437 protein-coding genes and 5 tRNA genes (2 of these 442 running past the window's edge) are annotated in these 448426 nt (G+C 66.7%); 210 read left to right on the forward strand and 232 right to left on the reverse strand.

The genetic code is table 11. From position 1 onward, the window contains the following. The 5 genes from I8N54_RS09095 to I8N54_RS09115 all read right to left on the reverse strand — a co-directional run. Positions 1 to 940: the 5' portion of an ABC transporter ATP-binding protein gene (locus I8N54_RS09095; protein ID WP_140192867.1), read on the reverse strand. It extends 23 nt beyond the left edge of the window; only the first 940 of its 963 coding nucleotides appear in the window; its start codon is at positions 938 to 940; the stop codon falls past the left edge of the window. Position 941: 1 nt separating this feature from the next. Continuing rightward, positions 942 to 1823, reverse strand: a complete 882-nt coding sequence (locus I8N54_RS09100; protein ID WP_140192866.1) for an ABC transporter permease — start codon at positions 1821 to 1823, stop codon at positions 942 to 944. 1 nt (position 1824) lies between these two features. Beyond that, entirely contained in the window at positions 1825 to 2844 is a 1020-nt protein-coding gene (locus I8N54_RS09105; protein WP_140192865.1) for an ABC transporter permease, read from the reverse strand. Between the two features lie 86 nt (positions 2845 to 2930). Then, positions 2931 to 4559, reverse strand: coding sequence for an ABC transporter substrate-binding protein (locus tag I8N54_RS09110; RefSeq protein WP_140192864.1), 1629 nt, complete (start codon positions 4557 to 4559; stop codon positions 2931 to 2933). A gap of 388 nt (positions 4560 to 4947) precedes the next feature. After that, positions 4948 to 5856: an AraC family transcriptional regulator gene (locus I8N54_RS09115; RefSeq protein WP_140192863.1), complete on the reverse strand. Its 909-nt coding sequence runs from the start codon at positions 5854 to 5856 to the stop codon at positions 4948 to 4950. 144 nt (positions 5857 to 6000) lie between these two features. Here I8N54_RS09115 and I8N54_RS09120 point away from each other — a divergent pair, with 144 nt between their 5' ends. Then, positions 6001 to 6939, forward strand: coding sequence for an alpha/beta hydrolase family protein (locus tag I8N54_RS09120; RefSeq protein ID WP_140192862.1), 939 nt, complete (start codon positions 6001 to 6003; stop codon positions 6937 to 6939). 305 nt (positions 6940 to 7244) lie between these two features. Here I8N54_RS09120 and I8N54_RS09125 read toward each other — a convergent pair whose 3' ends face one another. Further along, positions 7245 to 8132, reverse strand: coding sequence for an SDR family oxidoreductase (locus I8N54_RS09125; RefSeq protein WP_140192861.1), 888 nt, complete (start codon positions 8130 to 8132; stop codon positions 7245 to 7247). A gap of 93 nt (positions 8133 to 8225) precedes the next feature. Here I8N54_RS09125 and I8N54_RS09130 point away from each other — a divergent pair, with 93 nt between their 5' ends. Further along, positions 8226 to 8771, forward strand: coding sequence for a TetR family transcriptional regulator (locus I8N54_RS09130; RefSeq protein ID WP_197097441.1), 546 nt, complete (start codon positions 8226 to 8228; stop codon positions 8769 to 8771). A 175-nt stretch (positions 8772 to 8946) separates the two neighbouring features. Here the strand turns inward: I8N54_RS09130 and I8N54_RS09135 are convergent, their stop codons facing one another. Further along, positions 8947 to 9315, reverse strand: coding sequence for a hypothetical protein (locus tag I8N54_RS09135; RefSeq protein ID WP_140192860.1), 369 nt, complete (start codon positions 9313 to 9315; stop codon positions 8947 to 8949). A 103-nt stretch (positions 9316 to 9418) separates the two neighbouring features. Here I8N54_RS09135 and I8N54_RS09140 point away from each other — a divergent pair, with 103 nt between their 5' ends. From I8N54_RS09140 to I8N54_RS09155, 4 genes are all read left to right on the forward strand, one after another. Further along, complete coding sequence (locus tag I8N54_RS09140) at positions 9419 to 10315, forward strand: AraC family transcriptional regulator (RefSeq protein WP_140192859.1); 897 nt, start codon at positions 9419 to 9421, stop codon at positions 10313 to 10315. Positions 10316 to 10497: 182 nt separating this feature from the next. Continuing rightward, positions 10498 to 12288 carry a sensor histidine kinase gene (locus I8N54_RS09145; protein WP_140192858.1) on the forward strand — a complete coding sequence of 597 codons (1791 nt, stop codon included), beginning with the start codon at positions 10498 to 10500 and terminating at the stop codon, positions 12286 to 12288. Between the two features lie 390 nt (positions 12289 to 12678). Then, a complete protein-coding gene (locus I8N54_RS09150; protein WP_140192857.1) occupies positions 12679 to 13257 on the forward strand; it encodes a histidine phosphatase family protein in 579 nt (192 codons plus the stop codon). A gap of 42 nt (positions 13258 to 13299) precedes the next feature. After that, positions 13300 to 13375, forward strand: a tRNA-Val gene (locus I8N54_RS09155). A 270-nt stretch (positions 13376 to 13645) separates the two neighbouring features. Here I8N54_RS09155 and I8N54_RS09160 read toward each other — a convergent pair. The 3 genes from I8N54_RS09160 to I8N54_RS09170 all read right to left on the reverse strand — a co-directional run bounded on the left by I8N54_RS09160 (position 13646) and on the right by I8N54_RS09170 (position 17076). Next, positions 13646 to 14908 (reverse strand): O-antigen ligase domain-containing protein, encoded by a 1263-nt coding sequence (locus I8N54_RS09160; RefSeq protein WP_140192856.1) that lies wholly within the window; start codon positions 14906 to 14908, stop codon positions 13646 to 13648. After that, positions 14908 to 16347 carry a GumC domain-containing protein gene (locus I8N54_RS09165; protein ID WP_140192855.1) on the reverse strand — a complete coding sequence of 480 codons (1440 nt, stop codon included), beginning with the start codon at positions 16345 to 16347 and terminating at the stop codon, positions 14908 to 14910. Before I8N54_RS09165 ends, I8N54_RS09160 begins: the two co-directional genes overlap by 1 nt. Before the next feature lie 111 nt (positions 16348 to 16458). After that, a complete protein-coding gene (locus I8N54_RS09170; protein WP_140192854.1) occupies positions 16459 to 17076 on the reverse strand; it encodes a response regulator transcription factor in 618 nt (205 codons plus the stop codon). A gap of 251 nt (positions 17077 to 17327) precedes the next feature. Between I8N54_RS09170 and I8N54_RS09175 the strand changes: the two genes are divergently transcribed. The 3 genes from I8N54_RS09175 (at position 17328) to I8N54_RS09185 (ending at position 21945) form a co-directional block, all read left to right on the forward strand. After that, positions 17328 to 18719, forward strand: coding sequence for a WecB/TagA/CpsF family glycosyltransferase (locus I8N54_RS09175; RefSeq protein ID WP_140192853.1), 1392 nt, complete (start codon positions 17328 to 17330; stop codon positions 18717 to 18719). A 102-nt stretch (positions 18720 to 18821) separates the two neighbouring features. Continuing rightward, positions 18822 to 19328 carry a molybdopterin-dependent oxidoreductase gene (locus I8N54_RS09180; RefSeq protein WP_140192852.1) on the forward strand — a complete coding sequence of 169 codons (507 nt, stop codon included), beginning with the start codon at positions 18822 to 18824 and terminating at the stop codon, positions 19326 to 19328. Between the two features lie 58 nt (positions 19329 to 19386). Further along, complete coding sequence (locus I8N54_RS09185; RefSeq protein WP_140192851.1) at positions 19387 to 21945, forward strand: ATP-binding protein; 2559 nt, start codon at positions 19387 to 19389, stop codon at positions 21943 to 21945. Positions 21946 to 21958: 13 nt separating this feature from the next. On the opposite strand, the gene I8N54_RS09190 is transcribed toward I8N54_RS09185, so the two are convergent. Then, complete coding sequence (locus I8N54_RS09190) at positions 21959 to 23158, reverse strand: polysaccharide biosynthesis/export family protein (protein ID WP_140192850.1); 1200 nt, start codon at positions 23156 to 23158, stop codon at positions 21959 to 21961. A gap of 202 nt (positions 23159 to 23360) precedes the next feature. On the opposite strand from I8N54_RS09190, the gene I8N54_RS09195 reads away from it, so the two are divergent. From I8N54_RS09195 to I8N54_RS09210, 4 genes are read left to right on the forward strand one after another with little or no spacing between them, the layout of a single operon-like run. Further along, a complete protein-coding gene (locus I8N54_RS09195) occupies positions 23361 to 24596 on the forward strand; it encodes an oligosaccharide flippase family protein (RefSeq protein ID WP_140192849.1) in 1236 nt (411 codons plus the stop codon). 4 nt (positions 24597 to 24600) lie between these two features. Further along, complete coding sequence (locus tag I8N54_RS09200) at positions 24601 to 25521, forward strand: glycosyltransferase family 2 protein (RefSeq protein ID WP_140192848.1); 921 nt, start codon at positions 24601 to 24603, stop codon at positions 25519 to 25521. A gap of 11 nt (positions 25522 to 25532) precedes the next feature. Then, entirely contained in the window at positions 25533 to 26510 is a 978-nt protein-coding gene (locus I8N54_RS09205; RefSeq protein ID WP_140192847.1) for a glycosyltransferase family 2 protein, read from the forward strand. After that, positions 26507 to 27547, forward strand: a complete 1041-nt coding sequence (locus I8N54_RS09210) for a glycosyltransferase family 4 protein (protein ID WP_140192846.1) — start codon at positions 26507 to 26509, stop codon at positions 27545 to 27547. Before I8N54_RS09205 ends, I8N54_RS09210 begins: the two co-directional genes overlap by 4 nt. Positions 27548 to 27906: 359 nt before the next feature. Here the strand turns inward: I8N54_RS09210 and I8N54_RS09215 are convergent, their stop codons facing one another. After that, positions 27907 to 28665 carry a polysaccharide deacetylase family protein gene (locus I8N54_RS09215; protein WP_232790457.1) on the reverse strand — a complete coding sequence of 253 codons (759 nt, stop codon included), beginning with the start codon at positions 28663 to 28665 and terminating at the stop codon, positions 27907 to 27909. A 192-nt stretch (positions 28666 to 28857) separates the two neighbouring features. Here I8N54_RS09215 and I8N54_RS09220 point away from each other — a divergent pair. Beyond that, positions 28858 to 28934, forward strand: a tRNA-Asp gene (locus tag I8N54_RS09220). A 40-nt stretch (positions 28935 to 28974) separates the two neighbouring features. Here I8N54_RS09220 and I8N54_RS09225 read toward each other — a convergent pair. Beyond that, the gene (locus tag I8N54_RS09225) at positions 28975 to 29535 is read right to left on the reverse strand and encodes a GNAT family N-acetyltransferase (protein ID WP_140192844.1); all 561 of its coding nucleotides are present in this window, start codon (positions 29533 to 29535) and stop codon (positions 28975 to 28977) included. A gap of 74 nt (positions 29536 to 29609) precedes the next feature. On the opposite strand from I8N54_RS09225, the gene I8N54_RS09230 reads away from it, so the two are divergent. Together I8N54_RS09230 and I8N54_RS09235 are read left to right on the forward strand one after the other, a co-directional pair. Beyond that, positions 29610 to 30512 (forward strand): DMT family transporter, encoded by a 903-nt coding sequence (locus I8N54_RS09230; protein WP_140192843.1) that lies wholly within the window; start codon positions 29610 to 29612, stop codon positions 30510 to 30512. Between the two features lie 129 nt (positions 30513 to 30641). Continuing rightward, positions 30642 to 30718: transfer RNA gene (locus tag I8N54_RS09235), tRNA-Asp, on the forward strand. Positions 30719 to 30966: 248 nt separating this feature from the next. Here the strand turns inward: I8N54_RS09235 and I8N54_RS09240 are convergent. Beyond that, a complete protein-coding gene (locus tag I8N54_RS09240) occupies positions 30967 to 32343 on the reverse strand; it encodes a M20/M25/M40 family metallo-hydrolase (protein ID WP_140192842.1) in 1377 nt (458 codons plus the stop codon). Positions 32344 to 32619: 276 nt separating this feature from the next. On the opposite strand from I8N54_RS09240, the gene hemA reads away from it, so the two are divergent. The 3 genes from hemA to ispG all read left to right on the forward strand — a co-directional run bounded on the left by hemA (position 32620) and on the right by ispG (position 36567). Further along, complete coding sequence (gene hemA, locus I8N54_RS09245; RefSeq protein WP_140192841.1) at positions 32620 to 33846, forward strand: 5-aminolevulinate synthase; 1227 nt, start codon at positions 32620 to 32622, stop codon at positions 33844 to 33846. 148 nt (positions 33847 to 33994) lie between these two features. Continuing rightward, the gene (locus tag I8N54_RS09250) at positions 33995 to 35323 is read left to right on the forward strand and encodes a helix-turn-helix domain-containing protein (RefSeq protein WP_231592383.1); all 1329 of its coding nucleotides are present in this window, start codon (positions 33995 to 33997) and stop codon (positions 35321 to 35323) included. Between the two features lie 98 nt (positions 35324 to 35421). Then, a complete protein-coding gene (gene ispG, locus I8N54_RS09255; protein WP_140192839.1) occupies positions 35422 to 36567 on the forward strand; it encodes a flavodoxin-dependent (E)-4-hydroxy-3-methylbut-2-enyl-diphosphate synthase in 1146 nt (381 codons plus the stop codon). A gap of 61 nt (positions 36568 to 36628) precedes the next feature. On the opposite strand, the gene I8N54_RS09260 is transcribed toward ispG, so the two are convergent. Beyond that, complete coding sequence (locus tag I8N54_RS09260; protein WP_140192838.1) at positions 36629 to 37384, reverse strand: DsbA family protein; 756 nt, start codon at positions 37382 to 37384, stop codon at positions 36629 to 36631. 141 nt (positions 37385 to 37525) lie between these two features. On the opposite strand from I8N54_RS09260, the gene I8N54_RS09265 reads away from it, so the two are divergent. Genes I8N54_RS09265 through I8N54_RS09275 form a run of 3 tightly spaced genes read left to right on the forward strand, consistent with a single transcriptional unit; the run spans position 37526 to position 40322 of the window. After that, positions 37526 to 38686 carry a pyridoxal phosphate-dependent aminotransferase gene (locus tag I8N54_RS09265; protein ID WP_140192837.1) on the forward strand — a complete coding sequence of 387 codons (1161 nt, stop codon included), beginning with the start codon at positions 37526 to 37528 and terminating at the stop codon, positions 38684 to 38686. After that, a complete protein-coding gene (locus tag I8N54_RS09270; RefSeq protein ID WP_140192836.1) occupies positions 38683 to 39888 on the forward strand; it encodes an N-acetylmuramoyl-L-alanine amidase in 1206 nt (401 codons plus the stop codon). Before I8N54_RS09265 ends, I8N54_RS09270 begins: the two co-directional genes overlap by 4 nt. Further along, a complete protein-coding gene (locus tag I8N54_RS09275; protein ID WP_140192835.1) occupies positions 39885 to 40322 on the forward strand; it encodes a PaaI family thioesterase in 438 nt (145 codons plus the stop codon). The genes I8N54_RS09270 and I8N54_RS09275 overlap by 4 nt, the downstream gene beginning before the upstream one ends. On the opposite strand, the gene I8N54_RS09280 is transcribed toward I8N54_RS09275, so the two are convergent. Further along, positions 40319 to 40927, reverse strand: coding sequence for a class I SAM-dependent methyltransferase (locus I8N54_RS09280; protein ID WP_140192834.1), 609 nt, complete (start codon positions 40925 to 40927; stop codon positions 40319 to 40321). The two genes, I8N54_RS09275 and I8N54_RS09280, sit on opposite strands and share 4 nt — an antisense overlap. A 196-nt stretch (positions 40928 to 41123) precedes the next feature. Between I8N54_RS09280 and I8N54_RS09285 the strand changes: the two genes are divergently transcribed. From I8N54_RS09285 to I8N54_RS09300, 4 genes are all read left to right on the forward strand, one after another. Then, positions 41124 to 43640 (forward strand): penicillin-binding protein 1A, encoded by a 2517-nt coding sequence (locus I8N54_RS09285; RefSeq protein WP_140195516.1) that lies wholly within the window; start codon positions 41124 to 41126, stop codon positions 43638 to 43640. Between the two features lie 93 nt (positions 43641 to 43733). After that, positions 43734 to 44858, forward strand: coding sequence for a peptide chain release factor 2 (gene prfB, locus I8N54_RS09290; protein ID WP_140192833.1), 1125 nt, complete (start codon positions 43734 to 43736; stop codon positions 44856 to 44858). A 99-nt stretch (positions 44859 to 44957) separates the two neighbouring features. Then, a complete protein-coding gene (locus tag I8N54_RS09295; protein WP_140192832.1) occupies positions 44958 to 46193 on the forward strand; it encodes a putative DNA modification/repair radical SAM protein in 1236 nt (411 codons plus the stop codon). After that, a complete protein-coding gene (locus I8N54_RS09300) occupies positions 46193 to 47632 on the forward strand; it encodes a UdgX family uracil-DNA binding protein (RefSeq protein WP_140192831.1) in 1440 nt (479 codons plus the stop codon). Before I8N54_RS09295 ends, I8N54_RS09300 begins: the two co-directional genes overlap by 1 nt. Here I8N54_RS09300 and I8N54_RS09305 read toward each other — a convergent pair. The 12 genes from I8N54_RS09305 to I8N54_RS09360 form a co-directional block, all read right to left on the reverse strand. Then, positions 47618 to 49138, reverse strand: a complete 1521-nt coding sequence (locus I8N54_RS09305) for an MFS transporter (protein WP_140192830.1) — start codon at positions 49136 to 49138, stop codon at positions 47618 to 47620. The genes I8N54_RS09300 and I8N54_RS09305 overlap by 15 nt on opposite strands. A 2-nt stretch (positions 49139 to 49140) precedes the next feature. After that, positions 49141 to 49638, reverse strand: a complete 498-nt coding sequence (locus tag I8N54_RS09310; protein WP_140192829.1) for a bactofilin family protein — start codon at positions 49636 to 49638, stop codon at positions 49141 to 49143. Continuing rightward, on the reverse strand, positions 49628 to 50923 hold the full coding sequence (locus tag I8N54_RS09315) for a M23 family metallopeptidase (RefSeq protein ID WP_140192828.1): 1296 nt from the start codon (positions 50921 to 50923) through the stop codon (positions 49628 to 49630). The genes I8N54_RS09310 and I8N54_RS09315 overlap by 11 nt, the downstream gene beginning before the upstream one ends. 393 nt (positions 50924 to 51316) lie before the next feature. Continuing rightward, positions 51317 to 52618 (reverse strand): branched-chain amino acid ABC transporter permease, encoded by a 1302-nt coding sequence (locus tag I8N54_RS09320; RefSeq protein ID WP_140192827.1) that lies wholly within the window; start codon positions 52616 to 52618, stop codon positions 51317 to 51319. Then, positions 52615 to 53625, reverse strand: coding sequence for a branched-chain amino acid ABC transporter permease (locus I8N54_RS09325; protein WP_140192826.1), 1011 nt, complete (start codon positions 53623 to 53625; stop codon positions 52615 to 52617). The genes I8N54_RS09320 and I8N54_RS09325 overlap by 4 nt, the downstream gene beginning before the upstream one ends. A 22-nt stretch (positions 53626 to 53647) precedes the next feature. After that, on the reverse strand, positions 53648 to 54100 hold the full coding sequence (locus I8N54_RS09330; RefSeq protein ID WP_140192825.1) for a hypothetical protein: 453 nt from the start codon (positions 54098 to 54100) through the stop codon (positions 53648 to 53650). A 36-nt stretch (positions 54101 to 54136) separates the two neighbouring features. Next, complete coding sequence (locus I8N54_RS09335; protein ID WP_140192824.1) at positions 54137 to 54955, reverse strand: ABC transporter ATP-binding protein; 819 nt, start codon at positions 54953 to 54955, stop codon at positions 54137 to 54139. Beyond that, positions 54952 to 55446 (reverse strand): hypothetical protein, encoded by a 495-nt coding sequence (locus I8N54_RS09340; protein ID WP_140192823.1) that lies wholly within the window; start codon positions 55444 to 55446, stop codon positions 54952 to 54954. The genes I8N54_RS09335 and I8N54_RS09340 overlap by 4 nt, the downstream gene beginning before the upstream one ends. Further along, a complete protein-coding gene (locus I8N54_RS09345) occupies positions 55443 to 56015 on the reverse strand; it encodes a DUF1795 domain-containing protein (protein ID WP_140192822.1) in 573 nt (190 codons plus the stop codon). The genes I8N54_RS09340 and I8N54_RS09345 overlap by 4 nt, the downstream gene beginning before the upstream one ends. Beyond that, positions 56015 to 56515, reverse strand: coding sequence for a hypothetical protein (locus I8N54_RS09350; RefSeq protein ID WP_140192821.1), 501 nt, complete (start codon positions 56513 to 56515; stop codon positions 56015 to 56017). Before I8N54_RS09350 ends, I8N54_RS09345 begins: the two co-directional genes overlap by 1 nt. Continuing rightward, on the reverse strand, positions 56512 to 57300 hold the full coding sequence (locus I8N54_RS09355) for an ABC transporter ATP-binding protein (protein ID WP_140192820.1): 789 nt from the start codon (positions 57298 to 57300) through the stop codon (positions 56512 to 56514). The genes I8N54_RS09350 and I8N54_RS09355 overlap by 4 nt, the downstream gene beginning before the upstream one ends. A gap of 114 nt (positions 57301 to 57414) precedes the next feature. Continuing rightward, on the reverse strand, positions 57415 to 58596 hold the full coding sequence (locus tag I8N54_RS09360) for an ABC transporter substrate-binding protein (RefSeq protein WP_140192819.1): 1182 nt from the start codon (positions 58594 to 58596) through the stop codon (positions 57415 to 57417). Between the two features lie 149 nt (positions 58597 to 58745). Here I8N54_RS09360 and I8N54_RS09365 point away from each other — a divergent pair, with 149 nt between their 5' ends. Then, complete coding sequence (locus tag I8N54_RS09365) at positions 58746 to 59168, forward strand: hypothetical protein (RefSeq protein ID WP_140192818.1); 423 nt, start codon at positions 58746 to 58748, stop codon at positions 59166 to 59168. Positions 59169 to 59267: 99 nt separating this feature from the next. Here the strand turns inward: I8N54_RS09365 and I8N54_RS09370 are convergent, their stop codons facing one another. Further along, a complete protein-coding gene (locus I8N54_RS09370; RefSeq protein ID WP_140192817.1) occupies positions 59268 to 60272 on the reverse strand; it encodes a GlxA family transcriptional regulator in 1005 nt (334 codons plus the stop codon). 148 nt (positions 60273 to 60420) lie between these two features. On the opposite strand from I8N54_RS09370, the gene I8N54_RS09375 reads away from it, so the two are divergent. Next, positions 60421 to 61791, forward strand: coding sequence for a class II 3-deoxy-7-phosphoheptulonate synthase (locus tag I8N54_RS09375; protein WP_140192816.1), 1371 nt, complete (start codon positions 60421 to 60423; stop codon positions 61789 to 61791). 170 nt (positions 61792 to 61961) lie between these two features. Here the strand turns inward: I8N54_RS09375 and I8N54_RS09380 are convergent, their stop codons facing one another. Next, complete coding sequence (locus I8N54_RS09380) at positions 61962 to 62588, reverse strand: PAS domain-containing protein (protein ID WP_197097439.1); 627 nt, start codon at positions 62586 to 62588, stop codon at positions 61962 to 61964. 203 nt (positions 62589 to 62791) lie between these two features. On the opposite strand from I8N54_RS09380, the gene I8N54_RS09385 reads away from it, so the two are divergent. From I8N54_RS09385 to I8N54_RS09395, 3 genes are read left to right on the forward strand one after another with little or no spacing between them, the layout of a single operon-like run. Beyond that, positions 62792 to 63679: a YicC/YloC family endoribonuclease gene (locus tag I8N54_RS09385; protein ID WP_231592379.1), complete on the forward strand. Its 888-nt coding sequence runs from the start codon at positions 62792 to 62794 to the stop codon at positions 63677 to 63679. A gap of 2 nt (positions 63680 to 63681) precedes the next feature. Continuing rightward, complete coding sequence (gene gmk / locus I8N54_RS09390; RefSeq protein ID WP_140192814.1) at positions 63682 to 64329, forward strand: guanylate kinase; 648 nt, start codon at positions 63682 to 63684, stop codon at positions 64327 to 64329. Then, on the forward strand, positions 64326 to 64847 hold the full coding sequence (locus I8N54_RS09395; RefSeq protein WP_140192813.1) for a gamma carbonic anhydrase family protein: 522 nt from the start codon (positions 64326 to 64328) through the stop codon (positions 64845 to 64847). Before gmk ends, I8N54_RS09395 begins: the two co-directional genes overlap by 4 nt. A gap of 1 nt (position 64848) precedes the next feature. Here I8N54_RS09395 and I8N54_RS09400 read toward each other — a convergent pair whose 3' ends face one another. Then, positions 64849 to 65223 (reverse strand): hypothetical protein, encoded by a 375-nt coding sequence (locus tag I8N54_RS09400; RefSeq protein ID WP_140192812.1) that lies wholly within the window; start codon positions 65221 to 65223, stop codon positions 64849 to 64851. Between the two features lie 186 nt (positions 65224 to 65409). On the opposite strand from I8N54_RS09400, the gene I8N54_RS09405 reads away from it, so the two are divergent. From I8N54_RS09405 to I8N54_RS09455, 11 genes are all read left to right on the forward strand, one after another. Next, positions 65410 to 66453, forward strand: coding sequence for a sensor histidine kinase (locus I8N54_RS09405; protein ID WP_140192811.1), 1044 nt, complete (start codon positions 65410 to 65412; stop codon positions 66451 to 66453). A gap of 163 nt (positions 66454 to 66616) precedes the next feature. Then, a complete protein-coding gene (locus tag I8N54_RS09410) occupies positions 66617 to 67660 on the forward strand; it encodes a substrate-binding domain-containing protein (protein ID WP_140192810.1) in 1044 nt (347 codons plus the stop codon). 78 nt (positions 67661 to 67738) lie between these two features. Further along, positions 67739 to 69202: a phosphate ABC transporter permease subunit PstC gene (gene pstC / locus I8N54_RS09415; protein ID WP_140192809.1), complete on the forward strand. Its 1464-nt coding sequence runs from the start codon at positions 67739 to 67741 to the stop codon at positions 69200 to 69202. Further along, positions 69202 to 70527: a phosphate ABC transporter permease PstA gene (gene pstA, locus I8N54_RS09420; RefSeq protein WP_140192808.1), complete on the forward strand. Its 1326-nt coding sequence runs from the start codon at positions 69202 to 69204 to the stop codon at positions 70525 to 70527. The genes pstC and pstA overlap by 1 nt, the downstream gene beginning before the upstream one ends. A gap of 15 nt (positions 70528 to 70542) precedes the next feature. Further along, positions 70543 to 71340 carry a phosphate ABC transporter ATP-binding protein PstB gene (gene pstB, locus I8N54_RS09425; protein ID WP_140192807.1) on the forward strand — a complete coding sequence of 266 codons (798 nt, stop codon included), beginning with the start codon at positions 70543 to 70545 and terminating at the stop codon, positions 71338 to 71340. 4 nt (positions 71341 to 71344) lie between these two features. Next, positions 71345 to 72061, forward strand: a complete 717-nt coding sequence (phoU, locus tag I8N54_RS09430) for a phosphate signaling complex protein PhoU (protein ID WP_140192806.1) — start codon at positions 71345 to 71347, stop codon at positions 72059 to 72061. 12 nt (positions 72062 to 72073) lie between these two features. Then, positions 72074 to 72763 (forward strand): phosphate regulon transcriptional regulator PhoB, encoded by a 690-nt coding sequence (phoB, locus tag I8N54_RS09435; RefSeq protein ID WP_140192805.1) that lies wholly within the window; start codon positions 72074 to 72076, stop codon positions 72761 to 72763. Between the two features lie 129 nt (positions 72764 to 72892). After that, positions 72893 to 74080, forward strand: coding sequence for a M24 family metallopeptidase (locus tag I8N54_RS09440; protein ID WP_140192804.1), 1188 nt, complete (start codon positions 72893 to 72895; stop codon positions 74078 to 74080). 66 nt (positions 74081 to 74146) lie between these two features. Further along, positions 74147 to 75160: a hypothetical protein gene (locus I8N54_RS09445; protein WP_140192803.1), complete on the forward strand. Its 1014-nt coding sequence runs from the start codon at positions 74147 to 74149 to the stop codon at positions 75158 to 75160. A gap of 101 nt (positions 75161 to 75261) precedes the next feature. Continuing rightward, on the forward strand, positions 75262 to 77802 hold the full coding sequence (locus I8N54_RS09450; protein ID WP_140192802.1) for a glycosyltransferase family 2 protein: 2541 nt from the start codon (positions 75262 to 75264) through the stop codon (positions 77800 to 77802). Positions 77803 to 77988: 186 nt separating this feature from the next. Further along, entirely contained in the window at positions 77989 to 78738 is a 750-nt protein-coding gene (locus I8N54_RS09455; RefSeq protein WP_140192801.1) for a helix-turn-helix transcriptional regulator, read from the forward strand. A gap of 448 nt (positions 78739 to 79186) precedes the next feature. Here I8N54_RS09455 and tsf read toward each other — a convergent pair whose 3' ends face one another. The 3 genes from tsf to I8N54_RS09470 form a co-directional block, all read right to left on the reverse strand. Next, the gene (tsf, locus tag I8N54_RS09460) at positions 79187 to 80062 is read right to left on the reverse strand and encodes a translation elongation factor Ts (protein ID WP_140192800.1); all 876 of its coding nucleotides are present in this window, start codon (positions 80060 to 80062) and stop codon (positions 79187 to 79189) included. Positions 80063 to 80139: 77 nt separating this feature from the next. After that, on the reverse strand, positions 80140 to 81015 hold the full coding sequence (gene rpsB, locus I8N54_RS09465) for a 30S ribosomal protein S2 (protein ID WP_140192799.1): 876 nt from the start codon (positions 81013 to 81015) through the stop codon (positions 80140 to 80142). Positions 81016 to 81179: 164 nt separating this feature from the next. Further along, entirely contained in the window at positions 81180 to 82517 is a 1338-nt protein-coding gene (locus I8N54_RS09470) for a HupE/UreJ family protein (RefSeq protein ID WP_140192798.1), read from the reverse strand. Between the two features lie 451 nt (positions 82518 to 82968). Here I8N54_RS09470 and I8N54_RS09475 point away from each other — a divergent pair, with 451 nt between their 5' ends. The 4 genes from I8N54_RS09475 to I8N54_RS09490 all read left to right on the forward strand — a co-directional run bounded on the left by I8N54_RS09475 (position 82969) and on the right by I8N54_RS09490 (position 86258). Beyond that, entirely contained in the window at positions 82969 to 83865 is an 897-nt protein-coding gene (locus I8N54_RS09475) for a PfkB family carbohydrate kinase (RefSeq protein WP_140192797.1), read from the forward strand. After that, on the forward strand, positions 83862 to 84776 hold the full coding sequence (locus tag I8N54_RS09480) for a pseudouridine-5'-phosphate glycosidase (protein WP_140192796.1): 915 nt from the start codon (positions 83862 to 83864) through the stop codon (positions 84774 to 84776). The genes I8N54_RS09475 and I8N54_RS09480 overlap by 4 nt, the downstream gene beginning before the upstream one ends. Before the next feature lie 83 nt (positions 84777 to 84859). Beyond that, positions 84860 to 85642: a DUF502 domain-containing protein gene (locus tag I8N54_RS09485; protein ID WP_140192795.1), complete on the forward strand. Its 783-nt coding sequence runs from the start codon at positions 84860 to 84862 to the stop codon at positions 85640 to 85642. A 10-nt stretch (positions 85643 to 85652) separates the two neighbouring features. Then, complete coding sequence (locus tag I8N54_RS09490) at positions 85653 to 86258, forward strand: LysE/ArgO family amino acid transporter (RefSeq protein ID WP_140195512.1); 606 nt, start codon at positions 85653 to 85655, stop codon at positions 86256 to 86258. Here I8N54_RS09490 and I8N54_RS09495 read toward each other — a convergent pair. Then, complete coding sequence (locus tag I8N54_RS09495) at positions 86251 to 87273, reverse strand: patatin-like phospholipase family protein (RefSeq protein WP_140192794.1); 1023 nt, start codon at positions 87271 to 87273, stop codon at positions 86251 to 86253. The genes I8N54_RS09490 and I8N54_RS09495 overlap by 8 nt on opposite strands. Then, on the reverse strand, positions 87274 to 88047 hold the full coding sequence (locus tag I8N54_RS09500; protein ID WP_140192793.1) for a 3-hydroxybutyrate dehydrogenase: 774 nt from the start codon (positions 88045 to 88047) through the stop codon (positions 87274 to 87276). A gap of 466 nt (positions 88048 to 88513) precedes the next feature. On the opposite strand from I8N54_RS09500, the gene I8N54_RS09505 reads away from it, so the two are divergent. The 4 genes from I8N54_RS09505 to I8N54_RS09520 all read left to right on the forward strand — a co-directional run bounded on the left by I8N54_RS09505 (position 88514) and on the right by I8N54_RS09520 (position 91376). After that, positions 88514 to 90331: an extracellular solute-binding protein gene (locus I8N54_RS09505; protein ID WP_140192792.1), complete on the forward strand. Its 1818-nt coding sequence runs from the start codon at positions 88514 to 88516 to the stop codon at positions 90329 to 90331. Between the two features lie 150 nt (positions 90332 to 90481). Beyond that, the gene (locus I8N54_RS09510) at positions 90482 to 90715 is read left to right on the forward strand and encodes a hypothetical protein (protein WP_140192791.1); all 234 of its coding nucleotides are present in this window, start codon (positions 90482 to 90484) and stop codon (positions 90713 to 90715) included. Positions 90716 to 90768: 53 nt separating this feature from the next. After that, on the forward strand, positions 90769 to 91116 hold the full coding sequence (locus tag I8N54_RS09515) for a hypothetical protein (RefSeq protein WP_140192790.1): 348 nt from the start codon (positions 90769 to 90771) through the stop codon (positions 91114 to 91116). A gap of 41 nt (positions 91117 to 91157) precedes the next feature. Next, the gene (locus tag I8N54_RS09520; RefSeq protein ID WP_140192789.1) at positions 91158 to 91376 is read left to right on the forward strand and encodes a hypothetical protein; all 219 of its coding nucleotides are present in this window, start codon (positions 91158 to 91160) and stop codon (positions 91374 to 91376) included. A 39-nt stretch (positions 91377 to 91415) separates the two neighbouring features. Here I8N54_RS09520 and I8N54_RS09525 read toward each other — a convergent pair whose 3' ends face one another. After that, positions 91416 to 92039: a helix-turn-helix domain-containing protein gene (locus tag I8N54_RS09525; RefSeq protein WP_140192788.1), complete on the reverse strand. Its 624-nt coding sequence runs from the start codon at positions 92037 to 92039 to the stop codon at positions 91416 to 91418. Between the two features lie 64 nt (positions 92040 to 92103). On the opposite strand from I8N54_RS09525, the gene I8N54_RS09530 reads away from it, so the two are divergent. Then, on the forward strand, positions 92104 to 92757 hold the full coding sequence (locus I8N54_RS09530) for a DsbA family oxidoreductase (protein ID WP_197097438.1): 654 nt from the start codon (positions 92104 to 92106) through the stop codon (positions 92755 to 92757). Between the two features lie 94 nt (positions 92758 to 92851). After that, a complete protein-coding gene (locus tag I8N54_RS09535; protein WP_140192786.1) occupies positions 92852 to 94084 on the forward strand; it encodes a multidrug effflux MFS transporter in 1233 nt (410 codons plus the stop codon). On the opposite strand, the gene ntrX is transcribed toward I8N54_RS09535, so the two are convergent. The 5 genes from ntrX to dusB all read right to left on the reverse strand — a co-directional run bounded on the left by ntrX (position 94081) and on the right by dusB (position 101308). Next, complete coding sequence (ntrX, locus tag I8N54_RS09540) at positions 94081 to 95478, reverse strand: nitrogen assimilation response regulator NtrX (RefSeq protein ID WP_140192785.1); 1398 nt, start codon at positions 95476 to 95478, stop codon at positions 94081 to 94083. The genes I8N54_RS09535 and ntrX overlap by 4 nt on opposite strands. 16 nt (positions 95479 to 95494) lie before the next feature. Then, complete coding sequence (locus I8N54_RS09545; RefSeq protein ID WP_140195510.1) at positions 95495 to 97720, reverse strand: sensor histidine kinase NtrY-like; 2226 nt, start codon at positions 97718 to 97720, stop codon at positions 95495 to 95497. Between the two features lie 124 nt (positions 97721 to 97844). Further along, the gene (locus I8N54_RS09550) at positions 97845 to 99209 is read right to left on the reverse strand and encodes a response regulator (protein WP_140192784.1); all 1365 of its coding nucleotides are present in this window, start codon (positions 99207 to 99209) and stop codon (positions 97845 to 97847) included. After that, positions 99210 to 100295 carry a two-component system sensor histidine kinase NtrB gene (locus I8N54_RS09555; RefSeq protein ID WP_140192783.1) on the reverse strand — a complete coding sequence of 362 codons (1086 nt, stop codon included), beginning with the start codon at positions 100293 to 100295 and terminating at the stop codon, positions 99210 to 99212. Beyond that, entirely contained in the window at positions 100292 to 101308 is a 1017-nt protein-coding gene (dusB, locus tag I8N54_RS09560; protein WP_140192782.1) for a tRNA dihydrouridine synthase DusB, read from the reverse strand. The genes I8N54_RS09555 and dusB overlap by 4 nt, the downstream gene beginning before the upstream one ends. A 168-nt stretch (positions 101309 to 101476) precedes the next feature. Here dusB and I8N54_RS09565 point away from each other — a divergent pair, with 168 nt between their 5' ends. From I8N54_RS09565 to I8N54_RS09575, 3 genes are read left to right on the forward strand one after another with little or no spacing between them, the layout of a single operon-like run. Continuing rightward, positions 101477 to 102592 (forward strand): bifunctional 2-C-methyl-D-erythritol 4-phosphate cytidylyltransferase/2-C-methyl-D-erythritol 2,4-cyclodiphosphate synthase, encoded by a 1116-nt coding sequence (locus I8N54_RS09565; protein WP_140192781.1) that lies wholly within the window; start codon positions 101477 to 101479, stop codon positions 102590 to 102592. Continuing rightward, on the forward strand, positions 102589 to 103080 hold the full coding sequence (locus I8N54_RS09570; protein ID WP_140192780.1) for a phosphatidylglycerophosphatase A family protein: 492 nt from the start codon (positions 102589 to 102591) through the stop codon (positions 103078 to 103080). Before I8N54_RS09565 ends, I8N54_RS09570 begins: the two co-directional genes overlap by 4 nt. Next, entirely contained in the window at positions 103077 to 103541 is a 465-nt protein-coding gene (locus tag I8N54_RS09575) for a CinA family protein (RefSeq protein WP_140192779.1), read from the forward strand. The genes I8N54_RS09570 and I8N54_RS09575 overlap by 4 nt, the downstream gene beginning before the upstream one ends. Here the strand turns inward: I8N54_RS09575 and I8N54_RS09580 are convergent. After that, the gene (locus tag I8N54_RS09580; RefSeq protein ID WP_197097437.1) at positions 103529 to 104845 is read right to left on the reverse strand and encodes a DUF2254 domain-containing protein; all 1317 of its coding nucleotides are present in this window, start codon (positions 104843 to 104845) and stop codon (positions 103529 to 103531) included. The genes I8N54_RS09575 and I8N54_RS09580 overlap by 13 nt on opposite strands. 126 nt (positions 104846 to 104971) lie before the next feature. Between I8N54_RS09580 and I8N54_RS09585 the strand changes: the two genes are divergently transcribed. Both I8N54_RS09585 and I8N54_RS09590 read left to right on the forward strand, forming a co-directional pair. Then, on the forward strand, positions 104972 to 107374 hold the full coding sequence (locus tag I8N54_RS09585) for a GcvT family protein (protein ID WP_140192778.1): 2403 nt from the start codon (positions 104972 to 104974) through the stop codon (positions 107372 to 107374). Continuing rightward, on the forward strand, positions 107371 to 107949 hold the full coding sequence (locus I8N54_RS09590; RefSeq protein ID WP_269434053.1) for a nucleotidyltransferase family protein: 579 nt from the start codon (positions 107371 to 107373) through the stop codon (positions 107947 to 107949). The genes I8N54_RS09585 and I8N54_RS09590 overlap by 4 nt, the downstream gene beginning before the upstream one ends. Positions 107950 to 107958: 9 nt before the next feature. Here I8N54_RS09590 and I8N54_RS09595 read toward each other — a convergent pair whose 3' ends face one another. From I8N54_RS09595 to ypfJ, 5 genes are all read right to left on the reverse strand, one after another. Next, entirely contained in the window at positions 107959 to 108567 is a 609-nt protein-coding gene (locus I8N54_RS09595; RefSeq protein ID WP_140192777.1) for a Hint domain-containing protein, read from the reverse strand. Positions 108568 to 108876: 309 nt separating this feature from the next. Next, positions 108877 to 109965, reverse strand: a complete 1089-nt coding sequence (locus I8N54_RS09600; protein WP_197097436.1) for a Hint domain-containing protein — start codon at positions 109963 to 109965, stop codon at positions 108877 to 108879. A gap of 286 nt (positions 109966 to 110251) precedes the next feature. Continuing rightward, the gene (locus tag I8N54_RS20270; RefSeq protein ID WP_197097435.1) at positions 110252 to 113194 is read right to left on the reverse strand and encodes a Hint domain-containing protein; all 2943 of its coding nucleotides are present in this window, start codon (positions 113192 to 113194) and stop codon (positions 110252 to 110254) included. Between the two features lie 806 nt (positions 113195 to 114000). Next, positions 114001 to 114086, reverse strand: a tRNA-Leu gene (locus I8N54_RS09610). Positions 114087 to 114133: 47 nt separating this feature from the next. Further along, positions 114134 to 114985: a KPN_02809 family neutral zinc metallopeptidase gene (gene ypfJ / locus I8N54_RS09615; RefSeq protein ID WP_140192775.1), complete on the reverse strand. Its 852-nt coding sequence runs from the start codon at positions 114983 to 114985 to the stop codon at positions 114134 to 114136. A 92-nt stretch (positions 114986 to 115077) separates the two neighbouring features. Here ypfJ and I8N54_RS09620 point away from each other — a divergent pair, with 92 nt between their 5' ends. The 4 genes from I8N54_RS09620 to I8N54_RS09635 all read left to right on the forward strand — a co-directional run bounded on the left by I8N54_RS09620 (position 115078) and on the right by I8N54_RS09635 (position 118174). Further along, the gene (locus I8N54_RS09620) at positions 115078 to 115656 is read left to right on the forward strand and encodes a YqaA family protein (protein ID WP_140192774.1); all 579 of its coding nucleotides are present in this window, start codon (positions 115078 to 115080) and stop codon (positions 115654 to 115656) included. Then, positions 115653 to 116132, forward strand: a complete 480-nt coding sequence (locus I8N54_RS09625; RefSeq protein ID WP_140192773.1) for a disulfide bond formation protein B — start codon at positions 115653 to 115655, stop codon at positions 116130 to 116132. The genes I8N54_RS09620 and I8N54_RS09625 overlap by 4 nt, the downstream gene beginning before the upstream one ends. Positions 116133 to 116177: 45 nt before the next feature. Next, positions 116178 to 117116, forward strand: coding sequence for an arginase (gene rocF / locus I8N54_RS09630; protein WP_140192772.1), 939 nt, complete (start codon positions 116178 to 116180; stop codon positions 117114 to 117116). Between the two features lie 86 nt (positions 117117 to 117202). Further along, positions 117203 to 118174 (forward strand): isocitrate lyase/PEP mutase family protein, encoded by a 972-nt coding sequence (locus tag I8N54_RS09635; protein ID WP_140192771.1) that lies wholly within the window; start codon positions 117203 to 117205, stop codon positions 118172 to 118174. Positions 118175 to 118285: 111 nt separating this feature from the next. Here the strand turns inward: I8N54_RS09635 and I8N54_RS09640 are convergent, their stop codons facing one another. Then, a complete protein-coding gene (locus I8N54_RS09640) occupies positions 118286 to 118879 on the reverse strand; it encodes an outer membrane protein (RefSeq protein WP_140192770.1) in 594 nt (197 codons plus the stop codon). A 190-nt stretch (positions 118880 to 119069) separates the two neighbouring features. Then, complete coding sequence (locus I8N54_RS09645; protein ID WP_140192769.1) at positions 119070 to 120191, reverse strand: anhydro-N-acetylmuramic acid kinase; 1122 nt, start codon at positions 120189 to 120191, stop codon at positions 119070 to 119072. A gap of 64 nt (positions 120192 to 120255) precedes the next feature. Between I8N54_RS09645 and tyrS the strand changes: the two genes are divergently transcribed. Next, positions 120256 to 121500, forward strand: a complete 1245-nt coding sequence (tyrS, locus tag I8N54_RS09650; protein WP_140192768.1) for a tyrosine--tRNA ligase — start codon at positions 120256 to 120258, stop codon at positions 121498 to 121500. Between the two features lie 160 nt (positions 121501 to 121660). On the opposite strand, the gene I8N54_RS20275 is transcribed toward tyrS, so the two are convergent. Beyond that, a complete protein-coding gene (locus tag I8N54_RS20275) occupies positions 121661 to 121795 on the reverse strand; it encodes a hypothetical protein (protein WP_269434052.1) in 135 nt (44 codons plus the stop codon). A 48-nt stretch (positions 121796 to 121843) separates the two neighbouring features. Between I8N54_RS20275 and I8N54_RS09655 the strand changes: the two genes are divergently transcribed. The 7 genes from I8N54_RS09655 (at position 121844) to I8N54_RS09685 (ending at position 128894) form a co-directional block, all read left to right on the forward strand. Further along, positions 121844 to 122623 (forward strand): GNAT family N-acetyltransferase, encoded by a 780-nt coding sequence (locus I8N54_RS09655; RefSeq protein WP_140192767.1) that lies wholly within the window; start codon positions 121844 to 121846, stop codon positions 122621 to 122623. A 24-nt stretch (positions 122624 to 122647) separates the two neighbouring features. Continuing rightward, positions 122648 to 123901, forward strand: coding sequence for a cation:proton antiporter (locus I8N54_RS09660; protein WP_140192766.1), 1254 nt, complete (start codon positions 122648 to 122650; stop codon positions 123899 to 123901). Between the two features lie 100 nt (positions 123902 to 124001). Further along, complete coding sequence (locus I8N54_RS09665; RefSeq protein ID WP_140192765.1) at positions 124002 to 124826, forward strand: PhzF family phenazine biosynthesis protein; 825 nt, start codon at positions 124002 to 124004, stop codon at positions 124824 to 124826. Positions 124827 to 124893: 67 nt separating this feature from the next. After that, the gene (gene purL, locus I8N54_RS09670) at positions 124894 to 127053 is read left to right on the forward strand and encodes a phosphoribosylformylglycinamidine synthase subunit PurL (protein WP_140192764.1); all 2160 of its coding nucleotides are present in this window, start codon (positions 124894 to 124896) and stop codon (positions 127051 to 127053) included. A 68-nt stretch (positions 127054 to 127121) separates the two neighbouring features. Further along, positions 127122 to 127358, forward strand: coding sequence for a BolA family protein (locus tag I8N54_RS09675; RefSeq protein WP_140192763.1), 237 nt, complete (start codon positions 127122 to 127124; stop codon positions 127356 to 127358). 454 nt (positions 127359 to 127812) lie between these two features. Continuing rightward, entirely contained in the window at positions 127813 to 128178 is a 366-nt protein-coding gene (gene grxD / locus I8N54_RS09680) for a Grx4 family monothiol glutaredoxin (RefSeq protein WP_140192762.1), read from the forward strand. A gap of 17 nt (positions 128179 to 128195) precedes the next feature. Then, positions 128196 to 128894 (forward strand): hypothetical protein, encoded by a 699-nt coding sequence (locus I8N54_RS09685; protein WP_140192761.1) that lies wholly within the window; start codon positions 128196 to 128198, stop codon positions 128892 to 128894. On the opposite strand, the gene ccoS is transcribed toward I8N54_RS09685, so the two are convergent. The 7 genes from ccoS to I8N54_RS09720 form a co-directional block, all read right to left on the reverse strand. After that, on the reverse strand, positions 128891 to 129049 hold the full coding sequence (gene ccoS / locus I8N54_RS09690; protein WP_140192760.1) for a cbb3-type cytochrome oxidase assembly protein CcoS: 159 nt from the start codon (positions 129047 to 129049) through the stop codon (positions 128891 to 128893). The two genes, I8N54_RS09685 and ccoS, sit on opposite strands and share 4 nt — an antisense overlap. Beyond that, complete coding sequence (locus I8N54_RS09695) at positions 129049 to 131214, reverse strand: heavy metal translocating P-type ATPase (protein WP_140192759.1); 2166 nt, start codon at positions 131212 to 131214, stop codon at positions 129049 to 129051. Before I8N54_RS09695 ends, ccoS begins: the two co-directional genes overlap by 1 nt. Further along, positions 131214 to 131657, reverse strand: a complete 444-nt coding sequence (locus tag I8N54_RS09700) for a FixH family protein (RefSeq protein ID WP_140192758.1) — start codon at positions 131655 to 131657, stop codon at positions 131214 to 131216. Before I8N54_RS09700 ends, I8N54_RS09695 begins: the two co-directional genes overlap by 1 nt. 1 nt (position 131658) lies before the next feature. Continuing rightward, positions 131659 to 133083, reverse strand: coding sequence for a cytochrome c oxidase accessory protein CcoG (gene ccoG / locus I8N54_RS09705; protein WP_140192757.1), 1425 nt, complete (start codon positions 133081 to 133083; stop codon positions 131659 to 131661). 104 nt (positions 133084 to 133187) lie between these two features. Continuing rightward, positions 133188 to 133526 carry an MliC family protein gene (locus tag I8N54_RS09710; RefSeq protein ID WP_140192756.1) on the reverse strand — a complete coding sequence of 113 codons (339 nt, stop codon included), beginning with the start codon at positions 133524 to 133526 and terminating at the stop codon, positions 133188 to 133190. After that, a complete protein-coding gene (locus tag I8N54_RS09715; protein WP_140192755.1) occupies positions 133523 to 133918 on the reverse strand; it encodes a cell division protein ZapA in 396 nt (131 codons plus the stop codon). Before I8N54_RS09715 ends, I8N54_RS09710 begins: the two co-directional genes overlap by 4 nt. Then, positions 133918 to 134418, reverse strand: coding sequence for a hypothetical protein (locus I8N54_RS09720; RefSeq protein WP_140192754.1), 501 nt, complete (start codon positions 134416 to 134418; stop codon positions 133918 to 133920). Before I8N54_RS09720 ends, I8N54_RS09715 begins: the two co-directional genes overlap by 1 nt. A gap of 188 nt (positions 134419 to 134606) precedes the next feature. Here I8N54_RS09720 and tkt point away from each other — a divergent pair, with 188 nt between their 5' ends. Beyond that, entirely contained in the window at positions 134607 to 136625 is a 2019-nt protein-coding gene (tkt, locus tag I8N54_RS09725; RefSeq protein WP_140192753.1) for a transketolase, read from the forward strand. A 3-nt stretch (positions 136626 to 136628) separates the two neighbouring features. On the opposite strand, the gene I8N54_RS09730 is transcribed toward tkt, so the two are convergent. Both I8N54_RS09730 and I8N54_RS09735 read right to left on the reverse strand, forming a co-directional pair. Next, the gene (locus tag I8N54_RS09730) at positions 136629 to 137345 is read right to left on the reverse strand and encodes an RlmE family RNA methyltransferase (RefSeq protein WP_140192752.1); all 717 of its coding nucleotides are present in this window, start codon (positions 137343 to 137345) and stop codon (positions 136629 to 136631) included. A 58-nt stretch (positions 137346 to 137403) separates the two neighbouring features. Further along, a complete protein-coding gene (locus I8N54_RS09735; protein ID WP_140192751.1) occupies positions 137404 to 138516 on the reverse strand; it encodes a Ppx/GppA phosphatase family protein in 1113 nt (370 codons plus the stop codon). Positions 138517 to 138747: 231 nt separating this feature from the next. Between I8N54_RS09735 and I8N54_RS09740 the strand changes: the two genes are divergently transcribed. From I8N54_RS09740 to I8N54_RS09755, 5 genes are read left to right on the forward strand one after another with little or no spacing between them, the layout of a single operon-like run. Continuing rightward, positions 138748 to 139044 (forward strand): virulence factor, encoded by a 297-nt coding sequence (locus I8N54_RS09740; RefSeq protein WP_140192750.1) that lies wholly within the window; start codon positions 138748 to 138750, stop codon positions 139042 to 139044. Between the two features lie 26 nt (positions 139045 to 139070). Further along, a complete protein-coding gene (locus I8N54_RS20185) occupies positions 139071 to 139988 on the forward strand; it encodes a methylenetetrahydrofolate reductase (RefSeq protein WP_231592372.1) in 918 nt (305 codons plus the stop codon). After that, complete coding sequence (locus I8N54_RS09745; RefSeq protein ID WP_231592370.1) at positions 139981 to 140658, forward strand: HAD family hydrolase; 678 nt, start codon at positions 139981 to 139983, stop codon at positions 140656 to 140658. The genes I8N54_RS20185 and I8N54_RS09745 overlap by 8 nt, the downstream gene beginning before the upstream one ends. Further along, positions 140655 to 141617, forward strand: coding sequence for a methyltetrahydrofolate cobalamin methyltransferase (locus I8N54_RS09750; RefSeq protein WP_140192748.1), 963 nt, complete (start codon positions 140655 to 140657; stop codon positions 141615 to 141617). The genes I8N54_RS09745 and I8N54_RS09750 overlap by 4 nt, the downstream gene beginning before the upstream one ends. Before the next feature lie 34 nt (positions 141618 to 141651). Then, positions 141652 to 141888, forward strand: coding sequence for an N-(5'-phosphoribosyl)anthranilate isomerase (locus I8N54_RS09755; RefSeq protein WP_140192747.1), 237 nt, complete (start codon positions 141652 to 141654; stop codon positions 141886 to 141888). A 77-nt stretch (positions 141889 to 141965) separates the two neighbouring features. Here I8N54_RS09755 and lipA read toward each other — a convergent pair whose 3' ends face one another. Together lipA and I8N54_RS09765 are read right to left on the reverse strand one after the other, a co-directional pair. Continuing rightward, positions 141966 to 142922: a lipoyl synthase gene (gene lipA, locus I8N54_RS09760; protein WP_140192746.1), complete on the reverse strand. Its 957-nt coding sequence runs from the start codon at positions 142920 to 142922 to the stop codon at positions 141966 to 141968. Positions 142923 to 143001: 79 nt separating this feature from the next. Continuing rightward, positions 143002 to 143940 carry a hydrogen peroxide-inducible genes activator gene (locus tag I8N54_RS09765; protein ID WP_140192745.1) on the reverse strand — a complete coding sequence of 313 codons (939 nt, stop codon included), beginning with the start codon at positions 143938 to 143940 and terminating at the stop codon, positions 143002 to 143004. Positions 143941 to 144037: 97 nt separating this feature from the next. Here I8N54_RS09765 and I8N54_RS09770 point away from each other — a divergent pair, with 97 nt between their 5' ends. The 3 genes from I8N54_RS09770 (at position 144038) to I8N54_RS09780 (ending at position 146608) form a co-directional block, all read left to right on the forward strand. Further along, a complete protein-coding gene (locus tag I8N54_RS09770; protein WP_140192744.1) occupies positions 144038 to 145534 on the forward strand; it encodes a catalase in 1497 nt (498 codons plus the stop codon). Between the two features lie 118 nt (positions 145535 to 145652). After that, positions 145653 to 146285 (forward strand): SRPBCC family protein, encoded by a 633-nt coding sequence (locus I8N54_RS09775; protein WP_140192743.1) that lies wholly within the window; start codon positions 145653 to 145655, stop codon positions 146283 to 146285. Continuing rightward, positions 146285 to 146608: an ArsR/SmtB family transcription factor gene (locus I8N54_RS09780; RefSeq protein ID WP_140192742.1), complete on the forward strand. Its 324-nt coding sequence runs from the start codon at positions 146285 to 146287 to the stop codon at positions 146606 to 146608. Before I8N54_RS09775 ends, I8N54_RS09780 begins: the two co-directional genes overlap by 1 nt. Here I8N54_RS09780 and I8N54_RS09785 read toward each other — a convergent pair. Beyond that, positions 146605 to 147615 carry a DUF6456 domain-containing protein gene (locus I8N54_RS09785; protein WP_197097433.1) on the reverse strand — a complete coding sequence of 337 codons (1011 nt, stop codon included), beginning with the start codon at positions 147613 to 147615 and terminating at the stop codon, positions 146605 to 146607. The genes I8N54_RS09780 and I8N54_RS09785 overlap by 4 nt on opposite strands. A gap of 233 nt (positions 147616 to 147848) precedes the next feature. Between I8N54_RS09785 and I8N54_RS09790 the strand changes: the two genes are divergently transcribed. After that, positions 147849 to 148151: a DUF6477 family protein gene (locus I8N54_RS09790; protein WP_140192741.1), complete on the forward strand. Its 303-nt coding sequence runs from the start codon at positions 147849 to 147851 to the stop codon at positions 148149 to 148151. Between the two features lie 7 nt (positions 148152 to 148158). On the opposite strand, the gene I8N54_RS09795 is transcribed toward I8N54_RS09790, so the two are convergent. Next, positions 148159 to 149703, reverse strand: a complete 1545-nt coding sequence (locus I8N54_RS09795) for a trimethylamine methyltransferase family protein (RefSeq protein ID WP_140192740.1) — start codon at positions 149701 to 149703, stop codon at positions 148159 to 148161. A 178-nt stretch (positions 149704 to 149881) separates the two neighbouring features. Between I8N54_RS09795 and guaA the strand changes: the two genes are divergently transcribed. The 5 genes from guaA to I8N54_RS09820 all read left to right on the forward strand — a co-directional run bounded on the left by guaA (position 149882) and on the right by I8N54_RS09820 (position 155312). Beyond that, the gene (gene guaA, locus I8N54_RS09800) at positions 149882 to 151447 is read left to right on the forward strand and encodes a glutamine-hydrolyzing GMP synthase (RefSeq protein ID WP_140192739.1); all 1566 of its coding nucleotides are present in this window, start codon (positions 149882 to 149884) and stop codon (positions 151445 to 151447) included. A gap of 7 nt (positions 151448 to 151454) precedes the next feature. Beyond that, positions 151455 to 152111, forward strand: coding sequence for a YdcF family protein (locus I8N54_RS09805; RefSeq protein ID WP_140192738.1), 657 nt, complete (start codon positions 151455 to 151457; stop codon positions 152109 to 152111). After that, a complete protein-coding gene (locus I8N54_RS09810; protein WP_140192737.1) occupies positions 152111 to 153004 on the forward strand; it encodes a DMT family transporter in 894 nt (297 codons plus the stop codon). The genes I8N54_RS09805 and I8N54_RS09810 overlap by 1 nt, the downstream gene beginning before the upstream one ends. Positions 153005 to 153102: 98 nt before the next feature. Then, on the forward strand, positions 153103 to 154272 hold the full coding sequence (locus I8N54_RS09815; protein WP_140192736.1) for an outer membrane protein transport protein: 1170 nt from the start codon (positions 153103 to 153105) through the stop codon (positions 154270 to 154272). A gap of 125 nt (positions 154273 to 154397) precedes the next feature. Further along, positions 154398 to 155312: a DMT family transporter gene (locus I8N54_RS09820; protein ID WP_140192735.1), complete on the forward strand. Its 915-nt coding sequence runs from the start codon at positions 154398 to 154400 to the stop codon at positions 155310 to 155312. A 22-nt stretch (positions 155313 to 155334) separates the two neighbouring features. Here I8N54_RS09820 and mfd read toward each other — a convergent pair whose 3' ends face one another. Both mfd and I8N54_RS09830 read right to left on the reverse strand, forming a co-directional pair. Then, the gene (gene mfd, locus I8N54_RS09825; RefSeq protein WP_140192734.1) at positions 155335 to 158790 is read right to left on the reverse strand and encodes a transcription-repair coupling factor; all 3456 of its coding nucleotides are present in this window, start codon (positions 158788 to 158790) and stop codon (positions 155335 to 155337) included. Positions 158791 to 159064: 274 nt separating this feature from the next. Continuing rightward, the gene (locus I8N54_RS09830; RefSeq protein ID WP_140192733.1) at positions 159065 to 159598 is read right to left on the reverse strand and encodes a component of SufBCD complex; all 534 of its coding nucleotides are present in this window, start codon (positions 159596 to 159598) and stop codon (positions 159065 to 159067) included. Between the two features lie 126 nt (positions 159599 to 159724). Here I8N54_RS09830 and hemB point away from each other — a divergent pair, with 126 nt between their 5' ends. Continuing rightward, positions 159725 to 160723, forward strand: a complete 999-nt coding sequence (gene hemB, locus I8N54_RS09835) for a porphobilinogen synthase (RefSeq protein WP_140192732.1) — start codon at positions 159725 to 159727, stop codon at positions 160721 to 160723. Here the strand turns inward: hemB and I8N54_RS09840 are convergent. Beyond that, positions 160720 to 161529 (reverse strand): class I SAM-dependent methyltransferase, encoded by an 810-nt coding sequence (locus tag I8N54_RS09840; protein ID WP_197097432.1) that lies wholly within the window; start codon positions 161527 to 161529, stop codon positions 160720 to 160722. The two genes, hemB and I8N54_RS09840, sit on opposite strands and share 4 nt — an antisense overlap. Positions 161530 to 161638: 109 nt before the next feature. Between I8N54_RS09840 and I8N54_RS09845 the strand changes: the two genes are divergently transcribed. Continuing rightward, the gene (locus tag I8N54_RS09845; protein ID WP_140192730.1) at positions 161639 to 162790 is read left to right on the forward strand and encodes a glycosyltransferase family 4 protein; all 1152 of its coding nucleotides are present in this window, start codon (positions 161639 to 161641) and stop codon (positions 162788 to 162790) included. Positions 162791 to 162867: 77 nt separating this feature from the next. Further along, positions 162868 to 163422 carry a lipid-binding SYLF domain-containing protein gene (locus I8N54_RS09850; RefSeq protein ID WP_140192729.1) on the forward strand — a complete coding sequence of 185 codons (555 nt, stop codon included), beginning with the start codon at positions 162868 to 162870 and terminating at the stop codon, positions 163420 to 163422. Between the two features lie 36 nt (positions 163423 to 163458). Here the strand turns inward: I8N54_RS09850 and I8N54_RS09855 are convergent, their stop codons facing one another. From I8N54_RS09855 to I8N54_RS09875, 5 genes are all read right to left on the reverse strand, one after another. After that, on the reverse strand, positions 163459 to 164556 hold the full coding sequence (locus tag I8N54_RS09855) for an ABC transporter ATP-binding protein (RefSeq protein WP_140192728.1): 1098 nt from the start codon (positions 164554 to 164556) through the stop codon (positions 163459 to 163461). A 27-nt stretch (positions 164557 to 164583) separates the two neighbouring features. Then, entirely contained in the window at positions 164584 to 166245 is a 1662-nt protein-coding gene (locus tag I8N54_RS09860; RefSeq protein ID WP_231592368.1) for an alpha-amylase family glycosyl hydrolase, read from the reverse strand. Between the two features lie 9 nt (positions 166246 to 166254). After that, entirely contained in the window at positions 166255 to 167472 is a 1218-nt protein-coding gene (locus I8N54_RS09865) for a carbohydrate ABC transporter permease (RefSeq protein WP_140192727.1), read from the reverse strand. A gap of 15 nt (positions 167473 to 167487) precedes the next feature. Continuing rightward, the gene (locus tag I8N54_RS09870) at positions 167488 to 168474 is read right to left on the reverse strand and encodes a carbohydrate ABC transporter permease (RefSeq protein ID WP_140192726.1); all 987 of its coding nucleotides are present in this window, start codon (positions 168472 to 168474) and stop codon (positions 167488 to 167490) included. Between the two features lie 140 nt (positions 168475 to 168614). Continuing rightward, a complete protein-coding gene (locus I8N54_RS09875; protein ID WP_140192725.1) occupies positions 168615 to 169958 on the reverse strand; it encodes an ABC transporter substrate-binding protein in 1344 nt (447 codons plus the stop codon). Positions 169959 to 170215: 257 nt separating this feature from the next. On the opposite strand from I8N54_RS09875, the gene I8N54_RS09880 reads away from it, so the two are divergent. The 7 genes from I8N54_RS09880 (at position 170216) to I8N54_RS09910 (ending at position 176560) form a co-directional block, all read left to right on the forward strand. Next, on the forward strand, positions 170216 to 171259 hold the full coding sequence (locus I8N54_RS09880; RefSeq protein ID WP_140192724.1) for a substrate-binding domain-containing protein: 1044 nt from the start codon (positions 170216 to 170218) through the stop codon (positions 171257 to 171259). Continuing rightward, entirely contained in the window at positions 171256 to 172581 is a 1326-nt protein-coding gene (locus tag I8N54_RS09885; protein WP_140192723.1) for a GH1 family beta-glucosidase, read from the forward strand. Before I8N54_RS09880 ends, I8N54_RS09885 begins: the two co-directional genes overlap by 4 nt. A 10-nt stretch (positions 172582 to 172591) precedes the next feature. Continuing rightward, positions 172592 to 173566 carry a glucokinase gene (locus I8N54_RS09890; protein WP_140192722.1) on the forward strand — a complete coding sequence of 325 codons (975 nt, stop codon included), beginning with the start codon at positions 172592 to 172594 and terminating at the stop codon, positions 173564 to 173566. Positions 173567 to 173655: 89 nt separating this feature from the next. Then, positions 173656 to 174069, forward strand: a complete 414-nt coding sequence (locus tag I8N54_RS09895; protein WP_140192721.1) for a Fur family transcriptional regulator — start codon at positions 173656 to 173658, stop codon at positions 174067 to 174069. A gap of 1 nt (position 174070) precedes the next feature. Continuing rightward, positions 174071 to 174967 carry a DMT family transporter gene (locus I8N54_RS09900; RefSeq protein WP_140192720.1) on the forward strand — a complete coding sequence of 299 codons (897 nt, stop codon included), beginning with the start codon at positions 174071 to 174073 and terminating at the stop codon, positions 174965 to 174967. 55 nt (positions 174968 to 175022) lie between these two features. After that, positions 175023 to 176297: a phosphopyruvate hydratase gene (eno, locus tag I8N54_RS09905; RefSeq protein ID WP_140192719.1), complete on the forward strand. Its 1275-nt coding sequence runs from the start codon at positions 175023 to 175025 to the stop codon at positions 176295 to 176297. Next, complete coding sequence (locus tag I8N54_RS09910) at positions 176294 to 176560, forward strand: DUF4180 domain-containing protein (RefSeq protein WP_197097431.1); 267 nt, start codon at positions 176294 to 176296, stop codon at positions 176558 to 176560. Before eno ends, I8N54_RS09910 begins: the two co-directional genes overlap by 4 nt. 178 nt (positions 176561 to 176738) lie before the next feature. Here I8N54_RS09910 and I8N54_RS09915 read toward each other — a convergent pair whose 3' ends face one another. After that, positions 176739 to 177800 carry an NAD(P)/FAD-dependent oxidoreductase gene (locus I8N54_RS09915; RefSeq protein WP_140192717.1) on the reverse strand — a complete coding sequence of 354 codons (1062 nt, stop codon included), beginning with the start codon at positions 177798 to 177800 and terminating at the stop codon, positions 176739 to 176741. A gap of 42 nt (positions 177801 to 177842) precedes the next feature. Between I8N54_RS09915 and I8N54_RS09920 the strand changes: the two genes are divergently transcribed. Beyond that, positions 177843 to 178265 (forward strand): cupin domain-containing protein, encoded by a 423-nt coding sequence (locus I8N54_RS09920; protein ID WP_140195498.1) that lies wholly within the window; start codon positions 177843 to 177845, stop codon positions 178263 to 178265. Here I8N54_RS09920 and I8N54_RS09925 read toward each other — a convergent pair. From I8N54_RS09925 to I8N54_RS09935, 3 genes are all read right to left on the reverse strand, one after another. Continuing rightward, complete coding sequence (locus I8N54_RS09925; protein ID WP_197097430.1) at positions 178262 to 178792, reverse strand: PRC-barrel domain-containing protein; 531 nt, start codon at positions 178790 to 178792, stop codon at positions 178262 to 178264. The genes I8N54_RS09920 and I8N54_RS09925 overlap by 4 nt on opposite strands. A gap of 83 nt (positions 178793 to 178875) precedes the next feature. Then, positions 178876 to 179979, reverse strand: coding sequence for a 3-dehydroquinate synthase (gene aroB, locus I8N54_RS09930; RefSeq protein WP_140192715.1), 1104 nt, complete (start codon positions 179977 to 179979; stop codon positions 178876 to 178878). Continuing rightward, the gene (locus I8N54_RS09935; RefSeq protein ID WP_140192714.1) at positions 179966 to 180562 is read right to left on the reverse strand and encodes a shikimate kinase; all 597 of its coding nucleotides are present in this window, start codon (positions 180560 to 180562) and stop codon (positions 179966 to 179968) included. Before I8N54_RS09935 ends, aroB begins: the two co-directional genes overlap by 14 nt. Before the next feature lie 186 nt (positions 180563 to 180748). Here I8N54_RS09935 and I8N54_RS09940 point away from each other — a divergent pair, with 186 nt between their 5' ends. The 5 genes from I8N54_RS09940 to I8N54_RS09960 all read left to right on the forward strand — a co-directional run bounded on the left by I8N54_RS09940 (position 180749) and on the right by I8N54_RS09960 (position 185942). After that, entirely contained in the window at positions 180749 to 180907 is a 159-nt protein-coding gene (locus I8N54_RS09940) for a hypothetical protein (protein WP_197097429.1), read from the forward strand. Between the two features lie 71 nt (positions 180908 to 180978). Next, positions 180979 to 182463, forward strand: coding sequence for a hypothetical protein (locus I8N54_RS09945; RefSeq protein ID WP_231592366.1), 1485 nt, complete (start codon positions 180979 to 180981; stop codon positions 182461 to 182463). Between the two features lie 17 nt (positions 182464 to 182480). Continuing rightward, entirely contained in the window at positions 182481 to 183410 is a 930-nt protein-coding gene (locus tag I8N54_RS09950; RefSeq protein WP_140192712.1) for a site-specific tyrosine recombinase XerD, read from the forward strand. Positions 183411 to 183494: 84 nt separating this feature from the next. Beyond that, a complete protein-coding gene (locus I8N54_RS09955) occupies positions 183495 to 184796 on the forward strand; it encodes an HlyC/CorC family transporter (protein WP_140192711.1) in 1302 nt (433 codons plus the stop codon). Between the two features lie 48 nt (positions 184797 to 184844). Next, a complete protein-coding gene (locus tag I8N54_RS09960) occupies positions 184845 to 185942 on the forward strand; it encodes a DUF3616 domain-containing protein (RefSeq protein ID WP_197097428.1) in 1098 nt (365 codons plus the stop codon). Positions 185943 to 186077: 135 nt separating this feature from the next. On the opposite strand, the gene I8N54_RS09965 is transcribed toward I8N54_RS09960, so the two are convergent. Further along, positions 186078 to 187595, reverse strand: coding sequence for a helicase HerA-like domain-containing protein (locus I8N54_RS09965; RefSeq protein WP_140195496.1), 1518 nt, complete (start codon positions 187593 to 187595; stop codon positions 186078 to 186080). A gap of 459 nt (positions 187596 to 188054) precedes the next feature. Here I8N54_RS09965 and I8N54_RS09970 point away from each other — a divergent pair, with 459 nt between their 5' ends. Further along, on the forward strand, positions 188055 to 188708 hold the full coding sequence (locus tag I8N54_RS09970) for an invasion associated locus B family protein (RefSeq protein ID WP_140195494.1): 654 nt from the start codon (positions 188055 to 188057) through the stop codon (positions 188706 to 188708). Between the two features lie 101 nt (positions 188709 to 188809). Continuing rightward, on the forward strand, positions 188810 to 189751 hold the full coding sequence (locus I8N54_RS09975; protein ID WP_140192709.1) for an NAD(P)-dependent alcohol dehydrogenase: 942 nt from the start codon (positions 188810 to 188812) through the stop codon (positions 189749 to 189751). A 7-nt stretch (positions 189752 to 189758) separates the two neighbouring features. Here I8N54_RS09975 and I8N54_RS09980 read toward each other — a convergent pair whose 3' ends face one another. From I8N54_RS09980 to I8N54_RS09995, 4 genes are read right to left on the reverse strand one after another with little or no spacing between them, the layout of a single operon-like run. Then, complete coding sequence (locus I8N54_RS09980) at positions 189759 to 190967, reverse strand: beta-ketoacyl-[acyl-carrier-protein] synthase family protein (RefSeq protein ID WP_140195492.1); 1209 nt, start codon at positions 190965 to 190967, stop codon at positions 189759 to 189761. Between the two features lie 5 nt (positions 190968 to 190972). After that, on the reverse strand, positions 190973 to 191236 hold the full coding sequence (locus I8N54_RS09985; RefSeq protein WP_140192708.1) for an acyl carrier protein: 264 nt from the start codon (positions 191234 to 191236) through the stop codon (positions 190973 to 190975). A gap of 60 nt (positions 191237 to 191296) precedes the next feature. Next, entirely contained in the window at positions 191297 to 192361 is a 1065-nt protein-coding gene (locus tag I8N54_RS09990; protein ID WP_140192707.1) for a UDP-3-O-(3-hydroxymyristoyl)glucosamine N-acyltransferase, read from the reverse strand. Positions 192362 to 192410: 49 nt separating this feature from the next. Beyond that, the gene (locus I8N54_RS09995) at positions 192411 to 193988 is read right to left on the reverse strand and encodes a L,D-transpeptidase family protein (protein ID WP_140192706.1); all 1578 of its coding nucleotides are present in this window, start codon (positions 193986 to 193988) and stop codon (positions 192411 to 192413) included. Positions 193989 to 194316: 328 nt separating this feature from the next. Between I8N54_RS09995 and I8N54_RS10000 the strand changes: the two genes are divergently transcribed. The 5 genes from I8N54_RS10000 to I8N54_RS10020 all read left to right on the forward strand — a co-directional run bounded on the left by I8N54_RS10000 (position 194317) and on the right by I8N54_RS10020 (position 199690). Then, positions 194317 to 194886 carry a YcbK family protein gene (locus I8N54_RS10000; protein WP_140192705.1) on the forward strand — a complete coding sequence of 190 codons (570 nt, stop codon included), beginning with the start codon at positions 194317 to 194319 and terminating at the stop codon, positions 194884 to 194886. Between the two features lie 245 nt (positions 194887 to 195131). After that, complete coding sequence (locus tag I8N54_RS10005; RefSeq protein ID WP_198571714.1) at positions 195132 to 195905, forward strand: sulfotransferase; 774 nt, start codon at positions 195132 to 195134, stop codon at positions 195903 to 195905. Between the two features lie 313 nt (positions 195906 to 196218). Continuing rightward, complete coding sequence (locus tag I8N54_RS10010; protein ID WP_140192703.1) at positions 196219 to 197205, forward strand: TAXI family TRAP transporter solute-binding subunit; 987 nt, start codon at positions 196219 to 196221, stop codon at positions 197203 to 197205. A gap of 50 nt (positions 197206 to 197255) precedes the next feature. After that, positions 197256 to 197687: a DUF1850 domain-containing protein gene (locus I8N54_RS10015; RefSeq protein ID WP_231592363.1), complete on the forward strand. Its 432-nt coding sequence runs from the start codon at positions 197256 to 197258 to the stop codon at positions 197685 to 197687. Continuing rightward, a complete protein-coding gene (locus I8N54_RS10020) occupies positions 197684 to 199690 on the forward strand; it encodes a TRAP transporter permease (protein ID WP_140192702.1) in 2007 nt (668 codons plus the stop codon). Before I8N54_RS10015 ends, I8N54_RS10020 begins: the two co-directional genes overlap by 4 nt. Here I8N54_RS10020 and I8N54_RS10025 read toward each other — a convergent pair. Genes I8N54_RS10025 through I8N54_RS10040 form a run of 4 tightly spaced genes read right to left on the reverse strand, consistent with a single transcriptional unit; the run spans position 199687 to position 204070 of the window. Next, complete coding sequence (locus I8N54_RS10025) at positions 199687 to 200616, reverse strand: SDR family oxidoreductase (protein WP_140192701.1); 930 nt, start codon at positions 200614 to 200616, stop codon at positions 199687 to 199689. The two genes, I8N54_RS10020 and I8N54_RS10025, sit on opposite strands and share 4 nt — an antisense overlap. Beyond that, positions 200616 to 201269, reverse strand: coding sequence for a class I SAM-dependent methyltransferase (locus I8N54_RS10030; protein ID WP_140192700.1), 654 nt, complete (start codon positions 201267 to 201269; stop codon positions 200616 to 200618). The genes I8N54_RS10025 and I8N54_RS10030 overlap by 1 nt, the downstream gene beginning before the upstream one ends. A gap of 11 nt (positions 201270 to 201280) precedes the next feature. Next, positions 201281 to 203599 carry a xanthine dehydrogenase family protein molybdopterin-binding subunit gene (locus tag I8N54_RS10035; protein WP_140192699.1) on the reverse strand — a complete coding sequence of 773 codons (2319 nt, stop codon included), beginning with the start codon at positions 203597 to 203599 and terminating at the stop codon, positions 201281 to 201283. 9 nt (positions 203600 to 203608) lie between these two features. Next, the gene (locus I8N54_RS10040; protein WP_197097427.1) at positions 203609 to 204070 is read right to left on the reverse strand and encodes a (2Fe-2S)-binding protein; all 462 of its coding nucleotides are present in this window, start codon (positions 204068 to 204070) and stop codon (positions 203609 to 203611) included. 277 nt (positions 204071 to 204347) lie between these two features. On the opposite strand from I8N54_RS10040, the gene I8N54_RS10045 reads away from it, so the two are divergent. Together I8N54_RS10045 and I8N54_RS20190 are read left to right on the forward strand one after the other, a co-directional pair. Next, positions 204348 to 205073 carry a response regulator gene (locus I8N54_RS10045; protein WP_140192698.1) on the forward strand — a complete coding sequence of 242 codons (726 nt, stop codon included), beginning with the start codon at positions 204348 to 204350 and terminating at the stop codon, positions 205071 to 205073. Continuing rightward, a complete protein-coding gene (locus tag I8N54_RS20190) occupies positions 205070 to 206482 on the forward strand; it encodes an ATP-binding protein (RefSeq protein ID WP_140192697.1) in 1413 nt (470 codons plus the stop codon). Before I8N54_RS10045 ends, I8N54_RS20190 begins: the two co-directional genes overlap by 4 nt. A 141-nt stretch (positions 206483 to 206623) precedes the next feature. On the opposite strand, the gene I8N54_RS10055 is transcribed toward I8N54_RS20190, so the two are convergent. The 3 genes from I8N54_RS10055 to lon form a co-directional block, all read right to left on the reverse strand. Next, positions 206624 to 206698, reverse strand: a tRNA-Val gene (locus I8N54_RS10055). Positions 206699 to 206712: 14 nt separating this feature from the next. Then, positions 206713 to 207138, reverse strand: coding sequence for an HU family DNA-binding protein (locus I8N54_RS10060; RefSeq protein ID WP_140192696.1), 426 nt, complete (start codon positions 207136 to 207138; stop codon positions 206713 to 206715). 192 nt (positions 207139 to 207330) lie between these two features. After that, complete coding sequence (gene lon, locus I8N54_RS10065) at positions 207331 to 209745, reverse strand: endopeptidase La (protein ID WP_140192695.1); 2415 nt, start codon at positions 209743 to 209745, stop codon at positions 207331 to 207333. A 279-nt stretch (positions 209746 to 210024) separates the two neighbouring features. Between lon and I8N54_RS10070 the strand changes: the two genes are divergently transcribed. Continuing rightward, positions 210025 to 210879 carry a hypothetical protein gene (locus tag I8N54_RS10070; RefSeq protein WP_140192694.1) on the forward strand — a complete coding sequence of 285 codons (855 nt, stop codon included), beginning with the start codon at positions 210025 to 210027 and terminating at the stop codon, positions 210877 to 210879. Positions 210880 to 210893: 14 nt separating this feature from the next. On the opposite strand, the gene tgt is transcribed toward I8N54_RS10070, so the two are convergent. Further along, positions 210894 to 212018, reverse strand: coding sequence for a tRNA guanosine(34) transglycosylase Tgt (gene tgt, locus I8N54_RS10075; protein WP_140192693.1), 1125 nt, complete (start codon positions 212016 to 212018; stop codon positions 210894 to 210896). Positions 212019 to 212091: 73 nt separating this feature from the next. Beyond that, positions 212092 to 213015 (reverse strand): hypothetical protein, encoded by a 924-nt coding sequence (locus I8N54_RS10080; RefSeq protein WP_140192692.1) that lies wholly within the window; start codon positions 213013 to 213015, stop codon positions 212092 to 212094. A 63-nt stretch (positions 213016 to 213078) separates the two neighbouring features. Between I8N54_RS10080 and rimK the strand changes: the two genes are divergently transcribed. From rimK to I8N54_RS10130, 10 genes are all read left to right on the forward strand, one after another. After that, complete coding sequence (gene rimK / locus I8N54_RS10085) at positions 213079 to 214497, forward strand: 30S ribosomal protein S6--L-glutamate ligase (protein ID WP_140192691.1); 1419 nt, start codon at positions 213079 to 213081, stop codon at positions 214495 to 214497. A gap of 64 nt (positions 214498 to 214561) precedes the next feature. After that, the gene (locus I8N54_RS10090) at positions 214562 to 214897 is read left to right on the forward strand and encodes an ArsR/SmtB family transcription factor (RefSeq protein ID WP_140192690.1); all 336 of its coding nucleotides are present in this window, start codon (positions 214562 to 214564) and stop codon (positions 214895 to 214897) included. Between the two features lie 12 nt (positions 214898 to 214909). Further along, the gene (locus I8N54_RS10095; protein ID WP_197097426.1) at positions 214910 to 215074 is read left to right on the forward strand and encodes a low molecular weight phosphatase family protein; all 165 of its coding nucleotides are present in this window, start codon (positions 214910 to 214912) and stop codon (positions 215072 to 215074) included. A 55-nt stretch (positions 215075 to 215129) separates the two neighbouring features. Then, entirely contained in the window at positions 215130 to 215807 is a 678-nt protein-coding gene (locus I8N54_RS10100; RefSeq protein WP_140192689.1) for an MIP/aquaporin family protein, read from the forward strand. After that, the gene (arsC, locus tag I8N54_RS10105) at positions 215804 to 216226 is read left to right on the forward strand and encodes an arsenate reductase (glutaredoxin) (protein WP_140192688.1); all 423 of its coding nucleotides are present in this window, start codon (positions 215804 to 215806) and stop codon (positions 216224 to 216226) included. The genes I8N54_RS10100 and arsC overlap by 4 nt, the downstream gene beginning before the upstream one ends. 64 nt (positions 216227 to 216290) lie before the next feature. Continuing rightward, positions 216291 to 216653, forward strand: coding sequence for an SUF system Fe-S cluster assembly protein (locus I8N54_RS10110; RefSeq protein ID WP_140192687.1), 363 nt, complete (start codon positions 216291 to 216293; stop codon positions 216651 to 216653). Between the two features lie 36 nt (positions 216654 to 216689). After that, positions 216690 to 218354, forward strand: a complete 1665-nt coding sequence (locus tag I8N54_RS10115) for a mechanosensitive ion channel family protein (RefSeq protein WP_140192686.1) — start codon at positions 216690 to 216692, stop codon at positions 218352 to 218354. Positions 218355 to 218615: 261 nt separating this feature from the next. Continuing rightward, on the forward strand, positions 218616 to 219260 hold the full coding sequence (locus tag I8N54_RS10120) for a hypothetical protein (protein ID WP_140192685.1): 645 nt from the start codon (positions 218616 to 218618) through the stop codon (positions 219258 to 219260). After that, positions 219257 to 219931: a DUF3307 domain-containing protein gene (locus I8N54_RS10125; protein ID WP_140192684.1), complete on the forward strand. Its 675-nt coding sequence runs from the start codon at positions 219257 to 219259 to the stop codon at positions 219929 to 219931. The genes I8N54_RS10120 and I8N54_RS10125 overlap by 4 nt, the downstream gene beginning before the upstream one ends. A gap of 84 nt (positions 219932 to 220015) precedes the next feature. Beyond that, positions 220016 to 220393 (forward strand): HesB/IscA family protein, encoded by a 378-nt coding sequence (locus I8N54_RS10130; RefSeq protein ID WP_140192683.1) that lies wholly within the window; start codon positions 220016 to 220018, stop codon positions 220391 to 220393. On the opposite strand, the gene I8N54_RS10135 is transcribed toward I8N54_RS10130, so the two are convergent. After that, the gene (locus tag I8N54_RS10135; protein WP_140192682.1) at positions 220390 to 221289 is read right to left on the reverse strand and encodes an isopenicillin N synthase family dioxygenase; all 900 of its coding nucleotides are present in this window, start codon (positions 221287 to 221289) and stop codon (positions 220390 to 220392) included. The genes I8N54_RS10130 and I8N54_RS10135 overlap by 4 nt on opposite strands. Before the next feature lie 117 nt (positions 221290 to 221406). On the opposite strand from I8N54_RS10135, the gene tpiA reads away from it, so the two are divergent. Together tpiA and I8N54_RS10145 are read left to right on the forward strand one after the other, a co-directional pair. Next, the gene (gene tpiA / locus I8N54_RS10140) at positions 221407 to 222153 is read left to right on the forward strand and encodes a triose-phosphate isomerase (protein WP_140192681.1); all 747 of its coding nucleotides are present in this window, start codon (positions 221407 to 221409) and stop codon (positions 222151 to 222153) included. A 5-nt stretch (positions 222154 to 222158) separates the two neighbouring features. Beyond that, positions 222159 to 222668 carry a GNAT family N-acetyltransferase gene (locus tag I8N54_RS10145; protein ID WP_140192680.1) on the forward strand — a complete coding sequence of 170 codons (510 nt, stop codon included), beginning with the start codon at positions 222159 to 222161 and terminating at the stop codon, positions 222666 to 222668. 148 nt (positions 222669 to 222816) lie between these two features. Here the strand turns inward: I8N54_RS10145 and I8N54_RS10150 are convergent, their stop codons facing one another. From I8N54_RS10150 to I8N54_RS10160, 3 genes are all read right to left on the reverse strand, one after another. After that, complete coding sequence (locus tag I8N54_RS10150) at positions 222817 to 224388, reverse strand: TRAP transporter large permease (RefSeq protein WP_140192679.1); 1572 nt, start codon at positions 224386 to 224388, stop codon at positions 222817 to 222819. A 3-nt stretch (positions 224389 to 224391) separates the two neighbouring features. Continuing rightward, positions 224392 to 225075: a TRAP transporter small permease gene (locus I8N54_RS10155; RefSeq protein WP_140192678.1), complete on the reverse strand. Its 684-nt coding sequence runs from the start codon at positions 225073 to 225075 to the stop codon at positions 224392 to 224394. A gap of 127 nt (positions 225076 to 225202) precedes the next feature. Further along, positions 225203 to 226204: a DctP family TRAP transporter solute-binding subunit gene (locus tag I8N54_RS10160; protein ID WP_140192677.1), complete on the reverse strand. Its 1002-nt coding sequence runs from the start codon at positions 226202 to 226204 to the stop codon at positions 225203 to 225205. Between the two features lie 306 nt (positions 226205 to 226510). Here I8N54_RS10160 and I8N54_RS10165 point away from each other — a divergent pair, with 306 nt between their 5' ends. Continuing rightward, a complete protein-coding gene (locus I8N54_RS10165) occupies positions 226511 to 227446 on the forward strand; it encodes a 2-hydroxyacid dehydrogenase (protein ID WP_140192676.1) in 936 nt (311 codons plus the stop codon). A 187-nt stretch (positions 227447 to 227633) separates the two neighbouring features. Here the strand turns inward: I8N54_RS10165 and I8N54_RS10170 are convergent, their stop codons facing one another. Both I8N54_RS10170 and I8N54_RS10175 read right to left on the reverse strand, forming a co-directional pair. Beyond that, on the reverse strand, positions 227634 to 228863 hold the full coding sequence (locus I8N54_RS10170; protein ID WP_140192675.1) for a sigma-54-dependent transcriptional regulator: 1230 nt from the start codon (positions 228861 to 228863) through the stop codon (positions 227634 to 227636). Continuing rightward, positions 228860 to 230602 carry an ATP-binding protein gene (locus I8N54_RS10175; RefSeq protein ID WP_140192674.1) on the reverse strand — a complete coding sequence of 581 codons (1743 nt, stop codon included), beginning with the start codon at positions 230600 to 230602 and terminating at the stop codon, positions 228860 to 228862. The genes I8N54_RS10170 and I8N54_RS10175 overlap by 4 nt, the downstream gene beginning before the upstream one ends. Positions 230603 to 230664: 62 nt before the next feature. Between I8N54_RS10175 and I8N54_RS10180 the strand changes: the two genes are divergently transcribed. Then, on the forward strand, positions 230665 to 231828 hold the full coding sequence (locus I8N54_RS10180; protein WP_140192673.1) for a cytochrome P450: 1164 nt from the start codon (positions 230665 to 230667) through the stop codon (positions 231826 to 231828). 104 nt (positions 231829 to 231932) lie between these two features. On the opposite strand, the gene glpK is transcribed toward I8N54_RS10180, so the two are convergent. Next, positions 231933 to 233417 carry a glycerol kinase GlpK gene (gene glpK, locus I8N54_RS10185; protein ID WP_140192672.1) on the reverse strand — a complete coding sequence of 495 codons (1485 nt, stop codon included), beginning with the start codon at positions 233415 to 233417 and terminating at the stop codon, positions 231933 to 231935. 206 nt (positions 233418 to 233623) lie between these two features. On the opposite strand from glpK, the gene I8N54_RS10190 reads away from it, so the two are divergent. Both I8N54_RS10190 and I8N54_RS10195 read left to right on the forward strand, forming a co-directional pair. Next, complete coding sequence (locus I8N54_RS10190; protein WP_140192671.1) at positions 233624 to 235096, forward strand: sensor histidine kinase; 1473 nt, start codon at positions 233624 to 233626, stop codon at positions 235094 to 235096. Between the two features lie 113 nt (positions 235097 to 235209). Beyond that, positions 235210 to 235407: a hypothetical protein gene (locus I8N54_RS10195; protein ID WP_140192670.1), complete on the forward strand. Its 198-nt coding sequence runs from the start codon at positions 235210 to 235212 to the stop codon at positions 235405 to 235407. A gap of 202 nt (positions 235408 to 235609) precedes the next feature. Here I8N54_RS10195 and I8N54_RS10200 read toward each other — a convergent pair whose 3' ends face one another. Beyond that, positions 235610 to 236071 (reverse strand): Lrp/AsnC family transcriptional regulator, encoded by a 462-nt coding sequence (locus tag I8N54_RS10200; protein ID WP_140192669.1) that lies wholly within the window; start codon positions 236069 to 236071, stop codon positions 235610 to 235612. A gap of 137 nt (positions 236072 to 236208) precedes the next feature. Here I8N54_RS10200 and cysG point away from each other — a divergent pair, with 137 nt between their 5' ends. The 6 genes from cysG (at position 236209) to I8N54_RS10230 (ending at position 241689) form a co-directional block, all read left to right on the forward strand. Next, the gene (gene cysG / locus I8N54_RS10205; RefSeq protein ID WP_140195485.1) at positions 236209 to 237603 is read left to right on the forward strand and encodes a siroheme synthase CysG; all 1395 of its coding nucleotides are present in this window, start codon (positions 236209 to 236211) and stop codon (positions 237601 to 237603) included. Further along, positions 237603 to 237902 (forward strand): DUF2849 domain-containing protein, encoded by a 300-nt coding sequence (locus I8N54_RS10210; protein ID WP_140192668.1) that lies wholly within the window; start codon positions 237603 to 237605, stop codon positions 237900 to 237902. The genes cysG and I8N54_RS10210 overlap by 1 nt, the downstream gene beginning before the upstream one ends. A gap of 9 nt (positions 237903 to 237911) precedes the next feature. Further along, positions 237912 to 239585: a nitrite/sulfite reductase gene (locus I8N54_RS10215; RefSeq protein ID WP_140192667.1), complete on the forward strand. Its 1674-nt coding sequence runs from the start codon at positions 237912 to 237914 to the stop codon at positions 239583 to 239585. Next, positions 239575 to 240324 carry a phosphoadenylyl-sulfate reductase gene (locus I8N54_RS10220; RefSeq protein ID WP_140192666.1) on the forward strand — a complete coding sequence of 250 codons (750 nt, stop codon included), beginning with the start codon at positions 239575 to 239577 and terminating at the stop codon, positions 240322 to 240324. Before I8N54_RS10215 ends, I8N54_RS10220 begins: the two co-directional genes overlap by 11 nt. A 36-nt stretch (positions 240325 to 240360) precedes the next feature. Then, positions 240361 to 240786, forward strand: a complete 426-nt coding sequence (locus tag I8N54_RS10225; protein WP_140192665.1) for a DUF934 domain-containing protein — start codon at positions 240361 to 240363, stop codon at positions 240784 to 240786. Between the two features lie 78 nt (positions 240787 to 240864). After that, complete coding sequence (locus tag I8N54_RS10230) at positions 240865 to 241689, forward strand: ferredoxin--NADP reductase (RefSeq protein WP_140192664.1); 825 nt, start codon at positions 240865 to 240867, stop codon at positions 241687 to 241689. Between the two features lie 375 nt (positions 241690 to 242064). Here I8N54_RS10230 and I8N54_RS10235 read toward each other — a convergent pair whose 3' ends face one another. Next, complete coding sequence (locus I8N54_RS10235; protein WP_140192663.1) at positions 242065 to 243273, reverse strand: hypothetical protein; 1209 nt, start codon at positions 243271 to 243273, stop codon at positions 242065 to 242067. Between the two features lie 136 nt (positions 243274 to 243409). Here I8N54_RS10235 and infC point away from each other — a divergent pair, with 136 nt between their 5' ends. Continuing rightward, positions 243410 to 243997, forward strand: coding sequence for a translation initiation factor IF-3 (gene infC, locus I8N54_RS10240; protein WP_232790387.1), 588 nt, complete (start codon positions 243410 to 243412; stop codon positions 243995 to 243997). Between the two features lie 149 nt (positions 243998 to 244146). Here the strand turns inward: infC and I8N54_RS10245 are convergent, their stop codons facing one another. The 8 genes from I8N54_RS10245 to I8N54_RS10280 all read right to left on the reverse strand — a co-directional run bounded on the left by I8N54_RS10245 (position 244147) and on the right by I8N54_RS10280 (position 253651). Beyond that, entirely contained in the window at positions 244147 to 246258 is a 2112-nt protein-coding gene (locus I8N54_RS10245; RefSeq protein WP_140192662.1) for an OmpA family protein, read from the reverse strand. Positions 246259 to 246408: 150 nt separating this feature from the next. Beyond that, entirely contained in the window at positions 246409 to 247197 is a 789-nt protein-coding gene (locus tag I8N54_RS10250; RefSeq protein ID WP_140192661.1) for an FAD binding domain-containing protein, read from the reverse strand. A 13-nt stretch (positions 247198 to 247210) separates the two neighbouring features. Then, positions 247211 to 249655, reverse strand: a complete 2445-nt coding sequence (locus tag I8N54_RS10255; RefSeq protein ID WP_140192660.1) for a xanthine dehydrogenase family protein molybdopterin-binding subunit — start codon at positions 249653 to 249655, stop codon at positions 247211 to 247213. Positions 249656 to 249737: 82 nt separating this feature from the next. Next, positions 249738 to 250223: a (2Fe-2S)-binding protein gene (locus I8N54_RS10260; protein ID WP_140192659.1), complete on the reverse strand. Its 486-nt coding sequence runs from the start codon at positions 250221 to 250223 to the stop codon at positions 249738 to 249740. Positions 250224 to 250312: 89 nt separating this feature from the next. After that, positions 250313 to 251293 carry a molybdopterin-binding protein gene (locus tag I8N54_RS10265; protein WP_140192658.1) on the reverse strand — a complete coding sequence of 327 codons (981 nt, stop codon included), beginning with the start codon at positions 251291 to 251293 and terminating at the stop codon, positions 250313 to 250315. After that, positions 251293 to 252276: an XdhC family protein gene (locus tag I8N54_RS10270; RefSeq protein WP_140192657.1), complete on the reverse strand. Its 984-nt coding sequence runs from the start codon at positions 252274 to 252276 to the stop codon at positions 251293 to 251295. The genes I8N54_RS10265 and I8N54_RS10270 overlap by 1 nt, the downstream gene beginning before the upstream one ends. A 309-nt stretch (positions 252277 to 252585) precedes the next feature. Further along, positions 252586 to 253152, reverse strand: coding sequence for a peptidylprolyl isomerase (locus I8N54_RS10275; protein ID WP_140192656.1), 567 nt, complete (start codon positions 253150 to 253152; stop codon positions 252586 to 252588). After that, positions 253145 to 253651, reverse strand: coding sequence for a peptidylprolyl isomerase (locus tag I8N54_RS10280; RefSeq protein WP_140192655.1), 507 nt, complete (start codon positions 253649 to 253651; stop codon positions 253145 to 253147). The genes I8N54_RS10275 and I8N54_RS10280 overlap by 8 nt, the downstream gene beginning before the upstream one ends. Positions 253652 to 253810: 159 nt before the next feature. Here I8N54_RS10280 and I8N54_RS10285 point away from each other — a divergent pair, with 159 nt between their 5' ends. From I8N54_RS10285 to I8N54_RS10305, 5 genes are all read left to right on the forward strand, one after another. Further along, positions 253811 to 254989 (forward strand): phosphoglycerate kinase, encoded by a 1179-nt coding sequence (locus tag I8N54_RS10285; protein ID WP_140192654.1) that lies wholly within the window; start codon positions 253811 to 253813, stop codon positions 254987 to 254989. Positions 254990 to 255093: 104 nt separating this feature from the next. Further along, positions 255094 to 256698 (forward strand): hypothetical protein, encoded by a 1605-nt coding sequence (locus I8N54_RS10290; RefSeq protein ID WP_140192653.1) that lies wholly within the window; start codon positions 255094 to 255096, stop codon positions 256696 to 256698. An 85-nt stretch (positions 256699 to 256783) separates the two neighbouring features. Next, positions 256784 to 257677: a fructose bisphosphate aldolase gene (locus I8N54_RS10295; protein WP_140195481.1), complete on the forward strand. Its 894-nt coding sequence runs from the start codon at positions 256784 to 256786 to the stop codon at positions 257675 to 257677. A 28-nt stretch (positions 257678 to 257705) separates the two neighbouring features. After that, a complete protein-coding gene (locus I8N54_RS10300; protein WP_140192652.1) occupies positions 257706 to 258278 on the forward strand; it encodes a hypothetical protein in 573 nt (190 codons plus the stop codon). 270 nt (positions 258279 to 258548) lie between these two features. Further along, positions 258549 to 258848, forward strand: a complete 300-nt coding sequence (locus I8N54_RS10305; protein ID WP_140192651.1) for an FtsB family cell division protein — start codon at positions 258549 to 258551, stop codon at positions 258846 to 258848. Here the strand turns inward: I8N54_RS10305 and I8N54_RS10310 are convergent. Then, on the reverse strand, positions 258845 to 259243 hold the full coding sequence (locus I8N54_RS10310; protein ID WP_140192650.1) for a DUF6924 domain-containing protein: 399 nt from the start codon (positions 259241 to 259243) through the stop codon (positions 258845 to 258847). The genes I8N54_RS10305 and I8N54_RS10310 overlap by 4 nt on opposite strands. A 178-nt stretch (positions 259244 to 259421) precedes the next feature. On the opposite strand from I8N54_RS10310, the gene I8N54_RS10315 reads away from it, so the two are divergent. The 5 genes from I8N54_RS10315 (at position 259422) to I8N54_RS10335 (ending at position 264138) form a co-directional block, all read left to right on the forward strand. Next, positions 259422 to 259934 carry a hypothetical protein gene (locus I8N54_RS10315; protein ID WP_140192649.1) on the forward strand — a complete coding sequence of 171 codons (513 nt, stop codon included), beginning with the start codon at positions 259422 to 259424 and terminating at the stop codon, positions 259932 to 259934. A 147-nt stretch (positions 259935 to 260081) separates the two neighbouring features. Further along, positions 260082 to 261098 (forward strand): pyruvate dehydrogenase (acetyl-transferring) E1 component subunit alpha, encoded by a 1017-nt coding sequence (gene pdhA / locus I8N54_RS10320; protein WP_140192648.1) that lies wholly within the window; start codon positions 260082 to 260084, stop codon positions 261096 to 261098. A 1-nt stretch (position 261099) separates the two neighbouring features. Beyond that, positions 261100 to 262512 carry a pyruvate dehydrogenase complex E1 component subunit beta gene (locus I8N54_RS10325; protein WP_140192647.1) on the forward strand — a complete coding sequence of 471 codons (1413 nt, stop codon included), beginning with the start codon at positions 261100 to 261102 and terminating at the stop codon, positions 262510 to 262512. A 2-nt stretch (positions 262513 to 262514) separates the two neighbouring features. Then, on the forward strand, positions 262515 to 262769 hold the full coding sequence (locus I8N54_RS10330; protein WP_140192646.1) for a hypothetical protein: 255 nt from the start codon (positions 262515 to 262517) through the stop codon (positions 262767 to 262769). A gap of 4 nt (positions 262770 to 262773) precedes the next feature. Beyond that, positions 262774 to 264138, forward strand: a complete 1365-nt coding sequence (locus I8N54_RS10335; protein WP_140192645.1) for a pyruvate dehydrogenase complex dihydrolipoamide acetyltransferase — start codon at positions 262774 to 262776, stop codon at positions 264136 to 264138. 78 nt (positions 264139 to 264216) lie between these two features. On the opposite strand, the gene cysK is transcribed toward I8N54_RS10335, so the two are convergent. The 24 genes from cysK to fabG form a co-directional block, all read right to left on the reverse strand. Further along, positions 264217 to 265284 (reverse strand): cysteine synthase A, encoded by a 1068-nt coding sequence (gene cysK, locus I8N54_RS10340; protein ID WP_140192644.1) that lies wholly within the window; start codon positions 265282 to 265284, stop codon positions 264217 to 264219. A gap of 66 nt (positions 265285 to 265350) precedes the next feature. Next, complete coding sequence (gene cysE / locus I8N54_RS10345) at positions 265351 to 266169, reverse strand: serine O-acetyltransferase (protein WP_140192643.1); 819 nt, start codon at positions 266167 to 266169, stop codon at positions 265351 to 265353. A gap of 83 nt (positions 266170 to 266252) precedes the next feature. After that, on the reverse strand, positions 266253 to 270188 hold the full coding sequence (locus tag I8N54_RS10350) for a baseplate multidomain protein megatron (protein ID WP_140192642.1): 3936 nt from the start codon (positions 270186 to 270188) through the stop codon (positions 266253 to 266255). Positions 270189 to 270191: 3 nt separating this feature from the next. After that, positions 270192 to 270623 carry an NlpC/P60 family protein gene (locus I8N54_RS10355; protein WP_140192641.1) on the reverse strand — a complete coding sequence of 144 codons (432 nt, stop codon included), beginning with the start codon at positions 270621 to 270623 and terminating at the stop codon, positions 270192 to 270194. Continuing rightward, positions 270620 to 271483 (reverse strand): DUF2163 domain-containing protein, encoded by an 864-nt coding sequence (locus I8N54_RS10360; protein WP_140192640.1) that lies wholly within the window; start codon positions 271481 to 271483, stop codon positions 270620 to 270622. Before I8N54_RS10360 ends, I8N54_RS10355 begins: the two co-directional genes overlap by 4 nt. Then, positions 271480 to 272112: a DUF2460 domain-containing protein gene (locus tag I8N54_RS10365; RefSeq protein WP_140192639.1), complete on the reverse strand. Its 633-nt coding sequence runs from the start codon at positions 272110 to 272112 to the stop codon at positions 271480 to 271482. The genes I8N54_RS10360 and I8N54_RS10365 overlap by 4 nt, the downstream gene beginning before the upstream one ends. Before the next feature lie 13 nt (positions 272113 to 272125). Then, complete coding sequence (locus I8N54_RS10370) at positions 272126 to 272785, reverse strand: phage tail tape measure protein (RefSeq protein WP_140192638.1); 660 nt, start codon at positions 272783 to 272785, stop codon at positions 272126 to 272128. Next, on the reverse strand, positions 272778 to 272984 hold the full coding sequence (locus tag I8N54_RS10375) for a rcc01693 family protein (RefSeq protein ID WP_140192637.1): 207 nt from the start codon (positions 272982 to 272984) through the stop codon (positions 272778 to 272780). The genes I8N54_RS10370 and I8N54_RS10375 overlap by 8 nt, the downstream gene beginning before the upstream one ends. Continuing rightward, complete coding sequence (locus tag I8N54_RS10380) at positions 272981 to 273295, reverse strand: gene transfer agent family protein (RefSeq protein WP_140192636.1); 315 nt, start codon at positions 273293 to 273295, stop codon at positions 272981 to 272983. The genes I8N54_RS10375 and I8N54_RS10380 overlap by 4 nt, the downstream gene beginning before the upstream one ends. Beyond that, complete coding sequence (locus I8N54_RS10385; RefSeq protein WP_140192635.1) at positions 273295 to 273705, reverse strand: phage major tail protein, TP901-1 family; 411 nt, start codon at positions 273703 to 273705, stop codon at positions 273295 to 273297. The genes I8N54_RS10380 and I8N54_RS10385 overlap by 1 nt, the downstream gene beginning before the upstream one ends. Before the next feature lie 22 nt (positions 273706 to 273727). Further along, the gene (locus tag I8N54_RS10390; RefSeq protein WP_140192634.1) at positions 273728 to 274135 is read right to left on the reverse strand and encodes a DUF3168 domain-containing protein; all 408 of its coding nucleotides are present in this window, start codon (positions 274133 to 274135) and stop codon (positions 273728 to 273730) included. Next, on the reverse strand, positions 274132 to 274470 hold the full coding sequence (locus I8N54_RS10395) for a head-tail adaptor protein (protein WP_140192633.1): 339 nt from the start codon (positions 274468 to 274470) through the stop codon (positions 274132 to 274134). Before I8N54_RS10395 ends, I8N54_RS10390 begins: the two co-directional genes overlap by 4 nt. Beyond that, on the reverse strand, positions 274467 to 275066 hold the full coding sequence (locus I8N54_RS10400; RefSeq protein ID WP_140192632.1) for a head-tail connector protein: 600 nt from the start codon (positions 275064 to 275066) through the stop codon (positions 274467 to 274469). Before I8N54_RS10400 ends, I8N54_RS10395 begins: the two co-directional genes overlap by 4 nt. A gap of 66 nt (positions 275067 to 275132) precedes the next feature. Then, positions 275133 to 276314: a phage major capsid protein gene (locus tag I8N54_RS10405; protein WP_140192631.1), complete on the reverse strand. Its 1182-nt coding sequence runs from the start codon at positions 276312 to 276314 to the stop codon at positions 275133 to 275135. A gap of 20 nt (positions 276315 to 276334) precedes the next feature. Beyond that, complete coding sequence (locus I8N54_RS10410; protein WP_140192630.1) at positions 276335 to 276862, reverse strand: HK97 family phage prohead protease; 528 nt, start codon at positions 276860 to 276862, stop codon at positions 276335 to 276337. Between the two features lie 18 nt (positions 276863 to 276880). Continuing rightward, entirely contained in the window at positions 276881 to 277078 is a 198-nt protein-coding gene (locus tag I8N54_RS10415; RefSeq protein WP_140192629.1) for a hypothetical protein, read from the reverse strand. After that, positions 277071 to 278237 (reverse strand): phage portal protein, encoded by a 1167-nt coding sequence (locus tag I8N54_RS10420; protein WP_140192628.1) that lies wholly within the window; start codon positions 278235 to 278237, stop codon positions 277071 to 277073. The genes I8N54_RS10415 and I8N54_RS10420 overlap by 8 nt, the downstream gene beginning before the upstream one ends. Positions 278238 to 278397: 160 nt before the next feature. Then, positions 278398 to 279747, reverse strand: a complete 1350-nt coding sequence (locus I8N54_RS10425; RefSeq protein WP_231592358.1) for a DNA-packaging protein — start codon at positions 279745 to 279747, stop codon at positions 278398 to 278400. Continuing rightward, complete coding sequence (locus I8N54_RS20195; protein WP_140192627.1) at positions 279662 to 280027, reverse strand: hypothetical protein; 366 nt, start codon at positions 280025 to 280027, stop codon at positions 279662 to 279664. Before I8N54_RS20195 ends, I8N54_RS10425 begins: the two co-directional genes overlap by 86 nt. A gap of 159 nt (positions 280028 to 280186) precedes the next feature. Continuing rightward, positions 280187 to 281350, reverse strand: coding sequence for an endolytic transglycosylase MltG (gene mltG / locus I8N54_RS10430; protein ID WP_140192626.1), 1164 nt, complete (start codon positions 281348 to 281350; stop codon positions 280187 to 280189). Between the two features lie 4 nt (positions 281351 to 281354). Beyond that, positions 281355 to 282611: a beta-ketoacyl-ACP synthase II gene (gene fabF, locus I8N54_RS10435; RefSeq protein ID WP_140192625.1), complete on the reverse strand. Its 1257-nt coding sequence runs from the start codon at positions 282609 to 282611 to the stop codon at positions 281355 to 281357. 87 nt (positions 282612 to 282698) lie between these two features. Continuing rightward, the gene (locus tag I8N54_RS10440) at positions 282699 to 283622 is read right to left on the reverse strand and encodes an arginase family protein (protein ID WP_140192624.1); all 924 of its coding nucleotides are present in this window, start codon (positions 283620 to 283622) and stop codon (positions 282699 to 282701) included. Between the two features lie 102 nt (positions 283623 to 283724). Further along, entirely contained in the window at positions 283725 to 283958 is a 234-nt protein-coding gene (locus I8N54_RS10445; RefSeq protein ID WP_140192623.1) for an acyl carrier protein, read from the reverse strand. A gap of 144 nt (positions 283959 to 284102) precedes the next feature. After that, positions 284103 to 284840, reverse strand: a complete 738-nt coding sequence (fabG, locus tag I8N54_RS10450) for a 3-oxoacyl-ACP reductase FabG (RefSeq protein ID WP_140192622.1) — start codon at positions 284838 to 284840, stop codon at positions 284103 to 284105. A gap of 140 nt (positions 284841 to 284980) precedes the next feature. On the opposite strand from fabG, the gene I8N54_RS10455 reads away from it, so the two are divergent. Next, positions 284981 to 285673 (forward strand): DUF2726 domain-containing protein, encoded by a 693-nt coding sequence (locus tag I8N54_RS10455; protein WP_140192621.1) that lies wholly within the window; start codon positions 284981 to 284983, stop codon positions 285671 to 285673. Here the strand turns inward: I8N54_RS10455 and fabD are convergent. After that, on the reverse strand, positions 285612 to 286550 hold the full coding sequence (fabD, locus tag I8N54_RS10460; RefSeq protein ID WP_140192620.1) for an ACP S-malonyltransferase: 939 nt from the start codon (positions 286548 to 286550) through the stop codon (positions 285612 to 285614). The genes I8N54_RS10455 and fabD overlap by 62 nt on opposite strands. Positions 286551 to 286628: 78 nt before the next feature. Next, entirely contained in the window at positions 286629 to 287219 is a 591-nt protein-coding gene (locus I8N54_RS10465) for a hypothetical protein (RefSeq protein ID WP_140192619.1), read from the reverse strand. Positions 287220 to 287477: 258 nt separating this feature from the next. On the opposite strand from I8N54_RS10465, the gene rpsF reads away from it, so the two are divergent. The 6 genes from rpsF to I8N54_RS10495 all read left to right on the forward strand — a co-directional run bounded on the left by rpsF (position 287478) and on the right by I8N54_RS10495 (position 293061). Further along, the gene (rpsF, locus tag I8N54_RS10470; protein WP_140192618.1) at positions 287478 to 287834 is read left to right on the forward strand and encodes a 30S ribosomal protein S6; all 357 of its coding nucleotides are present in this window, start codon (positions 287478 to 287480) and stop codon (positions 287832 to 287834) included. Between the two features lie 27 nt (positions 287835 to 287861). Beyond that, on the forward strand, positions 287862 to 288089 hold the full coding sequence (rpsR, locus tag I8N54_RS10475) for a 30S ribosomal protein S18 (RefSeq protein ID WP_140192617.1): 228 nt from the start codon (positions 287862 to 287864) through the stop codon (positions 288087 to 288089). Between the two features lie 10 nt (positions 288090 to 288099). After that, positions 288100 to 288732: a 50S ribosomal protein L9 gene (rplI, locus tag I8N54_RS10480; RefSeq protein ID WP_140192616.1), complete on the forward strand. Its 633-nt coding sequence runs from the start codon at positions 288100 to 288102 to the stop codon at positions 288730 to 288732. Further along, on the forward strand, positions 288641 to 290035 hold the full coding sequence (locus I8N54_RS10485) for a GNAT family N-acetyltransferase (RefSeq protein ID WP_140192615.1): 1395 nt from the start codon (positions 288641 to 288643) through the stop codon (positions 290033 to 290035). The genes rplI and I8N54_RS10485 overlap by 92 nt, the downstream gene beginning before the upstream one ends. Beyond that, on the forward strand, positions 290032 to 290889 hold the full coding sequence (locus I8N54_RS10490) for a cupin-like domain-containing protein (RefSeq protein ID WP_140192614.1): 858 nt from the start codon (positions 290032 to 290034) through the stop codon (positions 290887 to 290889). Before I8N54_RS10485 ends, I8N54_RS10490 begins: the two co-directional genes overlap by 4 nt. A 207-nt stretch (positions 290890 to 291096) precedes the next feature. Then, positions 291097 to 293061, forward strand: a complete 1965-nt coding sequence (locus I8N54_RS10495) for a bifunctional 2',3'-cyclic-nucleotide 2'-phosphodiesterase/3'-nucleotidase (protein ID WP_140192613.1) — start codon at positions 291097 to 291099, stop codon at positions 293059 to 293061. 30 nt (positions 293062 to 293091) lie between these two features. On the opposite strand, the gene I8N54_RS10500 is transcribed toward I8N54_RS10495, so the two are convergent. The 3 genes from I8N54_RS10500 to I8N54_RS10510 all read right to left on the reverse strand — a co-directional run bounded on the left by I8N54_RS10500 (position 293092) and on the right by I8N54_RS10510 (position 295115). Next, positions 293092 to 293718, reverse strand: a complete 627-nt coding sequence (locus tag I8N54_RS10500) for a class I SAM-dependent methyltransferase (RefSeq protein ID WP_140192612.1) — start codon at positions 293716 to 293718, stop codon at positions 293092 to 293094. 135 nt (positions 293719 to 293853) lie between these two features. Beyond that, positions 293854 to 294348: a hypothetical protein gene (locus I8N54_RS10505; protein WP_140192611.1), complete on the reverse strand. Its 495-nt coding sequence runs from the start codon at positions 294346 to 294348 to the stop codon at positions 293854 to 293856. A 167-nt stretch (positions 294349 to 294515) separates the two neighbouring features. Continuing rightward, on the reverse strand, positions 294516 to 295115 hold the full coding sequence (locus I8N54_RS10510) for a superoxide dismutase (protein ID WP_140192610.1): 600 nt from the start codon (positions 295113 to 295115) through the stop codon (positions 294516 to 294518). Between the two features lie 273 nt (positions 295116 to 295388). On the opposite strand from I8N54_RS10510, the gene I8N54_RS10515 reads away from it, so the two are divergent. The 3 genes from I8N54_RS10515 to I8N54_RS10525 are packed head-to-tail and all read left to right on the forward strand — an operon-like array spanning position 295389 to position 298688. Further along, on the forward strand, positions 295389 to 296891 hold the full coding sequence (locus I8N54_RS10515; RefSeq protein ID WP_140192609.1) for a glycosyltransferase family 2 protein: 1503 nt from the start codon (positions 295389 to 295391) through the stop codon (positions 296889 to 296891). Between the two features lie 4 nt (positions 296892 to 296895). Then, positions 296896 to 297885 carry a glycosyltransferase family 2 protein gene (locus I8N54_RS10520; RefSeq protein ID WP_140192608.1) on the forward strand — a complete coding sequence of 330 codons (990 nt, stop codon included), beginning with the start codon at positions 296896 to 296898 and terminating at the stop codon, positions 297883 to 297885. After that, positions 297885 to 298688 carry a sulfotransferase domain-containing protein gene (locus tag I8N54_RS10525; RefSeq protein WP_140192607.1) on the forward strand — a complete coding sequence of 268 codons (804 nt, stop codon included), beginning with the start codon at positions 297885 to 297887 and terminating at the stop codon, positions 298686 to 298688. Before I8N54_RS10520 ends, I8N54_RS10525 begins: the two co-directional genes overlap by 1 nt. Before the next feature lie 4 nt (positions 298689 to 298692). Here I8N54_RS10525 and I8N54_RS10530 read toward each other — a convergent pair whose 3' ends face one another. The 6 genes from I8N54_RS10530 to I8N54_RS10555 all read right to left on the reverse strand — a co-directional run bounded on the left by I8N54_RS10530 (position 298693) and on the right by I8N54_RS10555 (position 305484). Then, complete coding sequence (locus I8N54_RS10530) at positions 298693 to 299697, reverse strand: glycosyltransferase family 2 protein (RefSeq protein ID WP_140192606.1); 1005 nt, start codon at positions 299695 to 299697, stop codon at positions 298693 to 298695. 62 nt (positions 299698 to 299759) lie between these two features. Beyond that, positions 299760 to 300287 (reverse strand): sarcosine oxidase subunit gamma, encoded by a 528-nt coding sequence (locus I8N54_RS10535; RefSeq protein WP_140192605.1) that lies wholly within the window; start codon positions 300285 to 300287, stop codon positions 299760 to 299762. Beyond that, positions 300280 to 303258: a sarcosine oxidase subunit alpha family protein gene (locus tag I8N54_RS10540; protein WP_140192604.1), complete on the reverse strand. Its 2979-nt coding sequence runs from the start codon at positions 303256 to 303258 to the stop codon at positions 300280 to 300282. The genes I8N54_RS10535 and I8N54_RS10540 overlap by 8 nt, the downstream gene beginning before the upstream one ends. After that, the gene (locus I8N54_RS10545) at positions 303255 to 303584 is read right to left on the reverse strand and encodes a sarcosine oxidase subunit delta (protein WP_140192603.1); all 330 of its coding nucleotides are present in this window, start codon (positions 303582 to 303584) and stop codon (positions 303255 to 303257) included. The genes I8N54_RS10540 and I8N54_RS10545 overlap by 4 nt, the downstream gene beginning before the upstream one ends. Before the next feature lie 102 nt (positions 303585 to 303686). Continuing rightward, entirely contained in the window at positions 303687 to 304157 is a 471-nt protein-coding gene (locus I8N54_RS10550) for a hypothetical protein (RefSeq protein ID WP_197097424.1), read from the reverse strand. Between the two features lie 82 nt (positions 304158 to 304239). Next, a complete protein-coding gene (locus I8N54_RS10555; protein ID WP_140192602.1) occupies positions 304240 to 305484 on the reverse strand; it encodes a sarcosine oxidase subunit beta family protein in 1245 nt (414 codons plus the stop codon). Between the two features lie 189 nt (positions 305485 to 305673). Here I8N54_RS10555 and ccmI point away from each other — a divergent pair, with 189 nt between their 5' ends. The 3 genes from ccmI to I8N54_RS10570 are packed head-to-tail and all read left to right on the forward strand — an operon-like array spanning position 305674 to position 307576. Next, positions 305674 to 306858 (forward strand): c-type cytochrome biogenesis protein CcmI, encoded by a 1185-nt coding sequence (gene ccmI, locus I8N54_RS10560; protein WP_140192601.1) that lies wholly within the window; start codon positions 305674 to 305676, stop codon positions 306856 to 306858. Next, positions 306855 to 307328 (forward strand): Holliday junction resolvase RuvX, encoded by a 474-nt coding sequence (gene ruvX, locus I8N54_RS10565; protein WP_140192600.1) that lies wholly within the window; start codon positions 306855 to 306857, stop codon positions 307326 to 307328. Before ccmI ends, ruvX begins: the two co-directional genes overlap by 4 nt. Continuing rightward, entirely contained in the window at positions 307325 to 307576 is a 252-nt protein-coding gene (locus I8N54_RS10570; protein WP_140192599.1) for a DUF1289 domain-containing protein, read from the forward strand. The genes ruvX and I8N54_RS10570 overlap by 4 nt, the downstream gene beginning before the upstream one ends. A gap of 3 nt (positions 307577 to 307579) precedes the next feature. Here I8N54_RS10570 and I8N54_RS10575 read toward each other — a convergent pair whose 3' ends face one another. The 3 genes from I8N54_RS10575 to dusA are packed head-to-tail and all read right to left on the reverse strand — an operon-like array spanning position 307580 to position 309767. Beyond that, positions 307580 to 308416 carry a sulfite exporter TauE/SafE family protein gene (locus tag I8N54_RS10575; protein WP_140192598.1) on the reverse strand — a complete coding sequence of 279 codons (837 nt, stop codon included), beginning with the start codon at positions 308414 to 308416 and terminating at the stop codon, positions 307580 to 307582. A 54-nt stretch (positions 308417 to 308470) separates the two neighbouring features. Then, the gene (locus I8N54_RS10580) at positions 308471 to 308704 is read right to left on the reverse strand and encodes a hypothetical protein (protein ID WP_140192597.1); all 234 of its coding nucleotides are present in this window, start codon (positions 308702 to 308704) and stop codon (positions 308471 to 308473) included. 52 nt (positions 308705 to 308756) lie between these two features. Next, entirely contained in the window at positions 308757 to 309767 is a 1011-nt protein-coding gene (gene dusA, locus I8N54_RS10585; protein WP_140192596.1) for a tRNA dihydrouridine(20/20a) synthase DusA, read from the reverse strand. A 276-nt stretch (positions 309768 to 310043) separates the two neighbouring features. Here dusA and I8N54_RS10590 point away from each other — a divergent pair, with 276 nt between their 5' ends. Further along, positions 310044 to 310187, forward strand: coding sequence for a hypothetical protein (locus I8N54_RS10590; RefSeq protein WP_197097423.1), 144 nt, complete (start codon positions 310044 to 310046; stop codon positions 310185 to 310187). Positions 310188 to 310205: 18 nt separating this feature from the next. On the opposite strand, the gene I8N54_RS10595 is transcribed toward I8N54_RS10590, so the two are convergent. Next, a complete protein-coding gene (locus tag I8N54_RS10595; RefSeq protein WP_140192595.1) occupies positions 310206 to 310679 on the reverse strand; it encodes an AtaL-like protein in 474 nt (157 codons plus the stop codon). A 58-nt stretch (positions 310680 to 310737) separates the two neighbouring features. Next, on the reverse strand, positions 310738 to 311601 hold the full coding sequence (locus tag I8N54_RS10600) for an SDR family oxidoreductase (protein ID WP_140192594.1): 864 nt from the start codon (positions 311599 to 311601) through the stop codon (positions 310738 to 310740). Between the two features lie 148 nt (positions 311602 to 311749). On the opposite strand from I8N54_RS10600, the gene I8N54_RS10605 reads away from it, so the two are divergent. Next, complete coding sequence (locus I8N54_RS10605; protein ID WP_140192593.1) at positions 311750 to 312640, forward strand: LysR family transcriptional regulator; 891 nt, start codon at positions 311750 to 311752, stop codon at positions 312638 to 312640. A 57-nt stretch (positions 312641 to 312697) separates the two neighbouring features. Here the strand turns inward: I8N54_RS10605 and I8N54_RS10610 are convergent, their stop codons facing one another. Both I8N54_RS10610 and I8N54_RS10615 read right to left on the reverse strand, forming a co-directional pair. Next, complete coding sequence (locus I8N54_RS10610; RefSeq protein ID WP_140192592.1) at positions 312698 to 312907, reverse strand: tautomerase family protein; 210 nt, start codon at positions 312905 to 312907, stop codon at positions 312698 to 312700. Positions 312908 to 312964: 57 nt separating this feature from the next. Further along, positions 312965 to 313702, reverse strand: a complete 738-nt coding sequence (locus I8N54_RS10615; RefSeq protein WP_140192591.1) for an SDR family oxidoreductase — start codon at positions 313700 to 313702, stop codon at positions 312965 to 312967. Positions 313703 to 313803: 101 nt separating this feature from the next. On the opposite strand from I8N54_RS10615, the gene I8N54_RS10620 reads away from it, so the two are divergent. Together I8N54_RS10620 and I8N54_RS10625 are read left to right on the forward strand one after the other, a co-directional pair. Continuing rightward, positions 313804 to 314706: a LysR family transcriptional regulator gene (locus I8N54_RS10620; protein ID WP_140192590.1), complete on the forward strand. Its 903-nt coding sequence runs from the start codon at positions 313804 to 313806 to the stop codon at positions 314704 to 314706. A gap of 106 nt (positions 314707 to 314812) precedes the next feature. After that, positions 314813 to 315997 (forward strand): MFS transporter, encoded by a 1185-nt coding sequence (locus I8N54_RS10625; RefSeq protein ID WP_140192589.1) that lies wholly within the window; start codon positions 314813 to 314815, stop codon positions 315995 to 315997. A gap of 71 nt (positions 315998 to 316068) precedes the next feature. On the opposite strand, the gene I8N54_RS10630 is transcribed toward I8N54_RS10625, so the two are convergent. The 6 genes from I8N54_RS10630 to I8N54_RS10655 all read right to left on the reverse strand — a co-directional run bounded on the left by I8N54_RS10630 (position 316069) and on the right by I8N54_RS10655 (position 324276). Further along, the gene (locus I8N54_RS10630) at positions 316069 to 316872 is read right to left on the reverse strand and encodes a CPBP family intramembrane glutamic endopeptidase (protein ID WP_140192588.1); all 804 of its coding nucleotides are present in this window, start codon (positions 316870 to 316872) and stop codon (positions 316069 to 316071) included. Between the two features lie 29 nt (positions 316873 to 316901). After that, positions 316902 to 318878 carry an alpha/beta fold hydrolase gene (locus tag I8N54_RS10635; RefSeq protein WP_140192587.1) on the reverse strand — a complete coding sequence of 659 codons (1977 nt, stop codon included), beginning with the start codon at positions 318876 to 318878 and terminating at the stop codon, positions 316902 to 316904. Positions 318879 to 318941: 63 nt separating this feature from the next. Next, a complete protein-coding gene (locus I8N54_RS10640) occupies positions 318942 to 320927 on the reverse strand; it encodes an alpha/beta fold hydrolase (RefSeq protein WP_140192586.1) in 1986 nt (661 codons plus the stop codon). A 64-nt stretch (positions 320928 to 320991) separates the two neighbouring features. Beyond that, positions 320992 to 321333, reverse strand: a complete 342-nt coding sequence (locus I8N54_RS10645) for a hypothetical protein (RefSeq protein WP_140192585.1) — start codon at positions 321331 to 321333, stop codon at positions 320992 to 320994. 50 nt (positions 321334 to 321383) lie between these two features. Beyond that, a complete protein-coding gene (locus tag I8N54_RS10650; protein WP_140192584.1) occupies positions 321384 to 323330 on the reverse strand; it encodes an alpha/beta hydrolase in 1947 nt (648 codons plus the stop codon). A gap of 355 nt (positions 323331 to 323685) precedes the next feature. Further along, positions 323686 to 324276, reverse strand: a complete 591-nt coding sequence (locus I8N54_RS10655; RefSeq protein ID WP_140192583.1) for a lysozyme inhibitor LprI family protein — start codon at positions 324274 to 324276, stop codon at positions 323686 to 323688. 313 nt (positions 324277 to 324589) lie between these two features. Here I8N54_RS10655 and I8N54_RS10660 point away from each other — a divergent pair, with 313 nt between their 5' ends. Continuing rightward, positions 324590 to 325534 (forward strand): helix-turn-helix domain-containing protein, encoded by a 945-nt coding sequence (locus tag I8N54_RS10660; RefSeq protein WP_197097422.1) that lies wholly within the window; start codon positions 324590 to 324592, stop codon positions 325532 to 325534. A gap of 289 nt (positions 325535 to 325823) precedes the next feature. Here I8N54_RS10660 and iolB read toward each other — a convergent pair whose 3' ends face one another. The 6 genes from iolB to I8N54_RS10690 form a co-directional block, all read right to left on the reverse strand. Beyond that, the gene (gene iolB, locus I8N54_RS10665; RefSeq protein WP_140192581.1) at positions 325824 to 326618 is read right to left on the reverse strand and encodes a 5-deoxy-glucuronate isomerase; all 795 of its coding nucleotides are present in this window, start codon (positions 326616 to 326618) and stop codon (positions 325824 to 325826) included. A gap of 1 nt (position 326619) precedes the next feature. After that, on the reverse strand, positions 326620 to 326835 hold the full coding sequence (locus tag I8N54_RS10670; protein WP_140192580.1) for a DUF3329 domain-containing protein: 216 nt from the start codon (positions 326833 to 326835) through the stop codon (positions 326620 to 326622). Beyond that, a complete protein-coding gene (gene iolE, locus I8N54_RS10675; protein ID WP_140192579.1) occupies positions 326835 to 327731 on the reverse strand; it encodes a myo-inosose-2 dehydratase in 897 nt (298 codons plus the stop codon). Before iolE ends, I8N54_RS10670 begins: the two co-directional genes overlap by 1 nt. Positions 327732 to 327737: 6 nt before the next feature. Then, on the reverse strand, positions 327738 to 329564 hold the full coding sequence (gene iolD / locus I8N54_RS10680) for a 3D-(3,5/4)-trihydroxycyclohexane-1,2-dione acylhydrolase (decyclizing) (RefSeq protein ID WP_140192578.1): 1827 nt from the start codon (positions 329562 to 329564) through the stop codon (positions 327738 to 327740). A 12-nt stretch (positions 329565 to 329576) separates the two neighbouring features. Next, positions 329577 to 331487, reverse strand: a complete 1911-nt coding sequence (locus I8N54_RS10685) for a bifunctional 5-dehydro-2-deoxygluconokinase/5-dehydro-2-deoxyphosphogluconate aldolase (protein ID WP_140192577.1) — start codon at positions 331485 to 331487, stop codon at positions 329577 to 329579. A 134-nt stretch (positions 331488 to 331621) separates the two neighbouring features. After that, a complete protein-coding gene (locus tag I8N54_RS10690; RefSeq protein ID WP_197097421.1) occupies positions 331622 to 332680 on the reverse strand; it encodes a dipeptidase in 1059 nt (352 codons plus the stop codon). A gap of 136 nt (positions 332681 to 332816) precedes the next feature. On the opposite strand from I8N54_RS10690, the gene I8N54_RS10695 reads away from it, so the two are divergent. From I8N54_RS10695 to I8N54_RS10705, 3 genes are all read left to right on the forward strand, one after another. Further along, positions 332817 to 333236, forward strand: coding sequence for a thiol-disulfide oxidoreductase DCC family protein (locus tag I8N54_RS10695; protein ID WP_140192576.1), 420 nt, complete (start codon positions 332817 to 332819; stop codon positions 333234 to 333236). An 87-nt stretch (positions 333237 to 333323) separates the two neighbouring features. Continuing rightward, positions 333324 to 334175 (forward strand): cytochrome b/b6 domain-containing protein, encoded by an 852-nt coding sequence (locus tag I8N54_RS10700; protein WP_140192575.1) that lies wholly within the window; start codon positions 333324 to 333326, stop codon positions 334173 to 334175. After that, the gene (locus I8N54_RS10705) at positions 334172 to 334924 is read left to right on the forward strand and encodes a molybdopterin-binding protein (RefSeq protein ID WP_140192574.1); all 753 of its coding nucleotides are present in this window, start codon (positions 334172 to 334174) and stop codon (positions 334922 to 334924) included. Before I8N54_RS10700 ends, I8N54_RS10705 begins: the two co-directional genes overlap by 4 nt. Here I8N54_RS10705 and I8N54_RS10710 read toward each other — a convergent pair. From I8N54_RS10710 to I8N54_RS10720, 3 genes are all read right to left on the reverse strand, one after another. Beyond that, positions 334921 to 335313 (reverse strand): c-type cytochrome, encoded by a 393-nt coding sequence (locus tag I8N54_RS10710; protein ID WP_140192573.1) that lies wholly within the window; start codon positions 335311 to 335313, stop codon positions 334921 to 334923. The two genes, I8N54_RS10705 and I8N54_RS10710, sit on opposite strands and share 4 nt — an antisense overlap. Positions 335314 to 335376: 63 nt before the next feature. Then, positions 335377 to 336054, reverse strand: coding sequence for an ABC transporter ATP-binding protein (locus I8N54_RS10715; RefSeq protein ID WP_140192572.1), 678 nt, complete (start codon positions 336052 to 336054; stop codon positions 335377 to 335379). Next, positions 336047 to 337369, reverse strand: a complete 1323-nt coding sequence (locus tag I8N54_RS10720) for an ABC transporter permease (RefSeq protein WP_140192571.1) — start codon at positions 337367 to 337369, stop codon at positions 336047 to 336049. Before I8N54_RS10720 ends, I8N54_RS10715 begins: the two co-directional genes overlap by 8 nt. Before the next feature lie 199 nt (positions 337370 to 337568). Here I8N54_RS10720 and I8N54_RS10725 point away from each other — a divergent pair, with 199 nt between their 5' ends. After that, positions 337569 to 339179 (forward strand): ABC transporter substrate-binding protein, encoded by a 1611-nt coding sequence (locus I8N54_RS10725; protein ID WP_140195475.1) that lies wholly within the window; start codon positions 337569 to 337571, stop codon positions 339177 to 339179. A 155-nt stretch (positions 339180 to 339334) separates the two neighbouring features. On the opposite strand, the gene I8N54_RS10730 is transcribed toward I8N54_RS10725, so the two are convergent. Together I8N54_RS10730 and proS are read right to left on the reverse strand one after the other, a co-directional pair. Continuing rightward, positions 339335 to 339970 carry a DUF2937 family protein gene (locus I8N54_RS10730; protein ID WP_140192570.1) on the reverse strand — a complete coding sequence of 212 codons (636 nt, stop codon included), beginning with the start codon at positions 339968 to 339970 and terminating at the stop codon, positions 339335 to 339337. Between the two features lie 152 nt (positions 339971 to 340122). Beyond that, on the reverse strand, positions 340123 to 341523 hold the full coding sequence (gene proS / locus I8N54_RS10735) for a proline--tRNA ligase (protein WP_140192569.1): 1401 nt from the start codon (positions 341521 to 341523) through the stop codon (positions 340123 to 340125). A gap of 447 nt (positions 341524 to 341970) precedes the next feature. Between proS and I8N54_RS10740 the strand changes: the two genes are divergently transcribed. From I8N54_RS10740 to I8N54_RS10750, 3 genes are read left to right on the forward strand one after another with little or no spacing between them, the layout of a single operon-like run. Next, positions 341971 to 343041 (forward strand): AI-2E family transporter, encoded by a 1071-nt coding sequence (locus I8N54_RS10740; protein ID WP_140192568.1) that lies wholly within the window; start codon positions 341971 to 341973, stop codon positions 343039 to 343041. Then, positions 343038 to 343715 carry a P-loop NTPase family protein gene (locus tag I8N54_RS10745; RefSeq protein WP_140192567.1) on the forward strand — a complete coding sequence of 226 codons (678 nt, stop codon included), beginning with the start codon at positions 343038 to 343040 and terminating at the stop codon, positions 343713 to 343715. Before I8N54_RS10740 ends, I8N54_RS10745 begins: the two co-directional genes overlap by 4 nt. 31 nt (positions 343716 to 343746) lie before the next feature. Next, entirely contained in the window at positions 343747 to 345915 is a 2169-nt protein-coding gene (locus I8N54_RS10750; RefSeq protein ID WP_140192566.1) for an RNA degradosome polyphosphate kinase, read from the forward strand. Between the two features lie 4 nt (positions 345916 to 345919). On the opposite strand, the gene I8N54_RS10755 is transcribed toward I8N54_RS10750, so the two are convergent. Then, positions 345920 to 346873, reverse strand: coding sequence for an NAD(P)-dependent alcohol dehydrogenase (locus I8N54_RS10755; protein WP_140192565.1), 954 nt, complete (start codon positions 346871 to 346873; stop codon positions 345920 to 345922). A gap of 122 nt (positions 346874 to 346995) precedes the next feature. On the opposite strand from I8N54_RS10755, the gene I8N54_RS10760 reads away from it, so the two are divergent. Continuing rightward, positions 346996 to 348534 (forward strand): Ppx/GppA family phosphatase, encoded by a 1539-nt coding sequence (locus I8N54_RS10760; RefSeq protein ID WP_140192564.1) that lies wholly within the window; start codon positions 346996 to 346998, stop codon positions 348532 to 348534. Positions 348535 to 348636: 102 nt separating this feature from the next. Here I8N54_RS10760 and I8N54_RS10765 read toward each other — a convergent pair whose 3' ends face one another. The 5 genes from I8N54_RS10765 to I8N54_RS10785 all read right to left on the reverse strand — a co-directional run bounded on the left by I8N54_RS10765 (position 348637) and on the right by I8N54_RS10785 (position 351882). Further along, on the reverse strand, positions 348637 to 349020 hold the full coding sequence (locus tag I8N54_RS10765; protein ID WP_140192563.1) for a hypothetical protein: 384 nt from the start codon (positions 349018 to 349020) through the stop codon (positions 348637 to 348639). Between the two features lie 23 nt (positions 349021 to 349043). Continuing rightward, complete coding sequence (locus tag I8N54_RS10770) at positions 349044 to 350051, reverse strand: endonuclease/exonuclease/phosphatase family protein (RefSeq protein WP_140192562.1); 1008 nt, start codon at positions 350049 to 350051, stop codon at positions 349044 to 349046. Further along, on the reverse strand, positions 350048 to 350731 hold the full coding sequence (locus tag I8N54_RS10775) for a molecular chaperone DjiA (RefSeq protein WP_140192561.1): 684 nt from the start codon (positions 350729 to 350731) through the stop codon (positions 350048 to 350050). Before I8N54_RS10775 ends, I8N54_RS10770 begins: the two co-directional genes overlap by 4 nt. 78 nt (positions 350732 to 350809) lie before the next feature. After that, entirely contained in the window at positions 350810 to 351286 is a 477-nt protein-coding gene (locus I8N54_RS10780) for a GNAT family N-acetyltransferase (protein WP_140192560.1), read from the reverse strand. After that, entirely contained in the window at positions 351283 to 351882 is a 600-nt protein-coding gene (locus I8N54_RS10785) for a VOC family protein (RefSeq protein ID WP_140192559.1), read from the reverse strand. The genes I8N54_RS10780 and I8N54_RS10785 overlap by 4 nt, the downstream gene beginning before the upstream one ends. A gap of 127 nt (positions 351883 to 352009) precedes the next feature. Here I8N54_RS10785 and nhaA point away from each other — a divergent pair, with 127 nt between their 5' ends. After that, a complete protein-coding gene (nhaA, locus tag I8N54_RS10790) occupies positions 352010 to 353191 on the forward strand; it encodes a Na+/H+ antiporter NhaA (RefSeq protein ID WP_140192558.1) in 1182 nt (393 codons plus the stop codon). Between the two features lie 33 nt (positions 353192 to 353224). On the opposite strand, the gene I8N54_RS10795 is transcribed toward nhaA, so the two are convergent. From I8N54_RS10795 to I8N54_RS10805, 3 genes are read right to left on the reverse strand one after another with little or no spacing between them, the layout of a single operon-like run. Then, positions 353225 to 353596, reverse strand: a complete 372-nt coding sequence (locus tag I8N54_RS10795; protein WP_140192557.1) for a DUF4174 domain-containing protein — start codon at positions 353594 to 353596, stop codon at positions 353225 to 353227. A 53-nt stretch (positions 353597 to 353649) separates the two neighbouring features. Then, positions 353650 to 355731: a methylmalonyl-CoA mutase gene (gene scpA / locus I8N54_RS10800; protein WP_140195473.1), complete on the reverse strand. Its 2082-nt coding sequence runs from the start codon at positions 355729 to 355731 to the stop codon at positions 353650 to 353652. 25 nt (positions 355732 to 355756) lie between these two features. Continuing rightward, positions 355757 to 356743, reverse strand: a complete 987-nt coding sequence (locus I8N54_RS10805) for a hypothetical protein (protein WP_140192556.1) — start codon at positions 356741 to 356743, stop codon at positions 355757 to 355759. Positions 356744 to 356885: 142 nt separating this feature from the next. On the opposite strand from I8N54_RS10805, the gene I8N54_RS10810 reads away from it, so the two are divergent. After that, complete coding sequence (locus tag I8N54_RS10810; protein WP_140192555.1) at positions 356886 to 357392, forward strand: DUF4174 domain-containing protein; 507 nt, start codon at positions 356886 to 356888, stop codon at positions 357390 to 357392. 34 nt (positions 357393 to 357426) lie between these two features. Here the strand turns inward: I8N54_RS10810 and I8N54_RS10815 are convergent, their stop codons facing one another. From I8N54_RS10815 to I8N54_RS10840, 6 genes are all read right to left on the reverse strand, one after another. Next, a complete protein-coding gene (locus I8N54_RS10815) occupies positions 357427 to 359427 on the reverse strand; it encodes an acetyl-CoA carboxylase biotin carboxylase subunit (protein WP_140192554.1) in 2001 nt (666 codons plus the stop codon). 102 nt (positions 359428 to 359529) lie between these two features. After that, positions 359530 to 359760 carry a hypothetical protein gene (locus I8N54_RS10820; RefSeq protein WP_140192553.1) on the reverse strand — a complete coding sequence of 77 codons (231 nt, stop codon included), beginning with the start codon at positions 359758 to 359760 and terminating at the stop codon, positions 359530 to 359532. Positions 359761 to 360067: 307 nt separating this feature from the next. Next, positions 360068 to 360427: a hypothetical protein gene (locus I8N54_RS10825; RefSeq protein ID WP_140192552.1), complete on the reverse strand. Its 360-nt coding sequence runs from the start codon at positions 360425 to 360427 to the stop codon at positions 360068 to 360070. Then, positions 360427 to 360813 (reverse strand): DUF6497 family protein, encoded by a 387-nt coding sequence (locus tag I8N54_RS10830; RefSeq protein ID WP_140192551.1) that lies wholly within the window; start codon positions 360811 to 360813, stop codon positions 360427 to 360429. The genes I8N54_RS10825 and I8N54_RS10830 overlap by 1 nt, the downstream gene beginning before the upstream one ends. After that, complete coding sequence (locus tag I8N54_RS10835; protein WP_140192550.1) at positions 360810 to 361169, reverse strand: hypothetical protein; 360 nt, start codon at positions 361167 to 361169, stop codon at positions 360810 to 360812. Before I8N54_RS10835 ends, I8N54_RS10830 begins: the two co-directional genes overlap by 4 nt. A gap of 5 nt (positions 361170 to 361174) precedes the next feature. Then, complete coding sequence (locus I8N54_RS10840; protein WP_140192549.1) at positions 361175 to 362707, reverse strand: acyl-CoA carboxylase subunit beta; 1533 nt, start codon at positions 362705 to 362707, stop codon at positions 361175 to 361177. A gap of 297 nt (positions 362708 to 363004) precedes the next feature. Between I8N54_RS10840 and I8N54_RS10845 the strand changes: the two genes are divergently transcribed. Genes I8N54_RS10845 through I8N54_RS10855 form a run of 3 tightly spaced genes read left to right on the forward strand, consistent with a single transcriptional unit; the run spans position 363005 to position 366177 of the window. Next, positions 363005 to 364225 (forward strand): multidrug effflux MFS transporter, encoded by a 1221-nt coding sequence (locus I8N54_RS10845; protein ID WP_140192548.1) that lies wholly within the window; start codon positions 363005 to 363007, stop codon positions 364223 to 364225. A 56-nt stretch (positions 364226 to 364281) separates the two neighbouring features. Beyond that, complete coding sequence (locus I8N54_RS10850) at positions 364282 to 365679, forward strand: helix-turn-helix domain-containing protein (RefSeq protein ID WP_140192547.1); 1398 nt, start codon at positions 364282 to 364284, stop codon at positions 365677 to 365679. Positions 365680 to 365736: 57 nt separating this feature from the next. Further along, entirely contained in the window at positions 365737 to 366177 is a 441-nt protein-coding gene (locus I8N54_RS10855; protein WP_140192546.1) for a CoxG family protein, read from the forward strand. Between the two features lie 70 nt (positions 366178 to 366247). Here the strand turns inward: I8N54_RS10855 and I8N54_RS10860 are convergent, their stop codons facing one another. The 3 genes from I8N54_RS10860 to I8N54_RS10870 all read right to left on the reverse strand — a co-directional run bounded on the left by I8N54_RS10860 (position 366248) and on the right by I8N54_RS10870 (position 368609). Continuing rightward, entirely contained in the window at positions 366248 to 366901 is a 654-nt protein-coding gene (locus I8N54_RS10860; protein WP_140192545.1) for a thermonuclease family protein, read from the reverse strand. Between the two features lie 71 nt (positions 366902 to 366972). Beyond that, positions 366973 to 367881, reverse strand: coding sequence for a DMT family transporter (locus I8N54_RS10865; RefSeq protein WP_231592350.1), 909 nt, complete (start codon positions 367879 to 367881; stop codon positions 366973 to 366975). Then, positions 367878 to 368609 (reverse strand): glutamine amidotransferase, encoded by a 732-nt coding sequence (locus I8N54_RS10870; RefSeq protein WP_140192544.1) that lies wholly within the window; start codon positions 368607 to 368609, stop codon positions 367878 to 367880. Before I8N54_RS10870 ends, I8N54_RS10865 begins: the two co-directional genes overlap by 4 nt. Positions 368610 to 368717: 108 nt before the next feature. Between I8N54_RS10870 and I8N54_RS10875 the strand changes: the two genes are divergently transcribed. The 5 genes from I8N54_RS10875 (at position 368718) to fumC (ending at position 373678) form a co-directional block, all read left to right on the forward strand. Beyond that, positions 368718 to 369467 (forward strand): YebC/PmpR family DNA-binding transcriptional regulator, encoded by a 750-nt coding sequence (locus tag I8N54_RS10875; protein ID WP_140192543.1) that lies wholly within the window; start codon positions 368718 to 368720, stop codon positions 369465 to 369467. 179 nt (positions 369468 to 369646) lie between these two features. Continuing rightward, on the forward strand, positions 369647 to 370912 hold the full coding sequence (gene chrA / locus I8N54_RS10880; protein WP_140192542.1) for a chromate efflux transporter: 1266 nt from the start codon (positions 369647 to 369649) through the stop codon (positions 370910 to 370912). A 64-nt stretch (positions 370913 to 370976) separates the two neighbouring features. Next, entirely contained in the window at positions 370977 to 371450 is a 474-nt protein-coding gene (locus I8N54_RS10885; protein WP_140192541.1) for an SspB family protein, read from the forward strand. 13 nt (positions 371451 to 371463) lie between these two features. Continuing rightward, positions 371464 to 371997, forward strand: coding sequence for an AAA family ATPase (locus I8N54_RS10890; protein ID WP_231592618.1), 534 nt, complete (start codon positions 371464 to 371466; stop codon positions 371995 to 371997). A 289-nt stretch (positions 371998 to 372286) separates the two neighbouring features. Then, positions 372287 to 373678 carry a class II fumarate hydratase gene (gene fumC / locus I8N54_RS10895; RefSeq protein ID WP_140192539.1) on the forward strand — a complete coding sequence of 464 codons (1392 nt, stop codon included), beginning with the start codon at positions 372287 to 372289 and terminating at the stop codon, positions 373676 to 373678. A gap of 60 nt (positions 373679 to 373738) precedes the next feature. Here the strand turns inward: fumC and I8N54_RS10900 are convergent, their stop codons facing one another. Both I8N54_RS10900 and I8N54_RS10905 read right to left on the reverse strand, forming a co-directional pair. After that, positions 373739 to 374581 (reverse strand): DUF4394 domain-containing protein, encoded by an 843-nt coding sequence (locus tag I8N54_RS10900; RefSeq protein WP_140192538.1) that lies wholly within the window; start codon positions 374579 to 374581, stop codon positions 373739 to 373741. A gap of 147 nt (positions 374582 to 374728) precedes the next feature. After that, positions 374729 to 375166 carry a hypothetical protein gene (locus tag I8N54_RS10905; protein ID WP_140192537.1) on the reverse strand — a complete coding sequence of 146 codons (438 nt, stop codon included), beginning with the start codon at positions 375164 to 375166 and terminating at the stop codon, positions 374729 to 374731. Positions 375167 to 375308: 142 nt separating this feature from the next. Here I8N54_RS10905 and I8N54_RS10910 point away from each other — a divergent pair, with 142 nt between their 5' ends. Next, a complete protein-coding gene (locus I8N54_RS10910; RefSeq protein ID WP_140192536.1) occupies positions 375309 to 375485 on the forward strand; it encodes a DUF4169 family protein in 177 nt (58 codons plus the stop codon). Then, entirely contained in the window at positions 375478 to 375702 is a 225-nt protein-coding gene (locus I8N54_RS10915; RefSeq protein ID WP_140192535.1) for a ribbon-helix-helix domain-containing protein, read from the forward strand. Before I8N54_RS10910 ends, I8N54_RS10915 begins: the two co-directional genes overlap by 8 nt. A 21-nt stretch (positions 375703 to 375723) precedes the next feature. On the opposite strand, the gene I8N54_RS10920 is transcribed toward I8N54_RS10915, so the two are convergent. The 3 genes from I8N54_RS10920 to I8N54_RS10930 form a co-directional block, all read right to left on the reverse strand. Continuing rightward, positions 375724 to 375975: a hypothetical protein gene (locus I8N54_RS10920; RefSeq protein ID WP_140192534.1), complete on the reverse strand. Its 252-nt coding sequence runs from the start codon at positions 375973 to 375975 to the stop codon at positions 375724 to 375726. A gap of 311 nt (positions 375976 to 376286) precedes the next feature. Continuing rightward, positions 376287 to 377642, reverse strand: coding sequence for a cytochrome P450 (locus I8N54_RS10925; RefSeq protein WP_140192533.1), 1356 nt, complete (start codon positions 377640 to 377642; stop codon positions 376287 to 376289). Next, on the reverse strand, positions 377639 to 378880 hold the full coding sequence (locus I8N54_RS10930) for a hypothetical protein (protein ID WP_140192532.1): 1242 nt from the start codon (positions 378878 to 378880) through the stop codon (positions 377639 to 377641). Before I8N54_RS10930 ends, I8N54_RS10925 begins: the two co-directional genes overlap by 4 nt. A gap of 151 nt (positions 378881 to 379031) precedes the next feature. Between I8N54_RS10930 and I8N54_RS10935 the strand changes: the two genes are divergently transcribed. Then, a complete protein-coding gene (locus tag I8N54_RS10935) occupies positions 379032 to 379661 on the forward strand; it encodes an HhH-GDP family DNA glycosylase (protein ID WP_140192531.1) in 630 nt (209 codons plus the stop codon). On the opposite strand, the gene I8N54_RS10940 is transcribed toward I8N54_RS10935, so the two are convergent. Continuing rightward, positions 379658 to 380410 (reverse strand): cytochrome c biogenesis CcdA family protein, encoded by a 753-nt coding sequence (locus I8N54_RS10940; protein ID WP_140192530.1) that lies wholly within the window; start codon positions 380408 to 380410, stop codon positions 379658 to 379660. The genes I8N54_RS10935 and I8N54_RS10940 overlap by 4 nt on opposite strands. 94 nt (positions 380411 to 380504) lie before the next feature. On the opposite strand from I8N54_RS10940, the gene I8N54_RS10945 reads away from it, so the two are divergent. Next, positions 380505 to 380735, forward strand: a complete 231-nt coding sequence (locus tag I8N54_RS10945; RefSeq protein WP_140192529.1) for a sulfurtransferase TusA family protein — start codon at positions 380505 to 380507, stop codon at positions 380733 to 380735. Positions 380736 to 380953: 218 nt separating this feature from the next. On the opposite strand, the gene I8N54_RS10950 is transcribed toward I8N54_RS10945, so the two are convergent. From I8N54_RS10950 to purC, 14 genes are all read right to left on the reverse strand, one after another. Then, entirely contained in the window at positions 380954 to 383623 is a 2670-nt protein-coding gene (locus I8N54_RS10950) for an Rne/Rng family ribonuclease (RefSeq protein ID WP_140192528.1), read from the reverse strand. Between the two features lie 502 nt (positions 383624 to 384125). After that, complete coding sequence (locus I8N54_RS10955; RefSeq protein WP_140192527.1) at positions 384126 to 384539, reverse strand: DUF1801 domain-containing protein; 414 nt, start codon at positions 384537 to 384539, stop codon at positions 384126 to 384128. A 7-nt stretch (positions 384540 to 384546) separates the two neighbouring features. Beyond that, entirely contained in the window at positions 384547 to 384717 is a 171-nt protein-coding gene (locus I8N54_RS10960) for a hypothetical protein (RefSeq protein ID WP_197097420.1), read from the reverse strand. Positions 384718 to 384786: 69 nt separating this feature from the next. Continuing rightward, positions 384787 to 385185 (reverse strand): SRPBCC family protein, encoded by a 399-nt coding sequence (locus I8N54_RS10965; protein ID WP_140192526.1) that lies wholly within the window; start codon positions 385183 to 385185, stop codon positions 384787 to 384789. After that, entirely contained in the window at positions 385182 to 385505 is a 324-nt protein-coding gene (locus I8N54_RS10970) for an ArsR/SmtB family transcription factor (RefSeq protein ID WP_140192525.1), read from the reverse strand. The genes I8N54_RS10965 and I8N54_RS10970 overlap by 4 nt, the downstream gene beginning before the upstream one ends. Positions 385506 to 385667: 162 nt before the next feature. Then, on the reverse strand, positions 385668 to 386999 hold the full coding sequence (locus I8N54_RS10975; protein ID WP_140192524.1) for a sigma-54-dependent transcriptional regulator: 1332 nt from the start codon (positions 386997 to 386999) through the stop codon (positions 385668 to 385670). Positions 387000 to 387010: 11 nt separating this feature from the next. Then, a complete protein-coding gene (locus I8N54_RS10980) occupies positions 387011 to 388771 on the reverse strand; it encodes a sensor histidine kinase (protein WP_408635280.1) in 1761 nt (586 codons plus the stop codon). 45 nt (positions 388772 to 388816) lie between these two features. Then, positions 388817 to 389485: a phosphoribosylformylglycinamidine synthase subunit PurQ gene (gene purQ, locus I8N54_RS10985; protein ID WP_140192523.1), complete on the reverse strand. Its 669-nt coding sequence runs from the start codon at positions 389483 to 389485 to the stop codon at positions 388817 to 388819. A 39-nt stretch (positions 389486 to 389524) separates the two neighbouring features. After that, positions 389525 to 389887 carry a hypothetical protein gene (locus tag I8N54_RS10990; protein ID WP_140192522.1) on the reverse strand — a complete coding sequence of 121 codons (363 nt, stop codon included), beginning with the start codon at positions 389885 to 389887 and terminating at the stop codon, positions 389525 to 389527. An 18-nt stretch (positions 389888 to 389905) separates the two neighbouring features. Further along, positions 389906 to 390055 carry a hypothetical protein gene (locus I8N54_RS10995; protein ID WP_197097419.1) on the reverse strand — a complete coding sequence of 50 codons (150 nt, stop codon included), beginning with the start codon at positions 390053 to 390055 and terminating at the stop codon, positions 389906 to 389908. A gap of 132 nt (positions 390056 to 390187) precedes the next feature. Further along, a complete protein-coding gene (locus I8N54_RS11000) occupies positions 390188 to 390724 on the reverse strand; it encodes a 5' nucleotidase, NT5C type (RefSeq protein WP_140192521.1) in 537 nt (178 codons plus the stop codon). A 2-nt stretch (positions 390725 to 390726) separates the two neighbouring features. Then, the gene (locus I8N54_RS11005; RefSeq protein WP_140192520.1) at positions 390727 to 391764 is read right to left on the reverse strand and encodes a zinc-binding dehydrogenase; all 1038 of its coding nucleotides are present in this window, start codon (positions 391762 to 391764) and stop codon (positions 390727 to 390729) included. A gap of 69 nt (positions 391765 to 391833) precedes the next feature. Then, on the reverse strand, positions 391834 to 392067 hold the full coding sequence (gene purS / locus I8N54_RS11010; RefSeq protein WP_140192519.1) for a phosphoribosylformylglycinamidine synthase subunit PurS: 234 nt from the start codon (positions 392065 to 392067) through the stop codon (positions 391834 to 391836). Between the two features lie 53 nt (positions 392068 to 392120). Next, entirely contained in the window at positions 392121 to 392882 is a 762-nt protein-coding gene (purC, locus tag I8N54_RS11015; protein ID WP_140192518.1) for a phosphoribosylaminoimidazolesuccinocarboxamide synthase, read from the reverse strand. Positions 392883 to 393085: 203 nt separating this feature from the next. Here purC and I8N54_RS11020 point away from each other — a divergent pair, with 203 nt between their 5' ends. Continuing rightward, positions 393086 to 393400 carry a DUF1476 domain-containing protein gene (locus I8N54_RS11020; protein WP_140192517.1) on the forward strand — a complete coding sequence of 105 codons (315 nt, stop codon included), beginning with the start codon at positions 393086 to 393088 and terminating at the stop codon, positions 393398 to 393400. A gap of 148 nt (positions 393401 to 393548) precedes the next feature. Here I8N54_RS11020 and I8N54_RS11025 read toward each other — a convergent pair whose 3' ends face one another. Beyond that, on the reverse strand, positions 393549 to 395198 hold the full coding sequence (locus I8N54_RS11025; protein WP_140192516.1) for an ABC transporter permease: 1650 nt from the start codon (positions 395196 to 395198) through the stop codon (positions 393549 to 393551). Between the two features lie 81 nt (positions 395199 to 395279). Between I8N54_RS11025 and I8N54_RS11030 the strand changes: the two genes are divergently transcribed. Continuing rightward, on the forward strand, positions 395280 to 396155 hold the full coding sequence (locus I8N54_RS11030) for a hypothetical protein (RefSeq protein WP_140192515.1): 876 nt from the start codon (positions 395280 to 395282) through the stop codon (positions 396153 to 396155). A 24-nt stretch (positions 396156 to 396179) separates the two neighbouring features. Beyond that, positions 396180 to 397352 carry a class I SAM-dependent methyltransferase gene (locus I8N54_RS11035; RefSeq protein ID WP_140192514.1) on the forward strand — a complete coding sequence of 391 codons (1173 nt, stop codon included), beginning with the start codon at positions 396180 to 396182 and terminating at the stop codon, positions 397350 to 397352. 12 nt (positions 397353 to 397364) lie between these two features. On the opposite strand, the gene I8N54_RS11040 is transcribed toward I8N54_RS11035, so the two are convergent. Continuing rightward, the gene (locus I8N54_RS11040) at positions 397365 to 397643 is read right to left on the reverse strand and encodes a DUF2312 domain-containing protein (protein WP_140192513.1); all 279 of its coding nucleotides are present in this window, start codon (positions 397641 to 397643) and stop codon (positions 397365 to 397367) included. 129 nt (positions 397644 to 397772) lie between these two features. Here I8N54_RS11040 and I8N54_RS11045 point away from each other — a divergent pair, with 129 nt between their 5' ends. Further along, entirely contained in the window at positions 397773 to 397985 is a 213-nt protein-coding gene (locus tag I8N54_RS11045) for a hypothetical protein (RefSeq protein ID WP_140192512.1), read from the forward strand. Positions 397986 to 397999: 14 nt separating this feature from the next. On the opposite strand, the gene I8N54_RS11050 is transcribed toward I8N54_RS11045, so the two are convergent. Genes I8N54_RS11050 through I8N54_RS11060 form a run of 3 tightly spaced genes read right to left on the reverse strand, consistent with a single transcriptional unit; the run spans position 398000 to position 401037 of the window. Beyond that, positions 398000 to 399085, reverse strand: a complete 1086-nt coding sequence (locus I8N54_RS11050; protein ID WP_197097418.1) for an ABC transporter ATP-binding protein — start codon at positions 399083 to 399085, stop codon at positions 398000 to 398002. 60 nt (positions 399086 to 399145) lie between these two features. Beyond that, positions 399146 to 400258 (reverse strand): hypothetical protein, encoded by a 1113-nt coding sequence (locus I8N54_RS11055; RefSeq protein ID WP_140192511.1) that lies wholly within the window; start codon positions 400256 to 400258, stop codon positions 399146 to 399148. Further along, the gene (locus I8N54_RS11060) at positions 400258 to 401037 is read right to left on the reverse strand and encodes an SDR family oxidoreductase (protein ID WP_140192510.1); all 780 of its coding nucleotides are present in this window, start codon (positions 401035 to 401037) and stop codon (positions 400258 to 400260) included. The genes I8N54_RS11055 and I8N54_RS11060 overlap by 1 nt, the downstream gene beginning before the upstream one ends. A 153-nt stretch (positions 401038 to 401190) precedes the next feature. On the opposite strand from I8N54_RS11060, the gene I8N54_RS11065 reads away from it, so the two are divergent. Continuing rightward, positions 401191 to 402201, forward strand: coding sequence for a Hint domain-containing protein (locus tag I8N54_RS11065; protein ID WP_140192509.1), 1011 nt, complete (start codon positions 401191 to 401193; stop codon positions 402199 to 402201). A gap of 81 nt (positions 402202 to 402282) precedes the next feature. On the opposite strand, the gene I8N54_RS11070 is transcribed toward I8N54_RS11065, so the two are convergent. Then, positions 402283 to 402531, reverse strand: a complete 249-nt coding sequence (locus I8N54_RS11070; RefSeq protein ID WP_232790388.1) for a hypothetical protein — start codon at positions 402529 to 402531, stop codon at positions 402283 to 402285. Positions 402532 to 402741: 210 nt separating this feature from the next. Continuing rightward, on the reverse strand, positions 402742 to 403332 hold the full coding sequence (locus tag I8N54_RS11075) for a HupA family protein (RefSeq protein WP_140192507.1): 591 nt from the start codon (positions 403330 to 403332) through the stop codon (positions 402742 to 402744). A 149-nt stretch (positions 403333 to 403481) separates the two neighbouring features. Between I8N54_RS11075 and I8N54_RS11080 the strand changes: the two genes are divergently transcribed. Genes I8N54_RS11080 through I8N54_RS11090 form a run of 3 tightly spaced genes read left to right on the forward strand, consistent with a single transcriptional unit; the run spans position 403482 to position 406384 of the window. Next, positions 403482 to 405077 carry a peptide chain release factor 3 gene (locus tag I8N54_RS11080; RefSeq protein ID WP_140192506.1) on the forward strand — a complete coding sequence of 532 codons (1596 nt, stop codon included), beginning with the start codon at positions 403482 to 403484 and terminating at the stop codon, positions 405075 to 405077. Between the two features lie 2 nt (positions 405078 to 405079). After that, positions 405080 to 405730 carry a hypothetical protein gene (locus I8N54_RS11085; protein WP_140192505.1) on the forward strand — a complete coding sequence of 217 codons (651 nt, stop codon included), beginning with the start codon at positions 405080 to 405082 and terminating at the stop codon, positions 405728 to 405730. Between the two features lie 42 nt (positions 405731 to 405772). Beyond that, entirely contained in the window at positions 405773 to 406384 is a 612-nt protein-coding gene (locus tag I8N54_RS11090) for an exopolysaccharide biosynthesis protein (protein ID WP_140192504.1), read from the forward strand. On the opposite strand, the gene I8N54_RS11095 is transcribed toward I8N54_RS11090, so the two are convergent. Continuing rightward, positions 406381 to 406806: an OsmC family protein gene (locus tag I8N54_RS11095; RefSeq protein WP_140192503.1), complete on the reverse strand. Its 426-nt coding sequence runs from the start codon at positions 406804 to 406806 to the stop codon at positions 406381 to 406383. The two genes, I8N54_RS11090 and I8N54_RS11095, sit on opposite strands and share 4 nt — an antisense overlap. 197 nt (positions 406807 to 407003) lie before the next feature. Between I8N54_RS11095 and I8N54_RS11100 the strand changes: the two genes are divergently transcribed. From I8N54_RS11100 to I8N54_RS11120, 5 genes are all read left to right on the forward strand, one after another. Further along, positions 407004 to 408491, forward strand: coding sequence for a DEAD/DEAH box helicase (locus I8N54_RS11100; protein ID WP_140192502.1), 1488 nt, complete (start codon positions 407004 to 407006; stop codon positions 408489 to 408491). Positions 408492 to 408961: 470 nt separating this feature from the next. Continuing rightward, a complete protein-coding gene (locus I8N54_RS11105; protein ID WP_140192501.1) occupies positions 408962 to 409294 on the forward strand; it encodes a TfoX/Sxy family DNA transformation protein in 333 nt (110 codons plus the stop codon). Between the two features lie 65 nt (positions 409295 to 409359). Then, a complete protein-coding gene (locus I8N54_RS11110) occupies positions 409360 to 409761 on the forward strand; it encodes a DUF4112 domain-containing protein (protein WP_140192500.1) in 402 nt (133 codons plus the stop codon). 60 nt (positions 409762 to 409821) lie between these two features. Further along, entirely contained in the window at positions 409822 to 410001 is a 180-nt protein-coding gene (locus I8N54_RS11115; RefSeq protein ID WP_140192499.1) for a YqaE/Pmp3 family membrane protein, read from the forward strand. Further along, positions 409998 to 410375, forward strand: coding sequence for a DUF4112 domain-containing protein (locus I8N54_RS11120; RefSeq protein WP_140192498.1), 378 nt, complete (start codon positions 409998 to 410000; stop codon positions 410373 to 410375). The genes I8N54_RS11115 and I8N54_RS11120 overlap by 4 nt, the downstream gene beginning before the upstream one ends. A gap of 21 nt (positions 410376 to 410396) precedes the next feature. On the opposite strand, the gene ndk is transcribed toward I8N54_RS11120, so the two are convergent. Further along, positions 410397 to 410819: a nucleoside-diphosphate kinase gene (gene ndk / locus I8N54_RS11125; RefSeq protein WP_140192497.1), complete on the reverse strand. Its 423-nt coding sequence runs from the start codon at positions 410817 to 410819 to the stop codon at positions 410397 to 410399. A gap of 108 nt (positions 410820 to 410927) precedes the next feature. Beyond that, positions 410928 to 411332 (reverse strand): DUF6636 domain-containing protein, encoded by a 405-nt coding sequence (locus I8N54_RS11130; protein ID WP_140192496.1) that lies wholly within the window; start codon positions 411330 to 411332, stop codon positions 410928 to 410930. A gap of 90 nt (positions 411333 to 411422) precedes the next feature. Here I8N54_RS11130 and I8N54_RS11135 point away from each other — a divergent pair, with 90 nt between their 5' ends. Genes I8N54_RS11135 through I8N54_RS11145 form a run of 3 tightly spaced genes read left to right on the forward strand, consistent with a single transcriptional unit; the run spans position 411423 to position 414534 of the window. After that, positions 411423 to 413267 carry an ABC-F family ATP-binding cassette domain-containing protein gene (locus tag I8N54_RS11135; RefSeq protein WP_140192495.1) on the forward strand — a complete coding sequence of 615 codons (1845 nt, stop codon included), beginning with the start codon at positions 411423 to 411425 and terminating at the stop codon, positions 413265 to 413267. A 16-nt stretch (positions 413268 to 413283) separates the two neighbouring features. Further along, positions 413284 to 413901, forward strand: coding sequence for a MarC family protein (locus I8N54_RS11140; protein WP_197097416.1), 618 nt, complete (start codon positions 413284 to 413286; stop codon positions 413899 to 413901). 54 nt (positions 413902 to 413955) lie between these two features. Continuing rightward, positions 413956 to 414534, forward strand: a complete 579-nt coding sequence (locus tag I8N54_RS11145) for a retropepsin-like aspartic protease family protein (RefSeq protein WP_140192493.1) — start codon at positions 413956 to 413958, stop codon at positions 414532 to 414534. A gap of 191 nt (positions 414535 to 414725) precedes the next feature. Here the strand turns inward: I8N54_RS11145 and I8N54_RS11150 are convergent, their stop codons facing one another. Further along, entirely contained in the window at positions 414726 to 415196 is a 471-nt protein-coding gene (locus I8N54_RS11150; RefSeq protein ID WP_140192492.1) for a DNA polymerase III subunit chi, read from the reverse strand. Continuing rightward, a complete protein-coding gene (locus I8N54_RS11155) occupies positions 415196 to 416662 on the reverse strand; it encodes a leucyl aminopeptidase (RefSeq protein ID WP_140192491.1) in 1467 nt (488 codons plus the stop codon). The genes I8N54_RS11150 and I8N54_RS11155 overlap by 1 nt, the downstream gene beginning before the upstream one ends. 133 nt (positions 416663 to 416795) lie before the next feature. On the opposite strand from I8N54_RS11155, the gene lptF reads away from it, so the two are divergent. The 6 genes from lptF to rsmA are packed head-to-tail and all read left to right on the forward strand — an operon-like array spanning position 416796 to position 424149. After that, positions 416796 to 417926 carry an LPS export ABC transporter permease LptF gene (lptF, locus tag I8N54_RS11160; RefSeq protein ID WP_197097415.1) on the forward strand — a complete coding sequence of 377 codons (1131 nt, stop codon included), beginning with the start codon at positions 416796 to 416798 and terminating at the stop codon, positions 417924 to 417926. Next, the gene (lptG, locus tag I8N54_RS11165; protein WP_140192489.1) at positions 417923 to 419023 is read left to right on the forward strand and encodes an LPS export ABC transporter permease LptG; all 1101 of its coding nucleotides are present in this window, start codon (positions 417923 to 417925) and stop codon (positions 419021 to 419023) included. Before lptF ends, lptG begins: the two co-directional genes overlap by 4 nt. A gap of 1 nt (position 419024) precedes the next feature. Further along, positions 419025 to 421139, forward strand: a complete 2115-nt coding sequence (locus I8N54_RS11170; protein WP_198571717.1) for an LPS-assembly protein LptD — start codon at positions 419025 to 419027, stop codon at positions 421137 to 421139. Positions 421140 to 421154: 15 nt separating this feature from the next. Further along, positions 421155 to 422354, forward strand: coding sequence for a peptidylprolyl isomerase (locus I8N54_RS11175; RefSeq protein WP_140192487.1), 1200 nt, complete (start codon positions 421155 to 421157; stop codon positions 422352 to 422354). Next, positions 422351 to 423313 (forward strand): 4-hydroxythreonine-4-phosphate dehydrogenase PdxA, encoded by a 963-nt coding sequence (gene pdxA, locus I8N54_RS11180; protein WP_140192486.1) that lies wholly within the window; start codon positions 422351 to 422353, stop codon positions 423311 to 423313. Before I8N54_RS11175 ends, pdxA begins: the two co-directional genes overlap by 4 nt. Further along, entirely contained in the window at positions 423313 to 424149 is an 837-nt protein-coding gene (rsmA, locus tag I8N54_RS11185; protein WP_140192485.1) for a 16S rRNA (adenine(1518)-N(6)/adenine(1519)-N(6))-dimethyltransferase RsmA, read from the forward strand. Before pdxA ends, rsmA begins: the two co-directional genes overlap by 1 nt. A gap of 96 nt (positions 424150 to 424245) precedes the next feature. Here rsmA and lpdA read toward each other — a convergent pair whose 3' ends face one another. The 6 genes from lpdA to I8N54_RS11215 form a co-directional block, all read right to left on the reverse strand. Next, a complete protein-coding gene (gene lpdA, locus I8N54_RS11190; protein ID WP_140192484.1) occupies positions 424246 to 425640 on the reverse strand; it encodes a dihydrolipoyl dehydrogenase in 1395 nt (464 codons plus the stop codon). Positions 425641 to 425742: 102 nt separating this feature from the next. Continuing rightward, entirely contained in the window at positions 425743 to 427347 is a 1605-nt protein-coding gene (locus I8N54_RS11195; protein WP_140192483.1) for a sensor domain-containing diguanylate cyclase, read from the reverse strand. Between the two features lie 68 nt (positions 427348 to 427415). Then, on the reverse strand, positions 427416 to 427997 hold the full coding sequence (locus I8N54_RS11200; protein WP_140192482.1) for a DUF924 family protein: 582 nt from the start codon (positions 427995 to 427997) through the stop codon (positions 427416 to 427418). A 63-nt stretch (positions 427998 to 428060) separates the two neighbouring features. Beyond that, positions 428061 to 429338 carry an MFS transporter gene (locus I8N54_RS11205; protein WP_140192481.1) on the reverse strand — a complete coding sequence of 426 codons (1278 nt, stop codon included), beginning with the start codon at positions 429336 to 429338 and terminating at the stop codon, positions 428061 to 428063. 121 nt (positions 429339 to 429459) lie between these two features. Continuing rightward, the gene (gene queA, locus I8N54_RS11210) at positions 429460 to 430494 is read right to left on the reverse strand and encodes a tRNA preQ1(34) S-adenosylmethionine ribosyltransferase-isomerase QueA (protein ID WP_140192480.1); all 1035 of its coding nucleotides are present in this window, start codon (positions 430492 to 430494) and stop codon (positions 429460 to 429462) included. Continuing rightward, on the reverse strand, positions 430491 to 433772 hold the full coding sequence (locus I8N54_RS11215; protein ID WP_140192479.1) for a YhdP family protein: 3282 nt from the start codon (positions 433770 to 433772) through the stop codon (positions 430491 to 430493). Before I8N54_RS11215 ends, queA begins: the two co-directional genes overlap by 4 nt. A 111-nt stretch (positions 433773 to 433883) precedes the next feature. On the opposite strand from I8N54_RS11215, the gene I8N54_RS11220 reads away from it, so the two are divergent. After that, on the forward strand, positions 433884 to 434327 hold the full coding sequence (locus I8N54_RS11220; protein WP_231592348.1) for a peroxiredoxin: 444 nt from the start codon (positions 433884 to 433886) through the stop codon (positions 434325 to 434327). A gap of 39 nt (positions 434328 to 434366) precedes the next feature. Here the strand turns inward: I8N54_RS11220 and I8N54_RS11225 are convergent, their stop codons facing one another. The 3 genes from I8N54_RS11225 to alaS are packed head-to-tail and all read right to left on the reverse strand — an operon-like array spanning position 434367 to position 437802. Continuing rightward, on the reverse strand, positions 434367 to 434861 hold the full coding sequence (locus I8N54_RS11225; RefSeq protein ID WP_140192477.1) for an MOSC domain-containing protein: 495 nt from the start codon (positions 434859 to 434861) through the stop codon (positions 434367 to 434369). Further along, the gene (locus I8N54_RS11230) at positions 434858 to 435148 is read right to left on the reverse strand and encodes a DUF1330 domain-containing protein (RefSeq protein WP_140192476.1); all 291 of its coding nucleotides are present in this window, start codon (positions 435146 to 435148) and stop codon (positions 434858 to 434860) included. The genes I8N54_RS11225 and I8N54_RS11230 overlap by 4 nt, the downstream gene beginning before the upstream one ends. Beyond that, the gene (gene alaS / locus I8N54_RS11235) at positions 435148 to 437802 is read right to left on the reverse strand and encodes an alanine--tRNA ligase (RefSeq protein ID WP_140192475.1); all 2655 of its coding nucleotides are present in this window, start codon (positions 437800 to 437802) and stop codon (positions 435148 to 435150) included. The genes I8N54_RS11230 and alaS overlap by 1 nt, the downstream gene beginning before the upstream one ends. A gap of 218 nt (positions 437803 to 438020) precedes the next feature. Here alaS and I8N54_RS11240 point away from each other — a divergent pair, with 218 nt between their 5' ends. Further along, the gene (locus I8N54_RS11240) at positions 438021 to 438329 is read left to right on the forward strand and encodes a hypothetical protein (protein WP_140192474.1); all 309 of its coding nucleotides are present in this window, start codon (positions 438021 to 438023) and stop codon (positions 438327 to 438329) included. A 388-nt stretch (positions 438330 to 438717) separates the two neighbouring features. Here I8N54_RS11240 and recA read toward each other — a convergent pair whose 3' ends face one another. Further along, entirely contained in the window at positions 438718 to 439806 is a 1089-nt protein-coding gene (gene recA / locus I8N54_RS11245) for a recombinase RecA (RefSeq protein ID WP_140192473.1), read from the reverse strand. Between the two features lie 182 nt (positions 439807 to 439988). Here recA and I8N54_RS11250 point away from each other — a divergent pair, with 182 nt between their 5' ends. Both I8N54_RS11250 and I8N54_RS11255 read left to right on the forward strand, forming a co-directional pair. Continuing rightward, positions 439989 to 440588, forward strand: coding sequence for a sulfotransferase family protein (locus tag I8N54_RS11250; protein WP_140192472.1), 600 nt, complete (start codon positions 439989 to 439991; stop codon positions 440586 to 440588). A gap of 253 nt (positions 440589 to 440841) precedes the next feature. Then, the gene (locus I8N54_RS11255; protein WP_232790389.1) at positions 440842 to 441024 is read left to right on the forward strand and encodes a hypothetical protein; all 183 of its coding nucleotides are present in this window, start codon (positions 440842 to 440844) and stop codon (positions 441022 to 441024) included. Between the two features lie 6 nt (positions 441025 to 441030). Here I8N54_RS11255 and I8N54_RS11260 read toward each other — a convergent pair whose 3' ends face one another. From I8N54_RS11260 to I8N54_RS11275, 4 genes are all read right to left on the reverse strand, one after another. Continuing rightward, the gene (locus I8N54_RS11260; protein WP_140192470.1) at positions 441031 to 441966 is read right to left on the reverse strand and encodes an NAD(P)H-dependent flavin oxidoreductase; all 936 of its coding nucleotides are present in this window, start codon (positions 441964 to 441966) and stop codon (positions 441031 to 441033) included. A gap of 168 nt (positions 441967 to 442134) precedes the next feature. Then, a complete protein-coding gene (locus I8N54_RS11265) occupies positions 442135 to 443151 on the reverse strand; it encodes a LacI family DNA-binding transcriptional regulator (RefSeq protein WP_140192469.1) in 1017 nt (338 codons plus the stop codon). Positions 443152 to 443469: 318 nt separating this feature from the next. Then, the gene (locus I8N54_RS11270; protein ID WP_197097414.1) at positions 443470 to 444171 is read right to left on the reverse strand and encodes a VIT1/CCC1 transporter family protein; all 702 of its coding nucleotides are present in this window, start codon (positions 444169 to 444171) and stop codon (positions 443470 to 443472) included. A 133-nt stretch (positions 444172 to 444304) separates the two neighbouring features. After that, positions 444305 to 445954 (reverse strand): glycoside hydrolase family 3 protein, encoded by a 1650-nt coding sequence (locus I8N54_RS11275; RefSeq protein WP_140192467.1) that lies wholly within the window; start codon positions 445952 to 445954, stop codon positions 444305 to 444307. 115 nt (positions 445955 to 446069) lie between these two features. Here I8N54_RS11275 and I8N54_RS11280 point away from each other — a divergent pair, with 115 nt between their 5' ends. After that, positions 446070 to 447374 carry a glycoside hydrolase family 32 protein gene (locus I8N54_RS11280; protein ID WP_140192466.1) on the forward strand — a complete coding sequence of 435 codons (1305 nt, stop codon included), beginning with the start codon at positions 446070 to 446072 and terminating at the stop codon, positions 447372 to 447374. A 6-nt stretch (positions 447375 to 447380) separates the two neighbouring features. Here the strand turns inward: I8N54_RS11280 and I8N54_RS11285 are convergent, their stop codons facing one another. Beyond that, positions 447381 to 448426: the 3' portion of an ROK family transcriptional regulator gene (locus tag I8N54_RS11285; RefSeq protein ID WP_140192465.1), read on the reverse strand. It continues 124 nt past the right edge of the window; only the last 1046 of its 1170 coding nucleotides appear in the window; its start codon lies off the right edge, out of view; the stop codon is at positions 447381 to 447383.

Below are 448426 nucleotides of genomic sequence, written 5' to 3' on the forward strand. Positions count from 1 at the left end.
GGATGCAGTGAACGGTCTGGCCGGGGCGCGTGACTTCCGGGGGACGTCCGGCGTCGCAGGCCGCCTTCGCGTGGGGGCAGCGGTGCGAGAAGCGGCAGCGCTCATGCCCCGGCGGTCCGCCCCAGACGGTGCCTTTCAGCGGAACCAGTTCGCGCGGGGCGTCGAGGTCAGGGACCGCCTCGATCAGGCCGTTGGTATAGGGATGCAGGGGTGTCGCGAAGATCCGGTCGCGCTCGCCCGTCTCAACGAGCTGGCCGGCGTGCATGATCGACAACCGCGCGCAATGTTCGGACACCAGCGACAGATTGTGCGCGATCAGCACGATCGCGAGGTCCCGCTCTCGGCAAAGCCCGGTGAGGAAGCGCAAGAGCTCGCCCTCGGTCGTGACATCCAGCGCGGTTGTCGGCTCGTCCGCGATCAGCAGGCGCGGGTTCGTCGCCAGCGCACAGGCCATCGCCACGCGCTGCGCCTGTCCGCCGCTGATCTGGTGGGGATACTTGTGACCGTGGTCGGCATGGTTCAGCCCGACCACGCGGAACAGCTCGGTCACTTCGCTGCGCAGATTGCGGCGATGGCCGGCCTTGCGCAGCGTGCGCTCAACCTGCCGACCGGCGGTCAGGAACGGGGTCAGCGCGCCCTTGGCATTCTGGAACAGCAGCGCCGCGCCGTGTGATAGGGGACGCCGCAGCGCCCGCTGGTCCCTTGCATCGCGGCGGGTGCCGTCGAAGGTCACTTCCCCCGACACGACGTCCAGACCCGGCGCGGCAAGTCCGACGGCCGTCATCATGGAGATCGACTTGCCCGAGCCGCTCTCGCCGACGAGGCCATAGACCTCGCCCGGTCTGACCGAAAGCGAAAGGCCGTCGACAATGCGGGTCCGCTCGCCGCCGCGGGTGGAGTCGATAGACAGGTTCTCGATGGAGAAGATCGCGTCGGTCATTTCAACGCTCCATCCGGCGGGGGTCGAGCCGCCCTTCGAGGCAGTCACCCAAGAGGTTCAGGCTGAAGATCGCCGCGACGAGGACGAGACCAGGCGCCACGCTCATCCACCACGCCCCCTGCGCCAGGTAGTTGGTGCCCTCCGCGACCATCACGCCGAGGTCCGGAGTGGGCGGTCGTATCCCGATACCGAGGAACGACAGTACGGCGACATTGCCGACAGCGGCCGCGAGGTTCAGCGAGGCATGGACGATGATCGGCCCCAGCGTGTTGGGCATCAGGTGGCGGAAGATGATCGACGCCTCCGTCGCGCCGGAGCAGCGGGCGGCGTCAATGTATTCCAGCGTCTTCTTGCGCAGCGCCTCGCCCCGGATGACCCGGGCGTAGGTGGGGATGTTGATGATGACCGTGACGACGACGATGGAAAACACGCCCGGTCCCAGCACGAGGACCAGCACCATCGCCACCAGCAGCAGCGGGAACGACTGGACAATGTCGACCAGCCGCATCACCACCTCGTCGATCCAGCCGCCGAGGTAGCCGCAGATCAGCCCGATGAACGAACCGATGACGACTGCTCCGGCCACTCCGACGCCTGCCACGATGAAGTCGATCCGGAGCGAGGTAATGGTCCGCGAGAAGACATCGCGCCCGAAGTGGTCGGTGCCAAGCCAATGAGCGGCCGACGGCGCCTGCAGAGTGTCCGGTGTGGTCAGCAGCGGGTCGTGTGTGACGAGCCACGGCCCGACCAGGGACAGCAGGAGCAGTAGCGCCAGCAGGATCGTGCCTGCAAGGCCAAGCCAGTCGCCGCCGAACACGTCGCGGTAGAGACGGGTGGCAAGCGGCTTGCGGCGCGCGTCGTTGGGGGTCGTGTCCAGCGCCATTTCAGTGCTGGATCCGGGGATCGATAAGGACATAGCAGAGGTCGACAAGCAGGTTGGTCAGCGCCACGGCGGACGCGATCAGCAGGATACAGGTGGAGACGGGGGCCATGTCCGACGTGGTGATCGCGGTCACCACGTAACGGCCAAGCCCCGGCCAGGCGAAAACAGTTTCCACGATAGCGGCGCCGGCCAGCACGTTGCCGACAATGAAGCCGAAGGTGGTCACGATCGGAACGAGAGCTCCTCGGAACGCGTCCCCGAGCATCACCTGCCGGGCCGAGAGGCCGAGCGCCCGGCCGAAGGTGACGTAATCCTCGCGCAGCGCCTCGCTCATCGCCGACCGGGTGACCCGCGCGATCGGAGAGACCACGCCGAGTCCCAGTACGAAGGCCGGCAACATGAGCTGGCGGAAGGCAGCGCCGGCTGTTTCCCATCGCCCGGCGAGCAGTGCGTCGACCGTCAGGAAGCCGGTGACGGTGGGCGGCGGGATCTGCATTGGCGACAGCCGGCCGACCGGGGTCGGCACCGCGCGCAACTGGAAATAGAGGTAGTAGATCAGTACGACGCCGAGCCAGAAGGCAGGGATGGACTGCGCCAGAAGGTTCAGGACGCGCACGCCGTCGTCGATGCGACGACCGTACCAGATAGCCCCGATGATGCCGAGCGGCAGCCCGACCGCCACGCCGAAGACCAGCCCGTAGACCGAGAGCTCGAGCGTTGCCGGGATGCGGATTGCGAGGTCCGCAGCGACGGAGTTGCCAGTACCAAAAGAGGTGCCGAAATCGCCTTGGAAGACTGACGCGAGGTAGCGCGCGTACTGCACCACGAGAGGTTGATCGAGACCCATCTGGCGACGCATCTCGGCCCGCTGTTCATCGGTGATGTCGGGATACTTGCTCGTCACCGGGTCGGAGGGCAGCAGGTAGGCCATCGAGAAGGCGATGGCGCTGACGCCGATCAGCACGAGGATGCTGATGGCAAGGCGCCGGGCCGCGTAAAGGGCGAGGGGCGGGATGGTCATGGAACGGCGGCCTCGAAAGATGTCGTCGGACATGGACTTTTGGGGGTGCCGGGGCAGGCATCGCAGCCCGCCCCGGCGGGGGCAGCTCACTCGCAGGGCCGCAGCCATGAGAAGGCGATGCTGCCCCAGGGGAACTTGTTGACGTTGCACACGCTGCTCGATGCGGCGATCGACCAGTTCACCTGGTAGAGCGGCGCGGCAAGCCGGTCCCCGACAAGGATGTCGAGCACCTCGTTCTGCAGCTCCATGTAGGCAGCTTCGTCCTCCTGCGGGATCAGCAGGGCTTGCAATACGTCTTCGTCCAGCGTCGCGTTGGAATACTGGATGTGGTTGGTCGCGCTGTCGGTGCGATACATCCAGTAGGCCCAGTACATGAAGTCGTTCCACCACGGTCCCATGGAGTGGATCGAGACGTCGAGGTCACGCTGGCCCCACGCGATCTCGTCGAAGGCGTTCTGGGTGAGGGGCCGGATCTCCATCTCCATCCCGATCTCGCGCAACGCGTCCTGGATGATGACCGCAGCGGCCATGTGGGTGGAGCCGTTGACGACCGGCACCTCGAAGCTCGGGACGTCCTCGCCGTAGCTGCTTTCTGCGACCAGCGCCTGCGCGGCCTCGATATCGCGGCTGAACAGCTCGTTCGGTTCGTAGCCGGGCGTGTTCACGCCGACGAGGTTCTGGACCGGCGTACAGAAACCGGCGCAAACTTCGGTGACAATCCGGTCGTAGGGGATCGCCTTGATGACAGCCTCGCGGATCGCCGGGTCGTCGAACGGCGGGTACTCCGGGTCCCAGCGGAGTACGGCGACATCCTGTTGCGACGGAACGGAGAAGACCTTCACGTTCTCCGAGTCCTCGAGAACCGAATATTCGTTCGGCGTCAGGCTGGCGAAGCTGGCTTCGCCGCTGTCCATCAGCAGCATTCGCGTCTGCGGGTCGGGCACCACGCGGAACATGACTTCGGCGTAGTAGGGCTTCGCCTCACCCCAGTAGTCCGTGTTGGCCGTCGCGATCAGGTATTCGCCTGACTGGCTGTCGCCGAGCATATAGGGGCCGGAGCCCATAGCGTTACTGCGAATCCAGTCCACGCACCACTCGTCACCGTCTTCGCGGCCGGCCTCGCACGCGGCCTTCGACATCACGGTCAGCGACATGGAGGCGAAGTTTCGCAGGCTGTAGCGGCCAAGGCCGTCGGGATAGGTGAAGACGATCGTCTGGTCGTCCACGACCTCCATCTGGTCGACATCGAAGATGCCGCCGGTCTCGATCTGGGTCGTGCCCCAGCCCATCCGCCCGACGAGCGCCCGTTCGATCGACCAGTACACGTCCTCGGCCGTGACCGGTGAGCCGTCCCAGAAGGTCGCGTCCGGGTTCAGGTGGAAGGTCAGTGTGGTGTTGTCATCCGAGATCTCCCAGCTGTCGGCCAGTCGCGGCACGATGTCGGTCTGGTCGGCAATCCCGGTCTCCGGATCGATGGCGTAGGTCACGAGCGTGTCGAAGAACTCCATAGACAGCTGGCCCATGAAGGCGGAAGTATTCTGCGGATCCAGCGTCGCGGGGTACTCATGGTGCAGGTAAACGAGGCGCGGCCCGCTTCCGACCATGTCGTCGTCCAGTGGCGTTGGAGCGAAGCTCTGCGCCATTGCCGGCGACGAGGCTACGGCGAGCGTCGCGCCCGCCAGGAATAGTCCGAGACGTCTCTTGCAGTCGGCCATACGTGTAGGTCCTCTCACTGTTGAGTTGGCTGCCCGCTCTGCACGGGCCTTATTTTTCTGAGGAGAGCCTGTCGCACCTTCCGATCGACGGATAGTTCACGGACGTCTCAAAGCGCGATCCGAAAGTCTCAATGCAAAAATATCGAGAGGGCCTGCTCTCGGAAATCGCAGCAAGCCCGTTCTTCGACAGCTCGCTTTACCATGTGTGTCGTCGGAGATGGGTGAAGAGCCGCCTTTCACTGCACACAGGACGAAAGGCAGAGATGCGCAGAATGAAAGCATCTTGAGAAAACTCATGACGCCGCATCCTTAAACATGGACGGCTCAGATCTGCCGTCTGGGGAAAAAGGTGACCGAAGTGGGTCGCCCTGCGATGCGATTTGGTGGGTCACCCTTGGGCGTTGGCGAAGGCTCCTGGTGGGCTGCCTGTATGACGAACGAATGCCACGCTGAACGCACTCGCTGACCCATAGCCGACTTCGCGCGCGATCTCGGCGATCGGGGCTGTCTTCTTCATCAGCATGTCCTTGGCCAACGCCATGCGCCAACTGGTGACATATTCCATAGGGGCCGTGCCGATGTCGCGGTGAAACCTCTCGTAGAACGTCGATCGCGACATCGCAGCGGACTTTGCCAGGGCGGCGACCGAATGCGACCGCCCGGGATTCGCATGGATCTCACGCAAGGCGACCGAAAGCTGAGGGTCGGCCAGTCCACGCAGCAATCCGGGAGACGCGATGGTGTCGGCGTTCGAGCGAAGCGCCTCGATCAGCAGCAGCTCCAACAGGCGCCCCAGGACCATGTCGCGGGCCATGCGGCCACTGCGCGTCTCGTCATCGATCATCTGCACGAGCTGCATCAGCCGGTCCTGGCCCCGGACATGCACGATATCGGGCAACAGCGACACGAGTAGCGGCCGATCGCGCGAGGCAAAGGAGCAGTGACCGACCAGCATGATCACGTCAGTGGGCGCCTCGGGATCACCTTGCCGTATGACGCCGGGGCTGACCTCCTGCCATCGGGTCGTTACCTGCCGCCCCGGCGGCACGAGGCCGGTTATCTCGAAATCGAAGATCTCGGGTACCAGCACGAAATCACCGGCCTCCAGCCGGATCGGATCACGTCCAGATGGGGTCAGCAGGCACCCGCCCGCAACCATAGCGCAATAGAAGGGGTTGCCCATTTCCGTGCGTTCCACCCTCCAGTCTCCGCCCGCCGTCACTCGCTTGGATATAGACGGGACGGGTTTGAGCAGGCTGACGACAACTGTGAGAGGATCGCTCATGACTTCGGACATACGCTAATCATTTCAGGATTATCTATTATAGAAAGTCCGGGGCAGGCCGTCCATCTCCTCATCGTGTGAACTGCCGAAGTTCAGACACCGTGATCCCGCACCGGGGCGCGGCGCCATCCCTTCATGACCAGGAGCCTGTTTCCCATGAACAAACTGATCGACCTATCCCGCCATATTCCTGCGCCCGATGCGGCGCCGACCGTGGCCTATACTCCCATCACCCTGCCGATGGAGGGGCGCCAACCGCTAGAGCTCCGCATCACGGCGCCGGTGCAGGGCACCGCCATTCCGATTGTCCTGCTGTCGCATGGGCACGGACCGTCGAACTACATCGCGTCGAAGGATGGGTACGCCCATCTGGCGCAGTTCTGGGCCGAGCGCGGCTTTGCGGTGATCCAACCCACCCATGCCAGCTCCCATGTTGCCGGACTGCCCTCGGACGCTGAGGGAGCGCCTTTCTTCTGGCGCGAGCGGGTGACCGAGATGAAGACCATTCTCGACCGCCTGGACGAGATCATGCAGCAGGCACCGGCAATCTCGGGGCGCCTGGATCCGGCTCGGGTCGCGGCCGTGGGCCATTCGCTTGGCGGCTACACGACCAGCCTCTTGCTGGGCACCAACGTGAAGGGAGAGGACTTCCGCGATCCGCGTATCTCTGCGGGCATCCTGTTGACCGCGCCCGGCCGTGGCGGCAGCGAGCTCACCCCCGAAAGCGCCGAGCGTTTTCCCTTCTTCGAGGTTGATTTCTCGACCCTGACAACGCGGGCGCTCGTGGTCTGTGGCGATGCCGATCAACCGCACTTCACCACCCGTGGGCCTGACTGGTTTGCAGATTCCTTCCACGACGGCCCCGGCGCCGAGGCGCTGTTGACGATGCATGGTGTCGGTCACGGGCTGGGCGGCATTGCCTCGCTCGACGCAAAGGAAACCGAGGCCGAGGTCCCCGACGTCCTCGAAGCCACCAAGCGCCTGACGCTCGCCTGGCTGCGCGACGCGCTCGGACTTGAAGAGGCGGCGTGGCGGACGGCCACCGACACGCTGGATGGCCCCGCATCTGCGTTGGCGCGGGTTACTTCTGCATAGGAGGCGAGCCCGGCTCAGGATCGCACGCTCGTCGAATGGCTGAAAGTCTTGGAAGCGCTGGCAGAAGTCTTGCCCCCCAGGCTCGAATTGCCGCAGCGCGTCGGAAGCGACAGCGGGCATAGCTTGGGCAAGTGCTGTCCTGCAGCGTTTCGCTCAGTCAAGAACCTCAACACAATATGGGTCGGACACGGCGAGGCCTTGCCCCGCCGTGTCCGGCTTTTGCCCAGCTCTCCGGTAAGCGGCAGTCTCGCCCTTGCCGACCTTGTTCACGGGCAGACGGCAGTCCGGCGCGATCCTAACGAGCTTCAGCCTTGATAATCGGGCTGCTCAATATCGTCGACGATCCCGGGTTGTTCGGGATGCCAGCCGAGCGTTCTTCTCGTCCAGACGTTCGAGGCGGGACCGTCGTTTCCGACCCAGACCGCCAGTGGCCCGAAGTGCGCCTCAGCCTCTGCGGGCGTTAGCGACACAGCCGGCAGGCCGAGTTGGCGTCCGATCGCCTCGGCGATGTCCCGGAATGGGACACCTTCCTCCGCAACAGCGTGATACGCTTCGCCCTGAGCTCCGCGTTCCAGCGCCAGCCGATAGACGCGCGCGGCGTCCAGTCGGTGGACAGCGGGCCACATCTGCTGCCCGTCTCCGATATAGGCGGAGACGCCCTTTCCCTTCGCGACTGCGGCCAGCATTGGAACGAAGCCGTGTTTCTCGCCCTTGCCGTGCACCGACCGCGGGTTACGGACGACATTCGCGTGCAGGCCGCGGTCGGCGAGCCCAAAGGCCGCCTGTTCCGAAGCCCGCGGGAAGTCCGGCAGAACCTCCGGGCGCTCGTCCTCGCAGGTTTTGCCGCCGGTCACATTCAGAAAACCGCTGGTCACGATGATCGGCCGGTTAGATCCCGCGACCACGTCGCCGAAGGTCTCGATCGCGGTCCTGTCCTCCGCAGCGAGTTCCGCAATTCTGGAGATGTCGAGCCCGAAAGCCGTGTGGATGATCCCATCCGCATCTTCAGCACCCTGACGCAGGACGTCGATGTCTTCGAGTGAACCGACGAGCGGTGTTACACCTTCGGCGCTCAACGCCTCTGCTTTGCCTGACGCACTCGTCAGACCCGTGACCGAATGACCCGCGGCGAGAAGGTCCCGGGCAATCGTCGAGCCGATCCAGCCGCTGGCCCCTGTCAGAAAAACACGCATGATCAATCTCCTTGCGCATGGTGGCGGAGATCCTATGATCTCTGTCAGTCACTGACATAGATCTGATGTCAGTGACTGACAAGGGAGTAAGTATTGGCAGATACTGCGAGGAGTCGGCTGCAGCAGGCGGCGGTGGAACTGTTCCGTGAACGGGGGTTCGACAGCACCACGGCTGCTGAGATCGCTGCCCGTGCTGGCGTCACGGAGCGCACCTTCTTCCGGCATTTTGCCGACAAGCGCGAAGTTCTGTTCGACGGGCAGGCGGTGCTTCTGGAGGCGCTCCTTGCCGCGATCGACGACATCCCTCGCGATGCCCCGCCGCTCGACACCCTGTTTCGGGCCTTCCAATCGGTTTGCCCACTTCTAATTGCAAATCGCCCGTTCTCCGAGCCCCGGCAGGCGGTGATCGCCGCAACGCCGTCGCTTCAAGAGCGCGAACTGGCAAAGACGGCCGCTCTCGCCGCTGCGCTTGCGCAGGCCTTAAGCGCCCGCGGCGTCTCTGATGATCGAGCCGCTTTTGCCGCGCAGATCGGAATGGCCGTCTTTGCACACGTCACGGCGGCGTGGCTGGACAAGAGCGAGCCGGGTCTGACGGAACGCCTGGACCGAGCGTATCACGATCTTCAGACGCTGATATGATCCGCGTCGATTGAGACCGTTGGATGTCGCAACGGCTGTGGGAGAGGGCGAACGAGGTGTCATTGCCGGTTGGCTCGAGTATCGTTCCTGGTCACGGTCACGCACCTGCATGACAGGACCTTCTGGTTTCGCTTGGCTTCGAGAGCGACCAGCAGTCGGAAACGTGCCGCGTTCATCAGCCAATCCACCAAGTCCAAGCAAAAGCCGCACCAAGTACCGCCTCGGCGGCGACCGAGCGAAAGATGCCTGCGCTGACACGTCGAGCGAGGAACTCGTAGAGTCCGAGGCCTGCCAGCAAGATGGCCGTTCCGCCCAAGACGAGGCAGACCGCCGAGCGGATGTCCGAGGGGCCGGCCGTTCGCCCGAAGAAAAACACCAGCGCGAGGCCGAGGTACATCAGCCCCATCCGACGAAACAGGATGAGAGCGCCAGTCGTGCTCTCAAGCCCCCACTCTTTCAGCAGGCCTCCGCCGAAGAACATGAAGCGGGTACCGAGAGCAATGCACGCCGCTGTCATGACGAGCGCCAGTATATGGAAGGTCACAGGCCGTCTCCGTTGATGAAGTCATCGCCTGATCCGAGACATAAGCCGTCGACTCCGGACGAACTATGCGCAACGGTCCAATCTTTATTGGAGATCATCCAATATGGACCCACTATCCGACGTCATCTCCTTTCTCCGCCTTCGCAGCTACCTTGTCGGCGGCTTCGAGGCCGGAGGGAATTGGTCGGTCGGTTTCGACGCGCATGATGCCGTCAAATGCTACACCGTCGCTGATGGTGCCTGCTGGATCGCCGTGGACGGCGCGGACGAGCCCGTTTTCCTGCAATCGGGGGACTGCTTCATGCTGCCGCGGGGCCAGCCCTTTCAAATCGCCAGTGACCTGAACCTGCCCCCCGACGATTGGCGGCACTATTTTCTCGGCGCCGAGGAGGGCGCGCTGGTGAAGCTGAACGAGGGTAGGGGGGTGACGGTGCTCGGCGGCCACTTCGCGCTCGCCGGGCCGCAGGCCGAGGTCTTGCTTGGTGTGCTGCCACCCATCGTCCATCTGCGCGACGGACCGGAGAGTGAAACGCTGCGCTGGACCTTCGGGCTGATGCGGCAGGAACTCATCGCTCTGAAGCCGGGCGCTATCCTTGTCGCACAGCAACTTGCGTGCATGATCTTCATCCAAGCGCTCCGCCTCTACCTCAGTGAGAGCAAGCGCATCGGCTGGCTGTTCGCACTGTCAGACCAGAGGATCGGAGCCGCCATTCGGGCCATCCACCGGGACCCGGCGCAGCGCTGGACAGTGGAGACTCTCGCCATGGAGGCCGGCATGTCGCGGTCCGGCTTCGCGGCGCACTTTCGAAAGTTGGTTGGCGAAGCCCCGATAGAATATCTTACGAAGTGGCGTATGCTCCTCGCCGGACGCAGACTGGAACATGGCGAGCCCATCGGCCCCATTGCGCATGCCCTCGGCTATGACTCGGAAAGCGCGTTTCGAACCGCGTTCAAACGCGTCACGGGCAGTAGCCCACGGCAGTACGCAAGGTCATTCTGACATCGCGATGCCTCCTCCTTCAGCCGTAGGTCATAGAACGCATTTCAGCGCCGACGAAGTGTCCGAAACACAACGCTCTCTTGTCATGCAAATGTCATGAATGATTGGTCGAAGGTCAGACAGTAGCTGGACTCATCACGCGTGGCTGAGCCGCATGATATGGATGACTCCGGAGACCCTCGTTGAACTGTTTCGAAAGCCTCGTGATCGACGGAACCTTCGAGGTCGGCATCGCCATCATCTGTCTGATCGCCGGATTGACGCTATGGACTTGGCGTCGCCCCGTCGGACAGGGAAACGACTTCTTTCTACTTACGCACGTCGGGCTAATGACTTGGCTTGGATTGTCGATCCTCCAAGTGGCCTCACCAACGGCATCGTGCAAAGTCTTCTGGTACACCCTGACCTTACCCGCGCTGACGTTCAGCACGATGAGTTGGTCCCTGTTCTTGATCGAATTTGGGCCGCTGCAACTTAGAGGCGTGAGGCGTTGGGGCTATCCTGCTCTTGCAGTATCGACGCTGGCGCTGGCCTTACTCGCCGCGACAAATGGCTGGCACGAGTCCTTGGTGACCAGTGCCACCCAACTCACCTTCTTGGACGAAAGACCATCGATCACGCCGCAGTGGGGAAGAGCGTTCTATGGAATGCTGGCCTACAACTATGGCTGGGTGACCTTTGCGGCCATCGTATCTTTGAGGGGCTTGCAGCAGGCGGGTCCGTCCTTCCGGCTCCTGTTCGGCAACTTGCTGATCATGACCTTGGTGCCCGTGGTGACGAACACGGCCTACCTTCTTTTCGGTTTTACGATCGCCGGTGTCGATCCAACTCCCTATGGTTTTGTAATCTCGCTCGTTGCTTACGGATGGATACTGGTGAACAGCCGCCTTCTGAGTGTTGAGGTCGTCGGCGAGCGTTATCTTTATCAATATGCCGACCATCCAAAGGTCATCGTCGAGAGAGCGGGCAAGCTCGTCTCCATGAACCCCTTCGCCAAAGCGCTGATCGACGGGCCAGGCGGTGAGCAAATGCGAGAGACGGTCGACAGGATGGTCGCAACGCTGATCGCTGGCGAGAAGATCGATCCGCATCATCATGACGTCATTGACGGACGGGCGTATCGCCCGAGCGTACTCTTCGTCGAAAACCCGGTGCATCCCGACCGGCCGTTCTTGGGATGGACGATCAACATGGTGGATGTGACCGAAGAGGAAGAGACGGCACAGCGCCTCATGGCTGCGAACGAGCGCGCCGAAGAGATCGTCCGCCTGCAATCCGAGCTTGTCTCCGTCATCAGCCACGAGTTGCGAACGCCGCTTACGTCGATCCGCGGTACGCTTGATCTACTCGAAGTCGGCAAGTTTGGTGAGTTGCCAATACCTGCACAACGGGGGATCGGTATAGCGCGGCGTAACAGCAGGCGGCTCGGTCGGCTCATCGATGATCTGTTGAACCTTCACAAGCTCGAGGCAGGGCAATTCGAGTTCCATCTCGATGATCTGGAGGTCACGCACATTCTTGAGGCGGCCATCGAGGACCTCGAGAGCTATGCGCTCCAACGGAACGTTCGACTGGTGTTCAACAAGGGAAGCCAGGCGTGGATCCGCGCCGACTTCACCAGGTTGCAGCAGGTGATTTCAAACGTCGTCTCCAACGCCGTGAAATTCTCGGCGGATGGCGGTGTGGTCCGGATCGAAGCTGTTAAAGCTGACGACTTCGTTGAGGTCCTGATCACGGATACCGGTGTGGGAATAGCTGAAGGCTCCGAGGAAAACGTGTTCGGCCGCTTTGCGCAGATCGATAGTTCATCGACGCGAGCTCAAGAGGGAACCGGCCTGGGTATGACCATAGCCAAGCTGATGATCGAAGAGATGGGTGGTCAGATCTACTACCGGAGCAAACTCGGAGTCGGAACCACCTTCCATCTTCTCGTACCGCTGGCGAAGGTTGAGAAGCTCGAGGCGGTCGCATGACGGGATGCGGTCTTTACGCGTGAACGATGCAGCGAGCTCATAGTCCTACTTAGAGTATGATCTCGCGGCGGGGCTTCGGTCCCGGTAGGGGCCTGCTCTTGGCGAATGGGGTGCAGCCATATGAGAGCTCTTGGGAACTGAGTACGGTATCACCAGTTTGCCGGACGAAGATGGCGCTGAACCGTGCTCGTCGGTTTGGTTTCGGTTCGCATTGACCGCTCTCAGGCCTCTTTGTGTGGGTTGAAGCCGACCACAAAACGAACATCACGCCCTGCACTACCCCCCGAAGGCAGAGGCCATTGGTTCGAATCCCATAGGCTGCGCCATCATACTTCTATTGCCGTTATCCACCCGCTTGCCCGCCTCACGGTGCTCGGTTAACCCCGCGATATGAGCCTTCCCGAACTCCTTGTCATTCGCCACGGTGAAACCGAGTGGAACCGCGAGCATCGCTGGCAGGGGGCGCTCGACTCGCCGCTGACGGAGAAGGGCGAGGGGCAGGCGCGCGATGTCGGCGGCATCCTGCTCGGGCTCGGCGTCTCGGCGACCTCGCACCGGTTCCTGACCAGTCCGCAGCCCCGGTCCCGCCGGACCTCCGACCTTGCGCTCGCCATCATCGGTGCGTCGGCGACAACGCATGACGCCCTGCGCGAGATCGGGGTCGGCGATTGGACCGGCCTTTCCGCTGTCGAGATCGAGGCCGGCTGGCCTGGCCCGGAGGATGAGCATTTCCTCGACCGCTACGCCCGCGCTCCGAACGGCGAGCGCTTCGATGCGCTCTGGAAACGCGTGGGCGAGGTACTGGACAGCCTGGACGGGCCAACGGTTATCTTCACGCACGGCATCACGTCGCGCGTCCTGCGGACCCGCGCGCTCGGCCTGACCCTGGCGGAGCTCGACGAGGTGCCGGGCGGGCAGGGGGTAATCCACCGTATCCGCGACGGACGCCACGACACGCTCGCGCCCTGAGGCTTGCAGGCCGCGATCCCGCAAGGTAGATCACGCCGCACCGGGTGGTTAGCTCAGTTGGTAGAGCGTCTCGTTTACACCGAGAATGTCGGGGGTTCGAGCCCCTCACCACCCACCAATAAAATCAGAGTCCAAGGTCGATTTCTCAAGATCCGGCCCGGTTCACTGAAACAATCGCAGCCGGATCGGTGCGCGTTGCCGCCTGAATATCTTGTGAAATCCGTAACTCTTACCGAGCCGACCAAGTGCTCATGCTTGGCACAGGTCTTCAGCGGTAGGGCGCCGCCGCCCCTCGACAGTCGAAGATCGAGGGCATGACGCTCCTCCACGCTTTGCCTCTCTAGGTCACCTTCCGAAGGCGGAAGGTTCATCAAAGCCGCTGGGTATGTCATCGTTCCTCGACGCTCATCTCTCGCAGATGCACCCCCAGCAGGACCAGTCCGGGCCAGAGCATGTAGGCCTCGATCTCGAGGTTCTCGCCGAAGGACAGAAGCGTGATCGTCATCAGGATGCCGAGCGGCAGGCGGCCGCGCGGGTGGCGGGCGGCATCGGTCATGGCGGTCAGTGTGTGCCAGACCATCGGCAGGAGCAGGGCGGCGAAGCCGACAAGGCCCTTCACGAAGAGCAGCCCGAACCAGGTGTGATGACTGCCGATCGGCATGTATTCCACCGCGTGCGACCCGGGGTGAACCGTGCCGTGGCCGAACCAGACGGCCTCGTTCTCCCAGCGTTCGCGGGCGATGCGCTGCAGCGTCTCGCGCACGCGGGTGCTGTCGGCGCGGGCACCCTTGAAGGCCGAGACGGCGTCCTGTGCCAGCGCGACCAGTGCCGTGCCGACCACGGCAAGCGACGCCGTCAGCGCCGCCGTCATCTGCCAGGCCCAGCCCTTCAGGATCAGCGGCAGCATCCGGGGGCCGATGGTGCAGGCGACAAGGCCGACGAGCCCCATGCGCGACTTCGAGGCGAGGATCATCAGCACGCCTGCGGCGACACCTGCGGCCATCCACCTGCGGTCGCGGTCTTCCAGCGCGAACAGCACCATGATGACGCCGAGCAGGGCCGCAAAGGGCGACCAGGGCGCATAGAACTGCCAGCGCGGGGTCCAGCTGGCCGGATCGTAGGTGAAGAGGAAGACACTGAAATACTCCGGTCCCGGCCCGCCGACCGCCTTGAGGGGTGACGTGAAGATCCGCTCGGGCAGGCCGATGTAGGGCGCGACCAGCAGCAGCGGTGCCAAGGCCAGCGTCCATGCCCCGATGACGCATTGCCCGCGGATCAGGATCGCGCGACGGATCGGAAGCACCGCCCCGACCAGCGGGAACAGCGCCAGCAGGGCCCAGCCCTTGGCCCAGCCGATCGAACTCTTGATCGTCTGCTTCAGACCGAGCCCCCAGTCGAGATGTCCGGCCCAGAGCGCGATGAGCATCACGGCCATGCCCGCGAACCACGCCCAGACGAGCGGCGGCACCGGGCCGGTCGCCCGCAGATCCTCGCGGATCGCGGGGCCGAGGTAGAGCGACAGCACGGCCAACCCGCCGAGCACCCAGGCCAGCACCGGGCCGACGACATAGAGCGCGCCGACCGCGTAGAATGGCCATGTCAGGGTCATGGCCTTCAGGACCATGCGCTCGGCGGGGTTGGCGGGGGTCATCAGGCAATCTCTGGCTTGGACAGCAGCCGACCGATCAGCGCGGAGCGCATCCAGCCGAGCATCAGTCCGAGGAGCATCATCATCGTCGCCGCACCGCCGGCCGCGATGGCGAGCTTCTTGTTCGGCGAAGACGGCGCATCGGGAAGCGACGGGTTCTCCAGCACCTGCACCAGCGGGTAGGAGGCATAGACATCGGACTTGGTCGACTGGGTCCGGGCGATAGCGCTGGCAAAGACCGCCTCGGCGACCGAAAAGTCGCGCTGCAGATCCTGGAGACGCGCGGCGGGGGCGGCGAGCGCACGTTGCTCGGCCAGTTCATCGGCCAGCCGGGCATTCAGTGTTTCATACTGGCGGGCGATGCCGGCGCGATCGGCCTCCATCCGGACGAGCTGGGCGAGGAGTTCGGCCCGTGCTCCGTCCGGCGCGAGGTCGAGCGCGGCGAGGGCATCGGCGTTCATTCCGGTTACGGCAGCTGCCCGCGTCAGCGTCGCGGTCGAAGCCGATTGGTGGGCAGAGCGCGCGTCCTGCAAGCGGGGGTGGCTTTCCCCGAACATCGAGCGGGCCTCGGCCAGTGCGGCGGCGTGGGTGGCGACTTCGGCGGTCAGAGCCATGAACTCGGCATCCGCGAAGAGCTTCAGCGTTGCGGCGGCAGAGCTTGCCGGCACGCCCAGCGTCGCTTCCAGCGTCGCGACGCTTTCGTGGGCTTCGTCGAGTTCCGCGGCGAGGTCGCGAACGCGGGCCTGAAGCTGGCGCGTCTCTTCGACCATCGCGTCGTACTGGTCGCTGGAGACCAGTCCGGTTTCGTCCTGCAGGGTGGCGATGTCCTCTCGCGTCGCGGCGACGGAGGTGCGGTATTCGGAGATCGCGGCAAGGCCGCTGTCCTCGCGCGTCACCAGCTCGTCCCGGCGCAGGGCGTCGATCTCGCGGAAGAAGGCGCTCAGGAGGGCGTCGGCCCGGTCACGCGCGTTCTCGGGGCTGCCGCCGGTCATCTCGAGATGGATCAGGCTGGTCTGGTCGACAAGGCTGATCCGGGGCCGGCCGAACGCCTCGCGCGGCATGTCCATGTCGCGGGCTGCGGCTTCGAGGATCCGGTCCGCACCGATCAGGCGCTTGTAGGTCTCGGTCGGGCCAACGGCGTTGGAGGAAAAGGCGGAGTTGGCATAGGACGACGCCTGACCGATCCCGTTCAGGTTCATCGAGGCCGACGCACCGGAGCCTGGCAGGATCAGCGAGGCGGTCGATTTGAAGGTCACCGGCGCCGTGCGGACGTACCCGGTGATCGGCGCCCAGATCATCGCGCCGCCGAGCAGCGCGAAGGCCAGATAGCGCGGGAACCGTCCGAGGTCGCCGATCCGTCCGCCAAGCAGAATGCGGCGGCCGTCGATGCGGCGTTTCTTCCGGGGGCGGTCGGCTGAGCCGAGGGTATCCTGCATGGTCATCGGGCGTCTCCTTTGCCCGGTAACCTTAATGGACGGTCACGTTCCGCGCCGCTGCGCGCCCGGTGAGCCGATGGGGACAAACGGCGCCCGGCGCCTACCCGAAGGGATAGGTCAGAACAGCCCGGCCTCGCGTGCGATCAGCGCCGCCTGCGTACGGTTCGAGGCGCCGACCTTGCGGTAGAGCGTCTTCATGTGGAGCTTGATCGTCGGCTCGGTGATGTCGAGATCGCGGGCGATCTCCTTGTTGGACTTGCCCTCGGTCAGGCCCCGCAGCACCTGCAGCTCGCGCGGTGTCAGCTTCTCGGCGAGCGGATGCGTGGTGGTCTCCTCCACCGCGGTCATGAAATCGATCGGGGCGTACTGCTCGCCCATCGCCATGAACTTGACCGCGTTGATCATCGACTTCGCCGGCAGGGTCTTGGGCACGAAGCCGGCCGCTCCGGCCTCGAGCGCCTGTTCGGCGACGTTGCGGGTGGCTTCGCCCGACAGCAGCGCGACACGTTGACCGCCCTTGAGGGCGAGCGTGCGGCTGAGCCCGTCGAGCCCGTTCATCCCCGGCATGTTGAGATCCAGCAGAACCAGGTCGAAGGGCAAGTCGTCGGCTTCGATCGTGCGGTGCGCGGCGGGAAGGTCGGGCACGGTGACGGCTTGGATGTCGCCCTGCGCCTCCAGGTACATCACCAGAGTATCCCGCAGCAGGTCGTGGTCGTCGGCAATCAGAACGCGCATCGGTCACTCTCCATTCAATCGTAGCAGACCTAGGCGGAAACCTTGCCCATTGTGCGTCAGAAGTCGAGCAAAGCCGGGACGGCCGCGACGGCACTTTCGGCGGGGTAACCACCCCCTTCGGATAGGCGGGCCAGCCGCTGGTGAGATTTCGTTAACCAAAGCGCCGCCGACCTCGCCGGGCGCTCCGTTGAGCGGCGGCGCGGCTCTCGTCACCCTTTGGGCAACCTCCTGTCATGCAAAGGATTTGCCCGATGAAACACGCGACCTTCGACCTCGATCTCACCCCCGCGTCCGCCATTCCCGGTGCGGCGCTCGCCACAAAAAACCTGCCCGCGCTCGACCTCGATCTCGTCGACGCGCCGGCGGAGCGGACCATCGACGTCCTGCTCTCGCCCGGGCGTCGCCGGGTGGTCTTCATGAATGCGCATTGCTGCAACATCCACCGCCGCGACCGCGCCTACCGCGAGGCCGTCGCCGGCGCCGACCTGCGCTTGCCCGATGGCATCGGTGTCGAGCTGGCCGGACGCATGACCGGCGACCGGCTGGCAGCGAACCTGAACGGCACCGACCTCGTTCCCGCGCTGCTGGCGAAGGCAGCGGGGCAGGGCAAGTCCGTCTACCTGTTCGGCGGCCGTCCCGGTATCGCCGAGGCTGCTGCCCAACGGCTGAGCCGGGACATCCCCGGCCTGCGCATTGCCGGCACACGTGACGGATACGACGGCGCGGCGGACCCGCAGGCAGCCGTCGCCGACATCAACAACTCGGGCGCGGACATCCTCCTCGTCGCGCTTGGTGTGCCGATGCAGGAACTCTGGCTGCATCGGCACACTCATGACCTCACGCCCGACCTCGCGCTGGCCGTCGGGGCGCTGTTCGACTTTCTCGCCGGGACCGTCAGCCGCGCGCCCGAGATTGTCCGGAAGCTGCGGATGGAATGGGTCTGGCGCCTCGTTCAGGAGCCGCGCCGCCTTGCGAAGCGCTACCTCGCGGGGAACGTCAGCTTCCTGTTCCATGCCGCGCTCCGAGCCTATGGTCCGGCGAGCGCCGACGACGCGAAGCGGCGGCTGCTCGACCTCACCGTGTCGACGATGGCGCTGATCCTGCTTTCGCCGATCCTCTTACTGACGGCGCTCGCCATCCGGCTCGACACGGCTGGTCCGGTCTTCTTCCGGCAGGTCCGCGTCGGCCAGGACGGCAAGGAGTTCACGATGCTGAAATTCCGGTCGATGTCCGTGGATGCCGAGGCCCGGCGCGACGAGCTGCTCGCCTCATCCGACCGCGATGGCATCTGCTTCAAATCGAAATCCGATCCGCGCGTCACCCGCGTCGGCCGCATCATCCGACGGCTTTCGATCGACGAACTGCCGCAAATCTTCAACGTGCTCACGGGCGAGATGGCTATCGTCGGCCCCCGTCCGGCCCTGCCGAGCGAAGTCGCCGCCTACCCGAAGCGCGCGCTCGGGCGGCTGGCGGTCAAACCGGGGATCACCGGCCTCTGGCAAGTGTCCGGCCGCGCCTCGATCGGCTTCGACAAGATGGTGGAGATGGACATCTCCTACGCCGTCTCCCGGACGCTGCTGGTCGACCTGTCCCTGATCCTGCGGACCTTCGGTGCGGTGCTCGGCGGCCGCGGTGCCTACTGACCCAGGCGACCTATCCGAACGGATAGGTCGCTATCCGCCTGACCCTTTGGGACCGGGGTGCCTTTCATGGCAAGATGGTCCCGTCAAACTGGAGCGTACCCCATGCTGTCTACCCTCAGACTCTCCGCTGCGGTCCTGATCGCGGGCACCCTGTCCGTCGCCGCCCAGGACCTTGCGGCTCCCGAAGGGCCGGTGATCCTCACCGTCTCGGGCCAGGTTTCCGCCACCAATGCGGGCGACATGGCCGAGCTCGACCTCGCCATGCTCGAAGAGATCGGCCGCGAGACCATAGAGACCGAAACGATCTGGACCGAAGGCGTTCAGACGTTCGAGGGCGTGCCGCTTCATGCGCTGGTCGAGGCGCTCGGCATCGAGGGCGAAATGCTGCGGGCGACCGCAATCAACGACTACACGGTCGAAATCCCGCTCTCCGACGCGGTCGAGGGCGGTGCGCTCGTCGCCTACAGCCTGAACGGCGCGCCGATGTCGGTTCGGGACAAGGGGCCGCTCTGGGTGGTCTATCCCTTTGATGCCGACGCCGACTTCCGCACCGAGGTCATCTACTCGCGCAGCATCTGGCAACTCGACCGGATCGAGGCTGTCGACTAGCCTCATCCCCAGAGGTCATGGGCCCGACCGGGCGCGGCGACCGGTGGAGGAGATCGCGATGAAGCTCGGTACGGAAACGCTCGGACGAGTGCGGCTGCTGCTGTCGCTCGCCCTCGGGACCGTCGCGCTCGTCGCGATCCTGTTCCTGTCGGTCAATGTCGCGCGCGATCTGCGGCTGCTGAACTCGGCGAGTTCGGACAACGTCCAATGGAGCTTGTCGCAGGCCGAGGTCGAATTCCTGGAATTCGAACTTCAGCTGGAGGGCCCGCAGGACGATGTCGACCTCGCCGATCTCCGGCAGAAGTACGACATCTTCTACAGCCGGGTGACAACGCTCAGGCAATCGTCGATCTACGCCGAACTACGCGAGGAAGACGCCTTCGCACGACATCTGCGGATCGTGGAGACCTTCCTGTCCCGCACCGTGCCCCTGATCGACGCCGCCGACCCCGCGCTGCGCGACGCCTTGCCCGAACTCTCGGACCGGACCGAGGAGGTGCGGCCCGATGTGCGGATGCTGGCGAACTCAGGGCTGAACTTCTTCGCCACGGCCTCCGACGTCGGGCGCAACAGGATCGCAGTCACGCTGACCCAGCTTGCTGCCGGGACGACGTTCCTCATCCTGCTGCTGCTGTTCTTCGCCATCTACCTGGCCCGGCTGAACGCCCAGAACAGCCGCCGCCGGGCCGAGGCGATCGAGGCCGGACGCCGGATGAACGTCGTGACGTCCACCGCCCTCGATGCGGTGATCGTCAGCGACACCGAGGGCAGGGTGCTCGACTACAATGCCGCCGCCGAGCAGATCTTCGGCTATACTGCCGAGGAGGCCATCGGCCGCAACCTGGGCGACCTGATCGTGCCGGACCATCACCTCGACGCGCACCAGGCCGGAATGCAGCGTATGCGTGACGGCGGAGAGCGCCGGGTGGTCGGCAAGGGGCGCGTCAAGCTGGAGGCGAAGCGGGCCTCGGGCGAAGTCTTTCCGGTCGAATTCGCGATACAGAGCGCCGAGACCGATGACGGCCTGATCCTGATCGCCTTCCTCCGCGACATCTCGCACCGGGTCGAGGCCGAGAGAGAGCTCGTCGCCGCCCGCGACCGCGCGCTTGCCGGCGAGAAGGCGAAGACCGATTTCCTCGCCACGATGAGCCACGAGATCCGCACGCCGCTGAACGGCCTGCTCGGCAATCTGTCACTGATGCGGGACACCGAGCTCAGCCCCGGGCAGGAGCGCTACATGCGCAACATGGAAACGTCCGGCAAACTCTTGATGAGCCACATCTCGGACGTTCTGGACATCACCAAGTACGATGCCGGAAAGCTCCGCCTGCGCCCGGTGGAGATGAACGTCAGCCGCCTGATCCAGGACATCGTCGACAACCAGGGCGGCGCGGCAGCGGCGCACCGCACGACGCTCGACTGGCGCTGGATCGGCCCGCCGGTCGAATGGATCCGCGCCGACCGGGACCGGCTGCAGCATGTGCTGATGAATATCATCGGCAACGCGGTGAAGTTCACGCACGACGGTCGCGTGATCGTCGAGGCGGAGGTCGAGGACCCCGACTCCGCCCGACCGGAATTGCAGATCACGGTGAGTGACGACGGTATCGGCATGTCGGAAGATTTGCGTGCCCGCATCTTCGACGACTTCGTCACCGGCGACAGTTCCTACGATCGGGATGTCGGCGGGACGGGCCTCGGCCTCGCCATCGCACAGCGCTTCATCAAGGCGCTTGGCGGGCTGATCGAGGTCGAAAGCGAGCCGGGCACCGGCAGCACCTTCCGCATCCGCTTCCCCGTGGAGCCGGTGGCTGATCCGACCGCGGAATGGTCGGCCCGCAAACCGGAGCGCAGGGCGCGGGCGGCGAAGATCCTGCTGGTCGAGGATAACGAGATCAACCGCGTCGTCGCCCGAGAGATGCTGATCGCCGGTGGACACACGGTGGAAGAAGCTCACGACGGCCAGATGGCCGTGGACAAAGCCGGACGCGAGTCGTTCGACCTGATCCTGATGGACATCAGTATGCCCGTGCTCGACGGGCGCGGGGCCACACGGGCAATCCGCACCGGTGACGGACCCTCCGCGCGGGCGCCGATCGTGGCTCTGACCGCGAACGCGATGGCCGAAGAGCAGGAGGATTTCCTCACCGATGGCATGAACGACATCCTCACCAAGCCGCTGAGCCGTGCGGCCCTGTCTCGCGTGCTGGCGGAGCATGTCGGGCAGGCGATGCCGGACGAGGACGATCACGTCAGTCCGGTGGTGGCGAACTCCTACCTGGACGACCTGCGCGAGACACTCGGGGTCGAGGCGCTGACTCGGCTGCTGGCGCGCTTCACGCTGGAAGTCGAGAGGGTCATCGGGGAACTCACGGTCGACCCGAAACCCGAGGCGGATGAGATCGCGCAGCGGGCCCACCGGGTCGCCGGCAGCGCCGCGACCTTTGGGGCGGTTGGCCTTCGGGAGTTGTTGATCGAGATCGAATCCGTCGCCCGCGAAGGCGACCGGGAGCTGCTCAACGACAAGATCGCCCTGCTTCCCGCGATGTGGGAGCTCACGCGCAACGCCCTCGCCACCGAACGCCGCGCAAGCGAGCGCGAGGACGTCTCGGGCTGAGGTGGCGGCGGGGTCAGAACCTCAGCACGCCGAGAATGCGCCCGACTTCGCCCACGTTGGTGACTGTGCTGTCGTAGCAGGCGATGGAGTCGCCCGGCAGCAGGAACGGGTCGTAGTCGTCCCTGTCGGCGCGGCGCAGCAAGTCCTCGATGTCGCGTTCGATGACCACCGACACCCCCGTGATCGGGTTGCGCGAGAACAGGACGGAGGAGCGGTTCGCACTGGTCGCGCGGGCGCCGCCAACGCAGTTCGTGTCGATGACCGCCTGAAGGTAGCGGGTCCCGTAGGGCACTTCGCGCACGTCCCGGCCGATGGCTGAGGGGGCGTTGCCGGTCGCGGGCTGTGTCAGGTTCGACAGGAACAGCGACACGCCGGGCGGGCTGATCGGGCTCGGTCGCATCAGGTCTTCCTGGAAGCAACCACGGCTCGGCACGTGTACCTCGTCGCCGGTGATCAGCATGATGTCGACGGCGTTCTGCCCGTCGAAGACGCCACGCATGTCGAGCGTGTAGAGCGTTCCGCCCCGGCGCACCTCGACGGCAGATATGTCGGCATCGGGTCGGACGCCGCCCGCCGCGCGCAGCGCCGCCGAGAGGTTGCGCCCCTCGGTCGATGCACCCATCGCAGCCTGCCGGCGGTCGTCGATCTGGTCGCCGGGCACGCCGCCGATCTCGACCGCGCGCGGCTCGAACACCGCGCCGGCGACGCCGACGGTGACCGACGCGAAGTCAGCCACCCGGACGGAGATCCGCGGCATGTCGCTGTAGAAGTCCCCGGCCAGGAGTCGGTTGGCGATCTCGGATTCGATCTCGCCGGTCGAGCGTCCCTGCGCGGCGATCGGTGACAGGAACGGCAGCTTGATCGTGCCATCGCGCGAGACGACGTAGTCGCCGCTGAAGGTCTCGTCCTCGCCGACGCGAATGTCGATCAGGTCGTTGCGGGTGATCCGCTCGCCGCGAAGCGACACGGCGGCGAGGCCACTGCCCTTGCCGTCCTCGCCGCCCCGTGGCGGAGCCGTGCATTTCTCTGCGTTCAGAGCGGGCGAGCGCAAGAATTCCGCCTCCGCACGCGTGACATGCGGAGTGCGGTACTGCGCCTGGTAACCGCCGCCGGAATCGACCGGTTCGAGGTTGTCGGGCGGGTCGATGGCAGCGCAGCCGACCAGCGACAGGGCCGCGATGACGGCCGTGGAATGACGAAGTGCCTGCAACATCTGGGCTTTTGTCCCAATCTGCTCTTTTGCCCATTGATAGGGGCAACTCGCCCTCCGGTCGAGGGAGCGTAGGGCCGGTGCATCCTATCCGTTCGGATATGATGCAACTCGGTTGCGGCACGAACCTGTCCGGGGGTGGCCAGGACCGCGCAAGGGTCCGGCGTTAAAACAGATTTCGTTAACCCTAACCGGATCTGCAAACATGACCGCCCAACGCCAGACATCCCGTATCGGCCGCAACCTGCTGGCCTACGGCGCATCCGAAGTCGCCGCCAAGGCGACCCGGCTTCTGGTCGTCGTCTCGGTCGCGCGCTCGCTCGAGCCGGCGCAGATCGGGATCGCCGCAGCGGCCATCGCCGCCGGCGACATCCTGAAGTCCCAGACCGAGAACGGGGTCGGCCAGCGCATCATCGCCGCGCCCGAACGCGATCTCGCCGCGACCTGCGCGACCGCGCACCGCATCTTCTGGGCGTGGTGCATCGGGCTGTTCGTGATCCAGTCGATCATCGGGCTGGTGCTGTTCGCGCTCGGCGGGAGCCTGATGCTGTTGATGCTGGTCCTGCTTCTGGCCGGCGAATACCTGTTCATGCCGGCGGGCCTCGTGCAGGCGGCGCTGGCGATGCGGGCGGGCAAGCTGCGCCAGACCGCCGCGATCGCGGGAGGCCAGAATGTCGCTGCGAACCTGATGTCCGCGGCCCTTGCCCTCGCCTGGGCCTCGCCGCTGGCGCTGGTGCTGCCGCGCCTGCTGACCGCCCCGGGCTGGCTGATCGCGATGCGCCGCCTGCACCGGTGGAGCCCTGACGCAGCCGCGCCGCGCGCGCCGCTGAAGCCGTTCTTCAGCTTCGGCTGGGCGGTCCTCGGCGTCGAAGTCGTGAAGGCGCTGCGTCTGCAGGCCGACAAGGTGATCGTCGGGACGCTCATGGGGGCCGAGGCGCTCGGACTGTACTTCATGGCGTTCAACGCCGGTCTCAGCCTCGCCGGATCATTCTCCATCGCTTTCTCGACCGTTCTGTTCCCGCATCTCTGTGCCAGCGAGGACCGCAACCAGGCGCTGCGGCAGAGCATCCTGCTGGCGATCGGACTGATCTCCCCGGCCGTCGTGGCCCAGGCGCTGCTGGCCCCGGTCTACGTGCCGATCCTGTTCGGAGACGGGTACGGGGACCTGCATCGAGTGGTTTCGATCCTCTGCCTCGTCGCGATCCCGACGACGCTCTGGTCTGCTGCCGCCGGCTGGCTGCGGGCCAGCGGCAATGCCCGCGCCGAGTTCGCCGCCACGACGCTTCTGACGCTCGCCCTCATGGCCAACACCGCGCTGCTCGCGCCGCTCGGCCTGCAGGCGGTCGCCACCGGCTACGCCCTCGTCGCGACGATCGTCATGGTCGGCGCGTCCATTCCCGCCCTGAACGCGGCCTTTGGCCGCCCGCTCGCCGAGGTCTGATCCAATGCCCGACATCTCCATCATCATTCCCTGCTACAATGCCGAGGCGACCGTGCTCGACACGCTCGAGAGCCTGAAGCGCCAGACCGTGACCGACTGGGAGGCGATCTTCGTCGACGACGGCTCGACGGACGGAACCGAAGTCCTGTTGCGACACGCCGCCGAAGTCGACCCGAGGGTTCGCATCGTCCGCAACCCGGGGAAGGGGCCGAGCGACGCCCGTAACTTCGGCGCGATGCGACTCGCCGAGGGGCAGCTCATCGCCTTCTGCGATGCCGACGACCTCTGGCGTGCCGGAAAGCTGGCCGAAGTGCGTGACGCGTTCCACGACCCCGCCACCGATGCCGTCTACGGCCGGATCGGGTTCTTCCGGGACACGCCCGCCGATGCGACGGTCTTCTCGACCGTGCCGGAGGGAGCGCTGACCATCGACATGCTGCTGGGCGAGAACCCGGTCTGCACGATGTCCAATATCACCCTGCGGCGCGACGTCTTCCGCGCCAGCGGCGGCTTCGACCGCACCATGGTCCACAACGAGGATCTGGAGTGGCTGATCCGCCTTGTCGGTACCGGCGCGAGGGTCCGTGGCCTTCCACTGCTTCAGACGTGGTATCGCACCAGCCTGGGCGGCCTGTCGACCGACCTCGCCGCGATGCGCGAGGGCAGGGCGAGGGCGCTCCGGACGGCGGTTCGCTTCGGCGTCACGCCGTCGGGCCGCAGCCACGCGATCCATCATCGCTACCTTGCGCGTCGCGCCCTTCGCCTCGGCGCACCGGGGCGCACGGCGCTCGGTCATGCGATCGCCGGGCTCGTCCGGAGCCCCTCCGGCTTCTTCTCTCCCGTCCGTCGCGGCGCGCTGACGCTCGCCGCCTCGACCATCGCTTCCCTGCTTCCGCGGTCGCTGCGCCGCGCCCTGTTCTGCTGAAAGGACCTGTCATGACCTTCGCTTCGATCATCGTTCCCGCCTACAACGTCGCTTCCACCATCGAAGAGACCCTGGCCTCGCTGCTTGCCCAGACTCACCCGGAATACGAGATCATCGTCGTCGACGATGGCTCGCGCGATGACACGCCAGAGATCGCCACGCGCTTCGCCCGCAACCCCAAGGTGCGGGTCATCCACCAGCCGAACCGGGGCCTTGCCGGCGCGCGCAACACCGGTATCGCCGCCGCCCGGGGCGAGATCATCGGCTTCTGCGATGCCGACGATCACTGGCTGCCCGAAAAGCTGGCCCGCCACGTCGCCCACTTCGAGCGCGCGCCGGAGGTCGGCGTCAGCTATTCCGGCTCCGCGCTGATGGACGATGCGGGCCGCCTCACCGGCATGGCGCAGACACCGCGCCTGACCGGCATCGACCCCAGCCTGATCTTCAAGCGCAACCCGATCGGCAACGGATCCGCCGTGATGCTGCGCCGCGCGGTGCTGGACGAGATCGCGTTCCGCCCGGCGTCCGAGCCTGCTCGCACCTGCTGGTTCGACGAAAGCTTCCGCCAGTCGGAGGATATCGAGTGCTGGCTGCGCATCGCGCTCTCGACCGAGTGGCGGTTCGAGGGCATCGCCGGGGCGCTGACGCGCTACCGCATCAACAGCGGCGGCCTCTCCGCAGCGACCGATCGTCAGCTTGCCGCGTGGGAGCGGATGGTGGAAAAGCTGGAGCCGCTGAACCCGTCGTTCTTCGAAGTGAACACCCCCGCCGCCCGCGCCTACCAGCTGCGCTACCTCGCGCGCCGTGCAGTCAGCGACATGGATGGGGCCCGCGCTCTCCGGCTCTGCCGGGCATCCCTGGCGAGTTCCGCGCTGCCGCTTCTCGAGGATACGGGCAAGACGCTGGTGACCCTCGCGGCCGCCGGTGTGCTCCGTCTGATCGGGGCCGGGAGCATGCGCGCCGCGCTTTCGCTGGCGGGCGCCCGATGAGCCTGCCGCGGGTCCTGCACCTCGTCGACGATACGACGGCCGGCGGCGTGATGCGGGTGATCGAGCACATCCGCACCTCGCCCGACCTCGCCCGGTCCGCCCGACATGACGTGCTGAGTGTCACGCGCGGCGCACTTCGGTGGGAGCGTCTCGGGGCCGACGTGATCGTCTCGCACCTGGCGGTCAGCTGGCGCTCCCTCCCGGCGCTCGCGCTGCTGCGCGCGCGGCATCCGCGAACGCCCCTCGTCCACGTGGAACACAGCTACACCGAGGCTTTCGTTGCGGAGAACGTCCCCAGTTCCCGCCGCTTCCACCTGCTGCTGCGGACGGCGTTTGCCCTGTTCGACCGGGTCGTCGCGGTGAGCGAGGCCCAAGGCCGCTGGCTGACAACGCGACGTCTCGTCAGTGCGGGCCGCCTCGCGGTCATCCGCTCCTGCGTGGACCTCACCCGGTTCCGGCAGCTGGCGCAGCCGGCGGGCAGGGTAGGGGTGATCGGAGCGATCGGCCGCCTCGACCGGCAGAAGGGCTTCGATCTGCTGATCGAGGCCTTTCGCCAGGTCGACGACGCCTCGCTCGAGCTGCGGATCATCGGAGAAGGCCCTGAGCTCGGGGCCCTTCGTGACCTGGCGGCGGGCGATCCTCGCATCCGCTTCATGGGGTTCGCCGCTGACCCGGCCGCCGCGATGGCCGACATCGACGCCGTCGTGATGCCGTCCCGCTGGGAGGCCTACGGCATCGTCGCGATCGAGGCGCTGGCAGCCCGGCGCCCCCTTTTGGTCAACCGGGTCGACGGCCTCATCGACCACCTCGAACTCGGGGCAATCCCGGTTGGTGCGAATTCAGTCGTGGCTTGGCGCGATGCGATCTCAAGCTTGTCAGTCAGCGGAGAGGCATCTTCCTATCGCGCAAGCGAGATGCTCGAAAAGACTTTCACGAGCCGCTGGGCAACCCTCGTCGGTGACCTTGTGCGTCTCACGCCTAGCGGTGCCCGGACATCCGGACGCGAGTGCTCATTTGCGGGTTGTCCGCCCACGTAGCGCGGTGCACTGGCCAACAGTTGAGGCCGCGCCATAACTTTCAAATGACGTGCCGCAGCTCCGATCCGGGCAGCGGCATGGCATGTCGCTTCCTCACTGCCGGCACTGACCGTTTTGGAGTGTCCTGCTAGGACCATGCTTCAGAGGCGCGTCGCGCCCCTGCAGTGCAATAGATAAATTCGATCCCGCACACGACGCCACGATCATCGAGGCGCGGCAATTCGTTGAGATGTGTAGCCTTGGAATGTCTCGCCAGACATATCCACGTCAGGCTGGTACAGGAGACTCTAGATCCGAGCCTCGGACGCGGTCCGCAAGCTTGAAAAGGGGTTCGAGCCCCTCACCACCCACCATTCCCGTCAGCTCAGTCGCCGGAAATGCCGGCTTTGCCATGTCGGCCAGCCAAGCATCTGGCTCACCGTCATGAACCGCATGCCCCGCTGGCGCAGTGCGTCGAGCGTGGCCGGCATCGCGGCGATCGTTCCGGCGTGGATGTCGTGGCTCAGGATGATGGCGCCCGGACGGCAGCCCGAGACGATACGGTTGGCAACGACATTCGCGCCCGGCCGCCGCCAGTCCTGCGGATCGACCGACCAGAGTACGGTCGGCAGGCGTCGGGATTCGTGCAGCATCGACCGCTGCCGCCGCGAGAAGGCGCCGTAGGGCGGGCGGAAGGTGACGGGCGGGCGGCCGGTGATCTGGTAGATCGCGTTGGTCGTGGCGTCGATCTCGGCCATCACGTTCTGGTCCGAGCGCCGGTCGAGGAACGGGTGCGACCATGAATGGTTGCCGATCTCGTGGCCTTCGGCAGCGATGCGGCGGACGATTTCGGGCCAGCGCACGACCCGGTTGCCGATCAGGAAGAAGGTCGCCTTGATATTGCGCTGGCGCAGGATGTTCAGGAGCTGCGGCGTCAGCGTCGGGTGCGGCCCGTCGTCGAAGGTCATCGCGACCGTCGGCTGTTGCGTGCGCACCGCCGTGACGGTTGCGGCTTCGTTGTGAACGATGTCGTCAGGCAAGGCGATGATCCCCTGCGCGGCGGCATACTCGGGAATGGCAGACAAGGCGAGAGCGCTTGCCGCCGAGGACAGAAATGTCCGGCGATCGATAAGGTTCAATGGAATGTCCCCCCAGGACATCAGGCAGTCAGGCGTGACAAGAAAGCGCCCGCGAATCGCCACCGGGCAACTTGATTCGCGCACGCTGCATGAATTGACGGACGGGCCGCGGCAGGAACGTCACGCAAACCGTGATCTTTCCTGCTTGACCCTGCCGGGAGCCGGGCCTAGAAACCGCGCCACGTTCAGAGGGCGGTTGTAGCTCAGATGGTTAGAGTACCGGCCTGTCACGCCGGGGGTCGCGGGTTCGAGCCCCGTCAACCGCGCCACTCTGAACGGTGACAGGGCCTCCATTCGGGGGCCCTTATCTTATCCCGAGTGGCGATCGCCGTCCTGTCGACGGGCTTCGTGCTCCCGCGCGAGGATCGACATGATCCAGTCGTCGACCCATGACCCTTCAACGCACGCAGCGTCCCGTTCGGTGCATTCGTGAACGAAGCCGCAGGACTCGTAGCAGCGGATCGCCCGCGTATTCGTGGCCAGCACGCGCAGATCGACCCGGTGCAGCCCGAGCGGGCCGAACGCATCGTCGAGCGCCAGCACGATCGCGCGCCGCCCGATGCCCTGGCCGAGGAAAGCGCTCGAGAACAGCCCGATGCCGAGCCGCGCGCGTCCGTCTACTACCGACAGGCTGTGCAGCCGCAGATGCCCCACCGCCGTGCCGTCACGCTCGATGATCCGCGCATAGGGCTGCGCCTGCATCCACGCGACCCAGTCGCGAGAGGCCGCGAAGCTCCGCTCGGGCAGATTTGCGGGATCGCCACCGTACATCCGGACGATCTCCGGTTCGGGCGGGTAGGCGGCGTGAATCGCCGCGTCCGCCTCCGCGACATCGCGCAGAGTCACGGTAGGGCTCGGGGCAGGCGGCATGATGTCGGTCCTCGTCGGCTCGGACTGCAGGATACGGGCTGCCGGCGCGCATTGCCCGCAGAAAGGATCACGTCATGAAAGACAGCACGCAGATGCAGGACGAGGGGCGGCCGCTTCTCGGCGTCGCCCTCGTCGCGATGGCGGTCTTCTGCTTCGCCTCGAGCGACGTGCTGATGAAGACGCTCGCCATGCGCTACCCGGTGCCGGTGGTCGGCACCGCCCGCTACGTCGTCAGTCTGATTCTGCTGACGGTGCTGCTCTGGCCAAGACAGGGTAGGGCGCTCTGGCGCACGCAGCGGACCGGGCTCGTCATCTTCCGCGGTTTCGTGCTGGCGACGGCGACCCTGACCATGGGTCTGGCTCTGCGCCTGATGCCGGTGGGAGAGACGGTGGCAATCATCTACCTCTCGCCCTTCGCGATCATGCTGCTGGCGATTCCGCTGCTCGGAGAGCGGGTGGCGCTATCGGGCTGGATCGCGGCCGGGGTCGGCTTTGCCGGTGTCCTGCTGATCCTGCGGCCCGGCGGCGGGCTGGATCCGGTCGGCGTGATGTTCGCGCTCGCCAACGCAGGGTGCGCGACGGCCTACCACCTGCTGTCGCGCCTCTTGTCGCGGACCGAGACAACGCTGGCGATGCTCTACATCGTGACGCTCGTCGGGTCTGTCGTGTTCGGTGTCCTCGCCATCCCGTCGCTCGGCGGGCCGCTGCCGGGGTGGAGCGACCTCGGCCTGATGTCGATCCTCGGCGTGCTGGCGACGCTGGGCCACTTCCTGTTCACCGCCGCCTACCGGGAGGCCCCGGCGTCGCTCGTCGCGCCGGTGAATTACCTGCACCTCGTCTGGGCGGGGGGACTCGGTTGGATCGTCTTCGGCCACCTGCCGGATCCGGTCAGCGCAATCGGCATGGCGCTGGTGCTTGCCGCCGGGATCGCCATCGCGCTGCGCGCCCACTTCTCGCGCCGCCTCGTGACGGCCTGAAGCGCCGGTCACACAGGGCCCGCACGACCCGCCGCATGCCCGATCGACGCGACCGGCCGACATCGCGTCGATTGAAGCGAATTTCGCCGTTGACGCCCCCCGCGGCATCGCCTAGACGGCCCCTCACGCGCGGTTGTAGCTCAGTTGGTTAGAGTACCGGCCTGTCACGCCGGGGGTCGCGGGTTCGAGCCCCGTCAACCGCGCCACTTTCCCCAAGTCGAACGTTTTCACGGGACGGACGAACGTCCCGCTACGGTGCAAGCCACGACGCTGTCGCCCCCTCGTCACCGAAGGCACGCGTTAACCTTAACGCGCCGCATCCGGCCTTCTTTGGGCTTCAAATATTTCTCGGGGGTGAATGGGCCGCAGGCCCAGAGGGGGCAGACAGCCCCCTGATCCGGCCGGCCCGAAGGCCGGCCTCAAGGCAGCGCGCGCGCAAGCGCGCACCGCTGGATCAGGTGTCGAGAGCGGCGAGGATGCGCGCCCAGCTCCGGATCCCCTTGTGGAAGCTGGCAAGGTGATACTTCTCGTTGGGCGAGTGGATCGCGTCGTCGTCCCGCCCGAAGCCGATCAGCATCGAATCGAGCCCGAGGATCGACTTGAAATAGCCCGCGATCGGGATCGACCCGCCGGCCCCGATGAAGGCAGCCTCGTTCGGCCATTCGTCCGACAGGGCCTGCCGCGCGGCCTCGTAGGCCGGGTCGTCCGTCGACATGACCGAGGCGGGCGAGGCGCCGTGGCCGTGCCACTCGACAGAACAATCGGCGGGCAGCATGTCCTCGACCATCTTGCGGAAGCTCTCGCGGATCGCGAGCGGATCCTGCTGCCCGACAAGGCGGAAGCTGATCTTCGCGCTCGCCTTCGAGGGCAGGACCGTCTTGAAACCGTCGCCGGTGTAGCCGCCGGTGATGCCGTTCACCTCGCAGGTGGGACGCGCCCACAGCATCTCGAGCGCGCTGCGTCCGGATTCGCCGGCCGGAACCGACAGGCCGACTTCCCCAAGGAACGAGTCGGCGTCGAAGCCGAGCGCGTCCCATTGGGCACGCAGCTCGTCCGTCAGCTCCTCGACGCCGTCGTAGAAGCCGGGCACCGTCACTCGACCGTCCTCGTCATGCAGGCTGGCGATGATGCGCGACAGCACGCGGATCGGGTTCATCGCGGCGCCGCCGTAGCTGCCGGAATGGAGGTCCTTGTCCGGGCCGGTGATCGTCAGCTCCTCGCCGAGCAGCCCGCGCAGCTGGGTCGTGATCGCGGGCGTCTCGGGATCGTACATCGAGGTATCGCAGATCAGCGCGACGTCGGCCGCGCTCAGCTCGTCGGCGTTCTCCTTCATGAAGGGCACCAGCGACGGAGAGCCCGATTCCTCTTCCCCTTCGAAGAACATGGTGATGCGGCCCGGCAGCTTGCCGTTGACCGCGACCCATGCCCGGCAAGCCTCGACGAAGGTCATCAACTGGCCCTTGTCGTCGCAGGCGCCGCGCGCCCGGATCACCTTGCCGGTCGGCGTCTCCTCGAGCGCGGGGTCGAACGGCTCGCGCTTCCACAGGTTCAGCGGATCGACCGGCTGCACGTCGTAATGGCCGTAGAACAGCAGGTGCTTGCCGCCCTCGCCACCATGTCCGATCACCATCGGGTGACCGGGCGTCTCGCGCGCGCCGGCCTCGAACCCCATGGAGGCGAGATCTTCCACCAGCCAGTCCGCCGCCGTCCGGCAATCGTCCTTGTAGGCGGGATCGGTGGAGATCGAAGGGATCCGAAGCAGCGCGAACAGCCGGTCGAGACTCTGGTCGAGATCGGCGTCGATGCGGGCGAGAACCTGGTCGAGCGACATGGGGACTCCGTATATGAAGGGAAAGGTTGCGCGGACCGTATCAGAGGGCCGACCGGTGTCCAGCGCACCGAATCCGGCGAAAAGCATGATCCTGATCAAATCTTTTCTCCGCCGGGCACGGTAGGAGGACCGGGCGGGCAGGGTCCACGATAGGAAACACCGGTCCGCAAAATTGCCCACTTGAAGGGCAAGGTGCGACATGAGGACCATGGGGGCGATGTTGCCCGGCGCGGGCGGCGCTTATATGACCATGGCACACGACGAGAGGATTGACGGGTGACCGACTACGACGCAGCGCTCGACCAGGCCATCGAACGGCTTCACGACGAAGGCCGTTACCGGACCTTCATTGATATCGAGCGCAAGCGCGGCAACTTTCCGCACGCGACCTGGACCCGCGCCGATGGCACGGAACAGCCGATCACGGTCTGGTGCGGCAACGACTACCTCGGCATGGGGCAGCACCCGGTCGTGCTGGAAGCGATGCACGAGGCCGTCGAGACGGCTGGTGCGGGCTCCGGCGGCACGCGCAACATCTCGGGCACGACGGTCTACCACAAGCGGCTCGAGGCGGAACTTGCCGGTCTGCACGGCAAGGAGCAGGCGCTGCTCTTCACCTCCGCCTACATCGCCAACGATGCGACGCTGTCGACCCTGCCAAAGCTGTTTCCGGGCCTCATCATCTATTCCGACGCGCTCAACCATGCCTCGATGATCGAAGGCATTCGCCGCAATGGCGGCGCGAAGCGCGTGTTCCGGCACAACGATGTCGCCCATCTGCGCGAACTGCTGGCCGCCGACGACCCCGACGCGCCCAAGCTGATCGCCTTCGAATCCGTTTATTCGATGGACGGCGACTTCGGCCCGATCCGCGAGATCTGCGACATCGCCGACGAGTTCGGCGCGCTCACCTATCTGGACGAAGTGCACGCCGTGGGCATGTACGGCGCACATGGCGGCGGCGTCTCCGAGCGGGACGGACTAGCCCACCGGATCGACATCATCAACGGCACGCTCGGCAAGGCCTATGGCGTGATGGGCGGCTATATCGCCGCGTCCAGCCGCATGTGCGACGCGGTCAGATCCTATGCGCCGGGCTTCATTTTTACCACATCGCTGCCCCCGGCAATTGCTGCCGGTGCCGCGGCAAGTGTCCGCCATCTCAAGTCCGACGCCGCTCTGCGGGAGCAGCATCAGACCCAGGCCGCGATCCTCAAGACCCGTCTGAAGGCGCTCGGATTGCCGCTGATCGACCACGGCAGCCACATCGTCCCGCTGATCGTAGGCGACCCGATCCACACCAAGAAAATATCCGATATGCTCTTGGAAAGGCACGGGATTTACGTCCAGCCGATCAACTTCCCGACGGTGCCCCGCGGGACCGAGCGTCTGCGCTTCACACCGTCCCCGGTTCACGGACCGCACGAAATTGATGCGCTGGTCAAAGGGCTCGACGGGCTCTGGTCGCATTGCGCGTTAAATCGCCAAGAACTGGCGGGCTGACCTTTTCTGCGGGTGCACCCTCCGGGGGCCTGTGCTAACGACTCTTTAGGCCACGACTGGATCGAATCGACAGGTTGTGGATAACTTGGGGCAGACTAAGGCACGGGCTGGCAGGATGGGTCGCGGACCGAAGCGCGATATAACCGATATGGCAGAGAAGCCTTCGGGCTTCGACGACTTCGAGTTGCGTCTCGGGGATCTGCTCCGGGGTGAGCGCGCGACGCTCGGCAAGAGCCTCCTCGACGTCCAGCGCGAGCTCAAGATCAAGGCTGCCTATATCGCCGCGATCGAGAATGCCGATCCCACCGCTTTCGAGACCCCCGGTTTCATCGCCGGCTACGTGCGCTCCTACGCCCGTTACCTGAACATGGACCCCGAGTGGGCGTTCAACACGTTCTGCCGGGAGAGCGGGTTCGAGACCGCGCACGGCATGTCGGCCGCTGCCTCGACCGTGAAGCCGAGCCGCGAAGAGCGGAAGCAGCCGAAGGGCGGGGACGACATGTTCTCGTCCCCCCGCACGCCCTTCATTCCCACCGGTGACGCGTTCCTCGCCCGGGTCGAGCCCGGCGCGATCGGGTCCGTCATCGTGCTGCTCGCCCTCGTCGGTGGCCTCGGCTACGGCGGCTGGACCGTGCTTAACGAAGTCCAGAAGGTCCAGTTCGCACCCGTCGAGCAGGCACCCACCGTGATGGCCGATGTCGATCCGCTTGCCGGTGGCGGGGCCGTCGCCTCCGAGCCCGAGACGTCCGCCGCCGAAAGCGCAACGATGACCGCTGGCCTGCGCCCGCCGTCGACGGGCGCCTATGACCGTCTTTACCGGCCCGAAGCGCTCGATGTGCCGGTGATGGTCGCGCGTGATGCGCCGATTTCGACGCTGAACCCGCAATCGATGGGGGCCCTGACCGCAGAGGCCAATATCGGCAACGTCGGGATGCCCGCGACCGCCATGGCGTCGCGCGCCGCAGGCGACGGCGACATCGCTGTCGACGAGAATGCCGTCGACATCGCGCTCGCCTCCGCACTCGGCCGTGGCGCACGCCCGACCGACGCCGCCAATGGTGCTGGCGACGAGGCAGAGCTGACCGTGCCGACGTCCGGTGTCCAGGTCACCGAAGAGCCGATCCCCGCCGTGCAGCTCGTCGCCGCGCGCGAGGCCTGGGTGCGGGTGACCGCGCCGGACGGCACCGTGATCTACGAAGCGACCATGCGGCACGGCGACACCTTCGCGGTGCCCCAGACCGAAGAACCCGCGACCCTGCGCATCGGCGAAAGCGGTGCAGTCTACTTCGCGGTGAACGGCGAACATTACGGCCCCGTCGGCCAGCGCGGTGCGGTGACCAGCAACGTCGCGCTCTCCGCCTCGGCGCTGACCGACCGCTACCAGGTCGCCGACATTTCGGCTGACGCCGACCTCGACGACATTGTCCGCGTGGCGGAGAACCGGGTCCCGGTCGAGATCCCCCCCGAGACGGAGTGACGCGTGCCGGTTGTCCACCGGCTCCGTCGCGCATAGGTTCCCCTCGACTCGAACAGAGGTGATCCTCCCTCCGGAACCGCTCTGAAAGGGCGCCCCCCATGTCGCTGAACCACGTCCGCCCCTGGCGCAACATCTACCGCCGCGAAAGCCGCAAGATCATGGTTGGCAACGTCGCCGTCGGTGGCGATGCGCCGATCTCCGTCCAGACGATGACCAACACTTTGACGACCGACGTCAAGGCAACGGTCGAACAGGTGCAGGCCGCCGCCGAAGCCGGTGCCGACATCGTGCGCGTCTCCGTGCCGGACGAAGCCTCGTCCAAGGCGTTGAAGGAGATCGTCAAGGAAAGCCCGGTCCCAATCGTCGCGGACATCCACTTCCACTACAAGCGCGGCATCGAAAGCGCCGAGGCGGGTGCCGCCTGCCTGCGCATCAACCCCGGCAACATCGGGGACGAGAAGCGCGTCCGCGAAGTGATCGCTGCCGCCCGCGACCACGGCTGTTCCATGCGGATCGGCGTCAACGCCGGCTCGCTTGAGCGGCACCTGCTCGAGAAATACGGCGAGCCTTGCCCCGACGCGATGGTCGAGAGCGCGATGGAGCATATCCGCATTCTCGAGGACAACGACTTCTTCGAGTTCAAGATCTCGGTGAAGGCATCCGACGTCTTTCTCGCCGCCGCTGCCTACCAGGGCATCGCGGAGGCCACGGACGCGCCGATCCACCTCGGCATCACCGAAGCCGGCGGCCTGATGTCGGGCACGATCAAAAGCGCGATCGGCCTCGGCAACCTGCTGTGGATGGGGATCGGTGACACGGTCCGCGTCTCGCTCTCGGCCGATCCGGTGGAAGAGGTCAAAGTCGGCTACGAGATCCTGAAGTCGCTCGGCCTGCGCCACCGTGGGGTGAACATCATCTCCTGCCCGAGCTGCGCCCGCCAGGGCTTCGACGTCATCAAGACGGTCGAGAAGCTCGAGGATCGGCTCGCCCACATCAAGACGCCGATGTCGCTGTCGATCATCGGTTGCGTGGTGAATGGGCCGGGCGAAGCGCTGATGACGGATGTCGGCTTCACCGGCGGCGGCAACGGCAACGGCATGGTCTACCTTGCCGGCAAACAGAGCCACCGGATGAGCAACGACGAGATGATCGATCACATCGTCGAACAGGTCGAGAAGAAAGCGGACCAGCTGGAACAGGAGCGCGCAGCCGAAGCAGACGCGTCCCAGACCGCCGCCGAGTGATTGCCTTGCGGCCAAGCGCTCTTAAAAGCGCCTGGCCGCCAGATACCCTGCCAGCGCCAGGTCAGCCCCGATCGGCGCGCACGGAGTCGACGATCCCTTCCATCTGCTCCAGCGGCAGGTAGCCGCGGATCATCTGGTCGGCCATCACGAAGGTCGGCGTGCCGGTGATCTGCAGCCGCTGCGCCAGCGCGCGCGTCTCGGCGATCTCGGCGGCGACCTCGTCGGAATTCATTTGCTCGAGGATCGCGTCGGCATCGTAGCCGAACGTCTCTGCCATCCGTGACAGGCTCTCTTCGGTGGCGTCGCCGCGCATGTTGATGAGCGCCTCGTGGACCGCTTCGTACTCGTCGTCGCCGTGAAGCTGACGGACCGCGATCGCGAATTGCGAGCTGAGGGTGGAGCCTTCGCCAAGGATCGGAAATTCCTTCACGATCAGGCGGATATTGCCGTCCGCTTCGATCAGCTCCTCGACCTCGGGGTAGGCGCGGCGGCAGTAGCCGCACCGGTAATCCATGAATTCGACGATGGTGATGTCACCGTCCGGGTTGCCCCCGACCCAGGAGAAGCCGTCGTCGACAAGCGCGTCCATGTTGCTCGACACGAGGTTCTGGTCGGCCTGGGCCTGCGTCTCCGCCTCACGCTGTTCGAGAACGCCGATGGCTTCCATCAGCACTTCCGGGTTATCCATCAGGTAGGCGCGCACTTCCGCGCGGAACGCGGAGCGCTCGGCGTCGGTCATGTTCTCGGGGTCGAACGCGGCGGCGGGGCCGGCAAGCACGGCCGCGAAGGCGACGGCTGCGGTGAGGGTTTTCATCATCGTGGTCGCTCCAGCAGAAATGTCGCCCCGACGTCGCATATCATGTGTCCCGGGGAAAGTGCGGCGAAGCGCCTCTCTATCAGGTGCATTGACGGGACCGGTCGCGGCTTGGCAAATCGGGGCAACGATAGGGGGCAGGCCATGAAGACATCAAGCCGGGGACAAGTCGATCCCTTCATTGTGATGGACATCGCGCAGGCCGCCGCGGAGGCCGAGGCAGAAGGCCGTCCGGTGATCCACATGGAGATCGGTCAACCCGGGACCGGCGCGCCGCGCGGCGCGCTCGACGGGCTGTCGCGGGACATGAGCGACGGGCCGCTCGGCTATTCCGTCGCGCTCGGCATTCCCGAGCTGCGCCGCCGCATCGCCCACCACTACGGCACGGAGTACGACGTCGACCTCGACCCGGCGCGGGTGGTGATTACCGCCGGGGCGTCCGGCGCCTTCATCCTGGCCTTCTCGGCGCTGTTCGACACCGGGGCCCGCGTCGGGCTGGGCGAACCCTGCTATCCGTCCTACCGCCAGATCCTCAAGGCGCTGGACCTCGTGCCGGTCGGCATCCCCACGACGCTGGACACTCGTATGCAACCGGTCGCGCGTGACGTTAGCGGACACGCGCTCGACGGGCTGCTCGTCGCATCACCCGCCAATCCCACGGGGACGATGCTCGGCCATGCAGAGCTCACTGCGCTGTCGGACGCCTGTCTCGAGACGGACACCAGCCTGATATCCGACGAAATCTACCACGGCCTGACCTACGGCGCGCGCGCGACCTCGGCGCTCGAGGTGACGGACGAGGTCTATGTCATCAATTCCTTCTCCAAGTATTTCTCCATGACCGGTTGGCGTGTCGGCTGGATGGTCGTGCCGCCCGATCACGTCCGCATCGTGGAACGTCTGGCCCAGAACCTGTTCATCTGTCCGCCGCACGCCAGCCAGCGTCTCGCGCTTCATGCCTTCGACTGCCGCGAGGAGCTCGACGCCAACGTCGCCGTCTATGCCGAGAACCGCCGCCTGATGCTGGAGGAGCTGCCGAAGGCGGGCTTCCGCGATCTCGCACCGCCCGACGGCGCTTTCTACATCTACGCCGATGTCAGCGACTTCACCGATGACGCGCTCGCCTTCAGCCACGAGATCCTGGAGGTCGCGGGCGTCGCCGTGACGCCGGGGATCGACTTCGATCCCGAGCGGGGTCGGCAGTGGCTGCGCTTCTCCTACGCCCAGTCGACCGACGCGATCCGCGAGGGGCTGCGCCGGCTGACCAAATTCATGGACGACCGCAAGCGGGAGGCGGCGGAATGATCCGTCTCGCCCTCGCGCTCCTCCTCGCGCTCGCGCCGTTCGCGGCCAGTGCACAGGACTTCACCGCGCTCGCGCGCTTCGCGCCTGCCGACAGCGGCATCCGCGACATCGAGCAGGGGGTCGAGATCACTCTGGACCTGTCCCAGCCGGTGCCCTGGCGGGTCTTCACGCTGGACGAGCCGCGCCGTCTCGTTCTCGATTTCCGCGAAGTGGATTGGGGCGACGCCTCGGGCGAGACACTGCTCGACAGCGCCCTGGTCGAGGACATGCGCATGGGCCGTTTCGCTCCGGGGTGGAGCCGGATGGTCCTCGACCTGCGCGCGCCTCTGATTGTCGACCGTGCGGGGATGCGCACCGACGCCGTGACCGGCAATGCCGTGGTGACCGTGCGCCTCACCGTCAGCGACGAGGCGACCTACGCGGCAAAGGCCGGCGCTCCGCAGGACGAAGGCTGGGACCGGCGCACCGCGACGATTCCCGCCGTGCCCGAACCCGACAGCAACGTGATCGTCGTCGCCATCGACCCGGGCCACGGCGGTGTCGATCCCGGCGCGCAGCGGGACGGCGTGACCGAGGCCGATCTGATGCTGCGCCTTGCACTGGAACTGGCCGAGGGCGTGTCCCGTGCCGGCATGATCCCGGTGCTGACGCGAACCGATGACACTTTCGTGCCCCTTCAGACCCGAATGACCATCGCGCGGACCGCCGGTGCCAACCTGTTCCTGTCGCTGCACGCCGACGCGCTGGAAGAGGGCCGGGCAACCGGCGCCTCGATCTACACGCTATCGGACGGTGCCGGCGACGACGCGAGCGAGCGGCTCGCAGAGCGGCACGACCGGGGCGATCTGCTTGGCGGGCTCGACCTCAGCGGGCAGGACGACACGGTCGCCACGATCCTGATGGACCTCGCCCGGCTCGAGACGGGCCCGTCCGGTCAGCGTCTCGCCGCGGCCCTGAAAGCGGGGTTGGACTCCTCCGGCGTGCCGCTCAACAGCCGGCCCCGCCGGACGGCGATGCTCGCGGTGCTGCAGGCGGCCGATTTTCCGTCGGCGTTGATCGAGGCCGGCTTCCTGTCGACCGACAGCGACCGGGATCGCCTGCTCTCCGAAGACGGCCGCGCGAAGATCGTGGACGGGCTGGTGCGCGGCATCCAGAACTGGGCGGCGGAGGAAGCGGCGCTCGCGCCGTTGATCCGTCAATGAACGCTTGGCCCGACAACCTGCACCCGATGGATCCCGCGCTTTGGGAGGGGAACTACCCGTTCCAGACGTTCCTCGGCTTCCGCCAGACGGGCTGGGGGCACGGCTACGCCCGGTTCGAGCTCGACTACCGGGACGACTTCGCGAACCGGCACGGCAACACGCACGGCTCGATCTACGCCGCGCTGCTCGACACCTCGATGGGCTACAGCGGGGCCTATACCGGCAGCGCGCGGCGGCGGGCCTACACGATGACGCTCAGCATGACGCTGAACTTCATGGCCCCGGCCGTCGGCCCGGCGCTGATGGCCGAAGGCCGCCGGTCAGGCGGCGGGAGGCGAATCTTCTTCACCGAGGGGCGGATGTGGGACGGGCAGGGGACCCTCGTCGCCACCGCGACCGGCAGCTTCAAGATCCGCGAAATCGTCGAGGACTAGCGCGCCCGCGCCAGCCAGATCGTGTGGCCGCCGCAATCGGGATCCTGCGCCTTGAAGTCGAGCACGTCGAACCCCGCAGCGTCGAGAAGCTCCCGGTAATCGTCGGGGTCGAGGCTCTCGTGGAAGATCGGCGAGCCGCCGACGTCCCCGATGGCGGTTCCCGCATGGTCGCCCGTGGTGAACATCAGCGCGGCGCGGTCGGCGGCATGGGCCGCGAAGACCGGGAACATCGCCCGCTGGTCGGCAGCGTTCAGGTGAAAGAAGGAATCCCATGCGAGGATCGCGTCGAACGTCTCACCCAGATCGAGCCCGCGCATGTCGGCGTGATGCACCGTGGCGTTGGGCAGGTTCGCTCGAAAGCCCGTCACCATGCTCGCCGCGCCGTCGACGCCGGTGATGAGGCAGCCGCGCTCGGCCATGTAGGAGGCCAGCGGTATCCCCGTTCCACAGCCGAGGTCGAGCACGCGGCGATGCTTGCCCGCGCCGGCGGGGGCACAGGCGATGAACCGGTCGAGCCAGCGGCGTTCGAAAAGGGTGCGGCTGCGCAGGCGGGACCATTCCGGGCCGACCTGCTCGTAAGTGGAGAGGACTTCTTCGTGCGACATGACGCGGAAGATCTAGGTCCGCGCGGAGGTCCGCAAGTCACGTCCGCGCGCGCAGGCGTTCCTTCGCCGAGACCGCTCGCAACCATGTGAGCGGATTGCCTCCGTGACGCAGCGGTCCGGGTGCGATCGGCTTTTGACCATTTCCGCCGCGCCACGTATAAACCCGTGACTGCATTTCCGGGGACAGACAGCCTTGATCCTTCGCCCGATCATGAACCTATTCGGCGCGCTCTTCGCGACCATCACGCTCGGCCTCGTGATGGCCGGTCTGTCGATCGGCGGCGTCTTCTACATGTATGGCAAGGATCTGCCGTCCTACGAGGTGCTGGCGCAGTACACGCCGAAGACGATCAGCCGGATCTATTCGGGCGAGGGGCGCATCATCGACGAATTCGCGTCCGAACGTCGTCTCTATACGCCGGCGGCAGAGATTCCCGACCTCGTGAAGAACGCCTTCGTCGCGGCGGAAGACCAGTATTTTTACGTCCACTCGGGCTACGACGTCACCGGCATGGCCGCCGCGTTCCGCGACGCGGTCGTCAGCGGCGGCTCGAACCTGCGCGGGGCCTCGACGATCACCCAGCAGGTGATGAAGAACTTCCTGCTGTCCTCCGACGTCACCGCCGAGCGGAAGGTGAAGGAGATCATCCTCGCCGCGCGCATGGAAGAATCCATGAGCAAGGATCGTATCCTCGAGCTCTATCTGAACGAGATCTTCCTCGGCCAGAACTCCTACGGCGTCACCGCGGCGGCGCAGACCTATTTCAACAAGTCGCTGGACGAGCTGACGCCGGGCGAGGCGGCCTATCTCGCCGTCCTGCCCAAGGCGCCGTCGACCTACCACCCGGTGCGCCAGTACGACCGCGCCGTCGATCGCCGCAACTACGTGCTCGGCCGGATGTTCGAGGACGGCTACATCGACGAGGCGACGTACAACGCCGAGCGCGACGCGCCGCTGCGCACCGTGCAGAGCGGGGACTACGACAGCTTCCGATCCGATCTGCCGCCGCGCGACTATTTCAGCGACGAGATCCGCCGTCAGCTCTCCCGCGATTTCGGCGAGGAAGAGTTCTTCTCCGGCGGCCTGTCGATCCGCGCGACCGTCGACCGCAACCTGCAGGACATCGCCGCTACCGCGCTGCGCCACGCGCTCGAGAACTACGACCGCAGCATCGGACGCTGGCACGGATCGGGCAAGACGATCGACCCCGCGGAACTCGAGTCCGAGGAAAGCTGGCGCGCCGCGCTGGCGGACGTCGACATCGCCCGTGACATCGTGCTCGAGAACCGCTGGCACCCCGCCGTCGTGCTCGAGATCGGCGACCAATCCATGACGCTCGGTGCCGAGGACGTGGAGGGCACGGTGAGTGTCCCGCGCGAGGACATCGCCTGGCTCCCCGGCTCCTTCTTCGACACGTTCGAAGTCGGCGACGTCGTGCACGTCCGCCAGATGACCAACGACAGCGACGGCTCGCTGATCCGCTGGACCCTGCGCCAGGTGCCCGAGGTCGAGGGCGCGTTCATGGCGATGGACGTCAACACCGGTCGCGTGCTCGCCATGCAGGGCGGGTTCAGCTACCAGCACTCGGTCTTCAACCGGGCGACGCAGGCGCTGCGTCAGCCGGGCTCCGCCTTCAAGCCGCTGGTCTATGCCTCCGCGCTCGATTCCGGCTACACGCCCGCGACGATCATCGTGGACGCCCCGATCGAGATCAACACGCCCCAGGGCATGTGGCGGCCGCAGAACTCCAGCCACCAGTTCTACGGCCCGACGCCGCTGCGCACCGGGATCGAACAGTCGCGCAACATCATGACCATCCGCCTCGCGCAGGAGATCGGGATGGATACGGTCGCACGCTACGCGGAGCGGTTCGGCCTCTATGACAACATGAACCGCAACCTCGCCACCGCGCTCGGCGCGGATGAGACGACGCTGTTCAAGGTCGTCGCCGCCTACGCGATGCTCGCCAACGGCGGCGAACGGGTCGAGCCGACGCTCGTCGATCGGGTGCAGGACCGCTACGGTCGCACGCTCTACCGCCACGACCAGCGCGAATGCGTCGACTGCACGGTCCCGAACCTGCCGGCCGGCGAGGCGCCGCGCATTTCCTCCAGCCGCGAGCGGGTCATCAACAACATCACCGCCTACCAGATCACCTCGATGATGCGCGGCGTGGTCGAGCGCGGCACGGCGCGCGGTGCGATCAACCTGCCGGTGCCGATCGCCGGCAAGACCGGGACCACGAACGATGCCAAGGACGTGTGGTTCGTCGGCTTCTCTTCCAACATCGCGGCAGGCTGCTACATGGGCTTCGACCAGCCCCGGTCGCTCGGCCGCTCGGCCTATGGTGGCACGCTCTGCGCGCCGGTGTTCCAGTCGTTCATGCAGGAAGCGATCCAGACGTACGGCGGCGGCGAATTCGCGGTGCCCGACGATTGTCAGTTCATCAATATCGACCGCTATTCGGGCGCGCGCCTGCCGGAAGGCGCTTCTGGTGGCAACGTTGTTCGCGAATGTTTCCGCCCGGGCGAGGAGCCGATCTTCGGCGTGATGTTCGACGGCGGCTTCGCGATGGGTGGCGACCTGCCGCTGGTGGACGAACTGCGCAGCGGCCAGAACAGCTCCACCACGGTGACGACCTCGACCGGTCGCTCCGTCAACGTCGGTCCGCGGGCGAGCTTCGGCACGCTCAGCTCCGGCGGCCTTTACTGACACCACGCACTGCCCGACCGGGGACGGCCGGGGCTCCTTGTAGGGGCCCTTGGCCTGCGGTATCAGGGCGGGCACGACCGGAGAGGGCAGCAAATGCGCGCAGAAACGCAGAATATCGTCGATGCGATCGGGAAATCGCTGCAGCTTCTGGCGCAGCGGATGGACCGCGAGACCGCGCAACACCGGCTCGAGGAATTCAATGCGCGCGTCGAGGACCCGACACTCTGGGACGATCCCGCCAGTGCGCAGAAACTCATGCGCGACCGGCAGATGCTGGTCGATTCCATGGACGTCTACAACGGCATCGAGCGCGAGCTGAACGACAATGTCGAGCTGATCGAACTCGGTGAGATGGAAGAGGACGAGGAAGTCGTCAAGGAGGCCGAGGCCGCGCTTGCCGCCCTGCGCGAGCGTGCCGCCCAGAAAGAGCTCGAAGCGTTGCTCGACGGCGAAGCCGACGGCAACGACACCTTTCTCGAGATCAACGCCGGCGCCGGCGGGACCGAGGCCTGCGACTGGGCGCAGATGCTGCAGCGGATGTATGTCCGCTGGGCCGAGAAGCGCGGCTTCAAGGTCGAGCTTCAGTCCGAGGAACCCGGCGGCGAGGCCGGCATCAAGTCCGCCGCCTACAAGATCAGCGGCCAGAATGCCTACGGATGGCTCAAATCGGAAAGCGGCGTGCACCGGCTCGTCCGCATTTCTCCCTTCGGCAAGGGCACGCGAGAGACCTCTTTTGCGTCCGTCTGGGTCTACCCGGTCGTCGACGACAACATCGAGATCGAGGTGAACCCCTCCGAGATCCGCATCGACACCTACCGCTCCTCCGGCGCTGGCGGTCAGCACGTGAACACGACCGACTCCGCGGTCCGCATCACGCACTTACCGACCGGGATCGTGGTGACGAGTTCCGAGAAGTCGCAGCACCAGAACCGCGATATCGCCATGAAGGCGCTGAAGTCGCGGCTCTACCAGATGGAGCTCGACAAGCGGACCGCCGCGATCAACGAGGCGCACGAGAACAAGGGCTCCGCCGGCTGGGGCAACCAGATCCGGTCCTACGTCCTGCAGCCCTATCAGATGGTGAAGGACCTGCGGACCAGCCACGAGACGTCGGACACGTCCGGCGTGCTCGACGGTGATCTCGACGCCTTCATGGCGGCGACTCTCGCGATGGACGTCTCCGGCAAGAGCCGGGCCGAGGCGAACGCTGAGGACTGAGAGCCTCAAAATTCGTCGACGCGCCTGATCCCGCTCACGTTTTCGTAAGTATGTCGCAGGACGTTGCGCGAGACGCGCATGGGAACATATAGTGAACGAATGGCAAAACGTTCACTTCAGGAAAAGCTGGCTATCCTTTCGGATGCCGCCAAATACGACGCCTCCTGCTCCTCCAGCGGGGGCGCGAAGCGTGACAGCCGCGATGGCAAGGGCCTTGGTTCGGTCACGGGGTCCGGCATCTGCCACGCCTATGCACCGGACGGGCGCTGCATCAGCCTGCTCAAGATCCTGATGACGAACTTCTGCATCTACGACTGCGCCTATTGCGTGAACCGGGTCAGCAGCAACGTCGAGCGCGCGCGCTTTTCGGTCGAGGAAGTGGTGCAGCTCACCCTCGAATTCTACCGCCGCAACTATATCGAGGGGCTGTTCCTGTCGTCGGGGATCCTCCGCTCGTCCGATCAGACGATGGCCGACATGGTTCGCATCGCCAGGACGCTGAGGGAGGAGCACGGCTTTCGCGGCTACATCCACCTCAAGACGATCCCCGAGGCCAGCCGCGAGTTGATCGAGGAGGCGGGCCTCTACGCCGACCGCCTGTCGATCAACATCGAACTGCCGACCGACCGCGCTGTCTCCTCACTCGCGCCACAGAAGTCGGCGGATGGCATCCGCAAGGCGATGGCCGACGTGCGCGTGATGAAGGAGTCCCGCAAGGAGAAGAGCCACACCGTCAAGCGCCCGCCACGTTTCGCCCCGGCGGGGCAGAGCACACAGATGATCGTCGGCGCGGACGGGGCGGATGACCGCACGATCCTCGGGTCGTCCGTGCGGCTCTATTCCTCCTACCGGTTGAAGCGGGTCTACTACTCCGCCTTCTCGCCGATCCCCGACAGCTCCGCCGTGCTGCCGCTCATCAAGCCGCCGCTGATGCGCGAACACCGGCTCTACCAGGCGGACTGGCTTTTGCGGTTCTATGGTTTCGGGCTCGACGATGTGGCGGCGGGGATGGAGGGCGGCAACCTCGACCTCGGCATCGATCCCAAGCTCGCCGCCGCCCTGCGGATGCGGCACCTGTTCCCGGTCGATGTGAACCGGGCGGATCGCGAGATGCTGCTGCGAGTGCCCGGTCTCGGCTCCAAGACGGTGAACCGGGTGCTGACGACGCGCCGGCACCGGACCCTCGGCTACGACGATCTGCGCCGGATGGGGGCGAACCTGAAGCAGGCGAAGCCCTTCATCACCTTGCGGGACTGGACGCCGCGCGCCCTGACCGACGCTGCCGACCTGCGTGCCCGGTTCGCGCCTCCGCCGGAACAGCTTCAGCTCATCTGATGCACGTCGTCACGCTCCCCGAGATCGGCACCTTCGACGCCTGGCGCGATACGGCGCGGGGGCTGCTCTGCGCCGGCGTGCCGCCGGAGGACATCGCCTGGCATCGCGGCACGACAGAAGCCGACCTGTTCGGTGGCAGTGGCGGACCGCTGCCGCGCGGGGACGGGGAGGTTACGGTGCCCAAGGGCTTCGTTTCGCTTGTGCGGGATGTCGTCTGGCACCGCGATCCGGAGCGGTTCGCGCGGGCTTACACGCTCCTGTGGCGGCTGCAGAGGAACCGGCGCCTGCTCGACGACCGAGGCGATCCGCTGGTCGACCGGCTGCAGTCGATGGCCAAGGAAGTCCGCCGCGACAAGCACAAGATGACCGCCTTCGTCCGGTTCCGCGACATCGGCCAACCTGACGCCGCCCGGCGCAGCTTCGCCGCGTGGTTCGAGCCGAGCCACTTCACGCTGGAACCGACCACGCCCTTCTTCGCCAAGCGCTTCGGCGACATGGACTGGATCATCCAGACGCCCGACCTCACTGCCACGTTCGAGGACGGCAAGGTGCGGTTCTCCGATGGAGTGGCAAAGCCCCCGGTGCCGGAAGACGCGACGGAGGAGCTTTGGCGGACCTACTTCCGCAGCATCTTCAACCCCGCACGTCTGAAGGTGAAGGCGATGCAGGCCGAGATGCCGAAGAAGTACTGGAAGAACATGCCCGAAGCGGCGCTGATCCCCGAACTGATCGCGGGCGCTCAGGCCCGCGCCGCAGAGATGGCCGCCGCCGCGCCGACACTCGCCCCGGCCCGCGCGGGCCGCATCACCGAAAGGTTCGATATGGATCACGCCGAGCGTCCCCCCGTCGACGACCGCGACAGCTACTTGCGGGAGCTCGCCGGCTGCCGCCGCTGTCCCCTCTGGGAAAACGCGACACAGGCGGTGCCCGGGGAGGGGCCCCTTGATGCCGAGCTGATGATCGTCGGCGAACAGCCGGGCGATCAGGAGGATCTCGCCGGGCGCCCCTTCGTTGGCCCAGCCGGACAATTGTTCGACGAAGCGGCGGAGCAGGCCGGCCTCGACCGGCGGCGGGCGTTCATCACCAATGCCGTGAAGCACTTCAAGTTCACACCGCGCGGCAAGCGGCGGATTCACCAGTCACCCAACAGTTCGGAGATCAGCCATTGCCGCTGGTGGCTTGATGCGGAGCGGACGCTGGTGCAGCCGAAGCTGATCCTCGGCATGGGCGGCACCGCGCTCGAAAGCCTGACCGGGGACCGGAAAGGGATCCTGAAGCGGCGTGGGCAGGTCGAACATCTGTCCGATGGCACGCCGATGTTCGTTACCGTGCACCCGTCCTATATCCTGCGACTGCCCGACAGGGGCTTGCGCGACGAGGAGACAGCGCGCTTCCGCGAGGACCTGCGCGGCGCGCTCGACTGGTTACGTGCTGCCTGACGGGCGCCCGGCGCGGGCCTGCCGACGGCCGATGCCGATCCCGATCATCGCCACCACCGCGGAAATGACCGACAGAACCGACGCGGTCCACGCAACAGAGGCAAACGCCTCCACCATCGCGGCGTCGTGGCCGGGAGAGTCGGAGCGGATGCCATAGCTCGCCGGGCCGTCGGCGGCGGCATAGGCGCGGGCCACCACGGCGGACATGCCGGCGACCGCGATCAGGCCGGCGATGCGGCTGATGGCGTTGTTCACGCCCGATGCGATCCCGGTTTGTCCATCGTCCACCGAATGCATGATCGCCGACGAGATCGGCGCTACGACCATCGACATGCCGAGTCCCTGCAGCGCCATCGGGGGCAGCACGCCGAACCAGTAATCCATGCTCTCGACCGAACGGGCGAGCCACGCGTAGCCCACAGCGGCAAGGACCGAGCCGATCGCGATCGGGACACCGTGGCCGATCCGTTCCGCCATGCGGCCGAAGAAGCGGGAGAACAGCATCACGCAGATCGACAGCGGCGCGAAGGCGAAGGTGGCGTAGATCGCGGAGATGCCCCAGCCCGCGATGACGAGCATCGGCAGGAAGAACAGGATCGCCGACAACCCGAAGTAAAGGCTGAAGGTGGAGACCTGTGCCGCCGAGAAGGCCGGCGAGGTGAACAGCACGAGCGGCATCATGGGCGTGCGGCTGCGGTGCTCATGCAGGATGAAGGCCGCGACGGCGGCGGCGCCGAGGCCGCCGGTCCAGAACAGCTTGGCGTCGATGCCACCGTGCTCCGCATGGGTCAGGGCCCAGGCCAGCGCACCGAGCCCGCCGCTCGCCAACAGCGCGCCGGTGATGTCGATCGGGTCGCCGGGGCGGGAGTTGTCTTCGTTGATGCCGACGCGGGTCAGCCAGATCGCGGCGACGCCGAGCGGCAGGTTGATCGCGAAGATCCAGCGCCACATGTCGTCCCCGCCAAGGGCGAGGGTCAGTCCGCCGATGACAGGCCCTGCGGCCGTCGTCACGGCAGAGGCTGCGGCCCATGTGCCGATGGCCGCGCCGCGCAGCTCCCTCGGGTAGGCGCGCGACAGGATGGCGAGCGAGCCCGGCACCATCAGCGCTGCTCCGACACCCTGGGCGAAGCGGGCGAGGATCAGGATTTCGGGCGAAGGCGCGAAGGCGCAGACCGCGGAGGTGACGACGAACAGCCCGATGCCCAGCGTGAAGACACGCGCCAGCCCGAAGCGGTCACCGAAGGCGCCACCCGTCAGGATCAGGGCCGACAGCGTGACCATGTAGGCGTTGTTGATCCAGGTCGCCTGTCCGAGCGTCGCGCCGAGGGTCGTGCGCATCGCGGGGATGGCGATCGACACGACCGTGCCGTCGATGAACCCCATGGACGACGCAAGCACAGCGGCGATCAGGATCAACCGCCGCTTGGCCGGGTCGCAGAAGCCGGAAACGAAAACAGGCCCCGACTTTCGCGGGGCCTGTCCCTGGATGGGATCGGGCGTGTCCAATGTCAGGCTTGGCCGCTGCTCGCCGGCTGCTGTTTCGGGGCCTGTTTGGACGAGTTGGAGCTCAGCGGATCGTCCTGACGCTGAACGGAGCCCTCGAAGTGGGCGCCACTCTCTATGGCGATGGTCTTGTGGATGATGTCACCCTCGACCCGTGCCGTGGAGGTCAGGCGCACTTTCAGGCCACGGACACGGCCCACGATGCGGCCGTTGACCACGACGTCGTCAGCGACGCATTCGCCCTTCACGGTGGCCCCTTCGCCGACGGTCAGCAGGTGGGCACGGATATCACCGTCCACCTGGCCTTCGATCTGGATGTCGCCGGAGGTCTTGAGATTCCCGGTCACGTGGAGATCGGCGGACAGGACGGAGGCCGGCGGCTTGGTCTTCGGCGTGGAGGGCTTGTAGTCGCTCCCGACACTGGTCTGCGGTTTCGGAGCCTCTGGGGTGGAGCTTTCACCGGTCTTGTGGCCCGGCTCATTGATTTTGCTCTTAGAAAACATCTTGTCCCGCTCGTATGTAGGTCATGGGGTTCACGGGGCGACCGCCGACACGCACTTCGTAGTGCAGGTGGGGGCCGGTCGACCGTCCGGAATTGCCAATATCACCGATGTGCTCCCCGCGCGAGACCCTTTCACCGACGCTCACGAGAATTCTGTTCTGGTGGGCGTAGCGCGTCTCGATCCCGAACTCGTGCTGGATCTTGGTGAGGCGGCCGTAGCCCGAGGACCAGCCGGCGTGGGTCACGACACCGTCGGCGGTGGCATAGATCGGCGTGCCGATCGGCGCGGCGAAGTCGGTGCCTTCGTGCATCCGGCCCCACCGCATCCCGAAGCCGGAGGTGAAGCGGAAGCTGTCCTTGACCGGCACGTCGAACGGCGCGCGCTCGGCGGCGATGCGGTAGATGTTGATCTCGTCGAGGCCGTTCAGGATGGCGTTGGCGCGGTCGGTGTCGGCATCGGAGCCGGACCCGCGGGTCGAGAAGGACAGGGGGGTCAGCGGACCGCCGGTGCCGGAGTAGCCGCGGCGCACGGTGGCGATCATGTCGTCGGGGTTCAGACCGGCCTGGCGGAACATCCGGTCGAGCGGTTCGACCGAGACCGTCATCGCTTCTTCGAGCTGACGGAAGATGACGTCGTTCTTTTCCTGCAGGAGGCGGAGCTCGAGCTCCATCTCGGCGGCATGCTCCAGCGCGAATTCCGCGTCGGCGGCAACCTGGTCGCGCTCATCGGCGGTATCGGCGAGCGCGGCGGCGAGAAGGTCGACCGTGCCGTTCATCTCCTGCTCGACGGCGGAGCCGGGCATCCGGCCGTCGCCGCCTTCGATCTCGGCCACGAGGGTGTCGAGCTCTTCGCGCGCGTCTTCACGTTCGTCCATGGTGCGACGCAGCGTGGCCTGGATCACGTCGATCCCGGTCTCGAGCTCGTTGCGGCGCGTCTCGGATTCGAGGAGCTGCGTCTGCATCACGCTGATCTGGTCGAGAGCGGAGGCGAAGCGTTCCTGCGCGGCGACGGCCTCGTCGGCCCGCATGTCGCGCTCATCCGACATGGCGGAGAGGCGTTCTTCGTAGATCAGCTGGTCCCGCTGCGCCTGCGCGCGGAAGTTCCCGGCGCCGATGCTGTCCATGAGGAGGATCGCCGTGGCGATGATGGTCCACCCGACCACCAACGTCGCGCCGGTCCAGGCCACGAGCTGAGTTTCCGACTTCAGGCGGATGAAACGCGTTTCATTGTCCGACCTGATAAACAGACGCCGCTCCGGAAAGCGGCGTTCGAGCGCGGTATGCATCCGCTGTAAAATCCGTGATCTCACGATACTTATTCCCGTCCCAACCCCTCGCGTAGCCCGGCTTCCCGACCATGCTACGCGGTTTTGGGGATAACCGGCGGGGATCTCTGTCGCAAGACTTTTGGGCAACAGTTCCGACCAGACCGGCGCTATGACGCCGGATAAGCAATAAACTGCCGAAACTGAACGCGTAATACCGGCAACCCAATGCCCGTTTCGCAGGCGAATCCGCCTTTCCGCTTGCGCTTCGTTTGTTTCGGGCCGTGGTCCGGGCCGCTTCAGAAGGCCGGGGCGGCTGTCTTGCGTGATGTCCCCCGCGGTCTGTTTCCAGTGGTCGCGGGGGCCTTGTCGCATGCCCGGGTTAACGTGGCGTGTATGTCGCCGAAACCCGGATCATTGTTCGGGGACGAGCCCCCGTGGGCTGAACCTCAGCACCAGCAGCAGGATCAGCCCCATGGTCAACAGTCGCATGTGCGCCGCGGAATCGATCAGGTGTTCGGCGAACGCGCTGCCATCGGGCAGGACGGCGGCGATATTGGACAGCAGCCAGAAGCCGATCGGCTCCACCTCGACCCAAAGCCACCAGATCAGGATCCCGCCGAGCGCGGCACCGTAATTGTTGCCGGACCCGCCGACGATCACCATGACCCAGATGAGGAACGTGAAACGCAGCGGCTGGTAGGTGCCGGGCGTCAGCTGACCGTCGAGCGTCGTCATCATCGCGCCCGCGATGCCGCAGATCGCGGAGCCGAGGATGAAGACCTGCAGGTGCCGCCGGGTGACGTCCTTGCCCATCGCCTCCGCCGCCGTCTCGTTGTCGCGGATCGCGCGCATCATCCGACCCCAGGGGGAGTTCAGCGCGAGTTGCGCCAGCACGAGCAACAGGATCAGCACCGCCGCGAAAAGCAGCGCGTAGCCCGCTTTCACGTAGAGGGTTGAGGCGGTGATGACGTCGAAGCCCATCGAGGTCGCGCTGTCGACGAAGCCGGGATCGTTCTGCAGGTCGATCTCGTAGGGCACGGGGCGGGGCAGCCCGTTCACGTTCTTCACGCCACGGGCCAGCCAGTCCTCGTTCTTCAGGATCGCGATGATGATCTCGGCAATGCCGAGCGTCGCGATGGCGAGGTAGTCGGACCGCAGGCCGAGCGCGGTCTTGCCGATGATCCACGCGGCGCCGGCGGCGAGCAGCCCCCCGACCGGCCAGGCGAGGATGACCGGCAGGCCGAGCCCGCCAAGGAAGCCGGTCGCGGCGGGGCTCACCGCCTCGATCGCGTCGCGGGCGGGATAGAAGGCCATGCGGTAGACGATGAAGCCGACGACGATGACCGCGAGCGTCGCCCAGAACCGCAACGGTCCGGTCAGCCGCTTCTGCACCAGGATCGCCCCGGCCACCGTGGCCGCGCCGAGGACCATCGCCAGCATCATGCGCGGACCACCTGCCGACCATGCCTCGCCCACGGGCGAGACCGCGACCAGCACCACCGCAAGCCCGCCGAGCGCGACGAAGCCCATCACGCCGACGTTGAACAGGCCGGCGAGGCCCCATTGCAGGTTCACGCCGAGCGACATGATCGCCGAGACGAGTCCCATGTTCAGGATCAGCAGCGCCGTGTTCCAGCCCTGCACGAAGCCCGTGCCGACCAGAAGTGCCGCGATGAGCGCGGAGAGAAGCGAGATGCGAAGAGCGTTGCTCATACCGATTGCCCCCGGAACAGACCCGTGGGCCGCACGAGCAGCACCACGATCAGGATGACGAAGGAGACCGCGAACTTGTAGTCGGTCGACAGCAGCTGGATCAGGCCATCCGGCTCCATGCTCTCGGGCATCAGGTAGCTCAGGACCTTCTTCAGCGGATAGGTGATGGTCACCTCGGCGAAGGCGATGATGAAGCCGCCCGCGATGGCCCCGAGCGGCGAGCCGAGGCCACCGACGATGGCGGAGGCGAAGATCGGCAGCAGCAGCTGGAAGTAGGTGAAGGGCTTGAAGCTCTTGTCGAGGCCGTAGAGCACACCGGCGATCGTGGCGAGCGCGGCGACGATCAGCCATGTCACGGTGACGACCTTCTCGGGGTTGATGCCCGACAGCAGCGCGAGGTCCTCGTTGTCGGAGAAGGCGCGCATCGACTTGCCCGTGCGGGTGCGCTGCAGGAACCAGAAGAGCAGGGCGACGACGATCACCGCCGTCACCACGGTCAGCGCCTGCGAGGTCTTGATGGCGAGCCCCTCCTCGAGGCCCGTCATCTCGCGGAAGTCCCGCACCGAGATCAGGAAGCGCTCACCGTCGGCGAAGTTCTGATCGTCGACGCCGATCACGAAGCGGACGAGGCCGTTATAGACGAACATGACCCCCATCGAGACGATCACCAGCACCACCGGCGCGGCGCGGCGGGCCCGGTAGAAGCGGTAGACCACCCGGTCGGTGCCAAGCAGCAACGCAGCCGCCACCGCGATCCCGACAGGAATGGCAAGCAGCGCCGTCGGAAGCGGACCGAGCGACACGCCGAGCGCCTGCAGCCACCACGTGAACAGGATCGTCGCCGCAGTGCCCGCCGCCATGCCGTCGGCATGGGCGAAGTTCGAGAACCGGAGGATCCCGTAGATCAGTGTCACGCCGAGCGCGCCGAGTGACAGCTGCGCGCCATAGGCCATCGCCGGGATGATGACGAAGTTCGCCAGCACGATCAGGGCGTTGAGTGGATCCATCAGGCGGTGCCTCCTGTCGGTGTCATGCGGTCTCCGCGCGTTCGGTGAAATCTGTGCAGTGGCCGCGTCCGGTGCGGATCGCGGGGTTGGAGATCAGCGTCTCGCTGACCCGGTAGTCGAAGCTCTGGTCGTCCCTGAGGATCACGGTGCCGAAAAGCTCGATGCCGTCTTCCTCGCCGAGGGATTCGCTTATTTCGCTGACACCGTCGACGGGGACGACGCTCGCCTGCAGGTGCGGGCCTTCGGTCGGTCCCATGTAGGTGCGGCCGTAGTCGCCGTCCCGGATGATGGTGAAGGGCGCGGGCAAGTCCTGGCCACAGGCGCTGCCCTCGCAATAGTCCTCAAAGGTGCAATCGGCGTAGAGCGCGATCCGCTCCTCTTCCGGCGGCAGTCCGGGCCGGAACGTGTTGTAGAGCACCGCGCCGAAGATTGTCGCGATCACCAGCGGCAGCCCCACCGCAATTAGGCGGAGCATGCTCATGGCGCCACCGGGAGGAAATTGGGGCTCATGTCACCCACCGAGGAACGACTTGCGGACTTCCTCGTCCGCCAGAAGCTCGCGCCCGGTGCCGGTGAAGGCGTTGCGGCCCTGCACGAGGACATATCCCTTGTCCGCGATCTCGAGCGCCTGGCGCGCGTTCTGTTCGACCATCAGGATCGGAATGCCGGTGCGGCTGACCTCGATGATGCGGTCGAACAGCTCGTCCATCACGATGGGCGAGACGCCGGCGGTCGGCTCGTCCAGCATCAGCACCTTCGGTTTGGTCATGAGCGCGCGGCCCACGGCGACCTGCTGGCGCTGACCGCCCGACAGCTCGCCCGCCGGCTGGCGGCGCTTGTCGCGCAGGATCGGGAACAGGTCGTAGATCTGCTCCATCGTCGGACGGAAATCGTCGCGCCGGATGAAGGCGCCCATCTCGAGGTTTTCCTCGACGGAGAGGGAGGCGAAGATGTTGCGCACCTGCGGCACGAAGCCCATGCCCTTGGCGACCCGCGCCTGCGGGGTCAGGGTGGAGATGTCCTCTCCGTCCAACATGACGTGGCCCTGCCGCAGGTTGAGCATTCCGAAGACGGCCTTCATGGCAGTCGACTTGCCGGCGCCGTTCGGGCCGACGATGACTGCGATCTCGCCCTTCTCCACTGCAACCGTGCAGTCGTGGAGGATGTCGGCGCCCTTGCCGTAGCCGCCCGTCATGCCGACCCCGGCGAGGTAGGCGGTCTCGGTCGAGGGCGACGGCGTGCCTGCGCTGCCCGGTGTCAGCTCGCCGCGCCCGTGCGGGTTGGCGATGGAGCGGTCCTTGTTGCCGCGGTCGGAATAGGCGTCCGTCACGGGACCTCCTTCAGAGCGTCGAGGGCGGAGAAATGGGCGTCCGCCTGCATGTCTGTAAGCGTGGCGGCATATTCCGAGGTCACGAGCGCCCACGTGCCGCCGCCGATGAAGTAGACCGTCACGAGGGCGAGAACGTTCTCGCCGCTCTCGGGGTAGAAGAACACGCCCGTGGTGGCCGGAACAGCGTCCCCGAGGCCGGGGGCGAACTCCACCATTTCGCCGTTCGTCGTAACGGCGAATTGTTCGAGCAGCTCGATCCGGCGCTCCGCCGAGGGTTCGCCCTCGACATAATCGAGCGGCAGAAGCTGCATCTCGATCTCGTCGTTGGCCCAGGTCCAGCCGCCGTATTCCGGGTTTGGCCGTGGCGCGACACCGGCCCAGGGGGCGACGTCGGGGCAGAACTCCACGGTCTGTGAAATCGGCGAACAGGTCTGCGCTTGCGCGGCGCCGGCAAGGCCGAGCGACAGGACCAGAGCAAGCAGCCGCGTCATTGCCCGGCCTCCGTCTTCAGCGGTCGACCTTCGCCACCCGGCCCGAGGCCGAGGTCGTTCGCCTCGACCGGTGGCAGCGAGATCGCGGCGAGCACGCGGTCGTGAAACGCGCGGTGCGCCTCGGTGAATTCCGCGTCCTGCGCATAGGTCTGCACATAGAGACCAAAGCCGTCGCCAAGCGCGAGCGTGTCCGCGACCGTCGTCGGCACACCGTCGCGGTCGAACTCGAACACCACCTGCTCCGCCGGGCGGTCGGGCAGGGCGATCCGATCCTCCTTCAGCACCGGCAGGCCATCGTCGAAGCCCCGCTGGCGGGCGAGGTAGTCGTTCAGGATCGGCCGCATCAGCGCGGGGTCGGCGTAGGGCACGGCAGAAAGCGGCGCGACTTCCAGCACGACCCCGAATTCTTCGCCGAAGTAACGGGTCGGTCCGGTCTCCTGCGGGGCGCCGACCGGCTCCACACCGGCGGCGACGTAGCAGAAGCGGACCTGCTCGGGAAAACTGTCGCAGCCCTCCGCGGCGTGAGCGGTCGGCGCGGCGAGAAGTGCGAAGAGGAGCGCGGTGCGCATCACAGCCCCTCCAGCGCGCGGAGCGCGTCGTCATGGAGCAGCGCGTGGGGCTCGTCGATATATTCGCCGTCGGCGTGGGTCATCACGATCACGGTGTGGGCCGCGGTTCCGACGAAGGTCAGCGCCACTGCCTGCAACCGGTCGTTCACGCCTGTCCGAAACGCGAAACGCACGGCGGTCGCGCCTTCGACTGCGGGGCGATCCTCGATCAGGGGGACGAAGTCGCTGGCGTCGGTGCCGATCAGCTGCTCGGCCATGTCGTTGAGCGGGGCGCGAAGCTGCCCGGCGGTCGGGGCGGCGCCGTCTCCCTCGGGCGGCAGGACCTGATAGGTCAGCGCCACTTGGTCGAGCTCGACGCGCAGCCCGTCTTCGAGCGGGCCGGTCGTCGCCTCGGCCCAGCCGGTGCCGGAGGGGCAGAATGCCACGTCGTCGGCAAGTGCCGTGCAGTCCTGCGCGGCGGCGGCGACGGGCAGCAACATCAGAGCGAGCGCCAGCTTCACGCGGGCGTCTCCAGCTTGTCCTTGTTCTTGAGACCGGTGCCCAGGTAGGCCTCGATCACCTGCTCGTTGGCCTTGATCTCGTCGATCGTGCCCTGCGCCAGCACCTTGCCCTCGGCCATGACGATGACCGGGTCGCAAAGGCGGGCGATGAAATCCATGTCGTGCTCGATGACGACGAACGTGTAGCCGCGCTCACGGTTCAGGCGCTGGATCGCGTCGCCGATGGTGTTCAGCAGCGTGCGGTTCACGCCGGCGCCCACTTCGTCGAGGAAGACGACCCGCGCGTCGACCATCATGGTGCGGCCGAGCTCCAGCAGCTTTTTCTGACCGCCGGAGAGGTTGCCGGCCCGCTCGTCTGCGAGGTGGTCGATGGTCAGGAAGTCCAGCACCTCGTCGGCCTTCGCGGCGAGCGCCTTTTCCTCCGACCGGATGGCACCGCGGCGGAACCAGGAGTTCCAGAGTGTCTCGCCCGTCTGGCTGGCGGGCACCATCATCAGGTTCTCGCGGACGGTCATCGAGGAGAATTCGTGCGCAATCTGGAAGGTGCGCAGCAGACCCTTGTGGAACAGTTCGTGCGGCGGCAGGCCCGTGATGTCCTCGCCTTCGAGCGTGACCTTCCCACTGGTCGGCGGCAACGCGCCCGCGATGACGTTGAAAAGCGTGGTCTTGCCGGCACCGTTCGGGCCGATCAGCCCGGTGATGGTGCCCGTCTCGATCGACAGGTTGGCCCCGTCGACGGCATGAATGCCGCCGAACGCCTTCACGACGTTTTCGACCCTTATCATCCCCATGTCCCCCGGACGCTTCGCGTCTCTGTTCGTTATGGCCGGGGCGTGTCCCCATCCCCGGCGGGGCAGGGCGGCGCACCGGATGCGCCGCCCGTTCATGTCAGTCGGCGATCAGCGGTACTGGACCGTGGTGATCTCGCCGCCCTCGATGACGATCTCGCGGTAGTTGCCCGCACTCTCGCCGCCGTTGACCAGCTCGACCGCGGAGGCGCCGACGTAGTCGACATCCTCGCCAGCGGCGATCAGTTCGAGCGCCTTGGCAAGCTCACCGGGGTAGATCTCTTCGCCCGGGGCGTTGGCCACGTTCTCGATCTCGCCCATGTAGTCGGAGGGCTCGGTCGAACCCGCCGCCTGCATCGCCAGCATGATGAGCGCCGCGGCGTCATAGCTTTCCGGCGTGAACGGCGAGGTGGAGTCGAACGCGTCGCCGACGAGCTCGGCAAACATGTCGACGCCGTCGCTGTCGGTGCCGGGGTGCTGACCGGTGGAGCCTTCGATCTCGTCGCCGAACTGGTCGGTGAGCGAGGTGCCGATCATCCCGTCGGGGAAGTGGAACGTATCGAAAGCGCCGGTGTCGATCGCGCTGCGCACGATGCCAGCGCCGCCCTGGTCGACGTAGCCCGCGACGACGAGGCGATCACCGCCGGCGGCGGAGAGCGCACCAACTTCGGCCGAGTAGTCGGCCTTGCCGTCCTCGTGGGAGGCGCTGATCGTGATCTCGCCACCCATCTCGGTGTAGGCCGCTTCGAACGCGTCGGCGAGGCCCTTGCCGTAGTCGTTGTTGGTGTAGGTCACGGCCACGGACTCGACGCCCTGCTCGAGCAGGATCTCGGCCATCACGACGCCCTGACGCGCGTCGGACGGGGCGGTCCGGAAGAACAGGCCGTTGTCGTCGGCGGAGGACAGCGCGGGCGAGGTCGCAGAGGGCGAGATCATGACCATGCCGTTAGGCACCGCCACGTTCGACAGGATCGCCGTGGTCGCGCCGGAACAGGCTGCGCCGACGATCCCCTTGATGCCGTCACCGTTGATCTGCTGTTCGGCAACGGCCGTCGCCGCGCCCGAGTCCACGCAGGTGGAATCGCCGCGGATCGGCGTCACGGTGGCGCCGTCCAGAAGCAGGCCGCTCTCGTTCACTTCGGTGATGGCGAGCTCGGCGCCGTCGCCCATGTGCTGCGTCAGGCTCTCGATCGGGCCCGTGAAGCCGAGAATGATCCCGAGCGGGATCTCCTCTTGCGCCATCGCGGCGGTCCCGGCCGTCATTGCGACGGAGGCCAGCAGAAGTTTCTTCATTCCTTGTCTCCCTGTCGGATCATTGTCCGTTCGCCAGCCTATTGGCGCTTTGGAGAAAAGGAAAGTGGGCGCATGAGTTCGGTGCCACTTGTCCGTGCATCTGCCTGCGCAATAGTCTTCCGCCATTCACCCAAGGACATTCAGAGATCATGACCATGACCAGAGCCATTGCCGCCGCGCTGCTGACCTTGTTTCCCCTCGGGGCGGAGGCCCAGATTCGCGACGGGGTGTTCGGCGATTACGCCGCCTACGACGCCTACGTGACCGATACCGTGATGCACCGCCGGTTCGAGGATTTTGTGCAGAACCTCGGTGGACGGGACGAATATACCGACAACGAGCTCGCCGCCGCCGTCGGCGGCCTGATGCGGGCCTTTCCGCGCGACTTCGAGGAGGGCCGGGTCATGAAGCTGGTCCCGCTCGAGAACGGATTCTTCCAGGAGGCGCGGGCCTTCTGGGTCGGCGACGCCTACGGCTTCTACTACGCGCTGCTGCACGACAACGGCGAGCATATCGTCGTGCTGAACTTCACGCTCAACACCGATGTCGACGTGATCCTGCAGAAGTTCTGAAGATCGTGGATCGCCGCGCTGGCGCGCGCCGACCCGCCGGGGGCGCTGCCCCCGGACCCCCGGAGGTATTTGGAGCCAGATGAGGAGAGCGCCGCGCGCTCAGACCGAGAGGCGGGTGCGTTGCGTGCCGCGCTCGCGGTAGGGCGTCGTGTTGTAGTGGCTGCGGTAGCACTTGGAGAAGTGCGACGGCGATGTGAAGCCGCAGGCGAGTGCCACGTTGATGACGCTCATGTCGGTCTGCATCAGCAGGTTGCGCGCCTTCTGGAGCCGCAGTTCCATGTAGTAGCGTTTGGGCGAGCGGTTGAGGTAGCGGCGGAAGAGCCGTTCCAGCTGCCGGGTCGACATGCCGACATCATGGGCGAGGACCGAGGGGCTGATCGGCTCCTCGATGTTGGCCTCCATGATCTGGATGACCTGGCTCAGCTTCGGGTGACGCACGCCGATGCGCGTCGGGATCGACAGCCGCTGCGTGTCCTGGTCGGTGCGGATCGAGGAATAGATCAGCTGGTCGGCGACCGCGCTCGCCAGTTCCTCGCCGTGGTCGTCGGCGATGATCTTGAGCATGAGGTCGATCGAGGCGGTGCCGCCCGCCGTCGTGATCCGGTTGCCGTCGATCACGAAGACCGACTTGGTGAGCGAGACATCCTCGAACTCTTCCGAGAAGCTGTCGTGATTTTCCCAGTGGATCGTCGCACGCTTGCCGTCGAGCAGGCCGGCCTTGGCCAGCGTGTAGCCGGCGGTGCAGAGCCCGCCCATCGTCACACCGCGCCGGGCCTCGCGCCGCAGCCAGTTCAGCATCTTCTTGGTCGAGGCTTTCTGCACCGCGATCCCGCCGCAGAGCAGGACCGTGTCCTCGCGGTTCAGCTCGTCGAGGTCGTAGGTGACAGGGTAGGCGATTCCGGCGGAGCAGCGGACCGTGTCGCCGCCTTCACCGGCCAGCGTCCATTCATAGAGGTTGCGGCCAGACATCCGGTTGGCGATGCGCAGCGCTTCGACAGCACAGGAAAAGCAGAGCATCGTGAATTGGTCCAGCAGGACGAATACGAAGCGTCGCGGCTTGTCCGGCGGCGAGGGAATGTCGACGATCTGGGCTTCGATATCCATGCCTTGTCCGGTTCCCCTGGTCTTGGCCCGGGACCTGAGCAGGTTCGGCCGCGATGCGCAAGACGCCGGGTCGTCTTTTGGCGTTGGCCCGCATGTGTCTTTGCGCTATAGGCCCCGGACCCGGAGGAGACGGATACGGAGAGACGACATGAGTGACTGGCAGAAGACGGGCTGGAGATCCAAACCGCGGATCCAGATGCCCGACTATCCCGATCAGGCGGCCCTCGCCGACGTCGAGGCGCGCCTCTCCAAGTATCCGCCGCTGGTGTTCGCCGGCGAGGCCCGGAAGCTGAAGACCGAGCTCGGCAAGGCGTCGCGCGGCGAGGCCTTCCTGCTGCAGGGAGGCGACTGTGCCGAGAGCTTCAAGGATTTCACCGCCGACGGCATCCGCGACACCTTCAAGGTAATGTTGCAGATGGCGATGGTGCTCACCTACGGCGCCAAGGTGCCGGTGGTGAAGGTCGGTCGCATGGCCGGCCAGTTCGCCAAGCCGCGCTCCGCCCCGACCGAGGTCAGGGACGGCACCGAGCTGCCGAGCTACCGCGGCGACATCATCAACGAACTCGATTTCACCGAGGGCGCGCGGCTGCCGGATCCGAACAAGATGCTGCAGGCTTACACGCAGGCGGCGGCGACGCTGAACCTGCTGCGCGCCTTCTCGACCGGCGGTTTCGCCGACGTGCACCGCGTCCATCAGTGGATCCTCGGCTTCACCGATCGCGATGAAGCGGAGGAATACCGCGCCATCGCCGACCGGATCACCGACACGCTGGACTTCATCTCGGCTGCCGGGATGAACGGCGACACGAACCACGAGCTGTCCACGGTCGAGTTCTACACCAGCCACGAGGCGCTGCTTCTCGAGTACGAAGAGGCGCTGACGCGGATCGACTCGACCTCCGGCCGCTGGCTGGCGGGCTCGGGCCACATGATCTGGATCGGCGACCGCACGCGGCAGCCCGATGGCGCCCACGTGGAATTCGCCGCGGGCGTGCAGAACCCGATCGGTCTGAAGTGCGGCCCGTCGATGACCTCGGGCCACCTGAAGGCGCTGATGGCCAAGCTGAACCCGGAGAACGAGCCCGGCCGCCTGACGCTGATCGCGCGCTTCGGCGCCGGCACTGTCGGTGAGCATCTGCCGCGCCTCGTGAAGGCGGTGCAGGAAGAGGGCGCGAACGTCGTCTGGTCGTGCGATCCGATGCATGGCAACACGATCAAGTCGTCGTCCGGCTACAAGACCCGGCCCTTCGACTCGGTCCTGCGCGAAGTCCGCGAGTTCTTCGGCGTGCACCATGCGGAGGGCACGATCCCTGGCGGCGTTCATTTCGAGATGACCGGCGCGGACGTCACCGAATGCACCGGCGGTGTCCGGGCGGTGACGGACGAAGACCTCTCCAGCCGGTATCACACGGCCTGCGATCCGCGCCTGAACGCGTCGCAGTCGCTGGAACTGGCGTTCCTCGTCGCCGAGGAACTGCGCAACCGGCGCAATGGCATTGCGGAAGCGAAGGTCGGCTGATCGTCGATAGGGGTGCGCACCAAGGGCGCACCCTACGCAACTGGAGCGCGGGCCCCTGTTGCCATGGGTGGGAGGACACCCCGCGCGCCAAAGCGCCGCCCCAGGCACCCCGCGCAACACCAACCCTCTCCCCCCGGGGGAGAGGGCAGGGTGAGGGGACAGGCGCGCCCCTAACCGTTATCCACCACCAGCCGCAGAAAGCCTCGCCGCCGCTCGACCCGCGCGGGCACGTCGCCGGCCGCGTTGAAGGTCACCGTTGCGGCCTGGCCACCGCGCGGCACCGGCTCGCGCCGGATCAGGCCCGGCGCGATGTCGAGCCGGCGCGGCGTCGAGCCGACCGCACCCTCGACCATCAGCGCGCCGAGCGCAGCGGACACCAACCCGTCGTCGCCGATCAGCGGCAGCATCATCAGGCGGCCCGACAGTTTCGGCCGGGCGAGGCCGCGGCGCGCGTGGACCGGGATCTCGACGATCGCGGGCTCGTCGAACATGGCCGTCAGCTCTTCGGTCACGACTTCCCGCGCCTCGACCCCGAAGAAGGCGGTGAGCGGCATCCCCCGCGGGTCCATGCCGAGCAGCCCGGTCAACGCGCGGCCCGCGACGCGGACCCGTCCCACGCCGGGCGCGACGCGCTGCATCAGGAAGGCGTGGGGCAGGACGAGGTCGATCCGCGCGGGATCCACGTCGCGCCTCTGGGGCAGGCGGTGGAAGCCACGCAACTCGGTCCAGTAGGTCTCCATCTGCCGCAGGGCGGGACGGATGCCGGTCTCGGGCCGTATCGAAGTCTGTCTGGTCATGTCGTCTCTCGTATCACTCATGTCTCTCGCCCCCGATCCAGCGCCCGCCCCGCACCACCACACTCCGGGACCGCTGTTCATCTCTTGTTAAGATACCGCCTTTTTCCTGCCACAGAACCAGCCAAAGCGTTAAAGGGTTAACGCCTTGCCAAGTCCCGGCCGCTCGCCTTAGGTGCGGCCACGACCGGACAGGAGGACTTTCCGTGACCAGATCGATGACCGCTTTCGCGAGCCGGCGCGGCGCGCACGGTGCGATGTCCTGGACGTGGGAGCTGCGCAGCGTGAATGGTCGCGGGCTCGACCTGCGGCTGCGGCTGCCCGACGGGGTCCCGGGGCTGGAGCCTCTGGTGCGGGGCGCGCTGACGGGCGCTCTGACCCGGGGCAACGTGACGGTGAACCTGCGGCTGCAGCGGGACACGACGTCGGACGGGCTGACGCTGGACGAGGCGCAGCTCGGCCGGGTGCTGACCGCTCTGGCGCAGGTGGAAGCGCGCGCGCTCGACGAGGGGCTGACGCTGGCGCAGCCGACGCCGGCCGACGTACTTGGCTTCCGCGGCGTGGTCGGCGGGGGAGAGGCAGACGAGGATCCCAGTCTTCTCAACGCGCTGAAGGCCGATCTTGATGCAACGCTTGAGGAATTTCTCGCCATGCGGGCGGACGAGGGCGCAGCGCTTTACACGGTCCTGCGCGGTCAGATCGACCAGATCGACACGCTGGCGACCGAAGCCGCCGCCGCTGCGGCCGACCGTCTGGACGAGACGCGGGAGAGTGTCCGCGCGGCGCTGAACCGCGTGCTGGAGGAGACCCGCGACGTCGACGAGGACCGGCTGGCACAGGAGCTCGCCCTGATCGCGATCAAGCAGGACGTCACCGAGGAGATCGACCGGTTGCGGGCCCATGTCGAGGCCGCGCGCAAGCTGCTCGACGACCCGAAACCGGCGGGCCGGAGGCTCGACTTCCTGGCCCAGGAATTCAACCGAGAGGCCAACACCATCTGCTCGAAATCGCAGTCCCGCGCGCTGACCGCCGTTGGGCTGGAGCTGAAAGCCGCGATCGAGCAGATGCGCGAGCAGGTACAGAACGTGGAGTAAACATGGCAAGACGAGGGCTGCTCATCATCCTGTCCTCTCCGTCCGGAGCAGGGAAATCAACGTTGTCGAAACGGCTCCGCGCGTGGGACGAGTCGATCCGGTTCTCGATCTCGGCGACGACGCGCCCGCCGCGCGAGGGCGAGGTCGACGGACGCGAGTATCATTTCAGATCGGAATCCGAATTCCGGCAACTGGTGTCGAACGGACAGATGCTCGAACATGCGCACGTGTTCGGCAACTTCTACGGCACGCCGCGCGGACCGGTGGAAGAGGCGATCAACGACGGCAGCGACGTCCTGTTCGACGTCGACTGGCAGGGCGCCCAGCAGATCCGGAACTCGCCGCTGAAGGACCACGTCCTGTCAATCTTCCTTCTGCCGCCCTCGATCCCCGAGTTGCACCGCCGGCTGGTCAGCCGCGCGACGGACGGGCCGGATGTGATCGAGAAGCGCATGCAGAAGAGCTGGGACGAGATCAGCCACTGGGACGCCTACGATTACGTGCTGGTGAACGACGACCTCGACGAGACGGAGCGGCGGCTTCAGACGATCATCACTGCCGAGCGGTTGCGCCTGCCGCAACAGCCCGATCTCCTGGGGCACGTCAGGAAGCTGCAACAGGAATTCGACACGGAGGCGCAGGAGCCATGAGTCTTTATGCCCTCGACGACCGCATGCCGGAGGTCCACGACACCGCGTGGATCGCGCCCGGATGTCACGTGATCGGCTCCGTCGTGCTGGCGGAGGAGAGCTCTGTCTGGTTCGGCTCGACGCTGCGCGGGGACAACGAGCCGATCCTCGTCGGCCCTCGCAGCAACATCCAGGAGAACGCGGTCCTGCACACTGATCCCGGCTTCCCGCTGACGATCGGGGCGGATTGCACGATCGGACACAAGGCGCTGCTGCATGGCTGCACCATCGGCGACGGCTGCCTGATCGGCATGGCGGCGACGGTGATGAACGGCGCGGTGATCGGGGCCGGGTCCCTCGTCGGCGCCGGTGCCTTGGTGACGGAGGGCACCGAGGTCCCGCCCGGTTCGCTCGTACTGGGAGCGCCGGGACGGGTGAAGCGGGAGCTCGACGAGGCCGCGATCGCGGGCCTCATCGCCTCGGCACGTCACTATGTGGAGAATGCGCGGCGCTTCCGGAACGGGTTGCGCCCGCTCTGATCTAGGGGGCCAGCCTGCTCCGGAGCTCTTCGAGGTCTATGACCTGTACGTCTATGCCGGCGGCGTGCGTGCGCAGCTCCCGCAACACGAGTTCGGGCCGCGGCAGCTCCTTTGCCAGGGCCGTGTAGCGGCCCCGGAAGCGCAGCTCGCGCAGCCGTTCGAGCATGTCGATCGCGTCCGGCCCCGGCCCGAGCAGAGGGGACAGCACTTCGTCCGGTTTCAGCACCTCCAGCAGGTCGCCGGTCACCGATGATAATTCGGAGAAATGGACAACGCAGCGGTCGTCCTGGATCAGGGGGTTTTCGTCAAAGGGGACGAAACCTCCATTCAGACCAACGACCAGCAACACGGGACCGTCGGCCGACGAAGAAACCACTTCAGGTCTCCTCTGCCTTCCAGCAAACATATACTATTCTTTCCTTCACACGCCCGCAAAAGCGCACGTATCTCGGCCCCATGTGTGTAATTGATCCATGTAACATGCAACTTTGTCAAGCCGGGGTTGCCGTTACGTAAGGCAGGGACGCTTCCCTCGTGACCTATAGCCCACTATGAGCGCCGCATGATCTCGACACCTGACCTTCGAACCCTCGTCGACGCGTTCCCGATGCCGGTTCTGGCCATCGGAGCGGACGAGCGCGTGCTCGCCGCCAACAAGCTGGCGCAGACGCTGATCCGCAACGACGCGCTCGACCGGCACTACATCACCGCGCTGCGCCACCCGGAGGTGCTGGACGTGGTGGAGCGGACGCTGATCGACGGGGAGACCCGGACTGGGCGCTACCTCGTCGCGGAGGGCGGTCAGGACACCACGTGGAAGATCACGGTCGCGCAGCTGCCCCACGTGGATGGACGCGCGACACTGCTGACGTTCGAGGACATCACGGCGGTGGAGCAGGCGGCCAACATCCGCCGGGACTTCGTCGCCAACGTCAGTCACGAGCTGCGCACACCGCTGACGGCCTTGCTCGGCTTCGTGGAGACCCTGAAAGGCCCGGCACGGGACGATGCCAAGGCGCGTGACCGCTTCCTCAACATCATGGAGCGCGAGGCCGGCCGCATGGCGCGGCTGGTCGAGGACCTGTTGTCGCTAAGCCGGGTGGAGGAGGGGGAGCGGCTGCGGCCGATGACCTCCGTCGATCTGACCGAACTGACCGACGACGTGGCCGAAATGTTCCGCCCCCAGGCCGAGCAGCAGGGCTTGCGGCTGGTCCTGACTGCGCCCGACGAACGTGTGAGCGTGCCGGGGGATTCCAACCAGTTGCGGCAGGTGCTGAACAACCTGATCGAAAACGCGATCAAGTACGGCGTGAACGGCGAGAAGGTCGAACTGACGCTCACCGCACCCTCACTCGAATCGTCGATTCGGGGGCAGGGGGTCCGTTTGTCGGTCCGCGATTACGGCGAAGGCATCGCCGCGCACCATATCGCGCGCCTTACGGAGCGATTCTATCGAGTCGACGTGCACCGCAGCCGCGAAGTCGGGGGAACCGGCCTCGGGCTGGCCATCGTGAAGCATATCGTGAATCGCCACCGTGGCCGCCTGCGGATCGAGAGCGAGGTCGGAAACGGTTGCCGTTTCACGGTAATTCTCCCGGTCGAGTGAGGAGCTCGGACGGGGTTTACGCAAGGTCAGCACAGTTGCCACGCGGGCTGTCATAAAACTATTACGTATCTGTCACAAAAGCGCAGCCGCCGGTCCAGTAGCGATCGGCCCGAGGGCTGCGTCCTGCTGCGCGAGCCCTGCTCAAGACAAACAGGAGCTACATATGTCCTTCGTGAAATTTGGCGTCTCGACGCTCGCGATTGCTGCCGTGTCCGCGACCGCCGCCGTTGCGCAATCCCGCGACAACGTTCAGATCGCCGGTTCGTCCACCGTGCTGCCCTATGCCTCGATCGTCGCCGAGGCTTTCGGCGAGAACACCGACTTTCCGACCCCCGTCGTCGAATCCGGCGGCTCCTCCACCGGTCTCGCCCGCTTCTGTGAAGGCGTCGGCGAAGGCACCATCGACATCGCCAACGCCTCCCGCCCGATCCGCGACTCCGAGATCGAGACCTGCGCCGCCAACGGCGTCGACGAGATCATCGAAGTCCGCATCGGCTACGACGGCATCGTGTTCGCCTCGCAGATCGACGGCCCGGAATTCGGCGCCTTCGAACCCTCCGACTGGTTCATGGCGATCGCCGCTCAGGTTCCGGTCGACGGCGAGATCACCGAGAACCCCTACACCTCCTGGTCCGAAGTGAACGGCGATCTGCCCGACGCCGAGATCCTGACCTTCATCCCCGGCACCCGTCACGGCACCCGTGAAGTGTTCGAAGAGAACGTTCTTCTGCAGGGCTGTGAAGACACCGGCGCGATGGAAGCCTTCATCGAATCCGGCATGGACGAAGACGGTGCCGAAGAGGCCTGCATGACCGTCCGCACCGACGGCGTGTCCGTCGACATCGACGGCGACTACACCGAGACGCTGGCCCGCATCTCGTCCAACCCGAACGGCGTTGGCGTCTTCGGCCTGGCCTTCTACGAAAACAACACCGACAGCCTGAAAGTGGCCACGATGGGCGGCGTCGAGCCCTCCACCGAGACCATCGCTTCCGGTGAGTACCCGGTTTCCCGCCCGCTGTTCTTCTACGTGAAGAAAGCCCACATCGGCGTGATCCCCGGCCTGAAAGAGTACGCCCAGTTCTTCATGAACGACCAGGTTGCCGGCGCCGGCGGCCCGCTCGCCAACTATGGCCTCGTCCCCGATCCCGAGCTTGCCGACACGCAGGCCCTGATCGAGAACGAAACCACCATGAGCGAAATGTAAGGCACTGCCTTCCTGCGCGGGCGGCCCGATCCGGGGCCGCCCGTCCCCTTTTCAAACGTGCCAGGTTCGAAAGTCTTCATGTCCCCTTTCTGGATCTTCGTCGTCATCGTCGCCGTCGCGATCGCCGGCTATTTCGGCGCCCGACAGCGCGCCTTCGCGTCCGGGTCGGGCGACATACGCAACCTGCATTCTCTTCCGAATTTCTACGGGATGAATGCCTTGCTCGCCGGGTTGATCCCGGCGCTGCTGGTCCTCGGCCTCTGGAGTGCGATCCAGCCGATCGCGATCAAGCAGTCGGTTCAGGGCATCATCCTCGAGGCGGAGCCGGAGCTGAGCTCGGGCCAGCTGAACCTCGAGATGACCGGCGTCCAGCGCCTGGCCGAGGGGCTCGACGCCGCCATCGACCGCGGGGTGCTCCAGCAATCCGAGGTGCTCGAGATGAGCGCCGAGAACAACGACCTGCGCGCCGAGCTCGGCGAGATGGGCATCGCCCTGACGGGCGCGGTCACGCCGGTCCAGCTGGACGCGGCACAGCGCTATCTGGGAATCCTCGCCTACGGGGACCGGATGCGCGCCATTGCTGTGATCGCGCTGTCGCTGATCGGCACGGGGCTTGCCTTCTGGCGCACCGACAAGGATTTCCGCGCCCGCAACTCCGTCGAGCGGGTGTCTCGGGCTCTGCTTCTCGCTGCTGCGTCGATCGCGATCCTGACGACGCTCGGCATCGTTCTGTCGCTGATCTTCAACACGGTGGAATTCCTGCGCGCCTACCCGGCGGACCAGTTCTTCTTCGGCACGCGGTGGAACGGGACCAGCCAGCTCGGCCTGCTGCCGCTGCTCTGGGGCACGCTCTACATCTCGGTCATCGCACTTGTCGTGGCGGTTCCGATCGGGCTTTTCGCGGCGATCTACCTCAGCGAATATGCCTCTCGCGGGGTCCGCAACTTCGCCAAGCCGGCGCTCGAAGTGCTCGCCGGGATCCCGACCATCGTCTACGGTCTCTTCGCGCTTCTGACGGTCGGCCCGTTCCTGCTGAACGTCTTCGGAGGCGGCGGCGCGCTCGGCGTCGACTGGATGAGCGGCGCGACCGCCGTCATGACCGCCGGCCTCGTCATGGGGATCATGCTGATCCCGTTCGTCTCTTCGCTGTCGGACGACATCATCAACGCCGTGCCGCAGGCCATGCGTGACGGCTCCTACGGGCTGGGCGCGACCCAGTCCGAGACGATCCGCCAGGTGATCCTGCCGGCCGCTCTGCCGGGCATCGTCGGCGCCATCCTGCTGGCTGCCTCGCGCGCGATCGGCGAGACGATGATCGTCGTGCTTGGGGCAGGGGCCGCGGCCCGGCTTTCGATGAACCCGTTCGAGGCGATGACCACCGTTACCACGCGGATCGTCTCTCAGCTCACCGGGGATGCCGACTTCACCAGCCCCGAAGCCCTCGTCGCCTTTGCCCTCGGCATGACACTGTTCGTCATCACGCTCGGGCTCAATGTCTTCGCGCTTTATATCGTGCGCAAATACCGGGAGCAGTACGAATAATGACCGACGCGACCGCAACCAACGGTTCCGGTGCGCCGGGCCGGCCGCGCAAGTCGTCTTTGCTGACCGTCGACGACCGCACCCGCGCCCGCAACCGTGCCGAGACCCGCTTCAAGGCCTACGGCATCGCGGCGATCCTCTTGGGTCTGTCGTTCCTGCTGGTCCTCGTCTGGTCGATCCTGTCGTCCGGCTTGCCGGCCTTCTCCCGCAACGTGGTGTCGCTCGACCTCACGGTCACGCAGGAGCAGTACGACGCGGCTGAGGAACAGATGTTCAAGACAGCCGCCTACGAAGACCTGCTGATCAATTCGCTCGCCTCCGAGATGGGAGAGAGCGTGAACCCCGAGTCGATCGAGCGCATCCTTGGCAGCTCCGGCAACACGCTGCGCAGCTATTACACCGCCAACGAGAACCGCCTCGGAGAGACGGTCACGTTCGAGCTGCCCGTCTCGTCCCGCGTCGACGGCTACTTCAAGGGCCGGATCTCGCGGGAGGGGCAGGCCAACTCCTCCTTCCTGACGCCCGAGGACATCGACCTCGCCGACGAGATGAGGGAAGAGGGGATCATCACCACGCAGTTCAACTGGCAGTTCCTGACCGGTGTTGAAGCTTCGGACGACAACCCCGTCGCCGCCGGGATCGGCGCCTCGGTGGTCGGCTCGCTCTACATGATGATCGTAGTGCTGGTGCTGTCGCTGCCCATCGGCGTCGCCGCCTCGATCTACCTCGAGGAGTTCGCGCCGAAGAACCGCTTCACGGACATCATCGAGGTGAATATCTCGAACCTCGCCGCCGTGCCGTCGATTGTTTTCGGTATCCTCGGGCTCGCCTTCTTCATCCAGTTTGCCGGGCTGCCGCGCTCCGCGCCGCTGGTGGGCGGTCTCGTGCTGACGCTTATGACATTGCCGACGATCATCATCTCAACCCGTGCGTCCCTGCGCGCCGTGCCGCCGTCGATCCGCGACGCCGCGCTCGGGGTAGGGGCCTCGAAGATGCAGTCGGTGTTCCACCACGTTCTGCCCTTGGCGCTGCCGGGTATCCTTACGGGCACCATCATCGGCCTTGCGCAGGCGCTCGGCGAAACCGCGCCCCTGCTGCTGATCGGGATGGTCGGGTTCGTCGCGCTGAAGTACCCTGGCACGGTGAGCGAGGGCTTCCTCGACAGCAACTCTGCCATGCCGGCGCAGATTTACACCTGGGCGGCCCGCGCCGACCAGATCTTCTACGAGAAGGCCTGGGGCGGGATCATCGTTCTGCTGGTCTTCCTGCTGACCATGAACATCATCGCCATCGTGCTTCGCCGCCGCTTCGAGCGCCGCTGGTAAGGAAGGGTTAATCCAATGGACGATCTGAGACTGACGGAGAGAAGCGTGGATCAGAAAGCGACCAAGATCTCGGCCAAGAACGTGCAGGTCTATTACGGCGACACGCATGCCATCAAGGATGTGGACGTCGAGATCGAGGACAAGACGGTCACCGCCTTCATCGGCCCGTCGGGCTGCGGGAAGTCGACCTTCCTGCGCTGTCTGAACCGGATGAACGACACGATCGACATCTGCCGCGTCGAGGGCAAGATCGCGATCGACGGTGAGGACATCTACGACAAGCGTGTCGACCCGGTGCAGCTGCGCGCGAAGGTCGGCATGGTGTTCCAGAAGCCGAACCCGTTCCCGAAGTCGATCTACGACAACGTCGCCTACGGGCCCCGCATCCACGGTCTTGCCAAGAACAAGGCCGAGCTCGACGAGATCGTCGAAAAGTCCCTGCGCCGCGGCGCGATCTGGGACGAGGTGAAGGACCGCCTGCAGGCGCCCGGTACCGGCCTGTCCGGCGGCCAGCAGCAGCGTCTCTGCATCGCGCGGGCCGTCGCCACGGAGCCCGAAGTTCTGCTGATGGACGAACCCTGCTCGGCGCTCGACCCGATCGCGACGGGGCAGGTGGAAGAGCTGATCGACGAACTCCGCTCCAACTACTCGGTCGTGATCGTCACGCACTCGATGCAGCAGGCCGCCCGCGTCAGCCAGAAGACCGCCTTCTTCCACCTCGGCAACCTCGTCGAGTTCGGTGAGACCGGGCAAATCTTCACCAAGCCCGAGGATCCTCGGACCGAAAGCTACATCTCTGGCCGGATTGGATGATACCGTGAGCAACAACCAGCAACATATCGTCTCCGCCTACGACCGCGATCTCGAAGCGGTGCAGGCCATGCTGATGAAGATGGGTGGTCTCGTGGAGGCCTCCATCCTCGACGGCGCCAAGGCGCTCGAGAGCCGTGATGTCGAGCTCGCCGAAAAGGTGCGCCTCGGCGACAAGGCGATCGACGCTCTCGAAGAGAAGATCAACGAGGAAACCGCCCGTTGCATCGCGCTGCGCGCACCAGTCTCCACCGACCTGCGCGTGCTGCTGACCGTGCTGCGCTTCACCGGTAGCCTCGAGCGGGTCGGCGACTACGCCAAGAACATGGCCAAGCGGACGTCCGTCCTCGCGGAGATGCGCCCGATCCAGGGCACCGACGCCGCACTGCGTCGGATGGCCCGCGAAGTGCAGCTGATGCTCAAGGACGTCCTCGACGCCTACATCCAGCGCGACGCGATGCTCGCCGAGGACGTGCGCCAGCGCGACCACGACGTCGACCAGATGTACAACGCGATGTTCCGCGAATTCCTGACCTTCATGATGGAAGACCCGCGCAACATCACGGCCTGCATGCACCTGCATTTCATCGCCAAGAACATCGAACGGATGGGCGACCTGGTGACCAACATGGCGGAGCAGGTGATCTACCTCGTCTCCGGCACCATGCCCGAAGAGGGCCGGCAAAAGGGCGACGAGACGTCCTTCATGACCGCGGAAGACTGAGGACGACGGAAGATGAACGCGACTGCGCCCCATGTGCTGATCGTCGAGGACGAACCGGCCCAGCGGGAAGTCCTCGGCTACAATCTCGAGGCGGAAGGATTCCGGACCACCACGGCAGAGGACGGCGAGCAGGCGCTCGTCATCATCGACGAGGACGCGCCGGACGTCATCGTGCTGGACTGGATGCTGCCCAACCTCTCGGGCATCGAGGTCTGCCGCCAGCTCAAGTCCCGGACGGAAACGCGGGACGTGCCGATCATCATGCTGTCGGCGCGGTCCGAAGAGGTCGACAAGGTGCGCGGGCTCGAGACCGGGGCTGACGACTACGTGGTGAAGCCGTACTCAGTGTCGGAACTGATGGCTCGCGTGCGCACCCAGTTGCGGCGCGTGCGGCCCTCGACCGTCGGACAGGTGCTGACCTACGAGGACATCGTGCTCGACTCGGAGACGCACCGTGTCAGCCGGAACGACCAGCCGCTGAAGCTCGGCCCGACGGAGTTCCGCCTGCTGTCGACCTTCATGGAGAAACCCGGCCGCGTCTGGTCACGCGAACAGCTGCTCGACCGGGTGTGGGGCCGCGACATCTACGTCGACACCCGCACGGTGGACGTCCACATCGGGCGGCTGCGCAAGGTGCTGACGGTTCACGGCGGTGAAGATCCGCTGCGCACGGTGCGCGGCGCGGGATACGCGCTGGGGTAGGGCGCCCGCACGCCTGTTTCGCGGGCGTCCGGGCAACCGCTGCGCCACCATCGCGAGACAAGGTCCGACAAGGTCTGGAAATCAGCCGCTTGCGCGGTTTAGCTGGCATGGCATCCAAGGAGACCGCCCATGCCGTCAAGCCGCACAAGCCCGTCCTTTCCCGACTCCGAATACTGGGACCGTATCGAGAAGACCCGGGCGGCGATGGAGGCCGAGGGTCTGGATGCGATCCTGATCACCGATCCCTCCAACATGGCCTGGATCTCGGGCTATGACGGCTGGTCCTTCTACGTCCACCAGGCCGTGCTGCTGTCCCACGAGGGGGAGCCCGTCTGGTGGGGCCGCGGCATGGACGCGGCCGGCGCGATGCGGACCGTCTTCATGGAAGAGGACAACATCTTCGGCTACGAGGATTTCTACGTCCAGAACCCCGACAAGCACCCGATGGAAGACCTCGCGCGGCTGGTCGAGGCCTATGGCCACGGAGAGCAGCGTATCGGCGTTGAACTCGACAATTATTACTTCAGCGCAAAGGCTTATCAGACGCTCTTGAAGTCGATGCCGAAGGCGGAGTTCGTCGATTGCACGGGGCTCGTGAACTGGCAGCGCTCGATCAAGTCCGATACAGAGCTGATCTACATGCGCCGCGCGGCCGACATCGTCACCGCGATGCACGCCAAGATCGCGGAGCTTGCCGAACCAGGAATGCCGAAGCACCGGCTGGTCGCCGAAATCTATCATACCGGCATCTCCGGCGTCGGCGGTCACTGGGGCGATTACCCGGCAATCGTGCCGATGGCGCCGTCCGGGCTCGACGCCACCGCGCCGCACCTGACGTGGGACGACACGCCGCTCCGCACCGGCGAAGCCACGTTCTTCGAGATCGCCGGCGCGCACCGGCGCTACCATTGTCCGCAGTCGCGCACGCTGTTCCTCGGCAAGCCGCCGCAGAAATACATCGACGCAGAGAAGGCAGTGGAGGACGCCACTGAGGCCGCGCTGGAGCAGGCCAAGCCGGGCAACCGCTGCGAGGACATCGCGCGTGCCTTTAACGAGCGACTGGCGACACACGGCTTCATCAAGGACAACCGCTGCGGCTATTCCATCGGGCTCAGCTATCCGCCGGACTGGGGCGAGCGTACAATGTCGTTCCGTGCCGGTGATCGCACGGAGCTGCTGCCTGGGATGACGTTCCACTTCATGCCGGCGCTGTGGCTGGATGACGGTGGCATCGAGACGACCGAGCCGATCCTGATTACCGAGACGGGGCACGACAGGCTGTGCGGGACTCCGTCGGGCCTAGTCGTTAAGAGTTAACGTCACGGGGCGTCCCGTGCCGATATTCGTATAATCCGTATTATGTAAAATTTATAGGTGGGGACCATGCGGCGTTTGAAGCACCGCTTCGGCAAGTATGCTCGCAAATCCGGTGCAAAGCCGGGTTTGCAGCATCCCTACGGCCTCGAAGTGACGTGCCATCACATGCCCGACTGGTCCGAGCAGATCGTGCAGGACTGGTTCGCCAACCGCGCCGCGCCGTCCCGAACCAGCGGTGATCGTTCGATCCACATCCAGCGCCCCGGTGTCGAGGCCCGAGAGCTGAAGATCAAGGGTGCAGGATTTCGCGGAGGCCCGATCCGGTTCGGCAAGCTCCTCAACCGTGGCCCCGTCTTCCCGCAGTTCGATTACGACGGCCGGCGCATGCTCGACATCGCATCGAGCCACGACGGCGCCTACGAAGGCGGCGCCTCCATGCAGCAAGCGGTCACCGAGTGGCGCGTGTCGCGCGAGCTCGAAACTCTCGGCTACGACGTCGTGCCGTGCCTGGGCTACGGCTCGGTCACGGACGGCACGCACCGGAGCTGGTTCAGCGTGTTCGACTGGGACACCAGCTGGCTCGACAACCTCGATCCACCGAACGGGTCACCGGAAATCTACCAGGACCTCGCGTTGCGCTCGGGTGAGCTGACTTTGGAGCTGGCGATCAAGCACGACCTGATCGGCTTCAGCTGGCTGGTGCGCGACGCGGACGGCCGGAAGATGCTGAAGGATCTTCACCCGTTCCGGCGTGCTGACGAGATCAACGTCTCCCGCGTGTCGTGGGTCATGCAGACCGTCTTCGCCTTGCATATCAACGCGCTCGCCAAGTCGGTCTTTGCCCGCAACTGGTACGGCGAGGACGCCTTGCCGGACGCGCCGCTCTGGCCGTTGTGGGCCGCCTGCCCCGACTACACGCGTGACGAATGGGACAAGCTGCGGTTCTCCCTCGTGGCGAAGTTCATGATCACGGACCCGGAGGACTTCTCCGCGGAGAGCCTCCAGACGCGCCTTGAAACTGATCGACTGACGCGACGCCTTCTTGAGCTCTGCCCGGAGAAATTCGCGGGCAGCCCGTAAGCTTCGGACGGCGAGAAACACTACATCGGGCAAGGGTTTGAAAACCTGTTCTGTTTTGCGCCCCTATTGACCTAAGGTCATGCAGGCACAGAAGGGCTCGCATGGAACTTCAGCACGGCATTCTTCGCGAGGCAGAACCTGGCACTCAGAAGATTATTCTCGCGTTTTCATTTCGTTACGATGCACACCTCATCCCGCCCTTCCTCGAGAATCTCGGCCCCTCGGTGCACGAATGGGTTGCCCTCGACGACCGAGTCGCCAACGAACACCTGACCGACGAGCGTATCCGGAGGAGCCGTCTTCTCGCGGCCTGCCGTGATCGTGGCGCGGACTGGATCCTTGCCGCCGATCCCGACGAGCGTTTCGAGGACCGTCTGAAGAGCCACATCACACGGCTCGCGCGGCCCGAGAAGGACGTCATCTGGTCGTTCCACCTGCGCGAGATGTACAGCCCCACGGCCTGGCGGTCCGATGGTCTCTGGGGGCGCAAGCAACGGCCGAGCCTCTATCCCATCACGCCCGACGCCGAGGTGTCGACCACCACGCTACACGGTCACTGGTTCAGCTACGACACGCCGAAACCGGCGCGGCGCAGCGGACTCGCCTTCTACCACTTGCGGATGATCGATCCGGAGCGCCGCCGGCTGAGGCGCGCGCTCTATGCCACCGCCGATCCCGACCGGGTCTTTCAGGAGATCGGGTATGATTACCTCGACGACGAGCGAACGCTCACGTTGGAAGAAATCGCGCCAGAGAATGCCTATACCCCCTTGCATGAAGAGGACGGCGGCCTCTGGGCCCCCTCCCCCGAGGCGCTCGGAACGCCGACGCGGGACCGGAACTGGAACCGCTTCGCGATGGCGCGGCGCTACAACCAACCCGGTGACGCGGCGGTGCGCAGCCTGCTGGCTGACGATATCTTAGCTGAGGGAGACGCGGAGGGTGACCCCGACGCGCGGCGCATCGCCGCCGCGCAGAAGGCCCGCGCGGGGGACCTGACGGCAGCCATCGAGATGCTCGAGCAAGCCGGCGAGAGCGCGGCAAAGCGGTTCTGGCTCAGCCGGCTTCGCGCGCGGATGGGCGCGCGGTCCGAAGCCCTTGCCGACGCGCAACGCGCGCTGGAGCTTGCCCCGTCGTCCGACACGTTGCGCAAACAAGTCGTGCGACTGAGTACGGGCCCAACGGACTTCGCGGACGACCGGGCGCTCTGGCGGCAGTGGATCAGCGGCGCGGCGACGATCCGCGAAGGCAGCCGTGTCCGGACAGATGCGCCGATCACGGCCGTGGTGATCGGCTACCGCGCGCCGCCCGACCTCGCGACCGCCGTGCGGAGCCTGGTCACGCAGGATGAGCCGGCTGAGATCGTCGTGGTGAACAGCGGGGGCGGATCTCCCGACCGGGTGCTCGGCGAACTCGTCGACCAGGTGCGCCTGATCGCGGTGGAAGAACGCCTTTTCGTCGGAGCCGCCCGCAATATCGGGATCGACGCCAGCACCGCGCCGGTTGTCGCCTTCCTCGCCTCGGACTGCGCCGCCGAGCCCGGCTGGGTCTCCGGCCGGCTCGTCCGGCACGCGACGGCTCCGGCGACCGGCAGCGCGGTCATCGCCCATGATCCGCACAACCCGGCAAGCCTCGTCGGGAGCGTGTGGATGCACTGGCGACGCTGGCCGAATACCGAGGACGAGGCCCACGAACCCTATGGCCTCTCCTACGACCGGTGGCTGTTCGGCTCCCTGGGATATTTCTCATCTCACCTTCGCGTGGCCGAGGATACGGCGTTCAATCGGCGGGTCCACCAGCGGTTCGACATCGACTGGTCACCTGAGATCGTCACGACCCATCGCTACGCCCGGTCATTGCCCGGCATCGCGTGGGACATTTTCAAGCGCGGGCGACGGCGCGCGGCGGACGAATTCGCCAGCATTCAGGCGACCGGCAAGGAGCGCTGGCCGGAGCTGAAACGGCGTCGGCGTATCCGGCACATGAACTCGCGTCGCCAGTCGTTCCGGATGGCGGGTGTCGGTCGGCTAAAGCAGATGGTCGTGCGGCAGATGATCCGCGTCGTCTCCTGGGCCGATGTCGCGGGCCTGCTGTCGGCGGCGCGCAAGACCCGGACGGCCGGACAGCTCGCCGCGCAGGCGGAGCAGATTGTCGACCGGGATCCCGCTGGCGCCCTGCGTCACGTGAGCGAGGCGCGGCGCCTCTGTCCGCAGGTGCCGCGCTTCCGGTTGCAAGAGACACGGACCCTTGCGCGCCAAGTGCCGCCCTGCCCGACCGAGACGCTGGTCGAGGCTTACCAGGTCGCCGCAGGTCTGGTCCCGAACGACCCGACGGCGGCGATTGAGCTCTATCAGCATTTGCTGGATCGATCTGAGGCCGCGACCGCGCTGTCGGTGGCGGAGCGCAACTGGCAGATGGCCCCGCATCTGTCCGCCCACGCGATCGGTGCCGCGCGTGCGGCGATGACCATCGGGTCGTGGGACATCGCGCGGCTCTATGTCGAGTTGGCGCTGATGACCTCGCCCTGGAACCCTGAGGGCCACAGCTTGGCCGCACGGTTGCACGAGCGAAGCGGCGATCTGACCGCGATGAAGTTGCGGCGCGAGGCTGCGCTTGGGCTGGCGATCAAGGCCGAGGCCTGAGCGCACAAAGCGACATGAATATCAGATCCGTGCGCTCCTGCGTCGCATGACGCAAGAAAAACACGGGGTTTTAGCAAGTCAGGTATTCAATACCTTTTGACCGGATGGTCAAATCCCCCTAAGCATTTGCGCAAGGTGCCGCGCACCGGTCGGACGCGGCGGCAGCCGAAGTCGAGGGACCTAACCATGAGCAAGTTGATCGAATATCTCGAGGCGCTGACCAACGCCACGACGGTGCAGGACGCTTGGGAACTGCACGTCGAGAAAATGGCAAGTTACGGCTTCGACCGTCTGCTCTACGGGTTCACGCGCTATCGATCACGCGGCTCTCTCGGCGATCCGCAGGACTGGATCGTCCTGACGAACCACTCGGCCGAATACATGGACGTCTTCATCGACGAAGGTCTCTATTTCCACGCACCGATGGTCCGCTGGGCGCTCGAGAACAACGGTGCCTGCTCGTGGCGCTGGATCGCGGAGCCCGGCAACCTGACCGCCGCCGAAGAGCGTGTGGTCGAGTTCAACCGCTCCATGGGCGTGACCTGCGGCTACACGATCAGCTTCCGCTCGGTGTCGGAGCGGACCAAGGGGGCCATCGCGCTGACCGGAACGCGCGACATGAGCCAGCAACAGGTTGAGGAGATCTGGGCCGAACACGGGTCCGACCTCGTGGTGATGAACAACGTCGCTCACCTCAAGCTGCTGTCCCTGCCCTACGCCGGGTCGCGCACGCTCACCCGGCGGCAGAAGGAAGTGCTGCAGTGGGTCGGCGACGGCAAGACGACGCAGGATATCGCGCTGCTGCTCGGCCTCACGCCGGCGACCGTGGAGAAGCACCTGCGCCTCGCCCGCGAAGCGCTGGATGTTGAGACGACCGCCCAGGCGGTGCTCAAGGCGTCCTTCTACAACCAGATGTTCGTTCTCGAAGGCGCGTGAGCCTGAAAGCTTCGGCTTGTTGCGTGTTACGCGACGTCGAACGGCATGAAATTTCAGGTGGTATGGTTTCCCTGACTTTGCCTTACCAAAGGTAAATGGCACCTTTCACGTGTTCCGTGAGTGGTCGCCTTAGGCGAGGGAACAACGGCCTGTAACCCCTTGTAGATTAAAGGGCTCTGCCTGCCGACCGGGAAACCGGACGCTGGTTCCGCCGTGGAATTACCCCTCGGCGGGCCGGCACCAAATAGCAGGGTGCCTGTCCTGATCCATCCCCTGGATGCATCCCTGTCCCAACGGCGGCATCGTCACTCCCGAGGCGATGCCGCCACCCCTTCCCCGATCATGTTACAGGCGACCGAACCGCCCTGCCCTGCCATGTTACAGGTGGGCTGCCGGCACGAAAAAGGGCGCCCGAAGGCGCCCTTTCCGAACCGTGGTGCGAGAGGCTTCAGCCCTGAGCCGCTTTCGCGACTTCGGCGGCAAAATCCTCTTCCTTCTTCTCGATGCCTTCACCGACCTGCAGGCGAACGAACGCCTTGATCGTGGCGCCGGCTTCTTCGGCGGCCTTGGCAACGGTCAGGTCGGGGTTCACGACGAACTGCTGACCCAGCAGCGTGACCTCGGCCATGAACTTCTTCATGCGGCCTTCGATCATCTTCTCGATCACCTGCTCCGGCTTGCCGGACTCGCGGGCGATATCGATCTGGATCTGACGCTCTTTCTCGACCACGGCGGGGTCGAGATCGGCTTCGGACAGGGACGCCGGGTTGGCAGCGGCGATGTGCATCGCGACCTGCTTGCCGAACGCTTCGTCACCACCGTCGAGCGCGACGAGCACGCCGATGTTGCCCATGCCGGGGGCAGCCGCGTTGTGGACGTAGGAGGCGACCGTCTCGGCCTCGACCTTCGCCATGCGGCGGACCGACATGTTCTCACCGATCGTGGCGATCTTGTCGGTTACGGTGTCCTTCACGGACTTGCCGCCGAGATCGGTCTCGAGCAGCGTCTCGGTGTCGTTCACGGCCAGCGCGGCCTGGGCGATCTTGCCGACCATCTCCTGAAACTCGGAGTTCTTGGCGACGAAGTCGGTTTCGGCGTTCACCTCGACAGCGACACCAGTGCCGCCGTCAACGGCAACGGCGACGAGGCCCTCGGCCGCGGTCCGGCCGGATTTCTTGGCCGCCGTGGCCAGACCCTTGGTGCGCAGCCAGTCGACCGCGGCGTCCATGTCGCCGTCGGTTTCGGTCAGCGCCTTCTTGGCGTCCATCATGCCTGCGCCCGTGCTTTCGCGCAGTTGCTTCACCATCGCAGCGGTAACCGCCATGATCACTCTCCTTAAGACGTTAGGGGCGTCCGGGCGTGGCTACGCCCGAACGATGACATGTCAGTGACGGGTCCGGCTCAGGCGGACTCGGACTTTTCCTTGCTGTCCTTGTTGTCGAGATCGTAGGGCGCGTCCTCGGGCAGGGTCGAGGTGGCGTGCCCGGTCTCGACACCGGTGCTTTGAGCGGCGGCTTCGCTCTGCTCTTCGGCAAGCGTCTGCTCGGCAAGGGCTTCCATCTCGCCGAGGTCGACGCCGGCGGCGCCGAGCTGGGCGGACATGCCGTCAAGGGCGGCGCGGGCGGCGAGATCGCAGTAGAGCGAGATCGCACGCGCGGCGTCGTCGTTACCGGGGATGATGAAGTCCACGCCATCGGGCGAGCAGTTGGTATCGACGATCGCGACGACCGGGATGCCGAGCTTCTTGGCTTCGGCGATCGCCAGGTCTTCCTTGTTGACGTCGATGACGAACAGCAGGTCAGGAACGCCGCCCATCTCGCGGATACCACCGAGCGAGGCGGTCAGTTTGCCCTGCTCGCGCTCCATGCCGAGACGCTCTTTCTTGGTGAGACCCTCGAAGCCCTGATCGGCGGCCTCGTCGATCGCGCGAAGGCGGCCGATCGACTGGGAGACGGTCTGCCAGTTGGTCAGCGTGCCGCCGAGCCAGCGGTGGTTCATGTAGTACTGGGCGCACTTCTCGGCGGCCTCGGCGATCGGCTTCTGGGCCTGACGCTTGGTGCCGACGAACAGGACGCGGCCGCCCTTGGCGACGGTGTCGCGGATCACCTGCAGAGCCTGGTCCAGCAGCGGGACGGTCTGGGTGAGGTCCATGATGTGGATGCCGTTGCGGGCGCCGTAGATAAATTCGCCCATCTTCGGGTTCCAGCGCTGAGTCTGGTGGCCGAAGTGAACGCCAGCTTCCAGCAGCTGACGCATAGTGAACTCGGGAAGAGCCATACGTGTCGTTCCTTTTTCCGGTTTCAGCCTCGGCGGGGGATCAACCAAATGGTCAACCGGTGGACGGTCCGGGATGTCTCCCCGGATACGCCCGCCCCCGCCTGCGGGATTGAGTGGTGCCCCCTACTCTGCCCTCGCGCTCAATGCAAGGGCAAAACCGCCGCTCAGAGAAGCGTGCGCTCCACGACCCACCAGGTCCCGATCAGCGCGATCAGGATAGAGGCGGGCCGCGCGACGACGGCCTCGTAAGGCATTTCGGTGTCGGTCGCCGTCGAGGCGGCGCAGAGGCCGAGCAGGATCGCAACCGCCGCGAACAGCGGGACGAGGTCGCCGGTGCTGCCGACGTTGGGCAGGATGACCGCAGCCACCGGGATAACGGCGAGCGCCAGCAGCAGGTAGATCGCGGAGCCGAGGAGGTTCGTGCGCCCCTCCTCTTCGCCGCTGACGGCGACACGGGTGATCATGAAGGCAACCGCGATGACGGCGAGCTGGCCGATTTCCACCCCGACGTTGAAACCGATGAGTGCGGGGACGAATCCGCTGTCGGGCAGGCCATAGTCGGCAAGAACGCTGGCGAAGCCGAGGCCGTGCAACAGCCCGAAGCCGAAGACCACGAACGGTCGCCAGAGCGAGAGCGACCCCTCGCGGTAGATGTTCTCGACCGCGACATAGACGATCGAGGCCGCGATGATCGGCTCGACCACGCTGGCCGGAACATTGACGATGTCGAGCGCGGCCAGCGCCAGCGTGATCGTATGCGCCACCGTGAAGGCCGACACCTGCCAGAGCAGCGTTCCGATCCGCGGGCTGAGCAGGAAGAGCCCGAGCACGAACAGGATGTGATCGTGACCAAGCGGCACGATATGGTCGATGCCGACGGGAATATAGTTGAGTAACGCCGCCATCCCTGTGACGGCGCTGCCGCCGGCGAGCGCGATCGGCGGGCTCATCGCGCCGCCTTCGAGGTAGCCGTCGTAGGGATCGCCCACGCCCTGCTGACGCAGGACCAGCGCACCAAGGCGCGGCGCCCAGCCGACTTCTGCTTCGCGCGCCCCGTCGGGAAGCGCGGCAGTGAAGGTGAAGCTGGAAGAGCGGGCCAGCTCGGTATCACCGACCTCGGGGACAATGACGTCGGTCAGTTCCAGCGGCAGCGGCTCCCCGCCCGGCACGCGCACCGTGATGTCGGCGGCGATCTGGTCCCACGCGGCGCGGAAACGCTCGGCCATCTCTTCGGGCGGCAGCGCGCGAAGCTCGTCGTAAAGCTCGGCATTCTCGGCGTCGTTCGTGTCCTCGAGCCCCTCGAGGTCGATTCCGGCGACGAAGCTTTCGATGTTGCCGGCGATGGCGAAGGACAGCGTGCCGTCCGACTGCGTCATGTCGCCGATCGAGGGCGTGACCTCGTGGGCCCGGGCGACGGACACCATGGTCATCCAGACGGCGAGCGCGACCGACAGAACGGCTGACAGCCGCACCCCTTTCGCGACCTGAACGAACTTGACCATGCGCCCCCTCACCCTCCTCATCGGCCTGCCGGCCGGCACCGTCTCGGCTCACGAATTCCGGCCTCAACCGGACGTTAACACGATTGCGATTGACGGTAAGTTGCGGGCTTGGCTTGTCAACGGACAGTTTCATGGCGGCCGGATTTCAGCGCCTTCGTTAACCGCTTAATTCCTCTAAAATTTTTTCTTCCGAGCCGTGGCCATCCGGTGGCCGACGGCACCCGCGTGGGCGGGCCGTCTTTGCACGACGCCGTCCCGCTGAACACCTGCGGTGCGCTTTGGGAGCCCTCCCTCCGGTCGGGCGGAACAAGGGGGCTGTCTGCCCCCTCTGGGCCTGCGGCCCATTCACCCCCGAGAATATTTGAAGCCCAAAGAAGGCCGGGTGACGCGCGCTGAAACCAGCTCGTGAGGCGTGATTGACCTGACCGTCGGGGCGGGCCAAAGAGACGGCATGGCCGCGACTCCGGATATCCTCTGCATCGGTGCCGTCCTCTGGGACGTCATCGGGCGCTCTGCCTCCACCATGCGGCTCGGCTCCGACGTGCCGGGTCGGATCACCCGGATCCCCGGTGGCGTGGCGATGAATATCGCGATGACGCTCACGCGGTTCGGGCTGCGGCCCGCTCTCCTGTCGGCCGTCGGGCGCGACGTGGAAGGCGATGCGCTGCTTGCCGAGGCGGAGGCGATGGGGATGGATGTCGGGCATGTCTACCGCTCCGATGACCTGCCCACCGATTGCTACATGGCGATCGAGGGCGCGAACGGCCTGATCGCCGCGATTGCCGATGCCCATTCTCTGGAGCGGGCGGGTGCGAAGATCCTCGCCGCGCTCGAAAACGGGGCGCTGGCATCCGTGGACGCGCCGTGGATCGGGTCCGTGGCCCTCGACGGCAACCTGACGGAGGAGCTGCTGCGCGACATCGCGACATCGGCGCTGTTCGCCGCCGCCGACATCCGCGTCGCGCCCGCTTCGCCCGGAAAGGCGCAACGGCTGCAACCCTTCGTCGGCCATCCCCGTGCGACGCTCTATGTCAATCTCGAGGAGGCCGGGCTGCTCTGCCACTGCAGTTTCGACAGCTCTGCCGACGCGGCCCGCGCCCTGGCAGAGCGCGGCACCGGTCGCGTGCTGGTCACCGACGGCGGACGCGACGCGAGCGCAGCCAAGGCCGGTGGCGCCTGCCACACCGCAACGCCGCCCGAAGTTCTGGTGACCCGTGTCACCGGCGCGGGCGACACATTCATGGCGGCCCACATCGCCGCCGAGCGCCGCGGCGCCGGCGATCGCGATGCGCTGGAGCAGGCGCTCCGCGCGGCCGCCGCCTTCGTATCCGGAGACACGCCCCAATGATCCAAACGCAAGACAGCGCCGAAGTCGCCGCCGCCCGCCGCGAGGGCAAGCCGCTCGTCGCGCTCGAGAGCACCATCATCACCCACGGCATGCCCTGGCCGCAGAACGTGGAAACCGCCCGCATGGTCGAGGCGACCGTCCGCGAGGCCGGCGCGGTGCCCGCCACGATGGCGGTGATCGACGGGGTGCTCCGGGTCGGTCTCGACGACGAGGTGCTCGACGGGTTCGCGCAGTCGGGCAACGTCGCAAAGCTGTCGCGCGCGGACATGGCCGCCTGCCTCGCCACCGGCGGGACCGGGGCGACGACCGTGGCGGCGACGATGATCGCGGCGCGGCAGGCCGGCATTCATGTCTTCGCCACCGGCGGCATCGGCGGCGTGCACCGCGGCGCCGAGACGAGCTTCGACATTTCCGCCGATCTCCAGGAGCTCGCCCGGACACCGGTCACCGTGGTGGCGGCGGGCGCCAAGGCGATCCTCGATCTGCCGAAGACCTACGAAGTGCTGGAGACGCTCGGCGTGCCGGTCATCGCCTACGGACAGGACACGCTGCCGGCCTTCTGGTCGGCGACGTCCGAGATCGCCGCACCGCTGCGGATGGACAGTGCCGAAGAGATCGCCCGCGCGCACGCGATGCGCGCCGCGCTCGGCCTCGACGGCGGCCAGTTGATCGCGAACCCGATCCCGGTCGACGACCAGATCGAGGCGGGCGTCCTCGCCCCGATCATCGCGCAGGCGCTTCAAGAAGCGGAAGAGCAACGCATCACCGCGAAAGCGGTGACGCCGTTCCTGCTCGACCGGCTCTATACCCTGACCGAGGGCAGGTCGCTGGTCGCCAACATTGCCCTCGTGCTGAACAATGCGCGCCTCGCCGCGGCCATTGCGAAACAATTGGGCGGCCTGCTCAAATAGCAGCCCCCGGCGCGTGGGCGTGCGTTGTTTTCAAGGGGGCGATCCATTAGATACGACTGGACGCGTTCCACGAAGGCACCAAATTGACAGAGCCCCAGTCCCCGGACCATCCTCCGAAGCCGCGCTTGCGCATCTTCGGCAGGCTTCTTGCCGGGCTTCGCAACAATCTGCTGACCGGGATCATCGTGATCGCGCCGGTCGGCCTGACGGTCTGGCTGATCTGGACAGTCGTCGGCTGGGTCGACGGGTTCGTCTGGCCATTCGTGCCCGCGTACTGGCACCCGACGGAGATCTTCAACCGCTCGCTCGGCCTCGTCGGCGAGGACCGGATCGAAGTGAACGTCCGCGGCCTCGGCGTCGTGGTCTTCGTGGTCTTCACCATCCTCGTCGGCTGGATCGCCAAGGGGCTGATCGGTCGCTCCTTCATCCGCTGGGGCGAGAGCATGGTCGGCCGCCTGCCGGTCGTCCGCTCGATCTACAACGGTGTGAAACAGATCGCCGAGACGGTCTTCGCCCAGTCCGAGACGAGCTTCGAGAAGGCCTGCCTGATCGAGTATCCGCGCAAGGGGATCTGGGCCGTCGGCTTCATCTCGACCAACACGCGTGGCGAGGTGCGCGAAAAGTCGACCGGGCAGGAGATGCTGTCGATCTTCCTGCCGACGACTCCGAACCCGACCTCCGGCTTCCTGCTGTTCCTGCCCAAGGACCAGGTGATCGAACTCGATATGTCGATCGAGGAAGCGGCCAAGCTCGTGATCTCCGCCGGGCTGGTCTACCCCGGCTCCCGCGACGAAGTGTTGCCGGAGGCTCTGGAGAAGGAGGCCGACCGCCTCGCCAAGACGAACCGGGAACACGAGAGGGCGTGACCCCGTGACGATGCTCGGGCCTGCGCTCACCGGCTTCCTCACCGGGTTCTCCCTCATCCTCGCCATAGGGGCGCAGAATGCCTTCGTGCTGCGGCAGGGTCTGTTGCGGACACATGTCTTCGAGCTATGCCTGCTCTGCGCTCTGTCGGACGCGCTTCTCATCACTGCCGGGGTGGCCGGGTTCGGCGCCATCACCGCTGCCCTGCCCATGCTGCCGACGATCATGACGCTGGGCGGCGCGGCCTTCCTGCTGGTCTACGGGGCGCTGCGGCTCAAGGCCGCGTGGGACGGAGACTACCACATGACGCTCACTGGCGGGTCGGCGCCACTTGCCGCGACGCTTGCGACCGGCGCGGCCTTCACCTGGCTCAACCCGCATGTCTACCTCGATACGCTTGGCCTCGTCGGGGCGGTCTCCACGCAATACGAGGCGCTCGGCCCCAAGACGGCTTTCGGGATCGGCGCGGTTACGGCGTCCTTCGTCTTCTTCTTCTCGCTCGGCTACGGGGCGCGGCTGCTGGCGCCGGTGATGACGTCCGCCCGCGCGTGGCGCTGGCTAGACATCGGGATCGGCATCGTGATGTGGGCGCTCGCCGCGAAGCTGCTCCTCAGCTGAACATCTCGCGCAGGTCGACCGTGCCGCGCTCGTTCAGGTCGCTCCAGTGCGCGTCGAGGAACTTCTCCGCCGCCTCGCGCCCCGCCGCCTTGAGACGGGCCAGCACGACCGGGGTCGGCACCATCTTCGTGGCGATGTTGAGCTCGTTCATCAGCATGTCGTCCGAGATCATGTGGACGAGCACTTCCTTCATCGCCCCCTTCTGCACCGCACCGTCCCCAAGCAGGCGATGGACGAAGGACACCGCCCGAAGCTCCCGCAGTAGCGAGGAGTTGAAGCTGATCTCGTTGATGCGGTTCTGGATCGCCTGCGGATAGGTCGGTACTTCCTCCCGGTAGAGCGGATTGATGTTCACGATCACCACGTCGTCGGGCAGGTGCCTGGCGTAGAGCGGGAACAGCGCCGGATTGCCGGTGTAGCCGCCGTCCCAGTAAGCCTCGCCGTCGATCTCGACCGCCTGGAACAGCGTCGGCAGACAGGCGGAGGCAAGCACGGCGTCCGCCGTGATCCCCTCGCCCGAGAAAACCCGGATCTTGCCGCTGCGCACGTTGGTCGCGCAGATATAGAGCTCCGGCCCGTCGGCCGCGCAGACATGGTCGAAGGCAAGCTCGGACAGGATGTGCCGCAGCGGGTTCTTGAAGACGGACCCGTAGACATAGGGCGACATCATCCGCGACGAGATATCGAACGCGGCGAATGCCGGCGAATACTCGATCGCCTTCGCCAACGCCGGCGCGGACGGCGCGAAGGCGTCGATCCAGGCCGTCAGCCGGTTGTCGGTGACCGCGCCGACCTGAGTCCAGAGCCAGTCGAGACGGGCGCGGGCGCCGTCATTGCCGTCCTCGACCAGCCCCGCCTTCAACGCTGCGGCATTGAGAGCGCCGGCCGAGGTGCCCGACATCGCGGCGATCTCGACCCGGCCATCCTCGAGCAGCCGGTCGAGCACACCCCAGGTGAAGGCGCCATGCGCCCCACCACCCTGCAGCGCGAGGTTGATGCGTTTCGGTTCAGCCACCTACCGCGCCGTCCAGCCGCCATCCATGCTGTGGGTCGTGCCCGTCATCTGCGCAGCATGGTCGGAGCAGAGGAACACCGCCAGCCCGCCGAGCTGCTCGAGCGTGGCGAACTCCTTCGAGGGTTGGCGATCCAGGATCACCTCGCGGATCGCCGTCTCGCGGTCCATGTCGTACTGCTTCATCGTATCGGGGATCTGGGCCTCGACGAGCGGTGTCATCACGTAGCCCGGACAGATCGCGTTCGCGGTGATCGGCTCCTCCGCCGTCTCGAGCGCGGTCACCTTGGTAAATCCGACGACCCCGTGCTTGGCCGCGACATAGGCCCCCTTGTAGGGAGAGGCCCGAAGGCCGTGGGCGGAGGAGATGTTGATCACCCTGCCCCACCCGGCCTTGCGCATCATCGGCAGCGCGGCCGCCGTGGTGTGAAAGACCGAGGACAGCATGATCGCGATGAGGGCGTCCCACTTCTCGACCGGGAACTCTTCGATCGGGGCGACATGCTGGATGCCGGCGTTGTTGACGAGGATGTCGCAGGTGCCCGCCTGTTCGACCAGCGCTCGGGCTTCCTCGCCTCTGGACAGGTCGCCCTTGATGTAGCGCGCGGTGACGCCGAATTCCTTGCCGACCTCCTCAGCCAGCGCGTGATCCTCGTCCCGGTCGGTGAAGGAGTTCAGCACGACATTCGCGCCCTCTGCGGCGAGCGCGCGCGCGACGCCGAGCCCGATGCCGGAGTTCGATCCCGTGACGACGGCGGTTTTCCCCTTGATGGACATGGCTCTGCTCTCTCCGAGGTCTGGACTGATTGATCACGCCGCCCGGTGGCCGGCTCTCGAAAGAGATAGTGCTGCGGGTGCGAACTCAGTTCAACCTCCCGCACCGCTCGCGGACTCGGCAAGTGTCCGCCAAGGCGTCGAAAGGCGGATTGCCGCTACGCGCCTCGCGGGCGATGACGCACGTCTCGCCGCACCGATTCTTCCGATGGATTTGCCGAGGGGATTCGCGCGCGCCGGGCGGAATTGCAGAAGCACGCTGCTTACCAATGCATCAAAGAAAAAAACGCCCGCACAAGGCGGGCGTTAAGTTATTGAGGCAGGTTTCATACAGGCAAGAAACCTATCGAGCAGTGCCCCCCTTATAAGCAATCTGCCGCGACTGTCCAAGGTAAAAGTTTGATAAGGCTGGCGGACGTCTCTACGCTCATCCTCAAGATCAACAGGGAGCAGAGGGATTGTCGCTGAAATGAGATCGCAGATTTTCGCCCGAACCGGGCTCGCCGCCATCGCCGTTTCGCTGACACTCGGCGTCACATCCGCCACCGCCGAGCCGGCCCACGGCATAGCTATGTACGGGGAGCCCGAGCTCCCACCGGATTTTGTGGCGCTCCCCTATGCCAACCCGGACGCACCCGTGGGCGGCCGGATCGTTGAGGCCAACGTCGGCACGTTCGATTCCCTCAATCCCTACATCCGCAAAGGCAACGTCCCCTGGCAGATCCGCTTCTACATCGGCGAGACGCTGATGGGCCGGTCGCTGGACGAACCCTTCACGCTCTACGGGCTGCTCGCCGAGTCGATCGAGACCGGACCGAATCGTGAGTGGGTCGAGTTCACGCTGCGCCCGGAGGCGGAGTTCTCCGATGGCTCACCCGTCACCGTCGAGGACGTGATCTGGTCGTTCGAGACGCTCGGGACCGAGGGCAACCCGCGCTACGCCTCCTTCTGGTCCGCCGTCGAGAGCCTGGAACAGACCGGCGAGCGCACCGTGCGCTTCACCTTCAACACCGACAACCGCGAGCTTGCGCTTCTGGCCGGTATGCGGCCGATCCTGAAGAAGGCGCAGTTCGAAGGGCTCGACTTCGCCGAGGAAGGCGACAGCGTCGTGCCGATCGCCTCCTCCCCCTACGTGATCGACGATTACGAGATGGGCCGCTTCGTCTCGCTGCGCCGCAACCCCGACTACTGGGGCTGGGATGTGCCGTTCCGCGCCGGCAGCTTCAACATCGAAGAATACCGGCTGGAATTCTTCGGCGATGAGACAGCCGCGTTCGAGGCCTTCAAGGCCGGCGAAGTCACCACGACGCGCGAGTTCAGCGGCGGTCGCTGGCAGACACAGTATGACTTCCCCGCCATCCAGTCGGGCGAATACGTCAAGGAAGAGATCGCGCACGAACGGCCGTCGGGGATGACCGGCTTCGTGATGAACACCCGCAACCCGCTGTTTCAGGACTGGCAGGTGCGCGAGGCGCTCATCACCGTCTTCAACTTCGAGTTCATCAACGACGCGATGACCGGCGGGGCACAGCCGCGCATCACCTCCTACTTCTCCAACTCGCCGCTTTCGATGGATCACGGCCCTGCCGAGGGCCGCGTGCTCGAGCTGCTGGAGCAATATTCCGACGACCTCCTGCCCGGCGCCATCGAAGGCTACGACCTGCCCGTCTCCGACGGCAGCGAGCGCAACCGCGCCGGCACCGCGCGTGCGCTGGAGCTGTTCGAAGAAGCTGGCTGGACCATCGAGGACGGCGTTATGCAGAACGAGGAAGGTGAACCCTTCGAGTTCGATATCCTTCTCGAACAGGGCGGCAGCGAGAATTCCTCGATCATCGACATGTACCTCCAGTCGCTGGAACGGGTCGGTATCGAGGCGTCCGTCACCACCGTGGACGATGCGCAATATACCGAGCGCACCGACCTCTACGACTTCGACATGACCTACTTCCGCCGGGCCCTGTCGCTGTCGCCGGGGACGGAGCAGTATCTCTACTGGGGCTCGGAATATGTCGACGAGGAAGCGGGCCGGAACCTGATGGGTGTCAGCTCGCCCGCCGTCGATGGCCTCGTGGATACGCTGCTGACCGCCACCGACAGCGAGGATTTCTATGCCGCTGCCAAGGCGCTGGACCGGGTGCTGACGACGGGCCGCTACGTGATCCCGATCTACCAGTGGAACGTCTCGTGGCTGGCCCATGACGCCGCGTTGAAGCACCCCGAGACGATCCCGATCATGGGCGACACGACGAACTGGCTCCCCGACTACTGGTGGTACGAGGAGGACTGATCCTCCCGCCCCTAGCACGATCGCGGCCCGCCTCCGACAAGGAGGCGGGCCGTTTCAATTGCAGCGATCGAGCGTCCGGTGAATTAACCGCCCCTTAAGGTCTGTGTGCTGGCATGTCCCCTGACAACGCGCAGCAGCGGAGGGGTTCTCATGTCCTGGACATCAGTCACGGCGGAGTGGCAGGTCTTCATACGCGCTTTCTGCGCCGCCTTCCCCCACCTCGACGGCGAGGCGCTCCGCCGCTTTCGCGGCGACCGTGCGAAGCTCGTAACCTATCTCTCCGAAGCTCACGACCTGACCGAGGCGGAGGCGTGCGAGACGCTGACCGACTGGTTCGACCTGAACGGGCCGCGGATTCTCGCCGAACTTGCCCGTGCGGCCTAGGAACCGGGACTCCGCGCGGGTGTTGGTCTTGCGAATGAACGGAGGACTACAACATGGAATGGCGTGAGGTTTCGTCGAACTGGACCGCTTTCGTCCCCAGCGTGCTGACCCGCTGGCCCGCGATCGAAGAAGAAGAGGCGCTGGATGTCGATGGTGACCGTGCGCGTCTGACCACGCTGGTCGCGAACCGCATGGCGATGAGCCAGGCAGTTGCCGACGGCGAAGTCACCGACTGGCTGATGGGCATGGCCCCGGCCGATACGATGATGGACGAAAGCCTGGACAATGCCCGGATCAGCGCATCCGCGGCGGACATTCCTCCGGGCGAGGACGTCTATTCCGAAGACGCCGAGTTCGGCGACGACAATGAAGCTGACCCGCCGGTGGGACGCACCGGTTGACCGAAGCCGCCGCACGCGGCGCAGAGGCAAAGGAGCAAGACATGAACTGGCAGGACATTACCCGTAATCCCGATCCCGTTGTCGAAGAGCTGCGGCAGCACTTCCCGGCGACAGATCCGGACGAAGTCCTCAAGACGGACAAAGAGCGCGCGGTTGAGAAGCTGGCCCGCGCCAATGATCTGACGCGCCGCGAGGCGCAGGTGGAACTGGACGACCTGATGTTCGCCACCGACCTTCGCCGCTATCGCCGCAAGGCGTGATCTGCGCTGCGCGGAAGGCTCTTCGAAGGGCCTTCCGCCCTACCCGACCGATGTCACCCAGAGGATCGTCGCATCGTCGGGGCTGATGGACACCACGTTGTGTCCCATCGCAGCGTCGTAATAGGCGCTGTCGCCGCGTCGCATGTCGACCGGCTCGTAGAATTCCGTGAACAGCCTGATCTGCCCGGTGAGGACGTAAAGGAACTCTTCCCCGTCGTGGCGGACCCAGCCATCGAACTCCTCGAAGGTTCTGGCCCGAATCCGCGCGTGGTAGGGTAACATCTTCTTCTGGCTCAGGCTTTCGGCCAGCAACTCGTGCTCGTAGGTCGTCGTGGCATGAGCCGCACCCTCGCCCGTCCGGGTCAGCGACATGCGCCCGTTGACGCGGCTGTCTGCCGGCGGCGTGAAGAGTTGCGGGATGGAGATGTCGAGCCCGGTCGCCAGCTTCTTCAGCGCGTCATAGGTCGGCGACATCTGACCGTTCTCGATCTTCGACAGCGTCGAGCGTGCCAGCCCGGCCTTCTTCGCAGCCTGCTCCAGCGTCCAGTCCCGCTCCTTGCGCAGGCCCCGCACACGCTCGCCTAGGTCCAGCGGCTGAACAGCCGCATCCGGTCCGCGAGAGCGGGTGACCCGAAGCAATGTGCCGTTGTCCCTGATCGTCATGAGCCGTCATAGGCGCAAATCCGCGAAGCTTGCAACCTGCGCCGCCGGAAGCTAGCGGTTGGCCATGACAGTCAAGCTCGACATCATCTCCGATCCCGTCTGCCCGTGGTGTTACATCGGCAAAACGAACCTCGACCGCGCGCTTGAGCGTGCCGGCAATCCGTTCGTCGTTGAATGGCACCCGTTCCAGCTCAACCCCGACATGCCCGCCGAGGGTATGAACCGGGCCGAGTATCTCACCGCGAAGTTCGGCGAGGGCTACGAGGACGCCTACCAGAACGTCCGCATCCAGGCCGCGCAGGCCGGGCTCGAGATCGACTTCGACGGCATCACCCGGATGCCCAACACGATCGACGCGCACCGCCTGATCCACTGGGCGGGGATCGAGGGGCGGCAGACCTTCGTCGTTCAGCGTCTGTTCGAGGCCTACTTCAAGGAACATCGCGACATCAGCGATCACGAGGTGTTGGCCGACATCGCCGACGCGGTCGAGATGGACGCCTCCGTCGTGCGCCGCCTGCTCGAATCCGACGCCGACATCGAGGATATCCGCAGCCGCGATGCCCACAGCCGTGAGATGGGCGTGACGGGCGTGCCGACCTTCATCGTCGGCCAGCGCCACGCCGTGCCCGGCGCACAGCCCGCCGATCTCTGGGCCAAGGTCATCACCGAGATCATGGAGAAAGAGGCCGAGGAGGCCACCGACGACGAGGGGTGAGCCCCCTTGGACCTCCGGCCAAGGTTGTCTAAGCAACTCCTAACGCCGGGCCATCCGAGTCCGACGGGATCCCTTGCCCTCGATCGGACAGCCCATGAAAGACTCCGCCCCCTCTTCCATCGACGACCGCCGACGCCTTCGCGAACCCGAGTTCATCGCGTTGATGGCGATGAGCTCCGCCGTCGTCGCCTTCTCCGTCGATGCCATGCTGCCGGCCCTGCCGAGCATTGCAGATGAACTGACGCCCGACGCGCCGAACCGTGCGCAGCTGATCGTCACCGCCTTCATCTTCGGCATGGGCCTCGGCACGCTGGTGGCCGGCCCGCTTTCCGACCGCTTCGGGCGCAAGCCTGTCTATCTTGGCGGCATCGCGCTCTACATCACCGGGGCGATCCTCGCCTGGTCGGCGCCGACGCTGGAGCTGATGCTGGCCGCGCGCCTCGTCCAGGGCCTCGGCGCGGCGGGGCCGCGTGTGGTCTTCATGGCAATGATCCGCGACCTCTACGCCGGACGCGCGATGGCGCGGATCCTGTCCTTCGTGATGATGTTCTTCACGCTGATCCCGGCGCTCGCGCCTCTGCTCGGCAACACCATCATCGAGCTGTTCGGCTGGCGCGCGACCTTCGTCGCGTTCGTCGTCTTCGCCATGACGGCAATGAGCTGGATGTTCCTGCGCCAGCCCGAAACGCTGCCGCCCGAGCGTCGCGCGCCGGTCAGCCCCAAGGCGCTGCTCTCGGCACTGAAGGAGATCTTCTCGACCCAGACCGCGCTGCTCGCCACCGTGGTTCAGACCTTCATCTTCGGGATGCTGTTCTCCAACATCTCCTCGACCCAGATGATCTTCGACCAGACTTACGGCTATGGCGACACGTTCCATCTCTGGTTCGGCGGCCTCGCCATCCTGGCGGCGAGCGGCAACGTCCTGAACGCGCAGGTGGTGGTGAAGACCGGCATGCGCGCCCTGATCCGCTGGGCGATGATGGGCCAGATCTTCTTCTCGACCGCGATGATCCTCGTGCTGTGGCTGCCGCTCCCGGCCTCGGTCGAGTTCCCGCTGTTCCTTATCTGGACGTGGAGCCTGTTCTTCCAGATGGGCCTGACCATCGGCAACCTGAACGCGCTCGCGCTGGAGCCGCTTGGCCATATCTCGGGGAGCGCGTCGGCGCTGATCTCGGCCGTATCGACCATCGGTTCCGTCATCATCGGCGCGACGGTGGGGCTCGCCTTCAACGGCACACCCCTGCCGCTCGCGCTCGCCACGCTGACCTTATCCTCGCTGTCCCTGTTCCTGACCACGAAGATCAAGCGGGACAGCGACCCGGATTAACCTTCGATATGGGCGACGCGCGCGCCCGACTTGTTCGAGGTGACGACGCCGAGCGACTTGAGCTTGCGGTGCAGCGCCGAGCGCTCCATCCCGACGAAGGCTGCGGTGCGGGAAATGTTGCCGCCGAAGCGATTGATCTGGGTGAGCAGGTATTCCCGCTCGAACAGCTCGCGCGCCTCGCGGAGCGGCAGCGTGGCGAGCCCGCCCGACAGCACCACCCGGTCGTCGTCGGAGCCGGTCCGCTCTTCCGTCGCAGGCAGTTCGCGGGCCGAGATCTCGCCCGTTCCTTCGCCGAGGATCAGCACCCGTTCGACGACGTTCTTCAGCTGGCGGACGTTGCCCGGCCAGATCATCGTCTGCAACAGCGCGCGCGCATCGTCGGCAAGACGGCGCAGCGGCAGGCCCTGCGACTTGTTGAACATCTCGATGAAGTGCTCGGCCAGCACAGGAATATCCTCACGCCGCTCTTCAAGAGAGGGCACGGCGATCGGCACGACGTTCAGACGGTGGAACAGCTCCTGACGGAAGTTTCCCGCTTCAATTTCGCCTTTCAAGTCCCTGTTTGTACTGGAGATTACCCGAATGTCGACTTGCACCTTGTCGCTGCCACCGACCCGCTGGAACTGCTGGTCGACGAGCACGCGAAGGATCTTGGACTGCGTGCCAAGCGGCATGTCCGCCACTTCGTCGAAGTAGATCACGCCGCCGTTCGCCTCTTCCAGCAGGCCGCGTTCGATCCCGCGTTCGCTGCTTTCGCGGCCGAACAGCACCTCTTCCATGCGCTCGGGCTCCACCGAGGCGGAGTTGACGCTGACGAAGGGCCCCTGCGCGCGGTTCGACTTGGCGTGGATGTAGCGGGCGGCCACTTCCTTGCCCGATCCGGCGGGGCCGGTCAGCATCACGCGGCCATTCGACTTGGTCACCTTGTCGAGGTTGCTCTTCAGCGTGCGGAAGGCGCCGCTGTCTCCGAGCAGCTCGGTCGCGCCCTGCTCGCTGCGCTTCAGCTCGAAATTCTCGCGGCGCAGGCGGGAGGTCTCCATCGCGCGCCGGATCACGACGAGAAGCTGGTCGATGTTGAACGGCTTCTCGATGAAGTCGTAGGCGCCGAGCTTGATGGCGGCGACCGCGGCTTCGATGTTGCCGTGGCCCGAGATGATGATGATCGGGATATCGGGGTGGTCTCGTTTCACGGACTTCAGGATCTCGATCCCGTCCATGTCGCTGTCTTTCAGCCAGATATCGAGGATCAGCAGCGCGGGCTGCGCCTTCGCCACCTCGGCCATGCACTGGTCGGAGGTGCCGGCCAGCCGGGTCGTGTAGCCCTCGTCATGCAGGATTTCCGCGACCAGTTCGCGGATGTCCCGTTCGTCGTCGGTTATGAGAATATCGCCCATCTTATTCTTTCTACCTCTACACTGCCTGTTTTTCCGCCCACGCCCCGACCTGCGCGACCGGGAGGGTCACGATGGCCAGTGCGCCGGCGTGGTTGCTTTCATCGAACGGCTCCGCATCCGTCAGGGTCAGCGCGCCGCCGTGTTCCTCGATGATCTTCTTGACGATCGGCAGGCCCAGTCCGGTGCCTTTCGATCGCGTGGTCACGTAAGGTTCGAACAGCCGGGCCCGGTCCTCGGGCAGGCCGATACCGTTGTCTGCAATCTCGATCCGCGCCTCGTTGTCGGCATGGGACATCCGGATGCGGATCTGGGGCGTGACCTCGTCACCCTTTTCCTGTCGCGTTTCAATGGCTTCGCCGGCGTTCTTGATAAGGTTGGTGAGCGCCTGACTGATCATCGTCGCGTCCAAATCGGCCAGCACCGCTTCAGCCGGCAGGTCCGCGGTGAAGGCGACCTCGGGTTGTCCGGCCTCCTGCAAGGTTACCGCATCGCGCACCAGTGCCGTCAGGTCATTGCGAATACGCTCCGGCTCCGGCATCCGCGCGAACTTGGAGAACTCGTCCACGATGCGCCGCAGGTCGTTGGTCTGTCGCACGATGACGTCTGTCATCTGGAACAGGGTTTCTTCATCTTCGTCAGACACTTTCGGGCCGAACTTGCGCTTGATCCGCTCGGCAGAGAGCTGGATCGGCGTCAGCGGGTTCTTGATCTCGTGCGCGATGCGCCGGGCCACGTCGCCCCAGGCCGCCATCCGCTGCGCGCTGACGAGGTCGGTCACATCGTCGAACGCGACCACGTAGCCCTCGATCCGCCCCGCCTCGGACCGGCGCGGGGCCATGCGGACGAGCAGGCTCTCCTGCTTGCCGGACCGGATGAGGTTCACCTGCTCCTGCAGCACCTTGCGCTTCTCGCGGCGCAGACGGTCGAAGAGCGGTTCGAACTCGGGCACGGCGACGGCGAGCGAATCCTGCTGGGTGGTATCGTCCACCGCCAGCAACCGCTTGGCCGACGGGTTCACGAAGGTCACCCGCCCCTTGGCGTCCAGCCCGACCACGCCCGACGTAATGGACGACAGCACGCTGTCGAACAGCCGTCGCCGGGTCTCGATCTGGTCGGTGCGGCGCAGAAGCTCCTGCCGCTGCTGCTTCAGTTGAGACGTCATCTGGTTGAAGTAGCGACCGAGCTGGCTGATCTCGTCGTCGCCCTTCTCCTCGCGGACGCGCACGTCGAGGTCCCCTGCCCCGACCCGCTGCGATGCGCCGACGAGCCGGCCGACGGGCCGTGACAGCCGCTCCGCAAACCAGAGGCCGAGCCAGATGGCGGCGAGGATCAGGATCACGGCGAAGCCGAAATAGATCAGCCCGAACTCGAACAACAGTCGTCCGCGATCCTGCTCGAGCTGCTGGTACAGCGTCACCGTCTCCTGCGTCTCGTCCAGCAGGGACAGGATGCCACCGTCGACTTCGCGACTGACGTAAAGCAGGTGGTCGGTGAAATCCTCCAACGGCAGGATCGCCCGGAACTCGTTGTTGTCCCAGTCCTCGATGATCGAGATGCCGTCGCGATAGGCCTCGTCGATGCTCTCCTGCGACGGCTGTTCGAAGTCGAACAGGTAGGAGCGCGCACCACGGGCCACGATCTCGCCCGTACCGTCGATCACGAAGGCCTCCGTCAGGCCGCGCTCGATCTGGCCCTGCACCCGGCCGAGCGCCTGCCGGATCTCGCCGGGGCTCATGAAGAAGGTGCTGCGCCGCTCCTCGTTCAGGTAGTCGGCGAGGTCGCGCCCGTCCTCCGCCAGTTCCTGCCGGTGTTCATCCTCGTAGGCCTGCGCCGCTGCGAGCGACGAGCCGACCACGTTGCGCACCCGGTCGGAGAACCAGCCCTCCAGCCCGACATTCAGGGTCAGCACGGCAAAGACCGCGACCAGCACCGTCGGCACCAGCGCGACGACGGCGAAGACCCCCGTGAGCCGCAGGTGAAGCCGCGAGCCGGCAGAGCGCGCGCGCCGCGCCGCGACCATCGACATCACGCGCCGCAGCACCAGCGTCGCGACGATCAGCACGTAGGCGAGGTCGACGGTCAGCAGGATCCGCACTCCGGGCGATCCGATGACCGAATTGAGCGGCCCGAGGAAACTGACCGTCAGCCCGGCCAGGATCGGGCCAAGCAGGACCAGCCCGATCGTGGCCGCGTTTTGCACACGCCGCTCCCGCCGCCATCTGCTGACGCGGGTCAGCTGCAGATCGATCGGAGACCGCCGCACTTGCTCGCCCAGTTCTTCTTGGGGACGTGCTTGCGCACCTCCACCGCCACACTTCCGTGTTCCATGCGCCACATGGCGACTCCGACACGGTTCTGTTGCGCTTTTACATCAACTTGCGGCGGCGTGTCACGCGAATATCGAGGTCGGTGATCTTCTTCCTCAACGTATTGCGGTTGATGCCCAGCAGATCGGCACATTTGGCCTGATTCCCGCCGGTGGCATCGAGCGTGATCTCGATCAGCGGCAGCTCCACTTCCTTCAGGATCCGCTGGTAAAGGCCCGGCGGCGGCAACACTCCGCCATGCAGGTCGAAGTAGCGCCGCAGGTGCTTGGCCACCGAGGCGGAGAGTTTCTCGCCCTCGCCGCCACCGCGCAGCGGCTCCATCGCCGGCTGGTTGCCAAGCACGTGTTCGACTTCGACGCGCGTCACCTCGTCCTCGGTCGCGGTAAAGACGAGCCGGCGGATCGCGTTCTCCAGTTGGCGGACGTTGCCGGGCCAGGAATATGCGCGCACCAGGTCCATCGCCTGTGGGCTGAGGCGCTTCAGCGCGGCGCCTTCGCGTTCGGCGCGGGCAAGGAAATGCTCGGCCAGCAGCGGGATGTCGTCGACGCGCTCGCGCAGCGAGGGCACGGCCAGCGTCACGCCACCGAGCCGGTAATAGAGGTCCTCGCGGAAGTCGCCCGCCTCCATCCGGTTCATCAGGTCGATCTGGCTGGTCGACATGATGCGCGGGCCGGAGTCGCCGAGCGCGTCGAGCATCCGGACGATCCGGCTCTGCGCCTCGTCGGGGAAGTCGCCGACCTCGTCGAAGACAAGGCTGCCGCCCTTGGCGCGCGACAGGAGCGCCGACGGCCCCTCCGCCCCTTCGAGATCGGCGGCGTTGGCGACCACGAAGGGCAGCGTACGCCGGTCCGAGAAATCGTGGATCGCCCGCGCGATCAAGGACTTGCCTGTGCCGCTCTCGCCCGAGATCAGGACGGGCAGTTGCGTGTTCATCACCCGCGCGACCAGACGGTAGAGCGACTGCATCGCCGGTGTGCGTCCCACCAGCGGCAGGTCGCCCTCGCCCCGCTCCGCATCCGGGCGCGGCGGCGGCGCGCGGCGCTTCACCTCGAGGGCGCGACCGGCGCGCTTCATCAGGTCGGGCAGGTCGAAGGGTTTAGGAAGGTAATCGTAGGCCTCGGCCTCCGCCGCCTGGATCGCGGTCATGATCGTGTTCTGCGCCGAGATGACGATGACCGGCAGGCCCGGCCGCTTCTCGGAGATCATCGGCAACTGATCGAGCCCGTTGCCGTCCGGCATGATGACGTCGGAGATGACGAGATCGCCCTTCCCTTCGTCCACCCACCGCATCAGCGTCACGAGGGAGGAGGTGGCGTGCACCTTGCAACCAGCACGAGTCAGGGCCTGCGTGAGCACGGTCCGAATGGTGCGATCGTCGTCGGCGACGAGTACGGTTCCGTCCATCTAGTCTTCTCCGGTGTCAGTTACGTCCTTGGGGACGAGCGGTAGGGAAAGTCGGAACACGGTGCGGCCGGGAATGCTCTCGACCGAGATCCAGCCGCCGTTGTCTGCGATGATCTTGCTGACGAGCGCGAGGCCGAGCCCGGTGCCGTTCTCGCGGCCCGACACGAAGGGTTCGAACACGTCGGACGCTATGTCGGGCGGCAGGCCGGGGCCGTCGTCGATGATCTCCACCTGCAGTGGCAGGCGAACGTGATTGCCATCGGCGCGGCGGACCCGCAGCGACGGCTCGTAGAAGGTGCGCAGGCGGATCGAACCGCCCTCTTGCCCCGCTTCGGAGGCGTTCTTCAGCAGGTTCAGGAACACCTGCAGCATCTGGTCGGGGTCGACCCAGGTCTGCGGCAGCGAGGGGTCGTAGTCCTCGATGAACATCATGTGCGCGCCGAAGCCGACGCTGGCCGACTGACGCGACCGGTCGAGCAGGTCGTGGATGTTCACCGCCTTGCTCAGCGGCGGGCGCAGGTTGCCGAACTGCTCCACCTGCTCGAGAAGCTGCACGATGCGGCGGCTTTCCTCGACGATCAGGTCGGTGAGCTCGAGGTCGCCGTTCTCCAGGTTCATCGACAGCAGCTGCGCCGCGCCGGTGATCCCGGCGAGCGGGTTCTTGATCTCGTGCGCCAGCATCTCGGCCATGCCGATGGCCGATTTCGCCGCACGGCCAGAGACGGCGTTCAGCGTCAGACGGCTCGCCACCTCGCGGGGGGAGATCATCATCAGCATGTAGCCCTCGGCGCTTTGCAGCGGGGCGAACTGGATGTTGCACTGCATCGGCGGGCGCTCACCGCTGCCGACATCGACGTCGTTCACGAAGAGCGAGGACTTCTGCTCCCGCGCCTTGGCGTAGGGTTCCTCCAGCGCGGCGTCGATCATCACCTTGTCCCAGAGCGGCGCGCCGGTGAGGCTGCGCGAGGACAGGTTCAGGAACGCCTCGGCTGCCGGGTTGCTGTCGGCGATCGTGTCATCGGGCGCGAGCAGCAGCGCGGGCACCGGGATCGAGTTCCAGAGCGACGGGTCGACGACATGGGTCATGCGGCAAGGGCCCTCGTATCCAGCGCATCGGGAAGCCGTGCGAGAACCGCGGCAGGGTCGCTCGCGGTCAGGATCTCGCGCCGCAGCGCCCCGTCCGTCCCCGCGCGGTCCATGTACCAGCCGAGGTGCTTGCGGGCGACGCGCGCGCCGAGCCCCTCGGGATAGAAGGCGAGCATCGCCTCGTAATGGGCGGCCACCATGTCAGCGAGCGCCCTGCCCTCCGGCACCTGCGGTGCTTGCGTGCCGAACAGGTCCGACGCGACTTGCGCGATTTTCCAGGGCGCGCCCTGCGCGCCACGCCCGATCATCACGCCGTCCGCGCCGGAGCGCGTCATCGCCGTCCGGGCAGTCCCGGTGTCGATGATATCGCCGTTGGCGATAAGCGGGATCGAGACGGCGTCGCGCACGGCCCGGATTGCCGCCCAGTCCGCGGAGCCCTTATAGAACTGGCAGCGGGTGCGGCCGTGGATCGTGACGAGCCGGATGCCGGCGCCCTCGGCTCGTTTCGCGATGTCGGCGGCGTTCAGGCAGTCGTCGTCCCAGCCGAGCCGGGTCTTCAGCGTCACGGGCACCGAAACTGCGCCGACGACCGCCTCGATCAGCGACAGCGCGTGATCGGGCGTGCGCATCAGCGCCGAGCCGGATTCGCCGTTCGTCACCTTCTTGGCGGGGCAGCCCATGTTGATGTCGATGATCGCGGCACCATTCGCCTCGGCGATGCGGGCGGCCTCGGCCATCCAATGCGCCTCGCGCCCCGCGAGCTGCACGGCGGTGCGCGCTTCGCCGAATCCGAGCTCCGCCTTCGCGCCGATTCCGAGGTGGCCCTGCACCATCTCCTGGCTGGCGACCATCTCGGACACGACCCAGCCGGCCCCGAAGGACAGCACCAGCTGCCGGAACGGCAGATCGGTAATTCCCGCCAGCGGCGCAAGCGCGACCGGCGGCGCGAGAACAGCCCCGCCGAGGTCGATCCGGACAGGTGTCCGGGAAGTCAGTGCCGTAGGATCGGTCATGTGCCCAACGATTGTGCGATCAAGGGGAGACGTAACCTCGCAACTCGGCGATAACAATGGGAGAGGCATCAATTCTAGCGGGACGCTGCGATGCGCCCATATTTTGAGCATGTCGCCGGGGTGCGAGGCAGGAATTGCACCGACCGCAACCTGCGCCTATGAGGAGCCATGAAAATCGCGGCCCTCATCGTGGCAGCCGGCCGAGGCCTCCGCGCCGGTGGCGGCACGCCGAAGCAGTGGCGCCCGCTTGCCGGCGCGCGAGTCATCGATCATGCCGTATCGGCCTTTCGCGCCGCCGGCATCGACGACATTCACCTCGTCCTGCATCCCGATGATACTTATGAGATTTCCGGCGTCACCATTACCCATGGCGCGGCGACTCGTGACGGTTCGGTGCGCAACGGGCTCGAGGCGATGGCGACCGATCCGCCCGACCTCGTCCTGATCCACGATGCCGCCCGGCCACTGGTTTCTTCCGCATTGATCGCCCGCGTCGTCGCCGCGCTGGAGGAGGTCGAGGCCGCCGCGCCAGCCGTGGCCGTGACGGATGCGCTATGGCGCGGCGAAAACGGGCAAGTGTCCGGAACCGAGTCCCGTGACAACCTCTGGCGGGCGCAGACTCCCCAAGGGTTCCGCTTCGATGCGATTCTCGCCGCGCACCGCGCTGCGACCGGGCCTGCGGCGGACGATGTTGCCGTCGCCCGCGCTGCAGGGCTTGCGGTCCGGATCGTCGACGGCGAGGAGGACAACCTGAAGATCACCACGCCCGGCGACTTCGCCCGGGCCGAGAAACTGATGGAGCGACAGATGGATGTGCGCCTCGGCAACGGCTACGACGTGCACCGCTTCGGCGAGGGCGATCACGTAGTGCTTTGCGGCGTGCGCGTGCCACACGGCCGCGGGCTGCAGGGCCATTCCGACGCCGACGTCGGGATGCATGCGGTCACGGATGCGATCTACGGCGCGCTGGCCGAGGGAGACATCGGCCGCCACTTCCCGCCGTCCGATCCGCAATGGAAGGGCGCGGCGAGCGAGATCTTCCTCGCCCACGCCTGCACCCTGGCGGCCGAGCGCGGCTATGCAATCTCGAACATCGACGTCACGCTGGTCTGCGAGCGCCCGAAGATCGGCCCGCATGCCGCTGACATGACGACGGAAATGGCTCGCATCATGCAGCTCGACCCGACCCGGGTGAGCGTCAAGGCCACCACCAGCGAGCGGCTTGGCTTCACGGGCCGCGAAGAAGGGATCGCCGCCATCGCGACGGCGACATTGATCAAATGAACCGACTTGTCGCCACGTTCTTCTACTCCGGCCTTCTCAGCCCCGCGCCCGGCACCTGGGGCTCGCTCGCCGCGCTGCCGGTCGCGCTCGTCCTGTTCTGGATCGGCGGGCCCTGGCTGGTGCTGATCGCCATTCCTGCGCTTTTCGCGCTCGGCCTTCACGCCGCGCGGGAGGTCACGCGGGACATGGCCGACCACGATCCCGGCTTCATCGTCGTGGACGAGGCCGTCGGCCAGTGGATCGCCCTGCTGCCCGTGCTGTTCGGCGCGTGGCACACCGGGGCCAATGTCCTCGCGCTCTGGCCCGGCTGGATCGCCGCCTTCGTGCTGTTCCGGCTGTTCGACATCACCAAGCCCGGCCCCGTAGGCGCGGCTGACCGGCGCGGCGACGCGATGGGGCTGATGCTGGACGATGTCTGGGCCGGTGTCTTCGCCGCGCTCAGCGTCGTCCTGCTTGCCGCGCTTGCCCACCTCCTGGTGATGCGATGAGCGCACTGCTCGACATCGCCCGCACCAAGGGCGTGATGATCGCGACGGCGGAGAGCTGCACCGGCGGGCTGATCGCAGGCCGCATCACGGATGAGCCCGGCACCTCGGATATCTTCGACCGGGGCTTCGTCACCTACTCCAACGCGGCCAAGGTCGAGATGCTGGGCATCCGTCCTAAAACGCTCGAAACGCACGGCGCCGTGTCGGAGGAGATCGCCCGCGAAATGGCGGAGGGCGCCGTCGCCCGCTCCGAAGCCTCGATCGCCGTGTCCGTCACCGGCATTGCCGGTCCCGGCAGCAGCGACACGAAGCCGGAGGGCCGCGTCTGTTTCGGCCTCGCCACACCGGCGGGCACGACGACGGAGACGGTGGAATTCGGCGCACTCGGGCGTGAGCAGGTGCGCAACGCCACCGTCACGCACGCGCTCGAACTGATCCTGAAGGCGCTTCAGGCGCTCTGATCCTGCTCTTCTGCCGCCTCGACGACTGAATCGTCGGCTGAGTTGGCCAGCCGCAGGCGGTCGTTGTCGAACTTCAGCCCCTGCATCGCGCGGCGGAACTCGATGATCGCCGTCTGCTTGGCCGCCGCCGACAGACCCGGATCGGGGTGACTCATCAGGCCCTTCAGGATCTTCTGCAACCGCTGCTGCACTTCGATCACCCCCGCGCCGTCCCGCGCGATGGAGCCGAAACCGTCCTCGAGCAGGTCCTCGGGCTCCATTACCGGGACATAGAGCCGTTCGTGAACGACGTCACCGATCCGGTCCCCCTCTCCTTCGAAGTCAGACAGGATCCGCGCGATCCGGCCGATCACGTCGATCGCGGTGCCGGGGTCGTTGATGCCCGGCGACAGCGCCTTGGAGCCGATCTCGCCCATCACGATCAGGCCGAAGCGGGGATCCTGCTCGTAGGTGCGCAGGTCCTCGACGACGACGTGGTCGCGCAACATGTCCCCGATGGAGCGCCCCTCGTCCGGGTCGCTCTCGACCTCATCGGTGCCGGTGACATAGGCCATCGTCTCGTTCATGTGCAGGAACTTGCCGGGCGGCGCGACGAGATAAATCTCGATCTCCCGCTCACGCGCCTGCGCATTCAGGGATTCCTGATACATCATGGATACATAGCCGGCTTTCTTCGTGCGCACCGGGACCGCGCCCTCAGGCACCTCGCGCAGCGGGTTGGCCCCGAGGCACGGTGTCTCTAGCCGCTCACGGAACTGCCGGACGGTGATCTCTTCCACCTGCCGCGTCGTATCGATCAGGCTTCCGAAGGTCTGGAGGTGCAGCGTCCAGCGGACCAGCGCATAGACGATCAGGATCAGCACGAACACCGTCATGACGAACAGCACCAGCGCCCGGTCGTCCGAATAGATCCCGATCTCGCGCAGGATGATCCCGGCCAGCGCGTAGACGTAAGCACCGATGAAGGTGGCGAGCGTGTTCTGCGTCGTCGGATCCCGCAGGATCAGCCGGTGCACGCGGGGTGTCCATTGCGAGGCGGTGTTGCGGTGCACGCTCACCATGACGGTCAGCGCAAAGATCGTCGCGGCAAGCATGGCGTTGGCGATGATGTCGAGCAGCCGGTCCGCCGCCTGACCGCCGACGAACGCAGACAGCTCGTCCGGGATCAGCGGCGAGATCAGCTGAGTCAGCCCGATCGCCAGCAGCGCGAGCGCGCCCATAAGCAGGACGCGCACCCACAAGGTGCGCCAGTAATCCACGGCCTTGCGCCAGATCGTCTCCGGCAGTGCTTTCCACTGACCCATCAGGTCCCTTCCTTCCGTGACCCCGGCGCGGCGTGTCGCGCGCGGGGGGCGATTCTGTCGCTCCATGGCATTTTCTCTGCCGGGCGCTCGTCTTAACGTGCGCCGAAGCAGAGGGAGATCAAACCCATGAAGACCACAACCCGCGTCGCTGTCATCGGGGGTGGCGTCGTCGGCTGCTCCGTCCTCTACCACCTCACGAAGCTCGGCTGGTCCGACGTGATGCTCATCGAACGCTCGGAGCTCACGTCCGGCTCCACCTGGCACGCGGCGGGCGGGTTTCACACTCTGAACGGCGATACCAACATGGCCGCGCTTCAGGGCTATACGATCCGCCTGTACCGCGAACTGGAGGAGATCACGGGGCTGTCCTGCGGGTTGCACCATGTCGGGGGCATCACGCTCGCCGACAACCGGGACCGGTTCGACATGCTGGTCGCCGAGCGGGCGAAGCACCGCTACATGGGGCTGGAGACGAACATCCTAGGCCCGTCGGAGATCCGGGACTACGCGCCGCACATCAACCTCGATGGGATCGTCGGCGCGCTGTGGGATCCGCTGGACGGGCACCTCGACCCGTCGGGCACGACCCATGCCTACGCCAAGGCGGCGCGGATGGGCGGTGCGGAAATCGTGTTGCACAACAAGGTTCTGGAGCTCAATCCTCGCGCAGACGGGTCATGGGACGTGTTGACCGAACAGGGCACGATCCATGCCGAGCACGTGGTGAACGCCGCCGGTCTCTGGGCGCGGGAAGTGGCGGCGATGGCGGGCACCTACGCGCCGCTGCACCCGATGGAGCACCAGTACCTCGTCACCGAGGACATCCCCGAGATCTACGAGGCGGAGGGTGAGCACCCCCACGTGATGGACCCGGGCGGCGAAAGCTACCTGCGGCAGGAGGGGCGCGGCCTCTGCATCGGCTTCTACGAGAAGCCCTGCAGGCCGTGGGGCGTCGGGGGCACGCCATGGACCTTCGGGCACGAATTGCTGCCGAACGACTTCGACAAGATCGAGGAGTCCGTCGCTTTCGCCTACCAGCGGTTCCCGCTGCTCGAGAAGGCCGGCGTCAAGACGGTGATCCACGGCCCCTTCACTTTCGCGCCCGACGGCAACCCGCTTGTCGGACCGGTGCCGGGGCTGCGGAATTTCTGGAGCGCCTGCGGCGTCATGGCCGGCTTCAGCCAGGGTGGCGGCGTCGGCCTCGTCCTCGCGCAGTGGATGGTCGAGGGCGAGCCGGAACGCGATGTCACCGCGCTCGACGTCGCCCGTTACGGCAGCTGGATCACCCGCGGCTACACGCTGCCCAAGGTGATCGAGAACTACCAGAACCGCTTCTCCGTCTCCTACCCGAACGAGGAACTGCCCGCCGCGCGGCCGCATCGCACGACACCGATGTACGACATCTTCACCGACCTTGGCGCGGTCTGGGGCCATCAGTTCGGGCTCGAGGTGGTGAACTACTTTGCCCAAGGCGATGAGCCAACGTACGAGACCCCGTCCTTCCGCCGCTCCAACGCCTTCGAGGCCACCGCGCGCGAGGTGAAAGCCGTGCGCGAGGGCGTCGGCATCAACGAGGTGCACAACTTCGGCAAGTTCTCCGTTACCGGACCGGACGCGCGCGCATGGCTCGACCGGGTTATGGCCGGCCGCATCCCTGCGCCGGGCCGGATGAGCCTGACACCGATGCTGTCCGGCAGCGGTCGCCTGATGGGGGATTTCACGGTCAGCTGCCTCTCCGAGACCGAATTCCGACTGACAGCCTCCTACGGGGCGCAGGCGATCCACCAGCGCTGGTTCGAGCGGCATCTCGACGGCGACGTCACCGTGCGCAACATTTCCGATAGCGTGAACGGCTTCCAGATCGCGGGACCGAAGGCGACCGAGCTGCTGCAAGCGGTGACGACCGATCCGGTCGACCTGCGGTTTCTCGATGTGCGGCCGATGATCGTCGGACAGGTGTCCTGTCTCGTCCAACGGGTCAGCTACACCGGCGACCTCGGCTACGAGATCTATTGCGACCCGATGGACCAGCGGCAACTCTGGTCAACCCTGTGGGACGCCGGCCAGCCGATGGGCCTGACGCCGTTCGGGATGCGGGCGATGATGTCGCTGCGGCTCGACCGGCACTTCGGCTCGTGGCTGCGGGAATTCTCGCCGGACTACACGGCGGCGGAAACCGGGATCGACCGCTTCATCTCCTGGAAGAAGAACGCCGATTTCATCGGGCGCGCGGCTGCGGAGGCAGAGCGGACAAGCCCCCCTGCCCGCGTCCTCGCGACCTTCGAGGTGGACGCCGACGACGCCGACGTCGTGGCGTACGAGCCGATCTTCCTCGACGGGTCGGTCGTGGGGTTCTGCACGTCGGGCGGCTACTCGCACTGGACAGGCCGATCGATGGCCTTCGGCTTCGTGCCGCGCGACCGCGCGACGGAGGGGCTGGAAGCGGAGATCGAGATCCTCGGCTCCATGCGCAAGGCGCGGCTCGTGACCGCGCTGGCGTTCGATCCAGAGGGGGAGCGCTACAAGTGATCCTCATCCCTGCCGCTGGCGCGTCCCGCCGGATGGGCGGAGACGACAAGCTGCTGCGCGAGATCGGCGGCGAGCCGATCCTCGTGCGGCAGGTTCGGCGGGCGCTTGCGACGGGGTCACCGGTGGTCGTCACCCTGCCCCCGGACCGTCACTCGCGGCTCACTGCGCTCGAGGGTCTGCCGGTCGTGGCGCTGATCGTCGAAGATGCGCGCGAAGGCATGGCCGCCTCGCTCCGCGCCGGGGCGGCGGAGGCGTTGCGGACCGGGGCCGAGAGCCTCACGGTTCTCCTGCCCGACATGCCCGACATCGAAACAGGCGACATCGCGCAGGTCATGGCGGCCGAGGGACGGATCGTGCGGGCGACGGCCGAGGACGGCACGCCGGGTCATCCGACCCGCTTCGCCGCGGAGTTGCTGGCGGAGTTCGCCGCGCTCGAAGGTGACACGGGCGCGGCCCCGGTGATCCGTGCGCACCGGGACGATCTGGTGCTGGTTCCGCTAAAAGGCCAACGGGCGTGCCGAGACCTCGACACGCCCGCTGACTGGGCTGCATATTCCGAAAATTCAGACGATTAGCTGGCGCTCTTAACGCGCCGGGACGACCACGCGGCGGGCGGCTTCGAACCCCTGGCCCAGCTCGACCAGCGCCGGAAACAGGGCGAGCAGCGCGTCGCGGCAGGCGGCCTCGACACCGCGCGGTTCCGCGGCGGCGGGCTGAAAGCTCTCGGTCCAGGCACCGTTCGACAGGACCACTTCGTGCTTGTCGAAGAGGATGTGATGGTAGGTCACCTCGGCAACGTCCGCCCGCTCGATCCCGTCGAGGAACGTCAGGTGGCGCGCTTCGATCAGCACCTCGCTGTCACCGAACATCTCGAGCGCGACATCACCGGACAGAAGGACCCGGTGGAACGGCGCGAGGATCAGGTCGTTCTCGGGCAGGTTGTGACCGAGCGCCCCGGCGCGGACGATGACGGGCCGCTCCTCGGCGCAGGTCACGGCGACCGTCGCGGTGCCGGTCCAGCGGACGACTTGGAGGCCGCTGTCACGCGTGAAGACCCGGTCGCCCGCCGAAAGCTCTTCGATGCGGACTTCGCCACGCGGCGTCGCGATGTAGGTGCCGCCGGCAAAGGACATCTGCCCATGGGTCGGCGCGACGCGGAGATCGGTAGAGAAGTCGGCGAAATGGGCGGTCATCGGGGTCAGTCCTGTTCCGGTCACGGGCCTGCCACAGCCTGTCGTTTCAAGCACTTACAGCCATCCTTGGCAGTGGATCGGCCGTGCCCCCGGTCGATATCGTCACCTTCGGCCCCAGTTCCCTCCGGTGATGGTGAGAATATGGCTCAAATCGGACAGGCTTGCCAAGTTTTGCCGTAATCCGTGCGCTACGGGCGTCCAGTATCCATCATTCGTCGGATATTGTTCCCTAGTCCGATAGCAATCAGCCGAAATGGGGCGCGGCAATCGAGGCGGCATGCCCCAATTCCCGCCCCATTTACGCTCGAATCATTGGGCGAGCAGTCGCGTCTCGTGCCGCTTCAGCGACTTGCGCGCCGCGTGGAACGTGCGATCCGCCGACTGATGCTGCAGATCGGGAAAGAGCAGCGCCAGTTCCTCGCGCTGGTCCTCCTCCAGCCCGCGCAGGTTCCGCTCGCTCGGCTGGAAGCTCTCGGTCCATGCGCCGTTGGAGAGGATCACCTCGTGCTGGTCGAACATCAGGTGGATGTAGCTGATCCCCGGCGCCATGATCCGCTCGATCCCGGCGCGTCCGACAAGGTGATTGGCCGCGGCGAGCACTTCGCTCTCCTCGAACAGCAGCGCCGCACGCGGGCCGGTCAGCAGGATGCGGTGTGCGGGCGAGACGACGAGGTCGCGCTCCGGATTGTTGCCCGGCAGGCTGCCGGCCCGGATACGGACCGGCCGCAGCTTCGGATCGGCCATCAGCTCTTCCGCGGTCAGATCGCGGCGGCCGACCCACCGCAGCTCCTGGATACCGTTGTCGCGGGTGAAGATGCGATCGCCGGCCACCAGCGTCTCGACCGGGCGCTCGCCGAGCGGTGTGGCGATCAGCGTGCCGGGGGTGAAACAGATGATCGAAATATCCTCGTCCTTCGAGGCATTGATCTTCACGTCATTGCCAAGCGGCGTGTAGTCGAGGTCCCCGGTCGTGATGGAGCTGATCTGGCCCGCGAAGGAGCAATCCTCGAGCACGAGGAAGTTGCGCACATCCCCGCCCCCGACGGGAGTCGCCTTGATGAAGGCGAACTCGCTGCGAAACTCGTTCCCCTCGAGCGTGACGTCGCCATCGGGGCTCGTGATCCGGAGCGTATTGTCCGTGCTGAAGCTCTCCGGCGTGATGACGTCGATGGTGTATCTGACGCCGTCGATCTCGAGAATGCCACCATCGGCCCAGGTGTCGTTCAGCTCCTTCACCGTGGCGCCGTTGTCGTCGTCGCCTGTGTAGGTCGCGTTGTCGACCACACCGAGGATCTGGTCGGACCCGCCCTTGGTATAGGTCGTGTATTCGTCGATCGAGGACAGCTCGATCAGGTCGGGCAGCTTCGGAACATGGCCCTTGTCGTGAAAGAACGTCATTTGCAGGACCCCCATCCATGCAGCAGCAATATCCGGGATCATGCCATGCCGCAGGTGCGAAGGGATGCGAAATATTCGTGATCTGAGGGGCTTGGCGAGCCGCGATCACACCTGCCGGCGAATTAAAGCAGGCCGCCTGCCCCGTGCCCGTTTCAGCGACGATTTGTTAACCGGCCCCTGAAATGCAGAAACGGGAGATGTCCCCACACATCTCCCGTTTCCGGTCCCGAGGAGTGCGCTGAAGGCGCTACCCCGGGTCAGGCTGCATTGCTGTTGCCCTGGCGGATCACTCCGCCAGCAGGCGTGCCTCGTGCTTCTTCAGCGACTTGCGGGCGGAAGTGTAGTTCTCCAGACCCTCGCGGTCGCGCAGCTCCGGGAAGAGCTCGAAGATTTCCTGGCGCTGGCTGTTGCCGATGCCCTTCAGGCTGTGATCGCCCGGCTGGAAGCTTTCGGTCCACGAACCGTTCGACAGGACCACTTCGTGCTGATCGAACATGAAGTGGATGTAGGTCGTGGCCATCACGTCGATCCGGTGGATCCCCTGGGCGCCGACAAGGTGCTTGGCCGAGGCCAGGACTTCGCGCTCTTCGAAGTAGAGCTGCGTCTTGTCGTTGGCGACCAGAACGCGGTGGTTCGGGCTGACCAGCATGTCGCGCTCGGGAAGACCGGCACCGAGGGAGCCTGCCTTGATGAGGACGGGCTTCAGGTGCGGGTTCTTGACGAGGTCGGCACCGGCCATCTTCTTGTGACCGATCCAGCGGATTTCCTGGATGCCGTTGTCCCGGGTGATGATCCGGTCGCCTTCGCGCAGGTCCTCGACCAGCATCTCGCCCCGCGGGGTCGCGATGGTGGTTCCGGGCGTGAAGCACGGCATGATGTTCTCGATCTCCTCGAAGGTCAGCGTGCTGCCGTCGGAGTAGGTGACGAAGCCATCTTCGCGATCGGCGGAGGTGTAGGTGATCTTGAATTCACCGTCTTTCCAGCCGCCGCCGGTGAGGTCGAGCGTGTCGGTCTCATCGCCCACGCCGTCGCCGTCCGTGTCCGGACCGTCGCCGCCGTAGATCTCGTCGCCGCCGTTGCCGCCGAAGAAGGTGTCGGAGTCCATGCCGCCGTAGAGCGTGTCGTTGCCACGACCGGCATAGAAGACATCTTCGCCGTCGCCACCGTAGGCCACGTCGTCGCCGTTGCCGTCGGAGAAGCGATCGTTGCCGTCGCCACCGAACATCATGTCGTTGCCCGAGCCACCGCGCAGCGTGTCGTCGCCTTCGCCGCCGTACATCTCGTCGTCGCCGTCTTCACCGCCGAGCGTGTCGTTGCCGATGCCGCCCTCGATGTAGTCGTCGCCCCAGCCGGTCCAGATCTCGTCGTCGCCGGAGCCACCGTAGTAGCTGTCTTCGCCGGGGTTGTCGTCGGACTCGCCTTCGACATCGTCCATGATGTCATTGCCGTCACCGCCGTAGGCGATGTCGTTGCCCGCGCCGCCGATGATCCGGTCGTCGCCGTCGCCGCCGTACATCTCGTCGTTGCCGTCGCCACCGTCGAGGGTGTCGTTGCCGGCGCCGCCGTAGATTTCGTCGTCGCCGTTGTCGCCGAACAGGACGTCGTCGCCCGCACCGTCGACCGCCGCTTCACCCGGGACGTCAAAGTAGACGTCCGTGATGGTCACGGCCGAGTTGTAGTAGCCTTCGCTGTGCTCGATCGTGATCTTGGAGACCGGGCCGGCGATGTTCACCAGCGTGGAGAATTTCGAGGAATCCTCGTCGCCGTAGCTGTTCTGGTACTTCGTCTCGACACCGTCGCTGCCGACAGCCTTGAGGCCGTCACCATAGGTGAAGGACACCGGAACCGCATTGCCCGAGGCGTCGTAGGCCTTGATGATGACCTTGCCCGAGCCGTCGATGTCGTTGACGCGGAAATGCACGTCATCGACCGGCTTGTCGAAGCCCATCTTGTAGCTGGCCTTGCCGTAGCTCGTGTCGGACAGGTCGGACTGGAAGCCGCTGGTGCTGTCGACCGTCTCGGACCCGCCGTCGATGCCGCCGATGTTCTGATTAACGTCGGTGTAATCGTGGTCGATCTTGTAGCTGCTGGCGTAGGTCTTCTCGAAGGAGACGTTCACGCTGCCCGTGTTCTGGGTGACGTTGAGGATCCTGTCGCCTTCGTCGATCTTGCCGCCATCGTCCGGGTCGGGCAGCTTGTCCCACTCGAAGCTCTCGCGCACCGTCTCGGTGCCGCCGAGGTCCTTGTCCCCGTAGATGATGTCGTTGCCGTCGCCGCCGTTGATCGTGTCGTCACCGGGGCCGCCGTAGATCGTGTCGTCGCCTTCGCCGGCATAGACCACGTCGTTGCCGTCACCCGCGACGACGAGGTCGTCGTTCGGTGCGTGGCCGGGGATGATGGCGTCGCCCGAATCGATCATGTCGCCGTCGGTGTCGACGTAGGTGTCGTCGATGACATCGTCGCCGTCGGTGCCGAAGACGGTCCCGTCGGGCTTCATGTCAGGCATGACCGACTTGCGGACTTCGACGTAGTCGATCTTGCCGTCGAAGAAGCGGTCGTACTGGCCGTCGTCGGATTCACGCGCGCCGAAGGTGAAGCTCTCGTCGTCGTTGTCGGTGATGTCGAAGTCGAGGCCCTTGGTCTCGGACGTCAGGTTCGCTTCGGTGCCGTCGGTCTTGTTGACGACCTTGAGCATCGCGCCTTCGTCCTTGTCCCAAGAGTAAGCGACCGCGATGTCGTCCTTTTCGTCGAAGAAGCCGTCCTCGGTCTTCAGGTGCACCATCTTGCCGTTGGCATAGTGGTAGGCCTGCACGGCACCTTCCTTGGTGACGCTGATCTCGAAGTAGCCGTCCTTGTCCTTGTCGCAGTATTCACCGCGCGAGACGATCGTGTCCGGGCTGGAGCCGACGTGGCAATCCTGGGTGAACTCGACGGAGACGGTGCCGGAGTCGAGGTCGAACGGCGCGTCGGTCGTGGCGTTGCTCTCGACCGAGAAATAATCGTTGTAGCCGTCGGTCTTGAGGTAGCCGCCGTGGGCGCCAGCTCCGTTCTCGAAGTCACCGTTCTGGCGGATGCCGTCGCCGATACCCGTGTCGGTCTTCGTCGCACCGTCCGAGAACTGCCACAGGCCGATCACATCCGACCCGTCCGGCGTCACCGAGGTATCGTCGTAGCTGTCGTGGTGCTTGTCATCGACGCAGCCCCACATTTTCCAGAAGTAAAACGTCATTTCATCGTCTCCCGCACTCGGCCGCCGTTCGCTGCGCGCCTTGCCGCGTCTGCGGCGAATGGATTGACCCCGAGATCATGAAAGGCCGTTGGGTAACCACGACGAAGCTCTTGTCAGCAGACAGGCACCCGCATCGAGGTCGCAAAAGCGACGTCTTGATGAGATGCTAGGCAGCTCTGCTGACGCAGACCAGGCGCGGCCACCCCCATGGCCGAAACATCACCCCCCAGTAGGGCACCCTCGTTCTATGCAGATGCAGCGTAGGGACAAAGGAAAAGTTTGACGAAACCTTGTCCTACTTTGGCCCTGACCGGTGGAACATGGATGACTGCGGCAAGCGCCCCTGCCCCCGTTCGTGAACAATCAGTGGACATGATCCGGGACCGACTCCGCGGATTACTGAGGAATTGTCGCGGATCTCCGGTCAATCCAGCTGCAGTGGCAACCGAAAGTTGCGGCAGTCTAGCCGCCTGTCGACCCTTGCTCGAGCTTTGGTTCGCAAAACGGAAACAATGTGGTTCCGAAGGTCGCGCCCAATTTTGCCACATTTGCGCCGCAACTGCCCCAGGGGCACCGTTCACGTACCGGCATCAATTTCGCATCTCGGCGTGAATTGAATGTCGCAAGCGGCCCGGATGAGTCGAATCGCGGCAGCAACTAGGCGAATCTCGACGAATCAGGCCCTTGAAATGTGGCGGAAAGCAGCCAGACACCCTCTGCCGCCATTCGGGCGGGATTGGGGCAGCCGAACTCAGTCGGTCGAACCGTCGTGCAGCAGTCGCCGTCCGTCGCTTTTGCAGAGAACTTGGTACCGGTGGTCGGACTCGAACCGACATGACCTTGCGGTCGGGGGATTTTGAATCCCCTGCGTCTACCATTCCGCCACACCGGCCTTGCGCGTGTCTCCGTAGCGCCGGGCACCGGCGTCGTCAACGAAGGCTAGAGGGCATTGGACCCGAAGGTGTCGCAACTGCGCATCCGGGCGGTCTCGTAGCCGGTCCGGAACCAGCGTTGACGCTGCTCCGACGTGCCGTGGGTGAAACTGTCGGGGACGACGACGCCGCCGGACTGGCGCTGCAGCATGTCGTCGCCGATCTGGCGCGCGGCATTCATCGCCTCGTCGATGTCGCCGGCCTCCAGGCTGCCGAACATGTCCTCCGCATGGGCGGCCCAGACCCCGGCGTAGCAATCGGCCTGGAGTTCGATCCGGACGGAGATCGCGTTGCTTTCCGCCTCGCCGACCCGGCGGCGGATGTTGTTCGCCTCGCCGAGGATGCCGAGCTCGTCCTGAACGTGGTGGGCGACTTCGTGGGCGACGACGTAGGCGGCGGCAAAGTCGCCGCCCGCGCCGAGCCGACGCTCCAGTGTCACGAAGAAGTCGGTGTCGAGGTAGATCCGCTGGTCGGTGGGACAGTAGAACGGGCCGGTGGCCGCGCTCGCCCCACCGCAGGCGGAACTGGTGCGCCCCTTGAAGAGCACGAGGGTCGCCGGTTCGTAGTTGGTCCCGAGCTGATCCCGGAAGATCGTGTTCCAGACATCCTCGGTATCGGCGAGCGTGACAGAGACGAAATCGGCGGCATCCTCGTCGGCCTGCGTGATCTCGCCCCCACTGGCGATGTCGCTGCCGTCGAGCTGACCGAGGAGCGGCGTGAGGTCGACGCCGAGTATCCAGCCGACGAGGACGATCACGATGAGCCCTGCCCCGCCGATGCCCGCGCCGCCGGCCATGCCGCCACTGCGCCCCCTGCGATCCACGATGTTGCGGCTGCCGCGCCGTCCACGCCACTTCATGTCACTCTCCATCCAATGGGCGGACCGGAGCGCTTGACGGCACGGTCCCTGCATGGCCTAACGCCTGAAACGGCAGGCAGGCTCCCGAACTTATGATCAGACGTCTTTACGACTGGACCATGCGGCTTGCCGACACGCGCTATGCCCTCTGGGCGCTGGCGCTTGTTGCCTTCGCCGAGAGCTCTTTCTTTCCGATCCCGCCCGATGTGCTGCTGATCCCGATGATCATCGCCCGGCCCTCGCGCGCGTTCATGTATGCCGCGCTCGCCACCGTGTCCTCGGTCGTCGGCGGTCTGGCCGGCTACTGGATCGGCTTCGGCCTGAACGAGGCGGTCGCCCAGCCGATCATCGACTTCTACGGTGCGACGGATGACGTCGCCCACATGCGCGACTGGTTCAACGAATACGGCGCCTGGGCCGTCGTGGTCGCCGGGGTCACGCCGTTCCCGTTCAAGATCATCACGATCGTCTCGGGCATGACGTCCCTCAACCTCGTCGTGTTCCTGCTGTCCGCCCTGTTCGCGCGGGCGCTCCGCTTCTTTATCGTGGCCGCGCTTCTCTGGAAATTCGGAGAGCCGATCCGCGACTTCATCGACCGCCGGCTTGCGCTTGTCTTCACACTGTTCTGTGTGTTGCTGATCGGTGGCTTTGCAGCGATTGCTTACCTATGACCACGCGACTTCTGACGTCCCTCGCCGCGCTTGGCTCGGCTGCGCTCCTGGGGGGCGCCTTCATCTTCCAGGCGCTCGGCTATGCGCCCTGTGCGATGTGCCTGTGGCAACGCTGGCCGCATGTCGTGGCGATCGGCATCGGCCTCGTCGCGCTGCTTCTGCCGTCGCGCATCCTCGCCGCGCTGGGCGGGCTGGCGGCGCTGACGACGGCGGGCATCGGCATCTTCCACACCGGGGTCGAGCGTGACTGGTGGGAAGGCCCGGCGAGCTGCACCGGAAGCGGCCTCGACGCGTCGGACCCGACGTCGCTGCTGCCCGGCTCGGACAGCGCGCCGCATCTCGTCATGTGCGACCAGGTGAGCTGGCAGATGCTGGGCCTGTCGATGCCGAGCTGGAACGCCGTGTTCTCGCTGATCTTCGCCGCGATCTGGTTCACCGCAGCCGTCCACGCGTCGCAGAGTTCCGCGCGCCACTGAATTGCGGGCTTTCGCCGGAGCGAGAGCGGCCTATTGTCCGGTATCATGGACAAGCACATCATTCTGATCGGCGCCCCGGTGGATTGCGGCAAGCGCAACCAGGGCTGCCGCATGGGCCCCGACGCCTATCGCGTCGCCGGCCTCGCCCAGGCAGCGACGGCGCTCGGCTACGAGGTCAGCGACCTCGGCAACCTTAACCCAGAGATCGTCGAGGTGCAGCCGCACCGCAACCCGGCGGTTCATTCGCTGGCCGAGACGGTGGGCTGGACAAAGACGCTTGCGACCACTGCGCAGGCGGCCGCGAGAGAAGGCGTACCTGTCTTCCTCGGCGGCGATCACGCGCTGGCCGCCGGGTCGGTGTCGGGCATGGCGGCGCACGCCAAGTCTCAGGACCGGCCATTGTTCGTGCTCTGGCTCGACGCGCACAGCGATTTTCACACGCCCGATACGACGGAAAGCGGTAACCTTCACGGCACGCCGGTCGGCTACTTCACCGGCCGCGAGGGGTTCGACGGGTTCCCTCCGCTGGAGGCGACGGTCGATCCGGCCAACATCTGCATGATCGGCCTGCGATCGGTCGACCCGCCGGAGCGCGAGGCCCTGTCGAAGACCGACGCGACGCTGGTCGACATGCGCACCATCGACGAGGAAGGCATCGTCGCACCGCTGCGCACCTTCCTCGAACGGGTGGAGGCGGAGAACGGCCTGCTGCATGTCTCGCTCGACGTCGATTTCCTCGACCCGGCCGTCGCTCCGGCGGTCGGAACCACGGTGCCCGGTGGCGCGACTTTCCGCGAGGCGCACCTCGTTCTCGAACTGGTGCACGATAGCGGACTGTTGTCCTCTCTCGATCTGGTGGAGCTGAACCCGTTCCTCGACGAGCGCGGGCGCACCGCCTCGCTCATGGTGGACCTCACGGCGTCGCTGCTCGGCAAGCGGATCTTCGACCGCCCGACGCGGCCCTTCTCGGGCAACCATGCGTAAGGGAGGACCACGGCGCTTGCCACGAGCGGCACCGCTCACCTAGGGTTGACCGACAGCGGCCGCTTCACCGGGAGGAGAGTTCCGACATGGCCAACGACCCTGGCGCCACGTTCCGGGCCCTGCATCGGAAAGGCGCACCTTTCGTCATGGCGAATGTCTGGGACGCCGGCACCGCGCGATTGCTGGAATCCCTTGGCATTCAAGCCCTTGCCACGTCGTCCGCGGCCCATGCCTACACTTTGGGGCGGACCGACGGCGGCACGCTCACGTTGCAGGAGGCGCTCGATCATGCGGCGCTGATCGCGGCGTCCGTGGCGCTGCCGGTGCAGGGCGACTTCGAGAACGGCTTCGCCAAGGAGCCGGAGGCGATGGCCGACGTCGTGCGCCTCGCCGCGGAGGCGGGCCTCGCGGGCATCTGCATCGAGGATACGGACCTGCCCGGGTCGGAGGCCTATCCGCGCGACCTCGCAGCGGAGCGTATCCGCGCGGCGGTCGACGCGGCGCGCGGGCTGGACCGGGACTTCGTGCTGACCGCACGGGCGGACGGTGTGCTGAGGGGCAGCTACGGCGTGCAGGAGGCGATCAAGCGCCTCAAGCTGTTCGAGGCAGCGGGCGCGGATTGCCTCTACGTGCCGATGCCCGGCACGATGGATGACCTGCGGCTGATCTGTGATAGCGTTACCGCCCCGGTGAACGCGCTCGTCGCGGGACACTTCACGACCCAGTCGATGGAGGATTTCGCCGACGCCGGTGTGGCGCGCCTGTCGCTCGGTTCTGCCCTGGCGCGCGCGTTTCAGCGCTCGGCCATGGACATCGCCACAGACATGCTTGAGCGGGGCCGTTTCGTCTCGCTTGGGCGGGCGGCCTCGGGGTCCGAAGTCGACGCGCTGATCGAACGGAAGGACCAGGTCGTCATTCCGGACGTCATGGCCGAACCGGATGTCTCGCCTGCTTCCCCGGACGAACCGGCGGAGACGATCGAGGAGCCGACACAGGTGCCGGCCCCCGCAACCACGCCCCCTGACCCGGACACGAAAGAGAGCGACGGCTCCGCCTGAGGAAGCCGCCGCCCGTTTCCGAGGACCCTGGGGATGGGGGGTGATCTGCGGTCCCCGGTGGTCACGGTCCGCCGCGAGGGCGGGCCGCACCGTGGTCTCGTCAATCTGCGATCAGAACTGGAAGGACACGCGCGCGCTGGCGGTCGTCGCATCCACGTCGATGCCGGAATCGTCGAAGTCGTCGAACTGGTGCTGCAGCACTTCGCCGCCGACCATGATCCCATCGGTCACCTTGTAGTCGATGCCGATACCGGCGAACGAACCGGAATCCTCAGCCTCGAGCGTGCCGGAGGTCTCGGCATAGGCCCAGCCACCGGTCACGTAGGGCAGGAAGTTGCCGGCATCATAGCCAAGGCGCAGTTTCGCGCGGCTGACGCTGTCGAGCTCGACGCCGGTCGTGTCGTCCTCGATGTTGGTGGCCTGGTAGTCGATCTCGCCACCGGCGACGATGCTGCCGAAGTCATGCATGTAGCCACCGTGAAGGCCGTAGACCGCGCCATTGGTGTCGTCGGCCAGCGCGTCGGATTCGACACGGCCGTAGCCGAGCGATGCACCACCGTAGAAGCCGCTCCAGTCGGAGCTCATCATCATCGGGGCCGGTGCGGGCGCTGCGGGCGGCGCCATCGGCGCGGGGTCGTCCAGACCGGCGGCAAAGGCCGGAGCGGCGGCGAATGCTGCAAGCGTGGCGAGGGCGATAGTCTTCATCGGAATTCTCCTGTCCGTTTTTTGATGCGACGCGTCGAGCTGCTCGTAAGCGCCGTCTGTGCACCTTCATAACGTTCCGGTGCCGTACACTTTCAATTGGACAGATGTGCAGAAGTTCCGTCTGGGCTTCAAATTGCCGTGCAGTGATCGGGGGTTGCGCAGGTTTCCGCTTGCACCCTGCGTCATCGGGTCAGCCTGCCGTCGAGGCCCTTGAAGCCGTCGCCGGGCGCCCCATCGAGCCGCCGCCGACGGCTGCCGCGACGCCGGTGGTGCCCGGCGCGCTGGTCGGTAGACCGCGCGCCACACGCACAGCGAGGAAGGCGAAGGCCTGCGCCTCCATCATGTCGCCATCAAGCCCGACCGCTTCCACCGGCTCCACCGGGCAATCCGCCCCGGCGGCGATCATCCGCATCAGGGTCGCGTTGTGCCGCCCGCCGCCGGTGACGAGAAGACGCTCGGGCGGGGACGGGCAATGGTCGAGCCCGGTCACCACCCCCGCCGCGGCGCAACCTGCCAGCGTGGCGAGCGCGTCGGCATCCGACAGGTCCGCGACGGCCTCCGTCAGCCAGTCGAAATCGTTCCGGTCGAGCGACTTCGGCGGCATCCGGTAGAAGAACGCCTGTGACGTGAACCGGTCGAGCACGGCTTCATCGACGGTGCCGCGCCGCGCGAGTGCGCCGCCCTCGTCCCGGTCCCGGCCGAGCCTCGCCGCGCAGAAATCGTCCATCGGCGCGTTCGCGGGGCCGGTGTCAAAGGCGAGCAGCGCGCCGTCGGCGTCCGGCTTCGGCTTCGTCGGGTCGATCCATGTCAGGTTGCCGACGCCGCCGAGATTGAGGAACGCGACCGGCTCCGTCGCACCGATGTGGCGGGCGAGCGCGAAGTGATAGAAGGGGGCCAACGGCGCCCCCTGCCCGCCTAGCCTCACGTCGGCGGAGCGGAAATCCCAGACCACCGGCAGGCCGAGGTAGTCGGCGAGCACCTGTCCGTCGCCCGCCTGGTGCGTGCCGCGCCCGGCGGGATCATGGGCCAGCGTCTGGCCGTGGAAGCCGATCAGCTCAGCCTCGATCCCCTCGAGGCAGGCCATGTGCGCCTCTTCCACGATCTCTGCGGCGGCGGCAACGCCGGGGTCCCCCGGCCAGCGGCCGAGCGCACCCCGCAGGATCATCCGGTCGGTCGGCGAATAAGGACGATAGGCGGTCTCTCCGAACTCGAAAATCTCGTGTCCGTCGGTGACCAGCACCGCCGCATCAACCCCGTCGAGCGAGGTGCCCGACATCGCCCCGAGCGCCCGCACCGGCCCCGTCTTCAACATCCGCTTTTCCTCTGCCCTGCCTCGCCCTATAGAGTGCCGCGCACGCGAGACGGGAACAAGAGCGATGACCTACCATCCGAAGTCCGACTTCATGGCGACGATCATGGAGCGCGGCTTTCTTCAGGACTGCACCGACTACCAGGGCCTCGACGAGGCTTTGTCGAAGGGGAGCGTCACCGCCTACATCGGCTATGACGCGACGGCGAAGTCGCTGCATGTCGGTCACCTGCTGAATGTCATGCTGCTGCGCTGGTTCCAGAAATGCGGCCACCAGCCGATCACGCTGATGGGCGGCGGCACGACGAAGGTGGGCGACCCCTCCTTCCGCGCCGACGAACGCCCGCTGCTGACCCCTGACCAGATCGACGACAACATCGCCGCCATGAAGGGCGTGCTGTCGAGCTACCTCGAGTACGGCGAGGGCAAGGCGCTGATGCTGAACAACGCCGAGTGGCTCGACGGTCTGAACTACCTCGAATTCCTGCGCGACATCGGCCGGCACTTCTCGGTGAACCGGATGCTGTCGTTTGAATCGGTGAAGTCACGGCTCGACCGGGAGCAGTCGCTGAGCTTCCTCGAGTTCAACTACATGATCCTGCAGGCCTACGACTTCCTCGAGCTGAACCGCCGCTATGGCTGCCTGCTGCAGATGGGCGGGTCGGACCAGTGGGGGAACATCGTCAACGGGATCGACCTGACCCGCCGGGTGCTGGATGCCGAGATCTACGGCCTGACGACGCCGCTGCTGACCACGTCCGACGGGCGCAAGATGGGCAAGAGCCAGGGCGGCGCGATCTGGCTGAACGGCGACATGCTGTCGCCTTACGAGTTCTGGCAGTTCTGGCGGAACACGACGGACGCCGACACGGGCCGGTTCCTCAAGCTCTACACCGAGCTGCCGGTCGAGGAATGCGACCGGCTCGGCGCGCTGGCTGGCTCGGAGATCAACGAGGCGAAGATCATCCTCGCCAACGAGGTCACGACGCTGCTGCACGGGGCCGACGCGGCTGCCGCCGCCGAGGCGACCGCCCGCGAGGTCTTCGAGAAGGGCGGCGTCGGGGACGATCTGCCGACCCTGACCCTGTCGGCGGCCGATGTCGGCGACGGTATCTCGATCGTGCAACTGATCGTGCGCTCCGGTCTCGCCGGCTCCGGCAAGGAAGCCAAACGGCTGATCGCGGACAACGGCGCACGGATCGACGATGAACCGCTCACCGACGCCGGCCTGATGATCGACGCGGCCGCGTTGTCGGCGCCGATCAAGCTGTCGGCGGGCAAGAAGCGTCACGCGCTGGTGCAACTCGGCTGAAGCGGCCGGTCACGCGGATTGCGCGACCTGGCCGACGAGGATCGGCGCCGTATCGGCGGGCATTGCCCGGCTGTGACGTCGGCGGGAGTATTTGTGGCCAGATGAGAGAGCGGGCTGCGCGCCGAAGGTTGGCCTTGTGCCTGTCGCGGGCGCGTTAACCTTAATGGGGTGTGACCAGAGCGGCGATCAGCGCAACTGCCAGGCCGGTCGGCAAGGCGATCAGCATGGCGATCATCGCGGCCCCGAGTCTTGTAAGACGCACCTGCGGCGCGTGGATGCCAAGGACTGTTTTCATCTCCCACCATTAACGCCGTGTTAGGTTTACGCGGGCTTAACGGTGGGGATGGCAGCGCTGCAGCAACATCCCCTGTTCGCGGGCGCGGTCCGGCGGCTCGGTGGCGATGCGGAGATCGAGGACGGTGTCCTCGTGCTTCGGCGCAGGATTTGCGGCGTGCCGGTGTCGCTGACCACGCGCCACGCCGGACCGCCGCCGCCGGTCCTGCTGGTGAACGCGGAGAGGCCCGACGACGCGGTATCGCTTGCCGGGGCGGGATACGCGCAGATCATGACGCCAGCATATGTCGCGGAGCTGGACCTGTCGCGACCCTTGAGCACGATCCGCGCCGGCCTCAACGCCAAGTGGCGCAACCGGCTGGTCGTCGCGGAGCGGGCGGGGACGGCGCCGACGCTCCGCGCCTTCGACGACAGAGACATGACCCTGCTTCATGCCGAAGCGCGGCAGCGCCGGGCGAGAGGCTACCGCGCCCTGCCCTCTGCGCTGATCCCGGCGCTTGCGGCCGAGGATCGTGACGCGGTCCTGTCCGTCAGGGCGGCCGGCGCGGGGATGATCTTCGTCCGGCACGGCGATACGGCGACCTATCTCCTCGGCCTCGCCTGTCCGGAGGCGCGCGCCAGCGAAGCGCACCGTTTGATGCTCTGGTCCGCCATCGGTCACCTGAAGGCGCTGGGCGTGACGACACTGGACCTCGGCACGGTCGATACCGAGACGTCGCCGGGGCTCGCGCGGTTCAAGATCGGCACTGGGGCAACAATCCGGCTGCTGGGCGGCACCTGGCTGCGACTGCCGCGTTGGCGGCGCGCCGGTGGGCGTGCTAGCGCTTGATACCGCCATATCAGACGGACGCCGATGACCCTGCTTCAGATCGCCTCGCTTCTTATCGTCCTCGCCGCGGTCTTCGGGACGATCAACTACTTCTTCCTGCGCCTTCCTTCGGCCATCGGCATCCTCGTCGTCGCGCTGTTCGCGTCGCTTACCGTGCTGGTGTCGGACGCCATTATCCCTTCGCTGACGGTAGCGGAGACGATCCGGGCGGAGGTACTGGACATCGAGTTCTCGGACGCGCTGCTCGAGGGGATGCTCGGCTTCCTGCTGTTCGCCGGGGCACTGCACGTGAAGCTCGAGAACCTGAAGGCGGAGTGGGTGCCGGTCGTGCTGATGGCGACCATCGGGATCGCGCTCTCGACTGCGATCGTCGGCTTCGGTTTCTCCTGGATCACGGGGATGCCGCTCCTCGTCGCGCTGGTCTTCGGGGCGTTGATCTCGCCCACCGATCCGGTTGCCGTCCTCGGCGTGCTGCGGCAGGCGGAGCTTCAGAAGTCGCTCGAGACCAAGATCGCCGGCGAGAGCCTGTTCAACGATGGCGTCGGCTACGTCGTCTTCCTGATCCTCGTCGGGCTTGCCTTCCCGTCGGCCGGCCATCATGCCGAGGGCGACGTCGTGACCGGTGCCGCGCTGCTTTTCCTGCAGGAGGCGTTCGGTGGCGCGCTGCTCGGCCTCGTGCTGGGCTGGCTGACTTTCCGGGTGATGCGGCGGATCGACGATTACGCGCTCGAGGTGCTCATCACGCTCGCGCTTGCCTTCGGCGGCTACGAACTTGCCGTCGCGCTGCATGTCTCCGCGCCGATCATGGCGGTCTGCGCGGGCCTGCTGATCGGCGAGGTCGGCACCAAGTATGGCATGTCGGAGACGACGCGCCGCTACGTCGACCATTTCTGGACGCTGATCGACGAAGTGCTGAACGCGGTGCTGTTCCTGATGATCGGGTTCGAGGTCTTCGCCATCGCCTTCGACCGCAGCTTCCTGATCGCGGGCGGCCTCGCCATCCTGTTGCACCTCGTCGGGCGCTTCTCGGCCGTGTTCGTCCCCGTGATGCTGCTGCGGCCGTTCCGGTCCTTCTCCGACGGAGTCGTGCGGATCATGACGTGGGGCGGGCTGAAGGGCGGGATCTCCGTCGCGCTCGCCCTGTCGCTGCCCGACAGCGAGTGGAAGCCGGTGATCCTGACCGCGACCTACGTGGTCGTCGTCTTCTCCATCATCGTGCAGGGGCTCACCGTGGCGAAACTCGCCACGCGGGTCGGCCGGGAGCCGGAGCTCTACTGATCGTGCGGACAACACCCCTGCCCCGTCTTTCCCTCGACACGCCGCTCTTCTGGCGTCGCCACAGGCGCCCGGACGAACGGACCAGCCGGAAGCCACGCCGATGACCAGATACCTCACTTACGACGTGTTCACTGCCGAGGCCTTCGGAGGCAATCCGCTGGCCGTCGTCCTGGAGGCCGAGGGGCTGTCGACCGAGGCGATGCAGCGGATCGCGCGGGAGTTCAATTATTCCGAGACGACGTTCGTGCTGCCGGCGGAGGATCCGTCCCATACCGCGAAGGTCCGGATCTTTACGCCCACGATGGAAGTGCCGTTTGCCGGGCACCCGACCATCGGCACGGCGATCGCGCTCGCCGACGACGGGCACGCTGGCGACATGGTGTTCGAACTCGGCATCGGCCCCATCCCCGTGACCGTGTCCGACGGGCACGCGGTCTTCGAAACCCGCGTCCCGCTCCGCGTCATCGCGCACCCGACGCCGGACGAGATCGCGGCCTGTCTCGGCCTGCCGGTCGACAGGATCGCCGGCCAGCCGGTCATGGGCGGTGTCGGGCTCGACTTCGTGATGGTGGCGCTGACCGACCGGGCGGCGCTGGCCGCCATAGATACTGACATCGCCGCGTTCCGGCGCGGGGCGGCGGCTTATCCCGGTGCGCTCGACTTCGCGCTCGCGGCCTATGTGCGGAGCGGTGGCACCGTCGACGTGCGCATGTTCGCACCGCTCGACAACATTCCCGAGGATCCGGCGACCGGCTCGGCGGCCGCCGCACTTGGCGCGCTGTTCGGTCCGGGCGACTATGAGATGAGGCAGGGCGAGGACATGGGGCGGCCCTCGGCGATAACCGTTTCCGTGGCCGATGACGGCGCGATCCGGGTCGGCGGGCGTGCCGTCCGGATCATGGAGGGCACGCTTCTGCGGACTTGAGAGGGCAGCCGCTTCCCCCCGACCCGGTCCTGCGCTAGAGAGGCGCCGATCCGAAGGGGGACCGTCGATGCAAGAGCCTGCCATCACCGAAGAGCTGATCGCCGCGCACGGCATAAAGCCCGATGAATATTCGGAGATCCTGCGCATCCTCGACCGGGAACCGACGTTCACGGAGCTCGGCATCTTCTCGGCGATGTGGAACGAGCATTGCTCCTACAAGTCCTCCAAGAAATGGCTGCGCACCCTGCCGACCAGTGGCCCGCAGGTGATCTGCGGCCCCGGTGAGAACGCGGGCGTCGTCGACATCGGTGACGGGCAGGCCGTGGTCTTCAAGATGGAGAGTCACAACCACCCCTCCTACATCGAACCCTACCAGGGCGCGGCGACGGGTGTGGGCGGCATCCTGCGGGACGTCTTCACCATGGGCGCCCGGCCGATCGCGGCGATGAACGCGCTGTCCTTCGGGGAGCCCGGCCATCCCAAGACCCGGCAACTGGTGCATGGGGTCGTGGAAGGTGTCGGCGGCTACGGCAATTGCTTCGGCGTGCCGACCATCGGGGGCGAAGTGCGCTTTCACGCCGCCTACAACGGCAACTGCCTGGTGAACGCCTTCGCGGCTGGCCTGGCCGACGCGGACGCGATTTTCTACTCCGCCGCCTCCGGCGTCGGGATGCCGGTGGTTTACCTCGGCGCCAAGACCGGCCGGGACGGTGTCGGCGGCGCGACGATGGCCTCCGCAGAGTTCGACGACACGATCGAGGACAAGCGCCCCACCGTGCAGGTCGGCGACCCCTTCACCGAGAAGCGCCTGATGGAGGCCTGCCTCGAGCTGATGCAGACCGGGGCCGTGATCTCGATCCAGGACATGGGGGCCGCGGGCCTCACCTGCTCGGCGGTCGAGATGGGCGACAAGGGCAACCTCGGCGTGCGGCTGGACCTCGAGCGGGTGCCGGTGCGCGAAGAGAACATGACCGCCTACGAGATGATGCTGTCGGAAAGCCAGGAGCGGATGCTCATGGTGCTGCGCCCCGAGAAGGAGGCCGAGGCCAAGGCGGTGTTCGACAAGTGGGACCTCGACTTCGCCATCGTCGGCGAGACGATCGCGGAAGACCGCTTCCTGATCGTGCACAATGGCGAAGTGAAGGCCGACATGCCGCTCAAGGCGTTGTCGGGCAACGCGCCGGAATACGACCGCCCGTGGGTCGCCACCCCGGCGGCCGAACAACTGGCCGACGTGCCGGGCATCGACCCGGTCGACGGGCTGAAGGCGCTGCTCGCCTCGCCCAACTACACCGCGAAATCATGGGTCTACGAGCAGTACGATCACATGGTCATGGCCGACACGGTGCGTGCGCCCGGTCTCGGCGCGGGGATCGTGCGAGTGCATGGCACGACCAAGGCGCTCGCCTTCACCAGCGACGTCACGCCCCGCTACGTCAAGGCGAACCCGGTCGAGGGCGGCAAGCAGGCCGTGGCCGAAGCCTTCCGCAACCTCGTTTCGGTCGGGGCGCGGCCCTTGGCCTCTACCGACAACCTGAATTTCGGCAACCCCGAGAAGCCCGAGATCATGGGCCAGTTCGTCGGAGCGATCGAAGGGATCGGCGCGGCGTGCGAGGCGCTCGATATGCCGATCGTCTCCGGGAACGTCAGCCTCTACAACGAGACGGACGGCGTCGGCATCCTGCCCACGCCGACCATCGGCGGCGTCGGCCTGATCGACGACCTTGACGCGGCGATCACCGGAACTGCGCGCGACGGGCATGTGCTGCTGATGCTTGGCGAGACGACCGGCCACCTCGGCCAGTCCGCGCTGCTGGCCGAAGTCTTCGGCCGCGAAGACGGTGACGCGCCGACCGTCGACCTCGACCTCGAGCGGCGGAACGGCGAGTTCATCCTCGCCAACCGCGACTCGATCCGGGCCTGCACGGACATTGCCGACGGCGGCCTTGCGCTCGCCGCGTTCGAAATGGCCGAAGCCGGACAGGTTGGGCTGTCGCTGGATGTCGCGGACACGCCGACGCTGTTCGGCGAAGACCAGGGCCGCTACCTGATCGCCTGCAATTTCGACGCGGCGGAAGCGCTGATGCTGGACGCGTCGCGGGCCGGCGTGACCCTGACGTCGGTCGGGCGCTTCACCGGGCAGAACGTGAAGATCGGCCCCTCGTCCGCACCGTTGGACGAACTGACCGCGCTCTACCGGACGAGTTTCGAGGCGATCTTCGGGTGATCACGGGCGCTTTCCCTTGAAGGGTGCGCATCGCCTGAATAGCTTTCTGACAGAAGAGGACGGTTGCCATGGCCATCACTGCACATGAAATCGAAGACCTGATCCGGGAAGCATTTCCGGACGCCCGCGTCACCGTCGAGGGCGACGATGGCGCGCATTTCTCGGCCGAGGTCGTGGACGAGAGCTTTCGCGGCCAGAACCGGGTGCAGCAGCAGCGCGCGGTCTACGCGGCGCTGAAGGGCAAGATGGACGGCGCAAACGGCGAACTGCATGCGCTGGCGCTGACCACGAGGGTGCCGGAGTAAGCGGACCGGCCGACTGGTGTAGTCGGTCGAATGTGGGTTTTCCTTGACCGCGAGTCCCCGTACTTCTCCTAAACCACCAATTTTTCGCCGAAAAATTGATACCCACGTTAAGGTTAACGCTCGGTGCAACGAGCACAGGGGTATGTATGGAATGCTACCCAGGTCGCTACGCAGCGGGCTCGCCGGTCGCCCGCTGGCGAACGTTCTGCGCGATGACTCTATCCCGAAAGTCGGTACTCCCCGTCACCCCAATTTTTCGCCGAAAAATTGATAACACGCCGGGCCGTTGAGAAATCGTTACCCTGCCCGGCCTGATTGCCGAAAATTCCAGGTACTTATGCTGCGCCTCGGGCCGCCCGATATCACACCGGCCGCCCCCACTGGATTCCTGCCGCCCACACCTCTATCTGTCGTCGGGACAGATGATCCAATTCCCACCCCAGGAGGGAGCAGCATGACCACCACCGCCGAAGACCAGATCCGCGACACCGTGACGAGCAACGACGTCGTTCTTTTCATGAAGGGCACGAAGACGATGCCGCAGTGCGGCTTCTCGAGCCGCGTCGCGGGTGTGCTCAACTACATCGGCGTCGAGTACCAGGATGTGAACGTCCTCGCCGATGACGGTATCCGTCAGGGCATCAAGGACTACTCCGACTGGCCGACCATCCCGCAGCTCTACGTTAAGGGTGAGTTCGTCGGCGGTTGCGATATCATCACCGAGATGACGCTGTCGGGCGAACTCGACCAGCTGTTCGACACCAAGGGCGTGGCCTACTCCAAGGACGCCGCCGAAAAGATCCGCGAAACCAACGCCTGATCCGGGGGCCGGCGGCGATGGAGACGACGCTCACGATCATCGTGCTGGTCGTTGCCGCGCTCGCCGGTAACCTTCTGATCTTCACCGCGATCCGCAAGGGTGGCCGGCAGCGCGAGGCGCTGAAGGCCGCCGCGGTGGAGCGGAACTGGACCTACCGCCACACCCCTGCAACCGGTGGAAAGGCCGCCCGGACGGAGATCGGCGACCCCTCCGGCGACTGGCGCCTGACCATCGTGAGAGGCGCACGGGGCGAACGTGGCTCCGGCGCGCGATACACGACGTTCGAGACCGGCCGGCATGCCTTGCCCGCCGGTCTCGCCGTTCTTGGGCCAGCGCTGCCGGCTCAAACCGCGCGGATGGCGGAGGGGATGCTTGGCTCTGTCGTGGGCTCCATGCTCGGCAAGTTGCTTATGGGGCTCGGGACCGAAGCCGCGTCCGACGTGCCCCGGCTCGAAACGGTGGAGACGCACGGCACCGACAGGGGAACGCTGATGGCGACGCCCGAGGCGACGCAGGCGCTCGACCCGCTGATCGGCAATCCGGACCTCCTCGCCGCGCGCGATGGGGTGAACGAGGTTCAGCAGCCGATCGTCCTGCGTGGCACCTTCGGGATGAGCCTGCGGGTCCGCAAGGCCCTGACGTCGCGCGAGGAGGTCATCGCGCTCGCCACGCTCGGTCAGACGCTGTCCGCCGCACTCGACATCGCCGAAAGTTAGCCCTTGGGCTGGTCGTCGTAATCGTCGCGCAGGATGCGGTGCGCGTCGCCGTCCGGGTCGTCGTACTGCCGGTTGCGCAGCGTCCACCAGAACGCCCCGAGCCCCAGCAGCCCGAGCCCGAGCGACACCGGGATCAACAGAACAAGCACCTCCATCAGCGGGTCCTCAGCGCGTTGAGCGAAACCATGATCGACGAGGCCGACATCGCGATGGCCGCCGAAAGCGGCGTGGCGAGCCCGAGGAACGCGACCGGCACCGCCACCGCGTTGTACATCAATGCGATCCCGAAGTTCTCCAGGATACGCCGCCGGGCGCTGCGCGCGACACCGAGCGCTTCGGCAACCGTTTGCAGTCCCGGCGCGGTGATGACCACGTCCGCCGCGACGCGCGCCGCCTCCAGCGCGGAGGCCGGCGACATCGAGACATGCGCCGCCGCAAGCGCGCCCGTGTCGTTGAGCCCGTCGCCCACCATCAGCACCTTGCGGCCCTCTTCGGACAGCCGTCCGATTTCGGCAGCCTTCTCGCCCGGCAACATGCCAGCGCGCCAATCCGTGAGACCAATCTCCCCGGCGATCGCGCGGACCTGCGCCTCGGCGTCGCCCGACAGCAGCAAGACCGGCAGACCGCGCAAGCGAAGCGCAGCGATCAGATCGGCGGCGCCGCTGCGCAGCTCCTCTGTGAAGGCGAAGGACGCGGACAGGTGACCGTCAACGGACAGGACGGTCCCCGTCCCCTCGGGACCGGCCCATCCGGCGCGGCCGAGGCGGACCACCCTGCCCTCGCACATCGCCTCGACGCCGTGGCCGGGTACTTCGGTCACCTGTTCGATAGCGGGCAGCTGCAGTCCGGCGTCCCGCGCGGCGAGCGCAATGGCCCGTGCCCTAGGGTGATCGGACGCCGCGCCAAGCGCCGCTGCGAGCGCGAGCGCTTCGGCATCGGCGCCATCCAACAGCCTCGGGCGGCCCGTGGTCAGCGTCCCGGTCTTGTCGAAGACCACCATGTCGACTTCTGCCAGCCGTTCGAGCGCGGTGGCGTGCTTCACCAGCAGCCCGCGCCGGAACAGCCGGCCCGACGCGACGGTGGAGACCGCAGGCACGGCCAGCCCGAGCGCACAGGGACAGGTGATGATGAGCAGGGCGATGGCGATGTTCATCGCCAGCCGCCAGTCTCCGCTGATCCCGAGCCACGTCACGAACCCGGCGAGCGCCAGCAGGTGTACGGCCGGCGCGTAGATCCGCGCGGCCCGGTCGGCGAGCGAGTTGTAGCGCGAGCGCGCCTGTTCCGCGACGGCGACGAGATCGGCAAGGCCGTGCAGGAGCGTATCTTCCCCGACTGCCGTGGCCCGCAGGGTGAGGGGCCCGGTCAGGTTCACTTCGCCCGCCCGCAATGCCTCTCCTTTCGAGACAGTCACCGGATCGCTCTCACCGGTGAGGAACGCGCGGTCGATGTCGCTTTCGCCCTCGGTCACGATGCCGTCGACCGGCACGCGGCCGCCGGGGCGGACGAGGACGACGTCCCCGACGGCGAGGTCGGCCGTCCGCACCGTCTCGGTCCCGTCGGCCCCGAGGCGCAGCGCGACCGGCGCTTCAAGCGCGGCGAGCTCGGCAGCGGCGGACCGGGCGGTGGCACGCGTCTTCTGGTCGAGCACCCGGCCCGCCAGCAGGAAGAAGGTCAGCGACAGCGCCGCGTCGAAATAGGCGTGGCTGCCGTGGTTGATCGTCTCGAACAGCGACATGCCGGCGGCCAGAAGGATGGCGAGCGAAATCGGCACGTCCATGTTCAGCCGCCCCGCCCGGATCGCTGCGAAGCCTGAGCGGAAGAAGGGCTGCGCCGAAAAGCTGATGGTCGGCAGTGCGATGGCGGCGGAGATCCAGTGGAACAGGTCCCGCGTGGCGTCGCTGGCCCCGGACCAGACCGCGACGGACAGCAGCATCACGTTCATCATCGCAAAGCCGGCGACGCCAAGCCGCATCAGAAGGTCCCGCGCGGTGCGGTCGGCCTCCCCGGCGGAGAGCGTCGCGCCGTCGAGCGGCTGCGCTTCATAGCCAAGTGCGGAGAGCCGTGCGGCAAGCGCCTCTGCCGTGATGCCGGGATCGACCTGCACCGTCGCGCGCTTGCGGGTCAGGTTGACCTGTACCCCCGCGACACCCGGCATGGCGGCAAGCCCCGCCTCGACACCGGAGATGCAGGAGGCGCAATGGATCGAGGGCAGCGACAGGTGACGCACCGCACCGCCTGTTCCGGTCGCTTCCGCACCCTCGCGCGGGATGGCGAGGCAGCCCGGGCAGGAGGCCGGGCCGACATGTTCGACGAGGGCCATCAGTCGACGATCACGATGATACGTTGCTGGAAGGGCGTGCCGTCCTCGGCCTCCGCCTCAAGCCGCAGGTTCCAGTTGCCGCCCGACGCCTCGACCGGGGCACGGAAGACGGCCCCGTCGAAGGTGAAGTCCGGCACCTGGTCGTCGCGGACGCTGGTGGAGCGGCCGAAGATGCCGCTGAGCGTGGCGGGCTGAACCGGGCCGTCGGCGTCGGTGATCGACAGGACGAGCTCTCCGTCATGTTCGTGGGCGGTGACCTCCCAGCCGAGCGCCTCCTGCGCCGCGCGCGCCTCGTCGAATTCCTGGCTCGCGACGTAGGAATTGTGGGTCTCGAGCCCCGGGAAGGTCCGCACCGCCTGCGTCGCCATGGTGACGTTGACCGCGATGATGATGCCGAAGGCGCCGGTCATGCCGAGCAGCACGTGATGTCCCCTGATGACCATCCTAGTTGCCCTTTCCGTTGAAATAGGTGTCCTCGTGTGCGCGATCGTCGTTGGCCAGATCGGTCACCCAGATCCGCACGTCGGTGCGGTCGCGCGTCGCCTGCTCGCTGCCGGCAGGCGCGGTGATGTAGACGCGGGCGAGCTGTGAGCTGTCGGCGGGCACCTCTATGGTCGCGTCGTCCGTTCCCTCCACCTCGAGCGACAGGGGCCCTGCCCCGCTCAGGCTGACGGCGAAGGGCCGTGCCTCGCCATGCTTGTTGCGCAGCCGGACCTCGTAGGCGTTGCGGACCGACCCGTCGGCCATCGTCACGAAGGTCGGATTGCGCACCGGCGCGACGGTCAGGTCGATGTCGGAGCGGATGAACAACGCGAACAGCAGCCCGAGCCCGACGATCGACCAGAGCGCGGTGTAAAGCAGCGTCCGGGGCCGCACCACATGCCGCCAGATCGGGGTCGGTGCTTCGCCCCGCTGTTCCTTCACCTCGTCGGTGAGCGCGAAGTAATCGACCAGCCCGCGCGGCTTGCCGACCTTGGCCATCATGTCGTCGCAGGCGTCGATGCAGAGCCCGCAAGTGATACATTCCAGCTGCTGGCCGTCACGGATGTCGATGCCCATCGGGCAGACGTTCACGCAGGCCCGGCAGTCGATGCAGTCGCCGAGCGCCTCTGCGCCGGCGGCCTTGCGGTGCTTGCCGCGCGGCTCGCCCCGATGGGCCCGGTAGCCGATGGTCAGCGTGTTCTCGTCCATCATGGCGGATTGGATGCGCGGCCATGGGCAGGCATAGATGCAGACCTGCTCGCGCGCGATGCCGCCCATGAAGACGGTGGTGAAGGTGAGGATCGCCATCGTCGTGTAGGCGACCGGGTGCGCCTGACCGGTGACGAGGTCGGCCGCCAGCGTCGGCGCATCCGCGAAGTAGAAGACCCACGCCCCGCCGGTGGCGAGGCCGATCAGCGCCCAGACGGTATATTTCGTGATCCTGAGCCGGACCTTCCGGGCGTTCCATTTCTGGTTCCAGAGCCGGACGCGGGCGTTGCGGTCGCCCTCGATCCAGCGCTCGGTCAGGATGAAGAGGTCGGTCCAGACGGTCTGCGGGCAGGCGTAGCCGCACCAGACCCGGCCGAGCGCGGAGGTGAAGAGGAACAGCCCGAGCCCCGCCATCACCAAGAGGCCCGCGATGAAGTAGAATTCGTGCGGCCAGATCTCGATCCAGAAGAAGAAGAACCGCCGGCTCGCCATGTCCAGCAGGACTGCCTGATCCGGAAGTTCCGGTCCGCGGTCCCACCGGATCCACGGCGTGAGGTAGTAGATCCCGAGCGTCACGGCCATGATCCACCACTTCATGCGGCGGAAGAAGCCGTTGACCCGCTTGGGGAAAACGGGCTCGCGTGACTTGTAGAGCTTGGGGGCCGGAGAGGTTGTCATGGCGATGCCGCAAAAGTTGATCTTTCGATCTGTCTTTTACGGCACTGGCCACGGGTCTCCTTGACTCAGGTCAATCGGCACCGGGCGGATTGACGCAGGCCAGGCTATTTGCGCAGGCAACTCGCCAGCAGGGTCACCTCTTCGCCGGTTTCGCCGTCGACCCAGTTGAGCATCGCCTCGTCGCCCTTGGTCCACCAGACATAGTGGGACCCGTCGGATGGCCAGCCGTAGCGCACGCCGGAGGCGGCCTCTTCGGCCTCGAGCTGGATCATGCCGCCCTCGACTTCGAGAACGGCGATATCTGTATTGGTGTCGGTGACATAGACGACGGGCACTTCGACCCCGCGCTCGCAGCCGTAGCGGATGAAGGAGGTCTCGGCCGATGCAGCCCCGGCGAGAAGGCCCGCGACGAGGCTCGCGGCGATGACGGCGCGGGCCATCATGACGCGGCCTTTTCCTCGACCTCCGACGCGAGCGCTTCCGCCCGCGCGGCCAGTTCGGCCATCGACTCGGTGACGCTGGTGGGCACGACCGGCACTTCGATGCGCTCGGGCTCGGGCGCGGGGCGGCTCTCCAGCGTGACGAGTTGGGAGCGCAGCTGCGTCGCGAGGGCTTCGGCCTCCTGCAGCTTCTCTTCCAGCCCGGCGGTGCGGTCGGCGAGCATCAGCCCCGCCATCAGCAGCATCCGCGATTCCGGCAGCCGCCCGATCTGATCGGCAAGCGCCGCCGCCTCGGTGTCCAGCATGCTGGCGGCCGTGTGCAGGAAATCCTCTTCGCCTTCCTGGCAGGCGACCTCGAAGACGCGGCCACCGATCTCGATATCGACCTTGGGCATTATCCGCGCTCCTCTGCCATCGGTTTCAGTTCTGCCATCACGGCGGCGACTTCGGCGGCGTCCGCGTCGCGCAGGGCGCGCAGCGAGTCGAGCTCGGCCAGCATCGCCTTGTTGATGAGGTGTGGTTCGGCGACTTCCTTGGCCATCGCGGAGCGCAGCTTGCCGTTGATGTCGCGCAACTCGGCGTTCATCTGGCGCAGGCGCTGCATTTCCTCGTCGAGGCCGGAGAAGCGCTGGCGCTGCGCGGCGGCTTCCGTTTCAAGCCGGGAGACCTTGCTGTCCTGCCGCTCCTTCACGGCCTTCACCCGCTCTTCCAGCTGGGCGCTAACCGAGCGTTCCTCTTCGAGCTGGCCCTCCAGTTCGGCGATCCGCGCGACCATCGCGGCGGTGTCGGAGGCCTCCCCCTCGGAGTCGGCCGCGGGACCGAGCGAGTCCATGCCCGCACGGATCCGGTCGAGCGCCTTGGCGATCCGGCCTTCGAGTTCGTTCAGCTCGTCCATCTGCCTGTCCTTGCAAACTGCATTAGCACCACGTCTTTCGCACATGCGCGGCTTCACCGTCCGAATCGCGGCGGCTGTGGAAAAGGGTATGCGATAGGCCCAGAAGCGGCAAATGATAGGCTGCCGCGCGCTTGCACTCGGGCGTCGCCTTGGTATGACCTCCGGGAAGCTCATCAAAGGAGACCCGCATGGATCTCGACGCCCTGCGCACTGCCCACCCCGATCACTGGAAAATGGCCTCCGCCATCCGAGCCCTCGCGCTGGATGCGGTCGCTGCCGCGAACTCCGGCCACACCGGCATGCCGCTCGGCATGGCCGATATCGCCACGGTCCTGTTCCGCGACCACATGTCGTTCGATCCGAAGGATCCCGAATGGGCCGACCGTGACCGGTTCATCCTGTCCAACGGCCACGGCTCGATGCTGCTCTATGCCCTGCTCCACCTAACGGGCTATGAGGAGTTCACGATCGAGCAGCTGAAGAACTTCCGCCAGTGGGAGTCGATCACCGCGGGCCACCCGGAGAATTTCCTCGCCAAGGGCATCGAAGTGACCACCGGCCCGCTCGGCCAGGGCATCTCGAACTCGGTCGGCTTCGCCATCGCCGAGGAAAGCCTGCGCGCCCGCTTCGGCAACAAGCTGGTCGACCACTGGACCTGGGTCTTCGCCGGCGACGGCTGCCTCATGGAGGGCGTGAGCCAGGAAGCGATCGCGCTCGCCGGGCACCTGCAGCTGTCGAAGCTCGTCGTGTTCTTCGACCACAACTCGATCACCATCGACGGGCCGACCTCGCTCGCCGACAGCACCGACCAGGTCGCGCGGTTCGAGGCCTCCGGCTGGCATGTCCAGCAGATCGACGGCCACGATCCCGAAGCGATCGGCAAGGCGATCGAGGCGGCCAAGGCCGACCCGCGGCCCTCGATGATCCAGTGCGAGACGCACATCGCGCTCGGCCACGCCGCGCAGGACACGGCCAAGGGCCACGGCGCGCTGACCGACCCCGACCAGCTCGCCGCCGCGAAGGAGGCCTACGGCTGGACCGGCGGCCCGTTCGAGATCCCCGGCGACATCAAGTCGATGTGGGAAGCCACCGGCGAACGCGGTGTGGCGGCGCACAAGGACTGGCAGGGCCGGCTCGAGGCGACCTCCGCCGGCAAGCGCTCCAAGTTCGAAGCGGCCATGTCGGGCGAGATCCCGAACAAGCTGACCTCGACCATCCGCGCCCTGAAGAAGCAGATGACCGAGAGCGCGCCGAAGCTGGCGACGCGGGCGTCGTCCGAGAAGGCGCTCGAAGTCATCAACCCGGTCGTGCTCGAGACGCTCGGCGGGTCCGCCGACCTCACCGGCTCGAACAACACGTTGACCGCCGATCTGGGCATCTTCGACGCCGAGAACCGCAAGGGCCGCTACATCCACTACGGCATCCGTGAGCACGGCATGGCCGCGGCGATGAACGGCATGGCGCTGCACGGTGGCGTGCGCCCCTACGGCGGGACGTTCTTCACCTTCACCGATTACGCCCGCGGTGCGATCCGTCTGTCCGCGCTGAGCCACGCGCCGGTGGTCTACGTGATGACCCACGATTCCATCGGCCTCGGCGAGGACGGCCCGACCCACCAGCCGGTCGAGCATCTCGCCATGATGCGCGCGACCCCGAACTACGTCGTGCTGCGCCCCGCCGACGCGGTCGAGACCGCCGAAGCCTGGGAGATCGCGCTGCTTCGCAAGAATGGGCCGACGATCCTGGCGCTGTCGCGCCAGGGGCTGCCGACCGTGCGCACCGAGCACAAGACGAAGAACCTCTCGGCGCAGGGCGGCTACGTGCTGGCCGAAGCCGAGGGCAAGCGACAGGCGATCCTGATGGCCACCGGCTCCGAAGTCTCCGTCGCGCTCGCCGCCCGCGAGGCCCTGCAGGCGGAAGGCATCGGCACGCGCGTCGTGTCCATGCCGTCGATGGAGCTGTTCGCCCAGCAGGAGGAAAGCTACCGCAAGCGCGTCCTGCCCGGCAGCGCCGTGCGCGTCGCGATCGAGGCCGGCGTGCGCCAGCCCTGGGATCGCTGGCTGCTCGGTGAGCGTGGCCGCGAGGCGAAGGCCGGCTTCATCGGAATGGACAGCTTCGGCGCCTCTGCTCCGGCCGGCGAACTGTTCGAGCAGTTCGGCATCACGTCCGAAGCGACGGTCGCCAAAGTGAAAGAGCTTCTCGGCTGAGGCTCACTGGTCGCCGCGGAACCCCGTGGCGACCACGAACTTCTCGGAGCTGTCGGACCGCGAGGCCGGCGGCTTCACGTTCGCCACCTTTTCGAAGCGCTGCTTGAGAAGGGTCTGAAGGCTCCCCTCCGCACCGCCGGCGAGGACCTTGGCGACGAACGTCCCCCCATCCGTCAGCACGTCGAAGGCGAAGTAGGCCGCGGCCTCGCACAGCGCGATGATGCGCAGGTGGTCGGTCTGCTTATGGCCGGAGGAGGATGCGGCCATATCCGACATGACGACGTCCGCCGGGCCGTCCAGCCACGCCTTCACCTTGTCGTCCGCTCCGTCTTCGAGGAAGTCGAGCTGGTGGATCTCCGCCCCCGCGATCGGGTCGATCTCCTGCAGGTCGATGCCGATGATGCGGCCGACCTTCTTGTCCTTCCGCTCGCCGAGCGAGTTGATGCGCGGTACCGCGACCTGGCACCAGCCACCGGGGGCGCAGCCGAGGTCGACCACACGCGCGCCGGGCACGAGGAAGCGATACTTGTCGTCGAGCTCCAGGATCTTGTAGGCGGCGCGGCCGCGATAGCCGTCGGCCTTCGCCCGCTTCACATAGGGGTCGTTCAGCTGGCGCTGCAGCCAGAGCGTGGAGGACATCTTGCGTCCACGCGCCGACTTCACCTTGACGGTGAGATCGCGCTGGCCACGTCCGGAGGATTTACGAGGTTTTTTCGACATATCCGCTCATGCCGAATTTTCGCCGAAAATTCGATAGCGATTTTTCGTTGAAGAATCTTTAATAGGGCCCGTCTTCAAGAACGCCATCCGCACTCATCTGCGCATAGAGCAAACCTTCCCGCAGCCCCCGGTCCGCGACCGACAACCGGTCGGTCGGCCAGATGCGCATCAGCGCCTGCAGGATCGCCGCCCCCGACATGATGAGCGCCTGCCGATCCTTGCCGATCCGCGGATCGTTGCGCCGCCCCTCCGGCCCGAGTTGCAGGTAATCCTGGATCACCGCGTCGATCTGCTGCGAGGTCATCCGCAGCCCGTCCACCTTGCTGCGGTCGTAGCGCCGCAGCCCGAGATGCGACGCCGCCACCGTCGTCACCGTCCCTGACGTGCCGACGATCTGGAAGCCTTCGGTCACCTGCTCGGACGCGTAGGGCGCGAATTCGGCGAGGTTCTCCTCGAAGAACCAGCTCATCAGCGCGAAGCGGGCGGAATCGTTCTCGACGTCGCGGAACTGGTCGCGCAGTGTCGCCACACCAAGCGGCACGGAAATCCAGTCGACGACCTTGGCGACCGGAAACGGCCCCGGATCCTGCTTGAAGCCGGAATGCAGCCGCATGATCGCCTTCGGCCGGTCGTGGCGCGGCACGTTGGTGAGGTCGATCCAGACGAGCTCGGTCGAGCCGCCACCGATATCGACAACCAGCAACTGGTCGGTCCGTGTCGACACGAGCGGCGCGCAGGAGATAACGGCGAGACGCGCCTCTTCCTCGGGTTCGATGATCTCGAGCTTGAGCCCCGTCTCGCGCTTGACCTGCGCGATGAACTGGCCGGCGTTGGTGGCACGACGACAAGCCTCGGTCGCGACAAGCCGCATCCGCGTGACCTTGTGGCGGCGGATTTTCTGCATGCAGATCCGCATCGCATTGACCGTGCGCCCCATCGAGGCGCGCGACAACCGCCCGGAGCTTTCCAGCCCGAGCCCGAGTTGCACGGACTTGGAGAAACTGTCGATCACGTGGAACTGACTGCCCTTCGGCTGGGCAATCAGCATGCGACAGCTGTTCGTGCCGAGATCCAGCGCCGCGTAGAGCGTGTCCGGATCCGGTGGGGATGGCGCAGGGCTCTCGACCGGTTTCGGGAACGCGCCTGCGCCCTTCGGACGCCTGGGCGCCATGGTCACGCCCTCCATATCAAGTTGCTTTCAATCTACGTTTCCCGACGCGCTGAAGCAAGGGTTGTCGCCGGGCCCGCAAGGCCGCTACCCGCCTGACGCCGGGTCGCGTCGGCCTTGCGGCCCTGCGACGGGCTGCGCGATGTTCTGGTCGCTGGCCGCTGTCATTTGGTCGAAATCCGACGCGGGGCGACGCGGGCGGCCCCGTATGAAGGCGGCAACGAGGAGATTGGCATGGCGGACGTCACGATCGTCTACTGGCGGGACATCCCGGCTCAGGTCATCGTCGGCAAGGGCCGGCGTGCGGCGAAGGTTCAGTTGTCGGAGCGGTTCGAACAGGCGATCGACCGGGCCGCAATGAAGATCGGCGCAGACGGCACCGACGCCTACCTTGCCGAATGGCGCAAGGCTGACCCGGTCTTCGTCGAGGGAGACGATACGTCAGCCGCCGCGGCCATGGCCGCGCGGCTGGAGACGGAGTACGACACCGCGCGCCTCAAGGCGCTGATCGACAACGACGGCTGGGCGTGATCCACCGAAACCTTAGGGAGGCCCTCATGGCTCTGCTGAATTTCCGCCGCAAGGAGGCCCCGGTCACGGGCGGTGCCGGTGACTTCCTTAAGGGCTATTCCATCGAGGTCATGCCGCGCACGGCCGAGAAGGTCGAGGACTTCCGCGCATTGCTGCCTTCGGGCACCCGCGTCTACATCGCCCACATCGACGGCACGCCGATCGAGGACATGGTCGCCACCGCCCGCCGCATCGCGGCCGACGGCTTTCCGGTCATGCCGCATTTCCCGGCGCGGATCATCCCCGACAAGGCGACGCTCACCGACTGGATCGACCGCTACCAGGGCGAAGCGGGCGTCGACCAGGCACTGCTGCTCGCCGGTGGCGTCTCGCAGCCGCACGGCGACTTCCATTCCTCGATGCAGCTGCTCGAGACCGGGCTTTTCGACCGTGCCGGCTTCAAGCGGCTGCATGTTGCCGGCCACCCCGAGGGTAACCGCGACATCGACCCGGATGGCAGCGCGAAGAACGTCTCTGAAGCGCTTCTCTGGAAACAGAAATTCTCCGAACGAACGGATGCCGCGATGGCCCTGGCGACGCAGTTCGCCTTCGACGCCGACCCGATCATCGCCTGGGCCGAAGGCCTGCGCGAGGCTGGCGTCTTCCTGCCCGTCCATATCGGGATCGCAGGTCCGGCAAAGCTTCAGACGCTGATCAAGTTCGCCATGGCCTGCGGTGTAGGCCCGTCGCTGAAGGTCCTGCAGAAACGTGCGCTCGATGTCAGCAAGCTGCTGCTGCCCTACGAACCTACGGAGGTCGTCTCCGCGCTCGCCACGCACAAGGCGGCGCATCCGGAGTTCCTCGTCGAGCAGGCCCACTTCTTCCCCCTCGGCGGCATCAAGGCCTGTGCGGACTGGGCGAACGCGAACGGCGGAACGGGACTGCGGGCGGTTGCCCGTGGCTGATCCTGCCCCCACCCCCGGTGCGCTGCTGTTCGACCTCGACGGCACGATGCTCGAGACCGACCCGATGCACGCGGCGGTCTTCGCCGAACTCTTCGCGGAGCGCGGTCAGAAAATCGACGAGGCCTACTACATGGCCAACATTCACGGACGGCTGAACCGGGAAATCTTCGGCGACTTCTTCCCCGGTGAGGATGCGGCTGCACTCGCCGACGAGAAGGAAGCGCGCTTTCGCGAACGGCTGGGCACCGAGGCAGCGCCGATGGCCGGTCTTCCGGCACTGATCGAGCGGGCGCAGGCGGCGGGCTGGAAGCTCGCCGTTGTCACCAATGCGCCCGGCCCGAATGCCGAGGCGATGCTGTCCGCGATTGGTCAGCGTCAGCATTTCGACACGATCGTGCTGGGCGACGATTGCCCGCGCGGCAAGCCGGACCCCTATCCCTATGCCGAAGCCATGCGCCGCCTCGGCGTGCCGGCCGAGCACTGCGTCGCCTTCGAGGACAGCCGCGCCGGGGTCGCCTCCGCCGCCGGCGCCGGCGCGCTGGTCGCCGGGGTTCGCTCCGCGCTCGACGACGCCGCGCTCAAGGCAGCCGGCGCCGCCGTGACGATTGCAGATTTCGAAGATCCCGCGCTCGAGTTCGCGCTCGACCGCCTCAATGGAGCCACCGCATGACCCGCACCGTCCTCGAAAGCAAAAGCAAGACGACCGTGATCGGCTTCGATGAGCCCTTCTGCGTGATCGGCGAACGGATCAACCCGACCGGGCGCAAGAAGCTCGCTGCCGAACTCGAGGCCGGTGACTTCTCGACCGTCGAGAAGGACGCACTGGAGCAGGTCGCCTGCGGGGCGATGGTGCTCGATATCAACGCGGGCGTCGTTTACAACTCCAATCCCGATCCGAACCTCACCGAACCGCCGCTGATGACCCGGATGATCGAGCTGGTGCAGGGGCTCGTGGACATTCCGCTCTGCATCGACAGCTCGGTGCCTGCCGCGCTCGAGGCCGGTCTGGCCGCGGCCGAAGGCCGGCCGCTTTTGAACTCGGTAACGGGCGAGGAAGAGCGGCTTGAGCTGGTGTTGCCGCTGGTCAAGAAATACAACGTTCCGGTCGTCGCGATCAGCAACGACGACACCGGTATCTCCGAAGACCCCGACGTGCGCTTCGCTGTTGCCAAGAAGATCGTCGAGCGGGCTGCAGACTTCGGCATTCCCGCGCATGACATTGTGGTCGATCCGCTGGTGATGCCGGTCGGAGCAATGGCGACCGCCGGTCAACAGGTCTTTCAGCTGGTGCGCCGGCTGCGGGACGAACTGGGCGTGAACACAACCTGCGGCGCGTCGAACGTCAGCTTCGGGCTGCCAAACCGGCACGGCATCAACGGGGCGTTCCTGCCGATGGCGATCGGTGCTGGCATGACCTCGGCGATCATGAACCCGACGCGGCAGGTCGAAATGGAAGCGATCCGCGCCGCGAACCTGCTCATGAACCACGATGCGCACGGCTCTGCCTGGATTGGCTTCTCGCGGGTTCTGGACGCGACGGCCGGGGGCGAGAGCTTCGTCGACGCCTCGCGCGCGGCGATGGAAGCCGGCGGCGGCGGTCGAGGCGGTCGGCGGCGCCGCCGGGCTTAACGCGGCGTTCATCAGGATCGGCGAGAAGCCCGGCATGACACATCATGCCATTCCCGCCGATCCCCGTGCCGAGCTCTGGCTCGATTCCATATTCACCGCGAAAGCCGCGCTGAACGGCGGTGTCGTCCGGCGCGCCGTCAACTGGGTCGAAGCCGAGATCGGCCGTGAGCGGCTCGTCCGCGAAGTCCAGGCGCGACACTTTCACATGCTCGAATGCGGCGGGCAGTTCGTGATCGTCTGCAATCCCGGCCGCATCCGGATGATTTGCTGACAATGCGAACCTTCACGGATTTTCAATGAAAATCCGATATCGATTTTTCGACGAAAAATCGTGAGGGCTCTAGGCCCTCACGCCGTCGCGCCGAGCTTGCGCAGCCGGTTCTCGCGCAGTCGTTCGAAATCCTCGCCGGCGTGGTAGCTCGATCGCGTCAATGGGGTCGCGGACACCATCAGAAAGCCCTTGCCATAAGCGGCCTTCTCGTAGCTGGCGAACTCTTCCGGCGTGACGAACCGATCGACGCGATGGTGCTTCGGCGTCGGCTGGAGATACTGACCGATTGTCAGGAAATCGACATCCGCCGCACGCATGTCTTCCATGACCTGCACGACGGCCTGCCGGTCCTCCCCGAGCCCCACCATGATCCCCGACTTCGTGAAGATCGTCGGATCAAGTTCCTTCACCCGCTGCAACAGGCGCAGCGAGTGGAAGTAGCGCGCGCCGGGGCGCACTTCCGGGTAAAGACCCGGAACCGTTTCGAGGTTGTGGTTGAACACGTCCGGCTTTGCCGCGACGACGACTTCCAGCGCCTCGGGCCCGCAGCGGATGAAATCCGGCGTCAGGATCTCGATCGTCGTGCCCGGCGCGCGATGGCGGATGGCCCGGATCGTCTGGGCGAAATGCAGGGCGCCGCCATCTTCGACATCGTCACGGTCGACGGAGGTGATGACCACGTGGTTGAGGCCGAGCTTGGCGACCGCGTCGGCGACCCGACCCGGCTCGAACACGTCGAGCTCTTCCGGCGGCTTGCCGGTCGCGATGTTGCAGAATGTGCAGGCCCGCGTGCAGACTTCCCCCATGATCATCATGGTGGCATGGCCCTGCGACCAGCATTCACCGACGTTGGGACAGCCCGCTTCCTCGCAGACGGTGACGAGCTTGTGCTCGCGGATCGTCTCCTGCGTCTTGCGGTAGCCTTCGGATGTCGGGGCTTTCACCCGGATCCAGTCCGGCTTCTTGGGCTGGGCATTGTCGGGCCGACGCGCCTTTTCGGGGTGGCGCTGGCCGGGGATCTTGAGATCGCGCACGGTGGGTCTCCTTCCTCGCCCGTTGATGTAACCTACCGCAGCGGCGATGCAATCTCCAGCCTCGCAAAGCAGCCATGCATCACGCGGCCGGGGCCGTCCGGTCCCGGGCCATCCCGATGAGCTCGGCAGCCGCATCCCGCAGGATCTCGGCCAGGTCGTCGGCCCAGGCGGCATCGACGCTGCTCTGCCGCCGCACCAGCGCCAGGGTCCGGGACGGCTCGGGTGCCGCGAAGCGCATCAGCGCCAGCCGGGGGGCGGAGGCCGTCTCGGTCCGGATCGCGATTTCGGGCAGCAGCGTCAGGCCGAACCCTTCGGAGACGAGGCCGACCAGCGTCGACAGGGACGAGGCGCCGAGATCTACCTGCCGGCGCGCGGAGATCGCGCAGACTTCGAGCGCCTGATCGGCGAGGCAATGCCCCTCGTCCAGCAACAGCAGTTGATCGGGCGAGACTTCCGTGGGCCGCAACCGCTCCGCCCGGTCGGCCCAGGTCGCGATCCGGGAGATCGAGCCGGCCAGCACGAACCGGTCGGTCGCGATCGGATCGGCGCGAAGCCCAGGCTCGCTTACCGGCAGCGCCATCACGGCGGCATCGAGCCGGCCGAGACGCAGCGCCTCGACCAGGCGGTCGGTCTGCGCTTCCCGCACGCGCAGCTCCAGCGTCAGGTCGCGCGCCCGGATCCGGGTCAGGGCCAGCGGCAGCAGATATGGGGCGACCGTCGGGATCACGCCGAGGTTGAGCCGACCGCGCAACCCTTCCTTGAGCCGGGTCGACTGGGCGAGTTCCTCCACCTCCGCGAGGATGCGGCGCGACCTGACCAGAACGTCCTGCCCGGCACGCGTCAGCCGGATCTCGCGCGGCAGACGTTCGACGAGCTTCGTGCCCAGACGATCCTCCATCTCGCGGATCTGCGTCGAGAGCGCCGGCTGCGTGACATGCACCTGCGCGGCGGCGAGGCCGAAGCCGCCGGTCTCGGCGAGCGCGACGAAATAGCGGAGTTGCTTGAGCGTGACATCCATAACCCTGTCTTATGGCAACGACAAAAAATCTCAACTTGGATTTATTCCAAACTGCGCAGATCCTGTCGCCAATCCGACTCGAATGGAGGTTACCCCCATGTCCAAGCGCCTTACGACGACGGCCGGCGCGCCGATGCCGTCCAACGACACCTCGAAGACCGCCGGCCCGCGCGGCCCGGTCCTGCTCGAGGATTACCAGCTGATCGAAAAGCTGGCCCACCAGAACCGCGAGCGGATCCCCGAGCGGGTCGTTCACGCCAAGGGCTGGGGTGCGCTCGGCACCTTCACGGTGACGCACGACATCACCAAGTACACGCGCGCCAAGCTCTTCTCCGAAGTCGGCAAGAAGACCGAAGTGCTGTCCCGCTGGTCCACCGTGGCCGGTGAGCAGGGCGCGGCGGATGCCGAACGCGACGTGCGGGGCTTCTCGCTGAAGTTCTACACCGAGGAAGGCAACTGGGACATGGTCGGGAACAACACCCCGATCTTCTTCGTCCGTGACCCGCTGAAGTTCCCCGACTTCATCCGCACGCAGAAGCGGCACCCCAAAACCAACCTTCGCTCGCCCGAAGCGATGTTCGACTTCTGGGCAGCGCAGCCGGAATCTGTGCACCAGGTGACGATCCTGATGTCCGACCGCGGCATCCCGACGAACCCGATGCACATGAACGGCTACGGCTCGCACACCTATTCCTTCTGGAACAACGACGGTGAGCGGTTCTGGGTGAAGTTCCACTTCAAGACCCAGCAGGGCCACAAGCACTACACCAACGACGAAGCTGAAAAGCTGATCGGCTCGACCCGCGAGTCCTACCAGGAAGACCTCTTCAACGCGATCGATGAGGGCAAATTCCCGAAATGGACCATGTTCATCCAGGTCATGCCGGAAGCCGACGCCGACAGGCCGGACTTCAACCCGTTCGACCTGACCAAGGTCTGGCCGCACAGCGACTACCCGCTGATCGAGGTCGGCGAGCTTGAGATGAACAAGAACCCGGACAACTACTTCCAGTGGATCGAGAACGCGGCCTACTCGCCGTCGAACAAGGTTCCGGGCATCGGCTACAGCCCCGACAAGATGCTGCAGGCGCGGGTCTTCTCCTACGCCGACGCGCACCGCTATCGCCTTGGCACGCACTACGAGGCCCTGCCCCCGAACGCGCCGAAGTCGGCGGTTCACCACTACCACAAGGACGGCTCCATGCGGTTCTTCCAGAACGACACCGGCAATCCGGACGCCTACTACGAGCCGAACCAGTATTCGGACGCGCCCGTCGCCGACATGTCCTTCGAAGAGCCGCCGCTGCGCATCGATGCCGACGCCTTCCGCCACGAGCAGGAAGTGACCGATGTCGATTTCGTCCAGCCGCGCGCGCTCTATGCCGAGGTGCTGAATGACGAGCAGCGCCATCGCCTGCACCACAACATGGCCGCGGCCATGGGTCCGTGCTCGCAGCCGGTGAAAGAGCGCTGGTATGCCGTGCTCGAGCGGGTGCACCCCGACTACGCCGCCGGTGTCCGCAAGGCGGTCGAAGAGGAAGGCGATGTGAACGCCGTTCCCGTCACCGAGGACACGCCGGTCCACGCCAAGTAAGCGGCGGACCATCGACCATACGGATCAGGGCGCCTTCGGGCGCCCTTTTTCGTCGTTGCGCGGCACACGGGATTCATATAAGTCTGAACTTATATCAATCTCATCCCGGTATCCTGCCATGGATTTCCAAAAGCACCTCGGCGCAGTCGATCGAACGGTGACGGAGCTTGAGCGCGACGGCGCCCCTGCCCGCGCCGTCAGCCTGACGCGCATCTATCCGACCGATCCGTCCGACCTCTGGGACGCGCTGACTAGCAAGGACCGACTGCCCCGCTGGTTCGCCCCGGTCGATGGCGACTTCCGACCCGGTGGAAGGTTCAAGATCACCGGCAATGCCGAGGGTGAGATCCTCGAATGCGAGGAACCGCGACTCCTGTCGCTCACCTGGGAATTCGGCGGCGGCATCAGCTGGGTCGACGTTACGCTGTCGCCCGAGGGCGACGCGACGCGCCTGACGCTGGTGCACACGGCACCGGTCACGCCGCACTGGGCGCAATTCGGTCCTGGCGCAGTCGGCGTCGGCTGGGACCTCGGGCTGCTGGGGCTTGCTCTGCACGTCGCGGACCCTGACGCCGAAAAACCGGACGAGACCTCGTTCCACACCCTGCCCGAAGGCCGCGCCTTTATCATCGGCAGCGGCGAGGACTGGATCCGGGCAGACGCCGCAGGCGGCGCCACGACGGAGGAGGCCGAGGCGCGGGGCCGTGCAACCATCGCCTTCTACACCGGCGAGCCGCTTCCGGAGAGCTGATGGAGGCTTTCGACGTCTTGGGCGACCCGGTCCGCCGCCGCCTTCTGGAGCTTCTGGCGCGGGATGAAGCCGCCTCCGGTGAACTCGTCGAGGTGATCCGGGCGGAGTTCGGGATCTCGCAAGCAGCGGTCTCACAGCACCTCAAGGTGCTGCGGGAGAACGGGTTCGCCACCGTCCGCCCTGAAGGCGCGCGCCGGATCTACGCCGTCGATCCCGCAGCCCTCAGGGACGTGGACGGCTGGCTCGACCAGTTCCGGCATTTCTGGGAGCCGAAGCTCGACGCGCTTGCGACCGAGATCGCGCGCGGCAAGAAAGCGCGTTAGCCGATCTTCGGCGCCAGCGAGCCTTGCGCATCGTAGTGACGCCGAAGCCGTTGCAGGGCGATACGCAACACGATCTTGCCCGAGCGCGCGGACCAGCCCATCCGACGCTCCGCCTCTTCCATACCTTCGAGGTAGCAACAGCAGCGCAGCGCCACATCGCTGAGGCCGGGGCCGAGGTCCTCGAACGCAGCCTCGACCCGGGCACGGGCGGCTGTAGCGGGGGTATCCGCAGTCGTGTCATTGCTCGCCGCCATCCGGGAGAGTTCGTAATCCTCGCGCAGCCGCTCGCCGGCCCGCACGAGATCGCGGTCGAGGAACGGGCCACCGTCCCGGTCCCGGCGCCGCGAGAGGCCGACAAGCGGGCTTTCGGGCAGCGAGATCGGCGTCGCATCCCGGTGCTGCCGCCGCGCGGAGCGGAACGGACCGGACGAAACCACTTCCGAACGGTCGCGCGCGCGGTTCTCGCGGGCGGCGATCATCTCGCGCAGCGCGGTGCGCCCGCTCGCCGTGATCCGGTAGCGGGCAATGCGGGCGGCGGGTGCGCCGCTTTCGATCCATTCGTTGAGGGCGAGCACTTGCGCGATGGGGGCATCCACGACGGCGAGCCGGTCCGTATCGCCGTCGGCGAGGTCGCGCACGACCACCGCCCGGTCCATCTCCCGCGCAACGGCCAGAACGGCGCCCTGCTCCGCAAGACGGCGCAGAACGCGCGCCGCCTCGGTCTCGACCGTGTCGAGATCGGGCAGATCGGGGTCCAGCTTATCCACAGGAAGACCAACCACCGCCGAAAGCCGCTTCAGCGCGCTGTCGACAAGGGGATCGTCCCGCCGGTTCTCCAGCTTGCGGACCTGCCGCAGCACTGTCGAGGCATGGACGTCCTGCTGCCGCGCCAGCGCGCGGATCGGCGTGCCGGCTTCTGTGTGGGCCAGGTAGTGCCGCACCGGATCGGGCACCCAGTCCGGCAAGTCACTGCTATGACTTATCTTGTCTGCAACCGGTCCGATCATCTGTGACTCCGCCCGTATTAACCGCGAGGCGCCGAGTCCGACCTTGACAGGCCCGACCGGCGGGCACAGCCATGGGTTGTAATTCTTACCCAAGTCTTAACGGACCGTCTGCGTCAACCCATTGTTCATATTAGGTAAACAGTTCCTTCCACAGCGTTCTCCCCAGCTTGTCCACAGGCAACACTCGCTAAGGTTGCGTATGGTGAGGCCAGTCGATCTGGAAGGAGATTCCCATGCAGGACCTTTTGTCGATGGCGCGATCGCTGCGGCGGCCGGCGCTTCTGGTGCGGGCGGCCGCCTGCGGTCAGGACGATTACGATCGTGACACCCACCTGCCCCGCATCCTCGGCTGCGCGACCGCGCCGAAGTCCGGCGAGGCGCTGGTCAAGCTGCTGGATGCGGAGGACGAGGTGAACGCGCGGCGCCTGACCGGCGATGCCGGATGGTCCGCCGCGCGGCATGTCGAGCTGCTCATCGCGATCGCCGGCGAGGCGGCGCTGCTTGCCGCCGCCTACCGGCCCTCGATCGTGGACTGAGCGTAGCTCAGGTGAAGGCGTCCGCCATGCTCGCCTTCTTCTCGGCCACGTAGGCGCGCAGCGCCTCTTCGATCGCTGGGTCTATCGGCGGCTTCTGGTAGTCGTTCAGCAGCTTCTCGACCCGCAACGAGGCGAGCTGAACGGAATCGCGAGCGCCCTCCTCTTCCCACTGCTCATAGGGTTTGTAGTCGAGCACTTCGGTTCGCCAGAACGCCGTCTTGAAGTTCGCCTGCGTGTGCGCGCACCCAAGGTAGTGACCGCCCGGCCCGACCTCGTAGAGCGCGTCCATCGCCTGCCCCGTCTCGGACATGTCGACGCCCTTGGCGAGCTGGTGCAGCGCCCCGAGCTGGTCGGCGTCGAGCACGAACTTCTCGAAGCTGGCGACGAGCCCGCCTTCCAGCCAGCCGCAGGCGTGCAGCATGAAGTTCACGCCGGACAGCAGCCCCATGTTCAACGAGTTCGACGTCTCATAGGCGGCTTGCGCGTCCGGCAGCTTGGAGCCGCAGAACGACCCGGCGGAGCGGTAAGGCAAGCCGAGCCGGCGGGCCAACTGCCCCGCGCCATAGGTGATCTGCGCCGCTTCGGGCGTGCCGAAGGTCGGCGCACCGGAGTTCATGTCGATCGAGGTCACAAAGGCGCCGAAGATCACCGGCGCGCCCGGACGGATGAGCTGGGAATAGGCGACGCCGGCCAGAACCTCGGCCAGAACCTGCGTCAGCGTCCCCGCAACCGACACCGGCGCCATCGCGCCGCCGACGATGAAGGGAGAGATGATCGCCGCCTGGTTGTTGGCGGCATAGACCTCGAGCGCGCCCATCATGGTCGAGTCGAAGGTCAGCGGAGAGTTGATGTTGATGAGCGAGGTCATCACCGTGTTTTCGGCGACGAACTCCTTGCCGAACAGGATACCGGCCATGTCGACGCTGTCCTGCGCGCGTGACGGTTCGGTCACCGATCCCATGAACGGCTTGTCCGACAGCGTCATGTGCGCCAGCAGCATGTCGAGGTGGCGCTTGTTCACGGCAATGTCCGTCGGTTCGCACACCGTGCCGCCAGAGTGGTGCAGCCACTTCGACATGTAGGCGAGTTTCACGAACTTCTCGAAGTCGTCCATCGTGGCATAGCGCCGTCCGCCGAGCGCGTCGCGCACGAAGGGCGGTCCGTAGACCGGCGCGAGGACGAGGTTGCGGCCGCCGATCGTCACCGACTTGTTCGGATCGCGGGCGTGCTGGACGAACTGCGACGGCGCGGTCTTGCAGAGCTCGCGGGCAAGGCCGCGCGGAATGCAGACGCGCTCGCCCTCCACATCGGCGCCGGCAGCGCGCCAGCGGTCGAGGGCGGCGGGATTCTCGACGAAGTTGACGCCAATCTCCTCGAGCACCGTCTCGGCGTTCGCCTCGATGATCTGGAGCGCTTCCTCGTTCAGGATCTCGAGGTCGGGAATGTTCCGCTCGATATACTTGGCGGCCTCGATACGGACCGCCGTGCGCTCCGCCCTGCGGGCCGCTCCTCCGCCGCCGCGTCCCCTGCGTGCCGTCCGTGCCTCCGACATGGCCGCTCCTTTCGTGATCCGGTCAGGTGCGTGATACGCGCGTTCCGGGGGCCGCAATGGTGGCTTTGCGTCTTTCCTGGAGCGAAAACGACACGCGACCGCGCGGCAGCCCTCGCGCGGCCCTCCGAAGTCGTCGCGGCAGCTTGCGCGGCCCGGGGCGACGGACTAACCAGCCGTCATGGAAAACGCCGCTCACGACCGCCTTCTCATCATCGATTTCGGCAGCCAGGTGACCCAGCTGATCGCGCGCCGCCTGCGCGAGCTGTCGGTTTACTGCGAAATCCACCCCTTCCAGAACGTCACCGACGCCTTCCTCGACGAGTTCGCGCCGAAGGCGGTGATCCTGTCGGGCGGACCCGCGTCGGTCATCGACGACGGCTCGCCGCGGCCGCCGGCGAAGGTGTTCGACCTCGGCGTGCCGGTGCTCGGCATCTGCTACGGCCAGCAGGCGATGATGGACATGCTGGGCGGCCGGGTCGAACGCGGCGACGGCACCGCGGAATTCGGCCGCGCCTTCGTGGAGCGCAAGGGCGACAAGCATCCCGACCTGCTGACCGGCTGGTTCCTCGACGGCCGGGAACAGGTCTGGATGAGCCACGGTGACCACGTCGCTGAAATCGCTCCGGGATTCGAGGTGCTCGGCACCTCTCCCGGTGCGCCCTTCGCGATCACCGGTGACCGGGATCGGAACTTCTACGCGGTGCAGTTCCACCCCGAAGTGCATCACACGCCGAACGGCCCGACGCTCTACCGCAACTTCGTCGAGCTCGCCGGCTTCAAGGGCGACTGGACCATGGCCGCCTACAAGGAAGAGGCGATCCGCCTGATCCGCGAACAGGTCGGCGACTCAAAGGTGATCTGCGCGCTGTCCGGCGGCGTCGACAGCTCCGTTGCCGCGATCCTGATCCACGAGGCGATCGGCGAACAGCTGACCTGTGTCTTCGTCGACCACGGGCTGATGCGGATGAATGAGGCGCAGGAAGTCGTCTCCATGTTCCGCGAGCATTACAATCTGCCGCTGATCCACGCCGAGGAGTCCGACCGTTTCATCGGAGCGCTCGAGGGGGTCAGCGACCCCGAGGTGAAGCGCAAGACGATCGGCGGCCTCTTCATCGACGTCTTCCAGCATTACGCCGACGAGATCGAGGGTGTGAAGTTCCTCGCCCAGGGCACGCTTTATCCCGATGTCATTGAATCGGTGAGCTTCTCCGGCGGCCCCTCCGTCACGATCAAGAGCCACCACAATGTCGGCGGCCTGCCCGAGAAGATGGGCCTCAAGCTGGTCGAGCCTCTGCGCGAGCTGTTCAAGGACGAGGTCCGCGCGCTTGGTCGCGAGCTCGGCCTGCCCGAGAGCTTCATCGGCCGGCACCCCTTCCCGGGCCCCGGCCTCGCCATCCGCTGCCCTGGCGAGATCACCCGTGACAAGCTCGAGATCCTGAGGAAGGCCGACGCGGTCTATATCGACCAGATCCGCAAGCACGGGCTCTATGACGAGATCTGGCAGGCCTTCGTGGCAATCCTGCCGGTCCGCACCGTCGGCGTCATGGGCGACGGGCGCACCTACGACTTCGCCTGCGCGCTGCGCGCCGTGACCTCCGTCGACGGGATGACCGCCGACTACTACCCGTTCAGCCACGAATTCCTCGGCGAGACCGCGACGCGCATCATCAACGAGGTGCGCGGCATCAACCGGGTGACCTACGACATCACGAGCAAGCCGCCCGGCACGATCGAGTGGGAATGACCCGCCCGTGAGACGCCTCGCCGCCCTCGTCCGCTGGGGGATCGCACTGCTGCTTCTGAGCGCGACGGTGACAATGGCCTCCGCCTGGGCGACGGTGCGATGCGACCGGCTGATCGGGACGGATGCAGTTTACGAGACAGGTGTCGTCTTGGGCGCAGGGTTCGTGATGCCACCCGCGCCGGGCCCCGGCAGCCGGGACCGGGCGCTTGCGGGTGTGCGTCTTTACGAGGCCGGCGTCGTGGAGCGGCTGCATTTCTCCGGCTCAGCCGGGCGCGGGACGGGGTTTTCGGTCGGTCAGCTGATGGCGGACCTGGCCGTCGAAGACGGTGTGCCGGCTGAGGACATCACGGTAGAGACCAAGTCGGAATCGACCCTCGAGAACGGCCTCCTCTCCAAGCCGATCATCGCAACTTCGGCCAGCAACCTTCTGATTACCGAAGGTTTTCATCTGATCCGCAGCCGCGCCAGCATGGCCTTCGCGGGCCTGCCGGTCGATGGCATGTGCCGCTCCTCCGCCTTTGGCGAGCGCGGGCCGTCCGACATCGCCTGGATGATCCTGCGCGAGTCGCTTGCCTGGTGGTTCAACCTCGCCCGTGGCGCGCTCTGGAAGCTCGGCACCGTACTCGGACTGGAGGAGTCGATGCCCGGCTTCCTGCTGCACTGATGGAGGCGACAGCCGCACAAGTGACTCGCGCCGCGCTGTGGATGCTCGGCGCCGTGGTGTCGTTCAGCTCCATGGCGTTGGCGGGCCGCGCCGTCAGCTTCGAGCTCGATACGTTCGAGATCATGGCCTACCGCTCGATCATCGGCTTCGCCATCGTGGTGAGCGTGCTGACCGCGACCGGCCGGCTGCACGTGGTCAAGCGCGATCGCCTCGGCCTCCACGTGGTGCGCAACCTGGCGCACTTCACCGGCCAGAACCTCTGGTTCTTCGCGGTCAGCGTCGCACCGCTCGCGCAGGTCTTCGCGGTCGAGTTCACCTCGCCGATTTGGGCGCTGTTCCTCGCCGGGCTCATCCTGAAGGAGCGGATCACCGGCACGGCCGTGCTCGCCGCGATGCTCGGCTTCGTGGGCGTACTGATCGTCGCCCGCCCGAGCGTGGAGACGGTGGATGCCGGAATCATCGCCGCCGCGCTCTGCGCCATCGGGTTCGGCCTGACGGCGGTCCTCACCCGGCTGCTGACGCGGCACGAGACGGTGTCTTCCATCCTGTTCTGGCTGACCGGGCTTCAGGTGATCTTCGGCCTGGTCTGCGCGCTGATCGACGGGCAGATGGCCCTGCCGTCGGCGGGGTCCGTGCCGCTGCTGATCCTGATCGGCTGCGCCGGCCTCTCCGCCCACCTCTGCCTGACGAGCGCGCTCGCCCTCGCCCCGGCGAGCGTGGTGATGCCGATCGACTTCCTGCGTCTTCCGCTAATCGCGATCGCCGGGATGGTGATCTACGCCGAGGCCCTCGACGGCTGGGTCTTCGTCGGCGGCGCCGTGATCTTCGGAGCGAACTACCTCAACATCGTGAGGAAGAACCGCCGAGCCCCCGCAACAGGTGCGAAAATGTGACGCGATAAGCGCCTCGAGGTTGTGACGCGGCGTTAACAATTGACCGGAAAGACCCCTCTGCCGGAATGTCTGACGACAACTTCGGGAGGACCCCACTCATGGCATTCAAGAGGACTTCGGTCGCCGCGATGGCGGCCCTTCTCGCCACCACCTCGCTCGCCCATGCCGGCGGCATCGACCGGCTTCGCACTCCGCTTGGTCTGCTGTTCGAAGACGGAAGCGGCGCGAACCTGACGCTGTCCTACGGCACGCCCGACGTGAGCGGGACCTATGGCCCGGCGCTCGGCGGCGGCAGCACCGGTGACATGGCCGGCAGCTTCATCAACTACAGCTTCACGTTGAAGACCCAGCTGAACGACCGTATCGGCCTGATGTTCACCAGCTTTTCGCCCTATGGCGCGAATGCCGATTACATGCAGGGACCCTACACCGGGCTGTCTGCGGACTGGGATGCGGACGGTTCCACCATCCTCGCCAGCTACCGGCTGAACCCGAACTTCATCTTCTACGGCGGTGCGCGGATCACGACGAGCCAGGCTGAAATCACGATCCCCGACACGCTCATCCGTGGCGGTCTCGCCGCTGCCGGTGCCGCCGGCAACGCGACGGCGGGCGCTGCTGCGGCCGCTGCCCCGGCCGGATCGCTCGCCTACAGCGCGACGACCGAGAAGAACGGCGGCACGAGCTACATCGCCGGCGCAGCCTACGAGCGCCCCGACATCGCCTTGCGCGTCGGCCTGACCTACGAGAGCGGCTACACCCACGAGTTCGAGACGGTCGAAACGCTTCCCGGCCTCGGCGTGAGCGCCTCCAGCGTCACGGAGATCGACATGCCGAGCGTCGTGACGCTCGACTTCCAGACCGGGGTCGCCGCCGACACGCTGGTCTTCGGCTCGATCCGGCACGCCACCTGGTCGGACTGGCACGTGCGCCCGCAGGCCTATGACGCGCTGTTCGGCGAAGAGATCACCGGCTTCGACAACGACGTGACCACCTACCAGGTCGGCGTTGGCCGCCAGTTCTCCGACGCGCTGTCGGGCTTTGCCCGCGTGACCTACGAGGCCGCCGACGGTGAAACCGCCAGCCGGCTCGCGCCGACGGACGGCACCCGCGGCATCGGCGTGGGCATGTCCTACGACGCTGGCGGCGCCGAGTTCACCATGGGCGTCGAGTACCAGAAGCTCGGCGATGCAACCGACGCGTCTGGCACCGAGTTCGAGGACAACGACGCGCTCGGCGTCTCCTTCGGGATCACCAGCGGCTTCTGATCCGGACCGGATCACGGACATGACGGGGCCCGTCGGCATCGCGCCGGCGGGCCCTTTCGCTGTCATGGGTGGGGATGCGCAGGAAACGGATTGTGCGCCCCGCGCCTCGGGGCGCAGATGATCGCATGACCCAACGTTCATTGTCCCCACGGTCGTGGCTCGACCTCCTGCTTCTCGCCCTTGTCTGGGGTGGGGTGTTCCTTGCCGTGCGGCTTGCCCTGCGCGAGGTCGGACCGCTCCAGATCGTCGCAATGCGCGTCGCGGTCGCCGCGCTCGTGCTGTGGGGCATCGTGCTGGCGAGCAAATTGCCTGTGCCCCGCCGTCGCGACACCTGGGGCGCCTTCGCGGTCATGGGCCTGCTGAACAACGTGATCCCGTTCTGGCTTATCACGTGGGGGCAGCAACATATCGACACCGGGCTGGCCTCGATCCTCAATGCGTCCTCGGCGGTCTGGGGCGTGGGGATCGCCGCACTCGTCTTCGAAGATGAGCGCCTGACGCTGCGCAAGGTGATCGGCGTTCTGCTGGGCCTGGCCGGTGTGGCGACGGCGGTCGGCCTCGGCTCGCTGGCCTCGTTCGATCCGACGTCGCTGGCGCAACTTGCCATTCTGGGCGCGACGATGTCCTACGGGATCGCCTCGGCATGGGGGCGGGCCACCCTGCCCGGCCTGCCGCCGCTGGTCGCAGCTGCGGGGATGCTGACCTGCTCCGCCGTGATCGCCGTGCCTCTGGCGCTGCTGACCGAAGGGCTGCCGCCGATGCCGGGCGTCCTGACGTGGGGCGCGCTGGCCTACGCCAGTGTCGTGGCGACGGCGGGGGCCTATCTGCTCTACTACCGCATTCTCGCGGCGGCGGGCAGCGGCCACACGCTGCTCGTGACGCTGATGGTCTCGCCGATCGCGATCCTGATCGGCGCGCTGGCCTTGGGCGAGACGCTGCGGCCAGAGGCCTACGTGGGGTTCACGCTCCTCGCCGCGGGCCTGATCGTGATCGACGGCCGACTTCTGGCGCGCCTTGTGCCCCGGCGAAAAGGCCTATGACGGCGCTACGAGGCGCCGACCCTCACGCCGCGGACTTCGCCTTCAGCTTGTCGGCGAGGTCACGGGCCACGGCGAAGGCGCCCTTGATCTTGTCCGCGTCGTTCTTCCAGTCGCGGCGCACGACGATCTTGTTGTCCTTCACCTTGGCGAGACCGTCCTGCGCCTGGATGAACTCGACCAGCCCCTGCGGCGAGGCGTACTTGTCGTTGTGGAAGCGGATCGTCGCGCCTTTCGGTCCGCCGTCGAGGTGGCTGATCCCGGCCTTCTTGCACATCGCCTTGATGCGAACGACGAGCATCAGAGTATTTACTTCCTTCGGCAGTTTGCCGAAGCGGTCGATCAGCTCCGCGGCGAAGCCTTCAAGTTCAACTTTGGTCGTCAAGTCACTGAGGCGGCGATACAATCCAAGCCGCACATCGAGGTCGGGCACGTAATCCTCGGGGATCAGCACCGGCACGCCGAGGTTGATCTGCGGCGCCCACTGTCCGTCGTCGACCAGCCCCTGCGCCTCGCCCGATTTGATCTTGGCGATCTGCTCTTCCAGCATCGACTGGTAGAGTTCGTAGCCGACTTCGCGCATCTGGCCGGACTGTTCCTCGCCCAGCAAATTGCCCGCGCCCCGGATGTCGAGGTCCTGGCTCGCAAGCGTGAAGCCCGCGCCGAGCGTGTCGAGGCTGCCGAGCACGCGCAGGCGCTTCTCGGCAAGGTCGGTCAGCCGGCCGCGCGGCTTGGTCGTCATGTAGGCGTAGGCGCGCGTCTTGGACCGGCCAACCCGGCCCCGGATCTGGTAGAGTTGGCTGAGGCCGAACATGTCCGCCCGCCAGACGACCATCGTGTTGGCCGTCGGGATGTCGAGCCCGCTCTCGACGATCGTGGTCGCCAGAAGCACGTCGTACTTGCCGTCGTAGAAGGCGTTCATCCGGTCGTCGAGTTCGCCCGCCGCCATCTGCCCGTGCGCCGTGACGTAGCTGCATTCGGGGACCTGGTCCTTCAGGAACTGCTCCATCTCCGGCATGTCCGAGATGCGCGGCACGACGAAGAAGCTCTGCCCGCCCCGGTAGCGTTCGCGCAGCAGCGCCTCGCGGATCGTGATTGTGTCGAATTCGGAGACGTAGGTGCGGATCGAAAGCCGGTCGACGGGCGGAGTGCCGATGATCGACAGCTCGCGCACTCCCGACAGTGACAGCTGCAGCGTGCGCGGGATCGGCGTCGCCGTGAGCGTGAGGACGTGGACATCCGTGCGCAACTGCTTGAGCCGCTCCTTGTGGCCGACGCCGAAGCGCTGTTCCTCGTCGATGATGAGCAGGCCGAGGTTGCGGAACTTAATCGACTTCGCCAACAGCGCGTGGGTGCCGACGACGATGTCGACATCGCCAGAGGTCATGCCGGTGCGGGTCTCGCTCGCCTCCTTCTGGCCGACGAAACGCGACAGGGAGCGAACCTTGATCGGGAACCCCCGGAAGCGCTCGCGGAAGCTCTGGGCGTGCTGGCGGGCCAGCAGCGTCGTCGGGGCAACGACGGCGACCTGCACGCCGGACATCGCCGCCACGAAGGCCGCGCGCATCGCGACCTCGGTCTTGCCGAAGCCGACGTCACCGCAGATCAGCCGGTCCATCGGGCTGCCGGCTTCCATGTCCTCGAGCACCTGTTCGATCGCGGTCAGCTGATCGTCGGTCTCCGTATAGGGGAAGCGGGCGAGAAACTGCTCCCACATGCCATCGGGCGGCGTCAGCACCGGCGCGGTGCGCAGCGCGCGCTCCGCGGCGACGCGGATCAGCCGCTCGGCCATCTCGCGGATGCGCTCCTTCAGGCGGGCCTTCTTGGCCTGCCACGCGCCGCCGCCAAGCTTGTCGAGCAGCCCCTCCTCGTGTCCGTAACGGGACAGGAGTTCGATATTCTCCACCGGCAGGTAAAGCTTCGACTGTTCGGCATATTCGAGCACGAGACATTCGTGCGCCGCGCCCGCCGCCGTGACGACCTCGAGCCCGTGATACCGGCCGACGCCGTGGTCGACGTGAACCACCAGATCGCCGGGCGTGAGGCTCTGCGTTTCGGTCAGGAAGTTCTCGGCCCGCCGGCGGCGCTTCGGCGCGCGGATCAGCCGGTCGCCAAGCACGTCCTGCTCGGAAATCACCGTCACGCGGCCCTCGCCGAGCGGCCCCTCGAAACCGGATTCCAGTGCCCAGACAGCAAGATGCACGCCACTCTTGCCAACGCGCGTGAAGTCGGAGACGTGGATCGTCTCGACCAGACCCTCGTCCTCGATCAGGCCCGAGAGGCGTTCGCGCGCGCCTTCGGAGTAGGAGGCGATCAGGACCGGTCCGTCTTCCAGCTTCTTGCGGACATGATCGGCGAGCGCCCCGAAGAGCGAGATGTTCTCCTGCTGCCGCTCGGGGGCGAAGCTGCGCCCGATCCGCCCGCCCGCGTCGATGACGCCCGGCCCGGTGGCCTGCGGCAGTGGCGAGAATTGCAACACCCGCCGCCCGCCGATGGCCTTGGTCCAGCCGGCGTCGTCGAGATAGAGCGTCGAGGGTGCGGCGGGCTTGTAGACCGTGTCGACCCGGCCCTTCTGGCCGAGCGCGTGCCGGCGCGTCTCGTAGGCGTCCTCGATCATCGTCCAGCGGCTGTCGCGGACCGCGTCGCTCTGGTCGTCGAGCGTGACGGAGGCTCCGGGAAGATAGTCGAACAGCGTCTCGAGCTTCTCGTGGAAGAAGCCGAGCCAGTGCTCGACGCCCTGATGCTTGCGTCCCGCGCTCACCGCCTCGTAGAGCGGGTCGTCGCTGCCCGCCGCGCCGAACTCGATCCGGTAGGTCTGGCGGAATCGGGTAATCGCCGCCTCGTCGAGGATGACCTCGGACACGGGGGCGAGTTCAACCTGGCTCAGCTTCTCTGTCGTGCGTTGAGTCGCCGCGTCGAACCGGCGGGCCCCGTCGAGCGTGTCGCCGAACAGATCGAGCCGGATCGGCCCGCTTTCACCCGGGGGATAGATGTCGATGATGCCGCCCCGCACCGCGTAGTCGCCGGGCTCCATCACCGTAGGGGCCTGTGTGAAGCCCATCCGCACGAGGAAAGACCGCAGCGCCGCCTCGTCGATGCGGCTGCCGACGGTGGCGTGGAACGCCGCCTCGCGCAGGGTCTCGCGCGCGGGGACTTTCTGCGTGGCGGCGTTGATCGTGGTGAGCAGAACGAACCGCTCCGGCATCCCGTGGACGAGCGCGGCGAGCGTCGCCATCCGCGAGGCCGAGATGTCGGCGTTCGGCGAGACGCGGTCGTAGGGCAGACAGTCCCAGCCGGGGAAGGTGATGACCGGCATGGAGGGCGCGAAGAAGGCGAGCGCGGATTGCATCGCCGCCAGCCGCTTGTCGTCGCGCGCGACATGGATCACCGGGCCGGAGGTCTTGTCGACCTCGGCCAGCAGGAGCCGCGCGTCGAACCCTTCGGGCGCGCCGCCGACGGAAATACGGTTGGTTTCGGCCATGCCGGTCACTTCCTGAAACGGGGCGCACTCTCTCCCCCGGATGACGCGTCCTGTCAACCTTCAGCCACGTGGAGCGCCTGCGGCGCGCTTGATGTCCGCCCGCGCCTGCGGCCCGGGCTGGTCAGGGGGCTGTCTGCCCCCTCCGGGCCTGACGGCCCGTTCACCCCCGAGAATATTTGTCGGCCCAAAGAATGGACAAGGGCGCGTTAAGGTTAATGTGCGGCTCGCAAAGAGGTCGACGGCATGGCCGACCGGCACTTTGCCGGCGGCGCGCTCAGAACGCGTTGAACAGGTAGCTGCGGTCGAGGTTCTGCCACATGCCCCACAACGCGGTGACGAAGATCGAGACCATGCCGATGAACTGCGTATACTGCCGGTGGCGGATCAGGAACTTGTCGAGTTCTTCCCCCTCCGGATCGGCGCGGCGGATCACGGTGGCCGTGCGGATCGACAGCGCCCCGACCAGCGACATCGGAAAGCCGATCAGGAACAGCGCCTGCGCGAACTCGACGTCGTAGACAAAGCCGAGGATGGCGAGCGCGGTCAGCACGAAACAGACGAAGCCGAGAAGGATCAGGCCCGACACCCCGGCGATGTGCAGGATGCGGTTGACGTTGACGCGGACGATATCCTCGAGATCCTGGCGCGCTTCGCCGCCATCCTTGCGGGCGCGGGTGAGCATGTCGAACGGCACGCCGAGGACCCAATGGCTCGCCGTCGACCACACGACCGCGAGCGCGATCCAGAACCAAAGGTTCGAGAACGACCGCATGTCGATCACTTCGAAGATTGTCTGCGTCCAACTCAAGGGGGACAGCCCGGTTCGCCTGGATTGTATTTTCGGCGGACCCTAGCGACAGCCGCGACCATTGCCCATACTTGTGAGGTGCGAATTTACGTGGCACTCGACCTTTGTGACACGAAAGGCCCGCCCATGACTCCCATAAACGCTCGTTTTCCCAGCTATCGCCCCCGCCGCCTGAGACGAAGCGCCGCGCTGCGCGACATGGTGCGCGAGACCACGCTGACCCCGGCGGACTTCATCTGGCCGGTCTTCGTGATGGACGGCGAAGACGGAGAGGAGGCGATCCCCTCAATGCCCGGCGTCTCGCGACTGACCGTCGACCGGGTCGCGAAGGCGGCGGTCGAGGCGCACGCGCTCGGCATTCCGGCGATCTGCATCTTCCCCTACACGCCCCTGTCGGCGCGCACGGCGGACTGCGCGATGGCCTGGGACATGGACAATATCGCCAACCGGGCGATCCGCGCGGTGAAGGCGGCGGTACCGGGGATGGCGGTGATGACCGACATCGCGCTCGACCCCTACAACATCGACGGGCAGGACGGCTTCGTGGAGGACGGCTACGTCGTCAATGACCGCACCGTGGAGGCACTCGTGAAGATGGCGCTGGCGCAGGCGGAGTCCGGGGCCGACATCCTCGGCCCGTCCGACATGATGGACGGCCGGATCGGCGCGATGCGGCAGGCGCTGGAAAGCGAGGGGCATCAGCATGTTGCGATCCTCTCTTACAGTGCCAAGTACGCCTCCGCCTTCTACGGGCCGTTCCGCGATGCGGTCGGGGCCTCGGCCGCGCTGAAGGGTGACAAGACGACCTATCAGATCGACCCGGGCAACGGTGACGAGGCGCTGCGCATGATCGCGCGGGACCTCGACGAGGGGGCGGACATGGTAATGGTGAAGCCGGGGATGGCCTACCTCGACATCTGCCATCGCGTGAAAGCCGAGTTCGGCGTGCCGACCTTCGCCTACCAGGTGTCGGGCGAATACGCGATGCTTCAGGCGGCAGCGGCGAACGGTTGGCTCGACGGAAAGAAGGTGATGATGGAAAGCCTTCTTGCCTTCAAAAGAGCGGGTTGCGACGGGATCCTCACCTATTTCGCGCCGGAAGCCTCGCGGCTTCTGCAAGGCTAGGGCTTTCGCGCCGCGATACAGAGGTTGAGCGCGGGACGGCCCTCCGGGACCGTGTCGCCGTTCAGTCTGTCGGCGGCGTCAACCATGGTGCGGGCGAGCGCGATCAGGGCGGCAGACGGGCCGCGCCGGCGCTCGTTCCGGCGCACGTCGGGAAGCAGGTTCGCCTCGATCATCGGTTTGCCGAGCCCGTAGAGCAGATTGTGAACGAACGGCAGGCACCAGCGGGTCTGGGCGATCTGTTCGATAACGTCGAAACCGGCGTCGGTGACCTGCTGGTGAAGCTCTTCGGGGCGATAGAGCCGCTCGTGCCCGGCCCAGATGCCGGCGAAGGTGCCGGTCGAGACATGCCGCTTGAAAACCGCCTCGCCGATCCAGTTCACCGGATCCCAGGCGAAGGGATAGCCGGCGTGCGGCACCGTCGCGAGCAACAGACCGTCGGGGACGAGGACACGCGCAGCCTCCGACAGGCCGAGCGCCGGGTCGGGCATATGTTCGAGAACTTCGGACATCACGATGACGTCGAAGCTGTTGTCGTCAAAGGGCAAACACTCGGCCTGCACCTGTCGGAAGGTGGAGGTTGGATGCGCGGCCCGCGCGGCCGCGAGCGCGGATGTGTCCGCATCGACCCCCGTCGCACTGGCGCCGAGCTGGTCGTAGACGGCGAAGTAATAGCCCCGCCCACAGCCGATATCGAGGATGCGCGGGCCGTCCGGCGCCTCTCGATGCAGGCTCCGGGCGATCCATTGGGCGCGGCGCCGGAACGCGGGATCGGGGTCGCGGGCGAACGGGTCCTTGTCGGAATTCACGACCTTTTCCAAGCTGTTGCGGGCTGACCCTGCCTTGACGGCTGCCGGCGCAGGAGAGTAGCAAAGGTGGCTGCTGTCAACTCCGGCCCGGAAAGTCCTGTTTGCTGTCATGCCGAAACCGGGCCTGTTGATTTGCCTCACCTATCACTTGCCGAACGTATCCGGTCTGACGCTGTCCGCGCATGCGCTGGCGCTGCATCTTGCCGGGCGCGGCTACCCGGTGCGGATCGCGACGGCGCGCCATCCGGCGGACCTGCCCGCGCGGGAAGAGGTCGAGGGCCTCGAGGTCCATCGCAGCCGGGCCCTCGCGATCGTGGCGAAGGCGGCGGTGATGCCGGGGTATGCCGCGACCGTTTGGCGTGCGCTCGACGATATGTCCGCGGTGAACCTCTATTTGCCGAACCTCGACGCGGCGGTGGTCGCAATTGTCGCCCGGCTGCGCGGGCGGCGGTTGATCGTGACCTATGCCTGCAGCGTCAGCCGTCGGACCCTGTTCGACAGGTTCAGCCGGTTGGTGGCGGCGTCCACGCATCTGGTCGCCGGGCTGCTCGCCGATCGGATCCATGTCGTGTCCGAAGATTACGCGGCGCAATCGACGTTCTGTCGGCTGTTCCGCCGCAAGCTCGACTTCGCGCCATACGCGGTGCCCCTGCCCCTAGGTCCGGATGAACCGGCGCGCCCCACACCGCCGGACGATGTCGCCGTTATCGGGTTCGTCGGGAGGATCAGCCGGCAGAAATCGCTGGAGTTGTTGCTCGATGCCATCCCCGACGTTGCCGATAGGCTGGGCCGGGATGTGCGGCTCGACCTCATCGGACCAGCCGAAGGCGTCATCGGGGAAAGCTACTGGCCCGGCATCAAGCTCCGGATCGAGGAGAGCGGCGGCCGCATGCGCTACCGGGGCGTGCTGCGCGGCGAGGCGCTCGCTGCCGCGTACCGCGAGCTTGACGTGCTGGTGCTGCCGAGCGCCGACCGGCTCGAAAGCTACGGCCTCGTTCAGGTAGAGGCGATGCTGCGCGGTGTGCCGGTCGTCGCATCCGACCGGCCCGGCGTTCGCCTCCCGGTGCAAGAGACCGGCATGGGTGAACTCTTCTCCTCTGGCGACGTCGGCGCACTGGTCGAGGCGCTGGTGAAGGTCCTCGCCGACCCGGGGCGCTATTGCTGCGACAGCAGCCAGGTCGAGGCGCGACTCGGCAACGCGGTCGCCGCCCGACCCTACGTCTCACTTCTTGAGGCGATCGAAGCCGAATCAGGCAGGTGACAGCGGGCGGACAACTGCCTATAGTGTTGCCTGAGACCGGCACCACAAGCCGGCGCACAGGCACATCGAGGCACCAAATGAGCAGCATTACCCGACGGACGGCCCTATTGGGTCTTGGCGCCAGCGCGCTTGCCGCCTGCGGCAACGGGATCGGCAACACCAACGACGCAACGATCGAAGCGCGCGTGGACAGCACGCTCGCCTTCATGAACCAGCGCTACCCCGGCGCGTCGCAAATCCAGCAACGCGCCTCCGGGATGCTGGTCATGCCGCTAGTGACGGAGGCCGGGCTCGGCCTTGGCGGTGCCTATGGACAGGGTGCGCTTCGCGTCGGCGGCACGACCGTGGATTACTACAGCGCCGCCGCGGTCAGCGCCGGTCTTCAGATCGGAGCGCAGCAGTACAGCCACGTGCTGTTTTTCATGAACGACGAAGCGCTGATGGACTTCCGCCGCAGCGATGGCTGGGCCGGCGGTGCCGACGTGGAATATGCGCTGCGCGAGAATGCCGAAACGATCCGCACCGACGTCGTGTCGTCCCGCGCCCCGGTTATCGCGCTGGTCTTCGCACAGACCGGGCTGCGTGCCGCCGCGACGATCGAAGGCATCAAGTACACCCGCATCATTCCCTGATTTCAGGGCCTTGCGACGAGAAGCTCTACCACCGCATCAGCGGTAGTAGAGCGACTTTTCGTTGCTGAAGAGATGCACCTTGGACGGATCGGCCGAGAGCCGCATCTTCGTGCCGCGCACGTTTTCATGGATGCCGGGCAGCTTGGCGATGACAGGTTCGGAGTCCGTGTCGCCCTCGGGGCGCTTCATGTAGAGGATCGTGACCTCGCCGAGCGCCTCGGTGATCTCCACCTCGGTTTCGAGCACTGCCTCACCGTCGGACTTCACCAGATCCTCGGGACGCACGCCGACGTTGACCTTCATGCCCTTGTCGGCCTCCTGCGTCGGGATGGAGGACACGGCGGTGCCGCCACCGGCGAGCTTGACGGTCGTCTGGGCACCGGTGCCGACGATCTCGCCGGGGAACAGGTTCATTGCCGGCGAGCCGATGAACTGAGCGACGAACTCGTTCTCGGGGTGTTCGTAGAGCTCGAGCGGCGTGCCGACCTGCGCGATGCCCTTGTTCGCCAGCACGACGATGCGCGTGGCGAGCGTCATCGCCTCCACCTGGTCGTGCGTGACATAGATCATCGTGCTGTCGGGCATGCTCTCCTTCAGCTGCGCGATCTCGATCCGGGTGGCGACGCGCAGCGCGGCGTCGAGGTTCGAGAGCGGCTCGTCGAAGAGGTAGACCTTCGGGTCGCGCACGATGGAGCGGCCGATCGCAACCCGCTGCCGCTGACCGCCCGACAGAGCCTTCGGCAGGCGGTCGAGGTAGGGTTCAAGTTGCAGGATGCGGGCCGCGCGGGCGACAGCCTCGTCGATCTCCGACTTGCTCTTCTTGGCGAGCTTGAGCGCGAAGCTCATGTTGTCCCGCACCGTCATGTGCGGATAGAGCGCGTAGGACTGGAAGACCATCGCGATGCCGCGCTGCGCGGGGGGCACGTCGTTGACGACGACGCCATCGATCTCGAGCGTGCCTGCGGTGATCTTCTCGAGACCCGCGATCATCCGCAGCAGCGTGGACTTGCCGCACCCGGAGGGGCCGACGAAGACGACCAGTTCGCCCGTCTTGATGTCGAGGTCGATGTTCTTGAGCACCTCGACCGAGCTGCCATAGGTCTTGCCGACATCGGTCAGTTTAAGGTCAGTCATCTGTCCCTCCCCTCATGTCCTTCCCGTTCAGGCCGCGCTGTTGCGCACGGCCAGAACCACCTGCCACGGCTCGAGCCGCATGGTGCCACTGTCGTCCCACCCGGCGGAGCCGAGCTCTTCACCGACCTGCGTCCACGTGCCGTCGGGCAATACGAAGCTGTTCGGCTCGTCCGAAATGTTGAAGGCGCAGAACATCTCCTCGCCCTCGTGGTCCCGGCTGAAGTAGACGACGTCGCCCTCGTGTCGGACGCCGCTGTGACCGCCCTTCATCAGCATCGGATACCTGTGCCGCAGCGCGATGGCGCGGCGGTAGTGATGGATCATGCCCTCGGGATCGCTTTCCTGATTGGCGACCGTGTTGTGCAGGTGCCGGATGGAGACCGGCAGCCATGACTTCACTTCGGAGAATCCGGCATACTGGTTCGACGGCTCCCAGGGCATCGGCGTGCGGCACCCGTCCCGGCCCTTGAACTCCGGCCAGAACTCGATGCCGTAGGGGTCCTGCAAGTCCTCGTAGGCGACATCGGCCTCGGGCAGGCCGAGCTCCTCGCCCTGATAGAGGCAGACGGACCCGCGCAGACAGCAGATCAGCGTGGTGAGCGTGCGTTGCGCGGCCGGGCTGAGGTCCCAGCGGGAGGTGTGTCGCTTCACGTCGTGGTTGGAGAAGGCCCAGCAGGGCCAGCCGTCGGCGGCTTCCTCGTCGACGCGGGTCATCACTTCTGCGATGCGGGCGGCGGTCGGCTGATCCTGCGCGAGGAACTCGAACGCGTAGCACATGTGCATGAGATCATCGCCGGCGGTGTATTGCCCCATGATCTGGAGACCGCGCTGCGCGTCCCCGACCTCGCCCACGGCGGCGGCGCCATAGGGGTTCATCTCGGCCCGAAGCTTGCGGAGGAACAGCAGGTTCTCCGGCTGGTTCTTCGAATAGAGATGTTCCTGGTGGTTGTAGGGGTTCACCGACGGCGCGATCGAGGCGTTGCGCAGCTCGGGCGCCAGCGGCGGATTGTCCCGCAGGTACTTGTCGTGGATGTAGAAGTTGATCGTGTCGAGGCGGAAGCCGTCGACGCCCCGCTTCAGCCAGAACCGCGCCACGTCGAGCAGCGCCTCCTGTACCTCGGGTTCGTGGAAGTTCAGGTCCGGCTGACTGGTGAGGAAGTTGTGCAGGTAATACTGTTCACGCCGGGAATCCCACTGCCACGCGGAGCCTCCGAAGATCGACAGCCAGTTGTTCGGCGGCGTGCCGTCGGCCTTCGGATCGGCCCAGACGTACCAGTTCGCCCGGTCGTTCGACTGGGACGAGCGGCTTTCCTCGAACCAGGGGTGCTTTTCGGACGTGTGGCTGAGAACGAGGTCGATCATCACCTTCACGCCGTGGGCGTGGGCGGCCTCGATCACCTTGTCGAAATCCTCGAGCGTGCCGAACAGCGGATCGACGTCGCAATAGTCGCTGACGTCGTAGCCGAAGTCCTTCATCGGCGACTTGAAGAACGGCGAGATCCAGATTGCGTCCGCGCCCAGCGAGGCGACGTAGGGCAGCCGCTTCGCGATCCCGGCAAGGTCGCCGACCCCGTCGCCGTCCGTATCCTGGAAGCTCCGGGGGTAGATCTGGTAGATCACCGCCCCACGCCACCAGTCGGGGTCCGTCTCGGGCGCCACGTTGGGCGCCATGTCCTCGGCGAGACTCATGCGCTCTCCTTATTTCACCGAACCGGCCAGCAGGCCGCGCACAAGGTACTTCTGCATCGCGAAGAACACGAGCAGCGGCACCGCGATCATTACGAACGCCGCCGCGGCGAGGATGTGCCATTCGCCGCCGCGCGATCCGAGCAGGTTGGTCACGACGAAGCGAGTCATGACGGTGCTCTCGGTATCGGACGGCAGGAAGACACTCGCCACCAGCAGGTCGTTCCAGGTCCAGAGGAACTGGAAGATCGCGAAGGATGCAAGGGCCGGAAAGCTCAGTGGCAACACGATTTTCGTGAAGATCTCGAAATCGGTCGCGCCGTCGACTTTCGCGTTCTCGATGATGTCGCGCGGCAGGCCGACCATGTAGTTGCGTAGCAGGTAGACGGCCAGTGGTAAACCGAACCCCGTATGCGCCAGCCAGATGCCGAGGAAGCTCTTCCCGATGCCGAGCCAGCCGTGGATGATGGTCAGCGGCACGAAGGCCAGTTGCAGCGGCACGACCAGCAGGCCGACCACGATCGCGATCAGCAGGCCCCGGCCGGGGAAATCCATCCAGGCCAGCGCGTAGGCGGCGAAGGCGGCGATCACGATCGGGATGATGGTGGCCGGGATCGCGACCGTCATGGTGTTGATGAAGGGCCCGAACAGCGCCTCGTCCGAGAACAGCATGTCGTCGAGAGATTGCCCCCTCTCGCGCGCCGTCGCACGTTCTTCGGCGTTCATGTCGGTGAGCACTTCGGCATAGTTCTCGAGCGTCACCTGCGGTGGCGCCACGAGCGACATCGGCAGCACCAGCGCGTCCTCGAACTGCTCGGGCGAAGTTGCGACGAGCGCGCCGTCGGCCTCGACGGTGACGGTGAGGTCGCGGCTGCCCTCGGCGGTCTCACCGGGTTCGGTGTTCGCGCCGCGCAGGCGCGACGTGCCGAAGCCGGCCACGGTCGCCCGCTCGACGATGTCGGAGGGCAGTCCGTCGATGTCGAAGACGTTCGTCTCGATCCGCCAGAGGTCGCCGTCCTGGACCTGGTCGTCGGCCGGGATCGTGACCACGTAGTTCTGCGGCGAGCCTTGCAGCGCTTCCCACCAGCCGGTCTGCGAGATCGCGTCCTGATCCCGCAGCGAGGTGATCAGCAGGCCGAGCGTCGGCACGACCCACAGGATGACGAGCGCGAGTGTCGCCAAGTGGGTGACGATGGTCAGGCCAGATTTCTGGCCGGCGATATTGTCCATAGGTCTGCCCCTCCCTCAGCGCATTTCGGCCCGCGCCTGGCGGATGTTCCAGAACATGACGGGCAGCACGAGGATCATGATGACCACCGAGATTGCGGTGGCGAACCCGTAGTTGCCGGCGTCGAAGTACTGCATCATCTGCGTCGGCAGGATCTCGAGGTTGCGGTACTGGTTCCCCATCGCGGCGACGATGTCGTAAACCTTGAGGACGAGAATGGTGATCGTCGTCCACACGACCATGATGGTCCCCCGGATCTGCGGCACCTTGATGCGGAAGAAGACCTGGAACGGGTTCGCGCCGTCGATGATGGCGGCCTCGACCGTGTCCTCCGGGACGCCGCGCAGCGCGGCCGACAGGATGACCATGGCAAAGCCCGTCTGGATCCAGATCAGCACCACCATCAGCAGGAAGCTGTCGATCACCTGACCGTCGATCAGGGTCACCCCGTCCTCGGCCCCGAACAGGCCCCGGATCGCGTTGATGACACCGATATCCATGTCGGGATGGTAGACGAAGGACCAGATCAGCGAGGCGCCGACGAAGCTGATCGCCATCGGCATGAAGATCAGCGACTTGGCGATGTTGCCCCAGCTCAGCCGGTCGGTCAGCTGCGCGGCGATCAGACCGAAGAAGGTCGAGGCCGCGGGCACGACGAGCACCCAGAGAAGGTTGTTCAGCAGCGAGACGCGGAAGGTCTGGTTCAGGAAAATCTGTTCGTAGTTGCGGTACCACCCGTCCTGCGCGACGCCCGAGGTCACTGATAGCCAGATCGAGTAGAACACCGGCACGACGAGGTAGAGACCGAGCGCGAAGATCGCGGGAAAGGTGAAGAGCCAGGGCCGCACGGCGTTGGCGCGGTTGATGTTGCGCCCGATGTTCTTGCCCTTCGGCGGGAAGATCACCTTGTCGAGCACGAGGTTGGACAGCCAGAAGTAGGCCAGCATGCCCCCGACGCCGATGATGATCGTCAGGATGCCCGAGACGATGGTCGAGTCAAACATGCGCCGCTCCTTTTGCCCATCCCTGGCGGGCCCTGCCGCTCCCCGGGCCGCCCGACGTTCGGGCGCGGTGCGGCATAGTCTTGATGTGGTGAGGATGCGCCGGCGCGGGGCCGGCGCATCCGCCTGACGGGGTCAGGTCGTTACTTGATCGCGTCCCAGGCGGACTGAATCGACGCGGCTTCGGCCTGCGCGTCACCGGTGCGCAGGTACTCGACCATGCCGGTCCAGAAGGCGCCGGCGCCGATCTCGGACGGCATCAGGTCGGAGGCGTCGAAGCGGAACGACGTGGCGTTCAGCAGGATTTCCCCCATGCCGCGGAGCGTGTCGTTGGCGTAGAGCTCGGTGTTTACGCCGTTGTGGGGCGTAAGGAAGCCGGACTGGCTCATCCAGACTTCGTGGGCCACCGGCGTCTTGAGGAACTCGATCATCGCGCGGGATGCTTCGTTCTCGTCGGTGATCGCCCAGACCGTGCCAGCGCCGAGAACCGGGCTGCCGAGGTCTTCGCTCTCGAACGCGGGGAAGTAGAAGAAGTCATACTCCGCGTCTTCCGGGAAGAAGGTCGGGATGAACGAGGCCTGGCGGTGCATCAGGCACTGCGGCGGGATCTCGAACACGCCGTCCGGGCTGTCGCGGAAGTCGGTGTTGACGATTTCCGCACCGGACATGCCGGTGAAGTCCTCGTTCAGCGCGAACTCACCGAAGGTTTCGATCGCGTTGACGACTTCTTCGCTGTCGAAGGGCAGCTCGTTGGACACCCAAGCGTCGTAGGTATCGAGGCTCTGCGTGCGCAGCATGATGTCCTCGACCCAGTCGGTCGCCGGCCAGCCGGTCGCGTCGCCGCTTCCGAGCCCGATGCACCACGGTGCGAAGCCATCCTCAACCGCCTGCTCGGACAGCGCCAGCAGCTCTTCCATCGTCTCGGGCACTTCGTAGCCGAGCTCTTCGAAGACCGGCGGGGAGTACCAGACGAGCGATTTCACGTCGACCTTGTAGAAGAAGCCGTTCAGGGCTTCGCCACCGGCCTGCTCGTTCTCGGACGTCGCGAGGTCGACCCAGCTCTGGCCAGCCGCGTAGTTCTCTTCGATCCAGGCCGCGTCCTCGTCGGTCAGCGGAGCGACGTCACCGGCAGCGGCGAGGTCGGCCAGCAGGCCGGGCTGCGGGATGACGGCCATGTTCGGCAGGCCGCCGGTCTGGGACGCGCGGCGAATCTCGCTCTCGAACGCGTCGGAGCCGGCGTACTCGACGGTCGCGCCGGTGGCCTCCTCGAAGTAGGCGAAGACGGTGTCGACGAGGTCGCGGTCGTCGCCGATCCACGGGCCCGAGATCGTCAGGGTCTGACCGCTGAGATCGTATTCATCGGCAAAAGCGTTGTAGCTGTCCCAGGCGAAATCGCCTTCCCCGACGGGGAAGATCAGCTCCTGGGCCTGCGCCGACCCGGCGGCGAGCGCCAGGATCGCGGCACCGGAATAAAGTGTCTTTTTCATGGATAACCTCCCAAGTCGCGGCTGTCGCGCTATCTGAACGTCGTGCGCAGCGGGGGCGCGGAACCCCAAAGCGCTTTGGACAGGCTGAACCTCGCGCATGTCCATGAAGCTGTCAATCCGCGATCTTGAATGCTGCGGTTGCGCCCAATAATTTTGCGGTTGCGGCATCCTACATCGTTTTAGACGGGACTTGGCGTGCCGAGGTCCGACCGGTAAGGTCGGACCGCGATTGAAAGCGCTTTGGAAGCCGTACGTTGATGAACCTCAAGCAACTGGCAGAGAATCTGGGACTGAGCCAGACCACGGTCAGCCGCGCGCTGAACGGCTATCCGGAGGTATCGGAAGCGACGCGGCGGCGCGTCGTGGACGCCGCCGAACTGCACAATTACCGCCCCAACGCCCGCGCCAAGGGCCTCGCCACCGGGCAGGCCATGGCGATCGGCCACGTCATCCCGATCGACGACAAGCACGAGATGGTCAACCCGATCTTCGGCGACTTCCTTGCCGGCGCGGGAGAGACCTATTCGAGCCTCGGCTACGAGATGGTGCTGTCGGTCGTCGAACCCGGCGACGAGGCGACGGTCTATCGCACCATGCGGGCGCGCGGCTCTGTCGACGGCGTCGTGGTCAGCGCACCCCGCGTCAGCGACGGCCGCCTCGACCTGCTCGACCGGCTCAAGATGCCCTACGTCGTCCACGGCCGCGTCAGCGAGCACGAGGGCGACTATTCGTGGCTCGACGTGAACAACCGCTCCGCGTTCCAGAGGGCGACGAACTTCCTGCTCGACCTCGGGCACCGGCGCATCGCACTCATCAACGGGCTGGAGGAGATGGACTTCGCATGGCGCCGCCGGCGCGGCTACGAACGCGCGATGGAAGAGCGCGGGCTCTCCACGGAGCCCGGCCTGATGGTCGCCAACGAAATGACCGAGCGGAACGGCTACCTCACCGCCAGCCAGATGCTGAGCCGGGACGCGCCGCCCACAGCTTTCCTCGTCTCCTCGCTGATCTGCGCGCTCGGCGTGCGCCGCGCCATCGAGGAACGCGGCCTGTCGATGAATCGCGACGTGTCGGTCGTGACCCACGATGACGCGCTGTCCTACATCGACAACGGCCTTGACGTGCCGATCTTCACCGCGACCCGCTCCTCCGTCCGCGAGGCCGGGCGGCGGACCGCACGGATGCTGATCGACCGCATCGACAATCCCGACCTGCCCCACGTTCACCAGCTGCTCGAAGCGCAGCTGGTCGTCGGTCAGTCCACCGGACCATTCACCGCTTCTCAAGGACTTAAAGCATGAAGTTCACACGCGACGATTTCCCCGAGGACTTCCTTTTCGGGGCGGCGACGGCTGCTTACCAGATCGAGGGTCACGCCTTCGGCGGCGCGGGATCGACCCACTGGGACAGCTTCGCCGCAACGCCCGGCAACGTGATCCGAGCCGAGGACGGCGCGCGGGCCTGCGACCATTACCACCGCTACGAGGAAGACCTCGACATCCTCAAGGACGGCGGCTTCGACGCCTATCGTTTCTCGACCTCCTGGGCGCGGGTCCTGCCCGAAGGGCGCGGCACGCCGAACCAGGAGGGGCTCGACTTCTACGACCGGCTCGTGGACGCCTGCCTCGAGCGTGGGCTGAAGCCGTTCCAGACGCTCTACCACTGGGAGATGCCCTCCGCCCTCGCCGACCTCGGCGGCTGGACGAACCCCGACGTCGCCGACTGGTTCGCGGACTACACCGAGGTGATCCAGTCCCGTATCGGCGACCGGGTCCAGGCTGTCGCCACGATCAACGAGCCGTGGTGCGTCGCCTTCCTGTCGCACTTCCTCGGCCACCACGCGCCGGGCCTGCGCGACATCCGCGCCACCGCGCGGGCGATGCACCATGTCACCAAGGCACATGGCCGCGCGATGAGCCGGCTGCGCCAGATGGGCCAGCAGAACTGCGGCATCGTGCTGAACTTCGACCACACGTCCCCCGCCGATGACAGCCCCGAGGCGATCGCCGCCTCCGACCTGCTCGACGGGATCAACAACCGCTGGTTCATCCAGGCGATCTCCAAGGGCACCTATCCCGAGGTCGTGCTCAAGGGCTTCGGCGATCACATGCCAAAGGGCTGGGAAGACGACATGGCCGAGATCTCGCAGCCCATGGACTGGCTCGGGGTCAATTACTACACCCGCCATTTCGCCGCCCCCGATCCGACGATCCCCTGGCCTTCGGTGAAGGCCGTCGAGGGCGATCTGGACCGGACCCAGATGGGCTGGGAGATTTATCCCGAGGGTCTGAAGGATTTCCTCACCCGGATGTCGCAGGAGTATGTCGGCGACATGCCGATCTACGTCACCGAGAACGGCATGGCCTGGGCCGACGAGGTCGAGAACGGCGCCGTCTACGACCCGGAACGCATGGATTTCATGGAGCGTCACATCCTCGCCGCCAAGGACGCGATTGCCGAAGGGGCCAACGTGAAGGGCTTCTTCTACTGGTCGCTGCTCGACAATTACGAGTGGGCGTTCGGCTACGAGAAACGGTTCGGCATGGTTCACGTTGACTTTGACAGCTTGAAGCGCACGCCGAAGGCGTCCTATCAGGCTTTGAAGTCCGTACTCACAGGCTGAGGCCCCTTACATGTCCCACCCGCCCAACAAGCTCTCCCTCGTCGCCGATATCGGTGGCACCAACACCCGCGTGGCACTGGCGGACGGGCGGGAGATCCTGTCGGAGACGGTGCGCCGCTACCGGAACTCGGAATATCCGGGGCTCGAGTCGGTTCTGCGCCAGTTCATCGCCGACGAGGACGATGTCGATTGCGCCGCCGCCTGCGTGGCGGTCGCCGGCCCCGTGCGGGACGGCAAGGCGACGATGACAAACCTCGACTGGGCGATGGACGAAGGCTCCGTCGCGCGCGCGACGCGGGCCGAGACGGTGTCGATCCTGAACGATCTGCAGGCGCAGGGTCACGCGCTCGGCCACCTCGCCGAGGAGAACGTGCGCACCATCGTGAAGGGCCCGGTCGCGCAATCGCACGAGACGCGACTGGTGATCGGCGTCGGCACCGGCTTCAACGCCGCGCCGGTGATCGAAGCGCCCGGCGGTCGCGTCGTCTCTCCTTCCGAATGCGGCCATGCCAACCTGCCGATCCGCACCGACGCGGAGCTTCGGCTGTGCAAGTTCGTCTCAACCGCGCACGGCTTCCCGGCGATCGAGGACGTGCTGTCGGGCCGCGGGCTCGAGCGGGTCTACGCGTGGCTCGGCGAGGAAGCGGGCGATCCGAAAGAGGCCCGTGCCTCCGACATCATGGAGGCCTGCGAAAAGGGCGAGCGGCGCGCCATCGACGCCGCCCGCACCTTCGCCCAGATCCTCGGCACGGTCTGCGGCAACCTCGCACTGATCCACCTGCCCTTCGGCGGCATCTACCTTGTCGGGGGCGTGGCGCGGGCGATCACGCCCTACCTGCACGACTTCGACTTCGACGGCGCCTTCCGCGACAAGGGCCGCTTCGCCGGCTTCATGGCGAACTTCGCGGTGCACGTGGTCGAGGACGATTACGCCGCCCTGACCGGCTGCGCCGCGCATCTCGTGGAGAAACAGGCGCGGGTCTGACCCGCCCTGCCCTCACCTCGCCCGCGCCGCACTGGCCTGAACGGGGCCGCTGCGTTATGGCTGGCCTGCGACAGACGGGACCCCTCCTCATGCCTCGAACGATCCTCCAGCGATGCGAATCCAAGGGCCTGCGGATGACAGGGCAGCGTCGGGTGATCGCAGCCGTGCTGGAAGAGGCCGACGACCACCCCGACGTGGAAGAGCTCTATGCCCGCGCGGCGAAGGTCGACAAGGCGATCTCGCTCGCCACGGTCTACCGCACGGTGAAGCTGTTCGAGGAGGAAGGCATCCTCGAGAAGCTCGACTTCGGCGACGGGCGCGCCCGCTACGAGGCCGCGTCCCGCGACCACCATGACCACCTCATCGACCTCGACACCGGACAGGTGATCGAGTTCGTCGATCCCGAGATCGAGAAGCTGCAGGAGAAGATCGCGCGCAAGCTCGGCTACCGCCTGACCGGCCACAAGCTCGAGCTGTACGGGCGTCCCCTGAAAGAAAAGTAACATGGAAAACCTGCGCGGCGCGCTGCTGATGACCGGCGCCATGGCGGCCTTCGCCGTCGAGGACGCGATCATCAAGGGCACCTCGACCCTGATGCCGACGGGGCAGATCCTCTGCTTCATCGGCCTGTTCGGCACGCTCATCTTCTGGCTGATCCTGCGCCTGCGCGGCCTGCCGCTGTTCACCCGCGCGCTGATCAGCCCGGCCGTGATGGTGCGCAATATCGGTGAGGTGTTCGGCACGCTCGGCTACGTGCTCGGCTTCACGCTCGGGGATCTGTCGACCGCGGCGGCGATCCTGCAAGCCGGGCCGCTGATGGTGGTGCTCGGCGCGGCGCTGTTCCTCGGGGAGACGGTGGGCTGGCGGCGCTGGACCGCTGTCAGCGTCGGCTTCGTCGGCGTGATGATCGTGCTGCGGCCCGGCACGGGGTCGTTCGATCCCGTCTCGCTCTGGGCGGTGGTCGGCGTGGCAGGGTTGTCGATGCGCGACCTCGCGACGCGTCGGATCAAGGGCGACGTGCCGTCGCTGCAGATCTCGGCCTCGGCCTTCGCCTTCGTCGTGCCGACCGGCCTGATCATGCTGGCGATGGCCGGTGACACCCCCGTCGCGGTCGGCGGCGGCGCTATGCTCGGCATCGCCGGCGCGCTCGCCTTCGGCATGTCCGGCTACATGGCGATCGTGGGGGCCACCCGGATCGGCGAGCTCAGCGTGATCGCCGCCTTCCGCTACTCGCGGATCGTCTTCGCGCTGATCCTCGGCGTCGTCTTCTTCGCCGAACACCCCGATCCCGCCACCTACATCGGGGCTGCGCTGATCGTCGGCTCCGGTCTCTACGCCTTCTGGCGGGAACGGCGGGCGAAGGCGCGCGCCGCTTCCCTCCCGCCGCAACCCACGCTATAGCGGCGAAGAGCCCTGACGGCGCAGTTAGCGCAAACATCTCCCATACGGAGGCCTCATGAGCACCATCATCGACATTCATGCCCGCGAAATTCTCGACAGCCGGGGAAACCCCACCGTCGAGGTCGACGTCACCCTCGAGGATGGCTCGATGGGCCGCGCTGCCGTTCCGTCCGGCGCCTCCACCGGCGCCTACGAGGCGGTCGAGCGGCGTGACGGCGACAAGGGCCGCTACCTCGGCAAGGGCGTGACCGAAGCGGTCGCCGCCGTGAACGGCGAGATCGCCGAGGCGATCCTCGGCTACGAAGCCACCGATCAGGTCGAGATCGACATGGCGATGATCGAGCTCGACGGCACCGACAACAAGGGCCGACTGGGTGCGAACGCGATCCTCGGCGTGTCGCTCGCCGTCGCCAAGGCCGCCGCCGAATTCTCCGGCCTGCCGCTCTATCGCTATGTCGGCGGGTCCTCCGCGCGGACGCTGCCGGTGCCGATGATGAACATCATCAACGGCGGCGAGCATGCCGACAACCCGATCGACATCCAGGAATTCATGATCATGCCCGTCTCCGCGACCTCGATCGCGGAAGCCGTGCGTTATGGCTCCGAAGTCTTCCACACGCTCAAGAAAGAGCTGTCGGCCGCCGGCATGTCGACCGGCCTCGGCGACGAGGGCGGTTTCGCGCCCGAACTGAAGGGCACGCGCGACGCGCTCGACTTCATCCTGAAGTCCATCGAGAAGGCCGGCTACAAGCCGGGCGAGGACATCTGCCTCGCGCTCGACTGCGCCGCGACCGAGTATTTCAAGGACGGCAAGTACGAGATGACCGGCGAAGGCAAGAGCCTGACGCCCGAAGAGAACGTCGCCTACCTCGAGGCGCTGGTGAAGGACTACCCGATCATCTCGATCGAGGACGGCTGCTCCGAGGATGACTGGGACGGCTGGGTCGCGCTGACGAAGGCGCTCGGCGACAAGGTGCAGCTGGTCGGCGACGACCTGTTCGTCACCAACCCCAAGCGCCTCGAGATGGGGATCGAGAAGGGCGCCGCGAACTCGATGCTGGTCAAGGTGAACCAGATCGGCTCGCTCACCGAGACGCTGCAGGCGGTCGAGATGGCCCACCGCGCCGGCATGACCAACGTCATGTCCCACCGCTCGGGCGAGACCGAGGACGCTACCATTGCCGACCTCGCCGTCGCGACGAACTGCGGTCAGATCAAGACCGGCTCGCTGGCGCGCTCCGACCGGCTGGCGAAATACAACCAGCTGATCCGCATCGAGGAAGCGCTCGGCTCCGCCGCGATCTTCGCGGGCAAATCGATCCTGAAGTGATCGCGTCGTCCCGCGACATCGGGGACCTGATCGGCGCCGGCTTTTCGGCGCCGGACGGGCACCTGTCGCGGGACAAATCCGACTTCTCACCGGAGTTCTGGGATTTGCGGACCGGCCTCCTCGGCGAGCTGGCGCAGAAGCTGGTGAACTACCGGATGTATCTGACGCTGACCGGCGATTTCTCGGAAGAGCTCGCCGGCAGCCGCGCCCTGCGCGACGTCTTCCAGGAGAGCGGGACAAGCGGCCCAATCCGGCTCGGGTGAGGCCCCCGTGCGTCGGCATTTCTGACGCCGGCAAGCAGCGCTAACCCCGCATTAAGGTTAACGCGCCCCTGCTTCTTCGGGCGTCAAATATTCTCGGGGGTGAATGGGCCGACGGCCCAGAGTGGGCAGACAGCCCCCTGCCCCCTTCGCCAGCTCGCGCAACGTCGCCCGTCGGATCTCAGCTCAACAGCCGGTCCGCCCGCCAGGGCGCCAGAAGCTCCGACGCGACGTTGCCGCCGGTGATCTCGGTCGCCACCAGCTCTCCGACGATCGCCCCGAGCGTGACGCCCGAGTGCATCACGGCCACCGTCAGCCCCTCGGGGCCGACCGGACCGATCACCGGCTTCTCGTCGCCCGGCATGGGGCGGTTGGCCAGCGTCACCCGTTCAAGCGCAAGCTCGACAGTCGGAAACATCGGCGCCATGCGCTGAAGGGTCAGGCGGGCCACGGTGTCGGGACGCTCGATGATCCGCTCGGTCTGGTCTTCCTGGTGATTGGCGACGGTCGAGGCGACGATGCGTCCCTGCGCGTCCTGGCGGATCTCCTGTCCCGGCGTCACTAGGATGTGGGACAGCACCCGCTCTACCGGGGCAGTGCGCATCATCAGCCCCGGGCGCGGCACCATCGGCAACAGCACTCCGAAGTCGCCAAGCAGCGCAGACGTTCCAGAGCCAGCGGCCAGCACGACGTGATCGGCGTGGAAGATGCCCTGATCCGTCTCGACCCCGGTCACGCGGCCGCCCTCCTCGACGATCCGGCGCACCGGCGTGCCGATCACCTGCGGCACCCCGGCATTCGCCAGAAGCGCGGCGGCGGAGTCCGCCCCCTCGGTCGCGCCTTCCTGCGGCATGTAGAGCGCCTCGTCAGGCAGGTCGGCAAGCGCCGGCTCCATCCGGGTCCAGTCGGCACGGCTCAGCGCCCGGGTCTCGTAGGCGAGGCCGTTCAGCCGCTCGGCCGTTGCGGCCATCTCGGCCCCCTGCTCTTCCCAGCTGAGGCAGCCGCACCAGTCGACCAGCCCGAGGCCCGATTGCGCCTCCAGCCGATGCCAGGCGTCGATGCCCGCAGTGCGCAGCCGGAAATGATCGTCGTCGAGGTAGAAGCTGGCATTCACCCAACCGAAGGTCGCGGTGCTGGCCGCGCCCGGCCCCTCGGCGATGACCGTCACTTCCGCGCCTCTCGCGCGAAGGTTCCAGGCGATGGTGGCGCCGATGATCCCGGCGCCTACGACGACGACGTGCATATGAGGTCTCCGTTCCAGTTCGAACCCGTGCTACCAGAGGGCATGACCGCAGACGAGATCATCTCCCGCCTGGATTTGTCGCCCCACCCGGAGGGCGGCCATTTCCGACAGACCTGGATCGCCGATCAGGGCGACGGCAGGCCGACCGGCACCGCGATCTACTTCCTGTTGAAAGCGGAGGAGGTCAGCCACTGGCACAAGGTCGACGCCACGGAAATCTGGCTGTTCCACGCCGGCGCGCCGCTTGTATTGTCGATGTCGGAAAGCGAAGTCGGGCCGGCGACGGATAACCGCCTCGGCCCGGATGTGATGTCAGGCGACCATCCCCAGCTGATCGTGCCGCCCCACTTCTGGCAGGCCGCACGAAGCACCGGGGACTGGACGCTGGTCAGCTGTACGGTAAGCCCGGCGTTCCGTTTCGAGGGCTTCACCCTCGCGCCGCCGGGCTTCGACATACCGCGTTAGTCGTCGCCGAAGACGCCGGACAGGTCGTCCTGCGATTCCAGCTGGTCCTGCGTCAGACGCGTGATGATCATCAGGTCATCGTCCCCGTCCGGAACCAGACGAATGTCCGACAGCGGCAGCAGCACGTCCTTGCGGCCAATGCCGAGGAAACCGCCCACGTCCACCGTCACGCCGACGACCTGGCCTTCACGGTCGAGGATGACGTCGTCCGCCTCGCCGATCGATTCGAGGTCCGTCAGCATCGGCCCGAAGGATTCGCCGCTGTCCCAGAAGGCCTCGTCGTAATTTTCGTCCAGCGTGTAGATATCCGCGTCGGCCACGTCTTCCGCCTTCACGAGCATCGCGATGCCGGTGCCGGTCGCCGGCTCCATCGTCTCTTCGGTTGCGGCCATGTCCTGACCGGTGTTGTCCATCGGCGCGGAGTCTTCGATCGCGGCAGCCTCGCCCGTGGCGGTGTCCGTGTCCGCTTCCTGGGCGAGCAGCGAGACAGGGACGAGGGCCGTGGCGAGCATGAGTGCAAGGCGCATGAATGAGGTCTCCTGAATGGTATGCATGTCAGGAGACAAACGACACAGCGAATGAAATCGTTCCCTTCGAAGACGCGCGGACGTCAGCCTTCGGCCAGGACGTCGAGCACGGCGTCAGCCGGAACCTCCGCCGTCACGAACGCCTCTCCGATGCCGCGTGCGAGGATGAAGCGAAGCTGGCCGTCGACCACCTTCTTGTCCTGCCCCATCAGCGACAGCAGCGCGTCCGGCCCCGGCAAGTCGCCGGGTATGTCCGCCAGGGCCGACTTCATCCCCATACCGGCGAGGTGCGCGCGCACCCGGCTCGGATCTTCCTGCGGGCAGAGACCGAGTCGCGCGGACAGATCGAAGGCCAGCGCGCAACCGATGCCCACGCCTTCGCCGTGCAGCAGCCGGTCGGAATAGCCCGTCGCGGCCTCGAGCGCGTGGCAGAAGGTGTGGCCGAGGTTGAGGAGCGCGCGGTCGCCCTGCTCCGTCTCGTCGCGCAGCACAATTTCGGCCTTCATCTCGACCGAGCGGCGCACCGCGCGGACGAGCGCCGTACCATCGTCCCGCAGGGTCGGGCCCGCAGCCTCCAGCCATTCGAAGAAGGCCGCATCCCCGAGCAGACCGTATTTCATCACCTCGCCGTAGCCGGCGCGGAAGTCCCGGTCCGTCAGCGTTGACAGCAGCGTGGTGTCGGCGAGCACGAGGCTCGGCTGGTGGAACGCCCCGACGAGGTTCTTGCCGTGCGGCGAATTGATCCCGGTCTTGCCACCGACGGAGCTGTCGACCTGCGCCAGCAGCGACGTCGGGATCTGCACGAAGCGCACACCGCGCCGCAGGATCGCCGCGGCGAACCCCGCGAGGTCGCCGATCACGCCGCCGCCGAAGGCGACGACGACATCACCGCGCTCTACCTTCTGCTCCAGCAGCCATTCGACCGAACGCGAAAGCTCCGGCCAGCTTTTCGTCGCCTCGCCCGGCGGCAGTGGCAGAGCCGTCATCTCGATCCCCGCCTCGGCCAGCCCTGCCCGCAGGCCTTCGAGGTGGAGCGCGGCGACACGTTCGTCGGTCAGGACCGCGACGCGCTTGCGGCGCAGCAAAGGCGCGATCTCCGCCCCCGCACGGGCCAGCAGACCTGGCCCGATGCGGACGTCGTAGGCGCGCCCCGGCAGCGGAACGGAAACGGTTTCAATCTCGGACATCTGTCAGTTCCAGCACATCGGGGCGGGTGCCGAGTTCGCGCACCACACAGTCGGCCATGTCGGCAATGGAATAGGAGGCGCGCGACTTCACCCGAAGATCGGCCAGCGCATAGGTCGGGGCGCGTTCGTCGTGCAGGCGTTGCAGTGTTCCGCGCGGATCGGGGCTCTTGAGCAGTGGGCGCGTGGACTTGTGTCGCACGCGCTCCCAAAGGAGCGGCACGTCCGCGTCGAGCCAGACGGACACGGCGCTCCCGGTGATCGCAGCGCGGTTGCGCTCGGACATCCACGCGCCGCCACCGGTCGAGATGACCTGGGGGCCGTCGCGAAGAAGCCGTCGGATCACCTCGGTCTCGCGGTCGCGGAAGAAGGCCTCGCCGTCGCGGGCGAAGACTTCCGCGATGGTGGCGGCTGCGGCGCTTTCGATCTCTTGGTCCGAATCGACGAAGTCCACGCCGACTCTTGTTGCGAGGGCCTTTCCGATGGCGGTCTTGCCCGATCCCATCATCCCGACCAGCACGACCGTCCGCTTCAGCCGGCCTGTCGGCCTGGCGCGGGCCGGTTGGGTATCCCGTTGCTCTTCCATGCTTATTTCTTGGCTCGCGAGGGGGTCCCCGCCTGCTGGTCGCCGCGTCCCTTCATCAATTTGTTCCCCTGCATGGCGTGAATTCTCCTGTTACGCCATATATAAGTTGAACCCGATGGTGCACCGCTCCGAACAACGGTTAGAAGCGAGCGGAAACGAGGCAGGCAGGGAGTAGCAGGCCACCACATGCTCTGGCGATTGATCAAGTTTCTCTTCGTCCTGGTTATCCTGGGCGGCATCGCACTCGTGGCATATGCGTATGTCGGACCGGTGTTTTTCCCCGATGACTTCGACCCCCAGCAGGAAGAGGTCGTGCTCCCCGTGACATTGGGGAACGACGAGTGAGGCACATTGCGATCCTGTGCGCCCTGCTCGCCGCGCCCGTGTCGGCACAGCAGGATGAGTCAGGATCGCCCATGTCGGCCATCGACTGGCTCTCCGACAGCATCACCGCGCCGCCGCCCGCCGCGGCGGCGACCGGACCCACGCAGTCCGCGCGGGCGGACGAGGACCCGATCGCCAACAGCGCGACCTCGCCCTCCGTCACCGTGCTGCCGCTGGATGCCGCGACGCCCGATCGCGTTGGCCTTCTGCCCTCCGGCGTGACCGGCCTTCCACGCACGCTCTGGTCCGGATCGGACGCGGAAACGCTCGCCACGCTGATCGCAGCCGAACAGACGCAGACGCTGCCCGCCATGCAGGACCTGCTGCGGATGCTGCTGCTCGCCGAAGCGGAGCCACCGGCCGAGAGCGACGCGCCCGGCCAGCTGTTCCTGTCGCGCATCGACAAGCTGCTCGACCTCGGCGCGCTCGACCCCGCGCTCGAGATGCTGGAGGCCGCCGGCCCCGGCCAGCCCGACATCTTCCGCCGCTATTTCGACGTGGCCCTGCTGACGGGCCGCGAGACACGCGCCTGCCGCCTGCTGTCGGACAAGCCGGAGCTCGCCCCCACGCTGAGCGCGCGGATCTTCTGCCTCGCCCATGTCGGGGACTGGCCCGCCGCCGCGCTGACGCTGAACGCAGCCGACGCGCTTGAGGACGTCACGGACGAGGAGCTGGACCTGCTGTCCCGCTTCCTCGACCCGGCCACGTACGAAGGGCTGCCGCCGCTGCGCGTGCCCGACCGTGTCTCCCCGCTCGACTTCCGGATCCGTGAAGGCATTGGGGAGCCGCTGCCGACCTACGACCTGCCCCGTGCCTTCGCCCATGCCGACCTGCGCACCATCACCGGCTGGAAAGCCCGACTCGAAGCCGCAGAAAGGCTCGCCCGCGTCGGTGCGATCGAGGACGGCGTGCTGCTCGATCTCTACACCCTTCAGCAGCCCGCCGCGTCGGGCGGGGTCTGGGACCGCGCCGAGGCGATCCAGGCGCTCGACAGCGCACTTGGCGGCCGGAACGACGATCGCGTCGCGGAGGCGCTGCAACCGGCGTGGGACGCGGCGCGGGCCGCCCGCATCGAAGTGCCCTTCGCCCGGTTCTTCGGCCCGGCGCTTGCAGAGCGCGACCTCGACGGGGCCGCCGGCGCGCTGGCCTTCCGGATCGGCCTCCTGTCGAACGAATACGAAGAGCTCGCGCTCGACCATGAGCCAGCCTCCACCGAAGACGCGTTCCTGGCCGCGATCGCGCGGGGCGAAGCGCCCGACGAAGTACCGGACATGCGCATGGCCGATGCGGTCGCGACGGCCTTCACCAACCCGCCGCCGATGGAGCGGTTGATCGAGATGGTGGGCGAGGACCGGCTCGGCGAAGCCGCGCTGCGCGGCATCTCCCTGTTCGACGTGGGCACCGCCGGCGATGCGGAGACGCTTACCGAGGCGCTCGGCTTCTTCCGCGCCGTCGGGCTCGAGGAAACCGCCCGCCGAGGGGCGCTGCAGGTGCTGCTTCTGGAGCGGAACTGGTGAGTGCCGCCGACAGACCGATGACTCACTGGGTACAGGCCTTCCTCGAAGCACAGGCCGCCGAACTCGACGCCGCGACGAACACCCAGCTCGCCTATGCCCGCGACCTGAAGGACTTCGCCGGTTTTCTCGACACGCGCGGCCGCCACTTCGCCGATGCCACGCAGGACGATGTCGAGGCCTACCTGATCCGCTGCGAGGCGGAGGGTCTCGCCCGCGCGACACGTGCCCGGCGCCTGTCGGCAATCAAGCAGCTCTACCGCTTCGCGTTCGAGGAGAATTGGCGCGGCGACAATCCGGCGATCCGCATCGCCGGACCAGGGCGCGACAAGTCGCTGCCGACCACGCTCTCGATCGAGGAAGTCGATCGCCTGCTGGAGGCCGCGCGCGCGCCGGGCCGGGACCAGCTTCGCAATACCTGCATGATGGAGCTGCTCTACGCGACGGGGATGCGGGTGACCGAGCTTGTCACCCTGCCCGTCTCGGCCGCACGGGGCGATCCGAGGATGCTGCTGGTGCGTGGCAAGGGCGGCAAGGAGCGCATGGTGCCGCTCTCCGAAGGTGCGCGTGACGCGACCAAAGCCTGGCTTGTCGAGCGCGACGCACACGAAGAGGTCGCAAAGAAGAAGGGCATCACCGCCTCGCGCTTCCTGTTTCCCTCACGCTCCAAGGCCGGGCACCTGACCCGGCACCGGTTCTTCACGCTGGTCAAGGAGATCGCGGTGCGCGGCGGCGTCTCGCCGGCCAAGGTCACGCCACACACGTTGCGCCACGCCTTCGCGACGCATCTGCTGGCCGGCGGGGCGGATCTGCGCTCGATCCAGGTCATGCTCGGCCATGCCGATATCGGCACGACCGAGATCTACACGCACGTACTGGACGAGCGTCTGAAGGAGCTCGTGCTGAAGCATCACCCGCTCGTCTCCGGAAAGGACGGCGACACCCAATAGAACGCCACACCGGCAGGGGCTTGAAGACAAGCCCGCCGGGCCTCATAAACGCCCCTTGAACCTCCCCCTTTATTTGCGTTGGACATGGAAACCGCACCGCTGGACGCCGCCTTCTGGATCACCTCCGGCACGATCCTTCTTCTTCTCGTCTGCTCGGCCTTCTTTTCCGGCTCCGAAACAGCACTGACCGCTGCCTCGCGGGGCAAGTTGCGCTCGGCCGCCGACAAGGGCAGCAAGGGCGCGACGACCGCGCTCGCCCTCACCGAGGACAACGAGCGGCTGATCGGCTCGGTGCTGCTCGGCAACAACCTCGTCAACATCCTCGCCACGTCGCTGACGACGGCGCTGTTCACGCGGGTGCTCGGCCCCGGATCCGTCGCGCTCGCCACGCTGGTGATGACGATCCTCGTGCTGATCTTCGCCGAGGTGCTCCCCAAGACCTACGCGATCACCAACGCCGAAAGCGCCGCGGGCCTCGTCGCGCGGCCGATCTCGCTGCTGGTGAAGATCTTCGCGCCGATCGTCGGCTTCGTGCGACTGATCGTGCGCGGTATCCTGCGCGTCTTCGGCGTGCGGACCGATCCGAACGCGCATTTCCTCGCCGTGCGGGAAGAAATCGCCGGCGCGCTCTCCATCGGTCACAGCGAAGGCGTGGTCGAGAAGGAAGATCGCGACCGCATCCTAGGGGCGCTCGACCTCGGCGAGCGGTTCGTGGAGGAGATCATGCTCCACCGCTCCAACATCGAGATGATCGACGCGAGCCTTCCGGCGCGGGAGATCCTGCGCAAGTGCCTCGACAGCGCGCACACGCGCCTGCCGCTCTACCGCGACGACCAGGAGAATATCGTCGGCGTGCTCCACGCCAAGGAGATGCTGCGCGGCGTCAATCGGCTGGCGCAGGACGGCCAGGTCACCAGCAAGGAGCTGGACGAGTTCGACGTCATGTCGGTCGCGATGGAGCCCTACTTCATCCCCGAGACGACGACGCTCGACGACCAGATGCGTGAGTTCCTGAAGCGGCACACGCACTTCGCGCTGGTGGTCGACGAATACGGCACGCTGCAGGGCCTCATCACGCTCGAGGACATCCTCGAAGAGATCGTCGGCGAGATCACCGACGAGTTCGACCAGGAGGACGAGCAGACCGTCGCGATGTCTGAGGACGGCAGCTACCTGATCGAGGGCACAACGACGATCCGCGACCTCAACCGCGCGCGCGAGTGGAACCTCCCCGACGAGGAGGCGAACACCCTCGCGGGTCTCGTCATCCACGAGGCGCAGATCATTCCTGCGGTCGGGCAGGTCTTCTCGTTCCACGGCTTCCGCTTCGAGGTCGTCGAGAAGGAAGAGAACCGGATATCGATGCTGAAGGTGCGGCCGCTCTAGGGGAACCCGCCGGAGCGGCTGCCGTTGTCGGGCGAAGGAGACTTGCCCGTGCCCCTCGACGCAGACCGCATCATCACGCTGGATTTCAAGGGTCATCACTTGCTCGAGCATGTGGATGACCCGATCCAGAAGGACCTCTCCACGGTCACGCGCCACGGCGACTCCCTTTTCTTTTCCTGTGACGAGACGGCTGGTGTCGACCGTCTGACGAAGTCCGGCAAGGACACGTGGGGCAACCACGAGCACTTCAACCTTGGCGAGATGGTGGACCTGCCTGCCGGTCCGAAGGGCGAGATGGATATCGAAGGGCTCTCGGTGAATGGCGACTGGCTCTGGGTGTGCGGCAGTCACGGGCTCAAGCGCGACAAGCCGAAGCTCGACAGAAAGGGGCCGAAGAAGGCCTTGAAGCGTCTTTCCCGGATCGACGGGGACGAGAACCGCTATTTCATCGGCCGCTTCCCTTTGAAGAAGACGAAATCCGGCATGGAGCCCTGCGTCGAGGACGGGGACCGGAAGGCCCTGCACGTCCGCCTGGCAAAGCAGCCCTCGAAGCTGAAGCACTGGCTGCGGAAGGACGACCACATCGCCGCCTTCCTTGACCTCCCCTGCAAGGAGAACGGGTTCGACATCGAGGGGCTGGCCGTGAAGGGCAACCGTCTCTGGCTCGGCCTGCGCGGGCCCGTGTTGCGGGGCCATGCGCTGATCATCGAGCTGGAGATGAAGGAGAAGAACGGCTTTCTGAAAGCGAAGAAGATCGACGGCAGGGCCCGCTATCGCAAGCATTTCATGGAGCTGGAGGGTCAGGGTATCCGCGACCTCACGATTGACGGGCAGGACCTGCTTATCCTGACCGGCCCGACGATGGACGGCGACGGCGCCTCCGACCTGTTTCGATGGAAGGGCGGGCTGGCCGCGACGCGAAGTGCCGTTCACCCGGCGCCCGAGAAGGTCTGCAGCCTGCCCTACCGGGGGGCGCTCGACCACCCCGAGGGGATCACCGCCTGGAGCGGCAAGGGCCGCTGGCTCGTCGTCTACGACAGTCCCGCGCCGGAACGGCTGGACGACGATGACCAGACAGTGACCGCCGACATCTTCCGCGTCCCCAAGCGCGGCAGCTCGCGCGCCCGATCCAGCGGAGCGCGCTGACGGGCGCTGGTTGCGCCGCCCCTGCGGGACGACCGGTTCAGGGGGCTTTCTGCCCCCTCTGGGCCTGCGGCCCATTCACCCCCGAGAATATTTGCAGGCCCGAAGAATGCAGGGCTGCGGCGCGTCGAAGCTGGGTCATCGCCCCTTGAAGACGGTGCCGAAGATGCCGCGCACGATGCGGCGGCCCGTGGTGCCACGCAGCTCTTTCTTCAGCGCTTCGGTCAGGGCGCCGCCGATGCTGTCGTCTGGCTTCCTCTTCGAGCTCGAGCCGGCCGACTTGCCGCCACCGTAACGGCGGGCGTGCGTGAACTCCCGCTCCTCGGGCTGCTCGGCCGCTTCGGCATCACCGGCAGCCTCGCCCGCGCGGCGGGCCAGCATCTCGGATGCGGAATCGCGGTCGATGCGCGTGTCGTACTTCGCGCCAAGCGCGGAGCCGGTCAGCAGTATCCGGCGTTCGTCGTCGGTGATCGGGCCGAGTTGCGAGGACGGCGGCCGGATCAGCGTGCGCTGCGCGATGCCGGGCACGCCCTTCGCCCCGAGCAGCGAGGTCACGGCCTCGCCCGTGCCGGCCTCCGCGATCGCGGTCGCCGTGTCGAACCCCGGGTTCTCGCGGTAGTTCTCGGCCGCCTTCTCCAGCTCGCGACGGTCCTTGCCGGTGAAGGCGCGCAGCGCGTGCTGCACCCGGTTGCCGAGCTGCCCCAGCACGTCGTCCGGCACATCGGCCGGGTTCTGGGTGATGAAGAACACGCCGACCCCCTTGGAGCGGATCAGGCGGGCGACCTGCTCCACCTTGTCGACCAGCGCCTTCGGCGCGTCGTCGAACAGCAGGTGTGCCTCGTCGAAAAAGAAGACCAGCCTCGGCTTGTCGGGGTTGCCGACCTCGGGGAGCGTCTCGAACAGTTCCGACAGCAGCCAGAGCAGGAATGTCGCGTAGAGCTTGGGCGACTGCATCAGCACGTCGGCGGCGAGGATGTTGACCCGGCCGCGCCCGTCCGGCTCCACCGCGATGATGTCGGCGAGGTCGAGCGCGGGTTCGCCGAACAGGTCCGCCCCGCCCTGGTTCTCAAGCACGAGGAGCGCGCGCTGGATCGCGCCGACCGAGGCGGTCGCGACGTTACCGTAGCGCAGGGTCAGATCCTCGGCCTTCTGGCCGACCCAGACCAGCAGCGCCGAAAGATCCTCGAGGTCGAGGAGCGGCAGGCCCTCTTCGTCGGCAACCCGGAAGGCGACGTTCATCACGCCCTCCTGCGCGTCCGACAGGTCCAGCAGGCGCGACAGCAGAAGCGGACCCATCTCCGCGATGGTCGTGCGGATCGGATGGCCCTTCTGGCCGAAGAGGTCCCAGAAGGTCACCGGCGTCGCACCGTACTGCAGGTCGAGGCCGATCGTCGCCGCACGCTCGGTAAAGGCGCGGTGGAGCTTGAACAACTCCGACCCCGACTTGGCGAGGCCGGACAGGTCGCCCTTCACGTCCGACAGGAACACCGGGACGCCCGCGGCCGACAGACCTTCGGCGAGGATCTGCAGCGTGACCGTCTTGCCGGTGCCGGTGGCCCCCGCGATCAGCCCGTGACGGTTCGCGTATTCGAGCAGCAGATGCTGCGGCTCGCCATATGCGTCGCCGCCGCCACCGATGAAAATCCGGTCGTCCATCTCTTCCCCCTCGCCCGGTCGCGTCGCCACCCGGGTCGCCCTCGATCGTTTCCATATTGCGGACAATTGCCACCACTGGCCCCCGAAAGGTCGCCCGGAGCGATCCTTTGCAGCCCGCTGTCCACGCGACAATACTAATTTAACCCTTTCGTGCCAGTATGGTGGCGGCCTGATCCGATCCTCGGGTCCGGCTTGACTTCCTCCCTGTCAGACTTGCCGCGCCCTCGGGCGCGGCCTTTTTTATCCCGCTTTTTCCCTGTTGACGGGTGGTGAAACCTTGCGTAGCGTTCCGCACATAAGTCGGCCAAGTCCGGCAGGGAGAAACAGGAGAAGGGTCCATTCGGGCCCTTTTTCTATGTCCGATCAATGCTTTGCGAGCGTTTTCACAGCCCGGCCATTTCGGACTGACACCTGCCTGATGCCATGTTAATGAGCGCCAAAATCATGATGGACGGAAACATGCTGACCAGACTGACCGCACTGACATTGTCGCTTATTCTTGCCTTCGCCCCGCCGCTGATGGCGCAGGACGACACGGGCGACACCGCACCCGCCGAAAGCGAAGCCGCCCCTGCCGACAGCGGCACCGAGGGCAGCACGGACGGGCCCACGCTCGACCTTGGCGAGCCGGTGGATGAAACCGCCGCAGCCGGGGGTGACGGCGTCGGCCAGCCCTACATCCGCGAGGAGTTCGGCGACTGGGCCCTGCGCTGCCTGCGCGCGCCCGAAGGTGAGGAAGACCCCTGCGAGCTCTACCAGCTGCTGCGGGATACCGACGACAACGCTGTCGCCGAGTTCAGCGTCGTGCCGCTGCCGGCCGGCGGAGAAGTCGTCGCGGGCGCCACGATCGTCGCGCCGCTCGAGACGCTGCTGACCGAGCAGATCGTGCTCCGGGTCGATGGTGGCGAGAGCCGCCGCTACCCGTTCCGCTTCTGCAACCGGGCCGGCTGCGTCGCGCAGATCGGCTTGACCGAAGCGCAGGTGAACCAGTTCAAGCGTGGCGCTGCGGCGACGCTGACGATGGTGCCCGCCGCCGCGCCGGACCAGACGGTGACGCTGGATGTGTCGCTGTCGGGCTTCACGGCCGGCTACGACTCGACCGAAGCCGAGTAAGCACGACACCTGTCGGACAACGGACCGCCGTCGGAGTGATCTCCGGCGGCGGTTTTCTTTTGGTGCTGGCGGGAATCGAACGCGCGTCCGATACCGGACACATGAAGGTTTACGCTTACGACAGCTACGGCGGCCCCGACCGCCTGTTTGCCGACACGCGTCCGGACCCGGACGTCGGGGACACCGACGTGCTGATCTCGGTCGAGGCGGTCGGGCTCAACGGCTCGGACCTCGAGACCCTGCGCGGCAGTCCCGCCTATGCCCGGCTCAACGGGCTGCGGCGTCCCCGGCGACAGGTCCTTGGCACGGACATCGCGGGGGTGGTCTTGAAGACCGGCCCCGGGGTCACCCGCTTTGCCGAGGGCGACCGGGTCTTCGGTGACATACTGGACATCAAGGGCGGGCTCGCCGAGCGCGTCGCCGCGCCGGAGCGGAAGCTGGCACGATGCGGCACGCTCACCGCGACGGAGGCCGCCGCCCTGCCCCAGAACGGCGCGATCGCCTTGCAGGGGATCGGCGACGCGTCGTTGCAGGGCAAGCGCGTGCTCATCAACGGGGCTGGCGGCGCGGCGGGGACACTCGCCGTGCAACGGGCGCGTGCACTCGGGGCGGAAGTCATCACGGCGGTCGACCGGGGCAGCAAGCTGGCGCGGCTCAGCGAGATCGGCGCGACCGAGGGGATCGACTTCGAACGGAAGGACTTCACGGCGCAAGGGGACAGGTGGGACCTGATCCTCGACCTTTTCGGCACGCGGGGCGCAGGACGCGTGGTCCGCGCACTGAAACCGGACGGACGCTACAGGATCGTGGGCGGACCGGTCGGCGCGCTGCTGTCCTGCGGCTTGATCGGCTCCCTCCACCGCTCCGGTGGGCGGTCGATCGGGATCATGGCGCTGAAACAGTCCACGGATGTGCTCGAGCGTCTCGCGGGTGGCGTGCTCGACCCGATCATCGACAGCATCTGGCCGTTCGAGGAGACGCCCGCCGCTTTCGCGCACATGGCGAGCGGCAACAGCGTCGGCAAGGTCGTGATTACGCTCTGACCGACCGTCAGGCCGCGCGAAGGGCCAGCACCGCGTTCATGCCGCCGAAGGCGAAGGCATTCGACAGCGCGACATCGACCTTTGCCTCGCGCGCCTCGTTCGGCACGACGTCGAGGGCGCATTCGGGGTCGGGTTCCTCGTAGCCGATGGTCGGCGCAATCACCCCGTCGCGCAGGGCCATGATGCAGGCCAGAAGCTCCACCGCGCCGGTGCCGCCGATCAGGTGACCGTGCATCGACTTGGTGGACGAGATCATCAGCTCGTCCGCATGGGCGCCGAACACGTCCGAGACAGCCGCGCATTCGGTCTTGTCGTTCGCCGCCGTGCCGGTGCCGTGCGCATTGATGTAGCCGACCTCGTCCCCCGCGATCCGGGCATCGGTGATCGCGCCCTGGATCGCGCGCGCCGCGCCCTGCTTGGAGGGCATGACGATGTCGGCGGCGTCGGAGGTCATCGCGAAGCCGATGACTTCGGCGAGGATCTCGGCACCGCGGGCGCGTGCGTGTTCATATTCCTCGAAGACGAAGACACCCGCGCCTTCGCCCTGCACCATCCCGTTGCGGCCGAGCGAGAACGGACGGCAGGCGTCCTTGGACATCACCCGCAGGCCTTCCCAGGCCTTCACGCCCCCGAAGCAGAGCATCGATTCAGAGCCGCCGGTGACCATCGCGGTACAGGCGCCCGAGCGGATCAGCCAGAAGGCCTGCCCCATCGCGTGGTTGGAGCTCGCGCAGGCCGTGGCGACGGTGAAGGACGGCCCCTTCAGATTCCACTCCATCGACACGTGCGCGGCGGCGGCGTTGTTCATCAGGCGCGGCACGACGAAGGGATGAACGCGGTTCTTCCCCTCTTCGTAGACGCTGCGGTAGTTCTCGTCCCACGTCGTCACCCCGCCACCAGCCGTGCCGAGCACGACACCCGAGCGCGCGGCGAGCTCTCCGCCGAAGGTCAGGCCGGACTGGCCGATCGCCTCGCGCGCGGCGAGCAGCGTGAACTGTGTGAAGCGGTCATACAGGACGGTCTGCTGGCGGTTGAAGTGCTCCGCCTCGTCGTAATCCTTCACCTGTCCGCCGATCTTCACCGACAGACGGTCGACGTCGCGGATGTCGATCGGGCCGATGCCGCAACGCCCCTCGCGCATCGCTTCGAGCGTGGCGGGAACATCGTGGCCGAGCGCGTTGATCGTGCCGGCCCCGGTGATGACGACGCGTTTCATATCGCTCATGCGTGGGATTGCTCGCGGACCAGCCCCTCGACCGCGCGGATCATGGAATTGACGGAGGAGATGTCGAACTCGCTGTCGGCCGGATCGTTGGCGTTGAACGGCACGTTGATGTCGAAGGCCTCCTCGATCGCGAAAATGCTCTCGACAAGGCCGAGGCTGTCGATTCCAAGGTCGTCGAGCGTCATTTCGGGCTTCACGTCACCCGGCTCCATCAGGGCCTGTTCGGCGATGATCTCGATCACCCTGTCGCGAACTTCCATCGTCTCACCTCCCGGTCTGGCGCTGATCTACTCGCTGGTCCCCGCCTTGGGAACCGGTATTTAACCTTTGCCGAGCCGCTTGAGCAACCGCGGCAGGCGGCGCAGCGCCTTGTAGCTCTCGATATGGGTGGACATCTTCACAGCGGGAGAGCCCATCATGATGCGCCCCGCCGGCACGTTGGAAATGACCAGCGTACCCGCTCCGGTGACAACGTCATCGCCGATCCGGATATTGTCGACGACGCCCGTCATGCCGCCGAGCACGACCCGGTTCCCGATCACGGTGGAGCCGGCGATCCCGGTGGTGCCGCAGAGCAGGCAGTCCTCGCCGACAATCACGTTGTGGCCGACCTGCACGAGGTTGTCGATCTTGGTGCCCCGCCCGATCCGCGTCGCGCGTATGGTGCCGGCGTCGATGGCGGAGTTCGCGCCGACTTCCACGTCGTCGCCGATCTCGACCCCGCCGAGCGAATGGATGCGATGCCAGCGAGCGTCCTGTGGCGCGGCGAGCGGCTCGTCGCCGAGGCTGTCTCGCGCCCGCTCCGCGTTCGACACCGCTTCGCTGACGAAGGAGAAGCCATCGCCGCCGATCACGACGTTGGGCTGGAGGATCACGCGGGCGCCGATCCGAACGTCGCGCCCGATCCGCACGCCGGCGTGGATCAGCCCGTCCGCGCCGATCTCGGCCCCCTCGCCCACGGTCGACTGACCGGTCAGCACCGTGCCGGCCCCGATCTTCGCGCCCGCGCCGATGATACTTAGCGGACCGACATGGGCCGTCGGGTCGATCTCCGCCCCCTCGCCGATCACCGCGGTCGGATGGATGCCGGCCTCGCGGCCGTAGGGCCGGTCGAGCATCTGCGTCAGCCGCGCCATCGCCAGTCGCGCGCGTGGCGCGACGATCGCCGCCTCGAGCCCGAGCGCCTGCCAGTCGGCGCCCGGCCAGACGACGGCGGCCCGTGCCTGCCCCTGCCCGATCGCGTCGCCGTAGGCCGGCGACATGGCGAGGGCGAGGTCATGCGGCCCTGCCGACTGCGGCTCCGCTGCGCCGGAGACGCGAAGCGAAACGGCGCCGAGGGCTTCCGCCCCGAGCGCCGCTGCAATGTCTTCGATGCTGTGCGTCATGCTGCCCCTTTCGGGGCACTGGCTTCAGCGCGCCCCTGTCGGGCCTGACTTAGCCACCCACGGCGCCGATCGCCACCCCTGCCGCCGCGAGCGCGTTCCAGACCTCCGCGTCACGACCGTAGATGTCGTTGCGATAGTTCATCAGACCGTCGGCATTGGTGAAGGCGGTCCGGTAGATCAGGTGAACCGGCACCGGCTGGTCGAGGGGCACATGCGTGTTCGCCCCGCTGTTCAGCCGCGACTGGAAGAAACCGACCGGATCGTCCTCCTGAACGCGCAGCAGCTCGTACGCGAAGTCGTAGGGGTCATCGAGCCGGATGCAGCCGTGGCTGTAGGCGCGCACCGGGTTGGCGAACAGATGCTGGCTCGGCGTGTCGTGCAGGTAGATGTTGTAGGAGTTGGGGAACATGAACTTCACCCGGCCGAGCGCATTGCCCGGGCCGGGACGCTGCCGGACGGAGACATTGCTGGCGTCGCGCGTGTTCACGATCTGGCCGCGATAGTTCACCGCTTCGAAGCCCGCCGGCACGCGTCCGCCGTACTCCCCGTTGATGATGGAGCGCGGCACATACCAGTAGGGGTTGATGACCATGTGCTCCATCGTGTCGGAGAATTCCGGCGTCTGGCGCGACAGCGCGTGCGCCCCGATCACGGAGCGGGTGCGGAATGTCACGTGATCGTCGTCGACGATCGCGGCTGTGAAGTCGGTCAGGTTGACCCAGACATGCCGCTGCCCGCGCTCAAGGTTGTTCATCCAGCGCTCGCGCTCCATCGCGACGAGCACCTGCTTGAGACGATCCTCCAGCGGCACGTTCAGCGCGCTGAGCGTCGCGCCGCCGACCACCCCGTCGGGGTTGAGGCCGATGCTCGACTGGAACGCCATCACGGCCTCCTTCATCTGCGTGTCGAACGTCGTCGTCACGGTGCGATCGAGGAAGCCCATGGCCATCAGCCGGTTGCGCAGATGAACCACCTGAACGCCGACCGAGCCCTCCCGCAGCGAGGCGGTCACGCCGGGCCCGTAGCCGCCGTCGCGCAACTGCTGCTCCATCTGCATCTTCACCCGCAGCAGGCGCTGGTACTCGGGCGAGTTGGGGGCAAGCTGGCGGAGGTAGCCGACCGGGGCATTGGCGAAATAGCCTTCGAGCTGCTCGCGGCGCGGCGTGTAGAGCACTTCGCGCTTGATGAGGTTGTTGACCCGCGACGGGATCAGCACGCCGTTCTCCATCTCCCGCGCGAAGTCGAGGAAGATGCGGCTCATCTCGACTTCGGCCCGGCCGAGCGCGTCGGCGGTGCGGGCGTTCTCGAGCATCGACATCACGGCGTAGGGGTCGAAGCGCGCCTCGGGCAGGCCATGGACGTGCGCGTCTTCCATCGCGGCGAAGAACGCGGCCCGGTGAGAGGCGGCCTCATCGCCGAGCCAGACGCCTTCGAACCCGCGCTCGCGGTAGAAGGCGGCGAGGTCCTCATCGCGCGCGGCCGCCTCGGCCACGGCCTGGTGGAACGGCGTCAGGCGGATCTCGATGTCCTGCGCGGCTGCAGGCACCGTCGCGACAACAGTGGCGCTCAGCGCGAGGGAGAGGGCGAGCGCGGTACTCTTGAGAAACGCAGGGCGAGGCAGCGGCATGGCAAACTCCGGAAAAAATGCATCAGGCAGAGGGATTCAGGCTTGGTGTCACGATGCCTTCACCAATCCGGCAGTCCATTCACATTTACGATTTCTGAACGTTTCTGTGCGATTAGACCCCCGACACCGATGCAGGGAGGACACAGATCTGCGGCTCATCAACGTTTGCGCAAAAAATTGCCGACTCGGTGATTGAACATGGAACCGAACTCATTCCCGGCTTGGGAATCGAAAACGGCTGTGCAATGGTGTGCATGCATCTGGGGATGAGATGACAAAAGCCCGGGAATACGGGCACACTAGGCAAAGCGACGGGACAGGCGCACCCATGACCGATAACCGTTCAACGAGTATTTCTCGGCGCGGCCTGCTGCGAGCATTCGCAGCAACCGCAGTTACCGCAGCACCAACGTACTCCTCCGCCGCAGGGTTCCTGCGTGGCGCCGGCGACGTTCGGAGGCTCCGAATGTACAACGGCCGTACGGGCGAGCAGATCGACATGATCTACTGGATCGACGGACAGTACATCGCCGACAGCCTGCAGCAGGTGAACCACTTCATGCGTGACTGGCGGAACGGCCAGGTGAAGAACATCGACACCCGCACGCTCGACATCGCTGCAGCCGCACACAACCTTCTGGATGTGAACGAGCCCTACACGCTGGTGTCCGGCTACCGCTCGCCGGCGACCAACCAGATGCTGCGCTCGCAGTCCTCCGGCGTGGCGAGAAACTCGCTCCACCTGCAGGGCCAGGCAGCCGACCTTCGGCTCTCCTCGCGCTCGGTCAACCAGATGGCCCGCGCCGCGGCCTCCTGCCACGCCGGCGGCGTCGGCCGGTACTCCGGTTCGAACTTCGTCCACATGGACTGCGGCAACGTCCGCAGCTGGGGCAGCTGAGGCGCTCTGTTATCCAACGAAACGGACGCCCTAGGGCGTCCTTTTTCGTTCTATCGTCTGCATAAATATTTTTTCGGTCATTTTAAGGGCAGTGGCCTGACTTGTGTCCGCGGAACTGTTCTGTTCGACCCCACCACGACGTGTGCCGCTCGAGCCGAGCATTGACCATTCTTGGCCGTCTGCGCGATAATTTAAGACAACGTCGTTTCGAAAATTGATTGCCCTGCCCGTTCTGCTTGGCCGACATGGAAATCAGCGGTGACGGGGACCTCAAAGGATTGAAAATGCAGTTATCTCGTTCTCCCGAATATGTTCAGGCTGCATACCGAAGCATGACCGGCAGGGTCGGCCTTCGCTCTTCGGGCAAGGTATTCGCGATCGGAATGAACAAGACCGGCACCAGTTCACTTCACCGGACCTTCAAGGAACTTGGCTTCTCCAGCTACCACGGAACGCGTTGGACAACCGGACAGAACAAGTGGCTGATGCACGCTTTCGACTGTTTCAGCGATGGTGTGCGACCGGACTTCAGGACCCTCGACCAAAATTTCCCCGGGTCGAAGTTTATTCTCAATGTGAGGGCCTTTGACGACTGGGCGATCAGCCGTCTCAAGCACATCGCTCGCGATATTGCCGCGAACGGAGATGGTGATCGGGCGGAGAACTGGACGGCGTCGCCGGATGCGATCAACCATTGGCTGGACAATCGTGAAAAGCATCATTCCGCGATACTCGAGTATTTTGCCGGTCGACCGGATGATCTTTGCATCATCAACTTCGTGACGGACGCCAACGCATCGACGAAGGTCTCCGACTTTCTCGGGCGTCCCGCGCCGGCTGCAAAGGCGTGGGCGAACGCTGCCAGCGGCCGAGGCGAGAACCCTGCACACCGGGAGATGCTCAACGAAGTACTCCAACAGCGAGGGCTCTCGGTGGAAGCTGCGAAAAGAGACATTTTGGTCCTGCAGGATCCCTCTGGTCGGTTCCCAGTCGACACCTCGCAACTCGACGCGTCCTGAGGGACCCGGCTGCCTATCAACGTTCGCACCGACCTCATGCATTTTGGTCAACGAAGCGCTTAGGGTGGTATCGGTTATCCCCTCGACAACAGCGTCGGCCGCAGCAACCTTCACCAGAATAATTTGGGCCAAACGAACCGCCCGCAACGGTTCTGGCGGAACATCCGCCTCGGTCGTGGCGGCTCATTGCGATGAAACTTTAGCCGCTAGTCGGATAAAGGCTGACGCGCCGCCCTTGAGTCCGTAGTTTTTTCGCATTCTCGAAAGGGAGTCGGGAAGACTATGGGCATTTGCCCGACAAGGGAGGACAACCATGACCAAGACCGTGAACCGCAGGACCTTCGGCCTGCTCGGAACCGCCGTTGCTGTGGCCGTGAGCTTTGGCGCGCCTGCGATGGCGCAGAGCCAACTCTCCATCGCGACGGGTGGCACCGGTGGCGTTTACTACCCGATGGGGGGTGGCCTGGCCGAGATCATCAACAACCATATCGACGGCTACTCGGCGACGGCCGAAGTCACCGGGGCCTCTGTCGAAAACATGGGTCTGATCGCGACAGGTGACGCGGACCTCGCCATCGGCCTGGCCGATACGGTCGCGCAGGCCTACTCCGGCACGGGCCGCTTCGAAGGTCAGCAACTTTCGATGGTCCGCGGCCTGTCGTCGCTCTACGCCAACATGGTGCAGATCGTGGCACTCGAAAGCTCCGGCATCACGTCGCTTGAGGATCTTCGCGGCAAGCGCGTGTCCATCGGCGCGCCGGGGTCCGGCACCGAGGTGAACACCAACGCGATCCTCGCCGCCAACGGCATCAGCTACGATGACATCGACGAGCAGCGCCTGAACTTCAACGAAACCGCCGACGCACTGTCGAACGGCGATATCGATGCCGGGTTCTGGTCCGTGGGTGCGCCCACCTCGTCGATCCTGAACCTTGCGACGACGCAGGACATCGTGATCATCGCCCTGACCGAAGCTGAACTCGAGGCCGCCATGGCCGAGGACTCGACCTTCGCCATGACCACCCTGCCGGGCGGCAGCTACACCGGCGTCGACGAAGACATCACGGTGCTGGGTATTCCCAACGTGCTCACTGTCTCTTCCGAGATGTCCGACGACCTCGCCTACGAGATCACGAAGGCGATGTACGAGAACATTGCCGAGCTTCAGGCGGTTCACCCGGCGGCGAACGAGACGACCGTCGAGTTCGCGCTGTCGGCAACGCCGGTTCCGCTGCACCCGGGCGCGATCCGCTACTACGAAGAGACCGGCGCCACCGTTCCGGACAATCTGCGTCCGTGATGGGTCGGGATCGGGACGGGGGAGGCAAAGCCCTCCCCCTCCTGTTTCTGTTGCTGCTGCCGGCCCCGGCTGGGGCGGATGCGCTGACGGCGACCCTGGAAGACGGCACGGAGATTGCCCGCTTCGAAGTTCCCGAGGGGGGCGAGTGGTGCGTGCTATGGAACCACTCGGTCAAGGGCTTTCCCGTTTCGGACTGTTACGAGAACCAGGCGGGCCGGATGGTCCTTGTCGACGCGCATCTTCCCGACTTCGCCGCCGGTCTGGATCACATTCCCGGACGCGGGCGGCAGGTGACGGATGGACAGGGCGGATATTTCATCCTCGACATCAACGAGCCGGTTCCGGGCAATGCCTATATTCTGCGGCCAGGTGCCGGTCCTGTAGACCACCGGCTGCAGGTCGGAGACTCGATCGTCTCGCTGTCTGCCGTGGCGCCGCGCCAAAGAGTGCGGATCGCGCTGAAAAGGACTGAGGACCAATGACTTCGACTCCGGACGATGCGCTTCATCCGATCGAGCAGCCGAGGATGGTGGTCCGTGCGATCGCGGTGATCGGGATCGCGCTCTCGCTCTTTCAGCTCTACACGGCGGGCGTGCAGCCCCTGGGGCTGTTCTTCCAGCGCCCCATCCACCTCGGCTTCGTGCTGGTCCTCTGCTTCCTGATCTACCCCGCCTTCGGGCGCCACCGCGCGCGGGGCGTTGCGGGTTGGATTATCGACGGCATCCTGATCGTGATGAGCATCGGCGCCGGCGCATGGGTGCCGCTGAACATCGATATCATCGCCAACCAGATCTTCCCGCGGACCATCGACATCGTCATGGGCGTCGCGACCATCATCGTGGTGCTGGAAGCCGCCCGGCGTGCCGTCGGCCTCGGCATGACGCTGATCGGCGTGTTTTTCCTGGTCTATGCCTTTGCCGGCAACCGGGGGGAGTTGCCCATCTTCGCCGACTGGATGCCCGGCATCCTGAATCACCGGGGCTATTCGCTCGACCGGGTGGCGAGCCAGATGACCCTTGGCGCTGAAGGTATCTTCGGGATTCCACTGGGCGTTGCTGCCACCTTCGTTTTCATCTTCGTCCTGTTCGGGGCTTTTCTGGAAGTCACTGGCGCGGGCAAGTTCTTCATCGACCTGGCCTACGCAGCCGCCGGCAAGCAGCGTGGCGGCCCGGCCAAGGCCGCCGTCATTGCCAGTGCCGGCATGGGCTCGATCTCCGGGTCTGCCATTGCAAACGTGGTGACGACCGGCGCCTTCACCATCCCGCTGATGAAGAAACTGGGATATCGCCCCGCCCAGGCCGGCGGGATCGAGGCCGCGGCCTCCACCGGCGGGCAGATCATGCCACCGCTCATGGGGGCCGGTGCCTTCCTGATGAGCGAATTCACCCGCATTCCCTATGTCGACATCGTCCTGATCTCGATTTTTCCGGCCGTGCTCTATTTCGGCACGGTCTACCTGCTGGTCCATATCGCGGCGGTCAAACAGGGGATGACGGGACTGGCCGCAGAGGACCTGCCCGACACGCGCAAGGTTCTGGCGGAAGGCTGGCATTTCCTGTTGCCGCTGGTCGCGCTGGTGGCGTTGCTGGTAGCCGGCTACTCGCCCATGCGTGTCGGCTTCTACGCGATCCTGTCCATCATCGCGGCCGCCTCCGCGCGGGCGCTCTGGACCTTCGCCGCCAGCGGGCCGACCGTCTCCGGCTTCGTGTCCCTGTGCAGGCGCGGCATTGTTCTGACGCTCGAGGCCCTGGAGCTTGGTGCGCGGAACGCCGTCGCGGTGTCCGTCGCCTGTGCGGTGGCCGGGATCATCGTCGGGGTCGTGGGCCTCACGGGGCTCGGGCTGAAGTTCTCGGCCATGATGATCGCCTTCTCCGGTGGCAACGTTGTACTGGCGCTGATCCTCGTTCTGCTGGCGAGCCTCGTTCTGGGCATGGGCCTGCCGGTGACGGCGGCCTACATCGTGCTGATCATCCTGGTCGGCCCCGCGCTGACCGAGGAATTCGGCATCCCGCTGCTGATCGCGCATCTCGTCGTGTTCTGGTATTCTCAGGACAGCAACGTGACCCCGCCCGTGGCGCTCGCCGGATTTGCCGGGGCCGCCATCGCGGGGTCGAAACCCATGGAGACAAGCGTTCAGGCATGGAAATATGCCAAGGGTCTCTACCTGATCCCGCTGTTCATGGTGTTCAACGAAGAGATCATCCTCGGTGGCCCCCTTCCGCTGGTTCTGTGGGGTGGTGCGCTTGCGATCCTCGGGCTCGTTGCCTTTGCCGCGGTGCTCGAAGGGTTCCTTTGGCGGCCCATGCCGATCTGGATGCGGCTGTTGCTGTTGCCGGGTGTGGTGGCGCTGTTCTGGCCCGGCCTGATCGTCGAAGCTGCCGGGTTCGTACTTGTCGCGGTCCTGCTGGGGATGAACTGGCTCCACGCCCGTCGGGAGAAGGACCTGCCCGGTGGCCCGCCTTGGGTTCAGAGCGCACTGGACTAGATCATCTCCGGGGCCTCGAACCGCACCTTCGTCAATTGCTCCGAAAGCCTCCACAGCTTCGCGGCGGCCTTCTCGTCCTGCGCGAGGCGCGGAACCTTCGCGGGTGCCGGATGTCCCCGCGTCTCGCGGAGGCGGTCGGGGCCGTAGTAGCCGCCCGGTTCAGCCGCGTCCGAGGTCGCAGCGTACAGGATCGGCAATGCACCCTGGGCCGCGGGTTGAAAGAGGAACGGCAAGTAGGTTCGGATGCGCCGGGTGATGCCCCTCTCGCCGGGGCCGTTCATCAGCAGATCGGTTCGCGAAACGCCGGGATGGGCACCGATGCTCCGGATACCCCAGCTCTCGGACCAGCTCCGCCGTTGCAGCTCGATCGCGAACATCAGGCAGGCGAGCTTGGACTGGCTGTAGACCGGCATCGGCTTGTAAGCCGTCTCGGCGTTGAGATCGTCGAAGTCGATCTTGCCCTGATGCACGGCGACACTGCTGAGGCTCACGACGCGGGCCCAGCTGCTTTTTCGCAGAAGCGGCAACAGATGCGCGGTCAGGGCAAAATGACCGAGGTAATTCGTGCCCAACTGCAACTCGAACCCGTCGCTTGTCTCGCGGCGGTCGGGGGGTGTCATCACGCCAGCGTTGTTCACAAGGATGTCGAGCCGTTCGAGCTCGGACTGCATCCTGTCACCGAAGGCTCTCACCGACGCGAGGCTGGCCAGATCGAGCTGCCCGAAGCGCACACGCGCGTTCGGCACCTCGGCCTGAAGCCGGTCGATCGACGCCCTGCCCTTCGTCGGATTGCGACCGGCGAGGATGACGTCTGCGCCGGCGCGGCATAGCTCAAGCGCCGTCTCGTACCCGATGCCACCGGTTCCGGTGACGATTGCCGTGCGGCCCCGCTGGGAGGGGATGTTCTCGGTGGTCCATTTGGTCATCATGCGTTCTCGTGAGTAAGGGATTTGGTCGCGGCTCGCCGTTGAAGCGGTCCGCGTCGGCTGATCCGATAGACGGAGGCAGGCGGCAGATTGCGCCAGGTGCCTCCGATGCGTCTGGCCTTCAAGCCGAGCCGGTCGAGGATGGGCCGTGGCACCGGACACATCGGTCCGTAGGTGAACTGGTAGACGTAACCGTCCGGGCGGAGGCAATCGAAGGCGTTCGCGAGGATGGCCAACACGCGCCTCGGCGGCATCGAAAGAAGGCCAAGCCCACTGATGACCGCGCCGGCTTTCTGCTCCGGGAAGAGCAGTTGCGGGACGATCCGCGCGGCGTCGGCGCGGACGATCCGCACCCCGGGAAAACGGTCACCGAGCAGTGCCGCGAACTCCGCGCCCAGCTCCACGAGGGTCAAGTCGGCCGGAGCAAGCCCCCGGTCGATCAGTGCCCGCGTGAAGACCCCGGTTCCCGGACCCAGTTCAAGCACTGGCGCGTGGTGGACGTCGATCTCTCGCGTGATCAGTCGCGCGAGCGCGGTACCGGAGGGTGAAATCGCGGCGACCTGCAGCGGGTCGGCCGCCCACGAGCGTAGGAACCGCCGGAGGTCGGACGCCCCTTCGATGTGGCCCCCGCAGGCGATGGACGTATTTTGCATCGCTGCGCCCCTCATGCCCGCTCGGCCGGCAGGACCGACCTGGTCCGGCGTTCGCCGATCGTCTCGGTCACCGCGAGCGGCAAGGACCGCAGCCGTCGCCCGGTGGCGGCGAAGATGGCGTTCGCGACAGCGGCGGCGGCGGGAACCACGCCCGGCTCACCAACGCCGCAGGGCGGCCCGTCACTTTCCACGATCGAAACCTCGATCCTGGGAGCATTGGCGATCCGCTGAACGGCGAAGTCGTGGAAGTTCGTCTCCGCAACCGCGCCGCCCTCGATGGTGATCCGGTTCATCAGGGCCGCCGTGACGCCATAGACGATGCCGCCCTCGATCTGCGCGACGACCTGGTCGGGGTTGATGGCAAGGCCTGCATCAAGGGCGCAGACCATCCGGTCGACGCGGACTTCGCCATCCGGTGACACCGTCACTTCGGCCACCTGAGCAACGACGCTGCGGTAACATTCCTCGATCGCGATGCCCCGGCCGCGACCCGGGGGTAGCGGGTCGCTCCAGCCTGCCATTTCGGCCACACGATCGAGAACGGCGAGGTGCCTTGGATTGTCCCTCAGCAGGTCGCGGCGATACGCAACCGGGTCAGCCCCCGCCGCATCGGCACATTCGTCGATGAAGCTTTCGGTGAAGAAGGTGTTGAAGGAGTACCCGTTGGACCGCCAGAAGTGGATCGGCAGGTGACTGGGAACGTTCTGGCTGCGCATGCGCCGGCTCGGAATCGCGTAATGGGCTTTCTCCAGTCCCTCGACCGAGAGGTAGTCGCCGTCCGGTCCGACAGTGACGGGCAAGTTGCGCCCGCTCATCGCGTTCATGATCGACTGGGTGGCAACCATCGCATCGTATCCCGATGGCAGCCCGTCGGGCCCCAATACGGCGCGGAGCCGGGCAGCGGCCTGACTGCGATACACGCCCCGTCCTATATCTTCTTCCCGAGACCAAAGCACTTTGACTGGCCGACCCGGATATCTGGCAGCGAGGCATGACGCTTCGGCGACGACGTCGAGATCGCTGCGACGTCCGAATGCCCCACCGGCCATGGTGATGTTCAGCGTAACCTCGTCCGGCCGGACGCCGGCCCAGCCCATGCCCCGCATCACGCCCATGCGCATGGTTGCCCGGTTCTGCGATGGTGCCCAGACCTCGGCCAGGTTGTTCTGGAGAACCGCCGTGGCGTTCATGGACTCCATGCAGGCATGCGTGACGTAGGGCACGTCATAGTCGGCCTCGACCAATCTGGCGTCCGGGGCGGCGAAGGCGGACTCGATGTCGCCCTCGTCGATGTGGTCATGCGGCGTGTCCGTCTCGAGGGCCGCGTACATCCGGTCCGCGAGACTGTCGCTGGTCTCGGACTCGTTGCCGGTTTCGGTCCACTCGATATCCAGCAGCCAGGCCGCCTGTTCGGCCTGCCACCAGGACCCGGCGACCACCGCGACGTGACGTCCGTCGATCACCGCGATGTCCAGCACGCCGTCGGCCGCACGCACTCGGCCCTCGTTGCGGATCACCGCGACCTCTGCGCCGAAGACCGGCGCATGACGGATCGAGGCATGAAGCATGTCGGGCAGCACGACGTCGATGCCGAACATCGCTTCACCCCGGACCTTGGCAGGTATGTCGATGCGAGGCTGAGACCGCCCGATGAGGCGCCACTCCTCCCGTGATTTCAGACGCGGCTCGTCTGGCGGCGTTAGCAGTGCGGCGTCCTGAGCGAGATCGCCGTAGGCGAGGCTGCGGCCGGACGCGGCGTGAATAACCATCCCGTCTTCGGTGGTCAGTTCACTGGCAGGGACATCCAGACGCTCCGCGGCTGCAGCGACGATCATCGCCCGTGCCGACGCACCGGCCACCCTCATCGGATGCCAGAGGCCCATGACCGAGCCGGAGGCGCCAGTCGCGATCATGCCCAGTTGCCCGAGCACGCGCCGGCCGAACCACGCGACCGGGCCGCTCGCTTCTTCGGGGCGCACTTGAAGCGCGTTGGTCCAGGCCGAGTAGGCGGGGTGTGCGTCGGTTGGAAAGACCACGCTGATCCGGTCGTCGAAAGGAATGTCGAGCTCTTCCGCGACCACCGTGGCGAGGCCGGTATGGATCCCCTGCCCCATCTCGGTCCGCGGCACGTTAATGACGACCGTGCCGTCGCGGTGGATCACGACGAAGGCGTTGAGGATCGCGTCGTCACCGTCGAGCCGCCCGCCGTGCAGGCCTTCGACATCGAGCGAGGCAAGGTAGCCGGTCGCGCCGACGGCCGCGACGAGGGCCGTCCCGCCCACTGCGGCGCCGGTCATCAGGAATGTGCGTCGGGATAGGATGCGGGGCATGTCTTGTCCTCAGTCTCGGGCCAGCATGGCGGCGCGGTGGATGGCGCGGCGGATGCGCGGATAGGTCCCGCAGCGACAAATGTTGGTAATCGCGTCGTCGATCTCCGCGTCCGTCGGGTCGGGATTGCGGCTGAGCAAGTCCGTGACCGCGATCATGAAGCCCGGCTGACAGTACCCGCACTGCGGAACCTGCTCCTCGATCCACGCCTGTTGAACGACCGAAAGGGCACCCTCCTCGCCCGCAAGACCTTCGACGGTCGTGATCGCGGCTCCCTCCACCATGTCGACCGGAACGACGCAGGCCGGTGTCGACACCCCGTCGATCAGCACACGGCAGGCGCCGCACTCTGCGACGCCACAGCCGTACTTGGGTCCGAGCAGGCCGAGGTCCTCCCGCAGCACCCAGAGCAGCGGCTTGCCCGGGTCAACAGAGACCTCGACGGGCCTGTCGTTCACGGTAAATGCGATCATGGAACCTCCTTGGGCGATGCGAGGACCGGCACAGGGCCGGCCGATATGGATGGCGAAGGAGAAGCGACGCAGCGCTCATCCGGCTTCGATGAACAACCTACGGAGCGTGCGTCGCAGGGCTGTGCCGGCCATGTCGCAAATTGTATCGTTTTGTATCGCCGCCCCGGCCGGATGCCTGCTTACGGCCCGGTCCGTTACAATCGGATACAATTTCGGACGCGCCTCACCGGGTGCTCTGCGCTAGAACCCGTTGCATCCAGAAGCCCGGGAGCCGGTCATGGCGCAACCGCACCACATTGCCGTCGTCGACGACCACCGCGAGATCCGCGATCTCGTGGGCAAGTACCTGCAGAAAGAGGGCTACCGCGTCAGTCTGGCCGAAAGCGGCTCGGCGCTGCGCCGGATCCTGGACACGGGGGCCCCGGATCTTGTGGTTCTGGACATCATGATGCCGGGTGAGGACGGGCTGACGATCTGTCGCGACCTGCGTGCGCGATCGGGTCCGGACGTCCCCGTCATCTTCCTGACCGCGCGATCCGACGAGATGGATCGCGTGCTCGGGCTGGAACTCGGGGCGGACGACTACCTCGTGAAGCCCTTTTCGTCGCGCGAGTTGCTCGCCCGGATCAAGGCGGTGCTCCGCCGGGTCCACACCCTGCCCCCGCAGCGCGCTGCCCGGCTGGCCGGTCACGTGCGCTTCGACCGCTGGATGCTCGACTTCGGCCGCCGCGAGTTGCAGGGCGACGACGGTGTGGGCGTGCCGCTCTCGACTGCGGAGTTCCGGCTGCTCAAGGTTCTGGTCGATCACCCGGGCCTGGTGCTAAGCCGCGACCAGTTGCTCGATCTCACCGTCGGCCGCGAGGCCGATCCGTTCGATCGGTCGATCGACAACCAGATCAGCCGGTTGCGGCGCAAGGTGGAGCGCGACCCGAAGAGCCCGACGATCATCCAGACCCACCGTGGCGGCGGCTACAGCTTCACGCCCGAGGTCTACCCGGCATGAGGCGCCTCACGCACCTCTGGCAATCGAGCCTGACCGCGCAGCTGCTGTCATGGATGCTGGTCGCCCTGTTCGTGTCCCAGGCCATCGCGCTGGCTCTGCTCTGGAACTATCTGCAGGCCGACCTGAGGACGTCCGCGCGAACGGAGATCGGCAATCGTGCCGCCGCCGTCGCCCGCCTGTTCGAGGCCGCGCCGCCGGAATTCCGGGGCGACCTGATCCGGATCAGCAGTACCATGAGTTCGCGGTTCTGGGTGTCCGAGGGCGATCCCCTGACGCTCGAGGCGTGGGTGCAGCGTGCCTTCGCGGAGTTCGAGATTCCCTTGAGCCAACTCCTGCAGGACGCCGATGGCGGACCCGACCTCGATCGCCTGACGCTGGACGCCGACCCGCATTATTTCCTGAAGGGGGCGGACTGGACGACGCCGTCCGCGGCACAGGGCGACCTGTCGGCCTCGGCGCGCCATATCGACTTCGCAAACCGCAACGGCGCCGGTGTGATCGTACCGCTGGAAACCGGACAGCTGCTCAACGCAGCTTACTACAAGGCGATACCGCCGTCGCTCTGGCAGACGCACCTTCCGGTGTCCCTCACGATCACGGCCATCCTGGTCTCCATGGTCGGTGTCCTGACCATTCGCCGTCTGGCGCGCCCATTGAGAGACCTCACGAAAGCCGCAGAGACTCTGGGACGCGGAGAGGCTGTCGCACCTCTCGCCGAACGCGGTCCAGAGGACATCCGCCGCATGACCATCGCGTTCAACAGCATGCAAGAACGCCTTCACCGCTTCGTTGCCGACCGGACGAGGATGCTCGGCGCCATCGGCCACGACCTCAGGACACCCCTGACAACGCTGAGGCTGCGCGCCGAACTGGTCGAAGATGCCGAACTGCAGGAGAGGATGCTCGACACGATCAGCGAAATGCAGGTGATGACCGAATCCACCCTCTCCATCGCGCAGCAGGAGACGAACACGGAGCCTACGCGGTCGATAGACCTTTCCGCGCTGGTCGAAAGCGTCTGCGATGACCTCGCCGAACTGGGCCATCCGGTCCGTTTTCATCCGAGCGACCGGCTGACCTACCGCTGCCGGCCCGAGGGGCTGCGCCGCGTCATCCGCAACCTGGTAGAGAATGCCGTCCGTTATGCCGGTGCCGCAGAGGTCCGGCTGATCTCGGACCCGCGATCCGTCACCATCTTCGTGGATGACGACGGCCCCGGAATTCCGCTCGAGCTGTCGGAGGAGGTCTTCGCTCCGTTCTTCCGGCTCGAGGAATCCCGGTCGAGGGAAACCGGAGGCACGGGACTCGGCCTCTCCATCGCACGCGCGATCGCCAGGCAGCATGGCGGGGACATCCACCTGTCGCCCCGCGATCCCGGACTGCGCGCCGCGATCGTCCTGCCGACCTGACCTGTCGGTCGTCGGATGATCGGAGGTGGGGGCGTCTCGCGGCCCGCCCCGATCTTCTCGATCCCGGCAGCCTGAAACGAGGCGCACAGGTTCACCGAACCACAGCGCGCTTCGCAGGTGTCGACCAAGGTGTTGGTTTGATGGTGGGTGATGAGGGATTTGAACCCCCGACATCTTCGATGTGAACGAAGCGCTCTACCACTGAGCTAATCACCCGACAGGGCGGTCAATTAGCCGTCTTCGCCATCGTCCGCAAGGGGGCTTTCGCCACTGTCGTCAAGCGATGGTGCCGCTTCGACCATCGGCTTGGAGCGACGGATGCGGCAGATGAAGACCTTGGCGTTGGCGAGGTCTTTCTCGCGGTTGATCTTGACCTTGCCGAGCGGTGGCAGGTTCAGCTCCTCACCGCTCTCGATCGCATCGCCGAGGACGGCCAGCGCGGCTTCGACGGCCGGCTTCACATCGCGCTTCTTGCCACCCGACAGCTCCACCACGCGGTCGATGAAGTCCTTCTTCTTCAGCTCGGCCCCGACGACGACGGGCGTGTCCGACACCACCGTGGGCTTCGGAGCGGCGGCGGGTTTGCGCGTCGGAGTGGTCTTGGGGCCTGTCGTCTTGGCGGCGGTCGTGCGGGTCTTCGTGGTTTTCGTGGCCATGATCTGCCTGTCCCGTTTGGCTGCTTCGCTGCCCCGAGGTTACACGGGGCGTCTCGGGCAAGGCTACTCGCCATTTGGGGCCGAACGCAGACATAGCCCTGACATTCCTGCCGCAGTTCGCGTTGTTGCCATCAAGACAAGCAAAAAGGGCGCGCCCGGAGGCACGCCCTTTCCGAAATCGTCCTGATCCGCTCAGTGCGCGACGGCGCCGGCGCGTTCGTTGGCGCGACGCATCGCGGCGGCCTCGGCCTCTGCGGCGGCTTCGGCCTCCTCATCCCACTCGACCGGGTCGGGCTTGCGGGTGAGCGCGAGCTCCAGCACTTCGGACACGTGAGACACCGGGATGATCTCCAGCCCCGCTTTCACGTTGTCGGGGATATCCGGCAGGTCCTTCTCGTTCTCCTCGGGGATCAGCACCGTGGTGATGCCGCCACGAAGGGCCGCGAGCAGTTTCTCCTTCAAGCCGCCGATGGCGGAGGCGTTGCCGCGCAGCGTGACTTCGCCCGTCATGGCGATGTCCTTGCGGACAGGGATCTGCGTCAGGACCGACACGATGGCGGTAACCATTGCCAGACCCGCAGAGGGCCCGTCCTTCGGCGTCGCCCCGTCGGGCACGTGGACGTGGATGTCCCAGCCGTCGAAGCGCGGCGGCTTGACCCCGATCTGCGGCGCGATGGAGCGCACGTAGGACGAGGCTGCGTCGATCGACTCCTTCATCACGTCGCCGAGCTTGCCGGTCGTCTTCATCCGACCCTTGCCCGGCAGGCGCAGTGCCTCGATGTTGAGCAGCTCACCCCCGACCGAAGTGTAGGCCAGCCCGGTGACGACACCGACCTGATCCTCCTTCTCGGCGAGGCCGTAGCGGTGCCGGGGCACCCCGAGGAAGTCGTCGATATTGTCCGCCGTCACCTCGATGGTTTCGGCTTCCTTCTTGACGATCTTCGTCACGGCCTTGCGGGCGACCTTGGCGATCTCACGCTCCATGTTCCGCACGCCCGCTTCGCGGGTGTAGGTGCGCACGATGGCGGTCAGCGCGTCGTCGGCGACGGAGAATTCCTTCGGCTTGAGACCGTGGTTCTTCATCACCTTGGGCAGCAGGTGCTGCTTGCCGATCTCACGCTTCTCGTCCTCGGTGTAGCCGGCGAGCGAGATGATCTCCATCCGGTCCAGCAGCGGGCCCGGCATGTTGTAGGAGTTCGCCGTCGTCAGGAACATCACGTTGCTGAGGTCGTATTCCACTTCGAGATAGTGGTCCACGAAGGTCCCGTTCTGCTCCGGGTCGAGCACCTCCAGCATCGCCGAAGCCGGATCGCCACGGAAGTCCTGCCCCATCTTGTCGATCTCGTCGAGCAGGATGAGCGGGTTCGTGGTCTTCGCCTTCTTCAGCGCCTGAATGATCTTGCCAGGCATGGAGCCGATGTAGGTCCGGCGGTGGCCGCGGATCTCGGATTCGTCACGCACGCCGCCGAGCGAAATGCGGATGAACTCGCGTCCCGTTGCCTTGGCGACCGACTTGCCGAGGGAGGTCTTGCCGACGCCCGGAGGACCGACGAGGCACATGATCGGCCCCTTCAGCTTCTTCGAGCGCTGCTGGACCGCGAGATATTCGACGATCCGCTCCTTCACCTTGTCGAGGCCGTAGTGATCCTGGTCGAGGATGTCCTCGGCGCGGCCGAGATCCTTCTTCACGCGGGACTTGTTGCCCCAAGGGATCGACAGCATCCAGTCGAGGTAATTGCGCACGACCGTCGCCTCGGCCGACATCGGGCTCATGTTCTTGAGCTTCTTGATCTCGGCTTCGGCCTTCTCTTTGGCCTCTTTCGAGAACTTGGTGTTGGCGACCTTCTCTTCCAGCTCGGCGATCTCGTTGGCGCCATCGTCGCCATCGCCCAGCTCGCGCTGGATCGCCTTCATCTGTTCGTTCAGGTAATATTCACGCTGCGTCCGCTCCATCTGGGACTTCACGCGGGTCTTGATCTTCTTCTCGACCTGCAGGACCGACAGTTCGCCCTGCATCAGGCCATAGACCTTCTCAAGACGCTCGCTGACGGAGAGCGTCTCGAGCAGTTCCTGCTTTTGGGCGACTTCGATGCCGAGGTGACCGGCTACGAGGTCGGCAAGCTTCGCCGGCTCGGTCGCTTCGGACACGGCGGAGAGCGCCTCTTCGGGGATGTTCTTCTTCGCCTTGGCGTAACGCTCGAACTCGGCGGAGACGGAGCGGACGAGCGCGTTGATCGTCTCTTCGTCGCCATCGTTCTCTTCGAGATATTCGGCGTTCGCTTCGAAGAAGCGGTCGTTTTCGAGGAAATCTGTGATCCGCACGCGGGCGCGGCCTTCGACCAGCACCTTCACGGTGCCGTCGGGCAGTTTGAGAAGCTGCAGCACGTTGGCGAGAACGCCGGCGTTGTAGATGCCGTCGGCGGCCGGATCATCCTCGGTCGGGTCGATCTGGCTCGACAGCAGGATCTGCTTGTCGTCCTGCATTACTTCTTCGAGGGCGCGAACGGATTTTTCACGCCCGACGAAGAGCGGCACGATCATGTGGGGGAACACCACGATGTCGCGCAGCGGCAGGACCGGGTAGGATGTGCTGAGAGGCTCTTGCATGCTCGTGTCCTTGTTCTGGCAAGATGGCCCGGCCCCGACTTTCGGCAGCGCTGGCCATCCCCTGACTGGGAAAGAAACTTGGGGGCCTGTCCCACTTGTTTCAACCGTTGCAGGGCGTTTGAGGGAGAATGCCCGCCGCGTCGGATCACGGCAAGCCGGAAGTCCTGCAAATTGTGCCGGGCGCCCATTGCCACCGGCAAATGGCCCCGCCCCGGCCCCGACGGCGTCACAAAGACGTGTCACGACGTGGGCGGACAACCACGGCTTGGAGCGAGAGCCATGAACGGGCGCCACCTGCATCGGCGACTTACGGGACAGACACGGCGGCTGACGACCGTCGCCGTCTGCGCGATCCTCGCGACGTCGCTGCTCGTGGATGCGGCGCTGGCGCCGCTGCTGGCCGGACTGGCCGCGATCCTGTTCGGGAGCGCCCTTCTGCTGCTCTTTCCCGGACGGCGACAGCTGCTGGAGGTCGCCGGCCTCGGCGCCGTTCTGACCGCGCTGATGCCGGTCGAGCCGGCGCTGCTGCCCGGTCTCTTCCTGTTCTGGGGCGCCGTGGCACATGTCCTTCTCTACGGCAAATGGAGCGACCTGCCCTTCCTGCGGCTGAAGCTGGAGACCCGAGCCCACAGTCAGGTTTCCGAGCCGATGCCGCTGGTCTGGCGCTGGCTGGTGCCGGGCGCCGGTCATCCGGACGATCACTGGTCGGGCGCCCTGATGGATTTCGATTCCGACGACGACGATCACGAAACGCTCTACCTGCGCTTCCGGACGCCCGACGGGCTGTTCGAGGAGGCGACGTTGACCTTCATCGAGCAGGATCGCCCCCATCACTGCCGCTACATGCTGGAGCGGACGACGCGCTTCGGTCTGGAGGAGACGGAAGTCACCCATCACCTGACCGAGGTGAACGGCAAGACCGATGTGGAGACGCGCACGGTGCAGGCCGATCTGCCGCCCCGCATCGCGATCGCCCGCTGGTTCGACGACGTCCGCGGCGAGCGTCCCGACGACGGGGCATCCGTGCTGGAAGACCGCAGTTCATGGAGCGCGACCGGCCTCGGGCGCATCCGCGCCCGCTCCGGCAGCCAGCTCGGCGCGGAGGACGCGGGAGAAGCGACCGTCGTCGGCTGAACCGCCGCGCCGCGTCAGAGCGGTTCGATATCGCCTTCTGCCCGCTTGGCGTGGAAGGCCGCCTCGAAGCCTGCGAAGTCCCCGGCGGCAATCGCACTGCGCATCCCCGCCATCAGCTCCTGATAGTAATGTAGGTTGTGCCAGGTCAGTAGCATGCCCGAGATCATCTCTCCTGCCCGCATGACGTGATGCAGGTATGCGCGGGAGTAGTTGCGGCAGGCGGGACAGGTACAGTCCTCGTCGAGGGGGCGCGGATCGTCGGCGTGCCGGGCGTTCTTCAGGTTCACCTGCCCGCGCCGCGTCCACGCCTGACCGGTCCGGCCGGAGCGTGAGGGCAGCACACAGTCCATCATGTCGACGCCGCGCTTGACCGCGCCGACGAGGTCGTCGGGTTTGCCGACGCCCATCAGGTAGCGTGGTTTGTCGATCGGCAGCTGCCCCGGCGCGTAATCGAGGCAGGCGAACATCGCCTCCTGCCCCTCACCGACGGCCAGGCCCCCGATCGCGTAACCTTCGAAACCGATCGCGGCGAGCGCTTCGGCACTCTCCTCCCGCAGGTCCTGTTCCAGCCCGCCTTGCTGAATGCCGAACAGCGCATGGCCGGGACGGTCACCGAACGCCGCACGGGACCGTTCGGCCCACCGCATCGACAGGCGCATGCTCTCCTCGATCCGCTTGCGGTCGGCAGGCAGCGCGGGGCACTCGTCGAAGGCCATCACGATGTCCGAGCCGAGCAATCGCTGGATCTCCATCGACCGCTCCGGCGTGAGCTCGTGCTTGCTGCCGTCAACGTGCGACCGGAAGGTCACGCCCGTCTCGGTCAGCTTGCGCAGGTCGGCGAGGCTCATCACCTGGAAGCCGCCGGAATCCGTCAGGATCGGGCGATCCCAGTTCATGAACCTGTGCAGCCCACCAAGCCGGTCGATCCGCTCCGCACCGGGGCGGAGCATCAGGTGGTACGTGTTGCCGAGCAGGATGTCGGCGCCGGTCTCGCGCACGCTCTCGGGCATCATCGCCTTGACGGTCGCCGCGGTGCCGACCGGCATGAAGGCGGGCGTGCGGATGTCGCCACGCGGGGTGGAGATCGTGCCGGTGCGGGCGGCGCCATCGGTGGCGGACAGGGTGAAGCCGAATTTCATGCCGGGCGGTTACGCCCTCGCGACGCGCCGCGCAATCCCGACCGACATGGGCCGTCGATCCGCGCATCCGCACTCAGCCATGCCGGACCATCCGCACCTGCAGGCCCGACGTCGCGAACATCTCGCACGCCCGGGCAATGGCATCGTCGATCCACGCGGCTTCGTTGCCGAAGGCTCCACCGCCGATCCGGGTCAGGAACAGGGGCGCGCCGAGGTCGAGCGCGATGCGGAACGTCGCCTCGTAGGCGGCGTCGAGGACGAGGCGCGCCAGAGGCTCCCACTCCGTCGTCGCGTCGTCGGTGTAGGCGACCGGCACCGCGCTGCAATAGACCTGGTTCACCAGGTGGCCGGCACCGGGCAGCGTCACTTCGGTGGAGGCTTGCAGCCCGACGCGCAAACGTCCCATCAAAGCCTCGCGATCCTGCGCGATCAGGCGGGCCGCTCGCGCCAGCCCGCCGTCGAGCGGCAGCAGGTAGCCGTTGCGCATTTTCCAGCATCTGCCGCCGAGCGCGTCGTGAAGCTCCGCCGCCGCGTCGAGCTGGCGTTGCTGGGTCTGACCGCTCTGCCCGTCGAGCGGAACGAAGTAATTGCGAAACAGGGTCCCGGCTCCGCAGGCCATCGCGCAGGCCGGCCCCTGTGTCTGATCGGAGGCGTACCCGGCGATGCCATGTTCGGGCGTCACTTCAGGGCCGATCATCTCCAGCAGGTTGAACTGCGAGGCGACCTGGAACAGCGCCCCGGCGTTGGCGGGATTGCGGTGCAGGTCGACGACATCGGCCACGACTTCCCCGTAGTCCAGAGGACCTGCATCGCGGACAGGCTTGCGGCGGAGGTCGGCGAGAGAGGGCAGAGAGAGCGCCCCGACCCGTATCCGCCGGGCGTTGGCAGTGCAGAGGATCTCCTCTCCCACGGGCCAGACATTGCGGCGCACGGTGGCGGGATCGTCCCGTTCCAGCCCCGTCAGATCGCGAAACCACAACGTCGACTTGGTAACCATTGCAACCTTTCCACCACCGCCCGGCGTTGTTACCCAAGCGGCGAACAGCGGGAAAGGCCAGTCATGAGCGATACCACAGACGATTCCTTCATCCGTCTCGGCTGGGAGGAGTGGCTCGGTCTTCCCGATCTCGGCCTTCCGACCCTCAGGGCGAAGGTGGACACAGGCGCGAAGACTTCGGCCCTCCACGCTTTCGACATCGAGACGTTCGGATCGTCGCGCGCGCCGAAGGTGCGCTTCGCCGTGCATCCGCTTCCCGGCCAGGACCACCTCTCGATCCCCTGCTCGGCCACGCTGATCGACCGCCGCGAGGTGACGAGCAGCAACGGCGAGACGGAGATGCGCTATGTCATCCGCACGATGCTCGACGTCGGCGAAGACCAGCAATGGCCGATCGACATCACGCTGACCGACCGGGCGACGATGAACTCCCGGATGCTTCTCGGCCGGCAGGCGCTCCGCGAAGATTGCGTCGTGGTTCCGGCGGAGAAACTGCTCCGCCCCGAGCGCAGCTTCGACGTCTACACGGCCAAGAAGATCCGCCAGACCGCGCCGAACCGCGCGCTGCGTATCGCCGTCCTGTCGCGCGAGCCGAACAATTATTCGACCCGCCGACTGGTGGAGGAAGGCGATCGGCGCGGCCACACGGTCGAGGTCATCGACACGACGCGCTGCTACATGGCGATCAACAGCCTCGCACCGGAAGTGCATTACGATGGCAAGCGCCTGCCCCGATATGACGCGGTCATCCCCCGCATAGGCGCTTCGATCACCCCCTATGGCACCGCGGTCGTGCGCCAGTTCGAGACGCTCGGCACCTATTGCGTGAACGGCTCTGAAGGCATCACGGCCAGCCGCGACAAGTTGCACGCGCACCAGGTCCTCGCCCGGCACCGGATCGGCATGCCAACCACCGCCTTTGCCGCGTCGCCGAAGGACACCAATAACCTGATCGGCCTCGTCGGCACCGCGCCCCTGATCGTGAAGCTGCTCGAATCCACGCAGGGCAAAGGCGTCGTGATGGCCGAGACGAAGAAGGCGGCGGAATCCGTCATCGACGCCTTCCGGGGTTTGCGCGCCAACTTCCTCGTCCAGCAATTCGTCAAGGAAGCCGCCGGGGAGGACATCCGTTGCTTCGTGATCGCCGGCAAGGTCGTCGCCTCGATGCGGCGCAAGGCGGCGGGTGACGATTTCCGGTCGAACCTCCACCGGGGCGGGACCGCTGAATCCGTGCGGATCACCAAGGAAGAGCGCACCGCCGCTGTTCGCGCCGCGCGCGCCTTCGGACTAAACCTCGCCGGGGTTGACCTGCTCCGCTCCAACGACGGGCCGAAGATCCTCGAGGTGAACTCCTCCCCCGGTCTCGAGGGGATCGAGGGCGCGTCGAAGAAGAACCTCGCGGGGATGCTCTACGACCAGATCGAGCAGCAGGTCCGGCCCACGCCACTGAAGCAAAGCCGCGTATCGGGGGCGAAGGGCTGACAGGGCCCTTCGGACGACCACCCCGTGCTTGACCGGACGTCGACGTTTCGATATTTCGCGAAATATGGAAACGACAGACGCCTCCGATGCATTCTCCGCCCTCGGCCAGCCGATCCGGCTGGCAGTCCTTCGCCTGCTGATCCGGGCGGGGCATGACGGCATGACCGCCGGCGACATCGCCACCGCGCAGGACGCGCGGGCGAACACGATGTCGTCGCACCTCGCCACGCTCTCGGCCGCAGGGCTTGTCACGAGCGTCCGCGAGGGCCGGCACATCCGCTACCGGGCCGACATGGACCGGCTCGGCGGTCTGATCTCGTTTCTCGTCGAAGATTGCTGCGGCGGCCGTCCTGAACTCTGCCGGCCGGTCGTTGAATCCCTGTCTGCAAAGGCCTGCTGAGGAGGAGCCATCGTGGCCGCCGAAACGACCCCGACCATCAGGACCGTGGTGTCCCTGTGCACCGACAATTCCGCCCGTTCGATCATGGCGGAGGCGATCCTTCGCCGCGAGGGCGGCGATCGCGTCGTGGCCCTGTCCGACCGGTCGGGCGCGCCTGATACAAAGCCCGTCACATGATCGTCGTGCCGGTTTATCACCCAGGCGGGCAGCCGAAGGACCAAGGACGCCGCGCATGACAGGCTTCTCCCGCCGCCTTGCCTCGGAGGCTCTCGGCACCGGCCTGCTGGTGGCGACGGTCGTCGGCTCCGGCATCATGGCCGATCGCCTTACGGATGACGTCGCCGTCGCGCTGCTTGGCAACACGATCCCCACCGGGGCGATCCTGTTCGTGCTCATCACCGTGCTCGGCCCGATCTCCGGGGCGCACTTCAATCCCGCCGTGACGCTCGCCTTCGCCGCGCGCCGCGACGCGCCGTGGCGCGAAGTGGGCCCCTACATCGCCGCCCAGATCGCCGGGGGAATCGTGGGGAGCATTCTCGCCCACCTGATGTTCGAACTGCCCGCGCTGCAACTGTCGCAGACGGTCCGCACCGGCCCGTCGCAATGGCTGGCGGAAGTGGTGGCCACCTTCGGGCTGGTGCTCACCATCTTCGCCGGGATCCGCCACAGGGCCGAGGCGGTGCCGATGCTCGTCGGCCTCTACATCACCGCAGCTTACTGGTTCACCGCCTCGACCAGCTTCGCCAACCCCGCCGTCGCCATCGCGCGCGGCCTGTCCGACACGTTCGCCGGGATCCGCCCCGTCGACGTGCCCGCCTTCATACTCGCCCAGATCGCCGGCGCGCTGATCGCCACCGCGCTGTGCGGCTGGCTGCTTGGCCCGGCAGACCCCCAGGAGACCCCGACATGAGCGTCGTTATTCACCATAATCCCGACTGCGGCACCTCACGCAACGTGCTCGAGATCATCCGTAAGGCCGGCTACGAGCCGACGGTGATCGAATATCTGCAGACCGGCTGGACCCGGCCGCAGCTTCTGGCGCTGTTCGCCGCCGCCGCCCTGACGCCGCGCACCGCGCTGCGCACCTCGAAGAGCCCGGCGGAAGAGCTCGGCCTGCTCGACCCGGCGGTCGGAGATGACGCGCTGCTCGATGCGATGCTGGAGCATCCGGTGCTGGTGAACCGGCCGATCGTCTGCACGCCGAAGGGTGTGAAGCTCTGCCGTCCGTCCGAGGAGGTGCTCGACCTTCTCGACCGGTGGCCGCCCGGTCCGCTCGAAAAAGAGGACGGAAGCCTGATTCTCGACGCCAGCGGCAACCGCGTCGGCTGAGGTGGCCTTTACGCCTCCCCCGGATTTCCTATATGTTTCGTCGGAATAACCCGTTGGGGACCCCATGACCGAACAGTCACCGCCTCTCGAAGGCACGCCGCTCATCGCACCCTCCTCGACCGAGCATCCGCTCTACGATCAGATCGTGGAAGCCTGCCGGCAGGTCTACGACCCCGAAATCCCGGTCAATATCTATGACCTCGGTCTCGTCTACACGATCGAGATCGACGACGAGAACGCCGTTAAGGTCATCATGACACTCACCGCGCCGGGCTGTCCCGTCGCGGGCGAAATGCCCGGCTGGGTTGCCGGCGCGATCGAGCCGATCCCCGGCGTGAAGCAGGTCGATGTCGACCTGACGTGGGAGCCTCAGTGGGGCATGGACATGATGTCCGACGAGGCGCGGCTCGAACTCGGCTTCATGTAGTCGGGAACCCTTCCGCCGCGCTGCCGTTTAAAAGCGATGGCAGCGCGTCGTTTCATACTGTCCTTTCTGGCGATCTGCCTGTTTCTTCCCGTCGCGGCCCTGTCGCAGACGAGCGATGACGACGGCACCTTCTATGAGGTCGAGGCGCTGAACCCCGGCCTTGGCGAAGTGCCGGACGGTATCGACCGCGAAACTCCCCAATCGACGATGGAGAGCTTCCTTTTCTTTGCCGACAACGAGAATTGGGAAGCTGCGGCGCACCTGCTCGACCTGACCGCATGGCCCGAGGATGAGCAGGCCGAACTCGGTCCCAAGCTCGCGCGCGAACTGCATGTCGTGATCGACCGGAAGGTTGTGGTGAACTGGCACGCCCTGCCCGACCGGCCCGATGCGCTGAACCCGCAAGCGCCGAGCGAAAGCGCGATGGCGGGGATGCCGCGCAAGTCGCTGATGATCTGGATCATCGACGCCGGCAACCGTCCGGTGACGATCAATCTGAACCGCATCGCCGTCGGTGGCGAGAACCCCGTCTGGGTCTTCGGCCAGCAATCGGTGCAGAATATCCCTCAGCTGTACGACCTCTACGGTCCGTCGAAGCTCGAACAGAACATCCCCGAGGTCCTGAAGGGAGAGGCCTTCTGGTCGTTGCGCTGGTGGGAGGTCATCATCCTGCCGCTCGCGATCCTGTTCTCGATCGGGGTCGGGGTGATGTCTCACCGGCTGATGTCGCGGGGGATGCACCGGACGCTGCGTGACTCCGGGTCGTCCTCGTTCCTTGTGGCGTTCCGCGCGCCGGTGATCCTGGCGGTCGTGACCGGCGTTATGGCGACACTGACGCAGAACCTGTTCGTGTTCTCGGGGCGGATCGACACGCTGATTTCGCCGCTCGTGGTGATCGGCTTCACCGTCGCGGCCTGCTGGGCGCTGGTCAACGCGACGGACGTTGTGCTCGACCGGCTGATCCCGTTCGATGGCGGACAATTGTCCACTATCGGCGACGGGCAGGAGCGCAAGCGCGCCCTCGCCACCAAGATCGCCGCAGTGCGCCGGGCCGCGATCGTGGTGCTGGTGGTCTTCGGTGTCGGGCTGGTGCTTCAGGAAGCCAACCTGATGCAGACTCTCGGCTTCTCGATGGTCGCCTCCGCCGGTGTGCTGACGCTGATCCTCGCCTATGCGGCGCGGGACGTTCTGTCGAACATCATGTCGTCGCTCCAGATCGCGATGAACCAGTCGGCACGGATCGGCGATCGGGTCGTCTACAAGGACTATATCTGCGCGGTGGAGCGCATCAACTTCACCTATGTCCAGTTGCGGACATGGACGGGCAAGCGCCTCGTCGTGCCGGTGAACGAGTTCGTCTCGGAGACGTTCGAGAACTGGACGATGCAGGACCCGTTCCTGATCCGCGAGGTGAAACTGCAACTCGCCCATGACGCGGACGTGGAAGTCATGCGGAAGCATTACAATCGCATTCTCGACGTGTTGCAGGACGAGCTCGGTCCCGAGGAGGAGCGCGGCGTCTACGTCACCGACCATGACGTGTTCAGCCAGACGGTGACGTTCCTCGTCCCCTGCCCCAACCCGAACCAGGCTTGGGCGCTGTCCTGTGAAGTGCGCGAAAGGCTCCTCGCCGCCGCGCGTGAGGTCCATTCCGAGAGCAATCCGATCTTCCCGCAGGCCACCCCCGCAGAAGCCGCCTGAGCCGGTCTTCCGTTAGTGGACCGGCGTTGGTCAGCGGACTGACGTCGGAGGCGCGGCTGTTGTCGATCACCCGTTCGTTCAGGCTCGTCCGTCCGTTTCCGGTCACTGGTCCAGTTTCGGACCTCCGACAAGGACCGGATCAGTTGGCGCGAGCGCCCCGGTGCAGGCTTTGGAGACGCCTCGCACAGCATCAGCCTCTTTGCTTTATAGAAAGCAAGCTTTAGGTCTTGCTTTACTCATAGCAAAGGTTATTGTTTGCTCATGTCGATTGCAACCATATCCGCAGTCCTGACCGGCGACCTCGTCGCGTCGCGCACCGCCGGCAATGACCGAGTCGATGCCGCCATCGACGCCCTCAGCGCCGCCGCCATCGCATTCGGCGACGACCACCACACGGCCCTGCGCTTCACCCGCCATCGCGGGGACGGCTGGCAGGTCCACCTCTCCGATCCGTCGCTGATCCTGATCGCAGGCCTGTGGTTCCTCGCCCGGCTCAGGGCCGCGGACCTGGGCGTCGACACGCGAATCTCCATCGGCACGGGGCCGGTCGATTCGACCGGCACGCTCGACCTGTCCGATGCGAATGGGCCCGCTTTTCATCGCTCGGGCGACGGGCTGGACCAGATGCCGCGCCGACGGCGGCTCGTCATGGCAGGCGACGGGATCGGCCCGTGGCAGGACGCGGTCGCCGATCTCGCCGACGGTCTCTCCGTCGGCTGGACGGCGGCGCAAGCCGAAGCGGTGAGCCATGCGCTCTCCCCCCGTGGCACGACGCACGAAGCGATCGCCGCCCGGCTCGGGATCACCCGGCAGGCCGTGCAGTCGCGCCTTGCCGCCGCCGGCATGGCGCACCTTCAGGGCGCGCTGGACGCTTTCCGCGCGCACCACTACGGGGAGCCAACATGACCGATCTCCTCGTCACGCTGGCCCTCGCGCACTTCCTCGGCGATTTCGTGCTTCAGACCGCCCGCATGGCGGAGACGAAGCACCAGACGAAGGTGCTGCTGCTTCACATCGCGATCCACCTCGTGCTGGTCCTCGCACTCACCGGCGCGCCGCTGCTGGCGCTTCTCATCGCGGCGACGCACCTCGTCATCGACCGGATCAAGCTGATGCTGCCGGAGTCGCTGCTGACCTTCCTCGCCGATCAGGCGGCGCACCTTGCCGTCCTCGTCGCACTCGCGGCCTGGCGCTCCGATGCGGCGGTCTGGCACCTGCCCGACCCCGCCCTGGCGCTCGCCCTGACCCTGTCGGGCCTGATCGCGGCGACGCTCGCCGGCGGCCCGGCCGTGGGCTTGCTGATGAAACCCTATCAGGACGACGCGCAGGCCGACGGTCTGTTGCGCGCGGGCCGGATGATCGGCCTGCTGGAGCGGTCGCTGATCTACCTGCTGCTGACGACCGGACAGGCCGCCGGCATCGGCTTCCTGATCGCGGCCAAGTCGATCCTGCGTTTCGACACCGCAAACAAGGACCAGCGCGCCGGCGAATACGTCATCATCGGCACGCTGGCATCCTTCGGCTGGGCGATCGCCATCACGCAGGCGACGATGTGGCTTGGCGCGCACCTGCTCTGAGCCGCCCGGATCAACAGTCCCGGCGGCCCCTTGAGCCATCGCGCCCGAAGTCCTAGATTGCGGGTCAGGAAAGCGAGGCGACCCATGTTCTCAATCCCCGGCAAACAAGCTGTCACGATCACCCCCACGGCGGCGAAGCAGATCGCACGCCTGATGGACAAGGACGGCCACCAGGGCCTCCGGATCGGCGTCAAGAAGGGCGGCTGCGCGGGCATGGAATACACCATGGATTTCGCGGCCGAAGTCGACCCCAACGACGAAGTCGTCGAACAGGATGGCGCGCGCGTAATGATCGCACCGATGGCGCAGATGTTCCTCTTCGGGACCGAGATCGACTACGAAACGTCGCTGCTCGAGAGCGGCTTCAAGTTCCGCAACCCGAACGTGGCAGATGCCTGCGGCTGCGGCGAGTCGATCAAGTTCAAGGATGTCGAGGAACTCGCCGCCGAACGCGGAGCCTAGGCCCGCGCCGCCTTCAGGTGCAGGTACGTCTCATCGTAGCGCTTCTGCAGGTGATCCGCCGCGCGGATCACCTTGCCCGACCCTGACGGCGCGACGTTCACGTCGAACCTGGGGTTGAAAAACAGTGGGATCGACAGCCGTTCCTGCGCCGTGCCGATCACCCGGTGCTCGGTCGCGCGGATGCGCCCGGCGGTCCACATCTCCAGCATCTCACCGAAATTGATGACGAAGTCGCCCGGCTCGGTCTCGACGTTGACCCACCTACCGGCCCGGCCCCGCACTTCGAGCCCCGCGACTCCGTCGGTCGCGAGCAGCGTCAGGCAGCCGTAATCGGTGTGCGAGCCGATGCCGAAGTCACGATCGCCCGCCCAGTCCGGACGCTTCGGATAGAAGTTGCCGCGCAGCAGCGCCATCGGACGGTCGAACGCCTCGGCGAAGTAGGCGCGATCTTCGCCCACGGCTTCGGCGATCGCGCCCAGAAGTTCCCGCGAGAAGGCGCAGGCGTCGGCATAATACCCTTCGAGAAGCGCGCGGAATCCCGAGGGCCGCTGCGGCCAGAGGTTCGGCGCATAGACCCGCAACCCGCTTTCCGGCCACTCATGCCCGCAGTCGAAGACTTCCTTGAAATCCGGGTTCGATCCTGGGTCCACCTGTTCCGACCGGGACGCGCCCCAGCCCCGGCTCGCTCCGGTGCGGGACATGTCGACTTCCGCCTTCTCCGCATCGGGCAGCGCGAAGAACGCGCGGTATCCGTCGAGCACGTCAAGCACCCGCGCGCGCGACAGCGGCGTGTTCGTCACCGTCATGAAACCGATCTCTGCGGCGGCTTCGGCCACGCGGGCGATCTCGCCCCCGTCGCCCGCCAGCAGCGCGCGCGCGTCGATCGTCGGGATCATGTCGGCCTCTCCCCTCTCGTCCTCGCGCCCTGTCTCGCCTCCGCGAGGTCAGGAGTTCAAGGCTTTTCCGGCGTCGCCCGTCTTGGTAATCGGGAAGCCGGACAACAGGAGACGCCAATGCGCCGCAAACTCGCCGCCGGAAACTGGAAGATGAACGGGTCCCTCGCCGCGATGGCGGAGGTCCGCGCCCTGTGCGAGGCGCATCCCGCGCCGACGGTCGACATCCTGCTCTGCCCGCCGGCAACGCTGATTTGGCCGATGGCGTCGATGCGCCACGACCATCCGCTCGCCGTCGGGGCGCAGGATTGCCACGCCGAGGCGAAGGGCGCCCACACCGGCGACATCTCCGCCGCGATGCTGAAGGAAGCCGGCGCCACCGCCGTGATCGTCGGCCATTCCGAGCGTCGCGCCGATCATGGCGAGACGTCCCAGACGGTCGCCGCCAAGGGCAGCGCGGCCATCGCGAACGGCCTCCTCGCCGTCGTCTGTGTCGGGGAGACGCTGGAGGAGCGCGAGGCGGGCCACACACTTGACGTCGTCGGCACGCAACTCGCCGACTCGCTGCCCGAGGGCGCGAACGCCGACACGCTGGTCATCGCCTACGAGCCGGTCTGGGCGATCGGCACCGGCAAGGTCCCCACGCTTGAGCAGATCGGCGAAGTGCACGGCTACTTGCGCGCGCAGCTGGCCGATCACCTGCCGGGCGATGCGGACGGGATCCGGCTGCTCTACGGCGGTTCGGTCAAGGGATCGAACGCGGCCGAGATCTTCGCGGTCGCCGATGTCGATGGCGCGCTTGTCGGTGGCGCGAGCCTGACGGCGGAGGACTTCTCGCCCATCGTCAGCGCCCTGCAGAAGGCCTGAGTGGCTTGAACACGGGCCGCGACCCCTCGGTCGTGCCGGCGACGGACGACGACCGGTCGGTGGTGGCGCGGCTGATCCAGCTCTATCTCTACGACATGGCGGCGCAGAGCCCGTTCTCCATCGAAGCGGACGGGCTCTACGCGTACGATTTTCTCGACCGTTTCTGGCAGACGCCCTATCTGCTCTACCGCGAGGACGAGCTCGCCGGCTTCGCACTGGTGATCGAGGGCTGTCCGATCACCGACCGTGCCGATTGCCACTTCATGGCGGAGTTCTTCGTGCTGCGCCCCTACCGCCGCGGCGGCCTCGGCACCCTGGCCGCGCAGACGATCCTGCACCGGCACCCCGGCGACTGGCACGTTGCAACCCTGGAAGATAACGCGCCCGCCCGCGCCTTCTGGGCCACCGCGCTCGCCCCCTGGACGCCGACCGTCACACCCGCGACCCACGATGGCGACACCTGGCGTGTCCACGCCCTGAAGGTGAGCGCCACGCTGCCCCCGTCTTCGGGCTGAAATATTCCGGAGGGGGCCGGAGGGCGCAGCCCTGCGGCGTGGGGGAGGCAGAGCCTCCCCGACGGATCGGCGCGCGTCAGCGCGACGAGACGCTTCAGACGCGAACGGGCGCCACCGAAGTGACGCCCGCCCTGTGATCCAACCGGACTTACTGGCCGGAGCGTGCCGCGAGAGCCTCGCAATAGGCTTGCTCGGTGGAGTTCGTCACCGCTCCGCCACAGCTGATCTGCGGGCCCATCACCGCGTTCGGCACCGCGGTCGAGATCCGCGGCACGTAGGTGACAAGGATCAGGAAGGCGAAGAGCACGGCGAGGAACGGCAGCGCCGCCCGGACCACCCGCATCAGCGGCATGCCCGCGACACCCGAGGTGACGAAGAGGTTCAGACCTACCGGCGGCGTGATCATCCCGATCTCCATGTTCACCACCATGATGATGCCGAGGTGGATCGGATCGATGCCGAGCTGAAGCGCGATCGGGAACACCAGCGGCGCCACGATCACGAGGAGGCCCGAGGGCTCCATGAACTGCCCGCCGATCAGCAGGATGATGTTCACCATGATGAGGAACATCACCGGACCGAAGCCCGCATCCAGCATCGAACGCGCGATTGCCTGCGGGATCTGCTCGTCCGTCAGCACGTGCTTCAGCAGCAGCGCGTTGGCGATGATGAACATCAGCGTGATCGTCAGCTTCCCCGCCTCGAACAGCGCGGAGCGCGTGTCGGCATGGAAGAAGGCCGTGACCAGCGCCCAGGGCTTCCGCAGCAGGCTTGAGCGCGCCGGCACCGCGGCGGCGTTCACCGTCCGCTCGCCCATGGCCGAGGTATAGACCTCGTCCTCGGACGGCGCGGCGAGCGGACCCATGTCGCGGTAGACGAAGACCGCGACGAGGAAGGCGTAGACGGCGGCGACGGCCGCGGCCTCGGTCGGGGTGAAGGCCCCGCCCTTCCAGTAGAAGCCCCAGACCTCGAGCACGGTGCCGCTCTCCGACGTCATCTCGCGCAGGCCGAACCACGGGTGGCCGTAGATGCCGCCCATGATGATGCCGATGAGGAGCAGGCCCCAGAACGCCTCGCGGAAGCTGTCCCAGATCTCGCGCCAGCCGAGCCAGTCGCCCTTCGGCATGTTCTTGATCCGGGCGAAGATGTAGATCGTCACCATCAGCAGAACGCCGGCGAGCAGCCCCGGAATGACCCCGGCGAGGAACATCCGGCCGACGGAGACATCCGTCGCGGAGGCATAGACCACCATCACGATCGACGGCGGGATCAGGATGCCGAGCGTGCCGGCGTTGCAGATCACGCCGGCGGCGAAGTCCTTGGTATAGCCGACCTGCCGCATCGCCGTGATGACGATGGAGCCGATGGCGACCACCGTGGCGGGCGACGATCCCGAGAGCGCTGCGAACATCATGCAGGCGAAGACACCCGCGATGGCCAGACCGCCCTGCAGGTGGCCGACGCAGGCCACGGCGAAGCGGATGATCCGCTTGGCCACCCCGCCCGTCGACATGAAGGTCGAGGCGAGGATGAAGAACGGGATCGCCAGCAGCGTGTAATGCCCTGCCATCGCCTGGTAGAGCGACTGCGCAACGCTGGCGAGCGAGGTGTCGGAGTAGAACAGCAGGAACAGGATCGAGCTGAAGCCGAGCGAGACCGAGATCGGAACGCCGATCAGCAACAGTCCGACGATCATCAGGAACAGGATAAGCACGTCCATGGGTCAGTCCTCCCGGTTCCGGGCCGCGACGTCTTCGACGGCGTCTTCGGCCTCGTGGCTCACAATCAGGCTGTCCGCCCGGCCAGTGGCGATGCGGACCGTCGCCTGCACCAGACGGACGAGGATCAGCAGCGCCGAGATCGGCAGGATGATGTAGGGAATGAAGCGCGGCAGCTGCTCGTACTCCTCCCCCAGGTTGAAGGTCGCCTCCAGCCACGCCTTGGCGAAGGGGATCGGCACCTGGTCCGTCTCGTACCAGGCCTGATCGCGGCTGTCGGCGAAGCCCGTCGGAAACCAGCGGCCCGTCGTGGCGTCGAAGCCGGCGAACGGCGCCCAGTAGTCCCAGGCCCCTTTTGCCACCAGCAGCGCGTAGGCGAGGCAGACGCCGGCGGCGACCAGCGCCATGATCCGGCGCAGGCCGGGCGAGACGATGTTGGTCACCGCGTCGACCCCGAGATGTGCGGTCACCTTGAAGCCGTAGGCGATGCCGAACAGCACAAGCCAAGCGAACAGAATCAGCGTGACCTCGAGCCCCCAGATGAGCTGCGAGTTGAAGGCATAACGCAGGACCACGTTCATGAAGGTCACGAGGGTCATCGCCCCGAGCAGGAACGCGATGAAGGTCTCTTCGGCGTTGTTGACGAACCGGGCGAACGCGGTCCGTGGCCGATATCCGTGGGCACTCATCGTCCCTTACTCCCGTATGATATTGAGCAAATTGCGTCGGCCCCGCGCAGGGGCCGACGGCTGGGCGGGATGGCGGGCGGGCGTCGCGGGCCCCCGCAAGGGGGCCTCGCGTCCCGCGCCGTCCCGGTCAGGTGTTCGCGTTGAACTCCTGCGCCGCGTCGATGTTGTCCTGACCGACGTCGTCGACGAACTGCTCCCAAACGGGCTGCATCGCATCGACCCACATCTGGCGCTGCTCGGGCGTCAGCTCGCGGATCTCGCCGCCGGCATCGAGGATGGCCTGGCGCGCTTCGGCATCGACTTCACCGACCGCCGCGTTCCGCTCGGCGGTCACGTCGTCGAGGATCGACAGGAACTGGTCGCGCACGTCCGGCTCGAGGCTGTCGAGCCAGTCGGTCGAGGCCACCACGAGGTAGTCGAGAACGCCGTGGTTGGTCTCCGTCGTGCCGTCCTGCACTTCGAAGAACTTCTGGCCGTAGACGTTGGACCAGGTGTTTTCCTGCCCGTCGACGACGCCGGTCTGCAGCGCGCCGTAGACCTCGGAGAACGCCATCGGCTGCGGCGAGGCGGAGAGCGCCTCCATCTGGGCGATCAGCACGTCGGAGGGCTGGACCCGGAACTTGAGGCCTTCCGCGTCGCCCGGCTCGACCAGCGGCACGTTGGCGGAGAATTGCTTCATGCCGTTGTGCCAGAAGCCGAGGCCCTGCAGGCCACGGCGCTGCATGGAATCCATCATCGACTGCCCGGCCTCGGAGGACTGGAACGCGTCGACGGCGTTGATGTCCTCGAACATGAAGGGCAGGTCGAAGATGCGGAAGACCTTGGTGAAGGTCTCGAACTTCGACAGCGAGGGCGCGGCCAGCTGGACGTCGCCCTGAAGCATCGCCTCGAGCACCTGGTCGTCGTTGTAGAGCGTGGAGTTCGGGTAGACCTCCATGCACATCGTGCCGTCCATCTCCTCGTTCACCCGCTCCATGAGCAGGTTCGCCGCGATCCCCTTGGGGTGATTGTCGGCATTGGTGACGTGGCTGAACTTGACGACGATTTCGCCGTCGTCGCAGGCGGCGAGCGCCGCACCGGCAGTGACGGAAAGCGCGAGCGCGGTGGCTGCGGTGGTCAGGAATTTCATCTTTGTCCTCCCAGACGAATGTGAACCCCGGTATCCCTCCCGGATACCTGTTCGGTGAAGGTGACGCCGCGAATTGGGTCCGCCAAGCGGATTGACACGGCCGCTCGAGGTTTTTAATTTTCTAAACAATTACAGTTATTTACGCCGTCGACATCCGGAGCCGGCCATGGCAACGGCGCCGCTTCGGGCGAGTTTCCACACAACCTGTTAGCGCTGCTGTGCGAAAATCCGCACACCCCGTCCGACCTTGTGTCCCGGCCCGTTCCGTGTCTCGTTGCAGCCAATCTGAAAAGCGGGAGGACCTTCATGACCGAAGTTGCAGCAATCGGCGGCTACAGTGACAGCGAACGCGCGGCCTACGCGGAAATCGGCGCGGTGTTTCACGACACGCTGTCCGACCTGCTCGCCGCGCCCGAGGACGAGCGCGCGGGCGTCCGCGTCGTCGCCTACAAGCACCATCAGGCCTTCGGTGCGGCGGAGATGGACAAGCTGCCCGCGCTTGCACTCATCGCGAACTATGGCGTCGGCTACGACGCGATCTCGATCCCCGATGCCGACGCGCGCGGCGTGAAAGTCACCAACACGCCGAACGTGCTGAACGACGATGTCGCCGACCTCGCCATCGCGATGCTGCTGATGCAGGCGCGCGGTCTGGTGCAGGGCGATGCTTGGGTGCGCAGCGGCACATGGGCAAAGGAAGGTCCGCCGCCGCTTGCCCGCAAGGTATCCGGCAGCCGCGCCGGGGTCGTCGGGCTTGGCCGGATCGGGCGCGAGATCGCCGATCGCCTCGCCGCGCTGAAGCTCGAGGTGCACTACCATTCCCGCAGCGAGAAGGAGACTCCCGGCTGGACCTACCACGCCGATCCCGTTTCGCTGGCGGACGCGGTCGATTTCCTCGTCGTCGCGCTCGTCGGCGGGCCGGAGACGGAGCATTACGTCAGCCGGGAAGTGATCGACGCGCTCGGCCCGCAGGGCGTGATCGTCAATATCTCGCGCGGTTCGACGATCGACGAGGGCGCGATGCTCGACGCGCTGGAACAGGGTGGCCTCGCCGGGGCCGGCCTCGACGTGTTTCAGGGCGAGCCGAAGGTCGATCCGCGGTTCCTGGAACTCGACAACGTCGTGCTGCAGCCGCATGTCGGCTCCGCCACGCATGGCACGCGCGCCGACATGGGCAAGCTGCAGCGGCGCAACGTGACCGCGTTCCTGGCCGGCGATGCGCTCGAGACGCCGGTGAACTGAGGCCACTCGCTGGGCCTTTCGCGCCCCATGGGCGCATGCCTCCGGCGGGAATATTTGTCGGCCCAAAGAAGCAGGGCGCCGCGCCCCACCTTCTTTGGGCTCGAAATATTCCGGAGGGGGATCGGGCGGCGCAGCCGTCCGATGAGGGGGAGGCAGCGCCTCCCCCGCCGGACCGGCGGTCCGGCCCCTACTCTCCCCGGTAATCCTCGGCCCGGATGCCGTGGCGGGCGAGCTTGTCGTAGAAGGTCTTTCGCGGCAGCCGCAGCGCCCGCGCGGCCTCGGTCGCCTGCCCGCCCGAACGGCGCAGCGCGTCGGCCAACAGCGATTTCTCGACGCGGGCGAGCTGTTCGGCAAGGCCGAGCCCCGTCTCCTCCTGCCCGTCCGACAGCCCCATGGCAAAGCGCATCGCCGCGTTCATCAGGGCGCGCGTATTGCCCGGCCAGTCCTGCGCCATCAACCGCGACAGCACCTCTGGCGTGATGTCGGGCATCGGCAGGTTGGCCTGTTCGCAGGCCTGCGCGACGTAGCGGTGGAACATCTCGGGGATGTCCTCGGGCCGCTCCCTGAGCGAGGGGATGCGCACACGCATCAGGTCGAGCCGGTAGAACAGATCGGCGCTGAACCGCCCCTCCGCGACTTCCTCCTCCAGGTCGCGCGTCGTGCCGGCCAGCACCCGCGTCGCGCCTCCGGCCTCCAGCCGGTCGAGCAGCGCGAACTGCGTGGCCGGCGGCAGTGCCGCCACGTCGTCGAGGTAGAGCGAGCCCGGACTCGCCGCGTCGAGCGCCTCGTCCAGCGCCTCGACCGTCAGGCCAGCCGCCGCGCGTTTCACGAACGGGTACTTCGCGGCGGAGGAGAGCAGGTGGATCACTTCGGCCAGCTTGAAGGTGCCGGAGCCGACTTCGCCCACCACCAGCACTTCGGCCGACGCTCGCGCCACGACGCGGAGCCGCTGGCGCATGTCCTCCGACAGTTTGGACGTTCCGAAGATCATCCGCGCCGCCGCGTCGCCGCTTTCCAGCTGCAACCGGTAGCGCCGCGCCTCGAGCACCTCCGCGCGGTCCTTCAGCGCCTTGCCGACCGCCGCCAGAAGGTCTTTTGGCGCGCAGGGTTTCTCGAGGAAATCGTAGGCCCCGCGCCCCATCGCCTCCACCGCTGTCGGGATATCGCCCTCCCCGGTCAGCAGGATCACCGGCAGGTCCGCGTCGAGCGTCCGCGCATGGTCGAGCAGGTGAAACCCGTCGCGCCCCGGCATCCGGATGTCGGTGACGATGACCCCGTCGAACCGCGCCGACATGTGGTCCTTCGCCTCGATGAAGGAGCCGGCAAGGATCGGATCGAGATCGGCGAGCTCCAGCGTCTGGCCGAGCGCCTCTCGCACTTCGCGGTCGTCATCGACAAGCAGCACCCGCCGGCTCATGCCGCGTCCTTCCGGCCGGTAGCATTGTCGAGCTCGATTTCCAGCACGGCCCCGCCGTCGGGATGGTTGCGTCCGCCGATCGCGCCGCCGAAGCTCTGGACGAGGCCGTAGGAGATCGACAGGCCAAGGCCCATGCCCTCCGACTGGCCGACCTCCTTGGTGGAATAGAACGGGTCGAACATGCGCTCCGGCTCGCGGATACCCGGCCCGTGGTCACGCAGCGACAGGAGCGTGCGATCGGGCAACCGGGACAGGGTGAATTCCAGCCGGCTCCTGGCCCCGCCGGCCATCGCGTCGAGCGCGTTGGAGACGAGGTTCAGTACCACCTGCTGCAGCCGCACTTCGCCGCCGCGGACGATCACCGGCGCGTCGGGCGGTGTCCAGTCGACCACCGTCCCCGTCTCGCGCAGGCGCGGGCCGGCCATTTCCAGGACCGCGTTCACCACGGCGACGAGATCGACGTCGACGGGCGGGTGGCTCTCCTGCCGGGCAAAGGCGCGGAGGTTGCGGATGATCCGGCCCATCCGGTGCGACAGCTCCCCGATCCGGCCGAGATTGGCCGCGACCGCGTCGGTGCGGCCACGCTCGAGAAAGGCCTCGGCGTTCTCGGTGAAGGAGCGGATCGCCATCAGCGGCTGGTTCAGCTCGTGGCTGATGCCCGCCGACATCTCGCCGAGCGCGGAGAGCTTGCCGGCCTGAACAAGGTCGGCCTGCGCCTTCTTCAGCCGGCCCTCGGCCGCGGTGCGTTCCGCCACTTCGCGACGCAGGTCGGCGTTCAGCCGGGTCAGCGCGGCGGTGCGGTCCTGCACCCGCGCCTCAAGCTGCTGGTTCGCCTCCGCCAGCGTGCGGCGCCGCTCGGTCGCCAGCACCAGCAGCGCCCCGAAGATCAGCGTCACGGCGGCGGCGACCGCGGCCTGCAGTAGCGCGACCTGACGGGCCGGGGCCGTGTCGACCAGGGCTTCGCCAGTCATGCCGATCACCGGCAGGTCCAGCGTGATATGCAGCGCGCGGGACGGCAGGTAGCGCCCGCCGTTGAGCTGCCAGACCTCCTCGTTTCCGATCTGCCGGGCCCGGAAGCCGAGGAACGGCTCGGTGTCCTCGGGCGCGCCCGACCGGACCTGCCCGACGAGTTCCGAGCGGTTGGAGAGGAACACGACGCCGTTGCGATCGGAGAAGAACACCGTCGGGCGATCCCCGCGCCATGCCTGCTCGATCGCCTCGGCGTCCACTGCGACGACGACGGCCCCCTCGACAGGCCCGTCGGCCGAAAAGATCGGCGCCGCGAACAGGAACGTCCGACGCCCCCACCGGTCGGAGCGCAGATGATGCACGCCAAGCGCACCGTCGAGCGCCCGCCGGAAGTAGGGCGCCCCCGCATGGTCGCCGCGCGGACTGCCCAGGGCGGAGAGCAGCTCCTCGCCGTCGGCGTCAACGACGAGGATGTCGAGCGATCCGCTGCGGTCGCGCATTCCGAGAAGCGTCGCCCGCGCCAGCTCGGTCGGGCCGCCCTCGACCACCGGGCGCACATCCGGGTGCACGGCGGCATGCACCGCCAGTTCGCGGAACCGCTGAAGCTGCCCGCTCAGCCGGTCGGACGCGAGCGCGAGGTCGCTGTCACCGCGCCGCGCCAAGGGTTCCAGCGCAGCCCTGTAGCCCGCCCAGAAGACGATCGCCGCGACGGCGGCGGCAAGGCTGATCCATCCGGCGATGGCCAGCAGGCGGGCGGTTCGGGTCGTCATCGTCTGGCAGGATAGAAAGCACCGCTTGCCTTGGCCAGAGCCACCGGGCAAGGCTCCGCGCCATGCAGCGCTTTTCCCAGTCCCCGACCGAGCCCGCCTTCGTGCAGGATCCCTACCCCTTCTACGACCGCGCCCGCGCCGCCGGCGACCTGTTCGAGTGGGAGGAATACGGTCTCTGCGCGGTGTCGCACCGCGCCGTCAGCGCCCTGCTGAAGGACCGCCGGTTGGGACGCGAGGTGCCGGCGGAGATGGCGCCCGACATTCCCGCGCGTCTGCGCCCGTTCTACGACATCGAGGCGCATTCGATGCTGGAGCTGGAACCGCCGCGCCACACGCGGCTGCGGGGGTTGGTGCTACGCGCCTTCACCTCGCGCCGGATCGCGGGCACCGAAGGCTGGGTGTCGGAGATCTGCCGCGACCTGACCGCGCGCTTCCCCGCCGGACCGTTCGACCTGCTCGACGCCTTCTGCCGGCAGATCCCCGTGCTGGTGATCGCCCGCCTGCTCGGCGTGCCCGAGGCACGGGCGGACGACATGGTGCGCTGGTCGAACGCGATGGTCGGCATGTATCAGGCCCGTCGCTCGCGCGAGATGGAGGACGAGGCGGTCGCCGCCAGTCTCGCCTTCCGCGGCTATGTCGAAGAGGTGATCGAAGCCCGTCGCGGAACGCCCGGCTCTGACCTGCTGTCGGAGCTGATCGCGGCCGAGGAAGACGGCGCGCGGCTTTCGACGGACGAGCTGGTCACCACCGTGATCCTGCTGCTGAACGCCGGCCACGAAGCGACGGTCCATTCACTCGGCAACGCGGTGAAGCTGCTGCTTGAGACCGGCCAGCGAGAGATCGACGCGGGCGTGGTCGAGGAATGTCTGCGGCTCGACCCGCCGCTGCACAATTTCCAGCGGTGGGTCTACGAAGATGTCGAGCTGTTCGGCCACAGCTTCAAGCGCGGCGACCAGGTGAACTGCCTGCTCGCCGCCGCCAATCGCGATCCTGACGCCTACGACGACCCCACCGCGTTCCGGCCCGGCCGGACGGGTCCGCAAACGGCGGCCTTCGGTGGCGGCATCCACTTCTGCGTGGGCGCGCCGCTTGCCCGGCTGGAGATGCTGGTGGCCCTGCGCGCGCTGTTCGAACTTTGCCCGACCCTGCGCGCCGCCGGCCCCGCGACCTATGCCGACGTCTATCATTTCCACGGGCTCGAGACCCTGCCGGTCGAGGTCGGCTGATCCGGCGCGACACACCCGCCCTTCTTTGAGCCTGAAATATTCCGGTGGGGGTCGGGGGAGGCAGCGCCTCCCCCGCGGATCGACGCGCGGCACGCGCGGCGATGTCAGCGCGTGAGCGTCCGGTGCACCGCGTCGGTCCAGCCGGCATAGCGGCGCTTGCGTTCAGCCTCGTCCATCGTCGGCTCGAAGCGGCTTTCGGCCGACCAAAGCTCGGCGAACGTCTCCTGGTCGGGATAGATACCTGCCCGCCAGCCGGCGAGCCACGCCGCGCCGAGCGCCGTCGTCTCCAGCACTTCGGGCCGGTCGACGGAGGCACCGATGATGTCGGCCAGGAACTGCATCGCCCAGTCGGACGCGCTCATGCCGCCGTCGACCCGCAGGACCTTTTCCTCGCCGCCGGTCCAGTCGGCGTGCATCGCCTCCAGGAGATCGCGGGTCTGGAAACCGACGCTCTCGAGCGCGGCGCGGGCGAACTCCGCTGGGCCGGAATTGCGGGTCAGCCCGAAGACCGCACCCCGGGCCTCGGCATCCCAGTAGGGCGCACCGAGCCCCGTGAAGGCAGGCACGAGGTAGAGCTCGTGTCCCTCGTCCGCCTTCGCGGCGAGGTCGGCCGTCTCGGACGCGCTCTCGATTACGCCGAGCCCGTCGCGCAACCATTGCACCACCGCGCCGGCGATGAAGATCGCCCCTTCGAGCGCATAGGTCACCTCGCCGTCCAGCCGGTAGGCGATGGTGCCGAGCAGGCGGTTGCGGCTCTCCACGAGATCAGGCCCGGTGTTCAGCAGTGCGAAACAGCCCGTCCCGTAGGTCGATTTCAGCATTCCCGGCTCGAAGCAGGCCTGCCCGACGGTCGCGGCCTGCTGGTCGCCCGCGACACCGAGGATCGGCAGCACGGCGCCGAGGAGGTCTGCCTCCGTCGTGCCGAAGTCGTCGGCGCAGTCGAGCACCTCGGGCAGCATCGCCATCGGGATGCCGAACCGCTCGCAGATCACCTCGTCCCACGCGTTCTCGCGGATGTTGAAGAGCAGCGTGCGGGCGGCGTTCGTGGCGTCGGTCACGTGCCGCTTGCCGCCGGTGAGCTTCCAGATCAGGTAGCTGTCGATCGTCCCGAACAGCAGCTCGCCCTGTTCCGCCCGCTCCCGCGCGCCTTCGTGCTTGTCGAGCAGCCATTTCAGCTTGGTCCCGGAGAAGTAGGGATCGGCCAGCAAGCCGGTGCGGCGGGTCAGCTCCTCTTCGAATCCGTCTTGGCGCAGCTCGGCGCAGAAGTCAGACGTGCGCCGGTCCTGCCAGACGATCGCCCGGTCGAGCGGCTCGCCCGAAGCAGCGTCCCAGACCACCACGGTCTCGCGCTGGTTGGTGATGCCGATGGCGGCGATGTCAGTCACCTCGCCGTCGGACCGTTCGATCGCCGCGCGGCAGGTTGTCAGCACCGATTCCCAGATCTCTTCGGGGTCATGTTCGACCCAGCCGGACTTCGGAAAATGCTGCGTGAACTCTTCCTGCGCGGAGGCCGTCGGCCGCATGTCCTCGTCGAACAGGATGGCCCGGCTCGAGGTCGTGCCCTGGTCGATTGCAAGAATGTATTTCATGCGCCCCCTCCGGTCTGCGTCGGGCTGCACCATGCCGCCGCCCCGAGAGGGAGGCAACCGCCCTGCCCTTGCGTCGCCCGCCGCGGATCGCCGGGTTTTGGCCCGATGGCGGCCACATTCGGCCATTACGTCTTTCCGCACCCCTCAGTCCTCCGCCTGTCCTCTCGGCGCGGTGGCGCACCAAGACACGGAAACGACCAGATCAGATGCGAGGCAGCCGTTTACAAAGAGCGGTCGAAGTCGCCGGAATCGGGATCTGGGAGCTCGACCTGCGGTCAAGCTCCCTGTACTTCAGCGACCAGGCCCTGACCCTCTATGGCCTGACGCGGGAGCGGTTCGACGGCACGATCGACGACTGGAAATCGCTGGTTCACCCCGATGACGTCGAACGCTCCGTCGGGATCTTCGAAAAAGCGATCCGCTACAGCGACCGACCCTTCGTCAACGAGTTCCGGATCATCCATCCGACGCTCGGCCAGCGCGTCATCAGCAACATCGCGCACATGGAGTTCGACGAACGCGGGCGGCGGGAATTCCTGACCGGCGTCAGCATCGACGTCACCGCAGAGCGCGCGGCGACCCGGTCGCTCACCGAATCCGCGCAATATAACGGCGCGGTGCTCGACAACGTGGTCGACGCGATCCTGACGTTCGAAGTGTCGGGCCGCATCCTGTCGTTCAACCGCGCGTCCGAGGCGATGTTCGGCTACCGCGAGAGCGAGATCGTCGGCCGCAACGTGCGCATGTTGATCCCCGAGAACATCGCCGCCTACTACGACACCTTCGTCGCAGAACTGCTGCGCAACAGCTCGCCCCGCTCGCCCGGTCACCGGCAGGAGCTGGAGCTCAAGCGGCGCACCGGCGACATCTTCCCGGTCGAGTTCGCGATTTCCTCGATCCAGCAGCACGGACAGACCGTGCTCGTCGGGATCGTCCGCGACATCACCGAATCGAGACGCATCAACCAGATGAAGTCCGAATTCATCTCCACCGTCAGCCACGAGCTGCGCACGCCCCTGACCTCGATCGCGGGCGCACTCGGGCTGGTCCGCGCCGGCGCGCTCGGAGCGATCCCCCAGAAGGCGCAGGAGACGCTCGGCATCTCGCTGAGGAACTGCGATCGGCTGACGGCGCTCATCAACGACTTGCTCGACGTGGAGAAGATCGCTTCGGGCAAGATGGTGTTCGACTTTGCCGACCATCACCTCGGCGACCTGCTCGACGTGGCGATCCAGGCGAACGAGGGATACCTGCTGCGCCACCGGGTCCGGCTCGACGTGCCAGGGGCGTGGCCGGACGTCACAGTTCAGGTCGATGAGGGCCGATTCCAGCAGGTGCTCGACAATTTCCTGTCGAACGCGGCCAAGTTCTCTCCCACCGACGGCGCCGTCGAGATCCGGGTCGAAATCGCCAACAGGGCGGCGCGGATCATCGTGACCGACAGCGGCCCCGGCATTCCCGAACGCTATCACGATCGGATCTTCCGGCGTTTCAGCCAGGTCGATGCCTCGACCAGCCGCCTGCATGGCGGCACCGGGCTGGGCCTGTCGATCTGCAAGGGGCTGGCGACGGGCATGGGCGGGGCCGTCGGCTTCCGCTCCGCCGAGAACGAGGGCGCAAGCTTCTGGGTCGAGTTTCCGTGCGAAGAGGCGCGACAGGTCGCCAACCGGTCAGCTTGACCCTGCGTCACGCATTTGGCGGAACAAAATCACCGCTCTGCCGTATTGTTGCACGACTGCGAACAAAACAGCCTCCGAAGCTCGGATCGTCACATGGACCCGAGGAGGCCGACATGCACACGACCAGAACTTCAGGTACTGAAATCGATGACGTCCGCCAGTTCGTCATCGCCGAACGCTCCCGCTGCCTGTCCGATCGCGAATGGCGGCACCGGCTTGCCGGATACGGCTACGGCATCCGCGACGGCGGGGCCGGCCATATCCTGACGAGCCTGATCCACGGTCGCGACCTCTGCCCGCTCAACGTCTGATCCGACGGGACGTGATCCTTCGGTAACCTGATCCGGCGGGGCGCGCTGACGCGCGCGCAGTGTTTCCCGGCCCTTGCGGGCCGGTATGGTCAGGGGGCTGTCTGCCCCCTCCGGGCCTGCGGCCCGTTCACCCCCGAGAGGTATTTCCGGCCAGATGACGCCGAAGCCGGGGTCTGCTGCCGTCGCCCGGAGCGCGTCGATGTCAGAGCGGCAGCGCGCTGGTCGATTTGATCTCCTCCATCGACAAGAGCGCGGTAACGTTGTGCACCCGCACTTCGGAGATCAGCGCCTGGTAGAAGGCGTCGTAGGCGCGCGCGTTTCTGACCCGCACCTTCAGGATGTAGTCGATGTCGCCGGCGAGGCGGTGCGCTTCCTGCACTTCCGGCCTCGCTTTCAGCGCGGCGAGGAACCTGTTCTGCCACTCCGCCTCGTGGGCACTGGTGCGGATCAGCACGAAGAACGTCGCCTCGAAGCCGAGCGCTTCGGCATCCAGTTCCACCGTCTGGCGACCGATGATACCCGCCTCGCGCATCTTGCGGATCCGGTTCCAGACCGGGGTCTTTGAGGACCCAACCGCCTTGGCGATCTCGTCGAGGGAACGGCTCGCGTCCTCCTGCAATTCGGAAAGGATTTTCCGATCCGTCTCGTCGATCCGAACATTCATTCGCCTGAACCTCGCTGCGCTGCACACATGTTCTTCTGTGCCGACATACTGGAACATGTGTCCTTATTCCAGCTGTCGGGTAGGCACAAACCGGGACGTTGTTCTATATCTTGGACAAGAAACCGGAGCTTCCCTCGATGCAGCACTTTCCGATCTTCCTCAATCTTCGCGGCCGCCGCGTTGTCCTGTCGGGCGGCGGCGAGTGCGCGCTGGCCAAGCTGCGCCTGATCCTGAAGTCCGAGGCCGAGGTCGTCGTCTATGCAGACGCGCCCGTGACCGAACTGGAGGACTGGGCGCAGGGCGGCAAACTGACGCTGGTCCGCAGGCCGATGAACCGGGGCGACGCGAAAGGCGCCGCGCTGTTCTACGCCGCCAACGACGATCCGACCGAGGATGCCCGGGTCGCCGCCATCGCCGACGCCGAAGGTGTGCTGGTCAACGTCGTGGACAATCTCCGCGACAGCCAGTTCATCACGCCCGCCATCGTCGACCGCGACCCGGTCACGGTCGCCATCGGCACCGAGGGCGCCGCCCCCGTGCTGGCCCGCGCCATCAAGGCGGACCTCGAAGCGCGGCTTCCGGTTCAGCTCGGCACGCTGGCGCGGATCGGCAAGGCCTTCCGCAAGGCGGCCGACGCGTTGCCGATGGGCCGCAAGCGCCGCGACTTCTGGCGCGACTATTACTTCGCCGAGGGCCCCCGTGCCATCGAGCAGGGCGAGGACGAGGTGACACCGGCCCTGAAGGCGCTGCTCGACCGGCATCTTGCCGCGGATGCGCGCGTCGGCCACGTCGACTTCGTCGGTGCCGGTCCGGGCGATCCGGAGCTTCTGACGCTGAAGGCGCGCAAGGCGCTCGACGAGGCGGACGTCATCATCCACGACCGGCTGATCGCGCCCGAGATCCTCGAGCTCGCCCGTCGCGAGGCGGTGCTGGTCGAGGCCGGCAAGGAAGGCTTCGGCCCCTCCGTCAGCCAAGACGACATCAACGCCATGATCGTCGCGGAGGCGCAGCAGGGCCACCAGGTGGTCCGGCTGAAATCCGGCGATCCGACCGTCTTCGGCCGGCTCGACGAGGAGATCGACGCCTGTGACGCCGCCGCGATCAGCTGGCGCGTCGTGCCGGGCATCACGGCGGCGTCCGCCGCCGTTGCCGCCGTGGGTCAGAGCCTGACCAAACGCGACCGGAACTCGTCCGTGCGGCTGCTGACCGGACACGACATGAAGGGCTTCGCCGAGCATGACTGGAAGGCGCTCGCCCGTCCCGGCGAAGTCGCCGCGATCTACATGGGCAAGAAGACCGCCCGTTTCGTGCAGGGCCGGCTGCTGATGCACGGCGCCGATCCCGCCACGCCCGTAAGCGTCGTGGAGAACGCCAGCCGCGCCGATCAGCGCGTGCTCGCCTGCACCCTTGGCGAGCTGGAGCCGACCCTGTCGGACGCCGCGCTCGCCGGCCCCGCCCTGATCCTCTTCGGCCTCGCCCCGCGCCGGGCCGAACTCATCGCCCGCGATTTCGACCGGATGGAGCAAGCCTGATGCCCCGCAAGTTCACCCCCAAGGTCGTCACGGCCAATTCCCTGATCGAGGGCGACGCCGTCTGGCTCACCGCCGATGACCGCTGGTCCCCCGACATGGCCGAGGCCCAGCTCATCGAGGACGAGGAGCTCGCGCAGGAGCGTCTGGCCCACGCCACCGCCCAGCCCGACCAGGTCGTCGGCGCCTACCTCGCTGACGCGGTCGCCGGCGATAACGGCCCCGTTCCGACCCATTTCCGCGAGGCGTTCCGCACGCGCGGTCCGTCCAACTACGACCACGGCAAGCAGACCGCGGTCTGAGGAGGCGACATGTACAGCTATTCCGAATTCGACGAACAGTTCGTGCGCGAACGCGTCAGCCAGTTCCGCGCCCAGGTCGAGCGCCGCATCGACGGCTCGCTCACCGAGGACGAGTTCAAGCCGCTGCGCCTGATGAACGGGCTCTACCTGCAGCTCCACGCCTACATGCTGCGCGTCGCCATTCCCTACGGCACGCTGAACCCGCACCAGATGCGCCAGCTCGCGATGATCGCCGAGAAGTGGGACAAGGGGTACGGCCACTTCACCACGCGCCAGAACATCCAGTACAACTGGCCGAAGCTGAAGGACGTGCCCGACATCCTCGACGCGCTCGCCGATGTCGAGATGCACGCGATCCAGACCTCCGGGAACACCATCCGCAACGTGACCGCCGACCACTTCGCCGGCGCCGCCGCGGACGAGATCGCCGATCCCCGCCCGGTGGCGGAGCTGTTGCGGCAATGGTCGACCGACCACCCGGAGTTCCAGTTCCTGCCGCGCAAATTCAAGATCGCGATCACCGGCTCGCCGAACGACCGCGCCGTGACCAAGGCGCATGACATCGGCCTGCGCATGGTCCGCAACGATGCCGGCGATGAGGGCTTCGAAGTCATCGTGGGCGGCGGCCTTGGCCGCACGCCGATGATCGGCAAGGTCGTGCGGGAATTCCTGCCGAAGGCCGACCTGCTGCCCTATGTCGAGGCGATCGTCAGCGTCTGGAACCTGCTCGGCCGCCGGGACAACAAGTACAAGGCGCGGATCAAGATCACCGTGCACGAGCACGGGATCGACGAGATCCGCCGCCTCGTCGAGGAGCGGTTCGAGGAGATCCGGCCCCAGTTCTCCGGCGTCGATCAGGAGCTTCTTGCCGGGCTGGAACAGGCCTTCGCCGCGCCCGACCTGCAAGAGGCCTCGCTCGCCGCCTTCGAATCCGCCTACACCAACGACGCGATGTTCCGCGCCTTCGCCGACACCAACGTGGTCGACCACAAGGTGCCGGGCTACGGGATCGTCTCGATCTCGCTGAAGGCGCACGGTGCGACACCGGGTGACGCCTCCGCCGACCAGATGCGCGTGATGGCCGACCTCGCCGAGCGCTACGGTCATTCCGAGCTGCGCATCAGCCACGAGCAGAACGTGATCCTGCCGCATGTCCACAAGTCGGACATCCCGGCGGTCCACGCCGCGCTGAAGGAGGCCGGTCTCGCCACGGCGAACATCGGACTGATCTCCGACATCATCGCCTGCCCCGGCATGGATTACTGCGCGCTCGCGACCGCGCGCTCGATCCCGATCGCGCAGGAGATCGCGACCCGCATCGACGAGCTCAAGATCGAGCACGAGGTCGGGCACATGAAGATCAAGATCTCGGGCTGCATCAACGCCTGCGGCCACCACCATGTGGGCCATATCGGGATCCTCGGCCTCGACCGCGCGGGGGTGGAGAACTACCAGATCACCCTCGGCGGCGACGGCACCGAGACGGCCTCGATCGGCGAACGTGCCGGCCCCGGGTTCCCGGCGGAAGAGGTCGTGCCCGCGATCGAGCGTATCATCAAAGCCTATCTCGACGTGCGCGAAGGCGAAGACGAAACCTTCCTGATGGCCTACCGACGACTTGGGCCCGCACCGTTCAAGGCTGCGCTGTACCCCGAGTCGAAGGAACAGGCCGATGCCGCGTGATATAGCACCAGAGCTGGAAGAGCGCGTCGCCGCGCTCAACGAGCGCTACCGCCATCACGGCGCGACTGCGGTGCTGGAGAAGGCGCTCGAGGACGAGGACGTGGGCGACATCGCCCTCGTCTCCTCCTTCGGGGCGGAATCGGTGGCGTTGCTGCACCTCGTCTCGGTGATCGACAAGCAGACGCCGGTGCTCTTCATCGACACCGAGATGCTGTTTCCCGAAACGCTGACCTACCAGTCCGAGCTTGCGGTGAAGCTGAAGCTCGGCAACCTCAAGGTCGTGCGCGCCCGGCTGGACGACCAGCTGAACCGTGATCCCGACGGCACGCTGCATCAGCGGGACACCGACGCCTGCTGCGCGCTGCGCAAGACCGAACCGCTGCAACGGGCACTCGCGCCGTTCGACGGCTGGATCACCGGGCGCAAGCGATACCAGGGCGGCAAACGGGCAAGCCTCGACTTCTTCGAGGCGGAGGCCGGCACCGGCCGGATCAAGGTGAATCCCCTCGCCTACTGGACCAACCAGGACGTGCAGGACTACATAGCCGAGAACCGCCTGCCCCGGCATCCGCTGGTGGCCCAGGGCTACCCCTCGATCGGCTGCTGGCCCTGCACCTCCAAGGTGGCCGAGGGTGAAGACCCCCGGGCCGGGCGCTGGCGCGGCGAGGAAAAGGAAGAATGCGGCATCCACTTCGTGGACGGCAAGATCGTGCGCGGTCCCCTGCCCGTCGCCTGCTGAACCAATGACAAGACAGACCATCGCTGGAGCACAGAGATGAGCGTGATCGTGACCGATACCGGGTTCACCCCCGACGACTGGACCGGCCCCTTCGTGGCCTTCGACGACGACGGCGCCGAGGCCGGACCGGGGGCCGCGCTCGACGTGCCGTCCTCCGCCGATGCCGGCGAGCTCGGCAAACGCGCGCAGGCCGCCGGCCTCGTGCGGATCGACTTCCCCTCCTTCTCGGACGGGCGCGGCTTCACGCTGGCCGCCGCGTTGCGCCGTGCGGGTTACACCGGACGGCTGCGCGCCCATGGACACGTGATCGCCGACCAGTACGCCATGGCCCGGCGCGCGGGCTTCGACGAGGTCGAGATCAGCGACGAACTCGCCACCCGCCAGCCCGAGGACCAGTGGAAGCGCCGCGCCGACTGGCGGGCACATGACTACCAGTCGCGGCTTCGCGGCACACCCGCCTGAGCGCTGACGCACTTCACCTGACCTGGATCAACGACTAGGGAGAGGGCCGGGCCTACGCCCCCCTTGTAGAGACAAAGCATGACCGACCCGACCGTGAACGAGACCATCGCCCGCCCCGCACCCGCTCTTCCGGACGCCCAGACCGTCACCGAGGTGCAGCATTATACCGACCGGCTGTTCCGCTTCCGCGTGACACGGCCGGCGTCGCTGCGCTTCCGCTCGGGCGAGTTCCTGATGATCGGGCTGCTTGGCGACAACGGCAAGCCGCTGCTGCGCGCCTATTCCATCGCGTCACCGTCCTGGGACGACGAGCTGGAGTTCTACTCCATCAAGGTGCAGGACGGCCCGCTGACATCGAAGCTGCAGCATATCCAGCCGGGCGACCAGCTGATCGTGCGGCCAAAGCCTGTCGGCACGCTCGTTCATGACGCACTGCTGCCGGGCAAGCGGCTCTATTTCTTCGCGACCGGCACCGGTTTCGCACCCTTTGCCTCGCTGCTGCGCGAGCCCGAGACCTACGAGCGGTTCGACGAGGTCATCATCACCCACACCTGCCGCGACGTCGAAGAGCTGACCTATGGCCGTGAGTTGATCGAGGGCCTGAAAGCCGACGAGATGATGCAGGAGCTGCTCGGCGACGGGCTGGAGAAGATCCGTTACTACCCGACGACGACCCGGGAAGAGAGCCCCAAGATGGGCCGCATCACAAAGCTGATCGAGACCGGTGAGCTGTTCGCCGACCTCGGCATCCCCGCGCTGAACCCCGAGACGGACCGCGCCATGGTCTGCGGAAGCCTAGAGTTCAACAAGGATATCAAGACGCTGCTGGAGCAGGCCGGGCTTCGGGAAGGCGCGAATTCCGAACCCGCCGAGTTCGTCGTGGAGAAGGCTTTCGTCGGCTGAGACCGATTTTGATTGGAGAGGCGCCGCCGCGGGAAACCGTGGCGGCGTCTTGCTGTTTGGGGGGGCTGCCACTCACCCAACCCTCTCCTCCGGGGCAGAGAGGGCCTTTGGTCGGCTCTGATGGTTGGCGGGTTGGATGCGGGTTTGATGCCTCGCCTGGCCCCTCACCCAACCCTCTCCCCCAAGGGGAGAGGGCTATGCGGCGCGATGGAGATGGATCGCGTAGGGTGCGCGCTCGATGCGCACCCCCCGCATCGGCCACCTCCTCCCATGCCGCCCGTAGGGTGCGCGTTCAATGCGCACCCTGCCCCCTGACGACAAACAAAAGGGCCGCCCCGGTCCCCCGGGGCGGCCCGATCCCAACCGATCCAACCTTCAGAGGCCGAGCGCTTCCCGCAGCCGCTGAACCAGCGCGCTGACCTGCTCGGGGCTGTCCGAGACCGCCTGCACTGCCGCTGTCAGCGCGCCCTTCTGAACCGTCGAGAGATCGGAGTCGCCGATCACTTCCACGATGCGATCGGAGTCGAAGCCGTCGACAGTGAACAGCTGCTGAAGCTCTTCGACGTCCATGTCGGCCGACTCGGCGAGCGCGATGGCTTCCTCGCTCGGGTCGTCCGTCCCGGCGACGGCTTCCTCGGCGATCTCCGCATCATCTTCGGCTGCCTCGGCCTCTTCCACGGCCGCAGCCGCGTCATCGGCCCCGTCGGCAAGGTCGTCGCCGGCCGCTTCGGTCGCATCGGACAGGTCCGAGACGGCATCATCGGCGCCGTCCACGATCTCGGCCGCCGCATCGCCGGCGCTGTCGGCGAGGTCACCGGCCACGTCCTCGGCGACGACGGCGGCATCTTCGGCCGCTTCGGCAGCGTCGTCGAGCGCCTCTTCGGCCTCGGCCATTGCGTCGCCCGCAGCATCACCAGCCTCCGCGCCGGCCTCGGCAGCGGCGGCGGCGGCCGCGTCGGCGGCCTCCGCGGCCTCTTCGGTCGCATCGTTGGCCATGTCGCCCGCAACGGCGCCGGCCTCGTCCGCCTCCTCGGTGATCGCACCGGTGACCGAATCTATGGCATCGTCGACCGCATCACCCGCAGCCTCGGCCGTGTCGGTGATGGCGTCGCCGACAGAGGCCGCCTCTTCCGAGTCCAGAAGCTCCTCGGTCTCGTCGATCGCGGCATCCACTTCTTCGGCGACGTCATCCGTAGCGTCAGCGTCGGTCGCGGCAGCGGCGTCGCCCTCGGTGGCCGCCTCGGCGCCATCGTCTGCGGACGCTTCATCCGCGGCATCGGCGTCGGCAGCCTCGTCTCCGGCGGTCTCCTCTTCGGTGGACGTCTCGGCGACGTCCTCTTCCGGGGCGTCCTCGGTCGTCTCCTCGGCGGCCTCTTCCTCTGCAATCTCTTCGGAGACCTCGTCCTCGACCGCCTCTTCAGTGGCCTCGGCGGTCTCCTCCAGCTCGTCCACCACCTCTTCGGCGGCGTCTTCTGCCTGGGACTCGCCGCTGATCACCTGGGCCGGTGTGCGTTCGTTCGCGATGTATTCGTAGCCGAAATAGGCCAGCACCGCGACCACCACGATGATGATGACGCCTCTCATGAGTTTAATCCCCTCCGCTGAAGTCAGCCCGCAAAATCGAGCACAATCATACCTATGCCAGACGCCATCCCCTTAGGGAAGCACCTGCCGCCGGACACGCCATGCGGGGTTGAACGAAGCGCGGCGCGGGCTTACCTTGGCGCACCGAGTCCCAAGAACTGCCAAAAAGGAAGATCCCATAGCCCGCAGACCGCACAACGCGCCGCCGACCCGTGACACGGGTCCCCGCGTCAACGATCGCATCCGTGCCCCCGAAATTCGCCTCATCGGAGCAGAGGGCGAGAACGTCGGCGTCATCTCTCCCGCCCGCGCCATGCAGATGGCCGAGGAGGCCGGGCTCGACCTCGTCGAGATTTCCCCGAACGCCGATCCGCCGGTCTGCAAGATCATGGATTTCGGCAAGTTCAAGTACGAACAGCAGAAGCGCGAGTCCGAAGCCCGCAAGAAGCAGAAGACGATCGAGGTGAAGGAGGTGAAGTTCCGCCCCAACACCGACGTGCACGACTACGAAGTGAAGATGAAGAACGTCTTCAAGTTTCTCGAGAACGGCGACAAGGTGAAGGTCACCCTACGCTTCCGGGGCCGCGAGATGGCCCACCAGGATCTCGGCCGTAACCTGCTCGAGCGGGTGGCGGACGACGTCAAGGAAATCGGCAAGGTCGAGAACATGCCGAAGATGGAAGGTCGGCAGATGGTCATGATGATCGGACCGTCGACGAAGTAACCGTCATCCGTTGACGGACAGGACAGCCCTCGCGGGTTCGCGGGGGCTTTTCTATGTTCGCCGGTTGCTTGCCGGCCCCACTTGCCCCCGAAACGCAAACAGCCCCGCCGGTTGGCGGGGCTGCGATTGCTTCGGTCCGCGTGTCGCGGTCAGCCGCGGGTCAGCAGCGGCGTGATGTTGCGCACCGTGGCACGACGGTTCTCACGCTCGGCGTCCTGCGTTTCGACCTTCAGCACGCTCTCACCGTAGCCCTGCGTGATCAGGTTCTCCGGCGGGACCTCGAAATACTCAGTCAGCGCGAGCGCCACCGTCTCCGCACGACGGTCGGACAGGGCGAGGTTGTAGCTCGCTTCGCCGACCGCGTCGGTGTGACCCTCGACCAGGAACACGGCACCCGGGTTCTCGTCGATCACCAGCGTGATCGCGCGGCCGAGCGCGGCGAGTTCCTCGGCTTCAGCCGGCTGGATCGCGGCAGAGGCCGTCTCGAACGTGATCGCGTCCAGCTCGATTTCCGGCACGATCTCCCGCACTTCACGGATCTGGCGCACCTGTGCCAGCGAGAAGGTCCGGCCCGGATCGACCGACATCGACGTCATCAGCGCCTGGCGCAGGGCCTCCTCATCGTTGAGGGCGACGTCGTTCCGTTCTGCGGGTTGCGGCAGTTCGGAGACGTTGACCGGCTGGAAGGCCTGCGTGTCGTCGAGCAGGATGATCCGCGTGCCATCGGCGAGGATGCGTTCGCGGTGTATCACCGACCCGTCGGCGGCGCGCACCGTTACCACCTGGCTGCCGTCCTGGCGGAGCACGGTCGTGCGGGTGGAGCCGTCGTCATATTGCCGGGTCGTGACTTCGGTGCCCGGCTGACGCAGCAGCGTGTCGTCGTTCTTCAGGACGAGCAGTTCGCCGTTGCGGTCGACAACGATGCGGTCGCCGGTGTTGGAGACGACTTCGTCACCGTTGTCGAGGATCGAGCCGACAGCGATAGCGCCGAGTCCCAGAAGGACGGCTTTCTCGAGGTCGGACAGGCCTTCTTCGTCGTCATCGTCGTTCGACGCCTCTTCATTGCCTTCGGCGGACGTCTCGAAATCCTCATCCGAGGCACGGACGTTCTCTTCGGTGACTTCCTCGGTCGTCGTCTCGCCACCGGAATCGTCCTCACCGGCCACGGCGGCAAGCGCTTCCTGTTGCTGCGGCTGCTGGGGCTGCGCGTCGGCTTCCTCGGCGGGGGCATCGTCGGCAGTGGCCTCGGCTTCCGCCTCCGGGGCAGCGTCAGCTTCAGCCTCTGCGTTACCGGCGAGATCGTTGGCGATGTCCTCGGCGCTCGGGCCGTCGTCATCCGCGTTCTCAGTCGCTTCTTCAGCCGGAGCTTCGTCTGCAGGTGCGTCTTCGGCAGCACCCTCTTCAGCGGGAGCCTCATCAGCCGGCGCGTCTTCAGCCGTGGTCTCGGCCGGAGCCTCGTCCTCTGCAGGCGCGGCATCGTCCTCAGCCGGCGCGGCATCGTCGACAGCTTCCGGAGCAGGATCGACCGGGGCGTCTTCCGCAGACTCGGCCGGAGCCTCCTCGGCGGTTTCGGCCGGTGCATCCTGCGCAGCCTCAGCCGGCGCATCTTCGGTGGGCGCTTCAGGTGCGTCCTCGGCGGTGTCCGCAGGCGCATCCTGCGCGGCTTCCGCCGGCGCATTCTCAGCGGCGTCGGCGGGTGCGTCACCAGCCGGCTCCGCAGGGGCTTCCTCGGCCGTTTCTGCAGGTGCGTCTTGCGCAGGTTCCGCAGGGGCTTCTTCCACCGCTTCGGGCGCAGGCTCGGCCGGCGCGTCTTCCACGGCTTCCGGAGCCGGCTCCGCAGGCGCCTCTTCAGCCGTTTCAGCCGGGGCGTCTTCGGCGGGGGCTTCCTCGACCGGCGCTTCGGCTTCCGGGGCCGGAGCCTCTTCAACCGGCGCGGCCTCTTCGGCGGGAGCTTCCGGCGCGGCGTCCTGAGCGGGCGCCTCTTCGGTCACAGCCTCATCGCCGCCACCGTTACCATTCCCGTTGCCGTTGCCGTTGCCGTTGGCCGCGTCGGCGTTTCCGTTACCGTTGCCGTTCCCGCCGCCGTTGCCATTGCCATTATTGCCTTGCTCGACGACATTGCCGTCGGCATCAAGACAGGGAAACGTCGGATTGTCCGGAGTACAATTCTGGATCTCGGCTTCCTGCGCCGGGAGGGGACCGGCCGCGAGCGCGAGGCTCAGAACGATAGCTGTGCTCGACTTAATATGCGATTTTGACATTTTGATTTCCTGTTTGGGGACGACGCATCCAATGATTGCGTCTCTGGCTCAGGAAACTCCGGGCTAGGCCAACCCGTTCCGGACCCCTGCGGCATTCCGCCGGGTCACCCCGGCCCGGTTCACGACCGGACCGGGAATTGTTTCAAATCGTTACGACAGCGACGCCACGGCCCGCTTCGTCAGCACACCGATCAGGTGCGCCCGGTAAGCCGGTGTGCCGTGAAGATCGGCGATCATCTGGTCCGCCGAAGCAGACAGGCCGTCGAGCGCGCCGACCGAGAAATCGGAGGACAAGGCGCTCTCCGCCTCGCTCCAGCGGAACACACCGTTCTCCGAGGCACCGGTCACCGCAACGCGCACTCCATCGGAGAACTTGGCTACGAACACCGCGACCAGCGGGAAACGTGACGCCGGCTGCGCGAATTTCTCGTAGCGCGCCTTCTCGGGCACCGGGAACTTCACCGACGTGATGATCTCGCCCTCTTCCAGCACCGTCTCGAACAGGCCGGCGAAGAAGTCGTCCGCCGCGATCTCCCGGCTGTCGGTGACGATCGTCGCGCCGGAGCCCAGCGCGGCCGCCGGGTAGCAGGCGGAGGGATCGTTGTTGGCAAGGCTGCCGCCGATCGTGCCCCGGCTGCGCACCGCCGGATCGCCGATCCGCGAGGCGAGCGAGGCAAGGCCCGGATAGGCCTCCGCCGCCTGCTCGGCGACCACTTCGTGCGTCGTGCCGCCGCCGATGGTGACGACGCCGCCTTCGGAGGAAACGCCCTTCATCTCCTCGATGCCCGACAGGCTGACGAGCTTGGACGGCATGGCGAGCCGTGCTTTCAGCGAGGGGATCAGCGTCTGCCCCCCGCCCAGCGCCTGCGCGTCCTCTTCCTTCAGCGCGGTGACCGCGTCGGCCACGCTTTTCGGTTTCTCGAACTCGAATGCATACATGGCTGTGCTCTCCTTATGCCGGGCCGCCGAGGGACCGGTCGCCCATCGTGTCGCTGTTGTTCGCGGAGGGTTGCGCCGCGCCCATGGGGCTGTCGGCCCCGTTCATCGCCGCCCACACCCGTTGAGGCGAGACCGGCATGTCGATATGGTCGATCTTGTGACCGGCGGAGCGCATCGCGTTGATGACCGCGTTCACCACCGCCGGCGGAGAGCCGATGGCCCCCGCCTCACCACAGCCCTTCACGCCAAGCGGATTGTGCGTGCAGGGCGTCTGGCAGGAATGGTCGACCTGGAACATGGGGAAGTCGTAGGCGCGCGGCATGGCATAGTCCATGTAGCTCGCCGACAGGAGCTGCCCGTTCTCGTCGTAGGCACAGTTTTCGAGCAGCGCCTGCCCGATCCCCTGCGCGAGACCGCCGTGGACCTGCCCCTCGACGATCATCGGGTTGACCACGTTGCCAAAGTCGTCCGCCGCGGCGAAACGCTCGATCGTGACCCGGCCGGTGTCGGGGTCGAGTTCCACTTCACAGGCATAGGCGCCCGCCGGATAGGTGAAGTTCGCGGGATCGTAGAATGCGGTCTCCTCCAGTCCCGGCTCCATCTGTTCGAGCGGATAGTTGTGCGGCACGTAGGCGGCGAGCGTGACGTCGCCCCAGGCCACGGACTTGTCCGTGCCCGCCACGGTGAATGAGCCGTCCTTCAGCTCGATGTCGGCATCCGACGCCTCGAGCAGGTGGGCGGCGATCTTCTTGGCCTTGTTGATGACCTTCTCCGCGGCCCGGTACATCGCCGACCCGCCGACGGCGAGCGAGCGGGACCCGTAGGTGCCCATACCCATCGGGGTCTTGCTGGTGTCGCCGTGGACGATGTCGATCTGGTCCTCGGGAATGCCGATCATCTCCGACAGGACCTGCGGGAAGGTCGTCTCGTGCCCCTGCCCGTGGCTGTGACTGCCGGTGTAGACCGAGATAGAGCCGGTCGCGTTCACCCGGACCGTCGCGCTCTCGTAGAGGCCGGCGCGCGCGCCCAGCTGCCCGACAAGGTTCGACGGCGCGATGCCGCAGGCCTCGATGTAGCAGTTCATGCCGAAGCCGCGCAGCATGCCCTTCGCCTCGCTCTCCTTCCGGCGGGCGTCGAAGCCGGCGAAATCGGCCATCTCGGCCAGCTTGTCGAGCGTGGCGTTGTAGTCGCCCGTATCGTACTCGACCGCGACGGGCGTGGCATAGGGAAACTCGGTGACGAAGTTCTGCCGGCGCAGCTCCACCGGGTCGACGCCGAGCTCGATCGCCGCCTTGTCGATGACCCGCTCGAGTTGATAGGTCGCCTCGGGCCGTCCGGCCCCGCGATAGGCATCGACGGGCACTGTGTTGGTGAAGACGGCCTTCACGTTCACGTAGATCAGCGGCGTCTTGTAATTGCCGGCCATCAGCGTGCCATGCAGCCACGTCGGCACCGAAGGCGCGAAGGTCGACAGGTAGGCGCCCATGTTGGCGAGCGTCTCGGTCCTCAGCGCGGTGAAGTTATTGTCCTTGTCGAGCGCGAGCTCGATCTTCGTGACGTGATCGCGGCCGTGCGCATCCGTCATGAAGGCTTCGGACCGGGTCGAGGTCCATTTCACCGGCCGCTTCAGCTGCCGGGCCGCGAAGGTGCAGAAGGCCTCCTCCGCGTAGTGGAAGATTTTCGAGCCGAAGCCGCCGCCGACGTCGGGCGCGACAACCCGCAGCTTGTGCTCGGGGATGCCGAGGACGAAGGCCCCCATCAGCAGCCGGATCACGTGCGGGTTCTGCGAGGTGGTATAGAGCGTGCTCTCGTCGGTGGAGGGGTCGTAGTCCCCCACTGCGACGCGCGGCTCCATCGGGTTGGCGATGAGCCGGTTGTTCACCAGCTCCAGCGTCGTGACGTGGGCGGCCTCCTTGATGGCCTGGTCGACGGCGTCGCGGTTGTCCTCGACGAAGCCCCAGTCATAGCAGAGGTTGCTCGTCAGGTCGTCGTGGACCTTGGGCGCATCTCCGGCGAGCGCGGCCTTCATGTCGATGACGCCGGGAAGTTCCTCGATGTCGGCGACGATCGCCTCGGCGGCATCACGGGCGGCGTCTCGGCTAGTGGCGACCACGGCGGCGATGGCGTCGCCCACGTGGCGCACCTTGCCCTGCGCGAGGACCGGGTGCGGCGGCTCCTGCATCACGTTGCCGTCGCGGCTGGTGATCTGCCACCCGCACGGGATGGAGCCCACGCCGTCGAAGTCGCTGCCGGTGAAGATGCGCACGACGCCAGGCATCTTGGCGGCCTCGTCGGTATCGAGGCTGCTGATGCGGCCGTGCGCCACGTCGGAGCGCAGGAAGTGCACGTAGAGCTGGCGGTGCAGGTTGATGTCGTCGGAGTATTTTCCGGCACCGGTGATGAAACGCAAATCTTCACGGCGCTTGCTGGACGCGCCTATCCCGTGGTCCTTCGGCATGGTCTCTCTCCTCCCAGAGATATGTGCCGATCCTTCTCGAAGGATCGATATCGAATTTTCGTCGAAAATTCGGGTCGCGGGCCTATTCGGCCGCGACGGCCGTCACGTCTTGCCCAGAGGCTGCCATGATCGCCTTGACGATGTTGTGGTAGCCCGTGCAGCGGCAGATGTTCCCCTCCAGGTACTGCCGGATCTCCTGCTCGGTCGGCTTCGGGTTCTCCTTGAGGAGCGACGTCGCCGACATGATCATCCCCGGCGTACAGAAGCCGCACTGAAGCCCGTGGTGATCCTGGAACGCCTGCTGCACCGCGGACAGCGTGCCGTCCATCCCGGCAATACCCTCGATCGTGGTGACTTCGGCGCCGTCCGCTTCCATCGCGAACATCGTGCAGGCCTTCGCCGGCCGGCCATTCACATGGACCACGCAGGCGCCGCACTGGGATGTGTCGCACCCGACGTGGGTGCCTGTCAGGTGCAGCCCGGTCCGCAGGAATTCGACGAGCAGCGTGCGCCCTTCGACCTCTCCGGACACGGACTCGCCGTTCACCGTCATGCTGACTTTCGACATGGAGTCCTCCCGTTTTTCGCTTGTTCCTCAAGACATAACCACGGGCGCACCCGAGTCGAGAAATAATATCTTCGTATCGCGGCGCGCAGCTAGTGGTCGCGCGGTCGGGGACGGGTCGGGATCTCCTTGAGCAATCCGCCCACCCCCATGGCCGCGATCTCCCGGGGTCCCACGGGCACGCCGCAGGCCGTGCGCTCCAGCACCCAGTCCGCGCCGTTCAGCGCGGGCGAGCGGGCGCAGCCGGGAAGCCCGATCACCGGCGTTGCGCCGATCCGGCCGAGGAACAGCAGGTTGCCCGGATCGACCGGCATTCCGAAGTGGATCAATTCCCCGCCGGCGCGGCGCACCGCCTCGGGCCCCACGTCGCGCGCGTCCGACGTGGCGGACCCGGTGAGGATCAGCACCAACTCCGCATCGCTCGCGGTTAGCGCTTCGGCGAGCGCGCCGGTCTCGTGCGGCACCCGGTCGGCGAGGTCGAGTTTCAGACCAAGCCGCTCCACCCGCTCGCGCACCGCCGCCGCGCCCTTGTCGGACTGGCGCCGCCCGGGCACTTCCGTCTCGATCAGCCGCGCCCGCCCCAGCGCCGGAGCCACGAAGCCGATCGCGTCCGCCGCCGCGGCGCAGGCCGCCTCGAGCGCCGCGCCGGGCACCGCGTAGGAGATGATCTTCACGGTCGCCACCATCGTGCCGCGCGCACAGCGCTGCCACTCGGGCACCGTCGCCACGGTGATCATCGGATCGACCGCATTGGCCGCCGCGACCTTCGCCGCGTCGATCCGCGCCAGTCCCGGCCCTTCCGCGAACAGGTTTACCCGCCCCGTCGCCGCCCGCGACAGGCGGAGGCCGCCGGCAGACAGGGCCTCCGCGAGTGTCGCGGCGGCGGCGTCCTCTCCGACATCACCGTCGTCGAGCCGGGCAACCGTGATCTCGTCCAGACCGGCGGCGCAGATCGCCTCGATATCGGAGCGTTCGAGCAGATGCCCCTTCTTCAGCCGCAGCTTGCCGAGCGTCAGAGAATGCGCCAGCACCGCGCCCGCCGCTTCTTCCGGCGGCACGGGACCGAAGCGCATCAGCCCTGCCTCAGCACTTGCGTGATCTGGGCCATCGTGGCGACCGCGATCTCCGCCGGCGAGCGCCCGCCGAGGTTCAGCCCCACCGGCGCGTGGATCCGCGCGATATCCTCGTCGGTGAAACCTTCGCCCTTCAGCCGCTCCACCCGTTTGCCGTGCGTGCGCTTCGAGCCGAGACAGCCGAGGTAGAACACATCCGACCGCAGCGCGGCGATGATCGCGGGATCGTCGATCTTCGGATCGTGGGTCAGCGTCACGACACAGGTGCGCGCGTCGAGGCCGCGTTCGGCCAGCACCTCGTCCGGCCACTCGTCCGACAGGTCCTCTCCCGGGAACCGCGCCTCGGAGGCGAAGGCGGGCCGCGGGTCGATCACCAGCGGGTCGTAGCCACATGCATGGGCCATCGGCAGAAGGTGCTGCGCGATGTGGACGGCGCCGACGACGACCATCCGCAAGGGCGGGTTGTAGATGCAGATGAAGGCGCTGCCGTCTTCCTCGTAGCCCGACCGGTCGAGTCGGAACCGCTCCGCAAACTCCGGCGGGCTGGCGGTGCGCCGCTCCCACGTGGTCGTATCTACGACATAGGCGATTGGCTCGCGCGCGGCCCGGGCCTCGACGATCCGGGCGACGATCTCCTCGGGGATGCCTTTGCCGACCGGCTGGACCGAGATGCGGATCGTGCCGCCGCAGGCGAGCCCGACGGCGAACGCATCGTCGTCGCTGACGCCGTAGGTCAGAAGCCGGCTTTCCCCCGTGCCGACGACCTCGAGCGCCTCGGCCACGACTGCACCCTCGACGCAGCCGCCGGACACCGAGCCCTCCATCTCGCCCTCGCCCGAAACGGCGAGGACCGAGCCGACGGGCCGGGGCGAAGAGCCCCAGGTCTCGACCACGGTGGCGATCACGGCCCCCTTGCCGGCGCGATACCAGTCGAGCGCGGTTTCCAGTGTCGTGTCGTAGCTTGGGGTGATGCGTCCGGCCATGGTGCGCCTCCTGGCCGTCAATCTATCTCCGTGAGGGCGAGTCACAAGAGCCGCTCACCTCATCTGGCCGGAAATACCTCCGGGGGTCCGGGGGCAGCGCCCCCGGTGATCGGCGTGCGCAGCACGACGATCTCCTGCTCTCGATCTTCCGGGTGAAAGGGTGAGGTCAAAGTGGGCTCGCCGTGCGTCGCACGCCGATCCGCGGGGGGCGCGGCCCCCCGGTCGCCTCCGGCGACTCCCCCCGGAATATTTACACGCCCGAAGAACAAGGGGCGTAACGTGGGGTGGCGGCCGCCACCCCACGTGCCGTCATTCGGTGCGGAGTTCCACGTCGGCCATCACGTCGGGCGCGCCGTCGATGGCGCCGTTGCCGCCGGTGCCCTTCTTGATCGAGTCGAGCACGTCGAGACCTTCGGTCACTTCACCGACGACGGTGTACTGGCCATTCAGGTGCGGCGCGGGCGCGAACATGATGAAGAACTGGCTGTTGGCCGAGTTCGGGTCCTGCGTGCGAGCCATGCCCACGACACCGCGCTCGAACGAGATGTCTGAGAATTCGGCCGGCAGATCCTCCATGTCGGAACCGCCGGTGCCGGCCATCGACAGGTCACCGCCCGCGACACCGTTCTGGACGTCGCCGGTCTGCGCCATGAAGCCGTCGATCACGCGGTGGAAGACCACGTTGTCGTAGGCGCCGGACTCGGCGAGCTCGGAGATCCGCGCAACGTGCTGCGGCGCGGCCTCCTCGTTCAGGTCGATGGTGATCGTGCCGGACGCCTGGCCTTCGACGGTGATGTCGAGGTAGGGACCCGGCTCGTCGGCGAACGCGGGCGCGGCCAGGGCGACGAGCGCGGAGGAGATGAGAAACTTACGCATCGGCGGCCACCTTCACGGAGATCATGCGGTCGGGGTTCGCGGGCGGTTCGCCCCGGGTGATGGCATCCACGTGCTCCATCCCGTCGATAACGCGGCCGTAGACCGTGTACTGGCGGTTCAGGAAGTGGTTGTCGGAGAAATTGATGAAGAACTGGCTATTGGCCGAGTTCGGATTCTGGCTCCGGGCCGCGCCGAGCGTGCCTCGATCGTGCGGGATGCCGGAGAATTCCGCCGGAAGATCCGGCTTGTCGGAACTGCCCGTGCCGGCGCGGCGCGGGTTGTAGTCCTTCTCCATGTTGGCGTGCTCCACGTCGCCCGTCTGGGCCATAAAGCCGTCAATGACGCGGTGGAACGCGACATTGTCGTAGGCGCCGTCGCGGGCCAGTTCCTTCATGCGCTCGACGTGTTTGGGGGCGACGTCGGGCAGCAGCTCGATCGTCACGGTGCCGCCTTTCAGCTCCACCAGGATGGTGTTCTCGGGATCCTTGATCTCGGCCATGTCTCTTCCTTCAGAACGGTTCGGCGCGGACCCTATGGCGACGGGACGGCAATGCCAAGCGGGCGCGACCGTGACGCGCGGCGGACCGCTCCCCCTTCCCCGCGGTTGACCCGGCGCGCGAAAGGGCTGAGGTAATGCCCAACCCACAGGAGGACCGAGATGAACTGGAAGAGCCTCGACGACATGGACCTCGCCGGCAAGCGCGTGCTGACGCGGGTCGACATCAACGTGCCCATGGACAACGGCCGCGTCACCGATGCCACGCGGATCGAACGGATCGTCCCGACGATCACCGACATCCTGAAGAAGGGCGGCTCGCCCATTCTGCTTGCCCACTTCGGCCGCCCCAAGGGCAAGCCGGTGGAAGAGATGTCGCTGCGCCAGCTCGTCCCCGCGCTCGAGGCGGCGTTCGACCACGAGGTCACCTTCGTCGAACGCCCCTCCCGGGAAGAGATCGACGCCATGCCGCAGGACGCGATCGTGCTGGTGGAGAACACCCGCTTCACCCCGATGGAAGAGGCGAACGACCCAGAGATGGCGAAATTCCTCGCCACGCTCGGTGACATCTATTGCAACGACGCCTTCTCGGCGGCGCACCGGGCCCACGCCTCGACCGAGGGCGTGGCGCATCACCTGCCCTCCTGCGCGGGCCGGCTGATGGCGGCGGAGCTCACCGCGCTGGAGAAGGCGCTCGGCAATCCCGAGCGGCCCGTCGTCGCGGTGGTCGGCGGCGCGAAGGTCTCCACCAAGCTGGACCTGCTCGGCAACCTCGTCACCAAGGTCGACACGCTGGTCATCGGCGGCGGCATGGCCAACACGTTCCTCGCCGCGCAAGGCGTCGACGTCGGCAAGTCGCTCTGCGAGCATGACCTGGCCGACACCGCCCGCGAGATCGCCGCCAAGGCCGCGGATGCCGGCTGCGAGATCCTCCTGCCCCGCGACGTCGTCGTCGCGCGCGAGTTCAAGGCCGGTGCCCCGAACGAGACGGTCAAGACCGAGGACTGTCCCGCCGACGCGATGATCCTCGATGCCGGCCCCGACTCGGTCGCGCACATCGTGCAGGTCTTCGAACGCTCCAGGACGCTGGTCTGGAACGGCCCGCTCGGCGCCTTCGAGATCGAGCCGTTCGACGCCGCGACCAACGCCGCCGCGCAGAAGGCGGCGGAGATGACCAAGGCGGGAGAGCTGATCTCGGTCGCCGGCGGGGGCGACACCGTCTCCGCACTGAACCAGGCCGGGGTCGCGGACGATTTCTCTTACATCTCCACGGCCGGGGGCGCGTTCCTCGAGTGGATGGAAGGCAAGACACTGCCCGGCGTCGCCGCGCTCGAGAGCTGAGCCCCCCCCGCGCGGACATCTGCGCGGAAAGTATGGAAAGCCTCACTGCCGCCCCCGCAAGGGCGGCAGTAGCCTTGCGACAGCATTGCCGAGGAGGAATTCCAATGTCCGTTCGTTCCCGCCTTCTGATGTCGGCGCTCGCCGCCGCGACCGTCGCGACCCCTGCCCTGTCCCAGACCGACCCGGCGCCCGCGCTGCTCGACTTCGTCGCGCCGAACCGGCTGGCGCTCGCCGCCGCCAACTTCGCGATCGGCGGGCTGCGGACGCAGATGGAATTTACCTACGAACATATATCGACCGACATCCTGCGCGGCACGATGGCACTGTCGGGCGTGCGCATCCGGCCCCAGTTCGAATGGGACGTGGCCGGCCAGTGCGAAGTCACCGCCGACCGCGTCACGCTCACCAGTGACTTCGCCGAACCGTTCGACGTGATGTCGGAAGCCACGCTCGACATCATCGGCGCGGAGGCGACGCTCGCCTGCCTCGACCGCAGTACCCAGATGGCAGTCCGGTCCATGGGCTTTTCGACCATCACGCTCGATCAGGCCCGCACCCGGCTGGCCTATGTCTATTCCACCGGCGAGATCGAGGCGGACACGACCCTGTCGGTCAATGGCTTCGCGACGCTCGACTACTCCGCCTCCGGCACGTTCCTGCCGCGGCGAGACGATTACGGTTACATGGGCGACCCGGCGATCCGGCTGTCCCGCGCCGTCGTCACGCTGAAGGACGAGGGCGGATGGGCCGCCGCGGCCTCCATGCTGCCGGCGGAGTTCCAGGATCCCGAGGCAATCCGCCAGATCGGCACCGAGGGCATCCTGCAGGCGCTGTCCGAAGGCGGCACCCGCAACCCGACTGCGGTCGAGCGGAACTTCGTCGATCAATTGATGGACCAGGTCGCCGCCTACGTCGCCGAGCCCGGCGAGATCACGATCGAGGCCGACCTGCCGCCCGGCGGATCGGTGATCGAACCCGAGATGCTGGAGGACCCCGGCGCGCTGATCTCGGCCATCGCGCTGACGGCGAGTGCCGTACCCTCCTCGCGCTCCGCGATCCTCGGCAGTGCGGAGCTCTCTGGCCTGTCCGATCCCGAACAGCTGTCCGATGACGACCGGCTGTCCCTTGCCGGACGTCTGTTGTCCGGCGACGGCGTGCCGCGCGCGCCGGGCCTCGTGCCCGACCTCGTCGCGCCGCTGATCGAGGGCGGCGGCCCGCAGAGCGGTCCGGCCGCCGCGTTCGCCGCCGAAGCCCTGTCCGATACCGATCCCGTGACCGCTTACGGCTACGCGCTCGTCGCCTCCAGCGCGGGAACCGGCGGGCCGGTATCGCTTTACGACCGGCTCGAGGCGCGGATGACCACGGGACAGGTGATGACCGCGCAGGCCGACCACCTCGAGGAGATCGGCGACACCGATCCGCTCGCCGCGATCGAGGGCGACGATCCCCGGGACTTGCGTGCCGCCGTGCTCGACTACCTGACCGGCGCGGGCGCGCCGCGTTCCTATGCGCGCGCCTACTACTACGCGATCCTCGCCGAGGCCGCGGGCGATTTCGCCGCCACGCCGCTGCGGCAGGAGATCGTCGCCCGCTTCTCCAACCGGGGTGACGATGTCGCCGCCCGCTGGCGCGAAGCTTCTGCCGAGATCGAGGCGCAGGCGATCGCCGACTGGATCGACGCCGACCTGCCCGCGCGCTACGCCCGCTGACGCACGGTTGCGCTAACAGGTTTGCAACCCCTTCCGAGGTCCACCATACATCTGGTGGACCTTGATTTTCATGGAGAACCGCGTAATGGCGACCGAAGAGATGGCCACCCGTATGCGTGACGGAAAGGGCTTCATCGCGGCCCTCGACCAGAGTGGCGGCTCGACGCCCAAGGCGCTGAAGGCCTACGGCGTGGACGAAAGCGAATATTCCTCCGACACGGAGATGTTCGACCACATCCACGCCATGCGGACCCGCATCATCAAGTCGCCCGCATTCACCGGCGACAAGGTCATCGCGGCGATCCTGTTCGAGGACACGATGAACCGCGAGATCGACGGCAAGCCGACTTCGACCTTCCTCTGGGAAGAGCGCGGCGTGGTGCCGCTTCTCAAGGTCGACAAGGGGCTGGAGGCGGAGGCCGACGGCGTCAAGCTGATGAAGCCGATGCCGGGGCTCGACGCGCTGCTCGACAAGGCCGCTGGGCTCGGTGTGTTCGGCACCAAGATGCGCTCGGTGATCGAGGCGGCCAGCCCGACCGGCATCGCCGAAATCGTGTCCCAGCAGTTCGCCATCGGCGCGCAGATTCTGAGCCACGGGCTCGTGCCGATCCTCGAGCCGGAAGTGACGATCACGATCTCCGACAAGGGCGAGGCCGAGGGCATCCTGCGCGAGGAAATCCTCAAGCATCTCGACAACATGCCCGACGACCAGCAAGTGATGCTGAAGCTGTCGCTGCCCTCCGTCACCGACTTCTACAAGCCGCTCATCGACCATCCGAAGGTGATGCGCGTCGTCGCCCTGTCCGGCGGCTACAGCCGGGACGAGGCGAACGCGCTGCTGGCCGAGAACGACGGCCTCATCGCCTCCTTCAGCCGTGCCCTGTCCGAAGGTCTGTCGGCCGGGCAGCCCGACGCGGAGTTCGACTCCACGCTCGCCGAGGCGATCGACAGCATCTATGCTGCGAGCGTCGCCCCCTGACGGGCGACGTCTTCGGGGGGAGACCATCGTGAAACCGTTCCTGTCGGCGGCGCTGGCCCTGTGCCTCGCCGCCTGCGCCACAGAGACCGTGGCACCGCCCGCCATCGGCGACGACTCCCGGCTGTTCGAAGACCCGTGGGGGGCCGAAGGCCCGCCGGTGATGGGCTTCGTCGCCGCCGAACTCGCCGGAAGCGCGCAGCGCTGGACCACTTACGACTTCTCCATCGGGGCCTTCTCCGCCTCGGCATGGATGCACGAAGTGCCGGCCGGCGTCGAACTCAGGATCATGGCCTACCAGCCGGGCCAGTGGGACGTCATGGAGCGGCGGATCAACCTGACCGGCACCCTGCCCTCTCTTGCCCCCGGACAGGCGTCCGATGCGGTCTTCGCGCTGCTGATGGAAGAGGCGATCGACGGACCGCGCCTGGAGGGACCGGCGGTGCTGCGCCTGACCCGGATCGAGCGGGAGGGCGACGAGGTCTATGGCAAGGCGGCGGGCGACTTCTCCGCCGAGATTTGCCCTTCCGGCGGCATGGAGGACGGCCCCTGCCTGCCGATTTCCGGTCGGTTCGAGACCGAGGTGCAGTTCGACAACATGTGACGCTTGCCGGACGGACGGCCATTACCGGTCAGGCCCGTCCGCTACCGGTCGGCAGTCCGGAAAACCGCGCCTGCCCGGTCCTGGACATCGGTGCGCTCATCCCATCGGTTTCAGTCGAAAGCGTCGTGGACTGGTCGTGGCCGCACTCTCAGCGAGCCGTGCGCTCAGGACGGCTCCGCCGGGGAGATAAAAACAAGGGATTCCCTTCCGCTCCGACTTGTGCGAATCTGGGGTCAGCCGCCCGGCAAGAGGCGGCGGAAATGGCAGAGCATGACCCGCAAGACCCGTTTGCCCTATGGCGCGATCGCTTACTTCCTCGTTGCGATCCTGTTGAGCTTCTATTTCGTGTTCGCCGCCGTCCAAGGCGACTACGGCGTGTTCCGGCGCACCGTGGTGAATGCCGAAGCGCGCGAACTGGAAGAGGAACTCGCCGTCCTGTCGGCGGAAGTCGCCCGGATGGAAAACCTCACCAAGCGGTTGTCGGATGAATATCTCGACCTCGATCTCGTGGATGAGCAGGCCCGCGACATGCTTGGCCTGATCCGCGCGGACGAGATCGTGATCCGCTAATCCTCGCGGTCGGGGTCCACGAGGATTCCGTCCGGCCCGACCTCTTCCGCCAGGTCCTCGAGCGTGAGGTCGCCGGAGGCCAGGCTGTTCTCTACCATCCAGATATCGGCGGCCAGCACGCGGAACGGCTCCACCAGCCCTTCGGGATCGATGCACAGGATCGGGAAGTCGTCGTCGGCCAGGGCCTCCGCATCGGCGGCGAAGATCACGGCGGCGTCCGGGAAGGCCGTGGCGAGGTCAGCGGGCGTCGCTTCATCGTAATCATCGTCATCCACCGGATCCAGCGCCGCCTCGAGCCCGTCGGAATTCGGTGCCTCTGCCGCGCGGACAAGATCGTCCCAGCGGTCGAGCTGGTTGCGGTCGGTGAGGACAAGCGGTGCCGGCTCGGTCTTCATCTTCACGCTCCTTCTGTTCGGTCTGTCCGGCGTCTCGGCCGGTCTGGTTGGGGATGTTGGCGGGAAGACCGCCAAGTCAAGACCCGCCGACCGATCGAAATTGTGCGAATTTGGCTCGCGCAAGAACCCGCGCGGGCCTAGCGTTTCTCCATTGCCGCCAAACAAGAGATTTCGGGTCATGAAGATTACACCGCTTGCCGCCCTCCTCTCCCTCGCCGCCTGTGCCACGGAACAGGTCGGCGACGGTCCGCCCGCCGGCGATTTCATGCCGTCCGGCACGCTGGTCGTGAACAGCACGACCTACAGTCTGAACGGGGACGACAGGGCCGAGGTGACGAACCAGTCGACCCTCGCGGGCATCGCCATCGCCCTGCGGGAGGGGCCAGTCACCGTCAGCCTCACCGGATCCGTGGGCATGGACCTCTCACCGCGGACGGGCGACCGCGCAATTGTCGTCATCGGCGTCCCCGGTCAGACGGAGTCGACGCAGGATGCCACCATCCGGCTGTCGACCGCGACAGAGGTGGACGGGGCCGTGCGTCTGGCCGGCACTTTCGCCGGCGATGTTTGCAAGGACGTCTTCGTGTTGCCCGGCGACGCGCTGCCGGCCCCCGAATGCCGGCGTGTAACGGGCAGTTTCGACATCATCGCCGAAGACCGTCGCGCCGAACCGTTTTACGTGCCAAGCTGATGTACCGGCACGCATTCCCTAGAAACAGATCGGGGCTGCGCTAGGTGAAATGGAGGGCCGTCGATTGGCCCTCGCATTATCGGGATGCCTGCGGTAAGGGATAGTTCAAAGCTAAACTATCCGCCGCAAAACGTGGGAGGAGGTCTCATGGCGACGAGAAAGTCCGCCAGCAAGCCCAATGTCTCGGCCGACGAGCTGCTGAACTATTACCGCGAAATGCTGTTGATCCGCCGGTTCGAGGAAAAGGCCGGCCAGCTCTACGGCATGGGTCTCATCGGAGGCTTCTGCCACCTCTACATCGGCCAGGAAGCCGTGGTCGTCGGCCTCGAGGCCGCGGCGGAGGAAGGCGACAAGCGCGTCACCTCCTACCGAGATCACGGTCACATGCTCGCCTGCGGGATGGACCCGAAGGGCGTCATGGCCGAGCTCACGGGCCGCGAAGGCGGGTATTCCAAGGGCAAGGGCGGCAGCATGCACATGTTCAGCCGCGAAAAGCACTTCTACGGCGGCCACGGCATCGTCGCCGCTCAGGTGCCGATCGGCGCGGGCCTCGCGCTTGCCGACAAGTACCTCGGCAATGACCGCGTGACCTTCACCTACTTCGGTGACGGCGCCGCCAACCAGGGCCAGGTCTACGAGACCTACAACATGGCCGAGCTCTGGGAACTTCCGGTCATCTTCGTGATCGAGAACAACCAGTACGCCATGGGCACCTCCGTCGCCCGCTCCACCAAGTCCAAGACGCTGTGGGAACGCGGCGCGGCCTACGGGATCGAGGGCGAGGAAGTCGACGGGATGGACGTGCTCGCCGTGAAGGCGGCCGGCGACAAGGCGATCAAGCACTGCCGCGCCGGCAACGGTCCCTACATCCTCGAGGTGAAGACCTACCGCTATCGCGGCCACTCCATGTCGGACCCGGCGAAGTACCGGACCCGCGAGGAGGTCCAGAAGATGCGCGACGAGCGCGACCCGATCGAGAACATCCGCACGATGCTGATCGACGGGAAGCACGCCTCCGAAGACGATCTCAAGCAGATCGACAAGGAGGTGAAGGACCGGATCAACGACGCGGCCGAGTTCTCCAAGGAGAGCCCGGAGCCGAACCTCGACGAGCTCTGGACCGACATTTATTCCAAGGACATTCCGCAGGGGGAGGCAGTCTGAGATGGCAACCGAGATCCTGATGCCGGCCCTCTCGCCGACCATGGAAGAGGGCACGCTGGCCAAGTGGCTCGTCAAGGAGGGCGACACCGTCTCCTCCGGTGACATCCTGGCCGAGATCGAGACCGACAAGGCTACGATGGAATTCGAAGCCGTCGATGAAGGCACGATCGGCAAGATCCTCGTCGAGGAAGGCACCGAAGGCGTGAAGGTCAACCAGGCCATCGCCGTGCTCCTCGAAGAAGGCGAAAGCGCCGACGACATCGACACCTCGAACGCCTCCACCGGCGACGAAGGTGGCAGCTCGGACGACGACGGCGACAAGGGCGACGACGACAAGCAGGAGTCGAAGGATTCCGGCCCGAAGGTCGCCGCGCAGCCCGCCGAACCGCCGAAGCCGCAGCAGTCGCCCGACTGGCCCGAAGGCACCGAGATGAAGGAGATGACGGTCCGCGAGGCCCTGAACTCCGCCATCGCCGAGGAGATGGAGCGTGACGATAACGTCATCCTGATGGGCGAGGAAGTCGCCGAGTATCAGGGCGCCTACAAGATCACCCAAGGTTTGCTCGACAAGTTCGGGGCCAAGCGCGTCATCGACACGCCGATTACCGAACACGGCTTCGCCGGCATCGGCGTCGGCGCGGCCTTCGGTGGGCTGAAGCCGATCGTCGAGTTCATGACCTTCAACTTCGCCATGCAGGCGATGGACCAGATCATCAACTCCGCCGCCAAGACGCTCTACATGTCCGGCGGCCAGATGGGTGCACCGATGGTGTTCCGTGGCCCGAACGGCGCGGCCGCCCGCGTCGCCGCCCAGCACAGCCAGGACTACGCGGCATGGTATGCCTCCGTGCCCGGCCTCAAGGTCGTCATGCCCTATACGGCAGCCGACTATAAGGGCCTGTTCAAGTCCGCCGTGCGCGATCCCAACCCGGTGATCTTCCTCGAGAACGAAATCCTGTACGGCCGCACTTTCGAAGTGCCGCAGATCGAGGATTTCACCATCCCGATCGGCAAGGCCCGCGTCGCCCGCGAAGGCTCCGACGTGACGATCGTCTCCTGGGGCATCGGCATGACCTACGCGATGGAAGCGGCCGGCAAGCTGGCCGAGGACGGCGTCGACGTCGAAGTGGTGGACCTGCGCTCGCTGCGTCCAATCGACTACGGCACCGTGATCGAGAGCGTGAAGAAGACCAACCGCTGCGTGACCGTGGAAGAGGGCTGGCCCGTCGCCTCGATGTCCAACCACATCGCGGCCTACATCATGCAGAACGCCTTCGATTACCTCGACGCGCCGGTGATGAACTGCACCGGCAAGGACGTTCCCATGCCCTACGCCGCGAACCTCGAGAAACACGCGCTCATCACCACCGACGAGGTGATCGAGGCCGTGAACCAGGTCACTTACCGGAGCTGAGGATGGATGTCCTCGGCCGGGATAGCATCCGAGAAGGATACCGCGTCGCAACCGGCGGCGGCGCGGGCCGGATCGTCGGGCTGATCCCGGACCACGTGATTTCGCAGACCGTGGCCCTTACCGGGGGCCACGGTCACCAGACGGCCTACGAGTGGCTTGCCGCCCGCTCGCGCACCATAGAACAGTCACTTCAGTCCCTCCGGGACGGCCACCGCCCACGGCCGCCGTTCGACCGGATGGAGCTCGTGGAGGAGTAGCAAGATGCCCACCGAAATCCTGATGCCCGCCCTGTCCCCCACGATGGAGGAAGGCACCCTCGCCAAGTGGCTGGTCAAGGAAGGCGACACCGTCTCCTCCGGTGACCTGCTGGCCGAGATCGAGACCGACAAGGCCACGATGGAATTCGAGGCCGTCGATGAAGGCACCATCGGCAAGATCCTCGTCGAGGAAGGCACCGAGGGCGTGAAGGTGAACCAGCCGATCGCCGTGCTGCTCGAAGAAGGCGAGAGCGCCGACGACATCGGTGAGACCTCGTCCGAACCGAAGCCCGCCGACGAGCCGACCGGCGGCGAGGCGGCCCCCGTGGAAGAGCAGGAAGACAAGCCCGAGGCGGGCATGGGCGTTCCCGGCCCGAAGGACGGCGACGGTGCCAAGTCCTCCTCGTCCGGCGGCCCCGCGCCGAAGGACGACAAGGGCGGCCGCATCTTCGCCTCCCCCCTCGCCCGCCGCATCGCCAAGGACAAGGGCATCGAGCTGTCAGACGTGAAGGGCTCCGGTCCCAAGGGCCGCATCGTGAAGGCCGACGTCGAGAGCTTCGAGCCCTCGAAAGCCGCGCCGAAGTCCGATGAAGCGCCGAAGTCCAAGGAAGCCGCCTCCGCCGCGACCGCTCCGGCGGGAATGAGCGCCGATGCCGTCGCCAAGATGTACGAGGGCCGCGAGTACGAGGAGGTCAAGCTCGACGGCATGCGCCGCACGATCGCCAGCCGCCTCACCGAGGCCAAGCAGACGATCCCGCACTTCTACCTGCGTCGCGACATCCAGCTCGATGCGCTGCTGAAGTTCCGCTCCCAGCTGAACAAGCAGCTCGAAGCGAAGAACGTGAAGCTGTCGGTCAACGACTTCATCATCAAGGCCTGCGCGCTGGCGCTGCAGGAGGTGCCGGACGCCAACGCCGTGTGGGCGGGCGACCGCATCCTGAAGCTGAAGCCCTCCGACGTGGCCGTCGCCGTCGCGATCGAGGGCGGGCTCTTCACGCCGGTCCTGAAGGACGCGCACCAGAAGTCGCTCTCGGCGCTCTCGGCCGAGATGAAGGACCTCGCCAGCCGCGCACGGGACAAGAAGCTCGCCCCGCATGAATACCAGGGCGGCAGCTTCGCGATCTCCAACCTCGGGATGTTCGGCATCGACAACTTCGACGCGGTCATCAACCCGCCGCATGGCTCGATCCTCGCCGTCGGTGCAGGCGTCAAGAAGCCGGTCGTGGGCGAAGACGGTGAGCTGACCACCGCGACGGTGATGTCGACGACCCTGTCGGTCGATCACCGGGTGATCGACGGCGCGCTCGGGGCGCAGTTCCTCGATGCCATCAAGAAGAACCTCGAAAGCCCGATGCTGATGCTCGCCTGAGGCGGACGGGCTTTCGACCGCACGTCCAGTCGTTCTCAGAAGACCTTCGAAAAGCCGCCGCGAGGCGGCTTTTCCACGTCATGGCATCTGGTAGCCCGGTGTCGACATGGACAGGGCGACTTCCTCCTCCGACATGCCCTCTTCGATCCCTTCGAACAGCGGTGTCGACAGGTAGCGCTCTCCCGTGTCGGGCAGCATCACCAGCATGACCGATCCGGCGTCGACCTCGGTCGCCATCTTCATCGCCGCCGCCAGTGTCGAGCCGCCGGAGATGCCGGTGAAGATACCCTCCTGCGTCGCCAGCGCGCGGGCCATCTCGATGCCCTCCGGCCCGGTCACCGGGACCATGCGATCGTAGGCGTCCCGTTCGAGCGCCTCCTGCAGCACGGCGGGGATGAAATCCGGCGTCCAGCCCTGGATCGGGTGCGGCTCCCAGTCCGGGTGGCTCTGCGCCGGGCCGCCGTCCGACTCGCGCTCCTGCGCGACGCCGGACGAGACGAGCGCAGCGTTTGCCGGTTCCGTCAGGACGATCTTCACCTCGGGCCGCTCCGCCTTCAACACCTCGGAGACGCCGTTGACCGTGCCGCCGGTGCCGTAGCCCGTGACGAAGTAGTCGAGCCGCTCGCCCTCGAAATCCGCGAGGATTTCGCGCGCGGTGGTGTTGCGGTGGACCAGCGCATTTGCCGGCGTCTCGAACTGGCGGGCCAGGAACCAGCCGTTCGCCTCTGCCAGCTCCCGCGCCTTGCGGTACATGCCGATGCCCTTCTCGCCCTTCGGCGTCAGCACGACCTTCGCGCCGAGGAACCGCATCAGCCGCCGCCGCTCGATCGAGAAGCTCTCGACCATGACGATCACCAGAGGATGCCCGGTCGCCGCGCAGGCCATGGCCAGCCCGATTCCGGTGTTGCCGCTCGTCGCCTCGACAACGGTCTGGCCGGGCGCCAGCGCGCCGGAGGCCTCCGCCTCCTCGATGATGCTGATCGCCAGCCGGTCCTTCACCGAGGCCGCCGGGTTGAAGGCCTCCGCCTTGACGTAGATCGTGACATGATCCGGCGCGATGCGGTTCAGCCGGATGACGGGCGTGTCGCCCATCGTCTCCACGACCGAACTGTAGAGCCGGCCCCGTCCGTTGGTCGTGCGTGACATCAACATCCCTCCCCTGGCTGTCAGAGGGATGCTACGCCGCTGTCCGCGACAGGGCCAAGCCTTATCTCAGGGGCTGACGGAGCCGGACTTGATGAGGTGATCCATCGACAGCGAGGGCTGATCGCAGCCCGCCTCGCCAACGATCTTCGCCGGAACGCCGGCGACCGTCTTGCACTTCGGCACATCGTGCAGAACGACAGAGCCCGCAGCGACGCGGCTGCAGCTGCCGATGTGAATATTGCCGAGCACCTTCGCCCCGGCACCGATCAGAACGCCGTCGCCGATCTTGGGGTGGCGGTCCTCTTCTTCCTTGCCCGTCCCGCCGAGCGTCACGGAATGCAGCATGGAGACGTTGTCGCCCACCACCGCCGTCTCGCCGATCACTATGGAGTGGGCATGGTCGATCATGATCCCGCGCCCGATCTTCGCGTTCGGATGGATGTCGACGCCAAAGATCTCGGACACGCGCATCTGGATGAAGTAGGCCACGTCGCGCCGCCCCCGCTCCCAAAGCCAATGGCCGAGGCGGTAGGCCTGCACAGCCTGGAAGCCCTTGAAATAGAGCAGCGGCTGCATGAACCGGTGGCAGGCGGGATCGCGTTCGAACACCGCGACGAGATCGGCCCGCGCGGCGGCGGCCAGGTCGGGCGTCTCGGCCAGCGCCTCATCGGCGATCTCGCGCACGATCTGCTCGGACATCTCCGGGCTCGCCAGCTTCATCGCGATCCGGTAGGCGAGCGCGCTGTCGAAGCTCTTGTGGTGCAGGATGGTGGCATGAATCAGCCCGCCCATCAGCGGCTCAGCCGCGACGGCGGCCTCGGCCTCTTCCGTGATCCGTTCCCAGACCGGATCCAGCTTCGTCGGTTTCAGCTTCGCAGTGGGCATGGGCTCGCCTCCGTGGTCTCGCGACTGCCCTACCCGAAATAGGGGCCGTTCGGGAAGAGGAAAGCCTGCCCCGCGCGAGATCGTCAAACGGTGAAATACCAGGTCCGCGCCGGCCCCGGCCCGAACCGGTCGGACACCTGCGCCACGGTAAGCGCGACCTCCAGTCCCGGCGCCGCGCCATCCGCCAGCATCGCCGCCGCGTCCCAGTCGTAGTGCGGTGAGGTCACCTCGAGGCTCCGGACCGTCGCTCCCTCGACGGCGAGCGTGACGCTGTATGCCTCCCGCTCATCCCCCAGCGGCACGTCCGGTCCCGCCCAGCCGTCGCCGTCGATCCGCGTGCGCCGCACCCATGACAGGCGCAGCCCGCTGCCCTCGGGTCGGCGTCGGAAGTGGCACACCGGGTAGGGTCGCAGCCCGTTGCCGGCGAAAGCATGTACCGCCTCGCGATAGCTCGGGTGATCAAGCGGCCGGTCCGCCGGCCCCCATCGCAACGTCCGCCCGGTCTCACGCGCCGAGAGCGGCAGTCCGACTTGCCGGACGCGCGACGTCATCAGAACGAACAGGCTCCCCGCCGGCCAGCTGGCGGGCATGATCCCGTCGCTGCCGCCCTGCCCGCGCAATCGCAGGGTCAGGTCCCAGACACCGGGCGCGACGAGCGTGGCATGGGCGAACTGAAACAGCTCCCACCCGTCGGGGGTGCCGTCCCCGATCGCGGCGAGGTTCGCACCAGCCAACACTTCCGCCTCCGACACGGACGCCAGCGCGCCCTGAAGCACCGTCACGCGCAGCGCCGGTCCCCTGTCCCAGATGCCCGGTCGCGCGGATTCCAGCACCGTATCGGTCACCCCGACGACGGCGGGTCGCGGGACCACCTGGTCGAGCGTGAAGTCCCCGCCACCCGCCGACTGGTAAAGCGCGACCGGCCCGGGCCACGGATCGGCCACCGACGCAAACCACGGCGCATGAGGCACCTCATCGCCACGGATCAGCGGCAGGTCGAGGAACAGCCCCTCGACCGGCAGCGGCACGGCGGGCGGCGGCAGACTGCGCAATGCGGAGCCCGGATCGCGCGCGCGGTAGATTTCGGGCTCGACCCGCACCGCCTCGACCGTCCGCTCGAGCCCGTCCTCGGCCCGGTCGATGCGGTAGAGGCCGGTCGCCTTTCCGTTGTCCTCCACGCGCACGACATCGCCGGGGCCGAACGCCCGTCCCGAGGGCGGCAACGCGAAGCGGAGGTGGTCGCGCGCAACCCGCGCCTCGGCCAGCATCCGCTCCGCCAGCGCCTGACCCTCGCCACGGGTCATCGCCATGTCGAGGTCGGTGCCCGACACCGCGCGCGAGCTGTCGCGGGGGTGGATCGCTTCGGCGCAGGCGGCGGCGTAGTTTCCGCCGCTTTCGATGAAGCCGATCCGAACCCGGCCAGTCATCTCCGCCTCTCCCTCGCGGGTGCGCTCGATCAGTTCCGGCTGGTCGGGCAGCAGGGCCAGCGTCTCCGTCGTGACCGTGCCGTCGGCCTCTCCGTCCCGCGTGCGGAACACCAGCCGCCCCTCCCGCTCCATCGCATCGAACCCGTGGGCGAGCATCAGCGGCTGGAGCGCGGCACGGATCGTGCCGACCTGTCCGAGCGTATAGCCCCGGACGAGACCGTAGAGCTCTTTCGTATCAACCCCTTGAACCCCAGCCTCACGGCAGAGCGCCTCGACGACCTGCGCCAGCGGCCGGTGCGCTGTGCGCCCGGTCAGCCAGTGGCCGAACTCGTGGTTCGCACCGTCCGACCAGACGTCGGTGCGACCGGGAAAGGCCGGCCAGGGCCGCGCGTCCCAAGACCAGGCATGCGCCCGGTCCATGTCGAGCATCCGCTTGCCGGTGTAGATCGAGACCGGGTTGTTCGCGGGGTCGGAATAGTAGCCGATCAGCGCCCGCAGGTACTGCATCTGCATGAACGCGTCACGGTAGCCGTTTGAATAATATGGCAAAGCCGACTCGGAACTTTTGGGATCCACGAACTTGTTCGGCTGGTTTGCGCCCTTGTCGACCGCGCCGCAGCCGAACTCGGTGAACCAGATCGGCTTCATGCCCGGCTCCCACGCGCTCGGCTCCGGCGCGCGTTCGCCGTCGATCCGGTCGTGGTGATAGTTGTCCCACCAGCCGGCGAGGTCCTTGTAGCGCCACGTGAAGGGCTCACCATAGAAGTCGGTGATCGGGGTGCGGATCTGCGCGTCGCGGTGGGCGTCCGAAGCATAATACCAGTCGAACCCTTCGCCCCCGGCGACGTTCGCCCGCAGGTAATCGAGGTTGTAGATCGACCCCCAGTGCGCATCGGCGTGGCCGCTGCCGTCGCGCCAGTCGGCGAGCGGCATGTAATTGTCGATCCCGACGAAATCCACATTGGAATCAGCCCATAGCGGGTCGATGTTGAAGTACTTGTCGCCGGTCCCATCGGGTTGATAGCCGTGATATTCGGACCAGTCGGCGGCATAGCCGATCTTGACCTCCGACCCGAGGATCGTCCTGACGTCCGCCGCGAGCTGCCGCAGCGCATCGACGGCCGGGAAGCCTGCCGCATCGCGGATTTGCGTCAGGCCGCGCATCTCGGAGCCGATGCAGAAGGCATCGACCCCGCCCGCAAGCGCGCAGAGATGGGCGTAGTGCAGGATGAACCGGCGATAGGACCATTCCGCCGGGCCCGTGTAGGCGACGGTGTCGGTGCCGGGCTCGAAGTCTCCCGGCGCGGCGGTCCCGAAGAAGGCCGCGACCTCGGCGGCGGCGGTCGCTGTCCGATCGGGTGATCCCGCCTGTCCCGGCGCGGCAGAGAGCGTGATCCGACCCCGCCACGGCAGCGCCGGCTGGCCGATCTCGCCCGTCCAGGGGTCAGGCAGGCTGTTTCTCGCAAGCTGGTCCATCAGGATGAACGGATAGAAAACAATGGATTGCCCGGCGTCCTTCATGTGCCGGATTGACTGGATCACCGACTGATCGGTCGGTGTGCCGCCACAGACAGGCGCACCCTCGACATATGGCACGACTTCCGCACTCGCCCGGTCGAGCGCGCTGACCGTCCAGGGCATGTCGCCGTCCTCGTCGTGATGTTCCACCATCGGGCGCAGACGACAGGTGCCGCACCGCAGGTCGTCGCCAAACCACGAGACGATGAGCGACACCGATCCACAGTTCGGCAGTTCGTCCGCCAACGCCCTGAAAGAGGTCACGAAATCCGCTTCGCCGGAGCTCGTGTTGACGTTCGGCAGCCGTGACCGACCGAAGCCCGCGTTTACGGTGACCGGGTCAGTGGCCAGCGCATATTCGCCGGAGCCCGGCATCATCGCCACACCCCGGATCGCGCGGGCGATGTCCGGCGGATCGATGTCGGAGGCGTCCTCGGGTCCCGCCGGGCGCGACACTTCGAACGAGAAGGACGGCACCCGGTTGCCGAACTGGCCGAGGGCGAGCTCCTCGAACAGCACATAGGCGATCCCCCGGTAGGCGGGCGCCCGTCCCGCACCCTCCACCGCCTCGATATTCGGATCGGGGAGCTGGTCCTCGCTCCCCTTGTAGACGCGCATGTCGAGCATGTGCGCCGGGACCTCGCGGCCGTCGGCCCAGATGCGGCCGATGCTCGTGATCTCGCCCTCGCAGACCGCCACGGCAAGGCTGACGCTGTAACTGTAATCGACCGTCGTCACCTCGGGCTGGCGCGGCGCGCCCTTGCCGCCGCCGCCCGTGGTCGTGCTGCTGTCCTGCTCGCGGAACCGGCTCGCCCAGATGACCTGGCCCGCGACGCGCGCCCGTCCGTAGACGCGGCCCACGGGGGCCCCCTCGCTCGCACCGGTCAGGCGGAAGCGGTCGACGCGCGCCGTCTCCACCGTCTCGCTGCCCTGGCCGAGGACGCGGGTGTCGAGCATACGTCCCGCCGTCGCGCCGACGGCCCGGCCCCACGTGGCGCCGGACAGTCCGAGGACCGTGCCGCCGAGGCTGCCGCCCACGGCCATGCCCGCCGCGCCGAGTACGATCGTGGCCATGCGCTAACTCCCTGTGCGAAACGCAAAACGGGCGACGATGCGCCGCTCCCACGGCGCGGACAGGTGGCTCTCGACCACGCCGTGCCCGCTGTAGGCGTGGATGAACCGTGCGGTCGCCCCGACCTCGGACTGTATGCCGAGGTGACGCGCTTCCGCCCCGTTGCGCATCCGGAACAGCAGAACGTCGCCCGGTGCGGCGATCTCCAGCGGCCGGGCGTCGAGGTGCCGTCCGGCGGCCCGCCAAAGAAGCTCCTCGCCCTGCGGTGCGGTCCAGTCGGCAGTGTAGGCGGGCACAGGTTCAGGCTCTGCGCCGAACGCCTCGCGCCAGATGCCGCGGATCAGGCCGAGGCAATCGGTCCCGGCGCCGCGCGTCGAGCCCTGGTGGAGGTAGGGCGTGCCGATCCAGCCCCGCGCGATCGCGACGATGTCGGTCATGTCCGGCGCCCCCCGTCGTTGGTGCCGTCGAGGCGCGGCACGGCGGCCAGCCAATCTTCGCCCGGCACATGAGGAAAGCCGCGGAAATTTATGAAATTGCTGAATTTCGTCCGACAGGTCGCGTCCGATTTGTCGCAGCCCGGCTCGACCCGCACGGTATCACCAAGGGTCAGCGTGGCGCGCAGAGGCTCCCACAGGCCAAGTACCCGCTCCGTGCCCTCGATCGCGTCGTCCTTGACGACCGCGCTCAATCCCGCCGCAGCGCCGCTCAGGACGGCGAGCCGACCGAGCGCATACCATCCCGGCGGACGCCCGGTGTCTGCGAGGCGGATCACCCTGTTTTCAAAAACCTCGGCCACCGTGTCCGTGTCGCTAAGCGGCGAGAGGTCCAGCCCGCAAGCCCGGTCGCCGAGCACCGCGTCGCAGGTCGGCTGGAACGACCGGCCGACGGGGTGGTTCAGCGCCTCGGCCAGCCCACGCAGCTCTGCGTGAAACGCGCCGCCGCCGCGCCGGATGTCGCCGATATGGCCGCGAAAGGTCACCTGCCGCTCTGCCGGCGCGCGCCAGTTGACGAGCCAGCCCGTCACCTCTGCCCCGTCGAAGCGGCCGGCCTCGATGTCGGACTCGGTCACCGCGTCGTCCGACAGCACGCCGAGCGCTTCGGAATTGTCGACCGACAGCCCGGTCGTCCGCACGGTCTGCCGGGCCGTCAGGCCGGTGTCGGCCCGGAACGTCATGCCGTCGAAAGAGACCGGGCGGTCGTGGTCGGTGAAGCCGAACAGCACACCGTCAGCACGAAGTACGGACCAGCAGCGACAGACCGTGGTGAGGCCGGTGACGAGGTGAGAGGCAAGGGTCACAGCCGCACCTCCACGACCGGCACATCCGGTGCGTCGCCGGCCTGGAAGCTCGCGACGGACGTCAGGATGCGGTCGATGTCGAAGCGCACCGGCACGTCGAATTCGAACCCGGCCGTCACCTCGACGCCGACGTCGGGCGGATGGTCGAACGTGACGATGCCGGTGGAGATGTCGACCGACCACGCCGCCCCCTCGACCTGCGGCACCCCGTCCAGCGCGACGATCACCGTGCCGCCGACCGGCTTCTTCACCGGGCGTTCGTAGAAGCTCGGTCCCGAGCCGTAGCGCTTCACCAGCTGGAACGCGGCGGTCACCTCGTCGCCGATGCCGAGCAGCTGATCGGTATCGGACACGTCGCCGGAGGCGAGGCAGGAGCGGTAGTCGCCCCAGTCCTTCCACCGAAAGGCGTGCAACTGGCCGTGGCGGGCCTCGAAAAAGGCGACGAGCGCCTCGAGGTCGTCGAGGGAGCGCAGGCCGAGCCCCGCGTCGTACCGGCGCCGCGAATGCGCCCAGGGGCTGTTGCGCTCCTCCGCGCCGTTGGCGAGGGTCACGATCTCGGTCCGCCGCTCCGGACCGCCGAGAGCCCCGAAGCTGAGCGACGTCGGGAAACGCACGTCGTGGAATGTCATGGGTCGGCCCTCCTCAGCGGTTCCGGTTGCCCTGCGCCAGCGCGCGCGACAGGCGCGCGGCCACCTGGGTACGGCTTCGCTCGAAGGAGGCCGCGTCGGGCGTCGTGATATTCATCGTGACGTGGACCGGCGCCGGGGCACCGCTGGTGCGCACGCCGAGCTTGCCATCGGCCCCACGGGCGAGTGGCATGATCGCCTCCGGGCCAGCCTCGCCCATCAGCCCGGTGCCGCGCCGCATCGGGAAAGTAACGGGCCCCGAGGCGACACCGCCGCTCGCGAAGGGCATCACCCGCCCCTGCGAGAAGCTGCCCCCCTGTCCGAACGGCATCAGCCCGGAGACCAGCGCGTTCAGCCCCCCCGACAACATCCCGCCGAGCTGGTCCGTAACGGGCGTCACCGCGGCCCGGTAGGCCGCGGCGCTCATCCGGTCCTTCAGCGTGGCGAGCGTGTCCGACAGGCGCTGCCCATCGAAGACCACGCCCTCGAACGCGCGGCGGATGCTGCCGGAGAAGGCGCGCGACAGGTTGCCCATGTCGCGCGTCGTGTCCGACATTCCCCGCTGCATCCGGTCGAGCTCCGCCGTGAAGACCGCCGTCATCTCGCCGCTGCGGGCAAGCGTTCCGTCGAGCGCGGCGAGATCCGCCTCGAACGCGTCGAACCTGTCGTCACTCATCACCGTCTCCTCTCGTCTCGTCGGGGTAGGCGCGCGCCAGCTCTTCCAGTCGGGCGCGGGCCATCGGCGCGTCGGTCTTGCCGCGCTGCCCGAGCATCAGCAGAAGCTCCGCCGGGGTCAGTGCCCAGAACTCCGCCGGGGTCAGGCCGCGCCCGCCGATCCCGGCACGCATCAGCGCGGGCCAGTCGAAGCGGCTCATGAGGGCGGCGCAAAGGCTCGGGCCAGAAGCTCCGCCGCCGCCCGCGCGGCCGTCACAGGGCCGCCGTCGATGTCGGCGGCGAGCAAGTCGTCGCGTGTCACCGGCCAGCCTCCGCCCCGAAGGCCCGCGACGATCAGCGCCACCACGTCGGCGGCCGAAAAGCGCCCGCCCTCGAACCGCTCGGCCAGCCCGACGAGGCTGTCCTCGCCGAGTGTCGCCTCCAGCTCCGCCAGCGCGCCAAGGGTCAGCCGCATCACGCGCGGCTGACCATCTATGCGCAGCGTCACTTCACCTGCCCACGGGTTGCCCATCAGAGCGCCGAGAAGCTCAACGCACCGGCCGAGGCGAGCGACAGCTCGTAGGTCGCTTCGCCATCATGGGTGCCGGCATATTCGATGGAGGAGACGAGGAACGCGCCCTCCACGGTGCCGAAATCGGGGATCACCACCTGGAAGCCCGGCGTCTCCCCGGCCCAGAAGATCTGGCGCACGCGCTCGTCCGTCGCCTCGTCCCGGAAGACGCCCGCGCCGGTGATCGCGGCGCTCTTGACGCCGGCGCCCGCCAGCAGCTCGCGCCAGCCGCCGCTGTCGAGGCTCGTGACATCGAGCGTCTCGGCGTTGAAGCTGAGCCGCGTGGCCCGCAGGCCCGCCGCCGTCTCGAACTGCCCGTCGCCGGTCATGTCGATCTTCACCAACAGGTCCTTGCCGTTCTGAACCGCCATGTCGCTGGCTCCCTTGCTGAAATCAGTCCTCGACGCGGACGTCGTAGGTCAGGTCGATGCGGCGCAGGTCCCCGGTGTCGATCCGGGCGGCCTTCGCCTTGTGAAAGTTGAGGTAGACGATCCGGCCCCGCGCCAGTGCCGGCGGCGGGCCGGACAGAGCGTCGGACACGGCCCCCGCCGCGGCCTTGACCGAGGCGAAGCCGGCCGCCGTGCCGACGACGGAGACCGTCACGCGATGCAGCGCCCCCGCACCCGACCCGTCGGAGCGGTCGCGCACAGTCTCGGGGCCGAGCGTGACGTAGAGGTCCGGAAGCGTGCCGGGTGGCAGGGCGTCATAGACGGCGCTGCCGACTTCGGCGGCCAGCGCGGCGTCATTGGCGAGTACCTGGTAGAGCGCCGCCTGCAGCGCGGCGGAGGTGGCATAGCTCACGCGACGACCTCTTCTTCGCAATGGCAGGTGATGAAGCGGGCGTCGGCGTCGGCCTCCACAACGGCTTCGATCGGGAACAGCCGGTCGCCCTCGCGGAAGCGCTGTCCGGGGCGGGGCCGAGCCTCCGTACCCCACGGCGCGGCGCGCAGCGTGATGCTGTAGCGCGCGGTCGAGAGGGGCACGGCAGGCCCGCGCGTCTCCCGACCCGTGCGGCCCTGCACTTCGGCGAAGACGGTGCCGAGCGGGACCCAGCTCTCGCTATAGCCGCCCGAGCCATCGGGCAGCCGCTCCGGCGCCTCGAGGACGAGCTGCCGCGTCAGGCGGGGGAAGCTCATGCCGTACCTCCGCCCAGGATGCGCACCGTGCGGTAGCGTTCGATCAGGGCGTTGACGCTGTAGGGCAGCGCCCCCGCACCAAGCCCCGTCTCGTGCCGGTATTCGTAATAATGGGCCGCCAGCATCTTCACCGCCTGTGCGAGGTCGGCGGGCAGATCGCTCCACTCCGGACCGAAGCCGGCGAGGAAGCCGACCTGTGCGAAGCCGCCGGACGGGATGGAGGGCAGACAGGACCCCGCCGCGACAAGAGCCGGACGATGAAGGTCCGGCTCCAGCCGCCAGGCCGTGCCGGGGACCTGCGTCTCCGCCCCGGTCCGATCGAGCAGCGCGACGTCCGAGATCGCGCTGACCGGGGCGACCGGCAGCGCCTGCCGGCCGGGGTCGCGCCAGAAGGTGACAGACCAGGTGAATTCCCGTTCGATCAGGATCTTGCCGGTGCGCGCCTCGATCGCGGCCATGGCGGCGCGCAGGTAGCTCTCCAGCACGCCGTCCTGCAGCGTGTCCTCGGCGAAGCCGCTGCCGAGGCGCAGGTGGTCCTTGAACTCCGCGACCGGAAGGGCGCCTTGCGGCACCGTGGTCTCTTCGATCAGCATCATCGCGTTACTCCGTCTGTCCGGTGCGGGGCCGGACAGGGCGCGCCGGCGCCCTGCCCGTCAGGTCGTTCAGGCAGAGAACTGCAGCAGCTTGATCGCCGCGAAGTCGCTCACACCGCCGCCGACGCGCTTGGTCGCGTAGAACAGCACATGCGGCTTGGCCGAGAACGGGTCGCGCAGGACGCGCAGGTCGGGACGTTCGGCGATCGTGTAGCCCGCGCCGAAATCACCGAAGGCGATGGCGGTGACACCGGTCCCGATGTCGGGCATGTCCTCGGCGATCAGCACCTTGTGGCCGAGCAGCCGCGCCGGCTCTCCCGCCGCGAGGCCGTCGGACCAGAGGAACCGCCCGTCGCCATCCTTCAGTTTGCGCACGGTCGACGCCGTGCGCGAATTCATCAAGAAGCAGGCGTTCGCGCGATATTCGGCGGCGAGGCTGTAGACGAGGTCGACCAGCGCGTCCGCCGCGTTGCTCATCGCGAAGGACCCGTCTGCGCCGGTCTTCACCGTGCCGAGCTTGCCCCACTCCCACGCGTCATTGCCGACGGTGTCGTAAGTCATGATGCCCTTCGGCTTGTCGGAGCCGTCGCCCGTGATGAAGGCCGCGGCCTCGGCCCGGGCGAACTTCGAAGCGATGCGCTGTGCGAGCCAGCCCTCCACGTCGAAGGCGCTGTCGTCGAGCAGTCGCTGGCTGGCCTTTGGCATCGCGTTCAGCTCGAACAGCGGGATCGAGATCCGGTCGAGCTGCGGTGTCGCCGTCTCCGAGACGGAGGCGCTCTCGGTGCCCCAGCCCGCGCCGGCCTCGGTATGGTCGATCAGCACGTCGAACGAGGTCGCGTTGACCTGCACGATGTTGGCCACCGCCCGCAGCGACGCGGTCGAGGCCAGCACGCTGGCGACGGTCGCCGAGGTCTCCGGATCGACGAGGTAGCCCCCGTCGGCCGCGACCGAGGTCACGAGGCCCTTCGCCTCGAGGTCGAGCCCCCGGAGCGCATCGTCGTCGCCGCTTCTCAGGTAGCCTTCGAAAGCCTTCTGGTGCGGGGCTTCGGTCTCTGCGGCGGCCGAGAGCGCGGGGCGCTGCACCCCCATCAGGGATTTGCGGTCGATCCTGGTCATGCGGGACTCCTGTTCCTCAACCTTCTTCTCAATGTCGCTTCGGAATGATTTGAAATCGCTCACGAAATCGGTAAGCGCGTCCCGCAGCTCCGTCGCGGCGGGAGGGATCTCGCCCCCCGTCTGGTCCTTGCTCATCTGCTCTGATCCTTGGCTGTTCAGCTTCTCATCGCGCGCGCCGCATCCCGCAGCGCTGCCGCCATCTCGCGCAGGGTGGCCGCGTCGGGGCTGTCGCCCTTTGCCCCGATCCGCGCCTCCGGCAGCATCGGGAAGGTGACGAGGGAGACTTCCCAAAGCTCCACCTCCGCCAGCTGCCTCTGCCCCTTGGTGTCGCGGTGCGCCTTGCGGGTCCGGTAGCCGATCGACAGCCCGTCGATCGCGCCCGCCGCCAGCAGCGCCGCCGCCTCCCGGCCCTTCGCCACGTCGGTCAGGATGCGGCCCTTCACCTTCAGGCCGCGCCCGTCCTCCGCGATCTCGTCCCAGACGCCGATCGGCTGGCCCGGATCGTGCTGCCAGAGCATCCGCACCCGCCGTCCGTCTTTCAGCGAGGCCGCGTAGGCCCCGGCACGGACGATGTCGCCCCCCTGGTCGGGACGGCCGAAAAGCGAGGCATATCCCTCGATCACGTGGCCGTCCCGAACCGTCACCTCACCCCCGAGGCGGCAGAACTTGTGTTCCAGTTCCAATGGCTTGTCCCCCGTTCTTCAGATACCGACGAGCGCGCGCAGCGCTTCGAGCGCCAGCACCGCGCCAGCGGCCCAGACACAGAGCCAGACCTGCCGTTCCAGCCGCTCGACCATCGTCTCGATCCGCCCGAGCCGCAGGTCGAGCTGCGCGAACCAGAAGTCGGTCACAGGCGCGCGCTCGCGCCGCCGCTTGTCGATCTCGACCACGTCATTCATCGCTTGCCTCCATCGGTGGCAGGCCGAGCAGCGCCCGCTTTTCCGCCGCCGTCAGGAACGTCGCCTCACCGACACGGCGCCATTGCGCGTCCCGCTCCGCCGACAGGGCCGGCACCTGGTCGAGGTCAGGGCGCAGATCCGCACCGTTCCCGGAATGGTCAGCCAGCCAATCCGACAGCGTCCCCAACACGCGCGCCGCCAGCGGCAGCACCGTCAGCCGGTAGAAGGCGCGGTTGGCCTCCTGGTAATTGGCGTAGGTCGCGTCGCCGGGGATGCCGAGCATCATCGGCGGCACGCCGAAGGCCGTCGCGATCTCACGCGCCGCGGCCTCCTTCGTCTTCTGGAACTCCATATCCGACGGCGAGAAGCCCATCGGCTTCCAGTCGAGCCCACCTTCCAGAAGCATCGGTCGTCCCGCGTTTCGGGCGCCCTGGTGATGTGCCTCCATCTCCTGCAGCAGGCGGTCGTACTGGTCGGCGGACAGCTGTCCGTCTTCGCCGCCCCGGTAGACGATCGCTCCCGAAGGCCGCGCCGCGTTGTCGAGCAGCGCCTTCGACCAGCGGGAGGCGGAATTGTGCACGTCGATCGCCGTCGCGGCGGCCGAGAGCGCCGACAGCCCGTAATGATCGTCCTGCGGGTGGAAGCTGCGGATATGGCAGACCGGGGACGGCCCCTCGCCGACGGCGAAGCGGTGCTTGCGTCCGCCGACGGTGTAATCGTAGGCGACCGGCCAGCCGTCGTGCCCCGGCACCAGCGACATGCGATCGGAGCGGAGCACGTGCAGTTCCACCGGCAGGCCGGTGTCGGCCACCGCCTCCACGTAGGCATTGCCGGTCAACAGAAGCTGACCATAGAGCGCTTCGAGGAATTCCGCCCGGCCCTGCGCCGCGTTCGGACGGGACAACAGGGTGAGCAGCGGATGGTCGGTGTAGCGCGCCGCGCTGTCCTGGCAGAGCACCGGCAGCGCCGCGGCGGCTTCGGCCACAAGCTTCACGGCGCGAAACCCGACCGGGTTGCCGGTGAAGCCGGTCCGCGTAAGGGAGGCGACATCGCGCGGGCTCCAGGCCACGCGGCCCGCGCCCTGCACGGCGATCACCCGACCCGTGGCAGAGGCCTTGGTCTCGACCGGGGCCGCGTCGCGCCTTTTGAATGGAAACATCTCGTTCTCCCGGAACCGCATCTCGCGTCGTCGGGAAAGAGATATGACGGCCAGGGCTTAAGATGCGCCGTCCCCACCGCGCGGTGGCCGTTGCGGGACGGCTGGCGGGGCAGTGCGGCGCGGGAGCGTCAGGCTCCCGCGCCGCACGCGTCGTCAGTTGTCAGAGCGTGCGCACGGAGGGCCGCCCGCGCGGCCCCAGCATCAGCTCGGTCAGGGCCCAGACCAGCGCGTCGACGCGGTCGGGCGAGCCGCCGCCGGTGAAACCAGTCGCCGTCATCAGGCCCATCTGCTCTTCCAGCGCAGCCAGTCCCCGGACATGCCGGACGCGCCCCTGCTCGTAGAGCGCCGCAACGGGCTCGGCACGGACATGCTTGCTCTTGCTCGCACGCACGGCCCGCACCGGCACCATTGGATCGACCACGCGCATCACCCGCGTGACGAGGTCGCCGCCGTTGTTCACCTCGGCCACGATCCGGTCCGCGCCGTGACGGTGGTAGGCGGCGACGGCCGCCGCCGCCCAGTCGCCCCCGCCCGAGGGACGGACCGTCGCGTCGGCGAGCACCCAAGCCTGCCAATCGGACGGCGGCCCCTTCAGGATCGCGCCGGCGACGACGATGCCGCATTCGTCCGCCGCCCTGCCGCTGCTCACCGAGGGATCGACCGCCACGACGATCCGGTCGAGCTCGGGCACCGGCGCGTCGAAGCGCACCGCATCCAGCAGTTCCAGTGGCCAGAGCGCGCCCTCCACCTCCGTCAGCATCACGCCGTCCAGCTCCTGCCGTCCGAGCGCGCTGCCGCCGAACCGCTCCTCCACCTCGCGCAGGAAGGAGGCGGCGAGGTTGGCGGCGTTGGCCGATGTCGGCGCGTGAGTGACGCGCGTGCTTTCCCGCTCCAGCAGTTGCCGCATCACCGGCGTCGGCCGGGGCGTCGTTGTTACGCAGCAGCGCGGATCGTCACCGAGCCGCAGCGCGAACTGCAACATGTCCCACGCATCCCGGTCCTTCCTCCACTTGGCCAGCTCGTCCACCCACGCGCCGTCGAACTGCGGCCCGCGCAGCGCCTCGGGATCGTGGGCGGAGAACAGCATCGCCTCCGCCCCGTTCGGCCACTGCAGCAGCCGGCGGCCCGCGATCCATTGCGGGCGACGATCGGGCGGGCAACAGGCGAGGATGCCGCTGTCGCCCATCACCATCACCTCGCGCGCCTGGTCGATCGTCTCGCCCACCAGCGCGATCCGGCGGCAGCGCCCGGGATCGTCCCGGCGCGCGCCTTCGACCTGAGCGCGCACCCACTCGGCGCCCGCGCGGGTCTTGCCGGCCCCGCGGCCGCCCAAGATCACCCAGTTGCGCCAGTCGCCCGCCGGCGGCACCTGATGGTCCATCGCCCAGAAGTCGAACAGGAACGGCAGCGCACGCAGCTCCGCGTCAGTCAGCCCCGACAGGAAGCTCGCCTGCGCCGCCGGCGGCACGGAGGCGATCCAGCCGGCGCCCGATCGCAGCCCGCGCGGCATCGGCGTCGAAACGGTTTCCGGCGAGGGCGCCACCATTGCGTGCGTTCCAGTCATCGAATTTCTCCATGATCTCGATCATCTTGCGGACGGCGAAGGTCAGCTCGTTGGAGCGCGCGACAAGTTGCCTGGGCTCCGTCGCATCGGCTTCCTCGTTGAGGTCGTCGAGCATCCGGGTGAGGTCGTCGCCAACCCGGTGCAGCAAGGCGCGTCTCTGGCGGAGATCGGAGAGGATCTGTGGCCGTAACTCCTCCCAGGGGAGGTCGGTCTCATGCGTCATCATCAATGTCAGTCCTGAAATGTGTTCGGACCCGGCGGAAATGAAAAAGAGCGGAGCGGACCTGATCCGCGCCGCCCGTCTGCCGGGGGACACAACCTATACGTTAATCAGGACTTAATGTCAAGCCCATATCAACTTGAGGTTGTTAACGACTGCCCAGTCCTATTCGCCCGTGGTCGCCGCCTGCTCCGCCTCGATCTCGCGCCAGCGCGCGACGTTGCGGTTGTGCTCGTCCAGCGTGGTCGCGAAGGCATGGCCTCCGCTGCCGTCCGCCACGAAGAACACGTAGTCCGTCGTGTCGGGGTTCAGCGCCGCCTCGATCGCGGCCCGGCCGGGGTTGGCGATCGGCGTCGGCGGCAATCCCTGGATGACGTAGGTGTTCCACGGCGTCGCCGCGCGCAGCTCGCTCTGGCGCAGGCCACGACCCAGCACACCCTGCCCCTCGGTCACGCCGTAGATGACCGTCGGGTCCGTCTGCAGCCGCATCCCCTGTTCGAGCCGGTTGACGAAGACGCTCGCCACCTGCCCGCGCTCGCTCGGGATGCCGGTCTCCTTCTCGACGATGGAGGCCATGATGAGCGCCTCTTCCGGGCTCTCGTAAGGCAGACCGTCGGCCCGCGCGGCCCATGCGTCCTGCAGGATGTTCTGCTGACGCACTTCCATCTGCGCGAGGAGACCGTCGACCGTGTCGCCGGGCTCGAACGCGTAGGAATCCGGCGCGAGCGTGCCCTCGTCCGGGATGTCCTCGACATCCTCGGAAAGTTGCTCGATGGCGTTCAGCGCCTGCACGATCTGCCAGGACGTGACACCCTCTGCGATGGCGAGACGGTAGAGCGTGTCCTGCGCCTCGGTCACTTCGGTGAATTCCGGCGGGGTCTCTTCTTCGGCGGGGTCGAACTGGACGAGCTGCTCGTAGCTGCCCTGCACCGGGTCGAGCTCACGCACCTCGACCAGCGTGCGGGTCACGCCGACACGCCAGATCACCTCGGTCCCGCACGTGTTCGCGCCGCCCCGTGTGACGATGTCGACGATCTCCTGCATCGAGACCTTCTCCGGCAGCAGGAAGCTCCCCGCTTTCAGCTGGTCCGCCTTGCCGGCATATTGGGCGCCCATCCGGAACAGGGTCGGCGACGTGATGGCGCCGTCGTTCGCCAGCGTCTCGCTGACGGTCCAGAAGTTCGACCCCCGGTCGACCTGCAGGCAGATCGCGTCGGCGAGCGGGCCTTCGCCCTCGTAGGTCTCGTTGCCCCAGATGACCACGCCGGCCATCAGGAACGTCGCCACCACGAAGAAGGTCAGCGCGTTGGAGGCGATGGAGCGCCACATGCTGTCAGACCTTTCCGAAGATCACGCTGGCGTTGGTGCCACCGAACCCGAAGGAGTTGGACAGCGCGTATTTCACCTCGCGCTCCACCTTCTTGTTCGGCGCGAGGTCGATCGCGGTCTCGACGTCCGGGTCCTCGAGATTGATCGTCGGCGGGCAGACCTGGTCGCGGATCGCGAGGATCGAGAAGATCGCCTCGATCGCGCCGGCTGCGCCGAGCAGGTGCCCGGTCATCGACTTGGTCGAGGACATGGTGACCTTGGAGGCCGCGTCGCCGAGCAGTCGCTCGACCGCCCCCAGTTCCACCGCGTCGGCCATGGTCGAGGTGCCGTGCGCGTTGATGTAGTCGATGTCCGCCGGCTCCAGCCCCGCGTCTTCGAGCGCCATCTTCATGGAGCGCTCGCCGCCGTTGCCGTCCTCGGCCGGGGCGGTGATGTGGTAGGCGTCGCCCGACAGGCCGTAGCCCAGCACTTCACCGTATATCTTCGCACCGCGCGCGACGGCATGTTCGTACTCCTCGAGCACGACCATCCCGGCGCCTTCGCCCATGACGAAACCGTCGCGGCCCCGGTTGTAGGGCTGGGAGGCTTTCGTCGGATCGTCGGCGTACTTGGTCGACAGCGCCTTGCAGGCGTTGAAGCCCGCGATGCCGATTTCACAGATCGCGGCCTCGGCACCGCCGGCGACCATCACGTCCGCGCGGCCCGTCTTGATGAGCTGCGTCGCGTCGCCGATGGCGTGCGCACCAGTCGAACAGGCGGTGACGACCGCGTGGTTCGGGCCCTTGAAGCCGTGACGAATGGCGATCTGGCCGGAAATCAGGTTGATGAGCGCGCCGGGGACGAAGAACGGCGACACCCGGCGGGGCCCCTTCTCCTTCATCATCACGGCGGTGTTGGCGATCGAGTTCAGCCCGCCGATGCCGGAGCCGGTCAGCACGCCGGTGCGCAGCAGATCGTCCTCGTCCTCGGGCTGCCAGCCGGAATCCTTCACGGCCTGCTCGGCTGCGGCCATGGCGAAGACGATGAAGGTGTCGACCTTCCGCTGTTCCTTCGGCTCCATGTAGCTGTCGGCATTGAACGTGCCGTCGCTGCCGTCACCAAGCGGCACTTCGCAGGCGTAGGTCGTGGTGAACCCTTCGGGATCGAAGACCGTGATCGGCCCCGCCCCCGACTGGCCGGCGAGCAGACGCTCCCAGCTTTTCTCGACACCATCCGCAAGGGGGGTAACCAGACCCAGACCCGTTATGACCACTCGACGCATTCTTCGCCCCTCTCTCACCGTGGCTTTCGCGGTCCTGATACCCTTTCGTGACAAGAATGGGCAAGACCGGGCATCTCTCTTCCGGGCTCAGCCGTCCGCCGTCATCAGGCCGATCCACGTCGTCAGCAATTGTGCGCCGAGGATCGCGGCCTGCCCGGTCCGGTCGTTCTCCGGCATGAACTCCGCCATCGTGATCGCCGCGATGCGAGCGCGGGCGGTGATCCGCTCGACGATCTCGACCGCGTCCCAGTAGGACAGCCCGCCCGCCGTCGGGGCGATGACGGCCGGCATGATCGACGGGTCGAGCGAGTCGAAGTCGAAGCAGAGCAGAACATCCGCGCCTTCCGGGATCCGGTCGAGCGCCTCGCGCCCGCCGCCCCGGCACCAGTCGCGCGCCGGCACCAGCGTCGCCCCCCAGTCGCGCGCGTCTCGCGTGTCGGAGGGCCGGGCCGACCCGGTCCCCCGCTGGCCGATCTGTGTGATACCGGACACATGTCCCATCTCGGACAGGCGCCTGAGACCGGACGACAGTCCGAACCGCTCGCCGTCGACCTCGTCGCGCCAGTCGATATGGGCATCGACCTGCACCACCCAGATGTCGCGACCGCTGAGCGCCTCGCCCATCGGGATCGGCAGGGAATCGTCACCGCCGAGGCAGACCGGCACGGCACCCGCCTGAAGGATCTCTTTCGCCTGCGCGGTGATCGCCGCCCGGTTGGCTGCCGCGTCGTCACCGGTGGATACGTTTCCGCAATCGACCAGAACGCCGTCGCCCAGCGTCACGCCGCCCGTGTCGAAGTTAACGTGCGCCCGGTTCGCCACGTAGCCGGCGGATCCGGCGCGGATCGCCTCCGCGCCGCCAGCGCAATAGGGCCCGACGGAGGCGTAGGGCGTCGCCGTGTCCGCCCCGAAGAGCGCCACCTTGTGACCGGACTTCGCCGGCCCCGCCTCCACGCCGAGGAACGTGCCCCGCCCGCCGTCACTTCCGAACATTCGTCCGAGATCGCTCATCCGTCCGTTTTCCCTCAGCAGTCATCGGTCCTGAAATGACGAAGGGCGGCACCGCAGCGGCACCGCCCTTCGTAAAAATACGCGTTCGTCGGAAAGGGTCGCTTACGACGCTTCCTTGATGAACTTCACGGCGTCGCCGAACGTCTGGATTGTCTCGGCGGCATCGTCGGGGATCTCGATCCCGAATTCCTCTTCGAAGGCCATGACCAGCTCGACGGTGTCCAGCGAGTCGGCGCCGAGGTCGTCGATGAAGGAGGCGTTCTCGGTCACCTTCTCCTCGTCCACACCCAAGTGCTCTACAACGATCTTCCGCACGCGATCAGCGACGTCGCTCATGTCCATTCCTCACATCTTGGGGCATTGCAGCCCGGTCTTAGCAAATCTCGCCCGAAAACGGACGTCCGCCCCCGGTTAGGTCGCGCCGCCTATACCAGAGATTCCTGCACAGGCAAACGCTTTCACGTCACGGCGAAAGCCACGTCAGAGCATGGCCATCCCGCCGTTCACATGCAAGGTCGTTCCGGTGACATATCCGGCCTCGGGCGACGCGAGATAGAGCACGGCAGCGGCGATTTCCGCCGGTGTTCCCATGCGTCCCGTGGGGATCTGGCCGAGGATCGACTGCTTCTGATCGTCGTTCAGCTTGTCGGTCATCGCCGTCTCGATGAAGCCCGGCGCGACGCAGTTCACGGTGATCCCGCGCGTCGCGACCTCGTAGGCGATCGACTTGCTCATGCCCACCATGCCGGCCTTCGCGGCGGCGTAGTTCGCCTGCCCCGGATTGCCGGTCGCACCGACGATCGAGGAGATGTTGACGATCCGCCCCCAGCGGGACTTCATCATCGGCCGGACCACGCTCTTGCAGAGCCGCATGGTGGAGGTGAGGTTCACCTCGAGCACGCTCGCCCAATCCTCGTCCGACATGCGCATGAAGATCTGGTCGCGGGTGATCCCGGCGTTGTTGACGAGGATGTCGAGCGATCCCATCGCCTCGACCGCCTGCTTCGGCAGCGCCTCGACCGCCTCGGCGTCGGAGAGGTTGCAGGGCAGGACATGCGCCCGCTCGCCCAGCTCGGCCGCCAGCGCCTCGAGCGGCTCCACCCGCGTCCCCGAGAGCCCCACGGTGGCCCCCGCATCATGCAGCGCCGTCGCGATCGCGCCGCCGATCCCACCGGACGCGCCGGTCACCAGCGCGGATTTGCCTGTCAGGTCGAACATGTCTGCCTCCTCATCTCGGGTTGGCGGCTGATTGCCCGATCAGGCGGCGTGACGCAATGTCCAGCCGTCGCCGGTCGTGCCCATCTGTTGCCAATTTCGGCACGTATGCTGTTCCTGACGTTCGTTAACGGGATCCTCGTATGTATTTTGAGACCGCGCCGGTTATGCCGAATGGCGTAGAAGCCCTCTTTGCGTCGCCACTGACGCATCCAATCACCCTACTGGCAATATTCGCGGGCTTAGTTGCGGTGTTCCTGCTGGTCTTTCGTCGACCCAAGCACTCGCTATCTCGCTCGAACGTGAGGCGGTCTGATCGCCGGCCGTCCCTGCATGTCGTGGATCGCAAGCCCAGTACCATGTCGACACGGGCTCGCTACATGGAAGCGGTAGAGCGCGCCGAGTACGTCACGAGCCCGATCATGAACAAGTCGGAATTCCGGCTGTTCCGCTCCCTGAGCGAGGTAGTCAGCGGCTTCGGCAACGGTCACCGGCTGTTCTCGCAGGTCAGCCTCTCCGAGGTGATCCGACCGAAAGGCACCGACCGCGACGCGTTCAACGCGATCAATACCCGCTCTCTGGATTTCGCGGTCGTCGACGGGCGCGGGCATCTCGTCATCGCTATCGAGTACCAAGGCGAAGGGCACTACCAGAACGGCGCTTTCGCGCGAGATGCGATCAAGCGTGAGGTTGTCCGCAAAGCAGGAGCCGGCTGGCTGGAAATTGAGGCCGGGGAAAGCCCCGGCCGTGCCGCCGAACTGCTCCGCGCCAAACTCAGCCCTGAAGGGCCTCTACCGCAGCCTTCACATCTTCAGGGGACCCGACGTTCCGTGTAGCGACCTCCCGCTCGATCCGCCGGACCATGCCCGACAGCGCCTTACCAGCGCCGATCTCCCAGATCTCGGTGACGCCCTGGCCGGCCATCCAGGCGACGCTTTCGCGCCAGCGGACGGAGCCGGTCACCTGTTCGACGAGCTGCGAGCGGATCACCGTCGGGTTGGTCACGGCTTGGGCCGAGACGTTGGTGACGACCGGAACCGATGGTTCGTGAATCGACACGTCGTCGAGCGCTTCGGCCATCACGCGGGCCGCGGGCTCCATCAGGGCGGAGTGGAACGGTGCCGATACCGGCAGGAGCACGGCACGCTTGGCGCCCTTTTCCTTGGCGATCGCGGTCGCGCGTTCGACAGCGGCCTTGTGCCCGGAAACGACCACCTGTCCGGGATCGTTGTCATTTGCCGCTTGGCAGACTTCGCCCTCGGCAGCTTCGGCGGCCACGGCGGTGGCGGTTTCGAAGTCGAGGCCGAGCAGCGCGGCCATCGCGCCCTCACCCACGGGGACGGCCTCCTGCATGGCACGGCCACGCGTGCGCAGCAGTCGTGCCGTATCGGACAGCGTCAGCGCCCCGGCGGCGCACAGCGCGGAATATTCACCGAGCGAGTGTCCGGCCACGAAGGATGCGGCCGTCACCTCGACCCCTTCGGCGCGGAGCGCGGCCATCGCGGCGAGCGAGGTGGCCATCAGCGCGGGCTGGGCGTTTGCCGTCAGGGTGAGCGTTTCGATGTCGCCCTCCCAGATCAGCGTGGAGAGCTTTTCGCCGAGCGCCGCGTCGACCTCGTCGAAGACGGCGCGGGCCTCGGGATAGGCGTCGGCCAGCGCGGCCCCCATGCCGATGGTCTGGGCCCCCTGCCCCGGAAAGACGAATGCGCGCATCTCGGCGACCTCCCTTTGAACGGTTCGGTCCCCGATAGCGTGCAAGTCAGTCGGGCACAACAAAGCGCCCGTGCGCGATCAGCCCATCAGGTCGGCGCCGAGCCGGTCACGCAGCGCGACGAGCGCCGCCTCCTGCCCCGCCGCGACGGGAAGAGTCTGGGCGGTGTTGCGATACCGCAGGACCAGCCGGGCATGACCGGCGCGCATCTGCGTGCGGTCGAGGTGGACGCCGCCAATCTCGTCGAAATCGTAGCGCGCGACGAGGCGGGCCTGCCCGGCGCGACAGCGCACGACCTCGCGCACCTCGCGCTGGCGGCGGTCGACCTGAAGCTCGGGGCGGCTGCCCCGGCTGGCGAACCAGAACAGCAGCGCCGATAGACCGACCAGCAGGCCAGAGGCGCCGAGCCGTTCGGACATGGTCGCGATGCCGGGCGCGAGGTCGGGCAGCAGCCAGATCGCCAGCGCGCCGAGCGCGGCCCCGAGGCCCAGGAACCACGACATGCCTTGCGCGATCATCACGCCGACGGGCGCGACGTTGCCCGCGCGGATGACGTAGCCCCAGTAAGTCTCGTCCAGTTCAAAGGCCGCGGGCGGCGCTTCCGCGAGGGACAGGGGAGCGGCGGCCGTCGCCGGGGAACCGGACTTGCGTCGTGCGAGGGTAAGAGACATGAGGTCCGCCTGTTCTTGTTCGTTCGGTCTTCGCCAATCGGTCTAGCCCCGGATCAGGGCACCAACTTGGCGCGAACCGGGCGCATGCGGCACAACTTCCCGGCGTTGTCCCGCTTCTGTCTTGCGTCAGGCGACAGAGCGTCTATAAGGCCGCTTCTTTCCGCGATACGTCATGAACCGCGCAGTCTCTCGTGGGTCGGGTGCGGAAAGAGCGAAAACGCCCGCCCTTTGAAATGCGCCGCTTATAGGGAAACCCGCATGCCGCTTTACGAGCATGTCTTCATTGCGCGACAGGATCTGTCGAACACGCAAGCCGAAGGTCTGATCGAACACTTCTCGCAGGTCCTCACCGACAACGAAGGAAAGGTCGTCGAGACCGAGTACTGGGGTGTCAAGACGATGGCCTACAAGATCAACAAGAACCGCAAGGGCCACTATGCCTTCCTGCGCACCGACGCGCCCGCGTCCGCTGTCCAGGAAATGGAGCGCCTGATGCGCCTCCACGACGACGTGATGCGTGTGATGACCATCAAGGTCGATGAGCACGAAGAAGGCCCGTCGGTTCAGATGCAGAAGCGCGAAGAACGCGGCGACCGCCGCCGTGAGCGCAACTGAGATCGCGTGAAGAGAGGATCCTAAGACATGGCAGCCAAACCGTTTTTCCGCCGTCGCAAGACCGATCCGTTCGAGGGCGAGAACGCCCCGAAGATCGACTACAAAGACACCCGCACCCTGCAGCGCTACATCTCCGAGCGCGGCAAGATCGTGCCCTCCCGCATCACCGCGGTCGGCGCCAAGAACCAGCGCAAGCTCGCCAAGGCGATCAAGCGCGCCCGGTTCCTGGCCCTTCTGCCCTATGCCGTGAAGTGAGGTAACTCCGATGGAAGTCATCCTTCTGGAACGCGTCGCCAAACTTGGCCAGATGGGCGAGATCGTCTCGGTCAAGGAAGGTTACGCCCGTAATTTCCTGCTCCCGCAGCGCAAGGCGCTTCGTGCCAACGACGCCAACAAGGCCCGGTTCGAGAACGACAAGGCCCAGCTCGAGGCGCACAACCTCGAGACCCGCAAGGAAGCCGAGTCGCTCTCCGAGAAGCTCGACGGCGAGACCTTCGTCGTGATTCGCTCCGCCTCCGACGGCGGTGCGCTCTACGGCTCCGTTTCGACCCGTGACGCCGCCGACGCCGCCTCCGAGGCCGGGTTCACCGTCGACCGCAAGCAGGTCGCGCTGTCCGCCCCGATCAAGGAGCTGGGTCTGCACACCGTCACCGTGTACCTCCACCCCGAGGTCGAGGCCACGATCACCCTGAACGTCGCCCGCTCGCCCGAAGAGGCCGAGCTGCAGGCACAGGGCAAGTCGATCCAGGACCTCGCCGCGGAAGAGGAAGCCGCAGCCGAGTTCGAGATCCAGGAACTGTTCGACGATGTCGGCGGTGCTGCGCTCGACGACGACGACCTCGACCCGCGCGGCCCCGCGCCGGAAGAGGACCAGTCCGACGAGCCGATCGAAGACTGATCCGACGATCCGCCGCGCCACAGCCGGCGCGTCGCAATTTTCGCAAAGGGCCGTCCTTCGGGGCGGCCCTTTCGCGTTATGCGTGTGGCGCAAACAAGCACTTGTTGACGACTCAACCCCGCCACTCTCTCCTCTAAATATGAACACGATTTCGCCCTTTTCTGCGGGGGCCCCTGCAGGGGTTGTCACCGCCCGGATGATCCGCCCTGACACGGGGGGGACATGGGCCGAACCGTTCCTCGACCAGTGGCGGGACCTGTCAGACAACGCATTGGAACCGAACGCTTTTTACGCGCCGGAGATGCTGCTTCCGTCGCTGCGCCACCTGCTTGGAGATCACGACGTTCGCATCTTTACGTTGTGGTCCGAAATCAACGGCAACTCAAGGCTGCGCGGACTGGCGCCGGTCGCGCCGGAATCGACGCTCGGCAAAGCGCCGATGCCAAATATCAGCACTTGGCAACACATGCACGGTTTCCTTGGAACGCCGCTTATTGTCCCGGGCTGGGAAACTCCATTCTGGTCACACTTCTGTGAAACCATTGCGGACACCTGGTGGGGCGGTTTGCTCCGGATCCGGCGCACGGATGCGAACGGTCCGTCGGCCGCGGCGCTGCGTGCGCTCTGCGTCGCGCACGACATTCCCGTGCGGGAGGTCAGCCGGCAGGAGCGCGCGTTCCTCACCGTCCCCGCCGATCCGGCAGCCTACCTCGCCGAGCAGATGCGCGGCAAGAAACGCAAGGAGCTGCGCCGCCAGCGGCGGCGGCTCGAGGAAACCGGGAACCTGACGCTCGAGATCGTGCGCTCCGGCGCGGCCGAGGTCGACCGCTTCATCGCGGACTTCCACTCCCTCGAAGGCGGCGGCTGGAAGGGTGAGAGCGGCACCGCGATCGCACAGTCCGATGCGGAGTCCGGCTTCTTCGAAGGCGCGATCCGCGATGCGGCGGAGGCGGGTCACCTGCTCGGCCTCGTGCACCGGCTGGACGACCGCCCGGTCGCGATCCTCGTGAACCTGCTGGCCGCCGACGGCTGCTTCTCGTTCAAGACAGCCTATGACGAGGCGCTGTCGGCCTATTCCCCCGGTGTCCAGATCCAGATCGACAACATGACCGTGCTGGCGGACGCCGGCATCCGCTGGTCCGACAGCTGCGCGGCCAAGGACCACCCGATGATCAACTCGGTCTGGGGCGAACGCCGCACGATCGCGGACCTGGTCGTCGCCCAACCCGGCACATTGAGACGGGGCCTCTTCACGGCCCTTGGTGCCGGCGAAACCATTTACAGGAGGTTGAGAAACAGATGAACGAGACCGTCAAGATCGCGGCCTGCTGGCCCGAGGCCAGCCGCAACGACCTGCGCGCCGCCTACCCGAACCGCCACCAGAAGCTCAGCCATACGCTCGACAAGCATCCGCTGCTGGAGCTCGAGAGCCTCGCCCGGCTGGCCGAGTCGATGTCCGACAAGATGGTGGAATACAACAAGGGCGCGCTGCCCATCGGCATCAAGGCCGAGGACGTGCCCGAGAACGGCCTGTCCATCGGCGAGACGATCCGCCGGATCGACGAGGTCGGCAGCTGGGCTGTGCTCAAGCACATCGAACAGGACCCGGCCTACAAGGACCTGCTCGACAGCCTGCTGGGAGAACTGAAGGATGTGGTCGAGGGCGCGACCGGCCCGATGAAGAAGCCCGAGGGCTATATCTTCATCTCCTCGCCCGACGCGGTGACGCCGTTTCACTTCGATCCCGAGCACAACATCCTGATGCAGCTGCGTGGCGACAAGGTGTTCCACGTCTTTCCCGCCGGCGACGATCGCTTCGCCGCCCACGAGGAGCACGAGCGCTACCACGGTGGCGGTCACCGCAATCTGCCGTGGCAGGACAGTTTCTCGGACGAGGGCGAGGCGGTTCACCTCACGCCCGGCGATGCGATCTACGTGCCCGTCATGGCGCCGCACTTCGTCAAAAACGGCAGCGCGCCGAGCGTGTCGCTGTCGATCACCTGGCGCTCGCGCTGGAGCATGGACGAGGCGAACGCCTACGCCTTCAACAAGCGGCTGCGGGGGCTTGGCCTGTCGCCGACACCGCCGGCGCGCTTCCCCGAGCAGAACCGTGCCCGGTCGATCGGCGAGCGGGTGTTCCGCAAGATCGGCAAGTGAGGAGCCGGGCGGCGAGGCGCCACGCGCCTTTCCGCCCCGGACCCGGCCGCGAGCCTCTGTCCCACTGCCTCGATAAGCGGCAAGCTCCCGCCGCGCCGTTGCGTCAAGTCGCCCCGCGCTTTGCGTTTCGCGGGGTCTGCTGCAATCCTGCTGTCACAAGGCACGCGTAAAGCCGGGCCGAGACAACAGGATGACAGGGAGCATCGCATGACCTTCACCATTTCGCGCCGGGGGTTCCTCGCCGGCACCGCGGGCGCCAGCCTCGTCGCACTCCACCCCTACTCCGCCCGCGCGCAAGCGGGTCAGGCGCACCTGCGGATCATGGAGACGACGGACATCCACGTTCACGTCTGGCCCTATGACTACTACGCCGACACGCCCGTCGACACCGTCGGCCTCTCGCGCACGGCCTCGATCATCCAGTCGATCCGGGACGAGAGCACGAACTCCATCCTGCTCGACAACGGCGACTTCCTGCAGGGCAACCCGATGGGCGACTACATGGCCTACGAGAAGGGCATGCAGGACGGCGACATCCACCCCGTCATCGCCGCGATGAACGAGCTCGGCTATGAGGCGATGACGCTCGGCAACCACGAGTTCAACTACGGGCTCGACTTCCTGCAGAAGGCGCTCGCCGGCGCGGGCTTCCCGGTCGTCTGCTGCAACGTGACGACGACGCAGGGCGACAGCATCACAGAGGACGAGACGCTGGTCCCGCCCTATACGATCATCGAGCGCGAGATCACGGACGGCGCGGGCGACACCCACCCGATCCGGATCGGCCTGATCGGCTTCGTGCCGCCCCAGATCATGCAGTGGGACCGCGGTCACCTGATGGGCAACGTCGACGTGCGCGACATCGTCGCCGCTGCCGAGGCCTACGTGCCGAAGATGAAGGAGGAAGGCGCCGACATCGTCATCGCGCTCGCCCACTCCGGCATCGGCGGCGCCGAGGCGACCGAGATGATGGAGAACGCGGCCATCCCGCTCGGCGGGGTCGAGGGGATCGACGCGATCCTCTCCGGCCACAGCCACCTCGTCTTCCCGGGGCCCGATTACGAGGGCTGGGACGGCGTCGATGTCGAGGCCGGCACGATCGGCGGCAAGCCTGGCGTCATGGCCGGTTTCTGGGGCTCCCACATGGGCCTCATCGACCTGATGCTCGAGCATGACGGCGAGCGCTGGTCGGTCGCCTCCGCCGAGACGGAAGCCCGCCCGATCAGCCAGCGCGAGGAGGATCGCTCCATCACGGCACTGGTCGAGGATTACGAGCCGGTGCTCGAGGTGACCGAGGAAGACCACGAGGCGACGCTCGAGTACGTGCGCCGCGCCGTGGGCGAGACGGCGGCGCCGCTCTACTCCTACTTCGCGCTCGTCGCCGACGATCCGTCAGTGCAAATCGTCTCGAACGCGCAGACCTGGTACATCGAGCAGATGATGCAGGGCACCGAGTTCGAGGGGCTGCCGATCCTCTCCGCGGCCGCGCCGTTCAAGGCCGGTGGCCGGGGTGGTCCGGAATATTACACCGACGTCCCCGTCGGGCCGGTGGCGATCAAGAACGTGGCGGACCTCTACCTCTACCCGAACACGGTGCGCGCGGTGAAGATTGACGGGGCGACGGTTCGCGAGTGGCTTGAACGCTCCGCCGGCATGTTCAACCAGATCGAGCCGGGGGCCGAGGACGCCACTCTGCTGAACCCCGATTTCCCGTCCTACAATTTCGACGTGATCGATGGGGTGACCTACGAGATCGACCTCTCCGAGCCGTCGAAATACGACAGCGAGGGCGAAGAGGTGAATCCGGACGCCAACCGCATCAAGAACCTGATGTTCCAGGGTGAGCCGATCGACGACGCGCAGGAGTTCGTGGTCGCCACGAACAACTACCGCGCCTCGGGCGGCGGGTCCTTCCCCGGCGCCGACGGGTCCACCATCATCTTCGAGGGGCCGGACACCAACCGCGACGTGATCGTGCGCTACATCGTCGAGCAGGGCACCATCGACCCGAAGGCCGACGCCAACTGGACCTTCGCACCGATGGAGGACACCTCGGTGATCTTCGAAACCGGCCCGGCCGGCGCGCAATACGCAGAGTCCGTCGAAGGGGTCGAGATCGAGCCCGCCGGCGACAGCGACACGGGCTTCGCCCTGTTCCGCATCACGCTCTGATCATCCCGTAGGGTGGGTTTCAAACCCACCCTACCTCCGCTCGAGAGCGATCACGCGGTCGAGCACCTCTGCCACCTCGCCCTCCGGCCCGGTCATCGTCCGGCCTACGTCGGCAACGCGGATCTCGGTCCAGTCGGCGGGATCGGCGGCAAGCTCGGCGACACGCGTCTCAAGTGACGGGAAGTTGTGCTGCGGCCCCTTCGGCCCGTTGCGCCACGGCGGCGCGGAGCCGTGCGTGACAAGCAGCAGCATACCGCCCGGCGTCACCGCCTGCGCCGCGCGGCGCACCACGGCCTGCCTCGGGAAGTCCTCGAACGGGGTTTCGAGGAACATGGCGAGCACGAGGTCGAACTGTCCCTCGGGAAAGCTCTCGCTCAGGTCGTGCCGCTCGGTCCGGACCCGGTCGCCCACGCCCGCCGCGATGGCGTTCGCACTAACGATGTCGAGCGCGGCATGCGACAGGTCGACTGCCGTCACCTGCCAGCCGCGCTTCGCAAGCCAGACCGTATCGTCGCCCTTGCCGCAACCAAGTTCCAGCGCCCTGCCCGGCTTCCGGTCGGCGGCGAGGTCGGCAAGCACGGCAGAGGGGTTGCCCGATGTCTCGCGACTGCCGGTGGAATAACGGGTCTCCCAGAATTCGAAGGGGGTCTCGGTCATGCGGTTCTCCTGTCGGCGCCAGATTCGTAACTTCATATATTACCTATTGGCGCGATCCACAAGCTGACCCTGTCGAAAACGAAACGGGCCGGTGCATCGCACCGGCCCGTCCGTCTGTCCCCAGGTATCCTGAATTCAGCGCGCGAAGGTCTCCATCCGGAGTTGCGCGTTGCAATATTCGCCGTCGAAGGTGCCGACCCAGATGTCCATCCGGCCGTTCGACGGGCGCGTCAGGCTGATGCGCGGGTCGAGGTTGCCGTTGTCGTCATCGTCGAAATACCAGTTCACGGCACCGGTGTTGATCAGCAGCGCGGCGTCGCATTCGGACACGACCGACACGACGAGGCGAACGCCGCCCATGTTGGACAGGTAGAAGCTGAAATCGGGCTGCGTGGTGAAATAGCTCTGGCCGTAGTCGAGCTGGTCGGACCCGAGGCGGCTATAGATGTGCGAACAGCCGCCGAGGTTGTTCTGACCACCGGCGGTCACGGGGAAAAAGCGCGGCTGGCGCAGCTGGCCGCCGGAGGCTTCGTACTGTTCCACACCGGCAGTGTCGAAGCTCGGACAGGCCGCCGCTACGGTCGCCGAAAGACCGATGATGGCCAGGACGGCCAGAAAAAGACGTTTCATCGGGAAAATCCCTCCTTGATTCAAGATGGCGGAAAGATAGCCGTGAAGTTGTCGTGGACGTAAGCGGAAATTTGCGCACTCCGGGTAAGGTTTTCCTCTATGGCCCAAAGAAAAAGGCCCGGAGCGGGTGCTCCGGGCCTCGATAATCGACCAATGTGGCCAGTGGGTTACATGCGCGAGGCGACGTTTTCCCAGTTGACCAGGTTCGACAGGAAGTTGTCGATGTAGGCCGGACGCTTGTTGCGGAAGTCGATGTAGTAGGAGTGCTCCCACACGTCGAGGCCGAGCAGCGCGGTCTGGTTGAAGCAGAGCGGGTTCACGCCGTTTTCGGTCTTCGTCACTTTCAGGCCACCGTCGGTGTCCTTGACGAGCCATGCCCAGCCGGAGCCGAATTGGCCGGCGCCCGCGGCGGCGAACTCTTCCTTGAACTTGTCGACGGAGCCGAAGCTGTCGGTGATCGCGGATTCAAGCTCGGACGGCATGGAGCTGTCGTTCGGCGTCATCATTTCCCAGAACTGGTTGTGGTTCCAGAACTGCGAGGCGTTGTTGAAGATACCGGACTGCGCGACGGCGTTGGCGTCGTAGGTGCCCTTGATGATTTCCTCGACGGACTTGCCGTCCCACTCGGTCCCGGCGATCGCCTTGTTGCCGTTGTCGACATAGGCCTTGTGGTGGATGTCATGGTGGAATTCGAGGGTCTCTTTGCTCATGCCCTTGCCCGCGAGAGCGTCGTGCGCATAGGGAAGGTCAGGAAGTTCGAAAGCCATTGAAAGCCCCTTTGGTGTCTGGTGTGAGTTTCACTGCCCCGTAACAAAGCCCTAAGACCGATCGGGTCAAGCTCGTTTGTCAAACGACATGCACAGGGGGGAGGTTCCATACGCACAGAGGCGCGTTGCGGTGGACAGGTGTCATGTCACCGATATGCTTGAATGAAAGCAGGTCGCTGCCGCATTGGTGTCAGAATGGCCGCCTAAATCCTTGCGGAACGCCGGAGCAGTGAACCAGGACAAGACCGCCAACAGGTCGGGAGAGGACGGGACATGAGCCCGAAGCACACCTACACGATCATGTCGATGATGAAGGACGAGGGACATTCCCTTGTCGAGTGGGTCGCCTACCACAAGCATATCGGCTTCGATAACATCGTGGTCTACACCAACAACTGCTCCGACGGCACCGACCGGATGCTGATGCGGCTGGAGGAGCTGGGCTGGGTCCAGCACTTCCGCAACGACGTCCCCGAGGGCAAGAAGCCCCAGCCGAACGCGCTGAACCTCGGCCAGGCGAACCCCGAAGTCACCGACAGCGAATGGGTCCTGGTGATGGACGCCGACGAGTTCGTCTCCATCAAGTGCGGCAAGGGCCATATTCACGACCTCGTCGAACGCTTTCCCGAAGGCACGGATGCCATCGCGATGACATGGCGCTTCCACGGGTCGTCCGAGGTGACGCACTGGAACCCCGGCATGGTGATCGAGAATTACACCAACGCCGCGCCCGACCGCTTCCGCAAGGGCTGGGGCGTGAAGTCGATGTTCCGTCCGAAGGCCGACATCAAGTTCGGCATTCACCGCCCGACCAACAAGAAGGGCAAGATCGACAAGCTCGGCGACGAGGCCGACGTCCTGCGCAACTGGATCAACGGCTCCGGCAAGCCGATGCCCGAGGAATTCCAGAACCGCGGCTGGCGCTCCACCGGCAAGACGATCGGCTACAAGCTGGTCGAGATGAACCATTACGCGGTGAAGAGCTACGAGGCCTACCTGCTCCGCCGGGTGCGCGGCAACGTCAACAACAAGCCCGACAAGTACAACGCCGGCTACTTCGCCATCTTCGACCGCAACGAGCAGGAGTCGCGCAACGCGCTGCGCCACCTCAAGGGCGTGAAGAAGAAGATGGCCGAGATCCTGTCGGATTCCGTGATGCGCGGCCTCCAGGACGAGGCGCAGGCCTTCCACGAGGCCAGGGTCGAGATGCTGCGCCAGTCCGGCGAATACGAGGAATGGCTCGCCCAGCTGAAGGAAGCGAGCGCGGTGGCGATCACCGAACTCGACGAGGTACTCTTCACCCAACACCTGCCGAAGGCGTGGCAGGAACAGATCAAACGGATGCAGGCCGCCGGCGTGCCCGACAAGGCGATTGCCAAGATGGTCGCGAAATCCGTCGGCGTGAAGAAGGGCGACGCGGATACCCCCGACATCCAGCAGGCCCGCGAGGAAGGCGTCGACGTGCCCGAAGACGCACTGCCCGACGAGATCGAGGAACTGATCGCGAAGGCTCGTGCCGCCCGCCAGGCGCTGGCGGAAGCTGCCGGGGCAGAGGGCGCGAAGGACGCGCCTGCCGACATGGCCGCGCCGGAGCCAACCGCGCCCGTCGCCACGGATCCCGAGGCCACCCCGCCGGCAGAGCCCCTGCCCGACCTGCCCCGGACCGCCGATCCGGCGGCCGAGGCCGAAGCCCGCAAGGATGGCAGCGCCGCCTCTGCCCCGTTGCCCCTTCAGAAGTCGCTGCCGGCGGATGCCGGCACGGAAACCGAAAGCTGATGCGATGCGTAAACTGCTGCTCTCCACGATGAAGAACGAGGGGCCGTACCTGCTGGAGTGGCTCGCCTATCACAAGTCGATCGGCTTCACCGACTTCTGCATCTTTTCGAACGACTGCACCGACGGGTCGAACCTGATGCTCAACCGGCTCGACCAGATGGGCGTGATCCGGCATTTCGACAATCCGCTCGGCCCCCGCATGGACCCGCAACGCGCGGCCTACTCGCGCGCCAACAAGCTCGACTTCGTGCGCTCCGCCGACTGGGTGCTCATCATCGACGCCGACGAGTTCCTGAACGTCCACGTGGGCGAGCGCACCATCGACGCGCTGATCGAGGCGTGCCCCGGCGCCGACGCGGTGTCGATCAACTGGAAGATGATGGGCTCGGGTGGTCAGGCGCACATGTCCGACCACCTCGTCACCGAACGCTTCACCCGTGGCTCCACCAACGACAAGCCCGAGAACGGCCTCGTCTGGGGGTTCAAGACGCTCTTCAAGCCGTCGAAATTCGACTATTTCGGCGTCCACAGACCCAAGTGGGAGAAGAACCGCGAGGACGTCGTCCCCGGCATCGTCCGCTGGGTGAACGCCGGCAACGAGGAGATGGGCGAGCAGTATCTCCGCAAGGGCTGGCGCTCCAACTCCGAGAACGTGTCCTACGAGTTCGCGCAGGTGAACCACTACGCCATCAAGAGCCGCGAGGAATTCCTGCTCAAGCGGCTGCGCGGCACCGCCAACAGCAAGAACAAGGACCGGATCGATACCGACTACTGGGGTAAGTACGACATCAACAGCCAGCAGGAAGACAGCATTCCGACAGACGGCATCCGTCCAATACTGGACGAATGGCTGGCCGACCCGGATCTCGCCGCGCTGAACCGGGCCTGCCTCGACTGCGCCAAGCGCGTGCTCGACTACCAGTTGCAGAACGCCGAGTACCGGACGTTCGTCGACACCGGCATCTTCCCGAAGAAGCAGCAGGAACCGGCCTGATGGCACGCGGTCGCTTTTTCTGCATCGGCACCCACCACAAGACCGGGACCGTCTGGATGCGGCGCACGCTGGTGAAGTTCGCCGAGCAGGAAGAGATCCCGATCATCCGGATGACGAAGCCCAACACCCTGCGCGAACTGCCCGAGAACGGCCCCGCGCTGGTGGTGAACTGGAACTCGCTCTTTCCGTTCCCGATGTTCCTGCAGCCCGAAGCGCGTTTTCTGCACATGATCCGCGATCCGCGCGATGTGCTGCTGTCGGGCGCGCGTTACCACCTGAGAGCCCCGCTCGGGAACGAGAAGTGGCTGGCGATGCCGCGCGCCGCGCTCGGCGGCAAGAGCTACCAGGAACATATGAACGCCCTGCCCGACCGGCTTGACCAGCTGCGCTTCGAAATGCACGGCAAGCACGCGGAATCGCTCGCCGAGATGCTCGCCTGGCCCTACGGCCACCCGAGCGTAACGGACGTCCGCTACGAGGAGATGATCGGCGATACCGACTGCGCCCTGTTCCGCGCGGCGGTGACGGAGATGAATGTCGAGGGGTTCGACATCGACCGGCTCGTGCAGAATTACTGGACCCACAGCCTGTTCGGCGGCATCGCGGATTACGAGAACCGCAAGGAAAACGTGAAGCAGCACGTGAAGTCGGCCGCCGTGTCGCAATGGAAGGACCACCTCCCGCGGGAGATCGCCGTCGAGTACGAGGCGACCTTCGGCCCCGCCCTGCGCCAGCTCGGTTACGCCACGGACGCCGCGTGGGTCGACGAGTGCCCCCCGGCTGCGGAGATCGCGGCGGCCTGACCGTTCAGCCGGTGGGCGCCTTGTCCGCGCGCACGATCTCGATCCGCTCCAGCAACTCGCCGAAGCCTGGGTCCTCGCGCAGTTCCGCGACGCGACGCTTGGAATGGGCGACGGCCCTGTCGTGCAGCCGCTTCAGCTCCGGATCCTTGCGCAACTCGACGACCGCGTCGCGCAAGTCGGGGATGTGGCGATCGATCCGGTCGTTCAGCAGATCGTTGTGATCGTATTTTTCCCAGTAGCCGACCCAGTTGCCGAAGTCGGAGAAGTTGGCGTCGCCCCGATCCATCTTGCAGACGAAATTCTCGACCGCGCGGATCGCGTAATGGTTCAGCTGAACGAGGTCGTAGCCGTAGTGCGGCGAGACAAGGAATTTCACGTCGCGGGTCAGGTCCGTGTCTTCGGGCAGCGGTTCGCCCGACCCGTTCACCGGCCGCACGAGGTCGAGCTTTGGCCGGCGGAACACCGGTGAATGATTGTTCCAGCGTTTGGCCTGCGCGGACCGGTGCGTCAGCGTCTTGACCCCGCGCCGGTTCAGGTGCCGCTGGTATTTGCCGCTCTTGTCGGCGGACCATTTGAACGCCTCGGTGGTCAGGCCATCCTCGTAGGCGACCTTGCCGGAGGAGCCGAAATTATGCTGTGACATGCAGATCATGTTGGCGTCGCCGACCGCGTCGAACAGGTCCGTGATGCGGCCCTGCCCGGCATTCACGCAGATGAACTCGTCCACGTCGAAATGCACGACCCAGTCCGACCGGCCGAGCCGGGCGGAGCTGTTGATGTAGTTGATGACCTCGCGATGATGCTTCTCGCTTTGGTTGGTCATCGACGGGTTCGGGTAGTGCCGCAGCAGGCCGAGCTCGTCGAGCCGCTCGAGCATCTGGTCGGTGCCGTCGGTACAGTCGTTGCTGAAGACGAGGATGTCGTTGATCCCGATCAGCCGGTGATAGGCGACCCACTCGAGGATGTAGGGCGCCTCGTTCTTCATCGGCGTGATGGAGGTGATCCGCATCCAGTCCGTCCCTGCCCGTCGTCCGGCGAGACTACCGGGCGCCGGGACGGACTGTCCATGCGTCAGCCGTAGAAACCGACCGTACCGGAGGCGGCCGCGTTCTGCAGCAGGCCCTCGACGTAGTCGGCGACGGAGGCGAAGCAGAAGACCTCCGCCTCGGTCTCGGAGCGGACCCAGATCGCCGCGGCAACCTGCGCCAGCCGAGTCCGCCGCATCGTGCCGGGCGGCAGCGCGGCGGGCGCGGCATCGGCGGGGCTGAGGCGGGCGACGACCTCTCTCCAGCCGGAACCGGAGAGGCGGAACACCGCGCGCGCGTCGGACAGGTCCGTCGCCATGTGGTGCGTGCCGGAGAGGCTGTCGGACAATTGCCCGATAGCGGACGGCACGGCGTCGATGGGCGTCAGCAACAGCAGCTCGTCCGGTGACATCCACGCGATGCCGCCTTCGCCCGCGAGCGTCGCGCCACGCATGTCCGGTATCTCGGCGCCGGTGACCGTCTTGCAGGCACCGCGAAGCGCGTCGGACGACAGGTCACCGCGCAGCGAAATCATGCCGCGCAACGGCTGTCTGGAAACGGACACGTCAGACATTCTGCTTCTCCCCCTCCGGGTCGTAAAACACCGGGCTCACGATCCTGGCGGCGACGGTGCCGCCGTCGACCTTGTTGAACTCGATCACCTCGCCCATACGATCGGGGCCGTTCAGGACCAGCCCCATCGCGATGCCACGGTCGAGCGTCGGCGAGTGATAGGTCGAGGTGACCCTGCCCTGTGTGTTGCGCTGGCCGTTGGCGTTCTTGCCCTCGGCCACGGCATAGGCGCCATCGGGAATGACGGAGCCGTCGGTCGTCTCGAGCCCCACCAGCTTCCAGCGCCTGGGATCGGTCATGTGGGACCGCGCCTGACCGCGCTTGCCGATGTAGTCGTCCTTCTTCTTGCTGATCGCCCAGTCGAGGCCGAGGTCCTGCGGGATCACGGTGCCGTCGGTCTCGTCGCCGATCATGATGAAGCCCTTCTCGGCGCGCATCACGTGCAGCGCCTCGGTGCCGTAGGGCGTCACGTCGAACTCCGCCCCCTCGGCCAGCAGCTTGTCCCAGAGGGCGCGGCCGTGCCGCGCGGGGGTCGCCACCTCGAAGGACAGCTCACCGGAGAAGCTGATGCGGAAGACGCGGACGGGGAAGCCGGCGATCTCGCCATCGGCCCAGTCCATGAACTTCATCGCCTCGGCGGACAGATCCATGCCGCCGAGTTTTTCCAGCAGCGCCCGGGACTTGGGTCCGACCACCCCGATCTGGGCGAATTGCTCGGTCACGTTGGCGGTGTAGACCTTCCAGTCCCACCACTCGGTCTGGAGCCATTCCTCCATGTGGGCATGGATGCGGTCGGCGCCGCCGGTGGTCGTGTGGCAGAGCCAGGTGTCCTCGTCGATCCGGGCGACGACGCCGTCGTCGGAGAGAAAGCCGTTCTCGGAACACATCAGCCCGTAGCGGCAGCGGCCCACGGCGAGCGTGCTCATCATGTTGGTGTAGAGCATGTCGAGGAAGCGGCCCGCGTCCGGGCCCTTCACGAGGATCTTGCCGAGCGTCGAGGCGTCGAGGAGCCCGACGGAGGCGCGGGTGGCCTTCACCTCGCGCGAGACCGCCTGTTCGTGGCTCTCGCCCGCCTTGGGGAAGCAGTAGGGCCGGCGCCAGTGGCCGACCGGCTCCATGTAGGCGCCCTGCGCTTCGTGCCAGCCATGCATCGGCGTACGGCGGATCGGCTGGAACAGCTCGTCCCGCGCCTCTCCCGCGATGGAGCCGAGCGAGATGGGCGTGTAGGGCGGGCGGAAGGTCGTGGTGCCGACCGCCGGGATCGGCGCCCCGAGCGAGCGGGCGAGCGTGGCGAGGCCGTTGATGTTGCTGAGCTTGCCCTGATCGGTGGCCATGCCGAGCGTCGTATAGCGCTTGGTATGCTCGACGCTCTCGTAGCCTTCCTGGGCCGCGAGTTGCACGTCGGAGACCTTCACGTCGTTCTGGTAGTCGAGCCACATCTTCTCGCGCAGCTCGACCTTCGCGCCCTGCGGCATCAGCCAGGTGGCCGAAATCGGACCCTCGTCCACGTCCTCGGCGGTTGCGGAGATGCTGCCACCGACCGCCTGCGCGGCATCGGACAGCACGCCGGATGTGGACATATGTCCGTTAGCGGACCCGGCAATGGACACCATCGCCTGTCCATCGGCACCGGTGGGGGGCCGCGAGGCGTCGGGCCGGAAGAAGAGTTGCTCTTCGTCCCACGTCAGCTTGCCGCCGCAATGCGACCAGAGGTGGACAACGGGGGACCAGCCGCCGGACATGGCGACGCATTCGCAGTCGATCTCTTCCAGCACCGCACCCTCGCCGCCCTGGACGCAGATGCCGACGCTCTCGACCTTCTTGCCGCCCTTCACCTTGGCGATGGCCTTGCCGGCGTGGATGCGGATGCCGAGCGCCTTGGCCTGATCGACGAGCGGGCCGGCCGGGCCGGGCCGCGCGTCGATGATGACGGGCACTTCGAGCCCCGCTTCGCGCAGGGTGATGGCGGTGCGGTAGGCGTCGTCGTTGTTGGTGACGACGACGGTGCGGTCGCCGGGGCTGATCGCCCAGTTCACCACGTAGTCGCGCACGGCGGAGGCCAGCATCACGCCGGGGATGTCGTTGCCCGCGAAGGACAGCGGCCGCTCGATCGCGCCGGTGGCGACAAGGGTCCGCGCCGCGCGAACCCGCCACAGGCGATGGCGCGGCCCTTTGGTGTCGGGAGCATGGTCGGTCAGCCGCTCGTAGCAGGTGACATAGCCATGATCGTAGACCCCGGCGCCCATGCAGCGGGTGCGTAGGGTGACGTTCTCGGCGGCCTCCAGCGTCGCGACGGTCTGCGCGATCCAGTCGTCGGCGGCCATGCCGTCGATCACCGCTCCGTCGACCGGTGCGCGACCGCCCCAGTGGGCAGTCTGCTCGATCAGCAGGATGCGCCGACCCGAGCCGCTGGCGGCGAGCGCGGCCTGAAGGCCGGCGATGCCGCCGCCGACGATCAGCAGATCGACATGGGCGTGGAAATGTTCGTAGGTGTCTGCATCGCGCTCCTTCGGGGCCTGGCCGAGGCCGGCGCTCTTGCGGATGAAGGGCTCGTAGACGTGCTTCCACAGCGGACGCGGGTGGATGAACATCTTGTAGTAGAACCCGGCGGGCAGGAAGCGCGCGAGCTTGGCGTTGATCGCGCCAATGTCGAACTCGAGGCTCGGCCAGTGGTTCTGCGAGGTTGCGGTCAGGCCGTCGAACAGCTCGGTCGTGGTGGCGCGCTGGTTGGGTTCGAACTTGCCGCCCTCGCCGAGATTGACGAGTGCGTTCGGCTCTTCCGCACCGGAGGCGACGACGCCGCGCGGGCGGTGGTACTTGAAAGACCGCCCCATCAGCGTGTGGCCCGCGCCAAGCAGCGCGGAGGCGAGCGTATCGCCGGCATAGCCCCGGTAGTTCTTGCCGTTGAAGGTGAAGTAGCGCGACTGCGCGCGGTCGATCAGGCGACCGCCGGTGGCAAGACGGGTGCTCATGCGAGGTCCCTCCAGGTCCAGCCCGGACGCTTGTCCGAGATCGTTTGCAGCAGGTCGGCCGGCGGCTTCGCAGTCTGCGCCGGATAGGTGCCGAAGACCTCGAGCGTCACGGTGCAGCGCGCGGCGTGGAACCACTTGCCGCAGCCGTAGGCGTGGCGCCAGCGTTCGAAATGAACGCCGCGCGGGTTTTCGCGCATGAAGAGGTACCCCTCGAACGCCTCGTCCGGGGTGTCGGGCCCGACACGGGTGAGGTGCGCCTCGCCCCCCGGTGTCAGCTCCGTCTCGTCGGCATCAATGCCGCAACAGGGACAATGCAGGATCAGCATGGGGCGACCTCCGTGATGGCCGGACGGAAATGGGGGATGCGCGCACGCAAAAGGGCGGGCGCCGTGCGGCACCCGCCCGTCATGAAGCGTCCGAAGGGGACGTTATTGGGTCGTTTCGACTTCCGCGTTGGCGTCGGCGTCAGCATCGGCAGAGGCGCCATCGGTGGCCTCTTCGATTTCGTCGCCAGCTTCCTCGACGGCGTTGCCAGTAGCGTCGGCGGCGTCTTCAGCGCCTTCTTCAACGGCAGCAGCAGCGTCTTCGGTGCCTTCCTCGACGGCGGCGGCAGCATCCTCTGCGCCTTCCTCGACCGAGTCGGCGGCATTGTCGGCAGCGGCAGCGGCGTCTTCGGCGCCGTCTTCGACGGATTCCGCTGCGCTTTCAGCCGTGGCTTCGACATTGACCTCGGTGTCGCCGTCGACCGTTTCGGCCGGCTGGCCGCCCCAGATGTACCAGGCGATGATTGCGACGATGACGACGAGACCACCGACGAGAAGCGCGATGCCGGTGTTACCGCCGCCTTTGGGCGGCTCCCCACCGGTGTTGTTATTGATGTTCGTGTTCGGGTCGGCCATTGGGCGTCCTTCCTGCATGTGTCTTTCCACATAGCAAGCCGGATACCCCCTTCCCGGTTCCTTTTTTCGTGAACGATCGGCATCAGTGCGCGACTCCGGCCGCGACGCTTTCGTCGATGAACCGGCCTTCGCGGAAGCGGGTCATGGAGAAGGCGTCGGCCAACGGCGCGTGGCCCTTCGCCATCAGCTCCGCCATCGCCCAGCCCGAGCCGGGGATCGCCTTGAAGCCGCCGGTGCCCCAGCCGCAGTTGACGAAGATGCCCTCGACCGGCGTGGCCGAGATAATCGGAGAACGGTCGCCGGTCATGTCGACGATCCCGCCCCACTGGCGCAGCATCTTGAGGCGCGAGACCATCGGGAAGGTCTCGACCAGCGCGCGGACGGTTTCCTCGATATGATGGAAGGACCCGCGCTGCGTGTAGTTGTTGGCGCCGTCGGTGCCGCCACCGATCACCATCTCGCCCTTGTCGGACTGGCTCATGTAGCCGTGCACGGTGTTGGCCATGACGACAACGTCCATGCAGGGCTTGATCGGCTCGGAGACGAGGGCCTGCAGCGTCAGGCTCTCGATCGGCAGGCGGAAGCCGGCCATCTCGGCCAGCACGCCGGAGTGGCCCGCGACCACGAGGCCCAGCCGGTCGCAGTCGATCGGGCCCTTCGAGGTGTCGACGCCGACGACCTTGCCGCCCTCGGAGCGCACGCCGGTGACTTCGCACTTCTGGATGATGTCCATGCCCATCGCGGAGCAGGCCCGCGCGTAGCCCCAAGCCACCGCGTCGTGCCGTGCCGTGCCGCCGCGCGGCTGCCAGAGCGCGCCGAGCACCGGGTAGCGCGGCCCGTCGATGTTCATGATCGGGCAGAGCTCCTTCACCCGCTGGGGCGAGATGAACTCCGTCGCGACGCCCTGCAGCGCGTTGGCGTGGGCGGTGCGCTGGTAGCCGCGGACCTCGTGCTGGGTCTGGGCGAGCATCATCACGCCACGCGGGCTGAACATGACGTTCATGTTCAGGTCCTGGCTCATCGTCTCGTACAGGCTGCGCGACTTCTCGTAGATCGCGGCAGATGGATCCTGCAGGTAGTTCGAGCGGATGATCGTCGTGTTCCGGCCTGTGTTGCCCCCGCCGAGCCAGCCCTTCTCGATCACCGCGACATTGGTGATGCCGTGGTTCTTGCCGAGCCAATAGGCGGTGGCGAGCCCGTGACCGCCGGCCCCGACAATGATGACGTCGTACTTCTTCTTCGGTTCGGGGCTGCGCCAGGCCCGCTCCCAGCCGAGATGGTGGCGGGCGGCTTCCCTGGCGACGGCGAATACGGAGTAGCGTTTCATAGGCGAATCCCCAAACTCCCCGGTGGCGGGTTGGTGTCGTGGATGGACCTGATGCAGGTGCGGCATGCGACTGGCAACGGCACAACCTGACAAGATTGCGACATCGCCTTGCGACACCTCAACGCAAGGGCTTTTCGACGGCAGGGCTGGCGGTTATCTCTCCGTCTCCGAGAGGCCGCTGGAGCCGCGATGCTGTTCTTCCTGATCTGCGCCGTCATGGCGATCGCCGTCACGGCCACGCTGGTGCTGCCGTTGCTGCGCGACCCGCCCGACGACGCGGCGGCGGGATCGGACGATGTGGAACTCTACAAGGCGCAGCTCGCGGAGGTCGATCGCGACATCGCGCGTGGCGTTCTTGCCGAGGAAGAGGGCGAGCGCACGCGGACAGAGATCGCGCGCCGTCTTCTTGCCGCGGACCGCGCCGGCCGACGCCCCGTCTCCGCCGCGCCGTCCGGGATCACGCGCATCGTCGCCGTTGCCACCGCCGTCGTCGTGCTTGGCGGGGGCGCGGTCGTATACGGCATTCTCGGCGCGTTCGACGGCGGCGGCCCCTACCGGGACCTGCCCCGCGCCGCGCGGATCGCCGCCAGCGCCGAGATGCGGGACACCCGCCCCTCGCAGGAGACGTTGCAGCAGCAGGCCCCCGCCTTCGAGATGCCCGAAGTGGATGCCGACTACGCCGCCCTGATCGAGCAGCTTCGTGCGGCCGTGCCGCAGCGCCCGGAAGAGCTTCAGGGGTGGCTGCTCCTGACCCAGCACGAATCCTCGCTCGGCAACTGGGAGGCCGCGCTCGACGCACAGCAGAACGTCATGCGGTTGCGCGGCGATGCGGCGACCGACGAGGACCGGGTGCTGCTGCTCGACCTGATGGTCGCGGCGGCGGACGGCGTCGTCTCCCCCGAGGCGGAACAGCTCGCCACCGAGATGCTCGACGACGATCCCGACGCGATCGCCGCGCGCTATTACATGGGGCTGCTGTATGCGCAGACGGACCGGCCCGACGTGGCCTTCCGGCTTTGGCGTCCGCTGGCCGAGTCCGCGCCGCCCGAGAACCTTCATGCCCGGCTCGCCCGGTCGCAGATCGAACGCGCCGCCTTCCTCGCCGGCGTGAACTACACGCCGCCGGAAGCGCCGCTCGAGATCCCCGAAGAGCAGCGCGAGATGGTCGCCGGCATGGTCGCGAGCCTGGCCAACCGCCTGGCGGAGGACGGCGGCCCGGCAACCGACTGGGCGCGGCTCATCACCTCCTACGGGGTTCTGGGAGAAGAGGACAACGCGCGCGCCGTGCTCGCCGAGGCGCGGGAGGTGTTCGCCGCCAGCCCCGCCGACATGGAGGCGATCGAGGCGGCGGCGCGGGAGGCGGGCATCGAATGATCTGCGACAGTGCCGAAGAGTTCGCAGCAGCCGTTCCGCAGATGGTCGCTCTGATGGGACTCGACTTCGGGACCAAGACGATCGGTGTCGCCGTCTCCGACGGGATGCAATCGGTGGCGAGCCCGCTGCGCACCGTCGCCCGAAAGAAGTTCACCACCGACGCCGAGGCGCTGCTCGCCATCATAGCGGAGCGGCGGATCGGTGGCATCGTTCTTGGCCTGCCGCGCAACATGGACGGTTCGGAAGGGCCGCGCTGCCAGTCGACCCGCGCCTTCGCGCGCAACCTCGAGAAGCTCACCCCCCTGCCCCTCGGCTTCTGGGACGAACGGCTGTCGACCGTCGCTGCGGAGCGCGCGCTGCTGGAGGCCGATACCTCGCGCCGGCGCCGGGGCGAAGTGATCGACCATGTCGCGGCGGGCGTGATCCTGCAGGGGATGCTCGACCGGCTGCGCAACCTGAGGCGGGTGTGACGGACGACACAGCCGATATCTGGGCACGGGACGAGCCGGAAAGCCCCTGCGTGAAGATTTGCCTCGTGCATCCCGACAGCGGGCTCTGCACCGGCTGTTACCGCACGCAGGACGAGATCGCGGCCTGGGGCGCCATGACATCGGCCGAGCGGCGGGCGATCATGCTGCAACTGGCGGCGCGCAAGCCGCTGGTCGCGCGCCGGCGTGGCGGACGTGCGGGTCGGCTCGCGCCGAAGGATGAGCGCTGAGGCTCAGCCGTAGATCGCCGTCCGGATCATGTTCAGCGCCACGAGGATGAGGAACACGCCGAAGACCCGTTTCAGCGGCTTGGGGTTCATCCGGTGGGCGATCTTCGCCCCGACCGGCGCGGTCAGCAACGTCATCGCGATGACCAGCAGGAACGCCGGCAGGTTCACCGCGCCGAGCGTGAAGGGCGGGCGCACCTCGGCGGGGATGTTCACCAGCAGGAAGCCAAGGCCCGACGGCACCGCGATCACCACGCCGAACCCCGCGGCAGTCGCCACGGCCCGGTGGATCGGTACGCCATAAAGCGACATCGTCGGCACCCCGAAGGAGCCACCGCCGATCCCCATCAGCACCGACAGAAAGCCGATCATCGGCGAGAGCACGTAGCGCAGCGGCCCTTTCGGCATCTCCTGCCCCAGCCGCCAGTCATCCCGGCCGAGCGCCATGTAATAGCCCACCACCGTGGCGAGCACGCCAAAGATCACCTGCAGCGTCGCGGTTCTCAGCGAGGAGGCGACCAGCAGTCCGAGGATCGCGCCGACGGCGATGCCCGGCGCCCATGTCTTGAGGATGTCCCACTGAACTGCGCCCTTGCGATTGTGCGACAGAACCGAGCGGGTCGAGGTCACGATGATCGTGGCAAGCGACGTGGCGAGGCAGACCTGCATGAGCTGCGGGCTGTCGTAGCCGAGCGTGGCGAAGGCATAGAAGAAGGCCGGAACCAGCACGATCCCGCCCCCGACACCGAGGAGGCCCGCCAGCACACCGGCGAAGGCCCCGATGAGCAGCAACAGCGCGCCCATGCCGAGCAGGAGGTCGGTCGGTGGAAGTGTTTCAGGCATGTCGGGACTCCGGGGGGCGTTCGATTGACTGTCTCGCCCGAAAACCGAAGGGCCTCAAGCCTTTCCGTCGCCTTCGCCGTCGGACGTGTCGCCGCCGGTTTTGCCCCTGCCCGGTTTGTCGCCGTCGTCCTCGTCGCTGGCTGCGAGGAACGCCGCACCGATCCCGGCGCCGATGGCCACGCCGATCCCGACGCCCATCGCGATGTTGTCCATCGCCGCGCCGATGCCCGCACCGATGGCCACGCCGATCGCGATGCCGACACCCATGTTGAGGCCCGTGTCACTCATGTCTGCACTCCGTTTCGCCGCTCAACCCGGATCGGCGGCGGCGGGGTCCCGCTCAGGCGGCTGCGCGCTCCCGCATCGCGGCGAGCGCGTCGAGAACGACTTCGGTCCCCGCACCGTCGGCGGTGGCCCGCTCCGACAGCATCCGCCGCCAGGCCCGCGCGCCGGGACGTCCGGTGAAGAGGCCGAGCATGTGCCGTGTCACCTGGTGCAGACGCCCGCCGTCGGCGAGGTGCGCTTCGATGTAGGGCAGCATCGCCAGTGCCGCCGCGTCGGGGTCGAGGCCGCCTTCGTCGCCGAACACCCGCGCGTCCGCACCGCAGAGGATCGCGCCGGGGTCATGGTAGGCCGCACGGCCGATCATCACGCCGTCGATGCCCCGCGCCAGCAGTTCTTCCACCTGCGCGAGCTTGGCGATGCCGCCGTTGATCGAGACATGTAGCTCGGGAAAGGCTTGCTTCATGGCGAAGACGAGATCGTAGTCGAGCGGCGGGATATCCCGGTTCTCCTTCGGGGACAGCCCCTGCAACCAGGCCTTGCGGGCGTGGATGGTGACGCGGCGGACACCGGCCCTCGCGACCGCCTCGAGGAAGCGGGGGAGCACCTCTTCGGGCACCTGATCATCGACCCCGATGCGGCACTTCACCGTGACTTCGCGCGGCTGCGCCTCGATCATCGCGCGGCAGCTCTCGGCGACGAGGTCGGGCGAGCGCATCAGCACCGCCCCGAAGGTCCCCGACTGAACCCGGTCTGAGGGACAGCCGCAATTGAGGTTGATCTCGTCGTATCCCGCCTCGTGGCCGAGCCGCGCGGCCGCCGCGAGTTCGGCGGGGTCTGACCCGCCGAGTTGCAACGCGACCGGATGCTCCGCCTCACCGAAGTCGAGCAGATGCAACGCCCCGCCCCGCACCAGCGCCGGCGCGGTCACCATTTCCGTATAGAGCAGCGTCCGCCGCGACAGCAGCCGGTGCAGATGCCGGCAGTGTCGGTCGGTCCAGTCCATCATCGGAGCCACGCTCAGGCGGGCGGCCTCGTGTAGGTTGAATTTTTCCAAATGGTCAGACACTTGACCTCATCTGATTGCACGACCGTTTGATCTCGCCACCTCCCGCGCCCTCCACTTCCGGGAATATGTCCACCAAGGGGGACAATTTCGAGGGCATGGGGGACATTTGACCCCACGACTGGGGGCAAGTGCGGTGCGGGGTCTATAGCCTACACGGCCGGGGTCGTCATCAGGGCGAGCGCAGGCAGGACGCGATGTCCACTTGGGGCTGGCGCGGAATTGTCGGCGTGACAGCAGGCACCTGCCGACCCGGGTCTCAACCCGGATCGGCACAGGATGTCAGCCAAGCTACCACGTGATCAGGGGTGTCTTGCCGACGAAGGCATCGCTCTCGATCTGATCGACGACGAAGTCGACGACCTCACTTCGCGCGATGGTCCCTCCATGGTCGCAATGGCGACGCCGGGTAATTGCGCGTGATCCAGCCCGGTCGAGCCTTCAGAGCCGCCCTTCCGCGACAAGCGCGCGCGTGCGCTTCAGCGTCGACAGCAGAGCTGCCTTGTAGCCTGTCTCGCTGTCGAACTGTGCCTGTTCTGCCTGTTCCTCGGCGCCGCCGGGCTGCGCGTCGCGCAGGCCGAGGTAGCAGTAGAACCGCAACTGCAGCGCTCCGTCCTCGTCTTCGACGATCTCGTTGATGATGGCGCCCTCGCGGGGGCCGGTGGCCTGGAAGAAGGTGACCTTGTGCCCGGACTCCAGCGTGATGATCTCGCGCAGGTCCTTTCCGCCGATGGTGGCGTCGCGGACGAAGTGGGTCGGGGTCTCTTCGGTCACGTCGCACCGCGTGCAGAGACCGGGGGGCAGGAACTCGCGTGCGTCGCGGGCCTTGAGCTCGAGCCCTGCCCAGACCTGGTCGCGGGTCAGTCGGGTTTCGCCGGCGGGGTTCACCGGCACGGTGGCGGTCGAATAGATCATGATATGGGTCCTTTGATGCGGCGGGGCGTCACGCCCCTGTGGAGGTTTGGAAGAGAGGTCAGCCCAGGATCTGGGCGACGTAGTCGCGATAGGTGCGCAGGGCACGGCCGAGCATGGCTTCAAGCCGTTCCACGTCACCGGCCGCGGGCACCATGCCATCGGTCACGAAGCGTTCGGCCATCAGTCGCATGTCGAGCGCCATCCAAGACGGCATGAACTGCCGCAGCGTCTGCTCGAACCCGGCCGTGTCCTCACCGGGATAGGCGATCTCGCGGCCCAGCACGTCGGACCAGATCGCGGCGGCGGCGGGACCGGTCAGCGTGTCGGGACCGACGAGGTTGATCCGGGTTGTCGGTAGCGGCGTGGCGGCCTCTTCGCGGCGCACCAGCTCAATCGCCGCGATCTCGCCGATGTCGCGGGCATCGATCATGGCGATCCCTTTGGTACCAAGCGGCATCGGGTAGATGCCGTAGCCCGTAATCGCGTCCTTGATCGTGATCTCGTTGTCCATGAAGTAGGCCGGGCGCAGGATGGTGGCGTTCAGGCCCATCTGCTCGATCATGCGCTCCACCCCGAACTTGCCGGCGAAGTGCGGCACGTTCACGTAGAGGTTGCTGTGAATGACCGAGAGGTAGACGAACCGCTCGATCCCCGCCTCGCGCGCCGTGGCGAGGGTCACGAGGGCCTGCGTATATTCGTCGGCCACGACCCCGTTCAGCAGGAAGAGCGTCGAGACGCCCGACATCGCGGCGCGCAGCGCATCGACGTCGAGAAGGTCGCCCTGGGCGATCTCGACGCCTTCGGGAAAGTTCGCCTTTGCCGTGTCACGGACCAGCGCGCGCACCTCGGCGCCGCGCTGGACCAGCTGCTCGACGACGTTGCGGCCGACGTTTCCGGTGGCGCCTGTAACAAGGATGGTCATGGGAAGCTCCTGTCTGGTTGGGTGTTTCGTCGTTTCGATGCTTGGAATTTATTGATCCACGGAGTTGCGAACAGACGCGCAATCTGGACGCGGCGTTCCACTGGTGGAACACTCAGAACTGATGTGACTGATTCCGGAACCCTGACTGATGGACCTGCTCGCCCTTGCCGACTTCACCCTTGTCGCCCGCCACGAGGGCTTCGGCCGGGCAGCGCGGGCAGCCACGCGGCCCAAGGCCACGCTGTCGCGCCGGGTGGCCGAGCTCGAGGCCGCGCTCGACCTGCGCCTGTTCGAACGCGGCGGTCGGTCGCTTAAGCTGACCGAGGAAGGCCGTGCGCTTTACGCGCGGACCAGCCGGTTGCTTCTGGAGATGGAAGAGGCGACCGCAGCCGTCGCGTCAGGCGGCGAAAAGCCCCGCGGCCGGCTGCGCATCAGCGCGCCACTGCTGTTCTCGCAGACCGCGGTGGGCAAGATCGCCGCCGACTTCGCGCTGGCCTATCCCGAGGTGCGGCTCGAGGTGACGACCGAGGATCGCGCCGTGGATATGTTCGAGGAAGGGATCGACCTCGTGATCCGGGTAAACCCCGCTCCGGACGAAAGCCTCGTCGGACGCGCATTCCTTCACGATCGGCTCGTCGTCGTGGCGCGGCCCGATCTGCCGCGACCCACTGGAAATACTCCGGTGCCGGCGGTCGTGAGGTCGACCGCGGACCGGGCCGGCTGGACACTGAAGACGCCCGACGGCCCCGTGACGATGAAGATCGATCCGGTTCTCGGCCTGTCGTCGTTGATCATGGTCCGCGATGCCGTTCTGGCGGGAGTCGGCGCTGCACGGTTGCCTGTCTCGCTCGTCAGTCATGACATCGCCAGCGGCAGGCTGGTCTCTTGGGGTGACGTCGATGCGCCCGACATCGCGCTATGGGCGCTCTATCCGTCCCGCAGGTTGCTCAGCGCCAGGGTGTCGGCGTTCCTCGACATGCTGAAACACGCATTTCCCCAAGGCACGCCCGAGGAGCTCGCGGCCTATGTCGGTCGGTAGGCTCGTGGCAAGTTAAGGTCCCGCCGGCCACATGTGCAGCCGGCGGGACATGCCGGCTCATCTGGCCCGGTTGTCATCCGGTATGACGAAGGTCTCGTCGGCACGGTAATAGCCGCCGTCCTGGACCTCTTCGATCAGGACCATGGTGTGCGGGCGTGCGGCTTCGGAAAAGTACTCGACCAGCATGTCCGTCACGCGGTGGCCGATCTCGGCCTTCTGGGCCGGCGTGAGTCCGGCTTCGGGTGTCTTGATGTTCACGAATGGCATGGAGTGCGGTCCTTTCAGTGTGCGCGAGTGTTCAGGAAAAAGGTTTGGTATCGGTCGTCAGACGACGCCGCCGTTGGCGCGGATGACCTGTCCGCTGATCCAGGCCGCCTCTTCTCCGGCGAGGAAGCGGACGACGAGGGCGATGTCCGTCGGCGTGCCCAGTCGGCCGAAGGGGTTCATCTTCTCGATCTGCTCGACCAGAGCATCGCTCTTGCCGGCCAGGAAGAAGTCGGTGCCGACCGGGCCGGGTGCGACGGCGTTGACCGTGACCCCCTTCGGTCCGAGCTCCTTGGCGAGCACGTGGGTCAGTGCCTCGATCCCCGCCTTGGTCGCGGCGTAGATGCCGTAGCCCGGCTGGTAGAGACCGACGACAGACGAAGAGAGGCTGACGATCCGCCCGCCCTTCCCGATCCGGTTCGCCGCCTCGCGCATCAGCCGGATCGGGGCGGCAAGGTTCAGGGCGACTTGTGCGTCGATCTGTGCCTCCTCCACCTCGGCGATCGGGGCCAGTTTCATCGTCCCGGCATTGTTGACGAGGATGTCGACATGCCCGAACGCCGTTTCGGCCGCGTCGAAGAGGCGCTTGGCCGCCGTCGGGTCCGCGAGGTCGGCTTGTATCGCCACGGCACGCCCGTCCTGCGCGGTGATGTCAGCGACCACGGCCTCGGCTGCGTCGGGACTGCTGGCGTAATTGACTGCGACGGCGATCCCGTCGGCCGCGAGCTGGCGTGCGATCTCGGCCCCGATGCCGCGCGAGGCGCCCGTGACGATGGCGGTTCTGATCTGCTGGGTCATGGCTGGTTTCCTTCTGTGACCAGCGACAGCTAGGCGGGCGCTTGCAACGGAACAATGCCGCGAGATTTGACATCATAATTCATCTCTGACTAACAAAGTGGATGGACCGGCTGGATCGACTTGAGCTCTTCACCCGTATCGTCGAGGCCGGCAGCTTCGCGCGGGCCGCGCGCGACCTGAACGTCGCGCGTTCCACCGCGACCAACGCCATCAACCTTCTGGAGCGGGAAACCGGGGTGCGCCTGCTCGCCCGCACGACGCGGCACGTGGCCCCCACGCCGGAGGGAGAGGCGTTCTACATCAAGGCCCGCGACATCCTCGCCGAGGTCGAGGAGACGTTCGGTGCCTTCGGCTCGGCCAGCCCCACGGGCCACCTGCGCATCGACGCCTCCGGTTTGCTGACCCGGACCTTCCTGGTCCCGCATTTACCCGCGTTCCTGGAAGAGTATCCCGGGCTCACGATTGCCTTCTCGCAGAGCGACCGTTTCTCCAACATCGTGCAGGATGGGGTGGATTGCGCCCTGCGCGTGGGTGAGCTCGACGACAGCAGCCTCAGGCGCAGACGGCTGGGAGAGTTGCCCGAGATCACCTGCGCCAGCCCCGACTACCTCGCGCGCCACGGCACGCCCCGCGACGTCGATGCCCTGGCGGGACACCGGATGGTGGGCTTCCTGTCGTCACGCACCGGCGACGTGATGCCGCTGGAATTCGTCCACCAGGGAACAGTGCACCGTCGCCACATCGAGTGCGTCGTCTCGACGGACAACTCCGACACGGCGGCGGAACTTGCGCGTCAGGGTCTGGGGCTTATCCAGGCCCCGCAATACCGCTTCGCGGCAGACCTCGCCTCCGGCGCGTTGGTCGAAGTGCTCGGCGATTGCCGCCCTGAACCGATGCCGCTCAACGCGATACATTCCGCCGATAGACGCGTCTCGCTCAGGTTGAAGGTGTTCCTCGACTGGGTCAGCGCGCTGTTCGCCGAAAGCCGGGTGCAGATCGACTGACTGGCAGCGGTCAGGGGGCAGCGTCCGTCGTCGTAGACGGTCAATTGGCAATCCGGGACAGGAGCCGTAGAAGACCCGGACACCCCTCCGGTCAGAGCTTATTCCAATGACAGACGATCTCCGCAAATGGCGGGCCGCACTCTTCGTGTTCTTCTTCATCCCGGGGATCACGATTTCCAGCTGGGTCACCCGGACACCGGCCATCCGGGACGGGATCGAGGCTTCGCTGGCCCAGATGGGGCTCGTACTTCTGGGGCTGTCGGCGGGGTCGATGTCGGGGCTGTTGATGGCAGGGGCGGCCGTCGGACGGTTCGGCACGCGCAGGATCACCTTCATCGGGATGTGGCTGATCATCGTCGGCATGTTCGTCCTCGCTTCGGGGGTCGCGATCGGACTGGCCCCGCTCGTCGCGCTCGGCCTGGCGTTGTTCGGGTTCGGCATGGGCGGCTGCGAGATCGCGATCAACGTGGACGGGGCGAAGGTCGAGCAGGCCTCGGGCCGCACCCTGATGCATGCGCTGCACGGCTGCTTCAGCCTCGGCACGGTAGTCGGGGCGCTGTTCGGCTTCGGGATGGCAGCCCTCCAGGTGCCGGTCGTCTGGCATCTTTGCCTGGTCACCGCTCTCTCCATCGCGCCGATCGTCGTTTGCATGCGCTGGATCCCGGAGGGCACGGGGCTGACGCGCACGACCGGGACCGACGAGGACCGTTCCGTTGCCGACGACACCTACTGGAAGGACCTCCAGGTCTATCTGATCGGGATCGTCGTCCTCGCCGTGGCCCTTGCCGAAGGCGCCGCGAACGACTGGCTTCCCATCCTCATGGTCGACGAGCACGGCTTCTCGCCCGCCATCGGTGGGCTGGTGTTCGTCGGCTTCGCGTCGGCGATGACCGTCGGCCGGTTCTCGGGCGGCTATTTCCTGGAGCGGTTCGGACCCGCGGCCGTCATCCGGGGCAGCGCCGTCCTGTGCGGGCTGGGGCTGGCCGCAGTGATCTTTGCACCCGTTCCCGAACTGGCCGCCGTCTCGGTTGTCCTGTGGGGGCTGGGCACCTCTCTTGGCTTCCCCGTGGCCATCTCCGCCGCCGGTGCATCGGGAGGCAACACGACCGGTCGGGTCCGTGTCGTGACCTTCTGCGGCTACATCGCGTTTCTCGTGGGACCACCGTTCCTGGGTCTGCTGGGCGAGCTTTACGGGCTGCGGTCCGCCATGCTGGTCGTCTTCGGGCTCATCGTGATGGCAGGGATCGTCGCCCCTGCCCTGCGCCCTCGTCGCCTGTCGGCCGTCGCCTAGGCTGGCTTGAAGGACCGCGGCCGCCGGAAGTGGCTGTCAAAATCAGACGCATGGTCGGTCCCACGGCGATGCTACAGGGTCTGGGCGCCGGGCGGTGGATCTTTGTGGACCTTGCGAAGCAGCCAGAGCGCGTAGAGCAGGTTCGGCAGGACGAGCAGGAGAGGCATCAAGGTCGCGGCGACGCCTCCGACGGACGCGGTTTCGGAGGCCTGCGTCGCCTCGTCTGAGGTGAGGGCGCCGGCGACGACGAGGAACGTCGCCGTGTCCCAAAGCGCATGGTAGACGATCGCGACCCAGATCGAGCCGGTTCGCAGAAGGATCGCGACGAACAGGATGCCGGAGCATCCGGCCAACACGGCCTGTGCCATGGCATTGCCGAACGACCCGGTGATGAAGCCGTTCAGAACGTGAACCGCACCGAACAGGACGGAGGTCACAAGGATCGCCGGCCAGACCGACATCCGTCCCCAGAGCGTCCGGAAAAGGACACCGCGGAACATCGTCTCTTCGGAGAAACCGACGACCAGCGTGTTCACCAGGATGAAGAGGATCGCGGAGATCGGCGGAAGCCCGGCTGCCGCGGCCAACAGCAACAGCAGACCAACCATCAGGAGCGGCAACCAGAGCAGCCTGAGCGTGCCCGGTGCCGGCGAGCGGAAGCCGAGGTCGTGCCAGCCCTGCCAGCGGATCATCGCGACGAGAAAGATGCAGGCCGCGACGAGCTGCCAGGAGATGCCGCTCGTCACGAGCTCGTCGAGCGACTCCTCGCCGGGGTGAAAGAGCCAGGCGCCTAGGAAGGTGATCGCCATCCAGCCGGCGAGGGTCGCGAGCGTCCAGCCAAGGCGATGGGTCGAAGGCGCGTCGGCGCGGGTCATCTCGGCCTCCTGATGTTCTGTGCGAGCCCTCAATAGGGCAACGCGTGCATCGTGCCGTCGGGCAGCATCACGGGAAGGCGTTCGCCCTCGACGCAGGACGTATCGAGGTCGCCCTCCGGATCCGCGATGAACGCGGCCGAGATGTCGCGGGCGCACTGGCTGAAGAGGATCGTGCCGTGGCCGGATTCGGGAACCATCACGTTGGTGGCGTTCGAGAAGGTCTCGATCGCGCGTTCGCCCCAGACTGGCGCGGTGTTGCTGTCGACCTCGCCGTTCATCGCCAGGACCGGCACGTCGGTCTCAGCCTGAAGGGGCCAGTTGTCCCGCGGCTGAGGCTCGAACGCCGGGCAGGCGTCCCAAAAGAAGCCGTAGCCGCCCAGCAGCTCCTGCTGCATGTTCGGGCCCCAGCGTCCGTCCGCGGCCATCGTCTCGGCGAAGGTCTCGCGGGTGTTGCGCCCGCCGACGAAATCCTCCTGGCAGGCGTAGAGGAAGAGCTGGAAGCTGCCTTCGAGGTTGGCCATCGTGCCGGCATTGTCGACCTCGACAAGCTGGAACACCCGGTCGACGTCGCCGGGCGCCAGTTGACGCGCGAGGCTGGTCAGGTCTTCCGCGACATCGCCGTCGAAGTGTTCCGCTATAAGGGACGTCAACGCCGGTACGGAGGGCTCGACGAACCGCAGGTCCAGGTAGTCGCGCCCCGCCGCGATCCGGTCGGTCGCGTCGGGCATGGCGGTGATGGCCGCCGCCAGCCGGTCGTCGAAGATCTCGGCCAGTCCGGCGTTGATGGCATCGGAGTCCCGCTCCGCCTCGAGCGCCTGCGCGGCGGCGGTGACCGTCTCGCTCGCAAGGCGGACGTGTTCGGCCGCGGAGAGCATCGCCTCGACCTGCGCCATCTCGGCCTGCCCCAGTCCCGCGGCGGCGGCCTGCGCGCGAACCGAGGCAGCGTCGGTCTTCGGGATCAGCGTCCCGGCTCGGGCCTGGTCGAAGAGCGTCGTGTCGCCCTGTTCGAGCTGCGTGACCATGAGCGGAATGTAGGGCGTCAGCCCCCGGAGCGGCCCGTAGGGATCATTGCGTCCCTCGAAGAGATCGAGGATCGCCCCGTAGTCGATGTCGCCGCTCGCCGTCTCGATCGGTGTCTCCGCCAGGGTATCGAGCAGCGCGAAGGTGCGGGCCACGATATCGGGATAGGCCTCGGCACAGACCGGGTCGCGCTCGCAGGGCGACAGGCTCACGCTGATGGGCGAGGCGTGCGATTCCCAGAAACTGGAATAAATCTCCATCCAGGGCGGCGCGTTCCCGTCGATGACGACGGACCGCAACCCCGGCGGATCCTGACGCAGGATCTCCATAGCGAGCTTCGTCCCGTAGGAGCCGCCGTAGAGGTTGTACGTGTCGTAGCCGAGGGCGGCCAACACCGCCGGCACGTCGCGAGCGTTCTGGTAGGTGTTGATCTTGGTGTAGTCGATTCCTCGCGCGTCGAGCTCCTCGAGGCAGGCGGTCAGGAACTCGCCCGGCAGCGGGCCCGTGCCCGTCCCCGACACGAGCGCGACGACGTCCTCGAGGTCAGTGGCGAGCGTGCCGTAGCAGTCCATCTCGGGCGCGCTCGAATCCACGCCGCGTTCGTCGATGGTGACGATGTCGCGACGCTCCCGCAGGAAGTCGAAGATCCGGCCGCCTGCGATGGTCTTGGTCGCAATGCCGTCGCCCGGGCCGCCGTGGAGGTACATGACCGGGTCGGGCTCCGGCGAGAGCGAGCGTGCCTTGTAGAGATCGAACCGGATCGTGAAGGTGTCGTCCCCCGGCGCGTCGTGATCGACGGGCACGTCCACGGTGCCGCAGATGACCGTCTCGCCCTCGATCTCGTTGGGCACGACGGGCCGGTTGCACGGCACGATCTCGACCGGGTAGGCGCTGTCGAAGCCACCGTCGCGCAGACCTGCGAAGGCGGATGGATCGGGCTCGCCGGACAGCGCCGCGATCAGGGCCAGGATTTGTTCAGGGGTCATGTCTGGTGTCTCTTTCGCGTGGGCCGGGGTCGCGGCGCGGGGTCATTCCGCGCCGCCGCAAGGTCATTGGGTCAACTGGTGCATCGTGCCGTCGGGCAGCATTACCGGCGCCCGCTCTCCGGGGATGCAGGCGGTGTCCACCTCCTCCTCCGGGTTGTCGAGGAAGGCGACGGCGATGTCGCGGGCGCACTGGCTGTAGCGCATCGTGCCGTGGGCGGATTCGGGGACGATCACCACCTGCGCGTTGGAGAAGTCCTCGACCGCCATGATCCCCCAGCTGGCTGCCGTGTTGATGTCGAGTTCACCGTTCATGGACAGGACGGGGAGGTCCGTCGACACGGGCACCGTCCAGTTCTCGCGCGGGTGCTTTTCGAACAGGGCGCAGTGGTCGATGAAGGTCTCGCCGTAGTAATCGACGAACACGCTCCGCATGTTCGGCCCCCAGGAGCCGTCCTCTTCCATCAGTTCGGCCATCCGCTCGCGGGAGTTGAACCCGTCCGAGAAATCCTCCTGGCAGGCATAGACGAAGGTCTGGAACTGGTATTCCAGCGTGTCGTAGGCGGCGCGGTTGTCGGCCTCGACCAGCTCGAACACACGATCGACCCCCTCCGGCGACAATTGCCGCGCCATGGCGGCGAGCTCGGTCGCCGCGTCCGTCGGCAGGTGCGTTTCGACGAGGGTGACCAGCAGGTCTGTCGAGGGCTCCTCGAACCGCAGGTTCAGGTAGGCCTGGCCCGCCTCGATCCGCGCCTCCTGGGTGTCGAGCGCGGCAACGGCAGCGCCGAGGCGATCGTCGAAGATCTCGGCCAGGTCGGCGCCGCGGCTGTCGCCGTCGCGCGCGCTTTCGAGGGCGCGGGCTGCTGTCTCGACCGTGTCTTCGGCCAGGTTGATATGCTCGGCGGCGGCAAGCATGGCATCGACCTGCGCCATCTCGGCGGCGCTCAGGCCCGCGGCGGCGGCGCTGGAGCGGATCGCCTCGGGCGTGTCGGTCTCAGGCGGAAGCTGCCCGGCAATGATCTGTTCGATGATCTCCGTCTCGCCGTTCTCGAGCTGGCTCACCATCAGCGGCAGCCATGGGGTCAGCCCGTAGAACTCGCCGCCGTACGTGCCGCGCTGGTCGATCACGGCATAGGCGTCGAAGAAGGTGACCTCCTCACCGGTAGAGGTTTGGATTGGCTCATCGTAAAGCGTCTCGAACAGCTGGAAGGTCCGGTCGACGATGTCGGGGTAGGCCTCGGCGCAGACCGGATCGGCCTCGCAAGGCCCGAAGGAATACCTGATCGCATCCGAATGGGCCTGCCAGAACATCGAATAGAGCGGCAGCCAGGGCGGCGCGTTGCCGTCGATGACGGCGGACCGGATGCCGGGCGGGTTCTGGCGCAGCACCTCCTGCGTCAGCTTGGTGCCGTAGGAGGCGCCGTAGATGTTGTAGGTGTCGTAGCCGAGCGCCGACATGACGGCGGGCACGTCCATAGCGTTCTGCTCGGTATTGATGAGCGAGATGTCGATGCCGCGTTCGTCCAGTTCGGCCAGGCAGCCTTCGACGAAGGCGTCTTCCCACTGCGGCGGAGTTGCGCCGGACTGCATGTCGAGCACCGTCTGAAGCTGCGCGCTGAAGGTGTCGTAGCAGTCCATCTCGGGCGCGCTGTTGTCCACGCCGCGCTCGTCGATGGCGATGATGTCCCGGCGCCCGCGCAGGTGCTGGAAGAGCTCGATCGTACGGCCGAGGGACCGGACGGCGCCGTCCCCCGGGCCGCCGTGCAGATAGATCACCGGGTCCGGCGCGGGCGAGAGCGACTCCGCCTTGTATAGGTTGAACGCGATGGTGATCGTCCTGCCCTCGGGGTCACGGTGATCGTAGGGCACGGTGACAGTGCCGCAGATCACGGTCTCGCCCTCGATCTCGTCGGGGACGACCGGGCGGGGGCAGTCGATGATCGCCACCGGGTAGTCCGGATCGGCCCCGCCGTTGCGAAGCTGCTCGAATGCCGCGGGGTCCGGCTCGCCGGAAAGCGAGGCGATGAGGGCCAGGATCTGTTCAGGGGTCATGCCATCTCCAGTGCTTTGTCCGGCGAGTGCCGATGCGGGCGGCCCGACGGCCGCCCTTTCGATCCTAGAATACGAGCGTGCCGCTTCCTATACCGAGACCACCGAAGGTTGCGCGGTCCGGGCTTCCGTCGGCCGCATAGATGAGGGTCGCGTTCCCGCTTCCGTCCCCCGTGCATCTGACCGGCGCCACTTCGGTCCCACCGGGCACCACCCGATTGTAGCTCGCCGTGCAGGTCTGGCCTGCGGTCGTGAAGCTGAGAGCGAAGCCCCCGTCGCCTCGGGGGAGGATCGTCCCGCTGGCCGATCCGCCGGAACTGTTGGTGGTGACGGCGTTCTGCGTCCCCTCCACGCAACCGGCAAGTGCGGCGAGCAACACCATCAAGGCGGCTGATGATCTCAAGGTCATGGGTCTCTCCTGGTTTCGGGGATGAGGGGCACTAAGAGGGATCGTCTGTCTTACTCGCCGTCCGGGTCGTCGCTGGCGGGCGTGGGCGGGATGTAGAATGTCGGCTTGAGCGCCTCGGTGCAGGCGGCGTTCACCGGTGCATCCGGCGCTTCGATGAAGGATTCCGCCACGTCCTTCGCGCATTGCGAGAACTGGATGGTTGCGTGGCCCGCCTCGGGGAACAGCACAGCCTGCCCGTTCGGCAAGGTGGACGTGACCGTTTCGGCGGCCGTCGAGTTGGTCTGTGTGTCCTTCGTTCCGGACATCGCAAGCACCGGAAGTTCCGTTGTGATCGGCTCGTGGAACCCCTCGCGAGGCTGCGGCTCGAAGAGCCCGCAGAACTCGTAGAGCGGAAGGTTCTCCTCGCGCGTCGGCGCGTCGATGACGGGGAAACGGTAGGTTGTTGCGACCTCGTCGTAGCCCTCGACCGAATTGAACGGGAAATCCTCCTGACAGGCGATGATCCCGAGGGTGACCATTATCCGGGCCTGCGAGGTGATCCGCGCCGCGTCGATCTTCGCGCGGTCGTAAAAGGCGATCACGTCTTCTTCGGTCATCGCGGCGACGAGCGCCATCAGCCGGGGAAGTTCGGTTTCCGGAAAGTACTGGCTGACGAGGAGGCTGATCGCGTCCTTGTCGGGCTCCTGCCCGATCAACGCGGCGTAGCCGGAGAGGAGCCTCAGCACCTCGGCCTCTTCCATGCCCTTCACGACCTCGGACAAGGCCTCGTCCAGCAGGATCTCGGTGTCGGCGGCGCCAGAGGGAGAGATGTCGTCTGACAGCGTCGTGAGGAGCTTGCCTGCCGTCGCCACCTGGCTGCGCATCTGTTCGGCCTGCATCAACAGCACCTCGGCGATGACCGCGTCGGTGTCGCTGAGCGCATCGCTGATCTGGGCCATGATGGCAGGGACCGAGTTGTCCGGCGTGAAGCCGCCGGTCAGCAGCATGGTCAACGTGGTCGTCTCGCCTGCAGCCAGTTCATGAAGGATCGCCGGCATGTAGGTCGTGAACGGTCCGGCGGTCTTGTTGCTCATATCGAGCAGGCCGGTAATGATGTCCGGCCCTGCCGGTTCGCCCAGGATCATCAGCTCGCCCGAGGCGAGCACCTCGCCCGCTGTCGCGATGTCGCCCTCGAGGTCGGGGAAGGCCTCGGCGCATGCCGCGTCCTCGGCACAGAAATCCACGATCCAGCCAAGCGCTTCGTCCACGGGGACGGCGTTGGTGTCGTAGGCCGGATTGTCGACCATGCTGATGCTGTCGATGACCACCGCGCGCAGGCCCCGTGGCGCGCTCCGGGCCAGTTCCATCGCCAGCTTGGTGCCGTAGGAAATGCCGAAGGCGTTGTAGGTCGGATAGCCCAGCGTATCCATGATCGCGCGGACGTCCTGGGCGCTCTGCGTCGTGTTGTAGAGCGGCAGGTCGACCCCGCTGTCGTAGATCTCGCCCACGCATTTCGCCATCGGCTGGTCAGCGTCGAACATCGTCTCTTCATCGGGGCGGGCGAAGTCCATGAAGTCCGTCGCCAGCTCGGTATAGCAGGCAATGGTCCGGTCCGAGATACCGGCGCCGCGCTGGTCGAAGATCACGATGTCCCGGCGGTCACGCAGGAAATCGAAGATCGAGGCGTTGAACGGGATCTCCTGCACGGTGAAACCGCCGGGCCCCCCATGCAGGTAGATCACCGGATCCGGCGCAGGGGCCTGCGACCGCGACTTCAACACCGCGAAGGCCAGCGGGATGGTCTCGCCCCCCTCCGCGCCGTGGTCCTCGGGCACCGAGATGCGGCCGCAGATCACGGTCTGCCCCTCCACTTCCAAAGGGCCGAGGGGGCGCGGGCAGGCTTCCACCGTGAGCGGATACCGCTCGTCGAAGCCGCCGTCGCGGAGGGCGTCGAGGTCAGGGTCGGACGCCCCGGTCACCAGGGAGATGAGTACCGCAACGAGCTGGTCGGGGGTCATGTGAGGGGTCCTTGATCGGAGACTTGGAGGATTCAGTCAGTCGGCGGGTTCGAAAAAAGTCTCGGTCGGACTTCGAAAGTGCCCGGGAAATCGGGATCCGTCGAGCATTTCCGCTGGCTCGGAAACCGCCCGTGCTGGTGGCGGGACGCGGCAGTGAGAAAGCGCATCCTCCGTCCCAGCTGGGACCGCGAGGGCCCGTCGAGGCATTTTCGGCGTTGCCGTGGGTCGTTAGCGGTGAGCCCCTGGCGCAGACGCAACGCGACGCGACCAGTGTCATGGCAGCGCGCGAGTCCGTCAGTTCCGTGTCGCAGGTCCTTGCGATCCCGGACCGGATCATGTCGGTCCTCCGCGAGCTTCATCCCGAGACCTCGCAGGCCACCGCATCGCCGTATGGGTCGACCAGCTCCGCACCGTCCGGCCCGACAACGAAGCTGCCCATCGGCTGCAGATAAAAGGTTCCCGGGGCTTCGGGACCCGCTGCTCCTCCGACACCGACCCGATCCCCCTGCTCTACCCGCATCGCGGTTAGCTGAGTTTCGAAGAGTGTGACTGTCAGCGCTGACCCGTCGGCGCAGCTGTACTCCGTGACATTGCTCGCCGGCTCGAGAAGGAACTCGGCCACCAGCTGGGCCTCGCGGAAGAGATATTCGCGGCGCACGCATCCCGCGACGTCGGTTTCCTTCCAGCATTCGTCGCGCCCCGAGATCCAGCCGCGCTGATAGGCGCGCAAGGTGCGCACCGTCTCCTCCGCGTCGGTATCGAGCCCCTCGGCGACCGCGACGGCCGCAGCGAACCGGTCGGCCATCCGCCGGTCGAGCGCCGCGAGATCTGGTTCGGCGCAGATCAGCTGCTCGACGCTGCCCTCCGCTTCGGCACAATCGAAAGCGGGTCCCTCCTCTGCATGGGCCACGAGGGGGGCAAGGCAAACGGCGACAGCGATCGTCATGCGCCGGAGCGTCTTGGCATCGGTAATGTCGCTCTGAAGTCCCGCTGGTGGCGTTCCTCCCATGACCCCGCCAGCCGGCTGGCGTACTGGTCTACCTGGCATTCTGCCTCCCGTTGCGGATGGACCTGGAACCGGCGTGTCGTCGGTTCGCCCCGTACGAGTTTCATTGGAGACCGGCCCATCAGCAATCCGCGGTGCGACGACACATTGTCCGATATGCGACAGACTTTCCCCTTTGCGCTTGAAACGACGTGGGCGTCCGTGTCCACTCAAAGTTGAACTGACAGTCACTTGGTCCCCCGATCCGGATCCCATGCTCGACGACATCCCCCAGACGAGCCGGTCGACGTTCGACACATCTTCCGCCCCACCGGGCCTGTTCGCCCGGACAGAGGATTTCCGCTTCTTCGCGCGGACCGGTCATCTGACCCACCGGACCCTGGATTTCGGCCCGTCTCGTCTGCGCATCGTGGCGGTGAACTCCACGGGCCACGAGGCCCGGTTCTTCGAGGACAGCAGGACGGCCATAACCCTCCCGGTGAGCGGTCATTCGGAGGTCGAGGCTGACGGGCACACCTTCCGGACGATTGCCGGGGACGCCTTCATCATCGGCCCATCCGAGCGCCGCAGCCGCCTCATGCCGGGAAAGCGCTGCCGCACCTACCAGAGCTACACGATCATCGGCCCGTCAAATGCCGCGTATGACTGGCCCAACCGATCGGTCTCCGCCCTGATCCGGGGAAACGGCTGCACGCGACAGATGTCCCATCTTCTCTGCTTCCTGATGGAACTCGTCGACCAACCCGGTCCCCTCCACGGCCGGCAAACCGCGCTGGCCGCGGCCCTGCTGAGCGACCTCTGGGACATGCTCATCACTGCGGCGTTCTCTGAGCCACCGCACGGGTCTTGCGCGAGCGGTCCCGGCCGGATCGTCAGCGAGGCTCACGATATCATGCGTGCCAACCTGTCGGAGCCCATGACGATCCAGTCGATCGCCGACCTGGCGGGGGTCACTCCAAGGACATTGCAACGCGCCTTCCTTCAACGGCTCGGCGAGACACCACGTGCGCATCTGTCGAAACTGCGCCTTGCGACTATGAACGCCACCCTGAAGGCCGGTAACCCCGGCACGACTGTGACGTCGGCAGCACTGGATGCCGGCCTCGTGCATCTGGGACGATGCAGCGCCCTTTACCGGGAACAGTTCGGAGAGCTGCCATCGGAGACGCTCTGCCGTTCGAGGCGTGACCTCGGTTGAGGAACGAATTGCTTCATCGGAAGGTCGTGAAAGATCACGCCAACCGGACGGCGCCCTGACGGTCCGGTTCGAAGCCTCGGGGCATCGGTAAATGGCTTGGCATCTCTTTGTGTGAGACGATCAGATCTAGGTTCTGGAGCCTGCTGCTCTCAGGGACGTGGTCCAGTGCTACCGGCGTTCGGATTTCCATCGCGGACCTGATGGGGCGGCTGCTGACGCGGTTTCGGTTCGCGGATTTGACCTTCCGGGCAATCGGAAATGAGCCGGGTGACCAGCTCTTCACCAGCGCTCACATCAGATGTTCGACCTCCGGCGCGGCTACGAAGCGCCATTTGCGCAAGGGGCCGGCCATCACGTTGAGGTAGTACATCTCGAACCCGTGCGGGGCGCCGCAGGGGTGGTGACCGCGGGGGACGCAGACGACGTCGCCGTCGTGGACGGCCATCGTCTCGTTCAGTTGCAGATCGTCGGTGTAGACGCGCTGGATGCCGAAGCCGGTCGCGGGGTTGAGGCGGTGGTAATAGGTTTCCTCGAGGTAGGTGATCCGGGGGAAATCGTCCTCGTCGTGGCGGTGGCTCGGGTAGGAGGACCAGTGGCCGGCGGGGGTGAAGACCTCCGTCACCAGCAGGCTGTCGCAATAATCCTCGTTCTCCATCGCGATGTTGTTGATGTGGCGCGTGTTGGTGCCTTCCCCGCGCGGGGTAAGCGTGATGCCGTCGGGGCCGATACGCCGCGCCGCATGGCCGCCCTTGCCAGGGGCGGAGCAGACCGCGACGACGCAGTCGGTCGTCGCTTCGAGCGACCAGTCAGTGCCATCCGGCAGGTAGAGGCAATGCGGCGGCGACTTCTCGAACACATTCATCCGGTCGCCGAGTTCGCCCCAGTCCTGTCCGGCGCCCGAGATCGTCGCTTTGCCCTCCACCATCACGAGGATCACTTCCCGGTCGCCCGTCGCCTCGGACGCCGTCTCGCCCGCGCGCAGGCGGTAGAGGGAGAAGCCGACGTAGCGCCAGCCAGCGGACGCGGGCGTGATCTCATGCACCTTGCCGTGGGTGCCGAAAGGGCGGTGAAGAAGGTCGGGCATGTCAGTCCTCGGGCTTGTCGGTGTCGGTGCGCCCCGCCGCGTCCGGGTCGTAGGTGATGAACAAGCGCCAGCCGGCATAGAGGCAAATCGCACCGGAGAGCATGGCGAACAAGACGTTCCCGCCGATCGTCTCGATCACGGCCCAGCAGAAGGTGACGGCGACGATCGCGACACGGATCCACAAGGGACGATAGAAGGGATCGTTGGTGTCCAGCATCAGATCAGGCCCACCTTGCCGGCGATCCGACGGAGCGTGTGCAGGCCCAGCGTCTGGTAGAGCAGCGGGTTGCGCATGGCCGGGTCCTGCTCCGCCTCGATCACGATCCAGCCGTCATACCCCGCCCCGGCCAGTATCGCGAGCAGCGGCTCGAAGTTGATCGCGCCGTCCTGGTCGCCGGGCACGGTGAAGGCGCCGGCGAGGACGCCGTCGAGGAACGACAGGCCCTCTGCGCGGACGCGGGCTGTGACGTCAGGGCGGATGTTCTTGGCGTGGACATGTGCGACGCGGCGAACGTGGCGGCGCAGCACCTCCTCCGGGTCGCCGCCGCCGAAGGCGCAGTGGCCGGAATCGAACAGCAGGTGCGTTGCCGGACCTGTCGCGGCCATGAAGGCGTCGATGTCCTCGGGCGATTCAACCACGGTGCCGACGTGGTGGTGGTAGGCGAGCGTGATCCCTTCGTCGGCGAGAAGAGCTGCGAAGGCCTCCATCTTCTCACCGAAGGCCGTCATCTCTTTGTCTGTCAGGCGCGGACGGTCGTTGGCGGCGACATCCGGGCTGCCATGTACCGTGTTGGAGCATTCGCAGACGATGCAGACTCTGCTGTCATTCGCCTTGAGGCGGGCGAGGTGCGGCGCGACGGCCGCGAATTCCTCTTGCACGCTGCGGGTCAGAAGCTCGGTCGAGTACCAGCCGGAGACGAAGACCAGCCCGTGGCCGCCCAGAAGCTCCTTCAGCTCTTCTGGGTCGGCGGGCCAGCGGTGGCCGTTCTCGATCCCGTCGAAACCGATCAGCTCTCCGGCTTCGTGCAGGATGCGCTCGGCCGGGATGTCCGCCCCGATGGACGTGTCGTCGTCGTTTGCCCAGGCGATAGGGTTGGTGCCGAACCGGATCATGTGGCCTCAGTCGAATGTACGTTGCAGGAGCATGTTCTTCTCGTAGTCGGCGCGCGCGGCGTCCAGCCGCTCCGGCCCGCCGACCTCTGGCACGGCGACGTCCCACCAGTGGCCCCCTGCCCCGGTGCCGGAGGTCGCCTCGGTGTCGATGACGATGACCGACGGGATGTCCCGCCCACGGGCCTCTGCGATCCTGGCCTCAAGCTCGGCGATGGTGGCGGCCTTCTCGGCGTGGGCGCCCATGGCGGCGGCGTGGGCGACGAAGTCGATCTCGGGCTGCGCCTCGACGTTGCTGTCGACATACATGTTGTTGAACTCGGCACCGCCGCGTTCCTGCTGGAGCCGGTTGATGCAACCATAGCCCCGATTGTCGGTCAGCACGACGGTGAAGGGCACACGGCGCATCACGGCAGTGGCGAGTTCGGAGTTCGCCATCATGTAGGACCCGTCCCCGACGAAGCAGATCACCTCTTTCTCGGGCGCGGCCAGCTTGATGCCCATCGCGCCGGCGATCTCGTAGCCCATGCAGGAATAGCCGTATTCCATGTGGTAGCCGCCCTTGGCTGCTTGCCAAAGCACCTGCAGCGCGCCAGGCATCGTGCCGGCGGCGCACATCGCGATGCTGTCCCCGGTCGCGACCCGCTGCACGGCGCCGATCACCTGCGCGTCGGTCGGCAGGCCGTCGTGGTTCGGTGCGGCGGTCACCGTCCGCACCGTTTCGTGCCAGTCAGTCCGGGCCTCGGCTTTCTGCCAGCCGAAGGTCAGCTCGCCGAGCTGCGCGCCGATCTTCTCGAGCGTCGTGCGCGCGTCGCCGACGCAGGCGATCGCGCCATGCTTGGTCGCGTCGTAGCCGTGGAGGTTGATCGAAACGAGTTTCCGGTCGCCGCCGAACAGGGTCCACGAGCCGGTAGTGAAATCCTGAAAGCGCGTACCGACGCCGATGATGAGGTCGGCCTCTGCCGCGAGCGCGTTGCCGCAGGCCGATCCCGTCACGCCGGGCGAGCCGAAGTTGCGCGCGTCTTCCCAGCTGAGGCCGCCCTTGCCGGCCTGCGTCTCCACGAAGGGGATGTCGTGCGCCTCTGCGAAGGCGGCGAGCGTGTCCTCCGCGCCGGAATAGAGCACGCCACCGCCCGAGACTATCAATGGACGCTTGGCGGCGCGGAGCGCGGCGACCACGTCCGCGACTTCGCGCGGGTCGGGTTCGGGTCGGCGGATGCGCCAGACCTTCGGCTCGAAGAAGGACTCCGGGTAATCGTAGGCCTCCGCCTGCACGTCTTGGCAGAAGGCAAGGCAGACGGGCCCGCAGTTCGCCGGGTCCGTCATCACCGAAAGCGCGCGCGGCAAGCAGGTCAGCAGATGCTCCGGGCGGGTGATCCGGTCGAAGTAGCGCACCACCGGGCGGAATGCGTCATTCGCGCTGACCGTGCCGTCATCGAAGTCTTCGACCTGCTGGAGCACCGGATCAGGACGGCGATTGGCAAAGACATCGCCACAAACCATGAGTAGCGGCAGGCGGTTCACATGCGCGAGCGCGGCGGCCGTCACCATATTGGTGGAGCCCGGCCCGATGGAGGTCGTCACCGCCTGAGCGCGGCGGCGTTTCTTCGTCTTCGCATAGGCGATCGCGGCGTGGGCCATCGTCTGCTCGTTCTGGCCGCGCCACGTGGGGAGATCGTCACGGTAGCGGTGCAGCGCCTCCCCTACCCCGGCGACGTTGCCGTGTCCGAAGATCGCCCACATCCCCTCGATGAAGCGCTCGCCCTCCTCGGTCATCTGGACCGAGAGCCATTTCACCATCGCCTGTGCGGCAGTCAGCCGGATCGTCTGCGTCATGTTCCCTCTCCCTCAGTCGGCGCGGCGGCGCGCGGCATCGCGTGCCTCGTCCCAGATGTCGCAGAGCCGCGCGAAACGCGCCGACATCTGCGCGACGGCCTCCTCATCCGTCATTTCATCAGCCATCCAGGCGCGCGCGGCGTCGCCGAAAATCGTGCGCCCCACGGCAAAGCCCTTCACGAGAGGCTGCCGCGCCGCAAGGGCAAAACTCTCCGCCAGCTCCGCTTCCGGCGCGTCGAGGCCGAGAACGACGATACCACGGGTACGGGGATCGTTCCGCTCGATCGCTTCGACAGCCTTGTGCCACGCATCTTCGGTGCGGAACGGCTCCAGCTTCCACCAGTCGGGATAGATGCCGGCGTCGTAGAATTGCTGGATCAGCGTCGCGGTCGTGGCTTCGTCGACCGGTCCGACCTTGGACGGAATGACTTCCAGCAGGAATTCCAGCGCGTTGCGCCGCGCCGCGGTGAAGAGGCGCCGCGCCGTCGCCTCCTGCGCGGCACGGGTCTCGGCGTCGTCGTCGGGATGGCAGAAGACCAGCAGCTTCACCACGTTCTCACGCGGCCATTCATAGAGGCCACCGCAATCGGGGCCGAGCTCCGGCTCCAGCTCGAGCGGCCGGGATCCGGGCCATTCGGTCGGCCGGCCGACCCACAGACCGCTGCCGGAGGCGCGGTGAAGCGCCGCCTTGCCGATCCGGTTGTCGCAGAGGATGCCATAGCCCGCCCGACCATCCTGCACCCGCAGCGCGGCGTCGAGGCAGAGCTGCTTGAACGCGCCGCCCTTTTCCGGGCTGTAACCGGTCATCTCTTCCAGTTGCAGGCGGTGGTCGAATGCAAAGGTCCGCAGCGTCGACCAGTCGCCGCGCCGGTTGGTGGCCCAGTGGACCTGTTCGAGCTCGGTGTCGTTGCGCAGGTCGGGGCGGACGATCCCGCGCTCGAGGAAGAACTGCAGCTCCTCCCAACTCGGGTAGGCGGGCGTGCAGCCGTGCCGCGAGACGGCGAAGGCGCCGCAGGCGTTGGCGTATTTCAGAGTGGTCGGCCAGTCCTCTCCGTCGAGCCAGCCTTTCAGCAGCCCCGACATGAAGCCGTCACCGGCGCCGAGGACGTTGAAAACTTCGATCGGGAAACCCGGCCCGGTCTGGCCCGCATCGAGGTCGCCGGGGATCTCGCCCTCGAACGCCGATGCGCCCATCGGTCCGCGCTTGCAGACCAGCGTCGCGTCGGAGACCGCCCTCACGGCGCGCAACGCCTCGAGCGTGTCGGTGGAGCCGCCGGCGATGTGGAACTCCTCCTCCGTGCCAACGATCAGGTCGAAGTAATGCAGCGATTCCTGCAACTTCGCCGTGACCTTGGCACTCTCGACAAAACGGCTTTCACCGTCGCCATGTCCCGCCACGCCCCAGAGGTTCGGACGATAGTCGATGTCGAGCGCAGTCCTCAGTCCCGCCGCGCGCGCGATCTTCAGCGCCTTCAGCACCGCCGCCTCGGTTCTTGGATTGCTGAGGTGAGTGCCCGTGGCGACGACCGAGCGGGCGGAGGTCAGGAAGCTCTCGTCCACGTCGTCTTCGCAGAGCGCCATGTCGGCGCAGTTCTCGCGGTAGAAGATCAGCGGGAACTGGTCCTCGTCTCGGATGCCGAGCAGAACCAGCGCGGTCAGCCGCTCCGGGTCGGTGACGACGCCCGAGACGTCGACGCCGTGGCGCTCCAGCTCCTCGCGGATGAAACGACCCATGTGCTCGTCCCCGACGCGGGTCAGGACGGCGGACTTCAGGCCAAGACGGGCGGTGCCGCAGGCCATGTTGGTCGGGCTGCCGCCGATATACTTCTGGAAAGAGCCCATGTCCTCGAGCCGGCCACCGACCTGCGCCCCGTAGAGATCGACGCTTGACCGTCCGATCGTGATGACATCCAGCCTCGTCATCTAGCCACCTCCTCCGCGACCTCCGACAGCGCAGCGCCGCCCTGCCCCGTGCACAGCGTCGGTGTTTCGCGGATCGCGGCCGGGTTCAATGGGATTTCGCCCCGACGCCCGCCCGGGCCGGGTGGCCGGCGCTGTCAGTTGCCCCAGACGCGCGCCAGCATGGACCGCCAGTTGCGCCAGCAGATACGCTCGATCAGGTCCTCCGAATAGCCCGCCTCCCGCAGCGCAGCGGGCAGCGCCTGCAACCGCGCGGCGGAGGCGATGTCGCCCGGCGGCACGCCGCCGTCATAGTCCGAGCCCAGCGCGACACCCTCTTCGCCGAGAAACGCGAGAAGATGGTCGAGGTGGCGCACCAGTTCCGCCAGGTCCAGCTGTAAGCCCCCGACCGCGCCGTCGGTACGAAGGAAGCCGACGTGGAAGTTGAGCCCGACCAAGCCACCGCTGTCGGCGATCATGCGCAGTTGCTCGTCCGTCAGGTTGCGCGGCGAGGGGCAGATCTCGTGAACCGCGCTGTGCGTCGCGACCAGAGGCAGACGGGAAAGCTTCGCCACGTCGCGCACCCCGGCCGCGTTGAGGTGGGAGAGATCGAAGATCATGCCGCGTTCGTCCATGGCGGCGAGCAGTTGCTTACCCGCATCCGACAGGCCACCACCGACATCCGGGTCACCGGGGAACGCGAAGGGCACACCCTCGGCGAAGGCGTTCGGACGGCTCCAGACCGGTCCGATGGAGCGCACGCCGAGGTCGCACCAGCGGTCGAAGTCCGACAGGTCCGGCGACAGCGCCTCCGCCCCTTCGATATGAAGCACCATGGCGAGCTGATCCTGTGACTCGGCCGCCGCAAGATCCGCGGCGGTCGTGCATTTGCGGACCCGCCCCGATGATCGCGCGACGAGGTCGTCGGCAAGAGCGATCATCTCTTCCATCCACGGCGTCGCCTCGTCCCGCGTGATCGGCGGGAAGGCCGGCATGGAGCTGAGGCCGCCGGAGACGTCGAACTTGCCCGAGTTCGGCGCGAAGAGCGCGAACATGCCTCCGCGCAGGCCGCCCTCCTCCGCTTTCGGGAGGTCGACTTGCAGGCTGGCGTCGCCGGTCACGAAGTCGATCGGCTCTCCGGCCCGCGCGGCGGAGGCCAGTCGGAGAAGCGCATCGTTGTGGCCGTCGAACACGGGGGTCAGATCTGTGGTCGTCATCAGGGGTACGTCCGTAAGGAAGTCCCCCGATCGTTGGTACGCCACCACGACGGGGTCCATGCCTGCCGCGCCTTGCGCGCTTGTCGGCGTGGCCTGCGCCCATATGTTCAGCAGGACGGACCCGAGGCCAATGCCCATGCGCGACGACACCATCGTGATCTTCGACACGGACTGCGTGCTCTGCTCCGGCGCGGTCGGCTTCCTGCTTCGGCACGAGGCCGATACGACCATCCGCTTCGCCTCCAGCCGGACGGAGACCGGCGCGCGACTGGCCGAGGCGCACGGGTTGAGCGCGGCGGACCTCGACCTCACCTTCCTCATGATCCGGGACGACAACGCTCTGACCCGGTCGGACGCGGCGCTGTGCCTTGCTGGCCACCTACGGCGCCCGTGGCGCTGGCTGCGAGTTTTGCGCGTCGTGCCGCGCCCGCTGCGGGACGCGATCTATGGGGTGATCGCGCGCAACAGGCTTCGGTGGTTCGGTCAGCGGGACAGCTGTTTCCTGCCGCCTCCGGCGCAGGCGCACCGCTTCCTCGACCGGCCGGGGCGGCTGTAACATCCGTCACAAGCGGTTGGGTGCATGGAAATGTCCGCACAAAGCCGCGTCTGGCTCGTTAGTGACTGCATAACCCGGGAGGACGTTATGAGTCGGACTGTTACCGAAACCCCCACAACTGCGCAGGCCAAGACCCCTCGAGACGTGATCTACCGACACCGCCTGTCGACGCGACTGTGGCACTGGACCAATGTCGTGACGCTGGTCATCATGCTGATGAGCGGGCTGATGATCTTCAACGCCCACCCCAGGCTTTACTGGGGACAATACGGCGCGAACCCGGATTACGCGTGGCTCCAGATCGGGTCGGACGAGGGCGAAGGATACCTGCGCATCGGCAGCGCCACCGTCGAGACGACCGGCGTGCTCGGCGTCTGGCGTGATGGCGAGGGCGAACTGCGCAGCCGGGCCTTCCCCTCCTGGGCCACCCTGCCCTCGGGGTACAACCTCGCGCTGGCCCGGCAATGGCACCTGACCTTCGCATGGGTCTTCGCGGTCGGCATCTTCCTCTACCTGCTGCGCTCGATCTGGAACCGCCACCTGAGCCGGGACCTGCTGCCGACGCGGGCCGAGGCCACGCCCCGCCACGTCTGGAAGGATGTGCTCGACCATCTGCGGCTGCGCTTTCCAAAAGGTGAGGCGGCAACGCGCTACAACGTCCTTCAGAAGTTCACCTACCTCGCCGTTCTGCTGGTGCTGATCCCCGGTATGGTGCTGACGGGCCTCACCATGTCGCCGAACTTGAATGCGTCTGCGACGATCCTGCTGGACCTGTTCGGCGGACGGCAGTCCGCGCGTTCGCTGCACTTCATCTTCGCGTTCGGGCTGGTGCTGTTCATCGTGATCCACCTCGTGATGGTGATCCTCGCCGGGCCGCTGAACGAGGTCCGCTCGATGATCACCGGCCATTTCCGCCTGCCCCGGGAGAAAGACCAATGACCCGCATCACCCGTCGCGGCCTCGTCGCCGGACTCGGCTACACCGCCATCGCCGGGACGACCGGCCTGCTCGCCGCCAGCCCCGAGGCGCGCGCCACGATCCTGCAGGGCGGAGAGGCGCTGTCCTACCGCACTCATCGTCTGATCGGCCGCGATGCTCTGGTGCGCGAATACAGTGAGGCCGACATGAGCCCCGACTTCCGCACCAACGGCAACACGATGCCGCAGGATGACGCCTACCAGCGCCACCTCGACAACGGCTTCGCCGACTGGGCCCTGCAGGTGGACGGTCTGGTGGCCAATCCACAGGCCTTTCCCCTCGACCGGCTGCGGTCCATGCCGTCGCGCACCCAGATCACCCGGCACGACTGCGTGGAAGGCTGGAGCGCGATCGGCAAATGGACCGGCGTGCCGCTCTCGGCGGTGCTGGAGGCGGTGACGCCGATGCCGGCCGCCCGTTACGTCGTACTCCATTGCGCCGACAGCTTCGGATTGGCGCCCTATTACGAGAGCATCGACTTCGTGGACGCCTATCACCCCCAGACCATGCTCGCCTACGGGATGAACGACGGGCCACTGCCGGTCGGCCACGGCGCCCCGATCCGCCTGAGGGTCGAACGGCAGCTCGGATACAAGCACGCCAAGTTCGTGATGCGGCTGGAGCTGGTCGAGAGCCTCTCCGCCATCGGTCGCGGCAAGGGCGGCTTCTGGGAGGATAACAGCGGCTACGAGTGGTACGCCGGTATCTAGCGCTGAACGGACTCGAGATAGTCGGCCAGCGCCCAGAGCCGGGCCGGCACAGGGGTCCCGATCCCGGGTTCCTCCTCGACCACGATCATCGGGCCGAGGTCGGAGGCACCGAACTCCGGCATCGCGGCGCTGAAGCTGGCATCCCGGTGGTAGCCGTCGATGACGCTCATCACGTAATTGCGCGGGAAGGTGCCGCCCGCCCGTTCCGTCAGGCGCGTCAGGTCCGGCGGCTGCCGGATCAGCTGGTGGCCGAACGGCCCGTCGCCCATGGCGTCCGCACCGTGACAGGCAGCGCAGTCCTGCTGGAACAGCATGGCACCGTCGACCTGCGGCTCTGGCGCGCAGGCGGCAAGCGGGATGAGAAGAAGGAGGGGGATGGTGCGCTGCATGATGGCCTCTTTGGGGTTTTCCCGAACGTAGCTGTCAGGGGCATGACCCCGCCTTGATCAGGATCAGTCGGGGACGACGCGACCCGCGTCGAGCTTCACAACCCGGTCCATCCGCGCGGCGAGGTCGAGGTTATGTGTCGCGATCAGCGCCGAAAGGCCGGTGCCGCGCACCAGCTCCATCAGCGCGCCGAACACCCGGTCCGATGTCCCGGGGTCGAGGTTGCCCGTCGGCTCGTCCGCCAGCAGCAGGCGCGGCTGATTGGCCAGCGCGCGGCAGAAGGCGACGCGCTGCTGCTCGCCCCCCGACAGCGCGGCGGGCCGATGGTCGCCCCGCTCTTCCAGACCGACGGTGCCGAGCAGCTCCAGCGCGCGCTTCGACGCCTCGCTGCGGGACGCACCGTTGGCGAGCTGCGGCAGGACGATGTTCTCCTCCGCCGTGAATTCCGGCAGGAGATGGTGGAACTGGTAGATGAAACCGATCTGCTGACGCCGGATCGCGGTGCGGCGGCGGTCGGAAAGCGCGGTCAGCTCCTCCCCGCCCAGCAGGACCTGCCCGCTGTCCGGCGTGTCGAGCAACCCGGAGATATGCAACAGCGTGGACTTCCCCGCGCCCGAGGGCGCGACCAGAGCGACGACTTCGCCCCGGTCGACGGACAGGTCGACGCCGTGCAGCACGGAGACCTCGTTCGGCTTGCCCTTGTTGTAGCTCTTGGTGACGGCGGACAGGCTCAGTTCACTCATAGCGCAGCGCCTCCACCGGGTTCATCCGTGCCGCGCGGCGGGCCGGGAAGATCGTGATGATCCAGCTCAGCCCCAGCGACAGCGCGATGGAGGACAGCACGTCGTCGAGTTCCAGCTTGGCGGGAAGGTTGTAGACACCGCGGATCGAGGGGTCCCAGACCCCGCCGCCGCCGATGTAGTTCACGACAGAGAAGATCGGGTCGATGTAGATCGCGAAGAGGCAGCCGAGGATCATGCCCATGGCGGTGCCGAGTGTCCCGATCCCCGCGCCGCAGATGAAGAAGACGCGCAGCACCGTGCCCTCCGTCAGTCCCATGGTGCGCAGGATGCCGATGTCCGACCCCTTGTTCTTCACCAGCATCACGAGGCCCGAGATGATGTTGAGCGAGGCGATCAGCACGAGGATCGACATGATGATGAACATCACGTTGTCCTCGACGGTGAGTGCCCGCAGGTAGGCCCCCTCGTTGTCCTTCCACGAGAACAGGCGGTTGCCGGGTTCCAGCTGCCGGTAGACCGGGTCGATCCAGCGCTCGACGTTGTCCGGGTCGTCGACGAAAATCTCGATGACATCGACGCTGTCGCCCTTGGAGAAGAACGCCTGGCTCTGGTCGAGCGGCATGTAGATGCGGCTGATGTCGGTGGCGTAGCGGCCGGTCTGGAAGATGTAGACGATGTCGAAGGTTGCCCGCCGCGCGGCGCGGCCCCCCACGGTCTGCACGCCGTTGGCGGTGACGAAACTGACGGTATCGCCGACCGTCGCGCCAAGGGCGCGGGCGACGCCCGACCCGATGGCGATCCCGTCCTCGACCCCGAACTCGGCGATATCGCCGACGCTCTCCTGCGGTTCGCGCACCAGCGGAATGTTGGAGAGGTCCTCGGGCGTGATGCCGTAGACCTGCACGAACGTCGCCTCGTCACGCAGGCTGGCCAGAACCTCGCCCCGCACGACCGGATCGGCACGCTCGACCCCCTCGATCGAGGCGAGCCTGTCGCTGACCTCGTCGTAATTGTCGATGGTGCGCACGGTGCGCGGCACTTCGATCTCCTGGTCGCCCTGCGTGACGACCGTGACCTCCTGTCGGACCATGTCGATGGTGAGGTGCGAGCTCGAGCCGACGATCGTGTCGACGAACTCCTGCCGGAAGCCGGAGCGCACGGCGAGCGTCGCGATCAGCGCGAAGACGGCCAGCGTCACACCGAGGAGAGAAATCCATGTCATGACCGAGACGCCGCCCTCTGCGCGGCGGGCGCGCAGATAGCGCCATGCGATCATCCATTCGAACCGGGCGAAAGGGCGCGGCGGTCTGCTCATTTTTTTGGCCTCGTAACGGATGCGTCCTACCTCTACGCTCCCAAGAGCATGGTCAAGCAGGGATGGTTCTTGATTGATTAGTCAATCGACCCGCGTAAGATGACCTTGCGAAACGCCCCGCGAGGGGACCAACATTCATCAGCCGGAGACAACCGTGACTGAATTCTTCAACAGGGATAAAATCCACCCCGCGATCCACATGCACGTGGAAGAAGTGGCCGAAGGCAAGTTGAGCCGGCGCGAGTTCCTCGCCCGCTCCACCTCGCTCGGCGTCACCGCGGCCACCGCCTACGGGCTGATCGGCGTCGCGATGCCGACGCCGGCGAGCGCGCAGGACATGCCGATGGGCGGCACGATCCGCATCCAGCAGGACGTCCGCGCCCTGACGGATCCGCCGACCTTCAGCTGGCCGCAGATCGGCAACACCGTACGCGGCTTCCTCGAGTTTCTCGTGCAGTACAACGCCGACGGCACGTTCGAGCCGCGGTTGCTTGAAAGCTGGGAAGTCAACGACGACGCGACCCAGTACATCCTGCACGTCCGTCCGGGCGTGACCTGGAACGACGGCCGGGGCGAGCTGACCGCGCAGGACGTCGCCTACAACTTCACCCGCTGGTGCGACGGCAACTGGGAAGGCAACTCGATGGCCTCCCGCATGGCCGCGCTCCAGAACGAGGACGGCTCCGGCGCCGCCGAGGGCGCGATCGAAGTGGTTGACGACCTTACCGTGCAGCTGAACCTGACCCGGCCCGACATCACGATCATCCCCGCCGTGACCGAGTACCCGGCGGCGATCGTGCCCGACGGCTGGTCCGGCAGCCCGGCCGACGATCCCGTCGGCACCGGGCCCTACCGGTTGGTCGAGCTCGAGATCGGCGTGCGCGCCGTGCTCGAGAAGGACCCCGATCACCCGTGGTGGGGCGAAGGCGCCTATGTCGACCGGATCGAGTTCATCGACTACGGCACTGACGGTGCGGCCTACGTCTCCGCCGCCGAGGCCGGCGAGATCGACATGACCTACGAGACGGTCGGCGAGTTCGTCGAGATCTTCCAGGCGATCGGCTGGCAGGAAAGCGAGTCCGTCTCGGCCAACACTCTGACGCTGCGCACCAACCGCCTGACCGAGGTGAACGGCGAGACGCCTTATGCGGACGCCCGCGTGCGCCGCGCCCTTGCGATGGCTTGCGACAACCAGGTGCTGCTCGAACTCGGCTATGCCAACCGCGGCACGCTGGCCGAAAACCACCACGTCTGCCCGATCCACCCAGAGTATGCCGACATCGGCGCACCGCCCTATGATCCCGAAGGCGCCCGCGCGCTGATGGAAGAGGCGGGCATGGCCGACTATGTGCACGAGCTCATCTCGATCGACGACGACTGGCGTCGCAACACGTCGGATGCGCTCGCCGCGCAGCTCCGCGACGCGGGCATCCAGTGTGAGCGTACGGTGTATCCGGGCTCGACCTTCTGGAACGACTGGGCCAATTTCGCCTTCTCCTCGACCGACTGGGGCCACCGCCCGCTCGGCGTGCAGATCATGGCGCTGGCCTACCGCTCCGGCGTGGCCTGGAACGAGACGGGTCTCGCCTCGGAAGAGTTCGACTCGATGCTGGACGAGGCCTCGGCCATCTCCGACGCCGCGGCCCGCCGCGACGTGATGGAGCGGATCGAGAAGTTCCTTTGGGAAGACGGCACGATCATCCAGCCCTACTGGCGCTCGCTCTACCGCCACGCGCGGCCGGGCGTGATCGGTGGCAACAGCCACCCGATCAACGAGATCCACGTTCACACGCTGGCGCTCGAAAGCTGATCGCGGCGGCGGGCCGCCCTGCGGCCCGCCCCGTTCCTTTCGCCGCGCGTTCCGCGCGTCGATCAGCGGGGGAGGCTCTGCCTCCCCCGACCCCCTCCGGAATATTTGAAGCCCAAAGAAGGGCGCGGACCAGGCAGCCTCGCTCGTGCGCGGGCTCAGCGTTGCCGGGTCAAGGGCGGCTCACGGCGGCCGATCTCGCCGCGCAGCGGCGGCTCCCGCGGGTAGTCGTCGGGATCGAAGCGGTCCCGGTCGTAGCGGCCGCGGCGCTCGTAGGCGTAATCTTCGTAATCGTCATGATCGCGCTCGCGCCGGCGGAACGGAAGCAGCAGCACCCAGAACAGAGCGCCGACCACCATCCAGCCCGCCGCGTAGCCAGCGAGTGTCGACAGCAGGCCCGGCAGCGACAGCGGCATCGCGGGCACGAAGTCGTTCCACGTGCCCTGCAGCGTCTCCATGTCGCCCATCCGGTGCGGCAGAAGCATCCGCTCCAGCGCCGTCGCCTGCTGGAGCGCGTCATGGCTCTGCGTCAGGCTGTCGTAGCGGGCAAAGGTGCGGGTCATGTCCGCCCGGCGGTCGTCGAGGAACTGCGTCCCCGTCATCTGCGCGAGCGCAGCGTCGCGCGTCAGGCCCGACCGTTCCGCCGTCGCGTCGAAATCGGCGACCACCAGCGACAGCGCGTCGATCTGGCCAGCCAGCCTCTGGGTATATTGCTGGGAGAACTCGGGGTATTGCGACAGCGCCATGGCCCCGGCCAGGCCACCGGCCATCGCCAGCATCCGCACGATGATCATCTCTTGCCTACCTCGGACCGAACCGGCCTCTGCGACGCCCCTCTTTGCCGGGAGCTGCCCTCAGGGTAGCAAATTTGATCGTTTTCGCAAAGCGGCGCCGTGCGGCCCCCATGTCAGGGGGCCGTCCGCCGGGTTCGCCTGTCAGATGACCGTCAGATCCAGGTGTTGAAGGTCCGGCCCGGCATCGGTTCCACCTCGGGGTGGCGGACGCGGACATTGTGGCCGGCGTAGATGCGCGCGACCTTCGCCACGGCGGCCTCCGGCGGCAGCTCCTCGCTCTCGCCCGTGCGGCGCGAGGTCAGCTCCACCACACCGTTCTTCAGACCGCGCGGCCCGACGGTGATGCGCCACGGCAGGCCGATCAGGTCCATGCCAGCGAACTTCGCCCCTGCCCGCTCGTCACGGTCGTCGTAGAGCACCTCGAGCCCCGCCGCGTCGAGCGCGTCGTAGAGCTTTTCGCAGGCCGCATCGGCCTCTTCGTCACCGGTCTTGAGGTTGACCAGGCCCACGTGAAACGGCGTCACGCCCTCGGGCCAGATGATGCCCTTGTCGTCGTGGTTCGCCTCGATGATCGCGCCGAGCAGGCGGCTCACCCCGATCCCGTGAGAGCCCATGTGGACCGGGATCTGCTTGCCGTCCGGGCCCTGCACCACCGCGCCCATCGGCTCGGAATACTTGGTGCCGAAGTAGAAGATCTGGCCGACCTCGATGCCGCGCGCGACGCGGCGGCGCTCTTCGGGGATCTCGTTGAAGATCGCCTCGTCGTGAGTTTCGTCCGTGCGGGCATAGCGCGAGGTGAACTCCTCCAGCACGCCGCGGCACTGCTCATGGCTGTCGTAGTCGATCTCCCGGTCGCCGAACTTCAGATCGGTGATCTCAGAATCGTAGAAGACCTCGCTCTCGCCGGTTTCGGCGAGCACCAGGAACTCATGCGTGTCGTCGCCGCCGATCGGGCCGGAATCCGCGCGCATCGGGATCGCCTGAAGGCCCATCCGCTCGTAGGTGCGCAGGTAGCTGACGAGGTGACGGTTGTAGGCGTGCAGAGCGTCTTCCTTGGTCAGGTCGAAGTTGTAGCCGTCCTTCATCAGGAACTCGCGACCGCGCATGACACCGAAGCGGGGGCGGACCTCGTCCCGGAACTTCCACTGGATGTGGTAGAGCGTCATCGGCAGGTCCTTGTAGGACCGCACGTAGGAGCGGAAGATGTCGGTGATCATCTCCTCGTTCGTGGGACCGAACAGCATGTCGCGGTCATGCCGGTCGCGGATGCGCAGCATCTCCGGCCCGTAGGCGTCGTAACGCCCGGATTCCTGCCACAGCTCAGCCGATTGCAGCGTCGGCATGAGCAGCGGAATGTGCCCCGCGCGCTGCTGCTCTTCGTGAACGATCGTTTCGATCTTCTTCAGCGTGCGGAAGCCGAGCGGCAGCCAGGAGTAGATGCCGGCGGAGGCCTGCTTGATCATGCCGGCCCGCAGCATGAGCCGGTGGCTGACGATCTGCGCCTCTGCGGGCGTTTCCTTGAGAACGGGCAGGAAGTAGCGGCTGAGACGCATGGACGCGTTCCCCTGGTAACGTGAATTGGTCCCGGCACGTCTAGAAGAGCATCCGCCCACAGGCAAGCGCCCGAACGCCGGCGCGCGGGAGGACGGAAGGCCCCGGACCCGAAGGTCCGGAGCTTCGCTGCTGGATGTCTCGAGGTCACAGGAGCCGGCCGGCACCGGACAGAGGGACCTGGCCCGGCACCGGCCGGCGAGGCGACCGCCCGTCTGCTCACGTGCGCCCCTGGGGTTGAGAGGGGGCTGGCGGCCGCACCTGCCGGACCCTCACGGGTCGGTCCGGCGCCTGCGACATCCCTACTTTCGCACGCAACGGCCTCTGCCCGCCCCGTGCCGCTCCAGCAGGTCGCATGCAGATTTCGAGCAGCCGCGCCCGACGCTCCAGACAGTGCTTGCTCTGCCCGGCGCGAGTGGCGACATAGGGACAAACAGTCAGGAGTCAGCATGTCCCTTCCCGTGTCACACCAGGCCCGTTACTGGGGCATCGCGCTCGTGGTGTTCCTGCTCGTGCTGTGGGTCCTGGGGGACGTGCTGACGCCCTTCATCCTCGGCGGCGCGTTCGCCTACATCCTCGACCCGATCGCCGACCGGCTGGAGCGGCTCGGCATGAAGCGCATCCTCGCGGTCATCACCATCTCGCTGGCGGCGGTGCTGATCTTCGTGCTGATGGTCCTGCTCGTCGTGCCGACGCTGGTGCGCCAGACGTCCCAGCTGATCGCCACGGCGCCGGAATTGTTCGGCAACCTGCGGGATTGGCTCACGGCCCGCTTCCCCGAGATCATGGACGAGGATTCCACCGTCCGGCAGCAGATCGCCACCATCGGAGACACCATCAGCTCTCGCGGGGGTGAGGTCCTGACGACCGTGCTCGGCTCGGCGATGTCGTTCCTGAACGTGCTGTTCCTTCTCGTCATCGTGCCGGTGGTGACCTTCTACCTGCTGCTCGACTGGGACCGGATGGTGGCGCGCATCGACACACTGCTGCCGCGCGAACATGCGCCGACGATCCGCCGCCTCGCCGGAGAGATCGACGATACGCTGTCCTCCTTCATCCGGGGTCAGGGCCTGGTGATGCTGATCCAGGGCACCTTCTACGCCGTCGCGCTGATGATGGTCGGCTTGCAGTTCGGCCTCGTCGTCGGGGCGGTGGCGGGGTTCGTCTCCTTCATCCCCTATGTCGGCGCGATCGTGGGCGGCGGGCTCGCCATCGGGCTGGCCTTCTTCCAGTACTGGGGCGACTGGTGGATGATCGTGCTGGTCGCGGCGATCTTCTTCCTCGGCCAGTTCCTCGAGGGCAACATCCTGACGCCCAAGCTGGTCGGCGACAGCGTCGGTCTGCACCCGGTGTGGTTGATCCTCGCGCTGGCCGTCTTCGGCGCGATCTTCGGCTTCGTCGGCCTGCTGGTCGCCGTCCCGGTCGCGGCGATGATCGGGGTGCTGACCCGCTTCATCACGCAGCAATACATGAAGAGCGCGCTCTACCGCGGCGTCGATCCGCCGGGAGACGAATCGTGACGGGCGAGCAGCTCTCCTTTCACTGGCCGCGAGAGGCGGAACTGGACGAGCAGTCCTACTTCGTCTCCGAGGCGAACGACCACGCCTGGCGCGTCACCGTCGCCCCCGAGACCTGGCCGGCCCACAAGCTGGTCCTTGTCGGGCCCGAGGGCGCGGGCAAGACCCACCTCGCCCGGCTGTTCGCCGACCGCACCGGTGCGCTGATCCTCGACGCGCCCGCGCTCACCGGCGACGAAGCGCTGCCCGACGACGCGCCAGCCGTGGTGCTGGAGGATGCCGACCGCCTGCCGGCGCAAGCGGAGGAGTTCGTCTTCCACCTGCACAACAGCTTACACCGCACCGGCCGGCCGTTCTTGTCCACCGCCTGCACACCGCCGACGTCCTGGCCGACGGCGCTCCCCGACCTCGTGTCGCGGATGACGGCGGCAAGCGTCGTGCGGATCGGCAATCCCGACGACGATCTGCTCGAAGCGGTGCTGCTCAAGCTGCTGGTCGACCGTCACCTCAAGTTCGAGGATGCGCTCATTCCTTACCTCGTGACGCACATGAACCGGTCATTCGCCGACGCCAGCCGCATGGTCGCAATGCTGGAGCGTCGGGCAGTCGACGAACGCCGCGCGATTTCACGCAGACTGGCGCGGGAGATTCTGGACAGCGAGGCCGAGACTTCCTAAGCCCGCTGATATCCCCATTGCCGAGAGTGTGATGTCCGAGAGCGACTTCCTGACCGCCCCGTTTCCCGCGCCCGTCGAGCCCGATTTCGACATCGACGGACCGGGCCGGTTCTTCAACAGGGAGCTGTCGTGGCTCGGCTTCAACTGGCGGGTGCTGGAAGAGGCGGAGAACCCGCGCGTCCCGCTTCTTGAGCGGCTGCGCTTCCTGTCGATCTCGGCCACCAACCTCGACGAGTTCTACACCGTGCGCGTCGCCGGCCTGCGCGAACTGGCGATGACCGGCATCACGACGCCCGCGATGGACGGCATGACCCCGGCCGAGCAGCTGCGCCGCATCGACATCGACGCACGCGCGCTGATGCAGCGCCAGCAGGAGATGCTGAACCTGCTGCGCCGCGAAATGGAGGCGGAGGGCCTCTCGATCCTCACCGGCGACGACCTTGACGACGCCGACCGCCTGCACCTGCGCGAAGTCTTCCTCAGCCAGGTGTTCCCGGTCCTGACCCCGCTCGCCATCGACCCCGCGCACCCGTTCCCCTTCATCCCGAACGAGGGTTTCGCGCTGGCGCTGCAGCTGGAGCGTCGATCGGACAAGCGCCTGCTCAGGGCGCTTCTGCCGGTGCCGAACCAGATCGACCGCTTCCTGTCGCTGCCTTCAGAGAGCGGCCACCGCTTCCTGCCGCTGGAAGAGCTTCTCCTGCTGGAGCTGGACCGGCTGTTCCCGGGTTACCGCCTGATGGGCCACTGCGCCTTCCGCGTGCTGCGCGACAGCGACCTCGAGGTCGAAGAAGAAGCCGAAGACCTCGTGCGCGAGTTCGAAGTGGCGCTGAAGCGCCGCCGCCGGGGCGAGGTCGTGCGCCTCAAGATCTCGGCCGGCGCGCCGGAGGGCCTGCGCAAGGTCATCATGGAAGAACTCCCCGTCCGGGAAGAGGAAGTGGTCGAGGTCGACGGCCTCGTCGGCATCGGCGCGATCAGCGAGCTGGTGATCGACGATAGGCCCGACCTGCTCTGGTCGACCTTCACGCCGCGCGTGCCGGAGCGCGTTCAGGACCATGACGGCGACATCTTCGCCGCGATCCGTCAAAAGGACATGCTGCTGCATCACCCCTACGAGACGTTCGACATGGTCGTCCGTTTCCTGCAGCAAGCGGCCCACGACCCCGATGTCGTCGCGATCAAGCAAACGCTCTACCGGACCTCCAAGAACTCGCCCATCGTCGACGCCCTCTGCGAGGCGGCGGAGGATGGCAAGTCCGTCACCGCGCTGGTCGAACTGAAGGCGCGCTTCGACGAGGCCGCCAACATCCGCCAGTCCCGGCGGCTGGAACGCTCCGGCGCGCACGTCGTCTACGGATTCATCAACTACAAGACCCACGCGAAAATCAGCACCGTCGTGCGGCGCGAGGGCAAGCGGCTCGTCACGTACACGCACTTCGGGACCGGCAACTACCACCCGATCACCGCCAAGATTTACACCGACCTGTCGTTCCTGACCTGCGACGCCGCGCTCGGACGCGACGCGACGAAGGTCTTCAACTACGTCGGCGGTTATGCCCAGCCCGAGGGGCTGGAGAACCTCAAGATTAGCCCCGAGAGCATGAAGCCGTTCCTGATCGACATGATCCGGCAGGAGGCAGAGCATGCCCGCGCCGGCCGCCCCGCGGGGATCTGGGCGAAGATGAACGCGCTGATCGAAGGCGACGTGATCGACGCGCTCTACGAGGCGAGCCAGGCCGGTGTGCAGATCGACCTGGTGATCCGGGGGATCTGCGGGCTGAAGCCCGGCGTGCAGGGCCTGTCGGAGAACATCCGCGTCAAGAGCATCGTCGGCCGCTTCCTCGAGCATTCGCGCATCGTCTGCTTCGGCAACGGGAACGAGCTGCCCTCCCGCGAGGCCCGGGTGTTCTTCTCCTCCGCCGACTGGATGAGCCGCAACCTCAACCGCCGGGTCGAGACGCTGATCGAGGCGACGAACCCGACGGTGAAAGCGCAGATCACCGAACAGATCATGGCTGCCAACATGGCAGACACGGCACAGAGCTGGGTGATGCGGCCCGACGGCAGCTTCGTGCGCTGTCCCCTGTCCGAGGGGAAGCGCCCCTTCAGCTGTCACCGCTTCTTCATGGAGAACCCGTCACTGTCCGGGCGGGGCAAGGCGGGGGTCGCGGACGTCCCCGTGCTCGCCCACCCCGAGGACTGACCGGTCAGCCGGGAATGTCGAGCACGACGATCCCGGTCTTCGTCCCCGTCGCGGCGTACTCGTACGCCTCCCGTACCCGGTCCATCGGGTAGCTGCGGTCGATCACGGCGCGGTAGCGGCCCTCTGCCATCAGTTCCGACAGCATGGACGGGATCGCATCGGCATCGCGTGGCATCGGCAGCATGACGCGGCCGCGCCGCCCGGCGAGCGTGTAGAACAGGGCAAGCCGCAGAACCTCGCCACCGGGTCCGAAGTCGGTCGAGGCGAAGCGCCCCGTATAGGTCAGCTTGGCCCGCACGCGGCGGAACCGCAGTTTGCCGATCGCGTCGAGCACACCGTCGAATTCCTCCGGCAGCTCGTCCAGCGTCCGGCTGTCGATGGCGAGGTCGGCGCCGAGACCGGAGGCGAGGTCGATCTGGTGGGGCTCCACGGCGGCCACTACGCGCGCACCGCGCGCCTTGGCGATCTGGATCGCGGCGGAGCCGACCGCCCCGCCACCGCCGAACACCAGCAGCCGGAATCCCTCGCCCACGCCGAGCGCCTCGAGCACGGAATGGGCGTACCATCCGCCTTCGCACAGGACTGACTGATCGAAGCCGATCCCGTCGGGGATCGTCGCTACCGGCCCGTCGGCGGCGACGACGAGGTATTCCGCATGGGCGCCGTACTGCCCGGGCGACATGCCGAAAACACGGTCACCGGGGGCGAAGCGCTCGGACCGACTCTCTTCCACGACGCCCGCGAAATCGAGGCCGAGCACTGTCGACTTCGGCCCGAACAGCCCGGTCACCACCCGCGCCGCTTTCGGCTTGCCCGCCAGCGTCGCGACATCGGTCCGCGACACGCTGGAGGCGGCGATGCGGATCAGCAACTCTCCGGCCCCGCAATCCGGCATCGGTCGCTCCCCGAGGGTGAGGACGTCGGGCCCGCCATATCTGTCGTTGATGACCGCTTTCACTTGAGCCTCTCCCCTATTCACCGGTACGCGCTACCTGACGCGTGGGGAATCTAGCGGCCACGGCATTGACCCGCCATGACCAAATCGCCCACGCTTCGGACGGGGCGAGGAAAGACGAAGACATGAACGAGACGCCGAAAGACTTCGACTACGGCCCCTTCGGCAGACCGCTGTTCGACGATCCCAAGGCGCGCGCCCTGTCGCGGATCGGCGTGATCGACGTCGGCTCGAACTCCGTCCGGTTGGTGATCTTCGACGGCGCGGCACGCAGTCCCGCCTATTTCTACAACGAGAAGGTGATGGCCGGCCTTGGCAGCGGCCTCGGCGAAACCGGACGGCTGAACCCTGAGGGCAAGGTCCGTGCGCTCTCCGCGATCCGCCGGTTCGCTGCGCTGGCCGACTCGCTCGGCATCTCCCCCCTGACCGCCGTCGCGACCGCGGCGATGCGCGATGCCGAGGACGGGCCCGAGTTCCGCGCCGAGATCGAGCGCGAGACCGGCGTGCGCATCTTCGTCATCGACGGCAAGGAAGAGGCGCGACTGTCGGCGCAGGGGGTTCTGCTCGGCTGGCCCGGCAGCTTCGGCCTCGTCTGCGACATCGGCGGCTCCTCGATGGAGCTCGCCAACCTGCGCGACGGCGAGGTCGGGCGACGCCTGACCTCCGCGCTCGGGCCGCTGAAGCTGCAGGGCATCAAGGGCGGCAAGAAGGCGATCACCGCTCACATCCGCGAGGTCGTGCAGGGTATCTTCGAGGAGATGGGCGGCGAGACCGGCCAGCGGCTGTTCCTCGTCGGCGGTTCGTGGCGGGCGATCGCGCGCATCGACATGGAGCGGCGGGACTACCCGCTCCACGTCCTGCACGAATATCGCATGAAGCCGAGCGACGTGTCCAAGACGGCGGAGTTCATCCGCAAGGCAGACCCCTCGGACCTCCGCAGCAAGTGCCGCATCTCGGAAGCGCGGATGTCGCTCGTCCCGCTTGCCGCGCCGGTGCTGTCCGAGGTGGTGCGTACCTTCAAGCCCAAGGACATCACCATCAGCTCCTACGGCATCCGCGAGGGGATGCTCTACGAGCAGATGCCTCCGCACCTGCGCGAGCGCGACCCGCTGATCGAAAGCGCCCGCTTCGCCGAGGCCAAAGACGCCCGGATGCCGGGCTTCGGCCGGACGCTCTACGATTTCGTCATGCCGTTGTTCCCCCGGGCCGACTGGCAGAAGAAACGGATCATCAAGGCGGCCTGCCTGCTGCACGACGTCAGCTGGCGCGCGCACCCCGATTACCGGGCCGAGGTGACGTTCGACAACGCGACCCGCGCCAACCTCGGCGGGCTGAAGCATGGCGAGCGCATCTATCTCGGCCTCGCGCTGCTGCACCGCTATTCCTCCAAGCGCGAAGGCACGGTTTACGAACCGCTTTTCGCGCTCGTCTCGGATCAGGAACAGGCGGAGGCCGAAGTGCTCGGCCGGGCGATGCGGTTCGGTGCGATGCTGTGGATGCATGCCGAGGAAGCGCCGGGTCGCCTCGAATGGCAGCCCAAGAAGAAGGTCCTGTCGCTGCACCTCACCGAACATGCCCGGCCGCTGTTCGGCGAAGTGGCGGAATCGCGCTTCAACGCGCTCGCCGCCGCGCTCGGCGCGGAAGCGAAGGTCAAGGTCGGCTGAGCCGGTAAGTCTTGCCAAGAGTTCGCACCACTGCGCGGGTGCTGAACCTTGAGAAGTCGTGTGCCTCCGGCGGGAGGTATTTCCGGCCAGATGAGAGAGCAGTCAGAGCTCTACTTCGGCGTCCTCGTCCGACATCGGCGGCTCCCACGGCGGGGCCTCGGGGCTGCGACGGATGATGATGTCGCCGTTCGGCAGGATCTCGGGCTTCTCGTAATTGCCGATCTCGTCGATCATGCTCATCGTCTCGGCCAGTGCCGGGCCCATCTCGCTGGCGAAGGCCCGCAGTGCGTCGCGCATCTCTTCCGAGACACCTTCGAGGTCGTCAATCGCCGGTTCCAGCTCTGACATCAGGCCCCGGAACAGAAGGCGGGCGCCCTCCTCCATGAGACGGGATCCGGAGTCGATGTCGCTCTCCTCCTCCGTCTGGGCGGTGAGGGGCGCGGCGATCAGGGCGGTGGCCAACGTGGCGGCGATCAGGCGTTTCATATCCCGAAGATAGGGCGTCCCCGTCAGATTGCGAGGTCGATGCTCACCGGAAAATGGTCGGACGCATCAAGCAGCGCCTGCCGCAGCTCCGCATCGGCGTAGCAGTCCGGATCCTCGAACGGGTGCCAGATCAGCCAGCGCGGCCCGTGGTTCAGCAGATCACGCGACACCATCACGTAGTCGAGCATCGCCGTCAGGTAGCGCCCGTCCGGCGGCACCTTGAAGCGCGCCGACGTCGGCAGCGCCACGCCGGGCCGCTTGGTCAGCAGCGCGCGGGCATGCGGATCGAACAGCCGCCCCTCACCCTCCTCGCCGAGCAGGATTTCGATGCCAGACCGGCCGAACAGCTTTTCGTACTCGTCGAGACCGGGGCCGTCGTTGAAGTCGCCCATCACGATCAGGCTTTCGCCGAGATCGAGCAACTCCTCCACGCGACGGCGCAACCAGATGCACTGGGCCAGCTGCTTGCGCCGGTTGGCGATCGAGATGCGCATCACCTCGTCCGGCGTCGTCGCACCGTGCGGCGCCTTCGACTTTGCGTGGACCCCGATCAGCTTCAGCATGGTCCCGGCGGCAGTCGTCACCTCGAGCTCCAGCGGCGGCTTCGACCAGCTGATCGTCTCGGGCGCGCGGTCGACGTCGAGGTCGATCCGGTAGCTGGCGTCGAACCGTGGCACCGCGTCGCTGGCATGGGGCGCATGGCGCGGCGTGACGACAGCCGGGTCGTAGAGAAGCGCGATCTCCTGTTGGGTGTCGTTCACGAAGCCCATCACGGCCGCGCGTGTCCTCAGCCCGAAGCGCCGGGCGAATCCCTCGAGCGCCGCGACCCCGTCGCGCCGGCGGTTGCTGTCGGGGGCCTCGATCACCATCACCGCGTCGGCGTCCATCGCGCCGAGGACCGTGGCGATGGCCTGTGCCTGCCGCGCGCGGGTCACGTCGCGGCGGGCGGACCAGCCGTCATCCTCCATCAGGCGCGCCTCGTCGTCGAACAGGTTGTTGAACCATTCGACGTTGTAGGTCGCGATCCTCACGACGGGCGGGCCTCGTTGATCTGCTCCCACGCGCGGTTTACGGCGATCAGCCGCTTCTCGGCGAGCTTCACGGCCTCCTGCGGCACACCGCGCGCCACCATCACGTCCGGGTGGCTCTCGCGCACCAGCCCGCGCCAGGCCGAGCGGACTTCCTCCATCGGGGTGTCCGGTGTGACGCCGAGCACATCGTAGGGATCACGCTCGGCATCCGGCACGAAGCGCGCCCGCAGCCGGGCGAAGCGGCGCTCGTCGAAGCCGACGATGCGGGCGACGTTGGACAGGAACTCGTCCTCCGCCGGGTGGTAATCGCCATCGGCGAGCGCGATGTGGAAGAGCCCCTCCATCAGGTCGGCGAGCGTCTCGGACTCGTCCTCGAACATCCGTCCGATCCGGCGCGCGTAATCCTCGTAGCCGGCGACATCGGTGCGGGCGAGGTTGAAGAGCCGGGCGGCGTTCTTCTCCTGGCTCTTCGGGATGTGGAACACCTCGCGGAAGGCCGTCACTTCGTCCCGGGTCACCAGCCCGTCGGCCTTGGCCATCTTCGCCCCCAGCGCGATGACGGCGATGGCGAAGGCGGCGCGCCGCTCGGGCGGGCTGCGCAACGTGTCGAAGACGGTCGACAACCCCTCGCCCTGACGGAGGGCGGCAAGCGCGTCGGCAATGCGGGACCAGATTGACATGAGGCTCAGCCTATCCGTTGGGGGAGAACTTGTCAGACGAGAAAACGACGCGGGTCGGCCCGTCCGTCGCGGAAAATGTCAGTCGGCGAGCTCCAGCCGCATCAGGACGAGGTCCATCCAGCGGTCGAACTTGCGGCCAACCTCGGGCAGGCGGGCGATCTCGGTGAAGCCGAGCCGGGCGTGAAAGGCGATCGCGCCCGGGTTTTCGCTGCTGATCCCGGCCCACATCGTGTGCATTCCGGCCGCGTGCGCATCCGCGACCAGCCACGCCACGAGCGCCCGGCCAAGGCCCCGCCCCTCCGCCCCGGCGGCGACATGAACGGAATGTTCGACCGTGTGGCGGTAGCCATCGCCGCCGCGCAGCTGGACGTAACAGCCGAAGCCGACGACCTCGCCCGCCTCCTCGGCGACGACGAAGGGGCGCGCGGGGATCATCGCGGCGACCTCGTCCACGCTCTTCTCGACCGACGCGAAGGTCGCGGAGGTTTCGCGGATCACGCGGTTCCAGATTCGCGCGATCGCCGCTGCATCGTCAGGCACGGCGCAGCGGATCACAGCGTGATCTCTCCCGCCGGACCGGTCAGCCGTGCAGAAATGGCGAGCGCACCCGTCTCGAACCGGACCCGCGAGTCGGTGAGCGGCAGCAGGCCCGCGATGCGCTCCCCCTCGGGATGGCGGACGGTCAGCCGGTCGAGCCGCAGCCCGCTGTCGGCCAGCCGCTCCGGTGGCGTCACGACGCCATCGCCCCACTGGATGAGGGTCGGATAGGCGCCGTCCATCGGCAGACAGCCGTCTTCGGGCACCGTGATCCGCCAGTTCAGCTCGCCCCGGGTCACGGGAACGGCATGTCCCTTGCCGTCGGGCGCGAGCACCATCGCGGCGTCGAGATCGGGCACGGCGCAGACCCAGGTGATGAGCCGCGGCGCGCCCTCGAACCCGTCGAGGCCGAACCACCTTGGACCGGCACAGGATGCTCCCGGCTCGATCGCGATCACTTCGAGGTAGAGATCTCCCAGTCTCAACAGGCGGTTATGCGTGCCGAACCGCTCGTGGCGACCGCCCGGCAGCAATGCCACGCCAAGCTGCGCTTCCGCCCAGGCGACACCCTCGTCGAGGTCGCCGCAGCCGATGACGAGATGATCGAGACGCATGACTACTCCGCAATTCGGGCGCGGCACCGCGCCGCAATTTGGCAGAACATGCCTCGTGCCTCTTGATGCCGGGGTCCTCGCCTATAGGTCAATATGAGGTGAACTGTAAAAACTGAAAGGATGATTGATGGGCCTGCGCGCCTCGCTAGACGCGTTTTTCAAACATGATGCCTTCGGAGGCATCCTCCTCATGGTCTCGGCGCTGCTTGCGCTGATCGTCGCCAACTCGGCGCTGCAACCCTACTACAACGGGGTTCTGACCAGTTATCTCTCCGTCACGATCGAGGGCGACGGGTTGGAAAAACCCCTGCTTCTCTGGATCAATGACGGGCTGATGGCCATCTTCTTCCTGCTGATCGGTCTCGAACTGAAACGAGAGCTGCTCGAGGGCAAGCTCAAGAACCCAAGCGACGTCGTCCTGCCCGGCATGGCAGCCGTGGGCGGCATGGCGATCCCGGCGCTGATCTTCTTCGCGTTGAACGCGGGCGAACCGACCGTCGGAGGCTGGGCGATTCCGGCAGCGACCGACATCGCCTTCGCACTCGGTATCCTCGCGCTCGTGGGCAATCGTGCGCCCGCCTCGCTCAAGGTCTTCCTGCTGACGCTCGCCATCCTCGACGACCTCGGGGCGATCCTCATCATCGCCGTCTTCTACACGGCGGACCTGAAGGTCGATTACCTGTATCTGGCTCTGATCCCGCTCGCCCTGATGATCTGGCTGAACGTGAAAGGCGCGCACCGCATGGGGCTGATGCTCCTGCTCGGCGCGGCGCTCTGGACGCTCGTGCTGCAAAGCGGGGTGCACGCGACCCTCGCGGGGGTCATCACCGCCTTCTGCATTCCGCTGAAGGACAAGTACGGCAAGTCGCCGCTGCACTCGATGGAGCACGCGCTGGCGCCCTACGTCCTCTACGGGATCGTTCCGATCTTCGCCTTCGCCAACGCTGGTGTCGTGCTGTCGGGGCTCACCATGCCCGACGTGGTCGCGCCGCTTACGATGGGCGTGATGCTTGGCCTCGTGCTCGGCAAGCAGATCGGCGTGTTCGGCCTGACCTGGCTGATGGTGAAGATGGGCTATGCCCGCCTGCCTCACGGCGCGAACTGGCTGCACATCTACGGGGTCGCCGCGCTGGCCGGTGTGGGCTTCACGATGTCGCTTTTCATCGGCTCGCTCAGCTTCGCCGACCCGGACATGATGAACCAGGTGCGCCTCGGCGTGCTGTCGGGCTCCATCATCTCGGGCATCATCGGCTACACGGCGCTCCGGATGGCCTCGAGCCGCCCGGCCGTCGAGCCGGTCCCGGCCTGATCCAACGGTGGCGGCGGCCCGGCAGGGCCGCCGCTACTGCGCCTCGCGGCGGCGCATCGGCATCGAGTCGATCAGCGCGAACAGCGCGTCGAGATCGCAGGGCAGCGCCTCGACATGTTTCACCCCGCCATCCTTGCCAAGCAGGACCAGCGACGGACCATCCGGCTCTATCTCGCGCCTGCGAGCAAGGCCGCCGTCCGGGTCGGTATCGACAACCACGACCATGTCACGATCGACAAGCTCTGCCGAGCGATCGGCCAGCTGCGACAGTTGCGCCTCCAGAGCCTGCCGATCATCCGCCAGCAGAACGACCGGCCGTGCCGCCCAGCGCAGGGCGTCGAAATCGACCTCCGCGACCGGCCAGGGTGTTCCGGGCGTTCCGTTCCAGGTGTCGACGTCGCTCATGGTGATCTCCTTTCACGGCAGACCACCTAGCGGCTTCGGTGGAAAGACCAGCCCTACCCCGCACTACCGATCAGCTTGAGGATGTCCTTCGCCGCCGTCGGGATGTTGGTACCGGGGCCGAAGATCGCCTTCACGCCCGCGCCCTTCAGGAACTCGTAATCCTGCTGCGGTATGACGCCACCGCAGATGACGATGATGTCCTCCGCGCCCTGCGCCTTCAGCGCCTCGATCAGGCGCGGTGCCAGCGTGCGGTGGCCGGCTGCCTGGCTGGAGATGCCGACGACATGCACATCGTTGTCGATGGCGTCCTGCGCGGCCTCTTCCGGCGTCTGGAACAGCGGGCCGACGTCGACATCGAAGCCGATGTCGGCAAAGGCCGTCGCGATCACCTTCGCGCCCCGGTCGTGGCCGTCCTGGCCCATTTTCACCACCAGCATCCGGGGGCGACGACCCTCCGCCTCCGCGAAATCCTCGACCGCCTTCTGGATCTCGGCGAACTCGGCGTCGCCCTCGTAGGCCGCGCCATAGACGCCGGCGAGGGTCTTCACCTCGGCCCGGTGGCGGCCGAACACCTTCTCCATCGCCATGCTGATCTCTCCTACCGTTGCGCGCGCCCGCGCGGCCTCCACCGCCGCGTCGAGCAGGTTGCCGCCCTCGCCCGCGCGCCGCTCGAGCTCCGCCAGCGCGGCATCGCACGCGCCCTGGTCGCGGCCGGCGCGGATCCGTTCCAGCCGGGCGACCTGAGCGGCCCGGACCTTCACGTTGTCGACGTCGAGGATGTCGATCGGGTCTTCCTTGTCCTTGCGGTACTTGTTGACCCCGACGATCACGTCCGCACCCCGGTCGATCAGGGCCTGCCGCCGCGCCGCCGTCTCCTCGATCCGCATCTTCGGCATGCCGGAGGCGACGGCCTTGGTCATGCCGCCCATCTCCTCGACTTCCTCGATCAACGCCCAGGCTTTCTCCGCCAGCTCATGGGTCAGCGTCTCGACATAGTAGGAGCCGGCGAGCGGATCGACGACATGGGTGATCCCGGTCTCTTCCTGCAGGATCAGCTGCGTGTTGCGCGCGATCCGGGCGGAGAAGTCGGTCGGCAGGGCGATCGCCTCGTCCAGCGCGTTGGTGTGCAGCGACTGCGTGCCGCCCAGCACCGCCGACATCGCCTCGTAAGCGGTGCGGATGACGTTGTTGTAGGGGTCCTGCTCCTGCAACGATACGCCGGAGGTCTGGCAGTGCGTGCGCAGCATCGACGACTTCGGCGACTTCGGCTCGAACTCCGACATGATACGCGACCAGAGCAGCCGCGCGGCACGCAGCTTCGCGGCCTCCATGAAGAAGTTCATGCCGATCGCGAAGAAGAAACTGAGTCGCGGCGCGAAGCGGTCGACATCCATCCCCCGCCCGATGGCGGCGCGCACGTACTCGCGCCCGTCGGCGAGCGTGTAGGCAAGCTCCTGCACGAGGTTCGCCCCGGCCTCCTGCATGTGGTAGCCGGAAATCGAGATCGAGTTGAACTTCGGCATGTGGTCCGAAGTATACTCGATGATGTCCGCGACGATCCGCATCGAGGGTTCGGGCGGATAGACGTAAGTGTTGCGGACCATGAACTCCTTCAGGATGTCGTTCTGAATGGTCCCCGACAGCAGCGCCCTGTCGTGGCCCTGCTCCTCGCCGGCGACGATGAAAGAGGCGAGGATCGGGATCACAGCGCCGTTCATCGTCATGGAGACGGACACCTTGTCGAGCGGGATGTCGTCGAACAGGATCTTCATGTCCTCGACGGAGTCGATCGCGACTCCGGCCTTGCCGACGTCCCCCTCGACTCGTTCATGGTCGCTGTCGTAGCCGCGGTGCGTGGCGAGGTCGAACGCCACCGACACGCCCTGCTGACCGGCAGCCAGCGCGCGGCGGTAGAAGGCGTTGCTCTCCTCCGCGGTCGAAAATCCGGCATATTGGCGGATCGTCCAGGGCCGGCCGGCATACATCGTCGCTCGCACACCCCGCGTGAAGGGAGCAACACCGGGCACACCGCCCATGTGAGGCAATCCCTCGGTATCGGCAGCGGTATAGAGCGGGCTGACGTCGATCCCCTCGAGCGTGTGCCATGTCAGCTCGTCGGGCTCTCCGCCCTTCATCTCGGCGGCGGCGAGTGCGCGCCATTCATCCCGTGAGGTGTCGTCGGCCAAGGTCCTGTCCTCCTGTCATCGGCGGTGGGGGCACGCCCCGGATGCCGTCGGCTTCCCCGGTCACCGGGGCGGTTGGTCCGCCCTCGAATATCGCGAGCCCGTCCGCGCCGGCCCGAAGCCACGCAATGTCGTCACGGTAGAGCGCGTCGAGCGCGCGGCGCTGCTCCGCGTCGAAGGGCACCCAGCGGGCGTCCCCGTCCGGCAGTGCCGTCACGGGCAGGCCGGCATCGGTCAGAACCGCGCGAAGCGTGGCCACGCGGGGCGAGGCGGCGCACCGGTCGCGCGCCCCCGGCAGGCCCGGCGTGAAGCACGGGGCTCCGGTCGTCGGTCCCCCGCTTGATGGGCTGCCCGTCAGCAGGCCCGCCTGCCACTCCGGACGGCCCGCGCCATGTTCGAAGGACCAGACGCGTAGCTCCGCCTCGGGGAAGATCTTCGCGACTTCGGTCACCACGTGCCGCCAGCGGCGCGGCTGCGTCACCAGCCGGTCGAGCGCGGCGGCGTCGGGCATCCGATGGCCCCGCGCCACGGCGAAAGCACAGGCCGAGGACCAGTAGCCCTCGTACCCGCGTACCGCCAGTCCGATCCGGCTCACCTGGTCGAAGGCGGGGCGCAGCCGCGACAGCCGCTCAACCAGTCCGGGGTAGAGCCGCCCGGCGCGAAGGTTGTCCCGCGCCGCGCCGATCAGGTTCTCGTCCGACAGGATCAGCTGCCGCGTGCCGTCGCGCAGCGCGACCTGATGCGCGATCCGCAGCCGCCCGATCGCGCGCTCGATCCGCAGCAGGTCGGCCGGCCCGGTATCCTCCGGCCGCCGCATGAGCCCGTCGAGCATCCCGCCCCGCAGATGGCGCGGCGTCCAGGCGATCACGCCTGCCTCACGCAACATTGCACGGTTGCGGTCGAGGAACCGCTGCAACGTCGTGGTGCCGGTACGATGAGCGCCGATGTGCAGGATGACATCCATGTCAGGCAGTCCTTCAAGGTCGGGGTGTTGGCCCCGCCACCCTGCCCCGCGCTCTCTCACCAGCTCCTTAAACCTAAAATTGTCGTGGTTGCGGCGCCATGACGGTTTCGCTGCCCCGTCCCGACGCACTATATCTTTTGCCATGAACAGACTTTTCATGGCGCTCGCCGCCATTCTGCTCCTCCCCCCCGCGGTATCCGCGCAGGAGGCCGCTCCGACCGACCAGCCCACGGGCGCGCCGATAACGGCGGTCGAACGCTGGCAGGCCGCGCCGGACCGCGTGTTCGAAGCAGCCGAGATCGAGCTCGAGGATTTCATCTGGATCGCCCGGCCCGTCGTCATCTTCGCCGACACCCGCGCCGATCCGAACTTCCGCCGCCAGCTCGAGATGCTGTCCGAACGGATCGACGACCTCGTCGAGCGCGACGTGCTGCTGGTGATCGACACCGATCCCTCGGCCGAGAGCAGCGTGCGGATGCGGCTGCGCCCGCGGGGCTTCATGATGGCGCTGATCGGCAAGGACGGGCAGGTCAAGCTGCGCAAGCCCCTGCCGTGGAGCGCGCGCGAGCTGACCCGCTCCATCGACAAGACCCCGCTCCGCCAGCAGGAGGTCGAGGAACGGCGCATCGAACGGCAGCCGGTCCAGTAACTCCCGTTCGGGGACATCTGCGGGGGCGTGCGGGTCACTCGAACTCCATGATGACATCGTCGACGGCGAGGCTGTCGCCGGCTTCCGCGTTCACCTTCGCGACCACGCCCTTGCGCTCGGCCCGCAGGATGTTCTCCATCTTCATCGCCTCGACGGTGCAGAGCGGCTGTCCCTCCTGCACCTCCTGCCCCGCTTCGACGTCGACCTTCACGATCAGGCCCGGCATCGGGCAGAGCAGCAGCTTCGAGGTGTCCGGTGGCTGCTTCTCGGGCATCAGCGCGGCAAGTTCCGCCTGGCGCGGCGTGCGGACATGGACCTTCAGCTGCGCGCCCCGCGTGCGGACCGCGAAGCCGCCGGAGATCTTCGCGACCTTCAACAGCAGTGGAGCGCCGTCGATGGAGAGCCGCGCCAGCGGCTGGCCCGGGGTCCAGTCGCTCTCGACACGGTGCGACTGTCCACCCTCGAAGGTCACCGTCGCGCCCTCCCGGTCGGCAGACACGGTCACCGGGTAGCTCTGCCCCTGAAGGCTCACCACCCAGTCCGAACCGATCACCCGCTCGTGGTTGCCCATCCGGCCCGAGATCCGCGTGCGCCGGATCTCGGCGACCCGGTACATCGCCGCCGCGGCGGCCGCGACGGCACGAAGCGAAGTCTCGGGCAGCGTCACGCCGTCGAACCCCTCGGGCCATTCCTCGGCGATGAACGCCGTCGTCATGTTGCCGGAGGTGAACTTCGGATGATCCATCACGGCGGACAGGAACGGCAGGTTGTGCCCGATCCCCTCCACCTCGAACGCGTCGAGCGCGAGCCGCATCTCCGAGATCGCCTCGCCCCGGCTCGGTGCCCAGGTGCAGAGCTTGGCGATCATCGGGTCGTAATACATCGAGATCTCGCCGCCCTCGAAGACGCCGGTGTCGTTGCGCACCGCGCGCGTCGCGTCGGCGACCTCCTCCGGCGGGCGATAGCGCGTCAGCCGCCCAATCGAGGGCAGGAAGTTGCGGTAGGGATCCTCGGCATAGAGCCGGCATTCCATCGCCCAGCCGTTCAGCGTCACGTCCTCCTGCGACAGGGTCAGCGCCTCGCCGTTCGCCACGCGGATCATCTGCTCGACCAGGTCGACGCCGGTGATGAGCTCCGTCACCGGGTGCTCCACCTGCAGACGCGTGTTCATCTCCAAGAAGTAGAAGTTTCGCTCACCATCGACGATGAACTCGACCGTCCCGGCGGAGGTGTAGCCGACGGCCCGGGCCAGCGCGACGGCCTGCTCGCCCATCGCGGCGCGGGTCTCGGCGTCGAGAAATGGAGACGGCGCCTCTTCGATCACCTTCTGGTTCCGCCGCTGGATCGAGCACTCCCGCTCGCCGAGGTAGAGGCCGTTGCCATGCGCATCGCACAGCACCTGGATCTCGATGTGCCGGGGCTGGGTGACGAACTTCTCGATGAAGATACGGTCGTCCCCGAAGGAACTCGCCGCCTCGTTCTTCGAGGACTGGAAGCCCTCGCGCGCCTCCGACTCGTCCCATGCGATGCGCATGCCCTTGCCGCCGCCCCCGGCGGAGGCCTTGATCATCACCGGGTAGCCGATCTCCCCGGCGATCTTCACCGCCTCATCGGCGTCGCCGATCAGCCCCATGTAACCGGGCACGGTGGAGACCCCGGCCTCTTGAGCGATCTTCTTGGAGGTGATCTTGTCCCCCATCGCCTCGATCGCCTTCACGGGCGGCCCGATGAACGCGACACCCGCCGCCTCGAGGGCCTGCGCGAACCTCGGGTTCTCCGACAGGAAGCCGTATCCGGGATGGACCGCCTCGGCGCCGGTGGCGCGGATCGCCTCCATCACCTTGTCGATCACGATGTAGGACTGGTTCGCCGGTGCAGGGCCGATGTGGACCGCCTCGTCCGCCATTTTCACATGCAGCGCATTGCGGTCGGCATCGGAATAGATGGCGACCGTCTCGATGCCCATCGCCCGCGCCGTCTTGATGACGCGACAGGCGATCTCCCCCCGGTTGGCGATCAGGATTTTCTTGAACACCGGCCCCTCCTCCCTTCTGAACACGAAAAAGCCGCCGGGACCGGGGTCCCGACGGCTTCGAATTTATCTGCGGAGCGCCGCGCGGGCGCCCTGCGGATGATCTTAGCGGCAGATGCCGACGTCGTCGCAGATCGCGCCAGCGGCGCCACCGGCCAGAGCGGCACCGGCAACGTCACGGTTGCTGCCACCGTCGAGCAGGGCAGCACCACCGGCAGCGGCAGCGCCGATGGCGGCACGGTCGGCGTCGGTCGTCGGGTAGCCGCTGTTGGTGCAGCCGGCGGCGAGGCCGGCAACCAGAACGATCGCGGAAACGGGCTTGATAAGCTTGAGCATTTGAAAACTCCCTCAGTATGCTTCGCTGCTAAACAAATTGCCCGCACCTCAGGTTCCACGCAACCCCGGAAACGGGGGTGGGGTGGCCGCCTCCCGAAGGATTGCGACCACCCCGTTGGGGAAGGGTAACGGTTTGGACAATGTGTCGACCGGGCTTTGCTGGGGACCCGGGCAACAAATCCATGCTGCCATGGCTTTCCGGTGCATCCACAGCCCTTTTCCGGCGAAAGGTTCAGGTTGGCCGAATATTGCCAAACGTGATCGCCGGTCGGCAGATAAGTGCCGGAATGCACAGGGTTCCGCATGGTCAGGGCGCCCAGTCGGGATCGAACGCGGAGGGGAAAGAGACGCGTGCGCGGGCCATATCGACCTGCAACAGCGAATCGTAGCTCTCCGGATCGAACGGCTCTTCGGCGGGCACGACCTCGCGGCCGAAAACCCACGACAGCCGTCCGGCGTCGAGGTTGCCGCGCGGGAACGGGTCAGCGCCGAAGTGCTGGACGAGCGCCCACATGAAGCCCTCGTCGGCCCTGCGGTCGGGCGGGCGGCGGTCGGCGTAGCGCTCGCGCCGGATCAGCTTCGTCGGCCCTTCCTTGGCGGCACGCCGGATGGTGAACTGGTAATCCGTCCCCGGCAGGCGCGAGGGGAAGCCCTTGTGCTTCTCCATCAGAACCCCTCCCAGACGCAGGTCGCGCCGTCGATCTTGAAGACCTCGAAGAACTGGACCGCCTCGGCATCGCGCGAACCGAACTCGACCTCGCGATCGGCCATGGAAATCACGGCTTCACCCGCGTCCCATTCGTTCGCGGCGAGCGACGGCAGCACGACCTCTTCGCAGAGCCACGGAAAATCATCCTGCACCTCCGTGTAGGTCACGCCCGCGCCCTCTTCCATCGTGATCCCCGGCGCGAGGAACAGGAAGCGCGCCATGCCGCCGCCCGGCTCCAACACCACGTCGTAGAGCGTCAGGGTCTGGCCCGACGGGGTTTCGATCTCGACCGCCGCCGCCTCCGTGGCGGTCAGCAGGAACAATGCGGCCACTACGCGTTTCATCGGCCTCTCCTCGAATGTGCGATCCACCTCTCCCGGGTGGCACCATCCTCGAGCACCTCAGAGATGCGCGCGGAGAGCCCCGGGGCCGCCCGGCCGGACACCTGTCCGCCAGCGGTCAGGTGCAGCCTATCGCCTTCCTCGCGGATTTCGACAACCGGGCTGAAGCCACGGACATCACGAAGAGCGCGCCAGAGGTCCTTGCGCACCTGATGGGCGAGCCGCAGCCCCGGCGCCTTCGGCAGTCGCGTCTCCGCGGCGACATCGAACGCCGCCGGCCAGCGCCGCGCGAGGACGAGCCGCCCTGCCTCCTCGGCAACGATCCAGTCGCCCGAGCGTCGTGTCGCGATCCCGGTCATCTGTCCTACAGCGGAATGTTGTCGTGTTTCTTCCACGGGTTCTCCAGCCGCTTGCCGCGCAGCGAGGCGAAGGCCCGGCACACCCGCCGCCGGGTGGAGCGCGGCTGGATCACCTCGTCGATGAACCCCTTCTCGGCCGCGACGAACGGGTTGGCGAAACGGTCCTCGTATTCCCGGGTCCGCGCCGCGATCCTGTCCGGATCGCCGAGCTCCGAGCGATAGAGGATCTCGGTCGCGCCCTTTGCCCCCATCACCGCGATCTCCGCCGTCGGCCAGGCGTAGTTGAAATCGCCCCGCAGGTGCTTTGAGGCCATCACGTCGTAGGCCCCGCCATAGGCCTTGCGGGTGATGACCGTGACTTTCGGCACCGTCGCCTCGCCATAGGCGAACAGAAGCTTCGCGCCGTGCTTGATGACACCGCCCAGCTCCTGACCCGTGCCCGGCAGGAAGCCCGGCACGTCCACGAACGTCAGGATCGGGATCTCGAAGGCATCGCAGAAGCGCACGAACCGCGCCGCCTTGCGCGAGCTGTCGATGTCGAGGCACCCCGCCAGCACCATCGGCTGGTTCGCCACGACGCCGACGGTCGAGCCCTCCAGCCGGATGAACCCGGTGACGATGTTCTTCGCGAACTCTTCCTGGATCTCGTAGAAATCGCCCTCGTCCGCGACCTTCAGGATCAGCTCCTTCATGTCGTAGGGCGTGTTGGCGTTCGACGGGATCAACGTATCGAGGCTCTCGTCCACCCGGTCCACATCGTCGAAGAAAGGCCGCACCGGCGGTTTTTCGCGGTTGTTGAGCGGCAGCAGGTCGATCAGCCGCCGCACTTCGGCCAGCGCTTCGACATCGTTGTCGAAGGCCCCGTCCGCGACCGAGCTCTTCTTCGTGTGGGTCGAGGCCCCTCCGAGCTCCTCCGCCGTCACCACTTCGTTCGTCACGGTCTTCACAACGTCCGGACCGGTGACAAACATGTAGGAGCTGTCCTTCACCATGAAGATGAAGTCCGTCATCGCCGGTGAGTAGACCGCGCCGCCCGCGCAGGGCCCCATGATGACCGAGATCTGCGGCACGACACCCGACGCCATGACATTGCGCTGGAACACCTCGGCATACCCGGCGAGCGAGGCGACCCCCTCTTGGATCCGCGCGCCGCCCGAGTCGTTGATGCCGATCACCGGCGCGCCGTTCTGCATCGCCATGTCCATGATCTTGCAGATCTTGAGCGCGTGGGTTTCCGACAGCGACCCGCCGAACACCGTGAAATCCTGGCTGAAGACATAGACCATGCGCCCGTTCACGGTCCCCCAGCCGGTGACGACACCGTCGCCGGCGGGCCGGTTGTCCTGCATCCCGAAGTCGGTGCAGCGGTGCGCGACGAACATGTCGAACTCCTCGAACGACCCCTCGTCCAGCAGCAGTTCGAGCCGCTCCCGCGCGGTCAGCTTGCCCTTGGCGTGCTGGGCCTCGATCCGCCGCGCGCCGCCGCCGGCCCGCGCGTCCGCGCGCCGCCGTTCGAGTTCCTGCAGGATATCGGTCATCTGTCCTCCTCCGGAGCTTCCATCCTCTCTAGCCGCCCGCCCGGCGTCCGTGAACTCCAAACCCGCAAATTTGCAAATCCACCCCTTCGCACAACGAACAATCGGCAAAGCCGCAAAGCTCTCTCATCTGGCCGAAAATACCTCCGGGGTGAATTGGCCGAAGGCCAAGAGGGGCAGCGCCCCTCCCTCGCCCGGACCGGCCGCAGGCTGGTCCGGGCTCCCCCTGCGTGCCGCAGGCACACCGCGGGGTCACGTACCGCGATGGACAGCCCCGGCCGCCGGAGTAGATTGCGCTTCATGACCAGTGCACCGCTCGTCCGGTTCTTCGACCGGACCACCCCACCCCACATCTCGACGCTGATCCTGATCGCCGGTCTCGCGGCGCTCAACATGTCGGTCTTCCTGCCGTCGCTGTCGGGGATGGCGGACTATTTCGCCGTCGATTACGCGGTGATGCAGCTGGCCGTCTCGCTCTACCTCGCGACGACGGCGGTGCTGCAACTGGTGATAGGCCCCCTGTCGGACCGGTTCGGGCGACGTCCGGTGATGGTGGGGGCGATCCTGATCTTCCTCGTCGCGACGCTCGGCTGCCTCTTCGCCCCGACCGCCGTGACGTTCCTAGCCTTCCGTATGGTGCAGGGCGCAATCGTCACCGGCATCGTGCTGGCGCGCGCGATCGTGCGCGACATGGTCCCCGCCGACCAGGCGGCGTCGATGCTCGGCTACGTGACGATGGGAATGGCCCTGATACCGATGATCGGTCCGGTGCTCGGCGGCGTGCTTGACCAGTTCTACGGCTGGCAGGCGGTCTACGTCTTCCTGTTTCTCGCCGGCTGCGTCGTGCTGGTGCAGGTCATCGCCGACCAGGGCGAGACGGTGTCGGGCACCGGGATCGGCTTTCGCGAACAGGCCCGCACCTGGCCCGAGCTGCTCGCCTCCCAACGCTTCTGGGGCTACACCGCCACAATGGCCTTCGCGAGCGGCGCCTTCTTCGCCTTTCTCGGCGGGTCGTCCTTCGTGGCCGAGGACATCTTCGGGCTGAGCTCGCTCGGCACCGGCATCGCGCTCGGCGCGCCCGCGATCGGTTACGTGATCGGCAACGGCCTCTCGGGGCGCTACTCCACCAAGGTCGGCGTGAACCGGATGGTCCTCGCCGGAACGGGAATCGCCTCGGCCGGCATGGGCACGTCCCTCCTGCTGGCGCTGATCGGCGTGAACTCGGCCGTGGCCTTCTTCGCCTTCTGCACGACGCTCGGTCTCGGCAACGGAATGACCCTGCCGAACGCGACCGCCGGACAATTGTCCGTCAGGCCCCACCTCGCGGGTACGGCCTCCGGCCTCGGCGGCGCGATCATGATCGGCGGTGGCGCCGTGCTGTCGGCGCTGGCGGGCGTCATGCTGTCGACCGAGACCGGCCCCCTGCCCCTCCAGGCGCTGATGTTCGCCGTCTCGGTGTTGTCGATGGTGTCGATCCTGTCGGTGATACGCCGGGAGAAGCGGCTCGGCCTCGGCACTTGATCGCGGGCCTTTGCAGCCGCTAAGCAAGAGCGGCAAAGCTGCAAAGGACGGACCGCATGGCCCAGCAGAAACTCTATGCCGGCACCCGGCTGCGCGAGCTGCGCACGCGCCATGCCCTGACGCAGAAGGCCTTCGCCGAGCGGCTCGGCGTATCGCTGCCCTACCTGAACCAGATGGAGAACAACAATCGCCCGGTCTCCACCGGCGTGGTGCTCGCCCTGGCGCAGGAGTTCTCCTACGACGTGACCGACCTGACCTCGGGCGACGAGGCACGCCTGATCTCGGACATGCGCGAGGCGCTCGCCGACCCGGTCTTTCCATCCGCGCCGCCGCCGCTGTCGGACCTGAGGCTTGCCGCCTCCAACGCACCGGGCCTGACGCGCGCGTTTCTCGAACTCCACGCCGCCTACCGGCAGACGCATGAGCGGCTCGCCTCGCTCGACGCTGCGCTCGGGCGGGAGGAGGGCCGCCTCGCCCCCTCGCCGTGGGAGGAGGTGCGCGACTTCTTCCACTATTGCGACAACTACATCGACCCGGTCGACCGCGCGGCGGAGCGTCTTGCCGGACAGGTGTCCGACAACCATCCGGAGGGCGCCGCCGCTGCCCTGCTCGAAGCGCGGGGCCTGCGGGTGGTGCTGGGCCGCGACGGGCCGGTCAGGCGTCTCGATCCGGACAGCCGGACGGTAACGGTCTCGCGCCGCGCCCCCGGCGCGACACGAGCGTTCCAGCTCTGGTTCCAGGTCGCGTTGTCGACGCAGGACGACCTACTGGAAGCGACGCTGGACCTTGCCCGCTTCCGCACCGCCGAAAGCCGGGCCATCGCAAAGGTCGGGCTCGCCAACTATTTCGCCGGAGCCGCGATGCTGCCCTACACGCGCTTCGCCGCGGCGGCCGACGAGACCCGCCACGATCTCGAACGGTTGTCCGCGATCTTCGGCGCCTCGCTCGAGCAGGTGGCCCATCGCCTATCGACCCTGCAGCGCACCGGCGCGAAGGGCGTGCCCTTCTTCTTCGTCCGCGTCGACCAGGCCGGCACGATCACCAAGCGCCACTCGGCCACCGCGCTTCAGTTCGCGCGCTTCGGCGGCGCCTGCCCGCTCTGGAACGTGCACCGCGCCTTCGAAACGCCGGGCCGCTGGCTGCGCCAACTGGCCGAGACGCCGGACGGCGCGCGTTACCTCTGCCTCGCCCGCGAGGTGACGAAGCCCGGCGGCGCATGGGGCGTGCCCGACCGGCGCTACGCCATCGGGCTCGGCTGCGAGGTGCGCCATGCCGGGCGGATGATCCAGGCCGAGGGGCTCGATCTCGACAGCGCGGCGGCGTTCGAGCCGATCGGCATCTCCTGCCGGATCTGCGAGCGGCGCGACTGCCACCAGCGCTCCGTCCCGCCGCTGGAGCGGCGGCTGTCGGTGGACCCCGACGAGCGCGGGACGCTCCCCTACCGGGTCGAGTGAAATGATGGACAAGCGTCCGGCACTCGCGGATAACGACTGCAATCAAGGAGGATGTCCATGGAACTCACCGGCACCCGCACCATCGCCGCCGACCGCGAAACGGTCTGGGCAAAGCTCAACGATCCCGACGTGCTGAAGGCCTGTGTGCCCGGCTGCGAGGAGCTGACCGGCACGCCCGAGGACGGGTTCGAGGCCGTGGTGAAACAGAAGGTCGGCCCGGTGAAGGCGACCTTCAAGGGTGCCGTGACCATCGAGAATTCCAACCCGCCCGAGAGCTACCGCCTCGTCGGCGAGGGCAAGGGCGGCGTGGCCGGCTTCGCCAAGGGCGCGGCCGACGTGAGCCTCGCGGAAGTGCCCGAGGGCACCGAGCTGACCTACAAGGTCGACGCGCAGGTCGGCGGTAAGCTCGCCCAGCTCGGCAACCGGATCGTCGGCGGGTTCGCCCGCAAGATGGCGGACGAGTTCTTCGAACGCTTCCAGGCGCAGGTCGAGGGCTGAGGCCCCGACGGGGGCGGCCGGTCAGCGGTTTTCGCAGCAATGCGGCCCGCCTCTCGGCCGCGCACACGGTTCAGTTTCTCGGCGCGCGCCACCCTGCCGCCTCGGCCTCCTCTACGGAGCAGAACCAGCGCTCGCCCCGCTCCAGCGTGATGCGCGTGTCGGCATAGCTCGCGTCGCCGGGGCGGTGGTAAATGCGACCGCTGGAAGAGACGTTTCCCTTGATGTCGCAGCCCGCCGGCGCCGGATCGGACGGTCCGGGCTGCCGCTGTTCGGCGCGGTACTCCGCCGGCGTCTGCACCTCTCCCGACCAGAGGCCCGCGCCGCGCACCGCCGCGTCCTTCTCGGCGGTGTCGTACATCATCGAATAGTCGCGGTAGGCGAAGGCCAGCCCGTTGGTGACGAGCCAGTCACCCACGTCCACGCCCCCCGCGGTGCAGATCGCGACGATCCGCCCGTACCGGTCGATGTCCTGCTCGACGCAGCGCGCAGCCTCTCCCCCGAAGGTCGCCTCGGTCACTGCCGTGACCCACGCCCCGCAGTCCCAGGTCGCGCCATCGTCGCGCGTGCAGGTCTGGCCCTGTTCCGGCGCGTCGATGCCGAACAGCCGGATGTCCGCGCCGGCGACCTCGAACGTGTCACCATCCTTGACGCGGATGGTGCCGGAGACGTCGGCGAGCGCGGGCGTGGCCGCGAGGGCGAGGCAGATGAGGGAAATCGAACGCATGTCCGGCAAACTGTCCGACACCGGACGCCCGGACAATAGCGGACACGCGTCCGGTAACGGACAGTTGCAGCCTAGCGGTCAGTCGTCGGTTGCCGCACGGCGGACGCCCGTCGCGCCCGCGCCTCGCGCCAGGTGATGAAGCTCACCGCCGCGACGATGATCGCACCCCCGATCAGGACCCAGCCGTCGACCGGCTCTCCGAACACCAGCGCACCAAGCATCAGCGCCCAGATCAGCTGCAGAAAGATCGCCGGCTGCGTCACGGTCAGCGGCGCGGCGGCAAAGGCGCGGGTCATCGCGTAATGCCCCGCCGTGGCGAAACAGGCGCAGACGAACAGCCAGAAGATGTCCCCCCACCCCGGCGGCACCCAGACCACCAGAGCGAAGGGTGCGAGGCCGATCGCCACGGTGATCGACAACATGCCGACGACGACCACCGCGCTCACCTCGTCGGCCAGCACCTTCATCGCCATGTAGGACGAGGCGAACATCAGCGCCGTGCCGATCATCGCGATGTGCCCGATCTCCACCTCCCGGAAGCCGGGCCGGATGATGAGCAAGCCGCCGAGCAGCGCCACCAGCACCGCGACGAGGCGACGGGGCGGCAGCTCCTCCTTCAGGATCAGCGCCGCGCCGAGCGTGGTGAAGACGGGGTTGAGGAAGTTCAGCGCCGTCACTTCCGCGATGGTGATCTGGGTCATCGAGTAGAACCACAGGATCACGCCGAGTGTCTGGAACAGCCCCCGCACCGAGAACAGCACCAGCTGCCGCCGGGTGAGCCGTGCGGCGAGGATCGGCCGGATCAACGGGATCAGGAAGACGAGGCCGAGAATGTAGCGGATGAAGGCCGACTGCGCCGCCGGGAGATCGTCACCGACATGCTTCACCACCGCCGTCACGCCGACGAAACAGAAGCCGGTGACGATCATCCAGGCGATTCCCGCCGTCGGCGTGGCGCGGGACGTGTCGGTGACGCTCATCCGTAACGTTCGACGAAGCGGGCGAGGATCGTCTCGGGCACGGTGACGTCGGCGGTGCGGCACATGGCGATCAGGTCCTCCGCCGTCTCGGGCGGGAAGTAGCCGCGATCCTTGTAGATGCGGATCCGCGTCTCGAACCCGGCGGCGTCGGCCTCCGGGTGGAACTGGGTGGCGTAGACGTTCGCGCCGGTGCGGATCATCTGGAACGGACAGGCGTCCGAGCTCAACAGCGCCACAGCGCCGTCCGGCAGCGCCTGCAACGCCTCCTTGTGGCCGACGAAGGCGTCGAACGCCTCCGGCACGCCGGCGAGCAGCGGATCGGCGCGGCCCGCATCCGTGACGCGGCAGGTCGAGGTGCCGACAGCCTCGCCGTAGCGCGCCTTGCCGACCTCGCCGCCAAGCGCGTGACCGAGGATGCCGATGCCGTAGCAGCAGCCAAGGAAGGGAATGTCCCGGGCGATGATCTCGGGCATAAGCGACAGGCAGGCGGCCTCGATCTTCGCCTCGGCGGGCGACTTGTCTTCCGGCGGGTCGCTGACGCACCCGGGACCGCCGCCGACGATGACGCCGCTGATCCCGGCGAGCGGATCGTCGGGCAACGGCTCCTGCTCCAGCCGGACGCGGGTCACGTCGCCCTCCGACAGCCCGCCCTTGGCGAGGAAGGCCGCGAACTCGTCGTCGGCGGCCGCCGTCTCGGGGCGCAGCTGCAGGATCAGGAAGCGGCTCATGTCCCGGTGATTAGCCGCCGCTGACCGTCTTTACCATAGCCCGCAGAGCTTGCCCCGGCAGGGAATTCCGCGATAAGAGGCGCCGATCAGATTTACGAGGACGAGACCATGGCCGGCCATTCCAAATGGGCGAACATCCAGCACCGCAAGGGGCGCCAGGACGCCGCCCGCTCCAAGCTCTTCTCCAAGCTCGCCAAGGAGATCACCGTCGCCGCCAAGATGGGCGACCCGGACCCCGACAAGAACCCGCGCCTTCGCCTCGCCGTGAAGGAAGCGAAGTCGAGCTCGGTGCCGAAGGACGTGATCGACCGCGCCATCAAGAAGGCGATCGGCGGCGATGCGGAGAACTACGAGGAAATCCGCTACGAAGGCTACGGGCCCAACGGGGTCGCGGTGATCGTCGAGGCGATGACAGACAACCGCAACCGCACCGCCTCCACCGTGCGCTCCACCTTCTCCAAGAACGGCGGCAACCTCGGCGAGACGGGGTCGGTCGGCTTCATGTTCGAACGCAAGGGCCAGGTGGTCTACCCGGCCGGTGCGGGTGACGCCGACGACATCATGATGGCCGCGATCGAAGCCGGCGCCGAGGACGTGGAAAGCGGTGAGGACGGACATGTCGTCTGGTGCGCCGACACCGACCTCAACGATGTGTCGAGCGCGCTCGAAGAGCAGCTCGGCGAATCCGAGACGACCAAGCTCGTCTGGCGCCCCACCACGACGACGGAACTCGACCTCGAAGGCCTGCAGAAGCTGATGAAGCTGGTCGAGGCGCTGGAAGACGACGACGACGTGCAAAACGTCACGACGAACTTCGAAGCCGCCGACGACGTGATGGACGCCTACGCCGCCGCCTGAGGCGACCCGGCGCTCGCTCATCTGGCCGAAAATACCTCTCGGGGAGAGCTCGAGAGGGGCAGACAGCCCCTCTCGATCCGCCGGATCGACCGGGTGCCCCGACAGACCCTCTGTGAAGCTTTGATGACCGGGCGCCAAGCCGCTTGCCAAGTGGCGTTCCCGCCCCGATCAGGGGTTGCATGACCACAGACCGCCCCGCCCCCGGCCCTCCCGCGCTGTTCCGTATCTTCGGCCGCATCGGCGTGCTGTCCTTCGGCGGGCCCGCCGCGCAGATCGCGCTGATGCACCGCACGCTGGTGGACGAACAGCGCTGGCTCACCGAAGCGCAGTTCCTGCGCGCCCTCTCCTTCTGCATGTTGCTGCCCGGCCCCGAGGCGATGCAGCTGGCGACCTATGCCGGCTGGCGCGTGCGCGGCATTTCCGGCGGACTGGTGGCGGGCGGGCTCTTCGTGTTGCCGGGAGCGCTGGTCATCATAGGCCTGGCCTACGCCTATGCCGCGCTCGGGGACGTGCCGCTGGTGCAGGCGGCGTTTCTTGGCATCAAGGCGACGGTGATCGTGATCGTGTTGCAGGCGATCCTGAAACTCTCCGCCCGCGCGCTGAAGGGGGCGGAGCCGGTGGCGCTCGCCATGCTCGCCTTCCTCGCGCTGTTCCTGTTCGACGCGCCGTTCCCGCTGGTGATCGGACTGGCCGCGCTCTGGGGCGCGCTGCGGGCCGGCACAGCGGACGAGTCGCCGCCGCCGGCGCGGCTCGACGGGGCCCGCACGCTTCGGATCGCGGGCGCTGGCGTCGCGCTCTGGGCCGCTCCGATCGCGGTGGCCTGGGCGGCGGGATCGGAGCTGCTGCTGGCCCTCGGGCTGTTCTTCTCGAAGCTCGCTGTCGTGACCTTCGGCGGGGCCTATGCCGTGCTCGCCTACATGAGCCAGGAGGTGGTGACCGGGCGCGGCTGGCTGAGCGCGGAGCAGATGCTAGACGCGCTGGGGCTGGCGGAGACGACGCCGGGACCGCTGATCCTCGTCACCCAATTCGTCGGCCAGCTGACCGGACAGGACGCGGGCGGCCCCGTGCTGGCGCTCGCGGCGTCGCTGATGACGCTGTGGGTGACCTTCGTGCCCTGCTTCATCTGGATCTTCGCCGGCGCGCCGCTGATCGACTGGCTGGAGAGCCAGCCGCGCATCGCCGCGGCGCTGCGGGCGATCACGGCGGCGGTGGTCGGGGTGATCGCCAACCTTTCCGTCTGGTTCGCGGCGCACGTGCTGTTCGGCGAGGTCGGGCGCGTCGAGTCGGGACTGCTGTCGGTGGTCGCGCCCAGCCCCGGCAGCTTCTCGCCGCTGGCGCTCGGCCTTACGGTTGTGGCGGGGATCCTGCTTCTCGCGCTGCGCTGGCCGCTCCTGGCGGTGCTGGGCCTGATGGCCGGGACCGGGGTGGTCGCCGGGCTTCTCTGATGCCCCTTTTCCTCGCTCCCGAATCCCTTATGCTGGCGGCATCGGCAGGGAAGGACCGTCAGACGTGAGCCAATCCATCGACTACGGAAACCTGATGCACAAGGCCATGCGCGGCCTTATCCAGCAGGTGTTGGAGAAGGTTGGGCAGGAGGGTCTGCCGGGCAACCACCACTTCTTCATCACCTTCGACACGATGCATCCCGACGTCGAGATCGCCGACTGGCTGTCCGACCGTTACCCGGACGAGATGACGGTCGTGATGCAGCACTGGTTCGACAATCTCGAGGTCACCGACGACGGGTTCTCCGTCACGCTGAACTTCGGCGACAGCCCCGAGCCGCTCTATATCCCCTACGACGCGATCCGCACCTTCGTGGACCCCTCGGTCGAGTTCGGCCTGCGCTTCGAGACGCAGGACGACGAGGAAGAGGACGATGCCGAGGAAGCGCCGATGCAGGAGATGGTCGAGGACGATCCCGACGACGAGCCGCCCCGCAAGGACGCCGAGGTCGTGAGCCTCGACCGGTTCCGCAAGTAATCCCGTGATCCTGATGCTGAACGGCCCGTTCGGGGCCGGGAAGACGACGGTGGCGACCGCGCTTGCCGCGCGATTGCCCGATGCGATGCTCTACGATCCCGAAGTCGTGGGCCTTCATGCGCGCGACCTCACGGCGGGCATCCTGCCGGCTTACGAGGCGACGGACGATTTCCAGGACATCCGGCTCTGGCCCGACCTCGTGGTCGCGACGGCCGGACTGATCCACGCCCGCTACGGGCGGTCCCTGATCGTGCCGATGACGCTCGACGACCCGGACCGGCTGGCGCGGATCCGGGAGGGGTTCCGGGAGATCGATCCCCGGACGCACCATGTCTGCCTGATGGCACCGCTCGACGTGCTGCTGGAGCGCCTTCGCGCGCGCGAGGTCCCGGCCGGGGCCGATCCGGCGCAAAGCTGGCGCTGGGCCGAGCGGCGCGCGACCGAGAGCCGGGCGGCGCTCGCGGCAGCGCAGTTCGGGCCACATGTCGCAAGCCACGGCCGCCCGGTCGAAGAGACGATTGCGGAGATCCTGCGCCTCGTGGCGTGATCCGGCGGTGCACCTGCGGTGCGCTCTGTCAGCCCTCCCTGCCGGTCGGGCCGCGTTCAGGGGGCTGTCTGCCCCCTCTTGGGCCTGCGGCCCAATTCACCCCCGAGAAATATTTGAAGCCCAAAGAATGCCGGCCCGCGCGTCGACTTCGACCGGGTGCTGCGGGATGGTCCGTTTGGTCACCCGGGGGCTGCAGGACTTCCGAACGGGCCTGTCAGCGCTATCGACCGTTGCGGCAGGCGCCGGGCGCGGCTATCCGGTGCGCGATCGTATACCGGAGGACGCGCCAATGACCGCCACCCGCACCGAGACCGACAGCTTCGGCCCGCTCGAGGTTCCCGCCGACAAGTACTGGGGCGCGCAGACGCAGCGCTCGATCCAGAACTTCCCGATCGGCTGGGAGAAGCAGCCCGTCGCCATCGTGCGCGCGCTCGGCGTCATCAAGCAGGCCTGTGCCGAAACCAACAAGGCGCGCGGCAAGCTGCCTGCCGAGATGGCCGACGCGATCATCGCGGCCGCTGCCGAAGTGGTGTCGGGCAAATTGGACGATCATTTCCCGCTTGTGGTCTGGCAGACCGGGTCGGGCACCCAGTCCAACATGAACGCCAACGAGGTGATCGCCAACCGCGCCATCGAGATGCTGGGCGGCACCATCGGCTCCAAGGACCCGGTGCATCCGAACGACCATTGCAACATGGGCCAGTCCTCGAACGACACCTTCCCGACCGCGATGCATATCGCCGTGGCGATGACCGCGCGGGACGTGACGCTGCCGGGGCTGGAGAAGCTGCACGCCGCGCTCGCCGCCAAGGTCGAGGAATTCGACGGCATCATCAAGATCGGCCGGACCCACACGATGGACGCGACGCCGCTCACGCTGGCGCAGGAATTCTCCGGCTACGCCCACCAGGTGAAGATGGCGATCGAGCGGGTGAAGGGCGCCCTGCCCCGGATCTACGAGCTCGCCCAAGGTGGCACGGCGGTCGGCACCGGGCTCAACACGCCGGAGGGCTGGGGCGAGACGGTCGCGGCCAACATGGCGCGCATCACCGACCTGCCCTTCGTCACCGCGCCCAACAAGTTCGAGGCACTCGCCGCGCATGACGCGCTGGTGGAGATGTCGGGGGCGCTGAAGACGGTGGCGGCGTCGCTGTTCAAGATCGCCAACGACATCCGGCTGCTCGGCTCCGGCCCGCGCTGCGGCATCGGGGAGCTGATGCTGCCCGAGAACGAGCCGGGCTCCTCCATCATGCCGGGCAAGGTGAACCCGACCCAGTGCGAGGCGATGACGCAGGTCTGCGCGCACGTGATGGGCAACGACGCCGCCGTCGGCTTCGCCGGCAGCCAGGGTCATTTCGAACTGAACGTCTACAAGCCGATGATGGCTTACAACGTGCTTCAGTCGATGCAGCTGATCGGGGACGCCTCGGTCGCCTTCACCGACAATTGCGTCAGCGGGATCAGGGCGAACGAGGACCGGATCGCGAAGATCATGGCCGAGAGCCTGATGCTGGTCACCGCGCTGGCGCCCGAGATCGGCTACGACAACGCCACCACGGTCGCCAAGACCGCGCACAAGAACGGCACGACGCTGCGCGAGGAGGCCGTGACCCTCGGCTTCGTCACGGCCGAGCGGTTCGACGAGGTCGTGCGCCCGGAACAGATGATCGGCCCCCGCTGAGCGATCACGAAAAAGGGGCGGCCCGGCGGGCCGCCCCTGATGTGTCGAACGTCAGGTCGATTACATCTCGCTCGGCGCGACGGCGAAGCCGCTGAAGCCGCCCATGCCGAGATCGGCGAGCATCGTCGCTTCGCCCGTCTCGAGGTCGATGGAATAGAGACCGGCGGTGTCGCCGCCTTCCATCTGCAGGATGGCATAGCCTTCGTTCTCACCCTCGGCGGCGGACAGGATGTCGAAGCCGCCCATGCCGGACAGGTCCACGGCTTCACCGTCCACCATGACGGCGCCGATGGTTTCGAGCGTGCCGTCGTTGTTGGCGACGCTGACGAGCGAATCCGTCTCGGCATCGAGGCCGTACTGGAACGTGCTCTCGGCGGTCATGCCGGAGATGGCGTTGGTGTAGGCGTTGGCAAAGACCATCGGGGTCGCGTCAGCGTTGTCGTCGCCCTCGGCATAGAACAGGTCGGTCACACGGATCACGGTGCCGGCACGCTCGTCACCGTCGCCGAAGCCGTCGGGGAAGTAGACGAGGTTGTCGCCCGAGGAGGACAGGGCGCGAACGGCGTCGATCGCGTTGTTGAAGTCGAAGGCGATCATAGCGCCGTCGGCCAGCGTAGCGTCTTCGGCAAAGGATGCGCCGAGGTCGGTCATCTCGCCCGACATCGGGTCGATCGTGTAGATCATGCCGTTGGTGATACCGAGCAGATCACCGGTGACGGGCCGGTAGGCGATGGCATCGACGGGGTTGGCGAGCTCGTTGGTGGTGACGTCGCCCGGGTTTTCGATGTCGGCCATGACGACGAGGGTCGCGCCGTCATCGGTCAGGGCGTACCCGGAAGCGGCGTAGGCTCCGGTCGCGGCAAGGCCGAGTGCGGCGGCGGCGGTGGTCATCGTGCGGATCATGTCGGTTGGTCCTCTCTGTGATTACAGCGGCTTCGATCGCCGCCCGTGTGCCAGTAACCACGTCAGGGAGGATCGGAGAGTTTCACCGCAGACGGCGAAAAGTCCCGAGATTTGGGGATGCGGGCGGCGAACCGCCCGCCCTGCCCGTCACATGAAGCTGCAATCGCGGGCGAGAACCCGGTCGATCGCGGCACTCGAACCGCGCAGCGGAACCTCCGACAACGTGCCGCGGCGGTAGAGGCCGACCATCAGGTTCGATCCGTACTGCATGCCCGAGACGAAGCTTTCCGCCTCTTCCATCGTGTCGAAGGCCAAGAGGCAACTTGCGGCGGAGCAGTCCGCGCCCACCAGTACCTCGCCGTAATTGTCGACCTCGACAACGAAGATCTCCTCCGAGGCGCCGGGATCGTAGCCGCGGAACACGACGGCCGGCAGGCCGCCATTGGCGCATTCGACCATCACGGAGAAACCGTTCGTTCCGGGGCCGATGGCCTGACCGGCAGGAAGCGGCGCGGGATCGTAGCTCCAGTCGGCGGCGGCGGGCGCGGCGGCGAGGAGGAGTGGCAGAAGCAGGGTTTTGTACATGAAAATACCTTTGCGTTGAATGAGGTCGGTCCCGAAACGATCCATGCAGGGGGCCGCCGCGTCAACGGGCCGTTTCGCGAATATCCATAGGCAAGGCCGCGGCCGGAGCGTAGAACGGGGGCTCGCAACGAGGGGGAGTCGGATGTCGGTCGTGAACTTCAACAAGGCGCGCAAGGTGCGGGCCCGCGCGGATGCCAAGAAGCAGGCGGACGAGAACGCGGTGAAGCACGGGCGCACCAAGGCGCAACGGATGCTGGACGCCGCGCGCGAGCAGAAGCTGCGTGAACGTCTGGACGGCCAGAAATTCGACGATGTCTGAGGGGCGGCCGGTCAAGCACTCCCTCACCCTGCGCGGTCACCGCACGAGCGTCTCGCTGGAACATGCCTTCTGGATCGCGTTCCGGGAAATGGCCAAGGCAAACGGCCAGACACTGAACGGTCTGGCCACGGAGATCGACGAATCGCGGGGAGAGGATGTCGGGCTGGCGTCCGCGATCCGGGTCGCGGTCCTGCGTCACGCCCAGGGTCGCATCTGACCGGGAACGTGATCGGGCGGTTCAGTCCTGGGAGTAGAGCGCGGCACGGATGCGCGTCAGGTCGTCGGCTTCCTGCTGTTCGACGGAAAGCGTGGAGCGCTTGGTCGTGCGCTGGCCACCGAGGTCACCCTTGAAGAGGTCGAGAAGTTCACGAACTTCGACCTTCTGCTTGGGAGCATCCTCGCCGTTGGCCTCGTGCGACTGACGGACGACCGAGATGATGGTCTCGAGCGTTTTCAGCAGTCCGGGCGTCGGACGTGGTGTTCCTTGCATTTCTTCGACAAGAGCCATTGGGCAGCAACTCCTGAGTCTCACTCTCGCAAGGCCCCCGCCTTGCAAGTCTCTTATCGGCCATAATTTCGGGCCGGGGAATGCCCCAAATCGGCCCCAATCAGCGCGAATTCTTCAATGGTTTCTTTGTAAGCCACTGTTTTACATGAACTAAAGATTGTGACGGGCCGCCCGAATTGGACGCATACGGATGCCTTTATTTCGCCTTTGTGATTGCTTTGCCCTGAATCGGGTTTTCGGTGGGGAACCAGTTCGGCGAACTCTCCGAAACCGTTTCTCGATCGGAATTGCGATCAGGTGGCTCTCGGGCGAATCGACAGCCAGATTCCCTCTTTCGAGCGCACGGTGAGGTGGGCGACCGGCACCGGAACGCGGTCAGGGACTGGTTCAATCCGGAAATTGCGGCAGATCAGGGCAAGCAGCAGGACCCCCTCGACCATCGCGAAACCGGCGCCCGTGCAGACGCGCGGCCCGGCCGAGAACGGCATGTAGGCCTCTCTCATGCATTGCTTGCCGTTGGTCGTCGTCCAGCGGGCGGGGTCGAAGGCATCGGGCCGCTCCCATAGCCGGGTCTGACGGTGGAGGTGCCAGGGACTCAGCACGACCTGTGCGCCCTTCTTGACGCGCCGGTCGCGGAACTCTTCGGTCTGCGTCGCCTCCCGCACCATCATCGGCACCGGCGGGTAAAGGCGCAGCGCCTCGCGGAACACGTCGCGCGTCACGCGCAGCTTGGAGATGGTGGAGAAGCTGTCCGTCACCTCTGCCGCCTCGGAGGCGATCTTCTCCTGCCAGTCGGGATAGAGCGCGAGCAGGTAGAGCGTCCAGGCGAGCGCGGAGGCCGAGGTCTCGTGCCCGGCGAGGAAGAAGATCGCCACCTGGTCGACCATTTCCTCGAGATCGAAGAGGTCGCCCGTCTCCGGGTCGCGGGTTGTCATGATCTTGGTGGCGAGGTCGTCGGGCGCGGTGCCGGCGTCGATCGCCTTCAATCGGTCAGCGGTGAGCGAGGAAATCAGGCGGCGGATCTCCTTCGCCGCGCGGCGGGTCTCGCGCCGGAACAGACGCGGCATCCAGCGGGGGCCGGGAATGAAGGCGGCGAGGTTCAGGATCGGCTGGGTGCGCTGGTAAGCGCGGAACTCGTCGAAGACGGCGCGCGCCACCTCATGCTCGATCGGGATGGAGAACAGCGTGCGGAATATGACATCCGCCGCGGCGTGGCTCGTCTCTGCCTCGATCTCGACCGGGTCGTCACCGGCGAGCTTCGACAGTCGGGCGACGGCTGCCTGCCCCGCGTCCCACATCGCGGGGTACGTGTCGCGCAGGCGGCCGCCCTCGAACGCCGGGTCGATGATCCGCCGCTGCCGTTTCCACGTCTCGCCGTTGGTGACGAAGACCGAGTTGCCGAGCAGCGGGCGCAGGCCGGAACTCACCCGGTCGGACTTCGGGAAGTCATCGGGCCGCTCGTTCAGCACGCGGCGCACGATCTTCGGATCGTTGACGAGGTAGGAGCGGAAGAACGGCGTCTTGAACTCCGCCATCCACGCCCGGTAAAGCCGCGCGGGCTGTGCCGACAGGATGTCGGCCCGGAACAGGCGAACATACCGCCAGAGCGAGACCCTGTCGGGGCGCGAGGGCGGTTTCGGTGGGATCATGCGGCGATCGAGGTGTATTTCGAGGCAGGGATGTCGATACGGCTCTTGCTGTGCGGCCGGTCGGCGTAGCGGTCGGCCAGCGTCACGGGCCCGGCGGTGATCTGGAAGTAGTCGTAATCCTTCGGACGGTCAAAGGCGCAAAGATACTGGAAGTGCAGCCGGAAGAAGCGCCAGCGCATTTCCTTCCAGCGTTCGGGCGACAGCGACTGTGTGAAAGCGGCAGAGAACACCAGCGGCCACTTCTGACCCACCGGCGCGACGCCCGACACCGCGACCGGATCGCAGAGTGCGAAGGCGCAGCCGTCGCCGGGCGCCGTGACGTCGACCCATGTCAGTTCCTTGCGCGTGCAGAGATAGGCGAGATCGCCGCGCAGCCGGTCGGCCTTCGGCAGGAAGGACACCATCGGCACCACTTGTCCGAGCGACAGGAACGCGAGCGCCGGTCCGTTGGCGGGCACCCTGCCCTGCCGGATCAGGTCGGCGAGAATCGACACCCCGAGATGCGCCCCCGAAGAGTGGCCGACGACAAGCACCTCGTCGAATTCGTCCGCCAGCGCCTCGGCAATGCGGTCGCCGAACTCCGCCATCCGCGCCTCGAGGTCGGGCGGGTTCGCACCCTTCCAGTTGGCCGAATAGGCGTAGTCGTGCATCAGGTAGTAGGCGAAGAACTTGCCGTCCTTCTTCTTGAACCACCGCAGGATCAGGGTCGCGACCGCACCCCAGACGGCAAGGCCCGCCAGCACGGCGAGCGCATCCGGCAGACCGAGCGCGCCGAGCAGCTCCCCCGCGCCGTAGCCGAGCAGAACACCGGTCCAGACGGCGATCATCAGCTGAAGGATCAGCATCCCCACGGGATAGAGCGCGGCGATCACCGGGCCCTTGCGCAGCCACATCAGCCGGCGCAGCGCGCCGCTGGTGATGTAGGTCCATGCGCAGCGGACAAGCTGGAGGTAGGTCGCAGGGATCGAGCTCGACATGCTGCCCCGCACGATATCGGACCAGACGAGCACTTCGACGTCCGCCTCGACCTCGGCGCCGTCGATCCGGCCGGTGACGTGCCAGCCGTAGGGACCGCCGCCGCGCTTTGGGGCGAGCGCGATGTCGTACCCCGTGATCGCCGCCTGCGCCGACCCTTCCTTGCGGTAGAGCTCGCGGTAGCGTCGCGGGTGGATCGGATCGTAGCCCGGTATGTAGAAGACCCGCCGACGCGCGACGGGGCGGCTGCTCTGCGCTGTCATGTCCCTGCTCTCGCCGGTCGTATCCGTGAACAATAGCTCCGGATCCCGGCGAAAATAAGCCGCGCGCGCAGCAAACAGAGGGTCGCGTTGCGGGTCGCCCCCGGAACGCCGGGCAGTCAGACGGGTTGGACCCGAAAGCCGGGAGAGTGACATGAGCCACAAGCAGATCGTCGAGGCGCTGATCGACACGCAAGGGACCCTCTATTCCGAGGAGATCGGCGCCGATATCGCGCGCGACACGCCGCAGGAGCTCTTTCACTGGCTGATCGGCGCCACGCTGCTGTCCTCGCGGATCTCGGCTGACAACGCCGTGAAGGCCGGCGCGGCACTGCGCGATGCGGGTTTGCACAAGATCGACGCGCTGCTCGATGCCAGGCGGGAGGACGTCGTGCGGGTTCTGAACGAGAACGGCTATGCCCGGTTCGACGAGTCGACCACCGACTACCTGCGCGAGACCGCCGAGATGGTTCGAGATGAATATGACGGCGACCTTCGGAAGATGCGCAAGGAGGACCCCGCCCGTGCGCTGCTCAAGGCCAAGGGGATCGGGCCCAAGGGGGCCGAGATCTTCGCCCGCGAGGCGCAACTCGTCTGGGATGAGTTCTACCCGACGCTCGGCGACCGCGCGCTGACGATGGCAAAGGACCTCGGGCTGCCGGAAGATGCCTCCGAACTGTCGAAGGCCGCCGGCAACCATGAGCGGTTCGTCCGCCTTGTGGCCGCGTTGACCCGCGCGGCGCTCGACGGGCCATCGGAGGACGTCACGAAGGCGGCGGACTAGCCGAGGTAGCCGAGCGCGGGCACCGTCTCCAGCAGCCAGTAGGCGAAGTCGGAGAATTGCCCGGTCACCATCATCAGCCCCACCGTCCAGAGCAGCAGGCCCGAGATCCGCTCGATCCGGCCCATATGGCGGCGCATGAAGGCCATTGCGCCCTTCAGCCGGGGGAAGAAGGCGGCGACCAGCAGGAACGGAATGCCGAGGCCGGCGGCATACGCCACCAGGAGCGTCGTGCCCCGCGCCATGTTGGCCTCCGTCGCGGCGAGACCGAGGATCGCGCCGAGAATAGGGCCGAGGCACGGCGTCCAGCCGAACGCGAAAGCGAGGCCAAGGAGGAACGCCCCGAAGGCGGAGCCGCCCTTGTCGCCCGCCTCGATCCGCATCTCGCGGTCCATGAAGCCGATCCGGAAGATCGACAGGAAGTGCATCCCGAAGACCATGATGACGATACCCGCGCCGGTCACGAACCAGTCCTGGTAGCGCAGGAAAGCCCGGCCGAGCGCCGAGAAGGCGAAGCCGAGCAGCAGGAACACCACCGAAAGCCCGAGCACGAAGAACAGGGCGGCCAGCGTCACCTTCCGGCGCGAGCCGGCGTCGCCGTCCATCTCCGCGACGCTGACGCCGGACATGTAGGCGAGGTAAGGCGGCACCACCGGCAACACGCAGGGCGACAGGAACGACAGAAGGCCGGCGACCAGCGCGATGGCGAGGCCCGGCAGCAGGGCGGCGTCGAGGATGAGCGTTGCGTCCATGTGCCGAGCGTTATCCGAGACCCGGCGGGAGGTCACGTTTCATCTCCTCACGTTGTGGTGGACGCGACCCTTCATCGCGCCTACTCCGGTCGACATGATCGACGCGGATGCCGAACTCGACGCGACGGGGCTGCTCTGCCCCCTGCCCGTCCTGAAACTGCGCAGGCGGTTGCAGCCGCTCGGGCCCGGCGATGTGATCCGGGTGCTTGCCGACGACCCGGCGGCGGTGATCGACATCCCGCACTTCTGTCAGGAAGCCGGGCACGAGCATGTTTCGCTCACGAGCGAAGGGCGCGTCCAGGTGCACCTGGTGCGTAAGGGCTGAGCGCCCGCTTCGGAGCGGATTGAAGGCTGGCAATCGGTGCCGGGGGCGCTGCCCCCGTCGCCCTGCGGGCGACTCCCCCGGAGGTATTTATGGCCAGATGAGCGAGCGGGTCGGGCGCGGACCTCCGGCGGGCTGCCTGCTACTGGGAGGGTCTCGCGGCGCGACCGTGGTCCGGTGAACGGAAAAGGGCGCGTACCTCGGACGCGCCCCTTGTTCTGTCAGCCGCGGCCGATGGACCACCATCCGCGCCGTTTCGGCTTTTCTTCGGTGTCGCCGTTGGCGGCGACCGGCTCGCGCTCTTCCGCCTGCGGTTCCGGTGCGGGCTCGGGGGCCGGTTCCGGTGCGGGCTGTTGCGCGACCGGCTCTTCGGCCGGTGCTTCGGGCGCAGGTTCTTCTGCCGGTGCTTCCTCGGCTGGCGCTTCGGCAACCGGTTCAGCGGAGGGTGCCTCTGCAGCGGTATCCGCGGGCGCAGGCGCTTCGGCCTCGGGCGCAGGGGTGTCCGCAACAGGGGCTTCGGCCACGACGGGAGCTTCCGGTGCGGGCGCCTCGGGCTGGGCCTCCGCCTCGGCGGCAGCGGCGGCTTCAGCCTCCGCAGCCTTCTGCGCGGCGGTCTTGCGACGCGAGCGGGTCCGCTTCTTCGGCTTCTCGGCCTCGTCCGGCGCGGCCTCGGCCGCCTCGGCAGGAACCTCCGCCGGAGCTTCGGCGGGTGTCTCCGCCGCCTCGGCGGGCGCGGATTGCGCGTCGGTGCTGTCGCTGCCCGACTCGCCGCTGTGTCCGTTATCCCCGTTCTCGCCGTTCTCGCCGTTTTCACCGTTAGAGCCGGAGCCCTTCCGGCGGCGACGACGCCGACGGCGCTTCTTCGGCTTCTCTTCCGGCTCCGGAGTCGGCTCTTCGACGACTTCGGCGACCACCTCTTCCTCTTCGACCTCCTCGACGGAGACCATGTCGGAGGAGATCACCGGCGCTTCGACCTCGGGCACGTTGCGCGTCGCGGTCTTGAACTTCTCGAGCGCGAAGTCCGGTGAGATCAGCGTGGGATCACCCTCGATGCGCACGGACAGGCCGTAGCGCGCCTCGATTCCGGCGACGTGCTCGCGCTTCTGGTTGATGAGGAAGTTCGCGATCCCGACGGGCGCCTTGACGAGCACCTCGCGGGAGCGGCCGCGCACGCCTTCTTCCTCGATCTGGCGGAGGATCGACAGCGCGACGTTGTCGTCGGAGCGCAACAGGCCCGTGCCGTGGCAGTGCGAACAAGGCTGGGTCGTCGCCTCGAGCATCCCCGGGCGCAGGCGCTGGCGGGACATCTCGAGCAGGCCGAAGCCGGAGATGCGCCCCACCTGGATGCGGGCGCGGTCGGTCTTCAGCTTGTCCTTCAGGCGCTTCTCGACGGCGGCGTTGTTCTTGCGCTCGTCCATGTCGATGAAGTCGATGACGATCAGGCCGGCGAGGTCGCGCAGACGCAGCTGGCGGGCCACCTCGTCAGCGGCCTCGAGGTTGGTCTTGACGGCGGTCTGCTCGATCGAGCCTTCCTTGGTGGCCCGGCCGGAGTTGACGTCGATGGCGACCAGCGCCTCGGTCACGCCGATCACGATATAGCCCCCCGACGGCAGCTGCACGGTCGGGTTGAACATCGAGTTGAGGTAGCTCTCGACCTGGTGGCGCGCGTAGAGCGGCATCGGGTCGATGTAGTTCTTCACGTTCTTGGCGTGGGACGGCATGATCATCTTCATGAAGTCCTTGGCCACCCGGTAGCCGGCCTCGCCTTCGACGATCACCTCGTCGATCTCCTTGGAGTAGAGATCACGGATCGACCGCTTGATGAGGTTGCCTTCCTCGTAGATCGGCGCGGGCGCGATCGACTTGAGCGTCAGCTCGCGGATCTGCTCCCACAGGCGCTGCAGGTACTCGTAGTCGCGCTTGATCTCGGTCTTGGTGCGCTGGCTGCCGGCAGTGCGGATGATGAGGCCGGCCCCCTCGGGGACGTCCATCGCCGAGGCGATTTCCTTGAGCTTTTTGCGGTCGGCTGCATTGGTGATCTTGCGGGAGATGCCGCCGCCACGGGCGGTGTTGGGCATCAGCACGCAATAGCGGCCGGCGAGGCTGAGGTAGGTGGTCAGGGCCGCGCCCTTGTTGCCACGCTCTTCCTTGACGACCTGCACCAGCATGACCTGGCGCACCTTCACGACTTCCTGGATCTTGTACTTGCGCGGGCGCGGCTTGCGGGCCGGGCGCACGTCTTCCTGATCGTCCTCGTCGGCGACCGACTCGATATCGGACGCGCCGTTGTCGTCGGACGTCGCATCGTCGGATTCCGCGCCCTCGTCGTCCGAGGACGGCGTGTCGACCGGCGTCTCGGCGACCGTTTCCATCGGGCTCAGCCCCTCGTCGTCGGCGTTGTCGCCATCGTCGAGGTCGATCGTCTCCATGCCCGCGATCTCGGGGCCGGAGGTCTCGGCACCGGTATCCTTGACCTCTTCCGTCGCGACCGCATCGCTGCTGTCGGTGGAGGCCGCCTTGGAGCGGGACCGGCTGCGCGAGCGCGAGCGCTTCTTCGGCGCGGGCTTCTCGTCACCCTCGTCCTCGGCCCGCTGGCTTTCGGCAAAGGCCTTTTCCTCGGCCAGCAGCGCTTCGCGGTCGGCGATCGGGATCTGGTAATAGTCGGGGTGGATTTCCGAGAAGGCGAGGAAGCCGTGGCGGTTCCCGCCGTAGTCCACGAAGGCGGCCTGCAGCGAGGGTTCGACCCTCGTCACTTTCGCCAGGTAGATGTTGCCGGCTAGCTGACGCTTTGCCTGCGCTTCGAAGTCGAACTCCTCGACCTTGTTTCCGTCGACCACCACGACGCGGGTTTCCTCCGCGTGGGTGGCATCGATGAGCATTTTCTTTGCCATGTTGTCCGTCTGCACGACAGCCGCAAGGCGCCCCCAGGGGGCGCCGAAGTCCGCTTATCGTGTCTGATTGTGGCGATGAGAGCGGCGCGGTCGGAGGCCGGGCCCCTCGGGGCCGTCGGTCGTCCGACTTTTAGCGCCTCGCGCCTCATCGCGTTTCTTCTCCGGCGCGGCGTGGGGGCCGTGCCAATTGTGGCCCGCTTTGCCGGAGCCTCCGGTGTACGGGCTGTTCGGGGGGCCTGACGGCCCGATCGGTCTGTTCGAGGCGGCAGAGTCGATGCCCGCCAGGTGCCTGAAACAGCGAAACTTTCCGGCCCCATCCGCGCTACGGCGCACGGCAGGACCGTTCGTCTACATAAGGGAAAGACACACAAGGTTACAATGGGCAATCCACAGGCGTGGGTTGCGAGGTGGACCGAGTGACGCAGTGGCGCGCCGGATCGTTGCAAATCCACAACCTGTGGTCGCATCGCGCACATCTGGCAGGCACAGGTGGTTCGGCGCTTCAGAATTGCCAGCCGGGCAAGGCGGCGGCCTGGCGAATCCAGTCGCGGAATTGCGCCTCGTCGAGGGCGAGGTCCTCGTAGACGTGAAGGTAGCGCGTGTTCGGGTCCTTGGAGCCGACGGGGGGCATCGGTGACAGGTCCGCGCCCCGGAAGAAGGTGATCTTCAGGTATTTCGTGATGCAGTGGAAGGCGACGATGTATCCCTGGCCCGGCAGCCCGTAGAACGGCGTATTCCATCGCACCGCCTTCTGCGCCTCGCCGATCTCGTCGGTGATGATCCGGTCGAGCATCACGCCCGCGTCGTGCTTCCAGCCGGGCATCGCGGCGATGTAGTCCTGCACCGGGCCATCGCCATCGCCCTTCGGGATCTGGGGGTTGCCACCCGAAAGCAGCTTTACCTTGCCGTCCGTCATCTGAGCCTCACCACGCGACCGTCCTGCGCCCGAAGTATGGTAGCACGAACAGGCAGATCCCGCTCGCCGAAAGCGCGAACAGCGGCACGAGCGCGAGCAGGTAGACCCCGACGGGCGGCTCGGTGATGCCGGCGAAGATCACGCCGGCATTGACGATGACCGCGATGGTGAAGGCCATCGGGCACTAGCGGTGGAATTGCCGGACCGCGCGGGTGAGGGTCATGCCCTGTCTCCTGATACCGCCGGATCACTCGGTGCGATCGAGCAGCTGCTCGAGCTGGCCAAAGTAATTTTCCCAGCCGTAGCGGGCGCCGCCAAGCTCCTGCGGGCGCTCGGGGGTGAAACCGGACTGCTCCATCCGGAGCCGGGTTCCCGTCGCGGTTTCGGTCAGGGTCAGCGTGACGATGCTGCGCAGCTCGAACGCGTCCCAACGGTAGACCAGCCGGTGGTGCGGCTCGATCTCCAGCACTTCGCAGTCCGCAGCGCCCCACTCGCCCGAGAAGGTGAATTTCGCGCCTGTCTCCGGGCGGAAGTCAGTCTTCATCAGCCACTCCTCCAGCAGGTGGGGCTGGGTCAGTGCGCGCCAGAGTTTCTCCGGCGCGTGAGGGAACTCGCGCTCGACGGTGACGGTGCGGGTTTCGGTCATTGGTCCATCCTTTTCAGCAGCGCGTCGAGCGCATCGAACCTGTCTTCCCAGAATCCGGCCATCTCGCGTGTCCAGCCGACGAGCGGCGCAAGTGCCTGGGGACGCGCGGAATAACGGGTCTGCCGGCCCTCGGGCGTGTCGGTGACGAGGCCGGCCTCCTTCAGCACGCGCAGATGCTTGGAGACGGCAGGTTGCGACACCCCTGCCCGCTCGGTCAGCGCGCCGACCGTCAGGTCGCCGTCCCGGCAGAGCCGTTCAAACAGCGCCCGGCGCGTCGGGTCCGCGAGGGATCGGAACAGGTCGTCGTTGGGGGTGACCACGTTTCATAACCTTTTGGCTATTGGTTGAAGCGACTCATAGCCACACGATTATGATTCCGTCAAGCCGCAACCGGACACCTGACGCGAAACAGCCATGCGCCCGGTATCGGACACATGGCTGTTGTTCGGACAGTCACCGGACAGATGTCCGGTAGCGGTCAGTCAGAGATAGTCGGACCGCTGAAGCTGATACTTCGCCATCTTCTCGTTCAGGGTCCGGCGCGGCAGGCAGAGCTCTTCCATCACCGCGACGATGGAACCCTTGTGGCGGCGCATCGTGTTGTCGATCAGCATCCGCTCGAACGCCTCGACGAACTCCTTCAGCGGCTTGCCCTCGGTGGTCATGGCGGGCTCGCTCTCGGCGTTGTCGGCCATCAGCAGGGAGGCGATGGTCCCGGTGCCGCGACGGTTCTGCAGCACGGCACGTTCGGCCACGTTTATCAGCTGGCGCACGTTGCCGGGCCACGGGGCCTGCAGGAGTTGCGCGGCTTCCTGGGCGGAAACCTGGGGCGCGTCACAGCCGTATTCGTCGGCGAACTGCTCGGACAGGCGGGTGAACAGCGACAGGATGTCCTCGCCCCGCTGGCGCAGCGGCGGAACCGTGACGCGCAGCGCGGCGAGCCGGTAGAACAGGTCCGCGCGCAGCACGTCCTCGCAGGTCTTGCCCTCGTCCTGCAGATTGCAGATCGCGATAATCCGGGTCTCCGCCGGCGTGCCCTGCTCGTTCAGCGCGGTCAGCAGTCGGGCCTGCAGCGCGGGCGACAACGCCTCGACATCTTCCAGCACCAGCGTGCCGCCGCGCGCCTCTTCCATCGCCGGGATCGGGTCGTCCTGCTCTACCGGGCCGAACAGACGACGGGTCAGCGCCTCCTCGTCGTAGGCGGAACAGGAGATCAGAACGAACCGCTTGTTGGCACGGGCCCCGACGGCGTGCAGGGCATGGGCGACGAGCGTCTTGCCGGTGCCGGTCTCCCCCTCGATCAGGCAGTGGCCGTCGGCCTGACCGAGATCGAGGATGTCCTCCTTCAGCCGTTCCATGACGGGCGAGGATCCGATCAGCTTGGACATGATCGCGGAGCCGTCCGACAGCTCACGCCGCAGCGCCCGGTTGTCGAGCGTCAGCCGCCGCGCCTGTGTCGCCTTCTTGGCAAGCTCGGTCATCCGGTCGGGGTTGAAGGGCTTCTCGAGGAAATCGTAGGCGCCGATGCGCATCGCTTCCACGGCCATCGGCACGTCGCCGTGGCCCGTGATCATGATGACCGGAAGAGTGCTGTCCACACCCTTGATCTTCTTGAGGAATTGCATGCCGTCCATGCCCGGCATCTTGATGTCGCTCACGACGATGCCGGGGTAGTCGGGGTTCAGCCCCTTCAGCGCGTCCTCCGCGCTCGCAAAGGTCTCCGTGTCGTAGCCCGACAGGGCCAGCCACTGGCTAATGGATTGCCGCATGTCTTTTTCGTCGTCGACGATCGCGATCTTCATAGCCTGAGCCATGAGACTTCACCTCACTCCGCTGCGTCCAGTTCTTCCCGGTCTTTCCAGATCGGCAGCTGGACCTCGAAGACCGCGCCGCCATCGGCGGCGTTGCGGGCGGTCAACCGCCCGCCGAAATCGGAGACGATCCCGGACGAGATCGCCAGTCCCAAGCCAACGCCGTCTCCGGGCTGCTTGGTGGTGTAGAAAGGTTCGAACAGGGCATCGAGGTCCTCGATCCCGTCACCATTATCGCGCACTGTCAGCCGCACAGTGTCCCCGGCCGCCAGCAGGATGTCGATCTGCGGCTCCTTGGAGGTCTTGGTGGCATCGAGCGCGTTCCTCAACAGGTTGATGATGACCTGCTCCAGCCGGAGCCGGTCACCGAGTATCAACACCGGATCGCCCGGAAGGGTCCGCGTCAGATTGACCGATCGGGCCTTCAGCTGCGGCTCCATCATCGACAGGGCCGACAGGACGGCCGCGCGGGCGTCGACCGGCTCGAACTGCTCGGCGCCTTTCCTCGCATAGGACTTGAGCTGGCGGGTGATCGCCCCCATGCGCTCGATCAGGTCGTCGATCCGCTGGAAGGAGGCGAGCGCCTCCTCGTTGCGCTTGCGGTTCATCAGCAGCCGCGCGCCGGCGAGGTAGGTTTTCATCGCCGCGAGCGGCTGGTTGAGTTCGTGACTGACGGCCGCCGACATCTCGCCGAGGGCGGCAAGTTTCGACGATTGCGCGAGCGTCTGCTCTGCGACCTCCAGCGACTTCTCCATCTTGTCGCGTTCGGCGATGGCGCGCTGAAGCTGGCGGTTCAGCTGACGGAGCTCGGCGGACTCCCGCTGGAAGAACAGGATGCGCGACGCGGCCTTGCGGCTCAGCAGCCAGAAGATGCCCGCCAGCAGGATCGCGAAGCCCATGATCTCGAGCGCGAGGACCCCGTTCACCCGCTCGCGCACGGATGCGTAGGTGGTGAAGGTCACCATCTTCCAACCCCGGAACGGCACCCGCGTCTCGTTGCGCATGACCGCCTCGCCACGCAGGTAGGCGTCCACGGGCAGTGCGCTCCAGTCCTGAGTGACGCGGATCGCGCGTTCGATCGCAGACGGTGCGGACTGCCGGGTCAGCGCCTCGGCCTCGGTCAGGCCGCGCCAGCGGGGTTCGGTCGACAGGATGATCCGCCCCTCGCTGTCGGACACGAAGACCGCGTCGGCGATGCCCGCCCACGAGCGTTCCAGCGTGGCGAGGTCCACGGTCACGACGATCGCGCCGATGGCCGAGCCGCTGTCCTCAAGCTTGCGGGAATAGGCGAACTGGTAGCCGCCGCTGTCCAGCTCGGTGACGTTGAACACCGTCCCGCTCGCCCGCAGCGCGTCGACGAAATAGGGAGCGGAGCGATGGATCTCGCCCAGCCGGTTGCGGTCGGTCGCGGCCACCGTGCGCCCGTCCCGGTCCAGCAGGATCAGGGAGGCCGCGTCGATCTCCTCGACGAAGGACATCAGCCGCTGCGTGGATTGCGTGTAGTCGGACGAATTCAGAGCCGAGATCAGCGCCGGGTCCCGCACCAGAAGCTGCGGCACGATAGAGGCGCGCTGAAGCTCGGAAATCAGGTTGCCGACATAGAGGGTCGAGCGGACCTCCGCGCGGTTACGCGTGGTCTCCGTGAACCTCTGGGTGAGAAACTGGTTGGTGACGAAGACGACCACCACGGCAAGCACCACCAGAACCGCGAATGCGGTGCGCATTGGCCAACGCAGGTTGTTCCTGCTCAGCGGCTCGGCGGTGGTCTCGTTCATGATGTGAATTTACGTGCCCACAGGCCCGCCAGCAAGGTAAGCCCCTCAGGCGGTCGCCAAAGCGCCGACAAGCGAGCGGAAAAGCGCCATTCCGTCGGTGCCGCCGTGTGTTTCGTCCACCGCTCGCTCCGGGTGCGGCATCAGGCCGAGGACGCGGCGGTTCTCCGACAGCACGCCGGCGATATCGTCCTGGCTGCCGTTCGGGTTCGTCTCATAGCGGAAGGCGATGCGGTACTCGTCACGCAGTTTCGCCAGCGTATCGGGGTCGGCGAAGTAGTTGCCGTCGTGGTGCGCGACAGGGAAGGACACGGTCTGACCGTACGTGTAGCCCTCGGTGAAGGCGGACGACGCGGTCTCGACCCGGAGGCCAAGCGACTTGCAGACGAACTTCAGCCCCGCGTTGCGCATCAGTACACCCGGCAGCAGGCCGGTTTCGGTCAGCACCTGGAACCCGTTGCAGACGCCGAGGACGTAGCCGCCCCGCTCTGCATGGGCGACGATCGCGCGGCAGATCGGCGAATTCGCCGCGATCGCGCCGCAACGCAGGTAATCGCCGAAGGAGAAGCCACCGGGAACCGCGACCAGGTCAACGCCGTCGGGCAGCGTCGCGTCCTTGTGCCAGACCATCGACACGTCGGCCCCCGCCTCGCGCAGGGCGACGGCCATGTCGCGGTCGCAGTTGCTTCCGGGGAAGACGATCACGGCAGCTTTCATCGCGTCTCTCCTGTCACCGATGCGGCGTGTTCCGGCGCCTCATAGCTCGTCGGCCGGGGACTTTCCATGCCCAAGGGCACGCCGCCTGAGCAGCCTGTCGATCCCGGCCCAGAGCAGCGCGGCAAGCGCCAGCGTGACGAGCCCGAGGAGGCCGATGACGGCGGGCACGAACCACATGCCTGCCGCGCTGTCCATGCGGACATTGCCGGTGCCGCCGGGCAGCGCGCGGACGCGGGCCGACTCGCCGACGGGGATGTTGAAGCTGGTGTGCCCCGAACCGACACTCGCCCGCCGCTCCCGCCCGTCGAGGAAGTAGGCGACAACCGGTTCGTAGTTGATCCGGCCGCGATCCATCAGCGTCTCGCCCGGCCGCTGGTAGAGTTCGACGACCTCGCCCTCCACCGGGACCGAGCGGATCTGTTAGAGAAGCGCCTCGCACGCCAGCAGGAGCGCCGCGGCGAGGCAGAGCACGGGGAAGCAGAAGACAATGATACGACAGCGCTGGCGCCAGTCGAGGCGCGCGAGACGGCCCGACAAGCCGCCGCGCGACGCGATGAAATTACGATCCAAGTCTGACAATTTCCTGAACGACAATCGGGAAGTCGCGGGCCTCCGGCGCCGCCAAACGTTTCAAAACGCTCCGTAACTTTGTAGCCAATCAGTCCGGAACAGCAATATTGTTTCCGGAATGACCCCGAGAATTCAAAGGCCGAGCAACTCGTCCACCGCGTCGGCTCCGCCCGACCAACCGTTCAGCCGGTGCGGCCACGGCACACCGGCGTTGTGGGGCGCGTCGAACAGCAGGCCCCTGCCCTCGAGCAGCGAGAAGTGCCGCAGGCTGTCGTCGATCAGCGCGTCGACGGCGAGGACGAACTTGTGGCCGAGCAGGATGATGTTCAGCTCCGGCACCATCGGGAAGTGCCGCTGCATCCAGCGCACCTTGTGACCGACGGAGGCCGGGTACTCCATCGCGGCAGAGGCGACGAAGACCTCGTGCCGTGCCACCAGCCCCTCGAGGGCCGCCTGCGCGCCCGCCATCACGGGCAGGTCGGCGAAGAAGCTGCCTTCCTGCTGGATCGCCTCGACCGCGTCGGCATGTTCGGGCGCGGCGAGTTCGTGCAGCGGGCGGCCCGCCATCTCATCGTCGCTCCAGTTATAGCCAAAGTGGTCGCGGTAGAGCGCGAGCTTGGCCGCGTTGGAATCGGCAAGCACTTCGTCCATGTCGATCGCGATACGCATCTTCAGCGCTCCATGTCGGTTACGACGGCCACGCCCGGCGGCGTCGGCCCGTTCATCGCGGCAAGCTCGTCAGAGACCTGCGACAGACCGATCCTGCGCCCGATCATCACCGACAGGTCGACCGAGCCGCCGGCGATCAGGCTGAACAGCTCGGGATAGCGGTGCGCCGGCATGCCCTTGGAGCCGTAGAGCGCGAGGTTCTTCATGAAGACGCCGTTCAGGTCGATCTCCATCCGCGCCGTGTGGCCGATCGGCATGCCGCACTGCACGTGCCGCCCGAGCGGGCGCAGGCAGGCGATGGAGCCGTTGAGCGTCGGCTCGATCCCGACCGCCTCGATCGACACATGCGCCCCGCCGCCGGTGATCTCGCGGATCTTGTCGGTCGCGTCGGGGTCCTTGGCGTTGACCGCCGCCTCTGCCCCGTGGGCGAGCGCGTGGTCGAGCTTCTCCTGCACGACGTCGATGGCGACGACGCGTGCGCCCATGGCCCGGCCGAGCAGCAGCGCGGCGAAGCCGACGCCGCCGGTGCCGTGGACGGCCAGCCACTCGCCCGGCTTCAGGGCGGCGCGGTCGGTCAGCCCGTGCCACGCGGTCATCACCCGGCAGCCGAGACCGGCGGCGGTCACGGGGTCGAGGATGTCCGGCAGGCGCGACAGGTTGTGATCGCGCGGAACCGCGACATACTCGGCGAAAGCGCCGTCTGTGCCGAGACCGGGATAGATCATGTCCGGGCAGGTATGTTCGACGCCCGCACGGCAGGCGGAACAATGGCCGCAGCTCAGCAGGAACGGCGCGACCAGCACGTCGCCGATCTTCCAGGCCGAGCGCGGTCCGGCGGCGACGACTTCACCGCAGAACTCGTGACCGCCGATGGCGCCGGGCTTCACGCGCGGATGCTCCCCGGTCCAGGCGTGCCAGTCGCTGCGGCAGACGCCGCAGGCCAGTACCTTGAGGACGACACCGTCCTCCGGACAGGTCGGGTCCGGCCGGTCTTCGATCTTCAGCGGTTCGTTATAGGCCTTCAGGATCGCAGCGCGCATCGGGTCCCCTCCCCCTCTTCGTCAGAGCGGGCGGGATGCCCGCGAAACCGTCATACGGGCGGCCCGCCCTCAGGCGGGCAGCTCGATGCGGTAGCTTTCGATCACGGTGTTGGCGAGCAGTTTCTCGCACATCTCGCCGACCTGCGCCTCGGTCGTGCCGTCGGCGAGGTCGAGCTCGATCACCTTGCCCTGCCGCACGCCTTCGACGCCACCGAAACCGAGCGCGCCGAGCGCGTGGCGCACGGCCTCTCCCTGCGGGTCGAGAACCCCGTCCTTGAGCATCACGTGAACTCGCGCCTTCATCCGCGCCTCCCCGTCCAGACTAGTCGCAGCCGGGGCACCGCCCCGTTGCGCTTTCAATTGATCAGTGTCGGCTTCGGCATGTGCGTCGCGTTCGACGGCATCACGCCGAGGCGGCGCGCCACTTCGGTATAGGCGTCCGTCAGGTTGCCGAGATCGCGGCGGAACACGTCCTTGTCGAGCTTGTCGCCCGTTTCCATGTCCCACAGCCGGCAGCTGTCGGGCGAAATCTCGTCGGCCACGACGAGCCGCTGGAAATCGCCGTCCCAAACCCGGCCGATCTCGATCTTGAAATCGACGAGGCGGATGTTCACGCCGTACATGACGCCCGACATGTAGTCGTTCACCCGCAGCGCGAGCGCGACGATGTCGTCGAGGTCCTGCTGGCTCGCCCAGCCGAAGGCGATGATGTATTCCTCGGGCACCATCGGATCGCCGAGCTTGTCGTCCTTGTAGGAAAACTCGATGATCGGGCGCGGCAGCGGCGTGCCCTCTTCCATGCCGAGGCGCTTGGCCATCGAGCCGGCGGCGATGTTGCGCACGATGACTTCGAGCGGAATGATCTCCACCTGGCGGATCAGCTGCTCGCGCATGTTCAGGCGACGGATGAAGTGCGTCGGGATGCCGACGGCGCTCAGCCCGGTCATGAAGAACTCGCTGAGGCGGTTGTTCAGCACGCCCTTGCCCTCGATCACGGCCTTCTTCTCGGCGTTGAAGGCGGTCGCGTCATCCTTGAAGTACTGGACGAGTGTGCCCGGTTCGGGCCCTTCGTACAGGATCTTGGCCTTGCCTTCGTAGATTTTCTTGCGGCGTGCCATGCAAATACCTCGGACAACTGGCTGGGTCCCGCCCGACCGTGCTCCGGCGGGCGGGAGTGGGGGCGTCTTAGGGCAAGGCGACGCCGCTCGCAAGCCGCGCCGACACCGAAACATGACAGCGAAAGGTCAAGCCCGGCCTTGCCCCACAGGCGTGGCAAGGGCATATCTGCCCCCGACGAACACCAAGCCAGAGGACAGGCTCCATGAGCACTTTCGACGACCGCGAGAACGCCTTCGAGAACAAGTTCGCCCACGACGCCGAGATGCAGTTCAAGGCGGAAGCCCGCCGCAACAAGCTGGTCGGCCTCTGGGCCGCTGAACTGCTGGGCAAGAGCGGCGACGACGCCAATGCCTACGCGCTCGAGGTCGTGAAGTCCGACTTCGAGGAAGCGGGCGACGAGGATGTCTACCGCAAGCTGGCCGGCGACCTCGGCAACAAGGCATCCGAGACCGAAATCCGCACCAAGATGGCCGAAAAACTCGCCGAGGCGAAGGCGCAGCTTCTGAAAGAGGTCTGATCCGGCAGGACTGATCCAGCGGGGCGCCTTCAGCGCGCTGCCCTGAGCCCGCCCTTCCGGGGCGGGCGGCGTCAGGGGGCTGTCTGCCCCCTCTTGGGCCTGCGGCCCAATTCACCCCCGAGAATATTTGAGGCCCGAAGAAGGCCCGTCAGCGGTTCGCCCGGGCCATCAGCGTCACTGCGAGGAGGCCGACAGCGGTGATCATCAGCGCCGCCGGCGCCACTTCGGTGATCTTCTCGAGGCTGGCCTTGTCGTGGACCCGCGTCGCCAGCGTCTCGTAGTTGAAGGGGCGCAGCAGCAGGGTGGCGGGCAGCTCCTTCACGCAATCGACGAACACCAGCAGCAGCGCCGAGCCGACCGAGGCGCGCACCAGCGGCATGTGCACCGCGCCGAGCGTGCCGCCCGCCGTGCGGCCGAGCGAGCGCGCCGCCATCGGCAGGCTAGGAGAGATGCGCCCCATCGCGGCATCGGCGGTGCCCTGCGCGATCGCGAAGAACCGCGCCACATAGGCGATGACGAGTGCCGTCGCCGTGCCGGTCAGAACCAGCCCAGGATCGGTGCCGGTCAGCGCCAGCCACTGATCCGCCGCCCAGTTGTCGAGCCGGGCCAGCGGCACCAGGATGCCGAGCGCCAGCACCGCCCCCGGCGCAGCGTAGCCGATCGCCGTCACCGGCATCAGCAGCACCGGCAGGCGGCGACCCGACAGCCGCACGCCATAGACCATGAAGAGCCCGCCCGCCACGCAGACCACCGCCGCGATGCCGCCCGTCGACAGCGTGTGCCAGAGCGCCCGCGCCAGCCCCGGCGCGAGCCATTCCTGCGCGTTGAGCGCGTGGCTCGTGATGACCGCGACCGGCAGCACGAAGCCGATCAGCACCGGCAGCAGGCAGGCCGCCGTGGCAAGCCAGGCCCAGCCGCGCGACAGCGGCTCCGCCTCGATCGGGCGGCTCTGGCGGGCGGTTTGGAACACCCGGCTCTTGCGGCGGCTCAGCTTCTCGGCCAGCACCAGCAGCACGATCATCGACAGCGACAGCGTCGCGATCTGCGCCGCACCGCCGAGGTTGCCCGACTGCAGCCAGACCGAGAATATGCCGGTCGTCAGGGTCTGCACCGCGAAGTAATCGACGGTCCCGAAGTCGTTCACGGTCTCCATCATCACGACCGCCACACCCGCCGCCATGGCCGGACGCATCAGCGGCAGGCCGACCCGGAAGAACCGGCCGAGCGGCCCCGCGCCGAGCGCGCGCGCCACTTCGAACCCGTTGGCCGACTGCTCGCGCAGGGCAGCGCGGGACAGGACGTATACGTAGGGAAACAGCGCCGCGCTCAGCACGACGATCGCCGCGCCACGGGTGCGGATGTCGGGGAACCAGTAGTCGCGCGCGCTTTCCCATCCCATCATGCCGCGCAGGGCGGTCTGCACCGGGCCGGCATATTCGAGGAAATCGACCAGCGCATAGGCGCCGACATAGGCCGGCACCGCGAGCGGGGTGAGCAGCGCCCATTGCAGCCAGCGGCGGCCGGGGAAGCGGTACATCACCACGATCCACGCCGAGCCGGTGCCGACCGCCGCCGTCACCGCGCCGACCGCAAGCATCAGCACCGCCGTATTGCCGAGGTAGCGCGGCAGCGTGGTGGAGACGAGATGCGGCCAGATGTTCTCTTCGGGGTGCAGCGCGAACCAGAGCACCGCGACGATCGGCATCAGCACGAAGGCCGCGATCAGCCCGGCCCCGACGGACCACGGGTCGATGCGCAGGCGGCGGCGCTGCAATGGCTGACGAATTCCCTCGGACATGGACAGCCGTTAGCCGAAAGCGGTTTGCGTGTCCACCGAACGCCCCCTACAGTCCGGGACAGGTTAAAGGGTTCTGACGCAATGGAGATCGTCTATCACATCGGGGCCAATTGCACGGATGGCGAACGCCTTCTGAAGTCGCTGTTGAAGAACTCGGACGTCTTCGCCGAACAGGGCATCCGCGTCCCCGGCCCCGGCAAGTACCGCCGCCTGCTGCGCGAGACGGTGCAGAACCTCGACGGGCGCGAACCCGGGCCCGACAGCCGCGATATCCTGATCGACGCGATCCTCGACGACGAGAGCGCCGGCCGCCTCGTGCTGAGCCATGCGGAGTTCATCTGCGTCTCCAACCGGGTCTTCGAGAACGGCAAGTTCTACGACCTCGCCGAGTTCAAGATCGGCTCGCTTGCGAACCTCTTTCCCGAGGACGACATCGAGCTGTTCCTCGGCCTGCGCAATCCGGCGACCTTCATCCCCGCCGCCTTCGCCGAGTCGAAGAGCGACTCTCTCGACCAGTACCTGCACGGCATGGACCCCTACGATGTCCGCTGGTCCGACGTGATCGAGCGCATCCAGATCGCCGCGCCGAATGCCTCGATCATCGTCTGGTGCAACGAGGATACGCCGCTGATCTGGTCGCAGCTGATCCGCGAGATCTCGGGCGTCGATCCGCTGACCCGGATCTCCGGCGGGTTCGACCTGCTGAACGCGATCATGAGCCCCGAGGGGATGCGCCGCTTTCTCGCCTACATCAAGACGCACCCGCCGCAGACCGAGGTGCAGAAGCGCCGGATCATCGCCGCGTTCCTCGACAAGTATGCCATCGAGGAAGAGATCGAGCAGGAAGTCGACCTTCCCGGCTGGACCGACGAGATGGTCGACGATCTGACCGAGGCCTACGAGGAAGACGTCTACGAGATCGAGCGCATGCCGGGCGTCACCTTCATCTCGCCATGAGGCACGCGACATGAGCAGCTTGCGGTGAGCGACCAGGTCCGGTCGCAGTACGAGGCCTTCCCTTACCCCGAACGCGACCCCGCGGACGAGGCGAAGCGGCTCGTCACCGGCTCACCCTCCGATCCGCTGGAGATCGACCACTACCTCTTCGGCGGGCGGCGCGACTGGTCGCGGCCCTTCCATGCGCTGGTCGCGGGGGGCGGCACGGGCGACGGGCTGATCCAGTTGGCGCAGAAACTGGCCTGGGCCGGTGTGGAGGCGGAGATCACCTACATCGACCTGTCCGAGGCGTCGCGGCGGGTGGCGGAGGCGCGCGCCGAAGCGCGGCAGCTGTCCGGTATCCGCTTCCTGTCCGGGTCCTTGCTGGACGCGGCGACACTCGGGGCGTTTGACTACATCGACTGCTGCGGCGTCCTGCATCACCTTCCCGATCCGGCGGCCGGCTTTGCCGCGCTGCGCGCCGCGCTCGCGCCGGGCGGCGGCATCGGCTTCATGGTCTACGCGCCGCTCGGGCGGAGCGGGGTCTACCCGCTTCAGGCGGCCTTCAACCGACTGTTCGGACACCTGTCCGAAACCGAGCGTCTGTCCGAAGCGAAGGCCCTGCTGGCGCGGCTGCCCGCGGGCCATCCCTTCCTGCGCAACCCGAACCTCGGCGATCACCGGCGGGGGGATGCGGGATTCTACGACCTGCTGCTGCACGGACAGGACCGGGCCTTCCGCGTGATGGAGCTGTCGGAAACGTTGACGGCGGCCGGTCTGGCGCTGGCCTCCTTCATTCCCGCGCGGCTCTACGATCCGGGGCGGTTCGGCGTCGGCGCGGGGCTGTCTCCGTGGGAGGCGATGGCGACGGCGGAGCAGCTCGACGGGACGATCAAGGTCCATATCGGCTATGCCGTCCCCGAGGCGGAGGCACGCGCCCTGCCCGTCCCGGAGGATGACCTCGTCCCGCACCTCGCCGGACCGGCGGCGCGGATCGCGCGGGAGATCGCGACGAAAGGACGGCTGTCGTTCAGAAGTGCCGGTCACCCGGCGGAGATCGAACTGGCGTCGGAAACCGCACGGCTGATCGAGAAGATCGACGGGCGCTCCACCGTGGGGCACATCGCCGGAGCGGGGTCGGAGGGATGGCGGCAGGTCCACGACGCCTTCACCGGCTGGAACCTGCTGCGCTATTCCTCGCTTCCGCCGCGGGGCTGACGCCCCGGCGGATCAGCCCATGCCGAGCGCGGACTTGTACATGTCGAGAACCGCTTCTTCCTCGGCTATGTCGTCGGGCTCGCGCTTGCGCAGCGCGATGACCTTGCGCATCACCTTGGTGTCGTAGCCGCGGCCCTTTGCCTCTGCCATGACCTCTTTCTGCTGGTCGGCGATGTCCTTCTTCTCGGCCTCGAGCCGCTCGAACCGCTCGATGAACTGGCGCAGCTCGTCGGCCGTGACGCGATAGCTGTCGGGAGTGGCGTTGTCGTCGACGACGGAGGTATCGGACATGTGTCTGCTCTGCTCTCTTGGGCTGATGGGGTGTCTTGCTAGCGTCCCCCGGGTCCTCTCGCAAGGCCCGCCATTGCACGATGGGCGACCCTGCGCTAGGGGCCATCCGACAGGATACGGGGAACTCTGATGGACTGGCTCATCTGGATCGGCGCGGTGATCTCGGCGCTCGGCATCGCGGGGATCGGCGTCAGCATCGTGATGGTGGCCCGCGCCCGGCGCTCCACCACCGACGATGCGGAACTCAGGGCGAAGATCCAGGGTATCCTGCCGCTGAACCTCGGCGCGCTGTTTCTGTCCGTTATCGGACTGATGTGCGTGATCGTCGGGATCATCCTCTGACGGATGCCTGTCCGCTAATGGACGCCTGACGGGAAGACGAAGCAGCGGTCGCGGCGCACCATCAGCCAGAGCGGCATGCCCGGGCGCGGCAGGAAGACCGACGGCACCTGCGCCTTCAGCACCGATCCGTCGAAATCCATGCGGAATTCCACGAGGCTTTCGGCCCCCATGAAGCGGGCCCGGGTGACCACGCCGCGCGCGGCGTTGCCCTGCTCGGGCGTCGGGTTCGGGCCACGGCCGGCGCGGTCGAAGTCGATCCGCACGTGCTGTGGCCGGAAGACGATGTCGACTTCCGTTCCGTCAGCCAGTCCGGGGGCGAGGAAAGCGCCAAAGGGCGTTTCCGTCAGAGCGCCGCGAACGGTGCCCTTCACGACGTTGACGTCAGAGAAAAACGCCGCCGCTTCAAGGTCGTGCGGGGCGTTGTAGATGTTGTAGGGCGCGCCGCGCTGGACGATCCGGCCGTCGCGCATCAGTGCGATCTCGTCAGCCATGCGCATCGCCTCGGCGGGTTCGTGGGTCACCAGCAGGACGGCGGCCCCCTCTTCCTTGAGGAGGTCGAGCGTCTCGTCCCGGATGCCGTCGCGCAGGCGGTCGTCGAGGCCGGAGAAGGGTTCGTCCATCAGCATGACGCGCGGCTTGGGCGCCAGCGCGCGGGCGAGCGCGACGCGCTGCTGCTCGCCACCCGACAGCTCGTGGGGGAAGGCTTTCTCATAGCGCCCCATGCCGACCCGGTCGAGCATGGCGCGGACGCGGGCCCGGATCTCGGCCTTGGGCCCGGAGAGGCCGAAGGCGACGTTGCGCGCGACGTCGAGATGCGGAAACAGCGCGAAATCCTGGAACATCAGACCGATGGAGCGCGATTCCGGCGGCACGCGGCTGGTGTCGTCGCACACCGTGCGGCCATCGACCGAGATCGATCCCGCATCCGGCGTATCGACCCCGGCGATCAGGCGCAGAGTCGTCGACTTGCCGCAGCCCGATGGCCCCAGCAGGCAGGTTACCTGCCCCGGCATCACCGAGAGCGAGACGTCTTCCACGACCGTGCGGCCGCCGAAACGGCGGGTCAGGTTGGTGATTTCCAGGCGGGGCGTCTCTGGCACTCGGGTATGTCCGACGAATTCTCTCGGGCTTCGGGGCCGAATACAGAAGCCGCCGGAGGTCTACAAGGTCAGCGTGAGGATGGCCGTGCCGAGCTCTCGCCCGTTGACGAGGATGCGCAGACGCTGCGCGCCGGGACAGAGCGTGAAGGTCGTCGCACCGCCCTTGAAACGGTGCCGCTTGGCGAGGCGCCTGGGTTTTCCGGGCTGAAGACTGGTTTGTATCAGTTTGAAATGCCGGGGAGATACGCGGCCCGACGGTGTCAGGAAGTCGAACTTGTAGTCGACGATCACCGGCTCCTCGCCCGTCGCGGTCAAGGTGAAAGCGATCTCTGCAGTCTCGCCGATCCGCACCTCCTCTGGCGTGAGGGTGAGGTCCGAAAGCGTCACGTCAGCGTCAGTGCGGTAGCCGAGCAGAGCAATCGCGCCGGGATGACCTGCCTTCACCAGTCCGCGCAACGCGTGGGCGGTCATCCAGCGCAGCTCCGCCTGATCCTGACGGCCCTCGGCGGCCCAATCGGACAGGCGTCCGATAACGGACTCCGGGTGACGGCGGGTGATGTCGTTCAGGTGGTTGGCCACCGAGCGGGTCACGTAGCGCGTCGGGTCGGCATGGAGCCGGTCGAGCAGCGGAAGCGGGCGCAGAGGATCAATGTCGATCTTGCTCCCCCACGGCAAACGGGGCCGCGTGCCTTCACTGACGAGGCGACGGACATGGTAGTTCGGATGCGACGCCCATGTTTCCATGCGCGAAAGCGTCTCTTCCGGCCACCTGTTCAGAAACGGACGGATGGCGAATTCCATGCTGAAGCGCTGTGTCACCTCTTCCAGCAGGTCGAGCGCGAGGTCGGGATGCTGCATCCCGTGACGCTCGATCAGGACGCCGAAGGGGGCGTGGATGAATTCGCCGAAGTCGTCGTCCGTCCGGGTCGGGTCGAGCGGCGGAGGCAGGGCGTCGCGGATACGCTCCGCCATCGCGGGGAAGTCCTGCGGCAGCCGCACCTCCAGCCCGTCCGCAAGGCGGGCGATCCGCTGCTTGAGCTGGAGGTCGGGGAAATCCGCGACGGTTTCGCGGACGAAGCCCTCGCTGTCGAACGCGGGTCCGAAAAGCGACGCCAGCCTCCGGACACGTGTCTCGTTGAACAAATGGTCGCGGAGGCTGAACGGTTCGGCCATCAGATCGTCGCGAGCGTCGCGCCGCCGTCGAGCAGGAGGTTCTGGCCCACGATGAACTTCGCCTGGTCCGAGCAGAGGAAGGCGCAGGCCGCGCCGAAGTCGAGCGGATCGCCGTAGGTGCGCGTCGGGATCGTGGCCTGCCGCTTCTCGCGCGCCTCGTCCATCGAGATCGACTGCGATTCCGAGACCGCGGTGTCGAGGCTGACGGCGCGGTCGGTGGCATGGATGCCGGGGAGCAGGTTGTTGATGGTGACACCTTTCTCGGCCACCTGCCGCGACGTGCCGGCAACGTAGCCGGTGAGGCCCGTGCGGGCCGCGTTCGACAGGCCGAGTTGCGCGATCGGGGCCTTCACCGATTGCGAGGTGATATTGACCACCCTGCCCCAGCCGCGCTCCATCATCGCCGGCAGGCAGGCCTTCATCAGCGCGATCGGCGTCAGCATGTTGGAATCGAGCGCCTTGATGAAGTCCTCGCGGTCCCAGTCGGACCAGACACCGGGGGGCGGGCCGCCGGCGTTGGTGACGAGGATGTCGGGTGAGTCGGCGGCCTTCAGCACCTCGGACTGCCCCTCCGCCGTGGTGACGTCGGTCGCCACGGTGACGACGTTGACGCCGAACGTGTTGCGGATCTCCTCCGCCGTCGCCTCGAGCGCCTCGGCGCCCCGGGCGTTCAGCACGAGGTCGACGCCGGCTTCGGCCAGCGCGAAGGCGCAGCCACGGCCGAGTCCCTTGGACGAGGCGCAGACCAGTGCGCGCTTACCGCGAATTCCGTAATCCATCGAATGTCTCCTTCTTTGTCCCGCACCGTTAGGCACTTGTCAGGCGTCCTGTGCAACAATGCGAGAGGCTTCTCCAGATCGTTGACCAAGTATCGCCGCAATTCTACGGTACCTGATGGTTGACCAATCCCTCGCTATCCGTCGAACGGACCAATGACCAATACCGACCTTCGCGCTGTCCAGACACTGCCCGTTTTCCCGGACCGGGATTTCGTGGTCGTCTCCGGCGTCGCCGAGAACGATCCGATTTCCTTCGCCGACGAACTGGTGATGGACGATATCTATGGCCTGTCGCCCCGCGCATCGCGCAAGCGGCTGACGGTGGCCTTCGGATCGGACCAAGTGCTGACCGTGGCGGACGGATCGGAAGTCGGCACGCCGGGCAACCTCGTCCACATGGATTGCTGCATCACGCTGATGGTGCCGGACGGATCGACCTACGAGGCGCTCATCCTCGTGGAGGTTGAGGATGACACGGCGGCGGGCGTCTACCTGCTGCCGCTGGCCACGCTGCAGCCGAAGGTCGACTACCGTCTCGTCGGCCTCGACCGGAAGACCGCCTCGACCCGCTTCGCCGAGGTCGCCTGCGTGTCCTTCACGCGCGGCACCCGGATCACGATGGCCAACGGCGAACAGCGTCCGATCGAGCTGCTGGAGGTCGGGGACAAGGTCCTGACCCGCGACGACGGCCCGCAGCAGATCCGCTGGATCGGACAGAACACCCTGCGCGCCGTCGGCTCCTTCGCGCCTGTGGTGATCCGCGAGGGCACGCTGCACAACGAGAACGACCTGATCGTCTCGCCCGATCACCGGATCTTCGTCTACCAGCGGCGCGACCGTCTGGGCGCCGGCCGGGCCGAGGTGCTGGTCAAGGTGCGCCACCTGATCAACGGCGACTCGGTCTACCAGCAGGACGGCGGGTTCGTGGATTACTTCCAGCTGCTCTTCGACGATCACCAGATCATCTATGCCGAAGGCATCGCGGCGGAGAGCATGATGGTCGACCAGCGCACGCGCGGTGCCGTCCCGGAGGCGGTGAGCCGCCGTCTGGGTGAGGCATTGTCGGGTCACGCGCATCGCCATCACCTCGACTACGAAGTGCAGGAGACACTCCTGTCCAAGCCGGACGCGGTGGACCTGCTGCGCAGGGCATCCTCCAGCTGACGAGGTCGGCCGCCCGGCCCCCAGCAGGGGCCGGTTACAGGCAAGACCCACACTTTTGATCGCTTCCGGGCCTCGGGCCGGTCAGTCCGCGTCGAAACGCAGGCTGCCGTTCGGGGTATCACCGGTTGCGGTCGCCGGGGGCGATCCAGCGCCGTCGGCCGTCATGGTCGACAGGTTGGCGGCGACGTAGGCCTCGGCGAGCCGGGCCCGGTCATAGCCCGTCACGAAGCCAAGCCCGGAAGCGCCGGCGTCGGCGCTGTCGAGCAGGGTCGTGTTGGGGCGATGAGCGAGCCGACCCGAAAGGCCGTCGGGATCAATGGTGCGGTTCACGACCTCCACGTCGGCTCCCACGGTTCCGCAGGAGGCAAGGGCGAGGAATGCCAGAATTATGAGGGGCTTTGCTGACATGGGTCCAAAAAGCACGGCGGGATGTCAGCAATGGGTTGGAATTGTGGCGAAGGTGCGCGTTATGGTTGTGTAATCAACCGTTCGCGGCCGCCGGACGCGCACCCGCCGGGGCGGATGCGCGGGAGCGCCGGCTTAGCGGGCGCCGTAGAGGTTGATGTCGCGACGCACGCTCGTGCCGTTTGCGCCGACGCTGACGTCGCCGGTGGCGGCGACGCTCTTGCCGCCGTTGGCGAAGACGCCGTCGGCATCGCCGTTGATGCGGACGCGGGTCGAATCCTCACCCACGATCGTGCCGTTGACGTCGAGGTTGAACGCCGGGTTCAGGCCGGCGTTGCGGCGGATCACGCCGTTGGTGAGGGCGATCGAGCCGGAGTAGCGCTGCTCGATGTCGGCGACGTTGTTGATCGAGCCGCCGACCCGGTTGCTGCCGAAGTCGACGCCAAGCTGCATGGTGCCGAAGGCCTGCGGATTGGCCGGATCGCCGACAGCGGCAAAGCCGTTGTAGGTCGCGCTGCCGGCGGTCGGCAGAGCGCTCGGCCGGGTGACGTTCAGCACGCCGTCGCTGCCGACGATGTTGCGGGCAAGCGTACCGGAGCTGTTGCTGAGGGTCTGGAACGACGGCCCGTAGGAGACCGGCGTCGAGGAGCCGCCGCCCCCGCCGGAGCTGCAGGCCGAGAGGGCGACAGTTGCGGCCAGCGCCGCGAAGCGAAATGCATATGTCATGGCAGAAATAACTTCCCGTTATCAGGTGGTCAGGCACTGGATCATAGAGCGGGCGCAGCGGCCGACAAAGGAAATAGTTAACAGCCGCGAAGCAGCGCCCATGCAGGCCGCCCTTGCCGGGTCGACGGCCAGCGGATAAAGCGCGCGGCATGTCGAACCGCCCTGACCTCCCCCCCGAGATCGCCCGTCGCCGGACCTTTGCGATCATCTCTCACCCGGATGCCGGGAAGACGACGCTGACCGAGAAGTTCCTGCTCTTCGGTGGCGCGATCCAGATGGCTGGCCAGGTCCGCGCCAAGGGCGAGGCGCGGCGCACGCGGTCGGACTTCATGCAGATGGAGAAGGACCGGGGGATCTCGGTTTCCGCCTCGGCGATGTCGTTCGATTACCGGAACTTCCGGTTCAATCTCGTCGACACGCCCGGCCACAGCGACTTTTCCGAGGACACCTACCGGACGCTGACCGCCGTCGATGCCGCGATCATGGTGATCGACGGCGCGAAGGGCGTGGAGAGCCAGACGCAGAAGTTGTTCGAGGTCTGCCGCCTGCGCGACCTGCCGATCCTCACCTTCTGCAACAAGATGGACCGCGAAAGCCGCGACGTCTTCGAGATCATCGACGAGATCCAGGAGAACCTCGCGATCGACGTGACGCCGGCGTCCTGGCCGATCGGCATCGGCCGCGATTTCGTCGGCTGCTACGACCTGCTGCGCGACCGGCTGGAGCTGATGGACCGGGCGGACCGCAACAAGGTCGCCGAGAGCATCGAGATCAACGGACTCGACGATCCGAAGCTGGCGGAGCACGTGCCGGCGCACCTGCTCGACAAGCTGCGCGAAGAGGTCGAGATGGCGCGCGAGCTGCTGCCGCCGCTCGACGCCAAGGCGTTCCTCGAAGGCACCATGACGCCGATCTGGTTCGGCAGCGCGATCAACTCCTTCGGGGTGAAGGAGCTGATGGACGGGATCGGCAACTTCGGTCCCGAGCCGCAGCCGACGAGCGCCGAGCCGCGCCAGATCGCGCCGGAGGAAAAGAAGGTGTCGGGCTTCGTCTTCAAGGTACAGGCCAACATGGACCCCAAGCACCGCGACCGCGTCGCCTTCGTGCGGATGTCCTCGGGCCATTTCGAACGCGGGATGAAGCTGACGCACGTGCGCACGAAGAAGCCTATGGCGATCTCCAACCCCGTGCTGTTCCTCGCCTCCGACCGGGAGCTCGCGGAAGAGGCCTGGGCCGGCGACATCATCGGCATCCCCAACCACGGCCAGCTGCGGATCGGCGACACGCTGACCGAAGGCGAAGCGCTGAAGGTGACGGGCATCCCGTCCTTCGCACCGGAGCTTCTGCAGGGTGTGCGCGCGGGCGATCCGATGAAGGCCAAGCACCTCGAGAAGGCGCTGTTCCAGTTCGCCGAGGAAGGCGCGGCCAAGGTCTTCAAGCCGGCCTTCGGGTCGGGCTACGTCGTCGGTGTCGTCGGCGCGCTGCAGTTCGAGGTATTGGCGAGCCGGATCGAGCTGGAATACGGGTTGCCCGTCCGGTTCGATGCGTCGCAGTTCACCTCGGCCCGCTGGGTGCATGGTGGCAAGGACGCGGTGGAGAAGTTCGCCGCCGCCAACAAGCAGCACATCGCAACCGATCACGACGGCGACACGGTCTACCTCACGCGCCTGCAATGGGACATCGACCGGGTGGAGCGGGATTACCCGGACGTGACGCTGTCGGCGACCAAGGAAATGATGGTCTGAGAATGGCCCGGGGCGGCCTGCGCCACTGGCTGCACCGGCGGCGGATCGCGCGGCTGGCGCGGTCCTCGCCCTCCACCGATCCCGGACCGGCCGCGACCGAGGCAGCGCTCGCAGCGATCGACGCCGCCCTGCCACCGGCGCTTTCGGTGGTCGGCAATGCGCAAAGCCTGCTGGAAGCGCAACACGGGGCAGAGATCGACCGACGCGCGACGATCCGCTTCAACCTCGCGCAGGTGACGGACCCGGCGGCGCAGGGTACGCGGTGGGATATTCTCGCCACGTCGGACCGGCACACGATGGCGCATTACGCTGATCATCCGCCGCCGTTCCAGACGCTGCTGTTCACTGCCTATCACGACAAGTACCTGCCCCGGCTGGCGGAGCACCCGGTCGAGGCCGACGTTCTGGTCTACCCGATGGCGCTCGCCATCGAGCTGATGGAGCGGCTGCAGGCGCGCCCCACCACGGGGACCATGGTGCTTGCGCTGCTCGACCGGATCGGTCGCCGCGACGTGGCGATCTTCGGGTTCGACTGGAAAGCGACGCCGACCTTCTACGATCCCAAGCGGCGCACGGACCCGCACGATCACGTCGCGGAGCGCGCGCTGGCGGAGCGGTTTATCGCCGTTAACGACTGGAAGCGCTTCGTCTGAAGTTTTGCGCGGACCCCGCATGAGGGGGCGGCGTTATCTGGCATGGCACAGAGCAGCACGATCCAGCCGTCAGACGCTGGCCCCGCCCAAGTCGAAGGTATCCTCACCGATCTCGACGATCTCGTCGCGACGAAGGACTGCGTCTCCTTCGGTGAAATCGTGGAGGCGCTCGGCGCGAAGAGTTACGGGCCACTGCTGCTTATCCTGGCGCTGTTGCTGCTGTTGCCGACGGGGATGATCCCCGGTGTCGGCGGTGCCATCGGGACGATCAAGATCCTGATCGGTCTTCAGGTTCTGCGAGGGCGCAACGGCGTCTGGTTGCCGCAGTTCGTGCGCGATCGCGAAATCAGCTCGGACCACCTGCATTCGATGGTGGAGAAGATTCGCCCCGTCGCCCGATGGCTGCGGCGGCGGATGAAAGTGCGGATGAGCTGGCTCGCGGAGGGGCGGACGTCGCTGACGCTGATCGCCGTCATCATGATGGCTTCGGGGCTCGGGATGGTAACCCTCGGCTTCATCCCCGTAATCGCGCCGTTCTTCGGACTGCCGCTGGTGTGCCTCGCGCTTGGCGTCGTCAGCCGAGACGGGCTGATGGTGGCGGCGGGATACGTTCTAATGCTCCCGCCGCCGTTGATCGCGATCTTCTGGCTTTAGGCCAGTTTCGCATCCATCGTGATCTCGCAGTTCAACACCTTGGAGACGGGGCAGCCCGTCTTCGTGGCATTGGCGGCGCTGGTGAACTGCTCTTCCGAAGCGCCCGGCACGGAGGCCGTGACTTCGATGTGCGCCTTGGTGATGGCGAAGCCGCCGTCGACTTCTTCCAGCGATACGGTCGACTTCGCGTCGATGTTGTCTGCGGTGAGGCCCGCCTCGCCGAGGTTCAGGCTCAGCGCCATCGCGAAGCACGAGGCGTGCGCGGCACCGATCAGCTCTTCGGGGTTGGAGCCCTTCTGGCCTTCGAAGCGCGTGTTGAAGCCGTAGGGCACGGCATCGAGCACCTTCGTCTCCGTCGAGATCTTGCCTTTGCCGGTCTTGAGGTCGCCCTGCCAGTTCGCGGTCCCGAATTTCTTGATCATGGTTTCTTCCCTTCAGGTGATTGATGCAGATGGGAAACGTAAGCGGGTCGTTGTCGTTCCCTCCTGCGGTCATGCTTGACGCAGAAGTCCGTCAGGCGTAGGTCCCGTCCGCAGTTGAGCCCCGTGCAATTCGGCGCAGGGCGGGCCGCGCGAGACTGAGCGGCCATACAGCCGCCAGACATTCGCGAAGGACCCGGATGACGACTTTTTCCGAACTGAACCTAAATCCCAAAGTGCTCAAGGCTGTCGAAGAGGCAGGCTATGAGACCCCCACCCCGATCCAGGCCGGTGCGATCCCCCCTGCCCTCGAAGGCAAGGACGTGCTCGGCATCGCCCAGACCGGGACCGGGAAAACCGCCAGCTTCACGCTGCCGATGATTTCCCAGCTTTATCGTGGCCGCGCCCGCGCGCGCATGCCGCGGTCTCTGGTGCTCGCCCCGACGCGGGAACTTGCCGCGCAGGTGGCCGAGAACTTCGATACCTATGCCAAGCACACCAAACTGACGAAGGCGCTGCTGATCGGCGGCGTCTCCTTCAAGGAACAGGACGCGCTGATCGACAAGGGCGTCGACGTGCTGATCGCGACGCCGGGCCGCCTGCTCGACCATTTCGAGCGCGGCAAGCTGATCCTGACGGACGTGAAGGTCATGGTCGTCGATGAGGCCGACCGGATGCTCGACATGGGGTTCATCCCCGACATCGAGCGGATTTTCGGCCTGACGCCCTTCACCCGGCAGACTCTGTTCTTCTCCGCCACCATGGCGCCGGAGATCGAGCGCATCACCAACACGTTCCTGTCGAACCCGGTCCGCGTCGAGGTTGCCCGCCAGGCGACCGCCTCGGACACGATCACGCAGGGTGTTGTGGTGTTCAAACCGTCGCGTAAAGATCGCGAAGGGTCCGAGAAGCGCGCGGTCCTGCGCGGCCTGATCGAGCGGGAAGGCGCGGAGTGCCGGAACGGCATCATCTTCTGCAACCGCAAGGTCGACGTCGATGTCGTCGCCAAGTCGATGAAGAAGTACGGCTACGATGCCGCGCCGATTCACGGCGACCTGGACCAGAGCCAGCGGATGAAGACGCTCGAGGGCTTCCGCGAAGGGACCTTGCGGTTCCTCGTGGCCTCCGACGTCGCCGCACGCGGGCTCGACATTCCGAACGTGAGCCACGTCTTCAATTACGACGTGCCCTCTCATGCCGAGGATTACGTGCACCGCATCGGTCGCACGGGTCGTGCCGGTCGCAAGGGCACCACGATGATGATCTGCGTGCCGCGTGACGAGAAGAACCTCGAAGATATCGAGCGGCTGATCCAGACCGAGGTGCCGCGGCTGGAGAACCCGATCAAGTCCTCCGCCCCGGCAGAGGCGCCGGCGGCCAGCACGGACGATGCGCCCAAGCCGCGCTCGCGCCGGTCTTCGTCGCGGAGCCGCAAACCGGCGGAAGCGCAGGATGCGCCCGAAGCCACCGAGGCGACGCCGGAGCAGGCAAAGACCGAATCGTCGACGCCGGAGCAGACCAAGCCCGAGCAAGCCGAATCGGCACCTGAGGCGACGTCCTCCTCCTCGTCGCGCAGCCGCTCGCGCGGTGGCCGCCGCAACGAGTCCAAGGACGAACCCGTGGTCGGGATGGGTGACGACGCGCCGCGCTTCATCACCCTCAGCTTCGCGGAGCGCAGCGCGGGCTGAGGCCCGCCGCGCTGCCGCCGAATTGTCAGGATTGTTTCAGAAAATCTCGCCTGACGGCGGCAATTGACCACGCTCAGCCGGAAGTCGCCGAGTCGTTTCGACATTAAATCGAATCCGCTCGACTTTGCCCCGATTTCGCCACATTTCCGCCCGTCGAACGCCATGGTTAATCGGCAATGTTGGGGAATGGCCCAACAAGAGGCTGATTGGCCGGGATGCGTTCAGACCTGAAAGGCGGAACGATGGCTACAGGCACTACGAGCAGTAAACCGGCACCCAAAGAGGTGCCCAACGACAACAAGCAAAAGCCGCAGGCCCCGGTGGTTTTCCGGGACTTCGCGAGCATCTGAGGCAGGTCGGCAGCAAAACCGTCCTCCGAATTCTGAAGCGGGCCAGTGACGCGGGGCACCCCAACCCCCTGCTGGTTTCACTGGCCCGTTTTCTCCCCCCTTCCCCGGCATGCTGACGGCATGAGCGACATCACTTCGATCCCGGATCTCGGCCCCGCGACGGCGCGTTCTTTCGAGCGTGCAGGTGTGACAACAGCCGAGGAGATTCGCGCGCTAGGGCCGGACACCGCCTACGCGCGGCTCTTGTCGTCCGGCGTTCGGCCGCATTTCATCGCATATTACTCGCTCGTGATGGGTCTGCAGGGCCGGCCCTGGAACGATGCGAAGGGCGCCGAAAAATCCAGCCTCCGCAAAAGGTTCGACGCGCTCTGCCGAGACACCTCCTCTTCCCCTCAGTCAGAGCTCGATCGGTTCCTCGACGAGATCGGTGTGCGTCCGTCGGGATCAATGTAAAAGATCTTCACATTGAGCGTCGGCTTGGGCATGATGTGAATGTCATTTACATTGAGGGCCGCGCCATGCAGGATGTCCGGACGCTGGAAGAGGAATTAACCCGCATCAGGCGCGTCGCCTGGCGGATGGACGCGATTTGCTACGTGCCGGGGACGAACCTGTCGCTCGGCCTCGATAACCTGTTCGGGCTGATCCCGGTGGTGGGCGACGCGCTGTCGCTCGCACCGTCGATCTGGATGATCCACCACGCCCACAAGATCGGGGCGACACCGGGGGCCATCGCCTACATGATCGCCAATCTCGTGGTCGACGTCCTGATCGGATCTGTGCCGCTGATCGGTGACCTGTTCGACATCGCCTACAACGCCAACATCCGGAACTATCGGCTGCTCGAGAAAAACCTCGCCCGCCGTGCCGAGCGCGCCCGCGTGGTCGTGCCCGTGCCGCCGGCCGCGCTTGCCGTCTAGGGAACTTTGGGCCCCGATCGCCTGTTGGTTCTGCAACTGAGACACAAAGGAGCGACTGCAATGGATATTATTCGTATCATCATCGCGATCATCTTGCCGCCGCTCGGCGTCTTCCTTCAGGAAGGCCTGGGCAAGCATTTCTGGTTCAACATCATCCTGACGATCCTTGGCTACGTCCCGGGTATCGTGCACGCCGTCTACATCATCGCGCGTGACGACGGGCGTAAGGTCCACGCATGACCCCGATCGATCTCGAACTCCAGAAGCTCGAGAACCTGGCGAACCGGATGGATGCGGCCTTCCGCATCCCCGGCACCGGCATCCGGGTCGGCGCGGATTCGATCATCGGCCTCGTCCCAGGCATCGGGGACGGGCTAGCGCTCGCCCCGGCCGGCTGGATCATGTGGAAAGCCCGGGAGCTTGGCGCGCCGTCCCACCTGCTGACGCGGATGGGGGCCAACGTGGCGATCGACGCGGTTATCGGTTCGATACCGCTGATCGGTGACCTGTTCGACGTTGGCTGGAAAGCGAACCTGCGCAACGTGAAGCTTCTGCGCGAGCATATGGAGCGCAAAATGCAAACGGCCTCGCCCGTTATGGACGAGGCCGCTTGACGACTAGATGAGTGGGTCGGTTCAGCCGACCAGCTCGAGGCCGGAGAAGAAGTAGGCGATCTCTTCCTTGGCGGTGTCCGGAGCGTCGGAGCCGTGGACGGAGTTTTCACCGACGGATTCGGCGAACTCGGCGCGGATCGTGCCTTCTTTCGCATCGGCGGGGTTCGTGGCGCCCATGACTTCGCGGTTCTTCGCGATGGCGCCTTCACCTTCCAGAACCTGCACGACGACCGGGCCGGACGCCATGAATTCGGTCAGCTCACCGAAGAACGGACGTTCCTTATGGACGGCGTAGAATTCGCCAGCCTGAGCGACGGTCAGAAGAATGCGCTTCTGCGCGACGATGCGCAGGCCGGCATCCTCGAACTTGGCGTTGATCTTGCCGGTGAGGTTCCGCTTCGTGGCGTCGGGTTTGATGATCGAGAGGGTGCGTTCGATGGACATGTCGGTATTGCCTTTTTCGGGGGGCATTGAGCCCGTTGAAAACCGCGGCCCGACTAGCATGGGGTCCGGGGGCTGAAAACCCTCAAACGCCCCCGTCCCCTTGCCGGATCAGAACACCCGCTGCTGGGCCCGCGCCACCGTGAATCCGTGGCCGAGCGAGTTCACGCAGCTCATCCCCGTCGTCTCCGAGTAACAGGTGATCGCGCCGAGCGTGACCGTCTGACCGTAGGGCAGCACCGGGGATCCGCCCATGTTCACCGTATCGCCCGCGCAGAGCACGTAGCCACTGCTGGCGGAGGTGACCTCGAACGAGCTTCCCCATTCCAGGTCGCAGTCGGCGGGGCGCGTACGGTAGGTCGGCGACAGCTCGAAGATGTCGCAACGGGCGCTGTTGTAGCCGCCCCCGGTCATCGCGCAGACGATGTTGCCGGAGGGAGCGCGGAAATAGTAGACGTCCTGGGCGATTGCGGGACGTGCCAGAAGAAGAAGCGGAACGAGTAACAGAAGGCGCATTGGCCGGATCCGATCAATTCATGAAATGCGAAAGACTACGACCGCCGCCGCGCCATTGACAAGTTGCATGTGCGGCCCCATCCCCTGCCCATGCTGCGCATTCAGGACATAAGCTACTCCGTCGAGGGGCGACCGCTGATCGAGCACGCCTCGGCCACCATTCCGACCGGTCACAAAGTTGGCGTCGTCGGGCGAAACGGCACGGGCAAGACGACGCTCTTCCGGCTGATCCGGGGCGAGCTCACGCTCGAAACCGGCGAAATCGTGATGCCCAAGGGCGCGCGGATCGGCGGTGTCAGCCAGGAGGTGCCGGGCAACGAGGTGTCCCTGATCGACACCGTGCTCGCGGCCGATACCGAGCGTGCCGCGCTGATGGCGGAAGAGACCGACGATCCGACGCGGATCGCCGAGATCCAGACCCGCCTCGCCGATATCGACGCCTGGTCGGCGGAGGCCCGGGCCTCCACCATCCTCAAGGGCCTCGGCTTCGACGATGCCGAACAGCTGATGCCCTGCTCCGCCTTCTCGGGCGGGTGGCGGATGCGTGTCGCACTGGCCGCGGTGCTGTTCAGCCAACCCGACCTGCTGCTGCTCGACGAGCCGACCAACTACCTCGACCTCGAGGGGGCGCTGTGGCTGGAGAACTACCTCGCCCGCTATCCGCACACCGTTCTGATCGTGTCCCACGACCGGGGCCTGCTGAACCGCGCGGTCGGCGGCATCCTCCACCTCGAGGACCGCAAGCTGACCTTCTACGCCACACCTTACGACAAGTTCGCCGAAGTGCGCGCGGCGCGCATCGCGGCGGCGGAGTCGGAGAACGCGAAGGCCAAGGCGCGGATCGCCCACCTTCAGAGCTTCGTCGACCGCTTCCGCGCGAAGGCGAGCAAGGCGGTGCAGGCGCAGTCGCGACTGAAGATGATCGAGCGGATCAAGCTGATCTCCACCCCGCAGGAGGCCGCGCTCCGCGCCTTTTCCTTCCCCGAGCCGGAAGAGCTGAGCCCGCCGATCATCACGATGGAGGGTGCCTCTGTCGGGTATGACGGCAAGGCGATCCTGTCGAAGCTGGACCTCAGGATCGACCAGGACGACCGGATCGCGCTGCTCGGCAAGAACGGTGAGGGCAAGTCGACCCTGTCGAAGCTTCTGTCGGACCGGCTGGAGGCGATGTCGGGCAAGCTGCATCGGACGGCGAAGCTGCGGATCGGCTATTTCGCGCAGCACCAGCTGGACGAGCTGTTTCCCGACGAGACACCCATCGACCACGTCCGCCGGCTGCGCCCGGACGAAAACCCGGCGCGGCACCGTGCGCGGCTGTCGGGGTTCGGGCTGAACGCCAACCAGGCGGAGCTGACGGTCAGCCGCCTGTCGGGCGGCCAGAAGGCGCGTCTGGCGCTGATGCTCGCCACCATCGACGCGCCGCATCTGCTGATCCTCGACGAACCGACCAACCACCTCGACATCGAGAGCCGCGAGGCGCTCGTCGAGGCGCTGACCGCCTATTCCGGCGCGGTCGTGCTGGTGAGCCACGACATGCACCTGCTGTCGATGGTCGCCGACCGGCTTTGGCTGGTGAAGGGCGGCCGGGTCACGCCGTTCGAGCAGGACCTCGAAGCCTATCGCCGTCTGCTGCTTGCGACCGACTCTCCCAAGGCCAACAAGCCCGAGAAGCCGAAGGCGGCGCGGCCGTCCCGCGACCAGGTCCTCGCGCTGCGCGCCGAGGCGCGCAAATGCGAGGAAAGGGTCACCAAGCTGAACGACATGCGCGACAAGCTGGCCAAGAAGCTCGCCGATCCGGAGCTGTACGAGGATACGCGGATCAACGAGCTCGAGACCTGGAACCGCAAGTATGCCGAGGTGATGCAGGGGCTTGAGCGGGCCGAGGCCCTCTGGATGGCCGCGCTCGAGAAGCTCGAGACGGCCGAGGCGGCGTGACCCTGGGGCCGGCTTGATGGAAGCGGCGGCGCTCATCTCCGCCTTCACGACCTTGTTCGTGATCATCGACCCGATCGGGCTGACGCCCCTGTTCGTCGCGCTGACCCAAGGGATGAGCGACCGCAAGCGGCGGTCGATCGGGCTGCGCGCGGCGTTGATCGCCTTCGGCATCCTGCTGGCCTTCGCCTTTGGTGGCGAAGCGCTGCTTGAGTTCGTCGGCATCTCCATGCCCGCCTTCCGGATTGCGGGCGGCGTGCTGCTGTTCCTGACCGCGCTCGACATGCTGTTCGAGAGGCGCCAGTCGCGGCGCGAGGATACGGCGGAAGAGGACGAGTCCGACGATCCGTCCGTCTTTCCGCTCGCCATTCCGCTGCTCGCCGGACCTGGAGCGATCGCGACGATCATCCTGCTGACGGGCCGTGCCGAGGGGCCCGGGGACTTTGCCGCCGTGATCGGGGTGATGGTCGCCGTGCTGTCGATCGCCTACCTGCTGTTTCTCGCCGCCGGCCCGATCGAGCGGGTGCTCGGCAAGACCGGCGTCAACGTCGTGACGCGCTTGCTCGGCATGTTGTTGGCGGCGCTGTCGGTGCAGTTCATCCTCGACGGCATGCGGACGTTCGGCCTCGCCCTCTGACGGTTCCGGGATCGGGACTTGGCAATCGGTGCGCGCTATCCCCATATCGGGGGCATGGACGGAGACGACATTGCCCGCATCGCCTACCTCTCCCTTCTGGGGGCCGCCATCGGCGGATGGTTCCTCATGCAGAACCGGGGACAGCTCGGAAAGATGGCGCAGCAGGCAGCGGTCTGGGCGCTGATCTTCGTCGGCGTGGTCGCCGCGGTCGGCCTCTGGAGCGATATCCGCGACGATGTCATGCCCCGGCAGAGCGTCATCTCCGAGAACGTGATCGAGATCCCCCGCGGACCGGACGGACATTACTCGATCCGGGCCGAGGTGAACGGTGTGCCGCTCGACTTCGTGGTCGACACGGGGGCGAGCCAGATCGTGCTGAGCCGTCAGGACGCCGAGCGCGTCGGCATCGACCCCGACGGGCTGGTCTACTCCGGCTCCGCCCAGACGGCGAACGGGATCGTCGGCACGGCGCCGGTGTCGCTCGACCGGCTCGCCGTGGGTCCGATCGAGGACCGCAACGTGCGCGCCTACGTCAACGAGGGCGAGCTGTTCGGGTCTCTGCTGGGGATGGGTTACCTCAACCGGTTCGAGCGTATCGAGATCGAGGGTGACCGGCTGATCCTCACCCGCTGATCCGCCGCCTCTGTTTTGGTGGAGCACCTGCGGTGCGCTCTGGAAGCCCTCCCTCCGGTCGGGCGGGATCAGGGGGCTGTCTGCCCCCTCTGGGCCTGCGGCCCATTCACCCCCGAGAATATTTGACGCCCGAAGAAGGCCGGGCGAGGCGCGTCATGTGTCCCGAAGACGCCAAATGCGCCGGCGGCGCGTCACGCCCCGCGTTCGGCCTTCTTTTCCCAGCGTCCCGAATCCTGGCTCCAGTATTGCGCGGCGCAACCGGCCTCGACGAGGCGGGACCACTGGCCCCGCGCGATCTGAAGGGCCGCTTCGTCGGCACCGTCGAACAGGATGCAGACCCGCTCCAGCGCCTTGACCTCGGCGTCGCCGACCTCGGCCCCGCCGATACTGAGGACGCACTGCGCGCCGTTCGGCGCCGGCCCGGCACCCGGCGTGCGAAGAAGCACCGGCTGATCGGCGTCGTGCGGACCGCCGGCGCGGCCGTGCGGCAGGAAGCTTTCCTCCGGTTGCAGCCAAAGCTGCGCGTCGAGCCGGTCGAGCTGCGCGGCATCCTCGCCGCGTACCTCGCAGCGCCAGCCGGTGGCGAGACACTTCTCCAGCAGGGTCGCCAGAGTCCGCTCAACCGGGTCGCGGGTCAGGTGGTAGAAGAAGGCCGCTCCCATCAGCCCTCGTACCGGTCCCGCACGAGGCGGTTCAGCGCCATGACGCCCCAGCCCGACGGGCCGTTCGGCGCGAGGTCGGAGGAGCCCTCGCCCATCGTCACACCGGCGATGTCGAGGTGGATCCACGGCGTCTCGTCCTTGACGAAGCGCTTCAGGAACTGGGCGGCGGTGATGGAGCCGGCGGGACGGCCGCCGACGTTCTTCATGTCCGCCAGCCGGCTTTTCAGCAGGGCGTCATAGGCCGGGCCCAGCGGCATCCGCCACGCGCCCTCGCCCTCCGCCGTGGCGGCGGTGAGGAAGGCGTTGGCAAGCGGGTCGTCGTTGGAGAAGACACCGGCCATCTCGTGGCCGAGCGCGATGACCATCGCGCCGGTGAGCGTGGCGAGGTCGATTATTCCGGAGGGTTTGAATCGCTCCTGCGCGTACCAGAGCACGTCGGCGAGGACGAGCCGCCCCTCGGCGTCGGTGTTGATGACCTCGATCGTGTCGCCCTTCATCGAGCGGACGATGTCGCCGGGGCGCATCGCGTTGCCCGAGGGCATGTTCTCGACCAGCCCGACGAGGCCCACGACGTTGGCCTTCGCCTTGCGCAGCGCCAGCGTGCGCATCACGCCGGAGACGACGCCGGCGCCGCCCATATCCATCGTCATCGCTTCCATGCCGGCGGCAGGCTTGATCGAGATGCCGCCGGTGTCGAAGACCACGCCCTTGCCGCAGAGCGCGAGGGGGGCTTCGTCGCCGCCGCCGTTCCATTCCATCACGACCACCTTCGAGGGGCTGTCCGACCCCTGCCCCACGGCCAGCAGCGCGCCCATGCCGAGCTCTTTCAGCTGGTCTTCCTCGAGGATCTCGACCGACAGGCCGAGTTCCTGCATCGCGGCGAGGCGGGCGGCGAAGTCGGAGGTGGTGAGCACGTTCGAGGGCTCGTTGATGAGGTCGCGGGTAAAGAAAACACCCTCGGCCAGCGCCGCCATGTCGGCGGAGACGCGGGCGAGCCCCTCGGGGTCGGCGCACATCATGGTGATCTCGGCCCGCGCCTCGGCGGGACGGGTCAGGTGGGCGTCGAAATCGTAGCCGCGCAGGACGAGACCGAAGGCCAGTTCGCTCGCCGCGCGGTGATTGCCGGCGAGCACGAGGAGCGGCGCCGCCCCACGGGCGGCCGCGAGCGCACCGCCGGCCTTGCGGGCCTCGGCGGGCGTGGCTTTCCTCGACAGCTTCACGAGGTGGATCGCTTCGGCGGCGATGGCCACCGGGAAGGCAAGTTCCATCGCCTCGCCGACCTTCAGCTTGGTGAAACGCTCGCTCTCCGCCGCGCGGGCGAGCGCCTTGCGGGTCAGCGAGTTCAGCTTGCGCCCGGAGGCGTCGAGCTTGCCGGTTTCGTCGACGATCACCGCGATCCGTCCCTCCCACCCGGCGAGGCCGTCGTGATCGGTTTCTGTGAAGCGGATTGCGGCGGGGGCTGGCATGAACGTCTCTCCGGAAAGGTCAGGTCGGGTCTGGGCGATAGCTAGCGCGTCCCGGGCGGGAATGACCAGATATGAGTTCAATCCGGCCGCCCGATCGGCTAGCACTCTCCCACTCGAAGGGCGTGGAGACAAAGTGGGCCGGTTCGACCGATACTTCCTGAGCCAGCTTCTGACGCTGTTCGGTTTCTTCAGTCTCGTGCTGATCCTGCTCTACTGGGTCAACCGGGCCGTCGGCCTGTTCGATCAGCTGATCGGCGACGGGCAGTCGGCGCTCGTGTTCCTCGAGTTCAGCGCGCTGGCGCTGCCCGGCATCATCCGCATCGTCGTTCCGCTCGCCGCCTTCGTGGCCGCGCTTTACGTGACCAACCGGCTGATCTCCGAGAGCGAGATCGTCGTGCTGCAGGCGACGGGCTGTTCGCCGCGACGGCTGGCGCGGCCGGTCTGGCTGTTCGGGCTGATCGTCGGGTTGATCACCGCGGCCCTCGTCCACGCGCTCGCCCCTGCCGCCGCGCGGGTGCTGGACGACCGGGAAGAGGAGATCGCCAACAACGTCACGGCGCAGTTCCTGACGCCCGGCGAATTCCTGACGCCGGCCACCGGGGTCACCGTCTACGTGCGCAACATCACGGAGGAAGGCGTGCTGGAGGACATGTTCCTCGCGGACACGCGCGACGACGACAGCCACGTGATCTACACCGCATCGAACGCCTACCTCGTGCGCTCCGACAGGGGGCCGCAGCTGGTGATGGTGACCGGCATGGCGCAGACGCTGCGGGTTGCGGACCTGCGGCTCTACACCACGCGGTTCCAGGATTTCACCTACGACATCGGGCGGCTGATGGTGACCGAGACCGGCGGGCGGATCCCCTCGCGACAGGTGTCGACGCACGACCTCTGGCAGGCCTCTGCCGATCTGCAGGAGCGGACGAACCGCAGCGTCGTGTCGCTGCGGGCCGAAGTGCACGACCGCATCAACAAGACCATCGTCGGGGTCGCGGCGGCGCTGCTCGGCTTCGCGCCGCTGATGCTGGGCCGGTTCAGCCGGTTCGGCGCCTGGAAGCAGATCGTGGGCGCGGTGCTGCTGGTGGTCGTCGTGAACTCGCTGGAAAGCTGGGGCTCGACCATCGCCGACACGGCGCCCGAGCGGTGGCCGCTGATCTACGTCTCCGGCCTGACCGGGCTGGCGATCCCGATCCTGCTGCTGTTCGTCGCCGCGCCGCCGCGGTTCAGGTCGGACCGACGGGCGCAGGGGTTGCCAGCATGATCCTGCATCGTTACTTCGCCAAGCGCTACCTTGTCAGTTTCGCGCTCGTCTCTGCCATGTTCTTCGGGCTGCTCGGGGTGATGGACCTGTTCGAACAGGCCCGCGACGTGTCCGAGCAGGAGGGCGTCACCGGCGGCGACATCATCGCGCTGACGCTGCTGAACGCGCCGGCGAACTTCTACGAGTTCCTGCCGCTCTTCGTCATCCTGTCGAGCGTAAACCTCTTCGTCGGCCTGGGACGATCATCCGAGATGGTGGTCACCCGCGCGTCGGGCCGCTCGGCGATCCGCGCGCTTGCCGCGCCGGTGGCGGTCGTGACGATCATCGGGCTGATCGCGATCACCGTACTGAACCCGCTCGTCGCGGCCACCACGCGCGAAACGGAAGACCGCGTGACCCGGATCGAGGATCGGGGCGCGAGCGTGCTGTCGGTCGATGCAGGCGGTCTGTGGCTGCGGCAGGGGGGCCCGGAGGGGCAGTCGGTGATCCGTGCCGGGCGGGCCAATCTCGACGGGACCGAGCTGTCGGGCGTCTCCTTCATCCTGTTCAGCCCCGAAGGTCTGCCGCTGCGTCGGGTCGATGCCCGCCGCGCCAAGCTTGCCGATGGGCGCTGGACGCTGACGGATGCGAAGGAATGGCCGCTCGGTGATGCGTCCGTGCCTGAGGCCGAGGCGACCGAGCACGATACGTTCTACATCGCTTCGAACCTTACGGCGGCGCAGATCCGCGACAGTTTCGGCGCGCCGTCCTCGATTCCCATCTGGGAGCTGCCGCGCTTCATCGACCGGCTGGAGGCCGCGGGCTTCTCCGCCGTGCGCCACCAGGTCTGGCTGCAGTCGGAGCTGGCCAAACCGCTGTTCCTGATCGCGATGATGCTGATCGGCGCAGCGTTCACCCTGCGGCATCAGCGCGGGCGGCGGATCGGGCTCATGGTGCTTCTGTCGATCTGCCTGAGCTTCGGGCTCTATTTCATTCGGAATTTCGCGATCGTGCTTGGCGAGAACGGGCAGATCCCCGTCGCGCTGGCTGCCTGGGCACCGCCACTTGCGGGCGTGGCGCTCTCCCTCGCGATGCTGCTACATCAGGAAGATGGCTGAGATGCGCGCCTCACGGCTTCTCCCCCTCGTTCTGGCCCTGCTCTGCGCGGCGTTGCAGGCGACGGCACAGGGCACCGCGACGATGGTCGCCGACAATATCGTAGTGACCGAGAACCGGCGCCTCGTCGCGACCGGCAACGTGGAGGCGTTCTACGACGGCACGCGCCTGTCGGCGCAGGCCATCACTTACGACGAGCCCTCGGACAGCCTGACCATCACCGGCCCGATCTTCATCTTGGCCGAGAACGGCAACATCCTGACCGCCGAGCAGGGCAGCCTCGATCCGAAGCTCGAAAACGGTATCCTCCGCAGCGCGCGACTTGTGCTGCAGGAGCAGCTGCAACTCGCCGCAAACCAGATCGACCGGGTCGAAGGGCGCTACACGCAGCTCTACGGTGTCGCCGCGACCGCCTGCCGGATCTGCGGCAACGGCCCGCCGCTTTGGGAGATCCGCGCACGCCGGGTGATCCACGACCAGGACGAGAACCAGCTCTACTTCGAGAACGCGCAGTTCCGGCTGGCGGGGATCCCGATCCTCTATCTGCCACGGATGCGCCTGCCCGACCCGGAGCTGGAGCGGTCCGCCGGCCTGCTGATCCCCGAGTTGCGCACGACCGACCGGCTCGGCACCGGGGTCAAGCTGCCCTATTTCATCCCGCTCGGGCCGAGCGCCGACGTCACGCTCGCGCCTTACATTTCGGCCAACACGACCACGCTCGAGGCGCGCTATCGGCAGGCGTTCCTGACGGGCGACCTGACGTTCGAGGGTGCCTTCACGGAGGACGACCTGACGGCGGAGCCGCTGCGCTCCTACGGCTTCCTCGATGCGGATTTCGCATTGCCGGGGCGGTGGATGCTGGACGCGCAGATGCGCTTCACCTCGGACGACACCTACCTGCTGGATTACGATTATTCCGACGCCGACCGGCTCGATTCCTTCGTCACCGCCACCCGCATCACCGAAGATCAGCGGCTGAGCTTCGGCGTGACCGTGACGGAGAGCCTGCGCCCGGAGGACGTGAACCGCTTCCGGCCCACAGTGCTGCCGGATGCCTATTACGAACAGGTGCTGCGCTTCCCGGGCCTGCCCGGCCGTGTGACCGTCCGGGCCGATTCCGACGGAGCGTTCCGGCGGTCCTCGCTCAACATCAAGGGTCGCGACGTGACGCGGATCGGAACCGGGATCGAATGGCGTGTGGACCGCATCCTCGGCCCCGGCGTGGTCAGCAACGCGATGCTCGGCGTCGATGTCGACCGCTACGGGATCGACCAGGACGACACGTTCGACACGCCCGCGACCCGCAGCACACCCTACGCCATGGCGGAGCTGCGCTGGCCCCTGTCGCGCACTGCGCCCGGCGGCACGGTTCACGTGATCGAACCCGTCGTCGCCCTCACCTGGTCAGAGACGGACGGCCCCCCGGTGCCGAACGAGGACAGCCGCGTCGTGGAGTTCGACGAGACCAACCTGTTCTTCCTGTCGCGCTTTCCCGGCGAGGACGCGCGCGAGGACGGGCTGCGCGCCGCCGCCGCGCTCGGCTGGACGGCGCTGACGCCGGGCGGGTGGAGCAGCAACTTCACCGCAGGCCGGCTCTTCCGGATGGAGAGCGACCCGCGCTTCCAGGCGGGCACCGGCCTCGACGGAGAGAATTCCGACTGGGTGACGGTCCTCGGCATCGAAGCGCCGAGCGGGCTGTCCTTCGACGCGCGCGCGCTGTTCGACGACGACTTCACCTTCTCGCGCACCGAAGCGCGCCTGATGTGGGAGAACAACCGCACCGACCTCGCCGCCACCTTCGTCCAGCTGTCCGAGAACGCGGCAGAGGCCCGCGAAGACGAAGTGTCGGAATTCACCTTCGACGGTGCCTTCCAGCTGACCCGCGCGTGGGAAGTCTTGGCCGAAGGGCGCTATGACGTCGTGGCGGAAAAACCGAAGTACGCGGGCATCGGCGCGGAATACAGTAACGAGTGTATCACTGTCGGGCTTTCGGTCTCGCGCCGCTTCACCTCTTCCACTACGCTTGAGCCCGAGACGGATTACGGGATAACGGTGGCCCTCAACGGGTTCTCGGCGGGGCGTTCCGACGCGCCCGTGACGCGAAGCTGCAGGAACTGACAGGACCGGACGACAATGACTTTTCGCACTCTCGCCGCTGCGGCACTGGCCTTCTGCCTGACGATGTCGGGCGCGGCAGCGCAATCGCCCTATTCCGCGGCGATCACCGTGAACGACGACGCGATCAGCTTTTACGAGATCGATCAGCGCGTTCGCCTGCTTGAGCTGTTCAACACGCCGGGCGACCTGCCCGAGCTCGCCCGCGAGCAGCTGATCGACGATCGCCTCAAGCTACAGGAGCTGCGCCGCGTCGGCCTGAGCCTCTCTGACGAGGCGCTGCAGGCGGCGCTCAACGATTTCGCCGGACGCGCCGATCTGCCCTACGACCAGTTCATCGGCCAGATCAACGGCGCCGGCGTCGCCGAGGAGACCCTGCGCGACTTCGTCCTCGTCGGGGTGAGCTGGCGCGACTACATCCGCAGCCGGTATTCAAGCCGCACCAACATCACCGACCGCGACGTGACCCTGGAACTCGACCGGGCCGCCGGCACCGGAAGCGAGCTCGAAGTGCTGCTGAGCGAGATCATCATTCCCGCGCCGCCGCCCCGCGCGGCCGAGGCCGCCGCGATCGCCAACCAGATCGCCCAGACCCGCTCCACCGCGACGTTCGAGGCCGCCGCCCGCGAATATTCCGCCCTGCCCTCGCGCGAGAACGGCGGGCGCCTGGAATGGCTGCCGCTCGACAATTATCCCGGCCCGATCCAGGGGCTCATCATGTCGCTCCAGCCAGGCGAGGTCACCAACCCGATCCCGATCCCGAACGGTATCGCGCTGTTCCAGCTTCGCGCGGTGCGCGAGGCGCGGACCTCCCAGCCGGTCCCGTCCGAGCTGGATTACGCGGTGCTCTACATTCCCGGCGGTCGCTCGGACGCCGCCTTGTCGCAGGTCGCCCGCATCGATGCGCGCGCCGACAGCTGCGATGACCTCTATGACGAGCGTGGGCTTCAGCTCGCCCGCGAACAGCAGCCCGTGGGTCAGGTCCCCGGCGATATCGCGCTGGAACTGGCGAAGCTAGACCGGGGCGAGGCATCGTGGGGTCTGACCAGCGGTGACGGGCAGTCCCTGCTTTACGTGATGCTTTGCGACCGGATCTACGCCGACGCCCCCTCCCGTGACGCCGTGGCCGATGCGCTGCGCTCTCAGCGGCTGTCGCGCTTTGCCGACCAGACGGTCGCACAGCTCCGCGCCAACGCGGTCATCCGCCCGCCGCAATGACCGTCGCGCTCACCTGCGGTGAACCGGCCGGCGTCGGACCGGACCTGGCCCCCGTGGCCTGGGCCGCATTGAAGGACGAGGTGTCGCTGCTCTGGATCGGCGATCCGTCCCACCTGCCCGAGGGCACGGCCTGGGAAGCGGCAACCCCCGAGACGGCGGCAGACGTTATGCCCCGCGCCCTGCCCGTCCTTGCCCGCGATTTCGGCGCGCCGCGCACGCCGGGCCTCCCCGACCCGACACACGCCCCTCACGTGGTCGACGCGATCGCCGAGGCGGTGGCGCTCGTCACGTCCGGGGCCTGCGACGCGCTCTGCACCGCGCCGATCCACAAGCAGGCGCTGATCGACGGTGCGAACTTCGCCTACCCCGGCCATACGGAGTTCCTCGGCGCACTCGCCGGGTCCGACCGGGCGGTGATGATGCTGGCCTGCGACGCGCTGAAGGTGGTGCCCGCGACGATCCACATCCCGCTCGCGGCAGTGCCGGAGGCGCTGACGGCCACGTTGCTGACCGACACGCTGCTGATCACCCATGCCGCGCTCAGGCGCGATTTCGGCATCGACCGTCCCCGCATCGCCGTTGCCGGGCTGAACCCCCATGCGGGCGAAGGCGGTAAGATGGGCCGGGAGGAGATCGAGCTGATCGCCCCGGTGCTCGACGCGCTCCGGGCCGAGGGGATGGACCTGCTGGGCCCGATGTCGGCGGACACGATGTTCCATGCGGCGGCCCGCGCCCGCTACGATGCGGCGGTCTGCGCCTACCACGACCAGGCCCTGATCCCGATCAAGACCATCGACTTCTCCGGCGGCGTGAACGTGACGCTCGGCCTACCTTTCGTGCGGACCTCGCCGGACCACGGCACCGCCTTCGACATCGCCGGGAGCGGACGTGCCGACGCGACCTCGACCATCGCCGCGCTGCGGATGGCCGGCGCGATGGCCGCACGGCGGAAAGGCTGATGGCCGGCATCGACGACCTGCCTCCGCTGCGCGACGTGATCGCCGCGCACGGTCTGTCGGCGCGCAAGTCGCTTGGCCAGAACTTCCTGCTCGACCTGAACCTGACCGCCAAGATCGCGCGGCAGGCCGGCGACCTGACGCAATCGGATGTGCTGGAGATCGGCCCCGGCCCCGGCGGCCTGACCCGCGGCCTGCTGGCGTCGGGCGCCAGAAAGGTCGTCGCGGTCGAGAAGGACAGCCGCTGCATCCCCGCGCTCCAGCAGATCGCGGAGGCCTATCCGCAGCGGCTGACGGTGCTCGAAGGAGACGCGCTGGAGCTCGACACGGCCGCGCACCTTCAGCCGCCCTACCGGATCGCCGCCAACCTGCCCTACAATGTCGGGACCGAGCTGCTGGTCCGCTGGCTGACGCCGAAGGACTGGCCGCCGCCTTGGTCCAGCCTGACGCTGATGTTCCAGAAGGAGGTGGCGCAACGGATCGTCGCGACGCCGGGCAGCAAGGCTTACGGCCGCCTCGCGATCCTCTCACAGTGGCGCACTGACGCCCGCATCGTGATGGACCTGCCACCCGGCGCCTTCACGCCGCCGCCCAAGGTCTCCTCCGCCGTGGTCCACATCACCGCTCTGCCGGCGCCACGATACCCGGCCGACCCGGCGGTCCTGTCGCGCGTCGTCGCGGCCGCCTTCAACCAGCGGCGCAAGATGCTGCGTGCCTCGCTCAGAGGTCTCGCCCCGGACATCGAGGACCGGCTCATCGCCGCCGGCATCAAGCCGACCGACCGGGCGGAGCAGATCGACCTCGAACGCTTCTGCGCCCTCGCCCGCAGCTTCGCCTGACCGGCTCGCTCATCTGGCGATAAATACCTCCGGGGGTGAATTGGCCGCAGGCCAAGAGGGGGCAGCGCCCCCTCCACGCCTCTCGGAAGGTCACCCTCAGAAGTGGATCGCGCGCCCGTAAGCGTCGAGCACGCTCTCGTGCATCATCTCGCTCAGCGTCGGGTGCGGGAAGACCGTCTCCATCAGGTCCTCTTCCGTGGTCTCGAGCTGGCGGCCCACGACGTAGCCCTGGATCAGCTCGGTCACCTCGGCCCCGACCATGTGCGCGCCGAGCAGTTCGCCCGTCTTGCTGTCGAAGATGGTCTTCACCATGCCGTCCGGTTCGCCCAGGGCGACCGCCTTGCCGTTGCCGATGAAGGGGAACTTGCCGACCTTGACGTCGAAGCCCTTCTCCTTGGCCTGCGCCTCGGTGAAGCCGACGCTGGCGACCTGCGGGTGACAATAGGTGCAGCCGGCGATGCTTTCGGGGCGGACCGGGTGGACCTTGTTCTTGCCGGCGACCAGTTCGGCCACCATGACGCCCTCGTGCGACGCCTTGTGCGCCAGCCACGGTGCGCCGGCGAGGTCGCCGATGGCGTAGACGCCGTCAACGCCGGTGCGGCAATATTCATCGACGATCACGTGGGTGCGGTCGACCTTGATGCCCTGCTCCTCGAGGCCGAGCCCCTCGACATTGCCGACGATGCCGACAGCGGAGATCACGGTGTCGAACTCCTGCTGTTCGACCTTGCCGCCGACCTCGATATGGGCGGTGACCTTGCCCTTGGCGCGGTCGAGCTTCTTGACCATGGCTTTTTCCATGATCTTCATGCCCTGCTTGGTGAACTGCTTCTTGGCGAAGGCGGAGATCTCGGCGTCTTCGACCGGAAGGATGCGATCCATGACCTCGACCACCGTCGTTTCGGCGCCGAGCGTGTTGTAGAAGGACGCGAACTCGATTCCGATCGCACCGGACCCGATGACCAGCAGCTTCTTGGGCATCCGCGGCGGGGTCATCGCGGTCTTGTAGGTCCAGACGAGATCGCCGTCGGCCTCCAGCCCCGGCAGTTCACGCGCACGCGCGCCGGTGGCGAGCACGATGGCCTTGGAGGTGACCTCCTCCTCGCCCTTGTCGATCTTCACGATGACCTTGCCCTTCCCGGCAAGACGGGCCTCGCCCATCATGGTCGTGACCTTGTTCTTCTTCAGCAGGTGCTTCACCCCGCCTTCCATCTGCTTGGCCACGCCGCGCGAGCGCTGGACCACCGACGGCAGGTCGTAGCCGACGCCATCGGCCTTCAGGCCGAATTCCTTGGCGCGGTGCATCAGGTGGAAAACCTCGGACGAGCGCAGCAGCGCCTTCGTCGGGATGCAGCCCCAGTTGAGGCAGATACCGCCGAGGTGCTCGCGCTCCACGCAGAGCACATTGAGGCCAAGCTGCGCGCCCCGGATTGCGGCGACGTAGCCGCCCGGACCGGCGCCGATTACGATCATGTCATAGCTCTGGGCCATCTGTGCCTCCTCGGACCTTGATTAGTTTGAAGTTAAACCACTTCGCCAGCCGCGGCCAGTGATGAGGAGGTAATGGCGGACCCCCGCCATGTGCAACGCCTGTCAGGCGGCACCGGTGCCGCCGGGCGCGGCAGTCTCGTCCGACTCGTCGCCTACCGGACGGTCGGCTTCCGGGCGCTCGCGACTCGCCTCGGCACCCGGAGGCGCGGCGCTTTCCACCCGGTTGCGGCCGGCTTCCTTGGCGGCGTAGAGCGCCTGGTCGGCGCGCTTGATGAGAAGCTGCGCCTCTGTCGCGCTGTCGGGGTAGGTCGCGACTCCGATCGAGATGGTGACGTTCGGCAGGGTTTCACTGCCGTACGTCAGCGGCATCGCCGAGACCGCCTTGCGCACCCGCTCCGCCACCGCGCGCGCGGCATCGGCATCATGGCCGGGCAGCAGTACCGCGAATTCCTCCCCCCCGAGTCGGCAGCAGACTTCGCGTGCGTCGAACAGATCGGCCAGACAATCGGCGAGCTTGCGGAGCACCATGTCGCCGGCGTCGTGGCCATGGCTATCGTTGAACGTCTTGAACCCGTCGGCGTCGAAGGACATCAGGCTGAGCGCCGTGCCCTGCCGGTCCGCGAGCGTCATCTCCCGCCGAAGGCAGCTCATGAAGTGGCGGCGATTGTAGAGCCCGGTGAGCGGATCGCGGATGGACTGATCGTGCAGCTCGTCCCGCAGACGGACGTTGGCGACCGCCATCGAGATATGTTCGGCGCAGCGGATCGTGAAAGTCTCCGCATCGCGGAGCCGCTCGCCGCAATAGTCCGATGATTCGAAGCGCACGTGCAGCAGTCCGACCGTGTCGCCGTGGGCAACGATCGGAATGCATAGGTATTCGCCGGGAAAATCCTCCTCAGGCGGATGGTCGACGTGACCGCAGACGAAGCTGATCCCGGCCGGATCGTGGATGTAATGCCGCCCCCGCCTTAGCGCCCAGCAGGAATCCGGCGCGATATGGCGGTTCAGCTGATCGCCCGACCAGCTGCCCACCCCGTCGAGCACGTCGCGGGTGGAGGAGAAGATGTAGAGCTCCCCGTAGGTTCCGGTCATCACGCGCGACATGAACTTCGTGACGATCATGTAGAGCTCCTGCAGCGTCTTGCAGGATTGCAGCCACTCGTCGAGCTCGGACAGGTGGGACATCTCTGCCGCGCGCGCCTGCTGCGCGGCGAGCGCGGTGCGCGTCGTCGCCTCGGCAGCATCGGCGGTGGCCATCGCGCTCGCCACTTCGCGCTCTGCCCGGCGGGCGTCGGTGACGTCGGTGAAGGTGATGACGTAGCTGCCACTCTCCGCCGGCCGGCCACTGGCGAGCACGACCCGACCGCCGGGCAGCGTGAGGTCGAAAGAGACGGCGACATTCTCCGCCTCGCCTCGGGCGGCGGCCTTTGCGGCCTCTTCCGACAGGAGGCCACGCTGTGCGGCCATCCGGCGAAACTCCCCCCGGGAGGTACCAATACCGAGCTCGCCGTCCCCGAGGTCGAGCACTTCATGGACGCGGGCGTTGAACAGCTCGCACAGGCCATCGGCGGACCAGACCACGATGCCCTGTTCCATGATGTCCATGATCTCGGTGGCCAGCTTGAACTGGTCGCGGCTTTCCGGCCGATCCATCGGCTGCAACGCCCAGTCCTCGCGCCACGTCTCGGCGGTGCGATCAATGCTCAACGCAAAGCGGGCCTCCAACCCGGGCGATGGTCTGGAGTCCCGCCTACCAGCGCGAGATTGACAGGCTGTTAAGAGCTGGCCTTCATCTCCTCCACGAGGACGCGGTAGCCGCCGTCTTCCATGAAGGATTTCTCCGCCGGGCTCGACGTGCGCGACAGTGCGTTGTTGCGGTAGGGGAAGCGCCCGTAGCGGCGGATGATCTCGCGGTGCGCCTTGGCGTGCAGCAGGTTGTCCTTCGACTCCGGCAGCTTCGCCTGGAACAGGCGCACGGCGCGGTCCTGGTCGACCTGGTTCTCGGAATGCATCAGCGGCAGGTAGAAGAACTGGCGCGGCTCGCCGTCGATCTTCATGTCCCAGTCCCGGCCGATCGCGACCTTGGCCGCCGCGCGCGCGTTCGGGTCCAGCTGGAAGGCGCGCGGGTCCTCGCGGAACATGTTGCGCGGGAACTGGTCGGTCAGGATGATGTAGGCGAGCGTGCCCGACGGATAGGTCAGCCAGAGCCCGTAAGCGCCATCGACCGCCTCGTCCCAGGCAGTGCGGAAACGATCGCGCACCTTCTGGTCCAGTTCCTCGCCGCCGGCATACCAGCCTTTCGGCCCGACCTCGTCCAGCCAGAACGCAAGGACCTCTTGCGGTGTGACGCTGTTCATCTGCTCTCGCCTCGCCCGTCAGTTTCCTGAATCGTGCGACAGTCCGCCGGGCAGATCAAGGCGTCAGGAGGCCTGAGGCTCCGAGGTTGTGCTTTCGGCCAGCTCGGCCTCCGCCTCGATGTACAAATCCTGTGCCATATCGACAGCGACCGGGCTGGCCGAGGCCATGACTGGCGCGTAAGGCACCGTGTCGCCGGAATGGGTCGAGGGGCGCTTGCGCATCCGGTAGAGGCCATAGACCCCGAGACCGAGCATCAGCACTGCGACGAAGGCCCAGTAGCCCTGGTTGCCGAACACATCCATGACGTAGCCGACGGTGATCGGGCCCGCGATGGCGCCGACGCCGTTGATGAAGACGAACCCGGCAGATGCCGCGGCCATGTCCTCGGGCTCGAGGAAGTCGTTGGCATAGGCGATCAGCAACGAATAGAGCGGGTTCGACGTCCCCCCCATGATGGCCGCGCAGGCGATCAGCACGCCGAACGAGCCGCCGAGCACCACGCCGAGCAGCGCGCCCACCCCGCCGAGCAGCGACACGGCGATGATGACGAGTCGCCGGTCGAACCGGTCCGACAGCCAGCCGATCGGGTACATGGACACGAGCGCGGCGATGTAGATCGCCGAGACGAAGATCGAGATCTGCGCAAGGCTCAGCCCGACACGCGTGCCGTAGACCGCCGCCATGCCGAACTGCGCCGCGTAGACGCCGCCGAGGAGGATCATGCCGACGGAGACCAGCGGCGAAGCCTGAACCAGCTCCTTCAGGCGCATCGGTTTCGTCGAATCAAATGCCGGCGTGGGCGAGATCGACAGCAGGATCGGCGCGAAGGCGAGGCTCACGAGGACGGAGGGGATGATGAAGAGCACGAAGCCCCCCGCGTCGCCGAGCAGCAGCAGATACTGGGCCAGAACGATGCCGCCCATCTGCACGATCATGTAGAGCGACAGCGCCTGTCCACGTGTCTCGTTCGTGGTCGAATTGTTCAGCCAGCTTTCCGCCGTGACGTAGACGCCCGAGAAACAGAAGCCGATAACGATCCGCCCGACCGTCCAGGACCAAGGCGAGACGAGCGTCGGATAGAGGATCAGAACCGCCGAAATGGCGGAGCCGAGCGCGGCGAAGACCCGCACGTGGCCGACTCGGCGGATCATCTCGGGGGCGAGCTGCGAACCGCCAAGGAAACCGACGAAGTAGCCGGACATGACGACGGACATCTGAAGCGTCGAGAACCCCTCCAGATCGCCGCGCACACCAAGAAGCGTGCCCTGCAGGCCGTTGCCGACCATGAGCATGAAAAGACCGAGCAACAGCGGCCATGCGCTTCCGAGCACTTGAAACATGCGGAGATACTCCCTCGCCTTCGGTCCGTGTTCGGCCACAGGGGCCATAGGATGACCGTCCGGATACGACACACAACGTCGCGCGAGCCACTATCAGGGGATCATGTCCGCCGACAATGGGTCACGGCAACAGAAGCGATGCGTCGCCATACGAGAAGAACCTGTAGTTTTCATGAATGGCGTGGGCGTAGATCGCGCGGATGTGTTCGACGCCCATCAGGGCGGAGACGAGCATCATCAGCGTGCTCTTGGGCAAGTGGAAATTGGTCATCAGCCCATCGGCCACGTTGAAGCGGAAGCCCGGAGTGATGAAGATGTCCGTCTCGCCCTGCCACGGCAGGATCGCGCCGGAGGTCGCCGCGCTCTCGATCAGGCGCAAGGCGGTGGTGCCGACGGGGATCACCAGTCCGCCCTCGGCTTTCGTGGCGGCGATCTCGCCCGCCGCCCGATCCGTCACCTCGCCCCATTCGGCGTGCATCTTGTGGTCGCGGATATCGTCGACCTTCACCGGTAGGAAGGTCCCCGCCCCGACATGCAGCGTCACGTGGGTGAAATTGACGCCGCGCGCCTCGAGCGCCTTCATCACGGCGTCGTCGAAGTGGAGCGAGGCGGTCGGCGCGGCGACGGCGCCGGGGTGCTCCGCCCAGATTGTCTGGTAGTCCGCCTTGTCGGCATCGTCCGCCGGGCGCTTGGCCGCGATATAGGGCGGCAGCGGCATGGAGCCCGCCTGCGCGAGCGCGGCGTCGAAATCCTCGCCCTCGAGGTTGAAGGAGATCAGCGCCTGCTCGTCCTCGCGCCCCTCCAACGTGGCGGACAGTTCGGGCGAGAAGGTGACGACCTCGCCCTCCTTCCACTTCCTGAGCGGCTTCACCAACGCGGTCCAGAGACCGCCGGGACGCGGTTCCAGCAGCGTGACCTCGATCCGCGCTTCCGCCTCTCCGCGCCGGCGCAGGCCGGACAGCCGCGCGGGGATCACCTTGGTGTCGTTCAGCACCAGCCGGTCGCCGGGACGCAGGATGTCGGGCAGGTCGTAGACGTGCCGGTCCGCGATCCCGTCCCCCTCGGCCAGCAGCAGCCGGGCAGAGGAGCGGGGCCGCGCGGGACGCACGGCAATCAGCTCTTCGGGCAGTTCGAAATCGAAGTCGGACAGTTTCAACGGGTCACCTGTGGCGGCGGGCGCCGGAAAATCTCGCGGAACATGCCGGGGGTCAGGACGGACAGCGGATTCACCCCGACGTTCGGCTGCCCCACCGGGCCGCGGATCGTGAAGTTGAACCCGATCAGCCCCTCGCCGGGCCGGGTCAGCACCGACCCGATCCCGTTCAGCAAATAGACCGGAGACACGACGCCCTGGAAGTCCATGATCGTGCTGGCGAGCGTATAGGTCCCGTCGAGCGAAAGGCCAAGGGACGGCCCGACCGCGCTCGACTGGGTGACGATGATCTGCTCCGGCGTCATGCGGAACTGCGCATCGACATCCGTGAAGGACAGGCCCTGCCCGTCGAGCTGCTGGAGCAGGCCGACGACGCTGATCGCATCCAGAAGCTCCGCGATGGCCGGGGCGTCGCGGATGCGCAAGTCGTCGACGGTGAGCGACCCGTCGTAGGTCCCCTCGCCGCCGGTCGGTCGCAGGATCAGCTGCATCGCCCCACCAAGCGCGTTCGGCAGCAACTTGGCGGCCCGCAGGACGCCACCCGCGTCGTTGGACGTCACACGCACCCCGGTCCGGCCATTGACCGGCACGAGGTCGCCGGCGATCGGCGGGCCCTCGTTCACCTGCGCCTCGAACGTGCCGCGCAGGCCGCCCTGCGAGGCGAAGGCGCCCTCGAAACCGGTGAGGACAAGGCTCTCGGTCACCACCAGCCGGTCGAGGCGGACATTCATTGGACCGCCCTCTCCTCCATCGCCGCCGCCCGGCCCGAATGCGGCGCGACGCATGTCGAGCGTGCCGCCGTTGACCTCCACCCCGACCGCCTGCCCGGCGCCCCGGTTGCGCAGGGTAATGGGCGCGTCGAGCCAGTCGCCGACGCTCAGCCGGTCGAAGACCGCCGCCTCGAAGGCACTGTTCGCCCCAAGGTCGATGCGGCCTTCCGCCGTCAGGCCCGACGCCTGCAGGCGCAACCGGCTGACCTTCGGCGACGCGCCGAGCTGGCCCTGCACCTCGAGCGTGCCCGGAGTCCCGGCGGCCTTGGACCAGCCGACCCAGGGCACGGACAGGGTGATCCCGCGCATTTCCGAGCTGAGGATGAAGGACGGCGGAAGCCCGGCGGGCATAACCAGGTCGAACCGCGCGGGACCGCTGCCCTGCACCGTGCCTGGCGGCAGCGCGATGCCGAATTCGTCGAGCGCGGCGGGCGACAGTTCCACCTGGGCTTCGATGCGGGCTGGCGCGCCTTCCTCGAACGCACGGCTGAAACTGCCGGTCAACGGTGTCTGGCCGAGCCGCGCCGGCCCCTCGATTCGCAGGCCCTCCGGCGTGGCGGCGACCTCGAGCTGGGGCGAGGCGAGCACCTTGTCGGGCACCAGGGTGGTCGAGCGCACGTCCGTCAGCTCCGCCCCGAACACGTAGCTGACCTGATCGGGCGACAGCTGGTCGCTCAGCGGCATCAGCAGCCGCCCCTGCGCCCGAGCGCGCCCGTCGGCGAGCGTGACGTCGAGGCCCGCCCCCTGCATCAGCGACAGGGGCGGCTGGTCGAGCACCGACAGCATCGCGGTGATCGTCCCGTCGAGCTTCAGCGAGAATTCCGCAGGGGAGTCCGGCAGGCTCATCGCGGGGATCACGAAGGTCGAGCCGGCCATGTCGACCCGGCCGCCTTCCAGCGCTGCGACGTATCCCTCCGCCAGGGAGACCGAGAAGGAATCCTTGCCGATCTGAACGAAGCCGTAGCCGCCCTCGACCGCCGGCATGCGCGGCAGGTAACGGACCGAGCCGTCCTCGAACTCGAAATCCATCGCGATGACCGGCTCTTCGGTGCCGTGCGTCCGCACGGCAACCGCGGCGTTCACGATATCGCCGTCGAGGATGTTGTTGGCCACCCAACCCCGGACGCCCGGTCGCCAGACCTCGGGCCAGAGCGCCTTGGCATGGGGCACGGTCACCCGGTCGATCCGCGCGTCGACGGCGACGTTCCAGCCGTCCTCGCCCGTCGAAACCTCGCCCCAGGCTCGGATGTTGCTGTCGCCTTCGGTCGCGATGAGTTCGCCCAGGGTCAGGCGGAACGGATCGAGCGCGAGGCGGAAGTCGAGGCTGCCGACGGCGAGTTCGACCGGCACGTCGTAGATGTCGTTCGGGTTCGCCGTGAGCGTCGGCATCCGGAACTGGCCCCAGATCTCGTCGGGGAAACCGTCCTCCATCCCTTTTAGGAACGCCTCGCCGTTTGCTTCGACGGCGATATCCTCGCTCTCCAGGCTCAGCTGGTCGAAGGCGAGCTCCTGCGTTTCTGGATCGTAGGCAAGGTAGGCTTTCACCGCGTCGAACGGCACGGGCCGGGCTTCGGGCGCCGGGCGGATCGCCCCTGCCCCGATCTCCAGCACCGCGTTCAGTGGGCCGAGCGTGCCATCGGCGTCGATCCCGCCACGCAGGCTGGCCGAGATCGGCGCGTCGATCACCGAAAGCCAGCTGAGCGCGGGCGACTGGCTGGCGATGTCGGCGGCGGAGGCCTCGTCGACGGAAATGGACATTTCCGCCTCCCGGCTGCCCCGGGGCGAGGCATAATCGAACGCCACCCGCGAGACGCCACCGCCCGACAACAGCGACAGGTCGGCCGACAAGCCGATCTCGCGCCGGTCGATGTCGAGCACGGCCTGCCCGCCGTCGACCGTCAGGCTCTGCCCCGCACGCCGGTCGTCGAGGTTCACGATGAGACCGTCAAGCTCCACCCGCTCCAGCGCCTCCAGCGGTCCGCGCTCGAAGGTGGCGTCGATGCCGTCCAGCAGACCGGTGAAGGTCGCGCTTTCACGAACCGAGGCGGAACCGTCCCCGAAGGACATCGCCAGGTTACCATCCTCGCTGCGGACCAAAGAGACCTGTGCGCCGCTCACCCGGATTTCCTGCGCCAGAAGCTCCCGGTTCAGGATCAGCCCCCGGGGCGAGATCAGCGCGGAGATCTCGGGCACGCGGGCAACCACCGTACCGCTTCGGTCGGTCAGCTCGGCGTTGGCGAGGTGGATGCGCGGGTGCAGATCCCGCCCGATGCGGATGGAGATACGCTCCATCTCGATGCCGCCGCCGATCGCCTCTTCGGCGCGGGCCTCGACTTCCTCACGCACCCACGAAGGGGCGGTGATGTCGCGGTCGATCAATGAGACGATGAGAATGATCGCCACGGCGACCGGCAGGAACAGCATAAGGCCCAGAAGGCGCAATCCGGCCTTCCGCTTGCGCCCCATCAGTCGGGGCCGCGGATCGTCGATCTCGGCGCTCTGGTCGGCCATTGCTGCTCGGCGGCCCTTTCTTCCGGGGTCCTGCGCCCTACAACGCCACGGAGAGCCTCATCGTGGCAAGAAAGGGATCTCATGACGGGCAATATACCGCAAGAGGGTGACATGGCGCCCGCAGTCGACCTCCCCCGGGACGGGGGCGGCAACCTCACGTTGGAAGAGTTCGCGGGCAAGCCCGTCGTGCTGTTCTTCTACCCCCGCGACGACACCAGCGGCTGCACCAAGGAAGCGGTCGGCTTTACCGAGATGGCCGGCGCCTTCGACGAGGCCGGCGTCGCGGTGATCGGCGTGTCGAAGGACAGCATCACCTCGCACGACAAGTTCCGCGACAAGCACGCGCTCGGCGTGCCGCTTCTGTCGGATGAGAACGGCGATGTCTGCGAGCGCTACGGCGTCTGGAAAGAGAAAAGCATGTACGGCAAGACCTTCATGGGGATCGAGCGGTCGACCTTTCTGATCGACTCCGAGGGCAAGATCGCCAAGGCGTGGCGCAAGGTGAAGGTGCCGGGCCATGTTGAAGCCGTACTAGAGGCTGCGAAGGTCCTTTGAGCGCTCGCCGAACCTCATGCAGCGCGTGAGGTTCGGCCCTCAATTGTCTGATATTTCCGTATTTTTAAAGTCGGGCTGCACGCTATCCCCGATCGCAATGCGCCCCGGCTCCAGCACTTCGGCATACCACCCGCCGTGCCCGCGCATCGCATTGTAACCGCCCGGCCCGAGCACTCGCTCCATCCGGGAGCACGGCGGACAGGGACCGGAGATCCTCAGCAGCGCGGTGCCGTAGCGGACGGGCACATCCCTGAGCGCGGCAAGGTTGATGCCGGCAATAACCAGGTTGCGCCGCACCTCCTCCGGGTTCACCTCGTCCCGACCGGAGAGCGCGGCGATGACCGAGAGGTGTTCCTGCTGAATCAGCGTCACCGCCCGCTTGCCGGCCCGAGCGTGGTCGCCGTCGAGGCCCGACAGCGTCACCTCCACCGTGTTCGGCGTCTCCATCGCCGCGAGCCGCACGGGCCGCAGTCCGATCCACGTCACCCGACCCTCCGACGCGTGGCGCGCACGAAGGTCGGCAAGAAGGCTCATTCGCTGAGTTCGACGATCACAAGTTCGCGTTCCGCCGCGCCTTTCGCGAAGGACAGTGCCTCCTGGTAGGCGTCCGAATAGTAGCAATCGTGCGCCGCCTGCATCGACGGGAACCGCGCCACCACGTTGCGCGGACGGTCCGGTCCTTCGAGCTGTTCGTAGGCACCACCCCGCGCGATGAAACGGCCGCCGTGGTCGGCGATCGCACCGGTCGCGCGCTTGGCATATTCGCCGTAAGCCTCCGCGTCGGAGACCTTCACATGGGCGATCCAGAGAGCCTCTGCCATCACTTCTCCTCCAGCACTTTTTCAGCCGCCGCGATCGCGGCATCGGCATTCGCGGCATCCTTGCCGCCACCTTGCGCCATGTCCGGCCGACCACCGCCGCCCTTGCCGCCGAGTTCCGCCACGGCCGCGCGGACAAGATCGACCGCCGACACGGTGCCGGTCAGGTCCCCGGTCACGCCAGCGGCAACCGCCGCCTTGCCGTCGGAGTCGGCGATCAGCAGGACCGCGCCGGAGCCAAGATCCGCCTTCATGCTGTCGATCAGCGACGGCAGGTCCTTGCCCGTCACACCGTTCATCACCTGCGCGATGAACTTCACGCCGTTGATCTCCTTCGCGGCGGGACCCTCCGCCGGGCCACCCGACAGGGCGAGCTGACGGCGCAGCTGTGCGACCTCGTTCTGCAGGGCGCGGCGTTCGTCCATCAGGGCGCGAACCCGGGCGGGCACATCCTCGGACGTCTTCAACAGGCCCTCGACTTCGGACAGGGCGATGTCGCGCCCGCGCAGCACCTTGCGGGCGGCGTCGCCGGTCAGCGCCTCGATGCGGCGGATGCCGGCGGCGGACGCGGTCTCGGACACGAGTGCGAAGAGTCCGATGTCGCCGGTGCGGGTGACATGCGTGCCGCCGCAAAGCTCGATCGAGTAGGTCCTGCCCTCCGGCCCCTTGCCGGTGTCCGCCTCGCCCATCGAGACAACGCGAACCTCGTCGCCGTACTTCTCGCCGAACAGCGCCTGCGCGCCGAGCGCACGTGCGTCGTCGGGCGTCATTATGCGCGTCGAGACGGCGGAATTCTGGCGGATCATCGCGTTCACGTCTCGTTCGATCGTGGCGATCTCCTCATCCGTCAGCGCCTTCTGATGCGAGAAGTCGAAGCGCAACCGGTCCGGCGCGTTCAACGATCCGCGCTGCGCAACGTGATCGCCGAGCGTCACGCGCAGCGCCTCGTTCAACAAGTGCGTGGCGGAGTGGTTGGCCCGGATGGTCGAACGGCGCTCATGGTCGACTTCGAGCGTCGCACCCTGCCCCTTGCCGATCTCGCCCTCGGTCACTTCGGCGAAATGGATGAAGAGCCCGGCCACCTTCTTCGTGTCGGTGATGCGAGCCGCGCCGCTCTCCGTGGTGAGGGTGCCGGCATCGCCGACCTGGCCGCCGGATTCCGCGTAGAACGGCGTCTGGTTCAGAACGATCTGTACCGTCTGGCCCTTGGTCGCGGTCGCGCTTTTCGCGCCGTCGGTGACGAGAGCGAGAATCTGGCCCTCGCTCTTTTCGTACTCGTAGCCGAGGAAGTCGGTGGACTCATTGTCGTCGGCGATGTCGAACCAGATCGTCTGGTCCGCCGTCTCGCCGCTGCCGGACCATGCGGCGCGGGCACGGGCCTTCTGCTCGGCCATGGCGCTGTCAAAACCGGCGGTGTCGACCTCGATCCCGCGGGAGCGCAGCGCGTCCTGCGTGAGGTCGAGCGGGAAGCCGAACGTGTCGTAGAGCTTGAAGGCCGTCTCGCCGGGCAGGCTCGACCCCTCACCGAAGTCGGCGGTTTCCTCGTCGAGCAGCTTCAGACCGCGGTCGAGAGTCTGGCGGAAGCGGACTTCCTCGGCCTGAAGCGTCTCCTCGATGGCACGCTGGCGCTCCCGCAGTTCCGGATAGGCGGCGCCCATCTGGGTGACGAGCGCCGGCACGAGCCGGTGCATCAGCGGGTCCTGAACGCCGAGAAGGTGCGCATGGCGCATGGCGCGACGCATGATCCGGCGCAGCACGTAGCCCCGGCCTTCGTTGCTGGGCAGGACGCCCTCGGCGATCAGGAAGGAGGTGGAACGCAGGTGATCGGCGATGACCCGGTGGTGCGTGATGTGCGCCTCGTCCGTCGATGTGTTCGACGCGTTGGCCGACGCCTCGATGATCGCCTTGAACAGGTCGGTCTCGAAGACGTTGTTGGTGCCCTGCAGGAGCGAGGAAATCCGCTCCAGCCCCATGCCGGTGTCGATCGACTGCGCCTCGAGCTCACGGCGGCTGCCGTCTTCGAACTGCTCGTACTGCATGAAGACGTTGTTCCAGATCTCGATGAACCGGTCGCCATCCTCGTCCGGGCTGCCGGGCGGACCGCCCCAGAATTTCTCACCGTGGTCGAAGAATATTTCGGTGCAGGGGCCGCACGGACCGGTCGGCCCCATCTGCCAGAAATTGTCCGAGGTGGGGATGCGGATGATGCGGTCGTCCGGCAGGCCCGCGACCTTCTTCCACAGATCGGCGGCCTCGTCGTCGGTATGGAACACGGTGACCAGCAGACGGTCCTTCGGGATGCCGAGCTCTTTCGTCACCATTTCCCAGGCGAAGGGGATGGCGGCCTCCTTGAAATAATCGCCGAAGGAGAAGTTGCCCATCATCTCGAAGAACGTCAGGTGCCGCGCGGTGTAGCCGACGTTGTCGAGGTCGTTGTGCTTGCCCCCCGCCCGGACGCATTTCTGCGCCGTGGTCGCACGGGTGTAGTCGCGCGTCTCGACACCGGTGAAGAGGTTCTTGAATTGCACCATGCCGGAGTTCGTAAACATCAACGTGGGATCGTTGCGCGGCACAAGCGGCGATGAATCGACGACTTCATGGCCCTGGCGGCGGAAGTAGTCGAGGAAGGTCGAGCGGATGTCGGCGAGGCTGGTCATCGGGTGGGTGTCCGTATCCTTGGTCGCAGGCGGTTTATCGCCGCGCCAATGGGGTGTCTACAGCCCGTTCCGGCGGAGGGCCGCGCGAACCCCCGGCGCAAGGTGGCCTGCCCTTGCAGAGCGGAGCGAAAATCATGACGTCATCACGAGGACGAGAGGGAACCTGCGATCCTGTCGGTTCGTTCATATGTCAGCGAAGCTCAATGATCGGGACGGGCATGACGCGCAAATTGTTCGCCACTTTGGCAATCGGAATGCTCGGCTTCTCCGCCAGTTCGGAGGAGAGCTTTGACGTGGCCTTTGCCGGGCCGCCCGAACAGATGCTGGAAGAATTGTCGACCACGGGCGAACTCGGCAAGCCGTTTGGACTATGGTCGCACGATGCAGCCGCCATCACTCGTCATCCGCCGCTCGATGTCACGGCGATCAATCTCGGGGCCGAGCCTCTGATCAATGGCGATGCGCTTGGTTTGTCCAATCTGGCCGGTAGCCTTGAGGCGCTCGACAAGGTGATCGCCGCGCGTTGACACTGGGGCTGCCGCCGGAGTTTGCGTTAGCCGTCTTTGTCGGAGAGCCGGAATGTTCAAGTCAAGTCGCACCGGCTCCCAATCCAACAGAAGTTGTCACTCTTCTCAGAGACTTAAGGCCGAACTTCTGGCTTGTATCGTCCAACGCATTGCTGGCAGCTGGCAGAGATTCCGGCCCTAGGTGGCTTTGACTGGTCTGCGGCTACCAGCGGATGAGGCGTTGCGACGACCGACCATGTCGCCAAGCATCCATCGCCTCTCGGCCTGAAATGCGAAAGGACGACCCGAAGGCCGTCCTCTTGCGTGAATTCATGCCCACCGGACAATCCGTTCCGAAGGATCGTCTCGCAGTCAGCGAACGCGCGACCCGGAGGTCGCCTCTCGTTCCCTACATCTCCACGAGATCATCGTCGTCCGAACCGGTGCTGTCGTTCTCGTCCATATGGAAATCGAGACCGTGCGCTGCGCGAATCTTGTCTTCGATGTCATAGGCGATGTTCGCGTTTTCCTTGAGGAACGTCTTGGCGTTCTCGCGACCCTGCCCGATCCGTTCATCTCCGTAGGAGAACCACGCGCCGGACTTCTCGACCACCCCGGCCTTCACGCCGAGGTCGAGCAATTCGCCGGTCTTTGAGATGCCCTCGCCGTACATGATGTCGAACTCGACCTGCTTGAACGGCGGGGCGACCTTGTTCTTCACAACTTTCACGCGGGTCTGGTTGCCGACGACCTCGTCACGGTCCTTGATCGCGCCGATACGGCGAATGTCGAGGCGGACGGAGGAATAGAACTTCAGCGCGTTGCCGCCCGTCGTCGTCTCGGGGCTGCCGAACATGACACCGATCTTCATCCGGATCTGGTTGATGAAGACGACCGTGCACTTGCTGCGAGCGATCGAGCCGGTGAGCTTGCGCATCGCCTGGCTCATCAGGCGGGCGTGGACACCGACGGAGCTGTCGCCCATGTCACCCTCGAGCTCACTCTTGGGCGTCAACGCGGCGACGGAATCGACGATCACCATCGAGACGGCGCCGGAGCGGACCAGCGTATCCGTAATCTCGAGCGCCTGTTCCCCCGTGTCGGGCTGGGAAATCAGCAGCTCGTCGAGGTTCACCCCGAGCTTCTTGGCGTATTGCGGATCGAGCGCGTGTTCGGCGTCGACGAAAGCGCAGACACCACCCTTCTTCTGCTCTTCCGCGACGCAATGGAGCGTCAGCGTCGTCTTGCCCGAGGATTCGGGACCGTAGATTTCCACGATCCGTCCCTTGGGAAGCCCGCCGATGCCGAGCGCGATGTCGAGACCGAGCGACCCGGTCGAAGTCGATTCGATATCCGCGAGCGGATTCGACGAGCCGAGCTTCATGATGGAGCCCTTGCCGAACTGACGCTCGATCTGCGCCAGCGCGGAATCCAGGGCCTTCTGCTTGTCTGCGGAACTCTTGTCGTTCTTCATGCTAAGAAGGTCTGCCGTTGCCATATTTTGGCTCCTTATCCCACACGCCCGGGGGGCGCGGCAATCGCTGCTTCGTTCGCCTCTTGTTCTCATCCGTATGAGACCAAAACAGGAACATAGCAACCCTTATCTTCGCTTGATGCAGTTGTGCGCCAAAGACGTTAAAGAGTGGTTCTCACAGGCGATCTAAAGGGCGGACGGCACGCATGTTGGTGTTCTGGAAGGAAAAACTGGTGTTCCTCGCGGTGCCGAAGACGGGCACGACGGCTTTGGAAGGGGCACTTGCACCGCGCGCTTCGATCGTTCTGCGCGACCCGCCGGAGCTGAAACACTCCGCCGTATACCGCTACAACCGCTGGCTCGACCCGTTCTTCGAGAAAGCCGGCGGCCAGAAGATGGAGACGCTTGCCGTCGTACGCCATCCGGTTGACTGGCTCGGCAGCTGGTTCCGCTACCGATCGCGCGAGGACCTGATCGGCCATCCCAACAGCACGCGAGACATGGATTTCGACGATTTCGTCAATGATTTCTGCAGGGGAACGCAGCCGCCGCACGCCGCGGTCGGCAGTCAGGCGAAGTTCCTGCTGAAACCCGACGGCAGCCTGGGCGTCGATCACCTCTTCCAGTACGAGCAGCAGGACAAGCTTGTCGCCTTCCTCGAAGACCGGCTTGGCGGGACCATCGAGATGAAGCGACTCAACGTGTCGCCGGCGATGGAGCTCGAGATTTCGCCCAAGATGGAGGAGAAATTCCGCCGGAAACGGCCGGAGGAGTTCGACGTCTGGGAAATGGGTGCGCGCTCCTGAACGATTACAGCGGCTTACAAGTCGAACTTCAGATTTCACATGAAGATATACACACTGTTCACCAGAGGTTGCTGGCATGTCTTTGAAAGATCATTGCCTTCAGATGTGGCCGATCAGAGCAATCTTCCGCTGATTTCACTCGTTGCAGAACGTCGCGCTCGCCTTGGCGGCGAACTTGTCATCCAATCTTCATACTAACGCCGGATGGCATCCGCTCTTCGCCACCGGCAACGTGGAGATGGATGATATGTCCATGGAATTCCTTGAGACGTCGGCCCGCTACCTCGGCCTGTCCCTGCGCGAGGTCCTGAAGGACGACGACGGCGTCATCTGCGACAGCGTCAGCGAGTCGATGCGGTCCCAAAAGACCGGATCGCCGAGCCCGCGGGACGGTGGGCAGCGCAGCGGCGCCGCCGAGGCCACCTGCGGCGGCTGAGACCGCTCAGTCCGTAAGGAACGGGTCGGCCGCCGCGGCTGTCATTGCGGCGCGGTATTCTTGCCTGAGACGCGCGCAGAGATCGGCTGCTGCAGGCAGGTCGCTGATCCCGCCGGTGCCCTGCCCGGCTGACCATACCGTGCTCCAGGCTTTTGCTTCGCCCTCCAGATTCATCCGGCCATGTTCGGGCAGATTGTTCGGATCGAGCCCCGCCGCGACGATCGAGGGTCGCAGGAAGTTGGCGTGAACGCCGGAAATCGCCGGTGTGTAGACGACATCCGCCGCGTGCGAGTCGATCACCATCTGCTTGTAGTCCGGATCGACCATCGCTTCGCGCGTCGCGATGAACCGCGTGCCGAGGTAGCCCATGTCGGCCCCCATCATCCGGGCCGCCGCGATCTGGGCACCGGTGTTGATCGCGCCGGACAGAACGATAGTGCCGGAGAATATCTCGCGTATCTCTGAGACGAGCGCGAACGGGCTATAGGTACCGGCGTGGCCGCCTGCCCCCGCCGCGACGGCAATGATCCCGTCGACCCCGGCCTCGACAGCCTTTTCGGCATGGCGTCGGTTGATGACGTCGTGGAAAACCAGTCCGCCGTAGGAATGCACGGCATCCACTACGTCCTTCACCGCACCGAGCGACGTGATGACGAGCGGCACCTGGTGCTGCACGACCACCTTCAGGTCCGCCTCGAGCCGGGGGTTGGAGCGGTGGACTATCAGGTTCACGCCATAGGGGGCGGCACCGGTACCGAGCCGGCTCTTGATCTGGTCCAGCCAGTCGGAAAAACCCTCCGTCTTGCGCTGGTTGAGGGCGGGAAAGGTCCCGACGACGCCGGAATTGCAGGTTTCGACGACCAGGTCGGGACCAGAGGCCAGAAACATCGGCGCGGCGATGGCAGGCAGGCCGAGTGGCGAGAGTCGTTCGGGTATGGGCATGCGCGGCTCCTCTGGCGGGCCGCCAAGACCTAGCAACGCGCGGCGCCCCTGTCACCGCGCGCCGCTGCGTCATCGCGGGCGCGTCAGGTGATGCGCTGGATGCTGGCGGCGATGCGGACGACCGTGACTTGGCGGAAGTCCATTACGCATGTCCGCCCGGCGAGGCCGTCAGGAACTCGCGCGGCGAGAGAGTTCGGGCTGGATAAGGATGTGTTCGGGCGTCGTGCGCCCTTCGATGCGGGACATCAGCGATTGCGCGGCCATGCGGCCGATCTCGCCGGCGCGTTGCTCCACGCTGCTCAGGCCGATCATCGAGAGGTTGGCGATCGGCGTGTTGTCGTAGCCGATCACGGCAAGGTCGCGGGGGACAACGATGCCGCGCGCGCGGGCGGCGTCCAGCAGCTGTATCGCGTGCTTGTCGCTCCAGACGAAGACGGCTGTCGGCGCCGGGTCGATATCGAAGAAGGCCTCGAGAGGCGGAGCGGGCTGGCCGTCCACTTCGCGGAAGTGCCAGACCTTGGCGCGATCGCCGAGGCCGGCCTCCGCCATCGCCTCCCGGAAGCCGAGTTCGCGTTCGGTATAGACCTCGAAACTGCCGCTGCGCGGCGGCAGCGAAGCCATGTGAATGTCGCGGTGTCCGGCTGCGACCAGCGAGCGCACGACCAGCCGAGCACCTTCCCGGTCGTCGGAATTCACCGTGTCGAAGGCCGTGGCCGAGGGTTCGTGATGCCCGATGACGACCGTGGGGATGTTGCGGGCATATTGCGCCAGCAACTCGCCGTGAAGACGGGGCGCGACGAGCACGAGCCCGTCCATCCTCATGTCCGTCATCGAATCGATCAGCGAGCCTTCGATCTTCATTTCGGCACCGCCGACACCCATCAGAAACTGGTAATTCGCGTCCTCCAGGGCGGGCTTCAGCCCCATGACGATCTGCGACAGGAACGGGTTCACCATCTCCACCAGCAGCACGCCGACGGTATAGGTGCGGCCACGCATTCCGCGCGCTGCCGTGCTTGGCCTGTAGCCCAGTTTCTCGATCGACGTCTGCACCTTGGCGCGGAGATGATCGCTGACGCCATAGGCGTTGCGCAGCACTTTCGAGACCGCGGCAACGGAGACGCCGGCGTCTTCGGCCACGCTCCGGATGGTCACCTTGCGGCGCTGTTGAACTGGTTTGTCCACTGTCCCCTCACCTTGGGCATCGGCCCCTTGGCGCGACCTTAGAATATTTTTCTCTTGCGCGACAGGTGGCGTGTGGAACAGTCTACGTAAAACGGTCTACGCGACTCGGAGGAGAGCTCGCCGAACACCGCCAAGGGAGGTTGGTGCGGACACGATCGTCTACCTCGAGTCCGAGGAGGCCGGCCCGCTGATCGCGCGGATCGAAGGGCACCGGACCTTCCCGGCGGGCACCTTGATCTGGGCCTCCCCCGATCGGAATCGCGAACACCGCTTCTGATCGGCTCACCCGGCCCCGCGTCATTCGCGTGCGGGGTCGGCTCAGGTAAGTTCGAAGAACGTCCCCACCGCGAAGGCGACTCCGCCCGCGATCACACCGACGATCACGATCTCGGCGACCGAACGCAGCGGACTGCCGCCCCCGACCCGGTGCTTGAGAAGACCAAGCAGGACCAGCGCCACAAGCGAGCCGATCAACGCCGTCCCGAAGGGGCCGATCCGGGTCAGCACGTCGATCTCGGGCAGCATGTAGGGCGCGAGCGGCAACGCCCCGAACGCGATGAATGAGGCGAAGGTGACCACCGCCTGTGTCACCATCCCCGTATCCCCGTCCGGCGACACGCCATGGTCCAGCGCGATCACCGCATGCGCCAGCGCGTCCGGCGCCTTGCGCAGCCGGTCGGTGACGGCGCGGGCGTCGTCCGCGGCCAGTCCCTGCGCGCCGAGCCGACGTTCCACGATCGCCGCCGCTTCATCCGGTCGGCGGGCCGCCATCTCGCGCATTGCCGCGTGCTCGGCGCGATCGACCTCTCGCTCCGACCGTTCGGAGATGTAATCGCCTAGGCCCATCGACGTGGCGTCCCCGAACAGGTTCGCCAGGCCGAACAGCAGCACGATTCCGGCCGCCAGGGGCGTCCCCGCTTCGCCGCCCGCCCCTTCGAAGCCGGCGATGACGGCGAAGGTGGTGACGATCCCGTCGTTGCCGCCGTAGACGATCTGCTTGAGGTAGCGTTTCAGTCCCAACGGCAGCCCTCGCCGCAACCGGTGGTCAGGATCAGCGGCGCGGACATCGGCGGACCTCTTTGTTGCCATCGCCCGGGCGGCGACCTCGTCGGATCATAACATGCCAGCGCAGCGCGGTGCCCAGTTTTGCCGCTCACACGAATTCAGGCAATCCGCAGAACGGGTCCACGGGGTTCTTGCCCTCGAACGACCGTTTGCCGGTCAGCGCGTCGACCACCGCCTGCTGCGCATCGAGGTGCGAGGAATAGGCGTTGATGTAACAGGGCATCCGCGTGACCTCGTAGAGGTAATAGGGATGTCCGAAGCTCACCATCAGAGACGGCACATCATGGGGTCGCCGCATCGCCGTCTTGAAGGAGCCATGCATCGCGAACCAGTCGAGCGTGATCGTCCCCCGCGTCAGGAGGCTCTCCTCCGCAAAGCAGTAGAGGATGAGGTCGTGGCCCTGCGGATCCACCGGCGTGCCCCAGTCGTGTTCCGTCACTTCGAAGCCCGCCGTGCGAAGCTGGTCGGGCAGATGCAATGGCAAGGGACCGGGCGCGAACGGGAAGATCACCCCTTTCGAGACGAGCAGTATCTTGCGGTGCGTCTCGGGCGACAGGGGAAGCAGGTCGTCGCGGTCACGCACCAGCGTGGGCAACCGCCGCATCAGGTCGCGCGACAGCTTGTCGTCGGCGTCGCGGTCCCGCGCCGGGCGCTCCCATGTATGGCGGCGGTGCAGCCCGACCGCCGCTTTGAGCGCCAGTTGCCGCCGGATGGCCTGCTCGATCCGCGCCCACGACAGACGTCCGTCGGCTAGCGCTGCCTCGACCACCTCGAGGTCGTAGGCGAAGTCGGAGGTGAACAGAACGATGTCGCAGCCCGCGTTCAGCATCGCCACGACCGACTCCGCGCGCGTCATCCAGGAGGTCAGGCCAGCCATCTCCGAGGCGTCGGAAACGACGATCCCCCGGAAGCCGAGCCGCTTTCGCAGCAAACCCTCAATCAGGTGCCGGTTCACGGTCGCTGGCTGGTAATGCTCTTCCGTCTCCTTCTCGCCGAGGACCTCGCGCATGTAGGACGGTAGAGCGATATGACCGGGCATCACCGCCATGACGCCGCCCTCTTCGAACATCGTGCGGTAGAGCTTGCCGTAGGTCTCCTCCCACTCGGCCATCGAGAGCGGATTGACCGTGGTGACGAGGTGCTGGTCGCGCTCGTCGTAACCTTCGCCGGGGAAGTGCTTGGCCGTCGCGGCGCAGGTCTCCGACGCAAGACCACGCACATGGGCCAGCGCATGGCGCCGGATCTTTGCCGGGTCCGACCCGAAGCTGCGGGTGCCGACGATCGCGGAGCGGAACCGGGCGTTGATGTCGATGCAGGGCGTGAAGGACCAGTTGATCCCGAAATGAGCCGCCTGATGCGCCATGATCCGGCTCATCTGCTCGGTCGCGGCCGGCTCGTCGATGGCCGCGAAGCCGAGCGGGTTCGGTGCGGGGCTGGCGCCCGGCGGGGTCATCAGGCTGCCTTCGAGGTCGGCGGTGACCAGCAGCGGCACGGGGTTGGCGTCGTCGAAGCGCGCGATCAGGGCCTGCGCCTCGGCGGGCGTGTCCGCACCGCGGATCGCGACGGAGCCGGGCGCCATCGCCGCGATCCGGGTACATCCCTCGCTGTCGCTCGCATCCAGCATCACGTTGAAGCACTGGGCCATCTTCTCGCGGTCGGACATGGCGGCGAGGCGGTCCTCGACCCAGTCCGCGCCTTCGCGATCGAGGTTGAAGGGTGCTTTGGTGAAATCGTCCATCTGGGCCTCCCTGTCCCGGCGGCGAAGGGCCGCCGGTTCTCCCGGATCGGACCTTCGCACAACCGCTTCCGGGCTGTAAGACCGCACTGCCGAGCCGGCCGCCAAGGAGACCGCGATGACCGAGAAATTCCGCCCCCGCCTGCACTTCACGCCAAGCGTCGGCTGGATGAACGATCCCAACGGCATGATCCGCAGCGCCGGATACTGGCATCTCTTCTTCCAGTACGACCCCGACAGCATCACCCACGGTCCGATGCACTGGGGCCACGCGCGAAGCCGCGACCTGACGACGTGGGAAGAGTTGCCGGTCGCGCTCTACCCCGATGACCTCGGCACCTGTTTCTCGGGCAGCGCGGTCGAGACGCCAGAGGGCGAGGTGAAGCTCTTCTACACGTCTCACCGCCTCGACGGCGAGGGCCGCGATTTCCAGCAGCAATGCCTCGTCCATGCCGATCTCGGTGCCGGAACTTTCGACAAGGATCCCGGGAATCCGGTCATTCCGAACCCCGGCCTCGTGGCGTTCCGTGATCCGAAGGTCATCCGCATCGACGCGGGTTGGGTCATGCTGGTGACCGAGGGACAGACGGTCGGCTTCTACGGCTCCGACGACTTGCGGACATGGCGGCACCTGTCGAGTTTCGGCGAGGGCGAAGGCCGCCACAGCGACGAGCCGTGGGAATGCCCCGACCTCGTCCCGCTCACCGCTCCGGATGGGTCCGAAGTCTGGATGCTCATCATCGGGGTGAATCCCGGCGCCTATGCGGAAGGGTCGGGCACGCAGTATTTCCTCGGCCAGTTCGACGGATTGCGCTTCGAGAACCTGAACCCGCCGGAAACCGAACTCTGGCTCGACCACGGGCGCGACTACTACGCCGCGCAAACCTTCTTCGAGCGGGACCCCTCCGGGCCGCCCGTCGCCATCGGCTGGGCGAGCAACTGGCGCTATGCCAAGCAGACCCCGACCGAGGCATTCCGGGGTGTCATGTCCCTGCCCCGCGCGCTGCAACTGGTGGAGACGCAGGACGGGCTGCGCGTCGCGGCGTCGTTGCCCGACGAGGTCCGCAAGGCCGTCATAGGGTCCGACGATCCCGCTGTGCAGCTTGCGGAGACGACGATCGAGCTCGGCGAGAGGCAGGTCCTTTCCGTCACGCTGTTCGGTGAGGCGGAGCCGCAGTTCATGATCGAGCGCCCCGCGCCGGATCGCGTCCGGGTTCGCACCCTGAGACCGGAGGACCCGACCCTGCCGACCTTCGGGCACGATTACGACGTGACCTCTCCTTGGAGCGGGCCGCTGCCGGTGATGGTCCTCATGGATCACGGGCTGGTCGAGCTCTGCGCCGGTGACGGGCGCCTCTGGCTGACGAACCTGTTCTACCCGGATGCGCCGGAGGCCTCCGCACGGTTCGACGTGTGGGGCTGAGCCCCGTCAATTCATCGACAGGGCGCCCTGCACCGCCTCGAAATCGAACAACCTCTGGGTCGCGAGCGCGGCGGCACCTCGGGCCCACGCCGCCTCGTCCCAGTCGGTGATGATCTCGACATGGTCGGCCATGATCGTGTCCTTCAGGCTCTCCTGAAGCGGCATCAGGAACGCCGCGCCGAGTTCCGTCGCCTCGCCGCCGATCAGCAGCATCGTCGGGTCGATGGTCGAGCAATAGATCGCCGCGACCCGACCGATCGCTTCTCCGGACTCGCGCGCGATGCGAAGCGCGTCGGACTCGCCGGCCTTGATGGCCGCGAGGAATTCCGCCCTGCCGCCCTTGCTCCAGCGCTCGACCATACCGCCCTCGGCATGGAGCGATTGCAGGCATCCGCGCCGGCCGCACTCGCAAAGCGGGCCGTCCGGCGCGATCCGGATGTGGCCGATCTTTCCCGCCGCCCCGTAGGCGCCCCGCCGGACGCCGCCCTCGACGATCGAGGCCGCGGCGACCCCCTCGCCAACTGCGAGCACGGCGGAGGTTCCGCTGTGCCGAGCCGCGCCGAACAGGAACTGCGCCAGTGCGAAGGCGTGGACGTCGTCGTCCACCCAGACCGGAACTTCGACCCGCGCGGCCAGCATCCTTGCGAGCTGCACGTTCCGCCAACCGAGCCGGAAAGAGCGCAGCACCTTGCCCGTCTCGGCCTGCACCGCGCCGGGAATGCCGACCCCGATGCCGATGATCGGCGCGCCGCGCCCGGTGTTCTTGGCCTCCAGCAACTCCACCGCCGTGGCGATCGCCTCGACAAGGCCGGGCGGGCTGGTGTCCTCAAGCGGCACGACGACCGTCTCCAGAACCTGGGTCGAAAGGTCGGTGAGCACGCATTGCAGAGACGACCCGCGCACCCGCACGCCGACGGCGAACCCGGCGTCGTACTTGATCTCGAGCGGGATCGGGCGACGGCCCGGCGCGCCGGCGCTCGTCTCGCCCTCCAGCAGGAGACCCTCGTCCAGCATCTCGTTCACGACGGATGTGATCGCGGCGCGGCTCAGAC

This window comes from Pelagovum pacificum (genome assembly GCF_016134045.1).
In the GTDB taxonomy this organism is placed as follows: Bacteria; Pseudomonadota; Alphaproteobacteria; order Rhodobacterales; family Rhodobacteraceae; genus Oceanicola; species Oceanicola pacificus_A.

Excerpts from the sequence above, each read along its gene's own strand:
- scpA (WP_140195473.1), bottom strand. The coding sequence starts at position 355,731 with ATGAAGGGCGGAGAGCCCGACGAGCTGACATGGCACACGCTCGAGGGG.
- I8N54_RS09975 (WP_140192709.1), top strand. The coding sequence starts at position 188,810 with ATGAAGGTTTACGCTTACGACAGCTACGGCGGCCCCGACCGCCTGTTT.
- I8N54_RS10335 (WP_140192645.1), top strand. The coding sequence starts at position 262,774 with ATGCCCACCGAAATCCTGATGCCCGCCCTGTCCCCCACGATGGAGGAA.
- rplI (WP_140192616.1), top strand. The coding sequence starts at position 288,100 with ATGGAAGTCATCCTTCTGGAACGCGTCGCCAAACTTGGCCAGATGGGC.
- I8N54_RS10945 (WP_140192529.1), top strand. The coding sequence starts at position 380,505 with ATGATCGACGCGGATGCCGAACTCGACGCGACGGGGCTGCTCTGCCCC.
- I8N54_RS09860 (WP_231592368.1), bottom strand. The coding sequence starts at position 166,245 with ATGAGTCTCGCCGAGGACATGGCGCCCAACGTGGCGCCCGAGACGGAC.
- fumC (WP_140192539.1), top strand. The coding sequence starts at position 372,287 with ATGACCGCCACCCGCACCGAGACCGACAGCTTCGGCCCGCTCGAGGTT.
- I8N54_RS10645 (WP_140192585.1), bottom strand. The coding sequence starts at position 321,333 with ATGACCTTGAGATCATCAGCCGCCTTGATGGTGTTGCTCGCCGCACTT.
- I8N54_RS10980 (WP_408635280.1), bottom strand. The coding sequence starts at position 388,771 with ATGAACGAGACCACCGCCGAGCCGCTGAGCAGGAACAACCTGCGTTGG.
- ruvX (WP_140192600.1), top strand. The coding sequence starts at position 306,855 with ATGATCTGCGACAGTGCCGAAGAGTTCGCAGCAGCCGTTCCGCAGATG.
- I8N54_RS10725 (WP_140195475.1), top strand. The coding sequence starts at position 337,569 with ATGCACGTGGAAGAAGTGGCCGAAGGCAAGTTGAGCCGGCGCGAGTTC.
- I8N54_RS09955 (WP_140192711.1), top strand. The coding sequence starts at position 183,495 with ATGGAAACCGCACCGCTGGACGCCGCCTTCTGGATCACCTCCGGCACG.
- I8N54_RS10010 (WP_140192703.1), top strand. The coding sequence starts at position 196,219 with ATGACCAAGACCGTGAACCGCAGGACCTTCGGCCTGCTCGGAACCGCC.
- I8N54_RS09750 (WP_140192748.1), top strand. The coding sequence starts at position 140,655 with ATGACCCGCACCGTCCTCGAAAGCAAAAGCAAGACGACCGTGATCGGC.
- I8N54_RS10060 (WP_140192696.1), bottom strand. The coding sequence starts at position 207,138 with ATGGCCACGAAAACCACGAAGACCCGCACGACCGCCGCCAAGACGACA.
- I8N54_RS09685 (WP_140192761.1), top strand. The coding sequence starts at position 128,196 with ATGGAGACGACGCTCACGATCATCGTGCTGGTCGTTGCCGCGCTCGCC.
- ispG (WP_140192839.1), top strand. The coding sequence starts at position 35,422 with ATGTCGCTGAACCACGTCCGCCCCTGGCGCAACATCTACCGCCGCGAA.
- I8N54_RS10100 (WP_140192689.1), top strand. The coding sequence starts at position 215,130 with ATGACAGGCTTCTCCCGCCGCCTTGCCTCGGAGGCTCTCGGCACCGGC.
- I8N54_RS09990 (WP_140192707.1), bottom strand. The coding sequence starts at position 192,361 with ATGACGCACAGCATCGAAGACATTGCAGCGGCGCTCGGGGCGGAAGCC.
- I8N54_RS09165 (WP_140192855.1), bottom strand. The coding sequence starts at position 16,347 with ATGACCATGCAGGATACCCTCGGCTCAGCCGACCGCCCCCGGAAGAAA.
- I8N54_RS09555 (WP_140192783.1), bottom strand. The coding sequence starts at position 100,295 with ATGACCCATGTCGTCGACCCGTCGCTCTGGAACTCGATCCCGGTGCCC.
- I8N54_RS09300 (WP_140192831.1), top strand. The coding sequence starts at position 46,193 with ATGCACGTCGTCACGCTCCCCGAGATCGGCACCTTCGACGCCTGGCGC.
- I8N54_RS11205 (WP_140192481.1), bottom strand. The coding sequence starts at position 429,338 with ATGTTTCAAGTGCTCGGAAGCGCATGGCCGCTGTTGCTCGGTCTTTTC.
- I8N54_RS10720 (WP_140192571.1), bottom strand. The coding sequence starts at position 337,369 with ATGAGCAGACCGCCGCGCCCTTTCGCCCGGTTCGAATGGATGATCGCA.
- I8N54_RS09355 (WP_140192820.1), bottom strand. The coding sequence starts at position 57,300 with ATGATAAGGGTCGAAAACGTCGTGAAGGCGTTCGGCGGCATTCATGCC.
- hemB (WP_140192732.1), top strand. The coding sequence starts at position 159,725 with ATGACTCCCATAAACGCTCGTTTTCCCAGCTATCGCCCCCGCCGCCTG.
- I8N54_RS10555 (WP_140192602.1), bottom strand. The coding sequence starts at position 305,484 with ATGAAACGCTACTCCGTATTCGCCGTCGCCAGGGAAGCCGCCCGCCAC.
- ntrX (WP_140192785.1), bottom strand. The coding sequence starts at position 95,478 with ATGGGCGATATTCTCATAACCGACGACGAACGGGACATCCGCGAACTG.
- I8N54_RS10635 (WP_140192587.1), bottom strand. The coding sequence starts at position 318,878 with ATGACCCCTGAACAAATCCTGGCCCTGATCGCGGCGCTGTCCGGCGAG.
- I8N54_RS09295 (WP_140192832.1), top strand. The coding sequence starts at position 44,958 with ATGGCAAAACGTTCACTTCAGGAAAAGCTGGCTATCCTTTCGGATGCC.
- I8N54_RS09150 (WP_140192857.1), top strand. The coding sequence starts at position 12,679 with ATGAGCCTTCCCGAACTCCTTGTCATTCGCCACGGTGAAACCGAGTGG.
- gmk (WP_140192814.1), top strand. The coding sequence starts at position 63,682 with ATGGCAAGACGAGGGCTGCTCATCATCCTGTCCTCTCCGTCCGGAGCA.
- I8N54_RS10130 (WP_140192683.1), top strand. The coding sequence starts at position 220,016 with ATGTTCTCAATCCCCGGCAAACAAGCTGTCACGATCACCCCCACGGCG.
- I8N54_RS09735 (WP_140192751.1), bottom strand. The coding sequence starts at position 138,516 with ATGGCGCCCAGGCGTCCGAAGGGCGCAGGCGCGTTCCCGAAACCGGTC.
- aroB (WP_140192715.1), bottom strand. The coding sequence starts at position 179,979 with ATGTCCGAGATTGAAACCGTTTCCGTTCCGCTGCCGGGGCGCGCCTAC.
- fabG (WP_140192622.1), bottom strand. The coding sequence starts at position 284,840 with ATGTTCGACCTGACAGGCAAATCCGCGCTGGTGACCGGCGCGTCCGGT.
- I8N54_RS09950 (WP_140192712.1), top strand. The coding sequence starts at position 182,481 with ATGACTCACTGGGTACAGGCCTTCCTCGAAGCACAGGCCGCCGAACTC.
- I8N54_RS09920 (WP_140195498.1), top strand. The coding sequence starts at position 177,843 with ATGACCGCAGACGAGATCATCTCCCGCCTGGATTTGTCGCCCCACCCG.
- fabD (WP_140192620.1), bottom strand. The coding sequence starts at position 286,550 with ATGCGCGCATTCGTCTTTCCGGGGCAGGGGGCCCAGACCATCGGCATG.
- I8N54_RS11225 (WP_140192477.1), bottom strand. The coding sequence starts at position 434,861 with ATGAGCCTTCTTGCCGACCTTCGTGCGCGCCACGCGTCGGAGGGTCGG.
- I8N54_RS09525 (WP_140192788.1), bottom strand. The coding sequence starts at position 92,039 with ATGACGATCAGGGACAACGGCACATTGCTTCGGGTCACCCGCTCTCGC.
- I8N54_RS10710 (WP_140192573.1), bottom strand. The coding sequence starts at position 335,313 with ATGCAGCGCACCATCCCCCTCCTTCTTCTCATCCCGCTTGCCGCCTGC.
- I8N54_RS11215 (WP_140192479.1), bottom strand. The coding sequence starts at position 433,772 with ATGGCCGACCAGAGCGCCGAGATCGACGATCCGCGGCCCCGACTGATG.
- lon (WP_140192695.1), bottom strand. The coding sequence starts at position 209,745 with ATGCAAGAGCCTCTCAGCACATCCTACCCGGTCCTGCCGCTGCGCGAC.
- I8N54_RS11200 (WP_140192482.1), bottom strand. The coding sequence starts at position 427,997 with ATGAACAGCGTCACACCGCAAGAGGTCCTTGCGTTCTGGCTGGACGAG.
- I8N54_RS09625 (WP_140192773.1), top strand. The coding sequence starts at position 115,653 with ATGACCACGCGACTTCTGACGTCCCTCGCCGCGCTTGGCTCGGCTGCG.
- chrA (WP_140192542.1), top strand. The coding sequence starts at position 369,647 with ATGACCACAGACCGCCCCGCCCCCGGCCCTCCCGCGCTGTTCCGTATC.
- I8N54_RS09550 (WP_140192784.1), bottom strand. The coding sequence starts at position 99,209 with ATGGACGGAACCGTACTCGTCGCCGACGACGATCGCACCATTCGGACC.
- I8N54_RS10510 (WP_140192610.1), bottom strand. The coding sequence starts at position 295,115 with ATGGCTTTCGAACTTCCTGACCTTCCCTATGCGCACGACGCTCTCGCG.
- I8N54_RS09330 (WP_140192825.1), bottom strand. The coding sequence starts at position 54,100 with ATGCTCCGCCTAATTGCGGTGGGGCTGCCGCTGGTGATCGCGACAATC.
- I8N54_RS10515 (WP_140192609.1), top strand. The coding sequence starts at position 295,389 with ATGAGCCCGAAGCACACCTACACGATCATGTCGATGATGAAGGACGAG.
- I8N54_RS09570 (WP_140192780.1), top strand. The coding sequence starts at position 102,589 with ATGAACCGACTTGTCGCCACGTTCTTCTACTCCGGCCTTCTCAGCCCC.
- I8N54_RS09855 (WP_140192728.1), bottom strand. The coding sequence starts at position 164,556 with ATGACTGACCTTAAACTGACCGATGTCGGCAAGACCTATGGCAGCTCG.
- I8N54_RS10705 (WP_140192574.1), top strand. The coding sequence starts at position 334,172 with ATGACCCGCATCACCCGTCGCGGCCTCGTCGCCGGACTCGGCTACACC.
- I8N54_RS09315 (WP_140192828.1), bottom strand. The coding sequence starts at position 50,923 with ATGCATACCGCGCTCGAACGCCGCTTTCCGGAGCGGCGTCTGTTTATC.
- I8N54_RS10305 (WP_140192651.1), top strand. The coding sequence starts at position 258,549 with ATGACCCGCAAGACCCGTTTGCCCTATGGCGCGATCGCTTACTTCCTC.
- I8N54_RS11080 (WP_140192506.1), top strand. The coding sequence starts at position 403,482 with ATGTCGAACCGCCCTGACCTCCCCCCCGAGATCGCCCGTCGCCGGACC.
- I8N54_RS10830 (WP_140192551.1), bottom strand. The coding sequence starts at position 360,813 with ATGAAACGCGTAGTGGCCGCATTGTTCCTGCTGACCGCCACGGAGGCG.
- I8N54_RS09455 (WP_140192801.1), top strand. The coding sequence starts at position 77,989 with ATGAGCAAGTTGATCGAATATCTCGAGGCGCTGACCAACGCCACGACG.
- I8N54_RS10795 (WP_140192557.1), bottom strand. The coding sequence starts at position 353,596 with ATGAGCGACGTCGACACCTGGAACGGAACGCCCGGAACACCCTGGCCG.
- I8N54_RS09970 (WP_140195494.1), top strand. The coding sequence starts at position 188,055 with ATGCTGACCAGACTGACCGCACTGACATTGTCGCTTATTCTTGCCTTC.
- cysE (WP_140192643.1), bottom strand. The coding sequence starts at position 266,169 with ATGCCCACTGCGAAGCTGAAACCGACGAAGCTGGATCCGGTCTGGGAA.
- tgt (WP_140192693.1), bottom strand. The coding sequence starts at position 212,018 with ATGAAATTCGGCTTCACCCTGTCCGCCACCGATGGCGCCGCCCGCACC.
- iolD (WP_140192578.1), bottom strand. The coding sequence starts at position 329,564 with ATGACGCAGACGATCCGGCTGACTGCCGCACAGGCGATGGTGAAATGG.
- alaS (WP_140192475.1), bottom strand. The coding sequence starts at position 437,802 with ATGACCAGCCTCGCCGACATCCGCTCGACCTTCCTCGACTACTTCCGC.
- rpsB (WP_140192799.1), bottom strand. The coding sequence starts at position 81,015 with ATGGCTCTTCCCGAGTTCACTATGCGTCAGCTGCTGGAAGCTGGCGTT.
- I8N54_RS11095 (WP_140192503.1), bottom strand. The coding sequence starts at position 406,806 with ATGATCAAGAAATTCGGGACCGCGAACTGGCAGGGCGACCTCAAGACC.
- I8N54_RS10535 (WP_140192605.1), bottom strand. The coding sequence starts at position 300,287 with ATGTCTGACGTGTCCGTTTCCAGACAGCCGTTGCGCGGCATGATTTCG.
- I8N54_RS09645 (WP_140192769.1), bottom strand. The coding sequence starts at position 120,191 with ATGTTGAAGACGGGGCCGGTGCGGGCGCTCGGGGCGATGTCGGGCACC.
- I8N54_RS10820 (WP_140192553.1), bottom strand. The coding sequence starts at position 359,760 with ATGCTCAAGCTTATCAAGCCCGTTTCCGCGATCGTTCTGGTTGCCGGC.
- I8N54_RS10840 (WP_140192549.1), bottom strand. The coding sequence starts at position 362,707 with ATGACCGATATCCTGCAGGAACTCGAACGGCGGCGCGCGGACGCGCGG.
- I8N54_RS10505 (WP_140192611.1), bottom strand. The coding sequence starts at position 294,348 with ATGAAACGTCTTTTTCTGGCCGTCCTGGCCATCATCGGTCTTTCGGCG.
- I8N54_RS10825 (WP_140192552.1), bottom strand. The coding sequence starts at position 360,427 with ATGGAGAAGCACAAGGGCTTCCCCTCGCGCCTGCCGGGGACGGATTAC.
- I8N54_RS09845 (WP_140192730.1), top strand. The coding sequence starts at position 161,639 with ATGCCGAAACCGGGCCTGTTGATTTGCCTCACCTATCACTTGCCGAAC.
- I8N54_RS09510 (WP_140192791.1), top strand. The coding sequence starts at position 90,482 with ATGTCCTGGACATCAGTCACGGCGGAGTGGCAGGTCTTCATACGCGCT.
- I8N54_RS10260 (WP_140192659.1), bottom strand. The coding sequence starts at position 250,223 with ATGTCGAAAGTCAGCATGACGGTGAACGGCGAGTCCGTGTCCGGAGAG.
- I8N54_RS11055 (WP_140192511.1), bottom strand. The coding sequence starts at position 400,258 with ATGGCCGAACCGTTCAGCCTCCGCGACCATTTGTTCAACGAGACACGT.
- I8N54_RS09250 (WP_231592383.1), top strand. The coding sequence starts at position 33,995 with ATGGCAGAGAAGCCTTCGGGCTTCGACGACTTCGAGTTGCGTCTCGGG.
- I8N54_RS10020 (WP_140192702.1), top strand. The coding sequence starts at position 197,684 with ATGACTTCGACTCCGGACGATGCGCTTCATCCGATCGAGCAGCCGAGG.
- I8N54_RS10520 (WP_140192608.1), top strand. The coding sequence starts at position 296,896 with ATGCGTAAACTGCTGCTCTCCACGATGAAGAACGAGGGGCCGTACCTG.
- I8N54_RS20195 (WP_140192627.1), bottom strand. The coding sequence starts at position 280,027 with ATGATGACGCATGAGACCGACCTCCCCTGGGAGGAGTTACGGCCACAG.
- I8N54_RS10330 (WP_140192646.1), top strand. The coding sequence starts at position 262,515 with ATGGATGTCCTCGGCCGGGATAGCATCCGAGAAGGATACCGCGTCGCA.
- I8N54_RS10115 (WP_140192686.1), top strand. The coding sequence starts at position 216,690 with ATGGCAGCGCGTCGTTTCATACTGTCCTTTCTGGCGATCTGCCTGTTT.
- I8N54_RS10730 (WP_140192570.1), bottom strand. The coding sequence starts at position 339,970 with ATGATCATCGTGCGGATGCTGGCGATGGCCGGTGGCCTGGCCGGGGCC.
- I8N54_RS10890 (WP_231592618.1), top strand. The coding sequence starts at position 371,464 with ATGCTGAACGGCCCGTTCGGGGCCGGGAAGACGACGGTGGCGACCGCG.
- I8N54_RS10255 (WP_140192660.1), bottom strand. The coding sequence starts at position 249,655 with ATGCCGAAGGACCACGGGATAGGCGCGTCCAGCAAGCGCCGTGAAGAT.
- I8N54_RS09620 (WP_140192774.1), top strand. The coding sequence starts at position 115,078 with ATGATCAGACGTCTTTACGACTGGACCATGCGGCTTGCCGACACGCGC.
- I8N54_RS10080 (WP_140192692.1), bottom strand. The coding sequence starts at position 213,015 with ATGGTTACCAAGTCGACGTTGTGGTTTCGCGATCTGACGGGGCTGGAA.
- I8N54_RS09935 (WP_140192714.1), bottom strand. The coding sequence starts at position 180,562 with ATGGAAGAGCAACGGGATACCCAACCGGCCCGCGCCAGGCCGACAGGC.
- I8N54_RS11090 (WP_140192504.1), top strand. The coding sequence starts at position 405,773 with ATGGCACAGAGCAGCACGATCCAGCCGTCAGACGCTGGCCCCGCCCAA.
- I8N54_RS10550 (WP_197097424.1), bottom strand. The coding sequence starts at position 304,157 with ATGGCCGACCCGAACACGAACATCAATAACAACACCGGTGGGGAGCCG.
- I8N54_RS10485 (WP_140192615.1), top strand. The coding sequence starts at position 288,641 with ATGTCGGCGGTGCTGCGCTCGACGACGACGACCTCGACCCGCGCGGCC.
- I8N54_RS09520 (WP_140192789.1), top strand. The coding sequence starts at position 91,158 with ATGAACTGGCAGGACATTACCCGTAATCCCGATCCCGTTGTCGAAGAG.
- tyrS (WP_140192768.1), top strand. The coding sequence starts at position 120,256 with ATGACCTACCATCCGAAGTCCGACTTCATGGCGACGATCATGGAGCGC.
- I8N54_RS09795 (WP_140192740.1), bottom strand. The coding sequence starts at position 149,703 with ATGTCGGAGGCACGGACGGCACGCAGGGGACGCGGCGGCGGAGGAGCG.
- I8N54_RS09225 (WP_140192844.1), bottom strand. The coding sequence starts at position 29,535 with ATGCCGCCTGCCCCGAGCCCTACCGTGACTCTGCGCGATGTCGCGGAG.
- I8N54_RS09140 (WP_140192859.1), top strand. The coding sequence starts at position 9,419 with ATGGACCCACTATCCGACGTCATCTCCTTTCTCCGCCTTCGCAGCTAC.
- I8N54_RS09980 (WP_140195492.1), bottom strand. The coding sequence starts at position 190,967 with ATGAAACGCGTCGTCATCACCGGGGCCGGCACGATCAACGCGCTCGGC.
- I8N54_RS09850 (WP_140192729.1), top strand. The coding sequence starts at position 162,868 with ATGAGCAGCATTACCCGACGGACGGCCCTATTGGGTCTTGGCGCCAGC.
- I8N54_RS09125 (WP_140192861.1), bottom strand. The coding sequence starts at position 8,132 with ATGCGTGTTTTTCTGACAGGGGCCAGCGGCTGGATCGGCTCGACGATT.
- I8N54_RS11120 (WP_140192498.1), top strand. The coding sequence starts at position 409,998 with ATGACCCCGATCGATCTCGAACTCCAGAAGCTCGAGAACCTGGCGAAC.
- I8N54_RS09595 (WP_140192777.1), bottom strand. The coding sequence starts at position 108,567 with ATGACCGCCCATTTCGCCGACTTCTCTACCGATCTCCGCGTCGCGCCG.
- I8N54_RS09470 (WP_140192798.1), bottom strand. The coding sequence starts at position 82,517 with ATGGTCAAGTTCGTTCAGGTCGCGAAAGGGGTGCGGCTGTCAGCCGTT.
- lptG (WP_140192489.1), top strand. The coding sequence starts at position 417,923 with ATGATCCTGCATCGTTACTTCGCCAAGCGCTACCTTGTCAGTTTCGCG.
- I8N54_RS10650 (WP_140192584.1), bottom strand. The coding sequence starts at position 323,330 with ATGACCCCCGACCAGCTCGTTGCGGTACTCATCTCCCTGGTGACCGGG.
- I8N54_RS09515 (WP_140192790.1), top strand. The coding sequence starts at position 90,769 with ATGGAATGGCGTGAGGTTTCGTCGAACTGGACCGCTTTCGTCCCCAGC.
- I8N54_RS09700 (WP_140192758.1), bottom strand. The coding sequence starts at position 131,657 with ATGGTCATCAGGGGACATCACGTGCTGCTCGGCATGACCGGCGCCTTC.
- I8N54_RS09100 (WP_140192866.1), bottom strand. The coding sequence starts at position 1,823 with ATGGCGCTGGACACGACCCCCAACGACGCGCGCCGCAAGCCGCTTGCC.
- I8N54_RS10030 (WP_140192700.1), bottom strand. The coding sequence starts at position 201,269 with ATGCAAAATACGTCCATCGCCTGCGGGGGCCACATCGAAGGGGCGTCC.
- I8N54_RS10740 (WP_140192568.1), top strand. The coding sequence starts at position 341,971 with ATGTCCCTTCCCGTGTCACACCAGGCCCGTTACTGGGGCATCGCGCTC.
- I8N54_RS09340 (WP_140192823.1), bottom strand. The coding sequence starts at position 55,446 with ATGACGCGGCTGCTTGCTCTGGTCCTGTCGCTCGGCCTTGCCGGCGCC.
- I8N54_RS09880 (WP_140192724.1), top strand. The coding sequence starts at position 170,216 with ATGAACCTCAAGCAACTGGCAGAGAATCTGGGACTGAGCCAGACCACG.
- I8N54_RS09720 (WP_140192754.1), bottom strand. The coding sequence starts at position 134,418 with ATGGACGAGCTGAACGAACTCGAAGGCCGGATCGCCAAGGCGCTCGAC.
- I8N54_RS09875 (WP_140192725.1), bottom strand. The coding sequence starts at position 169,958 with ATGAAAAAGACACTTTATTCCGGTGCCGCGATCCTGGCGCTCGCCGCC.
- I8N54_RS10715 (WP_140192572.1), bottom strand. The coding sequence starts at position 336,054 with ATGAGTGAACTGAGCCTGTCCGCCGTCACCAAGAGCTACAACAAGGGC.
- I8N54_RS10750 (WP_140192566.1), top strand. The coding sequence starts at position 343,747 with ATGTCCGAGAGCGACTTCCTGACCGCCCCGTTTCCCGCGCCCGTCGAG.
- I8N54_RS10275 (WP_140192656.1), bottom strand. The coding sequence starts at position 253,152 with ATGCGTAAGTTTCTCATCTCCTCCGCGCTCGTCGCCCTGGCCGCGCCC.
- I8N54_RS11075 (WP_140192507.1), bottom strand. The coding sequence starts at position 403,332 with ATGACATATGCATTTCGCTTCGCGGCGCTGGCCGCAACTGTCGCCCTC.
- I8N54_RS10810 (WP_140192555.1), top strand. The coding sequence starts at position 356,886 with ATGAACAGACTTTTCATGGCGCTCGCCGCCATTCTGCTCCTCCCCCCC.
- I8N54_RS10160 (WP_140192677.1), bottom strand. The coding sequence starts at position 226,204 with ATGAAATTCCTGACCACCGCAGCCACCGCGCTCGCGCTTTCCGTCACT.
- I8N54_RS10690 (WP_197097421.1), bottom strand. The coding sequence starts at position 332,680 with ATGACGACCACAGATCTGACCCCCGTGTTCGACGGCCACAACGATGCG.
- I8N54_RS10180 (WP_140192673.1), top strand. The coding sequence starts at position 230,665 with ATGCAGCGCTTTTCCCAGTCCCCGACCGAGCCCGCCTTCGTGCAGGAT.
- I8N54_RS09770 (WP_140192744.1), top strand. The coding sequence starts at position 144,038 with ATGTCCAAGCGCCTTACGACGACGGCCGGCGCGCCGATGCCGTCCAAC.
- I8N54_RS10670 (WP_140192580.1), bottom strand. The coding sequence starts at position 326,835 with ATGCTGGACACCAACGATCCCTTCTATCGTCCCTTGTGGATCCGTGTC.
- I8N54_RS10025 (WP_140192701.1), bottom strand. The coding sequence starts at position 200,616 with ATGACCAAATGGACCACCGAGAACATCCCCTCCCAGCGGGGCCGCACG.
- I8N54_RS10855 (WP_140192546.1), top strand. The coding sequence starts at position 365,737 with ATGGAACTCACCGGCACCCGCACCATCGCCGCCGACCGCGAAACGGTC.
- I8N54_RS10590 (WP_197097423.1), top strand. The coding sequence starts at position 310,044 with ATGTCAGCCAAGCTACCACGTGATCAGGGGTGTCTTGCCGACGAAGGC.
- I8N54_RS09270 (WP_140192836.1), top strand. The coding sequence starts at position 38,683 with ATGATCCGTCTCGCCCTCGCGCTCCTCCTCGCGCTCGCGCCGTTCGCG.
- I8N54_RS20270 (WP_197097435.1), bottom strand. The coding sequence starts at position 113,194 with ATGACGTTTTACTTCTGGAAAATGTGGGGCTGCGTCGATGACAAGCAC.
- I8N54_RS10445 (WP_140192623.1), bottom strand. The coding sequence starts at position 283,958 with ATGAGCGACGTCGCTGATCGCGTGCGGAAGATCGTTGTAGAGCACTTG.
- dusB (WP_140192782.1), bottom strand. The coding sequence starts at position 101,308 with ATGACCGATCCTACGGCACTGACTTCCCGGACACCTGTCCGGATCGAC.
- I8N54_RS11110 (WP_140192500.1), top strand. The coding sequence starts at position 409,360 with ATGCAGGATGTCCGGACGCTGGAAGAGGAATTAACCCGCATCAGGCGC.
- I8N54_RS10245 (WP_140192662.1), bottom strand. The coding sequence starts at position 246,258 with ATGTCAAAATCGCATATTAAGTCGAGCACAGCTATCGTTCTGAGCCTC.
- lpdA (WP_140192484.1), bottom strand. The coding sequence starts at position 425,640 with ATGGCCCAGAGCTATGACATGATCGTAATCGGCGCCGGTCCGGGCGGC.
- I8N54_RS10490 (WP_140192614.1), top strand. The coding sequence starts at position 290,032 with ATGAACGAGACCGTCAAGATCGCGGCCTGCTGGCCCGAGGCCAGCCGC.
- I8N54_RS10610 (WP_140192592.1), bottom strand. The coding sequence starts at position 312,907 with ATGCCATTCGTGAACATCAAGACACCCGAAGCCGGACTCACGCCGGCC.
- I8N54_RS10910 (WP_140192536.1), top strand. The coding sequence starts at position 375,309 with ATGTCGGTCGTGAACTTCAACAAGGCGCGCAAGGTGCGGGCCCGCGCG.
- I8N54_RS10525 (WP_140192607.1), top strand. The coding sequence starts at position 297,885 with ATGGCACGCGGTCGCTTTTTCTGCATCGGCACCCACCACAAGACCGGG.
- purL (WP_140192764.1), top strand. The coding sequence starts at position 124,894 with ATGCAAGAGCCTGCCATCACCGAAGAGCTGATCGCCGCGCACGGCATA.
- I8N54_RS09695 (WP_140192759.1), bottom strand. The coding sequence starts at position 131,214 with ATGGCCCTCGTCGAACATGTCGGCCCGGCCTCCTGCCCGGGCTGCCTC.
- proS (WP_140192569.1), bottom strand. The coding sequence starts at position 341,523 with ATGCGTCTCAGCCGCTACTTCCTGCCCGTTCTCAAGGAAACGCCCGCA.
- I8N54_RS09450 (WP_140192802.1), top strand. The coding sequence starts at position 75,262 with ATGGAACTTCAGCACGGCATTCTTCGCGAGGCAGAACCTGGCACTCAG.
- nhaA (WP_140192558.1), top strand. The coding sequence starts at position 352,010 with ATGGGCCTGCGCGCCTCGCTAGACGCGTTTTTCAAACATGATGCCTTC.
- I8N54_RS11170 (WP_198571717.1), top strand. The coding sequence starts at position 419,025 with ATGCGCGCCTCACGGCTTCTCCCCCTCGTTCTGGCCCTGCTCTGCGCG.
- I8N54_RS10295 (WP_140195481.1), top strand. The coding sequence starts at position 256,784 with ATGGCGACCGAAGAGATGGCCACCCGTATGCGTGACGGAAAGGGCTTC.
- I8N54_RS10615 (WP_140192591.1), bottom strand. The coding sequence starts at position 313,702 with ATGACCCAGCAGATCAGAACCGCCATCGTCACGGGCGCCTCGCGCGGC.
- I8N54_RS10760 (WP_140192564.1), top strand. The coding sequence starts at position 346,996 with ATGAACGAGACGCCGAAAGACTTCGACTACGGCCCCTTCGGCAGACCG.
- I8N54_RS11025 (WP_140192516.1), bottom strand. The coding sequence starts at position 395,198 with ATGTCCGAGGGAATTCGTCAGCCATTGCAGCGCCGCCGCCTGCGCATC.
- I8N54_RS10110 (WP_140192687.1), top strand. The coding sequence starts at position 216,291 with ATGACCGAACAGTCACCGCCTCTCGAAGGCACGCCGCTCATCGCACCC.
- I8N54_RS10950 (WP_140192528.1), bottom strand. The coding sequence starts at position 383,623 with ATGGCAAAGAAAATGCTCATCGATGCCACCCACGCGGAGGAAACCCGC.
- I8N54_RS09655 (WP_140192767.1), top strand. The coding sequence starts at position 121,844 with ATGGCAGCGCTGCAGCAACATCCCCTGTTCGCGGGCGCGGTCCGGCGG.
- I8N54_RS09115 (WP_140192863.1), bottom strand. The coding sequence starts at position 5,856 with ATGTCCGAAGTCATGAGCGATCCTCTCACAGTTGTCGTCAGCCTGCTC.
- pstB (WP_140192807.1), top strand. The coding sequence starts at position 70,543 with ATGGACGATCTGAGACTGACGGAGAGAAGCGTGGATCAGAAAGCGACC.
- I8N54_RS10695 (WP_140192576.1), top strand. The coding sequence starts at position 332,817 with ATGCGCGACGACACCATCGTGATCTTCGACACGGACTGCGTGCTCTGC.
- I8N54_RS10955 (WP_140192527.1), bottom strand. The coding sequence starts at position 384,539 with ATGACGGACGGCAAGGTAAAGCTGCTTTCGGGTGGCAACCCCCAGATC.
- I8N54_RS10310 (WP_140192650.1), bottom strand. The coding sequence starts at position 259,243 with ATGAAGACCGAGCCGGCACCGCTTGTCCTCACCGACCGCAACCAGCTC.
- I8N54_RS11030 (WP_140192515.1), top strand. The coding sequence starts at position 395,280 with ATGGAGATCGTCTATCACATCGGGGCCAATTGCACGGATGGCGAACGC.
- I8N54_RS10765 (WP_140192563.1), bottom strand. The coding sequence starts at position 349,020 with ATGAAACGCCTGATCGCCGCCACGTTGGCCACCGCCCTGATCGCCGCG.
- I8N54_RS09205 (WP_140192847.1), top strand. The coding sequence starts at position 25,533 with ATGACCTTCGCTTCGATCATCGTTCCCGCCTACAACGTCGCTTCCACC.
- I8N54_RS10290 (WP_140192653.1), top strand. The coding sequence starts at position 255,094 with ATGTCCGTTCGTTCCCGCCTTCTGATGTCGGCGCTCGCCGCCGCGACC.
- I8N54_RS10785 (WP_140192559.1), bottom strand. The coding sequence starts at position 351,882 with ATGCGTCTCGATCATCTCGTCATCGGCTGCGGCGACCTCGACGAGGGT.
- I8N54_RS09345 (WP_140192822.1), bottom strand. The coding sequence starts at position 56,015 with ATGCGCACCGCGCTCCTCTTCGCACTTCTCGCCGCGCCGACCGCTCAC.
- I8N54_RS11020 (WP_140192517.1), top strand. The coding sequence starts at position 393,086 with ATGAGCACTTTCGACGACCGCGAGAACGCCTTCGAGAACAAGTTCGCC.
- I8N54_RS09995 (WP_140192706.1), bottom strand. The coding sequence starts at position 193,988 with ATGCCGCTGCCTCGCCCTGCGTTTCTCAAGAGTACCGCGCTCGCCCTC.
- I8N54_RS10540 (WP_140192604.1), bottom strand. The coding sequence starts at position 303,258 with ATGAGCACCCGTCTTGCCACCGGCGGTCGCCTGATCGACCGCGCGCAG.
- I8N54_RS09370 (WP_140192817.1), bottom strand. The coding sequence starts at position 60,272 with ATGGATATCGAAGCCCAGATCGTCGACATTCCCTCGCCGCCGGACAAG.
- pdxA (WP_140192486.1), top strand. The coding sequence starts at position 422,351 with ATGACCGTCGCGCTCACCTGCGGTGAACCGGCCGGCGTCGGACCGGAC.
- I8N54_RS10195 (WP_140192670.1), top strand. The coding sequence starts at position 235,210 with ATGCACACGACCAGAACTTCAGGTACTGAAATCGATGACGTCCGCCAG.
- I8N54_RS10090 (WP_140192690.1), top strand. The coding sequence starts at position 214,562 with ATGGAAACGACAGACGCCTCCGATGCATTCTCCGCCCTCGGCCAGCCG.
- I8N54_RS10005 (WP_198571714.1), top strand. The coding sequence starts at position 195,132 with ATGGAAATCAGCGGTGACGGGGACCTCAAAGGATTGAAAATGCAGTTA.
- I8N54_RS09660 (WP_140192766.1), top strand. The coding sequence starts at position 122,648 with ATGACCCTGCTTCAGATCGCCTCGCTTCTTATCGTCCTCGCCGCGGTC.
- I8N54_RS09480 (WP_140192796.1), top strand. The coding sequence starts at position 83,862 with ATGATCCAAACGCAAGACAGCGCCGAAGTCGCCGCCGCCCGCCGCGAG.
- I8N54_RS10315 (WP_140192649.1), top strand. The coding sequence starts at position 259,422 with ATGAAGATTACACCGCTTGCCGCCCTCCTCTCCCTCGCCGCCTGTGCC.
- iolB (WP_140192581.1), bottom strand. The coding sequence starts at position 326,618 with ATGCCCGACCTTCTTCACCGCCCTTTCGGCACCCACGGCAAGGTGCAT.
- purC (WP_140192518.1), bottom strand. The coding sequence starts at position 392,882 with ATGGCACGCCGCAAGAAAATCTACGAAGGCAAGGCCAAGATCCTGTAC.
- I8N54_RS09885 (WP_140192723.1), top strand. The coding sequence starts at position 171,256 with ATGAAGTTCACACGCGACGATTTCCCCGAGGACTTCCTTTTCGGGGCG.
- rsmA (WP_140192485.1), top strand. The coding sequence starts at position 423,313 with ATGGCCGGCATCGACGACCTGCCTCCGCTGCGCGACGTGATCGCCGCG.
- I8N54_RS09325 (WP_140192826.1), bottom strand. The coding sequence starts at position 53,625 with ATGGATCCACTCAACGCCCTGATCGTGCTGGCGAACTTCGTCATCATC.
- I8N54_RS09120 (WP_140192862.1), top strand. The coding sequence starts at position 6,001 with ATGAACAAACTGATCGACCTATCCCGCCATATTCCTGCGCCCGATGCG.
- I8N54_RS10405 (WP_140192631.1), bottom strand. The coding sequence starts at position 276,314 with ATGAGCAAGGACCAGACGGGGGGCGAGATCCCTCCCGCCGCGACGGAG.
- I8N54_RS10500 (WP_140192612.1), bottom strand. The coding sequence starts at position 293,718 with ATGACCGAGACCCCCTTCGAATTCTGGGAGACCCGTTATTCCACCGGC.
- I8N54_RS09635 (WP_140192771.1), top strand. The coding sequence starts at position 117,203 with ATGGCCAACGACCCTGGCGCCACGTTCCGGGCCCTGCATCGGAAAGGC.
- I8N54_RS10135 (WP_140192682.1), bottom strand. The coding sequence starts at position 221,289 with ATGATCCCGACGATCGACGCGCGCGCGCTGCTGGCGGGCGACGGGGGC.
- I8N54_RS11115 (WP_140192499.1), top strand. The coding sequence starts at position 409,822 with ATGGATATTATTCGTATCATCATCGCGATCATCTTGCCGCCGCTCGGC.
- I8N54_RS09320 (WP_140192827.1), bottom strand. The coding sequence starts at position 52,618 with ATGAGCAACGCTCTTCGCATCTCGCTTCTCTCCGCGCTCATCGCGGCA.
- I8N54_RS09535 (WP_140192786.1), top strand. The coding sequence starts at position 92,852 with ATGAAAGACTCCGCCCCCTCTTCCATCGACGACCGCCGACGCCTTCGC.
- I8N54_RS11060 (WP_140192510.1), bottom strand. The coding sequence starts at position 401,037 with ATGGATTACGGAATTCGCGGTAAGCGCGCACTGGTCTGCGCCTCGTCC.
- ypfJ (WP_140192775.1), bottom strand. The coding sequence starts at position 114,985 with ATGAAGTGGCGTGGACGGCGCGGCAGCCGCAACATCGTGGATCGCAGG.
- I8N54_RS10845 (WP_140192548.1), top strand. The coding sequence starts at position 363,005 with ATGACCAGTGCACCGCTCGTCCGGTTCTTCGACCGGACCACCCCACCC.
- I8N54_RS11005 (WP_140192520.1), bottom strand. The coding sequence starts at position 391,764 with ATGCGCGCTGCGATCCTGAAGGCCTATAACGAACCGCTGAAGATCGAA.
- I8N54_RS10175 (WP_140192674.1), bottom strand. The coding sequence starts at position 230,602 with ATGACGACCCGAACCGCCCGCCTGCTGGCCATCGCCGGATGGATCAGC.
- ccoG (WP_140192757.1), bottom strand. The coding sequence starts at position 133,083 with ATGACAACCTCTCCGGCCCCCAAGCTCTACAAGTCACGCGAGCCCGTT.
- I8N54_RS10365 (WP_140192639.1), bottom strand. The coding sequence starts at position 272,112 with ATGACATTCCACGACGTGCGTTTCCCGACGTCGCTCAGCTTCGGGGCT.
- I8N54_RS09160 (WP_140192856.1), bottom strand. The coding sequence starts at position 14,908 with ATGACCCCCGCCAACCCCGCCGAGCGCATGGTCCTGAAGGCCATGACC.
- I8N54_RS10775 (WP_140192561.1), bottom strand. The coding sequence starts at position 350,731 with ATGTCAATCTGGTCCCGCATTGCCGACGCGCTTGCCGCCCTCCGTCAG.
- I8N54_RS10925 (WP_140192533.1), bottom strand. The coding sequence starts at position 377,642 with ATGATCCCACCGAAACCGCCCTCGCGCCCCGACAGGGTCTCGCTCTGG.
- I8N54_RS20190 (WP_140192697.1), top strand. The coding sequence starts at position 205,070 with ATGAGGCGCCTCACGCACCTCTGGCAATCGAGCCTGACCGCGCAGCTG.
- I8N54_RS11045 (WP_140192512.1), top strand. The coding sequence starts at position 397,773 with ATGGACTGGCTCATCTGGATCGGCGCGGTGATCTCGGCGCTCGGCATC.
- I8N54_RS10190 (WP_140192671.1), top strand. The coding sequence starts at position 233,624 with ATGCGAGGCAGCCGTTTACAAAGAGCGGTCGAAGTCGCCGGAATCGGG.
- I8N54_RS10605 (WP_140192593.1), top strand. The coding sequence starts at position 311,750 with ATGGACCTGCTCGCCCTTGCCGACTTCACCCTTGTCGCCCGCCACGAG.
- I8N54_RS10420 (WP_140192628.1), bottom strand. The coding sequence starts at position 278,237 with ATGTTTCCATTCAAAAGGCGCGACGCGGCCCCGGTCGAGACCAAGGCC.
- I8N54_RS11000 (WP_140192521.1), bottom strand. The coding sequence starts at position 390,724 with ATGCGTATCGCGATCGACATGGACGAAGTGCTTGCCGATTCCAACGCG.
- fabF (WP_140192625.1), bottom strand. The coding sequence starts at position 282,611 with ATGCGTCGAGTGGTCATAACGGGTCTGGGTCTGGTTACCCCCCTTGCG.
- I8N54_RS11105 (WP_140192501.1), top strand. The coding sequence starts at position 408,962 with ATGAGCGACATCACTTCGATCCCGGATCTCGGCCCCGCGACGGCGCGT.
- I8N54_RS09200 (WP_140192848.1), top strand. The coding sequence starts at position 24,601 with ATGCCCGACATCTCCATCATCATTCCCTGCTACAATGCCGAGGCGACC.
- I8N54_RS09180 (WP_140192852.1), top strand. The coding sequence starts at position 18,822 with ATGCTGTCTACCCTCAGACTCTCCGCTGCGGTCCTGATCGCGGGCACC.
- I8N54_RS11130 (WP_140192496.1), bottom strand. The coding sequence starts at position 411,332 with ATGCGCCTTCTGTTACTCGTTCCGCTTCTTCTTCTGGCACGTCCCGCA.
- I8N54_RS09170 (WP_140192854.1), bottom strand. The coding sequence starts at position 17,076 with ATGCGCGTTCTGATTGCCGACGACCACGACCTGCTGCGGGATACTCTG.
- mltG (WP_140192626.1), bottom strand. The coding sequence starts at position 281,350 with ATGTGGCGCTCCATCGCCTCCAACGCGCTGACCTTCTTCGTGGTGGCG.
- I8N54_RS10125 (WP_140192684.1), top strand. The coding sequence starts at position 219,257 with ATGACCGATCTCCTCGTCACGCTGGCCCTCGCGCACTTCCTCGGCGAT.
- I8N54_RS09665 (WP_140192765.1), top strand. The coding sequence starts at position 124,002 with ATGACCAGATACCTCACTTACGACGTGTTCACTGCCGAGGCCTTCGGA.
- I8N54_RS10285 (WP_140192654.1), top strand. The coding sequence starts at position 253,811 with ATGAACTGGAAGAGCCTCGACGACATGGACCTCGCCGGCAAGCGCGTG.
- I8N54_RS10150 (WP_140192679.1), bottom strand. The coding sequence starts at position 224,388 with ATGGACGTGCTTATCCTGTTCCTGATGATCGTCGGACTGTTGCTGATC.
- I8N54_RS10165 (WP_140192676.1), top strand. The coding sequence starts at position 226,511 with ATGACCGAAGTTGCAGCAATCGGCGGCTACAGTGACAGCGAACGCGCG.
- I8N54_RS09775 (WP_140192743.1), top strand. The coding sequence starts at position 145,653 with ATGGATTTCCAAAAGCACCTCGGCGCAGTCGATCGAACGGTGACGGAG.
- I8N54_RS20185 (WP_231592372.1), top strand. The coding sequence starts at position 139,071 with ATGGCTCTGCTGAATTTCCGCCGCAAGGAGGCCCCGGTCACGGGCGGT.
- I8N54_RS09900 (WP_140192720.1), top strand. The coding sequence starts at position 174,071 with ATGGAAAACCTGCGCGGCGCGCTGCTGATGACCGGCGCCATGGCGGCC.
- I8N54_RS09565 (WP_140192781.1), top strand. The coding sequence starts at position 101,477 with ATGAAAATCGCGGCCCTCATCGTGGCAGCCGGCCGAGGCCTCCGCGCC.
- I8N54_RS09280 (WP_140192834.1), bottom strand. The coding sequence starts at position 40,927 with ATGTCGCACGAAGAAGTCCTCTCCACTTACGAGCAGGTCGGCCCGGAA.
- I8N54_RS09870 (WP_140192726.1), bottom strand. The coding sequence starts at position 168,474 with ATGTTTGACTCGACCATCGTCTCGGGCATCCTGACGATCATCATCGGC.
- I8N54_RS09940 (WP_197097429.1), top strand. The coding sequence starts at position 180,749 with ATGCTCTGGCGATTGATCAAGTTTCTCTTCGTCCTGGTTATCCTGGGC.
- I8N54_RS10660 (WP_197097422.1), top strand. The coding sequence starts at position 324,590 with ATGCTCGACGACATCCCCCAGACGAGCCGGTCGACGTTCGACACATCT.
- I8N54_RS10230 (WP_140192664.1), top strand. The coding sequence starts at position 240,865 with ATGACCGACCCGACCGTGAACGAGACCATCGCCCGCCCCGCACCCGCT.
- I8N54_RS09895 (WP_140192721.1), top strand. The coding sequence starts at position 173,656 with ATGCCTCGAACGATCCTCCAGCGATGCGAATCCAAGGGCCTGCGGATG.
- I8N54_RS09675 (WP_140192763.1), top strand. The coding sequence starts at position 127,122 with ATGGCCATCACTGCACATGAAATCGAAGACCTGATCCGGGAAGCATTT.
- I8N54_RS10045 (WP_140192698.1), top strand. The coding sequence starts at position 204,348 with ATGGCGCAACCGCACCACATTGCCGTCGTCGACGACCACCGCGAGATC.
- I8N54_RS09190 (WP_140192850.1), bottom strand. The coding sequence starts at position 23,158 with ATGTTGCAGGCACTTCGTCATTCCACGGCCGTCATCGCGGCCCTGTCG.
- I8N54_RS09240 (WP_140192842.1), bottom strand. The coding sequence starts at position 32,343 with ATGTCGCTCGACCAGGTTCTCGCCCGCATCGACGCCGATCTCGACCAG.
- I8N54_RS10155 (WP_140192678.1), bottom strand. The coding sequence starts at position 225,075 with ATGAGTGCCCACGGATATCGGCCACGGACCGCGTTCGCCCGGTTCGTC.
- I8N54_RS10280 (WP_140192655.1), bottom strand. The coding sequence starts at position 253,651 with ATGGCCGAGATCAAGGATCCCGAGAACACCATCCTGGTGGAGCTGAAA.
- I8N54_RS09530 (WP_197097438.1), top strand. The coding sequence starts at position 92,104 with ATGACAGTCAAGCTCGACATCATCTCCGATCCCGTCTGCCCGTGGTGT.
- arsC (WP_140192688.1), top strand. The coding sequence starts at position 215,804 with ATGAGCGTCGTTATTCACCATAATCCCGACTGCGGCACCTCACGCAAC.
- I8N54_RS10035 (WP_140192699.1), bottom strand. The coding sequence starts at position 203,599 with ATGCCCCGCATCCTATCCCGACGCACATTCCTGATGACCGGCGCCGCA.
- I8N54_RS10700 (WP_140192575.1), top strand. The coding sequence starts at position 333,324 with ATGAGTCGGACTGTTACCGAAACCCCCACAACTGCGCAGGCCAAGACC.
- rimK (WP_140192691.1), top strand. The coding sequence starts at position 213,079 with ATGAGCGATACCACAGACGATTCCTTCATCCGTCTCGGCTGGGAGGAG.
- I8N54_RS10220 (WP_140192666.1), top strand. The coding sequence starts at position 239,575 with ATGCCGCGTGATATAGCACCAGAGCTGGAAGAGCGCGTCGCCGCGCTC.
- I8N54_RS11100 (WP_140192502.1), top strand. The coding sequence starts at position 407,004 with ATGACGACTTTTTCCGAACTGAACCTAAATCCCAAAGTGCTCAAGGCT.
- I8N54_RS10120 (WP_140192685.1), top strand. The coding sequence starts at position 218,616 with ATGTCGATTGCAACCATATCCGCAGTCCTGACCGGCGACCTCGTCGCG.
- I8N54_RS11280 (WP_140192466.1), top strand. The coding sequence starts at position 446,070 with ATGACCGAGAAATTCCGCCCCCGCCTGCACTTCACGCCAAGCGTCGGC.
- I8N54_RS09865 (WP_140192727.1), bottom strand. The coding sequence starts at position 167,472 with ATGGACAATATCGCCGGCCAGAAATCTGGCCTGACCATCGTCACCCAC.
- I8N54_RS11150 (WP_140192492.1), bottom strand. The coding sequence starts at position 415,196 with ATGGGAGCGGCCTTCTTCTACCACCTGACCCGCGACCCGGTTGAGCGG.
- I8N54_RS10960 (WP_197097420.1), bottom strand. The coding sequence starts at position 384,717 with ATGGCCTTCACCATCGCGGTCATCGTCAATGCCGGCGTGATCTTCGCC.
- I8N54_RS11175 (WP_140192487.1), top strand. The coding sequence starts at position 421,155 with ATGACTTTTCGCACTCTCGCCGCTGCGGCACTGGCCTTCTGCCTGACG.
- I8N54_RS10930 (WP_140192532.1), bottom strand. The coding sequence starts at position 378,880 with ATGACAGCGCAGAGCAGCCGCCCCGTCGCGCGTCGGCGGGTCTTCTAC.
- I8N54_RS10215 (WP_140192667.1), top strand. The coding sequence starts at position 237,912 with ATGTACAGCTATTCCGAATTCGACGAACAGTTCGTGCGCGAACGCGTC.
- I8N54_RS09915 (WP_140192717.1), bottom strand. The coding sequence starts at position 177,800 with ATGCACGTCGTCGTCGTAGGCGCCGGGATCATCGGCGCCACCATCGCC.
- I8N54_RS09230 (WP_140192843.1), top strand. The coding sequence starts at position 29,610 with ATGAAAGACAGCACGCAGATGCAGGACGAGGGGCGGCCGCTTCTCGGC.
- I8N54_RS09820 (WP_140192735.1), top strand. The coding sequence starts at position 154,398 with ATGACCCAACGTTCATTGTCCCCACGGTCGTGGCTCGACCTCCTGCTT.
- I8N54_RS10355 (WP_140192641.1), bottom strand. The coding sequence starts at position 270,623 with ATGACCGACATCGTCGCGATCGCGCGGGGCTGGATCGGCACGCCCTAC.
- I8N54_RS09475 (WP_140192797.1), top strand. The coding sequence starts at position 82,969 with ATGGCCGCGACTCCGGATATCCTCTGCATCGGTGCCGTCCTCTGGGAC.
- I8N54_RS11240 (WP_140192474.1), top strand. The coding sequence starts at position 438,021 with ATGACGCGCAAATTGTTCGCCACTTTGGCAATCGGAATGCTCGGCTTC.
- I8N54_RS10350 (WP_140192642.1), bottom strand. The coding sequence starts at position 270,188 with ATGGCCACGATCGTACTCGGCGCGGCGGGCATGGCCGTGGGCGGCAGC.
- I8N54_RS09440 (WP_140192804.1), top strand. The coding sequence starts at position 72,893 with ATGCCGTCAAGCCGCACAAGCCCGTCCTTTCCCGACTCCGAATACTGG.
- I8N54_RS10325 (WP_140192647.1), top strand. The coding sequence starts at position 261,100 with ATGGCAACCGAGATCCTGATGCCGGCCCTCTCGCCGACCATGGAAGAG.
- I8N54_RS10655 (WP_140192583.1), bottom strand. The coding sequence starts at position 324,276 with ATGACGATCGCTGTCGCCGTTTGCCTTGCCCCCCTCGTGGCCCATGCA.
- guaA (WP_140192739.1), top strand. The coding sequence starts at position 149,882 with ATGGAAAACGCCGCTCACGACCGCCTTCTCATCATCGATTTCGGCAGC.
- I8N54_RS10380 (WP_140192636.1), bottom strand. The coding sequence starts at position 273,295 with ATGGGCAACCCGTGGGCAGGTGAAGTGACGCTGCGCATAGATGGTCAG.
- I8N54_RS10200 (WP_140192669.1), bottom strand. The coding sequence starts at position 236,071 with ATGAATGTTCGGATCGACGAGACGGATCGGAAAATCCTTTCCGAATTG.
- pdhA (WP_140192648.1), top strand. The coding sequence starts at position 260,082 with ATGGCGACGAGAAAGTCCGCCAGCAAGCCCAATGTCTCGGCCGACGAG.
- ccoS (WP_140192760.1), bottom strand. The coding sequence starts at position 129,049 with ATGGAGGTGCTTGTTCTGTTGATCCCGGTGTCGCTCGGGCTCGGGCTG.
- I8N54_RS09585 (WP_140192778.1), top strand. The coding sequence starts at position 104,972 with ATGAAGACCACAACCCGCGTCGCTGTCATCGGGGGTGGCGTCGTCGGC.
- I8N54_RS10040 (WP_197097427.1), bottom strand. The coding sequence starts at position 204,070 with ATGATCGCATTTACCGTGAACGACAGGCCCGTCGAGGTCTCTGTTGAC.
- purQ (WP_140192523.1), bottom strand. The coding sequence starts at position 389,485 with ATGAAAGCTGCCGTGATCGTCTTCCCCGGAAGCAACTGCGACCGCGAC.
- I8N54_RS10580 (WP_140192597.1), bottom strand. The coding sequence starts at position 308,704 with ATGAGTGACACGGGCCTCAACATGGGTGTCGGCATCGCGATCGGCGTG.
- I8N54_RS10920 (WP_140192534.1), bottom strand. The coding sequence starts at position 375,975 with ATGCAAGGAACACCACGTCCGACGCCCGGACTGCTGAAAACGCTCGAG.
- I8N54_RS10530 (WP_140192606.1), bottom strand. The coding sequence starts at position 299,697 with ATGCGGATCACCTCCATCACGCCGATGAAGAACGAGGCGCCCTACATC.
- I8N54_RS09210 (WP_140192846.1), top strand. The coding sequence starts at position 26,507 with ATGAGCCTGCCGCGGGTCCTGCACCTCGTCGACGATACGACGGCCGGC.
- I8N54_RS10935 (WP_140192531.1), top strand. The coding sequence starts at position 379,032 with ATGAGCCACAAGCAGATCGTCGAGGCGCTGATCGACACGCAAGGGACC.
- I8N54_RS10440 (WP_140192624.1), bottom strand. The coding sequence starts at position 283,622 with ATGAGCGATCTCGGACGAATGTTCGGAAGTGACGGCGGGCGGGGCACG.
- I8N54_RS11135 (WP_140192495.1), top strand. The coding sequence starts at position 411,423 with ATGCTGCGCATTCAGGACATAAGCTACTCCGTCGAGGGGCGACCGCTG.
- I8N54_RS09360 (WP_140192819.1), bottom strand. The coding sequence starts at position 58,596 with ATGAAGAAACTTCTGCTGGCCTCCGTCGCAATGACGGCCGGGACCGCC.
- I8N54_RS10620 (WP_140192590.1), top strand. The coding sequence starts at position 313,804 with ATGGACCGGCTGGATCGACTTGAGCTCTTCACCCGTATCGTCGAGGCC.
- I8N54_RS11275 (WP_140192467.1), bottom strand. The coding sequence starts at position 445,954 with ATGGACGATTTCACCAAAGCACCCTTCAACCTCGATCGCGAAGGCGCG.
- I8N54_RS09395 (WP_140192813.1), top strand. The coding sequence starts at position 64,326 with ATGAGTCTTTATGCCCTCGACGACCGCATGCCGGAGGTCCACGACACC.
- I8N54_RS11065 (WP_140192509.1), top strand. The coding sequence starts at position 401,191 with ATGACCAATACCGACCTTCGCGCTGTCCAGACACTGCCCGTTTTCCCG.
- I8N54_RS10425 (WP_231592358.1), bottom strand. The coding sequence starts at position 279,747 with ATGCCGCGCGGGCTGCGATCGGGCGCCGGCTGGATCGCCTCCGTGCCG.
- I8N54_RS09710 (WP_140192756.1), bottom strand. The coding sequence starts at position 133,526 with ATGATGGCCCGCGCCGTCATCGCCGCGAGCCTCGTCGCGGGCCTTCTC.
- I8N54_RS09600 (WP_197097436.1), bottom strand. The coding sequence starts at position 109,965 with ATGACGTTCTTTCACGACAAGGGCCATGTTCCGAAGCTGCCCGACCTG.
- I8N54_RS10495 (WP_140192613.1), top strand. The coding sequence starts at position 291,097 with ATGACCTTCACCATTTCGCGCCGGGGGTTCCTCGCCGGCACCGCGGGC.
- I8N54_RS10375 (WP_140192637.1), bottom strand. The coding sequence starts at position 272,984 with ATGAGCCGCTTCGACTGGCCCGCGCTGATGCGTGCCGGGATCGGCGGG.
- tsf (WP_140192800.1), bottom strand. The coding sequence starts at position 80,062 with ATGGCGGTTACCGCTGCGATGGTGAAGCAACTGCGCGAAAGCACGGGC.
- I8N54_RS10265 (WP_140192658.1), bottom strand. The coding sequence starts at position 251,293 with ATGCGCTTCGGTCCCGTGCCGCCGGAAGAAGCGGCGGGCGCGGTGCTG.
- I8N54_RS09965 (WP_140195496.1), bottom strand. The coding sequence starts at position 187,595 with ATGGACGACCGGATTTTCATCGGTGGCGGCGGCGACGCATATGGCGAG.
- I8N54_RS09715 (WP_140192755.1), bottom strand. The coding sequence starts at position 133,918 with ATGCCCAAGGTCGATATCGAGATCGGTGGCCGCGTCTTCGAGGTCGCC.
- pstC (WP_140192809.1), top strand. The coding sequence starts at position 67,739 with ATGTCCCCTTTCTGGATCTTCGTCGTCATCGTCGCCGTCGCGATCGCC.
- I8N54_RS10210 (WP_140192668.1), top strand. The coding sequence starts at position 237,603 with ATGCCCCGCAAGTTCACCCCCAAGGTCGTCACGGCCAATTCCCTGATC.
- I8N54_RS10870 (WP_140192544.1), bottom strand. The coding sequence starts at position 368,609 with ATGAGCCGCTTCCTGATCCTGCAGCTGCGCCCCGAGACGGCGGCCGCC.
- cysG (WP_140195485.1), top strand. The coding sequence starts at position 236,209 with ATGCAGCACTTTCCGATCTTCCTCAATCTTCGCGGCCGCCGCGTTGTC.
- I8N54_RS10000 (WP_140192705.1), top strand. The coding sequence starts at position 194,317 with ATGACCGATAACCGTTCAACGAGTATTTCTCGGCGCGGCCTGCTGCGA.
- I8N54_RS09985 (WP_140192708.1), bottom strand. The coding sequence starts at position 191,236 with ATGGAAGTTCGCGACAGGGTGATCGAGATCATCGCCGAACAGGCCCTG.
- I8N54_RS10235 (WP_140192663.1), bottom strand. The coding sequence starts at position 243,273 with ATGAGAGGCGTCATCATCATCGTGGTGGTCGCGGTGCTGGCCTATTTC.
- I8N54_RS09380 (WP_197097439.1), bottom strand. The coding sequence starts at position 62,588 with ATGACCAGACAGACTTCGATACGGCCCGAGACCGGCATCCGTCCCGCC.
- I8N54_RS10270 (WP_140192657.1), bottom strand. The coding sequence starts at position 252,276 with ATGGCCGGACGCATCACCCCAAGCTACGACACGACACTGGAAACCGCG.
- rpsR (WP_140192617.1), top strand. The coding sequence starts at position 287,862 with ATGGCAGCCAAACCGTTTTTCCGCCGTCGCAAGACCGATCCGTTCGAG.
- I8N54_RS10400 (WP_140192632.1), bottom strand. The coding sequence starts at position 275,066 with ATGATGCTGATCGAAGAGACCACGGTGCCGCAAGGCGCCCTTCCGGTC.
- I8N54_RS09175 (WP_140192853.1), top strand. The coding sequence starts at position 17,328 with ATGAAACACGCGACCTTCGACCTCGATCTCACCCCCGCGTCCGCCATT.
- I8N54_RS09110 (WP_140192864.1), bottom strand. The coding sequence starts at position 4,559 with ATGGCCGACTGCAAGAGACGTCTCGGACTATTCCTGGCGGGCGCGACG.
- I8N54_RS10465 (WP_140192619.1), bottom strand. The coding sequence starts at position 287,219 with ATGTCTCTTACCCTCGCACGACGCAAGTCCGGTTCCCCGGCGACGGCC.
- I8N54_RS10905 (WP_140192537.1), bottom strand. The coding sequence starts at position 375,166 with ATGTACAAAACCCTGCTTCTGCCACTCCTCCTCGCCGCCGCGCCCGCC.
- I8N54_RS10875 (WP_140192543.1), top strand. The coding sequence starts at position 368,718 with ATGGCCGGCCATTCCAAATGGGCGAACATCCAGCACCGCAAGGGGCGC.
- ndk (WP_140192497.1), bottom strand. The coding sequence starts at position 410,819 with ATGTCCATCGAACGCACCCTCTCGATCATCAAACCCGACGCCACGAAG.
- I8N54_RS20275 (WP_269434052.1), bottom strand. The coding sequence starts at position 121,795 with ATGAAAACAGTCCTTGGCATCCACGCGCCGCAGGTGCGTCTTACAAGA.
- I8N54_RS09580 (WP_197097437.1), bottom strand. The coding sequence starts at position 104,845 with ATGGGTCAGTGGAAAGCACTGCCGGAGACGATCTGGCGCAAGGCCGTG.
- I8N54_RS09260 (WP_140192838.1), bottom strand. The coding sequence starts at position 37,384 with ATGATGAAAACCCTCACCGCAGCCGTCGCCTTCGCGGCCGTGCTTGCC.
- I8N54_RS09275 (WP_140192835.1), top strand. The coding sequence starts at position 39,885 with ATGAACGCTTGGCCCGACAACCTGCACCCGATGGATCCCGCGCTTTGG.
- I8N54_RS09640 (WP_140192770.1), bottom strand. The coding sequence starts at position 118,879 with ATGAAGACTATCGCCCTCGCCACGCTTGCAGCATTCGCCGCCGCTCCG.
- I8N54_RS10630 (WP_140192588.1), bottom strand. The coding sequence starts at position 316,872 with ATGACCCGCGCCGACGCGCCTTCGACCCATCGCCTTGGCTGGACGCTC.
- I8N54_RS11260 (WP_140192470.1), bottom strand. The coding sequence starts at position 441,966 with ATGCCCATACCCGAACGACTCTCGCCACTCGGCCTGCCTGCCATCGCC.
- I8N54_RS11230 (WP_140192476.1), bottom strand. The coding sequence starts at position 435,148 with ATGGCAGAGGCTCTCTGGATCGCCCATGTGAAGGTCTCCGACGCGGAG.
- grxD (WP_140192762.1), top strand. The coding sequence starts at position 127,813 with ATGACCACCACCGCCGAAGACCAGATCCGCGACACCGTGACGAGCAAC.
- I8N54_RS10860 (WP_140192545.1), bottom strand. The coding sequence starts at position 366,901 with ATGCGTTCGATTTCCCTCATCTGCCTCGCCCTCGCGGCCACGCCCGCG.
- prfB (WP_140192833.1), top strand. The coding sequence starts at position 43,734 with ATGCGCGCAGAAACGCAGAATATCGTCGATGCGATCGGGAAATCGCTG.
- I8N54_RS09310 (WP_140192829.1), bottom strand. The coding sequence starts at position 49,638 with ATGTTTTCTAAGAGCAAAATCAATGAGCCGGGCCACAAGACCGGTGAA.
- I8N54_RS09410 (WP_140192810.1), top strand. The coding sequence starts at position 66,617 with ATGTCCTTCGTGAAATTTGGCGTCTCGACGCTCGCGATTGCTGCCGTG.
- I8N54_RS09790 (WP_140192741.1), top strand. The coding sequence starts at position 147,849 with ATGCAGGACCTTTTGTCGATGGCGCGATCGCTGCGGCGGCCGGCGCTT.
- glpK (WP_140192672.1), bottom strand. The coding sequence starts at position 233,417 with ATGAAATACATTCTTGCAATCGACCAGGGCACGACCTCGAGCCGGGCC.
- I8N54_RS09105 (WP_140192865.1), bottom strand. The coding sequence starts at position 2,844 with ATGACCATCCCGCCCCTCGCCCTTTACGCGGCCCGGCGCCTTGCCATC.
- I8N54_RS11255 (WP_232790389.1), top strand. The coding sequence starts at position 440,842 with ATGGAATTCCTTGAGACGTCGGCCCGCTACCTCGGCCTGTCCCTGCGC.
- I8N54_RS10640 (WP_140192586.1), bottom strand. The coding sequence starts at position 320,927 with ATGACCCCTGAACAGATCCTGGCCCTCATCGCCTCGCTTTCCGGCGAG.
- I8N54_RS10070 (WP_140192694.1), top strand. The coding sequence starts at position 210,025 with ATGAACGGGCGCCACCTGCATCGGCGACTTACGGGACAGACACGGCGG.
- I8N54_RS09730 (WP_140192752.1), bottom strand. The coding sequence starts at position 137,345 with ATGTCGAAAAAACCTCGTAAATCCTCCGGACGTGGCCAGCGCGATCTC.
- I8N54_RS09365 (WP_140192818.1), top strand. The coding sequence starts at position 58,746 with ATGACCATGACCAGAGCCATTGCCGCCGCGCTGCTGACCTTGTTTCCC.
- I8N54_RS10170 (WP_140192675.1), bottom strand. The coding sequence starts at position 228,863 with ATGAGCCGGCGGGTGCTGCTTGTCGATGACGACCGCGAAGTGCGAGAG.
- I8N54_RS10250 (WP_140192661.1), bottom strand. The coding sequence starts at position 247,197 with ATGTATGCATTCGAGTTCGAGAAACCGAAAAGCGTGGCCGACGCGGTC.
- cysK (WP_140192644.1), bottom strand. The coding sequence starts at position 265,284 with ATGTCACGCACGACCAACGGACGGGGCCGGCTCTACAGTTCGGTCGTG.
- I8N54_RS10385 (WP_140192635.1), bottom strand. The coding sequence starts at position 273,705 with ATGGCGGTTCAGAACGGCAAGGACCTGTTGGTGAAGATCGACATGACC.
- I8N54_RS11145 (WP_140192493.1), top strand. The coding sequence starts at position 413,956 with ATGGACGGAGACGACATTGCCCGCATCGCCTACCTCTCCCTTCTGGGG.
- I8N54_RS09195 (WP_140192849.1), top strand. The coding sequence starts at position 23,361 with ATGACCGCCCAACGCCAGACATCCCGTATCGGCCGCAACCTGCTGGCC.
- I8N54_RS10455 (WP_140192621.1), top strand. The coding sequence starts at position 284,981 with ATGTATTTTGAGACCGCGCCGGTTATGCCGAATGGCGTAGAAGCCCTC.
- I8N54_RS10415 (WP_140192629.1), bottom strand. The coding sequence starts at position 277,078 with ATGAATGACGTGGTCGAGATCGACAAGCGGCGGCGCGAGCGCGCGCCT.
- mfd (WP_140192734.1), bottom strand. The coding sequence starts at position 158,790 with ATGGCCGAAACCAACCGTATTTCCGTCGGCGGCGCGCCCGAAGGGTTC.
- I8N54_RS10835 (WP_140192550.1), bottom strand. The coding sequence starts at position 361,169 with ATGACCGGGATCGCGACACGACGCTCGGGCGACTGGATCGTTGCCGAG.
- I8N54_RS11155 (WP_140192491.1), bottom strand. The coding sequence starts at position 416,662 with ATGCCAGCCCCCGCCGCAATCCGCTTCACAGAAACCGATCACGACGGC.
- I8N54_RS11220 (WP_231592348.1), top strand. The coding sequence starts at position 433,884 with ATGGCGCCCGCAGTCGACCTCCCCCGGGACGGGGGCGGCAACCTCACG.
- I8N54_RS09265 (WP_140192837.1), top strand. The coding sequence starts at position 37,526 with ATGAAGACATCAAGCCGGGGACAAGTCGATCCCTTCATTGTGATGGAC.
- I8N54_RS10940 (WP_140192530.1), bottom strand. The coding sequence starts at position 380,410 with ATGGACGCAACGCTCATCCTCGACGCCGCCCTGCTGCCGGGCCTCGCC.
- I8N54_RS10575 (WP_140192598.1), bottom strand. The coding sequence starts at position 308,416 with ATGCCTGAAACACTTCCACCGACCGACCTCCTGCTCGGCATGGGCGCG.
- I8N54_RS09810 (WP_140192737.1), top strand. The coding sequence starts at position 152,111 with ATGGAGGCGACAGCCGCACAAGTGACTCGCGCCGCGCTGTGGATGCTC.
- tkt (WP_140192753.1), top strand. The coding sequence starts at position 134,607 with ATGGATCTCGACGCCCTGCGCACTGCCCACCCCGATCACTGGAAAATG.
- I8N54_RS09185 (WP_140192851.1), top strand. The coding sequence starts at position 19,387 with ATGAAGCTCGGTACGGAAACGCTCGGACGAGTGCGGCTGCTGCTGTCG.
- I8N54_RS10865 (WP_231592350.1), bottom strand. The coding sequence starts at position 367,881 with ATGAGCGTCACCGACACGTCCCGCGCCACGCCGACGGCGGGAATCGCC.
- I8N54_RS09740 (WP_140192750.1), top strand. The coding sequence starts at position 138,748 with ATGGCGGACGTCACGATCGTCTACTGGCGGGACATCCCGGCTCAGGTC.
- I8N54_RS09405 (WP_140192811.1), top strand. The coding sequence starts at position 65,410 with ATGATCTCGACACCTGACCTTCGAACCCTCGTCGACGCGTTCCCGATG.
- rpsF (WP_140192618.1), top strand. The coding sequence starts at position 287,478 with ATGCCGCTTTACGAGCATGTCTTCATTGCGCGACAGGATCTGTCGAAC.
- I8N54_RS11040 (WP_140192513.1), bottom strand. The coding sequence starts at position 397,643 with ATGTCCGATACCTCCGTCGTCGACGACAACGCCACTCCCGACAGCTAT.
- I8N54_RS09780 (WP_140192742.1), top strand. The coding sequence starts at position 146,285 with ATGGAGGCTTTCGACGTCTTGGGCGACCCGGTCCGCCGCCGCCTTCTG.
- I8N54_RS10225 (WP_140192665.1), top strand. The coding sequence starts at position 240,361 with ATGAGCGTGATCGTGACCGATACCGGGTTCACCCCCGACGACTGGACC.
- I8N54_RS10395 (WP_140192633.1), bottom strand. The coding sequence starts at position 274,470 with ATGAGCTTCCCCCGCCTGACGCGGCAGCTCGTCCTCGAGGCGCCGGAG.
- I8N54_RS09755 (WP_140192747.1), top strand. The coding sequence starts at position 141,652 with ATGACACATCATGCCATTCCCGCCGATCCCCGTGCCGAGCTCTGGCTC.
- I8N54_RS10625 (WP_140192589.1), top strand. The coding sequence starts at position 314,813 with ATGACAGACGATCTCCGCAAATGGCGGGCCGCACTCTTCGTGTTCTTC.
- I8N54_RS10915 (WP_140192535.1), top strand. The coding sequence starts at position 375,478 with ATGTCTGAGGGGCGGCCGGTCAAGCACTCCCTCACCCTGCGCGGTCAC.
- I8N54_RS09490 (WP_140195512.1), top strand. The coding sequence starts at position 85,653 with ATGCTCGGGCCTGCGCTCACCGGCTTCCTCACCGGGTTCTCCCTCATC.
- I8N54_RS09505 (WP_140192792.1), top strand. The coding sequence starts at position 88,514 with ATGAGATCGCAGATTTTCGCCCGAACCGGGCTCGCCGCCATCGCCGTT.
- recA (WP_140192473.1), bottom strand. The coding sequence starts at position 439,806 with ATGGCAACGGCAGACCTTCTTAGCATGAAGAACGACAAGAGTTCCGCA.
- rocF (WP_140192772.1), top strand. The coding sequence starts at position 116,178 with ATGGACAAGCACATCATTCTGATCGGCGCCCCGGTGGATTGCGGCAAG.
- I8N54_RS09765 (WP_140192745.1), bottom strand. The coding sequence starts at position 143,940 with ATGGATGTCACGCTCAAGCAACTCCGCTATTTCGTCGCGCTCGCCGAG.
- I8N54_RS10965 (WP_140192526.1), bottom strand. The coding sequence starts at position 385,185 with ATGACCGAAACCCGCACCGTCACCGTCGAGCGCGAGTTCCCTCACGCG.
- eno (WP_140192719.1), top strand. The coding sequence starts at position 175,023 with ATGAGCACCATCATCGACATTCATGCCCGCGAAATTCTCGACAGCCGG.
- I8N54_RS09375 (WP_140192816.1), top strand. The coding sequence starts at position 60,421 with ATGAGTGACTGGCAGAAGACGGGCTGGAGATCCAAACCGCGGATCCAG.
- I8N54_RS09945 (WP_231592366.1), top strand. The coding sequence starts at position 180,979 with ATGTCGGCCATCGACTGGCTCTCCGACAGCATCACCGCGCCGCCGCCC.
- I8N54_RS11085 (WP_140192505.1), top strand. The coding sequence starts at position 405,080 with ATGGCCCGGGGCGGCCTGCGCCACTGGCTGCACCGGCGGCGGATCGCG.
- I8N54_RS10900 (WP_140192538.1), bottom strand. The coding sequence starts at position 374,581 with ATGATCCGCACGATGACCACCGCCGCCGCCGCACTCGGCCTTGCCGCG.
- I8N54_RS09815 (WP_140192736.1), top strand. The coding sequence starts at position 153,103 with ATGGCATTCAAGAGGACTTCGGTCGCCGCGATGGCGGCCCTTCTCGCC.
- I8N54_RS10685 (WP_140192577.1), bottom strand. The coding sequence starts at position 331,487 with ATGACGAGGCTGGATGTCATCACGATCGGACGGTCAAGCGTCGATCTC.
- I8N54_RS09925 (WP_197097430.1), bottom strand. The coding sequence starts at position 178,792 with ATGCGCCTTGCACTCATGCTCGCCACGGCCCTCGTCCCTGTCTCGCTG.
- iolE (WP_140192579.1), bottom strand. The coding sequence starts at position 327,731 with ATGATCCGGTTCGGCACCAACCCTATCGCCTGGGCAAACGACGACGAC.
- I8N54_RS10370 (WP_140192638.1), bottom strand. The coding sequence starts at position 272,785 with ATGAGTGACGACAGGTTCGACGCGTTCGAGGCGGATCTCGCCGCGCTC.
- I8N54_RS10805 (WP_140192556.1), bottom strand. The coding sequence starts at position 356,743 with ATGGATGTCATCCTGCACATCGGCGCTCATCGTACCGGCACCACGACG.
- I8N54_RS10850 (WP_140192547.1), top strand. The coding sequence starts at position 364,282 with ATGGCCCAGCAGAAACTCTATGCCGGCACCCGGCTGCGCGAGCTGCGC.
- I8N54_RS10600 (WP_140192594.1), bottom strand. The coding sequence starts at position 311,601 with ATGACCATCCTTGTTACAGGCGCCACCGGAAACGTCGGCCGCAACGTC.
- ccmI (WP_140192601.1), top strand. The coding sequence starts at position 305,674 with ATGCTGTTCTTCCTGATCTGCGCCGTCATGGCGATCGCCGTCACGGCC.
- I8N54_RS11250 (WP_140192472.1), top strand. The coding sequence starts at position 439,989 with ATGTTGGTGTTCTGGAAGGAAAAACTGGTGTTCCTCGCGGTGCCGAAG.
- tpiA (WP_140192681.1), top strand. The coding sequence starts at position 221,407 with ATGCGCCGCAAACTCGCCGCCGGAAACTGGAAGATGAACGGGTCCCTC.
- I8N54_RS10545 (WP_140192603.1), bottom strand. The coding sequence starts at position 303,584 with ATGCTGATCCTGCATTGTCCCTGTTGCGGCATTGATGCCGACGAGACG.
- I8N54_RS10975 (WP_140192524.1), bottom strand. The coding sequence starts at position 386,999 with ATGGCTCAGGCTATGAAGATCGCGATCGTCGACGACGAAAAAGACATG.
- pstA (WP_140192808.1), top strand. The coding sequence starts at position 69,202 with ATGACCGACGCGACCGCAACCAACGGTTCCGGTGCGCCGGGCCGGCCG.
- I8N54_RS09500 (WP_140192793.1), bottom strand. The coding sequence starts at position 88,047 with ATGTCCATCAAGGGGAAAACCGCCGTCGTCACGGGATCGAACTCCGGC.
- I8N54_RS10595 (WP_140192595.1), bottom strand. The coding sequence starts at position 310,679 with ATGATCTATTCGACCGCCACCGTGCCGGTGAACCCCGCCGGCGAAACC.
- I8N54_RS09575 (WP_140192779.1), top strand. The coding sequence starts at position 103,077 with ATGAGCGCACTGCTCGACATCGCCCGCACCAAGGGCGTGATGATCGCG.
- I8N54_RS09445 (WP_140192803.1), top strand. The coding sequence starts at position 74,147 with ATGCGGCGTTTGAAGCACCGCTTCGGCAAGTATGCTCGCAAATCCGGT.
- I8N54_RS09890 (WP_140192722.1), top strand. The coding sequence starts at position 172,592 with ATGTCCCACCCGCCCAACAAGCTCTCCCTCGTCGCCGATATCGGTGGC.
- I8N54_RS09785 (WP_197097433.1), bottom strand. The coding sequence starts at position 147,615 with ATGATCGGACCGGTTGCAGACAAGATAAGTCATAGCAGTGACTTGCCG.
- I8N54_RS11140 (WP_197097416.1), top strand. The coding sequence starts at position 413,284 with ATGGAAGCGGCGGCGCTCATCTCCGCCTTCACGACCTTGTTCGTGATC.
- purS (WP_140192519.1), bottom strand. The coding sequence starts at position 392,067 with ATGAAGGCGCGAGTTCACGTGATGCTCAAGGACGGGGTTCTCGACCCG.
- phoB (WP_140192805.1), top strand. The coding sequence starts at position 72,074 with ATGAACGCGACTGCGCCCCATGTGCTGATCGTCGAGGACGAACCGGCC.